The organism is Dyadobacter sp. HNCC25DJ187 (genome assembly GCF_056895255.1).
Map to the genome: position 1 here is coordinate 1,499,457 of NZ_JBXHAT010000002.1, position 461,373 is coordinate 1,960,829.

Consider the following 461,373-nt stretch of genomic DNA (forward strand, 5'->3'; position numbering starts at 1 on the left):
GGAATGTACAAGCACAACCGGCCTCGAACGATAGTATCCGGAAACCAGAGCTTTGCTCCCTAATACCTTAAACTGCTGAACATCTACACCTGCCAGCAAATTACCTTTATGTACATCGATAGTACCATCCCCGAAATTTAACTGCAAGAACAGAAAGTGATCTGTATCCGGCTCTGCAAAAAGCCAGTAACCAAAATGCTCCGCCTTATAAGCCATTACAGGGATATACCGGAAATCGACCTTGTAGGAGTTGGTCCATACGGCAGTCATGGTGGTATCGTACCGGACAAACTGCCATTGTTCACTGCGATGCGAAAGAGGATCGCCTCGCAGTACTGATAAAAGACCCTCCTCACCCAGACTTATCACTTCAAATTGCTCATTAGAAAAAGATGTGGCAGGAATCTCGAGGCGGTCAGTTTGTTGCAACTGGGCATAAGAACTGTGTGATAACAGTATCCCATGTAGCAAAAGGGCTACAAAAAAAATATGAACCGTAAAATATCTGTTCATTTTATATTAGTCGTTTAACGTACGGTGAACTTATAGCAGTAGAAAAAATGAATCGCTTTGTCAGCTTTGGCCTCTCTTTACCGTTATGTTTCACAACTTATTTAGCAGGGGTGCAAGTGAGTTCAATATTTACCCTAATTTTGCATCAAAAAGGATAAGATACATATCAAACTCAATAATATTTTTATTCAAATAAAAATTTAGAGAAATCTACCCTAAATTTAGAAAGACACTGAATTTCAATTTAAAATATTTTTCATGACGATTGAAGCAATTCTAAAAGAAGACATAAAAAAAGCAATCCTGAAAAACTTCGATGTGGTTGCAGATGATATTATTTTACAACCAACCAAGAAAGAATTTGAGGGATTTTACACATTTGTAACTTTTTCTTTAAGTAAAGCTGCCCGTCGTGCTCCTGCCGAAATCGGACAAATCATTGGTGCCGATTTACAGGAAAACTCTTCTGTGGTCTCACATTTCAATGTTGTACAGGGATTCCTTAATCTGAGCTTGTCTGATGTTACATGGCGCAACCTATTCAGTAACATTGAATCCAATCCGGCCTTTGGCACTTTTCCTTCCAACGGACAATCTGTTATGGTGGAATTTTCTTCACCAAATACCAATAAGCCTTTGCACCTTGGACATCTTCGTAACAATTTCCTCGGTGATTCTTTGTCACGGATATTAAAGGCAAGTGGCTACGATGTAATCAAGACTTGTCTCGTTAACGATCGTGGTATTCATATTTGCAAGTCGATGCTTGCCTACCGCGAATTGGGGAATGGCGAAACACCTGAATCATCAGGGTTGAAGGGGGATCACCTGGCAGGTAAATACTACGTAAAGTTTGATATAGAATATAAATCGCAAATTAAACAGCTCGTTGCGGAAGGCCTGACAGAAGAGGTTGCAGCAAAGAAAGCACCGTGGATGCTGGATGCACAAAAACTGCTTGTTTTATGGGAAAACGGCGATCAGGAAACGGTCGACCTATGGAACAAAATGAATGGTTGGGTATATGATGGTTTCCGTCAGACATACGACAAAATCGGAGTGTCATTCGATAAAACATATTACGAATCCAATACCTATTTGCTTGGTAAAGATATCATCGAGGAAGGTTTGCAAAATGGCGTTTTCTTCAAAAAAGACGATAATTCGGTATGGATTGATCTGAAAGAAGAAGGGCTGGATGAAAAGCTGGTTCTTCGCGGTGACGGCACTTCGGTTTACATCACGCAGGACCTGGGTACAACTGAGCTTAAAAACAGCGATTTTAATAATGACAGATACCTTTGGGTTGTAGGTAATGAGCAGGATTACCACTTCAAGGTACTGTTTGCTATCCTAAAGCGCCTTGGCCGTGCCTATGCGGATGGTTGCTATCATATCAGCTATGGAATGGTAGATTTGCCATCAGGAAAAATGAAATCCCGTGAGGGTACAGTGGTTGACGCAGATGAACTGGTATCTCAAATGATTCAGACTGCTGCTACCAGAACGCAGGAGCTGGGAAAAATTGATGATTTCCAAAGTGAGGAAGCGGTTCGCCTTTATGACCAGCTTGCTTTAGGAGCCTTGAAATACTTCCTGCTCAAGGTAGACCCGAAAAAGCGCATGCTGTTTAATCCTGAGGAATCGATAGACTTTCAGGGACATACCGGACCTTTTATCCAATATACCTATGCCCGCATCCGTTCGATCATCAGAAAGGCAGAGCAGGCAGCACTGACCGGCACTATTCCGTCCGAAGAGTACAAAATGCATCCCGCCGAGCGTGAGCTTATTTTTGCCCTCTCCCAGTATCCGAATCGTGTAGCAAGTGCGGCCAACGAGTTTGCACCGTCTATCATTTCATTGTATGCTTTCGAGCTTGCAAAGACGTACAATCAGTTTTATGCCGAAGTTTCGATCTTCTCTGATCCGAACCCCGAAGCTGTGAAATTCAGAATTTCATTATCAAAAGTAGTTTCTGAAACGATTCACCATGCTTTGGAGTTATTGGGAATAGAAGTTCCGGAAAGAATGTAGTGAATCCTAAAGATGTATTTCACGCTTAAACTTATATCGTAACTATTATGGACTTTTTAAAGACGCTATTTATCATGATTACATCATTGATTACCGGCATTTTTGCAGACAAAAGTGAAGTTGCTCACAGACCTGTAGATGCCATTGCCAAACAAACGCTTTATGATTTCAAAGTTAAATCACTTGTCGGTGACAAAACGGTAGATCTGAGCCAGTACAAAGGGAAAAAAGTAGTGATACTGAATGTTGCCTCGAAATGCGGCTACACAAAGCAGTACGCTGATTGGGAAAAATTCAATAAAGAACATGGAGATAAAGTAGTTGTACTTGGTTTCCCTTCTAATAATTTTGGCGGACAAGAGCCTGGTACGAGTGAAGAAATCGCTACGTTCTGCTCAGCTACCTACGGCGTAACCTTCCCTATGTTCGAAAAAGTGGAAGTAAAAGGTGAGAACAAGGCGCCTATTTACAAATGGCTGAGCTCTAAGGATTTGAATGGATGGAACGATAAGGAGCCAAGCTGGAACTTCTGCAAATATGTAATTAATGAAAAAGGCGAACTCACAGACTTTTTCGCTTCAAAGATACTTCCTACTGACGCTGAATTTTTAAAAGCAGTAGGTATCTAAACAGAGCGCATTGATATATAAAAAACCCACAGCTCAGATATTACTGATATGCTGTGGGTTTTTAGGTAATAAAGTTTTGACAGAATTAAAATGAAATCCTGGATTGAGGCTGCACGCCCCCGCACACTCCCCCTTGCACTTTCCTGTATTTTAATGGGAAGTTTTTTGGCATTCTCTACCGGCATATTTAACTGGACCGTAGCCCTGCTTAGCATACTCACTACCATATTACTGCAGGTTCTTTCCAATTTTGCAAACGACTATGGAGATGCAGTAAACGGCAAAGACACCGAACTGCGGGAAGGGCCCAAACGAGCAGTGCATTCCGGAGAGATTCCTGCTTCCACCATGCTGAAGGCCATCATTATTTTTTCTGTTCTCGCACTGGTTTCAGGTATATTGCTATTGACGATTGCTCTTGAAAATGCGCCTGCAAACACTTTCTGGATATTTCTTGGTATCGGGATTGCGTGTATTATCGCAGCCATTACGTACACAGCCGGCAAGCGTCCCTACGGTTATGTCGGCCTGGGTGATTTGTCCGTGCTGATCTTCTTCGGATGGGTAGGAGTGATAGGCAGCAGTTACCTGCATACACTTGTATGGGACTGGAATTTACTCTTACCTGCAAGCAGCTGCGGGCTTTTTGCCGTAGGGGTACTAAATATCAATAACATCAGAGATATAGAATCGGATAGAGCCACAGGTAAGAATTCTATACCTGTCCGACTGGGCAGATCAAAGGCGGTGGTTTACCATTGGTTGATTCTGATTACCGGCATGTTATGCATTACGATTTATGCGGTTCAGCATTTCTCTGCCTACACGGGATTGCTATTTTTACTTAGTTTTCCTTTGTTTATCAAAAATGGATTAGCTGTTACCAGATTAACAAAAGCCAGCGAACTGGATCCATATTTGAAACAAATGGCTTTATCCACTTTATTCTTTGTTATTCTCTTCGGAATAGGTACTATCCTTTGATACTACCTCACAAAAGGTTTGATCGCATCTCCCAACAACCTGTATCCTTTATCATTCGGATGAAGGCCGTCTGAGAAGAGGCTTTCATCTATTTTGCCGTCTGTCATTAAGAATACTTTGCCAGGGTTCATATAGCGGATATTCTTGTCTCCACACAAGCGTGCGAGCTTCTGATTTAAGCCGGATACGCGTTCCTCCTGATTTCTTCTTGGATATATCCCCAGCATCCAAAGCTCTGCTTCAGGTTGTCGTTGTGTGATAGCTTCTATCAATTGCTGCCAGCCCGCTAGTATCTCATCATCTGTATTATACTGAAGATTGTTGGTACCAATATTAACAAACAGCTGATCAGCCTTAAAACCATCCAGCTCGCCGTGATGCACTCTCCATAGTACATTTTCGATACGATCCCATCCGTAACCTGCATTCGTCACTTTACTCTTGCCAAAAGCACTTGATAATGAAACATCGGATACCGCTCTGGGTCCTTTCGGTAAACCTCCCCAGAAGTGCGTGATCGAGTTACCCATCAGAACTTTCTTTGGTGAGTTGGTTTTATTGAGCAGCAGAATTTCACGGTGTCTCAGCTCCCAATCGTAGTTATTCAACTCGCGGAGCTGCGTTCTGGGAATGGTAGTAACGATGTTTCCCACAGACTCGTTTAATATGGAACGAAGGTGTTTTTCATAGCCTTTAGCATACAACATCATTCCAAGGTCCGTCGGATGCGTACCATCTACCATTGTTTCAATTCCCTGCTCAAAATCGTCGCTGGGTATCATATACAGATCCTGAACCCCCTCTGCTTTCAGCTGTGTGAAGGTTTCAGCCAATACCTTATTTGCTTCCTGACAATATTTAAGTCTGGTTGAATTCATACCTCCATCCGTACAACCAGGATGTCCCGCCAGGGCAATGGGTGTATCTGGATGTTTCTGCTTCAGGAGATAAACCGCATCCCTGATCCGTTTGCTGACTTCTTCTGCTGTCATGGTATATAGCGCATCCGTACGAATCGTCAGGTTAGGTAAACAATCCAGAATATAAACCGCGGCATCCACTTCTGATACAAGATCCAATACTTCCTTCTCCAACTTACCATTTCCGGAAAACCCAAGATTGATCAGTTGCCGATCCATATTTCTACTGAGTATAGACGTCCAGGCCATCCCGGGGCGCGATGCACAGGCTCCCTGCATAATAGATGTACCATAAGCGACGATAGGCTTTTCAGGTCTTACCGGCAATGCCATGAACTCCGCTTTATTCTCCACCCCTATTTCAAGCCACTTCACACCATTATACAAGGGCAGATACAGCCTGTATTCCCGGCCATGCTTATGATACTGGTCATTCGGATTCAGATTCTGAAAATCGTATGAAATAGTATCTTTAAAGACATATTTACCTGCGCACCACAACTTGTCGCCATCGCTGGAAACGGCATACAAGTCCACTCCACTTACGCCGGTTGCCGGCATATGTGGCAAAGCATGACTTCCCGTTACCTGATAACGGACTTTAATACGGGGCGAATTGGAACGAAACCGGATCATCAAACCTGCTGACTGGCGCGACAGATTCCACACTTCCTTCCTAACGTTTTTTTCCGCTCTTGCCGGTAAACGATCATATGGATTCTTTACGTCTTTCGGCCAGGCCTGTCCTTCCAAAACCGTAAAAGTTGCTGACTGTGGATTCCACCATTTGGTGGAGTCAGTTTGAGAAAAAGAGAAGCTGGTTTGTAGCAGCAGCAAAGAACAAATTAACAGAATACGGACAGACATAAAAAAAGGCACAATTGTATTGCTACAAAAGTGCCCTCAGCACTGTTAATACCTATGTTGCTCGTAATATTTATTTTACCAAAACCCCAACTGCAATGAAAGTAAGCTCTTGCTTAGGCTCTGTAATTTTAGCAATTTCTTCCTTGCTTTTGCCCGCATCCTGTGCATAATGCTGCAAATGCTCTACCGGAACCAATTTCTTCTGTGCTTCTCCTTCAAACACAACCGTTTTCCCGGATAAATCCTTCGGTACGAAGAAACCATAATCCTTGAACATCACACGCATGGTTTCGCCATTATCCAATTTCACTTTCATCCAGCAACCTTTTACCTGACAAACCGACTCCACAGTGCCTGTCACCTTTGCATTCATCTTATCTTCATTCCCCATTTTGGCTGGTAGCGAAGTGGCGGAAATGGCTTTTTTATCATCAACTTTCTTACCAAAACTATCTTCATTCTGTGCCTGAGCTGTGGACAAAGCTACTATGAAGTACAAGAGTGTGAATATTTTTTTCATCCTGAGTTTATTTGATTGATTAGCTTATGTAAAATTAATATAAATAAGATGATCAGAACAAATTTACATGGATATCCTGCATTACTCCAGCACCTCAAGCCATCCTTTGCAATGTCTTCCGTTTGGCGTATCCACCACATAAAAATAGGTTCCGTTCGTCATTCCCTTCCCCCAGTCATTTTTGTAATCCCGGTTTGTGAAAATTTTCTTACCCCATCGGTTGTAAATTTCCAGAGCTGAACCGGCAATGGGTACTACGAAGAAATCATTTTTACCATCACCATTCGGTGTAATCACATTTGAAAGGATAAACGGTGGTTCGGCCTGTAACTGCTTGGTCATAGATAAAGCACAACCTGCAGCGTTATAGGCCGTGAGTGTAACTGTATAGGCACCTGGTGTATCATAGACAAAGTTGTCGACATGAAAATCAGATAGTTTATTTCCAACACCCATATTCCATTCGTATTGAAGTGACTCCGCCCCCTGATTACGAAGCGCATAGCTAAATGGCTCATTACACGTTTCCCCGGACCGTACGATTTCGAAATCCGGCTGGAAAGTTCTGTCAACATGTACAGTGATCTGCCGGACAGGGCGGCATCCATCAGCATATAGTCCCTCAATAGTATAGGTGGTGGTCACAGTTGGGCTTACCTGTACAGATTTACCAGTAGTTTCCGGGAGACCCGTTGCAGCCAGCCAGCGATATCGGCCAGCCTCTCCAGTAACTGTAAGCGTTGTCTGTTCACCGGCACAAATCTCCACGTCAGGCATGGCTACAAAATCATCTTTCTTTTCAACGTTCACTTTTACCTCTCTTTCTACTTTACAACCTGCAGCACTGCTAATCTCAACCTTGTATATACTATTCTTTGTAACGGTAATGGTAGGATTAGCAGTTTCCGGATTGACCATGTCAGTTCCCGTCCACTTATACGAGGATCCTCCTGACGCCAAAAGTTGAAGGGTTGAGTTTTCGCATACCGTAGTATCCCGCGACACCGTAGCGTTAATGCTTTCGACAACTATTTTCTTCTGCGCAACATCTATGCGCTTGCAGGAAAGCCGATTGTAGGCCCGGAGCGTAATCGTATATTCACCCGGATTGCTGAACACGAATTCGGCTCCCTCCTCTCTCGAAATGGTATTTCCATTTACATCCCAGATATAATCCACTCCGCCCTCACTCATATTTTCAAATGATAAGGCAAGCGGCGCACATCCTTTCAATACGTCTTTGGTATCGCCCTGGTAAACATCAAAGTCCGCTTTTAAATGATCAATGTCAATCTTGAATGCAGCATTATTACAATTTTCACTTCGGTTTGTTCGGGACCAGGCCTGCGGAGTCACAGGAAAATTACTGCCTCCACATGAACATGTAGCATGATAAATCACACCATTTTTATCAAACCGGCTTGTACCACCATCCACATGATCGCCCTGCGCGTTCGTATTCAAGCTCCCAAAAAAAGTAGCATACAGCAACGATTTGGCCCCTTCTTCCAAAATGGCAATGTAAAAGTTATTACCACTCGTTTGTCGCTGTATTGCATCCATGGTAACAGGAAGTCCTCTGGTACTGCTTTCCGGATTATGCGACGACACGACGTTGACGTCCCCACCCCAGCCGGCTATATAAATATTCCCACATTCATTGACTAAAAATGCAGTTGGCGAAATATCCGGCACGCCCCTTCCCGATCCGATTACTGTAGAAAGCAGGGTCTTGGATAAGCTTGCGTCCAACGCATGGATAAACTGACCACTACCCGCATTGCTGTATACTCCTGAACTGACAGGATATGTTCCGTACGTTGTACCGTAAACATATACATTTCCGGTTTGATCCAGATCGAGCAAATAGGCGCTATCTTCTTTATCCGTTCCCAGATAACTCAGGTTTGCTAACCTCTGCCCCAAATATCTGGCAATGAAGCCATCTTCCACACCTTTGAGAGTGTTTTGATATGCAGAGGTATGCGCTTTAAGGTCCTTGCTTTGCGTCAGACCAGTCACATACACATCGCCGGAAGTTGTCACTTTAAGGGAAAAAGCGGCGTCGTGCCCGTCTCCTCCTACATAAGTACTCCACAAAAGAGACTCCAGATTCGATGAGAGCTTAAACAGTACCCCATCCTGTCTGCCTGTAAGTGATGTCTTATCAGCATTCCGAAGGGGGAAATTTCCGGAATTGGTAGAAGTAACGGCATAAATCTGATCGTCTTGATCAACCACAATTTCCCCTCGGAAACTATCACCATAATTTTTCACAGTGATACCTGCCTCTGAACTCAAACCATCATTTCCACTACCACCCAGATAAGTAGAGGCAAGCAACTGCTTACCGTCTGCCGAAAGTTTTGCAACAAAAATATCACTACCATTCGGCAGGTTCAGCCCTGAAATAGGCACTGTTGCAGCACCTCCGCCAAAATCCCTCTGAAATGCAGAACCTGTTACAGGAAAATTACGGGATGAGGTTGTCCCCAAGATCAGCAATTCCTTTTTACTATTAACGATCAGACTATTCGGAATATCGGTACTGCTTCCTCCGATGTAGGTTGCATATAACAGTTCACTGCCATCGGGATTAAATTTCATCACAGCAACATCCACCAGTCCCTGAAAACGTACCTGAAATGCACCTGTGGTAGCGGGAAAATTAGTTCCGAAAACAGTTCCTGCTGAATACAAATTGCCTTCATTATCGTAGGTAGCTGTATGTCCCCAGTTATCGGCGGTAGAACCGGAATAGGTCGAAAAAATAAGTTCGGGATCTATGATCAAGCTTTGTGATTTGTCGTAACCTTCAGGCAGCAGAAAAGAGATCGTATTATCTTTCACTGAAAACCTGGATTTGATTTCTATCGTTTTCTCCTTTTGTTTCTGAAACGAATAAGGAACGTTCTCTTTAAATGTTGATAAAGGTGTTTTTACTACGACCTGTCCGTCATTATTGAGCGTTAAATCTGAAGCACCCTCATACTTCATTGCTATATCCGCTACTCTTGCACCAGGTCCGACGATAAATTCATATTTGAGAACAGCGTTATGCATATATATCCTCAGGTTAATACCATGATATATATTTTCATATACTACTTCTTCAAACCCCTGTACATCTCCGGCAGAAGTTCCCTCTCCCAAAAAATAGCTAAATCTGGTTTGAATAGGTTTACTCGATCTGAGCGTGGTAGAGGCAGAAGAACCTATCATTTTCACTTCCACACCATGTGCAGCAATTGTATTTAGATCAGGTGCTTTTAAAGACGCGCCGTTCGCAGCAGCCTGACGCTTCCCATGCCCTGATGCTATTTTCGAAGCATCGTAAAATGTGTATACAAAGGACTGTTGTTTCAAAAACAAAAAGCCACCGGGTACATCCGTACGAAATAGTACATCAGCGTCCCACTGGCCTTTATTCTGGATAAAGTACATACCTCCTGCCTGAACCGCGGTGGAGAAAAAAATTAAAATTAGGAGAAACAGTATATTTTTATTCATGCTTTCCCACTTTTTGAAATCTATTTGAAGGCAGTAACCGATATAATGTTGTTACAGAACTCATACTCTTGCTTCACATTAGATCCAAGCAACAAGGTCTGATTTTGTGTGTGTTTTATAACGTTATCAATATACCACTGAAAGCCAGTCGTATCCAAATTGGTAGTTGGCTCATCCAAAAATATAATCGGTACATCCGACATAAATGCCAGTCCCAATTTTAACCTCTGTTTCATACCCGATGAAAAATGTCGGATCAGCTTTCCGCTGGCATGAGATAGCTGTATAAAATCCTCGAACTCTTCGAGAGATATACCATTTTTCAAGGGTTTGAAATTGGAATGAAACTGAACCAATTCACGGAGCGTAAATTCCTCGATCAATTCAAGATAAGGAGCAGCGATAACAATATGCTTGTACCATTGATCTTCATCAACATTTTTGCCGCTACCATCTGTGTAACGGACAGCGCCTTCTGAGACAGGAAACATTCCAGTGAGCATCTGCAAAAGCGTCGATTTACCACTCCCGTTTGGCCCTACGAATGTGTATTTCTGTCCTGCATGGATTTCAAAACTTGCGTTTCTGAATATCCATTCTCTAACAAACTTTTTACCAATATTTTCAGCTGTGATTTGCAACAGATAAGAACTTTTTTAATATAAATAAGACTGAAATCATTTGGCAGAATAATAATCCCACGCTGCCTTCGTAATCTTTGCAATTACAAAATCACTTGTTTTATCATCAACCGGAGTTTCAGATACATAAACAACCACCGCAATTTGTTTCCCATTGGGCAGTGTCATCACTCCAACATCATTCGTTGCTGCCAAGATGCCCTTATCATTACGGGAAGACATTCCCGTCTTATGAGCTACAACTGCGTCCTTAGGCAAAAGTCCTTTCATTTTATTGGGGCCTGTGGAAGTTTCTGTCAGGGTTGTCAAAAGGAAATCGGTACTGGTTTTGGAAAGTTTCCCGGAACTGTGAAATACGTCCAGCAGCTTTAGCATACCCGACGGCCGGCTCCAGTTGGTATACTGCACGTTCCAATCCTTGGACATTTCCTCTTCGGTGGCAACAATGCTGATTTCTTTAATGTCCAGACCTTTTACGTAGTCGTCGACCTTCGCCGGTCCGCCAACAAGCCTGAAAAGAATGTCACATGCATTATTATCACTTTGGGAAACTGTATAACGAAGTAATTCTTCTATTGTCATATCCATATTCCCCTCAGGATATTTCTTTTGTAAAGGACTCCATGTCTTTGGATTAAGATCTTCTTTGCTGACATGCACCTTTTGTTGTAAAGTCAGTTGTCCTTTATCTACCTGGCTCATCACTGCCATTCCAAGAGGAAATTTGTAAATGCTTTGCATAGGAAACTGATGATCATCGTGCAACAAAATCACCTCTTTACTTTGCAAATCCATGATCCCTACGCCTACTATCCCCTTCGCTTCCTCGGAAATCGTCATGATTTCCCGCTTCAGATGATCTATTTGACCTGATGCGGCATTTACAAAAAGTGCTGAAAATACGATTGATGTGGCTATTATTCTTTTAAAAAAGTGCTTTTGCATTTTATCTTTAAGCAATCTATGGTATCCCTAATGCCTCAATTCTAATTTTTAACTCCTTTTTCCTTCTCTTCTATCTTCAATCTCACCAACTCGATCCTGGTATCCTGCATGGAAACAACCTGGAAAGAATAAGGAGGCAATTCAAGCGTGTCATTTACATCCGGCAAATCACCATGATGATGAATAATCATTCCGGCCAACGTATCATAGTCTCCTTCGGGCAGTTCCCAACCATACTTTTCGTTCAAATAATCAATTTCGTGGCGGGCACTCAGAATATACGTATCCGGATCAATTTCCCGTTCCGTCCAGTCTTCTGTTGAATCATATTCATCCTGAATTTCTCCGAAAATCTGCTCTACTACATCTTCAACGCTCACGAGTCCCGATGTACCTCCGAACTCGTCCACCACCAATGCTATACTACGTCTTTCCTCCAGAAAACGTAACATCAGATCCCGTGCAGGCATGGCTTCCGGCACTATCAGAATCGGCGTAATAATACTACTGATATCTTTCGGTTTTTTGAACAGCGACAACGCATGACAATAACCCAATACATCATCCACGGAGTCGCGGTGCACAATGATTTTTGAATGACCGCTTGACAAAAACGATCTGCGCAGATCTTCAATACTGGCAGTGACATTTACTGCTGATATCTCTGTCCGTGGAATCATACAATCGCGAATGCGCAAATCCTTAAAATCCAAAGCATTGATAAACATGCGTTCTTCCAGACTGTGATCGTCGAAGTCGGGATCGTCAGCTGATATAGCGTCATCGCGTAAAGACGGAGATAAGATATTTTCTTTGACAAAAGGCTCTATCATCCAGTAAAGGGGAGTCATCAACCATTCACCAAACCGCACGACAATGGAGCCGAGACCAAGAAGATCAGGAAAACGTCGGCCTACTTTCACCCAGCCTGTGTAGGAAAGCATCCAGCATGCAGCCAGAATAAAAAGGAGTACAAAAAGGACAAGATCTTCACCAAAACCATCTTCAGTAATAAACGCTGAATATACGAAGCCTGCTGCTGAAAAGCAGCCAAATGCAATCACGAGCAGGCGTAGCATTCGCAGTATACGGCGCCAATAAAGCGTTTGAGACATTTCTTCCGATTTTTCATGCCTCATCGAGTAACGATCGATAGAAATATCGAGCAGCACAGACCTCACCGCCCCGTAATAACCTGCCAGCACGAAAAATAAAATAGAAGCGACAAAGAGCATTATCATTTTTTCGCTGATTTAGACAAGGAAGGTTTTTGATTTTCTAACTCTTCATTCTGCTTTTTTTTCATTTCCATAGATGCCTTTAGGCGGCGAAACTGAAAAACAAGAAGGCACATAATGCTCAAAAGAAGCAGCCAGTAACTTTCAAACATTCCGGCCCGACGGAATTCAAGTACCCAAACTACGAAAAAGCCAAGAGAAAGAGCTAGTAATATTGTTTTAACAAGCTTAAAATTCATATGCTGACAAGATCTGTGCAATCACTAAAAGGCAATCACCTTTTACATTTTCAATGATTCAAAGATACGCAGATTGGTTTAAAATGCCGGAAAGCAAACCAATCTTCTGCTCTTACCAGAATAACGTCTATATATTCACATCAATTTCTGTAAAATACCTAACTTGCAGGGTTTCCCTGACGATTCAGCCCGAATATCTGAATCGTGAAATTATTTCTTGAAAAAATATCCTATTTTACTATGAGCGAAACCACAAAACGCTTTGCACCAGGTGTTGTTACCGGTGACGGAGTGAGCGAAATCTTCCGCCACGCTAACGAAAATAACTATGCCCTTCCGGCAGTTAACGTTGTAGGTACAAATTCCGTAAATGCAGTTCTGGAGACTGCTAAGGCAGTAAACAGCCCTGTCATCGTACAGTTTTCTAACGGTGGTGCAAGTTTCTTTGCAGGAAAAAGCCTTTCAAACGCAAACCAGCAATCAGCCATTGCTGGTGGTATCTCTGGTGCTCAGCACGTTCATCAGATGGCTGCTTTGTATGGCGTTCCTGTTATTTTGCACACAGATCACTGCGCAAAAAAACTTCTTCCCTGGATAGATGGATTGCTTGATGCTGGTGAAAAACATTTTGATCAATACGGTGTTCCTCTTTACAGCTCTCACATGCTGGATCTTTCAGAAGAGCCATTGGAAGAAAATATTGAAATTTCAGCTAAGTATTTTGAGCGCATGGCCAAAATGGGCATGACAATCGAAATCGAGTTGGGCGTAACGGGTGGAGAAGAAGACGGTGTGGATAACACAGACGTTGATAGTTCAAAACTTTATACACAGCCGGAAGAAGTAGCTTATGCCTATGAAGAGCTTCTTAAAATATCTCCAAACTTTACGATTGCTGCGGCATTCGGTAATGTACATGGTGTATACAAGCCAGGTAATGTGAAACTGGAGCCGAAAATTCTTCGCAATTCTCAGGATTTCATCAAACAGAAATTCGGAACGGGTGATCTTCCTGTAAACTTCGTATTCCACGGTGGATCAGGATCATCTCGTGAAGAAATTCGTGAGGCTATCGAGTATGGTGCGATCAAAATGAACATTGATACCGATATGCAGTGGTCTACCTGGGAAGGTATTCTGGCTTATTACAAAGACAAAGAAGGTTACCTGCAAACTCAGCTTGGAAACCCGGACGGAGCAGATTCTCCAAACAAAAAATATTACGATCCACGCGTTTGGTTGCGTAAAGGAGAAGAGAGTATGATTGCCCGTTTGAAACTTGCATTCGAAGATTTGAACTGCATCAATCAGTTGGGATAATCTCCTGATTAATACAATAAATGGCCTGCAAGTTCCAACTGAACTTGCAGGCCATTTGTATTTTCATGATTTCAAAACAGACTTAAAAATCAGATGCATTCAAGATGGGGATGTTTCTGAAAGGATTGAGTATGAGAAGATCTTTATCTCCGGTTATTATACATGTGGCGTTTGCAAAAACAGCCAGGGAGAGATAAATATCATCTTTTGGATCACGACAAACAGAGACTAATTCATCAGCCTCTATAAAAGCTACAGAATCCCTGAAATCTTCCAGAAGTGAAATTCTTCTGGAAGTGCTGAGATACTTATCAAATTTTGGCGCATTAAGACACTGGATATTTCGTTGTATATCTCTTTGCACACAATTACCAGTCCATCTTTTCTTGCTTTATCAAAGGCAGAAGCAGGTACAGAACCCCCTACTAGAAATGCACTTATACTAGTATTCGTATCAAGAATAAACAGATAATCACTCTTCATTTAACAATTTTTGAAGAATCTCTTCTGTAAGACCATTTGAAGCCGCTTCCTGTCTTGCCAGTTTTAGATTCAAATCTAGATCGCTCTCTCTGTTACTACCCAAAATTTCATCCAGCTTTTTCCCAAGATCTTTACCGAACTGATCTTTCACTTCAGGGGCAGTATCACGCCACTTTCGTGCTATGCGATCCATATTTTAGTAAATTTAAAAGCTATGCTTACCAGATATACAAAAACAGACTTCAATATAATCAATCCTGAACTGCTAATTCTACTCTACCCATAATTCTCTCACGATGTGTTGTGCCCCAGACTCTTAACACCTCAATAACCGGCTTTAATGTATGCCCATAATCGGTAAGGGAATATTCTACGACTACCGGAATAGCATCATATACTGATCTCTTCACCAGGCAATTTGCTTCCAGATCTCTTAATTCCTTCGATAGCATCTTATCCGTAATCCCGGGAATCTCTTTTGCTATCTGTGAAAAGCGCTTATTTCCAAACATAAGTGAAATAATGATCGGTAACTTCCATTTTCCACTCAGTACCTCAAGTGCATCCTTCACAGGTAAAATACTTTTAATGCAATCACCCTGTGTATGATTCTTGTGCGAGCAATTTGTTTCCGCTATCTCCATTTTTCAATAATTCAACTATCCTTTGGTATAGTACTTACAAATGTATAGTATATTTATCTAAGTTTGCATATCAATTTAAAAAAAGAAAAAATGAGTGATCTGATCGAAAAACTAAACTGGAGATACGCTGCTAAAAGAATGAATGGTGAGTTAATTCCGGAGGATAAACTGAATAATATTCTTGAAGCTATTAAGCTCTCTCCATCTTCAGTAGGCTTGCAACCCTATAAGGTACTTGTCATCAGCGACAAAGCATTGAAAGAGAGAATTTTTAACGAGGCTGCACCGCAACCGCAAATTAAAGAATCTTCTCACCTGCTAGTATTTGCAGTTTGGGAGAAAATTACCGCTGATGACATCACTGCCTATATGAATCTGATTGCTAGTACGCGTGGTCTCGATGTGACTTCCCTTGAGCAGTTTCAGCAGAAAATATCAGATAGTATACTAAGCAGAACTGAGCAAGTAAATTTTGATTGGGCTGCCCGACAGGCGTATATCGCTTTGGGCCATGCATCTGTTGCTGCGGCCACTGAGCATGTGGATTCTACGCCAATGGAAGGGTTCAATAATGCGAGGCTGGATGAAGTACTAGGGTTGAATGAAAAAGGTTTGAAAAGTGTTGTAATGATGACACTAGGCTACCGCGACAGTACAAATGACCATCTTGCTTCTGCGAAAAAAGTAAGAAGACCTAATGAAGAGTTTTTTGTAACAATTTGAGGGCTATCGGCTATCGGCTATCGGCTATCGGCTATCGGCTATCGGCAAGAAGTGTGTTGAATAAAAATTGGTTCAAAACGATACTATTATGAAAGTTGAAATATGGAGTGACGTAATGTGTCCTTTTTGTTACATAGGCAAGAGGAAATTTGAAGCCGCTCTCGAACAGTTTCCTCAGAAGGAAAAAATTGAGATCGAATGGAAAAGTTTTCAGCTTAACCCGGCTATGAAAACGGAACCAGATAAAACGATCAACGAATATCTGGCTGAAGCAAAAGGCTGGTCGCTGGATTATGCTGCTCAGATGAATGACCACGTTACCTCTATCGCTGCAGAGGTTGGTTTGGAATACAACATGGACAAGGCGGTGGTTGCCAATTCTTTTGATGCACATCGTTTTGTTCAGTTTGCAAAAACTAAAGGTCAGGGCGATCAGGCTGAGGAACAACTTTTCAAAGCATACTTTACTGATGGTAAGAACACAGCTAATATCAATACGTTGCTAGACCTGGGCGTACAAATCGGACTGGACCGTGCAGAATTGAAAACGATTTTGGAAGGAACAGCATTCAGTGAACAGGTTCGTCAAGATGTTTATGAAGCGCAGCAGGTGGGTGCAAGAGGGGTACCCTTCTTCGTTCTGGACCGGAAATATGCAGTTTCCGGTGCGCAGCAACCTGAGACTTTTTTAGGGGCACTGGAAAAATCTTTTTCAGAATGGGAAAATGCGAATCAGGCATCCCTTGTTAACCTTGCTGAGGGAGCGGCCTGCGACATAGACGGAAATTGCGATTAGACATTACGCGTGCGTCCGGCATTGAGGGTATTTTACCACCGATGCCGGATTTTGCCGTTTTGCGCAATTAACGCGCTTTTACTACATTGCCAGCTTATAGCAAAAATAAGCCATGGCAATTGATCGTAAGTCTTTACGAGGTAAGCTCTTCATCACGATTTTTGGGGCTCATACCCGTCCCGGCCGTCAGTTTGACCTCATTCTTCTCTGGCTTATCCTCCTCAGCGTACTTACGGTATGCCTCGAAAGTGTCCCTTCCATACGCTCCGAGTCTCACGGAATTTTGCATGGCCTCGAGATTTTCTTTACCGCTGTGTTTACAATTGAATATTTGCTGAGAATTTACAGCCATCCCAAACCTCTCAAATACCTTTTCAGTTTTTTTGGAATCATCGATTTTCTATCCATTATTCCGTTTTACCTCACTTTCATCTTACCGGCAGGCCATTTCCTTGTTACGATACGCATTCTCAGATTGCTGCGTGTATTCCGTATACTCAAACTGACCAGTTTCGTTCATCACGCACACGTGCTCAAAACTGCAATTATTGCCAGTTTGCAGAAAATTACCGTCTTCATGCTTACCATCATCACACTTGTTCTGATCATTGGTACGATTATGTATGTAGTAGAAGGTGAGCAGCATGGCTTTACAAGTATTCCACAGAGTATTTATTGGGCAATTGTGACGATCACAACAGTGGGCTATGGCGACCTTACGCCAAAAACACCTGTAGGTCAGGTAATTTCATCTATAGTAATGATTATGGGCTATGCAATTATCGCCGTTCCTACTGGTATTGTAACAGTAGAAATGTCGCGCACGCAGCCTGTAAGTAAAAAAACTGAAAACATCGAATGCCTTTCCTGCGGTAAGGCAATGCCAGTAAGTGCCAATTATTGCAGCAACTGCGGGCATCAGTTGCACGAGTAAATCCTGAGTAGCTCATTATCAGTCTGTAAATTCATAACATGCGTATTGCCTTCATTTTTCTACTATTACTCCAGTTAATTCAGTTTGCTAATGGCAAAGGAATTCGAGGACAAATAACCACCACCAATGGTGATATCCTGCCCTATGCAGGATTATCGGTTAAAGGAACCAACCTTGGAACGATGGCTAACGCTGACGGACTTTATGAGCTCTCACTCGATCCCGGATCCTATGAAATCAGCTTTCAATATCTGGGTTTCAAGACCGTGACCAAATCCGTGGTTATTTCTAATTCATTTGTAGAACTGAATGTGCAAATGGAAGAACAGGCACTTACGCTTAAAGAAGCCAGCGTTGGCGCAGCTACTGAGGATGCGGCCTATACGATTATGCGAAAGGCTATCGCGAAGGCCCGCTTCCACCAGCTACAAGTGAGAGGATATACCGCACGCGTATATTCGCGCAGTACCGGGCTACCTACCAAAATTCCCTCACTCATAGCCAGAAGACTAAAAAAAGAAGGTATTCAGGAAGGTAAAGCTATTCTGAATGAAAGTGTGGCGGAAATCAAATACAGCAGACCGAACAATTATAGACAACGGATCATATCAACCCGCAATAGTTTCGACAACAGCATACCTTCGCCCAACGAATATATTTTAGCCAGTTTGTATAGTCCGGAAATAGCTGGTACCATTTCGCCGCTTTCACCAAAAGCATTTGGCTATTACCGTTACGAGTACCAGGGCTATTTTGAAGACCGCGGGGTTGTAGTTAATAAAATCAAGGTTATTCCAAAAGCCTATGGCGAGGGCGTTTTCAAGGGCAGCCTTTTTATTATTGAAGATCGCTGGGCAATCCATAGCTACGATTTACAAACTACGACAAGAGGTTTAAATATCTCAGCCAAACAAGTCTTCTCACCGATCAGCAATGTATGGCTACCCGTAAATCAGCAATTTCAATTGGATGGCGGTTATCTCGGATTTGCAGGAGAATTCCGCTATCTGGTATCTGTGACTTACAGCAAGCTGGATGTAGATCCGGGCTTGCGTGAAGATATTGTTATTGCAGATCATAAAAAGGAAACTCCGGCGAAAACGAGCGGTAAACTGGACAAACTGATTGAACAACAGAAAGAGTTTTCTACAAAAAATTTCAGAAAGCTGACAAAGCAGTATGAAAAAGAGCAGAGAAAGGAACAAAAAATAGCTGGCGACAAGCGTTTGGTCAGACAAGATTCCATTGTTATAGATACGCTGGCTAATCGAAGAGATACGACTTACTGGGAAAGCCTACGCCCTATACCACTAACCCCTTCGGAAGTGAGCAGTTATTCACTGCAAGACAGTATCAAGGTTGTCAAAGATGCAGAAAATACTAAACCGGACTCCACTCATTTTAAATTGATGCATCTGGCCACAGGTAACACCTATTCACTAGGGAACGGCCATTCCTTTTATTTTAAAAGTCCGCTGTGGTCAATCAGTTATAATGCTGTAGAAGGTAATGCGCTCAATATTATTACAGAATGGAAAAAGACCTGGGATAAAACCAGGCATTTTGGCATACGCCCTTTGGCAAGGTACTCTTTTGGTCGCAAGCGATTATATGGCAACATTGAAGCAAATATTGGTGATACTAACTGGGACTTTACACTTTCAGGTGGCGAAATGGCTTCTCAGTTTAATCGAAATAACCCGATCCTGCCCTTCCCTAATAGTATAGCTGGCCGGTTCTTTTCCAGAAGCCTGATGAAACTTTACCAGCAGCGCTACATCAGAACGGAGTATTCGGTCAGAAACATTGCGGATATTTTTGGTTTCGATGTAAGTCTTGAATACGAGAAGAGAAAAGAGCTGTTTAATATACCAGGTCTGCGGCCTATTTTCTTATGGGAAAAATATCATTATACGCCCAACAGGCCGGTTAACAATGAATTGGCTGATACTGGCTTCCCCGAAAACAACGCCTTCATTTTTGATGTCACCGCACACATACGCCCCTGGCGCAGATACCTGATCCGGAACGGAGAGAAGAGGTATCTCAGAAGTAACGGCCCCTCTTTTTCTGTTAATTACAAATCCGGTTTACCTTTTGTGGGCGATATAGATTATTCATTATTACAGGGTACCATCCGGCAAAACCTCAATATCGGTCCCAGAAGTAGTCTGGATTACAGCGTCAACGGCGGGGGTTTTCTAACCAAGAAAAAAATGTATTTTCATGACTACCGACATTTCATGGGTAATGAGTTTTTCTTTCTTTGGGGCGATACGCCGTACCAGTTCAAAATGCTTCCCTATTACGAACATAGCACAGCTCAATGGTTCTTTCAGGCGCATGCAGTGTGGTCGTTACAGCACTTTCTACTCACACGTATAGAGCCGCTGCGGGTAACGGGTCTGTCCGAAAATCTACAGGTTCATTATTTGAAAGTACCAACCATGCGTAATTACACCGAACTGGTTTATGGTATAGCTAATATTTACCAGGTAGTGAAGGTGGAAGTTGTAGGACAGTTTCACGGAGCTGAATTTCAGCGAATGGGGCTCAGAATAGGAACCATACTTAAAATCGGCAGATAGTTTCGGATATTCGTAACTATATAAATAAAGAAGGAGCAATTTATGCACGATCCGAATTACTTATTCTTCCCATGCACAAATTGCTCCTTGAAGTCTATATCGACTTACCCTACTGCACTTTTTCTCCTTTAAAGCGCGGAAGCTCTTTGGATAATGACGGGTACACATTATTATCCGGATTGATATCAGCCATTCGCTGACTCGGATCTATCACGATGCGTTCAATATCATTCAGGTTCTTATCAATAGTGAATGTATATTCAGGATAAGTCCAGCCCCAGTCGGAAAGCAATGTAGTTTTGCTATACAGATTCTCCTTCTTCTCTCCTCTCATGATCTCCATCGGAATATAAAAATTCTCAATAGAGCCGTCCTTATAGCTTACAACCACATCAAGAGGCATAGGCATTTGCCCGATTCTTTCGAGCACTACTTCCGTTTTCGCAGATGCAGATACAACTTCTTTGATACCATAATCGATTGTTTTGGTAGTCCCAACAAAGTTTTCCCAATACCAATCTAGTTCCAATCCTGATTCCTTTTCTGCAATACGTTTTAGATCTGTCGGATTGGGGTGTTTGAATTTCCATTCGTTGAAATAGCGTCTCATCACTGTTTCAAGCTTATCCTTTCCGATGATATAGCCTAGTTGATTAAGAAACACTCCTCCCTTCGAGTAACTGGCAACGCTGTATGCCCTATTGGTGTTGAAATGATCTGCGTGGGTTGTTAGCGGTTCTTCAATGCCGGATTTGGCCAAAGCAATATAGCTTGCAGTGGTGGCTCGTTGCGGATCTCCTTTCGACGGAAACAATTCTGCCATCACCAGGTTCTGTGCATAAGTCGTAAAACCTTCATCCATCCAGCCGTACTTCGACTCGTTGCTTCCCAAAATCATTTGAAACCAGCTGTGAATTGACTCGTGAACGGTTACGCTCACCAATGATCTCAGATTCAGTCTACCGGTGATTAGCGTGGCCATTGGATATTCCATTCCGCCATCCCCACCCTGTATAACAGAATATTGCTTGTAGGGGTACCGGCCAAACTTCTCATTCATAAACTTGAAAGTATTCACAGCCATTGGTTCCATTTGCTTCCACACGTTCAAAGAGTCGGCCTGATAAAAGAAATGCAGATCCAGTTTATCATCCACCTTCACAATGTCATGCTTGTAATCCGGATCAGCTGCCCACACAAAATCATGCACCTCGGGAGCAACAAAATGCCATGTAAGCTTCGTACCGGATTTGTGCTTCACTTCTTTCTTGCTGTAACCGTGTCCGATCTTATCAGGATTTTGAAGATAACCGGTCGCTGCCACTACATACGAAGCATCAATGGTAATTTTCACATCAAAATCTCCCCATATTCCATAAAACTCTCTGGCTATATATGGGTTGGCGTGCCAGCCCTCATAATCATATTCACACATTTTAGGATACCACTGTGCCATTGAATAGTCAATCCCCTCGTTATTGTCTCTACCAGTACGACGAATCTGAAGTGGTACCTGAGCCTCAAACTGCATATCAAATGTATGCTGCGTTTTAGGGAGAATTTTTTCCGCCAGTGTCACTTCCAGAATGGTACCTACCACTTTATATTGAAGTGGCTTGCCATTCTGTTTGAGAGAAAGAATTTTTTCATAACCGATTTCAGTCGGTGATAACTTGGCAATACGATCTTTAACGCGCGCATCGGGATCACTAATCGTACGGGAGCGTACATCCATCTGGCTGCCTGGCTGAAATGCGTTCAGATATAAGTGATAGAAAACTTTGGATAATGTATCCGGAGAATTATTGGTATATACCAGCTTCTGCGTTCCATTGTACTGATGTTTGTTTACATCAAACTGAATATCCATTTCATATTTTGCACGCTGCTGCCATCTGTCCGACTGGGCAGACACCGGTACACTGATTACAGCTACAAAGAAAACGGCAAGTAACTTTTTCATTATCATTTTATTAGTTTCATTCTTAAATCTATGTAAATACATCTAAATCGATGATTACTTATTCTCCTATTCACAGTTGTGAGATACCTTATCAGTATGCTATACCTATCAAACACTTGATTTATAGCGTATATGTGCATCATTCTCCACAAACTATACTAAGTAAAACCCATCAGCGCCTGATCTGCAGGTCTATTAAGTCTTTTCAACGCCTGGCATACAATTGGTAATTATTCAGTCATATCACATTTAACAAACTTAACCTTTTGTCAATTATGCTTAGATGGACAGTAATATTTCTTGTAGTAGCCATTATTGCGGGAGTGCTTGGATTTGGCGGAATAGCTGCAGGAGCAGCCGGTATAGCTAAAATATTGTTCTTTGTATTTCTGGTACTTTTTGTACTAAGTCTGATCAGCCGCGGAGTCGGACGATCCTGACATAAAAACACAACTACATACACTAATAATCAAAGAAAGCGGACGATCGTCCGCTTTCTTTGATTATAAAGCTACCAACGATTAAAATGATTATTCCCATTCAATCGTTGCAGGCGGTTTTGAGGATATATCATAAACCACTCTGTTAACTCCTTTTACCTTATTGATAATATCATTGGAAACTTCTGCAAGAAAATCGTAGGGTAAATGTGCCCAGTCGGCTGTCATACCATCTACAGACGTAACAGCTCTCAAAGCAACTACACTTTCGTAAGTACGCTCATCGCCCATCACACCTACACTTTTCACAGGAAGAAGCATTACTCCTGCCTGCCATACATCTTGATAAAGATCCCATTTACGAAGTCCACCGATGAAAATTGCATCAACTTCCTGTAATATTGCGACTTTTTCAGGAGTAATTTCCCCAAGAATACGAATTGCAAGACCAGGTCCCGGGAATGGATGACGACCAAGAATTTTAGGATCTATACCCAACGTTTTTCCTACAGCTCTTACCTCATCTTTAAACAATGTGTTCAAAGGCTCCACCACTTTCAATTTCATAAAATCCGGTAAACCACCCACATTATGATGTGATTTGATAGTAGCGGAAGGTCCTTTCACTGAAACAGACTCAATGACGTCAGGATAGATTGTACCTTGTCCAAGCCATTTCACATCCTCGATCAAATGTGCTTCCTGATCGAAAATATCAATAAATGCTTTTCCTATTGCTTTTCTCTTTGCTTCAGGCTCCGACAAGTCTGCCAGCAGACCATAGAAATGATCTTTGGCATCTACACCCTTGATATTCAAACCCATATCCTGGTAGGAATGTAAAACTTGCTCGAACTCATCTTTACGAAGAAGCCCGTTATCAACGAATATGCAATATAAGTTTTTGCCAATCGCCTGATGAACAAGAATTGCTGCTACGGTGGAATCCACACCACCAGACAGTGCCATAACCACCTTGTCGTTACCAAGACGCTGGCGTAATGACTTGACAGACTGATCTACGAATGAGTCTGAAGTCCAATCCTGCTTACATCCGCAGATATTAACCACGAAGTTCTCCATCAGCTTTTTACCTTCTGTGGAGTGCGTCACTTCCGGATGGAACTGAATTCCATATGTAAGTTCATCTTCTACTTTATAGGCAGCAACATGAACGGATTCGGTTGAAGCAATCACTCTGAAATTGTCAGGCGCTTTTACGATCGTATCACCGTGTGACATCCATACCTGAGAAGATGCAGACAAACCTGCCAATAGAGATGAATCCACATCATCTATTTTCAAATGAGCGCGGCCATACTCTCTGTGCTGCGAAGGCTTTACATCCCCGCCAAGCACCTGAGCCATTAGCTGAGCACCATAGCAAACACCCAAAACAGGTACTATCCTGCGAAATTTATCAAGATCTATCTTTGGTGCATTTTCATCACGTACCGAGCATGGACTGCCTGACAGGATGACGCCTTTGATATTTGGGGTAAGTTCGGGGAAATTATTGTAAGGATGGATTTCACAATAAACATTAAGCTCGCGAATCCGACGCGCGATCAATTGCGTGTACTGGGAGCCAAAATCTAAAATCAGAATCTGTTCTGTCATGTATATGCTATCTAAAACGCAAAGGTAGACAGATTGAACCAAATGAAAAAGTGAAGTTTTGATAAAACATGCAGTATAATTGGGTTACTTCCGGTTTAGCTTTAAATATTTTAAGCATATATCGATTTACAATCCGTACCTTTGTAACAATTATATAATACAATAAATAAATATGAATCAAGGAACAGTAAAATTCTTCAATGACTCTAAAGGATACGGGTTCATTAAAGACACACAATCAGGAGTAGACTATTTCGTACATATCTCAGGTCTGGTTGACGATATTCGTGAAAATGACGATGTAACTTTTGACCTTAAAGAAGGAAATAAAGGACTAAATGCAGTAAATGTTAAGCTTGCTTAAGGGGCAGCTTACTATTTTCTACAATAAAAGCCTGAGCATTACGCTCAGGCTTTTATTTTGTATCGGCTAATTTCAAATCGCTTCAAGAATACGCTCTACAGCAACCTGATAACCGATTTTTTCTTTTAGCTCACTAATAGCAACCCGCTCCTGCTCCATTGTATCGCGGTGGCGAATTGTTACGGTATCATCTTCCATAGTCTGGTAATCTATCACAATGCAGAAAGGCGTTCCGATCAGATCCTGGCGTGTGTAACGCTTACCAATCGCCGCACCATCATCGTAAGTAGTACGGAATGATGATTTCAGAGAATTAGCAATAGCTTGTGCTTTTTCTGCCAAACCATCCTTTTTCACTAGTGGAAGCACAGCCGCCTTGAAAGGAGCCAAAGCAGGATGCAACTTCAGGAATGTTCTTTGTTTTTCGTTTTCACCCTCTCCTACTGTTTCTACAGTATAAGCATTGCAGAAAGTAGCCAGAAACAAACGATCTGCTCCTACGGACGTCTCCACCACATAAGGAATGTAATTTCCATATGGCTTACCATTTTCGTCCAGCTCAGAATCAAAGTACTGCTGCTTCTTTTTAGAAAGTTCCTGGTGATTTTTCAAGTCAAAATCAGTTCTTGAATGGATTCCTTCCATTTCTCTGAAACCAAAAGGGAATTCATATTCAATATCCACGGCCGCATTGGCATAATGTGCCAGCTTTTCGTGATCATGGAATTTCAATTTCTCTGCTGGTAAACCAATCGCTTTATGGAACTTTAAACGGGTTTCTTTCCATGTTTCATACCAAGCCATTTCAGTACCAGGACGAATGAAAAATTGCATTTCCATTTGTTCAAATTCACGCATACGGAAGATAAACTGGCGCGCTACAATTTCGTTACGGAAGGCCTTTCCAATTTGTGCAATACCAAAAGGCACTTTCATACGGCCACTTTTCTGCACATTCAGGAAGTTCACAAAAATCCCCTGAGCAGTTTCAGGACGCAGATAAATCAAACTTGAATCCTCTGCAACCGAACCCACCTGCGTACTGAACATGAGGTTAAATTGGCGAACCTCCGTCCAGTTCGTAGTACCGGATACTGCACATTTTATATTTTCAGCAATAATCAGTTCTCTCACACCATTCAGATCCTCAGCGCTAAGCAAACGGCCCATTTCGGCTAAAAGTGCTTTTGCTTTTTCTGCCTGCCCTTCTGCTTCATATTGCTCAGCTTTTCCTTCCAGCAACTGATCTGCACGGTAACGTTTTTTTGAGTCCTTGTTGTCGATCATCGGATCGTTAAAGCCATCTACGTGCCCGGAAGCCTTCCAGGTAAGCGGGTGCATAAATATGGCAGCATCAATACCTACTATATTATCGTTCAGTTGCGTCATCGCTTTCCACCATGCCGCTTTCAGATTATTTTTCAGTTCAACACCATTCTGACCGTAGTCATAAACAGCCTGGAGGCCATCATATATTTCAGAAGAAGGGAATACAAATCCGTATTCTTTTGCGTGCCCGATTATGTCTTGCAAGGAAGTTGCTGGTAGCTGACTCATTATAATACGTTACTTAAATTTTATTATCGGTAGAACAACAGTTGTGTCCGCTCTCAAATTTGAGCGTTGGCAAAATTAGACAATTTGATGGCAATGAATATGCATGTGTATAAAATTTGTATATTAGTGTGTATAAAAATATAAGACATGAGAACCAATATCGAAATTGATGAAAGTAAAATCAATAAAATAAGAGATCTCGACAAAAGTCTTCACACAAAAAAAGAGATCATCGATTTTGCGTTGACCGAACTGATCAATGCAAAACGTCGTCAACGTCTTCGGGAAATGAATGGCAAAGGTGGATGGGAAGGTGATTTAGATCAAATGAGAAGTTATGACGTACCGTCTGTTTGATACCTCAGTGTGGATCAATTTCAGGAATGGGGTACAATCCGCTGAAACTAGTTTGCTGGATCAATCTCTGCTTCTTGACGAAGTTTGTTATTGCCCAACTATCTTACAGGAGCTTTTACAAGGAATTAAACAAGACCATGACTTCACTAATACAGTAGATGCCTTCAAAGGATTGACTCCTTTGGTTTTGGATCCTTACCTTGTATCTCTGGAAGCAGCAAGTTTATACCGTTCCTTACGCAAGAAAGGACTAACAATCCGCAAACCCAATGATTGTCTGATAGCTTATTATGCTATTCATTTTGATTTGGAACTATGTCATAACGACAGCGACTTTAATATCATAGCCTCTGGTTCCCAATTAAAAATCTGGAAACCATTCTGACCTTATACCGTCTAAGTGTTTGCACACTAAACCTCAGACGGTATGATCCGGAAAATAATTAGTCAGCTACAGGATTTCTTTGGTATATCCCGTAAAGAAGCGCGGGGAGCGCTTGTACTGATGATTCTGATGTGTTTTCTGATATGGACACCGTTTGTTTTTCGCAGGTTGATTCTCCCCCATTTCCCCGCCCCCATAACAGAAAAAAAGCTCGACACACAAAAACTAGACAGCATCGTCGCAGAACTCAATAAGGAAACTCCGGAGAAGCCTGGCTTCAACAATTACGAAAAGAAGGAATTTTCTAAAAAAGCAGAAAAGCCTGTCCGGTTATTTCCATTCGATCCCAATACGGCATCTGTTGAAGATTTGACAACGCTTGGAATACCGGAATTTCTTGCCAAAAGAATTGAAAAATATCGAAGTAAAGGAGGCAAATTCAGAAAGAAGGAGGATTTACTGCACATCTACGATTTTCCTGCAGCCACCTATAAAAGTCTGGAACCTTACATCACCCTTTCCGTTAGCAAGATTCCTGTCAATTCAGAAAAGCCGTCTTTAAATCCTGATAGAAACCTAGCTGATGTTCAGACAAAAGGTAATAAATATACCAAACCTTCACTAGCGCCTTTCGATATCAATACCGCAGATACAACACAGCTCATCAAGTTAAAAGGAATTGGTAGTAAGTTATCTTTAAGGATTCTTAAATTCCGCGATGGAATTGGTGGTTTTCATTCCACAAGCCAGTTTTCAGAGATTTATGGACTGGATTCTATCGCTGTAGCTGAATTGAACAAATATGCAAAAATCAGTACGGCAGTCAGGAAAATCAACATCAATACGGCAACTGCTGAAGAGCTGAGTGCACACTCTTATCTGCGTAACAAAAAGCTGGCAAATGTGATTGTTAATTATAGAAATCAGCACGGTGCCTATTCGTCGCCTGAGGATTTAAGGAAAGTGAAGGTCCTTGATGAAGTGACAATGCAGAAAATGGCACCATACCTCACTTACTAATTTACCATGTGCTTAGTACTTCCGACACCAACGCTTTCACTTGCTCCTCTTTGCTGGTTGAAAATGACAATATATATTCCTTCGATGCAGTTATTTTCAGTTTTCCCAACGCCTCAATGTATACCATTGAATTCAGATCAGATTTTTTTCTTTCTTCTTCACTTACCTCTATAATACTCTCAACTGATGATACATCTTTGAGCCGCGAAAGTCCTTGGGCTGCTATTCTGTTTAGTGTGCGAAACTCTCCTTCTCTATCCTTGATTACTTCCCTGAAAAGATTTAAATGCTTCGTCTCAGGGAAACAAGAAAGGTAATTAAGAGCACCGGTTGTTATAAAACTATCCTCACTTGTTCGAAAGATGTGTTCCGCAGTATCCTGCAATGAGTCATTTTTGCAAGTGATCAACAAATCAAACAAGGCCGCGGTACATAATGTGGTATCCCTCACTAATTCAGGCAAAACGCGCTTCAGATCCTTTGAACATGTACCTAGCAACGCTCTACCGGCGGTTTCTCTAACCCAGCTGTCTTGATTCCGTAACAAGTCCAATAAAATTTCCTGAGATTTTGGATCTTCCCTACCTGCAAGAACTGGCAAAAGATTACTGACGAGCTTCGTTTTCCTTATATTCCTCAAACTCATTTGAACATCAGGTAACAATGCATCGCTTTTCAAAAGCGTATCACTAAATACTGAGAAGTAATAGTCTGACGGCAACTTTTCTGACTGCAAACTCAGAAGCCATTGCCTCCGCATATCGGTATATCCGGAACTTTGTAACGAAGCCATCACATATCTATCCAACGAATCCTTTTGTGCCAATTCCTTTACATATTGCCTGTCCGACGGAGTGGGACTGTTTGCGAGAGCATTTAGAGCAGATCGTTTAGTTACTGAGCTATCAAGAAGCGGCCTGAGCGATGGCAGCAGCTTACCGATCTGTAAAGACTGGGCAGGAACAATGGCATACCCTTTTAAATGGAAAGGCCATGTGACAATCGCATGCCTCAATAAGGTTTCTGTTCGGACAGTTTTTTTTGTATAGCTGAATAACTGAACAGCACCGATACGCTCATTCCAATCTTCACTTTCTATAAACTGATATGCCGTTTGTTGAAGCGAATCAGGAGACAGACTTACAAACATCGGAAATAAGAATCCACCGGCTTCTACATTTCTCTTCACCACCCAAGGAAAGAGCGTAGAGGTTTCAGCGTATCCCAATGACATCAGACTCATACCCAGCCATAAAGAACAGCTTTCATTTAATTCCGTTTTAAGTTTGTCCGCCAATACTCCTACCCTTTTCTTATCGCCACCTGAAGCGATCATTAAATACCCCAGTAGTCTTACCTGAGGTAAAGCGGATTCAAGCATACCTTCAATCTGTTTCCTGTAAACGGGTTGTTCTATAATTTCAGCAAGAGGAAATTGAACCAGCTTTTGGCCTTTTATCGACTTAGCCAATTGATTGACCTGATTGAACGGAGTCAGCAGTGTAAAGTAGGTTTCCAGTAAATGATTCGCTTTAACAGAATCAAATCGGGCTTTGGACAATGCTTCAAAATCTTGTAGAAATTCCTTCGTACTTTGAGCCGTGGATTGCTGAGCTAACAGCAGAAAAAATAAAATATTAATGAATAGCAGTTCTACCTTACTCATTGTGTTGTGCGTTGCATAGTGTTTCACAAAAGTCAGAATAGTTGCAGCTAATTCCTTTGATAATTATCAAAATAGTGCATGCAAGATTTACAGTAACCCAAATAAGCTACCATAAACCTGCTGCTCATACACTCAAAATCAGAAGTTAGGTTTCAGTAAATATTTGGAATAAAAGGAATCTATAACCTTCACAGCTTCATCAGGCGTATCAACGATGCTGATCAGTTTCATATCCTCGGGACTAATGTTTTGCTCAGTCAGCATAGTTCCCTTTATCCAGTCGATCAATCCCTGCCAATACGAAGTACCAACAAGTACAATCGGGAAACGCCCTATTTTTTTTGTTTGAATCAATGTCATTGCCTCGAACAATTCATCCAGCGTACCAAAGCCACCCGGCATCACAATAAATCCCTGGGAATACTTTACAAACATCACTTTCCGAACAAAGAAAAAGTCGAAATTAATGTTTTTATCAGGATCGATATAAATGTTGCTATGCTGTTCAAAAGGTAGTTTGATATTTAATCCCACCGATTTTCCACCCTGTTCAAAGGCACCTTTGTTACCAGCCTCCATGATACCGGGTCCACCACCGGTAATAACTCCGTAGCCATGACGCACTAGCTTTGCAGCAATATCTTCTGCTATTTTATAATAAGGATTATCAGGTAAAGTGCGGGCGGATCCGAAGATGGATACACATGGACCTATTTTAGCCATTTTGTCAAATCCTTCCACAAATTCGGCCATTACTTTAAATATAACCCAGGAGTCAGCGCTTTTTATCTCACTCCAGTTTCTATCTTCAAACGCTTCTTTTATTCGTTTTTCATCTTCCGGAACTGCCGGATTTAAGAGGGATACGTCTATCAGTTCACCTTCAGTTGGTTTTATTTCTTCACTCATATTGATAAAGTCAATTTAGTTATAAAACAGATAATACTACCTTTATAGCACAATTCGCTTATAAAGTAAAATTCACCAATTCACCGCCTTTTTCACACAGAGGGGTTACAATTAACAAAAAAGTAATGAGAAAAATTGCTATTGGTTCAGATCATGCCGGATTTCCTTACAAAGAGCCCGTGATCAACTGGCTTACCACCAACGGTTTTGAGGTAAAAGATTTCGGAACGTACAGCGAAGAATCTGCTGACTACGCCGATTTTGCACATCCGGTCGCCAGTGGTGTGGAGAATGGAGAATTTGAAAAGGGCGTTTTATTATGTGGAAGCGGACAAGGCGTTTGCATCACTGCCAACAAGCATCAGGGCATACGTGCAGCACTTGTTTGGGATTTACCTTTGGCACCATTAGCCAGACAGCACAATGATGCAAATGTAATTTGTCTTCCGGTAAGATTCATCGAACTGGAAACTGCATTAGCCAGTATCCAGGCATTCCTAAATACTGAATTTGAAGGTGGCAGACATCAGACGCGCGTCGATAAAATTGCGTGCTGATCTAAATTTTACGTTGATAAATACCTTTCCAGGGACTGGGTACATATTGCCTTTTGAGGGCAGGTACCCGGTTCAATAATTTGGGCATGATATTCGATTTATCAATCACATAATCAGGCGGATCTTTCCGAAAGTTATCATAGATGTGGATTACGCTGTCGAAGTTATCCAGATTCATTAAATCGTAACTGGCCAGATCCCAGTTGAGATAGGGCGTTGCCGTATGATTGTTTACATATTCTCCCGAATGCTGACCCAGCACCAATATTCTTTTATTCCGAATTTCTGATGGCAGTGCGGCCTCCTTTACACGCAGGTTTTCCAGTTTTCCCATCGCAACACCAGGCAAGATTCCGCGTAACCCCTGGTATTGGATCAGCACAATCATGGCGCCCATGAATATGAACTGAACCTCATCCAGTATGCTCTTCTTTTTAAAACTCTGGAAGTAATGTGTTGCAAAAAACGCCGCCGGCGGAATGAAGACGAGAAATTGCATGGGTGCCAGGTATTGCATCAATGGAATGCTGAAAACAGCTATGATGAACCATAAAGCCATTACCTGCTGAATTCTGGTCTGATAATTCACAAACCTTTGTGTTGTAAAAATCCGTGTAAAACCCATAATACCAAACCCCAGAGGCAGGAGTAGCGATGCAAGAAGCGATGCAAAATCGTTGAAGTTATATTGCTTTACCTGAAAAACAGAGGTTAACAGATTTCGGTTTAAGCTTTCTACACTATCATTCATATAGAAGAACAAAACGACCATTAGCAAAGGAAAAACCGATCCGAATAGCCCCAACAGATGATGACGGATGGTTGAACCGGTATAGAACAGTAAAGCAAGAAAAGCCCAAACCATAAAAAGTGAAGCGGGCAGATAGAACAATGTAGCTATGCCTATATACATGCCCATTTCAAAAACCTGATTGGTTACTTCACGACGAACCAGAATTTTCACTATAGAGCCAAAAGCAAACAGTAAAAAGGTATTCGCCAGCAACATGGGTGAAAGTGTACCCAGGTCAAATGATACATTCAGAAACAGGGCATAGATAGCTCCCGGAACAAACGTCCTTTCAGGGAACGCATCACGGGAATTAATCACATAGTTGAAATAAATGATCTGGATCAGAGATACGATCACCGCTGTGAGCTGATATACCCATTGCTGCCTTCCGAAAAGTGTATCGAGCAACCAGTAGACCATACCAGAGAAAGGACTCACATTATCCCATATATCCCTATATAGCATAAAACCATGATGCATCTGTTCACCTACCAGCATCCAGCTATGCTCAGGAATCAGCAAAGGAGCTCCACCCAGAAAAAAAGGTAACCTCAGTAGCAGGAAAAATATAACCAGACTGACGATCTGGTACTTCGCATTAACTCTGAAAAAACTTAGCAAGAAATGTGTCGGTTATGAATCCCGTGAGAATAACTTTCACGAAATTACAACGCCGGGTTCTACAAAAACAAAATAAGTATAGATATTTGTGGTTATTTAAATACAAAACAGCCGATATCGACCTGTTTTAAAATGACACTATTGTGCACAAAAAGCACAAAATCTATATAACAACAAATGGAATCAAAAAGACAGCAAAAGGTAGGGAGACAGATTCAGAAAGATCTGGGTGAGATTTTTCAGAAAGATGCGCAGCATCTTACAAGTGGATCATTCGTAACCATCACTGCCGTACGCGTTACGCCGGATCTAGGTATAGCAAGAGCCTACCTGAGCTTCCTGCCAGATAAAAATAAAAGTTTCCTGCTGGAAACGATTCGGGAGAATACTAAATTTTTCCGTCAAAAGCTTGGTGATCGTGTACGCCATCAACTACGTATTGTACCACATCTGCAATTTTACATCGATGATACTGCAGAATATGCAGACAAAATGAATCAGCTTTTTTCAGGCATAGTGATCCCGCCTGCTCCGGAAGAAAATGAGGAAGAATCTAACTGAGTCGACATACCGCTGAAATGGATCTTTCTTACCGGATAGCCAAAAGATATTTCTTTTCCCGCAACAAGCGTAGTTTCATCAGTGTTATTGCCCGCATCGCCATGGCAGGTGTGGGGGTAGGAACTATGGCTATGGTGGTAGTGCTTTCGGTATTTAATGGCATGGAAGATCTGAACAGGAAAATTTTCCGAACATTCGATGCTGATGTAAAGATTCTTCCTAGGGAAGGTAAAAGATTCGCCGTTTCAGACTCATTGATACATATCATTCAATCATTAGACGGTGTGAAGTCGGTTACGCAGGTCATTGAAGATAATGCGCTTGCACGATATGGCAATTCACAAACCATTGTCAGGATTAAAGGAGTGGACAGCAATTTTGTTTCTACCGGTCAGCTTGATTCTGCTTTGATAGAAGGATCTCTTAAATTGTACGGTCCTAACGGCACCCCTTATGCCATAGTCGCCGAAGGTATACGAAATGCGCTGTCTATTTCTCTGGCTGAAATACTCGTCCCTATTGAGCTTTTATACCCCAATACGGGAAAAAAAACACTAAATCTCAACTCTCCTGATGCATTCAGTCAGACACTGATACGACCTGGGGGTATATTTTTTATTGAGACAAGATATGACGATTACATTATAGCTCCGTTGGCAATAGTAGAATCACTGATGCAATACGACGGAGAGCGATCAGCCCTGGAAATACAAACAGCTCCGGGGTATTCAGAAGTAAAGGTAAGTGATGCCATTTCTAAAAGACTTAGCAAGGATTTTGTAGTAAAAGACAGGGATTCCCTCAACGCGGATTTATTAAGAGCAATTCGTGTCGAAAAACTTTTTGTTTCCATCACATTGTCACTGATCATTCTTGTTGCTGCTATTAATATATTCTTTTCACTGAGTATGCTTGCCATCGAGAAAAAGAAGGATGTGGCTATGCTTTATGCACTCGGAGCAACGCCAGTTCTGGTTAGGAACATATTTTTATTTGAAGGCGGTATCGTAGCATTTAGCGGAGCACTGGCAGGCCTTGCTTCCGGAATAGGCATATGCTGGGCACAAATGGAGTATGGGTTTGTATCTATGGGTATGGCTAGTTCGCTTGTAGATGCCTATCCTGTGAAATTAATATGGGGAGATATATTCTTTACCGGAGCCATTATCGTTATCATTACCATGGCTGTTTCCTATATCCCAGCACGAAGAGCTGCAGAAACCAGCGTGACATTTAAGGTTTAGGGACCAAAATCAGATAAATAATTGAATCACTTCACCCTTACGTCCAAACCAGAAACGGTTATGACCACAAATATGAATTATAGTTTTATTAAAAAGAGCATACACACGCTTTCTTTCTTACTCATTTTATTAATTGCCGCCAGTTCGCACGCTGCGTCGGTACTGCCGGACACACTATACCGTAGAGTGCCGGGAATGATAACACCAAAAGGACCTTACAGACCGGAAAAAACAGTAAAAAGTGATATTTTATATACACGACTTGATGTAAGTTTCGACTGGCAACGCCAACAAATGCCAGCCACCGCCATTATCAAATTCAAGCCGCACTTTTATCCCTCCAGTACACTTGAACTGGATGCGAAAGGCTTTGACATTAAAGAAGTTGTATTACTCGACAGCCTTTCTGAATATGGAGATGCATCCGCAGCTGACATCAACAAGCGTATTCTTCAAAAACTCGAGTATACCTATGATAAGCGTAAACTGAATATCAAACTCGGTAAAACTTACACCAGAAAAGACACACTGGATATACGCATCACTTACACAGCCAAACCGAATGACCTTCCTCGCGATCAGCCAGGTGATCATCCATCGGACAAAGGGTTGTATTTCATCAATGCGGATGGCATGGAAGAGGGGAAGCCAAAACAAATCTGGACGCAGGGTGAAACAGAAGGTAGCTCATGCTGGTTTCCCACCATCGACGCTCCTAATCAGAAAATGACCCAGGACATTTACATTACAGTTGACAGTACATATAAGACGCTTTCTAACGGCTTACTGGTAGGCCAGGAAACAAAAAAAGGCCTTCGTACCGACCATTGGAAACAATCCTTACCTCACGCTCCCTATTTGGCTATGATGGCGATCGGTGACTTTGCGGTAGCAAAGGATATGATGCCAAGTGGTATAGAACTAAGCTATTATGTAGAACCTAAATACGGTGGTGATGCACATGCCATATTCGGTAGAACACCGGAGATGATCGGCTTCTTTTCAAACATTTTTGGTGTAGATTTCCCTTGGGAAAAGTATGCACAAGTAGCGGTTAGAGATTTCGTGGCCGGCGCTATGGAAAATACGTCTGCTACTACGCACGAAGAATCGGTACAAAATGACACACGTTCACTCATCGACGGTAATTCCGATGCAGTGATCGCACATGAGCTTGCCCATCAGTGGTTTGGAAATTACGTAACCTGCGAAGAATGGGGACAATTACCATTGAACGAATCTTTCGCCAACTACTCTGAATACCTGTGGAGCGAATACAATGATGGTAAAAATGAGGCAGACTGGCAGAACCTGCAGGAAATGAAGCAATACTTCGGTGAAGCTGAAACGAAGCAGGAACCGATGATCCGGTATTTTTATAAAGATGCCGAAAATATGTTTGATAGTCACTCCTATGCCAAAGGAGGCAGAATCCTGCATATGTTAAGAAAATATACAGGTGACGAGGCATTTTTCGCATCACTTAAACATTACCTGCTATCACATGCATTTGGAACTGCAGAAATTGATGACCTCAGAGTTTCTTTTGAAAAAGTGACGGGTGAAGACCTCAACTGGTTTTTTGATCAATGGTTCCACACACCGGGACACCCTCAACTTAAAGTAGAACAGCAGTACGCTTCAAATAAGGTTGTGCTGAAAATCAGACAAACGCAAGATACCCTGGCCACTACTGTGTACCGCCTACCCATGAAAGTAGATGTGTGGGTAGCAGGCAAAAAAAGCCGACACGAAATTATAATTGACAAAGTAAATCAGAGCTTTGAGTTTCCCGCCGCAAAAAAACCAGATCTGGTATTGATTGATGCGGAATCGCAGCTTCTGGGCACAATCGAGCACGAAAAGATACGTCCGGAAATGGCTTTCCAATATTCCCATTCTTCTGACTTCTTACCTAAGTATGAAGCGTTATCAAGTCTTGAAGGAAAACTGGCAGACACCACCGCCCGTGGCATTCTGATCAGAGCGATGAATGATCCGTTCTGGAAACTTCGTCAGATGGCTATTTCCAACTTTTCTGAATATGAAGGTGAGGGTTTTGTAAACATTGAAAAAATCATTCAGGACAGAGCCAGGCTGGACCCTCATCCACAGGTACGGTCAGAAGCAATCATCACATTGGCTTCTTACGGTGACAATAACAGCGACAGTATTTATCGTCAGGCCCTGGAAGACAGTTCTTACCAGGTTGTATCGGTAGCTTTGGAAAAGTATCTGATGGGACAACCTTCCGATGCGGGTGAAATTGCGGCACGTTTCGAAGATTCACCAAACGATGCCATTGTAACATCAGTAGGTAATTATTATGCAGGATTAGCCGAACCTGGTCGTTACAGTTGGTTTCTGGATAAGATGAAGAGAATGAAACCGTCAGACAAATACAATTTCCTGCAGGTTTTCGGAAAATATCTGATTAAATCGAAGCAGGATATCCAACGGCAGAGCATTCCGATTCTGGAAAGCCTGGCACGCAACAATCCGGCCTATTTCGTACGATTCGGAGCGTTTCAGGTACTGGGCCTGTTAACTGACATACAGGGCGTAAATTCGATCAGAAAAGACATCAGAGCCAAAGAAACAGAACCAAAACTGAAGGAAATGTACAGTCAGTTCGGAGAATTCTGATCGATATCTCATTAAGCAAAATGCCCTGATTTCACTTGTGATCTCAGGCATTTTGCTTTTTACCGATAGCATGTAATCAGGTGGGATCAAGATAATAATCCAGATTCTCTTTTGTAATGATATCCAGAGGAAGAAACTTAATGGGGGGAATATCCTGATTGAACACCAGATAATTAGCCAATTGGTGAATCCCCCAATACCCTTGCCCCAGCGGATTTTGATTGATCAGGAACTGGATTCTACCATTTTCAAGATATTCAAGATTGGGTTGTAGCAAATCATAACCGACGAGCTTTATACCTTCTATTCCCTGCTTCTCCAGATAGGCGGCTACTTCAAATGCCTTGGAGTTTGTAACATATATACCCTTTACACGAGGATCCGTTGTGAGAATGTCTTCCAGATGCGCGTCTATATTAACATCAAAAGCGTCAATATCTCTACTGATTATCTGGTATTGACTCACTTCCTTATTTTGTAAAAAATAATCCCGGAAGCCTTGTTCTTTGGTAATAAGGTGAGCTGAATTGGGAATATCTTCATTGATATGCAACACCAATAGAGCGCACGGATCAGGCAATCCATAACTCAGAATTTTAGCAGCCAGCGAGCCACTTCTATACGAATCCTGACCTATATAGCAGAGCGGATCAACACTTTCAATCTGCGTATTAAAAAGTACGTAAGGGATACCCTGAGATTTCCAGTTTTCAAAAAATGGCATTACTTCTTTATAAAAAACGGGAGCTATAAGCACACCATCCGGATTCTCCTTAGTAGCCTCGTTCGCTTTTGTCAAAAAAGATTGTACAACATGAGGAGTAAAAACATGACGGCTAATCCGTATACCATATTGCCGCAGCTCCTTTTCTGCACGCTCAATACCAGCAAGCGGAGCTTCCCAGTACGAATCAACTGCCGCATCGGGAATCAGTACAGCAATATGATAAGTCCGTTGGGACTTCAGAGACTGTGCAATGCGGTTTGGCTCATAATTCAGCTCCTTTATAATGGCAAGTATCCGTTCCCGGACGTCTTCTGCTACCCGCCCTCTGTTATGTAGCACACGGTCAACCGTCCCTTTCGACGTCCCTGCGCGTTCTGCTATATCCTTGATCCGGATGATCTTATTTTTCACCTACCACTGCTTATGGTTTACAAAAAAGCCCTCTAATCTGTAAAAATAGTATTATTTGTCACGATTGAAAGGTATAAAAATGCAGTCTTTCCTTAGAGACTGCAATTTGGATCAAAAACATACTGGTTCGAACCTGTCAATTCCGTTCATTTTACGTGCTCTAACGCACTTCTACTCTCACATCATCGCCATCTACATAAGATGAACAGGTCAGTATCCAGCCTTCGGCCACGTCACGGTCAGTGAGTACTTCGTTAAAGCTCATATGCACCTCTCCGTGTGTGCGTAGCGCAGCACAAGTCGCACACCTTCCCCCCTTGCAACTATAAGGAATGTTAATCCCGGATTGAAGTGCTGCATCCAGTATCGTCGTATGAGCTGGCACAAGCAATTTGTGAACTTTCTCACGAACTGTTAGATGGATTGTACGGGGATACGATACTGGTGGTGGAGGAGGAAGCTTTTCAATCACAAAGTTTTCTTTACGAATCTGGTCCTTCCCGAAACCCATATAATGAAGGGTGATTTCTATGGATCGCATAAGCTCATAAGGCCCACAAATAAAAAATCTGGCGAGGCCCTTCGAAAAATACAGATTTTTACTGACTAACTGTTCAAGTCTGGTATTATTGATTCTTCCCCGTATTCCATTCCAATCCTCTGCAGGCTGACTGTGAATATGAATAACTTTAAATCTTGATGGATAGTGTCTTTCCAGTTCAGCGATCTGATCCAGGAACAATGCATGTTTATCGTGTCTGTTGGCATATATCAAAGTTACAAATCCTTCATCTCCTTCAATTAATACATGCTTGAGAATTGAAAATAGCGGAGTGATTCCGCTTCCTCCGGCCAGTAAAATGATATCCCGGGCTCCGTAATCGTCTTTATCCAGCACGAACCGGCCAGCTGGATGTAAACATTTGAAAGTAGCCCCTACCCGGGCATGATCCAGCCAATACCTTGAAACCTCACCATTAGAAACTCTTTTGACCGTAATAGCAGGGTACTTATCCACATCAGGTGCCGAGCTCATGGAATACGATCGGCGTATTTCACGACCGTGCAGAGAAATTAGAAAAGTGAGAAACTGACCAGCCTGATAAACTAATTCCTGTCCATCGACTCTCTCGAACACAAATGTTTTTACATCGTGCTTTTCAACAATGATTTCTCTGATACGTAATAAGATAGTTTCGTCGTCCATATTATAAATAGCCTTGGAATCATGCTGTCTGTTGCTGATTCCAGAGTGTTTCATATTCAAATAGTAAAACCCAACAATGTGCTTCGCAGACCCAATGCATATGAAATAGAGGACTCACCGAAAGCCGGTACAATAAAGGATTTTCGTATGCTGTCAACAAGCCTGCGATAAAGAAGTAAAATCCTTCAAAATCAGCCGCATTGTAATTCTCAACAGGAACGCGTGGCGTTTTTATCCCTAGTCTCAGCAACGCAGTAGAAAGAATCACGGTGTCCATCTTACTTTCCGGTTTACTGAGCAAACTTAATGTGTCATCAATCAACTTCTGTCTGATTCCTGTGAGAGCGGGTGGATTGAATGCACCGATCAGCCTTGCAACGTGGTAAATAATGAGGGCGGTACGCGGATACTGGTGTGCACACCTAAACGGAACGGACATATATCTGCCCGATTCAATCACAGACCTTATATATTCCAAACTGGCCTCATCATGTCGGTTTATGGGAAGACTGTATTTAAAAATACAGTACATCAGATTGCACAACACGCTCACATCGAATTCAATATACATGTTTTTGCCAAACCAGGTAGAATAAGCAGGCAACATACGGTACTCAGGATAGGTATTTCGTATCCACTGCTTATATCCATTGGCATGAATGGTCAGTTTTTCTTTCAGCCAGTTCAGTTCTTCGTCAGAAGGATTGGTGGTCAGATAGACAAAGGCAGTATCATCCACGTCATCCGGAATCCGGAAATGTTCATATCTGCGAAAAATATACCCATTAGGAAAATGACGGGAAGGTTTTGTCTTCCAGAAATTATAAGTCTTGAGTCCATCTTTGTTTCTGAAATCGGGATAATGGGCTGTTATATTTTTACAAATCTGATCGATACTTTTCTGCAAATCAGGTTCCTGTTGTGCTTTTAGTGACTGTAAGGTGAAAGCACTGATGGCTGAAAAGAAGATGGTGGTGTCCGGGCGTTTGTACCTGATCAATGGATTGACTCTATAGGCAGGAAAAATGCCAGAGGGAAAATAGGGTTCACTACCTGATTGTAATTTTTCAATCTGGTCAATAAATCTGGTCAGCGTATTTTTCATCTTTTGGAAATTTACAACAAAACTTATTGCCTGACCAGAAATCAGACAGATTTTCAGTCCTTGTATGTTACCGCTTAATAACTTCTTAAATGTAATTGTGCTACTATTCCTAATTCCTACGAATTTTGCAGTGCATTTTTTTGATTTTGCACGCTCACGTTATAACTGCATCACACCTTTTGAACAATGCCGAAGATTGAAAGTACTAGTCAAAGTAAAAATCTTTTGTCCCTGGGATGGACTCTGACCGTTTGCTTTATAGGAATGACGTTCATACCCAGATCGTTCGATCACGTGCAATTTGTTGATGGATTGGCCTACGCTTCCATTTCCAGAAACATGGCAAACGGATTAGGCTCATTTTGGCAACCCTATTTTGCTGATTCATTCTGGTTGCCATATAATAAGTGCAGCTTTTTTTGCGAACATCCGCCACTCATGTTCTTTCTGCAGTCACTTCTTTTCAGAATTTTTGGCAACGGGATGTTCGTAGAAAACATTTACAATACTATCGTTCTTGCAGCAAGTATATATCTGATAGCCCGGATCTGGAACATCACATTCCTCAACCACGTATACATAAAACAGCAAGCCTGGCTTCCTGTATTAATGTGGTACGGTATCAGAACGGTCTGGTGGAGCATGCCTAATAATCTTCTTGACTCGACCATCACGGTTTTTTGTCTTTGTTCCTGTCTGTTTCAGTTACAGGCCATTTATTTCAAGGGGCAGCTAGCGTTTGCTTACTGGATGTTGGCTGGAATTTCGATATTTCTCGCTTGCCTTACAAAAGGGCCAACAGGTCTGTTTCCGCTTTCTTTCTCTTTAATTTATGGCATTTCTTATAGGAATACGCCCTATATCCGAGTCATATCTGGCACAGCTCTGATCTGCTGCACCTTATTGTTTTCCTTTATTATTCTTCTGCAATACCCTCCAGCAAGATTCTTTCTGACGGAATATTTGGATGGACAAGTTATCTCAGCCCTGACAAAAAAAAGAGAAAAAATTAATGATAGCTGGACTGCACATTTTTACATTTTAAATGTATTGCTTAAAGCAATAGTTCCACATATCGTTCTGCTGTTCTCTCTATATGGTGTGGAGTACTTTAGAAGAAAAAAAATCAGAATCGAAAGTGAAATAGAGAAGCCGGCCACGTTGATGTTTCTGACTTCTCTATCCGTTATACTTCCAATGATGATAAGTGTAAAACAGAGTGATTATTACTTGATGCCTGCTCTGCCCTTTGTTGCTAGCTGCTTTGCTATGCTGGCGGTAAGGCCAATAACTGCACTGTACATCAATTATACTACGTTAATAAAGTGGACATTCACACTAATATCAATATTTTTTACCTCGATCTGTGCTTATCTGACTATCAATCAGGAAGACGACTATATGTATAAAGTATCGAACGAAATCACTGAATACGTTCCTGGGCGATCAGCCATTTATTTACCTGAAAAAATAGCCTTATACTCTGAGATTCACACACCACTTCAAAGATATGCGCATCTTTCCGTCGCCTTCAATCACCACGAAACCAATTATCTGTACTTTGATAATCCTGCTTATCCCCTACTAGACTCGATCAGGCACTGTGATCAATGGAAAATAATCAATTTACAAAGTGGACCTATTTTGGCAATAAAGTCTATCGTAAAGTAAGAGCCAGTTTTTACCAAGCGTTCATATTTCAGACTAAACCCCTTCCGCTACCACTTCCTTCACGTCAGGAACCATGCGTGTCAGCAAATTTTCTATCCCCGCTTTCAAGGTTAGTGTAGATGATGGACAACCACTGCATGAACCTTGCAACAATACCTTCACTACTCCTGATTCTTCATTGAATGAGTGAAAGTTAATCGCTCCACCATCTGATTCAACTGCCGGACGAACATAAGTATCCAGCGCTGCTTTAATTTTTTGGATTGTATCCGAATCTCTGGAATCAACGATTACTGTGTTTTTCTCAATCGTTTTTTCAGCAAAAACAGGATGATTTTCTTCAAAGTATATTTTGATAAATTGCTTTGTATCACGAAGAACTTCTTCCCAGGCAATATCATCACTCTTTGTAATTGTAATAAAATTACTGGCGATAAAAACCCGCTGTACATGTGGAAACTGAAAAAGATCCGAAGCTAGCGGAGAAGCACTTCCTTCAAGCAATGCCGACTCTACAGATGGATAGTCAAAGGAGAGCCCATCCGGTACCAGTTCAAAATTCAATACGAATTTCATTGAATTAGGATTCGGACTAAGCTCTGTATATACAAAAATGGGGCGTGATAACATGGTGTTGTATTGTTACTTAAAATCTGTTTCTACTTAATTCAATAACAACACGAAGATGTTTTTTTTGGTTTAACAAAGCTTCATTGTTGTTCAAATTTTACCAATCGGATACTTAATAAGTATAATTTATTTCATAGCTCACCCAACCTCCGGTAGCATCATAGTGGTTTATAAAGACGAAACCATAGAACTAATGTTATAAACCAAATGATAAAGTTTTTATCCCTTGGGAATTAAAATAGAAGACTACAAAAACAGACAAAGACCTGCAGTATTCCTGCAGGTCTTTGTCGTAAATTTATTGTAGTACCGGAAAACTAAGCTTCTGCTACTTCAGCGATAGGCTCGATGTGAACGTAAGACTTATCTTCACGCGTCTTACGGAAAACTACATGACCTTCAACCAAGGCAAATAAAGTATGGTCACGACCGATACCTACATTTTTACCAGGATTGTGTTTTGTTCCACGCTGGCGTACCAGGATGTTTCCAGCTTTAGCATGCTGTCCACCGAATAATTTTACTCCAAGACGCTTACTTTCTGAGTCACGTCCGTTTTTCGAGCTACCTACACCTTTCTTATGTGCCATGATATCTTTACTTTAATATGTTTTCTGAATAATTTTAAAATAACTGACAGTAATTGCTGGCAGCTGAGATGATCTGCAAATTAAGCTACGATCTCGTCAATGCTGATCTTAGTCAGATACTGACGGTGACCGTTTTTCACTTTGTAACCTTTACGTCTCTTCTTTTTGAAGACGATTACTTTTTCACCTTTAAGGTGCTCAAGTACAGTTACTTTTACAGAAGCTCCTGCTACTGTAGGAAGACCTACCTGTACTGTGCCTCCGTTATCAACGAGAAGGACTTTGTCAAATACAAGTGCAGCGTTCACGTCACCTTCAAGCCTATGCGTGAAGATTTCGCGACCCTTTTCAACTTTAAATTGCTGACCTGCGATTTCTACGATTGCGTACATGTTAATTTGTTATTGGTATACTATTCGAAATTTGAGGTGCAAAGATAGACAAGTCCCCTAAGATTCACAATAGTTTACGCTGAATTATTTGCGCATACAAAAGGTTTCAAATGTGGTTATATCTGATTGGCCATCCGATCATTTAAATAACTGATAACTTGGCAATTAATTCGTGGCACTTCCCGCATAAATAGTGACCGTTCAATAAATTTTCAAATACCTCTTTTTTAAGTTAAGTAACCTGTTACCTTTATAAAATACAGGCTCTGTGAGCCATCTTTCAGGTATAAAAAGCATTAACAAACCTTAACAAGAGAAATGGTTACCTTTGGCTATGACACCGTCTTGATACCCAATGAACAAGATCAATAAACAAATGAAAATTTACGTTTGGCTCTCGTTGGTGCTTCTGTCAGGAGTAGCTGCGGCACCTGCTACAAACAGCGTGAAGAATGATGTAAATACTGAATCCTTCATACAGACCTCAGGCTACCGCATCGGGGATGCTGTAAACAGTTTCTCACTGAAAAGTACAGGCGGCGGCACAGTTTCGCTGAATGATTATACGAATACCAAAGGTATCATCGTCATATTCACTAGTAATCATTGCCCTTTTGCCAAAGCATATGAAGACCGCATTATAGCACTTCATAATAAATTTGCGTCTCAAAACTTTCCGGTGATTGCCATTAATCCCAGCGATCCTGCCACTCAACAGGATGATACGCTGGACAAAATGAAAGAAAGAGCTACCTCAAAAAATTACCCGCATCCTTACCTGGCTGATGACTTTCAGCAAACTGCGAAAGCGTTTGGGGTAGCGCGTACTCCTCAAGCATATGTACTTCAGAAAACAGGAAGTAAATTCATAGTGAAATATATTGGTATGATCGACGATAATCCTCAGGATCCTTCGGGCGCCAATAAGTTTTATGTTGAAGATGCTGTAAATAATTTACTGAATGAAAAACCAGTAGTAACCACCACTACCAAGCCAATCGGCTGTGCTATTAAGTGGAGAAATCCTTAATTCAGATCTTCTTTGATTCAGGCTCATGAAAAAGAATATTTTACAAGCCATCCTATTACTAAGCATCTCTTTTCCGACGATTGCTCAAACTGTGAGTAAAAATTTTTCGGCGCAGGGAGAGTTCACTAACAACTGTGAGGGACCGGCTGTCGACTCAGAAGGAAATGTGTACGCAGTCAATTTTGCCCGGGATGGAACAATTGCTGTGATTAACAAAAGAGGAAAAACCAGCTTCTTTACCACTTTACCCAAGGGCAGTACAGGAAATGGAATCCGTTTTGGAGATCAGAACACATTTTACGTAGCGGATTTTACAGGACACAACATATTAAAGGTGGATTTGATTACCAGAAATCTGACTGTGTTCGTGAATGAGCCCAAAATGAACCAGCCTAATGATTTGGCCATCACAGCAAAAGGCCACATTTTTTGTTCCGATCCCAACTGGAAAAATGGTACAGGACAGGTATGGCACGTGTCTCCGGATGGCAAAGCTACATTAGCAGCCGAAAACATGGGTACTACCAATGGTATCGATGTAAGTCCTGATGAGAAGACTCTTTATGTGAATGAGAGTGTGCAAAGAAATGTGTGGGCATTTGACATTGCAGCTGATGGGAAACTTAGCAATAAAAGATTGGTTCATCAATTCAGTGAGGGCGGGCTCGACGGGATGCGTTGTGATGTGCTTGGTAACCTCTATATAGCGCGTCATGGGAACGGAGAAGTGGCAGTCTTATCACCTGATGGAAAGATTATCCAAACAATAAAAACACTTGGCCAAAAGGTATCCAATATCTGCTTTGGAGGCAAAAACGGTAAAACCTGCTACATCACAATGCAGGATACCGGATGCCTGGAAACATTCAAAGCAAAAAATGCAGGTCGTGAATGGGCTATGATGAAAGCATATACTGCGTCAAAATAATCGATTTATTTTCGGGATTTACCCGGCACGACACTTCCAATATCATATCAAAAGCCACAGCATATTTCTGATCGCTGTGGCTTTCCCATTTTCAGATCATCACGCTAATCAATTTATTTCTGCGCTTCTGATAATTTAAAAAATTCAATCCGTTAACTTTGCAAAACAAAGTACTTTAAAAAAAATAAATGATGTTATTCACACTGCTCCGGTATTTAAAAAACAACCAGAAAATTGCTCTCGTAGCATTTGTCTCACTTGCGTCAGTAGCGCTACTCACTGTCAGAATACTCGCAACCCAGCATCTGGGGTTTATATTTCTGACATGGAACTTGTTCTTAGCATGGATACCGCTTCTGTTTATGAAATGGGTTTGGGAAAAAGAGGTTGCTGCTCCTTCCCCACTTTGGATACTTATGCTGTATTTTATCGTGTGGTTGTTATTCTTTCCGAATGCACCGTACATCATCACCGACCTCAAACATCTTCGTGGGGTGCCCGAAGAAATGCTTTGGTTCGATTCCCTCATGATCTTCATGTTTGCAGTTTCGGGTTTTCTGGCTGGACTTTATTCTGTTCGAATTGTGCATAGAATTGCGGTAAAGACATGGAATGTACCGGTAGCCTGGATGCTCATCACTATTTCCATGATACTGAGTGGTTTCGGAGTATTTTTGGGACGATTTGGAAGATGGAACAGCTGGGACGTATTGACACAGCCAGGCGCCTTAGTACGAGGAATCGTGACAAGTTTGCAGGACCCGCTAGCCATAAAACATACATTCGCATTTTCGTTCGTGCTCATGTTGTTGTACTTTGCGTTTCATTTTTTCGCTGAACTCAAAAATTATGAATCAACCGGTAGATATTCGTAAGGCCATTCGCAGTTTTCGATATGCCGGTATGGGGATTTACAGTTTGTTCCGTTATGAGAATAATGCCCGCATACATCTGCTTGCGTTTATACTAGTCCTTATTGCAGGAGTTTTCTTTGAAATATCTGCAATTGAATGGTGCATCGTTTCAATATTAATCGGATTGGTCTGGTCTGCTGAAGCTATCAATACCTCCATAGAAAAACTGGCTGATGTGGTCTCTCCGGATTACCACCCTGCTATAAAGGATGTAAAAGACCTGGCTGCAGCCGGAGTTTTGATACTTGCTCTTGTAGCGGTAGTGGTCGGATGTATCATTTTCATTCCCAAACTTTTAGCATTTTTCAATAACGGACTATAGTCAAATATCAGACATACATTCTGTTAACTCTCAATATGTCAACTCACTTACGATTAGCTTCATCAGAAAAAATCAACCTAATTCCGGAAGCTACAGCCATCAGCGTTTATTTCTGTAAGCATAGACGCTGGCCTTCAACCCTTGCTTTATTTTTTTTCCTGACCTCATTTTCAGGTAATACACAGGCACAAACTGTATCGGACACGCTGGGAACACCTCTGAAAAAATGGTATGATAAAGAGACTATTTATCTCCAGGGAAGCAATCGATTTGTTAAAAACAACATGCTTTACTCGGGTCATAAATCACTTTTAAGAGAGTTTTCTATATCCCAGGGCGGGTTACAACTATATCTCAAATCCAGAAGAACACGCAATATCGGATTGGCCATATCTATTGCCGGATCAGCTGGAACCATTGTATCTCTTATTTCCGGGAACCGTGATCACCTTCGAAAATTTTTCTGGGTTTCACTTGGAACAGGCGTAATTTCGTCAGCGGTCACGATGCATGCCAATAATCAGCGGGATCAGGCGGTATGGCTGCGAAACCGCGATGCTATGTTTTTAATAGATGCAAACAATTAACTGCGGGCGGCAGTGTGTGAATGGATTGGTTACAGAAGTTCAATAAAATATTTGAGAGTAAAATCAGGCTGGGACTTATGTCGGTGTTGGTTGCGAATGAATCTATGAGTTTTAATGAACTGAAGGATTTACTGGAGCTCACCGATGGCAATCTTGCATCACACCTCAGAGCACTGGAAGATGCACAATATCTGCAGGTTCAAAAACAGTTCGCAGGACGAAAACCACTTACTACGTACCGGTCCACAGAGATTGGCCAGAGAGCATTTGCGGTGCATTTGTCGGTGCTGGAAAATATGATCAGACAAAGTATGCCCGATTAGTGTGTGCTACTTAATAGACTTTTTATCCTGTTACACAGCACCTTACGTATTTGATCAATAAACCAACCTATACAAATACCGCTACGCCCTGTACCTTCAAGCTGAGGGCACTGGGCGTAGCGATCATATGTTGTTTCAAGACAGTTTATCAAATCAGAATTTTACAGGAACTGAAAACCCTTCTTTATCCCACTGAAAATCAACCGACTTATCTGTAACTGTAAAAGTAAGTTTCTCCTGAACGGTTGAATACTTTTTAGCAGGAACCGTAACTTTCAGTACATCATTGTCTTTATTTTTATCATATTCGAATGCACCTGATTGTCCCAAAACACTATTTAATATAACAGTCCACTGTTTTTCACCAGGAATGGTAAACAGGCTGTAAGTACCCGCCTTCACTGCTTTCCCTCCAAACATACCGTCCTTTTTGAAAGTAATTTCTGTTGATTTATTGGCACCGGTTCTCCAGATCGCATCATACTTTTCAAGACTTTGGCTATCCTGCTTACCAAAGATTAGTCTATCTTTCTTTGAAGGCTGTCCGTAAGCAACACTTACATTCTTACCTTCGGCCGTAACCCTTGGGCTACCTTGTGCTAACACAGTTGCAAAAGCAGCAAATACAAATAACAATGACAAGAATGATGTCTTCATAAAATTTAGAATTAAAATTTTGGTGGTAAAAAACAGTTAACGATGGAGATTGGTAAAAGTTGTGAAATGGGAGGGCTTAAAATAAGCATTTGGTAAAAACCATGTATTTTTGAAAAATGAGCCAGTCCACTCCACCCGTACGCAGCAACTTTTTTGATACACCCATTGAATTTCTCAAAGGGGTGGGATCTCAAAAAGCTGCCCTGTTGAATCAGGAATTAAGTATCTTCAATTTCGGAGATCTGATCCAATACTATCCGTATCGCCATGAAGACCGTACCATTTTTCATAAAATCACTGAGGTAAACGAGCAGATGCCGGCAGCTCAGATTAAAGGGCGCCTACGCGAATGGAGCATCACCGGGGAAGGAAGCAAAAAGCGTTTGGTTGCAACATTTTCCGATGGGACGGGTATCATGGAGCTGGTGTGGTTTCAGAGTATTAATTGGTTTGAAAAAAATCTAAGACCTAACACCGAATACATTGTATACGGTAAACCCATTGCTTTCGGAAACAAATGGAGCATTACACACCCCGAGATTGACCTGCTGACCTCCGAAAATGCGCATGGAGGCTATTGGCAGCCCATATATTCACTCACTGAAAAACTCAAACGTAAATTCATTGACAGCAAAGCCATCAGTAAAATGATGAGAACTTTGCTGGAAGTATCTCGTCCGCATCTTGCAGAGACCTTACCGGCAGAACTCATTCAAAAGTACAGGATGGTTTCCAAAGCTGATGCTGTCTGGAATTTTCACTTACCTCAAAGTCACGCCTGGCTGCATCAGGCGCAACGGCGGTTGAAATTCGAAGAACTGTTTTACAACCAGTTTCGCTTACTAAAAAATAAACTCCTGCATAAAACGGAATTCCCCGGACTCGTTTTTGACAAAGTGAACCTGGTGAAGGAATTTTATGCACATCATCTCCCTTTCACGCTCACCGGTTCGCAGGTAAAGGTATTACACGAAATACATGAAGACCTGAAAAAAGGGAAACAGATGAACCGCTTGTTGCATGGAGATGTAGGTTCCGGAAAAACTATTGTTGCTTTCATTACTATGCTATTTGCACTGGATAATGATGCACAGGCATGCCTGATGGCCCCAACGGAAATCTTAGCCGATCAGCATTATCAGGGGCTGAAGAAATTCGCAGATTCATTGGGCATCAACATTGGTAAACTAACCGGTTCTACCCGAAAAAAAGAACGGGAAGTAATCCATAGGGAGTTGCTGGACGGTTCTATGCAAATTATTGTAGGTACCCATGCACTGATCGAAGATATAGTGCAGTTTCGGAATTTGGGATTGTGTATTATTGATGAACAGCACCGATTTGGTGTCGCCCAACGCTCCAAACTCTGGGCAAAAAATAAGAGAATCAATCCTCATATTCTGGTTATGACAGCAACCCCCATTCCCCGCACACTGGCTATGACTTTGTACGGCGATCTGGACATTTCCGCCATAACGGAGCTACCCGCGGGAAGAAAACCCATCAGAACCGTGCACAAGTATGATGCACACCGACTGTCTGTATTCGGATTTTTGAAAGAGGAAATCAATAAGGGCAGACAGGTTTACATGGTATATCCTCTGATCGAGGAATCTGAGAAACTGGATTTGAAAGATTTAATGGATGGCTATGAAAGTGTGGCCCGTGCATTTCCGGATACTCCGCTCAGCATCCTGCATGGAAAAATGAAGTCCAAAGACAAGGATTTTGAAATGCAGCGATTTGTGCGGGGTGAAACAAAGATAATGGTTGCGACAACAGTGATAGAAGTTGGAGTAAACGTACCCAACGCTTCAGTAATGGTCATTGAAAATGCAGAGCGCTTCGGACTTTCTCAACTACATCAGCTACGAGGAAGAGTTGGCCGGGGTGCAGAGCAATCTTATTGTATACTGATGACCGATTACAAAATCAGTAAAGATACCCGTCTGCGCATAGAAACCATGTGCAGAACGAACGATGGATTTGAAATTGCAGAAGTAGATCTCCAGCTTCGTGGGCCGGGTGATATCACAGGTACACAACAAAGTGGTCTGATGGATTTACTCATATCCAATCTTGCTCAGGACGGAGAAATACTCAAGGTTGCAAGGCTTTGTGTGGAGGCAATACTCGCAGCCGATCCGGATCTCCAGCAGCCCGAAAATGCGCCTATACAATTGCATTTAAGTAAGATCAAAAAAGAACAGACAAACTGGAGCAGAATCAGCTGATTTGGCTGGTACATATTAAAGAAAGAAATCCTGAGGGTACATGACCGACAGGATTTCTTTCTTTATTATTAACCAAAAAAACCTATTCCGCGCTTATCTCATGAATTTCTCCGGAGAATTCGAATGTTTGAGGACGCGTTACATGTAACGCTGCCCCAAGCGAAGTGGCATATGGAAGATTGGTAGCATATACGGCATGATTAGGAAAATTCTTCGCTACCAGTTTGGTAAAGATGTTATTCTTCGCAAAACCTCCGTCTACATAAATAGACTGGACATCATTGATACCCACCAACTGAAGTGAAACAGTCAACATGTCTGTCAGTCCCTTTAACAAATGGTGATAGGCAGCCTCAGCCGAAGCAAATGCACTCACCTGCCATTCCTTCGTGTTAGCTTCAGGGAATGGACCGTTACCAGTCATACAAGCAGAATAAAATGGAGGAGCATCCACTTTGAGAACATCCGCATTGTAATCAACGGTTTTATAAAAGTCGGGTTCTACCCTGAAGTATTCTGCTATACGTGCAGTTTGGTAATCGTGCTCGCGGCCCAGGAATAAACGCGACGCCGTCACCCCACTACCTTCCGGCGTAAGGTAATTCATACAGTCACGTTCCAGCTGATAATAAGTAAGCGGCTTGGCTGAAAATGAATTAAAATTGATACACCATGTACCTGTTGAGAGCAAAACGAATGGTTTCTTCACTGCCATTCGGTAAGGCACCAATGCCGATGAGCTGTCGTGTAGCCCGAATCCTGATTGAATTCCCTTTTCTCCGTGGCGGTAAATAAATGACGATGAAGCCAATACAGGTGCGAACTTTTTATGAATCCCCTCTGCTTTTACCCATTCGTGGTAATCCCACATTTCAAAGCTCCACAATGCTGTGTGGCATCCCAATGAGGTGTAGTCACTTACCTTTCTGTTCGTCAGTAGGTATAAAATATACTGCGGCAAATGTAAGGTCGTAACAATCTGCTTGTAAATCTCCGGTCTGGTATATTTCAGCCAGTACATCTGCATCCCGGAATTGAGCATACCCATTGCCGGAGAACCAGTTTGTAAAGAGAGCCTGGTTGGTTCCCCGTATGTACTATAAAACTGTTTTAAAAGTGCTTCAGGAAAAGGCTTCAGATAAGAGTAAAGTGGAGTAAGCGGCTTATTCTGACCATCAAGATGGACCAGACTTGCGCCGTAGGCGGCCACGTTCACTGCCTTGATATCATACTTAGGATTATTAAGCAATGCCGCCCAATGATCCTGCACCCATTTGGTTAATAACGTTATATCCTCCGTCGGGAACCCGTCTTCATCCGTTGTTTCCGGGAGTGACTCAGAGAATTCTTCTACTATCTGATAGTTCTCATCAAAAAGTACATATTTCTTATTGGTCCTGCCAATGTCAAAAACCGCCGTTACTTTCATTATTTGAATGCTAGATCACTTATTAAATCCTAAATGTATTTTTTGGTCAATATACTGACTTTACTTTGAAACCTATACCCTTAATCCTACTTTTTCAATTCTAAACAGTCTTTTCAAGTATAGGCTTTAAAACCTTAGTCCAGCGGCGATAACCTTCTTCGTTCATGTGAAGACTATCTTTTAAAAATATACCCGCATCAGGACGTCCATTTTTTAGCATGACAGGCCAAACATCAATATAGTCGTGCTTTTTGTCTGTTTTAATAAAATCCTGAATCAGCTTATTAGCCTTGATCACATCTTCACGCTGTGCCCATCGTGAAGGTGATGGTTTCAGAGAAACACCATAAAGCCTTACTCCGGGAAGCTGCTCTCTGAGTAATTTGGTGAGTGCCACATAGGCATCACGTACCTGCTCGGGAGATTTCTTCTTCTGTCCGAACATATCATTTTCACAATAAATGACAACAGTTTTAGGTTTGTATTTGATGACCGACCTTTCAGCATAATATATGACCTCCGGGAAAGTGGAACCACCAAAGCCTCTATTGATCACGGGCAACGGAGCAAGGTCGCTTGCAGCCTGCTTCCAGTTGGTGAAAGATGAACTACCAGTCAAAACAATGCCACCGTCGGCTGGCATGTTCTCTGCGTCTGCTTTTTCAAAAGCTACGATAGAATTTTCGGATCTGTCCAGTTTATAGTCTGGTTTCCAAGGCGCTTCGATTGATACATAGTTGGATCTTTGGCAAGCTGCCAGCATTGCAAAAGCCAATAAGAAAAAATACTTCTTCATAAAAAAGACTGTAAATACGCTAATAAGGCGTACCTACAGTCTTTATAACTGAATAATTTGATTTATTTATTCAGTCCATCATCTTATCTGCCATAAAAGTAACGAACACCAAGGCCTACACTTGGGAATGTAAATGTAGGCGTGAGTTGGTAGTTAATCTGATTGATTTTTATATCTTCAAAAGCAAGATCAGGATAAACATGTTTGTTTCTTTGATAACTCACAGAAACCGGGTTGGCAAATGCCAGACTTGCTGTTACCCACCATTTTTCTGATAAATTATAGTAGACTCCGGCACTTAAATTCAATCCCAAAGTAACCTTATTTCCTATTGTCTCTTGTAAAGACCCGTTATCAGGTGTATAAGTTTTGGAATTATCAAAGCCCAAGTTTACCGATGGGCCTCCAAAAATACCTATGTGTTCATTGAAATGCTTGTAAAATTGCCAGAAGCGTCCTACACCAAAACCAACAGAACTAATACCAGACCTTTCAATATTCACATTTGTATTGTTGTTATTTACCGAATACAATTTTTTTCCTCCCGCCAATGAATTACTAATTGTCCATCCCGTTGCTCGCGTTTCAGTTTTGAACTTACCAAGAGAAATATTGAAGTTGTAGCCATATTCATTTCTTGAAATATCGGGCTCATCATTATTTTGTTGAAAGTTGATTAATGCATCTCCTGAAAGAAATTTTTTACCTGTAAACTGGGCCTGCAATGAGCCTATTGTACCGAAACCGATAAGCAATGCTAGTAATAATATCTTTTTCATATAATTAGTGCTTTTGAATGTACCATGCAGCCCGAACCGAGAAATAGCCATTCAGGCTACTTGTTGCAGCGGATCTGAAATAGAATGAGTTTGATTCTTCAAAAGAGGAGTAACCTGCTTCTAACGATAGCAGATTAATGTCGGATTCCAGAGAAAAGCGTGGACTGACCCAATAAGCAATGCCTGGTTTCACACTCAATCCAGTTGAAAATCCGTTTGTTTTAGTAGTGTTATTGGCAGACTCATTCTTATACCTATACAGACCAATGTCAGCCGATGATGTCAAAAACACAGCCCATTTGGATTGACTACCAATCGTTTTGTAATTTCTTATAAAAGGACTTACATAGTAGGACATGTTACTAATTTTATTTTTCTGGTCTCCCTGTTTGATTGTCAGTAGATCAATTCCAGTACCTATAGTCAATCCTAAAAGAAAATTATCCTTGACAAATTTCCCTGCAGACAATGATGGAGTTAAACCTATGCGTCCTTGTTTATATTTGCTAGTTGATTCGTTGGTGACAGAAGTATTCGCTCCGGAGATTCCAATTGTTGTCCCTATGTACCCTGTCCCCTTCTCCAACTGAGCTTGAACAGGATTATAAATAGATAAATAGCCAAGTATGGCTAAAAGCAAATATTTTTTCATACGTCAAAATAGTTTGATAGATACAGCAATATAGCATCAATTTTGTAACCGTTTTAACAATTAACTTTTTTTATCAAGTATAACAAAAGAGGCGACCGTTGGTCACCTCTAAAAATTACCTATACCAAAATTTAACCTAACTATTTTTAGCGATTAGCCTCACATTTGCTTGTTTCGCTGATTTCTTCAAGCTCATTGCCTTTGCCAAAAAGCGATTAAAATACCCCATCCCAGTTCCCCTGCTGATAATATTGCAGTAGTCGCTGCTGCATTAAATATTCATATCTCGACTGAATCGCATTTGCCTCTGCTTTCGCAAGATTTGCCTTGGCGAGTGAATATTCAAAAATGTTGGCAGTTCCGGCATTCAGCTTACTTTCTACCACTGTGAAACTTGCTGATAGTGATTCGGCCTGGCCTTGTGCAGCAGAAAATTTATCCGTGGCAGCATTCATATCCAATACTGCTTTCTCAATGGCCTGTCTCAATATTTGTTTTGTCGTTTCCTGCTGATTTTGTGCAAGCCGCTCCTGTACTTTGGCAAACTCTACCCGTGGCCTTGTCACCCATCTTCCCATAATAGGGATATTCAGTCGGAGGTTCATAGACCCATTCCGGGTTGCATTCAACTGATTGAAGTAATCAAGTTTCTTATTGGTGGAAGCGTAAAATGCTCCAAAGTCCGCACCGAGCGATAGCGAAGGAAAGTTGTCTGCACGTATCGATTTTACCTGATACCCGAAACTTTTGCGATACAACTCAGCACTTTTCGCTTCGGGAAAATTGATCTGAGCAAATTCATACAACCCGCTTGCCGTCAGAGCAGCCTGTTCTGTCCTTAACGGTGTAAGTGGTTCAAGCACCAGGCTATCGTCGGCAGGAATATTGATACGTTGAAACAGCGCCAATCGGGCAGTCCTGTAATTATTGAGTGCGGTCACTTCAGCAAACTTATCGTTTGATAATTGCGCTTTAATCTCAAACAACGTATTGTTTCCGAGCACCCCGGCATCCACCTGTTTTTCAACACGATCTACCTGAATCTGAGATGATGCCACCTGCTGGCCTGCTGCTTCATAAAGTGCTTTCGTCGCGAGTACATTCACATAACCCTGCATCAGTAGCGCTACCTGTTGGTTGAATACAGCAGTTTGGTTTTCATTGGCAGACTCTTTCAGTAACACATTCTGCCGGATCTGGTTCTGCAACTTTCCTCCCTGAAAAACAGGCATTTGAAAGCCTCCTCCTATGGAACTGTAGTTATACACCTGATCAATATATTCATTGGTATACTGATCAATACTCCGTCCCAGATTGACACTGTTATTGGAACCGATTGAAATCTGAGGAAGAATCTGAGATCTTGCCTGCCTCAACTGGGCTTCTGCCGACTCTGCCTGCAGACTTCCCTGTTTATACACCAGGTTATTTTTGGTCAGAAGTGCTACACATTCGTGCATACTGAGCCTGGCCTGCGCCTGCAAAATGCCTGGCAACAAGCTCAAAATGAGCAATACATATTTCATGGCTAATAGATTATATAATTCTGAGTCGGGGAAGTATCCGCGATACACTCCGTGCCCTCTGCCGCATAACCTTTGGTTCTACGCTAACCATCCGTCTTTCAACCGCACGATCCTATTCCCGTACGTTGCATTCGACTCGGAATGCGTTACCTGCACAATGGTTACTTTATCTTCTTTATTTAACTTTTGAAACAGCTCCATAATTTCCACTGCCTGTTCAGAATGCAGGTTGCCTGTAGGCTCATCTGCAAAAATCACTTTGGGATTGTGAACAATGGCACGCGCAACGCCAACCAACTGCTGCTGTCCGCCTGACAACTGATGCGGAAACAAATCCTTTTTCGCAACCATATTAAAGCGATCCAGTAACTCTGCCACTCTGCTTTTTCGTTCAGAAGAAGGCGTACCCTTGTAAAGCAGCGGCGTTTCAATGTTTTCGTAGACCGTCAGCTCGTCAATGAGGTGATAAGCCTGAAATACAAATCCGATCTGATGTCGGTGCAACTCGGTTCTTTTCTTTTCAGATAATTTCTGAACAGGCTCATCCAGAAACAGATATTCACCTTCTGACGGCTCTTCGAGCAAGCCTAAAATATGTAACAATGTCGATTTTCCTGAACCAGAAGGCCCCATAATCGATACGAATTCCCCTTCTTTAATATTGAGATCAATGTGACGTAACACATAGGTTTTGCCAAAGCCAGCGGGATAATATTTAGAAATCTTTTCGAGCTTGATCATAAAATTTTGGTATAAATGAATTCAGGAGCACTACCTTGTAGTCGATAACCAAATATAAAAAGTTGTGCTTTACTAATCCTTGTACATATACTTTAAAAACGCTTGCCAGACAACTAACCCATTAACTAACAAAACTTTACAAAATACATCATATAAAACTATCGTTCGAAATCGTACAAACGTGTACGCTACCGAACGATAGAAACTGATCACAGACGTCAAATTTTCAGAAATAATCAGAGAGAAATCTCCATGCGATAACCTATACCATGCACTGCGTTAATTCTCACAGAAGTATCTTCTGAGAGTAACTTCCGCAGGCGTGATACGAACACATCCACACTTCGTCCTACTGTAACTCCTTCATCTTCCCAAACAGATTTGAGAATAAAATCTCTTTCCATAATATGGTTTTTATGGCTTACAAACAGATGTAAAAGCTTTGCTTCCCGATAGGTGAGGTTATGCTTTTTATCACCGCTATACAGCATAAGATTAGACATATCCAGCTGAGATACCCCGAAACTGATCCGTGGATCACTAATAACTTCTTCTGCTTTTGAAGCAATTTGCTCCGGCTTTCCTGACTTTCGCCATACCACGAACCCAAGGCCTGAAAGCAAAACTCCTGCGGGTATCAGCCACCAGGTCCCGGATGAGCCTGCAGTTTTTTCTTCGGGAAGAAAACTGATTTTCAATATATAACAGCCAGGCTCCTTCGTTCTGCCTGCACAGGGAACGCCTTCTTTGGTTGTCAAGTCGAGATAACTGTAACCGAGTAGGATTTCATCGCTTCCACAGTTCAGTATAGATACGTTGTAGGATTTTTCTATTTTGTGCAAATCGAAAGACTTCTGCAGTAATTGCGGTAGCTCTGCATAATCAAAAACCTGATCCAATTCTATTGAAAAAGATGTGTCATCGGTTTGCTTTACAGCTTTGACAATGGAAAGAGAATCTCCGTTTTGTAATTTTAACTGATGAACAGCCCGCCGCATGGCCAGATTGACACTTTCAGCAAATCGTATTCCCTCGTTATTCGCAATACTGTCGGCTGTATACGCACACAAAATGATCAAAACCAAAACGATTGTCCTCATAGCCATTTTTAGAAACATCACAATTTTGAACATACTCTAATACCGACACAACAATTCAATCAACGAATTTAATGATTTAGCATCCATCATTTTTATTCTTGCGCAATCCCAGCCACTGGTACAGATCAGGAATAAACCTTTTTTGCTTTACGACAATAACTTTTCTAGCCGAATTGTGTAGCTGACCAGCCGGATCGACAATAATCTGATCTCCGTCTTTCGCCAGTTTTAATATCTCAGCCATTTCGTATTCCCGAACAGCATGATTATGCACGTAAGATTCGGAATTAATGATCTTACCTTCTCTCATCAGATAAATATAGAAAGGAACTGCATTTCTGGCACCTCCACCCATGCTCAGCTTTCCTTTTGTAATCCAGGAAAACATATCAGCGGAAGTTTCCTTCCCATTCAGTAATAAAGAATCATGCTTTACTTCATTTTTAGGTAAACCATTTGAAACTGAAAAAGAGAGCAGAACAACAAAAAGGAATGTGACTTTGACCAACAGATTTTTCATGAGCTGTAGTTTTTTGAATGAGTTATGAACTGAATCAAATGTAAATCACCCACCTTCAAATCTGGTGAATCACCTGTAAAACAATGTAAACAAATTGTAAAAGCTTGAATTCATCCTTGAAACTGAACAAAAGCAACAACTCATATTAATTTTCAACCATCACCGAACGTAATTACATCAGGTATTTGTTCTCCTGAAAAACACTGCATAATATCAACTTGAAGAAAGTTAATTCACAAGATCCTTACGCTGCCCTTCGTTTTTCCGATTTCCGGTTTTACATCTCCAATACTTTCCTGTTCGCAGCCACCATTCTTATACAAGAAGTAATCGTTGGATATGAGCTTTATAAAATGACACATGATCCGCTGGCATTGGGATTGATCGGATTAGCTGAAGCAATACCATTTATTGTTACGTCGCTGCTTGGTGGGTACATTGCAGATCAGAAAAATAAGATCAGTGTGATGCACATCAGTATCGTTGTGATTATTTTGGGGTCAGTTATGCTGTATACTCTTTTTCAACCCGGCATTTATAATTCTCTTACTGAATTTCAGCATCTGGCATCTATTTACGGCGTTTTTGGATTAATAGGTTTTGCCAAAGGATTTTATTCACCGGCCTCAAGTTCTCTTAAACCCTACCTGGTACCTCGTGCGTTTTATGCAAACTCGTCTACATGGAGTGGCTCATTCAGGCAGGCCGGAGCGATTATGGGTCCGGCTATTGCGGGATTTCTTTATGCTATTGTAGGTTTCAGAAATACGCTGCTCGTAGTGATCATTAACTTCGTAGTATGTTGGTTCTTACTGGGACTGATTAAAACCAGACCCGAAATTGTCAAAATTACCACACCTATACTTGAAAGTCTGAAAGAAGGTTTCCGGTTTGTCTTCAGAACCAGAATCGTCTTATATGCCATCTCACTGGACTTATTTTCCGTATTGTTTGGCGGCGTAGTTGCACTGTTGCCGGCATTTGCCGAAGACATTCTGAAGGTGGGTCCGGAAGGACTGGGATTACTCAGGGCAGCTCCAGCTATTGGTTCTTTGCTTACCATGCTTGCAATGGCCTACTTTCCTGCCACGCATAATGCCTGGCGCAACATGCTGGTATCCGTAGCCGGATTTGGACTGTTCACCATATTGTTTGCAATTTCAACCAATTTCATGTTGTCTTGTGCTGCTTTGTTTTTTACAGGTGTTTGTGACAGTGTGAGCGTGATCATCAGACAAACAATCCTGCAAATATATCCGCCGGAAGAAATGCGCGGACGTGTGGCAGCTGTAAATGGTATGTTCGTAAGTTCGTCCAATGAGCTCGGAGCATTTGAATCCGGAGTACTTGCGAAAGTATTTGGGACAGTCCCTTCTGTGATGATGGGTGGAGTAATGACGTTAGCTGTAGTTACATGGATCTATGTAAAATCGAAAGATTTGTTCTCGGTGAGGCTAAGCTAAGTGGTGCTAAGCGCATAGTAAAAGCTATCTAAATGCAGAGGTATAGGAATAATACGTTGGTATTTCGATGAGTTATATATTTAAACGCTGTACAACTCAATTTTAACTCTGCGTCGGAAATCTGATAATCTACTCCACCCTCAAACTTTTCACCGGATCCATCATAGCGGCTCTTAACACCCTATATCCAACCGTAGCCAGGGTAATAAGCAAAATCAAAATTCCACCTGAGCCTAAAATCCACCATTCAAGTGCTATTCGATAAGCAAAATCATTAAGCCAGCCATTCATCAGATACCAGGCAAGAGGTGCAGCTACAACGAACGCAAACGCTACAAGTGTAATGAATTCTTTTCCAAACAGCATCGAAATACTGTTAACACTTGCTCCTAATACCTTACGAACGCCGATTTCTTTGGTTCTCTGCCCCACCATAAAATTGGTCATCCCGTAAAGTCCCAGGCAACAGATTGCGATTGCCACCATTGCAAATGCACGGATCAGAGAGGTAAGTTGTTGCTCTTTTTCATAAAATTTCGCGACTTGTTCATCTACAAATTGGTAACTAAATACTTCTTCCGGAAAATTCTTTTGCCAGATTGCCGCCAGAGTAGCCATACTGGCAGACACATTTTTGGTATCCAGTCTGACCGCCACTTGCTTGTACAATTGGGGATGTGCAAAAATAACACAAGGCTCTTTTGCCTCCTGAAGTGATTTTAAGTGGAAGCTTTTCACTACACCCACAATCTCTCCTTTCATTCCACTATTTCCATCTTCCAGCAAGCGACCGAGTAAATTCTGAGGATTTTTGATCCCTAGTTTGTGCATTAGTTCTTCATTTACTACAAACTCTACTACAGAATCTTTTTCCGCAATATTTCTGCCTGCAATAAGCTTCATTTTATAAGTGGGAATGTATCCGCTGTCCCCGAAACGATCCCGGATCACGAACTTTTCCCATGATGTCCTACTTCCAAATCTGACTGAACCACCATAGCCCATTTCAGAAGAGGGTGCTTCGTATTGATAAGCTACTGAACTAATACCCGGATATTGGAGCAGATCGTTTTTCAATGATTCCCTGATATTCTGTTCCGGATTGATCTTTGGAAGTGTGATAGTAACAACCGCATTTTTATCAAATCCCAGATCCGCATTCTGAAAATAGTCTAGCTGCATTACCAGCACGATGCTACCCATGACGAGCATCTGTGCTACAACAAGTTGAAAGACCACCAGAGACCTTCGCAAACCAACTCCTCTAAACTGAGCGATGCTCAATTTATTTTTCAGCGCAACGACAGGATTAAAACCGGAGATGATGATGGCAGGATAAAAGCCAGCCAAAAGAATCATTAACAGTATAGTGAAAGTACCGAACAGTAAAAACCGAACCTGGAATAACATTGTAAACGCAAAAACGTCCTGATGTACCCAGTTGTTAAGCACAGGCAAAATCAAGGCTACCAATAGCGAAGCCACAAAGGCAGATGCCAAAGTCACCAGCGTAGTTTCACTCATAAACTGAAAAAAAAGCTGGTGTTGCATGCCTCCCAGTACCTTCCTGACACCAATTTCCTTTGAGCGTTTCAGTGCCTGAGCAGTAGACATATTGATAAAATTAATACAGGCAATCAACAGCAAAAATACACCTACACCTGCCAGGATCCAGATGATAGACATTCGGATTTGACCGTCATATCTCTCGTCAAAATGCATATCCGCCAATGGTTGCAGCCTATGGGAATAATATTTGGCTGTCTCCCCATAGTATTTGCTGCCATTCTTTTTAATCTGGTTTTCAACGTCGTTTGGCTGAGTATCTCTGCCAAGCCGCACAAAGGAAACGTTCCTGGAACTGAGCCAACCGAAATTGTCCATTTCGTAATCAGTTTCCAATAATTTGAGAGTGGGCAAAGAAATAAAAATACTGAAATTGATATCAGTGGGTAATTCATGATCTTTCACAATGCCTGTAATCTGCAAATTAATCGTATTGGCAAGTTTGAGCGTTTTTCCGACTGCATCAACTGTTCCAAAGTACTTTTCGGCAATGCTTTCGGTAATTATGACAGTACCCGGGTCAGTCATCGAGGCCGCTGCGTGTTTACCTATCCAATCGAAATAGAACATTTCCATAAAATCCCGATTAGCAAACACTACGTTGTCTTTTTCTATGAATCGCCTGACCCCGTTTGTCTCGGTGGCTGAAATAGTCGAGTTAGGATTTTTTCTGATAAAACCCACCTTTTCGATCTGAGCGTAATCACGCGCCAAGGATGCCGCCAGCGGTACCGATGAATCCACCCCATATTCAGCTCCTTCATCCAGCAACAGGTCCAAAACCACGCGGTAGGTTCTTTTAAAATCGGGTTGATGCGTATCAGTAAGTAAATGGTACTGCAAAAAAACAAATATCAACGTCGCACCGGCGATCCCTATTCCGAGTCCCAGAATATTCAATGTGGTATAGGTGGGGTTCAAACGGAGATTCCGGAATGCGATTTTGATGTAGTTTTTGAACATATGTATTCCAGAATATTCAACCTTTTCAGGGTTGGTGGATGTATGGAGATCATTTTACACCCCGGGTATTACCCGAGGCTATTCATATTGAAGCCCTACAGGCTTCTTCATTGACAAGTTTTCCTTTAAGATTTAAATATCCATTCTTACAACCCGGATTTCATAACTCAGGTTATTGGTATCGACGCCCTACTGGCTTATTCATCATCGGAAACCCGGAGGGTTTCAACATAAGTAACGCCGGGTGAAATCCGGTGTAAATCCGAGCCTGACAACTTACCAACCCCAAAGGGGTTGACTAATCACGATAAGCGAAACTATTTATTAAAATTAGCTTTTTACAATCTCCAATTTCAACCCAACCTACTGATTTAACTATTTTTAACTGGTGCTACAAACAAAAACCTCCCGCTCTTCCGTAGAAAAGCAGGAGGTTTGTCGGGCGTCTTTCAATCAGTTTTGCTTATACGATCGGTTTATATCCAACTCTCGTTGCGGAATTAAATACAGCGACCGAATCGTTTTACCCTGTGCCTGCAAAATATCCTTGGCTACCCCAAAACGCAGTAAATCAGCCCAGCGATGGTTCTCAAAAGCCAGTTCTACGCGTCTTTCATGCAAAAGTTTCTGAGCAAAAGTTCCGGAGCTCGCGGCACTCAGCGGAGCCAGTTTAGCTCTTGCTCTTACCTGATTGATATATCCATAAGCTTCGGCCCCTTCTCCCAATGCTTCAGCCAGCATCAGCAACACATCGGCATAACGGAATACCACAAAGTTATACGACGCATCTGCTTCGTCAAATGCATTCTCACGACCAAATTTCGTAATATAACGTGCATCATTTTTACTATTGGTTTGTAAAACGCCCTGAGCATTCACATAGCTGGTGTCCATAGATTTCAGAAAACGATCGTCCCCGGGTTCGTATGCCTGTAACACGTCCTTCGTCGGACGGTTTCTGTAAGACCCGGTAGTATGTTTCAATGTAGGAGAAAAAGCATTGGTAAAAGCATTACCGGTTCCGGTTCCTCCCCCTTTAAATTGCACTTCGAAAATAGACTCTGCATTGTTTTTATTGGTAAGTCCCCACAAATTCGCATAATTCGGCAATAGTGAATAGCCGTAGTTAGCTATAATTCTGCGCAATACTGTCTCAGCAGATTTCTTATCCCCTGCTATCAGATATACCTTTGCCAGAAGCGTAGCAGCTGCACCCTTCGTGGCACGTCCTACATTGGCTGCATCATACTTTATGGGTAAGCCTGCTTCTGCTTTGATCAGATCCGGAATAAGCTGTTTATATACTTCTGAAGCAGATACCTGAGGCAAAGCTTTTCCTTCTTCAGCAGATTTTGCTTCTGTAAGCGGCAAAGGAATATTACCAAATGACACTGCCAGATTATAGAAAAAAAGTGAACGTAGAAACAACGCTTCTCCTCTGATTCTCTCCCGATCTGTCTCTGCTATGGACACACCATCTATGCGACTCAGTACAATATTGCTTCGCGCAATTCCCAGGAAAGAATCTGTATAGGCAGCTGTGATAAACTCGCTTGTTGCATTCTCCGTAAAATTATCAATCACCGTAAGTTCAGCACCCAAGCCCGTTCCATCACTTCCCTGATCGGTATTATCGGATCTCATTTCCTGGGTAATCCAATAGCTCTGGTTGTAGGTTCCATTGGTCTGCAAAACCTTATATGCCGCATTAATTGCGGTATTAAGGTCACTTGCCGTGCTATAGAACTGATTTACATTTCGCTGAGAAATCGGGCTCAAGTCTGTAAAACCTTCTCCACAAGAGAGCAGCGCCGTCGCTCCTACAAGTGACAAAGACAGTTGTATAAATGTTTTATTAAATCTCATAATCTGTATGGTTAAGTCTGAAAGACAGACAGAATTGATTTAGAATGTCACGTTCAAACCGAAAGTAAAAGTTTTGGCTAGTGGATACGCTCCGTAATCCTCACCCTGCACACCTGACAATCCGGTCTGATTGTTCACTTCCGGGTTATAACCTACATATTTAGTGCTGGTAAAAAGGTTGGTTGCTGTCGCGTAAGCTCTCAATGTCTGAATTCGGGATCCCAACAATCTCTTAGGAAAGTTGTAGCCCAGGGCAACATTCCGTAGCCTGATATAAGATCCATCCTCCACCTGATACGAAGATGGCCTATTGTTATTTCCATGTGTATCAGTCAGGCGGTCTGCTCTTGGGACTTTTCCATTTCCGGGCTGTTCGGCGGAAATCCAGCGATCCAACGTAACTGTGTATGAGTTCGTCCCTGCTTCTCCGTTAGCGAGGTGACGACGGGTCAGGTTCAATATCTCAGAACCCTGCACTCCCTGTATCAGAAAACTAAAATCAATTCCTTTGTAAGAAAACCGGTTCGTGATCCCGTAGATAAAATCGGGTTGGTAGTTACCCGTTACAGTGCGGTCATCTGCATTGATTTTTCCATCTCCATTTACGTCTTTGAAACGGAAGTCTCCAGGGCGTGGCTTAGGCGCGACTTGATCCTTCGGCGCATTGTCAATATCACTCTGCGTCTGATAAATACCTTCTACCACATATCCATAATAGCTACCAATGGCATCTCCGATCCGTGTAATATGTCGAATACCCGCACCGCCTGAGCTCAGAATGGGGTCACCTGTAGGACCAAGTTTCAATACAGTATTTTGATTGGCAGAAAAATTAAAATCCGTAGACCATGAAAATGCGCCTGTTACATTGCGACTATTGATCGTCAGCTCTATTCCTTTATTTTCAACCTCACCAATATTCTGGAGTGCATTCAGGAAACCGACGGCAGCCGGTACCTGCACATTGAGTAGCAGGTCAGAAGTTACCTTTCTATACCAATCGAAAGAGAAATACACTCTGTCTTTGATGATGCCCAAATCGATACCAAGATCCAGTTGCGTAGTCTTTTCCCAGGTGAGTCTGTTGTTGCTGATCGTCTGCGGAGCGATACCATTCACGACGTTGCCGCCAATTACATAGTTATAAGGATTCAACAGCCCGATTGACGCATAGTTTGGTATTAAAAAATTACCCGTTTTACCCCAGCTTCCTCTGACTTTCAAATCGCTCACAAAAGTGACGGGTTTCAGAAAAGCCTCTTCCGATATACGCCATCCTGCAGAAAGTGAAGGAAATACACCCGTTTTATTGCCATCTCCAAAGCGTGAGGATTTATCAGCCCGAATAGTCGCAGTAAGCAGATACTTGTTCTGGAAAGCATAGTTAGCCCGGGCCAGATACGACACCAGCGACCACTCTTCACGGGTAGAAGTACCTGCAGTCACCTGCCCGCCGCTTACCGTTTCTACCAGGTCGTCTGGAAACTTTTGCGCAAATACCTGATTATTATCAATTCTATCCTTTTGAGCACTGTATCCGGCAACTGCAGAAATAACGTGATTTGCACCTATTGTCTTATCGTAGGATAATGTATTTTCAAGCAACCAGTTGTAGTTCAAAGAAAAATTGGACTGCCCATATGGATCTCCCACCGTTGCCTGACGGAAAAGCAATGAATTTCCTCTGTAAAAATTACGATTGTAATTGTTGACGTCGATACCTGTGTACAGTTTGTATTTCAGTCCGGGAAGCAGCTCATACTCTCCGAAAACATTACCCAGTGTACGGAATTGAGTCAGTTTATCAGTAACTCCTTCAACAATGGCCAATGGGTTGCTAGCCTCAGTCATACTGGCAGCTCTGCCATCCTCTGTATATAAATGTGATTGATTGTCTCTTTGGTTGATGGTTCCATCGGCATTGTACGGCCTGACTGTCGGAGAAGTTACCAACGCAGAATAAACAATACCGGGAGGATCCGCAAAATAAGGTGCTCCCGCAGGTGAACGATCCAAATTACTGAATGAAGGGCTCAGTCCCAAACCAAACTTTAGCTTTTTGGTAGCATTGGCCTCCAGATTAACCCGGAAAGTATATCTTTCAATACCACTTTTGGCTACAATACCACGCTGGTTGTAATATCCTCCTGAGACATAATAGCTCACATTTTCTCCGCCACCAGCAAGTGACGCATTGTAGCTTTGCACAGGCGCGGAGTGAAAAATAAGATCTTGCCAGTCGATATCCGTTCCATCCGGATTAGCGAAGTCATCCGGAATGTAATAAGCTGTATTGGTGGTTTTGGTATACCGTGTTGCATTGTTATCGCTGGCATTTGCACCCGCAATATCCTGCATGTAAGCATTATTTTTGGCGTCTTTCACATACGCTCCAAGCTGGGCAGCATTCATCAGATCCACCTTACGAGCTATCTTTTGCACACCAAAATAAGCGTCAAAACCAATCACTGGCTTTTTATCTCTTTTGCCTTTTTTAGTTGTGATCAACACTACACCATTTGACCCGCGTGATCCGTAAATAGCTGCTGCAGAAGCATCTTTTAAAACTTCGATTGATTCAATGTCATTGGGATTGATATTACCTAAAGGATTCGAAGGTGGTAAAGCAAAAGCAACTGTTCGTCGTGATATATCTCCCTGGACACCGGCATCCACATTCTTGGAAACAGGAAAACCGTCAATGACATATAGCGGCTCTGTTCCTCCTGAGATCGATCCCAGACCGCGCACACGAATCGTTGTTCCTGCACCGGGTTCCCCGCTTGGCTCCTGTACCTGCACACCGGCGATCTGGCCCTGAATCGCATTCTCAAAATTGGTAACCGGAATGTCTTTGATATTTTTAGCTGAAAGTGAACCCACTGAGCCGGTAATATCACGCTTGTTCTGGGTTCCGTAACCTACAACTACGATCTCGTTAAGGCTGCTTACATCCGGTTCCAATTGTATCTGCAGAGAACCATTTGCGGCTACCTCCTGACTTTCATAACCGATAAAAGAAAACACAAGCGTGGCCCTTTCGGAGGGAACAGATAGTCTGAAATTACCATCCACATCGGTGATGGTTCCTGTATTCGAGCCTTTGATGAGGACGTTTACACCGGGCAATCCCTGACCGGTAGTTTTATCAGTTACCTTCCCTACAACTTCTTCGAAAGCCTTTCCGGTTCGTATGTAAGGTACACGCTCAACGGACCAATTATCCGGAACAGCATAAGATGCCTGGCTGGTAAATCCCAGAAATACAGCCAGTATCATTTTTGGAGTAAAGTTTGGATGCATTAAAAAGTGTTAGAGAATGGTTGAAATAAGCTGCCCTTAACTCTACTTATTTTGTAGACTTAATATACAAATGTATTCATTTTTTGTTATCAATGGTTACAGAAATAAAAAAAGGCATTCCCGTTTGGAAACGCCTTTCATGAGTTATTCGAAATAGTCAGGATTATGATACTACTGATTTACATATACGCTACCAGAGCTTGCCGACAAAGTAACCGGAATACCACCACCGTTCATCTTTCCATTCACTTTGTCCTTTTCTACATGACCATCGAAATTTTTCAATGGAATCAAAACCTTATTTCCTTTTAGATTCAGATCAAGACCAGATTCCAATGGCATTGTTACACGAATACTCCCTGCGGAGCTTGATAAATCCAGGTATTCTCCCAACTTGGCCAGAGACACTTCAACACTTCCTGCACTGGTTTTTGCTTTCAGACTTCCCGAAACATTTGCAAGTCTCACCGAGCCACCAGATGTCCCTGTATTTAAAGTTCCTTTGATATCATCCCCTTTTACACTTCCTCCACTGGTATGAGCAGCTATTTCACCCTCCAGTTTCAGTAAAGATATACTACCGCCAGAAGTCTTCAGATTTACCTTTCCATTCAGATCATTCGCACGAATGCTACCGCCGCTGGTTGTCAGCTCCATCACTTTACGACAATTGCTTACTTCAATACTACCACCCGAAGTTTTTCCGATAATGTTTCCTTCCAGATCATCCACTTTCAAACTTCCCCCACTGGTTGTGAAATTTTGCTCGCCTGACAGAGATGCGATACGGATACTTCCACCGCTGGTTCTCAAATTGGTAGAAGTACTGCGTGGAGCTGATACTTTAAAGCTTATAGAAATACTTTTCTGGTTATCCCATTTGGTGCCGTTTCTTCTTTTGGCAGTTGCCACAACCTTGTTCCCTTCTGTACCGATCAGGATGTCGTAATCTTCCAAACGATCCTCTATTTCCTGCTTGCTTAACTGACTTTTACCATTCCAATTATTAGGGCGGACAAACATATCCACTACGAATCCTTCCTTTTGTGCTCCCTGCACGGTGATAGAACCTCCCGAAGTTTCTACCGTCAGTGAGTTCAGCGACTTATTACTAAAGGATTTGCTCACATAGGGCTGATCTTCGGACGATTGGGAAAAGCTTACGGACGCTGTCAGCATCAGCATTGCAGAAAGTAGTAATGATTTCATTTTCATGGCCTATATAGATTGGTTTTCCCAATGATGAAAAAATCGCAAAGAAAGTTGCATGAAGTCCACAAATATCTGAAACAATCTGTCTGTAAACTGATAAGTACAGTTCGGAATGATTTTTGATAATAATGCTCCATCAACAATATGCACGCAAAATGAAAACTATTCAGGTCAAAATTCTAAACGATGAAACTGAAGGGCACGTCAGACAGCTACTTTCAGAACTTGAAGCTAATGGTTCGATAAAATTATCCGAAGCTAATTGGGAACCCACACCAGACCGCCGTAAAGAGGTCACTGAAAATCAGGCTCAGGAAATGATTGAAGAGGCGGAACTCGGACCTTATTACTCTGACGAAGAGGCAAAGGATATTCTGAAAATATAAAACGTGGCCGGAAGCAAATAACCGGCCACGTTCATCAATGTCTGGAGGGACAATAATTGGAAAAAACTGATCAACTCTTCAGGAATTGGGCAAACCATTGTCCCGACTGTTTCATGGTGCGCAGCTGTGTAGCAAAATCAACGTAAACCAGACCAAAACGCGCTCTGTAACCTTCTGCCCATTCGAAATTGTCCATCAATGACCACACCATATAACCCTTAATATTAATTCCCTCTCTTTTCGCTTGAAGGATCTGATTCAGGTAAAGCTGAAAATAAGCAATCCTTTCAGGATCATCCACCTTGTCATCAACCAGTGTATCCTCAAAAGCCGCGCCACTTTCTGATACAATAATATCGCGGATACCTTTGTACGATGAGAACTGTTTAAGAATTTTGTACGCGCCAACGGGATCTATTTCCCACCCCATTGTCGTAACGGGAACATTGCGCAAAACAGCAGGCACTTCTTTCAACCAAAGAACCGGCACGAGATAACTATGTTTTACCGTAACACTGAAATAATTTTGAATGCCGGTGAAATTAAAGTCAAACTGTATTGCTTTATCATCTCCTTGTAACATATACTTTTTAATCCCGTTTAAAAAAGGAAAGGCATCCGAGGGATATCCAAGTCCTAATGCTGGCTCAACAAACATTCTGTTCATGACGGCATTGGCACGTTCGGCAGCGCGTAAATCTCTCAATGATTTGGAGTTAGGAACTATATATGAACAGGAAATAGCCATTCCGATGTATGCGGCAGGCACCAGGCTCCTGAGAATCCTGCCACCTTCGGCCTGGCACATCGCAAGGTGGTGTGTCACCTGCAGGAAATTCCATAATCCTTTTCTTCCCGGAGCATGAAGTCCCGTTGTATATCCCAAAGCAGCAACGGCCATGGGTTCGTTAATTACAATCCAATTTTTCACCCTGTCGCCAAAAGCCTCAGCACAGATCGTGACATAATCCGAAAACCATTTAATGATTTCGCGATTTTTCCAACCTCCTGCACGTTCCAATGCCTGGGGTAAATCCCAGTGATACAATGTAACCCATGGATTTATTCCCAATGCTATGCATTGATCAATCAAACGATTATAGTATGTAATACCAGCCTTATTGATCTCACCTTTTCCTTCAGGCAAGATTCGAGACCATGAAATGGAAAACCTGAATTCGGTGAATCCCATTTCTACAACCAGTGCCAGATCTGCTTCGTATCGATTGTAAAAATCACATGCAACATCGGCATGATCACCATTTTTGATCTTTCCTTTCTGATGTGTGAAAACATCCCAAATCGAAGCTCCCCTCCCATCTTCTTGCACTGCACCCTCGACCTGAAAAGCAGCCGTTACAGTACCCCAAAGGAAATCCTCCCCAAAATCAGCCCTACTTAAATGATTCGCTTTTTGTTGTGTTAAATGCATCACGTTGCTCTCGGCCATAAGATTAGGGGCAAGTTTTCAAATTCAACGTTAAAAATAAAGCCCTTCATCCGCCAAAACAGATGAAGGGCTAAAATTTAACAAAAGCTTCTCTTTCGAGTTGAGTAATAATGCCTGGTTATTTCGACACTAAAATGTGCTTGGTTGTAACAGATCCACTCTTATGCGTAACTTTTACTATGTAGCGTCCTAGCCCTAATCCGCTCAGATCGATCTTTTCTGTATCTGCTTGCCTTACAAGTTGTCCGTTTGCATTAAAGATTGTCACGTATGAAAGTGCGTCACCTGATGTACGGATTGTGATGTATTCGGTAGCCGGGTTTGGATAGACAGATACTTGTGTACCTTCCTCTATTTTGATACTGACAATATTACTGTATGCAAAGGTATCATCCAGATCAATCATTTTCAGACGGTACAGATTATTACCAAAAGCTGGCTTGTTGTCTGAAAATGTGTACGGAATTACGGCATTGCTTTCGCCCTTGGCAGCCACTTGTCCGATCACTGTCCAGTTTTTACCAGTTGTGCTTTGCTGTATCTCAAATAGTCCTGAATTGCTTTCTGAAGTCGTATTCCAGTTAAGCCTTACGACTCCTTCTACATTTGAAGCTTTGAATTCAGCCAACTTTACAGGAAGTGCTCCTGCAATCACCGTTAGACATGCATTGTCGAAATGAAAATCATTTCCTTCAGAATATACCTGAACCCTTACAAACTTAGTATCAGCGGGTGCCTTTTTCTTCACAATATACTGTTGCAAACCTGGTGTGTTTCCTTCCGTCACACTATTATCCACGGCGGCGCTTTCAGAACCTACCTGAACATTTTGAGAGTTGAAGAAAATCAGTTTGAAACTTTGAGCACTCTTGCCATTGTAAGCTCCCCATATCGCCAGCGTTACATCACTACCCGGCGATACCTGAACATCCTGTGAAGCAGTAGCAAAACCTGATATAAGTCCTGCCTTTGTACCACAAACTACATACTTTTCAGGAGTTACAAACGTGCCGCTTCCATTTTTAGTCCATCCTGCGGCACCCTGCTCAAAGCTTGGGTTAACCAATTTATTGTCATTACAAGCCACACATTGCGGCGACTCTTCTATTGTAAGACAGGCAGCATCTACCTTGAAATAATCTCCGGTAGATGAACCCTTTACACGAACGTAGGCAGTTCCTGATGGTGCAGTAGCTTGCAATTGATATAACTTAAGCTTATTCTTTAGATCTTCAACAGACTTATCGAGATTAACGGACACTCTTGAGATTGGGCTGGTACCGGTTTCTGAGAAAAACTGAAGCTCAAATACATGGTTGCGGAAATTATGATATCCGCCCCATATTTTCAATTTTACATTACTTCCCTGAGTCGTTTTCACATCTTGGTAAAAACTTCCTGCACCTCCGTTCACTAACCCATTTTTACTACCACATATCACAAAACCTGCATCCTTTACGAAATTGGAACCAACCCATTCTGTCGGGACCTCTTTACCAGATACATTTTTATATTCTTCAAAAGATGGATTTTTGAGTTTGTTATTGTTACAGTCGTTACAGGAAACAGATGGCTTCTGGATATTAAGACAAGCCACATCAACTTTGAAATAGTCGCCCTTGGCACTACCCTTCACGCGGACTTTAAGAGTCCCTTCCGGTGCAAAATCCGAGAGTGTATACCTTGTGAGCTTATTGTTATTCTGAGATACAGGTACAGTGAGTTGCTTGGTTACCTCCAGGAGGACCTCGTCATTTTTACCTAAAAACATCAGATGAAAAAAATGTGTTTTATAATGGTGATATCCGCCGTAGGCAGTAAAGGTCACTTTACTACCCGGAACTACATTCACAACATCCTGCCAGAAGGAACCTGCACCGTCTAAACGACCATTGTCTTCACCACATACATCGTAATTTTTGTCAGTAATGAATTTCCCGTCGTATTGCCAGTTTACCGGGATACCGTTTTGGGCAGTTTCAAAGCTACCATTTGAAAGCTCCTGATTTGAGCATCCGCAATCATTTGTTGTCAGCCCCTCAACGCCATTCTTATTCGAAAGACCGAATGAAGAACTGGATATAAAAAGCAGTAGATAAAATAGTGTAGTAGATAAATTTCTCATAGAAAAATGTTTGGATTAGCAAGGTTGCTATGTAGGATTTCTTGCACAAATATAAATCAACAAACATCGGATCTACAAGATAAAAATATGATTTTTTTTATATTACATGTTAATTAAATGTAATTCTAGGAACTGACTAAAACTACATTCTAATGACTAAACACAACTAGTTATACAGTATAAATATACCTATTTCATGAAAAAAGGCAATTTTAAACACATCAGGAATAAATCGACAGAAATCAACGGAAATTCAAGGGGATTTTGACTATTGTATTATTCGTATAATTCACGAATACCCTACGTTAGTGAATATGCGGATTCTGCACAACTGAACACACCTCGTCAGCATTTTCATATTAAATGAAAACGAGTTGAATTGCTTATTGAATGGAGATAAAGAAATTGGATATAAATAGAAAAAGTACGCCTCAGCCGGCCATACTTATCATTGAGGAAGCTCCGAATACGTGACGTAATTCCTGAAGGGATTTGCGGATGCGCGACTTAACAGTACCTAGTGGAACCTGAAGGGTTTCGGATACCTCCTCATGTGTGTAACCTTCAAAGTATACCATTTCGATCAAAACCCTACGCTCGGGGAGCAGGCGTGAAACAATAGCGCGAAGGTCTATGAGATTAATGGGTGGGATGTAGGTCGTTTCAGATGTAACTTCAGTTTCGTTGACAGAAGACAAACTTACTACTTTCTCTGTTTTTACATCCATTCTCAATTTGTCGATGGCGGTGTTTCTGGCCACGTTCAGAATCCATGTAAACAGAGTACCTTTTTCCGGATCATATCGACTTATATTTTTCCAGATTTTAAGGAACGCATCCTGCATGGAATCAGCAGCTTTATCTTCGTCCTTTACCACTTTCAAAATAATGCCGTACAAGGCAGGAGAATAGCGCTCATACAAATATTCAAATGCATCCTTATTGTTGGATTTGAGTTGCGAGATAAGCTCTGATTCGGTAAAAGTTACTTTCCTCATTATTGGTTGAGCGGTAAGGGGTTAAGTTGGCACGGCATACAGATAGCAAACCGCGAAGATCTAATTATCAATTCTATTCCAGCACAATACCAGCATGCAGTGTGTAAGCATATCACCAAAATGGGGAATGTAACTTACTATACACATATCAACCTCAGTGGAATAGCAGGTGCGCCCTACACAATCCTTGAATACAAAAAAGGCAGGGCTTCAACCTGCCCTGCCTAAACCCGTTGAGTTTTGCTATTTAATGACTTTCATCTGACTCTATACCAAGAATTGCCAAACGATAAGGTGCTGATGAAACTTTGATTTTATTTACCTTACCAAAATCTTCCGTACTCACCTGCCAAAGTTCTCCCGTAGCGGGTTGAGTAATGTATAAAAATTTAGATGTTGCTTCAATCTGAGGCTTCAGTGTAGCGTCTTTTGCAACCACTCCCACTACTGAACCACCCTTTTTCAGCGTATTTGTTGCCAGATCATATATTCTCACCTCACCGTTATGGAACAAAGCGATCAGATTATTTCCTGCGTAATCTATTTTCACCTGAATCAGGTCTGTACTTTCTACAATTGGCGTTACCGCTTTACTTGTAACGTCGATGAGATAAGCCCCCATAGCAGCAGTATATCCTACAAATTTACCTGCACCTTTCGCCTCATAAATAGATCCAAACCAAGCTGTACCAAAATTTGCAGGATGCGGAATTAAAGATTGTGCTCCTGTAGGCTGCACAACCAAAATCCCACTGGAAGAACCAAACAGAGATACTTTACCGTCACTGGCATTTCCATGTATTCCTTTAGTTTGAATGGTTGAAGCAAAAAGCGTTTTCCCTGTTGCATCAATCACTTTAACCCTCTCAGGCAGTGTCCCGGCTACTGATCCGTCTTTCTCCGTGATCGCATACGTTCCATTATCGAACTTGGTCATGGCGCCGTGATGCGCTACATTACCTGCATTGATGGCCTTCATTTTAGCTCCGGCTACATGAAAATCAGCCTCTTTAGCTGTGCTTAAAGTACCATCCCCATCATTAAACGCCAGTATTTCATCACCTTTACTTTTGAAGTGTGTAGGGCGATTTCCATTACCTGTAAGTGCCGCAAATTTGGGAGTTCCTTTCACATCAACATGGTCTCCATGTCCCTCAAATCCACTGTCAAAAATCTGGACACTATTGTTTGCCCCATTTACCAGTGCTCCGAAACGTCCGGCCTGCGTGCCATACAATGCGGATTTAGGAAAAAGGGCCTGAAAAGATTCTGATGCTAATGTCACCGGATTAACCAGCGAAAGTTGTGACGTACTTTCATCATTCACGAGAATCCGAATGAATTTATACTCATTGTCCACAACCGGACTCACATTTTCTTCTTTGTCTTTATCACAGGATGCCAACCCCGAAATAACCGACAGCCCAACCAACATTCTCAGTAAACTCCTTTTCATGATCATAATATTTAATGCAACAATGATGCAAATATATGTGGCAAACATTTACTTACGCAACACTGTTGCAAAAAAAATATTAAAATAAAAAAGGGAAGCACTCAGCTTCCCGGGGAATTTATATTCAGAAATTTGCTATTGAAAACCTTGAAATGCACAGATGTGAAATTCAAACCATCCCGTGGCGTAACAAAGAACGAGTTTCATTCTTTACAAAGGTGATCGGGACAAATTCCTCCGTTGGCGCTCCAATATAATAAACCGTCCATTCCGGATCATGATGAGCCAGCATTTCGCTGATGCAATCGGCACGATGAGCCTTGGGATTTACACAGTTGTCCCAATAAAACAATTCTACCTTATAATGGAGCTGCTGTTTGAGACCGTTAATTTTCACGTGTACCTCTATCTCCTGCTGTCCGTACATGTTGGGTATGGGTATAGCTATATGGCTCATAGTATTGGTATATTAAAGTGGTCAGACTAATATTAATCCGCGCGCAGAGATTTTACGGGATTTGTAAGAGCCGCCTTTATACTTTGAAAACTAACAGTTAGCTGGGCAATGAGAATGGCTATAATACCAGCCCCTGCAAAAACTCCCCACTGTATTTCCACCCGATATGCAAAATCCTGAAGCCACCAGCGCACCACCATCCATGCTACAGGTATTGCAATAACGATGGATATAAGAACAAGTTTCATAAAGTCTTTGGAGAGCAAAGCTACAATTCCTGCCACCGAGGCGCCCATTACTTTCCTTACTCCTATTTCCTTTACACGGCGTTCTGCTGAGAAGGAAGCGAGTCCAAACAAACCAAGACAAGAAATCAGAATGGCTAAACCAGCAAGGATACCGACTATATTACTCACCTGACCGTCGGCTCTGTATAGTTCCGCAAAATGTTCGTCAAGAAAAGAATAGGTAAAATCCTTATCGGGAACCTGATTTTTCCATACCGACTCGATCGCAGCCACTGCAGACTTTGCATCCTTCCCTTTAATTTTGACTGACATCTCATTATACCCCCAATTACTTTGGTTAAAAAGGCAAAGGGTTTCAATCTTGTGGTGCATTGAATTAAAATTAAAATCCTTAGCGATTCCTACAATTTTACCCAGCGAATCCATGCCGCTAAACCCAAATTGCTTACCCACCAAAGATTCAATTTTTTCCTTGGGTTGATCTTTAAGTAGTTCTTTGGCAAGTGATTCATTGATAATGTAAGTACTCCCGTTTTCAGACTCCTCCCGGGTAAAGTTTTTACCCGCCAGGAGTTTAATCTTGTATAACGAAAGATAATCGGGGTCCACGATAACCTGTGAAGAGGCAATTTCTTTGACCGGACCGCTTCCTCGGAAAGTGATGCCTGTCTGATGCATGTTATTCCCCAAACGCTGTCCCGACCCTGTTACACCATCAACAAATGAACTGTTGAGCAGTTCCTGCTTCAATGACTGGTATTTAGGACTCGACTTCGAATCCAATGGAATGATCATTACCTGATCCTTCACAAAGCCCGGATCTCTATGCTGCATGAAATCGAGCTGTTTCACAGCAAATCCTGTCGCGATGATCAGGAAAATGGCACTGGTGAATTGCGCAATGACAAGTGTATTTCTGAAAGTACTTTTTCCTACACCGATCTTTCCTTTCAAAACCTTTATCGGCTCAAAGGATGACAGATATAGTGCCGGGTACAATCCTGAAAAAATACCTATGCCTACCGCACCCGACAACGCTGTCAAAAGTAACAACGGATTGGTTAGAATTGAAAACTCCAGATCCCTCTGGCTAAACTGCGAAACGGATGGTAAAAATAACTTCACCAAAACTACTGCCAGAACAAAAGCGATCAGAGCCAGCAGTATCGACTCACCTATAAACTGATACGCCAGCTGCATGCGATAAGCGCCGATGGATTTCCTTACCCCCACTTCCCGGGCACGACTGGCGGATCGGGCTGTAGACAAATTCATAAAATTAACACATGCGATAACAAGAACAATCACTGCAATAAGTGAAAAAGTGTAGGTATATGTTTTGTTGAATTTGTGAAAATTCTGATAGTCATGCGTGATGTCCGTCGAACTGGAATGTATCTGAGATAAAGGTTGTAAAAACAATTCGTAATATTTCCAGTTGTCGTTTTTCAGATACTTTTTAAGGTAATCAGGAAATTTCTTTTCCAAAGCAGCTACGTCTGCATCCGGAGCTATACTAAGATAGGTTACAAGCCAGTTTCGTCCCCAACCATCCATGAAATCCGGTTTGATAACAGTATTGAAAGAAAACAAGCCGTTGAACTGAAGGTGTGAATTTCCAGGTACATTTTCCATCACTCCTGTCACTTTAAACGTCAGCGTATCACCGGCATATTTGGTTATTGACTTGCCTATAGGATTTGTGTCGCCAAAAATCCGCTTTGCACCATCTTGAGTCAGTACGACACTATTAGGGTTTTTCAGAACTTCGCCTGCTTTTCCCTCAATGAGTTTAAAGTCAAACATTTCAAAGAAATTGGCATCTGTATAATACCCTTTCTCTAACTCGATCCGCTTATAGCCTGACCCTACAACTGCCTTTGACATTTCCACTATACGCACGAAACTACGTACTTCAGGATAATCACTTTCTAACGTAGGCCCCATCGGAAACATTGAGAGTGCCACCTTTTGAGGAGCCACCATACCTTCGTAATTCTGTACTTCATTGAGGCGGTAGATATTGCTGGTATGCATACTATCAAAACTTCGCTCATAGAAAACAAAAAGCATGATAACCATACAAGCAGCCATACCGATGGCCAGTCCCGCTACGTTGATCGCCGAAAAAACCTTATTTTTTAAGATATTACGGAAGGCTATTTTGAAGTAGTTTTTTAACATGGCTAAGCTTTAGAAATCCTTGTTAGTGAATAGGCAGACATACCTTTTCACAAAGCATTTCCAAAAAACATACCAATAAAATAATGAATTGATTTACAGAATATTATACTATAATTTACCACTTTAACTGTCCGAAATCGAACAATTTTGTTCAGAGGTGAACATAGGAGATTACCAGCTTTTTTTAATTCCAAGATAGCCACCATACGAATTCCTGAAAAGTTGTCCCTGGTCAGCGGCAAGTTGAGCGGTTAGCGTTGTATTCTGCAAGCTTCTTAATTTCATTTGTGCCGATAGCAGCGCGGAAAACTGATTGCGGGGAGGTGAAAAATCGGCACCCGGAGTTCCATAGTTCCGACTTACAGAAGTTCGTAAAGTAAGCAACAGCGACTCTTTATACGTTCCCTGAGCTCCGAGATAGAACATACTGACCCGGTTGTTAGGAAAATACCTCGGTGAAGAAAATTTGGATTGATCAATATCAGCACGTGGAGCAATAAAGGGTGTACCAATCACGGCATCTTTATATGACCATCCCTGATAGTACTGACTATGATTAAAATAATTATCAGCTCCCTGGTATATACTACCTGTAATATAGAATTCCGATCCGGATTGATCCTTGGTCAAGAGCATTTCAGCTGTAAGCCGTGTCAATCTGAAACCATCTGAGGGATGCCCATAATTGAACACCATATTTGCGCCATACAATCCGTCCGGAAAATTCTGAAAAGCCAGACTGGATACATCTTCATAGATATGCTGATGATAGAATAATAGCCTGTTCCCGTCGATTTTCGTTTCGAGAGCAATGTCATAGGTCCCAAGGTGATTACCGATACGATAACTATCAAATGACGTAAATCCCTGTTTTGTATACCATTTTTCCGGAGTGAAGCCAAGGACAACATATTTATAAAGACTCCAGGAATCGGGCAACCGGCCATTTTCTGCCATATCCGGCTGAGACTTCAGATAATCTGAGTGTCCCGCCCACATAACCTGATGGTTGATGCCAAAATAGAATTTTGTCTTTGACCGAGGCTTTCCGAGTCTGAAATAGACATGTTTTTGATGAAGCCTGGCGGCGTATATATAGGGTGGGTTATTAATCCAACCATGCGAAAAAGCCGCATTGACTGAAAGGAACTTGTGAAAGGCAAATGGTACATAACCAATTGTTCCAAGCTGAATTTTCGGAATAGGTATTGCATTGCCGGACCCTGTATAAAATCCGGAGGTAAGCGTGGAATCGCCTAGCCCGATGACTTCTCTGCGACGGCCTGCATACAATTCCAGAAACCGGAAACGGACCTTTGCGTGTGCTTCAGGAAGAACAAAATTTAATTTATTGACTTTATTATAAGTGGCAACAGGATTTATCACAAAACCCCAATCAAAATTTTTCTTTCTATTTGCAGAATCCAAAGCATAATCACGCCAAGCACGCGCCTGAATGAGTGTTGCCGGAGCATCTCGTGGAATGACGCCATACTGATTACTTCTGATCCAAAATGGCGCAAGGTTATCGGTAGCATATATTCCTGCCGCTTCTATCTCAGCACCGATCCTGAGTGGTGTCAGGGTTTGACCAAACACAGCGATACAGGCAAGACTTAGCAAAAAAACAGACGAAAATACTACTCTAAAAAACTGCATACAGCAAATGAGAGAAAAGGGTACCTATTGGGGCAGACCATTGTAAAACATAAATGTAGCCGTTTAAGTTAAAATGTGAATTCATTCGCCAATTAACGTTTTATTATCAGGTTGGCGGATGCCCGGTAGTATGTACGCAAGAAAACCGCTCTCCGATTAAAATTTCCGAAAAAAATGAAAACTATTCGTTCTTAGAACCAACCAAAGAACAAAGTGGACAACCCTGAGAAGGAAAGTATTTACTAACTTGCTGTATCTATTAAATACAAACAGCAATGCCATTTATAAATTACAATACCCGCACACAACTTAAAATATGGGATGGAATATATGGTTCTGTAGCGCATTCCGAAAAAGCTACCTATTGTCAGTTTACTATTGAAGACGGAACCATACTACCTGAGCATAGCCACGTACATGAGCAATGGTGCCATATAATTGAAGGAGAGTTGGAATTTGATATTGCCGGAGAAAAATCTGTTTTACGATCTGGCATGTCCGCATTTATTCCGTCTTGGGCTCCTCATTCGGCCAAAGCGCTGACGGCCTGCAAAGTGATAGATTGCTTTACACCGGCAAGGGAGGATTTTGTCGAACTGGAACGAAAAACAATAGAGCAGGTATAAGATTCAACACAACGATTTAGCGAAGGCCAGATTTACCAAACAGAGATATTCATTATCAGGAATAGCCTTTCAACGTTAAACAATTTTTATACAGCTACATCAAAAATATCCCCGCCACAAATCAATACGACTTACCAGCGGGGATTATTTTTCATGGCTTATTCAGATGGCACTGCTATTAACCTCTGCGTCTCCAATTGTCATGAACATTCCCTTTTTGGGTTCTTTCATAAACCGACAGACGCTGCTGCTGCTTAGGAGTGAGTACAGCTATAATTTCGTGTTGCTTTTGTATCTCCCAGGCTCTTCTTTGCTGCAGGTTTACCGGACGTCTATTACCGACGACTAACCTATCATAGCGATTTTCAATTTTTTTGATTTTGTTCTGCTGTTTGCGCGTCAGATTTACGATACGATCAAGTTTGCCAATCTCATATTCTTCCCTGGCATTGTCTACACGCTGCTGGTTATAACCGCGTCCATTGGGGAAAGATTGTTTTTGTGCAAAGCCATTTCCAATGGTAAGAAATGCTATTGCTGCGATGGCTATGATGGTCTTTTTCATGGTTTCTGATAATTTAAATTGATAAATTGATGATCTCATGGCTTATTAAACTATTTCAATATCAACCTCTGCTGTTCGGACGGATACGATTATTTACTCTGTTTTTATTGTTGTCTTTCACCGCATACTGATAACTGTTCAACTTTTTTAACTGTGATGAAGTCAATACATCAAGAATATCATGTCGCTCCTGTTCAGCCAGCCTGTTCATGCTCGCCCAGGTTTGGGATCTTTTGGAGTTTTTAAGCACTCGTGCATAATAATCCTTGATTTTAGTAATTTCCTTTTGCTGACCGTTACTTAAAGAAACGATTCGATCAAGTTCTCTTAGTTCCATGTCTGCAACACTAGTATTTGTTCTGCTACTTGTTACATAAATGGGACCGTCGTGTCCGTTTGATTTATACACCTGTGAAAAGCTGTTTGTTATTGTGAAAACGGCTAAGGATACAATGGCTATGATGGTCTTTTTCATGGTTTCTAAATGTTTAAATTTGTTCGTTAATGGTGGTTAGAGGGGCTTTTTTGAATGCAGTTTAATCGCCGGATTGTGCAATCTACAGCTCAGCCATATGAATAGATGAATGGCCGATATTTGACGACCAATAGAGTGATATTTTGAAACGGCGGCTATATAATTTCGATCCGGCCGTAAAAAGAGAAAGAGCTATTCTGAGCAGAAAAGCTTCTGGTTTAGAAGTCGTTTCTTTAAATTTGCAGAAGTATACCAGATTAAACGTAAACCACGTTTTTAAATAAGAAATTAACAAACTCGCCTGTGAAAGTTACATATACCAGAAAAATCGCTCGTATTTCCATTGCACTTTCAGGATTAGCACTTGGTGCTATGCTTATGCTCCAAAGCTGCAATAAAGATTCGGTGGCAGACCCCTTCACGCCTTATAACTATTATCCACTGGAAATCGGGCAATTTCAAATCTATCAGGTAAATGAAGAGGTATATTCATCCGGAAATGCGAATCCTGTACTTCGCGCATGGCAGGAGAAAGATGAAGTCACAAGCGTAAATCGGGACTCATCAGGCACGAAGGTTTATATCGTATCCAGATATACAAGAAACGCTTCTGCGCAAGGCTGGCAAAAAACAAAAGAATACAGCGTGCGTCATGATCCGGATAAGGTAATAGTCAACCTGGACAACGAAGTGCTGATGCCACTGGTTTTCCCGTATAGTCCGCAGGTAACCTGGGACGGATACAAATACTTTAAGGTAGAAGATACAGATCCACGTTACAATACGACTCATAAATATGAAAATATTAACCAGCCATTAACGGTCGATAATCTCCGTTTTGACAAAACGATTAAGGTTTCTGAAAGAACGGATACATCTGGAGTCGCACAATTCAGATTAGGATATAAGGAATACGCTCACGGGGTTGGTTTGATTGTTGACGAACAGACTAATTTTGATTATCTCCAGGAAGGTGGCGAGTTTATCGGTGACCGTGTGATCGGATCCGGAACACGGCGAATCCGAAAGATTATTGAATTTGGTATTAGTCAATAAAAACTGCCGGCCGATCATTTGATGCGCCGGCAATTTTTTTTATTCGCTTCTCAGACTTTTCACGGGATCGAGCAAGGCTGCCCGCAGAGATTTGTAAGCTACGGTTATTGCAGCAATAAAGAATGTGATAAAAATTGCAGATGCAAATGTCCAGAAACCCATTTGGATACGAAACTTGAAGTCCTGCAACCAGCTATTCATGACCCACCAGCCAACCGGAGCCGCAATAACAAAGGCAGCTAAAATAAGCATCGAAAATTCTTTACCGAAAATCCACAGGATTTGTGTCACACCGCTTCCTAACACTTTACGAATGCCAATCTCTTTGGTTTTTTGTGCGGCCATAAATGATACCAATCCATACAATCCAAGTGAACCGATAAAAATAGCAATGAAGGAGAACATCTGGATTAACTTCAACATGCGATCTTCCGTTTCGTAAAACCTTGCAATGTTTTCATCCAGGAACTGAGATTCAAAGATCTGATCAGGGTATTTTGCCGTCCATGCCTGTTCAATAGCTGCGAGTGTATTCTTCACATTCGACATATTCACCTTTACCGCCAGGTCGGAATAATTATCATCATAAGTTGTGATGGCAACCGGAGTTATATCCTCATGAAGAGAGCGATCATGAAAATCTTTTACAATGCCCACAATCGGTCCTTCCATGGTGTCCCCATTAGCTCCAATAACTTTACCAATTGCGTCCTGCGGAGTTTTGAAATTTAATTTTCTGGTAAATGCCTCATTCACAATAAACTCTCTTACCGAATCTGCAGGAAAAACATTCCTCCCTGCAACCATTTGCAGCCCAAAAGTTGATACATAATCCGCATCTGCTGCTTTAATGCTGGTCTGGAAACTTACATCTTCCAACTGATTATCAAACCTAATGCCGGTGTTCCAGGCTTGTTGTGACGACGGTGCCGCAAAACATAAAGTCGCTTTCTCTACTCCCGTAATATCCTCAATTTGACTTTTCAGCGTTTTCATTTTCACACCTGTTGTATCAATCCCAAGCGGAATCATCATAATAGCGTCCTTATTAAATCCCAGATCAGCCTGTCGGGTATATTGCATCTGGCTCACAATGACCACCATGCCAATGATCAGCATTTGAGAAATGGCAAACTGCACTACGATCAACATACGTCGGGTATTGAAACCACCCATGTTGGCTTGGGATAATTTCCCTTTTAAGGCAATGATAGGCTGAAAACGAGCAAGAACGAGCCCGGGGTAAGATCCGGCGAAAAAAGTAACGATAATGCCAAGTCCGAGAATAAACAGTATCAACTGCACATCTGCGAAAATATTGAGGCTCATTTGCGTATTAAAAAATGAATTCACTACTGGTAAAACCAAGTGGGAAAGCACAACAGAAACAACAATCGCCACCGCAGATATAAGGAACGTCTCTGAAATAAATTGCCAGAATAGCTGAGCCTGCAATCCACCCAATACCTTGCGAACACCCACTTCTTTTGAACGTTTGAATGCCTGCGCCGTGGCCAGGTTTACGAAATTCACACAAGCCGTAGCAATGAGAAAAAGTCCGATGACCGACAAAATCCATAAATTCCGTTTTTCCATCGGTCCGTCATAACGTGCATCGAAATGCATTTCCGACAATGGCTGTAACTTATAGTGATGGACGTTTTTGCTGTTAGGACGATATTTTTTAGGATATGCAGGAAACACATTTTCCACCTGGGCAACCGAGACACCCGGTCTCAGGCGAACAAAGCACTGTACCGAACTGTTAATTCCACCCCACGAGTCATCACTCCCAAGCCAGCTATCGTAAGTTTTCAATGTGATATAGGACGCATAAATTCCTGTTTTTCGATCTGTATTTTCGGGAAAATCTTTCAGAATTCCGGTTACGGTAAAAGCGATTTTGTTATCAAACCAGAACACTTTACCAATCGGATTTTCGTCTCCGAAATACTTCTTCGCTGTCTTTTGGGTCATAACGGCCGTATTCGGCTCGGTTAGTGCAGTCTGTTTATTTCCTTCCAGTAAGGGGTAATTGAAGATTTCGAAAAAGTCGGTCTCAGTAAAGGCAACGCCTTCTTCTTCTTTAAATTTTTTGAATTCACTGCCTTTCTTCAGGGTGATCAGTGCTTGTTCATAAGTAGTAATTCGGGCTACATGTTCAGCAAAAGTATATTCGTTTCTGAACACCATCCCAAGTGGAGCAGGTACACTCCTTTGGTAACTGACATTGTCGCGATGCTGCTCGGTCACTATACGATAGACACGGTCGGCATGATTGTGAAAATTATCAAAGCTCAGATGATATTTCACCAACATAAAAATGATCAGTCCGCATGTCATTCCAAGCGTTAAACCCGACACATTGATGAGCGTGTAAGCTTTATTATTCTTAAGGTTTCTGAAAGCGATTTTAAAATAGTTCCGAATCATGATATGGCTAATTATTGAGGACGATGAATACAAATTCTGCTTTCTTTTTATAAATTCTGGTTTGATATAGCCAGGGATTTCTGACCAATAAATCCAGTGGGCTTTTCTTTTACCAAATCGTTTGGTATTAAACTCAAATGCTTCCTGCATATCACCCAGGATGGATTCCAGCAAGTGCGGTGCAATCAACCACACCAACAAACGAGTTGCCAGATTGGGCGGTTGTAAATCTTGCTTTTTCATACTGTTCTGAATTTTATCATTATGCTCCTGCATCACTACCCAACCTGAACAGCCAGCTTAAAAGGATTTACAAACCTGCTCCAAAAATTATTTCTTACCTCTTGAATTTCCTCCAGTGTACGATGTCCGTAAGCTGTGACCGTAAACAGCCGCTTCCTTCTTCCTCCACGCTCCGCAGTGGGTTCGCCCATTGTAGATTTCACCATTCCTTTTTCCTCCAATCGCTGTAAAGCAGAATGTACCTGATTCAAACGTACATCTCGACCCGTTTGCTCCATAATTTCATTCATCAGCACTACACCGTAGGCCTGACCTTCCATCACTGCCACAGTGAGCAGAACGATTTCTTCAAACTCTCCCAGATACATTCGTTTCATAAGTTGTAATATTTTCCATTTTTGCTGATCAAATAGCACGCCACAAAACCTTTATATTATAATCAGCTTATAATTAAATGATTAAGTAAAATTAATCTTAAAATAACTGTTCAGAAATGAACACAAATGTTCGCTTTGGAACGGAGATTTTTGACCTTTCCATCCTAAGAATAGATCAAAGGAAGTGTAGTCTAAATCTTGAAGTTGTTGGTCCAAAAAAAATCACGGCCGATGAAATACCTATATTTGTCAATCACTCATCTATCTGTTTAAAAAATAATATATGAAAAGTATCATTTCCATTTTCTTCATTTTACTAACCTTTACGGCCTATGCTCAGGAAAAAAGTGAAGCATCCAAATTCTGGGATAAATTAAAAACACATTGCGGTAAGTCATTTGAAGGAAGTCTTTCGAGCACCCCTGCCAATGACGATTTTTCAGGAAAGAAGTTGGTTATGCACATACGTGCGTGCGAAGACAATACCATTCGCATTCCGTTTTTTGTGGGCGACGACAAGTCGAGAACATGGGTATTAACCTTTGAAAACGACCGGATTCAGCTCAAACACGATCATAGGCATGAAGATGGCAGCGAAGACAAAGTGACGCAGTATGGCGGGAAGGCTACAAATTCGGGGTCAGCGGGTATCCAGGTTTTCCCTGCCGATCAGCAAACCACTGAGCTACTTCCACAGGCAGCCACAAACGTGTGGTGGATTACTTTGGATGAAAAATCATTTTCTTATAACCTGCGCAGAATGGGCTCCGACCGCCTTTTTACAGTCACTTTTGATTTGACCCAAACCGTAGAAAACCCTGCTGCTCCCTGGGGCTGGAAATAGCGCATCAAAAGCACAAAGCAGAGACCCTTTACCCCCTGCTTTGTACCCTGCACGCTTTATCTCTATTCACTCCTGAGCGATTTTACCGGATTCATCAAAGCAGCCCTTATACTCTGAAAACTTACAGTAGCAAAAGCAATTAACGTCGAAAGTACTGCAGCAGCGGCAAAAATCCACCAGTGAATATCGGTACGATAGGCAAAGCCCTGGAGCCATTTGTACATACCGTAATACGCGATTGGAGATGCAATAAGAAAAGCAAGCAGTACAAGTTTCAGAAAATCTACAGAAAGCAATTCTACAATACTGGCAATTGAAGCTCCCATTACCTTTCTTACACCTATTTCCTTGGTACGCTGAGCAGTGCTATACGAAGCAAGGCCCAATAACCCCAGACAGGAAATAAATATAGCGAGGATCGCGAAATTGAAAAAAAGCTTTTCGAAACGCTCTTCACTTCTGTACTGCCGATCGAAAAACTCATCCATGAAATAATAACTAAATGGCCTGTCCGGCATAATTGATTTCCATTTTTTCTCGACCGCAGCAACGGTTGCTTTGGTATCACCACCTTCGATTTTCACAGACACCAGTTCGCTGCCCCCCGGCTCAATTCTCATAGTTAGCGGCTTAATAGCTTCCTGCAAAGAACGAAAATGAAAATCTTTGATAACTCCGATGATTTTTCCTTCGCGTCCCCACTGTTTGAATCGACGTCCGATAGCCTGCTCAGGAGAACTGTATCCGAAGAGCTTCGCCGCAGCTTCGTTAATAACAATTGCCTGAGTGGTATCTGTTCCAAATTCTCTTGAAAACGACCTTCCAGCCGCCATTTTAAGATTGAACTGAGACATGTAATCAAAGTCGACAAAATATAAATCCAGGTTAGCAATTTGTAAATCGCCGCTTTTGTTCTCTATTTCTGAGTAAGCGCCTGGATTACCACCTCCCGGAACACTGGATGATGCCGCTGTCCCTTTCACCCCCGCAAGTCCTTTTAATGACTCCTTAAAAGCTTCCCGTTTGGGATCACCCTGAGAATTAACGATCAGCATCTGATCTTTCGTGAAACCAAGGTCCCGGTCACGCATATAGTTCATTTGAGTAAAAACAATGATCGTTGCAATAATGAGTGCAATTGATATTCCAAACTGAAAAGTTACCAATCCTTTGCGGAGTAAAATTCCTTTCACACTTGTAGTGAAACGACCTTTCAAAACTACGACAGGCTCAAACGATGAAAGAACCATGGCCGGGTACGAGCCAGCCAGAACACCAATAATAAGCGTTGCCAGAAACAAGCCTCCCACAAAAGGAAGATTGCTTGAAATACCTGTACTGATAATTTTACCGGACAGATCATTAAATAATGGAATAATAGCAGCCGAAAGGACTACGGCAAATACAAAAGCGATTAAACACAGCAGAACCGATTCACTGATGAACTGCCTTGCCAAAAGACCACGTGCCGCTCCTACCACCTTCCGGATTCCAACTTCTTTTGCTCGTTCAACCGAACGTGCCGTAGTCAGATTCACAAAGTTAATGCAGGCAATAATCAGAATAAAAATGGCTACTGCTGAGAATATATATACGTTGTTCATACTTCCAGCATCGTCGGAGCGCCGGGTCGATAGTAAATGAACATCAGCAAGGGGTTCCAGAAACAAGGTATAATGCATTTTCATTTCATCCATCAATTTTCCTGCACGGTTTTCCAAGAATGCAGGAAATTTCTTTTCCAATGCTTCACCTGTGGTTCCCGGTTTCAAAAGCAGGTAAGTAGTAACCCCAAAATTGCCCCACTGATCGTCAAGTCCTTTATTTAACCTCTCTGTCATGGTGGTCATGGACACAAACATATCGCCTTTGATCTGCGAATTCTCCGGAATATTTTTCATTACACCCGTCACAGTGGCAGGCAAACCATCGTCAGACAACAGCACAGTTTGTCCTATGGGATCAGTGTCTCCGAAATACTTTTTGGCAGCTTTTTCCGTAAAAACCAGACTCAGCTGATCCTTCAACGCAGTGGCCGGGTTTCCTTTAACCAATTCAAAATCAAAAACTGTAAAAAAAGTAGAATCGGCAAACACGGTGTTTTCTTCCTGAAATTTGACATCCCCTTTCCTTACCAGAAAACTTCCACTTCTGATTCTTGTAAAAGCCTCAACCTCGGGAAAGTCATTTTTAATATTGAGTGCAAATGCCCAGGAAGTCGAACTGATATTGACTGTTTCAGAAGGAGTTTTTATATCTGTGACAAGCCGATAGATCCTGTCTACTTTGGAATGAAAGCGATCATATGTCAGCTCAAAATTGATATAAAGGAATATCAGAAATCCGGCAGCCATCCCAACGGAAAGGCCAAGAATATTAATCAATGAGAAAACCTTATGTTTCCAGAGATTACGTATCGCAATTTTAAGATAGTTTTTTAGCATCGACTTAGAGTTATGGTCATGGAGGAAAGGACATGGGGCAGGGGGCATTGGGCATTGGGTATTGGGTATAGGGCTCGGGGTTACGCGCACCCCATGCCCTTTGCCCCATGACCTCTATTCACTACGCAGAGATTTTACAGGATTTACCATTGCGGCTTTGATACTTTGGAAACTGACTGTGACAATTGCAATGATGATAGCTACGGCTCCGACAGCTACAAAAATGAGCGGACTAATTTCTATGCGGTAGGAGTAGTTGTCCAGCCATTGCTGCATGAAATACCACGCAGCAGGTGAAGCAATCAAAATGGCTACAACAACCAGTTTTACAAAGTCTTTTGATAGCGTATATACCAATTCAGGAATGCTTGCACCAAGTACTTTTCTTACCCCAATTTCTTTCGTTCGTTGTTCCATCACAATAAGTGCTATTGCGAACAAACCCAGGCAAGAAAGAAATACCGCAACTCCGGCAGCCAGACTAAATACGCTGGACATGTGCTGCTCCTCTTTGTACCAGTTGTTGGTATTTTCATCCATAAACGATCCCTGAAAGTCCGACTCGGGTGTAATTTCCTTCCAGACTTTCTTAAGCTTATCCATTGCAGCCGCCAATGAGCCGGGAGCTACACGTACGAAAATATACGACGGCGTTTTCTCCAGATGGATCGTAATAGGTTTTTTATCACTTTTGGATGAATAAAGATAAAAGTCAGGCACAAGCCCGATAATCTGGATGTGGGCACCTGCACTGTCTGTCTGGAAAAACTTACCAACAGGATCAGCCTCTCCTATCATTTTAGCCATACTCTCGGTTATGACAACCCGGTCTGTAGAATCTGCCGGATAAGACGGATCGAATTCACGACCTGCCAGCAATTTGATATTCAACGTTTTGAAATAATCATAATCTACTCCAAGCCAGTCGGTAGAAACTTCTTTCTCTTTGTAAGTAAAACCCGACACACTTCTTGATGAACTTCTGTCTTTGCCAATACCGAGATTGACACCCGACCCTGTTAAAGAAATAATTCCCGGATCGTTGGCCAGACTATTACGCATACGTTGTATAGCTATCTGTCCGTTCACCTTATTTCCTACCGGAATACTGATCACCTGATCCTTTTCAAAACCCAGCGGCTGAGTCCGAAGATGATCGACCTGGCGGATGGCGATAATTGAACAGCATATCAGCAAACAGGATAATGAAAACTGTGTGATAATAAGCGAGTTTCGCAGTATACCAGGTTTCTTCATAGAAACCTTCCCTTTCAGCACTTCCACCACATTCATACGGGACATCTGCCAGGCGGGATAACCTCCTGCGATCACCGTTACAACGATAAACAACACGAAAATAAGCGCCAGCTTGTCTGGCTGCAGCATGTAGTCCAATTTCAGTTTAGTCTGAAAGGTGGCATTAAAAGTATTTAAAAACAGAACGATCAGTAATAACCCCACAACAAAACCAGCCAGACAAATAAGCGCTGCCTCTCCCCACACCTGAACAAAGAGCTGCTTTTTCAGTGCTCCCAGCGACTTTCTTACGCCTACCTCTCTGGAACGGATAAAAGCTCTGGCTACATTGAGATTGATAAAGTTGATACACGCGATCAGTAAGATAAAAAATGCAATTCCAATCAATGCATATACCAGTGCGGCATTGGAACCACCAGACAAATCGACGTTGAAATGAACATTAGCAAGTTTCTGAAGTCGAATGGTGTAAATATCGCCCCGCTCGTCTGGCTGAGCTCCCTGTTTTTTCAATGCTTTAATATTCCCGGGAAAATACTTCTCCATAAATGGCGCCATCTTTTTTTCAACTGACTCTGCACTTGCGCCGGGAATCAGCTTCACGAATATATTATGCGAATGGGAATCCCATTTGTCATAATCTCCTGCATAATTCGGGGCATTCTCAACCCTTAAAAACGCGTCAAACTGGATGGAGGAATTATCCGGAAAATCACCCGCCACACCACTAACTATATATTGTTTCTTATGCTGATCAAGGCCAATCAACAATGCTTTCCCGATTGGTTCTTCCGTACCGAATACAGCCTTAGCCATGTCCTCCGAAATCACAATATTGCTACGATTATCGAGCGCGGAAGCAGCATTTCCCTTCATCAAAGGGAACGAGAATATGTTGAAAAACTCCGGATCGACATATTTGAACATTTTGTCAAAATATTTACCGTTGTACTCCACTACGTCACCGCCGTTTACAACCCTGGTAACAGCTTCAATCTCCGAAAATTCCGTTTTCAATGCCGGTGTCAAAGGATAAGGCATGGAAGTCGAACGCTCTGGTTTTTCAGGTATATTTTCGAAAAAGTAGGTTTCAAAAATCCGGTCGCCATCCGCATGAAAAGAGTCGAACGTCAGCTGAAAGTACGCAACCAAAAGCAGGAATACGCTGATACAAAATGCCAGCGACAGACCGGCGACATTGATAAAGGCATACCCTTTGTTTTTCCAGATGTTACGGAATGCAATTTTCAGATAGTTTTTGAACATGGCTGTTAGCTCTAAACGTTCAGCTTTCAGCTTACAGCTAGCGGCTAAACAATGATAAATATCTTAATTCTTTTATTTCTAAAGCGGTCTGCGGCCGATAACAGCTTTTCTATTCACTTCGCAACGACTTCACGGGGTTCATGATTGCGGCCCGAATGGCTTGCGAGCTCACAGTAACCAAGGCAATAATCACCGACAGAATACCTGCTATCAGGAACATCCACCATTCAATGGTGATTTTATAAGCAAAACCCTGCAACCATTTATTCATTGCATACCAGGTAAGCGGTGTGGCAATGACAATAGCGATGATCACCAATTTCAAAAAGTCACCGGAAAGTAATCCTACGATATTACCAACAGAAGCACCCAGTACTTTTCTCACGCCTATTTCCTTCACTCTCTGCTGGGCGGCAAATGTCGCAAGGCCAAACAATCCGAGACAAGAGATCAGTATAGAAATAACAGTGAATGCATTTACAATGCGGGAAGTGCGCGCATCAGCAGCATAGTTTTTTTGGAAATCCTCGTTTAAAAAGCTGTACGAAAATGGTTCGTCGGGCACCAGAGACTTCCATTTGGTTTCTAAGAATGGAAGTACTTTTCCAACATCCGATGTGTTCACGTGTACAACGATATAATTCAGATCGTTACCAAAATGAGGGAATAGTGCATAAGGCTCAATAGTTTGATGAAGATCAGCAAAATGAAAATCTTTAACCACACCAACAATTTCTATCTCCTGAAATACCCCTCCTCCTCTGTCAAAACTAATTTTTGAGCCAACAGCCTTCTTTAGAGGAATGTTAAGCTTTTTAATAGTTGCTTCGTTCACAACCATTCTGAAATTTGTATCGCCCGGAAATTCAGCTGAAAGCATCCTTCCGGCCACCATTTCAAATTCCATTGTTTTCATAAAATCCGGCGCAACCCAGTTCGTTTTAATGATCGAACCTTCGTTCATGCTCTGACCGGAACGGTAGCCAGTCATATCGCTGGGATTTAATATTCCTGGATAATAAGACGTTCCTGATGCAGAAGCAATCTGATTATTTTGCAAGATTTCACTTCGGAGCGAGGAATAGGCTTTTTTCGCCTGTTCACTTCTTAATGGAATTACAATCTGCTGGTCCTTGGTGAAACCCAATGGCTGGTCGCGCATGAAACTGATCTGTCCCTGAATAACCATCGTTGCGACAACGAGCCCGATAGAAATCACAAATTGAAATACAACAAGTCCGCGCCTTAAAGCAGTTGCAGAAACCGAATTCATAAACCTGCCTTTAATGACATCAAGCGGATTGAAAACTGACAAATAAAATGCAGGATAGCTCCCCGACAATAAACCTGTCAAGACAGCTAACAAAATAAACGCAACAATTATTTCCGGTTTAAAAAGATCAGAAACCAGTAAAGTTTTATCAGATAACTGATTAAACAACGGCAAAAACAAAACCACAGAAACCAACGCTAAAATGAGTGCAAGTAACGTCAGCACCATTGATTCACCCAAAAACTGACCTATTAATCCTCCCTTACCTGCTCCCATTACTTTTCTCATCCCAACTTCTGCGGCTCGCTTCGCCGATCGTGCAGTCGACAGATTCATGAAGTTAATGCAAGCTATTAACAGCGTAAAAATGGCAATAGAAGCCAGCACATACAAATAGGTAGCACTTGTAGTCGGCGTGATAATGTCCGTTACTTTATTAAACAAGTGAATATCCGTTACCGGAAGTAAACTCATGTGTTTGGCGTAACCGGCAGCTTTGATGTCCTTGCCTGCATACTTAGCCACAAACGCGGGCAGTTTTTCGTTAAATTTTCTGAAATCCGTCCCGGGTTTTACACGTATGTAGGTGTAAAACATGTTGTTATTCGTAAAATCCAGGTTACCCTGTTTCAGATAATCCCCCACCCAGCCAGACATCATTGGCACAAAGTACCTGGCATCAAAATGGGAACGGGCGCTTTCATCTTTGTATACACCTGTAACAATAAAATTCTCTCCATTCCCATCGGTACCGCCTATATTGATCGTTTTGTTTATGGCAGAAGTATTTCCGAAAAGCTTTTTTGCCACATCTTCAGAAAGCACGACGGACCGGGGATCTTTCAAAGCAGAATTATGGTCTCCTTCAATAAACTGGTAAGAAAACATATCAAAAAAAGTGGAATCCACATGGCAGCCTTTTGTTTCAAAGACTGACTTCACAGTTTTGCCGGAATCCACCACTTTAAGCAGCGTTTTGTTTTCTAGAAAATTAACCCATGCCCGGGTCACCTGAACAACTTCGGGAAACTCCTGCTTCAAAGCTCCCGCATAGGGAGCCGGAGCACGCGGATTATCCATTTTCTCGCCATTAAACCTTACATTTTCACTACGTACAAGGTACAGTTCGTTGGCATGTTCCTGATGTTTATCAAAAGAAACCTCGCTCAAAATGTAAAGTAACAGCAACATACAACAGGTCATCCCGACGGACAGCCCGAATATATTTATAAAGGAAAACAACTTACTTTTCAGCAAATTTCTCCAGGCAATTTTAAGATAGTTTTTGATCATGGCTTTGAAGGATGCGCTCAGGCGTGGAGCTCTTATCTGGCAGAGAGTGAAAGATAATCATACCAAATTACCCTCAAAACAACAACAATCTGAAATACAAATACTTAAATACCAAATATCAAAGAGAAAGTGTTCGATTACGGACACTTTCGTTCACAATTGGACTGATGGCAATTATCAACCCTAAACGCTAATCCTCATGGTCCTACTCATTTTTCAAACTCTTCACGGGATTCATCAATGCCGCTCTGATACTTTGGTAGCTAATCGTAAAAAGTGCCACGAGAACGGCACAAAAACCAGCAACTGCAAAAATGATCCAGTTTAATTCGATTTTATATTCAAAGCCTTTGAGCCAGGAAGACATAAAATAGAAGCCAATAGGAGATGCGATAACGATGGCTATCAATACCAGAATTAGAAAATCTGTAGAAAGTAGCGTTACGATAGCGGCAACAGATGCTCCCAGCACTTTCCGGATTCCTACTTCTTTAAGGCGTCTTTCGGCGGTGAAAGTGGCCAGCCCAAACAGACCAAGACAGGAAATGAGTACAGCTATCGCTGCAAACGCGTTAAAAAGAACCGCTGTACGCTGCTCACTTTTATAGAGCCTGTCGTAGGTATCATCAAGAAATGAATAGTCCAAGGCATAATCTGGAATCATTTCATTCCAAACTCTTTCTACCGTGCGTATCGCTTCTGACTCCTTACCCGGAAGCGCTTTTACATACAATCCCAGGCTCCATTCTGTATTGTTGAAAAGCACCAGAGGTTCAATTTTCTCACGAAGGCTTTTAAAATGAAAGTCCCTTACAATACCGATCACTACACCTTTTTTACCCTGGAAATCAAATCTCTGACCAATCACAGGCTTGGGCAAATTCAGTTTCCGAACAGCAGTTTCATTCAGGACTACATTACTTTGATCTGTGATGCTATTGGGTTCAAACCACCTTCCTTCTTTTATTTTCACATCGAACAGCTTATGAAAGTTATCTTCGACCGCAATTTGGGAAACAGTAGGATTGAAATCTTTTGGACGACCATTCCAGTCGTAACTGCCCGTGGTGCTGCTACCGATTTGTACGATGCTCTGGCTCGCCACAGTAACATCCGCAATACTGGATTCAGTCAGTAACCTGCTTTTCATGGTCACTGGTGCAACTTTTGCTTTCAGCGACCAAGGAATCCGAAATGTAAATGTGTGAGCACGGTCATATCCCAGTTCTTTTTCACGTACAAATTTCATCTGCTGAAATACGACCAAAGTAGAGATAAGAAAAACTACCGCTACGGTGAACTGAACAACCACAAGCGCTTTTCTGAAACCACCGTTTGTAGAGCCGAGCACATTGTTCCCTCTTAATATATCAAAAGGCTTGAACGACGACAATAGCAAGGAAGGATAAACACCTGTAAGAAGTATGGCTGTGAATGTAGTTCCGACGAGAACGTACCAGAGTGAAGCATTGCCAAGAAAAAACTCAAAAGTTCTACCTGTCAGGGAATTGAAGACAGGAATTAAGAAATAAACAGACAAAAATGCCAATAGAAAAGCGGCAAAGCATGTCAGTACAGACTCGGTCATAAATTGCCCGAAAAGATGCGAGCTACCTGCCCCCAAAAGCTTTTTAACACCTATCTCTTTAGATCTTACGCTGGCTCTTGCAGTAGTTAGATTCACGTAATTGATACAGGCTACAAGCAAAATAACCAAAGCCAAGCCAAAGAAAATATAAATTGTGCGCTTGTCGCCCACGTGCTGGCTGGCTCCCTGAATCTGATTGTTAAAGTGCATCTGGGTTAACGGCTCCACTTCCAGAGTAATGTTTGTCGACGGTTTTCCATTGTCATCCAACTTTGCGCCAGAGATCACCTTAGTTAACTTTTTCCCAAACTCCTTCCGATTCGTGTTTTTCTTTAATACAATATAAGTTTCGTAGTTGAACTGATTCCAGTTATTGTCATTTTCAAATATCTTAGGGTTAGCCCAATAAGCTGCTATTGGAATAATGAAATCATATTGAAAACTAGAATTGGCCGGATTGGCTTTATAGATAGCCGAAACAGTATAATCCAGCGAATCTATTCTGACAATTTCACCTAGCGCATGGGGTGTGTTGAAGAGCTGCAATGCTTTTGCTTCCGTCATTGCGATGTTGCGTACCGTAGCTGAAAAATCCGAAGCAGAGCCTTCCACAAACTGATAATCGAAAACACGAAACCAGTTGGAATCTGCATAAATCACATTTTCGGCATTCACTTTTCGATCACCCACCCGCAGTGATAAGCTCCCGATACTATTTTTCCGCGTGACCATTTCAACTTCTGGTAGTTTACTCAGCTCATTTGTCAAAGGTAATGGCGTATTGGACCAATGCCAGGTCTCTTCCTTACTTACCTGGAGATGCGTAATGATTCTGGAAATCTTGTCAGATTTTTGATGATATGCATCAAAACTGAGCTCATTCTGAACCCATAGCAAAATGAAGACAGCTGCAACCATTCCTCCGGTAAGACCGATGATGTTGAGGCCGGTAAACAATTTCGAAGCCATCAGATTCCGAAACGCAATTTTCAGGTGGTTTTTTAGCATAGGGGTTGGGGGTTAAGGGATTAGGGCAGAGTCGTAAGGGTTTGGGGCAGGGGGACTTGGAGAGGGGGTAAATAGGCTGGGACATTACTTATCTGTACCAATATCCTGTGCCCCATGCCCCTTACTCACTCCTCAAACTCTTCACGGGATTCATCAACGCAGTCCGGATACTCTGAATGCTTACGGTCAATATTGTAAGTATAAGCGCAGCCAATGCTACAATTACAAAAATAGACCAGTCTACCTGAACATGGTATTGGAAACCTGCCAGATAATTGATCATAAAACTATAACCTACAGGAATACCGATCACAATGGAAATCAAAACCAATAGCACAAAATCACGGGACAGTAGAATTGCTATTCCTGTTACACTTGCTCCAAGTGTTTTTCTGATACCAACTTCTTTTGTGCGTTGATTTCCTGCCAATGTAATGAGCCCGAAAATGCCGGCCATTGCAATGATTACGGCTAATGTAGTCACGAAATTCAGCATCTTCCAGATCCCGTCCAGATGATTGTATTGACGGTTCACCTCATCACTCATATAGAAAAATCTGAATGGTTTCCTGGCAGGAATCTTCTTCATTTTAGCTTCGAGATCTGCCAAAACTACCTTAGCCTTGCTGATATCATTAAATCTGATCGTGAGATAACGGTTCAAACCCGACTCTCCTTCATACCAGTGTAGCAAAGGCTCTATTTTCTCTTTCAAATCTTGATAATGGAAATCTTTCATCACTCCCACCACGGTATAGGTCTCCGAATTACTTTTCTGGCGAATACGCTTTCCCACGGCCGTTTTCCAGCCCAGTGCTTTCATCGCAGACTCGTTAATAACCACACGTTTAAACGCTTGCCCTTTATCCAGTTCATCAGAAAAATCTCTGCCTTCCAGCATCGGTATAGCAAAAGCCTCCGCATATCCTGCACCAGTATTGACCTGTTTGAAACGAACTTCCTTTTCACTCTCCTCCGGCAAATATGAATTATAATTGTTCCAGTACTTAGTAGGCACCACACCGGAAGTGCTTACACTTTTTACACGTGAATCCCGGTTGAGCTCATCCAGGATTGGCTTAAACTGGCTTCTCGCTGCTTCCTGATTTTTAAATTGCATATCAGTCTGCACCACTACAACATCCGTTTTATCATACCCAATATCAGCTTCCCGCATAAAACTGATCTGCTTACTCACCGTTACAGCCCCAATTACCAATCCGAAAGAAATCACAAACTGAACTACGATCAGGGCTCCTCTTTTCCAGTTCCCCGACTGAGGTTTATTCGTCAGTTTTCCTTTAATTGTGTCCCGAATATCCAGTTTGTTAAGATACGCCGCGGGATAAGTTCCTGCTACAATTGCGATGAGCGTAATAACTCCGGCAAGTGTTAAAAGTGAAACATAATCCTGCTCCCAGCTCACAACAAGCTGCATCCTCTCCTTTCGAAATTCATTGAACCTAGGTACCAGATATAATACGCCAAACAATACAGCAATAACCAACGAGCACAACAGTACCATTCCTGACTCCACCCAGAACTGTATCAGAATTTGCCTCAGCGTAGAACCAGTTACCTTGCGCACTGCTACTTCTTTCGCTCTGGTATATGATATGGCCGTGTTCAGATTAATAAGGTTAATACTGATAATCAAAATGATAAACACCGCAATGGTAACAGCGCCGGTAATCAGCCACTTGAAGCCCGGATTTTCGTAGTGAATAAATTCAGTAAAAGGGGCAATCCTGATCTTCCTGTCACGCTGTACGTCTTCACTAAAATGTGTTTTTGCAAAACCGGGAAATTTAGTTTCCAGCGCCTGCACGTCGGTTCCCTTTTTCAATTTGAGATACACCGTTGCAATGGTATTATACCAGTCCGCACCTTTTGCAAAACCTGGGTCGGCCTCCAGATTAGCGATCGGTACCAGCACCTCGAACTGTATAGAAGAATTGGCAGGTACGGGTTCCAGTACACCAGTTACTGTAAAATTAATCGTATCATTGACCGTTACCGTTTCTCCTACCGGGTTTTTATCACCGAAAAGAGAAGCAGCCACTTCCTCATTGAGCAGAATAGATTGTCTTTTCTGCAATGCTTTATCCGGATTCCCATATTTCAGTTTAAATGAAAAAACATCAAAAAACGTGGTATCCACATACTTTGTATCGCCCTGAAAATCTTTACCCTTGTAATTAATCCATACATTATTCCATGCCTGTACATGCGTACCGGTCTCTATTTCAGGAAAGGTTTGCACAAGCTGCTCCAGAATAGGATAAACAGTTTGATTGTAGCGTTCCCCTTGAAATTCAGTCTGGACAAAATGGAGCTGGTCATTGTCTTTATGGAACCCATCGAATGTAATTCCCCTCTGAGTGAAAAGGATGAGTACACCCGCGCTGGCCAGGCCAAGAGACAAACCAAGCACATTAATAGCAGTAAACATCCGGTTTTTCCAGAGATTACGAAACGCGATTTTCAGGTAGTTTTTAAGCATAGCATCCTTAACAATTCAAACTAAAAAGTATATAATTATACCAGCTATAAATTTAATTTTAATACATTAATATACAGATACTTACACATATTATATAAAACCATATTGTCCGATTCCGAACACATTTGTACGAAATTGAAGTTGACATTTTTAACCGGATCGTGTTGCGAAAAAATCCAGACATAAATCCAACCAAATCAACCGATATGCTGTCGTTACTTCATACCTCTAACCCAAACCTATTATGAAAAAGCTGTACAGCCTTATCTTGCTTGCAACTGGTTGCATCATTGTTTCCTGTAAAAAGGAAAATATAAATAGCCGTGCAGATGGAGGAATCGTAGGTAAATGGAAATTAACAGAAATATTTACGACTGATCAAAATGGTGTTACCAACTGGCAAAAAGTAGGTGAACACGCATCTTCACTTCTTGAATTCAAACCAAATGGAGATTTCTCAGAGATAAAAGGGCTGATTTATTCCTCTATTAATGTGAATAATACCTACAAACTACTGAAAGACAGCACAATCATTTTGAGTGTGAAAGATTCTGTTTCTTTTCCTTACAAAACCAAATGGTCGTATTCTGAACTCACTCCCGAAACACTTGTCATTAACCCGGGCTGTATTGCACCCTGCGGCGCTAAATATATCCCGGTAAAATAGCTGGAAGCTCCGTGGCAAACAGCATGTAGCACGCTAGTCTCTTCCCAACCACCTTATAGGGTTGGTCATGGCCATTCTGAACACATGTATTCATGTAACCTATCTACCAAGCTAAAAGCTCAGCACCATCAGCTATCCGCTTTTAAAGACTTTACTGGGTTAGTCAGAGCGGCTTTCCAACTTTGCAAGCCTACGGTAGCAAGCGCTATTACTGATGCTATGACACCTGATAAGACAAACACCCACCATTGAATTTCAATATGATAAGCAAAACCTGTGAGCCACTGATGCATAACATACCAGCCTACCGGTGATGCCAGGACGATAGCTATCAACACAGGTTTTATAAAATCTCCTGAAAGCATAGACACCACTGAAATAATGGAAGCTCCAAGAACCTTCCGAACACCGATTTCTTTTGTTCTTCTCTCAGCCGTGAATGCGGTAAGACCGTACAAACCCAGACAGGCAATAAAAATGGCCGTTGCTGCGAAAATTGTAAATAACTTCTCTACACGCTGCTCTGACTGATACATGGATTCAAAATCAGCATCCAGAAACGAGTATTCAAAACTTTTACCCGAAAACAACCGCTTCCAGTTGGCTTCGATGGATTTCAGAGTTGTTCCAAAGTCAGTCGTATGAAGTTTGAATGATACAGCTTGTGAAAAAGCCTTTTCCACACTCGGACTCAGCAGCCCGCCGTTTTTTACTAAAATGAGGGGTTGTATTCTGTCTCGCAGAGATTCGAAGTGAAAATCATTGACAACTCCGATAATCGTCAGTTTCTCACCTCCTGGCTTGTGTATCGTTTTCCCTAAGGCATTTTGATAACCAAGTTGTCTGGCTGCGCTTTGATTGATAATAGCTGCTTCCTGGTCAGTGGCGTCTCCATACCGAAAATTCCTCCCTGCCGTTAACTGCAAACTGAAAGTGGATATATAATCTGCATCCACCATCCATTCCTGAATATTTACGGCATTGCGCTGGTCTTTTTCATGTTCTGCATACCACATATCGTTCCAGCGATTGGAAGTAACCGGCAAAAATCCGCTGACCGCTCCGTCGGCAATCCCCGGATTATTTCTCATTTCATTTTTAAACAATACTGCATCTTTCCTGGTCAGCTGACCAGTCTTCACAATAACAACCTGCTCTTTTTCAAAACCTACCTGCCTTCCCTGCATATATCTCAGCTGCTGATGCACCAGTAAACTACAGACGATGAGCAGCACCGAAACGGAAAACTGAAGTACCACCAGTGAAGTACGGAACCCTCCGCCATTTGCACCAGACGTAATGCCCCTCAAAGCCACTACAGGCCTGAAGGAGGACATGAAAAATGCAGGATACAAACCGGCGAGCACACCCACAATTAACACTCCGGGAAGAATATACCAACCGAGACTTACTACATTCTGAATATGTAGCTGCTTACCGGCCAGCTGATTAAAAACAGGGAGAACACACCATAGTAAAACTGCTCCGGCCAGAAGAGCAAAGAAGGTCGTCAGCAAAGACTCTGACAGAAACTGGAACATCAGTGCTCTTTTATCGGAGCCCATTACTTTACGGACTCCAATTTCCCGTATCCTTAGAGCAGATCTTGCAGTAGTCAGATTGATAAAATTGAAGACCGCAATCAGCAGAATAATCAAACCGATTACCGCAAACATCCACAGCGTGGAAATGCTGTTATTCGGCCTTAGTTCACCTTCTCTGTCGGAGTAAAGATGGATTTTAGTGAGCGGCATTAATGAATAGCTGAAGTTATTTCCTGCCTGTCTTGCCTTGGCCAATGTAGTCTGGAAATACCGTTGCAGGGCGGGATCCAGATACACCTGCAGTATTTGCTCAAATTTAGTTTCCAGCTTTGCAGGCTCAGTACCAGGTTTGAGCAGTACGTAAGTATTAAAAATATGGTTGCCCCATTTAGCAGCTTTTGCGTCTCTGGTTTCATGTAAGGGCAATAAGAAATCAGCTTCAAAATGAGATTGTGCCGGAATATCCGCCATCACACCGGTGATTCGTTTTACCTCATTATCGAAAGTCAGTGTTTTGTTCAGGACATTTTCATGGCCAAAGTACTTCCTCGCCATACTTTCGGTAATTACCACAGACTGCGGTTCTGCCAATGCTTTCTTTGGGTTCCCTGCGAGAAAAGAAAGTGTAAAAACATCAAAAGCTGTCGAGTCTGCATACAGGATCCGTTGTTCCCGGATCTCTACATCTCCGTTTTTCACTAATTGACTACCATATTTTCCCAGCCTGGTTGCCTCTTCCACCTCGGAAAACTCCTGCTTCAAGGTTTGGCCCATGGGCGTTGGAGCCACTGCTACATCTGTTGCTTTGCCGGCAGAAGTAAGTGTTCCATTGATACGATATATATGGTCCGATTTCAGATTAAACTGATCATACCCAAGCTCGTCATGGATATACAGAGCAGTGAGCATACAAGCCGCTAACCCAATGGCCATTCCCACGACGGTGATCGCAGCATAAATCTTATGCCGTAACAAATTCCGGAAGGCGATTTTGAAATAGTTTTTTAGCATAGCTATTCGTTCTTAGCCGTTAGCTTTAAGCTATTGGCGGAGTTTATTTAACATTTCACTTAGCTATCAGCATTAAGCATTCAATATTAAGACGCTCCCAATCAGAAAGTTATTAATTCATCGGGCTAAATGCTAATCGCTATATCACTCACTCTTCAACGACTTCACAGGATTCATCAATGCTGCTTTGATACTTTGAAAACTTACAGTAAACAGAGCTATGAGTACGGCCAATATACCTGCAGCGGCAAACATCCACCACGACAACTCCACATGGTAAGCGAAGTCGCTGAGCCATCTGTTCATCGCAAACCAGGCAATAGGACTTCCAATGGCAATTGCGATAACAATCAGTCTGAGAAATTCTTTGGAAAGCAATGTTACGATACTTGCTACACTTGCTCCTAACACTTTTCTTACCCCAATTTCTTTCATTCTACGCTCAGCAGTATAGGCAGAAAGCCCAAAAAGTCCGAGACAACCGATAATGATGGAAATGGCAGCAAATGTGATAAATATCTGTCCTACACGCTGTTCGCTGCGATACACATTATCAAAGTCCTGATCCATAAAACGATAGTTGAAAGGCTGCCCCGGAGCCATTGTTTTCCACAATGCTTCTACTTTGCTCACGGTTTCAGGCACGGCTCCGCCATTCATTTTCAGCACAATTGTACCATTGCTTTTATACAGTATAAGACTCAAAGCACCAATGTTCTTCCTAAGTGATTCAAAATGAAAGTTTTTGACTACACCGATAATCGTATACGTTACTTTTTTTGTCAGTTCAGCATCTTCATAGCCGAAAATCTTCTTTCCGACAGGGTCTGTGTAGCCCATCACTTTGGCAGCAGCTTCATTGATTATAATACCCGTTGAATCAGATGGAAAATCCTGATGGAAGCTCCGCCCTGTTTTCACTTCCAGACCCAGTGTTTTCACAAAGTCCATATCGACAGCCCATTTCTGCATATTAATTCCCTTATCCTGCTGGATTTGTCCTTCGGGAAAAAAAGTATGGTCGGTACGTGAAGAAGGTGTTGGTAAAAAACTGCTGATGGTTCCTGACTCAATGTTGTTAATCCCCAATACTTGTTGTTTGAAAGCTTCTGCCTGATCGCCCAAAGCATAGGCGTCGTTAACAATCAGCATTTGCTCTTTGTTAAAACCTAATTTCTTACTTTGAATATAATTCAGCTGGCGATGTATTACGCCTGTTCCTACAATCAGCATAACAGAAATAACAAATTGAAATACAACCAGAATATTGCGCATAACTCCATTGCCTTTGCCATCCGGTTCGATATTCTTTTTGAGCACACGCAGCGGTTCGAATGCAGACAGGAAAAATGCGGGATAACTTCCAGCTAGGATGCCTACAAGGGTACAGGTAACAATCAGGATGAGCCAGAAAAAGGCATTGGTAATCGGAAAAAGAATTTGTTTACCGGCAAGATGATTAAAAAAAGGAAGTGTCAAACAGGCTATTAACAGTGCAATACCGAGAGATAAAAAACTTAGCATCACGGATTCGGTCAGGAATTGCTGTACCAGTGCAGACCGACCCGATCCCAACGATTTGCGGACACCCACTTCTTTCGCTCTATTGGTAGAACGTGCAGTAGCCAGGTTCATAAAATTGACACAGGCTATAGCCAACAAAAACACAGCGACTACAGCAAATATGTATACGTACTGAATATTGCCATTTACATTTACTTCGGCTCCGCGATCCGAATACAGATGAATATCAGTAATTGGCATAAGTGCGTAATGAATATAATTGCCGGATTTCTTTACTTCCGCCAAAGATGTTCCCAAAAATGATTGCACCCATTGAGCAGTATATTTTTCAAGAACAATATCAAATTGCTTTTCAAACTGAGCCGGATCAACCCCGTTTTTCAATAACAAGTAAGTATTGTAATTGTGACTTCCCCAATTATTTCTACGGCTTTCCTCACTGGAACTCATGGAGAACAGCATATGCACATTTCTGAGGTGCGACTTCGCGGGAATATCCTGCATAATTCCCGACACCGTATAAGTAGTGCTGTTATCTACAATCAGAGACTGACCGATAGGATCTGTATCACCAAAATATTTATGTGCATCTGATTCCGACAAAACGACTGTATTCGGCCTGCTCAGCACTTTGTCCTTCTGACCTGCTATCAATGGAACAGAAAAAACCTGAAAGAAAGTGGAATCTGCAAAAAAAACATGGTTTTCCCTCTGATTTTCCCTGGCCCCAACCAGCTTTACAAGCTGATTCCCATTTTCACGCAACCGTGTGACCTGTTCTATCTGCGGATAATCCTTCTTCAATGTAAATGCGAGCGGATCCGGAGCTACAGCAAGTATCATATCCGCTCCACCAAATCTGATATCGGAGTTGACACGAAAGATACGGTCTGCATTTTCAAACGATCGGTCAAAGCTCAGTTCGTCGATGATATACAACGTGATAAGCATACAACTAGCCAACCCCAGCGACAAACCGAACATGTTCAGAAAGGTGTAGAACTGGTTTTTGCGAAGATTCCGCCAGGCGATTTTTAGATAGTTTTGTAGCATAGCTTTTAGCTCTGAGCTGTTTCTAATTAATATGTTGTTAGCGCTGAGCTATCTGTTGTAAATTATATTAATCACTTCTCAACGATTTCACCGGATTCATTAGTGCTGCTTTGATACTCTGAAAACTGATGGTAACAAGCGAAATACCAATTGCCAGCGCGCCAGCCAAAACAAATGTCCACCACCGAATTTCAGTATGATAGGCAAAATCCTGTAACCAGTTGTGCATTCCATACCATGCTATCGGAGAAGCAATGCAAATAGCGATCAGCACGAGTTTGAGAAAATCCTGAGAGAGTAAAGCCACCAGACTACCAACCGAAGCACCCAGCACTTTTCTCACGCCAATTTCTTTGGTCCGCAACTCCGCCATGAACATAGAAAGCCCCAGTAAACCCAGACATGAAATAAAAATGGCAATACCTGCAAATAGCCCGAATAGTAATTGCTGCGTTTGCTCTGTAGCATACAGCTTACCAAACCGCTGATCCAGGAATTCATATGTGAAAGGTACACTCGGGTATTTGCTCTGCCAAAAGTTCTCTATATGCCGAATAGCTTCCTTAGAATTGTTTCCAGCTATCTGTATAGATACACGCCCCAGCCGTCCTGACTGATGGAGCATGACCACCGGTACCACCTTCTGATGAAGAGATTCGAAATGGTAATCTTTCGTGACGCCGATGATCTGCCCTCTGATCTGTCCATATCCGAACCCTGCTCCAATGGCGTCGGATGGATTCTTCCAGCCCAACTGTTTTACTGCGGTTTCGTTCAGTACGAACGCGTTTGTTTTGTCAGTTCCATATTCGCGTGAGAAATTTCGTCCGGCCAGCATTTCGATATGGTATGCAGGAATAAAATCCTCATCTACTGATAAAGATTTGATAATGATATTTGACTCGGTAAAAGTATCTCCCTTCATCACATACGCTTCCCAGGAGTCGAGCAAACGCATAGACGGTATACGTGAGGAACGACCCACTTCTTTAATGCTGTTACTTTCTTTCAGTCGTTGGCGTATAGATTCGAAATCGGTATCTGTGTCATCAGGTACATTCAGCACCACTACCTGATCTTTGGACAGACCTAAACTATAGTCTCGAATGTATCTCATCTGGCTATATACCACGACTGTACTGATCATGAGTATCACTGCAATGGAAAATTGAACCACCACCAGTGACTGCCGAAGTTTTCCGTTTTTAAGAGCAGAAGCAATTTTGCCTTTCAGCACACTTATAGGCTGAAACGACGTCATAAAAAACGCCGGATAGCTTCCTGCTATAAAGCCTGTAAAAAGGGTAATGAATGCCATAATCCCCAGAAATGCAGGATCCAGTAAAGCTTCGAATGAAAGCTCCTTATGCGTAAATGTGTTCAGCGATGGCAGACAGAGCAGGACGATCAGCACTGCCAGAACTACTGAAATAAAAACCAGCATAACAGACTCACTTAAGAACTGACCAATCAGCTGAGAACGTACAGCACCAATCACTTTCCTCATGCCGACTTCTTTTGCTCTTGTGGCCGACTTGGCCGTAGCCAGATTCATATAATTGATGCAGGCAATCAGCAGAATAAAAATGGCAATTGCAGAAAACAGGTATACATACTGAACATCTCCGTTGGCTTCAATTTCTGAATCCAGATGAGAGTAAAGATGTATATCTGTCAATTTCATCAGATCAAGGACTGAGTATTCCGGCGCATTAGCTCCAATATGTCTGCTTTGAAAGGCAGGAAAAGCTTTGACTAATTTTGCCGGGTCCTGGTTTTCATGTAAGAGTAAAAAAGTGGAAAATGAGTTGTTATCCCAGTTACTCTTTAAACCTTCGGCTCCATAAATACGAGGATCATTCAGTGTAGAAAACGAAATCAGAAACGAAGGGTGAAAGTGAGATTGTGTAGGCAAGGGCTCGAAAACACCTGTGACAGTGTAATCCATTTGATTGTCCAAACGTACCGTTTTACCAACCGGATTATCTTTTCCAAAGTATTTTTCGGCCATAGGCCTCGAAAACATGATTGAAAAAGGATTTTCAAGCGCCTTATCCGGATTGCCATTTGAGACTTTGAAACTGAAGACTTTAAAGATATTTTGCTCAGCAGCAAACATGTTATCTTCATTAAATACATGCTCTCCGTATTTGACGAGTGATCCTGTTTCCAGCAATCTTACTACCTGCTCCACTTCCGGAAAGTCTTCCTTCATAAGGGGACCAAATGGAGGAGCTACATGCCCAAGCTTGAGTGAAGTCGTTCCGTCTTTAGATAGAAAAGTTCTGGACAAACGGTAGATACGCTCTGCATGGGCATGATGGCGGTCATAGCTCAGTTCATCCTTTACATACAAGGCCAAAAGCAAAAAGCAGGCAAGTCCGACAGACACGCCGGCAATGTTGATTGCACTGAAAATCTTATGTTTAAGAAGATTCCGGAGCGCAATTTTCAGATAGTTCTTGTACATGGCTATGTTGATTCAGGAACGTGGAATAATAACAAGTATGAATCCGGAACAATGTCAGAACCAGAAACATACCTCTTACTGGTAGCTTATCATTTTCACTTTCCGGATGGAAGAACAATTTCTGCTTCGAAATTGCTGATGATCTGCTCTCTCTGCCTTGTAGATTTCGAAGTCGCATCTACCGTTTTTTCATAGACAAACTCTTCACCATCACGTGTAAATTCATACCTGAGGTGCATTTCTCCTGTTTGAGAATCAAACTTAATTTCCTTCGTATAAGGTTTGCCGGTTGCCGTTTCTGTCGATTGGGTCTCACCGCGCATTGTGACATATCCTTCAGATAATGAGACAGGACGTGGAGTTGATCTGATGTGTACTGCAGGCTCGGGTGTTGCAGGAGGCTCAGGTGATGTAATACTTCCTAATCCTAAAGAATCAAAAACCTCCTCAGTAATATCTTTACGCTCTTCCCTAGTTAATCCGGCTACAAGGAAAGTGCGGTCGTAATGAATGCTCTTACCATCTACGGTACCATTTATACTGATCGACAACTTGTTTCCATCATCATCAATACTCCTGCTAATGTGGCTTTGCTTTTGTGCGAACGCCAACGTAGACAAAGCCGCAATCATTAGTGTTAAAGATGTCCTTTTCATGGCTGGTTAAATTTTGGTAGTTAATTGTATTCAGTCTGTGACTGACTCGTTGTCTTTAAACATGTACTTTCTCCGTCACTATTTTCCCGTCAAACAGGTTCACAATTCGGTGTGCGAAACCAGCATCATAAGGCGAGTGCGTTACCATCAGAATCGTCGTTCCGGCATTGTTTAACTGGCTTAGCAAATTCATTACTTCCTCTCCGTTTTTAGAATCAAGGTTACCTGTAGGCTCATCGGCAAGGATGGTTTTGGGATTTGCAACTACCGCTCTGGCAATGGCAGTACGCTGCTGTTGCCCACCTGAAAGTTGCTGTGGAAAGTGGTTACGACGGTGCATCATATTCATGCGCGTCAAGGCTGCTTCCACCTTTTCCTTCCGTTCTGCAGGTGGCGTTTTCAGGTACAGCAATGGCAGCTCCACGTTTTCATATACCGTAAGTTCGTCGATCAGGTTAAAGCTCTGGAAAACGAAACCAATATTTCCCTTTCTGATCTGTGCACGTTGCCGCTCGGACATTTTCGCCACTTCCGTTCCGTAAAATTCATATGACCCTTCACTCGGATTATCAAGTAGTCCGAGGATATTCAGCAAAGTGGACTTTCCGCAACCGGAAGGGCCCATGATAGCTACAAATTCGCCATCCTTTACTTCCATATCAATGCCGTTAAGAGCAGTAGTTTCGACTTCCTCCGTGGAGAAAACCTTATGCATGTTGGTAATTTTGATCATTTGTGTAGTATGTTATTACTTTATCTTTTTACTGCAATTGGCGCTCTGAGTTACGCAAAGTACGCAAGACAAAAATTGAACTTAAAAAGTCGTTGTAACCATTGCGATTGATGTTGGCTAAACGCTTTATCAAAACTCTAAAACCTCATTATCTCCGAAATTCTCATACGAGCTGGTAATCACTTTCTCACCTGGTTTCAATCCATCCAGCACTTCGAAATATTCTGGATTTTTACGTCCGAGGGTGATTTTACGTTTTGCTGCACGTTTTCCATCAGCATTTACCACATAAACCCAGTTTCCACCAGTTTCTGAGAAGAAGCCGCCAACTGGCAATAGTGTGGCCTGTGATGGCTGACCCAGCTGTAGACGTATCGGTGCCGATTGACCTCTTTTGATCAGTTCAGGTGCTTTATCGAATTCCATATCTACTTCGAATCGGCCACTTTTTACTTCAGGATATATCTTAATGATCTTCAATCCGTATGACTTACCATTAAAATCCATGGTTCCCGTCAACCCTGCAAAGATTCTGGAAATATAGTGTTCATCGACGCCCACACGCATTTTAAAGCCATTTAAGTCGTCAATCTGCCCTATATTTTGTCCTTGATTGATATTCGATCCTACTTCTACATTCATCGAAGATAACAATCCTGAAACCGGTGCTTTTACTGAAAGATTTTCCAATGTCTGCTTCCATAAGTTCACATTTTTCTGAGTGCTTGCAAGCGTTCCTTCCAATTGCGCGATCTGCATTTTAGCATTTTCTTCCTGGTATTTCTGAGATTCGATTTCGATTTCCCTCTGTTTTACCAATCTTTCGTAATCACGTTTAGTTTTTAGATAATCCGCATCAGGAATCACTTTATCCTTATACAGCTTCGTATTACGATCGTGCGCATCTTTTGCCTGATCAATTTGGAAGTCGAGTTCACTCAAAGATTTTTGCAGATTGAATCGTGCAATTTTCAAACTCTGACGCGTGTTCTGAAGATCATTTACTAGTCTGCTCGCCTCTGTTTCTGATTGCAAAAAGCTGAGTTTAAGATTTTGATTTTCAAGTCTCAGCAAAACTTCGCCTTGCTTCACCATATTACCTCCCTCGATCAACTTTTCAGTTACATAACCCCCAACAATCGCATCCAGCTGAATGGTTTTAAGCGGCTGAACTACCCCCGTAACCACAATAAATTCATCAAACTTACCTTGAGAAACAGATGAAATGGTGAGTTTATCCTGCTCCACATTCAGTTTGCTTCTTTTATCAGAAAAGAAAAACTGGTAAGCCAAAAAGCTCACAAGCAAAACTCCACCTGCAATAAGAGTGATACGCTTTGTGGTCCAGAATTTCTTCGGTTTAATCTTATCCATTGTTGATGATCCGCCTGTAAATCCATTTTCGGGGCTTGGCGCGTTAGGTGTCTTTACTTCCATTATTTCGATGTAATATAAGTCGTATCTGAACCAGAATTCTGATAATGGTTTTCAATCACTATGCCACCAAATTAAATAAGAAATAAAAACTTGTCATTCAACACCTTACCATATTTATCAATTTAGAAATTTGTTCATTATCGGACATATCTGTGCATGTACGGACATTGATATTATTCGCTCAAATAACGTTCAACCCCGCCGGGGTTGGAGGTATTCATCGCCAAACCATTCCCCGGGTTTTCACCCAGGGCTATTCATATTTGATCCCTCTGGGATCATACATGGACAGATAGTTCTGGAAAAGAAGTCCGGAAAACAATTAGATTAAACAACGTTCAACCCCGCCGGGGTTGCGGGTATTCGTCGCCAAACCATTCCCTGGGTTTTCACACAGGGCTATTCATATTTGATCCCTCTGGGATCATACATAAGCAGACGTTCAGAGAAATAAACCCGCGGGACTTCAATCGAATAACGCCGGGTAAACCCAGGGCAGCAAGCATCAACTCCACATCTCTAGGCAACTCTTATGGGTTGAAGATCCTCCTATTACGAAGATTTAATCCATACAATGTATTTTTATATAATGTTCAACCATCGGAGGTTACCTGAATTATTTGTTAATACCTTATCATACCGGATTGTATTGGGCGACATTCATATTTGATCCCGATGAGATCAGGCATGGCCGGATAGTTCTGGAAAAGAAGTCCGGAGGACTTCAATACGAATAACGCCGGGTGAAACCCGGTGCCCGGACAAATGCGCACAGCGCTGCACATCCCCGGAAGGGGTTGAACATCACATATAGAACGTTACATTTTACTGAGACTCAGTCAAACTTCGAAATCGGAAAGTAATTTTCATCTCTAACATACACCATGAACACCTACACACAAATTCTTTATCAAATCGTTTTCAGCACCAAAAACCGGGAACCTGTCCTGACAGAAGACAACCGCCCCCTACTCTTCAAATATATTTACGGATTGCTAAAAAATAAAAATTGCCATCTTTATCGTTTAAATGGCGTGGAGAATCACATTCATATCCTGACGGATCTTCATCCTTCCGTTTCTTTGTCTTCTCTTGTGAAGGATATCAAGATCGGAACTTTATTATACATCAAAGGAAATAACCTCTTTCCGGAATTTACCCACTGGCAGGAAGGATATGGTGCCTTTACTTATTCAGTAAAGGAAAAAGATGTACTAATAGAATATATTAAAAATCAGGTAGAACACCACAAAAAGCTTACTTTTAGGGACGAATTTATAGCCATGTTAAATGAACACCGTATAGTGTTCGACGAAAAATATCTAATTTAAAAACCATGCAATTATCAGAAGCCAAAATCCTCATCATAGACGACGATGTAGACGTATTGAGCGCTGCCAAACTTTTACTGAAACGCCATGCGAAATCAGTAGATATTGAAAAGAACCCGCAAAAGTTGCCTTTTTTGGTTACAAACGGAGACTACAACCTCATTTTGCTGGATATGAATTTCACGCGCGATGTCAACAGCGGAAGGGAAGGATTTCATTGGCTCGACCGCATTCTGGATATTAATCCGAAGATGAAGGTAATTATGATTACTGCTTACGGAGATATCGAAATGGCAATCAGAGCAATCAAATCAGGAGCAACGGATTTTGTACTGAAACCATGGGAAAATGAAAAATTATTGGCTACCATTTCAGCGGCACTATTAGTCAACAATGCTGCGGGTGCAGGAATTTTATCAGAGGAAAAACCCAAAGAAGAAACTAAAAAAGCAAAGACAGCTAATGACACCATCATCGCCACCAGCGATGCCATGAAACAAGTACTTTTTACAGCTGAGCGTGTGGCAGGAACAGATGCCAACGTTATCATTCTTGGAGAAAACGGAACAGGGAAAACGCAGTTAGCCCGACACGTTCATCAGCATTCTCAACGAGCAGATAAACCTTTTGTTACTGTAGATTTGGGAGCATTGAGCGAAAGTCTTTTTGAAAGCGAACTGTTCGGGCATGTCAAGGGAGCATTCACAGACGCTAAAGAAGACCGCGCAGGCAGGTTCGAAGAAGCAAAAGGAGGAACCATTTTTCTCGATGAAATAGGAAATCTGAGCTTACCATTGCAAGCGAAGTTACTCACGGTAATTCAGGAAAGAAAAGTGACACGTGTGGGTTCGAATAAAACGATAGCACTGGATGTCCGACTCATTTGCGCAACCAACATGAATATTGAAAAAATGGTACAGGAGAAGTCTTTTCGACAGGATTTACTATACCGAATCAATACTATTGAACTGGATTTACCGCCACTTCGGGAAAGACACGAAGACATTTCGGTACTTGCAGATTTCTATCTGAAGCAGTTCAGCAAGAAATATAACAGGCCCGTGAATGACATCAGCAACGCACTGATCAAAAAAATGCAACAATATAACTGGCCTGGTAACATTCGTGAACTACAGCATGCGATAGAAAGAGCTGTAATTTTATCCCAGGAAAAAACACTACAACCGGATGATCTTTTCCTGAAAAGCGCCGCCGGCCCGGCTGCCACAGCTACCGGATTTGATCTCGAAAACATGGAGAAAACCTTGATTATAAAGGCTATGAAACGATTTAATGGTAATATTACTGATGCAGCAAGGGAATTGGGACTAAGCCGTGCAGCACTGTACAGACGTATGGAAAAATACGGATTATAACTCCTACAATCATGAAATACATTATCTTGATTTTACTGTTTGCTTCAATAACAAGTATCACATTTGCACAGACTCAGTCTCAAATGAATCTCGAAGCCGATGTGAATTATAAAAAGGCTGATCAAGCACTTAACTCCACTTACCAAAAGGTGTTGAAGGAGCATGCCGCAAATAAACTTTTTATCAAAAATCTGAAACAGTCTCAACGTATATGGATTCAATTCAGGGATGCAGAAATGCTTACCAAATATCCCCTTAGCAAAACAGACCCTTCTGCTTACGGCAGTGCTCATCCAATGTGCCGGGCATTATATCTTACAGAACTTACAAAAGAACGTACGGAAAAGCTGCAGGTATGGCTTACTAAGTTTGAAGAAGGAGATGTTTGTAGCGGTTCATTCGGGCTGAGCCGCTAACAATTATTCACAAAGGCATAATTTTTTCATTTTGGAATTGTTTTCAAGTCTGTATTCACTGCAAACCATTCCAAGATGAATAAATATTTCATTGTAATAATTCTTTTTTTTAATGCTCAACTCCTTTCAGCACAAGACAATAAACCCTCTCCCGTTGCTTTAAAAAATGTCAAAACAAAGCAGGGATTCTGGCATCAGCGTATTGAAAGTGCACGGACTACCACCATACCTCACGTACTGCATGAGATCGAAACATCCGGCAGGATAAACAATTTTGCTGTAGCAGGAGGACTAAAAAAAGGGGTTTTCGAAGGAGCACGTTTCAATGACTCTGATGTATTCAAAACCGTGGAAGGAGCTGCTTATGTTCTCCAGAATCAATATGACCCTAAGCTAGATAAGTATCTGGACAGCCTAATAGTACTCTTTGCTGCCGCGCAGGAACCAGACGGATATCTCTACACCATACGTACCATCAACAAAGACACGACAGGCTCATACGACTGGATCGCCGGCCCAACCCGGTACTCGTTTGAAAACGGAAGCCACGAACTCTACAATGTGGGGCATCTTTATGAAGCAGCCGTTGCACACTACGAAGCAACCGGCAAAAAATCACTATTGGATATCGCAACCAAAAATGCAGATCACCTTGTCAGAACATTTGGAACAAAGGCTGGTCAATTAATTGTAGTTCCGGGTCACGAAGAAACGGAAACTGCGCTGATACGCTTGTACCGGACTACAGGTAAAAAAGAGTATTACGACCTGGCAAAGTTTTTCATAGACATGCGTGGCCGCTCTGATAAACGTCCTTTATTCCTGGATGAACATAAATTAGGACCAAGCTATTTTCAGGATCAAATACCTGTTGTAAGACAAAAAGAAGCGGTCGGTCATGCTGTACGTGCGCAATATTTATATGCTGCGATCACAGATATGTTGATTGAAAAGGAAGATCCGGCTTACCAGGAAGCAATTCATCATATTTGGGAAGATGCCACTTATAAAAAGCAATACATCACTGGTGGCGTGGGGGCGCGTGAAGATGGAGAAGCATTCGATAAGCCGTATCTGCTTCCTAATGATAACGCTTATGCTGAAACATGTTCGGCCATAGCCAACATGCTTTGGAATCACAAAATGTATCTGTATACGGGTGAAGCCAAATATATGGATGTATTTGAACGCGTTTTATATAACGGTTTTCTTGGCGGGATGTCGGTAAAAGGCGATCAGTTCTTTTATGTAAATCCCATGGCTTCAGATGGCAAAAATGATTTCGGGAAAGGCGCTGGTGCACAGCGACAGCCCTTCTTTGGAACTGCCTGCTGTCCTACCAATGTAGCCCGGTTTTTACCACAGGTGCCTGCCTTTATATATGCTAAAAGAGGAAATGAGCTCATTGTTAATTTGTTCGCAGACAGCGAGACTGAATTTAACCTGGAAAACAACAAGGTGAAACTTTCTCAGCAAACCAATTACCCTTGGGAAGGCAATATTCAACTAACCGTATCACCGGAAAAGCAACAAGAATTTCCTGTAGCTATCCGTATTCCCGGTTGGGCAACAGGGCAAGCTATCCCCGGAGATTTATATACTTATAGATCTGCAAAAATGAAACCGGTTAGCATTACAATAAATGGTAAGATGGTACAAGTAAGCACCGAAAATGGCTATGCGACTATTACGCGTAAGTGGAAAAAAGGAGATGCTGTGAAAGTGGTGTTAGATATGCCCGTCCGCCAGGTAGTTTCTAACGAAAACATAAAAGACAATAATGGCAAAGTTGCTATCGAAAGGGGGCCCGTTTTATATTGTGCAGAGGGGCACGACAATCAGGGAAAAGCAAATTCAATAATTGTCAAAGCTGAACAACAATTTACTCCTCAACTTGAAACTAACCTGTTAGGAGGTGTCACCACATTAAGCTCAGAACAAATCAAGCTGATTCCATTCTATGCCTGGGCAAACCGTGGAGCGAATGAAATGACGGTTTGGTTTAACACGAAATAAATAGCTGTTACTCGCCACGGATCGCACACCTGTTACAAATTGCATTAGTCAATACAGGAAAGGCAGCGATCCGTGGCAGAAACATCAATTACCAAGATTTTTCTTTACTGTCTGCATATCCTTCAGCTCTCCGTTCACGACCACATTCACGTCGCTGTCTTTAAATATATCATTCTCAGACGCCAATACACTTTTGAAATATAATGTAAATGGAAGATCGGTACCATTGACGAGGATCTGACCAGCTGCCTTCAAAACCTTACCCATATCTATTGTAAGCGGTATTTCATAGATCTCGCTGCTTTTCGCTTTAACCTTGGTAAAGCCCTTTACACTTCCTTCTGCGAGCCGTTTTTGTTTCCCAAGATCCACTACATAGGATGGATTTTTAAACTCAATAGGAAAACTATTTCTGTTGCTGAATTTCAACTGCAATACCAGTTCCGACTTTGTTAATCTAAATTTCTCTATGTCATAACCCGCCACTTCCACTTTTGGCAATTGCCACAATGGAAGTCGTTTATTCACTGATAATGCAATACTATCCTTTCCCAGAATCGGCTTTTTCAGATGAAATACAGTTTCGAAATGATAATTGGCACTATCTTCACCTTTGACAGTCGCAGCATCGCCGATCTCAGATATGTTTTTGATTTTGAGCTGGGCAGGAAGTTCTATGGCGCTGCTGTCCTGAGCTTTTAGAGCCAAAGGCTTTTCATAATTATTCTCGACAATTTTCTTGTCGTTCATGGTAACGAAATAATCAAATCCATCTAAATCAAATCCTACAGGCAGCGGATTGTGGATAAGCAAGTTCAGTTTTACATCTACAGTACTATCAGTAATGTTACTAACCTGGCCAATACCTAATTCAACTTTGGGCTTCAAACCTGAAACAGGATTTTCATTTTCACCTGTATACTTCATGAAAAGAAACCAACCACCGGCTGTTACAGCTATTATTAAAAGGATGATCAGCGAGATTTTGACCGGTCTTGATGCGCCCATGTAGATTCAGGTTTGTAATGTATGTTAGCTTACAGTCATTTCAAAAACCATTCCCACAAGGAATATTTATCCACTATAGTACTCGTAAATCCATAAAAAAAACAGCCAGACTGAATTTAATTTCAAACTGGCTGCTGGTAAATCAGAAAATAACCTACGATAAATTTAATTTGCCATGATCGCCGCCGTCCGGTGTAGTGCCTGTCACGGCTGCCTTAAGCATGGAGAAAAATACAACCATACGCGACGAATTGCTATCCCAGTAAGCCGCTTCATCTGTCGTAACTTTTAGAAGTACTAAATTAGGATCATCCTTACCACCAGGAAACCAGGCTTTTGTCATAGGATTCCATAGTTCCTCTTTCTTTTTCTCATCATGCACTAACGACGCCTGTCCTGCTACACTCAGGTAACTATTGTTTTTGGGATCGGCATAAATCAACGTTACGCTTTCTCCCCAGTTTGTCTCCTTCCCTATATCCGTGTTTCTACTCGTGAAAAACCATACATTTCCGGCATCATCTATGTCGAGCGTAGTCATTGGTCTGGAATCTATCCTTCCGTTTCCGAAGGTAGTATACATACAAAATCTTATATCTTCACCCAGTGATTTTAGTTTCTTGATAGCATCTGTATCCCTCAGGTCCTTTTCCATAATGATTTGTTTTTGTTTGTGATTCGGATATGTATGCTAAAACAACTGTTCCAAAACCTGAATGACGGGTCAAAAAACAGGCAGATAGCGAGCTGCTGTCTGCCTGCTAAGATCGGTTTAAAATATCTATTGCTGCTCTCTCAACAGCTTTTCATATTCCTTTTTCGCCATATCTACTTCATTGGTATGACCATAAGCTGATAAGTAATGGGAAACCAAACCAATTCCCCAACCAAACATCGGCCATATAGGCCAGGGGTAAGCCCGATGCGTCCAATTATCCCAGTTTGTCAGGAGACTGTTACCGCTCGTAAGAAAATAAATCAACCACAAACCGCCGATCACTAGTGAATAGGTACGGAGGTGCACTTTAAAAGCAGCACGGTGTTTGGCTTTTTTCCAAAGGAATTCATTACGGGGAGTTTCCATTTTTTCTGCTATTTTGAATGAGTCGATTGCTATTGATGTCGTCTTTTTAACAACAATTCAAAAGTAAAATACACGTGAAAAAGAAACCAATCAATATGGACAGACTCACAATTTAATCGGATGAAATTTCAGATTAGATAGATGAACTGTTCCTAAACCGGCCATTGTTCAAGCCTGTAAGCGCTATCCCAGAATACGTACTCTAAGCGCGATGCAGTTATATAAGCATTTTGCATCTTTTTTCTCACCTCGTGTGAAGCATTTTCAGCTATTCGATCACAAATTGTTATCGCCTTTTCAACGGATATAGCAAACTCCTCTCCTGCATAGGCATCAATCCAGTTTTGGTAAACATTAGGCTTCGACTGATTCAGGTAGATATAATCTCCAACCTTTTTATAAATCCAGAAGCAAGGCAAAAGTGCTGCTACCGCAACCTCATAGCTTTCAAATGCACTGGCAGACAAAAGGTAATTGGTATAGGCAAAGCAACCCGGCATTTTTACGTTATCGTGACTGATTTCGTATTCCTTAAAATAACTGATATGCAAAGCCCGCTCGACCAGAATGGCATTCTGTGCAAATTCCAGAAAATCCAGCAATTCCTGGCTATTGCCTGCTTTCGTACCGGCAGTGGCCAAAGCACGAGCAAATTCAGCGAGATAAAGTGAATCCTGGAAAATGTAGTATTTAAATTTCTCTACCGGTAGCGTACCTGCTTTCAATTCCTGATTAAAAGGATGATCTTCTATTTCCTGGTAAATTGGCAAAGCTGCTTCCCACATCTCATCTGTGAATTTCATGACCTTACTTGCATTTTAGTGGGTGAATAAGTATGATTTAATGGCCCTGCCCCACTTCCGGTTGTTATGTTTTTACCAGCTTCAATTGCTCCTGCAACATATATCCTGGCATGTTCGACTGCATTTTTAAGCTCCAATCCTAAAGCCATAAAGGATGCGATCGCAGCCGACAAAGTGCAGCCTGTTCCATGCACATTTTTACTTTCAATATAATTGCTTTGCAAGGTTAGCGTTTCCTGCTGATCTAGCGCCAGTACATCATATAGCACCGGACCAACCAGATGCCCTCCTTTCAAAAGAACTGATTTACAACCTTTTGCAATCATTTGAGCAGAAGCCTCGATCATTTCCTCTACAGATTTGATTTGATGACCGGTTAAAATCTCAGCCTCATCCAGATTGGGTGTGATCAGATCTACAATGGGGAATAATTCTGTCCAGAGAATCTCTATAGTTTGCTCCTGAATTAACCTGGCACCACTCGTCGACACCATCACCGGATCAAAAACTACAAAAGCAGGCTTATACCGTTGCAGTATCCTCGCAACGACCCGAGCCACTTCCACAGTGTTGATCATTCCGATTTTGACGGCATCTATGGTAATGTCTTCAAAAATTGCATCCAGCTGCTGCTCGAGAAATTCCGGGGGAACCGGATGAATCCCTCTGACCCCCAAAGTGTTTTGCGCCGTAAGAGCGGTTATGGCAGAGGTACCATAAGCCCCCAGAGCAGCAATGGTTTTGAGATCGGCTTGTATTCCGGCTCCTCCACCACTATCTGAACCAGCTATGGTCAATACAGTAGGATATCTAGTTATTTCTGTGGTCATTTTGGGAAAATATTAAGATTGTGTACTTGCGATGACAAGCTTCCTTAAGGTTTGTGCTGCCTCAAAAGGTGATGCAGCACTGCATATAGCCGAAATAACTGCAATGCCTTTTGCTCCCTCTGTAATAGCTTGTTTGGCATTTATTTTATTCAGTCCGCCTATCACTACAATCGGATGATTGGTATTGTCATGGATCCATCTGAGCCCATCCATTCCCCACGGCGCTTCGGTATCTGTTTTGGATGGTGTTGAGAAAAGCGGACTTGCAGCGATATATGACGGCTTCCACTCCTCAGCCTGAACAACCTGCTCTTTAATCTCCACAGACAGCCCTGTAATTGCATCTGATGGAAGCAAATCCTTCAGTATCGTAAACGGCATATCGCTTTGCCCGACATGTACGCCGTCGGCATGAATGGCAAGTGCCACATCTACGCTGTCGTTGATGATCAGCGGAACGCCGTAAGGGTCCAGAATATCTTTCAATTTTTTACCTTTCTCAATAAAGGCGCGTGTACCAAGTGCCTTTTCTCTAAGCTGTACCATCGTGACACCACCTTTCACAGCTTGCTCTACGACCCAAAAGAAATCCCTCCCAAGACAAGCCCTCTCATCTGTGACAAGATAGAGCTGCAGTTGTTTTTCGAGCTCTGTCATTGTCTGATCTTTGCCATTTGATCCAGCTGTTCACTGCTGATGTCGGCCAATGCATCCAGAAATGCTATCTGAAAAGACCCTGGCAATTTCGCTTTCTTAAAGGCAATTTCTCCGCATGTACCCATGGTAGACGCCGCAGCTACAGCTGCAAAAAAACTATCTTTATGCACTGCAGCAAATGCTCCGGCAATAGCTGACGCTGAACAACCCATTCCGGTAATACGGGTCATCAGGGGTACTCCATTATCCACAAAAGCCACCTCAGAACCACGCACGATCACATCTGTAGCGCCGCTTACGCTCACTACGGATCCGTATTGCTTGCTTAATGCCGTAGCCGCTTGGATACTATCTGTCGAATTCGCTGTACTATCTACGCCTTTTGTTTTCAGGTTAGATCCTGCAAGTGCCAATATTTCAGAAGCATTACCACGGATAATAGTCGGACTTGCCGTTTCAAGTAATTGTGATAAAACCCTATTGCGATATGATGTTGCTCCCGCGCCAACAGGGTCAAGAATAATCGGTTTGCCGAGCTCTGCAGCTTTTCTCATAGCCAGCTTCATTCCTTCCACCCATTGCGGTGACAGTGTCCCGATGTTAACAACCAATGCCCCGGCGATTGAAACCATTTCCTCGACTTCCTCTACAGCATGTGCCATCACCGGTGACGCTCCCACAGCAAGTAAAGCGTTAGCGGTAAAATTCATAACAACGAAATTCGTTATATTGTGTACAAGCGGAACCTGAGTCTGTACGGCGGACAAGCCTTTGCCTGGTTTTTCCATGATCATGTCGTTATAAGTTTAAAAAACGAATGGAGCAATACAGTAAGGAGCCGAAAACGGATAGGAAAGATCATTAAGGGATCTTCATGCGCTTTTTCCTACGACAGCCTCAACTGTATCAGGTTCGAAGGGTATAAATCTCAGTCCATAAATAGGACACCCCTAAAGCCATTCTTAACTGCGAAAGTAGTAGTTTTGATTATAATAGCCGATTAAAATTCATGAGATAGATCTTTTTGACTATTTTTTGGCTGCAATCGCGTAAAATTTCTAATCTTAAACCCATATTAATGCAAAACATTAAAGCTGCAATTTTTGACATGGACGGTCTGCTGATTGACTCCGAGCCTATATGGGCGGATGCGGCACGTGAAGTAATGGAAAAGGTTAACTTTAAACTTACACACGAACTAAAACTCCAGACGACCGGTCTGTCTATCAAACTTTTCCTGGAATTTTGCTATAAAATTCAGCCGTGGCATACACCTTCATTTGAAGAACTTGAACAAGAAATTCTGGAGCATGCACATAAAAACATCCTTGCAAATGCTGTAGCTATGCCGGGCGCAATTGAACTCATAAAAAAACTGAAAGCATTGAATTTACGCCTTGCTGTGGCGTCAGCTTCGCATATGGAACTGATCGAAGGCGTATTAAAAAGACTCAAAATCATTGATTATTTTGAATTATGGCATTCTGGTGAATTGGAAGAATTTACCAAACCTCACCCTGCCGTATATCTCACTACTGCAGCAAAACTTGGATTGAAGCCAGAAGAATGTATTGCCTTTGAAGATTCACACGCAGGCCTGCGATCGGCACATGCAGCAGGCATGACCACTATATCGGTACCTGCGATGGAAGTATACGAACATCCGAAGTTTGATCTGGCTCATTATAAAATACCATCGCTGAACGATTATATTTTTGAAGAAATGTGTGGTCAGCCAGTAAGCATCATTAACGATTAACGTGCTTGAAATCAATGATCGGACTTCGACACTTTAGTTTTGTGATAGGGATACGTATCATCCTGATCATTTTAAGTGTATTGGTGGTTATATGGCTTGGTTCATTACAGACCAACGTAGTCCTGATCTATATTTTGGGTGGCGTATTCATCGCAGCTCAGGGGTCTTTGCTATACCGCTACGTCACGAACGTCAACAGAAAGCTCACCTACTTTCTGGAATCCGTCCGGTACTCTGACTTCACGATTAACTTCCGCCATGACAACAAAATGGGCAGAACGTTTCAGGAGCTCAATCAGCAATTCAATGAGGTACTTGATGCGTTCCGGCAGGCAAGAGCGGAAAAGGAGGCAAACCTGCAATATCTGAATACCATTGTGCAGCATATCGGAACTGGACTTATCACATTTGACAGTTCCGGGCAGGTAAGTTTAATAAATAATGCAGCATTACGCATGCTGAATATTTACCGTTTACACCAGTTAAGTGAATTAAAAGATAAACATCCGCGACTATATGAATTGCTGTCTAACCTGACTTCAGGCGTGAGAGAGCTTTATCGCACTCCTTCCGACCAACCGCTGGCTCTTCAGGGTGCTTCAATTCAACTGCGCGGCAAATGGGTTCGCATTGTCGTTCTTCAAAATATCCAAACAGAACTACAACAACAGGAAGTGGAATCCTGGCAAAATCTTACGCGGGTTCTCCGACATGAAATCATGAATTCCATGACTCCGATTGTGTCACTTGTAGGAACCATGAGGCTAATCGTGAACGAGGATATAGAACGATCTACAACTGACCAGGAAGCTGTCAATGATTTAAAAGAAGCGCTGCAAACCCTTGAAAAACGGAGCAAGGGAATGATGCAGTTCGTAAATGCATACCGCGACTTTACCACACTCCCCAAACCCGTATTTGCCATAATCAGCGTAACTGAACTGTTGCAGGAAGTTGTTCAGCTCTTACAAACAGATCTTACCGCAAATGGTGTGCTATGGCAACTCACTGTGAAGCCGGAAAACCTGAATTTCAAAGTTGATACCGGACAAATACAGCAAGTACTGATTAATCTTATCAAAAACGCTTCTGAATCCTTTTCGTCCCAGACGGACAGACTCATTACCCTCAACGCTTATCAGTCCGACAACTTGACATTTATTGAAGTCAGAGACAATGGCGATGGCATTGAACCGGAAGCAATTGAAAACATATTTATCCCTTTTTATACGACAAAAAAAACGGGGTCAGGTATCGGTCTCAGCCTGTCGAGACAAATATTGCAACAACATAATGGACAGTTGAATGTGACATCCGAAGTGGGTAAAGGAACTGTTTTCACGTTGATGATTTAAAATGTTACTATTCAGATCATTTTATTGCAACCATTTGACCAGCTTTCCTGTCTTCCAAAAAACGACAAAGATGAAGACACTGATATTGAGTTCTCTGGTGGCCTTTATGGCATGCCAAAGCGCAGGAATCGATAAGAAATCGTCAGAGATACATTTGAAGGAAACAGTATCTTTAAACAATGTACCAAAGGCATCTCTTACTTTTTTCGATGTGCATGACAGCCGTTGCCCGGAAGGGGTGAATTGTATATGGGCAGGAAATGCAAGCGTAGACCTACTTCTGGAGGGTGTCAATACGGAAGGTAAATTGACGGAGCATGTAAATATGTGTATAGGCGACTGCCGTTCACAATCCGGAACAGGATCTTTCAGGCAAGCTGATACGCTGGATCATGAATTCGCCGGACAACGGTACAGGTTCATTCTCGAGAGTGTGAATCCACATAAAAAAGTGGATAGTACTTTCACCAAGGATAAATATTCTATTTCTCTCAAAATCGAGAAGCGATAAACAAAAAAAGGGCAAATCCGGTTGACCCGGAACTTTGCCCTTTTCGTAATCACAGTATATCATCAATTTCCCGCCAGCTTACTTCTTTTATATCCGTAGCTGAAGTAGATTACCAGACCAATCGCCAGCCAGATTACGAATATAAACCAGTTGGATGCTCCCAGTTCCGTCATTAAATACAGATTTGTGAGAATACCCATAACGGGTAAAACTGAGAAATTGAATTTAAAACTCATCACAGATAATACCGCCCAGGTAATCCAGAAAATGATTGTCAGCAGCTTATGCTCAAGAATTTCCGCCACCGAAAGCGCCTGCCATTCTGCTATCACTTCCTGACCATAAAATGCCAATCCCAGTATAGCGGCAACAAAGCCAATACCTACAATGAACTTTCCATTGATGTAGGGCACCCGGAATTTGGAACGTGCAGAAATGCCGGTATGATCCAGGTAGAGAACACCGCCGCAAACAAGAATGAATGCAAAGAATGTCCCTACACTTGTCAGATCCACAAAGAAATCCATTTTGAAAAACAGCGCAGGCACCCCTACTACAAATCCGGTAACAATTGTGGCAAATGAAGGAGTCTGATACTTAGGGTGAATGGTTGCAAATTTCTTCCAAAGCAATCCATCACGGCTCATTGTCATCCATATACGTGGCTGACCTAGCTGATATACAAGCAATGCACTGGTAATGGCGATCACAGAGCTCACCGATATAATTCCTGCCATAAAGTCCAGATCATTCTTTTGAAAAACAAAAGATAAAGGATCGCTGACTTTCAGTTCCTTATAATTGACCATTCCAGTCAGTACAAGTGTAATCAATACATACAATACTGTACAGATAATAAGACAGTAAATCATTGCCTTAGGCATATCCTGCTGTGGATTTTTACACTCTTCGGCGGTCGTAGATATCGAGTCAAAACCAATAAAAGCAAAGAAGACAGCAGCAACACCACTGAGTACACCTTTCACGCCATTGGGTGCAAAAGGTGTCCAGTTATCAGGCTTTACGTAAAACGCACCTGCACAAATTACCAAGAGGACTACACCGATTTTCAGGATTACCATAATATTACTGGCTGTACGCGATTCTCTGATACCTACATACACCAATGCTGTTACCAAAAGAGTAACTAATCCGGCTGGTAAATTCATCAAAATAGCGATATCCCCGATTTTAGGGGCAGTGGCATAGGCATTGGCAGCCATTTGTTCGTAAGTACTCAAAGAAGCCATTCCAGAAATCTGCATTTTTTCAAAAGCTTCACCTGCCGCAGATGGATTGACTGTAAGCCAACCTGGAAGTGTGATCCCAAATCCTTTGAGCATACTTACAAAGTACTCAGACCAGGAAATGGCCACTACCATATTCGACACGGCATATTCGAGAATCAAAGCCCATCCGATGATCCAGGCAAACAATTCTCCGAATGCCACATATGCATATGTGTAAGCACTCCCTGAAACAGGGACCGTGCTCGCAAACTGCGCGTAGGAAAGTGCCGTAAATACACAGGCAATGGCTGTGAAGATAAACAAAAGCGAGACCGCCGGACCACCGTTGTAGCTTGCAAGTCCGATAGTACTGAAAATACCTGCTCCAACAATCGCAGCTATACCCAATGAAACCAGATCTCTCACACCGAGAATACGTGCCAAGCCGCCATTCTCTCCATCATGCGCATCCTTTAATATCTGATCAACTGTTTTTTTACGAAATAGAGAAGTGTTTTTTTCCATTCAGGATTAAAAGTTAGGTAAGCACCGCTATTGAATGCGGCTGCGAAAATAAGCATATTCTTCAATGATAAAGGCATGGGGTACCAATATGTTTGAATATCAACATATTGTCAATATAAAATTTTAATTTAAACAATCCATTCAATATTTTATTCCGATGTTTTACATTTTAATATACTTGTCACTTTTAGAACACTCATACTTCCTTAATCTGTCGTAAAGGTTTATATTTACGCAGTCCTTATCCCCAAACATTAACAGCCATTCATGAAAAGTATCCTCTCTTCTATTTTCCTGATTTGCTCGGGTTTCAGCTTTGGCCAGACCATAACTCAATACACCACCGCTCAAGCACATTCCCATAACGATTACGAACAACTCACACCATTTAAAGCAGCATACAAGCAGCAATTTGGTTCAGTTGAAGCTGATCTTTTCCTTGTTAATGATTCATTGTACGCGGCACACAACCGTGAAGATATCAAACCTGAAAGAACTTTTTCCAAACTATACCTCAATCCCATACTCCAGGAAATCAAGAATAACAACGGACAAATTTATTCTCAGAAAGATCTTACTCTTCAGTTACTGATTGATCTGAAAACGTCGGCAGACGAAACACTCACTGCTCTCGTAAAAATCCTTAAACCTCACGAAGCTATCCTGGCACCCAAGGGGCCGGTAAAAATTGTGGTAAGCGGCAATACACCACCACCGGAAGCATTCATCAAACATCCAAGCTTCATTTTTTTTGACGGGCGTCCCGAAGTCCAGTATACCTCCCATCAGCTGTCACGCATAGGACTGGTCAGTCAGGCTTTTCAAAAGTATTCCAAATGGAACGGTGAAGGAGAGTTGCCTGAAAAAGACAAAAAGGCACTTATGAAAGTGATTGACCAGGTTCATAATCAAGGCAAAAAAATCAGGTTTTGGGCTACTCCTGACAACATTCATACCTGGAAGACCATGATGAATCTCAAAGTAGACTATCTCAATACAGATAAAGTAGTACAGATGGGAGACTACCTGCGTACCGCTCCCAGGTAGGACTTTCAATCCTTTTTCGCGTATTAGACTAGTATCGTAAATCCACTCTATTCCAGCTGATATGTCATCACCGTCCAATACTTCGCTTAAAAAAGTGCTAAAACCAATTCATGTTTGGGCTATAGCAGTGGGGTTGGTGATATCTGGTGAATATTTTGGCTGGAACTATGGTTGGGGCGTGTCTGGTACCATTGGTTTCCTGATCGCGACGCTGCTGGTCACTGTCATGTATATTACTTTCATTTTTAGCTTTACTGAACTCACCACATCCATTCCACAGGCGGGAGGTCCTTTTGCATATTCTTTCCGTGCTTTTGGCTGGTGGGGTGGATTTATTGCAGGTTACGCTACGCTGGTAGAGTTTTTAATCACTCCTCCGGCTATTGCTTTTGCACTGGGAAGTTATACCAATTTCCTCTATCCTTCCTTGTCCGTATTGCAGGTTGCATTCTCATGTTACGTGATATTCATAGGTATCAATCTTCTCGGTATTAAAGAATCTGCCACATTTTCATTATTTGTAACCATCCTCGCTGTAGCTGAACTGCTCGTATATATCGGGATCATTGCTCCACATTTTTCAATGCAAACCTATATAACCGATCCCATGCCTTTCGGTTGGCAGGGCATATTTGCAGCATTGCCTTTCGCTATATGGTTTTATCTTGCAATAGAAGGAGTCGCTATGGTAGCGGAGGAAGTCGAAGACCCTAAAAAAACAATTTCTAAGGGATACATTTATGGTATTCTCACACTCGTGCTGTTGGCACTAGCCGTAATGATCTTCACCGGAGGAGTAGTACATTGGTCAAAGCTCAGTAATATTGACTATCCTTTACCCGCCGTCCTTGGACACATACTCGGAAGAGATTCCGGACTCACTCATATCTTCGCTAGCCTGGGACTCTTCGGACTTATCGCATCATTTCACGGAACTATCATTGGTTATTCAAGGCAAATTTTTGCTTTGGCCCGAAGTGGTTATTTGCCTCCATTTCTCGGAACTGTGAACTCTCGTTATCAAACGCCACACTGGGCATTAATTGTGGGTGGAATAATCGGCTGTATTGCTTTAAGCATTGGAAATACTAATCAGGTTATTATACTGGCAGCACTGGGCGCTGTGGTTATGTATATGATAAGTATGGTAGCCCTGCTCGTTCTAAGAAAAAAAGAGCCTGACTTGGAACGTCCTTTCGAAGTTCCCTTCTATCCTGTTTTCCCAATATTAGCACTGATATTATCCTCCGTCTGCCTCGTGGCGATTATTTACTACCACTTCGACCTCAGCTTATGGTTTTTTGCCGGTTTTGCTGTACTTGCTATAGGCTTCATGACTTTGGGTAAACATAAATCTGAACCCGGTAAAGCTATTGATAAGCACCCCTGATTCCTGGAAGGTCTATTTGGATTTTCGATCATTATAGTAGAAATATCTTCTGTAGCATACCGGAATATTTTCAACCTTATGGCCAGACGTTTTCAAAAAATATTAATAATATTCGAATATTTTACTAAACAATAAATAGTTAATCCAGCTTTCAGATCAGATTCTTTCGTGGTAACAAAAAAATTAGGACAAAAAAATCTTACTTTGTAAATCCTTCGTATGTCTCTTTGATAGAAACTGATCTACTTAGTTTTACAGAAGAATAAGAATTATTTTAGTCTTCAATATTTGAAGACTAATCTTCACTAGTAAGTATTGAAATGAACATATTGATTGTTGAAGACGAGCACATCATTGCGAAGCATTTACAATTTACCCTCAGCAGTTTTGGATATGAGGCAAAAGATGTAGCTACCAATTACCATAATGCAATTGAACTGCTGCAAAAAAATGTATATCACCTCGCTTTACTCGACATCAACCTGAATGGCTATCAAACTGGAATTGATGTAGGAGAGTACATTAAAGATCATCTTGATATTCCATTTTTGTATCTGACCAGTCATGATGACATGGCTATCGTGAATGCTGCACTCAATACATCACCATACGCATTTCTCAACAAACCATTTCAAAAAATTGCAGTTTACACAGCTGTGAATCTAGCATTGAAAGGGTTTAGAAAAAGGGAGTCGCAAGACGACGGAGAAGATGAAGACAGCACTGTGATCAAAGACGCACTCTTTATCAAAGAAAAGCACATGTTCACCAAAATTCTTCTTGCAGACCTTCTTTATATACGAAGCGACGATAACTATCTGGAACTTCACACTAAAAAGAAAAAATATACTATCCGTGAAACCATGAAGAATATGATTGGACAGTTACCCGCAAACCTGTTTCTTCGTGTTCACAAGTCGTACATTATCAACCTTAATGCAATTACAGGTATCAACTATGTCAACGTAATCATTGAGGATCTGGAAATACCTATTACAACAGATAGCCGTAATGAATTGATGAGCAGAATTAAAACCTTCTCCTGATCACGGATACAGAAGATATTTTTTTCGCATTGATTTAAAATCCGATAATCCAGGTTCCCAGCTCTTCCGGATTTCATCTTCCGAGGTACCTGCTATAATCTGCTTTCTGAGATTCTCTGTACCAACAAGCTTATCAAAGTCGCCCATTTGTTTGCTCTGGCTTCTGTCAAAGAATTTTTCCTTATCCGGGTAGGCATTATAAAGTTCGATAATCCAGGCCAAATTTAATTGTTGGCTTTTTCTCAACAACCCAATATCGTACTTCCGCAAATCCAGGCCATAGCATTCCTGATTCTGATGCAATGGTGTCTCAGCCATACCTTTGATACTCTTTGGAGTAAAACTGAACTTATACTTCTGTTTCAGCAACGGAGAACCTAAAACAGTAAATGGCATATACGTCCCTCTACCCTGACTCAGAACTGTACCTTCAAAAAAACAGATATGCGGATAAAGCATCACAGACTGCTGCGTATTGAGATTTGGGGAAGGCATCACAGGTAATACATATGACATATCATGAGCATAATCAGCAACCTTAATAATCCTCAGTTGACACTTCATCTTGTTGGTCAGCCACCCTTCTCCGTTAATCATCTGGGCGAATTCTGCTATGGTCAGACCGTGACTGATTGGTATTCGGTACATTCCAATACCTGAACGAAGGTGATCCTCCAATATAGGCCCGTCGATCAGATACCCATTAGGATTAGGTCTATCCAAAATCACCATTTCCTTCCCGGTTTCAGCACAGGATTCCATTACATGTCCCAGGGTATTGATATACGTATAAAATCGCGCACCTACATCCTGCATATCAAAGACGATCAAATCCAACTTTTCCATTTGCTCCCTGGTTGGCCGCTTCAATTTCCCATACAATGAAATAGCGGGAATACCAGTTTTCGGATCCTTACTATCACTCACCTTGTCGCCTGCGCTCGCAGTTCCACGAAAACCATGCTCTGGACCAAAAATAGTAACTACATTTATACCCAGCGAAACCAGACTGTCAACCAAAGGAACTTTACCAATAATGGAAGTTTGGTTCACAACTACTCCCACACGTTTCCCATTAAGATAATTGATGTACTCGGAGGTACGATCGGCACCCGTCATAATGGCTCGTACATTTGCGTCATTTGTACGCTGCTCCATACCGACAGAGTCTGTTTGTATGATTGCTGCATTTTTGTTCGATGACGAACTGCTCACACAATTCAAATGTAACACACTGCAAATTGCTGCGAATCCCAGCGTAAAGATATATCTGTTCATATTCGGCGAATCAATGTTGTTTTCGACGGGATCATTGTAACGATATTACAAACAGCAATCTACCAATTGCCGCAATCTGATCCAAATGGTCAGAATCATAACCATCAGAACAACTTCATTTGCCCGCCTTTTATAAATTGGGATGTATCCAGATCAGGCAGATCTTTATCTCCGAAATATTTACGACAGGCAAAATTATGCAACTGCCTGATGTGCTCAGCATAATGCCCTTCCCCACTCATTCTTAATCCGAAGCGAGAGTCGTTCAACTTGCCGCCGTGACATGCAGCAATCTGATTCAGCACTTTTTCTGCACGGTCAGGAAAATGATGATGAACCCATTCTTTGAACAAAGTGGCGATGGCGCCGTTAAGCCTGACAACCGTATAGCCTGCCCAAACCGCTCCGTTTTCAGCCGCAGACTGAATAATGGCTGGAATTTCATGATCATTTAATCCGGGAATAATGGGCGCACTCATGATGCCCATCGGCACTCCCGCTTCATGTAATGTACGTACAACCTGCAATCTACGTTTTGCAGTGACCGTGCGCGGTTCGAGTTTATGCCTTAAATCCTCATTCAGAGAAGTAATAGAAACAGCGGCATGTACCAGATTCAGCCTGGCCATTTTTTCAAGGATATCGATATCCCGTAGAATGAGCGAGTTCTTAGTAAGAATGGTAACCGGATTTCTATATTTCAGACAAATCTCTAAAAGCTTCCGTGTAAGTTGAAATTTCTTTTCTGCAGGCTGATAACAATCCGTGTTGCCAGAGAACATAATGCTGGTCGGCTTCCAATTCCTGGAATGAAATAATTTCTCCAAAAGCTCAGGAGCATTCCTTTTCACAACAATTTTAGTCTCAAAATCAAGACCGGCTGAGAACCCCCAGTATTCGTGTGAGTTTCTTGCGTAACAATAAATGCAGCCATGTTCACACCCCCTGTAAGGATTGATGGAGTTATAATTTCTCAGATCAGGGCTATCAGAAACACTTAACAGTTTTTTAGAATCTTCCATGATAAACTGTGTCTTCGGATTCACTTCCTGCTCTTCCCACTGCTGCCAATCTTCTGAAGTATACTCAGTTTCCAGTTTTTGAAACCTATTGTGCGAATTGATTCCTGCACCTCTCCCTCTTGGTCTGTCCATATTTCCGTGCGCTGAAGTTCCCCATCCATTATGATACCAAAAATAACAATTTTAAATTTATTTTAGATATCTAAAATAACAATTGGTGAAAATAATAAGTTAATAAACTGACTTACAGAATATTTAACCCATTATAAAAAAAAAGCCTGACCAAGCGTAGTGCTTAACCAGGTTTTTCATTTATTAACTTCAAAAACAACTATTTGATGTATCTGAAATCTTCGTTCCCTTTTAAAGAAAGCAATGTATCGTATATGAGTTGAATAACATTTTGTACGTCATCCTTGTGTACCATTTCAACAGTTGTATGCATATATTTCAAAGGAAGTGAAATAAGAGCTGAAGCTATTCCTTCTGTTGAATAAGCAAAAGAATCGGTATCAGTTCCTGTTGAGCGGCTCACCGCCTGGCGCTGGAAGGAAATTTTCTTTTCTTCAGCGATTTGCTCCAGCATGGCACGTACATTATTCTGAACAGCCGGACCATAACAGATGACAGGTCCACCACCACTTTTCAGATCTCCCTGCTCCTTTTTGTTATACATGGGCGACTGCGTATCGTGAGTTACATCCGTCACAATAGCAAGATCCGGTTTAAGTCTGCGGGCAATCATTTCCGCTCCTCTCAATCCGATTTCCTCCTGCACTGCATTGACTACATAAAGTGTAAACGGAAGTTTTACATTATTTTCGTGCAGTTTTCTTGCCACCTCTGCAATCATAAAACCACCCATGCGATTATCCAATGCGCGTCCCACATAGTATTTTCCATTCAACTCATCCAGTCCGTCTGCAAAAGTAGCCACAGTTCCTACATGAATACCCATTTCCAGTACTTCGTCCTTTTTAGAAGCACCGACATCAATAAACAATTCGTGTACCTTGGGAACCTGGTCTTTTGCTACCTCACGGACGTGAATTGCAGGCCATCCAAATACGCCTTTTACTACGCCTTTTGCCGTATGCAGATTCACCCGCATGGAAGGAGCAATCGCGGCATCAGATCCTCCGTTACGACGAACATGGATATATCCATCCTCAGAAATGTAATTGACAAACCACGAAATCTCATCAGAATGTGCTTCAATCACTACTTTGTAATCCTGGCCCGGACCGATAACACCCACCGCGGTTCCATAAACATCCACGATATGCTCTTCAATATATGGCCTGATGTAATCCAGCCAAATCTGCTGCCCTGTAGACTCGAAACCAGTCGGGGAAGCATTATTCAAATACTTATAAAGGAATTCTGTGCTTTGATCTGACATGCTATTATAAATTGATCTTAAAATTCTTGATTGTAATATATCTCTTCTAACTACTTTAACTTCTTAACTACTTTTCTTTTCAAACATACTTCAAAAAGGCCCATATACCTCGCTTCGAAAGGTAAGTAAGATCTTTTTCGTGACGGTAAGCCTCCTGTTCAAATGAGATATGCATATAGGCCAAGTAATGAACCCGGTGTTGTAACAGTCTCACAAGATATTCAGCAAAATACCATATATAAAAGAGAAGAAGCCCCATTTCCAGCTGCTGCCTCAGATGAATATATTCATGATTAAGCAATGTAATACCAGGACGCTCTCTTTTCAACAAAATGAAAGGAAAAATCGCCATGGCCTCCACCCAAAGAAATGAAGTATGCAACAGAAAACCTTTGAATCTCATGTAATCTTCAAATGATCGGCTTTAGTATTTTTTATTCAGCAATACTAAAAAGAAAAATGTTGGAATCAGGTATGATATCTACACCTGATTCCAACATCCATATACTTTGGCAATCTGTAATTAGCTAAAGCGGCTAATATCCAGTACTTCAAATTCCATAAGGCCTGCAGGGACCTTGATCTCAGCAGTTTCACCTACTTTCTTCCCAAGAAGGCCTTTTCCAATAGGAGAGCCAATCGAAATTTTGCCTGATTTCAGATCTGCCTCTTCTTCTGACACCAGCGTATAAGCCACTTCAGTGCCATTTTTCTTATTTTTTATCTTTACTACAGACAGAATCGCCACCTGAGAGTTATCAAATGCAGATTCATCAATCACTCTTGCGGTAGAAAGTATTTCTTCCAGTTTCGCAATTTTCATCTCATGCATTCCTTGCGCATCTTTCGCTGCATCATATTCGGCATTTTCGCTCAAATCTCCTTTATCACGAGCCTCTGCAATTTGCGCAGCTATAGCTGTGCGGCCTTTGGTCTTCATATCATTCAGCTCATTCCTCAGCTTGTTTAAACCATCTTCAGTATAGTATGAAATCTTAGCCATGACCTTAAATCAGTTAATTATTCTTGTTTGAAATTTTAAAATTTGGGTAAAAAAAAAGAACGGTTCTAAAACCGCTCTACGTGAGTATCCATAACTCGTAGTAGAAGGCTAAAAGACGTTGTCTTTTCGGTTCATATGTTTTTGAATCTTCACCATATTTTTCTGTAAGAACGGCAAAAATAACAATATTTGTAAATGGTAACAACCATTTTTATTAAAAGAGACCACAATATATGTCAAAAGGACTGAGAATAATATTCATGGGAACTCCTGAGTTTGCAGTACCAAGCTTAAGAAGTCTGGTTGAAAATAAATCTAACGTTGTAGCGGTGATAACTGTTCCCGACAAGCCGGCTGGAAGAGGACAAAAGCAGACATCATCACCCGTAAAAATCTATGCTGAACAGCAGGGAATCCCTGTTCTTCAGCCTGAAAAACTAAAAGATCCAGGCTTCCTTGAAGAGCTAAAATCCTTCGAAGCAGATCTGCAGGTGGTGGTTGCATTTCGCATGCTCCCAGAGGTTGTATGGGCTATGCCCAGATACGGCACTTTTAATCTGCATGGTTCACTATTACCTCAATACCGTGGCGCAGCGCCCATCAACTGGGCAGTGATGAACGGAGAAAAAGAAACGGGTGTTACCACGTTTTTTATTGAAAAGGAAATTGATACCGGTAAGATCATCTATCGTGAAACCGAGCCCATACATCCGGACGACGATGCAGGCAGCGTGTACGAACGACTGATGATCAAAGGTGCAGATCTTGTCGTTAAAACGGTAGATGCGATTCAGAATGGCAATTACCCGCAACAGGACCAGGATGAAAGTAAACCACTAATGGCAGCACCTAAGATTTTCCGGGAAACCTGCGAAATTAACTGGGAAAAATCAGCAACTGAAATTCATAACTTCGTAAGGGGTCTATCCCCCTATCCTGCTGCCTGGACTACTCTGAATGGCTTGTCGTGTAAAATCTTCAGGACGAAAGTGGTCGAAGGCGACGCTTCGGCAACCCCCGGCTCATACCAGACAGACAACAAACACTTTCTTCATTTCCAGACAGGTGAAGGTGCCTTGTCTATCGAAATTTTACAGCTTGAAGGAAAAAAGAAAATGAATATCGGAGATTTATTAAGGGGCACGAAGTTAGCGTGAACTTGTTACATGCCTGACGGCATTCTGGATCTGGTTTGTAAAAAAATTGTTCTACCCATATAGCATGCCTGACGGCATTCTAGATCTGGTTTGCAAAAAATTGTTCTACCCATATAGCATGCCTGACGGCATTGACCCGGAAATGTTCAACTAATACAACGTGCTAGGCCGCATTGACCTGTCAGAAGCTGTTCTATAAAATCGCGTAGTGATACAATGAAGGTAGAACTATTCCAGGTAAAAAAAGGACAAAATCCCGTTAGGGATGTAATATCTCTGTGACATTTGCGGATAAATGCTGTACTACATAGAACCTTATGTTTATGGCAAACACTTATTCTCAAATCCATCTTCACTTCATCTTCTCACCACGATTTAGGCTGGCCATGATTGATTCCGGTTGGGAGAACGAACTTTTCAAGTACATCTCAGGAATCACTAAGAAGAACAACCATAAAATGCTTTGCATAAACGGAATGCCTGATCATCTGCATATGCTTGTAGGATTCAGGACAAATCAATCCACAGCCGACTTCATGCAGGATGTCAAGGCCGACTCCTCTCAATGGATTAATAAAAACAGATTCAGTAAATCAAGATTTGAATGGCAATCGGGTTATGGTGTTTTCTCCTATTCAAAATCACAGATTCCCGATGTAATAAGATATATTGTGAACCAGAAGGAGCACCATAAAAAAACTTGCTTCTTAGATGAATACAGACTATTTCTTTAAAAGTTTGAGGTGGACTTCCAGGAACAGTATATTTTCAAAGAACCAGAATAGACTACCTGCCTAATGCTATAACAAAATCCGACAACTTCTTCCTCGTCCTGTTTTATTGGGTAAATTTGCAAAAAAAATAAAATGCTTATTTCAATCATCGTAGCCGTTTCTGAAAACGGAGTAATAGGAAAAGACAATCAACTCATCTGGCAGCTTCCCGACGACTTGAAACGTTTTAAAGCTCTGACACTAGGTCATCCGATCATCATGGGCCGCAAAACTTTTGAATCTATCGGTAAGCCACTACCTGGCCGGACTTCCATTGTCATTACGCGTAATACAGATTTTAAAGTAGATGGAGCTCTGGTCGTGCACTCATTGGATGAGGCCCTAAAAGAAGCAAAGAAAATAGAGGAGCAGGAATTGTTTGTCATTGGCGGAGGGGAACTCTATAAACAAGCTCTTCCGATAGCTGATAAATTATACATCACGGAAGTAAACACAATTACTGACGGTGATACTTTTTTTAACATTTCATCTCCTGAGCAGTGGGAAGAAACTGAACGCACTGCTCATCAGGCAGATGACCGGCACAAATTTTCGTTTAACTTCGTCAATTATAACAAAAGACCTGATTAAGTCGTAAATTCGCCCCCCGAATTATAAAGCAAGTAAAATTGAGCGAATGGAAGTAGCAGTAGATACACTTAGAATAGAATTAAAGACCCCACCTTCAGATGAACGCCCGATTTTTATTACGGGAGAATTCTGTAAGTGGCTTCCTGACCTGGAGGAATATAGGATGAAAGAAGTTGAGCCTGGGTATTATACATTTCAATTTCCAAAAGAATCCGAGCTGAATGATCCAATAGAATACAAATATACGCGCGGTGGTTGGGATCAGGTGGAACTTGATGCCTACGGTCATCCGCAAGGCAACAGGATAGCAGACCCTGCAGATGGGCCAGTACTGGATTATATCACCAGATGGCAGAAAAAAGGTGACGAGAAGCAAAGCTTTACACCTATTATTGAGGTATTATCTGATACTTTTGAAATACCACAGCTGAATAAGCACAGACGCATCCACGTTCTCTTACCGCATAACTACTACGAAAATCCGGAACGTCATTATCCTGTTCTATACATGACGGATGCACAGAACCTTTTCGGTGATGGTTCTCCATATGGCAATTGGGAAATAGACAAAGGACTGGCAAGATTGGCCCGGGAAGGAAAAGCAGATGTGATTATTGTGGCTATTGATCATGCCGGTGAAGATCGTGTGCAAGAATTTTCTCCATATGATAATCCACGCCTTGGGAAAGGTATGGGGTTAAAATTTCTCCGGTTCGTGATTGATACATTAAAACCGCAGGTAGACAAGCAATACCGTACAAAACCAGATCGGCTCAATACAGGTATGGGTGGTAGTTCGGTAGGTGGTCTTCTGTCTATTTATGCCGCATTGATGTTTCCTGATATTTTTGGCAGAATAATGATTTTCTCACCGTCATTGTGGATATCAAAACGTATCTATTTTGATGCTATTCATTTTTTCGAGCCTTTTGAAACGCGTATATATCTGTACGCAGGTGGCAAGGAAAGTGAAAATATGATACCTAATGTTACTCAGTTACAGGAAACGCTGAAGAGCCAGGGATTTGGATACAACCGCGTTAAAATCCATACATCAATTGATCCGACGGGTCAACATACAGAAAAGCGCTGGAGCGAAGAGTTCCCCGAAGCGATGAAATGGCTTTATTTTGAAAAAGACTGATCATTAACTTTTCATATCTATGAATAACCACAGTGGCCTGCTCCCTGTGGTTATTTTTTGTATTTCAGTATACATAACAAACAGATCTCAAACCATGACTCTCTTCCCGACGCAATACTCCATGCTCTCAACAGACGCACTGAGGTCCTACATAGAAAAGGAGTACGGTTTACCAGGTTTGAGATGCAGTCTGCTGGTGCACAATGTCAGTGACTCCTACCTGCTGGAAAATGAGAGTGGGAAATACATCTTTAAAATATACCGTAAAGCACATAGGAAGTACGAAGAAATTCTGGCAGAACTGGAGCTGCTGAATGTATTGAAAGAGCATGAAGCCAGAATTTCCTATCCGATTTCAGATCTTTCCGGCCAACAAATACAAACATTCGCAGTAGCAGAAGGCTTCAGTAACGGGGTATTATTCAGCTTTGCAGCCGGTAAACCGACGCATGATTTTTATGATATGCGGCTTCAGACTATAGGAAGGGAAATGGCGGTCATACATCAGATAACTGCCAATATCGAACTCAAAAATCCACGAAGGGAATATAATGTAAATACAACCTTGTCCGGCCCTATCGCATACATCGCACCTGAGTTCGCTGAACTACCGGAAGACTATGAATGGCTTAAAACTATTACAGAAAAAACAGCAGGCAAAATCCAGGAATTTGATCTTACCAAATTCAGTTACGGATATTGTCACTACGACTTTCTTCCGCATAATTTCCATTTTGACGAACAGGATCAAATCACTTTTTTCGATTTTGACTTCATGGGTAAGGGATTGCTTGCCAATGACCTGATGACATTTTTCATCCATTTTTTCTTTGATGTGCAATTCAAAAAAATGACACAGGAAGAAGCGAACCGTAAATTTGATATTTTCCTACAGGCGTACAGGGAGATTCGTCCTGTATCAGAAGAAGAAATAGCAGCCATACCTTATCTTGGATTCGCATTCTGGATATTTTTCCTTGAATTCTATCAGCTGCATTTCGAAGACTGGTCAAATACGTTTTACACACTGCGCTTCAAAAGGGAACGTATCGGATGGATTCGCAACTGGGTGGAATGGTATTGTAAATTCTAATCCGTAATTATCAGCTCAGCAGAACAAGAAAAAGGTGAGCGCAATCTGCACCCACCTTTCTGTTTAAACCCTCCTCTATTAGTTGTCTAATGCTTGTAATGTATTAGACGCTGATGGCTTACACGGTCACATCAGTATAGAAAAGAGATCAAAAAATTTGTTCTGCCGATCTTAGTTGACTAAATCGTATTCATCAATCAGCTTAAAGTATATACTGACTCAAATCTCTGTTTTTGATCAAATGAGCCAGCTTTTCCTTCACAAGGTCAGCTGTAACCACAATTGTAGAATCAGGGCCGATCTCATCAGGAATATCAAACATAAAGTCATTCAGCAATAAGCTCATTACCGTTTGCAATCTTCTGGCGCCAATATTTTCTACTTCGCTATTTACTTCAAATGCAATGCGTGCCATCTCCTGCAAAGCTCCGTCTTCGAACTGAAGTTCCACACCTTCTGCTTCCATCATGGCAACGTATTGCTTGGTAAGTGCATTTTTAGGTGTTTTTAGAATCTGATAAAAATCTGCTTCTGTCAGGCTGCTCAGCTCAACACGGATGGGAAAACGCCCTTGTAGCTCAGGTATAAGATCCGATGGTTTGGAAACATGAAATGCTCCGGCAGCTACAAATAGAATATGGTCCGTATTGATCACACCGTGTTTCGTATTAACTGCGCTACCTTCCACGATCGGAAGCAGATCACGCTGTACCCCTTCGCGGCTCACGTCAGGTCCACCGCTTCCACCGGAACGACTAGAAGCCACCTTGTCTATTTCGTCAATGAATATAATTCCCAGATTTTCCGCCTTTTTAATAGCCTCAATCTTTACTTCATCCATATCAATCAGTTTTGCAGCTTCCTCATCAAGCAGGAGTTTTTTGGCTTCTCCAACCGATACTTTACGCTTTTTACCACGGCGCGGCATCATGTTCCCGATCATTTCCTGAATATTCATCATAGAAACATCATCCATGGCACCACCAATCATTCCTACATTCGGTGATTGATTCTGCTGTACTTCTATTTCGATCTTGCGATCATCCAATTCACCGTTCCTGATCTTCTCACGGAAACGCTCGCGCGTACGCTGATTTAATTCTCCGTCGTCTTCTGGTACAGCGTCCCCATCAGAACTTCCATAATCAACTTTTGGCTTAGAAGCAGAAGATCCGTGCACAGGAGGAATCAGTACATCAAGAATAATATCTTCAACAGCCTGCTCAGCTTTGATCTTCACATCCTCCTTTTTTTGCGTGCGTACCATGTTCACGGCCTGTTCTACCAGATCCCGCACCATGCTTTCCACATCCCGGCCCACATAACCTACTTCTGTAAATTTCGAAGCTTCGACCTTTACAAAAGGTGCATCGGCTATTTTGGCAAGTCTTCGGGCAATTTCTGTTTTACCAACACCCGTAGCACCAATCATTAATATATTATTGGGGATGATTTCCCTCTGAATATCTTCAGGGCTATTCATCCGCCTCCATCTGTTTCTTAAAGCAATGGCAACATTTCGTTTTGCGTCATTTTGTCCGATAATGTATTGATCAAGCTCAAACACAATCTGACGTGGCGTTAACCGGTTTAAGTGTTCAGTCATTGTAAGTTATAAAAAATGCTTTACTGATTATTTGATTTGCAAAGGTAAAGTTTGCCAAAAGAGTTCATCATCAATTAAGACAAATCTGCTATCTAGGTTCACCAATTCTGTATCCTGAATTGCCTCGTTGTACAAGTTAAAGAACTATGCCCGTACAAATTGTCAGGTTCCATTTACCACAATAAATCTTTTGCTAACTTGCGCGCCTTATGGAATTCGTATTATCGTTTCCATACTATTCCTAACCGTTTATACTAGTCTACTTCAATGAAAAAATTTCTCTTCAGCATTTTCTGTCTGATTAGTAGCTCACCTATTTTCGCTCAGACCCAGTCTGATCTCGTCGATTTCGTGAATCCTCTGATGGGTACACAATCAAAATTCTCTTTGTCATCAGGAAATACATATCCTGCAATAGCAATGCCTTGGGGAATGAATTTCTGGATGCCTCAGACTGGAAAAATGGGTGACGGATGGAGCTATATGTATGATGCTGAAAAGATTCGTGGCTTCAAACAGACCCATCAGCCAAGTCCCTGGATCAATGATTACGGTCAGTTCTCCATTCTACCCATCACAGGAAAACTGAAAGTAGACGAAGAAAGCCGTGCCAGCTGGTTTTCACATAAGGCAGAAGTCGCCAAACCCAATTACTACAAGGTATACCTTGCCGACTATGATGTAACAACTGAAATTGCCCCAACTGAACGGGCTGCACAGTTTCGTTTCACGTTCCCCGAATCAGAAAATTCATATGTCCTTGTTGATGCGTTTGACAAAGGGTCTTATGTTAAAATAATTCCTTCAGAACGAAAAATCATTGGCTACACCACCAAAAATAGTGGAGGTGTCCCTGCTAATTTCAAAAACTACTTTGTACTGGTATTCGATAAAGCTTTCACTTTCTCACAAACATTCAGCGGTAAGCAGCTTACAAAGGATACCCTGGAATTAAAGACTAATCATGCGGGTGCTGTCATTGGTTTTAAGACCAAGCGCGGAGAGCAGGTTGGTGTAAAAGTTGCTTCGTCCTTCATCAGCCCAGAACAGGCAGAGCTGAATTTGAAAAGGGAAATCGGTAGTGACAATTTTGAAACCACCAAACAGAAAGGACACAAGGCATGGAATGATGAATTAGCAAAGATCAAGGTAGAAGGCGACAACATTGACCAGATACGTACATTTTATTCCTGCTTGTACCGCGTGTTACTGTTCCCCCGCAAGTTTTACGAATATGATGCCAAAAATCAGATTGTTCATTACAGTCCATATAATGGTGAGGTCCGGCCAGGATATATGTTTACCGACAACGGATTCTGGGATACATTCCGGGCGGTTTTCCCATTCTTCACCTTGATGTACCCCACATTGAATTCGCAGATTATGCAGGGACTTGCCAATGCTTATGACGAAAGTGGTTACCTGCCCGAATGGGCTAGTCCCGGCCATCGCGACTGCATGATCGGATCCAACTCGGCATCGCTCATTGCTGATTCATATGTGAAAGGTATTCGCGGATATGATATCAACAAGCTGTATGAAGCCGTCATTAAAAATACTGAAAATGCAGGTCCTGTAAGCTCCGTAGGACGTTTTGGACACGAATACTATAATGAACTGGGATATGTTCCGTACGATGTGAAAGTAAATGAAAATGCGGCCAGAACATTGGAGTACGCCTATGCCGACTTCTGTATAGCTCAATTGGGAAAAGAGCTAAAAAAACCTAAATCAGAGGTAGATTTATATCTGAAGCGTAGTCAGAATTATCGTAATCTATTCGATCCGGAAACAAAATGGATGCGTGGAAAAAACAAAGACGGCAAGTTTCAGGCACCATTCAATCCTTTCAAATGGGGCGATGCTTTCACCGAAGGAAACAGCATTCACTATACCTGGTCTGTATTTCAGGATGTTAAAGGTCTGGTCGGCCTGATGGGTGGACGTGAAGCATTCGTTCAGAAACTGGATACTGTATTTACCTTACCTCCTATTTTTGATGACAGCTACTACGGATTCCCCATTCACGAAATACGGGAAATGCAAATCATGAATATGGGTAATTATGCGCATGGCAATCAGCCTATTCAGCATATGATCTATCTGTACAATTATGCAGGTGCTCCCTCCAAGGCACAGTACTGGCTCAGGGAAGTGATGCGAAAACTATATCAGGCTGCACCCGACGGCTACTGTGGAGACGAAGATAATGGGCAGACTTCGGCTTGGTACGTATTCTCAGCGTTAGGATTTTATCCTGTTACACCCGGTACTACTCAGTACGTAATCGGTTCCCCACTTTTCAAGAAAGCCACAATTACACTTGAAAACGGGAAAAAGTTCGAAATTAATGCTCCGGCGACAAGCGATAAAAACATGTATATACAAGGTGCAACCTTAAATGGCAAACCTTACGCGAATACATTTCTGGAGCACGCGGATATTCTGAAAGGTGGTAATATGCAATTTAATCTGACCAGCCAACCGTCTAAGACGTGGGGCGTAAAACCAGAGAATGCACCTTTTTCACTGACTAAATAACCCTCTGCTGGTTATTGCGCAGCCAATTCCGGTATTGCCATCTGTTGTGAGTTATTGATTCATCACAGATGGCACAATTATTGATCCATCTTCACAAACAACCATGCTAAAAGCCAATCGCTGTTAGCTAATACCTATATACATATGCTTTACAGAAAAGTTGCGAATTCGGAAGACTCCCAACATAAAGATTTGAAATTGTCTGTTATCACTTTTGGAGCCTGGGCTACAGGTGGCTGGATGTGGGGCGGAACAGAAAGGAGTGATTCAATAAAAGCCATACAAGCCTCCTATGATGCAGGAGTGACTTCAATCGATACAGCTCCGGTTTATGGTATGGGACTGAGTGAGGAAATCGTTGGGGAAGCAATCAGAGACATCCCCAGGGACAAGATTCAAATACTCACCAAGTATGGAATGCGGTGGGATATCGCGAGCGGAGATCTTGCGATGCACAGCAAAGACAACGATGGGAAAGACATTGACATCTATAAATTTGCATCCAAAGAGAGCATTGTGAAAGAATGCGAAGATAGCCTGAGGCGCCTGGGAACAGATTATATCGATCTATATCAGATACACTGGCCGGACAAAACGACTTCTATTGAAGAGACTATGGAAGCTGTTTCTCAGTTGATCAAACAAGGTAAAGTTCGATTTGCCGGGGTATGTAATTACGATGCCGACCTGATGAGAGAAGCTTCCAAACATATCAATCTCGTTTCTGATCAGGTGCCCTACAGCATGGTACGCAGGGATATTGAAAAAGAACTGGTACCCTATTGCCTGGAACATGAAAAGGCGATTTTGGCATATAGCCCGTTACAAAGGGGATTACTTACCGGAAAGATGAATCCGGGACATCAATTTAGTCAGGATGATAATCGCAGCTCTCTTCATTATTTTTCAGATGAAAATCTGACAAGAGTCAACGCATTCCTGAATAAAATCAAACCTCTTGCTGATGAGAAGAATGCTTCTCTTTCACAATTGGTACTTCGCTGGACCGTTGAGCAACCTGGAATTACCATTGCACTGGTAGGTGCGCGGGATGCAAAACAGGCACTTCAGAATGCCGCATCTATGGATTTTGATCTGAATCCTGACGAAATTAATTTTATCAACGGGCATTTAAATGAGCTCGAACTGGTTAACTGACATAAGGGGGTAGCTACTGCTACCTTTCTTTTTTTAATTTTGAAGCCCCATTCACCTTAAACCATTTTTTCTTCCTCAATCCATGAATAAAACAATTACCTTATTCAGAAAAAGTCTTCCTGCTCTTCTTGGTGGCGTAATGCTCACTTCTTCTCTGGCACTCATGAGCAATAGCGGCATCATCGACAACGGTAGCTCCCCCAAGCAATTAACAGAAGCCAACCTTAAACTTGACACAGTAGTAACCGGACTTAAAATGCCGTGGGCAACCGCATTTCTTCCAAACGGCAATATGTTGGTAACAGAACGCGGTGGAAAACTACGCCTCGTAAAAAATGGGAAGCTGGATCCTCAGGAAATAAGCGGAGTTCCGGAGGTATGGTCCAAAGGCCAGGGTGGTTTGCTGGATGTGGTTCTTCATCCTGATTATGCAAAAAATGGCTGGATTTATATCAGCTATTCATCTCCGAAAGCTGAAGGTGAGGAAGGAGACGACGGAGGTGCTAATACTGCGCTGATTCGTGCCAAACTGAAAGACCACGCACTGGTAGATATTCAAAAGATATTTAAAGCTATTCCTAATGTAAAAGGAAATGTACACTTCGGTGGAAGAATTATATTTGACAAGAAAGGCTACGTATTCCTTTCACTGGGCGAACGAGGACAAAAAGAAAATGCACAGAACCTGAGTAAGGACCAGGGAAAGGTTGTACGTCTGCATGAGGATGGAAAGATTCCGACAGATAATCCTTTTGTAAAAACCGCTGGAGCCAGACCTGAAATCTGGTCGTATGGCCACCGCAATCCACAGGGGTTAGTGATTCATCCTACAACAGGTACAATCTGGGAACATGAGCATGGTCCCCAGGGTGGCGATGAACTTAATATTGTAGAGAAAGGGAAAAACTACGGCTGGCCGCTGATTACTTTCGGAATCGATTACGATAACAGCATCATTTCTAAAGACACTGCAAAGGTGGGTCTGGAGCAACCTGTCACCTACTGGAAGCCTTCTATTGCCCCATGCGGAATGACATTTGTAAACAGCCCGAAATTCAAAGAATGGAACGGTGATCTGATCGTCGGTTCTCTGAAATTTATGCAACTGCAACACCTTGTTGTAAAAGGAAATAAAGTAGCCAAACGTGAAGTCCTGTTCCAGGGAATAGGCCGTGTTAGAGACGTTCGCCAGGGACCAGACGGGAATTTGTATGTGGTACTGGAAAGCTCCGGACAGATTGTGAGAATAAGTAGAAAAGGATAAGAAGGAAAAAGTTAGAGGAGTTAGGGTAGTTATGGTATACTGAAACAACGAAGATTAACTCCTCTGACTTCTTAACTCCTATTTGAACTCATGAAGCAAAAAGTTACAGTAGTGAAGAAGTTAAGACTTCACTACCCATGTCAGCTAACTACCTTAAATCCTATAACTTCTTAGCTCCTATTTGAACTCATGAAGCAAGGAGTTACAGTAGTGAAGAAGTAAGACTTCATTACTCATGTTAGCTAACTACTTTAAATCCTATAACTTCTTAACTACTAACCCTACTTAACCACCTTAACTTAAAAAATGAAATTCCTCCTCCTCCTTTCTCTCACTATCTTCAGCTTCACAGTCTTTTCCGGTCCGGAAGAGGAGTTGGCGGAGAGTATTGGCCGGGGAAAAGTTATCTATGTTGAAAACTGTATAACCTGCCATATGGGTAATGGAGAAGGTGCTCCTGGCACCTTTCCTCCGCTTGCAAAATCCGACTATTTGACTAAAACTCCTGAAAAGGCGATCTATGCCGTGAAGTTCGGTCTTACAGGCAAAATTCAGGTTAATGGTACCGAATACAACAGCATGATGCCCCCTCCGGGTTTAGACAACAACGAAATAGCCGATGTCATGAATTACATTCGAAATTCATGGGGCAATTCATCTGATAAAAAAATAGTGACCGAAAAGATGGTTGAAGAAATAGAAGAATAACCTAAAGGTACACCTTAAATCAGGCAGAGCTTTACAAAAGGCTCTGCTTTTTTAGTATTATCTTTTATGCAAATATTAAATAAATTCTATTTACAAATAAAACTCAGAACACAACCTATTAAAAGTCATCCATTTAAAAATTATTCTCAACAGTAATAATCCAACTTACTTATTATTTAAAATAAATCCAAATAAACTTGTTTGATCCGAAACAGTGTATGATATTTGCAGCCAATTTTTACTCTATTTAGACCAGTTGCAATTTAACATGCAAAGATTATACGCTATTATAGCCTTGTTTCTTGCCGCAACTTCTGTTGCATTAGCGCAAACAGGCAACTTAAAAGGTATTGTGAATACTGCCGACGGACATCCTGCTGTACATGTATCGGTATCCGTAAAAGGCACTCGCCACGGTGCAGTGAGTAACACAGAAGGAAGCTATCAGATTGACAAAATAACTCCCGGTGCCTACACCATCAGAGTTACGCTTGTTGGGTTACAGCCAGTTGAAAAGGAAGTTGTAATTACTGACGGACAAACAACCAACTCCGATTTCATCCTTGATGAATCTTCTCAACAACTACAGGAAGTAGTCGTTACAGGCGGAAACAGCTTCAAAACAGACCGGACATCTCCCAGTTTAAGACTTGCTACTCCAATTCTTGAAGCGCCGCAGAATATTCAGGTTATTGGAAGACGTGTAATCGCAGATCAGCAAATTTTCGACATGCTGGAAGGGGTTACCCGTAATGTGAGTGGTGCCACAAAAGTTGAGCACTGGGACAATTACGCACGTATCAATATGCGTGGAAGCCAGGTAGGTGCATTCCGTAATGGTATGAATGTGCAGATGCCATGGGGGCCACTTGCTGAAGACATGAGTATGGTTGACCGGATAGAATTCGTGAAAGGTCCGGCCGGATTTATGCTTGCAAACGGCAATCCAAGCGGATTTTACAACGTTGTAACCAAGAAACCTACAGGACAAACAAGAGGGGAAGTAGGCTTCACGCTGGGAAGCTTCGATACGTACCGTACAACGCTTGATCTGGATGGTAAACTTTCCAAAGACGGTAAATTATTGTACCGCCTTAATCTGATGGGTCAGCTGAAAGGCTCCCACAGAGACTTTGACTATAACAACAGGTATTCCATCGTACCTGTCCTGAAATATCTGATTGATGATAAGAGTTCTATAACCCTTGAATACACGCATCAGTTTTCTCAGATGAATGCAATCGGATCGAATTATGTATATTCCAAAACGGGCGGATACGGAGTATTGCCTCGTAGCTTCTCGACATCCGAAGCCAACCTTGCCCCTACCAATAACCACGACCAGAGCATACTGGCCATTTTCGAACATCAGTTAAACAACAACTGGCGCTTGACCGCTCAGGCTTCCTATTTCAACTATACGCAGGAAGGTTCATCCCTTTGGCCATCGGGATTTGTTACAGGAAGAACTGACTCTCTGCAACGTGCTATTAACAACTGGGATATTCTGGGACTAAGTAAAACAGGACAAATTTTCCTGAACGGACAAGTACAAACAGGAGCTGTAAATCACAGAATCCTTGGTGGATTGGATATGAGCAGCAAAGAATACTACCACGACTGGAGCCAGTGGAAGCTATATGGAGCTCCGATCGATATTTACAATCCTGTTCATGGCGTTACACCTGCACCGGTATTTGACAGAAGTAAAGATATCAGAGAAAGAGCTGTACAATATAAAAACGGATACAGTGCGCTGTATGTACAGGATGAACTTGGATTCTGGGAAAACCGACTGAGATTGACGCTTGCTGCACGTTACACTGAGCTGAAAGTATCCAACCCATATGACGGCAGTTATTCGAAAGGTAAGTTTACTCCACGCGCTGGTTTGAGTGTAACTATTGATCCAAGCACCACGGCGTACGCACTGTATGACCAATCCTTCAATGAAAATTTCGGTACCGACTGGCAGGGAAAAAGCTTTGATCCTCAAACCGGTAACAACATGGAAGTTGGTTTGAAAAGGGGCTGGCTAAACGATAGCTGGAGCTCAACACTGACTTTCTACAAGATCACGAAGGACAATATCCTTGTCACTGACCTGGAACACCCTTCTTCGGGTGGAAACTTCTTCAGCAAGCAGGGAGGCCAGCATAAAATTCAGGGTATCGAATGGGATATACGCGGGCAGATTGTGAAGAACCTTGATGTGATGATCAACTATGCCTATACCGATGCGAAAATCTCAAAACATTCCGATGAAGCTGCAATAGGTAAACAAGTGGAAGGATCAAGCAAACACGTGCAAAATACGTGGTTGAGCTATACAATCGGTAGCGGCGCAGCACAAGGATTCGGACTTTCGGTAGGTTATCAATACCAGGTAGGACGTTCCCCATGGTTTGTATCTGAAAGTGCTCAGGATAACCTTCCTGACTATTTCAGACTGGATGGTGGCGTAACTTACAAAAAAGATAAATTTGCTGTGAATCTGTTAGTTAATAACATTTTAAACAAATACCTGTATTCAGGTGGTATTTACACTTATAGCGGTTTCACGTACTGGCAGACAGAGCCTGGCACCAATTTCCGCTTATCTGTTGGATATAAGTTTTAATTACATTCAACAATAATAACAAAGAGGCCATTTCAGTTCTAAAAACGGAATGGCCTTTTTCTATAAACTATGGCTCAACGCTTCATGTACTCCTTCGTTCGCGCCCTGTCTATAACGCTCTTCATCACATGTTTGTCTGTAGGCTATACCCCTTCAGCCATTGCTCAAAACATCATTACGAAAAAGATATATCTGAAAAAAAGCAAGGACGCTGAACGTAAAATACCTTTCGGTCAATCCATCAAACAAACAATCCCTGTGCTTGGAAAGCCAGACAAGATTGAAGACTATTATTTTGAAGCCGATGAAAAAACGGGAAAACTTTATCATTACGGCAAAAGTCGTGTGTTTTTCATGGACGATAAACTCAGTGGCTTCACAATTGTGGATTCTTCTTTGGTTGTTGGCTTGGATAACAGATTGGAAGTTCGGGTTGGAGATGGTTTAAAATCTGATAACTTCAAAAATTACAAGGCCAGATACAGCCCGGGTACATCATTCAACATATATGCCACATGGTCTATTGAATTGAATATAGGAACATCTGATGATTCCATTTTCCTGTTGTTCGACAAAAGGGATAGGCTAAATGGCATAGTATATTGGTCTCCTATCTAAATGTTAGCGGATATAATGTGCCCAAAAGCTACATAAAGATCACCATCAGGCACAGGCAACGGATTGCTCTGTAAATCAGCACCAATCAAAATAATCCAAAATACTTTACAGTATAATGATCATACTCAGTACTCCAACTCTCTCAAAGTCAGCAATAATATATTATTTAAAAAAAGTCTAAATAAAATTTGACAAATAAAATCCTGTTTCTACATTTGCGAAACCATAATGAATTGCAAACAATGCAGTTACATCCATTTTTCTTCCGACCGTTTTTTATTTTTAAGCATGACAGTTTTAAATAAGCTTACCCGTACCAGCTACAACACGTTTTCTGTAGATTTTTCGATGCTCATTCTTCGCCTTACTTTCGGTATTCTGATGGTACCTCATGGTTATGCCAAGTTCCAGGGCTTTGAAGAACGTCAGCATAAATTCATGGAGTTCATGGGACTGAGTGGTCCTGTTTCTCTGGCTCTGACAATTTTTGCTGAACTGGTATGTGCGGCACTTTTGGCTGCGGGCTTATTCACCCGACTGGTTTGCATTCCGCTTATTATAACAGCACTGGTCATCGTTTTCGCTGCACACGATGGCGATATTTTTGGTGATGCTTCATCTGGTTTTTTCTACCTGATAGGCTATCTGGTTATTTTCCTGATAGGCCCGGGCAGATATAGCCTGGATGCTGTTCTTTCCCGCAAATTCAATTAGTTTACTTTTACTTCAATCCAATTTCAATGAAAAAATCTCTGTTAGCAATTGCCTTCGTTCTGGTTTCAATCGGAAACCTTTTCGCGCACGCACTTTGGATCCAGACCGGTACTACCGGTAAGATCGGGCAAAAGCAATCTGTAAAAATCGTATACTCAGAACCTGACGATAAGCCTGAAAAACTGGCAGACTGGTACTCCGACGTGAAGGATTTTGAACTTTGGTTGATCACTCCTGATAAACAAAAAGTAAAGCTGGCTACTGTAGCCGGCGAGGATCATTTCATTTCTGAGTTCACTCCTGAAAAAGATGGCGTATATACATTATCCGTTAGCAAGGCCGCTAAAGACCTGGGTGGTACTACCATTTACGAGTTCAATGCCAGCGCCATTGTGAAAGTAGGTAAAGCATTAACCGGCAACGACGCATCGTTTAATTCCAATGCCATCAGCGTTTTCACTGATGCTTCAAAGAACTTCAAGGTAAATCAGCCATTTACCCTTACCACCCTGCTAAAAGGGAAACCAACTGAAAATCTGCACGTTGGTGTAGCGTCACCAAGCGGATGGAACAAAAATATTTCCTCAGAAGCGAATGGTGTAGCTACTTTCACGCCTGTATGGCCAGGTACTTACAAGCTGGAAGTTTCTACGAGCGAAGAAACGAGCGGCGATCATTTTGGGAAACCGTATAAAGCAATCTGGAGATGTGCGACTTTACTTGTTGATGTAGCCAAATAAGCCATCGAAATTATCAAAAGCTGACAACACTACTGACTGCCAGGAATTAAAACCAGTATTCATCCCCTTCTCTGTTGATAAACCAACATACCACTTTTACTTCAACCAGACATGAAATACATTTTTACAGTGCTATGCATGATAGTCACACTGCTGGCTCATGCCCAACAGACCGGAAAATCCCACGTGAAAGGACATATCCAAACCAGTGACGGAAAACCAGGTTCTTTTGTTACCGTTCAAATTAAAAACGGAAAGTCAGCCACCGTAACTGACGAAAACGGCAATTACCAGTTACGCAATGTTCCGGCGGGCAGGCATACATTGGTGATCAGCATAGTAGGTTTCGAATCTACTGAATATGACATTGAAACAACAGAGGAAAGCACTCTGAACGTGGCGGATATCAGTCTGCGTGAAGATGCCAAAACATTACAGGAGGTTACCGTTAAAGGTAATGTCAACAAATTCTCTCAAAAAGAGACTCCATACGTTTCACGCCTGCCACTGAAAAACCTTGAAAATTCACAGGTATACAATGTCATTTCCAAAGACCTGATGGAAGAACAGTTGATCACAGATTACAAACAATCACTTCGTAATGTACCTGGAGCTGCTGTGGCCCACGGCGGTTACAGCAACGGTTTCACCTATTCGATCATCCGGGGATTCTGGACAGGCGCACGTATGCGAAACGGACTTGCTACCCAGCAATTCAATGGTATTGACCCTGTCACCGTAGAACGTACAGAAGCGATTAAAGGTCCATCGGGAACACTATTCGGATCAAGCCTGATCTCATTCGGTGGACTTACGAACCTCGTTACCAAAAAACCATTGGAGACTTTTCAGGGAAATGTGACATTCACCACGGGTAGCTATAATCTGGTTCGCCTTGCGGCCGATGTAAATACACCTCTGAACGCAGATAAAACACTTTTATTGAGAGTAAACACGGCACTTCATTCTGAGGGAAGCTTTATGGATTGGGGTTTTCAAAAACGTTTTGTGCTGGCTCCTTCCCTTTCTTACAAGGTCGACGACAGACTTACCCTGAACTTCGAAGCCGAGATTCTGAGGTCGAAAATGACACTTTTACCCATACAGGATTTCTCGGGTGTATCGGTCAAAAATATCTCTAAACTTCCGATTCGCTACAACCAATCTATCAACTCCGACGATCCGGTTAATGCTGGCGGAAGTGATTTATTTTATGCGCAGGCAACTTACAAGCTTCCCGGAAACTGGACTTCCAATACCCTGTTTTCCTATGCAGCCGGGCATGACGATGAATTTGTTGCACTGTGGGCAAGCTGGAAAAACGACTCAACAATTAACCGCAGCGTAGAAACATCAGCCGGAGGAACCACCGATCTGCAATTCCAGCAGAACTTTAACGGCGATTTCAAAATTGCCGGAATGCGTAACCGTCTCGTGGCAGGGCTTGATTATTACTACAGCAAAAACCTAAGTACGGGTTATGTAAATGCCGCATTTGCGACACAGGCGCCCTACGACGTAATCAATATCAACCGCCTTTACAGCCCAGTTTCGCTTGATAAGATCCGTGCTATACGCTCTAATCTGATTCATGCCCGTCAATCTTCAAAGACAGAAACTTATAGCGCCTACGCATCCAATGTATTGAATATCACCGACCGGCTGTTGGCTATGCTCAGTTTGCGTGTAGACCGCTACGAATATAAAGGAGCGGCAGTTATGTTCTCGGATTACACAGGAGGTTACGGACAAACAGCCCTGTCCCCCAAATTTGGACTTGTATATCAGCCGGTCAAAGATCAGGTAAGCATTTTTGCAAACTATATGAATGGTTTTCAGAACAATGGCTCAGCCCGCCAGCCGGACGGAAGCATTACCGTACTGAAACCTGCTAATGGCTACCAGTGGGAAACGGGTATAAAACTGGATGTTTTAAATCATAAACTGAGCGCAACAGTGAGCTATTACAACATTGATCTGACCAATGCGATCAGGCAAGATGCGGGTGGTTTTTCACGACAAGATGGTAAACAACGCAGTAAGGGAATCGAGGCCGACATCATCGCCAATCCTTTGCCGGGCTTATCCATCATTGCAGGCTTTGGGATGAACGACTACAAATACCTGATCGCCGATGAAGGCCAGGTGGGTACTACTACAGGTTTGCCTAACGACTTTGTCAATTTCTGGATGAGCTATAAAGCGCCATCCGGAACGTTACGCGGCGTGGGTGTAGGTTTCGGCGGAAACTATGTGAGCGAAGCTTATTCCGATAATCAATATGGCTCACTAACGATACCAGCCTATACACTACTGGATGCGACAGTATTTTATGACAAACCTAAATGGAGACTGGCACTGAAAGTTAATAACCTTTCGAATGCTAAAATGTGGGGACTCAACAACAACCCGATGAATCCAAGAAATTTCGCTACTTCTCTGTCATTCAAGTTTTAAAGATGTAAAAAATGAAATCGGATTGCAGGAGTAAAGTTCCCGCATGATAAAACTCCTGCGTCCGGATTTCGACCGCTGGCGGAGGCCGACCCGCCTAATTGACAAACATCAACAAAATATGTACTTCATTTTTCATACACAAACTTCAACTGATGTTGTAAAGCATCACAGTCTACTGACCAAAAGGATTTCATCAATCAACTAAGCCATACACACACACTAAGTCTGTAACTGTGCAATACGTTTGACGCATTAGTTTTCACAATTTCAACGCAAACACTCCTCCACTTTTAGAAAACTTTAAACAAATCAATCCTGTACCTATGCCAAAAATATCACTCACCCTATTACTATTACTTTCTTTAACGCTCAACGTGTTTGCCCAAAACACAGGGATTAAGGGACAAATACTGACCTCCGACGGACAGCCTGCAGAATTCGTTACTGTAGGTATTAAGGAACTTCAGCTAGGTACGGTTACGGACAGCAAAGGTCATTTTCGCCTCAAAAAGGTACCAAACGGCACGCATAAGTTGTATGTGCAACTGCTTGGATATGGAGCTATCGAAAAAACGATAGACGTACAGGGAGAAACAACTGTTCCCTCTATATCACTTAATGAAGATGCTCAGGCTTTACAGGAAGTTTTAATTAAAGGTAATATCAACCGTTTTGCACAAAAAGAATCAGAACACATTGCCCGTCTTCCTTTGAAAAACATCGAAAATCCTCAGGTGTACAATGTTGTATCCAAAGAAATTATGCAGGAGCAAATTGTCACTGATTATAAAAGTGCTTTCAAAAATATTCCGGGAGCCAACGCCGGTGTGGCACATTCTAGCAATGGACGTTATATGAATGTCACGCGGGGTTTTAACCTGGGAAATGCAGCGCGCAACGGTTTGGGTACATCCTCCGTTTCAGAAATTGACCCTGCCAATCTTGAACGTATTGAGGCAATTAAAGGTCCTTCAGGGACGCTGTACGGAGCAAGCTTGTCCACTTTCGGAGGGTTGTATAACCGCGTAACCAAGAAGCCATTTGAAACTTTCGGGGGTAACGTTTCTTTCACTACCGGACAATGGGACCTGAATCGATTTACAGCCGATATCAATACACCTCTGAATGAAGACAAAACAGTTCTGCTTCGCGTGAACACGGCCTTACATGGAGAAAAAAGTTTTCAGGATGCAGGTTTTTCAAAAACGTATCTGGTCGCTCCTTCTCTGCTACTTAAACTTTCTGATAAGCTGACAGTTCTTGTTGACGCAGAACTCTACGGACGCAAAGGTACCAACATATACGGAAACACGATCTCTTCTACACGTGTTACTGCCAACAGTATAGACCAGCTTGGAATTGAGTACAAACAATCTTTTACCAATAATTCGATCATCGCTTCTACCCGTACCCAAAACCTGTATTCTCAGATCAACTACAGAATCAACAGCGAGTGGACGTCACAGACCAACATCGGTACCAGCCTTGTAGAGTTCGAATTCCCTGCCCTGACTTTGAATACCATTACTGATTCGACTGTAACACGAAACATCTGGGATCAGTATACACGCCAGGTAGCAACTCAGATCCAGCAGAATTTTATCGGAGATTTTAAAATTGCCGGTAAGCGCAACAGAGTCGTTGCAGGACTGGATTACAGTTCCATGAATTTCGATTTCCCTAATACACGTGGTGCCCTTTATGACACGGTCAATTTCCTGAATCCCGGCAAAAGATATGCAGCCATCAGTATCAATGACATCAAAAACAAAGTAGCCGGTGTAACCGTCAACAGCGGAAGTACAGGAAAGTACAACTACATGGGTGCCTATGTTTCGGATGTATTCAACCTGGCTGAAAACCTGATGGTGATGCTCAGCTTACGTGTAGACCGTTTTGACAACCGTGGTTCTTACAACTACAATTCTAATGCTACTATGAGAGTTTACAAGCAAACTGCATTATCTCCGAAATTCGGGGTGGTGTATCAGCCAATTAAAGACAAAGTCTCTGTGTTTGCCAACTACATGAACGGATATCAATTTGTGGCTCCTGTTAATCAGCCTGATGCAACGGTTTCCAATTTCAAACCCCAGTTTGCCAATCAAACCGAAGGTGGTATCAAATTCGACATTCTTGAAAACAAGATCAACGCTACAATCAGCTATTACAGCATCAATGTGATCAATCTCGTTCGTACCGATATGGAACGCGACCCGGTGAATGGAACCAGATTCCAGATTCAGGACGGTAACCAAACCAGTAAAGGGCTGGATTTTGAGCTGATTATGAATCCTGTAAACGGACTGAATATACTGTCAGGCTATGCCTATAACGCAAGCAAGCTGGAAAAAGCAAACGAGAATGTGAATGGGCGCAGACCCACCAACTCAGGAGCCAAAAACACTGCCAACCTTTGGATCAGCTACCGTGCCACTGCAGGAACATTTAAAGGATTAGGAGCGGGAACAGGAATCAACTACAGCGGTGAACAATTCGTGATCAACAACACAACCCGTGAGTTTACAATTCCGGCTTATACCGTTTGGGACGCGACGGTATTCTACGATCAGCCTAAATATCGACTTGGACTGAAACTGGACAATATCAAAAATGAGAGATACTGGAATACTTCGCTGCAACCTCAGACACCACGCCGCTTCTCAGCAAGTATCACCTACAAGTTTTAATATATGAAATTCAAAAAGCTTATCGGCCTTTTGCACCTCTGGCTCGGACTTGCTTCCGGGCTTGTCGTGTTTATACTCGGTATCACCGGATGTATTTACGCTTTCGAGGAAGAGATAAGAGATGTTGTATATCAAAATCACCTTTATGTACAACCTCTTGGGCAACCCAAACTTCCTGTGAGCAAGCTGTTCAACATTGCACAAAAAACGCTGGGAAAGTCATTTGATTTTACCAATTTCGAAATCAGCAATACACCCGATGGCTCCAGTCGTTTCTTTGCCTATAGGTTTAACGAGGATGCACTCACCTACTTTGGTTCACGGGAATATGCCTACAATGTTTATTTAAATCCTTACTCTGGTGCTGTTCTGAAGGTAGAAAATAACAAGTACGAGTTCTTCACACTGGTACTTTACTTGCATTACGATCTGTTCCTTGGTAAAATTGGCAAACAGATAGTCGGATGGAGTACAGTGATTTTCATCGTTCTGCTTATATCGGGGCTGATATTGTGGTGGCCCAAAAACCAAGCAGCAGCCAAACAGCGCGTTTGGTTTCAATGGAAAGCCGGCACAAAATGGAAAAGGAAAAACTATGATCTACACAATGTAGTCGGATTCTATTTCCTTGGAGTTTGTCTTATCATTGCCCTTACAGGCCTCGTCTGGACATTTTCCTGGTTCAACGAATCAGTTCAATATCTGGCGAACGGAGGAAAACCATTACAGTCCCCTACGATTTTGTACTCTGACACAACGCTTACCGCAACACAACTATCCCTCGACAGGATTGATCAGGATATTACCAAAAGAATTCCTGACGCAACATCTTATTCCTATATCGTACCAAAGCAAAAGAAAGACGCTCTCACTGTCAACGCATTGTTCACCGGAACAAAAAGATTTAAATTCGTTGCTCATCAGTATGATCAGCATTCGGGAGAGTTCTTACAAAACCGTCGGTACGAATCAAAACCAGCAGCCGAAAAACTCAGGAACATGAATTACGATATTCATGTAGGAAGCATACTCGGGCTGCCGGGAAAAATTCTGGCATTTTTAGCAAGCTTTGTCGCAGCAAGTTTGCCTGTCACTGGCTTTGCTATATGGTGGGGCCGCAAGAAAAAATCAAAAAGAGACTCCGGATCTAAAGCAAATTCTACTCATCCGGCAAAACCATTTAATCCAAAACGAAAACCTGTTACTTCTTCGTAATTATGCTCGCCTTTTGTTTAATTCTATGGGGGTCATTTCTGTTTTACACTGAATCGAAATACTTTCCCCATTTCCTGAAAAACATTTCCTATCCTGTTCCAAAATGGGTAGGAACGCTAGTACTGATTGCCGGTACGAGTTTGTACATCAATCACGATGGCTGGGCTTCCGGCCTCTTGCTCTCCGTAGTAGCCTATTCACTCGCATTCGGACTAATACAGCTTTTTGCGGTTTCAGGGCGCGTTTATTTTTACAGTTTACTGGCTGTAATTCACCTTCTTTTACTACTTGATCTTTTTTCCTATGCCAGCTAAAAAGGAATATTTATCGACCAAAGGGCAACGGGCTCTGAAAATCACAGCAGGGCTCATAGGTGGGTATTTGCTTGCCATCACTTTTCAAATGATGATCGCGACCATGCTACCTTACCAGACAGCGGTGATCCTGACCGGAGCATTTTCTGTCTTTATTATATGGGTAGCACTGATGATACTGGCCTTTCTGGCCAGAAATGGCTGGGTAGTATGGGGAATATACCTGGTTGGCATCGCTGTTTGCGGATTTGTCATTTATTTACTCAAATAGCCTATGAAATTAAAAGGATTATCCAACCGCCTGTACAATATCACCTTTCACACGCACACCGTGTCGGGTATTGTAATCAGCTTTGCCCTGTACGTTATTTTCTTTGCAGGAGCTATTACACTTTTCAAGGATGAATTCTATCAATGGGAAAATCCGAAGGCGAGACAGCCGCTGGCTCACTCTGTTGACTACGACCAAATGCTGGCCGATTTGAAAAAAGCAGTACCGCAGTTTGACTTCTCAGAGGATATCACCATCAGGACTGAAACTGCGGAAAGACCGCTCGTTAACATTTACGGCCACGTGATCGTACCAAAAGGAAAGCCTGAGGAGCATTACAATACAACCTATTTCCCTGCAACGGGCGAATTTGATAAAGAAGAGCGAACAACCATTGGAGAGACATTGTACCGCCTTCATTTTTTTGACCAGATTCCACTTATCGGCAAGTACATTTCGGGCTTTGTTGCTTTGTTTTTTGCATTCGCCGTTGTTACAGGTGTGATGATACACTGGCAAAATATCCTGACCAAGTACAACGGATTTTCCCTGAAAGGCTCACTCAAAAATATCTGGACCAACTCGCATACAGTCTTCGGGCTGCTGGGTTTACCATTCCAGTTTATGTATGCCATCACAGGAGCTTATTACATGCTTTCGTTGCTTATACTGGCACCGGTCGTGATGGTCTTTTTCGGTGGGGATCAAAACAAGGCGTTTGAAGTTTTGTTGCCGGAAAGATTTATGGTTACGAGCGAAGACTCTCCGGTATCTGCACAAAATCAGAAAATTACATCTATACTGCAACATGTCCGTAAACAGCATCCTGAGCTGGAAACTAACTATATGCAAATCAAAAACTATCCACGCGAAGATGGAGTGATTGCCATTTCTATGGACAATCCCAAAACTTTTGCAGGAGATGGAAGTATTTCTCTAGCATTAAAAAACGGAAAGGTGATCTCTGATGACCTGCCCGGTAACAGAAGCTATGCTCAGTCCATTCTGCCAGGCATTGCGCGACTCCACTTTGCTACATTCGGTGGATTGGTACTCAAAACGATTTACTTTTTCATGGCACTTTTCACCTGCTTTGTTATTATCAGTGGCGTGTTGCTATGGAAAGAAGCAAGAAACAAAAAGAGCTACACCAGAGAGCAGAAACGCTTTCATCACAGAGTAACGATGTCTTATCTGGCTATCTGTTTTGCGTTATTTCCGGCAGTTGCTGTTCTATTCTGTGCAGAACTATCCATATCAGATGTCAAAGATCACGTTTTCTATACCAGAACGGTATTTTTCGTTTCCTGGCTTTTGTTTACAATTTTTGGTTTGTTTGCGAAAACGGAAATCAGGATTACACAGCTATATCTGTTTCTGGGGGGAATATTTTCTCTGCTCGTTCCACTCGTAAATGGTACCGTTACAGGCCACTGGATATGGATTGCCTTCCATAATGGGAATCAGTTTGTTGCAGTCACGGATGTGTGCTGGTTCGTTACAGGCGCTGCATCATTTTTGTTTGGAAGTTTAAGCTTGAAACGTAGCCGGCAACTCGGAGCAAAGCCAGTCATTCTATCTAAAAGTGAAACTTACCAATCCCACTAACTCCAAAACCGATGACTTTTGAAATGTTCGGAGTCATCGGTTTTAATTGATTACTAATACTTTCAACGGTCAAAAAACAAGTTACACCGTATGCGTCAGCATTTGTTTTGATCCTTTGATAAACTTCTCTGTAAGGTCCCGGTACACTTTATTGTTTTGAATATTTGGTTCAAACTTCTGTCCCACCAATGTGAAGGCTTCCATATCAGCATAATTTTGATAAATTCCCAAAGCTTTCAGCCCCATCATAGCGGCACCCGCTGCACCAGTTTCCACCGTTTCATTCAAAACCACTTTCTTACCGAAAATATCAGATAATATCTGCACCCATATCGGACTTCTTGCAAAACCACCATTTGCATAAATGGTATCAATGCTCTGCATTTCGAGTAATACCTTACCAATTGTGTTCAGATTAAGCAAAATTCCTTCCATTACAGCCCTGGCAAAATGAGGTTTGGTGTGCTGTATATCCAATCCCGAAAAGCCGCCTCTTACTTCCGAGTTCCATAACGGTGCACGTTCGCCCAACAGATAAGGATAAAATAACAGGCCATCAGAACCAGCAGCTACTCCCTCAGCCTGTTTAAAAACTGCATCATACTCTTCGTTTACAAAAAAGGTATTCATCAGCCATTCAAAAATGACAGCTCCATTGTTGGACGGACCACCAAGAATATATGTTTTTTCATCCAGAACATAACAAAAAGTTTGCATCATCGGGTCAGTATAAGCCTTTTCAGAACAGATACGAACCGCAGCACTTGTACCAATTGTCACAGCCATGGATCCGGTTCTGATAGCTCCGCTTCCAAGATTCGCCAGGCAGCCATCGCTGGCGCCCATCACAATTGAGGTACCAGCGGGCAATCCGGTGGGATTACCTTCAACCAACTTTTCGGTATGATATGGAGAAACAGCTTCGGATAATTTCGAAGTTTTAAGACCCAACTTTTTCAGTGTGTATTCATCCCACTTCATTTCCCGGATGTTAAACATACCAGTGGCCGAAGCAATTGAATAATCGACGAGGAATTTCCCTGTAAGACGGTATACGATATATTCCTTGACACCTATGAACTTGTCCGTCTTTTTGAAAGTATCAGGATCATTCTTTTTAATCCACAACAACTTACAAACCGGAGCCATCGCGTGAATAGGCGTACCGTTGTGCTGGTATATTTTTTTACCCACGGGTGACGACCGTAACTTCAGGGCAATTTCGGAACTGCGGTTATCCGCCCAGATAATCAGGTTGCTCAGCTTTTTCCCATTTCTATCCATAGCCATCACACCATGCATGGCAGCACTAAAGCTGACTCCCAATACTTCTCCATGCTGACTGCAAGTGTCGAAAACGGTTTTGATTGTTTTACAGGCCGCACTAAAAATCGGCTCAGGATCCTGTTCACTCCAATCAGGTTTTGGATGATTCATACCATAGGTTTCACTATGCATCGTCAGGATTTCACCAGATTCGGCGTCGAACGCGACAGACTTTACATTTGTAGTACCAATATCACAACCAATAATGTAGGGCATTGCAACTGCTTTTTTAAGATAAACCGGAGAACTTACCGGAAGATTTTGTCAAAAACAAATGTAAGGATTGATCGGCTTCTACACACCGAAAAAGTAAATTCCATACATTCGGAACGACAAATTATTAAACTCTCTACTGAAAAATGGCCTTTATTTATTATTTTCGCAGCAGTATCATTTTAAGATTCAAATTTTACAAAGAACCATGTCTGACTTAACTCATACAGTACAAAGCCAACCGGAAGAAGCACCTAAAAGGCTTTCAGCTGCATCATATGTAATTGCATTTGTAGTACTTTTCCTTATACTTGCTGTTTTTGCAGATTTGTTTGTTTTCATCCTGGGAACTTTGGGTCTGATCGTAACATTCGCTGCACTGTATACTGAAACGGTTTCACACGACGCCCATCATTAATATCCGCGTTTACCGGAGCATATAAATCAAACGGTCAATTTATCTGAGATTATCCAGTTTACTGGTTATATTCCAGTCGAGTTGACCGTTTGTCATATCTACCTGCCAGTGTTCTTCGATCATGCAGGAATCTTCCAGGTCACGGTATTCGACTGTCAATTTTGCATCCTCCAGATTTAGTTTGACGAAGCCATTATAACCTAATTGGTGTCTTCGGATGGATTTACGAATGCGCCTGTCATATAGCATAATCTTTTGAACGTCTTCTTCTTTACGAGGCATTGCTATTTCAACCGGCAAACCCCCGTGGCCGATACATCTGCCATACGCAACCGGACCTTTTCCATATTGCGCCTTATTATAAACTACCAGTCGGTGATCGTGGCCCCAAAACCAGATAATTTCACGGGCAGCGGTGCCTAATAATTCCTGAATTTGTTCTGCAGGTTTGTGATACTGTTCCCGAAATGCAGAGATATAAGGATGATGGCTGAGTATCACTAATCCTCGCTTATCGTGAGGATCTCCGATTTTTACTACGTCACGCAGCCAATCAATCTGTTCTTTGCGAAGATGACAATCGGGTGGTGAAAGTACTTCCAAAAATGGCCGCCCTACTGATGTATATCCGGTGTCTATACCGATAATGCGCCAATGATCATTTTCCAGACAAAAGAAACCCGCCTGCTGTGTTTTACGTACCTTTCCCTGCTTTACATACATAGCAGGCAGCAAATGTTGAAAGAATGCATCACCATTGGAGTACATTTCATGGTTACCTGACAAGGCCAGACTTCCCGAGGCACCATAATACCACGATGCGTGAGGAGCTGTAAAGTTTACTTCAATTTCCTTCGGTGTGCCTACAAAATAGATATCTCCGAGATGTATTGTATAATCAGGCGCATAGCGGGCAACCAGATGGGCTACTGCATCAGATTCTGCCGTATCGCTTGCCCAATCCGAAAGTAATGCAATAGAAATCCCCTCCCTTGTCGGAATCGAAGACTGAAGGCGATATACACCATCATCTCCGTTGTTCGGATAGGCCTGATAAGCATGTCTTGGTCCAAAACGACTTTTGATATAATGCCATGCAAATCCAAAGAGATTGGCTTTAAAGAAGCCGGAAATTTTATTTGTGACCTCTGAAGTATTTTTAACATGCTCTTCATAAAGTTCCTGCTGTGTTTTGGCGTGGTTTTCCGCTTCGCTATGTCCCAGATCAAGATACTTCTCACTCCTTTTGTCAGGAGACTCGTTACTACTCATAAATGGCTTTTTTCAATAACTAAAAATGACATCACACTGTGTTTCAAAAGATTTAAAAATCGCGCCAAATCGAAAACGAATGGATTTGAGCAGACTCGTAAAATCAATAAACGTTTTCAATATTGGTAATAAAACAAGATCAGACTACCTTTCACCCTATTTTTATTCAAAACCATCAAACAATTATCAATATGAAAAAGATAATTCTAAGTTGTATGCTGGGGCTTGTGGCTTCAACCTTATTTGCTCAGACGCCAAAGGAAAAGCAAATTGCTGAATGGGAACGTGCAAAAGTTTATACACTCGAATATCTGGATACGATGCCGGAAGACGGCTACGCTTTTAAACCTGTAGCAGACATCCGTTCTTTTGCGGAACAAATGGATCACCTCGCTGACGCCAACTTCGCATTTGCTGCGGCTGCCTCGGGAAAGAAAAGTCCTATGGAAGAACCTGCCGAGAAGATGGCGGATCAATCGAAAAGTGCCGTTACCCGAGTAGTAATGAATAGCTATGACTTTACAATCGATGCTATCAAATCTATGAGTGATGAAGATTTTAATAAGAATGTCATGCTTTTTGGAATGAATGTAAAAGCAGGGGATGCACTTGAAAAATCATTTGAGCATCAAACGCATCACCGTGGACAAACTACGGTATATATCCGTCTGAAAGGTGTAACGCCACCAAAAGAAAGACTTTTTTGACAAAAAAAAATGCCCTTTCCGGAGGGCATTTTAAATTTCACTTCAGGATTTTGCTTTCAGGTTGTATACTGAAATTGCCAGAAAACTATAAGCCTTTAATGCAAATGGAGGCAGAACAAAATCTCTGATAATTTCCTTTTTCTTTTGCGGCGAAGGTTGCGCGAGCGAAATATACTTCAAAGCATATTTTGCGCGTGGCCAGTAACTGTTACCATAATCCTTGGAGAAGAGCAGCTTATAATAATATGTGGCAATATTCTTCTTCAAAACAGCATCATATTTATAATTGAATTCTTTGTTGATGTTGGAATACATCTGAATCCTGTTAAATAAAAAATCGGCACCATAATGATTGTCTGCAAAACTGGCCCCTCCCCTGTTTTTCCGATATACTGACATCACCTCATCAATATAACCGATCGGGCCACGACTGGCCAGCATAATATTGCGTGGAATATCTCCGCTCGTAGATAAATTGGTCCATTCAGGATCCGGATTTTTAGCGAAATCCTCTCTACGGAACATCAGGCTGGATGTAGCAATGAAACATAGTTCGTCTTCACCGATCAGATCATCTACTGTAATTTCAGGCTTGGTTAATGTATTAACAAGATGCGATGGCGCTGAATTATCGTCATAAATCGCCATGGCGTTGTGATAGCTTGCTGAATAATGAGGATTAGCGTCCAGCATTTCTACTTGCTTTTGTAGTTTGTGCGGAGAAGTAAGGTAATCGTCGCCATCAAACTGAGCAATATATTCTCCTTTTGCATTTGCAAAGGTATTGAGTGCATTATACTTCCCATTCAATCCGAGATTTTTAGACTGTAGCAGCAACCTTATTTTATCAGGGTATCGGCTTTGATAGTCCTTTAATATGGCAACGGTATTATCTTTTGAGCAGTCATCTCCCACCACAATTTCATAATCAAAAGTTGTTTCCTGCATGAGCAGTGAATCCAGCATTTTGGCTACGAACTTTTCATGGTTATAGGTTACAACACAAACACTAACTTTTATCATAAATCTGGTTTTTAGACGGTCAGATGTGGCGTAACACATTTTTACGAAATACAATGCATCCATGTTTTCATTGCTCTGACGGCACAAAGTTACTTTAATTGTTAGCAATAAAACCAGCAGGCTGCAGAATAGTAAGTACAAATCAGCCGTTTAAAACCTTAACTTTGACACCGGATCAAAACTGAATCATTTTGATAGACTCGAATAAAACTCTTTTCAGAAAGCCTGCTATTTTTAGAGATTATAAAAATGTAATAGCAGCAGAAAGTACCCGTCACGGTGGGGTGAGCAAGGCTCCTTTCAACTCACTCAATCTGGGAGGTTCCACTTCTGACAACCCGGAAAATGTAATTAAGAATAATCATCTGTTCTTTAATGCATTAGGAATAGATTTTAAACAGGTTGCCAAATCACATCAGGTACATGAAGCAGAGAGTTTACTTGTAGAACAAGCCGGTCGTTACGAAGGCTACGACGCGTTGATCACCCGCGTTGCCGGCTTACAACTCGCGGTTACTGTTGCAGACTGTACACCCATACTCATATTGGACCCTGTTCACCATGCAGTTGCTGCCATTCATGCTGGCTGGAGGGGGACTGTGAAACAAATTGTAGCGAAAACAATAGTTAAAATGCAGGAGAGCTTCGGAACCCTGGCAGAACATTGTGTCGCTTATGTCGGGACCTGTATTGACGAATGTTCATTTGAAGTAGGCGAAGAAGTAGCCGAACATTTTGAATCTCAACACAAGCGATGGGATAACGACCGAAAGAAATTTTTTATAGATCTCAAAAAGGCGAATGCAGATCAGTTGCGTTCAGTAGGGTTAAAGAGCGAAAATATAGAGATTTCTTCGTTCTCTACCGTTCTTCATAACGACGATTATTTTTCTTACAGAGCCGAAAATGGCACCACAGGAAGGATGTTGGCTACGATAGGGATATTACCCTGATTGCTTAAAACTATCTTTTGGCTACTACCACTTTACATCGGAAGTGTTGTTTACTACCATCAGTACTGAACATTTCGGCAACAATAAAGTAATAGCCAGTTTCCAGCACCAGACCTCTGTCATCTGTTCCGTCCCATTCCAAATACCCGTTCGTACCCATTAGCAGGTTATTGACAAGTAACCTCACCACCTTGCCATTGGTATTGAAAATGCGTAGAGTGGCCAATCTGCCTGCTACATTTTGCAGATAGGTAAGTTGTGTAACGTCATCAAATCCATCACCATCCGGCGTAAATATTTCCGGAATAGCTACAAAAGTATCCCCTGAATCTGCTCTTTTTAATTGAGAATTGGCATAACCCGGCGTAGCATAACCAACAGTTGAAGCAGCCGAATGCCAGTTCGATAAATCTCCCGAAGGTTTACGGGAGTCGAGTTTTTCCAACGAAACTCCCTTATAGTCTGCAAGTAATGCATGATGCATTTTTTCAGTATAGACCAATCGGTCAAATACAGTTTGATTTTGATTCTGCAAGAGTACTTCGCCTGATACATTGGCATACGCAGGAAAGGAAGGCATCTCTAACATATAGCGCGATTTTTCAGACGGGTACTGTTCCTTTACAATCGCTACGGCAGAAGTAAGCACGACATATCCCTGAGCAGGCAGGATTACATTCTGGTCGGTTATAGTGGCATATGAAATAGACCCGTTTGATCTTTTCGTACCTAATGACCAGTTTTTCAAGCTAATATGCCGGAATGAGGTATTGTACAATTCTACAAAATCTACTCCACCTTCAAATGGATTAAAGAGAATTTCGTTGATCACGATATCAGCAGAGTCTGCTTCTACCGGTAATGCAACCGTTCGCTGTTCTTCCCTTAATATATTTCCTGAGCAGTCTGCAATATTTCTAATTACGAGTCTGTATGTGTGGTCAGCTAAAACGGGCTCATCCAGGGTCAATGCCAATACTCGAAAATCCGGTAGCCGGACCTCTTTTCGCACTACTCTCCTACCAGAGAGTTCCGTAATGGCACCCGCAACGGCATTCAGACTATCCAATTTTTCATCAAAAATTAATAGTAATTCCTTGTTTCCGGAAACGTCAATCCTTTCCAATACAGGAGGCCGGGTGTCTGTTACCTGCTTTTGTATACTGTTTGCCTTACCAGGCGTACCTCCTGTTTCACTCACAGATGTTTGCCAGATATCACGCTCCCCACAGGGCGAACCAATATCAACCATTTCCAGCGCATATCCTCCATCTCCTTTAACCGCCTCCCACCACTTTGCCTGATAGGTCAGAGAATAAACCAGTTGGTTATGGGTATTAAATAACGACAATAACATGCCACTATTGGTCAGAGAAAATGTATTGAGTCCAATCACATCACCATACGGCTGGATGGCGTCCATATTATTTCTATGACAGACAATAGTGTAAGAATGCGGAAGAAGCGTTGAATCCGGAAGCTTTACAGATCTAGATCCCATTTGCAGTTTCCAGTTTTTGACGGATATTTCTTTATCTGAGTTGTTATAAATTTCAATATACTCCACAGCAGGAAGCTTTACAGTGGGTGTAGGATCTGCCATGATTTCAGTAATAAGCACCGTTTGATACGCCTGTCCTGAACTAAAAATGGGATATGAAAGAAAGATGGCTATGATGTGTACGATTATTCTTGCCATACCGAACTGATTTTACGTAGATACGCAGATTATCATGTCGGGTAACGATATGAGGCTATACAAAAAGGGCAATCTACCGTAGCAGATTGCCCTTCATATCTTCAAAATGTCTTTATTTCGTATCTTCTGAATTCTCTGATGTAACCTCAGGAGCTTTAACAGCAGGTTTAGCAGCGGCTTTTGCTACAGCAGGCTTAGCGGTTGCTTTTGGAGCTGCTTTGGATGTTGTTACAGGTTTTGCCGGAGCAGCAACCGGCACTTTGGTGGTCGCAGCAGCTACAAGCGCAGCTAATTTCTCAGATTTAACCGACTTCTTACCTTTCTTAGATTCGTTTTTATCTTTTGCTTTTTTCTCTACCTTTTTCGCAGCTTTTGATTTTGCCTTCAGCGTCTCCTTCTCAAACTTTGCTACTTTCTTTGCCAGCTTGGCAGCAGCTTTTTCAATTGATTTTTTTATCTTTTTTGAGCCAGATGATACTGAGTCGATTTTTACAGATAATGTTTCAGCAAGTTCAGAAGTTAACTTTTTTGTTGCGGATTTCATGATTTCAAATTTAAATTCCAGTAAATGAATAAAATGGCTGGCGAAAAACTGCTGATACAAAGACGATTAGCATTCCGTTCGAAACCGTTCAATACAACATGCAATTACACCTTAATCTAATATAAATTCCAAATTTTATGTATTATATTTATGTTATATTTTTTTTCACAAACTCCCACAATACGATACCTGCAGACACAGACACGTTGAAAGAATGTTTGGTACCAAATTGAGGTATTTCGATACAACCATCTGCAATTTCCATTACCCGATCAGAAACTCCTTCCACTTCATTCCCAAAAACGAAAGCATAAGGTTTCCCTGCAATGAAGTTATACTTTTCTAATAAGGTACTCCCTTCCGCCTGCTCTACCGCCAACACAGTGTAGCCACTTCTTTGCAAGTCGATTATGGTTACCACAACATCCTCTGCCTTTTCCCAGGCTACAGACAGCTCTGCTCCCAGTGCACTTCTGGTGATTTCTCTGTGCGGAGGCTGTTGAGTATATCCACCGAGAACAATCTTCTCAGCTTTAAGCGCATCGGCTGTCCGGAAAAACGACCCTATATTATTGAGGCTGCGTATATTATCAAGTATTATTACATAAGGAAACTTATCTGCTTCCCTGAACTCTTCTACCGACAAGCGGTCCATTTCATCAACCTCTAATTTTCTCATGCCAACTCATTTCAAATTATACGGCTATAAAAAAATAACCCTATACAAAGACAGGGTTATCAATATTGATTGCAGTATATATTGTTTTACTTTATTTTGGTGATCAGTTCAACAATGTTTTTCACACCCAATTTTTCAAAAATACGGGCTTTATAAGTACTAACGGTTGACAACTGCAGGTTCAGCTTTTCAGCAATTTTAGCAGTACCTAATCCTTCTTTAAGTAAATTCATTACATCCGTTTCCCTTGGAGATAAACTTACGATAGGATCCGGCAGGAATTCTTTGGGATTGATAAGCCGGTTGATATTCATTTGCTGCATTTCTTCACTCATGTACTTTTTATTATTCAGTACGCTCAATACAGCAGATTTAAACTCCTCTTCCGGAGCATCTTTGGATAAATAACCATCTGCACCAGCTTGTAGATACAGCAACCCATAGAGTTGTTCATCATAGCCTGAAAACATCAGAATCCTGGTTGAAGGCGACTTCGAACGGATTGCTTCTACCATCTTGGTGTTGTTACCACCGGGGATGTTGATGTCAAGTATGAGCAGATCGTATTGTTTTACACTAAGTTCGTTGATCAGAGCATCAAAATCTTCAACATCCGCAATTTCAGAATCTTCTATAAGAGACTGTAACAAATGTTTAGTACCAATTCTTACAACAGCATGATCTTCGGCAATAAGTATGTGTTTCATGTAATGGGTTAGATGCAAATAAATAAAGGGACTTCTTTCTATTTTATAAATTCAGCATAAGCTGTTCATCTGATAGAGTTTAAAAAAAGGGAAATTACCGAGGCTTCAAAAGTTTGCTCCAACGCCTATTTCGCTCTCATTTTACACAAAAATAACAATAGACACCATAATTAACATAATTATTTTGAATTTAGTATCTGTGCTATTGCGGTGACGAACAAATTCAACATCTGAAAATTTATTTTTGAAAACCGGCCGAAACCATTCATCGCTTCCTACGTCACATCTGATTTATTATCAACAATAAGATCACAAAGTAGAAAAACACACGCAAATGAATGATTACAAGCGATTTAAAAATAACTACTATAAAATTATTTCCCCTGAGGCCATAGAAAAAAATAAAATAAACTTCGACATTTTTCTCTATTTAACTACGGCCCATCTTGCGACCCAAACTAGAAGGCCCATTATTTATTTTCATTTTTATCGAAATACTTGCTCATCCCCGGCAGCTATTTTCCAATGTACAACTCCTTCAGACGGGGTCTGCCAGTCGCCTGCGTCGGCTCCGTTTGGCAGCATCCAGTGTCTGGACGATTGTTCGATAGAGGAAATTGACACTTTTGTTAAAATGATCATTAGACACTTGGAAGATAAGGATGCTAAAGAATTACAAATCAGACACTACGCCAACTGTTATGCTGAGATACATGCAAAACACCTGTCTGACATTTTCCTGGCTAACGGTTTTCAGTGTATTCAGAATAATGTCAATCATCACATTCCTGTATCCGCAAAAGAATTCCGTAGCATAATAAGTCCTGCTGAACGGCGAAGATTGAAAAAGTGCGAACGGGCAGCATTCACAACTCAGATAGCTACGGAGATAGCCCCGGAAAAGATTTACCATTTTTTGATTTATTGCCGTAGTATAAAGAACTATCAACTATCTCTCAGCCAGTCACAGTTAAAAATATTAATGACTACTTTCCCAACGCAGGTAAGGGCATTCACTGTAAGATCAGCAGAGAGCGTCATTGCACTGGCGGTCACTATACGTGTCAATACCCAAATCCTTTACAATTTCCTGGCTGATAGTCTTCCTGAATATGGCGGGTATAGTCCTATCGTTATGCTTACAGAGTGTATTTATAACTATTGTCGGCAGGAGGAAATAAGGATACTGGACCTTGGTACGTCCATGGATAAATGGGGACGGGAAAAGCAAAGTTTAATTCGTTTCAAAGAGCATATGGGAGGAATTCGAAGCGATAAAATGCAATTTGTGAGAAGGTTTTGAATTCAACTATTTTAATAGTAGATGAACTCCTCAATTGCTAGGGCCCAATTCCGATCAAATAAATGACACCTGGGAAATTTTCAATTTAGACGAATATACCGATGTTGAAGTATGGGTATACAATCGTTGGGGTGAAGTCATCTATTTTCCAAAAGGCTACTCAAATCCCTGGAGTTGCATGTATAAAGGCAAATTAGTTCAACCAGGTTTATATCATTACAGAATACTATCTGCACAAAAAACCGTAAAAACCGGTAAACTTTCCATTTTATCTTAAGCCATAAGAATACTTGTTATTTGATGAAGAAATAAAACCGGTGATGATACGCCAGGTGCACACACAACTATGATGTTAGGATTTTCAGTAACTTTGCCAGCCCGAAACAGGGGTAAAACCTGGCAGATACAATTGCCCTATCATAGTAAAAATGAAGATTAAGACCATAAAAACTGTACTTGACCATCCTTTGAATAAAAACAGAAAAGCACAGGCAATGCTTAGATTGTTAAAAAGAGGACTGATGATCAGGCTTCATACCCATCCTATGGTGTACCCTTTCGTATCAGGAACATCGCTTGTTGTAGAAAAAGGGATGTCAAGTGCCGAGCTACAGATATACACTGGTTTATATGATCATGTAGAAATGCTCTTTTTAATGCATTACCTACGCCCAGAAGATACTTTCGTTGATATTGGTGCTAATATCGGGGTATATTCTGTCCTGGCTTCAGGAGTTAGTGGAGCACAATCATTGGCATTTGAGCCTATACCATCTACATTTGATCGTCTGCGTAGAAACATTGTTTACAATAACCTGACAGAGAAAGCAAAGCTTTATAATATGGGTTTGGGAGATAAGGAGGAAATCTTGACTTTCTCCAATTCTCTTGATGCTATCAATCATGTTATTACCGATAGTAAGAATTTCTCCGGCTCTGTGATGAACGTACCTGTTAACTCCCTTGACAATCTTATGAAGGGATTGAGGCCTAATTTTCTTAAAATAGATGTAGAAGGTTTTGAGGCCAATGTTATCAATGGTGCAACGGAAACATTACAAAACCAAGCCTTGAATGTAATTGTGATGGAAACGAATGGCTTATCAGATCACTACCAGTTCGGGCAGGATTATATTCATAATAAGCTACTTTCGGCCAATTTTATCCCGTACGATTACGATCCTTATCAGAGAACACTTACTGCAATTTCAAAACCCAACACGGATAATACGATTTACATCAGAAATGTGGAGTTTGTTAGTCAGAGATTGAAAAATGGAATGAAAATCAAGATAGGCGACTTAACGATATAATTTCCACACTATTATTTAAAAAAACGTTGTTGCAACCCACGTACTAAACCATTAATTTCTTCCGAAACCTGGAGCTGAATGATGGCAAGTGCAAAAAGTATAGCTATACAACCAGAACGCAGCACTAATGCTATCATAGCCGAAAGAATAGTCTTATCGTAATGTGGAATGAGAAGGGTTAGTCCATACAAAATTGCCAGAATCACCGCAACTTTCAGACTTCCCATCGTGAATGGCATCACATCAAACTTCATCCATACAAAAGTCATACGGGTAACGGAATAGACCAGCGTAGTAAAAACTGTAGCCAGAGCCGCACCGATAAATCCGTATAGCGGAATGAGCCAGAGATTGAATGTTACGCCAAGTATAGCCGTTGTAATGATGAACAAAGTTGACCATCTGAAATATTTGGAATACATAATGATCTCAGAATTCAACCCTGTAGCAATATCGAAAACCTTCACGATGGCTAAAAACAACACTACATATTTCCCCTGGCTGTACGTATCTCCTTTCGGAATGAGATAAAAAATATCATCAATACTGGCCCAGATCAGAAGAAAGAAGAAACCACCGGCAATGAGCTGATTCAATGCTGATTTCTGGTTCATGACGCGGACATGACTATAATCTTCGCGGACCAATGCACCTGCCAAAAGCGGAATGGAAATCTGAGCAATAGCCTTTCTTGGGATTTCAATAATAGAGGCGATACTGGCCGCAATGATAAAAATACCTGTACTGACTAACCCTTCCTCTCCTGCGAGCATTGACTTGTCAATAAACAAAACAAGGTTAACTCCGATACCTCCCAGAATTGTAAAACTGCCGTAGCCCACCATTTGCTTCAGAAGCGCACCATTAAGAAAGTTCCGATCAGGCCACCGGAGATAGAGCTTTCCAAGTTTTTTGATGTAAACCAATAATAATACGACGGCGAACGCGTATGTTGCGATCATCAATCCCCACATGATATCGAAACTGATCCATCCCAGCCCATAGATCAGAACAAGCAACATATTCGCAATCCTCAGGTATACTTCCCGTATGAAATTTGGAATGGCAATGCGGGCATTATTTCTGCAGTAAGACTCCAGAACAGTAATATAAATCCAAAAGCCTGTGAGTGGTACCACCAGGAAATGGTACTTCAGGATCATGGGTGACTGCTCAGCGAAATAAGCTTTGATTTCAGGAGTGAAAAAAAGATAAGCCGCTGTAAATAACAATACACCAATAAAAGGCATAACGAGCAGAAAAGCAAGAATTCCTCTGTGTTGTTCATCGTCACTCCTGAAAAGAGAGAAAAATTTATCAACAATAAACGGAGTTCCAAGATGGGCAAAGGCGGCGAAAAGTAAACTGTTTTCAAACAAAAGTCTGGAAAGTGCCAGCTCTTCCACAGTAAGAAATTTGGTAGATACAAACATCTGATTGATGACGCCTATTCCTACCCCTATATATGAACCCAGCCCTGCCTTTAGACTCTGACGAACTACTATTCCCACCTCCGGCTGTTATTTAGCATATTTTTCTAACAATATTGCTGCAATACGTTCAGCAGCATGCCCGTCCCATAAGGGAGGCGTCTCCCCTTTTTTGGAACTACCATCCAAGACAGCACCAACCAGTTCTTTCACCGATACCGGATTCAGATCACTCTGCAGATAATTCGTTCCCATTTCCACAGTAACAGGCCGCTCTGTAGTCGCGCGGAAGGTGATACATGGCACTTTCAAAAACGTGGTTTCTTCCTGAATACCGCCTGAATCTGTCACGATAAGCTTTGCATTGGCCATCAGATGCAGAAATTCAAGATAGCCCTGCGGTTCCATCAATGTCACATTTTCAATGGATTCCAGCTCTTCCAGCAAACCATATGTTTCTATATTTTTTAGTGTACGCGGATGAACCGGGAAAAGCACCTTAGTTCTCGCAGCTGTATCTTTCAGAATAGCAAGGATATTTTTCAACCCAGCTGCATCATCCACATTACTGGGTCGGTGCATGGTTACCAGTACGTACTCGCCAAACTGCAATCCAAGTTCCTTAAGCAAGTTGAGTTGCGATGCTTTTTCACGGTAATGAACCAGTGAATCGATCATCACATTGCCTACAAAATGTACCTTTTCATCCGGAATGCTTTCCTTTTTGAGATTTACAAGACCTGCATTCTCTGTTACAAAAAGATCGTCAGAAATAGCGTCTGTCATAATCCTGTTGATTTCCTCAGGCATACGACGATCACCACTTCTCAGCCCCGCCTCCACATGCACCACCGGAACATGTTCCTTTACAGCTACCATGGCGCAGGCGATGGTGGAATTCACATCACCTACAACAAGTACCAGATCCGGCTTTTCTGCAAGCATTACCTGCTCGAATTCTACCATTATTTTGGCCGTCTGCTGAGTATGAGAACCTCCTCCTACCCCCAAAAAATAGTCTGGACGGGGTAATTCAAGCTGATTGAAGAACACGTCGGACATTTTTGAGTCATAGTGCTGGCCTGTATGGACGATTTTTGATTCGATCTGAGGATGTTTCAGGAACGCTCTGTGGAGCGGAGCCACTTTCATAAAATTAGGACGTGCACCGACAATGCTTAGAATTTTCATTTTTTGATATCAAATTGCTTTGGAAATTTACTGTTGCAGCACATACTGAAATGCAACAGTATATTCTCTCAATACGCTGTGAATATTTACTTCTTTTCTGATAATTTCCAGTGATCGCTCACCGAACAGTTTTACCCTTTCACCATCCTTCAAAAGCTTCTTAATGGAATCATCCAGACTCACCTGATCACCATTCTTAAAGTAATAACCATTATAATCCTCTCTGACAAGACGTTTCTCAGTTCCGTCCGCGACCGAACATACGACAGGCTTCGCAAAACACATCGCATCGTTGATAGACAGTCCGCCCATACCGCCCAATACATACACCGCCGAAGCATGAAGATAGCGACCCAGATTCAGAGATTCATAAACGCCACCAATAAACAAGACGCGGTCAGCAACGCCGAGTTCTATTGCAAGTTGTTTCAATGTCTCTTCTTCTGGTCCAAATCCGATCACCACCAGCTCTATATCAGGAAGATCGGCAGATAAATTTACAATGCTCTGTATCAACATATCAACCCGTTTCCATTTCACCAAACGACCCACGTGGATGATGCGATGCGGATTATGTGGTAGAATTGCCGGCTGCGTCAATACCTCATCATAAGTAGCGAGCAGCTCATCCGTATCAGGTGAATTCGCTGCTATAAATATTTTTTCGGCGGGCACACCATAACTTCCGGTGATGTTCCTGGCTTCATCAAAATAATTGATATGCGCATCGGCCATCGGCAAGTAGATTTTCCGCAGACAAGTGATCATGAAAAAGGAAAGATAGCCCTTCCAGTTTTTTCTGCCGCTTCCGAGATCCTCGGTGATATTTTGCCCTGAGTAGTAATATTCTTTACTCTTTCCCCAATAGGAAATATTGAAAGGTATGTCACGGCATATCAGCTTCGCGCCAAGTCCTTTCAGTTTTGAATAAAAGAATGGGTTGAGTACAAGCTGTAGAAAATAGGGCCAGGCAGACATCACAATGATGTCCGGCTTTATTTCTTCCAATGTAGGAATAAGATCTTTAAAAAACGGTTTCCCATACCAGGTGTTATATTCAGGAAGTTCGATGAGCCTGAATTTCGTTGCCGAATCAGCCTCCTTTACTCCTGATCCTACTGCTTTGCTTTTCTGACTGGGCTTGATCAGAATCAAATCAGTTCCGTATTCGGAGACCATTTTATTCAGGATCAAGGTAAAATAATGCGGAAGCCCCGCCATAACAAAACAAACACGCATGTGCCAGATCGAAATTGGATAATAGCTGCAAAAGTACACAAACGAAAGTAATTTTAAGGACAGCTTCAATCTTTGCCCTATCTTCGCTTTGAAATTTACTGCCTAATCCAATTTCATGTACTGGCTGCGCTATTTACTTAAGGAACCTTTCCAGGCATTACGAACTGCCCGGGACAGAGAATTCATCAAACTTCTTCTAAAATATGGCAATGCCAAACGACACACCCGTACGCACGTCAGTTTTGGAAAATACCAACTGGAAGTACCGGACGTGATGTCATTTTTATGGCAATACAAAGAAATTTATGCGGATGAATTCTACCTTTTCAATTCCGATAATCCGGCTCCCGTTATACTCGACTGTGGTGCTAATATTGGCATGAGTGTATTGTATTTCAAGGAATTATATCCAGACGCAAAGATAAGCGCATTTGAAGCTGAGCCGGAAATCATACAGTTGCTTCGCTCCAATCTGATTCGTAATCAAATTGACGACGTAGAAATTATCCCAAAAGCAGTATGGAAGGATACAGAAGGGATCTGGTTTGGAAGTGAATCTGCAGATTCTTCATCCATTTACTCCAAAGCAAAAAAAAAGCTGATTCCTTCGATCAGACTAAAGGATTGCCTGGAAAAAGAAAGTTCGGTTGACTTCCTGAAAATAGATATTGAAGGTGCGGAAATTGAGGTGCTGGAAGACTGTAAAAATGCAATGAGCCATGTCAAAAACCTCTTTGTTGAATTCCATTCTTATATAGGGAATCCACAGGGACTTGCGGATGTGATTCGTGTGTTCGAAGAAAACGGTTTCCGGTATTTTATCGATACCAATCAGCATCGTAACCGCCCATTTGTAAACCACCGCTACAGGGGTAATGATGTGATGGACCTTCAGCTGAACATATTCGGTTGGCGTGAATAGGAAACTCCTACACATGATCCAAAATTCGAATAATCATTATATCTGTTTAATTTTGTTCTATCCGGGCAGCAAGTCACCCGGTTGCTATTCCTACGGCTTATGATTTTGCATTTGAGTACTTTTCATCTTGAAGGAGGAGCCGGAGTGGCTGCTACCCGTTTACATCGGGCCTTGCTTCGTAACGGCGAAGATTCTCACATGCTTATTTCCGGCGTAAAAGATAGTGAACCCGGCGTCACCGATCTGATCACTTCCAAATGGGAATCGCATAAATCATTTTTCAGATTTGTTGAGGAACGTATCTATTTCTATCCTCAGGAAAAAGATAGTAGCGTCCGTTTCGCTTTTTCACCATCTGTTGCAGGTACCGACATCAGTAAGCATCCACTCGTACAGCAAGCCGATATCATCCATTTGCACTGGATTAATTTTGGATTTCTGTCGATGGATTCACTGGATCGCTTGTTCGCTCTGGACAAACCAGTTGTTTGGACGCTCCATGACATGTGGGCGTTCACTGGCGGGTGCCACTACAGCCGAGGATGTGACAATTATCTGACGCACTGCGAGTACTGTCCGTATCTGGCCAAACCGGATTTATACGACATCTCTTTTTCTCAGTTTGAAAAAAAAGCGGAAATTTATACGAATACAAATCTGACACTCGTATCACCAAGCGAATGGCTCTCCAACCTGACCAAACAAGCTGCACTGACCCAAAACCTAACTTCAGCATGTATTCCGAATTGCATCGATACCGACTTTTTTACTCCCGGAGATCAGTATAACATCAAGGCTGAACTGGGACTACCTACCGACAAAAAACTGCTTCTCTTCGCTGGTGCCAATACGCAGGATCCAAGAAAAGGATTTGTATACTTTAAAGAGGCCATGAAGCAATATAGCGCCGAAAAACAAGATGTTGAGGTACTTATTTTCGGAAAATCGGGTAACAATAGTTTCGATGCTTTTCCGGTACCTGTGCATTACCTTGGTAAGATCACTGAGCCGAAGCAAATGGTTCAGATATACAATGCTGCCGACATGATCATCGTGCCATCTCTGGAAGATAACCTCCCTAATACCATTATGGAAGCAATGGCTTGTGGCACACCTGCGGTCGGATTTGTAACAGGCGGTATCCCTGAAATGATCGATCATCTGAGCAATGGATATGTAGCCGACCTGAAATCAGCGAATTCCCTGACGGATGGAATAAACTGGGTATTGGAACACAATTCAGATCAATCAGTATCATTTGCGGCGCGGCAAAAAGTAATCAGTACTTACAGTGAGCAAATTGTAACAAGCCAGTACAGCAGGTTGTACACGGATATGTTACATCACCAAACAACTGCAAAATGCCGCTGATCACAATTGTTACCATTACTTACAACGCAGAAAAATATCTCGGGCGGACTCTGAAAAGCGTTCAAGATGCGTTGAAGCATATTGATCCTGCATCCCTGGAATATCTGATTATAGATGGCAAATCAAAGGACAATACCCTTACCATAGCGCAAAACTATAGCTTTATCAGTAAAGTTATCTCCGAGCCGGACAAAGGCTTATATGACGCCATGAACAAAGGCCTCCTCCTGGCAACCGGTAAATACATCTGGTTTCTGAATGCAGGGGACGAAATATATGATTCGGCAGTGTTACACAAACTCGGTTCACAACTGAGTCAAGATCCAGATATTTGTTACAGCGACGCCATGTTTGTCAGAGAAGACGGCACCGAAGTGGGACTTCGCAGTAAATTCACGCCTCACGATTTACCAGATCATCTGCAATGGCGGGATTTCAAATACGGTATGAAAGTGTGTCATCAGGCGTTCATTGTCAAAAAATCGCTCGCTCCCGAATATGACATTAATAACCTCAGCGCCGATATCGACTGGGAAATTACTTGTCTGAAAAAGGCGGACACCATTGTTTCGCTCCACTTTGTACTCTGCAAGTACCTTCTGGGCGGCACATCTGTACAAAACCACAAACGTTCCCTCACCGATCGCTTCAAAGTACTCCGTAAACACTTCGGTCTTTTCCCTACCCTATTTAATCATTTTTTTATTTTCTGGCGGGGTTATCGCTTTGTACAGAAAAATGGGAAGTACTGGTAAAATACTATCCCTAAACATCATCCTGATAACGATTAGCTACCTTTCATATCCCCCGATTCGGGCAGGTGTATATACGCTTTCATGGGTCAGTATTGTACTAATACAAGAATATTCCCTGAAAAGCTTGCACAAATATTATTTAACTGACAATTTTTATTCTTGACAATCTAAATAATAAAAGACAAATATTTCGCGAGTCTAACATTAACACTACATTTGTTCCGTAAAAAATCCTAATTACCAAATTTAACAATTATGAGGAAAACCTTTATTATAACAGTTTTCTGTCTCCTGATCACATGCCTCTATGGGTATGGACAATCATTTTCGGTGAGTGGAAAAATCGTCACATCGGAGGATGAAACTTCGCTGGCGGGTGTAACAATTCAGGAAAAAGGAACTACAAATGGTAGTCAGAGTGATGCTGAAGGACGTTATTCTCTTCAGGTAAGCTCGCCCAATGCAACGCTGATATTCAGCTTTGTAGGTATGGTTTCAAAAGAAGAGCTGGTAGGTAACCGCAGTGTAATCGATGTAAAACTAACCTCAGATTCCAGAAGTTTAGGCGAGGTTGTGGTTACCGGATTTGGTTCGCAAATCAAAAGAGATTTGACCGGGAATATCGCCAGTATTAAAGGTGCGGATATCCAGAATACTCCTGTTCCTAACTTCAATCAGGCACTGCAAGGCCGTGCAGCAGGTGTATTTGTAGAGTCCAATAGCGGCAAGGTGGGTGAAGGTATCAAAGTACGTATCCGCGGTACGGGTTCGATCAGCGCATCTAATGATCCATTGTACGTAATTGACGGTATACCTGTAAACTCTTCCGCACTTGCAGGATCAGCCACATCAGGTAATTCTCCGGCACCTTCGGGAAACCCTCTGGCAGATATCAATTTCAACGATATTGAATCATTTGAAATACTAAAAGATGCATCAGCATCAGCTATTTACGGATCAAGAGCTGCGAATGGTGTAGTTTTGATTACTACGAAAAAAGGTAAATCAGGTAAAACAAGCCTTACTGCCAATGTTCAGTATGGTTTCAACAAACCAACGCATTTACGCGGATTCCTGAATGCGAAGCAATATGTGGAATTGCTTCGTGAAGCAGCCATTAACTCTGATGCACTGGAGGGTATTAACTCCACAGATCCTGCTCAATATGAAGACTCATGGCTTGAATCAGCTGAAGGACGTTTGGACAGATATTCAGGAGGAACGGACTGGAGAACGCAGCAAACAAATACCAACTGGGAGAAACTGGCATTTAACGACGCGTCCAGAACCAAGATATTTGACATCAACGCATCCGGCGGAAATGAAAAAACCAGATTTTACATCAGCGCGGGTTACAATGACCAGGACGGTATTCTGATCGGTAACGACTTCAAAAGACTTTCAGGACGTATCAATCTTGATCACGATATCAATTCACGTCTGAAAATCGGATTCAACATGGGTCTGTCGAGAACCATCGCGAACCGTTTGGCGCAAGACAACCAATTTTCATCCCCCATGCAGATCATCGCATTGGCACCGATTACACCTGTACGTAATGCTGCCGGTGAGATCAACGACCGCCCGGTAACAACCTATTACAACCCTTTGATGGAGTTGGGCAACAAGAAATTCCAGACAACCGGTTACAGAAATATCGGGAGCACTTATCTTGCCTACAACATTGTCAAAGGACTTACGTTCAGAACTGAATTTGGTTTTGATATACTAAATCAGGATGAAGATATTTTTTCAGGTGTAAAAACCGAGGTAGGACAATCTGTAAACGGACAAGGTTCAAGCTATTTTTACCGTACAGTTAACTACAACACGAACAACTATTTCAACTATAATATCCTGAAAGACAAGCACAGCATCGACCTGACAGCTGGTATGTCTTTCCAGAACTATAAGGATGACCGTAACTCAGTAACAGGACAGGATTTCCCTGTTGATGACCTGAAGAAAATTGAAAGTGCCGGAAAAATTACAGCGGGGTATTCTACCTCAACAGAATCTTCCTTCCTTTCTTACTTCGGTAGAGCCAATTACAAATTCAACGATCGTTACCTGCTATCTGTCAGCGGGCGTGTTGATGGTTCATCCAAATTCGGAAAAGACAGCCAATACGGTTTCTTCCCTGCCGTATCGGGAGGCTGGGTAATTTCAGAAGAATCCTTCCTGGCTACAAACAATACAATCAGTTTCCTTAAACTGAGAGGTAGCTGGGGTATAACCGGTAATGCTGATGGTTTTGGTGATTTCAAACAACTGGCACTTTGGGGTGGCTCTAAGTATGGCGGATCATCAGGACTTATTCCTACACAGCTGGCCAACCCTGACCTGAAATGGGAAAAATCAAATCAGATTGATTTTGGTCTTGACTTCGGTCTTTTCAAAAACCGTCTTTCAGGGGAAATCGATTATTACGTAAAAGATACAAAAGACCTGATCTACAATGTACCCGTTGCGGGAACTTCCGGATTTGCCACGCAGACAGCCAATATCGGTTCTATGCAAAACAAAGGAGTTGAGTTCGTGTTGAACTCTACCAACCTTTCAGGAGGACCGGTAACCTGGACAACCAGTCTGAACCTTTCCAGAAACATCAACAAGCTTACCAAGCTGGATGGAGAAACTCAGCTTCTGCCTGGTAACGACGGACGATTCCTGAACTCACTTATTGTCGGAGAATCAATAGGTGTTTTCTACGGACCTAAATATGCTGGTGTTGATCCTGCAAACGGAGATGCTTTGTATTACACTGAGAATAATGAAACAACCAACGACTACAATGCTGCAGGCAATTTCGTTGTTGGAAATCCTAATCCGGACTGGATTGGCGGATTAACCAATACGGTAGGATACAAAGGTGTAGAGCTGAGCTTCTTGTTTCAGGGAGTATTCGGAAACCAGGTTACCAACGGTGCCGGCGGATTTATGACTTCCAGCTTTGACTGGTACGACAACCAGACTCTTGAAACGCTGGACAGATGGCAGAAACCAGGTGATATCACCAATGAACCACAACTTCGTCTTGCCGGAGGAAATGGTACATCTGCTTCCAGCAGATACGTGTACGACGCTTCGTATGTTCGCCTTAAAAACATTACCCTGAGCTACAAATTACCTCAGGCCGTATTACAAAAAATGAAACTTAGTTCACTGCGCCTGTATGTTACGGGTGTAAACCTGCTCACTTTCACCAAATATCCGGGATGGGATCCTGAGGTAAACACCGACTATCGTGCAGGTAACCGTAACCAGGGTAGTGATTTTTACGCTGCTCCGCAAATCAAATCCCTGACATTTGGATTAAGCCTCGGACTTTAATCCTGAACAAAGTTAACAACCGAAAATATCAGACTATGAAAAGATATAATGCAATCATACTAGGTACCATGCTCCTTCTTTCATCCTGCGCCGGAAAGCTTGATCTGTTGCCGCAACAGGAGGTAGATAGTGAAACTGTACTTAATTCCGACACCAACATTAAAAGAGCCCTGGCCGGAGCTTACGACGCAATCAGCGACGCCTTTGTACTCGGAGGCGACATGGCGTTATTTTCTGAACTTCTTGCTTCTAACAGCGAGATAGCCTGGGAAGGTACCTACAACCAGCCACGGGATGTGTACCGGAAATCAATTTTGGTAAATAATAGCTTTGTTCGTGATATTTGGCTGGAATCCTACAAAACCATCAATATTGCAAACAATGTTCTGAGCGCTGTAGACAGAGTAAACGAAGCAGATCAGGACCGCGTAAAGGGAGAAGCTTTGCTGTTGCGTGCTATTACCTTTTTCGAGCTTGTTCAACTATACGCTTTACCTTACAGTGCAGGCAACACAGGTTCCAATCCCGGACTCCCACTCGTGCTGGAACCAACTATAGCAGCAGAACCGGGAAAAATTGTAACAAGAGCTTCTGTAGAAGCAACTTATGCCCAAATTATCCAGGATGCTGTAGAAGCTGAAAGCTTGCTGCCTGAAACCAATGGAATTTATCTGAACCAGATTGCCGCCAATGCCTATTTGTCAAGAATTTACCTTCAAAAGGCGGACTATGCGAAGGCACTGGCTGCTGCTAACAAAGGGATTTCACTCGCTACTTCGAATGGAATGGCATTAACTACAACTTATGCAGCTGCTTTCAATAACGCTGCCAACTCTGTAGAAGACATTTTTGCGATTCAAGTGAGTGATCAGGACGGAGACAATGACATGCAGCTTTTCTGGTCAATTCCTCAGTATGGAGGACGCGACGGGGATGTGTCCGTGCAGACCAAACACCTTAATCTTTACGAAGCAGCAGATGCACGTCTGAAGTTGTTTTATGAGGGGTCAGGAGCTGTAAGAAGTGGTAAATGGATGTTACAATTCAAGAATATTCCAGCTTTCCGCTTAGCCGAGCTTTATCTCACCCGCGCTGAGTCCAATCAAAGACTTTCATCACAGCTTGGTGCAACGCCTGCTGCAGATCTTAATCTGATTCGCAGACGTGTTGGTCTCACTGCCATTACTGCTCCTACATTAGACATTATCCTGAAAGAACGTAAGCTTGAACTAGCCCACGAAGGACAAGGTATTCATGACCTGAAACGTTTGAAACAGAACTCTGACAACCTTGCTTATGACGCCAATTCTCTGGTGTTGCCGATACCTCAGCGCGAGGTAGATGCATCAGGAATCGTGCAGAATAAAGGATATTAAAAATTACTCTGAATGCAAAAAACACGCCTCATCACGAAGCGTGTTTTTTTGTGCCCTATATATTTCAAATCTATATCCTGAACCAGTTAATCCAAACTGTAGCATCCTTGGCATTCACCATGTCATAGGTTTTTTCGGATGTCTGGATAAGGTAGTAGCCGGTGGATTCATAAAGTTGCGCTGACATTTGAGCCACCGGACCGGTCGTCGGCACATCACCCAGGGTGCCAGCATTAGAGAAAATAACCCTACCATCACTGGTAAAATTAGGTGTACGGATTGCAGTACCATAATGCAAAGACAAACTCCCGTTTTCAAAAAACGCAGGTGCAAACAAATCGTAGTTTGAGCCGTAGGCAGGTATATACAAGTACACTACATAAGGAAAAGAATCGGACGTAAGGTCTTTCAAACCAAATGCGTCATCCACACCATTTACATAAAATCCTGAAACCGAACGCCACTCACCGCCAGTTGCAACTGGTGCATTATACCATCTTCGTGCCGCAGCTATATCCACAGCCAAAGGTTTAGACGCGCCACTCACTGATAATGCAGAATTCCCTACAGATAGGGTTAACTGTTTTTTAACATCATCCCAAAGAATATTATTGAACCCGCTTAACGTATTTGATCCGTTTACAAGTGGATTGGAAAAGGCAATTCCTGTTGAAGTATAGTAGAAGGATGTGGTGAAACTTTTGGTTGCAGTTCCTTCCACCCAAGTCATAGTAATCATTCTAAGCGATGTATTTACATTCATTTCATAGGTTACACCACCTATCGTAATTCTCTTAAAATATACCGGATAAAGATCTATCTTATTAAACAATAAACTTTTCCCCAGTCCACCAGTTCCGTAGGCAACAGCTTCAGCCTGGCTCGCCTTAGTCAGCACCAACCTCGTTCTGTTTTTGGTACCTATCAGTGTAATGGTTCCATTGTCAAGTGTATCTGGACTAAATGAAAACTCAAAGTCAGATTGTAGACCTGATCCATAATCTCCCCCGTTCACACCTCCGTCGGGATCTGCCAAAACATGCAGATAGGAATAGGTATCAAATACGAGGGACGGAACTTGTAAGGCCTTTACCTGGTAACTGCTCTCCTTGGAAGTCACAGCCGATTCCGGATCAAAATCAGAGTACATAACGACTCTGTTCTGATCATTAAACTTGAAATAAAAACTGTAAACACCGCCAGCTCCCGGATAAATAGCTCCCTTCCAGCCGTATTCCGAACCCACCAATTGTTTTTGATAAGTATCCAGTGCTGCATTCACCCGCTCATTCGATGTTTGTTCAAACACAGGATCTTCTGTTTTACATGACAGTAAGACCACAAAAAAAAGCAGCGGCAGTATGGTTGATAAATTCTTTTTCATATCATCGATAATTGAGCATCAATATCCTAAATCAGCTTTACAAATTCGGCCCGGCATTTGGTTTGTAACTTGTAAAAATCAATTCCCCACGCGGTTTTAAAGTAGTTAACCACCAGTGCCTCTTTACGCCGGAGTTTTGCCTGTGCATCGGCTACGCTAGTACCATTGACGCTATCTCCTTCTCTGATAGAATTAACCATTCTGGTATATCCGTCTTTCCCTTCGGTCAATAGAATTGCAATGGTATCGACGAAATCATCGTCATATTTTGAAGAGGCATACGGAGTTACGAAACCATCTGCCAAAGCTGCCCGGTCGCTCACGTTAATCCAGTTCTCTCCTTGAAACAGCCCTTCGCTCACTCTTTTAAATTCAACAGGATACATGATATTTTGATGTAAAATGTGCCCGAACTCGTGCTGAAGGGTTCTCACAGTTTCTTTTACGACGTTTGAATCTCTACCTGCCACGTACCCGGGCATACCTTTTACTTTAAAATTATTCACATCAAAAATAACGATCTTCCTCCCTCCTTCTGCCTGCCCCAGTACTACTCCGCCATTCGATAAATACTGAACGCTTCCCGACAGCACAAAAAGTTTGGGAGAATATTTGTTAAAAAATACAAGGCCTGCCTGTTCTATATAGGGATTTATCCAAGCCTGACGCACAAACCTTGCAAACGGAATAACAAGTTCTTCTTTGGGCGGAACGAGCGTCTTGGATATATCGCTGAACTCAAACTGATCCCATTTGTAGTTCACTCCTATATTATACGGTGTGGTCAGGCTATCAAGAATCCATTTATCTATGGGCCCCTGAGCCGGAAGTGGTCGGTTCAATCCCGATATACTCTCCACATCGCCCAGATCGTCCTCTTTACAAGACATCATCAGGGATGAAAAAGCGATGACGAAAAAAAGTTTTACTAAAATGTATTTGCTATTCATATGTAAGGCTGTTTCCTGTGTATCAAAGTTCAAGTAATGTCCTGAAAACTATCTCTTGTTAAGTTCCAACCCCGACAAGGTCACCGATTGCGGCAATTGCAACTGCCGGCGAGGGTCGTCATAAGGAACGCTGATTGTTCGTCCTTCAGCCGTAGTATGTGTCACATCGATTCCGTATCTGAGCATGTCAAACCATCGCATACCTTCCTGGGTAAACTCTAATCTTCGTAAGTCCATGATGCTGTAAAGTACGCCCAGATTGTTATTTCCAGTCGTGTTGCTCAGCCTGTAGTAAGTGCGAATCTTTGGAAGTGTAATCGTATGATTAGCCGATGAGTAATTTCTGATACGCGTGCTGGTAAACAAATTTATATCAGCAAGCGCAGCCGCCTGATTCCCCAAAAATAAATTTGCTTCTGCACGGTTAAACAATACTTCCTCAGCTGTAAACAGTGGGACCATCACATAGACAGTTCCTATTTCCGCATTTACTGATTCTTTTACAAAATATTCATCCAGCTTGGGAATCAATAAATTACCTTCACCTACAGTGAAAATAGGATAAGCCCACGCAGCGCCTGAACCTGCGAGATTACTACAAGCAGATATCTCATCCCAGATAGGATTCGTAAGTCCATACCTGTAAGTAGGTGTAAAGCGCCCAACCAAGGAGTTGGTCTCTACCAGTAAGAGGTTAGCGTTTTCTGTTGCCCTGGAATACCGCTTATACAATTGCTGGTAAGAAAGCGGCAGGTACTCTGTATTCCATGGACGCAGATTAGATCTAATATCTCCACTCGGAAAAACATTATTGGCATACTGAACCACCTTTGCATAATCTCTTTTAACCAGATAAAACCGGCTGGCAAAAGCATTGGCTGCTGCGGTGTTAAAATGGTATTTCGGTACTGTATAACTCACATCCTTTATCAAAGGCAACCCGGCCAGTAAATCCTTTTCAATCATATCATACACATACGCAACCGTTTTACGCTCATATTGTTTGATAACAACGCTTTCGGGCTCGGTGACATATGGAATTCCGGGATCACTGGCTGCGGTAGCCGGATCATAAAACTTGCTGTAAAAACTTACCAGCATAAAATGCGCGTAAGCTCTTGCTACCAATGCTTCTCCCTTCTGGGCCTGAAAAGCAGCAGGGTTTGCATCCGCAGCAATAACTGCCAGTGCCTGGTTGGCCACTGCAATAGCGTGATACGCCTGAGCCCAATACATATCCGGAGAGTCCTCCTTATCCACCGGTGCATCAACAACCTCAAACAGGTATGAGCCTCTGTTTACGCGATCATCTGTACCCACTCCCTTATCCCCTGCGTTATCACTCATTGCCTCACTGAACACCACATAACTTCCCTGAGGATAAGCGGTAACCAGCAACTGAGAGACTTGTTCTGGTGTTCTCAGTGTTGCTCTGGTACTATCCGGCTCCGTGGCAAGGAATTGCTCACAGCCAGCCAATGCGAGCAATGGCAATACCAGTGAAAAGTGCTTTAAATATTTTTTAAAATGTTCCATTGTGATCCTATTTCACGAAATTATTTTAAGTCTTTATCTTTGATTTGCTACAATGAAAATTTCAGAGAAGCTGTAAACTGCTTTTGAATCGGCTGAGCTACACCGCCTGTATTGAAAAACTCAGGATCCTGCCCTTTCAGTTTTTTATCGGCATAAATTAACCAAAGATTAATGGCTGATACCTGTATAGAAGCATTGGTCATACCTAATCTTTTAGCCACAATCCCAGGAATGTTATACGCCAGAGAAACCGATTTTAACCGTACAAAATCTCCTTTTGCCACACGTTCAGATGAATAATTGTAAGCAGTGTAAGGGTAGATACCCGCCAGTTCAAGTGTATTGGTAGTTAAGTTGGGTATGGATGGAATGGTTGTCACTTTCTCATCCCCGATCAGCTCCCAGCGATCATTGAATTCCATTGGATATGCATCAAGATCGCTGAATGCAAACCTTCCGTTGGAATTTCCGTTGTACAATGGTCTGAGTCTTATCTTATTTCCTGCTTGTCCGGTGAGCAGTACATTCAGACTGAAATTCTTATAACTCACAGCATTATTGATCCCACCTGTAAGTGGCGGATCTACCGGCCCTTCATATTTCAAGTATTGGATGTTCTGGTCCTGCAAATAAATATCAGATGTAAGTTCACCATTTTCGTTGATGAACATGGGTACACCATTACGGGCATTCAAACCCTGGAAATCAACTGAGAATAAGCTTCTCACCGGACGCCCTTGAACATTAGCGCCTTCTGATTTCACCATGTCAAATATATTCGGCAAATTATCGACATGTGTAATATTGGTATGTGAATACCCGGCAGTTAGCCTTGTTCGCCAGGTTATGTTTTTGGACTTGTGAAAAACCGCATCTACTGAGAGGTCTATTCCTTTTGACTGCATATCAGCATAATTGGCAATTTTGAAGGTTTGGCCACCAATACCTGAAGTTCTGAAACGATCAATCAGATCGAAACTATTGCGCAGATACACATCTGCTGTAAGCGATAACCTATTCTCCATAAAGCCAAGATCCAAACCTAAATTACCGCTATACAGCTTTTCCCAGGTCAATTCCATATTTGCCAAAGAAGCCAGGTCAATGGCTGATTCCTTTTCATCCGAAAAAGGACGATTTGTAATGATGCTCTGCAGCAAAACTGCTGAATTGGAAGCAGGCCCGGTGCTCGCCGTTAACCCATAACTTCCCCGGATTTTTGCATAGCTGATCCAGGTCAGATCTTTGACAAACTCCTCCCGGTCAAGGTTCCAGGATCCGGCTACGGTCCAGGTTGGTAACCAGCGTCCGATATTAGATTTCCCAAAACGGTTGGAGCCGTCGTAACGAGCATAGGCAGTAAAGTTATATTTGTCATTCAATGTATATCCTAAACTTCCGTAAAATGCTGCGAAACGATCAAACGTTCTACCCATCTCAAAATACGGAAAATTACTTTCAATGGTCTGTTTCAGTATCCTGTAGTCAACAAAAGGAACACCTCCCTGGTCATACTGATATCCATATCCCGTATTACTGAAGTTCTGACGATTTGTAAATTTAATTTCCTGGCCTACAAGCGCATTAAATGCGTGTTTATCCTGAATAACCTTATTGTACCTCAGATTATTTCTGACATTATAAAAGACCATTTCATCTTCTGCACGATTATAAAAACCTCCTCTTGGCAAAACAATTACAGGCTGAGCGTCAGGATTATCGGGATCGGTATATAGGAATTTGTTCAGTCTGGCTATTTCCGAAGTCCCGGCCGCTCTGTAAGCATTAGCCATGTTGGCATTCTCGTTAATTGTATGTTCTCTGCCAGTCTTTATGTAGCGCAAAGCACCCATAAAATCATACTGAATTTCTGGTGTAATCTTATAGGTTAAATCTCCCTGTAATCTGATATCTGCCAGATTGAGCTGAATTTTATTGTTTTCAAGCTCTGTAAGAATATTGAAAGGAGCAAAATTTCTCCTGAAATACTCGCGGTCTCCATTTTCATCAAAGGCCGTCAGAGCGCGACTTGTATTGAGGGCATAGCTGAAAGGATTGATATCAAAATCACGACCATATGTACCATCGACCGGATTGCTCTGTCTGGATAGGGAACCGGGCGCATTCTGGCGCCTTAGAGATGACAAAGTTGAGAAGCCTACCTGCACCTTTTCAGAAAACTTGTAATTGTTTCTAAAGTTAAGTGTATACCGATTTACCTTGTCCGCGACAGTCCAGCCATTGTCATTCAGAAAACTGGTTGAAAAATAAGACTGACTCTTTTCCGTACCGAATGATACACTCAAAGAATGCTCCTGTAAAAAGTTATTGTTGAAAAGAATATCAAACCAGTCGGTATTTGCTCTGGCATATCGCATTAGGAAGCTTCTTCTTGCTTCCTCGGTATTTGGCGCTCCGAATGTCCCCTCATCATTGCCCGGCCATAGACTGTAATACTTCCCGAAAACTCCATAATCCGGCCTGTCCAATATACTGGACCTTAGGTAACCTTTGTCCTGCAATTCAACATAAGCACCCATTTGCTCTGCAGAATTCATGATATTGAAGTTCCTGTATGATGGCTTGAGTTGCGTACTGAAATTACCTGAATAGGACACCGACAGGCTTCCGCTTTTACCTTTTTTGGTCGTAATAACAATTACTCCGTTCATAGCCCTGGCACCATACAAGGCGGCTGCCGCAGCATCTTTCAGAATGTCAAATGTTTCGATATCATTGGGATTAAGACCTGCAACAGCAGATCCCAGAAGTGTCGTGGGGTCACCACTGGAAAGCTGATCATTCGAAATATTCACAATATCTTCCAGCACCACCCCATCAACGACCCAAAGCGGTTTATTATCTCCGTTTAGTGAAGTAGCGCCACGAATACGGATCTTAGGTGCAGCCCCGAACGTACCGGAAACATTTTGAATCGAAACTCCGGCAGCTCGCCCTTCCAGCATGCGGCTTACATCCGGCAAGCCATCAATTTTTACATCATCCGCCTTCAGCGTGACCGCCGAACCAGTAAATTTACCTTTATCAATTTGCTGAAAACCTGTCACAACCACATCCTGCAAACCTACAGCGTCTTCGGCCAATACAATATTAACTACCCTTGCTGCAGGAATTTCTTTCGTTACATATCCGATCATGGTCACCACCAGCGTGGCACCTGAACCTACATTGTCCAGAACGAACTCCCCTTCGGAATTGGATACAGTGCCATCCTGGGTACCCTTAACTCTAACCGTAGACCCGATTAATAATTCGCCGGTAGCACTCTTGACAGTTCCTCTGACCGGAATGACCTGAGCTGTAGAAACAGAAAAACCCCAGAGAATAAAAAGTGTGATGAGAAGCGCATGCAGCATGACAAAACGGAACAAACCCTGTCCGCAAATCCGGTAAAAAATTTTCATACGTAAGGTAATGTGTAAGCTTAATAATGAGATGCCACAGCAACGGCGCAACTTTCGTTTCTTCAACCAATTGTATACATTCAGCGACAAATAAGGAAAAGGATAAACTTACCTGTCCTACTTAAAAATCGTGATATACAAAAGTCAACCTATTAAATAGGTTGACTTTAAGCTAAATATCCTAAAAAAGTTCTTTGAATTTATCCGAAACCCAAATTATTATTTTATACTTTCTAATTCAGGAAGATCTGGGCACAGTGCGAAGCGCCAGACTGATGAGTTCTGCTGTATTTTTGACATTAGCCTTTTTCATAATACTCGCACGCTGGTTGGCCACTGTATTGGCGCTGATATCGAAACGTTCGCCAATTTCCTTGCTGCTCAGGCCTTCTGTCAAACATGTCAGAATTTGCTGTTCGCGGGGAGTGATCAGTTTCCAGACAGAAATTTCTTTTTGCTCATCTACGACAGATCCTTTCACCGATGTGAATGCACTGTGTTGCATCAGACTCTTGATAATGATCGACGAGGCATGTGGTGGATAGTAGAATTCTCCACGGGCCACGCTTCTCACCGCCTTGAGGATCTCCTCCTGACTGGTGTCTTTTTCAAGATAGCCATAAGCTCCATGATGCATCGCCGAAAGAATATAATCCGGATTGTTGTGCATACTGAATACCAAAATCCGAGCTTGCGGATGCAGCGGAACAATGTCCCTGATGGTTTCAATACCGGATTTACGAGGCATGGTGAGATCAAGCAGAACAACATCAGGATGCACTTTTTCGATCATTTCGGCCACTTCGTCTCCATCAGAAGCTTCACCGGCAATGATAATATCATCCTCATCTTCGAGCAGAGTAATAATTCCCTGCCTGACAACGGAGTGGTCATCAACAACTAAAATTCGAATGGGCATGGGTTTAGTTTTTTCAATCTTTACTCAGGGCAAACTGTGATTTTGAGCAATGTTCCGGTAAGAGGATCAGAAGTGATTTCAAGATCGCCCGCCATTAGTTTCGCTCTTGTCCTCATATTTTCAATTCCATTCTGAGAAAGAACTGAACCCTGTTTGCTTTTCAAATTACAAATTAAAAACCCTTTACCATCATCTTTAATCTGCAAGATGGCGCAATTCTGCTTTTCTTCCAATTTAATTACGATATTGTCCGCCACGGCATGTTTCACTGCGTTATGCAAAGCTTCCTGTGCAATGCGGTACAATCCGATTTCTACCTGGGAATTAAGGTGCAAACTACCAAAGTCAGATTCGTAGTAAATACGGAGACCTGTTGAGTCGGCAGTTTGCTCGCACAAAAGCTTTAACGCAGCATTCAGACCAAAATCCGCTAAAACCGACGGCATCAGATTATAGGAAATTTGTCGTGTGGTTTGGATTGTATCCTGAATAAGTCGTACGAGCCGGTCAAAACGCTCCCGTTGCTTTTCATCCTGGAACTGTATCTGCCTCAATTTTTCAGCATGTAATTTTAATCCTGTCAGCATTTGTCCGATCCCATCATGCAGCTCACGGGCAAACCGCTTTCTTTCCTCTTCCTGGCCTTCAATGATGGCAGCGGTTCTGATCCGGTCCTCGCGGAGACTAAGCTGATAGCGTTCTTCTTTGACTTTTAGCATGGCATGCTGCGCCTCAACCAATTGCGTATTCTTTTCTTCCAGACTATCATTGGCTCTGATCAATGCCTCTTGAGATTCATACAGCATTTTGACAGCGCGTCGTGTTTCATTCACCACCGGCCTGAATATCAGCAAACCCTCAGCCAGAAGCACCAGAATGGTCATAATATCCATGATCCACTCTATTCTCTCTAGGTTTTTTAATCGCTCGAAACTTTCTTTATCATACTGAAATACAATCTCGTTCATTTTGGAAAGAAATACGGGTTCCATCCTCAGAATCAGCTCCAGTTGTTTCTTCTTTTCATCGGCGGCAACATTCCGGTCTTCAATTTGCTGAAAAGCCTGATACATGCTGTCGAAAACAGGATTAAGACTTTCGAACATGGCGTCCAGGGGAGCACTTTTCCATACGACTATCTCCTCGCCCACCGTCAGTCTTCTCTCTGCAAGCTGAGTATGGCTTGTTTTCCATACCTGTAAAAGCGAATCAAAGCGGACCGGGTCGCTATACGGTATCTCCTGGATTTTTACCAGTGAGAGCTTGGTGAGTCTTTGACTGATCATTCGTTGCCTGCCAGCCACATTCACAACCCGACCGTCATAGTTCAGACTACTGATTGTTTTTCGGATCAAAAACAAGCTACCTAAGGTCAGAAATGCTACGACGATAAGAGCTACAACGTAAAAACGCGTGAGACTTCCGGCCACGCGTTTATCAACTTTCTCCATGTAAAAATGTTACAGTCCTATATATACCTGATTCTCTTTAACCATGACTGGAAAGGTATGGATACTGTATGCTTCATCGTTCAGGCACTGGCCGCTTCGCAGTGAGAATGTCTTTTTGTGGAAAGGACAAGCCACCTTGGGCTCACCTTCCTGACTTCCGATCATTCCCCGGGCAACGGCCATTTGCTGTCTGTGCGGGCACATATTGTCAGTCGCATACCACTCTCCACGTCTGGAAAAGTTAAATATAGCAATTTGTTTTCCTTCTATCAGTGCGCAACCACCACCGTCAGCAGGAATGTCTTCCACATGGCAGGCTTTGTGCCAGGTAATTCTGTCTTTTGTGTTTTTTACAGGTTCCATGATTTTTGTTGGTAATCCCTCGGCCATGCCTCGGGTTATAGATGTATCTAATCCTCAAACACAGAGTGGTGCCCCACTCCAATTATACAGGTATTTAAAATGCTATTCATTCTTCATATTTAACGCCAAGTCCTTAGCCCCATGCTCATGGACCTAAACCCATTCCTTTACACGCTTCTGATCACGCATGCTTTCAAACTGAACCGTAGGATCTTTTACCGGGGCGTTGACAAAGTGTGAGAATCGTTTTCTGAGCTCAGGATTTTCCACTACCTCTTTCCATTCACATTTGTAAACATCAATTAACGCCTGCATTTCAACTTCAAGCTGGCCGGCAATGCCTAAGACATCGTCCACCACTACTGCTTTCAGATAATTTATTCCACCTTCCATTTTATTGAGCCAGGTAGCAGTCCGGGTAAGCGGATCGGCTGTTTTGATATAAAACATCAGGAAACGATCAATCAACTTAAGACAAGTTTCACTGTCCACATCCGTAGCAATCAATTGTGCATGCTGCGGTTTGGATCCGCCATTACCGCACACATACAAGTTCCAGCCTTTTTCAGTTGCGATGATGCCGAAGTCTTTACTCTGTGCCTCTGCACATTCACGGACACAGCCGGAAACGGCAGATTTCAATTTGTGTGGAGACCGAAGACCCTTGTACCGATCCTCCACCTTGATAGCGAAAGACACAGAATCCTGAACTCCAAAGCGGCACCATGTAGAGCCCACGCAACTTTTAACAGTTCGCAACGATTTGCCATACGCATGACCACTTTCAAATCCGGCATTAATCAGTTCCTCCCAGATATCCGGCAAATCGTTCAGGTGTGCACCGAACAGATCGATCCGCTGCCCTCCTGTTATTTTAGTATACATGCCATATTTCTGCGCAACCTGACCAATTACGATCAGCTTTTCCGGTGTAATTTCGCCGCCTGGAATACGTGGTACGACAGAATATGTTCCCCCTTTCTGGATATTAGCCAGATAACGGTCATTGGAATCCTGAATCGTTGCGCGGTCTTTTTCCAGAATATTCTCATTCCATAAACTGGCAAGAATAGAACCTACCAAAGGTTTGCAGGTTTCGCAACCGTCTCCATATCCAAAATGATCAAGTACTCCGTTATAGGTACGGATCCCGTTCATCTTCACCAGATCAAGTAACTCCTGGCGGGAATGATCAAAGTGTTCACAGATGACATTCCGAACATAAACCCCTTTTTCTTTTAGTACTCCCTGGATAATGTCCTTTACCATAGGCAAGCAACCGCCACAACCCGTTCCTGCCTTGCAACACTTTTTAATTGCATCAATCGTCGTGTGCCCATTTTCACCTACCTCATGACACAACATTCCTTTCGTCACGGCCTCACATGAGCAGATCAGTGCATCATCCGGAAAGCCCATCACTCCGGCACCTGCTTCCTCACCTCCCCGCGAACCCAGGATCAGATCTTCGGAATCGGGAGGAAGAATTGTTTTGCTTTTACAGGTTTGCAAAAGCATGTTATATTGTTCCGCGTCTCCCACAAGAATTCCACCTAAAAGCTGCTTTCCATCTTCAGAAACATTGATGCGCTTATATACACCTTTGGCTTTATTTTCGTAACGGATTGTTCTGCAGGCTGGCTCCTCTATAAAGGGATCTCCAAAACTGGCCACATCTGTTCCGATCAGTTTTAGTTTGGTTGACATATCGAATGGCGAAAAAGATTTTTCACCCCCCATCAGATTGTTGACCACCACATCCGCCATTTCATAACCGGGCGCAATAAGACCATATATCATATGATGTGCGAGAGCACATTCACCGATCGCAAAAATATGAGGATCAGAAGTACGCAACTGATCGTTCACGATGATACCACCTCTTGGATGTGTTTCCAGAGAGGCAATTTTCGCCAGTTCGTCCCGCGGGCGAATACCGGCTGAAATTACAAGCATATCTACATCCAGAAATGAGTTGTCGGCAAACTGCATTCCTTCAATACAATCATTCCCTTTTATTTCCTGAGTACTTTTCCCAAGATGAATATTTAATCCAAGTGATTCTAACTGACTTTGCAACATCCTCGAGCCGGCATCATCAATCTGCCGCGGCATCAGTCTTGGTGCAAACTCCACTACATGCGCTTCTTCCAGCCCCAGATCCAGCAATGCTTTGGCAGCTTCCAACCCTAATAAACCACCACCTAAAACAGCGCCTTTCTTTGCCTTTTTGGCATAGGACTGAATCAATTCCAGATCTTCTATAGTACGATATACAAAAACGCCGTCTTTCTCTACTCCGGGAATCGATGGCACAAATGCACCAGAACCGGTCGCCATCACCAAATAGTCGTAATGCACTACATGCCCATGATGGGATCTTATCAGTTTTTCTTCTCTATCGATATCTACCACAGGATCAGATAAAAACAATCTGATTCCATTTTCTGTATACCACTCAGCAGGAGCTAATGTCAGATCATCAGCCGTTTTTCCTGCAAAAAATGCGCTTAGATGAACACGATCATAGGCTACACGTGGCTCTTCCCCAAAGACCGTCAATGCAAAATCCTGATCATTTTTACGCTTCGACAGCAATTTCTCACAGAACTTGTAGCCCACCATTCCATTGCCTATAACTACAATCTGGATAGTTTTTTGTGCTTCCATAGTGAATAATAACTATAATTTTAGAATAACACTATTATTTTATTGCAATATTCCAATAATACTATAAATACCACATCAAATATTACTGAGCAAAACTAAATCGCATTTTTAGAATTTCCTAACTTTTTATTCGCTAAATGGTTAATTTTTAAACATAATTTTTGGCAAAACTATTGTTTTTAAAAATAATGACCTTAATTTTGAACCAACAAATACAAATAGTTATGTTTTACTATTCGTAGTACATTTCCAATATTCACCATATATAATAGATAAAGCGATGGAGTCTAGACTAACACTGGTTGGAGCAGGACCCGGAAACGGAGAGCTGATCACGCTTAAAGGAGTAAAAGCATTGCAAACGGCAGATGTTGTCCTATATGATGAACTGGCAAATGCTGCGTTACTGGAACATGCTCCCGAGCACGCCTTAAAAATGTATGTAGGCAAAAAAGCGGGTGATGCTTCATTTTCACAGGACGAGATCAACGGACTTATCGTACGACTTGCCAGAAAAAGAGGCCATGTAGTGAGACTGAAGGGTGGTGATTCATTTGTATTCGGACGAGGACATGAAGAAATGGAGTATGCACGTAACCATGGCATTGCTGTAGAAAATATACCTGGTGTATCCAGCTGTATAGCTGTACCTGCATCTTTGGAAATTCCGGTAACCCGAAGAGGTGTCAGCGAAAGTTTCTGGGTGATTACTGCCACTACCCGCTCCGGAGAATTATCAGAAGACATTCGACTGGCTGTACAATCCAAGGCAACAGTCGTCATTTTGATGGGAGTGAACAAACTCAAAGAAATCTGCGATCTGTACAAGCACTTTGGAAGGGGATACCTACCCATGGCTGTTATTCAGAATGGTACCCGCCCTGACGAAAAAAGTGTAATAGGACAGGTATGGGAAATGCCGCATCTGGTGAAGGAGAATAATATCGGCGCTCCTGCAATTATGATTCTTGGAGAAGTAGTTGCTCTGCACCCTTCCTATGCAATCGAATATTTACGAAATACGTATCAGGAACAATAGCCAGCATCAGTAAGAAATTATACAATAGTCTAAGTACAATCAGCCGCGCTCATTCAATATTCATTTTATAAATCCATTTAAATGAGAACAGTTATTTACTCTTTTGCACTATGCCTTTTACTTGCGGGTATGCTGCTACCGGCTGAGGGAATTGCGCAATTGACCGTATCAGGACAATTGAGAACGCGTACCGAATTACTGCACGGACAAGGAACACCACTAAAAAAAGGTGAAGACCCTGCCTTCTTTACATCCCAGCGAACACGCCTCAACGTTGGCTATAAGGCATACAGGATGAATTTCTTTGTAGCCGTACAGGATGTACGCGTGTGGGGACAGGATGCTTCTACCAATAACAGGCTTGTCAACAATACTCAAAATGGACTGATGCTGCACGAGGCCTGGGGAGAAATTAGTTTGCTCGATACCAACATCACCAAAACAGGTAAAGAATTCGGACTGAAGATCGGACGGCAGGAACTGATATACGATGACGCCCGACTACTTGGAAACCTGGACTGGCTACAACAGGGACGACGCCACGATGCCGTGATACTGAAATTTGCGCAAAATGGCATTACTGCACATGCAGGCGCTGCGTATAACCAGAACCGTGAACTAAAAACAGGTGGCTTGTACGATGGTGTACCAGTGGGCTACGCCGCGGGAACCAACGGAATCGGAACCATGTATAAATCGATGCAATTTGCTTACATCGGAAAGAAATTAAGATCAGGAAATGTGTCTTTGTTGATTTTCAAAGACGATTTTCAGAAATATACAATGAGTGAGAGCAATGCAAAAGTATACCAAAAGGGCACCTGGAATCGCGTAACTGCCGGTCCATATCTAAGTACCAAAATAGGGAAGAGCTGGAATGTAAATGCAAGTGCGTATTTGCAAACAGGTCGGGATAAAGATGGTGCCAAACTAAATGCACACATGCTTTCAGTGAAAGGACTTTACAATGCAGGCAAACGCTTCTCAGCGGGCCCAGGGTTTGACTATTTGTCCGGCTCGCAATCTACATCGAGAAACAACCATACATTTGATCCGTTATATGGAACGCCGCACAAATTTTGGGGACAAATGGATTACTTCTATGTAGCTAATGGCTTCGGAAGAGGTGGTCTGTCAGACCTTTACTTACACACCACATTTACAGCAACTCAGAAGCTTTCTATCCAAACCGATCTGCATCATTTTTCCAGCGCCGCAGAAGTCAGAAATGCTGAATTACAACCTATGTCATCCAACTTTGGCAATGAGCTTGATATTATTGCAACCTATAACATGACCAAGTCGATCAGCTTTCAGGGTGGCTATTGTTCCTTTCTTACCACCAATAGTCTGGCCTATGTCAAAGGCGTGAAAGATCCGCAGAAAATGGCGAACTGGGCCTATGTCATGATTAATATTAAACCTGAATTCCTGAAATAGTTATCAACTGATACAAAGCTTTCATCCTGAGCGGAGTCGAAGGAAGACAAGCAAGTTAAAATACCTCGACTCCGCTCAGTGTGACATAATCCTTACAAACACTTACACGAATTTTTAATTATCAAACGCATGGAAACTACCAATAAACCACTTGAAAAATTAAACATTTTTAGTTTCAAGGGCGTGCAAATGCGCACCTTCCATCTCACCTGGATGGCTTTTTTCCTCTGCTTTTTTGGATGGTTCGGACTTGCACCACTCATGACGGTAATCAAAACCGATCTTGGGCTAAGCAAAGAGCAGATCGGAAACATCATTATTGCTTCAGTGGCAGCTACGGTTGTAGCCCGTATCGCGATTGGTAAACTATGCGATTCATGGGGTCCGCGTAAAACCTATTCAGCCCTGATGGGAATTTGTGCTATTCCTGTCATGTGCGTCGGGCTGGTGCATACTTATGAAGGATTCCTTTTATTTCGTCTTGCGATCGGGGTTATTGGAGCATCATTTGTGATCACCCAATATCATACCTCAGTCATGTTTGATAAAAAAATCGTCGGTACAGCCAACGCGGTGGCTGGCGGATGGGGAAACCTTGGCGGCGGCGTCACCAACATGGTAATGCCTATGATTTTTGCCGGATTTATAGGTGCAGGTTATTTGCCTGAGTCGGCATGGCGTATGGCGATGGTGATCCCAGGGGTAATGCTGCTGGTTTTTGCTGTACTTTATTATCGCTACACAAAAGACACACCTGCCGGAAATTTCGAAGAACTGACATTCATCAATCCGAAAGCTACCAAGACCAAAGGCTCACTTGCTATCGCAGCAAAAGATCCGCGCACCTGGGCATTGTTCCTTGCTTACGGAGCATGTTTCGGAATAGAAATAACTTTTGACAATATAGCGGCACTCTACTTTTATGAGAATTTTAACGCCAGCCTCGCAGTAGCAGGTATACTTGCAGGAACATTCGGATTCATGAACTTATTTGCCAGAGCGGTAGGTGGAATTGTTGCAGACAAAGTAGGACGCAGATTCGGAATGGTGGGTAAAGGACGCTTACTCGCAGCATTGCTTGCCCTGGAAGGAATAGGCATTGCACTTTTCGCTCAAAGCGGAAGTATTACTGTAGCGGTCATAACTATGCTGATTTTCGCCATGTTCCTCAAAATGGCGAATGGAGCTACTTACGCCATTGTACCGTTTATCAACCAAAAAGCCATTGGCTCTGTAAGTGGGATTGTAGGTGCTGGCGGGAATGTGGGCGCAGTATTGGCAGGTTTCCTATTCAAATCAAGCTCTATTACTTATTCTCAGGCATTCGTATACATTGGCGTCGCCATTGCATGTGTAGCGGCTATTGTGGCACTCATCAATTTCGACAAAAGTACCGATCCTGTGACCGAAGTAGGCGCGCTGGAGACGGCAGAGGCCTGATTAACCAAGTAAGCTGTCAGACTAAGCAGAGTCTTGTCAATAGCTGACTAAAAACATACAGTACATCCAAAATTCATCATCATGAAACCAACCGCCAATTCGTTTAAATCAACCTGCTGCTATTGTGGCGTAGGTTGCGGTGTTGTGGTTCATCAGGAAACAAACGGACAACTACGCCTGGAAGGAGATCAGGATCACCCGTCGAACCAGGGCAAGCTTTGCTCTAAAGGCATGAACCTGCATTATACCGTAATGGATCAGTCGGACAGACTTTTATACCCACAAATGCGCATGAACCGGTCGATGCCCATGCAAAGGGTAAACTGGGACGATGCATTGGAGAGAACAGCAGCCGTTTTTAAAACATTTATTAAGAAATTCGGACCGGATTCTGTTGCTTTTTATGTATCTGGTCAGTGCCTTACGGAAGAATATTACCTGGTTAATAAGTTGATTAAAGGATTTATCGGGTCCAATAATATTGACACCAATTCCCGGCTATGTATGAGTTCGGCGGTAGTGGGATACAAACTTGCACTGGGTGAAGACAGCGTGCCGGTATGCTACGATGATATTGAAGAGGCCGATGTATTCTTTATCACGGGTGCCAATCCGGCGTGGTGCCATCCTATCCTATGGAGACGAATAGAAGCGCATAAAGCAAAAAATCCCAATGTTAAACTGATTTGTGTTGATCCACGTCGCACCGACTCGGCACGTTCATCTGATCTGCATCTGGCGATCAATCCTGGGACAGACATTGTCCTGAACAATGCAATCGGAAGACTTCTGATCGAAGAGGGCATGATCAATGATGACTTTATTATCGATCATACAGATGGTTTCACCGCATTCAGAGAAAAGGCTTTTGAAAGATCCATTCAGGAAGCGGCTGAAATCTGTGGTGTTAGTGCAGCTGACATCATAACAGCGGCAACCTGGATCGGGAAAGCAAAAGGTTTTCTCTCCCTTTGGACAATGGGACTCAACCAGTCGGTAATTGGCGTAAATAAAAATTTATCGCTGATCAATCTACACCTCATTACCGGAAAAATTGGCAAACCCGGTAATGGCCCATTCTCGCTCACAGGCCAGCCTAATGCTATGGGAGGACGGGAAACGGGGGGATTGGCAAATATTTTACCCGCACATCGTGAGGTGGTAAACCCTGAACACAGACGGGAAATGGAGGAATTCTGGAACAGTCCGGTAAAAATTGCAGACAAACCAGGACTTACTGCTACCGAAATGTTCGACGCGCTGGCCAATGGGAAACTGAAGGCAATCTGGATTATCAATACCAATCCATTGGTAAGTATGCCGGATGTAAATATGGCTGAAAAAGCGCTTCAGAATGCAAAATTTGTAGTTGTTCAGGATATTTCCAACCGTGCAGATACCGTCGCGTTCGCTGATGTCGTATTGCCGGCTGCTGCATGGCTGGAAAAGGAAGGAACAATGACCAACGCGGAAAGGAGAATCACCCATTTACCCAAAGCTCTGGACGCGCCGGGAGAAGCTTTGCCGGATGCGGAAATCATCTGGCGATTTGCTGAAAAAATGGGCTTTGGTGATTCTTTTAAATATGAAAATGCTTCGCAGGTATATGATGAATATGCAAAAATAACGGCCGGAACTACTATTGATGTAACAGGTGTCAACTATGATTTACTGAAAGCAACACGGAGCATACAATGGCCGTTCAGCGCAAAGGGTCTGGAGCTTGGGGCACCGGGCCATCGGAACGTAGAACATACAGAGGATCACAGCGAGATAAACTTCCATTCCTCAGCCCCAGGCAAAGCTTCGGAGGACAGACAACGCGCGCTATCTGAAACCGTAGGTACAAAAAGACTGTTCACGGATCATCAGTTTTACACGCCTAATAAAAAAGCACAGATTTTCGCTGTAAACGACGAAAATACTTCTGAAGCTACAGATCAGGATTTCCCGCTCGTACTCACAACGGGACGCATCCGGGATCAGTGGCATACCATGACGAAAACCGGACGTGTCGCAAAGCTCAATCAACACACGCCTCAGCCATTTTTACATATACATCCACAGGATGCCTCAGCCAGAAACATTCAGGAAGGACAACTGGTAGTAATAACCAGCCGACGTGGTGAAGTTCGCGTAAAAGCACAGATCACAGAAGATGTAAAAGCCGGACTATGTTTTTTGCCGATGCATTGGGGAAAGATACTGGGCAGTAACCTCGGACGAGCGAATAATCTTACCAATACCCTTGTCGATCCCAAATCAAAAGAACCTGATTTCAAGTTTTCGGCTGTAGAAGTGAGTCTGTATCACAAACCAGTTGAAAAAATTATCATTATAGGGGCAGGATCGGCAGGTTTAGGCTTTATCAATGCTTACAGAAACCTTAATCAGGAAGACGAGATTCATGTATTTTCAAAAGAGATATATCCATTTTACAACCGGGTACTGCTTCCGGACTACATCAGCGGAGCGCAGTCATGGGAACAGCTTGTCAAACTAAGAGAAGATCAATTTGCTGCCAATAACATCCACGTTCATAAAGGAACTGGTATTGTACGCGTCGACCGTCAGAATAAACTGGTTATTGACGATCATGGTAATGAGCATACATACGACAGACTGATATTGGGAATGGGAAGCCGTGCATTTATGCCAAAAGGAGTCCCCAAACTTCCTGGTATATTCAACATGCGATCACGCCTGGATGCCGATTCACTGCTTCCGTTTCTGAAACAGCCCTCTCCTCATGCAGTGATCGTAGGTGGAGGTATCCTGGGACTGGAACTGGCTGCCTCTTTCCGCGAAATGGATGTGCGTGTAACTGTAATTCAAAGAAGTGGAAGATTGATGGAGCGTCAGCTGGATCCGCTGGCCTCTGAACTTCTATATCAGGATCTGAAAGAACGTGGTGTGGAAATCTATTTCAACGATGAAGTGTCTATTTTCTCAGGATCTGATAAAGTAGACGGCATCAGGTTAAAATCAGGTAGAAAAATAGACTGTCAGGTAGTTGTAATGGCTATTGGTACAGTCCCTACTATTGAACTCGCGACAGCTGCAGGCATTAGCTCTAAACGCGGAATAGTAGTTAATGATTATATGCAAACATCGGATCCGGACATCTTTGCAGCAGGTGAAATTGCTGAATGGCGCGGACAAATGTGGGGAATTACACTCGGAGCTGAGCAGCAGGCCGAAGTCGCCGCACAATTTATCGCGGGTGATATTTCCCAACCTTACAGAGGGAGCACATCCATGAATATCCTCAAAATGGAAGGATTGCACCTTTGCAGTGTAGGACTTACTGAAGTTCCTGCAAATGACAGCAGTTATGAAGAAATTACGTTTATAGATAAGTCTAAGCGGTATTACAAAAAATGTATTGTGCACCGTGATCGCCTGGTCGGCTGTATATTGATTGGAGATAAAAATGAATTCCTGGAATTCAGAGACCTCATTGCAAATGGCATCGAGCTTTCGGAGAAGCGCCTGCAACTACTCCGTGCAAGTCAGAAAGCGGATCCGTTAGAAGGGAAACTTGTTTGCTCGTGCAACAACGTCGGCAAGGGAAACCTGGAAAATGCAATTAAAGAAGGATGTACCGATTTTCAGCAGCTATGTCAAAAAACAGGTGCCGGAACAGGTTGTGGGTCATGCAGACCGGAAGTGAGGTCTATTTTAGAAAAAATGAACGAAGGCGTTCTTGTTTAGACAGTAGCTATGAGAGACTATTATAATGTAAAGATCAACTTACCTGGAGGAATCGCTTCACCCGGAGTACTGAAAGAAATTCTTTCAGCAGCCTGGAAAGCGGATGTTCGTGATGTGCGATTCGGATCGCGTCAGCAATTACTGATGACTGTCCATTACGAGCAAATGAAATTCCTGGAACGGGATCTCAAAGCACTGGATATCTTACATAACATCAATCCTGACAAACACCCCAATATCATCAGCTCTTATTGCGGAGAGGGTGTTTTCAGAACCGGACAATGGCTGGATGCCAATGAATATCATACAGCCTTTGATAGCTTTGAGCATACGCCTGCACTTAAAGTGAATATATCGGACTCTAATCAGAGCTTTACTCCCTTTTTTACAGGGAATCTGAATTTTATTTCCTCACCCGAACCTCACTTTTGGTATCTGTATGTTAGACCAAAACAAAGCAATGTATTATATAAATGGGATGAACTCATTTATACCAACGAGATTGGAAAGGTTGCAAAACAAATCGAAGATCAACTCCTGGACGAGCATGTGACAGATTTACCGGAGCTATTCAATCGCATCAAAGAGCAATTGAATTATATCGCTTTGCCTGTTACCCAGGAACTTGAACTGCCTGCCTTTTCACTACCTTATTACGAAGGCTTCAACCGTTATGAATCGCGTACGTGGCTTGGCCTTTACCGCCGGGATGAACAATTTTCTGTTGCCTTTCTGCTGGACGTATGCAGCCTTTGCATGAAAACCAGAATTGGCGAGATCTGCACTACACCTTGGAAATCGCTTGTCATAAAAGGTATTGAAGATCAGTATAGAGGCGAATGGAGCAATATTCTGGGGAAGCACAATATCAATGTTCGCCATGCAGCGAACGAGCTTGCCTGGCAGACTGAGGACAACACGATAGAAGGCACACAGCTTAAAAAAGACCTGATCCGTTACATTGAAAAGAATGACACCCGCACATTTGGCCTCTGTTTCGGTATACAGACACGTCCCAAATCCGAAGTGTTCGGATCTGTACTGATCAGAAAAAGGCCGCTTTTGCAAATTGGGCAACTTTCTTTATGGAGTGTCTACGATCTTTACTACACCGAGAATTTCAATCCCAACAGCCGCCATCATATACTTTTTGAGAAGGGATTGTATAAAATCCATCTGGCAGGACAGGTAGAGCGCCTATGTCGAAAGTTTAGCAATAAGCGATTCCGCGACAGTGCCGAAAACATCAGAAATGAAACCGAAGAAATTGCAAAACCGCCGGTTATGGCTCAAACTGCACATCAGTGTCCACATTGCTTCACTATATATGATGATTCATTCGGTGATCTGTTGCAAAATGTGCCTGCAGGTGTTTTGTTTTCGGATCTGCCCGACACCTATATCTGCCCGACGTGCGAAGCCCCAAAAGTTGAATTTGAAGAAATCATTTTATCCGAAACCATCAACGCATGACGATTCATCCGGTTACTACATTTTTTTTCAGGTTTGAGAGCGACTTTGTAAGTACACTTAAATGTGTGCCGATGATCGTCCGCTACAAACTGGATAGCTGCGGTATAAAGCTCAAATTGCATGAATGGGCGAAATTCAGCCTGTCTGATAAAGAAATGCTAGCCAATATGCCCTGCTTTTATATGCAAGAAATACAGGCATATCGTGATTCCGTGAAAAAACTGGTAAAGATCTATTTCGGTTATGAAGCCAGCACACTGGCATCTGTAGACGACAACTGGAATAACATCAGCGAAGTGCCCCAAGAGATTCAGCAAAAAGCAAAAGAATGGGAATGTCAGCCTATTTCCTTAAAAGACTGGATTAATATGAATACGTTGCAGCGTTTCGCGCTTATAAAACTAAGTCGATCAGGACACGAAGGGAGAAATTTCCCGCTGGCTTTGCGGGAATTCGGAGTGATTTGAGTTCTTGCTAAACCTAGACGAAGGAGTTTTATCTGAGGTTCTGCTAGTTCTTTGGGCCGCAACTAGAAGTCAAATAAATACGTCATTTGCATTTATTCCAGTTTAGCTTTTCTTATCAACCAGCACAGAGGTGATCCTATTAAGCTCATCCACTTTGTAGGCAAAATCTCCCTTCAACATATCACGAACTGCTTTAAGCTGCTCCATGGCTACTTCCAGATTTTCTGGTAACGCTTCATTCAGCACTTCTTTTAACCGCTTAGCCATAGTCGGGGACATTCCGTTTGTTGATATAGCCACTTTCAGATTTCCCTTTTGCACAACAGAAGAAAGATAAAAGTCACAAAGCGGAGGCGTATCTGCGACGTTACAAAGCAGATGCCGGGTTGACGCAAGTGTTTTGATTCTTTCGTTTTCGGCCTTATCATTGGTAGCGACAATCGTCAGATCCTTTTCTTCCAGATCCGTCTCTTCAAATTTTCTTTCAATCAAGACTATTCGGGAATTTGTTCTGGCTACATCTCTGATCTCCGCCCGGATTTCAGGAGCAACCAGGGTAACCTTCGCCTCAGGAGAATTGTTTAAAACGGCTGTAATTTTCTCCAGCCCGACATAACCGCCACCCACAATAAGGGTATGTAAGTTTTCGAGTTTTAGGAATATGGGAAATAGATTGTTCAATAGAAAGGAATATTAGTTGTTCTCTACAAGGTTAATTATTTCCTTATAAGCTTTAAATTTTTCATCTGCAGAAATAAGTGCCATTCGTTCATGGAAAGCCGTTGCGATAATGAGTCTGTCAAACGGATCTCTGTGGTGAGGAAGTAATGGTACCTCGTCATACTTTGCGATATGTACATCTTTAAGTAACAGGATACTAAAATTATCATCTTTCATTCTCCGTATAATATCTGCTACAGGAATGTTTAACTCAGGAATCTTATTGATCTTTTGCTTTATAGCTATCTCAAACAGTGAAATCTGGCTAACATAAATTTCATTTTTCTCTAAAAATCAATAAGGCATTTAAAGCTAATCTACGAGGATCTGCAATAGCCCAAATTAAGATCTGCGTATCGATTAAATACTTCATGAGATTGACAGTTACATATAATCTCTAAGATCATTCAACGGTTCGTTAAAATCATCAGGAATACTATATCCCTTGTTAGCAAGACTACCTATCCTAACACCCACTTTCGGCTTATCAACGTCATCATCTGATAAAAACATAACCACTACTTTGGCTTTTCCTGTTGTAGGGGCTGGCTCTTCCAACTAACCTCTCCATTCTCGAATATCCCTTTTATGGCTGTATACATATCACACAAGTATTTATTTTTAACAGATAAATATTACATTATTATCCAGATCTACAGGCAGTATATATCAGATAAATCTACCACTTGTAGACGCAAACAAATTTACAATAATAATATTGCAATTCCGGCTCGCACTTTCATTTTATAACTATTCCAACAACTACCTTTTTTCTATCTCCTTCTTTCCCCGTACCTTTGCGGCATGATCGCGATTACTAACCTCAGTTATTTTTTGGGCGACCGTGCTTTGTACGACGGTGCGTCTCTTCATATTAAGCCAAAACAAAAGATCGGACTCATTGGTCTGAATGGAACCGGAAAGTCTACCCTACTCAGGATGATCAACGGGGAGTTTCAGCCGGATGGCGGCCATATATCAAAGTCTGGGGATTGTACCATCGGATTTCTTAACCAGGATCTGCTCTCATACCAAAGTGACGAATCTATCCTTTCCGTGGCTATGCAGGCCTTCGAACGGCAAAACGAGCTACAGGTTCAGATCGACAAGATCCTGCATGAAATGGAGCATAATTACAAAGATGAGCTTATAGACAAACTGGCACGGGTTCAGGACGAGTTCGAAGCTTTGGATGGCTATACAGTTCAGTCAAAGGCAGAAGCCATTCTGGAAGGTCTTGGCTTCGTGACGGGCGATCTCCAAAGACCGCTGAGATTATTTTCCGGGGGATGGAGAATGCGTGTAATGCTGGCCAAATTGCTTTTGCAAAAGCCGTCGTTACTGATGCTCGATGAGCCCACCAACCACTTGGACTTACCGTCTATTCAGTGGGTGGAGAAATATGTGCAAAGCTATGAAGGTGCTGTGATCGTGGTAAGTCACGACAGGCAATTTCTTGATAATACAATTGATACAACTGTTGAAGTTTCAGGTGGAAAACTCAATTACTATGCCGGAAACTATTCTTTTTATCTGGAAGAAAAAGACGAGCGTAATGAGATTCAGAGAGGTGCTTATGAAAACCAGCAGGCTAAGATACGCCAGACGGAACGCTTCATTGAGCGCTTTAAGGCAAAAGCAACTAAATCCCGCCAGGTACAAAGTCGTGTAAAAGCACTTGACAGAATGGATGTTGTGGATGCCGTCGTTGACGAAAATGCCAAAGTACATTTCCGCTTCCAGTTTACGACCCAACCCGGGCGCCATGTATTTCAATTGGAAGAAGCCTCCAAGGCTTATGGTGAAAAAGTGATTTTGGACGCGACCAATATCAGCATGGAACGCGGCGATAAAATTGCCTTGATCGGAGCTAACGGACGCGGAAAATCAACAGTGCTGCGTGTCGTAGCCGGAGACGAACCTATTGAAGGAAAAAGAAGATTGGGCCACAACGTCATGTTCACCTTCTACGCACAGCACCAGCTGGAATCCTTGAACATCAATCACAACCTGATTGAAGAGCTCAAGTACGCCAATCCGAATAAGACTGAAACTGAGCTAAGAACAGTGCTGGGGTGTTTCCTGTTTACAGGTGATGACGTATTCAAAAAGATCAAGGTGCTTTCCGGAGGTGAAAAATCCCGTGTAGCCCTTGCCAAGGTATTGCTTTCACAGGCTAATTTCCTGCTGCTCGATGAGCCTACCAACCACTTGGACATGCAATCTGTTAATATTCTGATACAGGCGTTGCAGCAGTATGAAGGAAGCTATATTGTTGTATCCCACGACAGGTATTTCGTTGAAAACATAGCAAACAAAATCTGGTATATCGAAGATCACCAGATTAAGGAATATCCTGGCACTTACCAGGAATATGAGGTATGGGTTGAAGAGCGCGGATTGCAATCTGCTGTAAGTGACAAAGCTGTTGTAAGCAGTGCGCCGCCGCAGAAAGCAAAGAATCAGCCTGCACCGGCTCCAGCTAAAACTGCTAATAAATCATTCTCAAACGAGGATACTCAAAAGTTAAAAAAGGCAAAGAAATTGGTGGAGGAAATGGAAGAGGCGATCAGTAAGCTGGAAGTAGCGAAATCAGAAACCGAAGTAAAACTTGCAGAGCCGGCAATCTATAATGATGCCAAAGCACTGGCTGATCTCAACCGTTCCTATGCTGAAATCAAACAAAAGCTTGATAAAGCCAATGATGACTGGGAAACTGCAATGCTACAAATTGAAGAACTGGCAGGATAGCTAACTATAATTATTTTGATCAGAAAAGGAGGTAGCAATGCTTCCTTTTTCTGTATCGCTCGAATTACTAAATCAAATCCTCCGTCCCGGCATAGATATCAGTCAGCTTTAAAGAAACATCCACGCTGAAAATTTCGATAGATCTCTCAATATTATAAGCCTCCGAAGATAAAAACCAGATACCCTCCTGATTTTTCCTCCAAACCTCCGCTCCTATTGATAAAGAATCCACAATGGCATATTCCTGCAAAGAAGGTATACTGCGATAGAGATGAAACTTCTCACCCCGATCATATCCGGACGTGCTTGGTGACAACACTTCAATAATGACTGACGGATTTAACAAGGTATCCTTTCTTTCATCCCGAAATTCATTTTTACCGCAGATAATCAGGAAATCAGGATACGTGTAAAGGCCATTCTCCGGTATATAAATACGTAGATCACTGGAATAACCTCTGCAGGGTTTCCCTTTTAAAAAAATTCCCACTTCTACAGATAAATTCTCCGTAATCCTGTTGTGGTTGAAGCCTGCACCCGCCATAGCAAATATTTCTCCCCGGTAATATTCACTTTTATAATCGGCTTCACGCTCCATTTCAAGGTATTCTTCCTCTGAATATATTTTCTGTGGTTGCGCTGTCATCATTACAATGTTTTAAACAAAAATAGTTATTTCTCTCAAAAAGCCATTAATTCGTTTCTTACACGATTATCATTCAAGATAACGTTATTTTATAAAATCTATTTATGCGATACATCTTATCCCTTATACTGATAATATGCTGTTTATCAGCTCAAAGTCAGACTTCCGATATCAAGCTGGAAGACTATATCTATAACGATAACATAGCCACAGTCTTACTTTATCCCGGCATTAACGATCAGGAAAATCCACGTCGGCTAATCAGCCCACCCGTATTGCCTCTTCAAAGTGCTATGCCACTTGTTCTAGAGTTTGATGATCTGACGGCTTCTTTTGCAGGATACAGGGTTAAGATTTTCCATTGCAATGCAGACTGGAGCAAATCTGTACTGAATGAAATCGAATATACTTATGAGTACAATGAGTATCCTATCATCAAATATGAGCAATCATTCAGTACAAAAGTCCCCTATTTCCATTATCGGTTCGATGTACCAAGATTGAAACTGTCTGGGAACTACGTATTGGTAGTCTATAGCGACAATGACCGCAAGCCAGTTCTTTCTCGACGATTTATGATCTATGAGCCAAAAGTTAGCATCGGCGCCGAAGCCCGGTTTTCCCAGGGAATTAGTCAGCAGTTCTCAGATCAGCAAATTGATTTCAAAATTGACTACAAAGGTTATCCACTCAATGCGCCCCAAACGGATCTCAAAGTAGTGATCAGAAAGAATTTCAGATGGGATCAGATACGCACCGGATTCAAACCTACCAATGTCAGACCGTTTGACCATCTACTTGAATATACCTTTTTTGACTTGGAGAATACATTCCCGGGCGGCAACGAATTTCGTTATTTCGATAGCCGTACCTTGTCTGCCCGTGGCTTTGGAATCGAAGAACTGGATAGATCCGGAGAATATACCCGACTAACCCTATTCCCCGACAAGTCCCGCTCCGACAATGGTTACCTGCAACTCGAAGATCTGAACGGACAATACATCGTGGACCAGCGTGAATCGGGAAGAGGAAGCGTGGAAGCTGATTACTCACCGGTCATCTTTACTTTAAGAACTCAGGAAGATCCATCTGCTTCGTATTATGTCAATGGAGCATTCAATTTATGGCAACTCAATGATCGCAACAAAATGACTTATAACCCGGTTCTAAATGCTTATGAAGCCGAAATATTTTTAAAACAAGGTGTGATCAACTATGATTATACAAGGGTGATAGGGAAAGAAAAACCGGACGAAGCATATATAGAAGGGAACTACGGAGTAACAGAAAATGATTATGATATCCTTGTGTATTACCGTCCGCAAGCAGGCAGATCTGATCTTTTAATTGGGTACAGGACTGTGGAATGGAATCGGAGGAGGTAGCGTCTCTGATTGTAAAATGCATTTTATCCTTCGTTAGTAAATTCCTCTCAATAAAAAACAGAATGCAAATAATTAAAAACTCAACCTGTGGATGAAGATTTACATAAAGTACATGGTCAGCTTGCGGTGCAAAATGGTGGTCAAAGAAGAATTGCGTAAGCTGGGAATTGCCTATAGCACCCTCGATCTGGGAATCGTAGAAGTACATAAAGCTATCGCAGCTGAGCAGCTGGAAAAACTGAGGGTCAATCTGGCAAAATCAGGGCTGGAACTCTTGGATAACAAAAAGAGCATTCTGATTGAAAGAATAAAGAATGTGATCATAGAAATGATCCATTATTCGGATGAGTTACCAAAAACCAACCCTTCCGATTATATCAGTGAAAAATTAGGATATGATTATACTTACTTAGCTAATATTTTTTCCGAAGTAAAAGGTATAACGATACAGCAATTCATAATTATCCACAAAATTGAGCGCGTTAAGGAATTAATACTATACGACGAACTAAATCTCACCGAAATCGCTCACAAACTTCACTACAGCAGTGTAGCCTATTTGTCCAATCAATTTAAAAGGGTTACCGGCCTTACTCCGTCTTTTTACAAACAGCTTAAGGGCAAAAGGATTAACAATCTTGAAAATATTTGATTGTGAGCTAAAATAATATAGTCGTAAAATGTGTGAACATTACAACTATTTCTATATAATACGTAATATTAACAGTAGTAAAAATTCCATCTTTGTGCTATTGCAATTACTTCACATTTTACAAACAGCAGGCACATGAAAACCATTATACTCACAGCAATAGCACTAGTTTGCGGCTATTTTTATTCACAAGAAGCGCTTTCTCAAACAGCTCCAACATTAAACAGAGCGTCTCAATATGCCATTTTCACATCGGTTGGTGAGTTTTCAAATATAGGCACCACAAATATCACAGGCAATGTCGGTAATGGAGCAGGCGCTGTGACAGGGAATGCCGTAACGGTCACAGGTACCACACACTTTGGGGATGATGAGGGTATTCTTACAGCACTTGATGTAGCTGCAGCATATAATGAGCTTATAAGTGCCAATACATGTGCAACTACCATAACCTCTCCCGTGAGCGTAACCAATACTTTTCTACCAGGCGTTTATTGCAGTACCACAGCAACAGCTTTAAGTGGAAATATAATTTTTGATGGTAATGATGATCCTAATTCCGTATTTATTATAAAAGTGGATGGAGCGCTATCAGTAAACAGCCCCACCAACATAACATTTACAGGAGGCGCATCTCTCAAAAATGTTTATTGGCAGGTAAACGGGGCATTTAATCTGGCGGCTGGAGTAGAATTCAAGGGAACACTAATTAATGCCGGTGCAATATCTCTCGCATCTGGAGCTTCTGTGTCGGGCAGAGCACTTTCTACCGGAGGAAAGATTTCGTTGAATAATAACAACATTTCGAATGTGGAGACAGCTCTTCCAGTAACCCTTGTCCGATTTAATGTTAAAAACCAGGAGAATAAATCCGTCCTGCTGAGCTGGAGTACAACATCCGAAACAAACAGTGAGCTTTTTGAAATTGAGCGCAGAACAAGTAAAAAGAACTGGGCTAAAGTAGCTACGCTTGCTGCAAACGGAGAAAGCACTCAAGTCATAACTTACTCTTATTCAGATAACACACCTGAGAATGGTACTAATTTATATAGACTTAAAATGATAGACCGTGATAATACCTTCGCCTACAGCAGTATACGCAGCATTCATATGGAGTCATTAGAGCGTATAACATTATTCCCTAATCCAGCTTATACAGAGGTTTCTATAGCGACGAAGGATATAGCCAAAATGGAACGGGTGGAATTTAACGATTTATCAGGGAAATCAGTATTAACTTATAAGAACAGTAATTTGTTGAGTTTACCTACTGAGCTAAATGTAAAGAATCTTCCTGCAGGATTATATATTGTAAGAATGACCGATTTTGATGGAAATACTACCGTCAGAAGAATGATTAAAAACTAATTGATATGGTAAGCATCTCTGTACATTAATGCTACTACAATAATTATGTAATAAAAAACGAGGTCCAGGAGGCCTCGTTTTTTATTACATAAGGAATTGATCGTTTCTAAACATTAAATCTAAAGTGCATGATGTCGCCATCCTGCACAACGTATTCTTTTCCTTCCACAGCCATTTTACCTACTTCTTTTACAGCTGCTTCCGTTTTATACTTTTCGTAATCCGCTACTTTGATCACCTCAGCACGAATGAATCCTTTTTCAAAATCACTGTGAATCACACCAGCTGCCTGTGGTGCTTTCCAGCCTTTCACGATCGTCCATGCTCTTACCTCTTTAACTCCGGCAGTGAAATAAGTTATCAGATTTAAGAGCTTATAAGATTCTTTGATCAGTTTACTCAAACCTGACTCCTTTAAGCCATACTCTCCCAGGAACATTTCATGTTCTTCGGGATCTTCGATCTCAGAAATCTGAGATTCGATTGCGGCGCAAAGTACAATTACTTCAGCCCCTTCTTCTTTTACAGCTTCTCTCAGCTTCTCCGAATACTCATTACCGGTAAGCATCGACTCTTCATCCACATTGGCAACGTATAATACAGGCTTAACTGTAAGCAATTGCAGATCTCCGATCACAGATTCCTTTAACTCAGGATCAATTTCCAGGCTTCTTGCATTCTTGCCGGACTCCAGCACTTCCTTGTATTTTTTAAGCCATTCCAATTCCACTTTTGCTTTCGCATCTCCGGCTCTGGCTCCCTTTTCCGTTTTCTGTATTTTTTTCTCAACCGATTCCAGGTCCTTCAACTGAAGTTCGATATCGATGATTTCCTTATCAAAAACAGGATCAACACGCCCTTCTACATGTACTACGTTTTCGTCCTGAAAGCAACGAACAACGTGTACGATCGCATCCACTTCACGGATATTGGCTAGAAATTTATTACCAAGCCCTGCTCCCTGACTGGCACCTTTTACCAGACCGGCAATATCAACGAATTCCATAATGGTTGGAATCGTTTTTTGCGGATTTACCAAACCGATCAGAATATCAATCCGCTCATCTGGAACAGTTACTACGCCGACATTAGGCTCGATTGTACAAAAAGGATAATTGGCTGCTTCGGCTTTACCGGTAGAAATAGCATTAAATAATGTGGATTTACCTACGTTAGGCAATCCAACAATCCCACATTGAAGACTCATTTTATAAAAGATATGCAGTTAAAGCGGACAGGAATTTGCACTATTTTATAGATGCACTGCCCGACAGCCAAATAATAATTTGTACAAAATTACTATTTAGTGAAGAGAAAAACCAAAAGCCTTCGCAATAGATTCCGAAGGCTTCTTTCAAGAAAAGTAAATTTTTAATCCCACTTGAGATCTGATTCTCCGATTACGTCAACTTCTTCAGCTTTGGCTTCGAATTGAGAAAAGTCAACTTCGGGCATCAACTCCGTTTTTACGTGGTCAACTGCCTCTTTCAACGCTTCTGCAAACTTATCGAAGTCCTCTTTGTACAAGAACATCTTGTGTTTCTCGTAAGTGAAGCCTTCACCCTGAGGATGACGACGACTCTCAGTGATCGTTAGATAATAATCATTGGATCGCGTAGAGCGAACATCAAAAAAATAAGTCCGTTTTCCCGCTCTGACCCTTTTGGAGTAGATTTGCTCTCTGTCTTCCACTATTTTTAGTTTTAAATAGGTTTTCAAACGCTAAAATAGAAAGTTTATTGCTGCGAACAAAACAACCGAAATATATTAGTACCGTTATCGCTTTTTGACACTGCGAATTCCGACTATCTTCAACACTCGTATATGCTAAAATTGTGATATTCTCCGTTTTATCTATTACTTTTGAAAAATCTGTGATATTATTTCGATTTTTTAAGAGGAAATCAAAATAGAAAGTAAGGCCGCAAAACCTTATTGATGTTTCATCTAAACCCTCAAATATGAGTTATCATCGGATCCTGATTATCATACTTTTAGCATTTGCCTGGCAGCCTGACGCATTTTCACAGGTTTCTCTGGGTAAGACTGAAAAAGGCAGAGCTTCCTACTACTCCACCCGTTTTCATGGCAAAAAAACTTCCTTTGGAGAGGTTCATAAAAGCACTGAATTGTCTGCTGCACACAGGACCTACCCTTTCAACACAATGCTTGAAGTAACGAATCTTGACAATGATAAGAAAGTCATAGTACGCGTTAACGACCGGGGACCTTACTCAAAACATCGGCTCGTAGATATCAGCAAAGAAGCTGCAAAACAGCTCGAAATTGTCAGCCAGGGAATTGCGAATGTTTCTGTCAGGGTGGTAGGCATGGAGGGAATGGTTTTATTGGATCAAAATGAAGAAATTGATCCGAAGTCAGGAAAGATCATTTCAATGAATAAGAAAGACTAGAACTCTTTTACCTTTATATATGATAAATCCCCGCGAACTTGACATCTCCAAAGTCAGGGAATTCGGAAACATTGAGTTTCTGGCCAAACAGCTTGTTGAAGGATTTATCACCGGACTTCATAAGTCTCCTTTCCATGGATTTTCCGTTGAATTTGCAGAGCATCAGCTTTACAATACAGGAGAATCGACCCGCCATATCGATTGGAAAGTTTTTGCCAAATCGGATCGCCTGTATACCAAGCGTTATGAAGAAGAAACCAATCTTCGCTGTCATATCCTGATTGATACTTCATCATCGATGTACTACCCGCAGCCGGATTTTGGCAAGATAACGTTTAGCGCAATGGCGGCAGCAAGTATTACTTATCTGCTACAAAGACAAAAGGATGCTGTGAGCCTTTGTACATTCTCTGATCAGATAGAAGTTCAGACACAGGTTAAATCAACACCGTCGCATGTACACAAAATCATGCTCGAACTAAACAATCTGCTTCAGACAACCAAACCCTTGCAAAAAACTTCGGTAGCGGAGGTGTTACATCAGATCGCAGAAAAGATTCATAAACGCTCATTAGTCGTGATATTTAGCGACATGTTTGATAATCCTGAGGAATCGGAGCACATCTTCTCAGCACTTCAGCACTTACGGCACAATCTTCACGAAGTATTGTTATTTCATGTAACGGATAAAAAGACGGAGGAAACCTTCGATTTTGAAAACCGCCCGTATGAGTTTATTGATCTGGAATCAGGAGAAAAAGTCAAGGTACAACCTGACCAGGTACGTGACAGTTATCGCCAATATGTGAGCGAGTTTTATCGAAAACTGAAGCTGAAATGCGGACAATATAAGATTGATTTTATCGATGCCGATATTGCTCAGGGATTTGATCCTATCCTGACGGCATATTTGGTTAAGCATTCTAAAATGAGGTGATTTTTTCTGAAATTTGGTATTCGATTTTACCAAGAATAATGAAATACCTCCTGACCCTATCCATCCTCCTTTCAGCTACAGTATTTCTTACCAGCTGTGGCTCTGCCAAGAAATCACTAAAAAAAGACAACTACGACGATTCAGTATTTAGAAGTACTGAAAAACTAAGCAGTAATCCCGGCCATACTTCCTCAGCAGAAATCCTAAAAGTTGCCTATCCGGCCGCAATCGAACAGCACCTCAAACAAATCAATCTTGCGCAATCATCCGCTAATCCTTTCAGGTATGAAGATGAGCTTAGGTCTTACGAAAGTCTTAATGCGCTGTACCGTGTTATAAGTAGCTGCTCCGGTTGCATCATGTTAGTAACGCCGCGCAACTTTCAAAAAGAGGAAGATAGAGTAAGAAAAACCGCAGCAGCAACCAGATATGAAGAAGCAGAACTGTTGTTGGCAGAAGGTGACAGAATGAAAGCCAGAACTGCCTATCAGTATTTCGAAAAAGTAGATTTGCTCATCCCGGGATTCCGTGAGGTAGAGGAAAGACTGAAACAGGCCTACCACGTCGCTTCATTCAAAGTGGTAGTAGAGCAGGTGCTGGTTACATCCAGAACGTATAAACTTAGTAACGAGTATTTTCAGAATGCAATTGACAAATTTCTACAGACAGGCCCTCAATTGAACAAATTTGTACGTTTCTACACACCGGAGGACGCCACGCACATTCGCCTGCAGCCGGACCACGTCATTACATTGCAATTCGACGACTTTGTTGTGGGACAGACTATAATTGAAAAAAATACAGAGACATTTAAAGGAGAAGACAGTATCAAAATCGGTGAAAAAACGGTAGGTAGAATCAAAATCCCGATATATGAAAAAGTCACTGCCAAGTTTACACATAAAAAGAAAGTCGTACATTCATCAGGCTTATTAGATATGCAGATTCGTGAGTTTAAATCACATCGTATGGTGACTCAAGATAAGTTTGACGGTGAATACAACTGGATGTGCGAATGGGCAAGTTTTAGCGGAGACGAGCGCGCACTTACTTCCGGGCAGCTACGCATGACCAAAAGCAAAGAACTCGCTCCACCTCCGCCACAAGAACTTTTCATTGAATTTAGTAAGCCGATTTACGACAGGGTAACTTCCAAGTTAAGAAGCTTTTATGCGAAATATTGAAGAAGCTGTCTTCTATCAGCTTTAGCCCTCGCTTTCGGTAAGATTAAAAAAACAGCATTATTGACCCAGAAACAAATCCATAAACAGCTGATCAAGATGTGCAACGGGCACCACTTTCATCTGAGGTCGGTTAAGCTCCAGACCTTTGCTATTGTATTTGGAAATGTACATTTTTTTAAAACCTAGTTTTTCTGCTTCTGATATTCTACTTTCTATCCGGTTCACAGCCCTTACTTCTCCACCAAGCCCAACTTCTGCTGCGAAACAGACCGAGGCAGGAATAAATTTATCTTCATAGGATGATACCAGAGAAGCAATAACCGCAAGATCAATGGCTGGATCTTCTACTCTCAATCCGCCTGCCACATTCAGGAAAACGTCCTGAACGCCCAATCTGAATCCGCCACGCTTTTCTAATACTGCCAGCAACATCTGTAAACGCTTCGCATCAAATCCGGTACTGCTTCTTTGGGGCGTCCCATAAGTAGCCACACTCACCAGAGATTGAATTTCAATCATCAACGGTCTGTTTCCTTCCATCATGGAACCTATGGCTATACCACTTACAGGTTCATCACGTTGTGAAATCAGAATTTCAGAAGGGTTACTTACCTCTCTCAATCCGGCACCGTGCATTTCATATATTCCAAGCTCGGATGTACTACCAAAACGGTTCTTGATGGTACGCAGAATCCGGTAAGTGGTATGCCGGTCACCTTCGAACTGAAGCACCGTATCTACCATATGCTCCAACACTTTTGGCCCGGCAAGTGATCCATCTTTTGTGATATGCCCGATAAGAAACACAGGAACGCCTGTGTCTTTGGCATACTTCATATACTCCGCCGTACATTCCCTCACCTGTGAAACACTACCAGCTCCGGATTCAATATAGGCTGACTGCATGGTCTGGATGGAATCGATAACCAGTACATCAGGCTTAAATTCCTCTATTTGCCTGAAAATATTCTCTGTATGCGTTTCCGTCAGAATATAACATTTATCACTCTGAGATAACATACGCTCGGCTCTCATTTTGATCTGTTGCTCGGATTCTTCCCCGGAAACGTACAAAACACGCCGATCCGACAAGGTAAGAGCAATTTGCAGCATCAGAGTGGACTTCCCAATCCCTGGTTCGCCGCCTATTAACACCAATGAACCTTGTACGATACCACCTCCAAGAACCCTGTTCAGCTCACCATCCTTGGTAACGATGCGTGGTTCATTTTCATATACGATCTCAGTGATGGCCTTTGGACGGCTCGCCAGATTCACTGATTTCCAACTAACTGCCGTCTTCTTATCTTCCTTTTCAATTACTTCCTGAACAAGCGTATTCCATTCTCCGCAGGAGGGACATCTTCCCACCCATTTGGGTGAATTATACCCACATTCCTGACAGAAATATGCAGTTTTGGCTTTGGCCATAGGGGTTAGTTCTAATTTGTTTGTCTTTACTGAACAACAAAATAGTGCAAAAAATCTCCTAAAACAGTCTTTCGAAATCCGTTTAGTCAAAAAATAAAAGTGACGGGTATAATTTTTTGCATTCTGACGTTATTATCCGATTTTAAATTAATTACTGATCCATGAAGATCCTGACAAAATTAGTCTGTTCATGCTTTTTACTAACCTTCATTAGTATGACTGCAGCCCAGGCACAAACAAAAGGTTTTGCATTTGGCATAAAGGGAGGGGTAAATCTTTCCAGGCTCACGATGGGAGATGTTTTTACCACACGTTATGACGATACCGGAAACCCCTATCTGGGATACGACGGAAAAGAAGTGAGGGATAATCTTAAACAGAGTTTCAGTACCCGTACCGGTGCTGTGGGAGGTATATATGCACGTTTCGGACGAACCTTGTTCATTCAGCCGGAGGTATTAGTTTCCACGAAAGGAGGAACATTCGATATTATCCGGACCGACCAGCCAACACCCATAACTACATCGGTAAATGTAAAGTACAGCAATATAGATGTTCCTTTATTGATAGGTTTAAAGGGCGGACCTTTCCGGCTTCTGGCTGGCCCGGTTACTTCATTCCGCATTGGAGACAACCAGCGCCTTCGTGATGCTTTCAGACAATATACATCAAACTTAGGGGATGCCATGTCTGAGGCAGCATTCGGATATCAATTGGGAGCGGGTCTTGACCTGGGTAACTTCAGCCTGGATGTAAGAAAGGAAGGATCTTTTACCAATCTTGCAAGTTTTGAGCTGGAAGGGCAACCTGCAGATGGCAAGGGGACTGTAAAACAAAAGATTACTTCATGGCAGGTAACGTTAGGTATTAAAATTTTCTGATGCTGTCAATTACAATTCAACAACATATCTAAAAAACAAGTAGCCTTCGATCTAAGCGAAGGCTACTGTACTTTTAAATAACCCACTAATTTCATTCAACGATTATGCTGTTGCACTGATATTGGTATGATTCAGAATATCAGTAATTTCCTTCATTTTCCTGCGGGATATAGATACTTCCTTGCCACAGGACATCTTCAGTACTCTTTCCTCCTCAATACGTTCGATCACGTAATTGGTATTGACAAGGTACGATTTGTGTACTCTCACAAAGTCTGAATTCAAATTCATGGCTAACGATTTCAATGTTTTTGAAACCAAATACTTTTTTCCTGACGTGGTATATATATAGGTATAGTTACCTTCTCCTTCCATGAAAGTGATCATATCCGGAGACAGAAATATGGTCCTTCCCATAGACTGTACGGAAACATAAGAGGCTGCCGTGCTACCTGCTGTCATGCCGGGAAGTGGAACCGATGTAAAAGTTTTCATAGCGTTGGACAATTATATTGTTCTGTATTGATAATTCAAATTTACACCAATACATGCCCTCAGGTAAATACGTAATAATACGCACGTACTCACAAGTATCTGTATATCAAATTTTTAATATAATTTACTAAGCAAAAATGCGTAGAGTGCCGTATATAAACACGTAATTTTACGTATATACGAAAATGGGCTAAATCGACATTTTTTTTGCAAATATGAAGTCTATAAGAAGTATCTATCGTTTTAAGCCGTGTAACATTATTTATATTTGCACCACTTTACTGACGCCGTACTTTGAAAGTGCAGGTATTCATTCAAAGCAATAAAAGCAAATACAACATTGAAATGAGCATTAAAGAATTCTCTCATTTCGCTCATAAAAATTACGAATATGATTACCGATAAGGTTAAGCAGCTCATTTCAGAGATAGATCAGACAACCGTTGCAAACAAGGAACAGCTGGAAGCATTTCGTATGCGTTTCATCAGTAAGAAAGGCGCAGTTACTGAATTGTTTGATGAGCTTAAACATGTAGCACCGGAAAATCGCCGTGCTATGGGACAGGAATTAAATACCCTGAAGAATCGTGCACAGGAGCGTTTTCAGGAGTTTAATGAGCAATTGGAAAACAGCGCAGATGAAAAGCCGGAAATGCTGATCGATCTCACATTACCGGTTGTGCCTAATATTCAGGGAAGTTTACATCCGCTTACAATTGTTCGAAGAAGAATCATTGAGATTTTTGAACGTATGGGTTTCAATGTTTCATATGGGCCCGAAATCGAAACCGACTGGTACAATTTCAGCGCACTTAACTTTGCAGATAATCATCCTGCCCGCGAAATGCAGGATACTTTCTTTGTTTCAAAAAGTAAAGGCGAAGTAAAAGACGATGTACTTTTAAGAACACATACATCAAATGTACAAGTTAGACTGATGGAGCGTCAAAAGCCTCCAATCCGCTCTATCATGCCAGGCCGCGTTTTCCGTAACGAAGCTATATCAGCACGCGCGCATTGTGTATTTCACCAGGTTGAGGGGCTATATATTGATAAAAACGTAAGTTTCAAAGATCTGAAAGATACGCTGTATCACTTTGCAAAGGAGATGTTTGGCAAGGATTCTAAAATCAGACTTCGCCCCTCCTATTTCCCATTTACCGAACCCAGTGCAGAAATAGATGTGACTTGTTTTATATGTAAAGGAAAAGGTTGTAACGTATGTAAACATTCAGGCTGGGTAGAAATAGCAGGATCAGGAATGGTGGATCCGAATGTTTTAGAAAACTGTGGTATCGACAGCCAGGAATACACAGGCTTTGCTTTCGGAATGGGTATAGAACGTATTACTATGCTCCGCTATGGAATCAACGATTTACGTCTGTTCACAGAAAACGACGTAAGATTCCTGCGACAGTTTGAAGGAGCGTAAAATAAGATGTGATTGATACTGAAACGCACAAACGAACTCACTACAGCCCGTTTGTGCGTTTTATTTTAAAACCTTGTTTCAATATAATAGGGAAGCATTTTCTGCCAGGCCCACCATTCGTGAGGGATATCACTTCCCCATATATCTAATTCATGGTGGACATTTTTAGAAGACAGTATATAAGAAATTTGTTGAGAATAATCCGGACGTTCATAAGCACCGGATCCCGTGACAAAATGTATATGCCGGCTTTCTCTATACAGTGACAAATGCCATTCTGCTCTCAGCTGTGCCAAGTAATGTACAGGAGAATTAAAATAAACATTATCATCATAATAGCCATCCGAATAAGCACTGAGGTCGTAACATCCGCTCATAGCTATGATACCGTGTATTAGATCAGGATGTTTGAAAAACAGGTTAGCAGCATGAAAGGCACCATAAGAAGCACCTGCCGCAATAATCATATTAGTAGTGCTACTGGTATCTTTAATATATGGAATCACCTCTTTGATGACATAATCGTTATACTGCTGATGACGTATCGCCTTGTCATATCCATGCATGTAAGGATTTAACCAGCTTTCTCCGTTGATGCTGTTTATACAATAAACCTTGATCTTACCGGAGTCAATATAAGGCTTGATACTCTCAATAATTCCATTGCGTTCGTACTCCAAAAAGTCAGATGCGGCAGTAGGAATCAGCAATAGAGCAAATCCGTAATGACCATAGACAGCGACCTCCATCTCCTTGTTTAATGAGGGGCTATACCACTGCGTAATTTCACGATGCATTTCAGGTTTTAATTTAGATGTTGATAACAAAAACAGTCCCGACAATGTTAATTCGGTGAAGATGCCACAAAATGTAGCAATCACCTATGACAATTAACAGCTTGTCAGTAACTGTTAATTATTATTTAATACAACACCCACGTATCCTTTCCTCCACCTCCTTGTGACGAATTTACAACCAGAGAACCCTTCCTCAATGCTACACGCGTTAACCCCCCTGGTATCACATTAATATCATCTCCATATAAAATATATGGCCTTAGATCAACATGTCGCCCTTCCGAATGCCCCTCCACCATACAAGGTACTCTTGATAAGGAAATGGTTGGTTGAGCTATATAATTCCTAGGGTTATTCCTGATCTTTTCTCTGAACAACTCATGCTCTTCACTGGTTGCCTTTGGTCCAATCAGCATGCCATATCCTCCTGCTTCGTTGGCTTCTTTCACTACTAGCTGATCAATATGTTCCATCACATAGTCGAAATCCTCCTTCTCACCACATATGTATGTGCGAACATTAGGTATGATAGCTTCCTCTCCCAAATAATATTCTATGATACGAGGAACGTAGGCATACACGACTTTATCATCTGCAACACCCGTGCCAGGCGCGTTGGCAAGAGCTACACGCCCTTTTTTATACACTTCAAAAATACCCGGAATCCCGAGTAAAGAATCAGGATTGAATGCTTCCGGATCCAAAAATACGTCATCCATTCTACGGTAAATGACATCTACAATTTGCAGTCCGCTTGTGGTTCTCATTTTCACATAACCGTCAGAAACAACCAGATCACGTGTATCTACAAGCTCCACACCCATCTGTTGGGCCAGATAAGAGTGCTCAAAATAGGCCGAGTTGTAGATTCCCGGAGTTAATACTGCAATTGTTGGATTGGGCCTGTCTGCCAGATTCTGCAGCATTTGCAACAACCTGGTCGGATAATCAGAGACCGGCCTTACTCCCGTACGAGCCAGCACATCGGGAAATATTTGTTTCGACAGCTCCCGGTTTTCCAGCATATAAGACACACCTGAAGGGCAACGAAGGTTATCTTCGAGTACCATAAACGTACCGTCATCTCCTTTAATAAGATCCGTACCGGTAATATGGCACCAGATACCTTTTGGAGGCTTTAATCCGATACAAGGTTTCAGAAAACACTTACTTGACTCGATCAGGTCGCGTGGAACAACTCCATCATTCAGAATATTCTGATCATTGTAAACATCGTCGATAAACATATTCAACGCCTTGATACGCTGCTTCAGTCCTTTTTCCAGCCATTCCCATTCAGCATTGGGCAACACCCTGGGAATGATATCGATCGGCATAATACGCTCAGTACCCTCTCCTTCTGAATATACATTAAAAGTAATTCCCATTGAAAGCAATGCTCGCTCAGTAGCTAACTGGCGGTTGGTAAGATCTTCGTGTGTGAGATTTTCAAATTTAGCTTTCAAATGCTCATAGCCTGGCCGGATTCCTCCGTCCGGGGTAAACATCTCGTCAAAGAAATTTTCCGTTTGATAGTCGGAGAATGAGAAATTCATACAATACAAAATTTGAATAAGTATATATTAATATATTACAGAACAATATATGGCCTAAGTTTTTATTTACAAAATATATATCAATTATATACCAAACCCACTACTTATAAATTGACAGCAGTTTTCTTACAAGTTCACCAATTCTCCATTCCAAACCAACTCTCAATGCTTGTCTTGAAATAATCATACAACACAAAGAATCATGGTTAATAATATCATACCAAATCAGGATAGTTAGAATTATATTCCTTTAACCATTCTGGTACCGTTGGAAGTCATGTGTCCAGACCTTTTCTTTGCATCCGGAATACAGTAAATAAGGTATTCTCCGTTTTACTTCCACTATGCAAAAAAATCTGCTGCTGACTTTCGTTTTACTGACAGTTATTTCTTTCGGAAGTAAAGCGCAGCACCTTCCGGGCGTGTCAATGGGTAATTACTCCGGAACTAATGCACTCTACCATAATCCTGCTTTCGTTACCGATAACCGTTACAGTTTATATGTAAATCTGGTAGGAGCTCAGTTTTATATGGGAAACAATGCCGTTAAATACGACGCTCCTTATTCTTTTATGGGGCTTATTACCAACAGTGTGCCCGACAAATACAGGAATGAGCGTGGTGTTACACAATTTCCGAGAACATATCTGCAGGAAAAACTGAACGGTAAAGATAAATTCATGAATGTAGGTGGAGACATTCGTTTACCATCAATCATGTTTCCGCTTATGAAAGGAAGAGCGGGTATTGCTTTGGCAACCCGTACCCGCTTTATGCTCAATATGGATGATATGACACAGCCGCTTGCCCGTCTGATCAGTAAAACCACACGTCTGGAAGGGCTGCAAGGACCACGCTTCGACAATCAGTCTGGCAGACTCCATTTTAATGCTATGGCTGAACTGGCTATGACATTAGGAGGTACAGTTGTAGACAACGAAACTGACTTTTTGAAAGCAGGAATTACTGTAAAGCGATTGATCGGACTTTACAATGCGTACGCAACTATCGAAAACTCCTCTTTTAGCCTTTCGCCTGATCCGGCCTGGGATAATAAGAGACAAATTATTGAGGTGAATCAGATTGATGCGAAATATGGAATGACCAGAGATGAAGCTTTTCAAAACATTCGCCCAACTCCGGCCTGGCTTCTGGGCAATGCTGCTCCGGGTAGCGGATGGGGATTTGATATCGGTGCTGTATATGAATACCGTCCGGACATCAACAAATATACTTACACCGAAAGGGGTATTCGCAAACGTGATGCTTCTAAAAATAAATACCTGTACCGTATCGCCGTTTCGGTTACGGATATAGGCCGGGTACGTTTCAACAACCCTAATTACCTGTTGCAACAGGAAATACAAACGGCAAACAGGCAATTTACATTCGACAACTTCCAAAAGTTGCAAGGCTCAGAAGGCGTATTTAATGCGATTAATTCTTCTTTAGGCGTGAGCGGATCGATTGCACCAAATGTTACTTCTGTTTTACCAACCGCATTTCAGGCAAGTGTCGACTACAACATCAAACCTAATGTGTATGTCAATGCGCTTTGGGTACATAACCTGATTCCGCGCTCTGCATTCGGAATGAAAGCTGAGTCTGTTGTTGGCGTTACGCCACGCTATGAACACAAATGGTATGAGATTTCTGTCCCGCTTGTATTGATGAACCGTTATCGGACTCCATCTATCGGTCTGGCTGGAAGAATAGGACCTTTATGGATCGGAACCGACCATCTTCCGGGATTAATTAATATAGGAAAGCCAAAAGCATTTAATTTATATTTCGGGCTTTCTGCCGGCCTTTTCCGGAAACCGCCAGAATCTCAGAACAAATGCTGGCCCGCAGAGGATTCATGGCTGAGAAGAATATTCAGTAAACGATAAGCTCTGTTTTGGTGTTATTTTTTTAGAGATAATTTAAAATGCAACTGATATGAGAGAGATACAAAAGACCAAGGAAGAATGGCAGCAGGAGCTGACCGGGCAACAGTGTTTCGTTTTATTTGAAAAAGGAACTGAAAGACCCTTCTCGCATCCATTCAACGACAATAAGGAGGAAGGAATTTATGCCTGTGCCGCATGTGGAACACCCTTATTCAGCTCAGTGACTAAATATGATTCCGGTTCGGGCTGGCCAAGTTTTTTCCAACCCATTGCCAGTGAAAATGTTGAAGAAATCACAGATAACGGTCACGGAATGATCCGTACCGAAGTTGTTTGCAAAAAATGTGGTGGGCACCTGGGTCACGTTTTCAACGACGGTCCACGTCCGACAGGACTTCGCTATTGTATGAATGGTGTTGCGCTCAAATTTGAAAAAGCATAATAGAAAGCAGATAAGAAAAGCCGGACATCGTCAGATTTGTCCGGCTTTTCTTATCTTTGAAACCTTACGAACCTTTAACGTTTGATGGAAGTAATCAGATCGTTCTTTTACAAAATAAAAAACATGTTCCAGTTTGTTGGAACACAGATCTCAACGTTTTTCAGCTTTATTTTCTACAAATTATTATCTCTCATAGCAGGCAAATCCAGAGCTGACGCTTTTATTGCTTCATACAGAAATAAAAGAAAGTCTTTGTCTGATTGGTGGGACAGTAAAATTGATAAACAATCCACCTATTACCGCTCGATCAGTGTTATTTGGAAGACCTTCGTTTATGGCTTTATGGGCGCTTGTTTTTACATTTTTTGTGTAGAAACCAATTTTCTGTGGCTCATGGGGAGTATGCCCAGCGTAGAAGATCTGCAAAACCCGAAAGTCAATCAATCCTCAGAAATATATACCGCAGATGGCGTTTTGATCGGTAAATTCTATACAGAAAACCGTACTCCGGTGACTGCAGAAATGATATCCCCTAACCTTGTCAAAGCACTTATTGCAACAGAGGATATCCGTTTTTACAAACACTCCGGTATTGACTACAAAGCCATGGCCAGTGTGGCCATCGGGATTGTTTCAGGTGCAACCGATCGTGGAGGTGGCAGTACCATTACGCAGCAGCTCGCCAAAAAGCTTTTCAAGACACGCCGAAGTGGGGCTAGAGGACTTTTGGGATCTGTTCCCGTGCTGAGTACGGTGATTTATAAAACCAAGGAATGGCTGACGGCCATCAAACTTGAAAGAAACTTTACAAAGCAGGAAATCCTGACCATGTATTTCAATACAGTGGATTACGGCAGCAATACTTACGGGATTAATACAGCTGCTAAGTCCTATTTCAGCAAGTCGCCGGATAGTCTTAATGTCCAGGAAGCCGCTGTTTTGGTGGGACTTCAAAAAGCCACTACTACCTACAACCCGATCCGTAACCCGAAGCGCTCACTGGAACGCAGGAATGTGGTGATCGGCCAGATGCAGAAATACGGATATATCTCTGCGAAAGAAGCGGATTCAATCAGTGCATTACCTATCGAGCTTAAAACCAAATTTGAAACACCATACGATGGAAATGCCAATTATTTCAAAAATGCAGTAGTTGATTTTGTTAAAAAATGGGGTGATGAAAACGGCTATGATCTCTATACAGATGGCCTGAAGATATATACCACGATTGACTCCCACATGCAGGAACATGCGGAGGAGGCAATGACGGAAAAAATGAAGCAGCTCCAGCGGGTATTTGAAGACCATTGGGGAAAGCAAAATCCATGGGTGGACGAAAATGGTAAAGAAATCCCTGACTTCCTGACCAACGTCATCAAACGTACCAATGCTTACCGCAGGCTCGCAGCTAAATTTCCATCCAGTCCCGACAGTGTTGCTCATTATCTGAATAAGAAGGATACTATGACGGTATATGACTGGAAAAACAGCAGTGAAATGAAGAAATACTGGAGCTCCATGGATTCGCTAGATTACTATAAGCGGATTTTGAGAGCAGGTATGATGGCGATGGATCCGCACACGGGTCAGATCAGAGCCTGGGTAGGTGGCCTTGATTATAATTTTTTCAAATATGATGCTGTAAAACAAGGCAAACGCCAACCAGGATCTACATTCAAGCCATTTGTATATACTACTGCCATTGATGATTCCAGTTTCAACATGAGTCCTTGCGACCAGATTGTTGATAAGCCATTTATGAAAAAATACATGGAAGATGGTGAAGAGAAGGAGTGGAAACCGCGAAACGCAACAGGTACTTTCAGCTATTCCAGCATGACCTTAAGACGAGCACTTGCTCAGTCGATCAACTCTGTAACAGCCGAACTTACCGACCAGGTGGGGCCTGCAAATGTCGCTCGTTATGCAAAAAAAATGGGGATAAACACGCCTTTAAAAGGACTCCCGTCTATTGGACTTGGTCCATTTGATGTGTCGCTTTATGACATGGTAGCCGCCTATAGTGTGTTTGTCAACAATGGTACTTACACAGAACCTATATTGGTGAATAAGATTGAGGACAGCAATGGAAAGGTTATTGAAGAATTCCTACCTGAACATCGTCAGGCGATTAGCCCGGAGTCAGCATTCATGATGGTACAGATGCTGAAGGGCGGCGTAGAAGAGCCTGGTGGTACATCGGGCAGTATCAGATGGCGCTATGATGTGACTAAGAACGGCAATGAAATAGGTGGGAAAACCGGGACTACATCCAACAACTCCGACGGCTGGTTCATGTGTGTAACTCGCGATTTGGTTGTAGGTGCATGGGTAGGTGGCGACGACCGGAGTATTCACTTCCGTACGACCAATCTCGGGGAAGGTGCCAAAACCGCCTTGCCTATTGTTGGTCGGTTCCTTGAAAAAATATACAGAGATAAGGCAGTAGGCATAGAACCGGGCCCATTTCCGAAACCGACTTTCAAGATTACAAAAGAATACAACTGTCCAACCCAATGGGCACCTGCGGAGAGCGATTCGCTGGATGTGGATAGTGACAGTACCGGTGTTAAAATTGATGAGGACGATCTGATCGGCCCACCGCCTATACCGTTGGATACGGCGAGAAGGAGATAATAAAAATGGCAGCTTTTCAAACCGAAAGCTGCCATTTTTATTATCTCAATATTTTCGGGAGTAATTTTTTGCTCATTTCACCACCCTGCCTCTCTCACCAACTCCCTGACTATCTCCGCAGAAGTTTTCAACTTAGCCAAATGAGCAGACTGACCCGCCCATAATGTGGTGAATTCTCTGTTATTTAACTTTTGTGAAGCCGTTCGGATTGGTACGGTAAGATCATTTAATAGTGGATAAGCAGGAAAATCAAGATTGAGTTTCTCCACTTCATTATGAAAAGTATTACGTATCCCCCTGGCCCAACGACCAGAGAATGCTCGCGTCAGGACGGTGTCCGTGTCCACACTCTCATGCACCGCTTGTTTGTAACTATCAATACTCAAACTTTCATTACTTCTTAAAAATGCAGAACCTACCTGTACTCCGGCAGCTCCAAGTATCATCGCAGCTTTAATCGTTCTGCCATCCATGATTCCACCGGCTGCCAACACAGGTACAGATACTTCATCCACCACTTGCGGAATGAGTGACATAGCTCCTATTTGTGGCAAAGGTTAATCAGAGAAAAACGTACCTCTATGTCCTCCTGCCTCAATTCCCTGTGCCGTGATTAAGTCAATACCAATACTTTCCAGATACTTTGCTTCACGTACTGATGTAGCAGTACCGATCAGAACGATTCCCGCACCGTGCAGACGCTGAATGCTTTCAGCATCAATCACTCCAAAGGTGAAACTAACCACCGGCACATGTTCGCTGATCAGTATTTCAACTTGTTCACGGTATGAGTAATGCTGAAGTTTTTCAATATCCACCAAGGGATGTTCCAAACCGTATCGATTCGTTATAACAACCAGTTTATCCTGAATAGCGCTGATTGCCTCAACATCAACAGCCGGCATATCATGTGCAAACAGATTAACTGCAAACGGTTTGTCAGTAAGTGCTTTTGTTTTACGGATCAGGTCAAGCGTTTTTTCAGGAGACTGCAAACCAACAGGAAGCGAACCTAATCCTCCCTCATTAGACACCGCCGCCACCATTTCAGGAGTCGTAACACCAAGCATAGGTGCCTGAACAAGAGGGTATCTGACTTCAAGAAGGTTCATTAGCTGATTGGTCCGGTTCATAAGGTCTTTATTTTATGTCCTTTTGTATTTCAACGCTACTCTTGCCGCAATCCATATCTGCGCAGCCAGCAAAGCTACAATATCCATCTTTTCTAAATCCTGATCCAGATACAACATCTTGTATAAAAGATAGCGGCAAATAGCAAACATGATCGCGGATACTCCGGTGATGAGCAGATTCATAGGGTGGGTTGATTGAGAGAAGATATTAGTCAAGGCTCATTCTTAGATTTCACATACCCTGGATTACCTTTTATAATCCCTTACTCTTCAACTCTTTAATTTCATTCCTGAGTTTATAAACTTCCTTTTTTATATGTAAAAATGCATCAATCAGCCAAACAGTTGTCAAATACAACCCGACGTTCATAATGGACATACCATCTTCCACTTTGCCATACATTCTAAAAAAGCAGCCGACGAAAAAAATCAACAATCCGATAATAAGGAGTATAGTTTGACGATTCATAATATAAATTTTTAGATATCCTGAATTAAAAATAAGCAACTCACGTATTGAAAATAGCTCTATTATCAACCACATACTTATACAAGGCACCATAGCCCTGCACCCCAAGCTTCCTACCAATACGATTTTTATAATTATCAACAGACTTTGGCATCACGTTCATAATGATCGCGATGTCTTTGGAGTTTAAACCCTCCGTGAGGTACATGAGGACTGCCCATTCTGTTTGAGATAACAGATGAACCCCAGGATGGGGAGGCATGAAATCCGAGTTCGTATGATGCATATTGCTCCATGTTAAGATCAATTAAAACTGACTTAATCATTTCACAACGTTGAATGGTTGACAATAATAACCAACCAAAGTAAAACATCAAACTATTTCTAAGGAAATTATTTAGTAGAATAGTATCTTGCAGCGAAGCACTGTGAATGCCTGTTTATCACCCAATCTTCAACACCTCCTTGTACTGCATCCTATACAAATTGGCATAAAAACCTTCCTTTGCCAGAAGTTGTTCGTGGTTTCCTTCTTCCATGATTTCACCTTTATCTACCACGATGATTTTATCAGCTTCCTGAATGGTAGATAGCCTGTGAGCAATGACGATGGCGGTTCTTCCCTTCATCAATTTCTCAATCGCCTTTTGAATCAGTTCCTCTGTTTCTGTATCTACAGAAGAAGTAGCCTCATCCAGGACGATGATTTTCGGCTCATGCACCATGGCCCGTACAAATGAAATCAGCTGTCGTTGACCTACAGATAAAGTGGCGCCGCGTTCCATGACATTGTATTGATAGCCGCCAGGCAGCCTTTCGATGAAATCATGAACGCCTACTAACTTGGCTGCTTCGATGATCTTTTCATCTGTGATAGTAAAATCGCCCAGGCGAATGTTATTTTCAATCGTGTCAGAGAAAAGGAATACATCCTGCAATACAATCCCAACGTGTTTCCTCAGTGCATTGAGTTCGTATTTTTCCACTTCAACATCATCGACCAGAATACTCCCTTTGTTAATGTCATAAAACCTTGTCAGCAGATTGATAATGGACGATTTCCCGGCTCCTGTAGCACCGACCAAAGCAACCGTCTTACCTTCATCCACTTTGAAGCTGATGTTTTTCAATACATATTCTTCTTCATTATAGGCAAACCAAACGTTTCGAAACTCCACTTTTCCTCTGATAATTTCCGGATCAAGGGTACCATTGTTAGCCGTATACTCTTCACTGTCAAGCAATTTCAGAATCCTGTCGGTACTTACAATACCCATTTGCAAAGTATTAAACCGGTCGGCCAACTGACGTATCGGTCTGAAGAAAAGGTTGATGAACATCACAAATGCCGTGACTGTCCCGAACGTAACTTCCTCATTTAGTATCTGCTTTGAACCATACCATACCACCAGACCTGTTCCTGCAGCAGCAATCACATCAGCTACAGGAAAATAAATAGAGTAATACAGAATGGACCGGATGTTGGCGTCACGGTGCGTTTTGTTGATCTCCTTAAATTTTTGGTATTCAATATCTTCACTGCTGAAAATCTGCACGATACTCATGCCTGTAATATGCTCTTGTACAAATGAGTTCAGGTTTGAAACAGCCGCCCGTACTTCATTAAAGGAATCTTTGATTTTTTCTTTAAAAACATACGTACAAAAAAGCATCAGCGGAATCATGGATAAACTGATGATGGAGAGTTTCCAGTCAGTATAAAACATCACGGCAATGATCAGCGTCAGTTGCAGAATATCCCCGGCTATGGCGGCCATACCATCGCTGAACACGTTGGACAGCGTTTCCACATCTGAAATGGTACGTGTTACAAGCCTTCCGATGGGAGTCTGGTCGAAAAATTTAAGTCTGAGACCAATGATTTTTTCATAAAGTTGAACCCGTATATCACGAATGATGTATTGCCCCAGCCAGCCCGACATATACGTATTCCAGAACTGTGCAACACCCTGTATTGCCGTCACCACCACCATTACTACAAGCATGAGTGTGAGCTGAGAATAGTTGCCGTTGGCGATGGGTTTATCAATGGTATATTTAATCAGAAGCGGAGTAAGCGGCGCCAGCACAGCGTTCAGCATGATAATGCCTATAAGAAGATAAAACTGCTTTTGGTAGGGCTTTACAAATACATACAAACGCCTCAGCGTAGGAAGGTCGAATATCTGGCCGCTTTTGGTTTCCTGATTCACTTATTGTTCTTGCTATGTTTATTTGACATTGAAGTCAACAACGAAAAGGCAAAATTAGTCACAGCCCATTAAAAAAATGTATTTTAATATACCTTTCAGCCCATCCCTCACTCACAATCGGTTTGAAATGTTTTATTTAAACCTGCTGGTAGTTTTATTGACACCACGACTTTTAAAAAGGTTGTTCAGTATGAGGAGTCGTAAACTATAGATTACATGTCGGATGCCATACCTATTCATTCTCTTCCCAAATCTCCTGGTAAAATTCCCGCTTTAAAGATTTATCGCTTCAAAAACAGTACTGTTCTAAATCAGGAAACACCGGTTTCCCTGCCTATCACGCCGCTCCCGACGGATGCCCCGCACAGGCATACCTATTACGAACTGTTATTTATTGAGAAGGGACAAGGATTTCATGAAATTGACTTCTACACGCACCCCGTGCAAGGCGCAGGATTACATTTTCTTACACCCGGACAAGTACATCTGCTTCATTTCTCAACGCCTTGTCAGGGCTTTATCGTCGCCTTTTCTGAAGATTTTTATTCTTTCTATAATCCGACTGCCGCCTCGCTGGCACAATTCCCATTTTTTCAACCAGGACGACGCCAACCTATTCTGACATTGTCGGATACAGACTGTCACTATTTTCATAACCTGTTGGAGAATATGGTAGCTGATCACCTGCATGACGAAACCGATCAGGCGATCACTGGAAAGTATCTGGGACTTTTACTGCAAAAATGCGGTGTAATGGCTAAAAAAGAATCCCGTCTGCTCGATGCGTCCTCCCGTTCTGTACCAGAGCTAGTTGGCAGGTTTCAGGAATTGGTTGAAAAAAACTTCCTGGAAAAACACGAAGTACAGCAGTACGCCACCACACTCTCTGTATCGCCGGATTACCTGAGCAAAATCGTCAAAAAGTGCCTTGGTACGTCCTCTCAGGAATATATTCTGGATAAACTTCTGCTCGAAGCAAAACGGTTACTCGTCTTCACCAATCTGAGCAGCAAAGAAATTGCCTATCATATCCATATTGAAGACCCTTCCTATTTTGGTAGAATATTCAAAAGAAAGACCGGACTTACTCCGAATGAGTATCGAGAAAGAGTTCGGAAAAGTGCCATTTAATATCAAAAATGTACCTTGATGTCCTGAGTTAAGAAAAATATCTTTGTATTATCCTAAAATAAAAAGGCTAAATAATACTACTGATTTCAACTCATGCAGATTCGTAACGACCTTACAGCCGCATCACTTCAATCCAAGATTGACAAGTTGTGGGAGCTTTCAGCCGAAAAAATACGGTTGATCACCAAAGAATACGATAATTCCAAAGGAACGCCTGTCTTTACTGTCAATGGTAAATATACACTCCGCGGCTGGACAGAATGGACCCAGGGATTTCAGTATGGAGCAGAAGTGTTACAGTATGATGCTACCGGTGAAGAAGACTTCCTGAAAAGTGCCAGAGCCAATACGGTAAAATACATGGCATCACATGTGAGCCATTTTGGTGTACACGACCATGGATTTAATAATGTAAGTACCTATGGCAACCTGATTCGCCTGATGAACGAAGGCCGTATTCCGGAAAACGAATGGGAAAGGAATTTTTATGAAGTAGCACTGAAAGTTTCAGGGTCGGTACAAGCTCATCGCTGGACCAATACCAAAGACGGACAAGGATTTATACATTCTTTCAACGGTCCCCATTCACTTTTTGTAGATACGATCCGATCGGTAAGAGCGTTGATCGTGTCTCATAAATTGGGACATAGCCTGATGGGTGAGAATGACGTCAAAACGAGTTTGTTGCAGCGAGGTACTTACCACTCTCTGGCTACTGCCAAGTATTCAGTTTTCTACGGAGAAGGACGCGACAGTTATGATATATGGGGCCGGACTGCACACGAAAGTGTGTTTAACACCAATGATGGAAATTTCCGATGCCCTAACTCTCAGCAGGGTTTTTCAGGATTTACCACCTGGACACGTGGCCTCGCCTGGGCAATGCTCGGATTCGCTGAACAACTGGAATCGCTGTCAGGTTTTTCAGACGAGGAACTTGCTCTGTTAGGCGGCCGTGCAGAGCTTGAAAAAACATATCTCAAAGCAGCAAAAGCAACCTGCGATTTCTTTATCGACAACACGGCTGCCGACGGCATTCCTTACTGGGACACAGGCGCTCCGCAAATCCATCAACTGGGCGATTACAAATCCCGTCCATCGGATCCTTATAATGATTTTGAGCCGGTTGACAGTTCAGCAGCGGCCATCGGCGCGCAGGGATTGCTTCGCCTGGGGAAATATCTGAACGACCATAACGAAGACGGATCGCGCTACTGGCAGGCTGGGCTTACCTCTCTCGACAGCCTTTTTACTGAGCCGTATCTTTCAACAGATCCGACGCATCAGGGACTGATCCTGCATTCTATTTACCACGAGCCTAACGGTTGGGATAACGTACCCGCCGGACAAAAAATAGCGAGTGGGGAGTCAAGCATGTGGGGTGACTATCACGCCCGCGAACTCGCGCTTTACCTGCACAGAATCAATAAGGACTTGCCTTACTATACGTATTTAGGGGCAGTTAAGTAGCAGAGGATTTAGGGGCAAGGGCACAGAATGGAACCTCATTAATAGCTAATCATCAGTTATCTTACTATACGTAAGATCGGTTGGGCTTAGGACATGGGAGAGTAACCTCATTAACAATTAATCATTAATAACTAACCATTAAAATGTCTCTTTCTCTCGATCGCTGCTGTATTCATACCATTACAACAAAGCCATGGGCGCTGCCGGAAGCGGTGGAGCATTATGCAGCTGCGGGTGTGAAGGGGATCAGCGTATGGCAAAATGCAACTGAAGGTATTGGCCCGCTCCGCTCGGGAGAGATTATCCGCCAGGCAGGCCTTGAAATTGTTTCCTACGTACGTGGCGGATTTTTCCCTCATACCTCCAGTGCCGGGCGCGCACAGGCTATCGACAATAATAAGAAGTTGCTGGAAGAAGCAGCTGCATTGGGTGCTCCCATGATCGTATTGGTTTGCGGCGCCTCACCTGACCAGTCGATGCAAAAGTCGCGCGAACAGATCAGAGAAGGTATAGAAGCGATATTACCACTTGCAGAAAAACTGAATGTTAAACTGGCTATTGAACCACTTCACCCGATGTACGCTGCGGATCGCTCGGCCATCAATACGCTGGCTCAGGCCAACGACATGGCGGAGTCTTTCAGCTCTTCCTTTGTAGGTGTGGCCGTAGATGTATATCATTTGTGGTGGGATGGCGATCTGGAGAAAGAGATAGCAAGATGCGGCGCACACGGCAATCTGTTTGCATACCACGTGTGCGACTGGAAAGTCAACACCATAGATCTGCTCAACGACCGTGGTTTGATGGGCGAAGGCTGTATTGATCTTAAAAAAATTCGTGGATGGGTGGAAGCAACCGGTTTCAATGGTTTTTGTGAAGTAGAGATATTCTCAAATATCCATTGGGCCAAAGACCAGCATCTTTTCCTTAATGAGATTACCACAGCATTTAAGGAGAAAGTGTAGTCAGCTGACAGCCACGAGCTATTCTCCATGTGATTTAAAATAAAATCTTTTCTAACCGGCGATTAATCCCTAAAACTAGTCGCCAATAGCTAAACAAAATGACAACACATACCATTGGCATTATCATGAACGGCGTAACCGGCCGTATGGGTACCAACCAACACTTATTACGTTCAATCAAAGCAATCATTGAACAGGGGGGTGTAAAAATCTCCGAGGATGAAGTGATCATGCCGGATCCTATTCTGGTAGGCCGGAATGAAAGCAAACTGCAATCCCTCTGTAAACAGTCTGGTGTGCAGAAATATACAACTGACCTGGACTCGGTGTTAAACGATCCTCAATATCAGGTTTATTTTGATGCACAGGTAACAGGCAGGCGGGCTCCGGCGATCAAAAAAGCGATTCTGGCAGGTAAACATATTTATTGTGAAAAACCAACCGGAACTACCACTGAAGAAGCACTCGAATTATACGACCTGGCTACAAAGGCTGGCCTGAAGAACGGTGTAGTTCAGGATAAACTTTGGTTACCGGGCATGCTGAAACTGAAGAGACTGATGGAAAATGGTTTCTTTGGAAAAATCCTTTCTGTACGTGGCGAGTTCGGATATTGGGTATTTGAAGGCCACAGCATTCCTGCCCAACGTCCATCCTGGAATTACCGCAAGGAAGACGATGGCGGTATCATTGTTGACATGCTTTGTCACTGGCGCTACGTTCTTGACAATCTTTTCGGAAATGTAAAAGCAGTATCCTGCCTGGGAGCAACGCATATACCTGAACGTATCGATGAAAACGGTAAGCCATACAACTGTACTGCTGACGATGCCTGCTATGCCACTTTCGAACTGGAAGGAGATGTGATCGCACAATTCAACTCTTCCTGGACCGTGCGTGTGCGCCGCGATGACCTGCTGACACTACAGGTTGACGGAACACACGGCTCTGCTGTAGCTGGTCTGCGTGACTGCTATATCCAACATTATGGAAATACGCCTAAACCGGTTTGGAATCCTGATATTCCACAACCGATTCCATTCTTCGAAGGCTGGTCGAAGGTACCGGAGCAGGAGAATTTCGATAATGCCTTCAAAACACAATGGGAGCTGTACCTGAAACATATCGTCAAAGACACGCCATTTCCATGGGATTTGAAAGCGGGTGCAAGAGGTGTTCAACTGGCTGAAAAAGGAATCGAAAGCTGGGAAAAACGCCAGTGGGTACCAATAGAGGATCTATAGTTTAAAAAAGTTTGAAAGTTTCAGCAGTCCACCAAACTGTCAAATGCATCTGCTCTTAATAGAGTTAAAGCCAAAAATGGTTTAAAAAAAGTTTGAATATCTGACTTACACTTTTAGACAAATCAAACCTTTAAACTAAAAATCTTCAATCATGGAAGTAAAAAAAACAGCGCTAATCACCGGCGGAAGTCGTGGTATCGGTTTTGGCATTGCCAAAGCACTTGCGAAAGAAGGATATAATCTGGCCATTAACGGAGTACGCGATGAAGCAGGATGTGCTGACGCGCTCAACGAACTACGTGAACTGGGTGCAGAGGTTTTGTATTGCCAGGGAAGCATTGCAGATATGGCAGATCGTGAAGCAATTCTTGAAAAAGCATACGCTGGCTTTGGGAACATTAATATACTCGTCAATAATGCAGGAATAGCTCCGCGTGAACGGCTCGATATATTAGAAACTACGGCAGAGAATTACAACGAAGTAATGACGACAAACCTGGAAGGACCTTTCTTTCTTACACAGGCCGTGGCGAAAAAAATGGCGCACACCAAACAGAATAACCATGCTTTCGACGCTTCCATCGTATTCGTGACTTCCATTTCGGCCACGGTGGCATCTGTCAATCGTGGAGAATACTGTATATCGAAGGCTGGTCTTGCGATGACCAACCTGCTATTTGCAGTAAGATTGGCTGAATTCAATATCCCTGTTTACGAAGTGCGCCCGGGTATTATATCTACGGATATGACTTCCAAAGTGCAGGAAAAGTACGACAACCTGTTTCAGGGCGGCATTGCACTGCAACCTCGCTGGGGAACACCGGAAGACGTAGGAAAAGCTGTAGCGGCACTTACCAGGGGCGACTTCCCTTACTCCACCGGACAGGTAATTGGTATAGACGGAGGAATGTTGATAGACAGATTGTAAAATGGTTATAAGCATTTGGCTTTCGGCAGTCGAACTTCGGCTGCCAACTATCAGCTTTTTGCTTATCACTGACAGCCATGATGATTTGGAGGAAAGTCTTACGCATGATTAAGGCTTTGGAATTTGCTTAAAAATGTAATTCACAGATAAACGAGCCGAATCTGGTTTGCCATCCCGCTAAACCCTGAAAGCTCTCAGCTAAACCCCATGTCCATAAATTCAGAATCACGTCCGTCGTTGCTATCGCAACTTTTACAGGTGCCGGTTATTGTAGCAGCACTTGGTTACCTGGTCGACATGTATGACCTGTTTCTGTTCAGCGTCGTGCGTGTTCCCAGTCTCAAAGCTTTGAACGTCCCCGACGATCAGCTGCTTACGGAAGGCATTGCGCTCCTCAACTACCAAATGGCCGGCATGCTGATAGGCGGCGTACTATGGGGTGTTATTGCTGACAAAAAGGGCCGGCTTTCCGTACTCTTCGGTTCAATCATCATGTATTCGCTGGCCAATATCGGAAATGGCTTTGTGACTTCACTGGATCAGTATGCGATCCTGCGTTTTATTGCAGGTGTCGGACTTGCAGGTGAGCTGGGCGCTGGAATCACGCTTGTAACAGAAGTTCTTCCAAAGGAAATAAGAGGTTATGGAACTACATTGGTAGCTACACTCGGTGTACTTGGTGCCATATTGGCCTATTTCGTGGCCGATCTTTTTGCATGGCGTATATCCTACTTTGTAGGTGGTGGTATGGGCCTGTTACTTCTCGTACTTCGCTTTAACGTATTTGAGTCGGGCATTTTTGACAAAGTGAAAGAAAAGTCTGTGGACAGAGGAAACGTTTTCATGATTCTGACCAACTGGTCGCGTCTTTCAAAATACCTGATGGCTATTCTGATCGGTTTGCCGATCTGGTTTGTAGTTGGTATTCTGATCACTTTTTCTCCGGAATTCGGTATTGCGAAAGGAATTGATGGCATCAATGCAGGTAAAGCAGTGATGCTCGCATTCTCCGGACAGGTATTTGGTGATATTGTCAGCGGGTTACTTAGCCAGTATATGAAGAGCCGGAAAAAGGTGATCGGCATTTTCATACTGCTCTCCCTTGCCATGATGGTGGGTTATCTGCTGATTCCGATCAAAGATTTGTTCTCATTCTATACGTTATGTGCATTGCTGGGCTTTTGCAACGGTTACTGGACACTCTTTATCACCATTGCTGCAGAACTTTTCGGCACCAACCTGCGTGCGACTGTAGCCACCACCGTGCCGAACTTTGTGCGTGGCGCAACCATACCGCTGGCGGCACTATTCGTTCAGTTCAAACCAGATATTGGTGTGATCCAAAGTGGATTGATGATTGGCGTCGCAACAAGTGCTGTGGCCCTACTGGCTCTCTACTTCATTGAAGAGACATTCACCAAAGACATGGATTACGTGGAAAAACAGTAATTATTAATCCAATTTGTCATTTTTATTTGAGGCTGCTGGTTCGAACCGGCAGCCTCATTTTTTTTATCCCAGGCGCTTTCCACTTGTCATACTGTTTTACCATTCATGTACTTTGTTATACATAGTACCTTTCATAACACATACATTTGTTATGTCATTAAGACGAACAAGAGCAGTAATTAAAAATTGCTTTCAAACAAAAAACAGCCATAGCCATGAAAAATTCAATCAAAACCTTCGTAAGCGCAATTGCACTCGTTTCAGTTCTTGCTTTCTCTGCGCATGCAGAAGATAAGGAAACTAAAAAAGCATCCGGATTCGGTACCGGTATGTTCATCAATAAAAGCGGTAAAGTAAATGTAATGGTAGACAAAGCAAATACGGATGCATACACAACATTGCTGGTTACCAATGAAAAAGGAGATGTAGTTTATCAGGAAACGGTTGGTAAAAAAATTCAAAAATTCGGTCGTGTACTGAATGTGGACCAACTTAACTCCGGAACTTATCAGGTAGAAGTGGTGAGCAAAGGTGAAAAACAAAGCCGCAAGTTTGAGATATCTGAAAAGACTTCAACAAAAACCATCGCGATTAACTAAAGACCAAAATATATGCAGTAAATGGCTCCTGGCAATGGGAGCCATTTTTTGTTTTAAGTGGTTTTATTAAAACAACCTTCTCAATCCCTTCCAAATAAGGTGACCAAAAAAAGTGACTTTTTAAGCAATAAATTTGTTAACTTGTTTGATAGATAAAAGTAGAAGGTAAGTCTAAAATCTGTCTGAATCTTCACACAGTAAATTCAGAAACAATGAACACTAAGGATCAAATTCATGAATTGGTAGATACCATTGAAGATGAAGAAATTCTCAATGCCTATCTTCAATTGATAAGAACTATATCAGATCGTAAAACAGGATCTTTGTGGGACAGTCTGTCAACTAATGAAAGACAGGATGTTTTGCGATAATATGATGAAAGCTTCGACAATAAAAATCTGATTAGTAATGACGAAGTAAAAATCTAACATAGAAAAGGGCTCGAAGAGTAATCTGGACTAAAAGAGCAACTACCAATTTCAAGCGGATCATTGTTTATCTGGAAGATAATTGGGGCCTAAATGTGACCAGAGCATTTGTGAAGAAATCATTCAAAGTAATCGAACTGCTTCGGAACCACCCACAACTTAAAAGGTGCTTTCTCCTATATGCAGCATACGCATAAATTCGAACCTATGCTTAACGGAACGCAGATGATGGATGTATTCGAATACCAATCCCCTCTTTCCATTTTGGGTCGGCTAGCTGATTATCTCTTTCTGGAAAACTATATGAGAAGGTTTCTGATTACCAGAAATACCATACTTAAGCAAACCGCAGAAGTTACCGAGCCCAACCAATAAAGCTTATACACTCTCCTTTTTAACCTGCTAATACCCTTTCATGTTTCGCTTAAACAGCGTCTTCACCATCCATCCCAGTAACCCAACCATTCATGTACTTTGTATTACATAGTACCTTATATAACCCTTATATTTGTATTGTTCAATTAGCACAAACAATCAGAAAATATTAAATATAAAAAGCCATGAAAACTACAATCAAAACCTTCGCTGTTGCCCTTGCCTTTATAGCTACTGCCTTCACTGCCAATGCAGAAGACAAAGAAACCAAAAAATCTGCCGGATTTGAAACTGGTATCTATGCCACCAAAGGAGGAAAGATCAATGTACTTGTAGAGAAAGCCAGCGACGACTCGCACACTACAGTTTTACTCAAAAACGAGAAAGGTGATGTGGTGTACCAGGAAACCATCAGTAAAAAAACACAGAGATTCGGACGTACGCTTAATGTAGACGAACTGCAATCAGGTACATACCAGATCGAAGTAACCAGTCAGGGTGAAACAAAAACCAAATCTTTCGAAGTATCATCTCAGGAGGCTGAAAGAACGCTTTCTGTGAAATAAGCAGTCTCAGCATATTTAGTACCAAGGCTCCTGCAAAGTGGGAGCCTTTTTTACGTCTTCACTGGTATGTTATTTTAGCATGTTATCTTGTACACTTATAGGAGATTTTCAAACAATCATACTTTATGGTGTAATTCACTCACGAATCAGATCATCTAACAATCCCATACTCACTATGAATTCTCGTCGCGACTTTATCCAAAAAGTTTCCTTAGGTTTAGGCGTAGCCGCTCTTTCGCCGTTTCCTGCCATAGCCAATGAGCTGACCCAAAACAGAGAGGATAAACAGCTGCGCGTGGCCATTATGGGATTAGGCGGATATGCCAATATTGTAGCCAAGGGAATGCAGGAGTGTAAAATGGCGAAAATTGTTGGTGTGATTTCAGGTACTCCATCCAAAATCGAGACCTGGAAAAAGCAATATGACATTCCCGATAAGAACACCTACAATTATGAAACGGTCTCTCAGCTCAAAAACAATCCGGATATTGATCTGGTATATGTAATCACCCCCAACTCACTTCATCACAAACACGTACTGCAAATCGCGGATGCAGGCAAACATGTGCTATGTGAAAAGCCCGTTGCCGACAATGCCAAACAAGCCCGGGAGATGATCGCTGCCTGTGAAAAAGCGGGTGTGAAATTTTATATCGGATACCGGTTGCATTTCGAACCTCATACCAAAGAACTGATCCGTATGCGGGAAGCAGGTGAGTTCGGAAAAATCATGCATGTAAACAATTATGCAGGTTTCAAGATCGGAGATCCTACCCAATGGCGACTCAAAAAATCGCTGGCTGGTGGCGGTGCTATGATGGACGTGGGCGTATATTCCCTGAATGGTGCCCGTTATTGCACGGGTGAAGAACCAGTTTGGGTTACTGCTCAGGAGAGTAAAACCGATCCGGTGAAATTCAAAGAAGTAGATGAAACAATTACTTTTCAGCTGGGCTTTCCAAGTGGCATTATCGCCAACTGTGGTTGTACTTATAATTTCAATCATGTTGAAGGCCTGAAGGTAATGGGAGAAAAAGGCTGGGCAGAACTGAATCCTGCTTTTGGGTACGGACCCATTCGTGGTACGACACACAAAGGAAAACTGGAGGCACCGGATGTCAATCATCAGGCTTACCAGATGGACGGAATTGCAGACTGCATCCTCAATAACAAACCCGATCCTAACGTTACAGGACACGAAGGGCTGAAAGACATGGTCGTGATCGATGCCGTATACGAATCGCTCCGGAAAAACGGAGCTAAAGTTCTTATCAATAAATAACCCCTTCGCCTGCTTATGAAATTTGCGGTATTGCTATGTATCGGACTGCTGATCCATTTTTGTTCTGCCGGACAAAATACCAACGTGTCTTTGAAAAAAGAGCTTGATAGCATGTATGTACTTGATCAGAAGTTTCGGGAACTGATGCATATTGCCCAAAAACCTCAAAAAGCAGATTCACTGGCCCGATATTACAAGGTCGACCGCAACGACCTGACCAGTCACCTTTGGGATTTACAGACTGAAGTAGACGAATCCAATCTGAAACGTGTGGAGGAGATCATCAAACAATATGGCTATCCGGGCACAGCCATGGTAGGTTCACCTACGGATGAAGCAGTGTTTTATGTCATACAGCATTCTGACAAAATTGACCAATACATTCCGCTTGTAGAGAAAGCGGCCAGAGAAAAACAGCTCCCGTTCCGCCAATACGCCATGATGCTTGACCGCTGGCTGGTTCAGGATGACAAAGAACAGGTGTATGGGACTCAGGCAAGTGGATTCAGCACCATCAATAAAGAGACAGGAAAAGCGGAACAGGTATTTGTCATCTGGCCTATTTCAGACCCAGCCAATGTGAACCAACGCAGAAAAGAAGCAGGTTTTGAGCTCACCGTAGAAGAAAATGCCAGGCGACTCGGAGTTGAATATAAGGTACTGACATTGGAAGAAGTAATGAAAATGAAGTCCAGGTAATATGCAAAGCAATTGGTTAGGAAAGGTACTTCTGTATATGTTGGTTTTCTTGGTATCCGTTCCTGCTATTGCTCAGACAGTCAGTATACACATCACCGGACCCGCTTCACTCAGAGGTCGTAAAGCCATATTGCTGACCAGAGAAAAAGGATTTGCCGCGACCGTTCATTCTGTAAAACTCACCAATGGCGACGTGAACCTGCAAATGGCAGGAGACCTCGTACCTGATCTGTACCAGCTGAATGTTTCACAAATGAAAGGGGCCCTATTCTTCTTTCTGGAACCAGGTACCCACATTTACCTGGACACGCTCGACGTTTCCAGATCGATCGTCACACAATCCAATAGCAACCCCGACTGGCAACTATTCCAGGAAACCGTACAGAAACCCTATGACCAGCTTTTCAAAACCTACACCTTAGCCGAAAGTAATGCCCGAAAAAAAGGCGCTGCTGACAGTCTGAACTACTGGATAGCGCAGAAAACAGTAGAATATAACGTGCTCCTGCAAAAAACAAAAACCTTTATACTAACCCATCCGGCATCGTACGTAAGTCTGTATTTGCTCAAAAACAACTGGTACGCTTTTAAAAATGATGGTCTGCTCGAAAAACTGGATGTTGCGTTGGCAGGGCACCGGTCTTATCGTTTTTTGAAGGGGAAACGGTGAGGTGAAGTTTGTGTAAAAAGATAATTCAATACTGAAGTAATGCGAAATCGTTAACAGTTATAAACAATCACAATTGAAGCAGAACCAAAATACCCTAATTCTGACCGCCACTGCATTTATTCTCTTAGGGCTGTTGCTAATATATCGTGCTAAGCGAACCAACAAGGATTTTTTCAAACTTCAAGGTACAGTTACTAGCGTACAAACTACTCAATTAAAGACTTCCAAAACAGGTGATCGGTATTCACTTGATTTTTCGTTCATCGAGACGGACAAAGTGTATGGCATATATCTGGGCACTAAGGAGCAAGCAGAAAATAATAATCTGAAGAGAAATATCGTAATTGGGAAAACATATACCTTTTACATCGATGAAACAATACTACCAGGTATAGAAGGGCATTATCTAGGAATTATGGAAATTTGGAATCACGGAAAATTAATTTATAGAGATAGCTCGAAAGCAAATTATTTTGGTGGTTCTATATTGATATCAATTGGTGTATTATCCCTTGCACTGTTGTTCTATGTGAATAGACAAAATAATACCAACTTATCAATTAGATCAAAGAGAAAGAGTTAGAGTTAGTTATTTTTCTCGATTCAAAATAATTACAAAAATACATCTCCATTTTGGAATGTATAACGAAGATTCAATAATGCCACTGAGTATCCGAACAGATTTCCAATGCGCTATTCTTGGTTCCAAAGCATGAAAATCAACAAAATATTAACCATCATAATTTACCTATGCATGCTATGTACATACACCAGGTGTAGGAGTACACTGAGAACAAGATCTTTGAAAGAAGATTACGAATCATCATACATTGCCCAATTTAAACTGACTTACCTCCGGGAGCTACTAAAAAAAGGTTATAATAACTCTCCGGCAATCCAGGAAATTCTTGGGTCTGATCACAGTGGATTTACAGAACCAATCCTGAATGAGAGTGACTACTTACTGATTGACAGTCTGACTACTACGGATAATCATGCAATGAAACTTGACTCTGCACAGGGAAAACGAAGAGCAGAAGGTGCACAGGGGAAAAGACCGTTGGCCTATATTTTGGAGATATTTAATAGTAAGCAGCTAGACAATATTGCCCGTCAAAGGTTAAAATTATCGGGGAATTAATAGCTGGACTGATTAAGACCATATACTCAAATCACACTTATCAGCATTTTACACAACAATCAGTATTCTATCTCATTTTCAGCTACTAACATCTCTTGGCACAACTATTTCTCTCCTAAATCAACCAACAACAACACACATGAAACCAAAAATTTCAGTATTAACATTGGGAGTAACAGATCTGGAAAAGTCGGTTGCATTTTACAGGGATGGATTGGGTTTTTCCACGGAAGGCATCATTGGAACAGAATTCGAATATGGTGCGGTTGCATTTTTTGATCTTCACAATGGTCTGAAATTAGCGCTTTGGCCCAAGGATAGTATCGCACACGATACCGGTATTGCTCCTCAAAATATTTCCGCTTTGGAATTCACTTTGGGACATAATGTGGATAGTAAAGAAGAAGTGGATGAGGTGATGACATTGGCACAAAACGCAGGCGCGAAGATTATCAAGCCCGCAGCAGATACTTTCTATGGTGGATATGCGGGTTATTTTCAGGATCCTGACGGACACATATGGGAAGCTGTCTACAATCCGGCGTTTTTGAGTGAAGGCGAATAAGAATGGAATTATTGAAAAGCCGGACTTACGATAAGAATTTGAATGCTAAAATCTTATTGTGACACCCGAACCTTACCGAAACCTATTTTCAACATCATCCAGCCCATATCCCTATGCCCTAAGCCCATACCCCTATGCCCTACAACCACGAACTCGCCGACCGCGTACGCGACTATCTGAGCCAAAGAGAGGAATATCTGATAGAAGAAAAGAAAATGTTTGGCGGATTGGCGTTTATAGTCAATGGCAAAATGTGTATCAACGTGGGCGACGACCAGTTGATGTGCCGTTTCGATCCTGAACTAACCGAACAGCTTGCTGAAAAGCCCGGATATGTACCGATCACCATGAAGGGGAAAGAACTACCGGGCTATTGTTATGTCGAGCCGATTGGTTACCGCACCCATACTGATTTTGCATTCTGGTTGAATCTTTCTCTGGATTACAATGCTACGGCAGTAGTAGCGAAGAAGAAAGTGAAGAAATGAAATTGGATATAATCTTTCAGTTACAAGAAAACATTCATTTCTGATTATCAGTTTGAATCTTTCTCAAAAAACAGTAGATTGTAGAGTGATCACTGGATATCAGCGTCTCTGAAATTACTAACTGCTCGCTTTTCAAATTTCTGTTTAATTGCCGGGGCAGGCCACTTAGATACCAATCAAATCTAATGAAAATGAAAAAATATAAGTCTGCCAGAAGAGGATCTATCAACTACTTATTATTGGTGGCGATCGCCCTTCCCATTATTATTTTCTTACTAGATCCGCAAACATTCTTTGAACGTCCGGCCATTTTACTACCTCTTTTGGGTATTTTAATTCAAATTTTATGGATCTATTTTGATACCTCTTATAAAATCACCGGGGACGAATTATACTATTACTCAGGATTTGTAAGAGGAAAGATTAAAATATCGAATATCAGGGAAATCACAAAAGGGAAAACCATGTGGAGCGGATTGAAACCGGCACTTTCACCAAATGGACTAACAATCAGATGTAACCGGTTCGACAAAATTTACATCTCACCGGAAAATAATGATGAGGTCATCACAAACTTGTTGAGAATTAATCCTGAAATACAAATTGTGAAGCCCTGCTGATTTTTTCTACCATCTGACACTAGCCTTACTACTACAAGACTCATTTACCACACATGACAAGAAGCCAGAAAAACACAGCTATTTTCTTCGGTGTATTTATGGGCGTGTTCTCATTTATCGAGAGTATGATCCAAGCAGGTATTATAGATGAAGATTCGCTCTTATCAGCTTTGAGGCGTATGCTAATCTCAGGAATTATTTCCTGGCTCTTCTATTATCTGACTGCTCGTTTTATCAAAACCAAAAGCCCGCAGGAGCAGGGTCCAAAAATTGAATTGGACAATGATGAGTTAATGGTATTACAATCATTTGGCACCCATCTGAAAGGTATTGAAGTTGTTGGTGGCAAATTGGTACTCACCGATAAAAGGCTTGTCTTCAAATCTCACAGACTCAACATTCAGCCTCATGAACTGTCCATCCACCTGACAGATATCGTGAGTGTGTTCAGGTATAAGAAAAGGGGTCTACTAAACAACGGCCTGGCGGTTACGACTTCTAATGGACTGGTTGAGAAATTTACTGTAGACGAACCTTTGGCCTGGACTGAGAAATTGGCATACGTAATTGCATTACGGGCTTGACGCATCGAATACGTCATCTATTCACCGCAAATTTGCGGCGAATAATGCATATATTTGCAGCATTATGAAAGAAAGCGATGGCAAAGTATATCTACGAGCATACAGACTGGAGCGAATTCACCTGGCAAGACAAAACAATCAACGCAGTATTTGGTGGAGTTCGGCAGATGCAAGGTAAAATCATTGGACAGATGAATATCCTTGGCTTTTCTGCGAAAGAAGAGGCTACACTTACTGCACTAACCCTTGATGTAGTAAAATCATCCGAAATAGAGGGTGAAGTGCTCAATTACGATCAGGTTCGTTCATCCATAGCCCGACGTTTGGGCATCCATACCGCAGGTCTCATTCCGAGCAGTCGCCATATCGAAGGTGTAGTTGAAATGATGCTTGACGCCACACAACGTCATCACCTGCCTCTGACAGAAGATCGTCTATTCGGATGGCACGCGGCACTTTTCCCCACAAGTTATAGCGGACCCTATAAGATAGAAGTAGCCCAATACCGAACCGGCGAGATGCAGATCGTTTCAGGCGCAATGGGAAAAGAAAAAATTCACTACGAAGCCATCAAGCCCGGATTGGTTAAACCAGAGATGGATAAATTTCTGGATTGGTTCAACAATGACAATATGCTTGACCCTGTCTTAAAAGCAGCTATTGCTCATTTTTGGTTTATCATCATACACCCTTTTGACGATGGTAATGGCAGAATCGGCAGAGCTATAACAGACATGTTGCTTGCCCGGGCAGAAGGAAGCGGAGAACGTTTTTATAGTATGTCTGCACAAATCCTTACGGAACGCAAGCAATATTATCAAGTATTACAAAAAGTCCAGCATAGTTCAGGGGACATTACCGAATGGCTCGACTGGTTTTTGCATTGCTTGAAAAATGCAATGCTTACCTCAGAAAACATTACGCAACGTGTCATACGGAAATCAGCATTTTGGAAACTGCATGAACAAACGGGTATCAATGAGCGTCAGCGTATGATGTTAAACAAGCTGTTTGACGGATTCGATGGAAAATTACAAACGTCTAAGTGGGCAAAAATTACCAAAACCAGTAAAGACACTGCACTGCGGGACATTAAATCTTTGTTGGAAATGGGCATCCTGAAACAAACAGATGAAGGAGGGAGAAGTGCAAACTATGAATTGGCAGATTTTATTCAGTGACAAATCCAGATCATGCGTTCGTCATCTGTCCTTCTTTCGATTTAAGGAATTTCCCTACATTTCCCAAAAAGCACGCATTGATCAAATGATAAACCTGTCCAAAGTGAAAGATTAGTATCACATTTTGTACATTCAGGGTTTAAAGCGATGAATATGAATATCAAACACCTGATCGACCAAGCCGACCTGGCAGTCATTGAAGCGGCACTCAAAGCAAATCCCGGCCTGGCAAATGAAGGTCTTCCTTTCGACAACCAAAATACCACTAAAGCACATCCGCTGCACCGCATTTGTGACGGTGTCTTTTCCGGAACCTATACCGATGAAGAAGCTGTTCAAATTGCTCAATTGTTTCTTTCTCATGGTGCCGACATAAATGGCTTTGGTGTACCCCTAGGACAAGACTCGCCGCTTGTTGCAGCATCCAGTCTCCATGCTGATGAGGTTGCGATGCTGTATATCCGAAACGGAGCAGTGATTCACCATCAGGGTACGCATGGTGGCACCGCTTTGCATTGGGCTTCCTGGTGCGGTCGTCCTGTTGTTGTAAAAGCTTTACTTTCAGCCGGTTCGGAAGTCAATCAATTATGTATCGATTTCAAAGCCACTCCTCTGTTCTGGGCTGTACGCGGCTCGAAATTCGGCGATCCGGCTCGACTACCCGACTATGGAGCATGCATCAGACTTCTGCTCGCCCATCGTGCTGATAAAACGATACCGAACAAAGACGGAGAAACAGTTTCAGACATGCTTACGGAACATGATACCCTGGTGCGCGAACTTTTGCAATGATGGGTTGTTTGTAATTTAACTAAACCACAAACACATGCAAATTCAATCACACACAGCCAACGGAACGCAGATCGCTGAGATACTAGCAGATGAAATTGTTATATCTGATGCCGAAACCGGTCTGGACTTAATGGGAAACCTCTACTATCAGAACTTCGACGCAATCATTCTGCATGAGAAGAATATCACCCCCATCTTCTTTGATCTGAAAACAGGTATTGCCGGAGAAATTCTCCAGAAATTTTCCAACTATCGGATGCGCCTGGCGATTGTTGGGGATTTCACGCCCTACCAGAGTAAAAGCATCCGCGACTTTATTTTTGAAAGCAATAAACAGGGACACATCAATTTTGTTAACTCTGTTCCAAATGCTTTGCACAAACTAACTACCTGATTTACCGGGTAAACATCATACAATAGAGTTGTATCGTCTTCAAATAAAAACATCAACCTCTTTCATCATATAGAATACAATCAATATGATGAACGTTCACATTGAACACCCATTATTTGACCAAGACAGACAAATGAGCTCTATACCTGACTAAATGGTTGAAGGCATGGCTCTTACATTTTATAAAAGAATAGCAACACACCAATGATCATTAAACTTGCAGAAGGATCCCTGAAAACGCTGTATGGCGAATACAAAGAAATCATGTACTATGACGGACAGACAGAAAGTTTCGCGCTCGTGATGGGCGACGTGCGCGGAGAAGAAGACGTCCTTTGCAGAGTGCATTCATCCTGCATTTTCGGACATCATTTTAATAGTACGGAATGCGATTGCCGCGAACAAATGGCTATTTCTCAACAACTTATTCAGGAGCAGGGGAAAGGTATTGTGATCTGGCTGGATCAGGAGGGGAAAGCCAACGGACACTTCGCATTGCTTAAAAGTAAGGAGTTTAAAAAGGCCGGCATGACACAGGACGATGCCTATGAAGCCGCTGGTTTTGTAAAAGATGCACGTGATTATACCAAGGCAGCAGAAATCCTGAATGACCTCGGCGTTGCTTCCATTCGTATGCTCACCAATAATATTAAAAAAACTGCCACATTAACCCAGTATGGAATTAAAGTAACTGGGGTAAAGGCCATCATTATCGATGCGGGAGATAATGAAGAGTTGCGAAAATCATTAGAGGAAAAGAGAGGAGACGGATACGGAATTTCTTAAATGATAAGTCACAGGTCCAGGGCGGCAGACAAGTAAATGTAAATACGTGGCAAGCTTTTTACCCGAAACAATAACTTAGTTAATCAAATGAAAAAAATCGGAAGAACTTTTTCAACTCTTACAGCAACACTGCTTTTACCTGTATTACTGTCTGCACAAATTATGGATTCAAAATCAATTGTAGCACCGGGAGCCGAGGTGGAAAAACTAGGCGAAGGATACAAATTCACAGAAGGACCGGTGGCCGACAAAGATGGCAACGTATTCTTTTCTGACCAACCCAATAACAAAATCATTCGCTGGGATGCCGAAACTGGCGAGTTCAGCACCTTTTCCGATCAGGCCGGAAGATCGAACGGTATGTATTTCGACAACAAGGGAAACCTTGTGACCTGCGCCGATGAGGAAAATCAGGTGTGGTCATTTGACAAAAAAGGAAAGCCTACGGTATTGGTCACCAAATTCGGCAACAAACTTCTGAACGGACCCAATGACCTTTGGATTGATCCGAAAGGAGGTATTTATCTTACTGATCCATTATACAAACGGGATTACTGGAAACGTGACCCTGCTATGCAACAGGATGGTGAACACGTATATTACCTGCAACCTGACGGCAAAACACTCATCCGGGTAGATGAAACCTTTAAAAAACCGAATGGGATTATCGGTACCAAAGATGGCAAAAAGCTTTTCGTAGCTGATATCGGAGGCGACAAGACTTATGTTTTTGATATTGAAAATGACGGCACCTTAAAAAATAAGAAACTGTTCGTAAATAAAGGATCGGATGGAATGATCCTTGACCAGGAGGGCAATCTTTACATTACCGGTGATGGCGTAACCGTTTTTGATAAAAACGGCGAAAAAATTGCGCATTTCCCAATACATAAAGGCTGGACAGCCAACCTTTGTTTCGGAGGTAAAAACAATGATCTGCTTTTTATTACTGCGGAAACAGCTGTATACGGTTTAAAAATGAAGGTGAAGGGTGTGAAATAATTTTCAACCCAATAGCTTACGATTGCAACACCTATTTATACCAGGTTCAACTCCTCCGGAGTTGAAAAATCTTCGCTGACAATGGCCCCGGATTGTATCCGGGGCTATTCATGTTTGATCCCTCCGGGATCACGTTTCAGAAATCTCAGCACATCTGCAAAATTAAATTACTCCGATAACTTGTCATACGGATCAAATGCCATCTATTGATTTTAATTCATTGGTTAACTACAGAATCCCGGCGGGATTCAACTTGCATAACGCCGGGTGAAACCCGGGGAGTCAAAACCGCATAGTGCAACTGCAACCCTGTAAGGGTTGAACAATACTTCGTCTGCAAACTTTCGGATTGCAACTGACCTTTCAATCATTAAATTGCATTCCTGAAATCCTCATCCGTTTTGATGAGCAACAAAGAATCAATTACATAAAATCGTCATGACATTATCCGATAGCAATACCGAAAACCCGCTTTTTAAACCATTTAACGAAACACCTTTTCAGGTTCCTCCTTTCGACAAAATCCGGACAGAACACTTTATGCCAGCTTTTGAGAAAGGTATGAAAGACCAGAGCGAGCGTGTTGCTGCGATTCATCTCCAGCGATCCGCTCCTGTTTTTGAAAATACCATTGTACCTCTGGAAAACAGCGGAGCTTGGTTGAACAGAATATGCAGTGTTTTCTTCAATCTCAATTCAGCAAATACCTCTCCGGAATTAGAGCAGATTGCTCAGGAAATCGCGCCACGTCTCTCTCAACACGGCGATGATATTTACCTGAATCAGAACTTATTCCAGCGTATAAAAACCGTATTTGAAGAACAGGATCAGCACTCTCTAACCAACGAACAAAAGCGGCTGCTGGATGATACGTATAAGTCTTTTATCAGAAGTGGCGCCAATCTGGATGAACAACAGCAGCTGCGGATGCGGGAAATCAATCAGCAACTTTCTGTGGCTACCGTAAAATTCGGGCAAAATCTGCTGGCTGAAACAAACCATTACGAATTGACGATTGATAATGAAGCTGATCTTGCCGGACTTCCCGCTTCACTGATTTCCTCCGCGAGCCAGTCGGCAAAAGACAACGGGCAAGAAGGAAAATGGCGATTTACATTACATAATCCAAGTGTAATGCCATTTCTCGAATTTGCTGAAAACCGTGCACTGCGTGAACAGATTTACAAGGCATACATTAACCGCGCCAATCACGGTAACGAAGCTGACAACAAAAGTATCGTAAAGGAAATTGTAACATTGCGCGCGGAACGAGCAGAACTTCTGGGATATAAATCTCATGCACATTATGTTTTGGAAAACAGCATGGCCCAAAATCCGCAACATGTATTTGATCTGCTGAACAAATTGTGGGAAGCAGCCATGCCTATTGCCAAACGTGAGCATTCTGAAATGCAGACATTGATGAATAGTCAGGCAGAAAACGCCACGCTGGAAGCCTGGGATTGGTTTTTCTATGCCAACAAAGTGCGTAAGGCTAAATACAACTATGATTCAGAGTTACTCAAGCCCTACTTTAAACTGGAGAACGTTCGGGATGGTATTTTTGCCGTAGCTCAGAAGCTCTATGGGATTACATTCTCTGCAATCGCCCATCTTCCTGTATACCACGAAGATGCGGTCGGCTATGAAGTTAAGGAGGCGGACGGGTCACATATAGGGGTTTTATATCTTGATTACTATACCCGGAAATCAAAACGCGGAGGTGCGTGGATGACATCATACCGCCGGCAATCGAATCAAAAAGGACAAAAGATAGCTCCGGTAATTTCTATTGTATGCAATTTTCCTAAACCAGTAGATAAGCAGCCCGTGTTGCTGACCCCAGATGAAGTAGAAACCTTCTTCCATGAGTTTGGGCATGCATTGCACGGACTTCTTTCCAATGTAACTTATGAATCTCAGGCTGGCACATCAGTACCGCGGGATTTTGTAGAGCTCCCATCTCAGATCATGGAGCACTGGGCTTTTGAACCGGAAGCATTACAACTTTATGCAAAACATATTCAAACAGGAGAAATCATCCCTGATGATCTTGTGAAGAAAATGAAAGAAGCTTCGAAGTTCAACCAGGGATTTGGGACAGTGGAATACCTGGCAGCTTCTTTGCTGGATATGAGTTATCATACACTGCCCGCAAGAGAAAGCGTGGAGCCGGAAGCATTTGAAAAAAATGAAATGCAAAAAATCGGACTGATCGGCCAGATTGCACCACGCTACAGAAGTACTTATTTCCAGCATATATTTTCAGGAGGCTATTCAGCAGGATACTATAGTTACATCTGGTCGGAGGTACTGGATAGTGATGGATTTGCCGCTTTCAAGGAAAAAGGGAATATATTCGATCCGGAAATTGCCGCTTCGTTCCGGAAAAACATACTGGAAAAAGGTGACACAGACGAGCCAATGACTTTGTATAAAGCGTTCAGGGGACGAGAACCAGATGTGCAGTATCTGCTTAAAAACAGAGGTCTTGACCAATGAACATCATCATCTGAGCGGCACCTCATTTGCCGCTCAGATTGTTTTTGCCAAAAAGAATCATTTTCCCATCCTGACTCGTATATTTAGTCCATACTTACCCTACCTTCTATCGTTAGTGATCTTTTAGTAACAGGCTTGCTATGCATGTGGTTTTAACCTTGTTTCTTCTGATATTGCCACTTTGCGTATCCGGGCAGGATCGTGTCACCATCAGTGGATATGTGAAAGAGGCTGGCAGCGAGGAACAACTTCCGGGCGTCAATGTTTTCATTCCTGACACACCCTATGGAGCGGTTACCAATACATACGGATTTTACTCACTTACATTACCCAGAGCAGATTCTGCCACTGTAGCCTACTCCTTTGTAGGATATGACAGAACCGAAAAAAGAGTTTCTCTCCATAAAAATTTACAGATTAATATTTTTCTGGCTGTTGCGAACCAGCTTGATGAAATCACAGTATCTGCACGCCGGGAAGAAAACAATGTGAGCCGCAGTGCACAAATGAGTCAGATTGAAATACCCATTTCTCAAATTAAAAAAGTACCAGCTTTTTTTGGTGAAAAGGATGTGTTGAAAGTATTGCAGCTCATGCCTGGTGTACAGAAAGGAACAGAAGGTCAGACTGGTCTTTATGTGCGTGGTGGAGGACCGGACCAGAACCTGATTATCCTGGATGACGCCGTCGTGTACAATGCCAATCATCTTTTCGGCTTTTTCTCCATTTTCAATAGTGATGCACTCAAAAGTGTGGAATTGACAAAAGGGGGCTTTCCAGCACGGTTTGGAGGAAGGTTATCATCCGTGCTCGAAATGAATATGAAAGAGGGTGCGAAAGATAAACTTCATGGTGAAGGAGGTATCGGACTTATCTCTTCACGACTGACTTTGGAAGGACCTATTTCAAAAAAATCCTCATTTTTGATTTCAGGAAGACGTACTTATATAGACCTGCTTGCCAAACCGCTTATTGCCCGGCAGCAACGTGGAGACGATAGTCAGGTACGGCCAGGTTATTACTTTTATGATTTGAATGCCAAAATGAACTATGACTTCAGTGATAAAGATAAATTATATGTCAGCGGCTATTTCGGGCGTGATAAATTTTATGCTGATGAAACAAGTTCCACATCTGAAACAAAGGCCGGTCTCGACTGGGGAAATGCTACTGCAACATTGAGATGGAACCATCTTTTGGACCAAAAACTGTTTGTAAACACTTCATTGATATTCAGCAATTTCAATTTCGGGGTAAACAGCTATTCTAATGAAGATGGTGGAAGTGACGAATTCAGTCTCCGATACAACTCCCGTATACGCGACCTGGGCCTTAAAACAGATTTTGATTATTTTCCGTCACCAAAGCACGCCATCAAATTCGGGGCACAGGCAATGTTTCACAAATTTGTACCGTCTGCTCTCGCTGTTGAAGGATCATTTATAAGCAGCCCTATAGAAACTTCGGTTGAGGCAGTTAATACTGTTGAAAGTGGAGTTTATGTGGAAGATACCTGGCAGGCTTTGGATGCGTTAAAAATGAACGCTGGTTTCCGGCTCAGTTCATTTCAAACTAAAACAAAAAACTATGTGCTGCCCGAACCACGCTTTTCAGCTGCTTTACGTCTGGCCAGAGATTTTTCTTTTAAGGCATCCTATGCACAAATGAATCAGTATGTGCATCTTCTCTCGAATACAGGGCTTGGTTTACCCACAGATCTTTGGGTACCTACTACAGATAAAGTAAAACCGCAACATTCCCGGCAAATAGCTGCTGGTTTTGCAAAGGACCTGACAAAACCGGCTCTTACCATCACCCTAGAGGGGTATTACAAGGTGATGAACAATATCATCAATTATAAAGAAGGATCCTCATTTTTAAGTATCACAGGTGAAAATGCTAACGAGCTCAGCTGGGAGGATAATATTACTGCGGGCAGAGGGTGGTCGTATGGAACGGAATTGCTACTGCAAAAAAAGGCTGGTAAACTTTCAGGATGGATTGGCTACACATTATCCTGGACCAGATGGCAATTTCCTGAACTGAACTTTGGAAAGACATTTTACCCCCGATACGATCGCCGCCACGACCTCTCCGTTGTTGGAATCTACGAGTTGACCAAACGTATTACAATTTCTGCAACCTGGGTATACGGAACCGGCAATGCACTTACATTGCCGGTATCCAGGTTTACCGGTGTGAGTGACAACTTCTATACGGTTGCCAACAATGGGAAGGTATATACATCCTGGTATGGCGCAAGAGTGAGCGAATATGGCGAAAAGAACAGTTTCCGGGCAGAACCATTTCATAGAATGGATTTAGCCGTACAACTCCGTAAGAAGAAAAAAAGACATGAACGCACCTGGGAATTTGGCATTTATAATGTGTATAACAGGCGTAATCCTTTTTTCTATGACATTTCGGAAGAGACAAAAACAGATAGTCATAACGTTACTACGGTAAATAACACACTTAAGAGATATTCGCTGTTTCCCTTACTCCCATCTTTCAGCTATAATTTCAAATTTTGAGACTCCGGCTTATGAAAAATTTGTTTCTATTGCTTTTGGGATTTCTGCTTTCTGCCTGCGACTCGCTGGTTATTGACGTAGGTCCGAAAAACCTGCCTGCTATGGAGTCTAAGTTGGTTGTGCAGTCATTTATATCACCACAAAACAACAGACTTACCGTTGTTGTAACGGAGTCCGTTCCTTTGTTCGGAGAGTCTGGCGTTAATCTTAACATCATTAAAAATGCAGAGGTAAAAATTTCTGACGGGACAAAAGAAGTTTCTATGACATACGATTCTACCGGATCTTCTTATAGTATTGACCGCTCAAGAATGAATATTTCTGCTGGTAAAACCTACCACCTTTCAGTGCGTGACGGAACCCGAAGTGTAAAATCCACATGCATTGTGCCCGTTGGGAATGCTGTAATCAAAACACACGATATTGACACAGTATTTTCATCCAATGCCTATCATCCGGACACGACCATAATAATAAAAATGACTTGGGAAGACATCAAGGGCATTCCCAATTTTTACCGGGCCAGAGCATTTCTTGAATTGGAATATACAATACTGGAAGGCACAAATCCGGAAAATTTTAAGGAACGCCGGGTTAGAAACCGTTTCAACGTAGATTGGGACGGAGATGCCATACGTAACGATTTTCAAAATGATGTAAACCGTGATGGCGAAATTTTCTCTTCGCCTGTAGGCCGTTTCAGCCTGCCTGCTCCTATGGTGTACTCACTTCCCGACGGAGAATTATATACTTTATACCCAAGAAGCAGAATCATTTCATTGACTTTTCAGGTCGACCATACAGACGAAGATTATTTCAAATATCATCGCTCCCTGCAGCTGCGCAACACTGACAATCCATTTTCAGAACCGGCACTGATATATAATAACATTTCAGGCGGGCTGGGTTGCTTTGCTGCTTACAACTCTTCCTTCGTGGTATATAGGCCCGGAAGATAAAATTATTTCGACACTATTATTGCTCCTCATTTTATGACATTTTGAGGCCAAATCACCTCATGTCTGTATCATTACGAAGGCTGATCGCCAGTACCTATTTTTAAATAACCGCATCTGTTTACAAATCCGCCGGCTCTTATTTTTAGCTACTTATATCTTTAAAATAATGCTAATAGGCAGCTTTCAATATCATAAAGGCTTATATACACTTCCACATGTCTTTATCGATTCACACATATCAGTGCGACTTTAGGCAAAGGCACAGTTTTTTAAAACCTTGCTTACATAAGGCAATGTAAATGATCATTGTCGCGACCCGGAACCTTTAAACTATACAGCTATGGACTTACATGAAAATGATATGTCGCAGGAGAAGAATAATAATCCGGAGCATCAGGATACCAACGAACCTGATACGATGATTGAAAAGTTAGAGGAGTTGAAAGAAAAGGGATATACTTATGACTTCAACCTGACAGCTCATTCACTGGAATTACATAAAGATGATGGAATTAGACTGACGCTATCTCCGGAAGACTTTAACATTGTAGAGTTTTTTAGATTTGAAGGTATGTCTAATCCTTCGGACACATCCATTCTATATGCCATCGAATCATCCGACGGACTCAAAGGTACATTGGTGAGTAGCTATGGTGTATACGCGGATGCAATGTCTAACGACATGATTAAGAAACTTGATACCCGAAGCTCACTCATTGTGCAGCATTCCGAAGATGAAAATAAAACAAACTAGATATATATATAACAAGCTAAAAACCAAACACTTCACAGAAACTAAATATCAAAATGTTACCTCACTTTCCGAAGCTGGGTAACATTTTTTTTTAAGAATTGAGCGCTTTAATATAGCTGAGCCATGTACGAGATTTTCGAATGGGAACGACTTCTTTTCAACGAGCTCCCGACTGTTTTTTTATTCGAAGTTGCATTCCGTTCGGCTGTGATGTTTACCATTGTGCTGGTAGCCCTCAGAGCTACAGGCAAAAGAGGTGTAAAGCAGCTGTCGATTTTCGAAACGGTAATTATTATTGCTTTGGGATCCGCTGCCGGAGACCCTATGTTTTATGAAGACGTGGGTATTATTCCGGCGCTGGTGGTCTTTACGACAGTCATCCTGCTGTATAGACTTGTAACATGGCTGACCGGGAAAAGTAAATGGTTCGAAAAGCTTATTGAAGGAGATACAGTATGTCTGATCAAGGATGGTAAATTTTCTCTTTCTGAATTTAAAAAAGAGAGTCTGGCCCAGGACGAGTTTTTTTCTGAGCTAAGGCTTAAAAGCATTGAACACCTGGGACAAATTAAGAACGCATACCTGGAACCCAGTGGTGAGCTTTCAGTCTTTTTTTGTGAAGATCAGGAAGTTATTCCCGGCTTGCCGATCCTGCCTGATTTATATAGTAAAAAGAGTAAGCTTATCACTAAAAAAGGTATTTATGCATGTACATTTTGCGGTCATATCGAAGAGCTGGATAAAGGATCAACGCATTGCACCGATTGTGGAAAGGATACGTGGGTGCTTGCAGTCAAAACATTACGAAAGGCGTAATCGGTATTCAGCATGATTTTCATCTTTTCAATTCACATATTCTCAGCGATTATTATATTTGGTTAATTACCAGACACCCAATTTGGTTAATTACCAGACACCCAACACGATAAACTTACATGAGCATGGAAAATATCACTTTGTCAGAAGAAATAATTGAAACGGCGAAAAAGAGAGCAGCAGGGCAGTCCTATGCATATCTTTTTAAAACCTTTAAGGCCATTGGTGTCGACAACTATTTTGTAAAAGTAAGTAACCATAAGCGTACTTACACATCCGTAAACGGAGAAAAGCTGATTTTGCCTCCGGATATGCCGGAGTTTGAACCTGCAGAAACTTTTGAACTTGAGTCTGTAAAGGCGGCAATTAAGAAGCATCAAGAAGGCACTATTGACTATCACGATTTCCTGAGGGAAATAGGTGATGCCGGTATCCATACTTACGTGGCCGATATTACGGGCATGAAGGTAATTTATCAGGGGCCTAACTCAGAGTATGAATACGAAGAAATAATTCCTGAGGTATAGAGATTGGCTAAACCTACCCTGCCATACCCACGGGTAGGTTTAGTTTAATATCCTTTGCATTTCAGAAAGGTGGTCATCTGTAAAATCGAGGTGTGTAACGAAACGTACCAGCCCCTTTCCAAAAGGAACTGCTAATATTCCTTTCTCAAACAGATGCTTTACATATTCTTTTTCAGATAAATTTTCGTGGAGTCGAATGATTACGATGTTGGTGTCGACCTGAAATATCTCTTCTACCTCCGGGCGACTACGAAATATGCCTGCGATGGCCCTCGCACGCAAATGATCTTCTTCCAGACGCACTACATGATGATCTAGTGCATAAATACCAGCAGCGGCCAATAGCCCTGCCTGGCGCCATCCACCACCCATTGCTTTGCGAAAACGTTTTGCTCTGCTCATATTTTGTTCAGAGCCCAGTAACAGTGAACCAACCGGGCATCCCAAACCCTTGGACAGACAAATGCTGATCGTATCGAATAACTGACCATACTGTTCAGGACTCTCCCCCGTTTCAGCCAAGGCATTAAATAACCGGGCTCCATCCAGGTGAAGCGGAATTTTCCGATCCCAGCAAACTTGTCTGATATTTTTTATTTCGTTGATATCATAATAGGCACCACCACCTTTATTCATCGTATTTTCCAAGGCTACCAGTCCGGTACAGGTCGTGTGAATATCATCTTCCGGACTTATAGCTTCCTCTACCTGTGCTGCGGTAATTCTTCCACGATCTCCATCCAGCAGCTTTACCGATGCAAAAGAATTTAGCATAATGCCTCCTCCTTCGTATAGATAAATATGCGAATTCTTATCACAAATCACATCATTACCTGGTTTTGTATGCACTCTGATCGCCAATTGATTAGTCATAGTACCAGATGGACAAAATAAGGCAGCCTCCATACCAAACATTCTGGCAGCCTTTTCCTGCAATGCATTTACCGTCGGATCGTCTCCAAATACATCATCCCCCACTTCAGCCTCAAACATGGTTTCTTTCATTGCTTTGGTAGGTTTAGTAACTGTATCGCTGCGTAAGTCAATAATCATTTAAACGTAAGTTATCAATGTGTATGAAGTTATGATTAGCCATCCTCACATATTGGTGAATGTGTGAAGATATACAGGAATGTCGGAAACGTCGTATGATTGAGGAGTACTTTTCTCTAAAACTGATATATTGCAAAAAAAAGCATTTATGGAGTTTGCGGAATATCTGAAACAGAAAAAAATAGACGGAGGCATTTTCAGGAAAAACGATCCGGAACGCTTTGAAGAATGGCAGGAGCTGTTCCAGACCATGCATCCGGACAGCTTTACTGCTCAAAAGAAATTTCTGATTAATGATATAAGGAGGAGGTATCTGCTGAAGGACTGACCCGGTCTGCACAAGCTAATGCTGGGCTGAACGGATTTAAGATCACTTATCCAAATCCGTTCAGACTGACTGCGTCATGCAGACCAATGATTGACCCGGTCTACACACCTAACGGTGGGTTGAACGGATTTAGAACAACCCACCCTATACCGTTCTGACTGACTGCGCCATTCAGACCGGATGGCTTAATTCATGCCTTCCCAGGCTGGTGGCTCAACGCCAAGCAGATGTTTCACAAAGAAATCACGGCGCTTATGCTCACCATAATCGCCACCCATCGAGTGACCCATTCCGGGAACCATCAGAAAATCAAATGGCTTGTTTGCTTTGATCAGCGCATCCATAAACTGCATGGTAGACGCCGGATCCACATTGTCATCCATCTCACCCAGAATCAACAGCAATTTACCTTTCAGTTTAGCTGCGTGCGTTGAATTGGAAGATTCTGCATAATGCTGACCGATCGGATATCCCATCCATTGTTCATTCCACCAGATTTTATCCATGCGGTTATCGTGGCATCCCGACGAAGACACTGCTACCTTATAGAAGTCGGGATGTAACAATAACGCTGCTGCTGAGTTTTGACCTCCGGCAGAATTACCGAATATACCAACCTTATTGGCATCGATATAAGGATATTTGGATGCCGCCGCTTTGATCCACTTAATCCGGTCGGGGAAGCCTGCATCTTTGATATTTTGCCAGCATACATTATGGAAAGCTTTTGAACGGTTGGAAGTTCCCATTCCATCCAGTTGCACTACTATAAAACCAAGTTCAGCCAGCTCATGCAGGAACCTGTAACGGAAATCTGAATTAAATACCTTCGGGGCATGTGAGCTGTGCGGACCAGCATATATGAGCTCAATAACAGGATATTTCTTTTTGGGGTTGTAATTGATGGGCCGCACGATGATACCATAAATATCCGTTACGTTATCCCGCCCTTTGGCTACAAATACCTCAGGTGCTTTCCATCCTATTTTTTGCAGTTCACTGATATCAGCCTTCTCTATTTCCTGTATAATTTTCCCGTCTGCAACGCTTTTCAAATTGGTTACCGGAGGAAGGTCAACGCGTGAATAAGTATCAACAAAATACTTATAATCAGACGAGAAAGATGCATTATGTGTTCCATTCTCTGTTGTTAGAGCAATGAGTCCGTCTCCATCAAATCCAACTCTGTAATACTGGATCAGGTAAGGATCCTGCCCCTTCTCTCTTCCGCTACCTTCAAATATAATGGTACGTGCCTTGTCATCTACCTTCACTACTTTTCTCACTACCCATTCTCCCTTTGTGATCTGGTTTTTCACTTTTCCAGTGAATCCGTCGTACAGATACAGATGGTTCCATCCATCCCGCTCCGATGTCCAGATGATTTCCTTTCCGTCATTGGCATCATAACGGTATTTTTTACCACTGTAATCAATGAAAGTTTTGCTCGTTTCCGCGATCAGATCACGTGCTTCACCGCTTTCACCGTTCACTTCAATGACCTTGTAAGCCTGATGCCCTCTTTCATTGTATTCAAATGAAAAAGCTCTGCTATCATCCCACCATTTGGGATTGGTGGTAGCATACTGATGCCCCATTGAAGTTTTCACAGGAATATGCTTACGTGACTCTACCAAAAACAGATGCGCTTCTTTTTGTGGTAATGCATCACCCGGCTTAAGATAATTGCGCGAGTGTAGTTTAGGCTGAAACTGGTCGGCAGGCGTGGATTCTATAAAATAAATCAGGTGCGGCTTGTTCGGACGAACTTTGAATGTCGCAATTTTCTTTGAATCGGGCGACCATACCAGAGCAGATGAGTAGTTATCTCCTTCTGAGCCATCGAAACTCAATGCCAATTCCTTATCTGACTTATCAGCCCGCTGCACATATACGTTATAACTCTTCACAAACGCAATCCACTTTCCATCCGGAGATGTTACCGGCGGACGATTTTCCTCTCCACCGCCATCTCCCCAGTAGCGACCTCTTCTGACATCCGGTCGTTTCGCTACTTTTTGAATCTTATAGGAACTGAGATTACATTTCCAGTTTTCATCTTTGTATTCAAATTCTACCGCATTCCCTTTATCTGAGAAATGGAGCGCTGTAATCGGCAAACTGTCCGGTCTCACTTTACTCTTACTTACGTCAGCCAATGCTTTGGCCAGTTTTTCATGATCAAAAGCAGGAGACTTACTCTTACTGACAGCGTCAACCAGAATGAATTTCTTTCCTTCAGAAGTAGAATTTGAATACCAGAATTTGTGCCCGCCTTCTATCCATTGAATAGTTGAAGGTGTATTGTATACTTTGTTGTCCATCGCCTGCTTCACTACCTCGGCACGCAGATAATCTTCCTTTTTACCCTGTGCCATCAGCATAGTACTAATGCCTACAAGACAGACTGAAAGTATGGATAAAAAGGGTGCATGCACTTTCATGGGAAAGACACGTCTAATGAATAAAAATAGCATAAGGATTTTAAGGTTTAGAACAGGTAATTACAGACATTGTGAATGCTTTGGGTATATACGATATACGTATGTAAACGGCAATCATTCTTAACACAATGATAATGAAACAAGCGTGGGCTTAATCGATTAAAATTAACGTTTAATCATACAATATTAACCCTGAAACTATCTACAAAAATTACTCATTCTCAAATCCCGGAAATCACATGAAAAAAGCTGCTACTATCCTATTCTTATTGATAAGCATTGCATCCTTTGGCCAGGGAACGATTAAGGAAAGCTTGCTTGTAAAGAGTAAGGCCATGGGGAAAGAAATCAAATACAATATATACCTTCCGGCCGACTACGAAAAAACAAACCGAAGCTATCCGGTGCTCTATCTGCTGCACGGCTACACGGATGACGAAACCGGCTGGACACAGTTTGGTGAAGCGGGCCGTATCGCCGATGAAACCATTAAAAGCGGAATTGCTCCTGCCATGATTATCGTCATGCCAGATGCGGGTGTGACCTTTTATATCAATAATGCGGATGGAAAACAGAAGTATGAAGATTTTTTCATATCCGAATTAATCCCGCATATTGAAGCCACCTACCGAGCCCGTCCGAAGAAAGAGTTCAGAGGCGTTGCCGGCTTGTCGATGGGAGGCTATGGAACAATGATTATGGCACTCAAGCACACGGATATGTTTGCAGCTGCAGCTCCCCTGAGCGGGGCATTCTGGACCGACGATGACATATCTGCCATGCCCGCCGAACGCTGGGACGGACTATTTGCCGGACTCTTCGGAAAAGCGGCTCCAGGTAAAGACCGCCTTACAGAAAACTGGTATCGTAATTCCATTTTTAAAATTGTTGAAACTACACCTGTGGATAAACTAAAATCAGTGAAGTACTATATAGACTGCGGTGACGACGATTTCCTGATCAAAGGCAACATGGCACTTCACTCCGCACTGATCGACAAAGCCGTTCCTCACGAATTTCGTGTACGAGACGGTGGGCATACCTGGACTTACTGGCGTACGGCTTTGCCAGAAGTCATGAAGTTTGTCGGGCAAAGTTTTATTAGATAGCGTTGCATGAAGTTTTCAATCCATTACCTAATCCGAAAAAGCTGCTATTGCTTATTTATTTCAGCATTGGTGGGGCTCACCTCCTGCAGCACGACTATCAAAGTATCCGGCTCAAAGCTGGTGGGGCTTAAAAATAGTTATTGCACTCCTAATGTAGCGTATCAATCTTCTGCAGATTTGTGGAACGATCCTCGTTTTGTTGATCTGTCGAAAACGAAACTCAACGCACATGATCAACTCATGTGCAAGATATTGGGGATTAGCGGACAAGTAGACAAATTAATAAACCGATCAAATAAAAGAGCAGATTCGCTCACACTCGAAAGACTCGCCTTGTTACAGAGTATAAACGGAAGGATACGTATAGCACAAACAGAATTACAGGCAATAGCAGCTGAGCTGGACTGCGAAGGCGAACGGGCAGATATGGCTGGAGCCTATCTGGAGAATCTGGATGATAAAAGAGATCGTAATTACACAGTTGCTTCGGTGATTGTGGCTGCATTAACTACTGTGGCTACCGTGGTTGTTTCCGGTGATGGCGCGCAGACGGCAATTGGTGTTGGTGGTGGTTTAATCAGTGCCGGATTGGGAGCAGTTACCATAAACCCAAGGGCACACCAGTTCGAATTCCTTCACGAACGAAATCTCTTGCGGTCAATATGGGCAGAAACAGATGAAAATGCGGATTACCCAGGTTTTGTCTGGAGAATGCTGAACGAAAAACAGTTTAGTAACAAAGGTGATAAAACACTGGCGCAAAGCATTAAAAACAGATGGATTGAGTTCGAGTTTGAAGGAGAAACGAATGGCAGTAAACAAAATCTTATTTTCGGTAGTGGAGGTATTTATCGTGCTGATGATTTTCAAACACGCTCGTCCATGATCAACCAGATGCAATCCACGATCCGCTCTATCAATCAGGACCTTACCAGTCTTGTGGTTTATATTGAGAGCTTATAAGTTAACATCGAAGCTTGCTTAGAGTTAACATCATAAAAATGACCTGTGTTGTACCGACACAGGTCATTTTCTATTAATTTAAATACTGAATTTGTCGCAGCGGCAACTTATAATGTTTCCTTCAACCAGCTGAAAAATTCCCGTTGCCAGACAATGGCATTCTGGGCATTGAGTACCCAATGGTTTTCTTCAGGAAGATATAACAACTTACTTTTGATTCCTTTCAACTGAGCCGCCTGGAATGCCTGTAGCCCCTGCTCAATGGGAACGCGATAGTCTTTTCCACCCTGAATAATAAAAATAGGGGTGTTCCATTTATCCACAAAATTACTGGGCGACTGGCTGAAAGAGCGTTGTGCAACCGCATTCGATTTATCCCAGTAATTGCCTCCCTTTTCCCAATTCTCGAAGAACATTTCATCTGTAGTGCCGTACATACTTCTGAAATCGAAAACGCCATCGTGTGATATAAAAGTTTTGAAACGGCCATTGTGCTGCGCTTCCAATGCAAATACAGAAAAGCCACCAAAACTTGCACCTACGCAACCAAGTCTTGACTTATCTACATAAGGCTGTTTTGCTTCTGCATCGATTGCACTGAGGTAGTCTTTAATCACTTGTCCGCCCCAATCCTTACTCACCTGCTCATTCCATTTGGTTCCATGCCCGGGCATACCACGGCGGTTTGGCGCTACTACGATGTAACCCTGTGAGGCCATGAGCTGAAAATTCCAACGATAAGAATAGAATTGAGTCAATGCAGACTGAGGTCCACCCTGGCAGTACAACAGTGTCGGATATTTTTTTGACGGGTCAAAGCCCGGAGGATAAATTACCCAAACCAACATTTTTTTACCATCCGTAGTAGTTACCCATTTCCTTTCTGTTTTACACAAACCCAGATTGGCGTATACATCGTCGTTCACATGTGTCAGCTGCTTCATGGCACCGCTTTCAATATCAACGGTGTATAATTCAGCAGCATGGTTCATGTCGGTACGGGAAACGATCAGGGTATTACCTATCTGACCGTGGACTCCGCCAATATCGAAATCACCTTTTGTAATTTGTGTGATCACGGAAGCCATTCTTGTAAGTCCCGGATAATTCACTTTAAACAACTGAACTGTTCCATCCGTAGCAGCCCAGAAAAATAATGTACGGCCATCTTCTGCCCATTTGAATCCATCTACATGGATGTCGTCTCGCTGCTGTGTCAGATTTTGTTTCACTTTGCCATCACTCACCACCAGATCCTGCTTATCGGCTTCGTAGCCGTCTCTTTTCATTTGCAGCCAGGCTAGCTGGCCTTTTTCATTGTAAGCCGGTGCTACATCATAGCCTTTATTCTCTTCTGTCAGATTTCTGGTAGTTCCCTTTTCAACGTCGTATTCGAACAGATCTGTATTGGTACTCACGGCGTAATCCGTCCCGAATTTCTTTTTGGTAACATACAATACCTTCTTACTATCAGGACTCCAGATAAAATCTTCATCTCCCCCGAATGGCTTCTGCGGACAGTCAAATTTTTCACCTTTCATGATATCTTTCGCCTCTCCCGCCTTTCCATTCGTATAAGGAGCTACAAATACATGGTCAAATTTACCGTCTTCCCAGGTATCCCAGTGCCTGTAATTCAGTGAAGTGAATACATATGCGTCAGATTTGGGAAGATCTTTGTATTTATCCGCTCCGGTGATGTCAATTTCCTGTACCGGAGCGCTGCTGATGATGTGCTTTCCATCGGGTGATATACGATCATTGACCAATATTTCATCTGCATTTTCGATCGCCTCTGCCGTACCACCAGTTACGGGTATACGATACGTTTTCCGGTTGGTTTTATTGGTTTCCAGGTCCGGCGTCCCCACAGAATAGATCACATATTTCTTATCCTTTGAAATACCTGATGCCGATACTCTTCCCAATTTCCACAGCTGTTCTGCAGAAAGGTTTGTTTGTGCATTTGCTACGAGTGACATCACTGCCAGCCCGGCGCAAAACCATAATTTTTTCATACAATGTTTGATGATAGTTAATCCCGGCAAACCGGAAGCAATACAATCTGTGAAATTATGGCATCGGGGGGAAGAATCAAAAAATTAGATTATCCGCGAAATTTAAACGCGGAGTTTTTTCGTTACACAGAGGTGCACAAAGATGAGGAGAGAGCCACAGAGATGATTTATAATATTGAGGTATGGAGAGCTTACGCCCCGTCGCGATGAAAAAACAAGAGGTTCACAGAGCATAATAAATTCTCTGTGAACCTCTTATTAACTCTATGGTTCTCTGTGTAACCTTAAATCATTTAGACAGCGAAGCAGGAGCGTCTTTCGGATCGGCTCCCCATTTCTTATTTGGCTCTGAGCCCATTTCCAATATCAGTTTCCCGCCTTTTGTCAGCTCCTGATGAGAGAGGTACGTTCTGCTGAAAGGTTTCCCGTTCAGTGTCGCGGATTGTATATAGGGAGCTTTGTCTGAAACATTTTTCGCTTCAATCACAAACTGTTTCCCTTTTCCGGTTTGCAGTTTTACCTCTTTAAATACCGGACTTCCCAATACATAGTCAGGCGTTCCGGGTGCAACCGGGTACATACCGATCATGCTGAAAGCAAGCCATGCTGACATCTGTCCGCCATCCTCATTTCCACTCAAACCACCCATTCCTGTATCGTATTCTTCATAAATAATCTTTCTCACCCATTTCTGCGTTTTCCATGGCTCACCGGCATACGCATACAAATAAGCAATCTGATGATTAGGCTCATTACCATGCCAGTAATGTCCTTGTTCAAAAAGGGTATCCAGTTTATTGGTGAATGCCTTATTTCCACCCATGATCTTTGCAAGTCCGGCCACATCCTGGGGAACAAACCAGGTATACTGAGCCGGTGAACCTTCAGTAATAAACGGAGAACGCTTCGCAAACGGATCGAAGGATTTGATCCAGCTGCCATCAGCATATCTTCCTCTTGCATATCCGGTTGAAGGATCAATCACATTTCTATAATTCAATGCATGTTGCTGTAAAACGTCTTCGTCCTTTGCATGCCCCAGACCTTTGGCCAGGACCGACAAGGCGAAATCGTCATAAGCGTATTCCAAGGTACGGCTTACCTGTTCACGCTTGTGAAAAGCCTGCCACACACTGTCTTCCAGCGGGACATAACCGTATTTGAGATAGGATTCCATACCACGCCTGCCCTTACCTTCCTCATAACTTTTACGATCAGAATTGGCTTCGAAGGCATTTTTGCGTAAATAGGTATAAGCTGAATTGAGGTCGAAGTTACGAATACCCTTGGCGTATGCATCTGCAATGACCGATGCAGAATGATCACCAATCATGGCTGCGGTGTATTGATTCCAGCATGGAAAAATGGGCATCCATCCCCCCTGTTCCGCTTTTTTCACCAGTGACTGCATCATATCTCCCGACTGCTTCGGTTCCAGTAAATGATGCAAAGGCATGGCAGCCCGGAAAGTATCCCACATGCTGTAATCGCAGTAATAGTCAAACCCATCTGCTTGCTGAACCGGAGTACCTCCTGCGAAAGAAGGATATTTCCCATCTATATCCGAAAAAAGACGTGGCGACAATTTCGTCCGGTACAGGGCACTGTAAAACAAAGTCTTATCCTTCTCTGCTCCGCTTACCTGTACCACACCCAAGGCAGCATTCCAACGCTTTTTTGTATCATTCTGAACCGCTTCGAAGGACTTTCCAGCCAATTCCTTTTCCAGATTCAGCCTCGCCCCCTCAATACTGGTGAAGGATGTTCCGATGCGAACCTGCACAACCTGCCCGGCTACGCCAAACCCGATATAGGCTCCCAACTTTTCACGATTACCCTTGCCCGTGATCTCTCTGGCTCCCGGCACGATCGTATCACCGTTCCATACACCGAACTGGGTAATTTTTTTATCGAACTTAAGTACAAAATAGCCACTGAACCCGGCAGGCTGGCCGGATCCCTGATAAATCCTATGCACAGGATTATAACCTATTACTTCACCCTTCTCAGGAAACACTTCGACGTAACCCTCGCCTTCATCACTATTAGGCTCTATGATAATAAAATTATCCTCACCTCCTTCATACCGAAAGCGCATCATAGCTGTGCGTGACAGAGCAGTCACTTCCGCGTTAATTTTATAATCTTCCAGGTACACCCCATAGTAATCGGGTGCTGTTTTCTCCTTTTCATGCAAGAACGAGGATGCTCTCAATTCCGGATTTATTTTGAGCTCGCCAGATAAAGGCATTACCGTCAATGTACCGTAGTCCTGTACACAAGAGCCATTCAGCCAGTGCGTTCCTCTGAAGCCCTGGAACGTAGTGTCGTTGAAATAATAGGGAGCAATGCATTTTGTTTCTGTTGACCGGGTTTGCGGAGTCCATTGCGTCATAGCATGTGGCATGCCGACTGCGGGAATGGTCTGGCCTTTCAACTCACTACCGGCTTCGCTGTGATGTGTTGCACTTTCGGTGGTCGACGGTGCCGTACCAATTCGGGTTTCGACATACTCAACAGGTGTTTTCTGGCCGGTTGCCACACCAGACAGCAACATCAATCCAACAATTATAACGCCGAAATCCGATCTTTTTATAGTAGAAATACGCATAGAAATAGGACAATAAATGCCCGAAAAAGAGTCGTTAATTGGGAAAATTATGATATGTTAGCGTATGTTGGTTTGCAAACCTATGAAAGAAGGACGATTTAATTTAATTATAACCCTATGAAAATTCATATCATCGACACCGGCTTCTTCAAATTGGATGGCGGAGCCATGTTTGGCGTGGTTCCCAAGACATTATGGAGCAAACACAATCCTGCCGACGAGAAGAATCTGTGTAGCTGGGCAATGCGCTGTCTGCTCATTGAAGATGGGCAAAAATTGATATTGGTTGATACAGGATTAGGAGATAAACAAGATCAAAAATTCTTCGGCTTTTATGACTCGCATGGGGATGCCACTTTACTTGGTTCTATTCGTGAGAAAGGATTTAGTCCTGAACAAATTACGGATGTAATCCTGACGCATCTGCATTTTGATCATGTGGGAGGTGCTGTCAAATACAATCGGGATAGAACCCAATTACAAACTGTTTTCCCGAACGCAAAATACTGGTCAACCGAAAAACACTGGGACTGGGCTACCCATCCCAATCCGAGGGAAAAGGCATCATTCCTGACAGAAAATATTCTACCTATTAAAGAATCAGGTCAGCTGAATTACATCAAAGAAGAAACATCTCCTTTTGACGACATCAGTTTTATTCATGTAGACGGACATACGGAGCAAATGATATTACCTGTAATCCAATACCGTGATCAGAAAATCATATATGCTGCGGACTTGTTTCCATCCTCATTCCACATTCCCCTCCCCTGGGTGATGAGTTATGATGTACGCCCCTTGCTCACGATGGAGGAAAAAGAACGCGTGCTTCACTCTGCTGCAAATGAAAACCATATACTGATTTTCGAGCACGATCCGTTATACGAAGCGGCGGTTGTGGAGCACACGGAAAAAGGAATCCGGATAAGAGAAAGAGGAAAGCTGAGTGATTTTGTGTGAGGGGTAAATGTGGTTACACGGAGAACCACAGAGAAAACAAGAGAACCACGGAGGATTTAAAGGGGTTAAGAAAGATTAGTATCAAAAACTCAGCGAAACGCTGCGTTAAACTCAATTAACTCTGCGTTCAAATATCAATTAAACTCAAATGACAAAAACAGGACTTGTTCTATCCGGTGGAGGTGCCAGAGGAATTTCCCATATCGGTGCAATCAAAGCACTCATGGAAAAGGGAATACAATTTGACAAAATCAGTGGAACAAGTGCGGGCGCGTTTATAGGTGCATTGCTTGCTTATGGATATTCGCCAGATGATATCCTTGATATTTTTATCCAAACCAAATTTCTCAGGTTCCTGCGTTTTGGATTTAGCACAGGTGGCATGCTGAACATTGAGCATGCTGAAAAGATACTTTTTAAGCATATTCCCGAAAACACTTTCGAATCGCTTAAAATACCACTAGCCGTGACCACAACAGACATACAGATAGGAGAAGAAGTATGTTTTAAAACCGGTGAGTTGGCTAAACCGGTACTGGCATCCTGTTGTTTACCGGGCTTATTCAAGCCAATCAAATTTCAGGGAAGAGAACTGGTTGACGGCGCCATTTTCAACAACCTTCCCGTAAATGCAATTCAAAATGAAGTGGATTATCTGATCGGCATCCATTGTAATCCGATCGCGTTTGGTAAAACATCTTCCCACATTCATCAGATCACCTACAGAAGTTTCAGGCTGGCCATGAGAGGAAAGGCAAAAGCAAGTCTGGATCGCTGCGACATGCTGATCGAAGCACCTGAGTTATACAATTACAACACCTTTGATTTCAGAAAAACGAAAGTGCTTTTTGATATTGGTTACAATTACACCAAAGAATTTCTGGAGCTACATCAAGTGGGGTGTACCAATCCAAATGATTAGCACACCCCATTCTTAATTCTTAATTTATCATTTTAATTCGATATCAATACCCCGGATTTTGAATAAGCTTGTTGTTCTTATTCATCTCATCCAGCTTGATAGGAAGGAAATAGTTCCTGTCCACCCATTTACGTTCCTGCACTTCAATGATCTTGTAAGTAGCCTTTGCCGAGGTTGTACGATCGGCGTTTAGCTTGTAAGTTGGTTCTACACCACGTGCATTTGAGTAAACTGTTGGAGCTATCATCCAGCGGCGTACATCGAAAAAGCGTTGTTCCTCATAAGCCATTTCAATACGACGCTCATTCTGATAACGCTTCACAAGTGCTGCACCGGTTTCAGTGATATCCGGCATGGCAGCACGCTTGCGGATCATATTCAGATATTTCTTAGCTTCCGCTTCTTCTCCCAGGTTGATGCACGCTTCTGCGTAATTCATCAAAATTTCGGTATATCTGATAAACCTCCATGGCACCTCAGATCTGAAGAATTGTGCATCCACAGCAGGATCCATAAACTTTTTCAGATAATAACCTGAATACGTACCGTTCCAGTCTTCAATGGGTCCTTTTCTGGTATCAAGTCCGGCCACCACTTCAACTTTTGAGGTTGTTGCGTTCCATTTTTCCCAATAACCCGTTTGAATGATACCCTTAGGATCCTTGTCAATTACGTCAGCCGGACGTTGTCTCCAAGATGCACCTTCAAACAGAATATCAGCATACAAACGTGAATCACGACCTACATACGGATCAGCTGCGTGCGCCGGATTCGACCAGGAAAACTTAGTACCGTCCTTCATTTCGTAATCATCAACCAGCTGACCAAGCGGTGTGTTACCACCCCAGTTATGGTAACCATTGGGGCCATTGGAACGCCCCGGCCATGCTCCGTCATTATCCAGTTTGGCTAGGAAATAACGTACATGTATATCTTCAGGTGATGCCTTCGAGACAAACATATCGGCTCTGTTTTTAGAGGCTTCAGCCAATGTAGCAGGATTCGGTGCATTCAGACTATAGATACCCATATCGATTACCGCCTTTGCAGCAGCTTTGGCAGCTCTCCATCTTGCAGTGCGATCGCCACCTTTGTAACCGATTAACTCTGTATTGGCGTAGCCTGCTGCCCAGGTTGGATTGGCATACAGATCACTAGCTGCATACAAAAGCGTACGTGATTTTAGTGCGAGAGCCGCGCCCTTGGTAGCACGTCCCGCATTGGCAGCCGACTGTGTTTCGGGTAGCAAAGCAGCCGCTTTATCGCATTCATCAGCAATAAACTTGATGCACTCTTCATATGTATTACGAGGCATGGAATATTCTTCGCCCAGGCCATACGCTTTTGTAACCAGAGGTACACCTCCATACACTGATACCAGATTGTGGTAGAGATACGCACGGATAAAATGTTCTTCACCCATATACATGTTCTTGGTAGCAGCGTCCAGTGTAGTAGCGCTTTCAATTTTACTAAAGAACAGGTTTGTTGCACGTATATTCTTATAAACATTGTCCCACACGTAATAGGCAGCACGGTCATAAGCCCAGTCATTGATATCGCTGGCATTGATAAGACCTTTGGTTACGTTCACAACCGGTCCCCATACAGCCATAGACTCATCACTGTAAGTAGAGAACATCACGTTGTTAAAACCATGGCCTAGTCCACGATAAGTATTGTTAATAAATGTTTGGATCAGTGCTGCATCATTCCATACTGCATCTTCAGAAAACTGATCCTGCGGCTGCTTGTCAAGGAAATCCTGATTACAGGAAGTCAAATTGCCAAGGCTCAGCGCTACTGTTAAAATAGCTATTATCTTTTTCATGTATAATCAATTAAAAAGTCAATGATAAACCGCCATTTACAACCCTGGCAAGCGGATAGTTGATACCACCTGTATTGTTATCTTCAGGATCAAATCCTTTCAGACCAGGGCAATAGGTAGCCAGGTTATTTCCATTCACATAGAAACGAACGTTCTGCAAACCAAGACGGGTGGTAAGTCCCATCGGTATGGTGTAACCAAATTCAAGGTTTTTCAACCTCACATAGTTGGTGTTATAAAGCAGATGTGTATTCCGCTGCGATCTCCAGTACTCATCGCTTCTGTTACTTGCACGTGGCTTGGTGGCATTGATGTTGTCAGGAGTCCAGCGACCGTCGAAATCTTCTTTCCAATAGTTTCCGAAATCACCACTTTCAAGAGACAGATAACGAAGTGCACCGGTAGCCGCCTGGAATAGAATGGAAAGATCGAAACCTTTGAAAATCAGGTTAGCACCGATACCACCCTGGAAGCGGGGTACATCTGTTTTGTAGTTACGAACGCGGTCGTTCGCATCTATTTTACCATCATTATTCACATCTTTGAAGATTACGTCACCAGGACGGGCTCCTCCCCAGTGTGGGTATGCATCAACAGCAGCCTGATCTTTGAAGATACCAATTGACTGGTAGTACAAGTCGCGGTCCGGATCGAAAGGCGCGTTTGGATCACTTGGCTTGGTAGGCAAAGGATGTCCTGTCACTTGCTGGTATTCAGGACGGCCTGGTGTTTCATCAATGAAGTTCACCTTATTGATTGCATAACCTCCGTTGACAAAGAACGTGTATTTCAAATCTTTCACGTCACCACGGTACGAAACATTGAAGTCAAAACCTCTGTTCGAAGTCTTACCGATATTTTCACTTGGCAGCGTTAGTCCTGTAGTGGTAGGAACAGATGCATTTCTTCTCCATAGCAACCCGGAGCGGCGATAGTCGAATACATCAAAAGTGACGTTGATACGATCATTCATCAGACTCGCATCAAAACCGATATCTCCCTGGCTGGCCACTTCCCATGTTACGTTAGGATTTGGTATACGGGTTTCGCCCAATGTCTTGGCTTCCGTATTGGTGCCGAATACCATGTTTTGAGTTTGGAATCCGTATGTACCCAGATACTGCCATTCTTCTATACGGTCGTTACCGGTTTGTCCCCAAGAAGCACGAAGTTTGAATTGGTTAACAAATCTGATGTTGTTTTTCCAGAAGCTTTCTTCCGAAACGCGCCATCCGGCGGAAACACCAGGGAAAAATCCGAAACGTTTTGCTTCCGGAAAGATATAAGATCCATCCACGCGCCACACAAATTCCATCAGGTATTTTTCTTTGAAACTGTAGTTAACCCGCCCGAAGTAATTAAGCCTTGCGCTTTGGTAAGCAGTTCCTGTATTGTCTTTTTCCGCATCGCCACCAGCGTTCAGCTGATCCAGCGCATTAGATACAAAATAGCGGCGGAATGCATTGAACTTGTCACCATTACCAGTTCTTCTTTCACTACCTACCAGGAACTTCACGATGTGGTTGGTTCCGATTGTTCTGTCGTAATTCAGATACCCATTCAGCAAAATGTCCTGCTTATCTTCCATGTATTGCGTAAGGTTAGGATCCCCTACCCCTTTTTTACCGCGAACCAATATTGGTTGTCCGTTCGCATCACGGCTGGTTCCGTCCCAGGAGTTCAGATACCATGGCGTCTGAAAACGTTTTCTGAAATTAAAACCTTTATCTATCCCTGCATTACCTGTAAATGAAAGTCCTTCAACCCAGGGAATTTTGACATTCAACTGCAATGTACTGTTCAAGACATACCACTTATCACGGTCATAACCAGTCTGGTTGGTACTTACCACTACCGGGTTATTTCCGTACTCGATATCTGGACCGGTGGCACCGTTTGGCCAATACGCCGGCATATTGGGCTTACCTCTCATCACCATCCACAAGATATCTCCGGCTGTACGCGTAGGATAGTTTTTGTCTTCCATACGACCCGATACATCGAAACGAAGACTTACATTCTTGGTAATAGTTGCATCAAGGTTTGTTCTGAAATCATGCTGCGTGTACTTAGTCGCGCTATTCTTGTAGTATCCATCCTGTGTTTTTGTACCAAGAGATACGAAATAGCGTACAGCCTCACCGCCACCGGATACAGTTGCATTATAGAAATGCTGACCAGACCAGTCTTTGTATATTTCCTTGAACCAATCCGTATTCGGATACTTCCACAGATCTGAACCATCTGCAAATTTGGAAATGTCTTCAGAAGAATAACGTGGCGGACGATTTCTGTATAGATCCACTTCATTCAACGCCTGCGCATACTCCGACGAGTTCGTCATTTTAGGCAGAATCGTGGGTTGACTGAATCCCTGATTGGCATTGAATGTAATGGTCGGCTTACCGGTTTTACCTCTTTTCGTAGTGATCAGAATAACTCCGTTAGCAGCCTGAGCTCCGTAAATCGCAGCAGATGCATCTTTCAAAACAGAAATGGTTTCGATACTGTTGGGGTCTATACGATCAAGAGAACGACCCGGAATACCATCCACTACCACAAGGGCGTCGTTGTTACCCAATGTATTCATCCCGCGTATACGAATTGTAGATCCGTCCTGACCTGGCTCACCACTTCGGGCCACAAGGGTTACCCCAGGCAAGCGCCCGGCTAGACTGTTACTTACGTTAACAGCAGGTGATTTTACAATATCAGAACCTTTCACTGTTGTTACAGCTCCTGTTAAAGTTTCCTTTTTCTGTTCACCGTAGCCTACCACGATCACTTCACTCAGTGCCTGTGAATCTCCGGCGAGTGTTATATTGATCGAATTTCTGTTACCCACTGTCGCTTCCTGTTTCAAAAAACCAACGTAGCTATATACGAGAATAGCCTCAGCGTTCGGAACTGTGATGCTATATTCGCCAGCGGCATCCGTAGTGGTACCAGTGTTGGTACCTTTCATCAGTATACTCACACCTGGCAATGGTGTTCCGTTTTCTTCGGTCACCTTCCCTTTTACTACGATCTCAGCGTATGAATGAGTTGCCAACACTTTTGTTATGCCGGCCGCCCCAACCGTAAATGGCTGTGCTACAGCTATTGACATCATAGCCAGGCACACGCTGGCTGGAGGACATAGCCTTTTCAAGTAAATAATTTTCTTCATAAATGATAGTTTAAAATAGTTTAGATTAACCGTTAAGTCAGTCAAATGGGCACAACAAAACACACCCACCAAAAAATATCGGTCGTTGCCTCACAAGGAGTTCAGAGGTAATGGAAATTGTTTTTATATTATCATAGGCAAAGGTTAAGTATACGGCAATAGCGTTAATACACAGGAATGCAAGTCAGGCGACAGTTCTCGTGAATTTTTCTGATAAAAAGGAATGTGAATAGGTAAGCCCGAAACTCTTAATAAGGAATAAAAAGAAGGCTTTTAGTTAGATGTAATGTAGGGTGCAATACGACAATCATACCGTCGATTCCATGCCCTTAAAACTTAGGTGAAGGTGATGAAGAATGTACAATGTGTGATGTTGGATAATCTTGTCAGAAGTAAAAGTTTTGTTCATAATTTGTTAGGAGTAAGTTAGAATTGATGTTGTCTACAGCTAATTCTTATGCAGAGTTAATCAGAAATTTTAAAATTACAAACAGACATTAGTACAAATTTTTATTAAAATTTAACAAAAGTGTCTTTATGACATAACAAGGCACTTTGTGCCCTTAATGTATACATTTAGTTACATATTATTTTTTCAGTTATGATCGGAATCTTAAGCCCTTTGGGCAGATTCACTTTTAAAAATGCAAGTCAAAAAAATCTCCATGCATCCGGTGGTTACTCACTAAAACTTTAGTAAGAGGAGGAAAAACTCCTGATTAAATAGACTATTTTTTGTGCCTCATAAAAAAAGAAGCTATGCTCAGAATGTCAGGCATAGCTTCAAAAAATTCAATAAATATAAGACCTAGATACCGTAGTCAGGGTTTTGAATGAGCTTGTTGTTTCTATTCATTTCATCACGATGAATGGGACGGAAATACATTTTGTCAAGCCAAGTACGGTTTTCATGTGCTGTTTCCTCTACCGGCGTATAAGTGTAAGTATACACAGCAGGGTTGTACCGATACGGCTCTTTCATAGTTTGTCCGGGTTTGAACTTTCCAACAACGCTGATGTATGTCATCGTTTCGCCCAAAGTGGTTGGTGCGATCATCCAACGGCGGGCATCGTGATAACGTTGCTCCTCATACACCATTTCAATCCTTCTTTCCTGGCGATACGCTTCTTTTAAAGCAGCGCCTGTAGCTCTTAATGCAGGCATACCTGCACGGAAACGTATTCTGTTCAGCCAGAGAAGTGCATCCGCTTCATTGCCGGTTTCAATGCTCGCTTCTATATAATTGAAAACTACTTCCGTTACACGAAGAATTGGCCATGGAATATCCTGGCGGTCCGTATTGTCATACAAAGCCGGATTCGGATCAATAAACTTACGCATATAATAGCCTGAACGGCTACCATTCCAATCTTCAACCGTACTGTTACGGGTATCCAATCCATGACGTGTAACCAAGGCATTCGCGTCGTTCAATAGATCATAAGCACCTGTCTGAATCTGATTGGCAGGGTCACGTACATCGGATGGACGTGGTTTCCAATCTGCACCATCGTACAAAACGGTTGCATAAAAGCGAGGGTCACGGTTGGTATATGGAGCCGCTTTATGAGCAGGATTATCCCACGAAAACTTAGTTCCATCTCTCATTTCATAATCATCTACCAGGTTACCGATAGGTGTATTACCTGCCCAGTTATGGTAACCGTTTGGACCATTATGAAGCCCGGTCTGGCGTGCAGGCTCATTGAATGCCGGTGTAAAGTAGCGGGCAAAAATAAGTTCTGTTGCGGCGGTTGCATCTATATTTTGATCCGCACTACCTCCACCCATGGATATAGCCACGTAATTGGCCTTACCTTGTTCAGCCGTTACAGGAGCCGTAAGATTTAATTTATAACCACCAGTACTCGCATCCAATGCTGCTTTTGCTGCATTCAAAGCTGCTGTCCAGCGTGTAGCACGACTCCCCGAAAGGTATCCGAAAAATTCAGGATTATCATAATCGGCAAGCACAGTCGACTTTGATTTTGCAGTTGGAACATCATGCAGATCGCTGGCTGCATAAAGCAATACACGCGATTTCAAAGCAAGTGCTGCTGTTCTATTTGCGCGGCCGGTAACCGGCGCTTTTCCTTCCAGAAAGATTGCTGCGCTATCCAAGTCATTCACGATTGAATTGACACATTCCTCATACGTGTTTCGGGGCGCTGTATAGTCCTCGTTCAACTCGTAAACCTTCTTAATGAGTGGTACTGCACCGTAATAGCGGAGCAATTGCTGATAATAATAAGCCCTCAAAAAGTAAGCTTCTCCACGCAGACGATCCTTAAGTGTTGCATTGTTAAACGTAGCTGTCGCCAGATTCTGGATGGCAATATTGGTGGCACGAATACGGGTGTACATGGGTCCCCAGCCATACGTATCGTCTACCCAACCCGTAACCGAAGGACTCAAACTCCCCTCATTAATCGTGTTGATGTTACGACCAGTATGCGTAAAAACAGCTTCATCAGATAAAGAAGCCAGCATTTGCTCTCCCAGGCCCCCCTGCTGAAGTCCGGCATAGATTCCCGTAACAAAACCTTCAGATAATCCTCCGTCCTTCCATACTTCATCAGCAGGAATTTCTGACGGCGGCGTAACGTCAAGAAAATCAGTATCACACGCTGTAAGTCCGGCAGAAGCCAACAATGCGATAAGAACTATATTTTTATATTTCAATTTCATAATCATCAATTATTAAAATGCTACACGTAAACCGGCGCTGACAATGCGTGACTGCGGATAATACTGGCCGCTCGTGTTGGTGGATTCCGGATCCCAAACCTTAATTTTATCAATAGTAAACAGGTTCAGTGCATTGGCATACAAGCGGAATTTGCTAAGTCCTAGTTTAGCACCAAATTCAGAAGGCAGATTATACCCTATCTCAATGTTTTTCAAACGCAGATAATTAGTACTTCTCAGGAAGTAACTGTTGATACCCGCCTGATCCACATTGGTATAGTAACGATTGTTACGGTTTGTTAGCCTTGGATATTGATCGGTAGGATTATCAATCGTCCAGCGGTGATCATAATCGTATTTCAGGTAGTTACCAATATCACCAGACTCGGTTAAACCTACAACCTGAAGCCCACCTGTTGCTCCCTGAAACAAAATAGAAAGATCGAATGACTTATATCCCAGGTTAATTGTTGCACCACCTGTAAACCATGGACGTTGTACTTTTTCAGTACGAACACGGTCGTCAGCGTTGATAACCCCATCACCGTTCACGTCTTTAAACCGCATGTCACCAGGTCTCAGATTGGTCGCAATGGCGCTGTAATCCAGCGGATCCGAGTCGATTGCAGCCTGGTCTTTGTATACTCCGTCAAATTGATACACCAGGAATGATTGATACGGCATTCCGGTGGTTCTTTGGTAGGACGGCACGTTTGGCACTTCATCCCAGTATTTAATTCTATTTTTAGCGTAACCCCCATTGATTCCTATCGAATACGTGAAATCACCTGCATTTCCATCGTAGCTCACTTTAAATTCCCATCCTTTGTTCTGCAGACGGCCCAGGTTCTGGGGTGGAAGGCGGCCATCGATTCCGACAGATGAAGGAGTAGATCCTGCCTTAGGAATTAGCATTTTGGAGCGGTTATTGATAAAATAATCAAATTCAAAAGCTATTTTATCATTCAGTAATGTTCCTTCAATACCAATATTCATATTGTTAGCAACCTCCCACGTAAAAGCATTATTTGCAATCCGGGTTTCTAACAAAGTTTTGGCAACCTGATCACCCAGTACGAAATTCCCAAAACCCATCGTAGACAAATATTGATATTCAGCCAATGTCTCCGTTCCAAGGAAATAAGGCTCTGCTCCCATCTGTCCCCATGAACCGCGTAATTTAACATTGTTCACAGCACGGATGTTGTTTTTCCAGAAGCCTTCCTCGGACATACGCCATCCTGCCGAAACACCCGGGAAAAATCCCCAGCGACCTGTCTTTGGGAAAATGTATGAGGCATCTGCACGCCATAGGAATTCAGCTATATATTTCTCTTTGAAATTATACCCTGCACGACCGAAATAACTCAAACGTGCTCTCTTATATAAATCCGGAGCATTATTTCCAATATTCTGTTCAGCAGCAGCACCAGCGAGTAACTCGGCTACAGCCGGAGATATAAAATAACGGCGATACGCAAAGAATCCATCCGCCTCTACTGTTTCTCTCTGAATACCAGCCATTACATTGAAGTTATGGGAACCAAAAGACTTATCATACGACATCTGCCCAGTCAACTGGATTGATAGCTCCTGAGAGGACGTCTCAGTCAAACGGGGATCTGCGAAGGTAGAACGAACCGAACCGTTAAGTACAGGAGTTACACCGTCAGCCTCATAGGATTGCTTATCCCAGAAATACAAAGACCATGGCGTTTCCCAGTTTTTAATTCTACGGTGTTGCTTATCCAATGCCGCCATCACGTTGGCCTTCAAACCTGTTACACCGGGAATCTGAATTTCCAGACCTCCATTGGTTTGTATGTAGTCCCTTTTATCATTATTAAAACCAGTAGTATTGGTTGTAATAACTGCCGGGTTCTGACCATTTTCGATATCCGGCCCCGGTCTTCCATCCGGCCAGATTGCAATTTCGGTTGGTTTTCCACGCATCAGCATGCGGAAAATAGCGCCAGCTCCATTTCCACCACTTGGGAAATGACGGAATTCTTCTCTTAATGTTACGCCCAGGTTAGCCTTTACGTACTTATTGATTTTGGCATCAAGATTGATACGTAAATCATATTGCTTGTAACCTGTCGCAGAATTGATGTAATAACCAGCCTGATTGATGTGTCCCAACGAAGCAAGATACTGCACGTTCTCGCTACCACCTGTGAGCTGTACGCTATGGCGCTGCTGAGGAGCCCAATTACGCAGTACCGAGCCATACCAATCTGTATTAGGATGCAGTAAAGGATCACTTCCATCACGGAACTTCTGCATATCTTCCGGCTTAAAAACGGCACTCACAACACTACCATTGTCCGTTCTTGTATATTGACCGGTAGAGTTAAACCCTTGAAGTGCACCACTCCATTGCCCTACAGGCAGGTTGTCATAAATCTGCAATTCGTTTCTGATCGTAGCATACTCTGCGGCATCAGACATCTGAGGCGTACGGGTGGGTTGACTTACACCAAAATTCATATCGTATGACAACTGAGGCTTACCCGACTTACCACGTTTGGTTGTAATCAAAATTACCCCATTACCTGCACGCGATCCGTAAATAGCCGCCGCTGCATCTTTCAGAACGGAGATACTCTCTATATCTGCAGGATTGATACGATCCAAACCTCCACTTCGATTAGGAACACCATCCACTACAATCAGCGCATTGCTGTTTCCCAAAGAGTTAGTTCCACGAATACGGATAGCGGAACCATCGTAACCCGGTTCTCCACTCGATTGCACCGCAGAAATCCCCGGCAAACGACCGCCTAAGGTATTAGAAAGGTTAGCTGCAGGTGCTTTTTCAAGTTCAGTTCCTTTTACCGCTGTAACAGAACCTGTTAATGTCGCTTTTTTGGCAGTACCATACCCTACCACAACAACCTCACTGAGTGACTTCACATCTGATGCTAACACAACATCAATCGTCGACTTGCTTGCAACAGCAATTTCCTGCGTCAGATAGCCGATGTAGGAAAAAATCAAAATACTGTTGTCATTAGGTGCATTCACAGAGTAGTTACCATCAATATCAGTAACTGTTCCTGCTGTGGTTCCTTTCACAACAACACTCACGCCAGGCAGCCCTTGCCCCTGGTCATCTTTCACAACACCCTTGACCGCATTTTGAGCATAAGCCCCTACAACTGTCATCAGGATGAGCAAAAGAGAAAAGACATACCGCGCTGAATCACGACACGTCCATCTGGTAGACATTCTCATAGATTAATTAGTGATTTGTTAGAAAAAAATAGAGTCATTGTGTCCTGAGCCGCTCACTGACTCAGGGAAAAAGTGGAACAAATAGAAAACTAAAACAGTAGATAGAGTTGGAGAGACGAGGAAAGATTGGAGGCGTTGAGTTCAAATCGGACATTTTCAAATCGTGACAAGACGTGTGTTTCATCTCCGTAAGAACAATTAGTAAAGCTGCCCGCATATAAGCAGAACCCGATCTAACTACTTGATACTTACAGTTACATATCGTATAAGTGCAAAATTTGCAATTTTACTCACCTTAGGATACAAAAATTTGTAATTTTTGTAATAATAAGTCACATTGTTAGCAAATTTCAATTATTTATTAAAATAAAACAATAAGTAACTATAGATATATTAAATCCATGTAACTATTAAATACATCCTATTAGAATAAGGGCCGTAAATCCGAAGAGCTCATAAAAGAAAAAGGCTCTTATTTAGTGAATCGGAGATCCTACTAAACAAAAGCCCTTTACATTCTTTAAACCCAGCGAGTCTTTTATGCCTTCACATGATCCGCATTATAATGCAAACCGATGTTTTCGCGACGTGCCATGGCCATTTTGATGATGAGATAAGAAACAGAAATCATGTTGCGGAGCTCACAGATAGCCACTGAAACCTTTGATTCCCGATACAATTCTTCATGTTCCTGATGCAGCAGTTCAAGACGATCGTAGGCGCGTTTCATCCTGCGATCTGTCCTGACAATACCCACATAGTTAGACATAATACTATTTAACTCACGGGTCATTTCCGTAACAAGCACATTTTCTTCAGGATGGGTAGTACCGGAATCATCCCATTCAGGAATATCATCCGGAACAACAGCTTCATCCATACTGGAAATCGTGCTGACAAAAGCACGATGCCCAAATACAACCGCCTCCAACAGCGAATTAGATGCCAGCCGATTAGATCCATGCAGTCCGGTACAAGCACACTCACCTACCGCATACAAAAAGTTAATATTCGTTTTGCCCCATTCATTCACACGTACACCGCCACACATATAGTGCTGAGCAGGTACAACAGGTATCATATCTGTTCTTATGTCAATCCCCGCATCAAGGCAATATTGTGTGATATTCGGGAAATGCTCTACAAATTTTTCATAGTCACAGTGGCGTACATCCAGATAGACATGATCCACCCCATTCCTTTTCATTTCCGAGTCTATTGCTCTGGCTACGATATCACGTGGCGCTAACGAAAGCCTGCTGTCATATAATTCCATGAAGGTACTGCCATCCGCCCTTTTAAGAATACCACCAAATCCACGCACCGCCTCCGAAATCAGGAACGACGGCTTTTTGCCGGGTTGGTAAAAGCTGGTAGGGTGAAATTGGATAAACTCCATATTATCGCATATCCCTTTGGCCCGATAAGCCATGGCTATACCGTCGCCGGTAGCAATAGTAGGATTTGTTGTGCTTTGATATACATTACCTATTCCGCCTGTAGCCAGCAACGTAGTTTTTGAAAGAAACTTTTCAACCTCTCCTGTTTGGCGGTTCAGGACGTACGCGCCGAAGCATTTGATATCTTCCTGATACCGGTAAACTGTTTCACCCAAGTGATGCTGAGTAATGAGTTCTACCGCATAGTAATGTGTAAAAATCTGAATGCTTTTATGACGGGTCACTTCTTCGAGCAGTGCTCTTTCGATCTCCGCTCCGGTAATGTCTTTAAAATGCAAAATCCGGTTATCAGAATGACCACCTTCCTTAGCAAGATCGTATTCTCCACCTGTTTCCCTATCGAACCGGGTTCCGTAGTCAATTAATTCCTGAATACGTTCAGGCGCCTCGGTTACCACTATTTCAACTATATTTCTCTTATTCACCTCATCGCCTGCATCCATCGTATCCTGGATGTGCTTTTCAAACGAATCCGATTCAGCCCAAACTACCGCAATTCCCCCCTGAGCATACTTTGTATTGGTTTCATCCGCCTGAACCTTCGTAATGACAGCAATTGAAATATCCTGTTTCGCCGCTTCAAAATGTCGTGCAAGTTTGGCTGCGTAGCTGAGTCCGGCTATACCGGAACCAATAATCAGAAAGTCGAACTGAGGCATTTTTTACAATTGGTGGTTTTACTTGTTTATTTTATTCCTTCAAAACACAGAGCGCTGCTCTGCGCAAAAAAATTAACGCCTATCCGGCTTTGCTACACTAATTTCTCATCCTCGGGACGATGACCGGACTGTTGAATCAGACCCTTCCGGACTCAGACACACTTCGTACTATAACTCGTATTAAATTCTTAACTATTTCTTCTAAATTCCCTTACTCAATTCAAGCATTCGTGCTACAGACGCATACGCTTTTACCCTGATATCTTCCGGCACGAAAATTTCAGGCTGTTCGTAAAGCAAGGCATTATATACTTTTTCCAGCGTATTCATTTTCATGTACGGACATTCCGAACATGCGCAGGTATTGTTATCTGAACCAGGCGCAGGAATTAATTTTTTATCCGGCACCGACTGTTTCATCTTATGCAAAATACCCGCTTCGGTTGCCACGATAAATTTATTATGATCCGATTCCTTCACAAATTTGAGAAGTCCGGTTGTGGAACTAACGAAATCTGCCTGTAAAAGGATATCCTGCTTACATTCCGGATGGGCAATTAATAATGCATCAGGATGCTCTTGTCTGAGGTGTGCAAGTTTCTCCTTTGAAATATCAATATGAACAATACACGCTCCGTCCCAAAGCACCATATCGCGTCCAGTCTTATGAGCAACATAACGCCCAAGGTTTGCATCGGGAGCGAAGATAATCTTTTGATCTTTCGGCAGACTTTCTACAATCTGTAATGCATTTGAAGACGTGCATACAATATCTGTCAGTGCTTTAATTTCAGCTGAACAGTTGATATAGCTGATCACAATATGATCAGGATATTGTGCTTTGAAAGCTGCAAACTTATCTGCAGGAGCAGAATCCGCCAGTGAGCATCCGGCATTCAAATCAGGAATAACCACCTTTTTATGCGGACTGAGTACTTTTGCCGTCTCACCCATGAAATGCACGCCGCAAAAAACGATCATATCTGCCTCTGTGGCCGCAGCCTGTTGAGACAAACCCAGACTATCACCTATATAGTCAGCCAAATCCTGTATTTCTTCGTTCACGTAATAATGAGCGAGAATTACCGCATTCTTTTCCTTTTTCAGCCGGTTAATTTCTGCAATCAGGTCAATATCTTCTGCAATGGCCTCCGTTACATAACCGTAACGATTTACCTGCTCTTCAATTTTTGTCATTATGGTGAATAATTGGCTTTTCCTATGATTAAAAATCCACGTCTAAGTACGATAATAACTGTTGTAAAAGCAAAAGAAGTGAGAGAAGGTAAGAAGTTATAGTAGTTAAGAAGTGAGAAAAAGTTAAAGTAACACGCAATCTCATCAATTAATTATGAGGCTATAAAATATTTAATATTACTATGTATAACGGACAGGCCTTAACGAGAAAAAGGAATTAAGGCGGCGCAGCTTATGCGACTTATCCTTAACTCCTCTGAGTTCTTAATTACTTAACTTTTATCCTAAAATATCCAACGGAAGAAAGCATATAATGTACCTGACAACAACATTGTTACAGGAAGTGTTAGTATCCATGCAATTACAATATTACGAATTGTACCAGCCTGAAGGTTTTTAACGCCTTTACTGGCTACCATCGAACCAGCAATACCAGATGACAGAACGTGCGTGGTACTTACCGGCAGACCCAGATAAGACGAAACACCGATTGTACTTGCGGCAACCAACTCTGCAGATGCTCCCTGCGCGTAAGTAAGGTGCTGCTTACCGATCTTTTCTCCGATTGTAACTACGATACGTTTCCAACCCACCATTGTTCCCAAACCAAGTGACAGCGAGATCATCAGAATCACCCAGTCAGGAGCATAGTCCGTATATCGTCTGATCCCTTTTTCGCTTCCTGATTGCATTTTCAAATATGCTTTATCTTCAGTATTCAGTGTTGCATCTCCATTATCAAGGATTGTCTTGGTATTACGACTGATCAACAACAATGAACGACGGGCGTTCATACGTGTTTCTAACGGCAATTTCTTATCTACAAGCGGTTTGCTGATTTCTGCATTCAGAGCTGCTATCTCCTGATGAATGGAACGCAGCTTCGTACGGTCTGTTGCCGACAATTTAGAAGAGTCAATACGACTCACTGTTTGTTCGATTCTGACAAGATCACCTCTCATTTCTGCCGGATTAACGCTGTTATCCAGTGCAAAGTGAGCAGGAACAATACCAATTAAGATCAACATCACAAGTCCTACACCTTTTTGTCCATCATTGGATCCGTGGAAAAAACTTACGAGCGTACAAGTCGTAATCAGTATAGCACGAATCCACATCGGCGGAGGCTGGTTTTTCTTAGGTTCGCTGAAAACAATATCACGAAGCGGCTTGGATAATAGTCTGCGCAACATGAACATGATGATGATTGCAAGCGCAAAACCAAAAATCGGAGAGGTTAAAAGAGACATGAAAAGCTCTTCGGCCTTTGTCCAGTTCACACCTGCTCCCATTGTGTTCTCAGGCATAAACGTAAATGCCAAACCTACACCCAAAATAGAACCTATTAATGTATGAGAGCTTGAACTCGGCAATCCGAAGTACCAGGTTCCAAGGTTCCAGATGATCGCACTGAACAGAAGTGCAAACACCATGGCTATACTATGGTATACATCCTGGTCAATCAGCATTTCCACAGGAAGCAGATTGACAATACCCATGGCCACTGCAATACCGCCGAAAAATACACCGAGGAAGTTACAGAACCCAGACCACATTACTGCAATATTAGGCTTCAGGGAATTGGTATAAATCACGGTAGCCACAGCATTGGCTGTATCGTGAAAACCATTAACAAATTCGAAAGCACAAGCCGCTAAGATACTGAAAGCGAGGAGAATAAAAATGTCGGTTTCCAGACCAAACATAAAGAAAGTATAGTTATATGAAGTAAATAGCAGGTTTTGAAAGTGCTCGGCTCAATAGCTGCCTGTTTAAGTTCAATTTTCCTCGCCACCAATTTTAAGGCAAAACTACTGATTGTTTACCGATGCAATGTTACCAAATTGTTAATTAAAACACACGGCATTTGAGAATAGATTCATCAAAAATGGAACTACCGCTTGATACTTTTTATGTGCATTAAGCTACTTTTTCTTTATTTGCCAGCTGTCCGCACGCTGCATCGATATCCTTCCCACGACTGCGGCGTACATGTACAGAAACACCCCTATCTTCAAGGAACGCTGCAAATTTATCCAGTTTATCAGCACCGGTGTTTGTAAAATCAGCTTCCGCTATTGGATTGTATTCAATGATATTGACCCTGGCAGGTACGCGTTTCGTAAACTCCCACAACTCTTTTGCATCTTGCAATGTATCATTGAAGTTATTAAAAACGATATATTCGAAAGTTATGCGGTTGCCCGTCTTATCGTAGAAGTAATTAAGTGCCTCGGCAAGGTTGTCCAGGGAATTGGATTCATTGATCGGCATGATCTGATTCCTTTTCTCATCATTGGCCGCATGCAGCGAAAGTGCAAGTCTGAAACGCACCTCATCATCCCCCAATTTTTTGATCATCTTGGCAATACCGGCAGTAGAAACGGTAATACGTCTCGGAGACATATTCAGCCCTTCCGGAGAAGTAATATGTTCAATCGATTTAAGCACATTCACATAATTGAGCAATGGTTCACCCATACCCATATATACAATATTCGTTAAAGGCGCCTTGAAGCTATGTTCTGCCTGGCGCGCTATAGCAACTACCTGATCATAAATTTCCCCTGCTTCCAGGTTACGCTTTCTGTCCATATAACCGGTTGCACAGAACTTGCAGGTAAGCGAACACCCCACCTGACTGCTTACACAGGCAGTCATCCGGTCTGCTGCAGGAATTAAAACACCCTCAACCAGATTCCCGTCAAACAGACGGAATGCTGATTTGATCGTCCCATCATTACTTTGCTGCTGCTTGGCCACATCCATTGCATGGATTACAAAGTGCTCATCAATAAGCTGACGGGTTGCCAAAGAAAGGTTGGTCATTTCAGCAAAGGAATTCGCTGATTTTTTCCAAATCCATTCATAAATCTGTTTGGCACGAAATGCTTTTTCACCATGTTCAGTCATCCAGCCTTTCAGCTGATCTACCGACATCTTTCTTATATCCTGTTTTTCCTGTAATCCGGTCATTATTTTTTTACTTATACCTGCAAAGGTACTGAAAATCAACTATTGATCTTTAACTCACTCCGAATATTGAAAGTTCATTTTCGGTTTAAAGGCTGATTTAAAATGAGTTCAGCAATGAGTCATCCCCTATCAAGTCCTTTAACAATCTCAAAAACTACCCGTCAACAAATCCGGAGTGTCAATCCAAAACTTCTTCTGCATCTGGCTTTTCAGAATCATCCAGGTACTCCGTTTTCCATTCGCGAATCAGTTCTGTTCCTTTGGGCATCCATTGTAATGCTTTCGTGATAACCGTGGGCGCCACAGGAACCACAAGTGGATATAAGAAGGTTTCATCAGTCCGGTGTGAAGGAATAGTAATGCCGATAAGGTTTATCAGCCAGAAGAAAACACTGATGCCGAATACCCAGGTAAATACACCCACGATTGCGCCTGCGAACCTATCAAAGGTGCCTAAAATCGAATAACGCAGCGACCGACGGATGGTGTAACCAAACTGGTTCAGCAAGAATATAGTTGGAAAAAATACTGCGGAAAATCCTATATATGGAAGGATCTTCTTAGCCATACTATCACTAAAATAAGGGGTCAGGATTTCCATCCCTAACCCCAAAAATTTAAAACCCAGAATCATGGCTACCACCATTCCTGCTATGCCGATAAACTCTATCAGCAAACCCTTCCGGTAACCATGTAACGCTCCCCAAAGCAATGGCAAAAGGATGAGAACATCCAGTAACTTCATGCCAGCAAACTCTTAACCAATGTTGATACCACACGACCATCTGCCTGACCGGCCAATTCTTTTGTAGCTACGCCCATCACTTTCCCCATATCTGAAGGAGCAGATGCACCGACGCGAGCGATAATTTCCTGCAGCTTGGCTTTGATTTCGTCTTCGGTAAGTTGTTTTGGTAAAAATGCTTCTATGTAACTTAGTTCAGCTTCTTCTACAGCCAGCAGATCTTCCCGGCCCTGTGCACGGTAGATATCTGCAGATTCACGACGTTGCTTTGCAGCCTTGGTTAACAATTTAAGTTCATCATCAGCTGAAAGTTCTCCACCTGTTCCGCCTGCTTTGGTTTCTTCAAGAAGAATCAGCGCTTTGATGGCACGAAGTGTACGTAATTTATCAGATTCCTTGGCTCTCATGGCATCTTTGATACCTGATTCAACCTGACTTTTAAGTGACATATATTTTAACAATTAAGTGGTACAATGAGTAATTTTCTTTATGGTAATGCTAAATTTGCCCATAAGACCGCAAAGTTACATGAATCACAGAAATTGTCATTCTCTCATTAATTAATCACATAAAACTTCATGACTCGTCTCAGCGTCAACATCAACAAAATAGCTACACTCAGAAATTCACGGGGTGGTGATAATCCTAACGTTCTGAAAGTAGCGCTCGATTGTGAGCGATTTGGAGCTCAGGGCATTACTGTGCATCCCCGCCCCGACGAACGCCACATTCGTTACCAGGACGTGTATGATCTCCGTGAACTTGTTACTACTGAATTTAATATTGAAGGCAATCCTTCTGAAAGAAAATTTATTGATCTCGTACTTGCCACACAGCCGGATCAGGTAACGCTTGTTCCTGATTCCCTTAATGCCATCACTTCCAATGCAGGATGGAATACAGTAGCACATCGCAGTGAACTTACGGACCTCATTCAGGAATTTAAGAAGGCAGCTATTCGGGTATCCGTATTCGTAGACGCAGATGAAAGAATGGTCGAAGGTGCCGCCCTATGTGGTGCCGATCGTGTGGAACTCTACACCGAACCTTATGCTGAATATTATTTTGAAAACAGGCAAAAAGCTGTCCTGCCCTTTGTGAAGGCGGCAGAGAAAGCGCGGGAAGTGGGCTTGGGATTGAATGCCGGCCATGATCTGAGTCTTGATAATTTGCGTTTTCTTAAACAAAGCATCCCGTGGATGGATGAAGTTTCTATAGGGCATGCACTTATTGCTGATGCACTTTACCTCGGACTTGAAAACACGATACAGATGTATCTGAGAGAGCTCGCATTATAATTATGTATCACGGATACGAGTTAAATTCACAACCGTATCCGTGATATGATTGGTTACTTACCCCCGAATGTTTGAGCGATGTTCATGGCTACACCCATGTCTCCTTCTATTTTTAATTTACCTGTCATTAAAGCCATCATCGCGTTCAGCTCACCATCAATCAGCTTCAATGCATTTTTTGTTGAAACTTCCAGCACACAATCAGCCTCCTTGTCATCATTGGAAACAACATTAGGTACTACAGTACTATCAATATAAATACTTCCTTCTTCAGTTTTAAATTTCACGGTTGCATCCAAACCACTGTCGGTTCCGAGAATACCGGTAATGCGTTCGGTAAGAATCTGCAGGCTCATAATGTCTGACTTTTATCGTTTTATATATTGTTACGTATAAACACCGTTGTATATAAATATATTCTCTTTACCGAAGAAAATACAAATGCCCTTGGTGTTTCGGTGTAAAACTACAACTTTTGCGCCCGATTTCTAAAAACTCATATTTGCCATTATGCAACCAACTAGTGAACCGGTCATCCGCCCTTTATTTCTGACAGTGTTATGCTTTATTACCTTCATGAACTCAGTTTCCGGTTTGTGGAGCCAGTCAGAGAGGTTCTGGAATCCCGGAGTGATGGCAGATAAAACACGCGAAACATTCGAAACCGTGCGGGAAAATGTGCTGGAGCAAGCCAAAGGAGCAGACATTCAAACAATGGAAACCATGTTTTCCGCTGTGATAGACAATACTACGCCACAAACAATTATGACCGGCGCTGTATTTATGCTCATTTTTGAGGCATTGACCCTGTACGGAGCATATCTGATGTGGAATTTACAGAAAAAAGGATATTATTTTTATATCGGTGGTATGGGCATCGCCTTTCTCGGGCCAGTATTTTTCATAGGTGGATGGCTAGGCTTTATTACCGCGTTTGCCAGTATTTTTGCAAGTATTTTTATGGCGATATTTTATGCCCTCAATCTCAAATACATGCGTTAAAACAAACCCATTAACGATCTTCTGCTGAAAATATTTTTTTCATCGGGTTACATGCTTATCTAAATTTCCTGATTAGGTTTGTAAGCCCTTGCATTCCACGCGGAAAAGATTTTATTTTGCGCACAAATTTGAAAAGAGAAAATGGCTTTAATTAACAAAATCAGAGAAAAGTCCGGTATCGCGGTTACGGTAATTGCTATCAGCTTAATCCTCTTCATGGTAGGAGGAGACCTTTTAGGACCTAATTCCATGCTCGGTGGAAGCAACAATCAGGTTGTAGGAGAAATAGCTGGTAAAGAAATCAACATCAAGGACTTTCAAAGCCGGGTTGATGGTTTTCGTCAGAATTACGAAGCTCAATCGGGCCGTAGTCTAAGCGAAAATGAGTTAGTTGCCTTGCGCGATCAGGCATGGAATCAGTTTATTGTTGATATCGCCTACAAAGATCAGTTCGATGAACTTGGACTTACTGTTACAGATGAGGAATTGGTAGACATGGTTCAGGGAAATCATATCAGCCCATCTATTCTTCAGGCATTTTCAGATCCTACTACGGGTCGTTTTGATAAAAACGCGGTAGTTAATTACCTGAAAAACCTCAAAACACTTCCTGTTGAACAGCAAAGATCATGGGAAAACTTCGAGAAAAGCCTTCGGGAAGAACGTATGCGCAGTAAATATGAAAATCTGCTGAAACTATCGGCTTACACGCCGAAAGCACAAGCTGAAAAAGAATATCTTGCTCAGAATACAAAGGCAACACTTCGTTACCTGTACGTTCCTTACTTCTCCATCGTAGATACTACTATTAAAGTAACAGATTCTGAACTGGAGCAATATCTGGGCGCACACCGCTCGGAGTACAAAGGAACGGATACACGTTCAATTGAATACGTAACTTTCCCGGTACAGCCTGCAAAAGACGACAGTGCTGCACTATATTCAGAAATTAAGGAGCTGGCACGCGGACTTGCTACCGCTTCCAATGATTCAGCTTTTGCAAGCATGAACTCTGACATCTCACTTCCGGTGAACATGTCTTTGGCAAACATGTCTGACCAGTTGAAAGAGGCTATCAAAACTTTCGTTCCTGGTGGTGTATACGGACCATACCGTGAAGGAAATAATTATTTCATTTACAAATATGGCGGCACTAAGATTGATACAGTTTCTTCTGCCAAAGCAAGCCATATTCTGATTCGTGCAGAAAACCAGTCAGACTCCGCAAAAGCTGCAGCCCGCGTAAAAGCTGAAGGATTGCTTGCTCAGATTCGGTCAGGTGCCAACTTTGAAGCATTGGCAGCTACTTCAAGTGCTGATCCGGGATCTGCTCAACGTGGTGGAGATTTGGGTTACTTCCAGAATAACGGTGCGATGGTGAAACCATTTGAAGAAGCTGTTTTCTCTGCTTCAGCGCCTGGATTGATCGGTAAAGTAGTGGAAAGCCAGTTTGGCTTCCATATTATTAAAGTAACTGCACCGAAATCTAACGTGCTGTACCGCGTTGCGGCCATCGGTAAAACGATTGCACCAAGCCAGTCAACTCGTGACGAAGCTTACCGCAAAGCTGATGAGTTTGCTAACTCTGTGAAAACAAAAGAGCAGTTCAACGAGGCTGTGAAAAAAGACAAAGGACTTGTAGTAGCGACTGCGAACCGTATTCCTGAAACTGCAACCAACGTAAATGCAATCCAGAATGGCCGTGAAATCGTACGCTGGGCATTTAAAGATGATTCTAAAATCAACTCTGTATCTCAGGTATTCGAAACAGAAGAGCAATATATCGTAGCTGTTCTTACCGGCAAATCGGATCAGGATAATGTGAAGGTAGACGACTTCCGTGACGAACTTACTACCAAAGTGCGTAACCAAAAGAAATCAGAGCAGATTACTGCCAAGCTAAAAGGTGCAACGGGTGATCTTGAAACAATCGCTAAAAAATATGGCGCCGGAGCACTTGTTGAGTCAGCCACTGACATTACCCTTGCAACAGGCTTCCTGAGCAGTGCAGGCTTCGATCCTATCGCTCTTGGAAAAGCATTTGGATTGAAAGCAGGACAGAAATCAGATGTATTTACCGGTGAAAACGGTGTGTTCATCATGGAGCAAATCAGCAAAATCGATGCTCCGAAAGTGGCCGATTTCACTCAATATAAAACACAGCTTACTCAGTCACTGGAAAGCCGTATGTCGTATCTTGTGAACGAAGCAATTCGTGAGAATGCTAAAATCGAAGACAGAAGAGCGAAATTCTTCTGATTATTGATCAAATAAAATTTAAAGTAAAAAGAGGAGCAGAAATTATATCTGTTCCTCTTTTTACTTTTACTACAAAAATTCAAAAAAAAGTGATAGTATTGCAGTATGAAATGTCAATAGTACACTTATTAAACAATTGGTACTATAACATTTTAAAGGATGATATTTGCCAGAATAAAATTGTCGGCAGATTTATAGTTTGTCCAATCGTATTCAGAGTTCGAATCTCTTCCTCTCTGCGTACCATTTCATGATCAGAATTTTTCGGAACGATAAACAATAAATAAGAACAATGAGCATAGTACTTGGAGATCAGGAGTATTTCAAAGGAATAGGCAAAATCGCCTACGAAGGACCAGAATCAGACAACCCGCTTGCATACCGCTGGTATGATGAAAACCGTGTGGTTGGGGGAAAAACAATGAAGGAGCATTTGCGTTTTGCTATTGCTTACTGGCACACATTCTGTGGCAACGGCGGCGATCCTTTCGGAGGTCAGACCCTATTTTTCCCATGGGATAAAAAGGCAGACGCTGTTGAGCGTGCAAAAGATAAAGCAGATGCTGCTTTCGAATTGTTTACCAAATTGGGAACCCCGTATTACTGCTTCCATGATGTGGACGTAGTTGATTACGCTGACGATGTACGTACTAACGAAAAGCGTTTGGTTACATTGACAGAATATCTTGCCGCTAAGCAAAAGGAATCGGGTGTAAAATTGCTATGGGGAACAGCAAACTTGTTCAGCCACCACCGTTATATGAATGGTGCTTCTACCAATCCTGACTTCGACGTTGTTTCTCATGCAGGTGCTCAGATCAAAATGGCACTGGATGCAACTATCGCACTAGGTGGTGAGAACTACGTATTCTGGGGTGGTCGTGAAGGATATATGACCCTGTTAAATACAGACATGAAACGCGAGCAGGAGCATTTCGCACAGATCCTTAAAATGTCTGTTGCATATGCACGTGCAAATGGTTTCAAAGGTAAATTCTTTATTGAGCCAAAACCATGTGAGCCAACAAAGCACCAGTATGACTACGATTCAGCTACTGTAATTGGTTTCCTTCGTCAGCATGACCTGTTGGGCGACTTCGCTCTAAACCTTGAAGTGAACCACGCAACACTTGCAGGCCATACATTCGAACACGAGCTACAGGTTGCTGCAGATGCAGGTATTCTTGGATCTATCGATGCCAATCGTGGTGACTATCAAAACGGATGGGATACGGATCAGTTCCCTAACGATATCGCAGAATGGACCAAAGCATTGCTTGTTATCCTTAAAGCTGATGGTTTGCAGGGTGGCGGTATCAACTTTGATGCTAAACGTCGCAGAAACTCAACAGATGATGCAGATATATTCCATGCGCATATCGGAGGTATCGATGTGGTTGCACGTGCACTTATCGTTGCTGATAAAATCATCCAGAATGGTGAGTATGACAAAATCCGTACGGATCGTTATGCTAGCTTCGATGCAGGCAAAGGTTCTGAATTCGAAAAAGGTGGCTTGAAACTGGAAGATCTGTTTGATCTTGCTGCAACAAAAGGTGAGCCTGCAACAATTTCAGGAAGACAAGAATATCTTGAAAATCTGATCAACAGATTTATCTAATAAACTGTTATTAATAAAAAAGGCAGGATTTCAGAACAATCTGAATCCTGCCTTTTTTATTACAAATCCGTATCTACTTCCCTAACTTCTTAATTATCGAGCTCGTTGTCTATTACGGCAATCAGCACATTTATTTCCTTTTGAACTGTTTCCAGCTGCTGATCCGTCATCGGGCTTTGCATTTCAAGTATATTAGCCTGTAGCTGATCTCTTTCCTTAATTAGTTTATCCTGTTTTTCAGTAAGTTTTCTTTTTGAATTACCATCGGCACTACTAAGTTTCTCTGTGATATTCTTCAATCTGGCATCAATTTTACTTTCCCGCTGCTGTAGTGAAGCCAGGTACTTTTCCTGCTTTTCAGAGAGTTTTTCACTCGCCTTTTCCAAGTCTTTCTTCACCCCTTCTATTTCTTCCTGATCAGCTTCCTGCGGTACCAGCTGGTTCGCCTCTGCAGCTTTATCCAAAGCTTCCTCTTCGGCTTTAGCCAGCTCTTTTCTATCTTTTTCTGTGGAGTTACAACTTATCAAAAATACACCGCCAGCTATTACGGTGTTAGCCAAAATTAGTTTAAGAATCTTTTTCATAATGTGGTTTCAAGTTGATTTCTGCCACATCAGCGAAAATATAGTACCATACTGATCATCAGTGCATTTGAGGTAAATCCTGTAGAAAAGCCTGCACTACATGTAGACGATCCTGAGCATAAAAAACAAGTCGCGGGATAAATCACCGCGACTTGTTAAAATGGCATTAGACAATCTATTTTCTAATAACCCGGTGTAGGTACCAGATTGGTATTGTTACGTAGCTCAGCAGTTGGAATAGGGAATAGCAACTCCCTCTCTCCTACTACAGGACCATAAGAGAATTTATGACCCACATAGTTTTCAAACTTCTTGGTAGTTACATTGAATGCCTTACGCAAGCGAACCATATCGAACCAGGTAATATTTTCAAAACACAGTTCGTGCCAACGTTCTTTCCATATAGCCTCGCGTAATTGGTCTTTGGACATACCTGAAAGTGCAGTTAGCTGTGCCCGCGTTCTGATCGCATTAACAGATTCGTAAGCTTTAGACGTAGGGCCACTCACTTCATTGGAAGCTTCTGCGTACATCAGCAAGACATCGGCATAGCGAATAACCGGCCAATTCAGGTCACTGTTTGCAGAGGTGGTCTGAGCCACGTTATCAAAATGTTTATAGATAAAATAACCTCCGAGAGCCACTTCCTGATTACGGTTGCTTTCATTGGTAAACTTGGTGAAGAAGAACTGTTTCTCCTTTGCACGCAAATCATTCGCATCATACGACTTTACAAATTCATCCGTAGAATAGAGCCCGCCTGTCTCATCCGCATAAGCCGAAATATTTTTATTGTACGGGATAATTGATACCTGCCATGGCGACGGAAGTATTCCGGTTCTGAATTGAACCATAAAAATGTTTTCCTCCACATTTTTCTTTGCAGGATTGTGCAGATCATCGTAAGTTGTGAACAGCTTGAATTGCTTCGAGTCAATCACTTCCTCAGCCTTTTTAGCAGCCAGGTCGTAGTATTCATTTCCTTTTTGTAAAGGATAACCCGCCATCGTCAGGTAAACCTTAGCCAATAGCGATTTCACCGCTCCCTGACTTACCCTTCCGGTTGCATCTGTCCAGCCCAATCCAGCCTGCTCGGCCGTTTTCAAATCTGCTACAATCTGCGTGTATATATCTGCAGGAGCAACTTGCTTCGGACGAAGTTGTTCAGATTCCAGATTCACCGGCTCAGTAATCAGCGGAATGTTTCCAAACATCTGCACCAGATTGAAATAGTAAAATGCACGCAAAAAATGAGCTTCTCCCAACAGCTTTTTCTTTGCTGTTTCATCCATGGTAATTGCGGGAATTCTCGCAATAGACAGGTTGGCGTTACCTATACCTTTGTAATAAAATTCCCAGTAAGTCTGGCCATAACCATTATCAGAAGTATTTCTCAAATCTTTGATAAAATAGCTGTTTACCGCCTGTCCTAAATCTGTTTTTGCCAAACCTGTTGCAAACTCAGTCATCATCCACGCTCCGCCATTGAACCCGCTTCCAAGAGGTACACGCATATTGGCATAAATGGCGTTCACCGAACTCGTCGCATGTTCAGGCTTGGTAAAGTAGTTGTCTTCGGTGAAGTTACTTGGATCAGACTCAACCAGAAAGTCGGAGCAGCCGGGCAGCCACAATGCACAGATGACTAATGCGAGCAGCTTATATTTTTTCGATATGATATTCATGTGTTCCTCTTTAAAAAGGTCTTCAGTTAAGATTACAAACCAATGTTAAGTCCGACCATAAAAACACGCGGACGCGGATAGTCATACAGACCTAAGCCCTGATCGAAAGGAGAACCAGAGTTAGACACTTCAGGATCAAACCCTTGATACTTGGTCAATACGAAGAAGTTCTGAACGGAGCCATACACACGCAGACGGTCCAGTTTTAGCTTTGAAACTGTAGTGGCCGGGAAATTATAAGCCAGCAAGAGGTTACGTCCACGAATAAAAGATGCGTCCGTTACTTTGTGTGAGTCATTGTTGGTCGTGTAGTAGGCGTTAATCGGTCTGATCTGTGCAATTGGAGTATTCTGATTGGTTTCAGTCCATGCATTCAGCACCGTCTTGTAACTGTTTGCAATACCTTGCCTGTCCTCTGCAGAGTGGATACTTCTGTCGAGTACGTCATTGCCGTACATATATTGAAGATCGACTGTCAAAGAGAAGGCTTTGTATTGGAATGTGTTCAGGAAAGTACCAAATCCATCAGGTATACCACGACCAATGATCGTTCTGTCATTATCGTTGATTGTACCGTCATTGTTCAAATCCAGGTATTTTACGTCACCAGGAAGCATGTTGTATCTCTTCGCCTCTTCTGCTTCGTTGGTTCCCCAGGTTCCTAAATGTTTTCTTCCAAAGAATGAACCGACTGGCTCCCCTACTCTGATCACCCCGTTTCCGGACAGAATATCACTTCCCCCTGAAAGAGCCAATACTTTATTTTTATTGACAGAAATATTGAAAGTGGTACTCCATGTAAAATTTTCAGTTCTGATGTTGGTAGAATTGATGGCAAACTCAACTCCTTTGTTTTCCATGCTACCAATGTTCGTAAAGATGCTTCTGTATCCGCTGGTGAATGGAAGCGGCGCATCCAGTAGCATATCATTCACCCTTCTGTGATACAGATCCAATTCAAAGTTTAATCTGTTGCTAAACAAACCTACCTCTAAACCCAAGTCTACTTGCTGTGTTTTTTCCCATTGCAAGTCTGCGTTCGACATTCTCGCAATCCCCGTTCCGATCTGGCGGCTGCCGTTGAAAATCACGCTATAGTCCACCTGATTTGCGATGTTGTTTGACATCCCCGCCAATGCTCGGTAAGCTGGAATTTCCGAGTTACCGGTTGCTCCGTAGCTTGCACGAATTTTAAGATTGGATATAGCCGGAACACTCTTCATGAATTCCTCTTCGTTCACGCGCCATGCTACAGCTGCAGAGGGGAAGAATGCATATCTGTTAGACTCCCCGAATTTGGAAGAACCATCCATACGACCTGTGAAAGTGACAAGATATTTGCTCAGCAAACTGTAGTTCACACGAGCGAAATAGGAGTTCAGACCGTAAGCCGTTGCAAAAGAAGAAGATGCTTGTGGAGTTGCCCCTGCACCCAGGTTATTGAACTGAAAATAGGTATCGTCAAAACCTTCAGCATTTGCAATATTTTCAAACTGATCTACATGCTGCCACGACAACCCTGCCATTGCGTTGATGGAGTGAATATGACCAAATTCCTTGAAATACGTCAGGTAATTTTCAAATTGCCAGGAGTTATAACGGTTATTACGCACCGAAGCATTACCGTTGGTAGAAATGTATTGCATCCCTTTTGCGGCGAAATAATCATTTCTCTGGTTGATGACGTTCGTTCCCAGCGTCGATCTAAGCTCTAATCCTTTGGCAAGATTAATCGTCGCGTACATACTTCCCAACATCGTTTGCGTACGCAGGAAATAAAGTCTGTCTTTGGCTACACGCAGAGGACTGTCCCCGCCTTCCATCCCAGGATAGTCGCGGTTACTTGCCCAGGTTCCGTCAGGATATTTCACAGGAATTATCGGCAGCGCCTCTATTACCTGCCGCATTGCAGTAATACCACCGCCGCCCAACTGGTCAATCTGTTTTTCATTTTGGTCGGTATAACCAAGTGTTCCACCTACTTTTAGCCATCTTTTGATCTGCGTGTCAAACACAAAACGACCTGCGTATCGTTTTTGCCACGATTCCCTCATGACCCCGTTTTCATTACGGTAATTCAGGAAAGCTCCGTAGGTACCCTTTTCATTTCCACCTGTAAATCCAAGCTGATGGTTCTGTGTTAACGCTTTTTGAAAAGATTCCTTTTGCCAATCTGTATCATACAAAGGGTTTCCCTGTGCGTCAAAAAGTTTGGGATTTGTTCTTTTGGTTCTTGGATCGACATACTTGGTACTTACACCAGCTGCGTTAAAGGCATTTGGATCATATTTTCTTGCATTGGCATAAGCTAACTCTTCAACAGCTAAAAATTCTCTTGCATTAAGGACTTCCAACTTTTTGGGAGCCACACCTATACTGAAATCTGTATCGTAGGTAACCCGGCCTTCACCGGATGTCCCCCGCTTAGTCGTAACCAGAATAACTCCGTTCGCACCACGGGCACCATAAATAGCTGTGGAAGAAGCGTCTTTCAGCACTTCAATAGAGGCGATATCATTCGGATTCAGGTAATCAATAGGTGTACTACCATTTTGCAAATCCACAGCATTCAAAATTACTCCGTCAATCACATACAACGGATTATTTGATACACTAATGGAGCTCGCTCCACGAATCCGGATATTAGCTCTCCCACCCGGACGACCCGAGTTGGATGATACGTTCACCCCGGTAATACGGCCTGAAAGTCCCTGATTCAGAGATGATGCCGGTCTTTCCTGTAATGCCTCCGCTTTTACGGTTCCTACAGCTCCGGTAAGATCTGATTTTTTAACAGTTCCGTAACCTACCACCACAACCTCTGCCAGCGCGTTATCGTCGGGGGCTAGACTGATGGTCAGATTGGTCTGATTACCCACCACCACCTCTTTAGATTCGTATCCTACAAAACTAAAAACCAGCGTTGCCTGGCTTGCCTGATCCTCGGGAACATCAAGTTTGAAATCGCCCTCCACACCCGTGGCTGTACCTCTTTGCGTTCCTTTCAACAGCACACTTACACCTGGTAAGGCGGCACCTGTTTCATCCGACACTTTGCCACTGATCACTCTGTCTGCAACTACCTGTGATAGTGTGGCCTCTATATCAGAAGCAATATTACCGGTCATAACAGCATCCTTTGCCTTTTCAGCATCAGATCTTTTCGTCTCGGTAATCACATATGTATTTTTTCTGGTTTTACGATATTTCAATCCCTTCTGACCTAAAATAACATCCAGATTTTTCTCAATCGGATCAGATAAATTGAGTGCACCGGCGGCTACATTCACAGAATGTACCAAACGATCTTCAAACACAATTTCTACATCATAGTGTTTCTGAAGATCCAGCAGAACATTTTTTAGCTTCATTTCCTGCCTGTCGGCCATGGGCTGTCTGTTGCGGATAGCAGCAAATGCGATAGGCTGGGCCTGGATAGCTGGTGTGACTTGTGTCATTACCACCAGCCCCATCGACAGCCACTGTTTTGCGGATAAATTTAGTCGCATCGTATAAAGGTTAAGAATAATTAATAGGTGTTCAAAAGAATGGAATCTCCCGAAGACTGGACCTTCAGATCCAGCACTTCAGATATTGTTCGCAAAAGCTCATCAGCATTTTTGGTCTGGAAATTTCCGGTGATCGTACGCATCCCTGTTTCAGAGCTACCGGCGGTCACTTTTATTCCATAGTTTTCCTCAATCATCGAAGCGATTTCGTTCACCGATGTTCCATCAAATACGTAACGCTGTTCTTTCCAGGATACAAGCGCTTTGGTATCACGGTTCTTTTCAATTTGTATCTTACCTTTCTGATCCAGCACGGCCAGGTCTCCCGGCACCATCATTACCTCAGACCTGTGCTGATCTCTGTCATAATCAATTCTTACACTGCCACTTGTGAGCGCAACCTTAGTTCCTCTGGGACGGGCAAAAACAGAGAACTGCGTTCCCAACACTTCTACCTGAAATTTGTCAGAAGTCTTAACTACAAACCGTTTATGATCCACTGTATGACTTACTGTAAATTCTCCCTCTCCTTTCAGGTATACCTCACGCACATCATTACTAAAACCGAAGCGGGGCACTTTCAGGCGGGAATTCGCATTCAAAGCAACCTTACTTCCGTCTTCCAGATAAATATCCGTTGTCTGACCGTAAGCAGTCTGATAAGTCCTGTACATGATAGGGTCACGAAACCACCAGCCTGTACTCACAATAAAAAGAAGAGAAGCAGCGGCAAAAAGTATTCGTCGTAACAATGGTGTACGCTTAGAGACATAGTAGACCCCGGCAGATTCCACATAACTTTCCTCCGGATTGTCCGACCCGGCACCAGTTTCTTCTACCCGATTCAGAAGTCGTTGCATTGCACCATCCTGATCGACGATAAGCTGGGCATTCTGCGTTTCGTACTCCAAAAGCCATTCATAGAACACATCTGTATTTTCTGCATTGGATAGCCATTCCATAACCAATTGTTTTTCCAACGGGTTAGATCTGCCGGATAAGTACTCAAAAAGGGTATATTTTGAAATAGACGTTTTCATAGTCTGGATGGTGGAGTGTCCTATGGATAAAGATCCATAGTTCAGGATGTGATATGAAGTGAGCTTAAAACAAGAAGACAGGAGGTCATCCATTCCCCGTGCAATGCAGCTCTGAGTAGTTTCAATGCTTTAGAAATGTGCACCTCGACTGTCTTGGGCGATATCTGCAATTCCTGAGCAATCTCGTTGTATTTTTTATTCTCAAATCTGCTCATTAAAAACACCCGCTGACACTGAGATGGCAGTTTTCCGATAACATCATTGATTTTGAGATACAGGTTGTTATAGTGAATCTCTGCGTCAGGTTGCGGCTGGTTTGCAGAAAGCGTTGTTTCGATAGATGTTTCCAGGGAATCTGTACGACCAAATTCTCTGCGAACGTATGTGTAGCATTCATTACGTACTGCCCGGAACAGATAGCTTGTGTAGGAAGATGTAATATTCTCGTAAGCCTTGGTTCGATAGAATTGAAAAAAGACCTCACTTACCAGATCTTCTGCAATTTGCTTCGAGTATACGAACCGTACTGCATGGCTGCATAATGGTTTATAAAATCTACGGAAGAGTAGTTCGAGTCCTTTGGAAGGACTTTCTTCAAAAGCTGCTTTGATGAATAAAGCTACGTCCACCTCACGAGTGGAGGATAATTGCTGACCGGTATGGATCTGGAATGGACTTACCGGATTACGTTCTTCATTTGACAAAGTATCCTGCATTGAGTCTCTTTTTTATGTAACAATCAAAAGACTTTTTTGCACTAAAACACCCTTAGTATAAGTAAGAAAAAATAAAAACTATTTTAAGTACAAAAAAAAGAACCATGGAGGTTTATCCATGGTTCGCACTCAAATCGTGATGAATATATTGCTACAGATTCTTAGCTTTCATTTCCTTCACCGCATGATCCACTGCCCTTGCCGACAGCGCCATATACGTCAGTGATGGGTTTTGTGTGGCCGTTGAAGTCATACACGCTCCGTCCGTAACAAAAACATTTTTAGCAGCATGAAGCTGATTCCATTTGTTCAGCATGGATGTCTTCGGATCCTTACCCATACGTACGCCACCCATTTCATGTATGTCGTTGCCTGGATTCCGACCATTATCATTCGTACGAATGTTTTTAAAGCCTGCTTTTTCAAACATCTCACTTACCTCCGTCATATAATCCTTGATCATTTTCTCGTCATTGTCGTCGTAGGCTACCGAAATTTTCAGTTGAGGTATACCAAACGGATCTTTCAGGCTTTTATCCAGAGCAACATAGTTACTTTCTTTCGGAATCGTTTCTCCCATCATATGTGAGCCTACACTCCAGTTGCCATATTTTGTCTGAGCCAGATTCTCTTTCAGCGATTCACCCAAACCACTTCTGTCCGAGTAGGTCTGACGATTAGCTCCAAATCCTGCTGCATAACCTCTCAGGAAGTCAGTTTCCTGCTGGTATACATTCCTGAATCTCGGAATGTAGCCGCCATTCGGTCTTTTTCCATCCGTGGTAGAATCCAGAAAGCCTTCGTATTCACCCGAAACAGTAGCACGGTAGTTATGAAAAGCAATATATTTCCCAAGCAGATCATTGTCGTTCCCGAGGCCATTCGGAAAGCGGGACGACGTTGAATTGAGTAAGATCAGGTTGGTATTGAGCGCAGCGGCATTCACAAAAATGATATTGGCATAAAATTCCATCATCTCTTTCGTATTTGCATCTACAACGCGTACGCCTGTAACCTTTTGCTTTTTATCATCGTATATAACCGAATGCACGACTGAATGTGGCCGGAGTGTCATATTACCAGTCTTCATAGCCCATGGCATCGTGGAAGCATTACTGCTGAAATATCCTCCAAACGGACAACCTCTTTCGCACATAATCCGATGCTGGCACTTGGCCCGCCCCTGATTGAGGTGGATTTGTTTAGGCTCGGTAATGTGAGCAGCCCTTCCGATGATAATATGCCTGTCTTTATATTGCTTTGAAACCTGTTCTTTGAAATACTTCTCTACACAATTGAGATCATGCGGCGGAAGAAACTCTCCATCGGGCAATGCATCTATGCCATCTTTGTTACCAGTAATTCCGGCAAACTTTTCCACGTAGCTATACCAGGGGTCAATATCATCATAACCGATTGGCCATTCCACTGCAAATTGATCACGGGCAGGTCCTTCAAAGTCATACTCGCTCCAGCGTTGCGTTTGCCTTGCCCATAAAAGCGATTTTCCACCTACCTGATAACCACGAATCCAGTCAAACGGACGACCATCATCCTGGACATAAGGATGCTCATTATCCTTCACAAAAAAGTGCTGGGAGGATTCTTTAAAATTATAGCAACGGCTTACAATCGGATTGGCATCCGTTACAGCTTTCGGCAAACGTTCCCTGTGTTCAAATTCCCAAGGCATCATGTTGGTAGTAGGATAATCGGTAATGTGTTGCACATCACGTCCCCTTTCCAGTACAAGTGTTTTCAAACCTTTCTCAGTCAACTCTTTAGCCGACCATCCACCGCTGATACCTGAGCCAATCACAATGGCATCATAAGTACGCGCTTTTTTACTGTCTATATTAAAATTCGCCATTTTTTAAGGGGAAGGGGTTCGGAGCATAGGGCATGGGGTTGTATTTCGTATACCCTCTGCCCTTTACCCCAAACCCTATGTATTATTGTTTCACAGGTACACAACCATGATACCGTGCAGGAATCATCTCATAGTGTGTAATGTTGGTCATCACATACTCGGAAGACATATAGCCTTGTATTGTAAGATTCTTGACAAGTCCCAAAAATCCTTTCATATCAGTATCGTTACCTTTTTCGATACCTTCCAGGACACTCAGCTGCTGTGGTTTGGTAAGATCTGCATAACTTTTGTTAAAGCTTTTCTGACTTATAGCCTCAATCGCTTCGATACCAGCGGAAAGACCTGACTGCGTTTTTGTATCGTAGCAATCCTTTACCATTTTTTCTACAAAGCCTGCCACACCCAATTCGCCAGCACCTGGCGTATCCGTTTTAGGTATAATTGCCTCTACAATCAAAGCCAATGTTTCGGCTTTACCGGCACTCAGCAAGCCCACGGCAGACACAGCATTTTTACTCCAGCCGGATGCCCAAGCCGGAATTGTAACCATTGCGCCCATGGCTGCTGCCATATTTTTAAGCGCCACACGTCTTTCCATTTCCAGTTCTGATTATGACTCTGAGGTACAAATCCCAGATATTATAGTAAATAATTTTCAATACTAAAAGTTCCGTCCTTTTCTGTCTGGCCCTGTTATTCTTCCAAAAAGTCAAGATCCCGTCCGTGCGTTTCTGGTATGGTTTGAATACAATATAATCCGATAATAAAACAGATTACACCAACCATCGCGCCGGAATTGATTACCGAAAACGAATCTTTAAACAAAGCAAACAAAGTGGTCATTCCTACTACGGTTCCTCTTACCATGTTAGGTATCGTGGTTGCTGCAGTTGCACGTAAGTTGGTTCCGAACTGCTCTGCTCCGATCGTTACAAACATAGCCCAATATCCTATACCAAAACCCAGCAACACAATGACCGCATACATCGTTGAGGATTTACTGATACCGGCGTAAAAATAAACAATGCTGAATATTAATGTAAAAAGCATGAGATAAAATACAGCGCGTTTTCTGGATTCGAGCCAATGACTTAAGAAACCACTGCAAAAGTCGCCGGCCGACAAACCTATATAACACCACATAATAGCCAAGCCCGGTTTTATCGGTTCATCTGTTCCCAAAGCTTGTCCAAACTCGTTACTAAAAGTAGCAAGGATTCCTATTACAAACCAGGTAGGCAAACCTATTCCGATACATTTGAGATAACGAATAAAACGCTCCCGATTTGTGAAAAGTGAAAAGAAATTCCCTTTTTGAATATGTTTCTGATCTTTCAGATCTTTAAAAATACCAGACTCAAATACACCGATGCGTAGCAACAACAGTGAAATACCAAGTCCACCTCCGATAAAATAAGCATAGCGCCAATCGAAAAACTCAACCGTAAAATACGCAACGACAGCTCCCAACAATCCGATACCTGCAACAAGTGAAGTACCTATGGCGCGCAGATGTTTAGGTAAAATTTCGGATACGAGCGTTATCCCGGCACCCAATTCTCCGGCCAGCCCAATACCAGCAATAAAACGAAGTAATTTATATGTCGTAGGATCCTGAACAAAACCACAGGCAATATTGGCCAGAGAGTAGGTAATAATAGAACCGAACAGCACCGAAAGGCGGCCCTTCTTATCACCTAAGACTCCCCACAGAATACCTCCGAGAAGCAGCCCGGTCATTTGCCAGTTGAGGATACTGGCCCCTGTCAAAGAAATTTCAGAATCAGAAAGGCCCAGGGAAGCAAGGCTGGGTAAACGGACTATACCAAATAAGAGTAAATCATAAATATCCACGAAATAACCCAGGGCGGCAACAATAACCGGAGCACTGAAAAGATGTGAAAAATTGGAACGAGGTTCAGGAGTAATGGTCATGTTTACTAATATAGCTATGATCAGGTAGTAATTGGAACCAGCAGGGACAGCCGTGCGATCTTACTGGTTCTATAAATTAAAAAATGGCAAGAATCCTTATTTATTCTTTCATAAACACAGACAACAAAAAGCACCACGACCCCTCATTTGTGACATATATTTTATTATCAATAGTAGAAATAACATAATTTTTAAAAGGTAAAAATAAAGAATAGCACGCTATTCATGATCGAAAATTAAAAATAAGCGAATTTTAATTCTGCAGTGAGCTGATATAGAAATTGGATAGTCCTGCCAACAGGAGCTATCCAATTTCCATTTATGCTGAATTGCTGATGGCATCCATCAGATATGTCTTTTCGCTACCGCAAAAGCATTAAAACACCAGTTTTTGTTTGTCTTTCAAAAGCTGCGTTTCCAATGCTTTATAATCTACATCCTGAACGGCGATCTTGTTATCTATAGCCAAAATGGCAGCAGAAGCAGCACTCTGTCCAAGGATCATAAATACAGGTTCCATACGAATAGATCCAAAAGCGATATGCGAACTCGATACGCATACGGGTACCAGCAGGTTCTCACAATCCTCTTTTTTCGGGATGATGGATCCGTATGATATACTGTACGGGTTTTTAGGATGAACCCCTATGTCACCTTCATTCTGTACAAACCCATCCTCTTTTACGTAGCGCTGCGCATTATGTGAGTCCAGCGAATAAGAACCCATTCCAATAGATTGCTTTACAGCCTTTTTCCCCATTGTCTCATTTTCCGTCATTACCTCCTGGCCGATCATACGACGTGCTTCCCGGATGTAAAGCTGATGCGGCCAGCCACCGTTTTCCTTAAATTCGTCTTTGGGTAATCCCCATTTCTTCATTTCAGCACGTACATCAGCAGGTACAGCTTCATCATTGCTCAGGTAGTACATCAGCCCTTTCTGATATACCTCATGCTCTTTGATGATCTCTTTTCTTCGTTCATAGTTTGCTTCCGGATAATCATAGTTCTGCCCTATGAAATCCGTACTGAAAGGGCCGTGGTTATTGGTATCTGTCTTTCTGTTAGGAATAGGATCAAATTTCTGGAATGTCTCTGTCCAGCCAGCTTTGTAGACCCGGGCCAGCAATTCATAATTGGAACGGTCATATCCTTCCGGCTTGGGAAAAGGAATGCGGTTATCAGGGTTGGATGACAAGCACATGCGGAAGCAATAAGCCTGTATCTTATCATCACCCTCACCATTTTTTCCTATCTTCTCATCCGTCACATATGGCAATAAGCCACTTTTTGGATCACCTTCGACCTTATACGGACTTACGTTTTTCTGAAAGTAATGATTGTGTTGAAATACACCTGCCTGTATACCATTCCACTGCTCATCGTACACACTATTCGCCTCGCGTCCTACATGGTATTTCACACCGGCAGAGGCCATCAAATCTCCCTCGTAAGTAGCATCAATGAACATTTTCCCTTTGAAAGTCTTACCACTTAGCGTTTTGATTGAGACAATCCGGCCATCTTTTTTCTCAACTCCTTTTTCGCGATCCAGCCACTCGTCACGGTAAATTTTCAGGTTATTCTCCTTCGCAAAATCTTCAAATACCTTCTCTGCTACCTTCGGCTCGAATATCCACATGGTGCGCTCAGCGCCATCCATGGCAGGAGTTCCCTGGCCCTTATTGCCATATTCTTCTTTCTTTTGCCACTCCCAGGCTTCCGGCTTGTCGTATTGCATGTAAACGCGGTGGTAAAACTCACGCGCTAATCCGCCGATCACTGATTTATTTCCGGTGTCGGTAAAACCGAGTCCACCGGAAGAAAGGCCCCCAAGGTGCTTGTCCGGAGAAACCACCAATACTGTTTTGCCCTGCTTCACCACCTGCACGGCAGCAGTAATAGCACCGGAAGTTCCTCCATAGATGATCACATCGGCTTCGTAGGCGTCTTCTTTCTGTCCGCTACTATTGCAGGAGACCAGACATAAACAAAATAAGGAAATGAATAGTGAAAGCGTTTGTTTCATAATCGGTTAGAAGTTTAGTAAAACTATTTTGAGCTGGGTACCAGCATGACAGCATCCGCAAAAACGAGCCCATCGGTATTTTTGTTAGATATTTCAACAGACACCTTCTGTCCTTTCAGGAGATCATAGTCTCCCAGGGGAAGCCACTCGCCCGACGTCTGACCTACAATCTCTACATCTGCAGTTTTGATCTGTATATCATTCGTCTTGTTACCATATGTAACACGAATAGGAATGATAGAAGACAGCCCTGGTAATTTCGGAAAATACATATAGGCAATATACTTTCCACTTTTTGGAATCACCGGTGCAAAACGTACTTCTTTAAGCTCCTTATCTGTTGTATCTGATGCAAGTAATGATGGACCATAACTTCCGCGTTTCGACGGATTCCATTTACCTAATACTGTTACACTGCCTTTATCTTCGTTATCTACTATAATATGCTGTATTGAGCCATTCAAAAGCGGGTTTCCAGAAAGGGCCGCCTGCAATTTAGTTGCATTCACCTGCTGCACGGGTAGCTTTGCGTCAATAGCCATGGATGCAGCGACAGCAGCAGATTGCGCAAGCACCATGAATACGGGCTCCATCCGGATAGAACCATAAGCAATATGTGTGGCAGAGAGACACACGGGGACAAAAAGGTTGGTGCACTCCTCCTGTTTAGGAATGATAGAACGATAAGAAACCGGATATGGCCCGAATCCACCTACTTCGACATTACCTTCATTTTTTACCATACCATTCACTACAAGACGCTGTACGTTATGGGAATCCATTGTATAGGCAGCCATACCGACCCCGTCTCTGATCACTTCCTTTCCTTCGCAGTTAGCCTGTGTCATTACATAGCTACCCACCATACGTCTGGCTTCGCGGATATATAATTGAGGCGACCAGTTGCCATTATCTGTATATTCATCCTTCGGATAGCCCCATTTCAGCATTTCAGCTCTGAGCGCTTCCGGTACTCTCGGATCGTGGCCTACGAAATACAAAAGTCCTTTTGTATACACTTCATGATTTTTTATAATCTCAGCTCTTTTTACGTAATCCCCATCCGGATAATCATAATTCATTCCTATCATATCCGTCGAAAAACCGTTTCGATTGTTGATATCTGTCTTTTGATTCGGCATTCCACTCCAAATGAAATAGTCATTCAACGTTTTGCGCTCAGGATGTTTATTCATCAACCTCACCAAAAGCTCATAACGAGTGGAATCATACCCATCCGGACGTGTTATCGGCACCAGATTTGAGGGATTCGATGTGAGGCAGATACGGTAGTTATAAGCCTGAGCTTTTCTATCACCTGTACCGTTGGCAACCAGTTTTGCATCCGAAATACCCCACACCAAACCACTTTCTGGTTTACCCGGAATTTTATAGGGGTCAATTCCATTAGGAAGCTGGTGTCCACCCATCAATTGTACTCCATTTATAGTTTCGTTGTATTCCGAGTTAGCCTCTCTTCCGACAGCATAAGATACATCTGCACGTGCCATCAAGTCGCCTTCGTATGTACAGTCAATAAACATACTGGCTTCGATAGCTGTATTGCTTGCAGCAGAAGGCGAGCTGCTGTTTTCGAGCATTATACCTGTGATTTTTCCGCCGCTTTTTTGTGCCGTGGTAATTCGTCTGTTATATACTACCACAATACCGGCTTCGTCCAAATATTGCTGTAGGTACTTTTTGGCAACATGCGGTTCAAAAATCCATTGTTCGAATTTTCCATAATGCTTCCCGATGCGCCGGTAAAAGTCAAGTGATAAACCGGAAATGGCATATTTGTTGCCAATATCAGTCTGTCCCAATCCTCCGGAGGTCATTCCTCCAAGATGGGTACCCGGTTCGATAAGTACCACAGATTTTCCCATTTTTTTTGCTGTATAGGCGGCTATCACCCCGGCAGCAGTACCTCCATATACACAGATATCCACTTTCTGGAGGCTGGGCTGAATAATAGCAGATCTGTGGGCGGGCAGTCCGGCCAGAATGAGTAATGCAAATGCAGAACACACAATCTTATTCCTGATATTTTGTCGCATTTTTTCAAAGTTAATAGCAGATACGGCAAGAAGTGCACGGCTCATTGCAATGCAGCGCTTTTCTCACCAGCTTACCTCCGCCTATTGTTAATAATAGATTTCAAAGTGGTTAGAAATAGTCATTCTTACACATCAGACAGCGCAGGCGGTATATCTTGTACCACCTGCGCTGTCCAATATATTAGTAATTAGGATTTTGTGTCAGCTGCGGATTTACCTCTCTTTCCAATCTTGGAATCGGCCAGTAATTATCGCGGTCATTCCTAAACTCACGAATCTCAATCACCCTCATCTGTGACTGATTTGTGACATTTTCATAATGTGGCGTTCCGTTTTCATCAATACTGGGAGCATTAGTAAGAAATGCATTTCTGATTCTTCCTCTTAAAGGTCCGTTCATGGTCTGCGCACCTATATTCCAACGGTGAATATCAAAGAATCTTAACCCTTCTCCGGCAAACTCATACTTTCGCTCTTTTCTGATGATAGACCGGAGCTCAACCTGTGTCTTCCCCGTAGTTATCGGAGGCATCTTTACAGTAGCTCTCGTCCTTACGGCATTGATCGCCTCGTATACCGAAGCATCCAATTGATTCAATTCAATCTTAGCTTCAGCGTAGTTGAGTAACACTTCTGCATATCGGAACATAATGATGTTCAGCTCACTATTATCAATATCAGGAAAGTCAGCTACGTCAGTATACTTTCTCCACAGGTAACCTGAGAAAGTCGCATAAGCATGTGTCGCTTCTACATTCTGCACTCTGCGCGCTGGAGTAGTGCGGTAATCCCAGGTTATCAGACTATCCGGGTGAGTCTCAAACAGGTAATTAATAAAACGAGTCTGGGGAAGCACCACTGTGTGCGTCAAACGCGGATCTCTGTTATCAAACGGTTTCTTAGGATCGAAGAGTGGGGATTTATCGATCGAAAGTCCATCTGTACACTCGTAAGAATCCACCAATGCCTGTACCGGAATTTTGTTAGAATGCCCCAGGGCAATTCTTGAAAAGAAATAACGGGGCAAGGAATGAGCCTTGGTTCCTTTCAAATATTGTACGGAAAAGATAATCTCTTTTGAATTCTGACCTGCATATTGAAATAGTTCAGGAAAACTTGGATGTAATCCGTAGTTTCCGAGTTTAATCAGATCATCAGAAGCTTTCACAGCTGCCTCATATTTTTTATTAAAAAGAGCAGTTCTGGATTTGAGCGCCAGGGCAGCCCCTTTACTGGCCCGCCCTCTGTTTGTACTATTGGTTTCAGCCAACAAATCAGGAACAATAGCATCTATTTCAGACACAATAAAATTAGCAACCTCCTCTTTTGTATTTCTTGGAATTTGGGCCTCAGCCAATGTGATCGGTCTGGTGAGTAATGGTACACCTCCAAATATTTCATTCAGAAAGAAATAATAATTGGCACGCAGAAACCGCACTTCTGCCATCAGTCTCTTATATTTAGCTTCCGGGACTTTTGCAGCCAAAGGCTCAGATTTTGATAAAATGTAATTACATCTTCCCACGCCGCGATACAGCACCGACCAAAAGTTAGAAACCTGACCATTGTCGGCATTTGCAATTCCGAGTCCCAGATTTTGCAAAGAACTGGTGTTTCTGTCCCAACCTATATCAGTAGCAGCATCCAGCATCGGAAAAAACGGCTGGACATCAGCTGTACCTACATTCCATAGTGTATTATAAGCTCCGGTAACAGCCAAATCCAACTCAGCTTCGGTTCTTAAAAATGTTTCATCCGAAGGATTGTCGAGCGGGAATCTCTCCAGGTATTCCTCACATGACAGATTCGCTATGCAGAGAACTGAGAAAAGTATATATTTAAAATATTTCATCTTGCTATTAGTTAAAAGTCAGGTTAAAATCTAACGTCTAGGCCAATGGTATACACTTTCATCTGCGGATACCAGCCAGCATTCCCAACCGGAGCTTCGACATCAAATCCGGGATAAAACTTATCGAATGTGAACATGTTCTGTCCGCTGGCATAAACTCTGAGGCGTTGTATCTTATTTTTAAGTAGGCTTTGTGAAAAATTATAGCTCAATTGTACATTTTTCACCCGCAAGTAAGACGCATTCCTCAACCAGAAAGAGGAATTTTGAATGTTGTTGCTTTCGTTAAAGGCCAGACGTGGGAATTCGGCATCAGTATTATCGGGTCTCCAGCTATCACGCTGGTTTTCCTGAATAGTGCTACCTTCGAAAAATGGCATGATCCCATGACCAGACAAATATCCGTCGACTTTCCCTACACCCTGGAGAAAAATTGACAGATCGAAGCCTTTGTAACCCAGATCAATGTTGGAACTATAGGTATAGCGTGGAATGGATGTTCCGATTACTTGCTGATCAAAGTTATTGATGATTCCATCACCATTAAGATCCTTGTACCTGATATCGCCGGGAGCTACATTTCCAAACTGTTTTGCATGATTGTTCACTTCTTCCTGATTCTGGAAAAAGCCATCTGCCACATATCCGTAAAATGAACTGATCGGGTAGCCTTCATTGCTTACCTGCGTACCAGTACGCTGAATACCACGCATATCTACGACTTTGTTTTTCACATCCGATAAGTTCACATTAACACTATAATTGAATTCCCCAATTCTATCCTTATAACCCATGTTAAGATCCCATCCTTTGTTTTCTACAATACCGGCATTCTGGTAAGGAGCAGTCAGTCCAATCATGCTGGGTATATCTAATCGCAGTAATATGTCATTGGTACGCCGCTGATAGTATTCAGCTGTAAGGTTGAACTTGGACCATAATGTAAGATCCAAACCAATATTCGAAACTGTCGTAGACTCCCACCTGATATTGGAATTTGCCATTTCATTGAGAGATGCTCCTGTAGTGTTAAGGTTATCAAAAATATAATTACTGTTACCTATACCAACAAATGCGGCAAAGGGATATAAACCTATATTCTGGTTCCCCAATTTACCCCACGACGCACGTAATTTCAGGTCCGTAATTTTATCACTTATACCACTCATGAATGGCTCCTGAACAATACGCCATCCTGCAGAAAATGATGGAAATATGGCATATTTATTTCCTTTAGCAAATCTGGAAGAACCATCGTAACGTGCATTAGCTTCGAGTAGATACTTCTCTTTATAGTTGTAATTTACCCTTCCGAAGAACGATTGCAATGCCCAATGTTCCGCCGACCCACCGGTTCTTTCATTCAGCCTGTTACCGGAATTAATCTCTTGATAATCAGGCAATATAAACACCTCACGATATGCACTGATCCAATTATTGCGCTGATCTTCACGCTGAAAACCTCCCAGAATGGTGAGCTGATGTGCAGCATTGAACGTTTTATCAAATGTGACGAGGGCCCTCAGGTTGTTATACCACTCTTTACTGAATTGTTGTTCCAAAGAATTTCTTGCTGGAATCGCATAACTTGGAGAACCGTCCCAACGATAAGTCTGAACGGTATTATTAAATTTCTTGGTTTCTGGCAAATTAAACTTTGGTGCGTAGATCAGATTAGCCGTCAGCCAGGATGTTGGCTTGTAGGTCAGGTTAAGATTTATGATAGAACTTAATGCTGATTCACGATTCAGTCCACCATCTTTCGCACGAGCAAGAGGATGATCCCCATTCCATCCTTCTCCATATTGCCCTGTTGATAAAATGCCAGCCTGATTAGCCGGAATACGTCTCATCCAGTGAAAAATATAGCCGGTTCCCGATGAGGGTTCGGTCAGGTCTGTCCTGCGCAGAAATATATCCATGGATGTGCTGACCTTACTGCTCAGTTTTGCATCCGTATTTATACGCAGGTTGTATCTTTTGAAACCTGTATTGGGTATGATACCATCCTGATTGAGGTAACCAAATGAACCCAGCACTTTTACTTTGTCAGATCCTCCACTCATTCCTATGTAATGGCTCTGCATGAAGCCACTCTTTTTAAGAGTCAACTTCTGCCAGTCTGTATCTGGAAACTGATCACGGTCAGTGGGTCCTTTTGTAATGTAATCCTGAATTTGCTGGTTAGTGTAAAGTGGACTACGCCCGGTATTCGTATACGCTTCGTTAATCAGCGTCATGTGATCCAGTCCATTTACAACATCAGGCATATCTGTTGGCGTCTGCCAGCCAGCATACATATTGTAATTAACGCTTAAGCCTTTTTCGCTACCCCGCTTTGTGGTGATCAGAATTACCCCATTTGCAGCACGTGATCCGTATATGGCGGAGGACGATGCATCCTTTAATACAGATATACTTTCTATTTCATTAGGATCAATATTATTTATATTAGATTCGACGCCATCCACGATCACAAGTGGATCCGAATTGCCTGTAGTTCCTATACCGCGGATACGCATATTACCGCCATCTCTGCCTGGTTGACCGGAACGCTGTGTCACAGTTAGTCCAGGAACCATGCCCTGTAAAGCAGAAGAAGTTTGTCCTGTTGGCCTTTTGACAAGCTCATCTGCCGTTACAACAGATACCGATCCTGTGAGATTCACCTTTTTCTGCGTTCCATAACCCACTACAACCACTTCACTCAGCAGTTTATCTTCTGGCACCAGATTTACACTGAATGCTATTTCACTACCTAAAGCCAGCTCCTGAGTTTGGAACCCTACAAAGCTGAATACTAGTACTGCATCTGAGCTGGTACCCGAGGGGATTTCAAGTTGAAAGAAACCTTCTGCATCAGTCGTGCTTCCTATTTGTGTCCCTTTAAGTACCACACTTACACCTGGTAAGCTGACGCCTTTTTCGTCGAGCACCTTCCCGGAAATATTTTTCTTGGGACTAATCCCTTCACTTGCAGGAGGAGTATCCGGCATTGCACCAGACCTCCTCAAAATAATAATCTTCCCTGAAACTTCGTACTGCAGGTCAAGCGGCGTAAGTATCTGATCCAGTACTTCGTACAGAGGTTTATCCTGAGCCGATACATTTACTTTTCTTGCCGATTTAATCAATTTTGAACTGAACACGAATCTTATATCAACCTGTTTTTCCAGCTGATGTAAAACTTTTTTCACTTCGCTTCCATTGGCAGAAATGGATATCTTTTGGCTAAGTAAAGACTGCGCATGGCCCTCCCGTGCATAACCTGTTCCCAGAAACAGAAAGGCCAACATAAGTTGTGTAGCTGTTATTCGCATCGTCCAGAGTAGCACCTGTCGGTACTTTAAAGGTTTTTTCATAGATTTGAATGTTTTGTGATTATCGAAAAATTGGCAAAACAATCCCCGCCTCCCTTTTGGGGAGTATATGATAGCAGTCATGTAGGGATTTTCTTTGGAGTCGGTAATGCGGGAACATTGCCGACTCTCTTTTTTTGGGATTAGTTAAGGTTTTTGTTTCATATAATTTTTAAGGGTTTAGGATTAATTATTAAGGGTTAATTATTAGTTTTTAATGGTCAACTTTAACTCTTCCATTGAGCCAATCTAATTTTTAATTCTTCATTCATAACTCATCATTTCTAATTCTCCATTCAATTCCTGCATCCCCGGCTATGAATAATGATCTGTCCATCAAGGATTTCATATTCAGCCTCTACTGCTTTACAGATAATTGTTAGTTTTTCGTGTAAAGTCTGGTTGTCCAAAGCAGCGGTGAGAGGGCAGCCACTCAGCAATTCCTCATCATACAGAATATCAATGCCGTAAGCTTTACCAATGGATGCAAAAGCCTCGCTGGCTGGCGTATCTTCAAACTCAAAATGAGGTGTTTGTGATTTTGGCAATACAATTTCAGGTTTCTCGACAAGCGTCTTCACCATTCGGACAGCTAGTCTCTCGAAAATAATTTTCTGGTTAGGGTTCAGTATTACGCCTTCCAGTTCACGGTGCGCCATTTTCCTTTTCATCTCCGGATCAGACTTGGCGAATACGGATACACGTCCGGTTTTCACTTCTACTGTTACCTGTTTGGCAGATGGATACGCGCTGATCCGGAAACTTGTACCTAGCACTTTGGTTACCAGTTCATTCGCGTATACGATGAATGGGCGGTCGGGATTTTTGGATATATCAAAAAATGCCTCTCCTTCCAAAAAAACTTCCCTCTTATCTCCATTGAATACTTCCGAATACCGGATTGTACTTGCTTTCATTAAGGTAATCCGGCTGTTATCGGCAAGGGTTATCTCCATCGGTTTGTCCGACTGATTTCTCTTTTCAATCATCCGGGATTTTTCAACAGGAATATTGATTTCCTGAGCAGGTTTCTGAGCTAAATCACGGAATGGCGTTCTATACAGTTTCAGAGCGAAACCGAATCCAAATAAAAACACAGCAGCAGCGGCTGCCTGAAACCACCATTTTTGATAAAAATGCTTTTCATCATCCCATTCCACAAACTCTTCCATCGGTTCACTAACCCTTGAAACCGTTTTATCTACAATGGCTCTTATTTCGTCATCAGAAATTGCCTCTTCTTTCACAGCCAATCCTTTTACAATCTGGGTTGCTGTTGCAACAACAGACGCTTTATCAGGATTTTCGGAAATCCACTTTTTCCATTGACTGTCATTCTCTCGGTTTGGTGCATGTATCCATTGCCTGAAATAGTCATCCCAGACCAAATCTTCTACTCCGTAATTTTTGTATCGTTCCATACCTGATTATGCGTCTATAATACGATAGACCAAAACCAGATCGGGATACCAATAAATTTTAAACTATTTCTAAAAAAATTATAAAAAGGAAGCTATCCTATTGAAATATAGGACTCTTTTATAGGAAGAAATGAATAAGAAAAAAGGTAAGAAACTCTGATCTCCAGTGTTTTTGAAGATGCTTGATTGCGATTTGCAACAGGTTTGAAACCGTCTGAGGGGAGACTTCCATGATTTCTGAAATCTGGTTTCTTTCCAGTTCCTGATAAAATTTAAGATACACTACCTCCTTTTGCCGCCGGGGAAGTTCGTCGATTACTTTCTTCAGTTTTTGGGTAAGTTCCAGCGTAGATTCCTGCTCTATATAATCGTGTTCAACAGAGAACTCAATATCGAATATACCCTCCTGCATATCGAACTCATCCGTAGCCAAACGCGATCTTGTCTGCTGGCTGCGATGCATCAGTCTTCTGAGGGAGGCCATCATATATGGCTTTACCGCAATATCGATACTCAGATTTCCCCTTTTTTCCCATAATGCGAGAAAAAGATCCTGAATGCAATCCTTGACAAATTCTTTGTCTTTTGAAAATTTACTGCCGTAATGGAAAAGTGAACGAAAATGAGAAGACATCAGATAGTCGAATGCCTCAACTTCACCAGACAGGAAACGTTGCCACATTACTTTATCATCAGGAGCATTGGAGCGATGTACAGATAAATTCATGAAGCGGTCAATTGAGATGTCCAAAATAAATATAATGAACCTGCAAATCACAATACTTTTTATAGAATTATTTCAAATTGAGTAAAATTATAAGTGATCTTATGGGATAGAGCAGCCATTTTGTCATTTTAATTTATTATTGAACCATTTTCCCGACAAATTTTCCGGTTTTTAGATGTGGTACGTAGTTTTTGATAATTGAAGGAAAGATCATAAAACAATAAACCGCCATGAACTTTAACCAATATACTATTAAAGCGCAGGAGATAATCCAGCACGCGGCGCAGATGGCTCAGGGCAATCAGCAACAGGCTATCGAAACGGGTCATGTTCTCAAATCCATTTTAGAAGAAGATCCAAACACATCGCTATTTTTACTCAATCAGCTCAATATCAGTGCTGATATATTGAACTCCCGTTTATCTAAAATCGTAGACGGATACCCGCGCGTCAGCGGTGGGCAACCCTATCTTGGAAATGATATGGCCGCAGCAAGCACCAAAGCGCAGAATTATTTGAAAGAATTCGGAGATGAGTTTGTAAGTATTGAACTGCTTTTGTTAGGTATACTCGCTGGGAAAGATACAACTGCTTCCATGCTCAAAGAGCTTGGAATGAAAGAAAAAGATTTAATCAACGCTATTAAAGAATTAAGAGGAAAAAATAATCCCGTGAAAGATCAAAATGCTGAAGCTAAGTACCGTTCTCTGGAACGGTACAGCAAAAATTTAAACGAACTGGCTAAAGCCGGAAAAATAGATCCGGTAATCGGTCGAGATGAAGAAATACGGAGAGTGCTTCAGATACTAAGCAGGAGAACCAAAAACAATCCTATCCTACTTGGAGAACCGGGTGTTGGTAAAACAGCGATTGTGGAAGGACTGGCACAACGTATTGTACAAGGTGACGTGCCTGAAAACCTGAAGTCAAAAACCATTGTATCTCTGGACATGGGCTTACTGATTGCCGGGGCCAAATACAAAGGTGAGTTTGAAGAAAGACTTAAAGCTGTGATCAAAGAGGTGACAGATTCGGAAGGAGAAATTGTCCTTTTCATTGACGAGATCCATACGCTGATTGGTGCCGGTGGTGGTGGCGAGAGTGCAATGGATGCCGCCAATCTGCTCAAGCCTGCTTTAGCCCGCGGAGAACTCCATGCTATTGGCGCAACCACGCTGAAAGAATATCAGAAATACATGGAGAAGGACAAGGCGTTGGAACGACGTTTCCAGGCTGTGATGGTGGACGAACCAAATATTCCGGATGCTATTAGTATTCTTCGTGGTATTAAAGAAAAGTACGAACTACACCATGGTGTAAGAATTCAGGATGATGCCGTAATCGCGGCTGTAGAACTTTCGAACCGATATATCAGCGATCGTTTTTTACCGGATAAGGCTATTGACCTGATGGACGAAGCGGCATCAAAACTGCGTCTTGAAATGGACAGTGTGCCTGAAGAGCTTGATGAGCTTAACCGCAGGATCATGCAACTTGAGATCGAAAGAGAAGCAATTCGTCGTGAAAATAATAAAGACAAAGAGACGGTCCTGAACAAAGAAATTGCTGACCTGAGCGAAAGTCGTAATACCCTGAAAGCACAGTGGGAAAACGAAAAAGGCAAAGTGAATGAGGTACGTTCATTGAAAGAGCAATTAGAACAACTACGTCTTGAAGCTGAGCAAGCCGAGCGTTCAGGAGACTTTGGAAAAGTAGCTGAGATCAGATACGGTCGTATACCGGAAGTAAATACAAAGCTGAGCGAACTTCAGAATGCAGAAAATGCCGAAAGCCTGATGCAGGAAGAGATTACGCCGGAAGACATTGCCGAAGTAGTAGCGAAGTGGACAGGCATACCAGTGAGTAAGATGCTGCAAAGTGACAGAGAGAAACTTCTTCAGCTGGAAGAGCACCTGCATCAGCGTGTAGCGGGCCAAAATGAAGCTATCGAAGTTGTTTCGGATGCAGTCAGAAGAAGCCGCGCTGGTTTGCAGGACGCCAAACGGCCGATCGGAAGTTTCCTGTTTCTGGGACCAACGGGTGTAGGTAAAACCGAGCTCGCCAAAACACTGGCTGAGTATCTGTTCAATGACGAGAACGCCATGGTCAGAATTGATATGAGTGAATACCAGGAGCGCCATGCTGTAAGCCGTTTGGTGGGAGCACCTCCGGGATATGTGGGTTATGACGAAGGCGGGCAACTTACCGAAGCTGTACGTAGAAAACCATATAGTGTGATTCTATTGGATGAGATCGAAAAAGCGCATCCTGACGTTTGGAACATTCTCCTGCAAGTATTGGATGAGGGTCGCCTGACTGACAACAAGGGTAGGGTGGCAAACTTCAAGAACACGATTATCATCATGACTTCTAACATTGGTAGCCATATTATTCAGGAAAAATTTGCTGAAGATGAAGGCTGGAACCGTAGTCTGATCGTGGAAGAAGCAAAGCAAGCCGTGCTAGACCTCTTGAAAGCATCAGTACGACCAGAGTTTTTAAATCGTATTGACGAAATCGTATTGTTCGAGCCGCTTTCTATGAAAAACATCCGCAAGATCGTGGATATCCAATTTAAAGGAATTCAGAAAATGCTGACTGAACAAGGTATCACTCTGGATGCTACTGACGAGGCATTAACAAAACTGGGAGAGGATGGTTTTGATCCTGCCTTCGGTGCCAGGCCGCTGAAAAGAGTTTTGCAAAGACGCATTCTGAATGAGCTTTCAAAAGGAATCCTAAGCGGGCAGGTTGCGAAAGATGCTGTAATTATGATGGAATTGAATTCACAAGGGGATCTGATTTTTGAAAATGTCGGCAGTGTAGAAATATAATAAGTAATACATTTCGATCTATCAAACGGAGCAGCTTGGCGGTTGCTCCGTTTTTGTTAACTGTAAGGTACGTGATTAATTATTATAGCCGTACTCATCCACCCACCCGCTAATAAACATAATGCCACTACCCACTTTCCAACTCACACATATTGGAATAATTATATAAAGAAAATTTTGTTGAAATTTATAAATCAACATGGCGTATATCCCCCAGGTTGTTAATAAATGAAAGAGAGTGTATAAACTGTAGAAAGGTCATCATGACGCTTTTAATGCGAGTGGGGCACACAGTCAACAAAGGTTACAAAAATAGTATGTATATGATATTATATTCAACTGGCATGATTTTATATAATTATTCTTATAAATAATCTTCTCCATTGTTTTCATCCCAATTATTTATGGAACATACATCGCATTCTTTTAAAGTTGCCATACTGGTTGCAGATGGGTTTGAACAAGTTGAGTTGACTTGCCCCAGAAAAGTACTAAAACAGAATGGCGCTTGTGTTCATGTAATCTCTCCAAACAAAGATTCGGTGAGAGGCTGGAACCAGGTGGATTGGGGAAGCTACTACCGTGTAGATGTCCCACTCAATATGGCCCGGGCAGAATATTATGATGCTCTTTTACTCCCTGGAGGAATCATGAGTGTTGATGCTTTAAGAAAGGAACGGCTTGCCGTCAATTTTGTAAAAGCATTTTTTAACGCCGGTAAACAGGTGGCTGCTATGTGCCATGGACCTCAGATATTGATCGACGCAAATGTAATTATCGGTCGGAAGGTTACGTCTTATTCAACTATTCGAACTGACCTTGAGAACGCAGGGGCGATATGGCAGGATAAACCTGTTGTAGTACATCACGGATTGATTACAACCAGACAGGCAGACGATATACCTCTGTTTACCAGTCAGTTGTTAAAAGAATTCAACCTACTTCAGGTTCAACGGGAAGCGAGTTAATTTCATTGAAACAAATATATCTTATGCAAATCGGCATCTATAAACAAGTTATGTAAGGATCGTTTAGGAATAAATACTGACCCGATGATCAGACCGGCTTTTGAAGGGCATCTCAGAAATGAGGTGCTTTTTCTTTTGTCAACCAACCAAACTTCCAATCTTTGCATTTACAAATCAGGCACGGGTCCTGACATGATCGCTTTTAAAATTGCTGCATGAATCACGCCATTTCTCTTCAACAAGTTGCCGTTCGCAAATATGATACCGTTGTATTATCCGATGTTACCTGGAATATTAAATCAGGACAAAATTGGGCAATAATAGGGCCTAATGGATCCGGAAAGACAATTTTACTGGATATAATTGCCGGAAAATGGCCACTTTGGAAAGGAAAAATTCACTACGGATGGGATGAACCTCTGCGGGAGACAGTAGAATTGGTATCCAATGATTATTCATTTAACCGAATAGTAAATGCTGGAGCTGAGTATTATCAGCAGCGTTTTCACGCTTATGAAGCGGAACGTGCTCCGACGTTACGAGCGGTGCTTACGAACCAGCTCAAACCTGTTGGAACAGTAGATGATAAGTCGGTCACCCTTGCTCCTTCCAAAGTCACTGATGAAGAGTTGAATCGGATTACCGGACTTCTTTCTTTAACTCACCTGTTGGATCATCCGTTTGTGACTTTGTCGAATGGTGAAACCAGACGCATGCTACTGGCTAAGTCTCTGCTCAAAAATCCAAAGGTATTGTTGCTTGACAATGCATTCAGCGGTCTGGATGTGCATTCCAGAGATGTATTGCGCAATGCCTTAACCGAACTTTCGGAATCAGGTGTTATCATTATCATTGCTACCACAGCTACTGAAATTCCACCATGCGTAACACATGTTCTGAAATTAAAAGAAGGAACAATAGATAACATATTGGCAATAGACCAATTCAGCGATCAGTCAGAAAATAAAAAGTCTAAGAATCAACCGGATCCTGTTAAACTTAAAAACCTGGGTCGACCTTCATTTACAAATTTCGAGTATGCATTGGATATGCGTAATATTCGTGTCAAATATGGGGCAGAGGTTATTCTAAATCGAGTAAACTGGAAAATTGAAAAAGGTGAAAAGTGGGCATTATCAGGACCCAATGGCTCCGGAAAATCTACTTTGCTGAGTATCCTTACTGCCGATAACCCACAACGATTTGCCAATGATTATGATCTATTTGATCAAAAAAGAGGCGGGATTGGTGCATCTATATGGGACATCAAGCAAAAGATCGGGCATGTATCTCCGGAACTACATTTATACTTCCCGAGAAATACCAGCGTTTTTAAGACAATTGCTTCCGGCTTTTTTGACGCAACAGGTGTATTTTTCAAAAAGCTAACCGATAATCAGGTAGAGAGGACTAATGAAGTAGCTGAATTACTCCATGTTCATGATCTTCTGGAAAAAGACTTTTCTCAGCTATCCAAAGGACAACAACGCATGGTGCTGCTGGCTAGAGCATTGGTCAAAAATCCGCCTCTGCTCATTCTGGATGAACCTTGCCAGGGACTTGATACCGAGGCGATAGAATATTTCAAATCGGTTGTCAATGCAATTTGTGATACCGATCAGCGAACGCTTATCTATGTATCACATTATCCGAACGAAATACCTTCATGTGTAACAAAATATCTGAAGTTGGAACAGGGAAATGTAGTTGCTGATTAATTCTGTCCGAAGATAACAAGTCTAATCTCAGAGTAGGAAATTCCGGTATAAAAATACACGATCCAAAAGCGCCGTGGCACTTGTTGTTGCGTACCTACGGCAATTGAATAAACATAGACATTTCGAATGTTCTACCGAAATTGCATTCTTAACAGGATTCTATCGATAAATTTGATTTAAAAAGTACCCGTTCCGCGATCCCGTAGGGATGAAATATGGGTAGCTCAATAAGGATAAACAATACAGGTAGTACCGTAAGTACGTAACGTTAATGAAATTTGTCAATCCGCGCTTCAGCATTTCTATCGAATTATATTTATGACGGGATCGTATCCATAAACCAGATTAAAAAATACAGATTCCGTAATCACATAGGGATGAAATGTTGGTAGATAACTAAAACGCCATCCTGGCCTCCGGGCTCACCGTCTGGTCGCAAAAATCACCTTCCAGATATTTATAATGAGCTGCCATGGCAATCATCGCCGCATTGTCTGTGCAATATTCAAACTTAGGAACATATACATTCCATCTCAAACTTTCACCCAATTCTGCCAGAGAAGCACGCAGCCCCGAATTGGCTGAAACCCCACCAGCAATCGCGATCTCTTTAATACCAGTTTCTCTCGCAGCTCTTTTCAGCTTTTTCAAAAGAATATTAATCAGAGTAAATTGAATACTGGCGCAGATGTCATTCAGATTTTCAGAAACAAAGTTCGCATTCTCACGTACCTGTTTTTGCAGAAAATACATGAATGATGTTTTAATACCACTGAATGAAAAATCCAGTCCGGGCATTTCGGGAAGCGGAAATGCATAAGCCAAAGGATTTCCCTCTTTGGCATATCTATCAATCAGAGGACCTCCCGGATAAGGAAGATTCATCAATTTTGCCGTTTTATCAAATGCCTCCCCTACTGCGTCATCTTTCGTTTCTCCGATGATTTCCATTTCAAGTGGCCCGGAAACCCTTACGATCTGAGTATGCCCACCACTTACAGTCAAACATAAAAAAGGAAACGACGGTTTGGGGTCCTCTATAAAATGTGCCAGCACGTGTGCCTGCATATGATTTATCTCAATCAAAGGTATGTCAAGCCCCATAGCCATAGATTTGGCAAATGAAGTCCCTACCAATAATGCACCTAACAAGCCCGGCCCTTTGGTAAAAGCAATGGCATCAAGGTCTTTTTTTGTTACTTTTGCATCGTTCAAAGCCTTATCAACCACCGGCAATATGTGTTGCTGATGAGCACGGGAAGCGAGTTCCGGAACCACACCACCATATTGGGTATGGATAAGCTGGGTTGCAACAACATTGGAAAGAATTTTTCCGTTACTAATTACGGCTGATGAAGTCTCGTCACATGACGATTCGATTGCAAGAATATTCATAATGTTTTCAAAATATTTTGCAAAAATAGTCAATTACAGCCGATTAATTCCATAAATGCAGTGGTAGGGATGGTAACCCGGCTATGTGTGGTTGCGTTTTGAACATCAATTAACCTGAGAATTCAGACCGGCAATGTCCGGTAGCGATATATGTTAAAATTCCTGAGAGTAGTTATCAATGTATTTGTCGTAATCCTGATCTTCGCGTTTCTGGCGCTTGGGATTGCTACGATTGCTTTGCAGCTACCTTCGGTTCAAACATTTGCTGTAAAAAGAGTTACGGATAGAATTTCAGGTGCTTTGGGTTACCCAATTTCTATTGAGCGTGTCAATATCAAATGGTTTGATGTGGTCTCTCTTGAAGGTATTTCGGTAAAAGATACCAGTCAGCAGAATATGATTGACGTGGGTCGGATTGACGTCAATCTGAATGTGGGTAACATCATTGAAAATGCATCACGGGAAATTCATCTCGACGAAGTAAATGTATACCAACCCGATGTGCACCTACGTGTTCTTCCGGAATCAGGTTATCTGAATATTGACGGATTTATAGAACGCATCAATGAGCTAACTGCTCCTAAAGTGCGTAGGCCCCCCGACGCTCCCGAGGACAACATTCCTTTTACCATTGGCAAATCCCGTATTACAGACGGAACTTTTCGGTACGATGACCCTAGACAGGCCGCAAGAAAAGGTGCACGTATTTTTGATTACTCCCATTTCGAACTAAACCATCTGCATGGTGATTTGAAAGACTTCCTTGTACAGGGGGATACCATATCTTTTTCAGGTAAAAATCTGAAGATGTTAGACAAACAGACGGGCCTTCATGTCAAAGATCTGGATACACGTTTCTTGTTTTGCCAGAAGAAAATGGAGTTGAATGAGCTGGATGCACACATCGGCGATTCCCATCTGAAAGATCAGATTTCATTTCATTATAACCGTTCCGGCGAGCTTGGAGATTTTAATCATAAGGTATATCTGAAAGGGCATTTGGTCGGTAGCACGATCAGTTCAAAGGACCTGGGGTTATTCTCTGAGTATGTAGATGCATTGAATGAAACATGGCGTATCTCCGGAAACTTCAATGGGAAAGTCGACGATTTCATGCTTTCCGATACCGATCTTCATTTCGGCAAAAGCAGCCGGTTACTTGGTGATATAGGTTTCAAAGGACTACCTACAATCGAGGGCTGCATCATGGATATCCGTCTTTCACTGTCCAAAGTAATGCCTGAAGATATTGTGCAGTACTATCCGGAATGGGATAAGCATGAAGATCTGGAGAAATTTGGACTGACTTTGCTGGACGGAACTTTCAAAGGCACACTGGAAGACTTTGCCATAAACGCGGACGTCTCTTCGGCATTGGGTAAGCTTTCTGGTGATCTTGTTTTTCATATTGCAGATTCTAAAACCACAACTTATTCAGGTGATGTAACTGCCGATAATTTTGAACTGGGCATGCTGCTCAATGACGAAGATAACTGGCAGAAGCTGGACTTCGAGGGTAAGATTTTTGGAAAGGGTCTTGAGCTCCAATTTGCATCTGGTAATATGGATGCGGTGGTAAGCCGCGTGGGTTTTAGAAATTACGATTATCGCAATATTAAGCTTAAAGGGAATATTCAAAATCAGTATTTCAACGGACATGTCAGCACACGGGATTCCAATTTGGTCGTGAATCTCGATGGTGAATTCGATTTATCCAGACCCAAAAACTTCTTTGATGTTCAGGGGGTAATAGAGAAAGCTGATTTACAGGCACTAGGATTTATACGTGACTCAATCACTGTGCGTACCGAACTGGATGTAAAGCTGGCGGGAAATACGATTGATGAATTATTAGGCGATGCCAAACTGCTTAATTCCTATCTCGTCACAACTAAGAATGAACGAAATCTGGTCATTGATACGCTCGTTCTGTCTTCCTCACAACAAGGCGACGAACGCACCCTACTCTTGGAGAGTGAATTTTTGACGGCACGCTTGCAAGGAGATTTCATACCCACCGTAGCTTGGAAGGATCTGAGCAAAGTACTGGAAGAATACAAACTGTATTTCCTTGACAATGAAGCAAACAGGCGCCTTTACTATGCGCAAAAGCCCGTTCAGCAAATAAGAAACAAGTACCAGATCGACTATGATGTTGAAACCAGAAATCTTTCGCGTTTCCTTGCTTTCCTTAATCCTGATATTTATGTATCGAGGGGTGCTAAAGCGGAAGGTTTCTTCAAAATGGACAATACTTCGTTTTTGACCCTAACTGCTTCAGCAGATACACTCAAATATGGAAGTAACCAATTCGTCACATCTGTCGTAGATGTTACCACTTCCAAATTTGTGAACAGCCCCGAGGTACTTGCATCGGCACTTGTTACATCAGCTAATCAGAAAATGAGTGCTCTGGTACCCACTGAAAAACTGGAAATAGAAGGAACCTGGGATGAAGACCACATCGACTTCAACGGTGATATCAGACAAATCACCAGTACCAACAGAGCAAGTTTGGGAGGAGAAATCCGGTTTGTACCTGCCGGTCTGGATATTAGTTTTAAGAAATCACGGCTCACCTTACTGGATGAAGAATGGAAAGTCCCCTCCGAAAGCCTTATTTCGATTGTAGGATCTGACATACAATTCTCTAATGTTGGGCTGGTAAGTGGAAAACAGCGGCTTTCCGCCAACGGAACCGTATCTTCAGATGCATCAAAAAGTTTGACGTTAGATATCAAAAATTTCAGGCTGGGAACACTCAATACCGTACTTAACACCAAAATAGCAGGTATTATGGATGGATCTGCCCGTATCAAGGATGCATATAACAATATCGCTCTTGATGCCAGTTTTAATATTGAAAGTCTTGGTTATGCACAGTACGAATTCGGAAATTTTTCCGGAGTTGGAGATTGGGATACGGAAAGAAGTCAACTGGAGGTCGATGCGGAATTAACCAAGAATGCCAGAAAAGTATTTTCATTGATCGGCTCTTACCGGCCAAAACGTGCTGTTAATACACTTGACTTAAAGGCCGTTTGTAACAATGTGGATTTCAAGGCCATTGAGCCGTTTGCTGAAGGACTTATTTCTGATGTAAGTGGAAAGGCCCAGGGCACACTGAATATACGAGGTACTGTAGCAGCCCCAATACTGGAAGGCTCTCTTGCCGTGGAAAAAGGAAAGATGAAATTCGATTACTTGCAGTCGGTATTTACTTTTAACGATAAAATCAATTTTAGTGAGAATGAAATCAGTGGCAACAACATTGTCCTGACTGACCAGGATGGAAATACAGCTACCTTACGCGGAGGTGTATTCCATGAGGGCTTTAAATATTTCACCTTGGGTTTCAATGCTGATTTACGCAATTTTAAAATCCTGAATACTGCGGCAAAGGATAACGATATTGTTTATGGAACAGCCTATGTGACCGGCCCGGTGGCGGTATACGGTCGCATTGATAACATGAGTATTGAAGCCAATGTAACCAGCAATAAAGGGACCAAAATTTTCATCCCATTAGATGGCGCTACAGAGGTAGCAACACAGGATTATATTCAGTTTGTAAGTCAGCAACTGAAAAAGGACAGCACTTCTGAGTCTGTAGAATTGGCTCGAAAAGAAGTATCCGGGGGTATCAAAATGGACTTTAACTTTAATCTTACACCGGACGCATCTTGCGAAATTATCTTCGACAGGCAGACAGGAGATATCATCAGGGCAAACGGAAATGGCAGGCTTAACCTGAATATCGATACCCAGGGAGATTTCACCATGACAGGTACTTATGAAATTGATAAAGGGGATTATAATTTCACCTTACAAAATGTCATCAACAAGAAATTCAACATTAAACCTGGCAGTCGTATCGTTTGGTCGGGAGATCCTTATGGGGCGATGCTTGATGTAAAAGCCGGTTATACGCAGTTGGTTTCATTGTTGGGCGTATTACCCAACACAACAGGCGACAGCAAACAGTTTGAGAATCTGAACCGAAGATATCCTGTAGAAGTTACGATCGGGTTGTCTGACCGGCTTATGTCTCCTCAGATCCGTTATGACTTGAAAGTCCTTGAAAACCCTTCCCTGAATAACGTGAGAGGGCAACTTGAGGCGTTTGAAAATAAACTTCGTTCCGACGAACAAGAGTTAAGCAGGCAGGTAAGTAGTTTACTGGTGATCAACCAATTGCAACCTGAAAGCAGTGCTGCTGCTGCAAATACCAGTATTATCGGAAACAGTATCAGCGAATTGGTTTCTAATCAAATCAGCCGATGGGCTTCCGGAATCAATGAAAACCTGGAAGTAGGTGTATCCGGACTTTCACTTGATCAGAACGCACTTAACAACCTGCAATTACGCTTTTCATATCGTTTTCTTAATGACCGTTTTCGTGTAACACGCGACGGACGCATCAGCTCTGGCACTAATGGTACCGCGGTACAATACGATGCTGCGAGCCTTTTGGGAGAATGGACGCTTGAATACTGGCTGAATCCAAAAGGTTCCGTACGTGTGAAGGCATATAACCGCAATATTCAAAATCCATTTTCGCTCAACAACGTCGTAACCACAGGTGGTTTCAGTATGCAGTTCACGCACAGCTTCAACCGGTTTGTTCCTATGGCAAAACCGGAACTAAAAATACCTTACACGCCGATGGACTCCATAGTAAGAGATTCTCTGGACAAGAAATTTTTATCAAAAAAAGAGGCTCATTAATCCTTGGCAACCGCCGCCAACTCCTCCTTCACAGCATGGATTCGTGCGTTAAATTCGAGGTTTGCGAAATCGATATCCGGCACACACGTTGCCTTCAGATAGTCCATGACTTCCTGCGGATGCGGAGTTCTTTTTCCGTTCACAATACTGACATGTTTGGAAGTTGTCCACAGCATCGTTTTCAGTTCCGTCCTATGATCGTTGGTCATGAAGTATTCTGTCACCATTGTGTCTTCATTATAGTGAATCACACGTGATGTAATCCGTACCCACTCACTGATCAGGGCCGGACGCACGTAAGCGATTTGATGCTGATACACAACCCAGCTCGTACGCAACTCACGGAACATCGCTTCAAAACTGAAACCATACAGTTTTGAAACCTGATCTTCACGCGCATTAAAGAAGTATTCAAAATATTTGGAGTTGTTCAGATGCATCAGCGGATCACAGTCCTGAAACCTGACAATCACCCTTGATTCTGCCTCAACAGGCATATCATTTAAATCTGCAGTAAACAGCATTTGATAAAATATTAAAGTAATCTTAAAAGGCGTATCAGAAAACTTATTCCCCTCTATACCTGACAGCCAATCCGTTCAGTATATAACCTTCTTTTTTAGCAGAAGTATAATATTTGTATTTAACATTAATAATCGCATCTGCGCCGATTTTCTGAGCTTTCAGCACCAGTTTTGCTTTGAGCAACTCCTTCGTTTTCGCATCATTTCCTCTGTGCATCATTCGATTGTCTCGTGTTTGCCGAGCAGTAAGCGTGTCCTCGTCTGTAATTTCTATAAATCCTATCTCAGAATAAGGTCTTTCTAACATTTCACCTTCATACAGGACTTCAATAGGGTACTTTTGAGAACTTGAAATTGGTATGGCACATCCTGCCAGAATGCCTATTAATAACACAAGAATAGCACTGGTCGTTTTTGTATTTCTAATCATGATCAATTTAAATATACTCACAGAGTATCGCATCCCTGTCCGTTTTTACAACAAAGATAATACCGTTCTGATCCACAATACCATGAAATTAACTGCTACTGTTGCATGCTTCCTTAAATAACCATAAACCGCTGGCTATTTTCTGTTTAAATAACTTTCTTTACCGTTTATCATGAACTGATTGCTTTGTGGTCAGGCCTGCTTTATTTTCATACCCTGTTTCCAATAATCTAAACAAAACCTCTTTGGAATGACGATCATCTCTAAAAGTGTAAAATCCAGCTCCGTCAAAGCGGTGGCAGGTTTCTTCATCACAGCGATTCTGGCGGGCTCTCTTTCTGCTCAGGATTTACCGAAAGGTGTAAAAAAAATAACTTCTGTTGAGGGAATCACAGAATACAATTTCGAAAACGGGCTCAAAGTATTAATGTTCCCGGATCCCTCCAAGCCTACTATTACTGTAAATATCACCTATCTGGTAGGTTCACGTCACGAAGGTTATGGTGAGACCGGCATGGCTCACTTGCTGGAGCATATGGTGTTTAAGGGTACACCGAAGCATCCGAACATTCCACAGGAGCTTACTGCTCACGGCGCAAGACCTAACGGAACGACCTGGTATGACCGTACTAACTATTACGAAACATTTGCAGCAAACGATGAAAACCTGAAATGGGCGCTTGATCTGGAATCAGACAGGATGATCAATTCTTTTATTGCGAAGAAAGATCTCGAGAGTGAGTTCAGCGTTGTTCGCAATGAATTTGAATCAGGTGAAAATAATCCATTCAGAGTACTGATGGAACGTGTACTTTCAGGAGCTTTCCTGTGGCACAACTATGGAAAATCAACAATTGGAAACAGATCTGATATTGAAAAAGTACCGATCGAAAACCTGCAGGCATTTTATAAAAAGTACTACCAGCCAGACAACGCCGTACTGACCGTTGCCGGTAAAATAGACGAAGCGAAAACGATTGCGCTTGTCAATGAGTATTTTGGTAAAATTGCCAAGCCAGAGCGTGTACTTCCTAAATCCTATACCATAGAGCCAACTCAGGATGGAGAACGGTTTGTTGATCTGAAAAGAACAGGCGATACGCAGATGCTCATGGCAGCTTACCACATCATGCCTGGCTCACATGCCGATTACCCGGCAATGGAAGTGCTGACCGAAGTACTGACTTCTGAACCTAACGGAAAGCTATACAAGAACTTGGTTGATACAAAAAAAGCTTCTTCCCAATTTGGTTTTAGCTTCCAGTTATTTGATCCCGGAGTGGTACTATTCGGTGCTGAGGTATTGAAGGAAAAATCACTTGATGAAGCCCGACAAGCATTCGTTGCTACACTGGATTCGGCTGCAATTAAAAAACCTTCTGCTGAAGATGTGGAACGTGCAAAAACTACAATCCTGAAAAATTGGGATGTAGAGTTCCGTAACTCGGAAAGTGTAGGGTTAAGTATCAGTGAATCCATCGCAACTGGCGACTGGAGACTGGCTTTCCTTTTTAGGGATAATATCCGCAAAGTAACAACGGAAGATGTATTCCGGGTAGGACATCATTATTTTAAACCTTCCAACAGAACGCTGGGTACATTCGTGCCGGAAGCTAACCCGGTAAGAGCTGAAATTCCGGAAGCTCCAAAAGTGGAAGATCTGGTCAAAAATTACAAGGGAGAGGCTGTGATAGCAGAAGGAGAAGCTTTCGATGCATCACCAGCCAATATTGAAAAAAGGACAGTTCGTACAGAAAAACCTAATACCATTGAAACTGCACTTCTTACGAAGAAAACACGCGGCAATGTAGTTTCAGCGAAGATCACACTTCGTTATGGTGATGAAAAAAGTCTTTCTAACAAAGCTACTATTTCTGACCTGACAGGCTCCATGCTGGACAAAGGAACAAAGACAAAAACCCGTCAGCAGTTGAAAGATGAATTTGACAGACTCAAAGCAAAAGTGACTTTCTTTGGTGCAGGAAATCAGGCAGGAGCGAATATTGAAACCATCAGGGAAAATATGCCGGCGGTTCTTAAACTCGTTGCCGAAGTATTAAAAACTCCTGCTTTCGATGAAAACGAATTTGACAAACTGAAGCAGGAAGAACTCGCTGGTATAGAGTCACAGCGCAGCGAACCTCAGGCCATTGCCTTCAATCAGTATCGCCGTATTGTATCGCCCTATCCTAAGAGCGATGTGCGCTATGTGGGAACATTTGATGAGGACATTGCCAGCATCAAAGCCACGACGATTGATCAGCTTAAGCAATTTCATAAAGATTTCTACGGAGCGAATAATGCATCCGCAACAGTAGTTGGCGATTTCGATCAGGCTGAAGTACAAAAAGTGCTGACATCTGAGTTTGCTAACTGGAAGAGTGCAAAAGCATTTACACGTATTGCTTCGCCATATCAGACTGTGAAGGCTGAGAACAAAGCCATTGAAACTCCGGACAAAGCCAATGCAATGTTCGTAGCTGGTATGGGTATGCCGCTACAAGATAGCGATCCTGATTATCCTGCACTTGTTCTTGGCAACTATATGCTTGGGGGAGGATTTCTGAATTCCCGCCTAGCTACGCGTATCCGTCAAAAAGAAGGCTTAAGCTACGGAGTAGGTTCTCAGTTCTCTGCCAGCTCACTGGATAAGAACGGAACCTTTATGTCGTATGCGATTTATGCGCCTCAGAATGCAGAAAAACTGGAAGCAGCTTTCAAAGATGAAATTGAAAAGGTGATGAAAGATGGCTTTACTGCTGAGGAAATTGCTTCTGCGAAATCAGGTTATCTGCAATCCAGAGAGGTAGGACGTGCTCAGGATGCCGCGTTGACCAATACACTGACCAACAACTTATACCTGAACAGGACCATGCAGTGGGATGCTGATTTCGAGAAAAATCTTCAAGCACTGACACCTGAGAAAATCAAGGCTGCAATGCAAAAGCATATCGATTATTCGAAGCTTGTAATCATTAAAGCCGGAGATTTTGCCAAAGGAAAAACCGGAGCACCAGCCGAGAAAGCACCTGCTGCCGTAGGAGGATCGGAGAAAAAATAAACGATTTGTTACATACCAGCAAACCGGGTTGCTATTCAGCAATCCGGTTTGTCGTGTTTATGGGTAGTATGAATTGTTCTTATGGGCGTAATAGTATGAGACGTTCATTAAATTAAAATTAAATAAAATATTGATAGGCATTCAAAGAGGGTCGTGCCTTATATTTATCTTTTTATTTTTCTTTGAAATATGAAACAGATATTACGCTTACTACTACAAATTAACTTCATCTGGACATTCATTACAGTAGCTGCATATAGCCAAACGCCGGACAAAAAACAAACAGGAAAACTAGCCCGCCCAAAGCTGGTTGTAGGTATTGTGGTAGATCAGATGCGTTACGATTATTTGTATCGCTATTATGATAAATACAAAGAAGGAGGCCTGAAAAGACTAATGAATGAAGGCTTCAACTGCCGTAATAACCATTACCATTATGCACTTACGGTAACCGCCGCCGGGCACTCAGCAGTTTATACCGGCGCACTACCGGCGGTAAATGGTATTGTTGGAAACGATTGGTACGACAAAAGTACAGCTGCCAATGTTTATTGCACAGAAGATAAGACGGTTGCAACAGTTGGCAGCAATAATGTGTCTGTCGGAAAAATGTCCCCACGCAATCTGCTGACCTCTACCGTTACTGACCAACTCAGAATCGCTACCAATTTCAGAGCTAAGACAATAGGTGTTGCCATCAAAGACCGTGCTTCCATATTGCCCGCGGGGCACGCTGCCAATGGCGCATACTGGTTTGATTCCAAAACCGGAAATTTTGTAACAAGTACCTATTACACGCAGGATCTGCCACAGTGGGTGAAAGATTACAATGCCAAAAAAATGCCTGCAGAATACCTCCGACGTGGTTGGCAGGCTTTACTACCTATCGATCAGTATACACAGAGCGCCCCGGACGATTCACCTTGGGAAGGTATTTTGTCAGGTGAAACCAAACCTGTATTCCCACATGAACTCATCGGCACTGCAGGAGATGCATTTGGTATAGTTACGACCTCTCCATGGGGAAATACAATAACCAAAGACATGGCCATCGCTGCGATCAAAGGTGAAAATCTTGGAAAAGGAAAGGATACTGACTTCCTTGCTGTGAGCTTCTCTACTCCCGATCGCATAGGGCATGCCTTTGGTCCAAACTCTGTAGAGCAGGAAGACAACTATCTGAAGCTGGATATGGAGTTTGCAGACCTCTTTAATTTTCTGGACTCCTGGACAGGCAAAGGCAACTATACCGTATTCCTGACGGCAGATCATGGCGCAATGGATGTGCCTGCATTCTGGCAGGATCATAAATTACCAGCCGGACTAATGAACCCGACTACGCTGACACGCACCATTGTGAAGTCGCTCAATGAAGCTTTTGGTGAGGGTGAGTATATTCAGGGATTTGAAAACTATCAGCTCTACCTGAACAATGCCTTATTAAAAGAAAAGAAATTGTCAGTCAATGATATTTATACTGTAATACGCCAAGCCTTGGTACCTGTACAGGGTATTGCAGATGTGCTCAATCTTACTGAGATCGGCAGTGCTCCGCTAAATAGCTATCAGCGTGAACTTTATAAAAATAATATTAATGCCAAACGTAGCGGTGATATACAGATCATTGTTCAACCCGGATGGTTTGCGTCCTCTTACGGAACAGGTACCGACCATGGTACTCCATACAACTACGATACCCATGTGCCATTTTTGCTATATGGATGGGGAGTAAACAAGGGTGAGACGCTGAAAAGAACTACCATTGCTGATATCGCTCCAACCATTTCTGCCTTGTTACACATTTTACCTCCAAGTGGTAATGTGGGAAATCCGGTTGAAGAGGCATTAAAAAAGTAATGTATTAAACTGAATATATTTTAAACCTAAAACCTGAATAGTGAAAAAACTATCCCTTTTTGTTGCATGCGCATTTCTGATGTGTAATGTACATGCGCAAACGGCAAAAAAACCAGTGTCTAAGACTTCTACCCTGGCCCGCCCTAAACTAGTAGTCGGAATTGTTGTGGATCAGATGCGCTACGATTATCTCTACCGTTATTACGATCAGTATGTAGAAGGCGGTTTCAAACGGATGATGAATGAAGGTTTCAATTGCAGAAATAATCATTACAGTTATGCGATCACGGTTACCGCAGCGGGCCATGCTTCTGTATATACAGGTTCTATTCCAGCCATCAACGGCATAGTTGGTAATGAGTGGCACGACAAGGTATCAGATAAAGGTGTTTATTGCGTGGAGGACAGCACAGTATCAACAGTAGGGAGCAATAACAGCAGTGTGGGCAAAATGTCACCGCGCAATCTTTTGGTAAGTACCGTTTCGGATCAGTTGCGTATTGCTACCAACTTCCGTAACAAAACCGTCAGTATTTCGATCAAGGACCGTGGAGCGATTCTTCCTGGTGGCCACACCGCTAATGCAGCATACTGGTTTGACTCAAAAACAGGAAACTGGGTAACCAGCACTTATTACATGAATGATCTTCCGCAGTGGACCAAAGATTATAATGCGCTAAAAAAGCCATCAGAATACTTGACAAAAGGCTGGCAACTTTTACTTCCTGTAGACCAGTATACACAAAGTTCTCCTGATGATGTGCCTTGGGAAGGCAAATTGCCCGGAGCAGCCAAACCCGTATTTCCATATGAACTTGCCGGACTGGCAGGAGATGCATTCGGTATAGTTACGAACACTCCCTGGGGAAATACTATTACAAAGGAAATGGCTATAGCAGCAGTAAAAGGCGAGAATCTTGGAAAAGGAAAAGATACCGATTTTCTTGCGATCAGCTTTTCTACTCCTGATAAAATCGGGCATAGCGTAGGGCCGAACGCGGTGGAGCAGCAGGATGACTTCCTTCGTCTGGATCGTGAATTTGCGGATCTTTTCAATTTCCTTGACGGACATGTAGGCAAAGGTGAATACACTGTTTTTCTGACTGCAGATCATGGCGTTGTGGATGTGCCTGGCTTCGCCATAGAACATAAACTTCCAGCCGGGCTTGTTGAACGTAAGGCTGTAACCTTGGCGGTAAAAAATACGCTGAATGAAGCTTTCGGGGAAGAAAACTACATTTTGGCTACGGACAACAATCAGCTTTATCTGGATCACAATGTGCTTAGAAAGAAAAAGCTCAAAGTTGCAGACCTGGCCACGGTATTGAAAGATGCTTTACTTAAGGTGCCGGGCATAGCTGATGTATTGGACCTGACAGATATGGGCAAAGCATCCATGAACAGTTATCAGCTGGAACTTTTCAAAAATAATGTACATGCCAAGCGTAGTGGTGACATCCAGATCATTTCGCAACCGGGATGGTTTTACGGAAATACAACAGGAACTTCTCACGGGACACCGTATAATTATGATACACAAGTCCCTTTCATAATTTTCGGTTGGGGAATTAACAAAGGTGAGACACTGAAAAGAACGTCAGTTTCTGACATTGCTCCTACAGTAGCATCCTTACTTCATATATTGCCAGCCAGTGGTAACATTGGAACTCCGGTGGAGGAAGCACTTAAGAAGTAATTACAATGATAAAGTAGAAGGAGCCGGAGCAATGTAAAACTGCCCGGCTCCTTTTTATTGCTGATGAAAAATAATTTATACCGACTCCTCTACAATCAGAACAATACCATCTGTTTGCAGGATGACGACTTTACTACCTGCGATAATAATCTTGTTATCCGAAGACGTAGCTTTCCATTCCGCTCCACGATAGTATATCTTTCCTAGTCCACTCGTGGGAATATCCCTGATCACCAAGGCAGTTTCTCCCACAAACTCATTGTATTCATGATGCTTGCCCCGGTTATCAAGCAATTTTTTGGCTTGCTTACGAAGTACTAAAAGCGACAGCATGGAGATAGCTGAAAACGCAATGATCTGTGTTTCGATATCAGGCAGAATTCCCACACTAGCCAGCAAGGCTGTAAAAAGTGCTCCAATTGCAAAAAATATAAAAACAAGCAATACGCTGACAAGCTCTGCTAAAAGCATCACCAAACCTATAATCAGCCATATCTGGGCAAGCGACAAATCCATATCTATTTCTTTACTTCTGTAGACTTAACAACCGTGAGCGCAGATGCAACCAGAGAACCCATATCAGCCAGATTCGCAGGCAGGATAAGCGTATTTCCAGCCTTAGCAAGTTTCCCGAACTGCTCGATATAATTCTCTGCAACTTTAAGCTGAACCGCCTCAGCTCCACCCTCTCTTTGTATAGCTTCTGCTACGAGTTTGATACTCTCCGCTGTAGCTTCCGCTACAGACTTCAGTGCTGATGCTTCACCTTCAGCTTCGTTGATCTGCCTGAGTCGCAAGCCTTCCGATTCAAGAACCGCCTTCTGCTTTTGCCCCTCAGCTACATTGATGGCTGCCTGTTTCTCTCCGTCTGACTGAAGAATCACTGCACGTCGTTCACGTTCAGCTTGCATCTGCTTTTCCATCGCAATCAGTACACTTTGTGGTGGAGTGATGTTTTTGATTTCATAACGAAGCACTTTCACTCCCCAACCTATCGCAGCTTCATCAATGCTTTCAACGACAGCGCGGTTAATGGTCATACGCTCCTCAAAGGTTTTATCCAAATCTAGCTTTCCGATTTCACTCCTCATTGTAGTCTGAGCTAGCTGTGTTACGGCGAAAGTATAGTCCGCAATACCATAGGCAGCCTTTTTAGGATCGATAACCTGAATAAAAATGACACCATCCATGCGTACCTGCACGTTGTCCCGGGTAATACAAATCTGCTCCGGAATATCTACCGCAGTTTCTTTGAGTGTGTATTTATAGGCGATCCTGTCAAAGAAAGGGATGATGAAGTTGATACCGGGTTGCAACACAGCATAGAACTTACCTAATCTTTCAAGAATGTAGGCAGTTTGCTGCGGAACAACTTTGACAGTCATCAGCACAGTGATGACGACAAGAACCAGTAGTACAATTAAAGGAGTCATAGTTAGCCAGGTTATGGTTTATTGCGAAAATAACCACGCCAGCCGTCCGTTCCTAGATTTGTTGTACCAACGAGCCGCTTATGCCGCTCGTCGGTACATTACGGTGATGAATGGCTTTCCCAACTATTCTTTTAAAATTTCTTTTGAAATAACCATCTTCTGAATTTCGCTCGTTCCTTCCCCTATGGTACAAAGTTTACTATCCCTGTAAAACTTTTCAACAGGATAGTCTTTCGTAAAACCATATCCTCCGAAAATCTGTACTGCCTCATTCGCCACTCTCACGGCAGTTTCCGAGGAATGATACTTTGCTACTGCGCTTGGCAACGTCACTTTCTCGCCTCTATCTTTCAGTGCAGCTGCATGGTAAGTCAGTAGTGAAGAGGCTTGAATGTCTGTGTACATATCAGCCAATTTGAATTGTATTCCCTGAAATGCTGATATTGCTTTCCCGAACTGTTCTCTTTGTTTTGAATAGGCTAATGCTGCTTCGTAAGCTCCCTGTGCGGTACCCACGCCCAAAGCTGCAATGGATATACGACCCCCATCCAATATTTTCAGCGACTGTATGAAACCATCTCCGATTTCTCCTATTCGCTGACTATCCGATACCCGGCAATCCTGAAATATCAGCTCAACTGTCTCCGAAGCCCGCATTCCCAGTTTGTCCTCTTTTCTTCCGGATGAAAAGCCTGGTGTACCATGCTCCACAATAAAGGCAGTAGCTCCGTGTTTATCTCCGGGTTCACCTGTTCTTGTAATGACAACGGCCACATCTCCGCTCTTTCCGTTTGTGATGAAGTTTTTAGAGCCATTAATGATCCAGTCATCTCCGTCTTTCACTGCTACGGTTCTCATGTTACCTGCATCCGAACCCGTATTAGGCTCTGTAAGTCCCCAAGCTCCTATCCATGTACCTGTTGCAAGTTGTGGAAGATATTTTTCCTTTTGGGTGTCGGATCCGAACATCAATATATGATTGGTACATAGCGAATTGTGGGCTGCCACAGACAGTCCGATCGAAGGATCCACTTTGGACAGAGCCACAATCGCAGCAACATATTCCCGGTAGCCTAACCCCGCACCCCCATAATTTTCAGGAACAAGCATTCCCATCAGTCCTAATTCCCCAAGCTGATTGAAAACCTGCTTTGGAAAAAATTGAGACTCATCCCATTCACGTACAAACGGGGTTATGTATCTTTCAGCAAAGTCATGTATTGTATCTTCGATTAATTTACACGCTTCCTGTTTCTGATCTTCAGTATCTATGTGTGCCTGATCTAACATGTTGATGATTTCAATTTGATTTATTCAATAATAAGAAGAAATAAACACATTTCATGGAACTATCAAAACAAATCGGGAAATGTCAGGTACTGATTCGCCTAAAAAAATTACTTTTGCTCGATACTTGAAGGGTCAGACTTGATTAAGTACAATTCATTTATCTTTCAGTGTCATCACAACTATATACTTAAAACATTTATGAAAATTGCTGTTGTTGGAACAGGCTACGTGGGATTAGTTACCGGAACCTGCTTTGCAGAGACGGGGAATCAGGTTACATGCGTAGATATTGATGTAAGAAAAGTTGAAAGGTTGCAAAATGGCGACATTCCCATCTATGAACCGGGATTAGATGTTCTTTTTGACCGTAATGTAGCTGAAGGACGTCTTCAGTTCACGACTAATTTGTCGGAAGGTATTAAGGACGCCGAAGTTATCTTCCTTGCATTGCCTACGCCTCCGGGAGAAGACGGGTCTGCAGATTTGAAATACATTCTCAAAGTTGCTGACGATCTGGGCCATATACTGGACCACTACGCTGTCATCATTGATAAAAGTACAGTACCTGTAGGGACGGCGGAAAAGGTACACGCTGCCATTGCAAAAAATATCACTGTCGACTTCGATGTGGTTTCTAACCCGGAATTCCTGCGTGAAGGGGTAGCTGTGGAAGATTTCATGAAACCTGATCGTGTTGTAGTAGGAACCACCTCCGAGAAGGCAAAAAAAGTGATGGAGAAGCTTTATGCTCCATTGGTACGTCAGGGGAACCCGGTTATCTTTATGGATGAGCGTTCAGCTGAAATGACCAAATATGCCGCTAATTCATTCCTTGCCATGAAGATCACCTTCATGAATGAAATCGCCAATCTTTGTGAAAAAGTAGGTGCAAATGTAGATGATATCCGTCGCGGGATTGGTACAGACAGCCGTATCGGAAAACGATTCCTGTTTGCTGGTATCGGTTACGGAGGAAGTTGTTTTCCTAAAGATGTACAGGCATTAGCCAAGACGTCTCAGGATTATGACTATGATTTCCGGATATTGAAATCTGTCATGGACGTTAACTACGACCAGAAGAAGAAGCTGCTTCCTATGGTTGAAAATTACTTTAACGGAGATTTGAAAGGGAAAACCATTGCCGTTTGGGGACTTGCCTTCAAACCCTATACTGATGATATACGGGAAGCGCCAGCGTTGGAAAATATAGAAGCACTCCTTGAAGCAGGCGCAACTGTTACGGCCTATGATCCTGAAGCGATGAATAACGTGAAAGAAATATTAGGTGATAAAATTACATTCTGCCATACGCCGTATGCTGCGCTGGACGATGCTGATGCATTGATGATTTTTACCGAATGGCCTCAATTCCGTACACCGGAATTTGAAAAAATGGCTAAACTTCTTAAAAATAAAGTAGTTTTCGACGGTAGAAACTTATATGAACTGGGACAAATGCGCGAGATGGGCTATACCTATTACAGCATCGGACGCGAAAAGGTTGTTCCAGCCTGAACATTCTAAAATAATTTTCATTTAATCATCTCACTATTAATGAAGCGTGTATTAATAACAGGAGCTGCGGGCTTTTTAGGTTCTCACCTCTGTGAACGATTCTTAAAGGAGGGTATGTATGTAATCGGGATGGACAATCTGATTACCGGTGACATGCGTAATATTGAGCACTTAATGCCCAATCCTAACTTTGAATTCAACCACCATGATGTGACCAAATTTGTGCATGTTCCGGGAGAACTGGATTACATCATGCACTTTGCATCACCAGCCAGCCCGATAGACTACCTCAAAATTCCTATTCAGACATTGAAAGTAGGCGCAATGGGTACGCATAACCTTCTTGGTTTGGCAAGGGTTAAAAATGCACGTTTTATCATCGCGTCTACATCTGAGGTATACGGTGATCCATTGGTTCACCCACAAACTGAAGATTACTGGGGACATGTAAATCCGATCGGTCCACGCGGATGCTATGACGAAGCAAAACGTTACCAGGAGGCGATCACGATGGCATACCACCGTTACCATAATCTGGAAACACGTATCGTTCGTATTTTCAATACGTATGGCCCAAGAATGCGACTCAATGACGGACGTGTACTTCCTGCATTCATCGGCCAGGCACTACGCGGAGAAGATATTACCGTTTTCGGTGATGGCTCTCAGACACGGGCTTTTTGCTACGTGGATGATTTGGTAGAAGGAATTTACCGACTTTTAATGAGTGATTACTCTTTGCCTGTCAATATCGGAAATCCCGGTGAAATCACAATTAAAGAATTCGCGGAAGAGATCATTGCTCTGACAGGAACAGATCAGAAAGTGGTTTACAAAGATCTTCCTCAGGATGATCCGAAACAACGTCAGCCGGATATTACAAAAGCAAAGGAAATACTTGGCTGGGAACCAAAAGTTTCCCGCGAACAAGGACTTCGTATCACATACGATTACTTCCGTAGCCTACCAAACGACAGACTTTACGAGGAAGCAAATCACCGCGGATTTGAAGGGTTTTCCGGAGGAAAATAAAAACAAGAGCACATAAAAAATCCCGCTTTCGGCGGGATTTTTTATGTGCTCTTGTTTTTATGAAATTTCTTTCAAAAGCTTCTTTTACTCCTCGCTGGAAATATTTTCTCTTTCCGATTTGTCATATATCGATAGCAAAACAACTTCGTTCCTGAAGGCGACAACTAGTGTAATAACTCTGGCTCCACCACTTTTACCTTTCCCTTTGCTCCTAATTGGTAATCTTATTTTATAGCAATCTTTACCTATTGGAGTTCCTAAAGCAGGACTTAAAGAAAGATTATGACCAAGTGACGCAATCTCTTCTTTTAAGGAAGAATATTTCTTTGCCAAACGCTTTAACTCCTTTACAAAATTCTCAGAAGCGACTACATCATAACTCATTAAGCACATCCTTTAACGATCTGGTCTTCAGAGTACCCTCCTGATGAGCTATATAATCGTCTTTTAACTGACTGATAATGTGTTCTTTGGAAGAAACCTCATTGTCTTCCTTTAGCATTTCAACCAGAATCTGACGATCCTTTGCAGGCAATTGCTCTCTGAGAATTTGCGCCAATTCACTTAAGCTCAATGTTGTATCAAAATGCAAAGTCGTTTCCATGATTGTCGAATAGTTAATCAGAAAAAATCATTTTTAATTGTAACACAACGATCAAATTATATAAGTGGATCTATACTTCCAGTATTTCTTTTTCTTTCGCAACATAGATCTGCTCCACTTTGGTAACATATCCATCTGTTAGCTTCTGCACACGCTCCTCACTTTGCTTTACAAGATCTTCGGATACACCTTCCTTTGTAAGTTTACGGAGAGAGTTGTTAGCATCCTGACGTATATTTCTAATATTGATTTTTGCGGTTTCAATTTCTCCTTTTGCTCTTTTAGCAAGTTCACGACGGCGCTCTTCGTTTAGAGGCGGAACTGAAATACGGATCATCTCTCCATCATTAGAAGGAGCAAAACCCAAATTACCGTTGCGGATTGCTTTCTCTATATCATTGATGATCTTTTTCTCAAATGGCCTGATCGCTATCGTTCTTGCATCCGGCGTATTGATCGTAGCCACGTTCTGAATAGGCGTCATCGAGCCGTAATACTCGATCTGAAGGCCCTCCAGCATTTGAGGAGAAGCTTTTCCGGCACGTATCTTGCCTAGTTCGATAATAAGGTGCTTGATAGCCCCCTCCATAGTATCACGAGCGTCTTCGAGATATAATTCTATTTCTTCCATAAATTTTAAACAGGATATTTTCTACTAATTCGATATCAAGGTACCAACCTCTTCTCCCATGACGAGATCATAAAGGTTACCCGGCTTGTTCATATCAAAAACGATAATCGGCACATTATTTTCTTTGCAGAGTGTAAATGCTGTCAAATCCATAATTTTAAGATTTTTAGACAACGCCTCATCAAAACTCAGTTGGTTATATTTTACTGCGGTAGGATCTTTCTCAGGATCTGCGGTGTAAACACCATCTACTCTGGTTCCTTTTAACACCACTTCTGCTTCAGATTCGATAGCTCGTAGCCCTGCGGTTGTGTCAGTGGTAAAATAGGGATTTCCAGTTCCTGCACCGAAAATAACAACGCGGCCTTTTTCAAGGTGACGTACTGCTCTGCGGCGAATCAATGGCTCACATACCTGCTCCATTTTGATGGCCGACATCAGACGGGTTGTCATGTTGTGTTTTTCAAGTGAACTCTGAATTGCCATTCCGTTGATTACCGTAGCCAGCATACCCATGTGATCACCTTGCACACGGTCAATACCCGACTTTTCAACAGATGCACCACGGAAAATATTTCCACCTCCGATTACAATGGCAATCTGTACACCTACTTCTGCAATTTTTTTGATTTCCTGTGCATACATTTCCAGAATGTTGAAATCAATTACCTGGGCTTTATCGCCACCATTAAGAGCTTCTCCGCTGAGTTTGAGAAGTATACGTTTATATTTTGGTTCCGGCATGGTTTGTTATGTAGGTGATTTGTGCGCAAAAATACATGCTGAGATATTAGATAAACAAGTTATTTATTCAAACTCTAACATTACCTGATTTTTTTCAACAGTTTGACCTGCAATTATCTTCATCGATTTCACCCTTCCATCTCCTGCCGCTCTGATTACATTTTCCATTTTCATCGCGACCAACACCAGCAATATGTCACCTTTAACCACTTTATCCCCTTCTTTCACAGCCACCGATTGAATCAATCCTGGCATAGGTGCTTTCAGATGATTGATTTTATTCGGCATCTTAGCCTGCAACCCCATCCCTTCCAGCAAGAGATCAATCCGATCTTTTGCTATAGTAAAATAATTTTGGCCGTTAATGGTCAGAGATAAAGCTTTTCCTGATGTATTGTGATCTGTAATTTCAATAAGGTAAGATTTATGATTCCAGATAACATGATACTTACTTTCTGACAGTTTCGCGATGTCTCCGTCAAAGGTTCTGCCATTAAACAGCCATTGACCGGCCTGACTTTCAATTTCAAAAGACGGGCTATCCTCGGGAGTTTTCCCATCGCTCTGCACAGAAACTTTCAGCATACCTGTTCGCTATATTCGTGGATTACTTCGTTCAATATACCATCCAACTCTTCAAACGACATACCTTCCACAAGCCTCATACGGAATGGTTTGAAATTTTCCAGCCCTCGGAAATAATTGGTGTAGTGACGACGCATTTCAAAAACACCGGCAATAGGCCCTTTCCATCGGATCGAAAACTCAAGATGGCGTCGACAAACAGCAACCCGTTCTGCCAAACTCGGAGGCGACATACGCATTCCCGTTTTCATATAATGTTTGATATCGTTAAATATCCACGGATTACCTATTGTAGCTCGACCGATCATGATGCCGTCAACACCATATAGATTTTTATACTCCAGTGCCTTTTCAGGTGAGTCAACATCGCCATTTCCAAAAATCGGAATGGTGATACGTGAATTTTCTTTAATCCTGGCGATCAAAGTCCAGTCGGCCTCTCCTTTGTACATCTGCACGCGGGTTCTGCCATGAACAGATAGTGCCTGGATACCAATATCTTGTAATCTTTCCGCAACTTCCTGCACATTTTTGGTATTCTCATCCCACCCCAACCGGGTTTTCACAGTTACCGGCAAATGTGTTGACTTCACCACCGCCTCCGTCATTTTTACCATTTTAGGAATATCCTGTAATAAAGCTGCGCCAGCTCCACGGCAAGCAACATTCTTAACCGGACATCCATAATTAATGTCGATGAGGTCAGGATTTACTTTTGATGCAATTTCTGAACAGGAGCCCATCGTCTCTATATCACTTCCAAAGAGTTGAATTCCTACCGGACGTTCATACTCAAATATGTCGAGCTTCTGAACGCTCTTTGCAGCATCCCGGATCAAACCTTCTGATGATATAAACTCTGTGTACATCAGATCTGCACCATTTTCCTTACAAACCGCACGGAACGGCGGATCACTTACATCCTCCATGGGTGCAAGCAGCAAGGGAAACTCTCCCAATTCTATATTTCCGATCTTTACCATTTATGACATCGACGCCTCGCGATACATCACCTCATAAATCTGGTTGAGGCACTTATACAAGGTCATCATTACTTTAAATTGACAATAAACTGTAAATTTACACCAATTATGCAAAAAAATCATTCTGATTTGGTGGAATCACGTGTACCGGGTACCTGGGGAAGTTTATTGGTTTTAGTTGGTTTTATGCTGATAGGCATGGCATTAGGTAACGTGATCGCATTGGGAATACTAGCTATTTTCTATTCTGCTGATGCCAGTACTGTTGCAGTATTGCTCAATCAATTGATTACCGATCCTACCCTTGTACCAGATGGATGGAGTGCCATGATGATCCTTCAGGGAACAGTTCACTTTTGTTCCTATCTGCTACCCGCCCTTCTGTATTGGACATATATTGAAAGAAAATCCTTCTCAGATTTCGAAATCAGACATATCAAGACCCCGAAACTGCTGATTATGGCTTTATTGCTGGTTATGGTTTTTATGCCTCTTAACAGCAAATTCATCGAGTGGAATGCATCCATGACTTTTCCTGAATCCCTATCCGGAATAGAAACATGGATGAAGCAAAAAGAAGAACAGCTGGCCATGCTTACAGCATTTTTGACAAGTTACAACCAACCAGGACAGTTAGTAGTTGCACTTTTTGTGGTTGCATTTTTACCTGCCTGGGGAGAAGAGACTTTGTTCCGGGGTATTATTCAGCGAAAACTTTTAAAAGAAACTGGTAATGCACATGCGGCCATATGGGTCTCAGCAGCCATTTTTAGTGCCATTCATTTCCAGTTTTACGGATTCATTCCACGAATGCTGCTTGGTGCAGTGTTCGGATATTTGTATTATTGGACAGGAAGCCTTCGCCTGGCAATATTTGCACATTTTGTAAACAACGGATTTGTACTTGTGATGATGTACTTGTATAATGTCAAATTGTTGTCAATAAATATAGAAGAAATGAAAAGTATGCCCTGGCCTCTTGTAGTTGCATCTGTTGCCGGAACTTCTCTCCTTCTGTTTTTCTTGCGGAAGCAGGTATCCGGAGAAAGAGCAAACAGTTAAAAAAAGTTAAAATTGAAAATATAATCCTTACGCAGACATGGACGAGAGTTGGTCAAAAGCTTTCCAAAGCGAACAAATGATAAAAGCCGAACTGGCACGCGAATTTCTGGATCAAAACGGAATAGCCGCAGTAATTGTAAATAGAAAAGACAGCAGCTATCCTATTTTCGGCACGTGCGAAGTGCACGTCCCGACTCACGATCTGGAACAGGCACTAACAGTATTAGCGAATGCGGAACAGATTAAATAGCCTTAATAACCTTCAACAAAGAACCATTACTGCACTTGCAGGCGTGTTTGTAATTATTGGCTGCATTGTATACAGTGACTGGACCTGTCTGCTGTTGCTTTGCATGATCAGTTCGCTTACTCAACTCGAATTTTATAAGTTGCTTGGACTTGATGGTAACCAACCACTCACTTATTATGGCACCTTTTGTGGCACAGTCATGATGCTTCTTGCGTACCTGATAGAAAAGGAAATAGTTCCCTTTGAAAACTATTTCATCATTACGCCATTGTTGTCCATGATTTTCTTTATCAAATTATATAAAAAAAATGATCTGAAACCATTTACCAATATCGGTTTTACTTTTCTTGGAATTATATATGTCGCGTTACCCTTTGCACTTATCATAGCAACAGCCATGCGCGGCGGAACCTATAATTATGAGATTGTATTGGGTAGCTTACTTTTACTGTGGGCTTCGGACATAGGTGGCTATTTTGCAGGAACAAAGTTTGGAAAACGTAAATTGTTTGAGCGTATTTCTCCAAAAAAATCCTGGGAAGGAGCAATGGGAAGTGCCGCCTTTGCTGCACTGATCGCCTTTGTTTTGGGGCAATATTTCCTTACATTCGAACCTTGGAAATGGTATTGCATAGGTGCAATTATTGTTGTCGTTGGTACATATGGCGACCTCGTCGAATCACTTTTCAAGAGAAGTATTGCCATCAAGGATTCAGGAAGTAGTATTCCGGGGCATGGAGGGTTTTTAGATCGTTTTGATGGTTTGTTGCTCTCGGCACCTTTCATCATCACTTTTTTAAAACTGTTTTCCTGAAAACCGTATCGCCATGTTGTTTTCAGGAACGTTCTGAGACAGGAACGATTTTTGACCGTTTATAATAGCAGTTCACTTTTAGTAATTAAATACAATGCTAAGCTCCGCTGAGCTATGAGCAAAACCCTGAACGAATGAAAAGGAGCCTTTTAATCATCATATTAATATTTGTAGCAGTTTTCTCCGGCCATGAAAGTTCAGCTCAAGGAGAAAAGAAAGCGATTATCTTCAGTGGTATTGTTGTAGCAGGCAAATCCAGTGAACGTCTACCTGGTGCTTCCATTTATATACCAAAAGCTGGGAGAGCAACTTTGGCAGGTCGTGATGGTGAATTTAATATTGCCGTTTTTCCCGGGGACAGTATAGTTTACAGTTATCTGGGTTATAAAAAGCAGTACCACATTATTCCGCGTAACTACAACTCTGAAACTTACTCGGCTATTATTGCCATGCAGGAGAATGCAACACTTCTTACTGAGGTGAAAATTTATCCGTATTCAACTGAGGAAGAATTCAAAAAAGCATTCCTGGCCCTGAGATTGCCAGACCAGGCTGACCGGGACGCATTGGCAAAAAGCACTGATCCGGATTACATTAACCGGATGGCCGCGTCCATGCCTAACAACGGACAAACCAACTACCGGTATACGATGGATCAGCAAATATTCGGTAGAGAATCTGCTGGTGCAAAAAACTTCGCTACTACTTTTCCCTTCCTGAATCCCTTTGCATGGAACCGCTTTATCAAATCGGTCAAAAACGGAGATCTTAAACAAAAAGAATATCGCAAGGATCTGGGAAATACACCTCAAGAAAACATTACGCAGCGTGACTTTGCGCCACCTGTAGAGACTGACAAGACAAAAAAATAAGTGATATTCTATTCAAATCTGGAAAGCAACATTTGACGACCGTCATAGGTGGCGAAGGTTTGCAATGTTACCCACTCTCCAAGATTGATATAGCGGCTTCGGTCATTTACAGCCAGATCGAGCCGCAGATGCCTGTGTCCGAAGATATAAAAATCAAAATGTTGCTGTGCCTCAATTTCTCTGCAATAGTGTAGCAACCATTCCTGATCTTCACCCATAAAACGCTCTTCCCCCTTTTTGATATTGGCGGCACGACTTCTTCTTGACCAGGTTTTGGCAATCCATATACCAACATCCGGATGCACCAGACCGAAAAGCAATTGAAAAAATGAGTTCTCAAAAACGCGTTTGAGTATTTTATAAGTTTGATCGCCAGGTCCCAGGCCATCGCCATGACCGACCAATAGCTGAGATATGATACCGCTGCTATCTTCAACTTCAAAATGAACCGGATTCCGGTATACGGAAGCTCCCAGTTCATCGGTCAAATATCCAAACATCCACATGTCGTGGTTACCAGTGAACACGATTAACTCCACTCCTCTATCCGATAACTGAGCCAACTTACCTAATACACGCACAAATCCTTTTGGAACCGCATGGTTATATTCAAACCAAAAGTCAAAAATATCCCCAACCAGAAAAAGCACCTGTGCATCATGTTCCACCGATTCAAGCCAGCGTACAATCAATCTTTCACGTTCCTGACTTTCTTTGATTCCGGGAACTCCCAAATGATAATCTGAAGAAAAATAGGCTTTCCGTCCTTCCTGTAAAACAATCTTTTTCTTTTGAAAACTAAAACTCATATACCGGATTCTAATGCGCTGCAATTTACTACCTTCCTGTTAAATGTCATTCATCGCCAAAGTACCAACTCTCACAATCGATTCGTAATTTTGCAGCATCATCAATAAAAGCATCAACGCTAACTTGTTTTAACCATGTTAAAAAAATTCGCAGGAGTTCTGTTCTTCATACTACTTTCCTGTACTCTTCTCTCTCAGGCTCAGGGAGTAAAAAAAATAGCCCAGGACAAACAACGTGCACAGCAATGGAAACCGGAAAAGGGACAGTATTATTTCAGTCATGCACTGGTTATGTCTTATGAAAATGCTGCTGAGAAAACAAAAGGAGAGATTAAGGTTCATCTGGATCCTGTAACCGGCGCTATGTGTTTCAAGAGAGAAAGCAGTTTCCAGGAAAAAGGTTTTGATTTTATCATAGCCTTTCCGGACGGCCGTTATCTTCACTATGGAACTGACGAAGACGGAAAGAAGATCAAAATTGCAGAGAAAGTAGATGACGTAAAGCCGGATGCTGAAACGCAGTCGCAACAGAAGGAAAATTTTGCTACCTACTGTACACCAACCGGAAACAAAAGAGTTGATTTTGGTTTTGAGAGTCTGGAATATGATCTCTCTTACGCTACATCGGAAAACAAAGATAAAATCTGGATTACGACTTTACCTTTCAATACCTATCCGATTTATGGCTTTGAGCTCATTGAAATACCTGCAAGCCTTCCGGTATCTATTGACTACCTGTATCTATTGAACCCGAATCAATTAATTTCAGAGATCAGTTCCGGAGGTATCAAACTCAAGTTGACAGGTATCAATCCTGATCCTTTCCTGGCTATAACAAAACCCTACCAGACGATAAAAATGGATTAATCATGTATTTGTAAGTGCCCGGATGATGAATAGCCCGGGCACTTATGCTATTAAATATCTTCTGCAGCAGCGCGCTCCGCCATCACCTCGGACAGAGGCCTCATATTGGCAGGGATTTCTACTTCTTCCTCCTCGGCGGTATATGGGAATACGTCCATAATGGGCGTCAGATTAATATCTGTTACCTCATAGGGAATCAGGAAGTTACGCATACTCTCCTTGATGCGCTCAAGAGCCTGATCAATTCCTTCGGCATTTAGCAGCATATAGTTTACTATTTTTTTCTCTTTCCCACTCTTCTCATCCACAGAGAAATAAATCACTTTAATTTTGAACCATTGCTCTCCATCTTCATAAGCAAAAAGATCAGCCAGGCGCATACGTGAGATACTCGACACACTGAAATCAGTAGCTCCTGTAACAATCTGTTTATACAATCTGGCTTCCGATTCCGTGTACGAGATAGCGTCAACAAGATAGACTTCGCTGATCGTCTTCAGGCTTCCGGCCTCATCTTCTTTTTGATATTTTATTTTCCCCAGATACCAGCTTGCCATGATTGATGTGTTTTAAAATCCTAAAAAATTACGGCTGCAAAGGTATGTTTCCGGCAGAATGCATGCAAGAATTCTAATTTCAAAAAATTATCCCGATCGTAGGTTCATCAATCTGTAATCTATCCTGAATTTGTGACCGATAGCCTGCCGTACGTCCAACCACGGGTCTGTGAAACAATAATCCGCAGAAGCATGCACAAAATTATCGGACTGTAAATAATGAAGACCTTCAGGTTGCGTTGTGTTACCATCTGCTTAACTTTGAAAAAAATACTTGATAATGAAAAAACAATTTCTTCTTACCTCTGTTGCGATTCTGCTGGCTATGGCCGCTTCCGCCGTTTTTATTAGTTGTGGTGTAGGAAAACAGGTTTCCGAGGTAAAAACTTTTGGGGAATGCAAGTATGACCTGGCTTCCGTAGACAGTGTTTATGTAGCAGGAATAGATATACGTGAATTCAGAAATATAAAAGGATTCAATGATCTCGATCTTGCCAGATATCCGGGACTCGCTATTGCTTTGCTCCGTAAAAATGTACCACTTGATCTGCGCGTGAATATGGACATTACAAATCCAACCAAAAACCGTGCAGCTATCAACCAGCTGGAATACAAAGTGTTGCTTACAAAAAGTGAACTTTTCAGCGGATTCCTTAACCAGAGAATTGAAGTGATGCCAGGAACCGCCAGCACCCGTGTTCCTATCAAACTCAACGCCAATGTGTACCAGTTACTGAATAACAATGAGACAAGAGATGAGTTTGTGAATATGATAATGGCACTTACAGGAAAATCGGGTGCAGCCCCTTCTAAGTTTACAATAAAAGTGAAACCCACCCTTGACCTGGCAGGTAAATCTTTGAATTACCCCGGATACATCACTTTTGAAAAAGAAATCACCAGTAATATGCTGACTGGTTCTCTCAAGTAAATAATCATTTTTGCTAAGTCTGGGAAATCGATACTTTCCGGACTTGGCTTTTCTACATTGGGAGTCGGACACCCTGTTTATACTTGTATCAACATAAACGCATTGATTTGGATAACTATCTGCTTCACAATCCTTTCCTTTTTGAATACTTAGGATTAATTCTTGTCTTACTGATCATGTTTGGGGCAACTTACGTTGCTGAAAAAATACAACCACTTCGCCCCTGGCCGGCAGGTGGGCTGATTATCGCTCCTATAATCTATTTTTATCTGATTCTGAGTGCCCACCTGGTTAATATCCCTTTTACAGACGATTATAATTTGCTTGAAACGATTTACAAATTCCGTCAGGAAACAAATTTCGTTGAGTCAATGAAAATCCTTTTTGAACAGATCAATCAGCATCGGTTTCCATTTGAACGGACTATCATGTTGATCATGGTCTTTTTTACAGGAACCGTCAACCTGAAAGTTCAGATCCTGTTGGGAAATATGTTCATGCTTGCAATTTCTTTTTTGTTTTTCAGATCATTTAAAAAGGAGGAAATTTCCTGGTATTATTTTATACCAGTTCCTTTTATACTTTTCAATCTGATTTATTTTGAAAATGCATATTGGGGTATAGCTGCGATACAAAATACTCCTCTGCTGTTTTTTGCGTTTTTATCCGCTTATGGCCTGGGTAGAAATGATCAGAAAGGCCTCATCATTGGTATACTTGCTGCCATCATAACCACCTATATTAGTGGTAGCGGCATGCTCACCTGGATTTCCGGTGCACTGATATTGGTTTTACAAAGAAGATTTTCGCTGCTTATTCAATGGGGAATCGCTGCTGCAGTAGTCATTGCATTCTATTTCCTTTTCGATTATCATTTTATTACTTCCGGCTCGGAAAAGCCCTGGAGACATCCTATATATAATCTGGTTTTTGTTCTGGGTTTTTGGGGAAATGCATTTTATCTGGATATACCTCATCCTTCAATTCCGGGTTTTTATACAGACATGATTGCCTGTGTGTTGGCCGGAGTGCTGATTGGTTTGGTTGTGCTTGCGTGGTTGCTTCGTTCCCTTAGTAATGCAAGATTGCATTGGACGCATTGGCTGATATTGGGGGCATTTTTGTTCGTGGTCGGAACCGGATGCATGTTTGTACTAAGCAGGCCATTAACAACCTGGTTGATGCATGGAGGCAACTTCTTTTCACGCCGTTATATGATTTTTGGCGTGGCAGGACTTGCCGTCACGTATATCGCGCTGCTGATTTTAACAAAAAGCATGAAGCAGTTACAAGCAGGAATTGGCATATTTACTATGCTTGTATTTCTGGGATTACATGTAACCAGTTATTTTAAGTCAATACCACAATTAAGGAAGCATTATGAAGAACTTTCTCTGGATGGCTATTTCTTTCAAAACTTTTCTACTTTCTTAACTACAGGTAATAATTTTGGAGATATTCCTTTCTGGAATCATCCTACAAGAATGAAAGAGCTGGTCAGTTCTATCGAAAAAGGGGGACTCAGTAAATTATACGAATCCAACCATTTTCCAGCGCACCAGCTTTTAATCGAAAAGACAGGGAACAGGGAACAGGCCTATCAGGCCAAAACAGAAGTAAGTGTATTCATAAGGCCAAATGAAGAGTCGTTGCCACCCAAATCCATTCGCCTCACTGCTGAAAGTGAAAATGGACAGCATCCTTCTTATTTCGTACTGAGCTCAGACAAACACACCATTGTCCTGCCAGCGTTGCCTACTCCTCATACATTTAAGGACTTCCTGGCTACCTGTACTTACTATCAACCAGTTTACGAATACACCTTATTCCGCAATAAACTACCTGCAGGTAATTTTTCATTGTGGGTAATGGTTAAGCAAGGGGAACAATTAATTTCAAAGCCTACGGGAAAAACGCTTTTATTGTATTAATAGCCAGTTATGGAAATACTTACCTACAATTTGAATGGAATTCGGGCAGCGATAAAAAATGGCCTGATAGAGTGGTTAAGCGATAAAAATTTTGACATCCTCTGCTTCCAGGAAGTAAAAGCCACACCCGATGTGGTAGACCTGACTGGTTTCGAAAAATTAGGTTACGAATTGATCGGATGGCACGCCGCAGAGAAGAAGGGCTATAGCGGAGTAGCCATTTTTTCAAAGATCAAGCCCGACTTCGTTTCAATCGGAGCCAATCTACCGGTTTATGATATTGAAGGCCGTATTCTCCGTGCAGACTTTGGTGACATCACCCTCTTAAATTGCTATTTTCCTTCCGGTACCAGCGGAGAAATTCGCCAAGGCGTCAAAATGAGTTTCCTGGATGATTTCTATCTATGGGTGGACGAGCTCCGGAAGGAACGCCCGAACCTGATCATTTGCGGCGATTATAATATTGCTCATACTGAAAATGATATTCACGATCCTGTACGGAACAAGAAATCGTCCGGTTTTCTTCCGGAAGAAAGAGCCTGGATGACCAAATGGTTTGAAAATGGATATACCGATGCCTTCCGACACATGAATCCGGATCTCAGGGAATATTCCTGGTGGACGTACCGCGCAGGTGCAAGAGCCAATAACAAAGGGTGGCGTATTGACTATATATCCGTTGCCAATACGATCAAAGACCGTATCGTAGCAAGTCGGCAATACAACGATGCAGTACATTCCGACCACTGTCCGGTTTGGCTGGAAATCAGGTAGAAACAGCTGGGTTATCTTTTCTATATCCTGTTTTTATTTCGTATTTTTGATCAGGTCTGTATATAAAACCTTGGAGTTATGAATATTGAAATGCCGGTAACATTGAGAATGGGTGAGCTGATGAGTGGCGATGAGTTTTTTCAGTTTTGCCAGATGAATGACACACTAGAGTTCGAAAGAGACTCAAACGGTAATATCATAGTTATGTCTCCAACAGGATCATTTACAGGGAATTTTAATTCCCGTATTTCAGGTCATTTGTTTATCTGGAATGAAAGTACAGGTTTAGGTGAAGTATTTGATTCTTCAGCGGGCTTCACTTTGCCAAATGGCGCTGTTCGTTCTCCCGATGTTTCATGGATTAAAGAAGAAAAATGGGCAGCACTCAGTCAGGCGGAAAAAGAAAAATTTGCTCCGGTATGTCCAGACTTCGTAGTTGAAATCCGTTCCAAATCAGATGATATCAAATATCTTCAGAATAAAATGGGCGAATATATCGACAACGGCACTCAACTGGGCTGGCTGATCGATCGCTTCGATAACAAGGTTTATATTTACAGTTCCCGAAAAACCATGTTCGTTCACGATACACTTGACCTCCAATTGTCCGGCGAAGAAGTACTTCCCGGATTTGAGCTTGATCTGGGCGCTTTAATAAAATAATAATCAGGGCAAGTAAGTCCCTATTTCAATTTAACATTGTTTCAGTACTTTCTTATTTATAAGCCTTTTGGAATGCTTTCACAATTTACCCGTGAAGGCGACCACACCACACTGGCTGATCTCGCCTTTGACTTTCCCAAGAATGTTTATCCTGTAGGCCGACTGGATGCCGACAGTGAAGGCCTTTTGTTGCTTACGAACGATAATACGCTTAAAACCAAACTGCTTGAGCCTCGATTCAAACATAAGAGAACTTATTACGTGCAGGTAGAAGGAGAAATCACTCAACCGGCCTGTAATGAGATGAGCGCAGGAGTATTCATTTCTATTAATGGTAAAAAATACCAGACATTACCTGCCAAAGTGATGCTGATTGAAACACCCGCATTGCCCGAACGCAATCCGCCCATCCGATTCAGAAAGAACATTCCTACTTCATGGATTTCAGTAATTCTCCATGAAGGTAAAAACAGGCAGGTTCGTAAAATGACGGCTGCGGTCAATTTCCCTACACTACGATTGGCACGATGGGCGATTGGAGACATATCCCTGGCTGATTGTCCTGCGGCTGTTACACCGGGCATTGTTTGGGAACTAACTGCAACCGACATTACACGCCTTCTCCGATAACTTGCGAAGCAGATTTAAATGACTCCCCTGATTATTGACAAACCAGGCAGAAGCGTTATTTTTGCAGATATCCGTTATTCATTCTCAGAAATAGATACACCACAAAATCCTGTCAGGATGTAATGATTGTGGTGAATATATACTCTTTTAACTTACAATTACTTGGCAAAGGAACGCAAGGAAACTCCGCTTAACAAACAATACAATCAGATAAAGGCAAAATATCCCGGTGCATTATTACTGTTCAGAGTAGGAGATTTTTATGAGACTTTCGGTGAAGATGCTATACGCGCTTCCAAAATTCTGGGCATTGTACTTACTCGCAGGAATAATGGGGGCTCACACGAAGAACTTGCCGGTTTTCCCCATCATTCTCTTGACAATTATTTACCGAAACTGGTACGAGCCGGAGAGCGTGTAGCCATTTGTGATCAGCTGGAAAATCCGGCAGAAGCTAAAGGAATAGTAAAACGAGGTGTTACAGAACTTGTTACGCCGGGCGTATCGCTGAACGATAACGTACTGGATGTCAGAAGGAACAACTATCTGGCGGCAGTGCATGTCGGAGATGACGATCAGTATGGGGTTGCCTTCCTGGATATATCTACCGGTGAGTTCATGACTTCACAGGGCAATGCTGCTTATGTAGATAAGATGCTCCAGGGATTTAGTCCTGCTGAAGTACTTTTTTGTAAAAAACACAAGCAGGTGTTCAATCAGCTGTTTGGTGGTAAATACCATACATTTCAGCTCGAAGATTGGTGCTTTGGTTATGAATACGGTTATGATCAGTTAATTTCACACTTTCAGACCACAACACTGAAAGGATTCGGTATTGAAAGCCTATCATTAGGTATTGTGGCGGCTGGTGTAATTCTTCATTATCTCCGTGAAACGGAACATAAAGAAGTAAGCCATATTAGTCGTGTAACCAGGCTCGAAGAAGAAAAGTATGTGTGGCTGGATCGGTTCACAGTCCGCAACTTGGAACTGGTATATCCACAACAGGAAGGAGGAGTTCCACTTATTCAGATCCTGGATCAGACCGTAACGCCCATGGGAGCACGTATGCTTCGCAAATGGGTGGTACTCCCGCTGAAAGACAGGCATCCGATTGAGGAACGCTTAAACACGGTTGAGCAATTTCTGAAGAATGAAGATTTTCATGAAACAATTACTCAGCATCTAAAACATATTGGGGATCTTGAACGACTTATTTCCAAAGTTGCAGTAAGACGTATCAATCCCAGAGAGCTGGTTCAGTTAAAAAAATCGCTTAATCAGATCGCTCCGATCAAAGATTTGATTTCTTTTCTTTCAAAAGAAAAAGGAGCTAAAAAAGATCTTTTCGGTGAAAGCGCCATTCTGCATAAATATGCTGATCAGTTGAATCCATGTAGTTTTTTAGTTGATGAGATTGAAAACAAACTTCGCGACGACGCACCTGTGCTATCCAATCAGGGACGTATGATCAAAACCGGTGTAGATACGGAACTCGACGAACTGCATGCCATATCATACGAAGGGAAAGATTTTCTATTAAAGCTTCAAAACCGGGAAATAGAAAGAACGGGCATTGGATCATTGAAAATTGCTTACAACAAAGTTTTCGGCTATTATCTGGAAGTGACGCATGCACATCAGAACAAAGTGCCGGCAGACTGGATCAGAAAACAAACATTGGTGAATGCAGAACGGTATATCACACCTGAACTCAAAGAATACGAGGAAAAAATCCTGACCGCGGAAGATAAAATTTCCTCTATTGAATTCAGGATTTTCAGTGATTTAGTCCAGACAGCTGCTGAATATGTAGCCACCATACAGCAAAATGCAGTTATTATATCTACACTCGATGCATTGGGTTCGTTTGCAACCATCGCCAAAAAAAATAAATATGTAAAACCAGTTATCACAGATGGGAAAGAACTGGATATCAAAGACGGACGGCATGCGGTAATCGAACAGCAGCTTCCTCTTGGAGAAACTTACGTACCTAACGATGTATACCTAGACAACTCCCGACAACAAATTATTATCATTACAGGCCCTAACATGGCCGGTAAGTCTGCCTTGTTGCGACAAACCGCTCTAATTGTCCTGATGGCTCAGATGGGTTCATACGTACCCGCAAAGTCCGCACACATGGGTTTGGTGGATAAAATTTTTACCCGTGTGGGAGCAAGTGACAATTTAAGTCGTGGTGAAAGTACGTTCATGGTGGAGATGACTGAAACAGCCAGTATTTTGAATAATCTCAGCGACCGAAGTTTGGTATTAATGGACGAAATTGGACGTGGAACAAGTACTTATGACGGTGTTTCAATTGCATGGGCCATCACGGAGTATTTACACAGTCAACCGGACGTAAGGCCAAAAACACTTTTTGCTACACATTATCATGAACTGAATCAGCTCGCCGATGACTTTCCCCGTATCAAAAACTTCAATGTGGCCGTAAAGGAAGTTGACGATAAGATTATTTTTCTGAGAAAACTTAAACCAGGCGGAAGTGCACACAGTTTTGGTATTCATGTAGCTCAGATAGCCGGCATGCCCCAACCTATCGTGTTACGGGCTAGCGAGATTATGCAGCATCTGGAGAAAGATCATGTAACTACCACGCATAAGAAAAGAGTAAAAGAGATACCTAAAAATAATTTCCAGCTAAGCATCTTCGAGCCGGCTGATCAAAGTTTGGAAGAGCTGAAAGAGAAAATGAGTCAGGTAGATGTCAACACCTTATCACCTATCGAGGCTTTGCTCAAATTGAATGAATTACAGAAAATCATTAAGAAATAAAGGAATAGTTTCTGATATGAACAGAAGGATTTTATTCATTAGTAAACTAGAGTAAATTTAGAATTTAATTAACCTATATCCCGATAATGAAAAATACTACGCGTTTTCAATTGATGGGCATGATGTTCCTGCTGTACTTTGTATGGGGGGCATGGTATGGCCAAATGAGTAAGTACATGTTTACAAGTCTCGGCGCCACCGGGACACAGGTTGGAAATGCGTATGCCGCCTTTTCTATTGCGATGATCATCGCCCCTTTCTTCGTAGGAATGATCGCCGACCGTTATTTCGCAGCGCAAAAAGTATTGGGTGTATTCAGCCTGGTAGGAGCAGCCCTGCTTTATGTAATTACCGGCGTAACCGATCCCGATACCTTTTTTTGGGTAATCCTGGCCTATTGTATCACTTTCGCCCCGACAATGGCACTTACAACTTCCATCGCGATGCAGCATGTCAGAGATTCAGAAAAAGACTTTCCGCCTATTCGTGTGATGGGAACTGTAGCGTGGATCGTCGTTTCCAATATTATTGGCTACTATGGCTTTGGAGATAGTGTAACCATTTTCCGGTTATCCATGGTTGCAGCTGCACTTCTGGGTGTATATTCTTTTTTCTTGCCAAATACGCCACCGAAACCCAGTACAAGTACCTCGTTTTCTGACATTCTTGGTCTTGATGCATTCAAGTTGTTTAAAGACAGATCTTTTGCTGTTTTCTTCTTTTCATCTTTATTAATTTGTATTCCTTTGTCATTTTATTACGCCATGGCGAACCCATCTCTAACAGATGCCGGCATGACAAACGTAGAAAATAAGATGTCACTGGGGCAGGCTTCGGAATTTGTCTTTATGTTGCTGATTCCTTTTGCATTCCGCAAATACGGAGTAAAATGGATACTGATTGTAGGATTGATTGCCTGGATCGTACGTTTTATGGCTTTCGGTTATGGAGATTTGCAAAGCGAATGGCTGCTTTATATCGCTATTATATTACACGGTGTTTGCTACGATTTCTTCTTTGTAACGGGTCAGATTTATACTGATAGCAAGGCAGGGGAAAAATACCGGTCATCTGCGCAAGGATTGATAACGTTGGCCACGCATGGAATAGGTATGGGAATTGGTTCCTGGATCGCAGGCGTTGTAGCAGACATGTATACGGTCAATGGTGTTAAAGACTGGACATCTATCTGGATGGTTCCTGCTGGTATTGCGGCTGTTGTGCTTGTTCTTTTTATATTCCTTTTCAAAGACAACAAAGTAAAAGCAAACGCTTAATTTCGATGATATCCAATAACTAAAAATGGTCAGAGAGCTATTAGCTTCCTGACCATTTTTAGTTTATTCAAGTAGATATCCTACCATTCGTCTCTGTCTTCACCTCTTCTGGACGATCCTCCACCACCTCTTTTGTATTCTCCACCCCTTCCCTGATCTCTTCCTCCGAAACGATCTCCTTTACTTTGCTCAGATTTACCTCTTCCTCCATAGCCACTATTGCCACCTCCGTAGCCCCCACTATTGCCACCGCCACTATATCCGCTACCACCGGATGGGCGGTCTCTGTTAAAGCTGCGCGGAGCATCATCACGCGATCTTCCTGTATCTGCAGATTTCCCGCCTGTTTCTTTTCCTTTTGATTCATTGACTACCAAAGGACGGCCATACATCTCTGTTCCGTTCAATTCACTGATTGCAGTACGTGCTTGCGTTTCATCAGGCATTTCTACAAACCCAAAGCCCTTACTCTGACGAGTAATCTTGTCAATAATAATTTTTGCGGAGCTTACTTCGCCGAATTTTTCGAAAGCCTCACGCAACTCGCTTTCTTTTAACTTAAAAGAAAGGCTCCCAACAAAAATGTCCATAGAAATGCCTGTTTTTTTAGATGATTTGAAGTTATAAATTTATTTATTTTAACTGATATGCTACAACACTGTTCTTCATGAATGTGGGAACATACACAATTTTCTTTACAGAGTCATATCCTATATCAGCAGCATTGATTTTATCAGCACTGGTATCCAGCATTTTCTCAGCTCCTTTGTCTGTCACGTAGTACACTATACCTGCCCAGCAAGATACAATATACTCTCCTGGTTTTACCTGTTCAATACCATCTGTGCTTTTATCCATTCCCTCAGCAATGACAGTAATTTTCTTGTCTGCACTAAGCCTTTTCAATGCACCACTGTCTGCAATAAGCAAATCAGAACCCACAGCGAGTAGTCCGTTCGGCCTTGTAAGATCCTCAAAATAAGTGGATATTTTACCATCTTTTATCAGGTGAACTTTCTTTGTATCTGAATCAGAAACATAAATATTTCCTTTTGTATCAATAGTAAGATCATTCAAAAATTTAGCACCGTCTACCTCGTGTTTTTTAATGATCTTTCCACTCCGGGCATCAATTTCTACCACCGCTGTAACATCAGCCACATATAGCTTATCCCCCATTTTACCCATTCCCTTCGGCGCATCCAAACCTGTTACCCAATCCTGAGCGATGATTTTTCCATCAGTTCCTACTTTAGCAATCCCTCCCTTTCCATCCTTTTCTCCAGGTTTGCCATCAATCTGAGCCACATACAGAAGCTTATCTTTTGCACTGCAGAGAACAGATTCCGGAATTGGAAGCTTTGCTTCTGTTTCCCAAAGTTTGTGCAGAGAATGTTGCGCTTGTGCATACACTACTGAAAATGTAGCCAATGCGGCTGTCAAGATTAATTGCTTGTTTTTCATATTATCTCTTTGTGTAATTAAATCAATGAAAGCCCTTGAAACAGGAATTTATACTATACTTATTATATAAAAAATATGCCTGTTAAGAGTTAAAATCAAACATGCTCATATAAAAAATCAGCCCGGTCAAAAATTCTGACCGGGCTGATGAACTATTCTTTATTTTCTCCTATTCTTTTTTTTATTCTTCGCTTCAGGCTCAGGTGTGGAAACCACCGTAAGATCTTTAATACGAATATTTCTGAATCTTAACGGAGAACCATGTCCCAGGAAGCCCAGATGCCCTTTACTACGCGTTAATCCAGGATGTTCCCTCTTATCGGCAGTACCATTTTTACTTGCTTCTGCCAAATCACCATCCAGAATAACTGTACCATTCAGCGTAACACGAATTCTGGACCCTTCTACACGCACTTCCTGATAATTCCACTCACCCATCGGCTTCAAAAAGCCGCGTTTGGCAGGAATAATCCCATACGCTGAACCATGGTACTGATACTCTTTCAGATTCTTATAAATAGGCGCATCATTATCCAGAATCTGGATTTCTGTTCCTACATAAGCGGCATCACCTTCCAGTGGCGTACGAATTCCCAGGCCATTGTTAGCACCTGGTGTCAGTTGGAATTCAAAACGAAAATCGAAGTCAGCATATTCATCTTTTGAATAAAGATTACCATTTCCACCACGTTTCGGATCCACCATCATTTCGCCATTTTCGATGAAATAAGCTTTGGTATTCCCAATCCACTCGTGCATATTGGTCCCGTCAAATAAGACTCCAAAACCATCTTTCTTCTCCTGATCCGACAAAATAAAAGGTTGTGCCTGAGGAATTTCCCTCACATATACATCCCTGTAATTGATCTGGTTTCCATGCGCCTGCAGTTCAATCTGTTCTTTCAGGAAAATGGGTAGCTTACGATCCCAGTAATTTTCAAGAATTACATTATCCACCACATTCTCGCCATTGAGATCCACAGAAACCCGATCACCGATCATTGTAATATGAAATGTGTTCCAGTCTCCGATCGCGTTATCCGCCAGTTTGGATGGCTTACTCGGGTTTTTAACGTTATTATACAATCCGCCGGAACCTACCTGCGCACCCACATCCACACGCGAAGTATCCCAGATCTGCACCTGCGGCGTACCTCTCAGGTAAATACCGGCATCACCGTCTTTCTGTATTTTCCAATCCACATACATTTCAAAATCGCCATACTGCTTCACAGTACAAAGGTTGTCGCCATGGCCTGAAAAAACCAATTCACCATCCTTTACATACCAGCCTGTACGAGCAAGTTCGTCCGCCTTTTTCTGCTTATATGCCAATGAATCTGCGCTCATTTTAGCGCGTGCGATGGGATTCTCCACCAAGCCTTTCCAACCTGAAAGATCCTTACCGTTAAACAAGGCGACAAACCCTTCGCCGGAAGGTAATTCAGACAAATGTTTACGTAAAGATTCTTTCTGATAATCACTATCCTGTCCTTTCAATACTGCGATTGTTTTGTTGATCAGCGCTTTGATTTCTTCACTGTAGAAACCCTTATTCGAAAGAGCAATGCTCATAACCGCTTGCGCGGCTGCCTGTTGCACGCCCGCTTCATCCAGATATTTACCTGCAAAAAGCAATGCATTGAATGTTTTGTTTCTCGCCAGTTCTTTCAGAATCAATTCTTTTTGCACATCTGTTTTGGCAAGCGCCATGATATCACGAAGCATGATTACTTTGTTCACCGGCGTCTTTGCAGATTTTGATACAGCAGCCACATAGCCTGTAAGAGCAGAATTCAACTCAGCAGCGTCAGCAGTTTTACCGGCAATGGAAAGCAATTCAGAAGCAGCACTTGCATCTGACCAGTTGGAAAGTGCATAAATAGCAGCTGTTTTAGTCGTAGCGTCACCAGAATTATAAGCTTTTACCACCGAAGCGAGAGCAGATTTCCCTCCGATACTTGCCAAAACTGACAGGTAATGTGGTTGCGCTTCCGACCGAGCCGAGCTCATTTGTTTGAGAATTAAATCACTTTGTGCCGCTTGTGTACCCACTCCTTTCACACCATCACTAATCGCCTCCTGAATTGCAGAGATATTTTGTCCTTCCGGTGCAGTATCAATCAATGTAAACAACTGAGACAAATCATTTGCAGTTGCTGTTGATTTTAAAGCTGTATAAGCCGCTTTTTTCACACCGGCATCACTACTTTTCAGCATTGATGCTACCAACCCGAACTGATCGCTTGCAGCTCTCGCAGCCAATACGTCTATTACAGCAGCTTGGGCAGCAGGAGGAAAGGTCATGATAGGAGCAGCAATTTTGTTCACAACACCGTTGCCTTTCATGGTCAGCAAAGCACCTTTCACCGCCTCTACCTCCTCAGCATTTCCTTTTTTAAGTACAGGAATCAGACTTTTAATCGCACCTTCCTGCCCGATTTTCCCGGCAGCCCATATTGCCGCCAGACGTACTGACTTATCTTTCGCATTGAGAGATTTCAGTACAGCCGGCAAGGCGTCTGTCGACTCAGCTCGTCCCAGCATCGTAATAATTTCCGCCTGCACTTCAGGTTTTGATTTTGGCAAAGCTGTTAACCAGGCTGCCGTACCATTGGCCATTGTATATTTTTGACCTAGTTTCAGTGCTGCCGCCCGATACTCCGGATCAGTACTTTCCATCGCCTTCACCAATACAGGCACACTTTCTCTTTTCTTACCATCCGCATAAATTTTGAGCGCTGCAGAACGGGTTGCAGTTTGTTCGGGAGCAGGTGTACTTTTAATCAATTCCAAAGCCGCTTTCTCACCCAGTGCTTTATCTCCGCGGTGTACCAAATTGGACAGGTATTTCACATACACACCTGTTGCATCAGTTACGTCATATCTGAAAAGCGCCTTTTTAGCCGCGGCCTCCAATACAGGCGCCGATGAAGGCGAAGCAATTTCAGAAAGTGCAAACAAACTTACTTTACGTAATTTGACATTATCACTCGTTGCAGACTTTTCTATCGCGGGTACCGCCTCCTTATAACGCGCAGTTCCCAATGCTTCGGTAAGCCCGACGAGAACGTGTCCTTCAGCCCCGGTTAAAGCTTGCAGCAAAGCAGCCCCGGCGGCAGGTGTGCCAATACGTGCCAATGCTCTGGAAGCAGGACCCGAAAGCCCTTCATGTGCCAAAAAGCCTTTCAGCACATCTACGGATTCATCCTTACCTACCGTCTGTAGCTGATAAATCAGAAACGCTTTACTATCAGGATCACTCACTTTTGACAAAGCCTCGCCATAAGCTTCTGCAGCCAGTTTCCGCCAGGCTTCTTTTCCCGACTGAGTAGCTGCGTAGGTAAATCCGCCGAGTGCGTACTGGATTTTAGAGTTATCCCCTTTTCCCGGGGCTGTAAGCATGGAGGCAATCTGCACAATGCCAGGTTTTCCCAGCTCAGCGATTTCTTCCATATTTTTGTTCAATGCCGAAGCATTCTCAGCAGGAACCTGAGCCAGCAAATCTGCAATGCGTGTGGCGGTTGTCCTGTTTTTATCAAGTTGCGCCATGCTCTTATTGAGCATCAGGCAAAGTATCAGTATTGAATAAAAGTATTTTTTCATATCGAAAGACCTGGCATACAGGTCTGAAAGAGATTATTTACAATTGATCGGAAACAGTGTTATATGGTCCACGGACCTCTCATGGGCTGATCGATGAGTCGGTTAGCTCCTTCATCATCTATGAACTCCTGCTTATCCGGATCAAATTTCAGAGATCTTCCCAAACGTAACGCGATCAGTCCCATATTCACAATCGTACATGAACGGTGACCATTTTCTTCATTGAGGGCAAACTTCTTTCTCTTTTTTACGGCATCCACAAAGTCCGTTACCTGTGGTTCGGGATCAGGGAATGCTGCCAGTTTCTTTTGCAGATCAGGAATATCAGATTGAAAATTCGGATACAGCTTTCCTTTCGGTCCTTCTATATAGGCCACTTTATCATCTTTCGCTTCTCCATCAAGCACAATCTGGCACCCATCCGCATAAGTATAAGTAATACGTCTCCACGTCCCCACCGCTTCCGTATGTTGCTGAGGAGCATCTATTTCTACACTCACCGGGCTGGTATCGTCTTTCCCAAGGAAATATTGAATAGGATCAATGTAATGCTGGCCCATGTCTCCCAGTCCGCCTCCATCGTAATCCCAGTAACCACGGAAAGTCTGATGCACACGATGAGCGCTGTAAGGCTTATACGGAGCAGGCCCAAGCCACATGTCGTAGTCGAGCTCGGCCGGTACTTCCTGAGGTTCATTATTGGTTTTGCCTACCCAGTAAAATTTCCAGTCGAAACCAGTATGACGACTCACTGTAACTTTCAACGGCCAGCCCAGCAATCCGCTCTGAACAAGCTTTTTGATAGGTTTCACCGTCGTTTTCATTCCGTAGAAATTATCTTCAAACCTGAACCACGTATTCAGCCTGAAAACTCTTCCGTGCTGCTGCACAGCCTCTACCAACCGCTTTCCTTCCCCGATTGTACGTGTCATCGGTTTCTCACACCATACGTCCTTACCAGCTCTTGCAGCATCAGCAGCAATGATTCCGTGCCAATGCGGCGGCGTTGCTACGTGTACAATATCTACCTCCGGTAGCTGAATCAATTCTCTATAATCGGAAAAAGTTTTAACTCCTTTTTCTACCATGCCTACAGCCGTCTGCAAATGTTTTTTGTCAACGTCACAAAGTGCAACGACCCTAGTTCCGGCATAAGGGATATGGCCGCGCCCCATGGATCCAACACCCACAATTGCTTTTGTAAGTGTATCACTGGGAGCTAGAAATCCCTTTCCCAGAACATGTCGGGGTACAATGGAAACTGTGGCAATCGTAGCAAGAGAACCCTTTATGAAGTTCCTCCTTGACGAAGAAGTACTTTCCTTTTCTTTCATCGGTTAACGGGTATAACAGGAATTTAAAAAAATTTAAAAAGTGCCCTGAAATTAGGACAATATTAGAATGTTACAAAGCTGAAATCAGAAAACATTACCACGAATTTAACTTGAGAAAACATATATAAACCGGCACGGCAATATCCTGAATATGAAGTAACAATATCCACACGAAGATGCACGGCATCTTCGCAGCCACACCTTTTTTTGTAAGTTGCTCTATTATTTAAATTTTTCAATACAGAATAATGGTTCCGTCTATAACGGGATATTTCCGTGCTTTTTCCTGGGGAGTGTAGCTACTTTGTTTTCCAGCATTTCAAAAGCCCGGATGAGTTTCATTCTGGTTTGTTCAGGATAAATTACTTCGTCGATATACCCCCGGTGTGCTGCACGGAAGGGATTAGCGAATTTGTTAGTATACTCATCTACCTTTTCACGAAGCTTTTCTGCAGGATTATCCGCTTCCGCAATTTCTTTTTTGAAAATGATTTCAGCTGCCCCGCTGGCTCCCATTACAGCGATTTCGGCGGTAGGCCAGGCAAAGTTCATATCCGCACCAATGTGCTTGGAATTCATAACATCATACGCACCGCCGTACGCCTTACGTGTAATGACTGTAATTCTGGGAACAGTCGCTTCACAGAAGGCATACAATAGTTTGGCTCCGTTACTAATGATGCCATTCCATTCCTGATCGGTTCCCGGCAAAAAACCCGGAACATCTTCCAGAACCAGTAACGGTATATTGAAACAATCACAAAACCTGACGAAACGTGCCGCTTTCTGGCTGGCATTAATATCTAACACCCCTGCAAGTACGGCAGGTTGATTCGCGACTACGCCAATACTTCTGCCAGCAATACGTGCAAAGCCAACTACAATATTTTCGGCAAAGTTGGTGTGGACCTCAAAAAAGCTCTCAACATCCGTTACTTCCGAAATCACCTGTCTGACATCATAAGGCTGGTTCGGATTTTCAGGAATAAGATCTATCAGGGAAGGTCGATTTTCATCTGCTGATTGATATGCAATACGCGGAGGCTCTTCTTCACAGTTTTGCGGTATATAGCTCAGCAACTTCTTAATAGACAGGATACACTCCACTTCATTAGGAGATACAAAATGAGTAACGCCTGACTTGACGGCATGCGTCATAGCTCCACCAAGCTCCTCAGATGTGACATCCTCATGCGTTACCGTTTTTACCACATGAGGACCTGTTACAAACATATAGCTGGTATTTTCAACCATCAGGATAAAGTCAGTAATAGCTGGAGAATACACCGCTCCGCCTGCACAAGGACCCATGATGGCTGAAATCTGAGGAATTACACCCGAAGCGAGCGTGTTTTTATAAAATATATCAGCATAACCTGCCAGGGAAAGTACTCCTTCCTGTATCCGTGCCCCACCAGAATCGTTTAAGCCAATTACTGGTACACCGTTTTTCATAGCCAAATCCATAATTTTGATGATTTTCTCAGCATGTGTTTCTGAAAGAGAACCACCAAAAACAGTGAAATCCTGAGCAAAAACGTAGGTCAATCTTCCATTCACTTTACCGTATCCTGTGACCACACCATCTCCCAGATAATGTTCTTTATCCAGACCAAAATCCTTGCTCCGGTGCATTACGAATTTCCCGATTTCTTCAAAAGAACCTTTGTCGAGCAGAATTTCTAAGCGCTCACGAGCCGTTAGTTTTCCCTTCGCATGCTGTGCACGGATCCTCTTCTCACCTCCACCTAATGCAGCTTCTGCATTTTTTTTATCTAATATTTCCTTTTTTGAAAATGCAGCTGATCCGGGTTCCATGTATTACGTGCGATATGGTTACTTTTGCTTTTGAACTGATTATAAATATAAGGTCATTTTTACTGAATCAGGAAATAATTGTATTCTAATGAGCCGACTCCATCTGCGCTTTTTCATTCTGCTTTTGATCCTGACCGGATTCAATCACCTGATGATAGCACAACCCGCAGGCGGCAGAACACAAATGGATTTCCTGCAGTTACCTGCTCAGGCAAAAAATGCAGCGTTGGGTACGCATCATTTCACATTTTCGGGCCATGATCCGGCATTGGTTTTTCAAAGCCCGATACAAGCCGACTCCAATATATCCGACAATGTATCAGTAAATCTAATGCCTTATTTTGCTGATACCCGCTTCGTGAATCTGGCATATGGAAAGACAATTAAGACAAATGGAACCTGGGCTACAGGAATTCAGTATCTGAATTATGGCACGATGCAGGAAACGGATGACGCTGGTAATGTAACAGGGGAATTCAGAGCAGCAGATTATAGCATTGCAGCAGGTTATCATCATCATATAGGCGCGTTTTCAGTAGGAGCTACAGCCAAGTTGGTTGCTACATCGATCGAATCCTATACCACCTGGGGACTGGCTATGGATTGGGGAGCAGCTTTCAGGCATCCCGAAAAAGATATTGTTATTGGTATCGTTGCCAAAAATCTGGGTTTTCTCAAACAAAATTACTACTCCGGAACTGCACCAGCTCTTCCACTTGACCTGCGGATTGGTATAAGCTTTAAACCCTTGTATATGCCCATACGATTTTCGGCAACCGTTCACCATCTGAATCAATTTGACATGGTATACAATGATCCTCGTCTCTTTTATTCGTATGACCAGAGCGGCACAAAAGTTGCGCGTAAAATAGGACTGGCAGAAAAAATGGCTCGGCATCTTTCGCTGGGTTCAGAGATATTGCTGCATCGACGTATCCGTATTTTGGTTGGATATGATCATCTTCGCAGACAGGAGCTAAGGCTCTCTGATCGGGGAGCACTGGCAGGTTTTTCTTATGGTGCCTGGCTTGGACTGGGCAAATTTGAAATCAGTTATGGACGGGCTCAGTTTGTCCCAGGCTTCGGGAGCAATTCTTTATCCATTGTGATGAATATTAAAAATGGTTTTAAATACGAAAAGGTTTACAACACATCTTCAAACAATCAAACGAAATGATTACGTTATCGGAAATATGGATCTACCCTGTCAAATCGCTGGGAGGAATCAGGCTGAAGGAAGCAGAAGTACAAGCCAAAGGTTTGCAGTATGACAGAAGGTGGATGATCGTTGATGAAGACGGAGTGTTTCTCACACAACGGGCATTTACACAAATGGCTCTGATTGATGTGAGTCTGGAAACCACCGGACTTAAATTACATTCCAGATTAGACGGTAGCATCATTGATATTCCCTTTCAGCCTGAAGATGCCATAGAAATTACAGTTAAAGTTTGGGATGATACAGTGCCTGCACTTACTGTAAGTAAAAAAGCAGATGAATGGCTTAGCAAACAGTTGGGCAAAGCGCTTACATTGGTGGTCATGCCTGACACAACGGAGCGAAAGGCTGATCCAAACTATGCTAAGAATAATGAAAATGTGAGTTTTGCTGATGGTTTTCCATATATGATGATATCTCAGACAGCCTTGGACAACCTGAATAGCAAAATAGACAGTGATCTTGAAATGAGGCGTTTCAGACCTAATTTTGTAGTGAGCGGTACCGAGCCACATGCAGAAGACAACTGGGTTGAGATTCGTATAGGAGATATAGAATTTGAGATTGTCAAACCATGTGCACGTTGCGTGCTTACCACCATAGACCCCGATACCGGGCATAAGGGACCTGAGCCTCTAAAAACATTAGCTACTTACCGGCGTGTGAATAACAAGATTATGTTTGGGCAAAATGCTGTTGCAAAGCAGGATGGCGTGATTAAAGAAAATGCAGTGGTATCTATTTTAAAAACTGCTCTATAATAAAATAACCCGTTTTTCAGACGGGTTATAATAGCTTCATATTAAGAGGTTACATTTCTGCTTCCCCTCCTCCGCTTGACTGAAAGGGACTTTTCATAATACCCCTCTCCGAGTTACGGATAAAATTCACGATTTCATCACGTTCATTTGACGGTGGTGATTCGAGTTCTACCTTCTCCAAAGCAATAGCATTGTTAAATCCACGCATATATATCTGGCGATATATATTCTGTATTTCGACAATCTTTTCATTGCTATAACCTCTTCTCCTCAATCCAACACTATTGATACCTGCATAAGATATTGGTTCTCTGGCCGCTTTCGTGAAAGGAGGTACATCTTTTCTGACCAGGGAAGCACCGGAAATAAATGCATGTGATCCAATTTTCACAAACTGATGCACAGCACTCATTGCACTTATAATAGCCCAATCGCCCACATGCACGTGGCCGGCCATTTGTACATTGTTTCCAATGATACAGCTGTTTCCTACCCGACAGTCATGTGCGACGTGCGCATAAGCCATAATGAGGCAATCAGAGCCTATAACTGTTTTCCAGTGTTCTTCTGTACCTCTGCTTATTGTTGCATATTCTCTGATCGTGGTATTGTCTCCAACTACAGTGAGTGTATATTCATTATTGTATTTTAAATCCTGAGGTGTAGCAGATACCACAGCACCAGGGTAAATACGGCAATTTTTCCCGATACGGGCACCAGCGTTAATTACTGCATGCGACCCTATCCAGGTACCTTCACCAATCTCCACATCATGGTGAATCATTGCAAAAGGTTCTACTTCTACACCCTGCGCTAACTTGGCATCAGGATGAATATATGCTAATGATTGTGTCATTTTTTCTTTACGAGGCTTGCGATCATATCGGCTTCACATACAAGTTGTCCGGCAACATATCCCCGGCCACTCATTTTTACAATACCTCTCTTCATTGGTGAGGTGAATTCGCATTTAAATATTACAGTGTCTCCAGGAAATACATTCCGACGGAAACGACATGCATCAATCCCAATCAGATAAGGCCAGTAATTGTCAGGATCCGGTACACTTGTTAAAACCAGAATACCTCCCGTCTGAGCCATTGCTTCCAATTGCAATACACCCGGCATCACCGGATTTCCAGGGAAGTGGCCAACAAAGTATTCCTCATTGATCGTCACATTTTTCACACCGACAACACTGTTCTCATCCAATGCGATAATCTTATCGATCATCTGGAACGGATACCTGTGCGCCAGAAGTTCTCCGATCTGATTGATATCAAAAACGGGAGCTTTGGTCGGATCGTATTGAGGTATGTTACCTTTTCCTGATTTTATTAGTTTTTTAATCTTTTTGGCAAGCGCAACGTTCGCTGCATGTCCCGGGCGTGCTGCAAGTATCTGTGCCTTAATCGGCCGGCCGATCAGTGCGAGATCTCCTATAAGATCCAGCAATTTATGCCGAGCCATTTCATTGGGATAATGTAGCTCTACGTTATTCAGAATGCCATTAGACTTATCAACACTCACTTTTGGCTTATTGAGTAATTGAGACAAATGGTCCAACTCACCATCTTTCACTTCCCGGTCCACAATGACAATGGCATTGGTAACATCTCCTCCTTTAATCAGGTTTTGCTTATACAGGGCTTCAAGCTCATGTAAGAAAACAAACGTTCGGCACGAAGCGATATCATCTTTAAATAAAGTAATATCATTCAGAGATGCATGCTGGCTACTGATTACAGTCGAGTTATAATCGACCATGACGGTGAGCCTGTAATCCGAAAGGGGTAAAGCAACCATTTCAGTGCTTGTTTCCGGATTTTTATAATGCACATATTCCGGAACTTCGAAATAGTTACGGTAAGCATTTTGTTCTTCAGTACCCGCATCGATAAGTGCATCTACAAATTTTATAGAGCTTCCGTCCATAATAGGAGGCTCAGGGCCATCCAACTGGATCAATACATTATCAATTTGAAGACCTACAAGTGCAGCCAATGTATGCTCTACGGTGTGAATACGTGCGCCGTTCTGTTCTATGGTAGTACCACGCGACAAATCTACAACGTTGTCCACGTCAGCATCCACAATGGGTTGACCCGGCAAGTCAACGCGCTGAAACTTGTAGCCATGATTTGCGGGTGCAGGTACAAAAGTCATCGTAGCTACGACACCGGTATGTAAACCTACTCCTGTAACGGAAACTGATTTAGCTATGGTTTGTTGTTTTTCGTTCATTATATATGCTCCTTATCTGCTTAAAGGCGACGGGGACTGCGCTTATAAAAGTAATGTCAGTTATCTGTGACTTTATGATAAATCGTATTAATTTCTCTGTTGCATCATTGCTGATTCCTGACGTTGCTCCAGGTCGCTTAGACGTTGATCTATTTCAGGAAGTTTTTTAACCAAAGCCATTGATCGCAAATGATCATTCAGTTCTCTGGCTGGTGATCCTGAAAATGAAAGTCCTTCTTTTTTAATCGTTTTGGAAAGACCTGACTGAGCTCCTACTTTCGTTTTATTAGCAATCGAAATGTGGCCTACAATACCGACCTGACCAGCAATCACACAATTATCTCCGATATGTGTTGATCCGGACACTCCGGCTTGTGCCGCAATGACCGTGTTTTTACCGACCTCAACATTATGTGCGATCTGAACCAGATTATCTACTTTCGCCCCACTCCTGATGATCGTAGATCCCATCGTAGCACAATCGATAGACGTATTTGCACCTATACTTACGTTATCCTCAAGTATAACATTGCCCAGCTGTGGAATTGTCTTATATGTACCATCACTTTGTGGTGCAAAACCGAACCCATCACTACCAATAACCGTATTTGCAAAAACGGTACAGTTTTTACCGATGACCGTATTATCGTAAATCCTTACGCCAGGATGAATTGTGCTATCATCCCCAACAATGACATTATCGCCAAGATAGGTATTCGGGTAAATTTTCACACGGTTACCTACAACACATTTCTTTCCAATATATGAGAAGGCGCCCAAATAGACATGATCCCCCAAAGTGCTTCCTTCACCCTGAAAACTGGGTTGCTCCACACCTTTCTTAATACTTGCCAGACGTTTGTGATATTCCTCCAGAAGGATTGTAAATGCCGTATAGGCATTCTCAACATAGATCAGAGTTGCAGAAAGTTCCTTTTTAGGAACAAAATTCTTATTAACAATTACTGCAGACGACTGTGTGGTATAGATATAAGGTTCATATTTATCATTGGCAAGAAACGATATACAACCTGGCTGCCCTTCTTCAATTTTCGCAGCAGAACTAATTGTAACTTTTTCATCTCCAACAATAATTCCATCAAGCATTTGTGCAATCTCGCTGACAGTAAATTTCATATTTCTCGGCTAATTTCTGGTATTGTAGTTGGACGCATTAAAGCAACTTTGTGAAATTGAGTCATTTTACATCAGAAAAGAATTCACATCCTGACTAACCACGCAAAGATACATTTTTACCCCAACATACATAATACTTACGTACAATCTTGGTCAACGCGTCTATAGTAGGTATATCTGATGCAGCAGCAATATCCAGCAACTTGCCATTCTTCATTTTCACCTGTATAGGATCCTGATCCTTCTCATAGGCATAATTGGTAGTTTCTCCGATTATAAGAAAATACGGTAGCTGATCTTCAGATATCCCCATTTCTCTCAGCTGTTCGCGCAACGGATTCATAATTGAGTCGTCAGGTGGGGTATCCAGAAAGAAAATTTTAAACAACTTTCGCTCCAAAAGCATACTACTCAATGTTGAAAGAATAGGATCAGCGTGTATTGTCCAGCCCTTTACAGATGCCCAGATGTCGTTATCATCCAGCCCGTTGAATGCCATGAGTAAATTCGGCTCCGTCTCAAAGTCACGTAGTGAAAACCGATTTTGCAAAAATCTTTGAAAATCAGGTGTTGCAAAAAGTGTCTCTCCCTGCGCAGAAAGCTCGCGTGCGCGGTTCAAAACCTGTGTGAGCATCGCCTGTGCGCTTAACAGCGTCTTGTGAAGATAAACCTGCCAATACATCAGTCTACGTGCATGGAGGAAGTTTTCAATACTCAAAAGTCCTTTCTCTTCCACGACTAACTGATCCCCGCTCAGATCCAGCATTTTGATAAGCCTGTCAGCTCCGATGGAACCCTCAACTACACCCGTGTAAAAACTATCTCTTTTGAGATAATCCATGCGATCCATATCGAGCTGACTGGATATCATCTGGTGAAAAAATTTGCGATGATACGTACCCTCGAACATTTGAATAGCGATGTCTAATCTGCCCTGCATCTGATGATTTAATTCCTTCATCATCACAAGTGTGATCGACTCATGTGCGACGTCCGGCATAAGCACACTTTCCAAAACATGCGAAAACGGCCCATGACCCAGATCATGCAACAAAATTGCCGCCTGCACAGCCTCTACTTCCTGCTCCTCTATAAAATGCCCCTTATCCTGTAAAACTTTTAAAGCCTGACTCATCAGGTGCATAGATCCCAGTGCATGATGGAATCTTGTATGCAAAGCACCGGGATATACCACATCCGCAAGTCCAAGCTGCTTGATACGCCTTAGTCTTTGAAAAAAGGGATGTTCAACCAGATCAAAGAGCAGATCCGAAGATATGTTAATGAATCCGTAAACGGGATCGTTGATGATTTTACGTTTATTCAAAGCTCTTTTTTTGACAAAAATAGTAAACTTGCGACAGAGAAGTAAGTTATTCTTTTCATATGATTTGGAGATTCAATCAGTTTTATTAATTTTGCACTCCAAACTAGCGGCTATTTGATAGCTGATAGCGGGCCTATAGCTCATTCGGTTAGAGCAACTGACTCATAATCAGTAGGTGCCTGGTTCGATTCCAGGTGGGCCCACTTGAAAACCAAGGACTTAGCGAAATTCGCTAAGTCCTTTTCATTTATGTGCAATACAATGTGCAATACAAATTTGTTTATTAGCGCAATTCCGGTTGAGTATAATGATGAATTTTTATTCCACGAACAGTTTTTTTGATTCGGTAATAACTTCACTTTGATGATTTGTAGGTAGGCTTATCTAGGCTATACCCTGCCAATATCTATTAATTACCCATTGATATTTTGTCTTCGGCAATACGTAGAGCCTGCCATTTGATCGATGCTGAGATTTTTGCAAACACTATCAGCACATAAATTTTTAAATTATTTATTTGTTCATTTTTTTTAGTGTTCGCTGAACGCGAACAAGCAAATAAAACGAACAAATGATTATTGCAGAAAATGATTTTCAGAAGGGCACTGAGAAACATATCCGAGGTTTCCTATAACAGCAACCACGACCGCTCGGATTGGGTAGCAGGTGTGAATCTGTACACTGACCAGTTCCGTGAATATCCTTCCAATAATTTTGTCAAGAGGGATTACACACAAAATACCCTCGGTGCCTTTGTACAAATACCTGGGAAACTACTCCCTGGCTGAAGATAGAAACAGGCCTGCGTGGAGATTATGGATTTGTATTTCTTCCACGAGTTTCGGGCCTATTCAAAATAACGCCTGAGTTGAGCTCACGGCTTGGCGGTGGCCTGGGTTATATAACACCTACGATTTTCACGAAAGAAACCGAACGGAGGCAGTTTCGCGCTGTGTTGCCCATTGGAGCTGACAATAATAAGCTGGAAAATCTTACGGTGCCATTTGATATCAACTATGCCACGCATTTCCGTGAGGTGAGTTTCAGTCTGAATCATTTGTTTTTCTACAGACGGATCAACAACCCGCTGCTATTGCAAACTTCCAGGGTTTTAGACATCTTCAGATTGATCAATTCTGATGGTTTTGCAGATACAAAAGGGACCGAAGCATACCTGAAACTTGGCTATGGCGACTTCAAGCTTTTTGTCGGATATACATTTACCGACGCCCAGCTCGATGAAGGCGGCTCCAAACGTGTAAATCCATTGACAGCCAAACACCGGCTCAACAATGTGCTGATGTACGAAGTAGAAGATAAATGGAAAATCGGACTGGAAGCTTACTACTACAGCAAGCAGACACTCAGTGACGGCACCCTAGGAAAATCCTATTGGATCACCGGTTTTATGGCCGAGCGGCTTTGGGAGAAGTTTTTGTTATTCATCAATTGTGAAAACTTTACCGCCACCCGTCATACACGTTTTGGCTCGATTTACAACGGCACGGTTACCAACCCGGTATTCAAGGACATATTATGCGCCGCTCGATGGTTTTGTAATCAATGGCGGTATAAAGTTAAATTTGTAAATGTGAAAAATTAGCATCTCATTTCGTCATTTTGCAAATGACGAAATGAGATTTGTCCAAAATCACCAATTTTGCACAGATAAACGTTGATTAAAATGTATTAAGTTAGGAGTGAATAAAATTGCAACTGATTTGAAAATTTCAAAAAATGACGCTTTGTAAATATTTCCGCCATAGAGGTATTAAAATAAATGGAAACTAAGCCATTATTTGTCTGAATGAACTGGATCACCCGCGAACGTCCCAAAATTGACCGGATTGCTTGCCCCTGGCTTATCAAAAGGTTTATTGATCCGGATGCGCAAATATATTACGTCCCATTTGACCAGATCAGGGTAAAAGCCCGTGAGTTGGATGCTACACCTTTTGATATTCCGGATACGGAATTTACGCATTACGAAGACCGATGCACTTTTGATTTCTTCCTTGAAAGGTATGAACTGGAAGATCCTGTATTAAAAGATATGGCAGTAATTATCAGAGGTGCGGACACTGATGATCATTCGTTGGCAAGCCAGTCATCAGGCCTTTGGGCAATTTCGGCCGGACTTGCTTTCAATATCACCGATGACCAGGAACTGCTTGAAAAAGGCATGCTGATTTATGATTCCCTTTACAGCTGGGCCAAACATCTTCAAAAACAAAAGCATACCCAAAGCCCAACTGAAAAACTGCTGCTGACTGTCTTCAATACCTATCTGGACAAACAAAAATCAGAAAAGCTTAAAACGCCGAAATGGGCTAATGAGCTCAAAGAGATTATCCAGGACCAAATTGATACAAATCTCAGTTTAAGCCTGAAAGAAATTGCAGAAGGTTTGCAGATCCATCCTTCCTATGTATCCCGGGAATTTTCCAAATATTTTAGCAACCTATCATTTGGTGAATACATCCGTAAGCTTAGGATCGAAAAAGCAATTGACTTGCTGGCAAACCCGGATCATACATTATCAGAGGTCGCTTATCTTACAGGATTTTCCGACCAGAGTCATTTCAACCGGATTTTTAAAGCACATACCGGACAAAATCCTTCTGTTTACAGAAAAAATTTGCTCAAAAAGTAATCCCTGTACAAATCGTCATTTTCATTCTATCAATTGGCTATTGTCTATGCTAGTATTGCAATCTAATCCGCAAACAGTATGGACAGTAAAAATATTGACATTCAGGATCAACAGATTTCTTATAGCTTAGTCGCTTTGACTAAGTACTTTTTAAAACTAGGCACTTTTGGCTTTGGTGGACCAGTGGCGCTGATCGGCTATATGCACCGCGATTTGGTAGAAGACAAAAAGTGGATTTCCGAAGATGAGTACCGCGAAGGTCTCGCTTTGGCGCAGCTTGCTCCTGGCCCTCTGGCTGCTCAGCTGGGGATTTATCTTGGTTATGTGCATTATGGAATCTGGGGGGCTACGTTTACCGGGCTGGCTTTTGTACTTCCCTCTTTTGTCATGGTCGTTCTGCTCGGGATGGCTTATAAACTGTATGGCGGTCTGGCGTGGATGCAATCGGTTTTTTATGGGGTCGGTTCTGCGGTAATCGGTATTATTTCATTGAGCTGTTATAAGCTGACTATCAAATCAGTCAGTAAGCTTGAAATAGAAGCAGTCAAAAGCAGATGGATCCTGTGGCTCTTCTTTTTAATCATGGCCGTAGTTACTGCTGTCACCCAGAAGGAAGAAGTATTGCTGTTTATGATCCTGGGCTTTATATATATGGTTGTGAAAGCGCCTCCCATATGGCTACAACGGAGAGACACATCACTGTCTGTTGTTCTTTTAGCAAGTACTGGTTTCTGGCAACATGAACCGGGTGAGCTTGCCAAACTTGGTTTGTTTTTTACTGAGGCAGGAGCATTCGTATTCGGAAGCGGGCTGGCAATTATCCCCTTTTTGCAGGCCGGAGTTGTTGGTGAAATGGGATGGCTTAACGAGCAGCAGTTTCTGGATTCGGTTGCCGTGGCTATGATCACACCAGGTCCGGTAGTTATTACTGTTGGATTTATTGGTTTTCTGGTTTCAGGATTTGCCGGGGCAGTGATTGCGGCACTGGGTGTTTTCCTTCCATGCTTTGTTTTTACCGTTCTACCTGCTCCTTACTTTAAGAAAATATCAAAAAACACCAGTATCAAGGCGTTTGTGGACGGTATTACAGCTGCTGTTGTCGGGGCACTTGTCGGATCGGTGATGGTGATTGCAACCCGCTCAATCGTTGATATAACATCGGCTATCATAGCAATTCTCACTGTATGCGTGTTGATCTACATTAAAAAATTACAGGAACCATACGTTATACTGATCGCGGCAATCCTTGGCTTTTGTATCAAAACATATCTATAAACTGCATTTCAAAGCTCCATGAAAAAACTATTTATACTGCTGTTCACATTCTTTTCATTACCATCATTTGGCCAGAAACAGATCAATAAACAAAGCAGCGTATGGCTGGGTTATTTTAATCAAGCCAGGCTTACCGATAAATGGGGAATCTGGCTGGATCTGCACGCCAGAAGGACTGATTTTCTCGACCGTTGGTCAACCCAGATCTTCCGGCCCGGGATAACCTATTATTTCAACAACCATGTAAGATTGACGGCCGGTTACGCGTATGCGCGTAGTTTTCCTGCTGCGGGACTTCATATCGTCCGGCCAGAAAACCGGTTGTGGCAACAAGTACTATGGACAAGCCGTCAAAAGCGGCTGCAAACCCAGCAATGGATCCGCATGGAGGAACGTTTCAACCATAAAATTGCCAATGACGCTTTGCAAGATGGTTATAATTTCAATTTCCGGTTTCGATATTTGTTAAACCTGATGGTGCCGCTGAACCGTGATTTTATTGAGCCGAATACCTTGTTCTTTGCATTCAATGACGAGATCCATATCAATGCAGGCAAGCAGATCACTTACAATCTCTTTGACCAGAACCGATTCTTTGTAGGCTTAGGTTACCAATTTACAAAAGGCCTGAATATGCAGGTCGGCTATATGAACCAGTTTCAGCAACTACCTTCAGGAGACCATTTCAACAGCAATAATGTGTTAAGGATATTTGTGTTCCACAATCTGGATCTGCGCGCTAACAAGTAAGATGACTTCGTTTACCGATAGCAACGTAGCGGTGCTATATCAAAAATTATTAATGTCCCAATTCCAAAGTGATTTCAACTATCTGGTTCTTGCCATCAGTTCAATGAGCGGGAACAAGGGCACAGACCGGTAGTTATGCCCTAAGCCGGAAGATTTACGGTTCGCATATTGGAAAGTTGCATGTAAACATTTTGTCACAAATCTTGTCAATATTTGTGACGAAATATAAATCACTGTGGCTACCTTAGGAACTGAGAAACAGATAGAAAGAATAGTTAAATCTAAACATCGTGGCATGGTTATATTCCCCGAAGATTTCTGCTCGTATGGTTCATCTGATGGAAAATTCGGATGACTTGACCAATAGATTCCGTGGCAGATTGACCACCAACCCATTCTTTTATTTAATGAGTTACAAAACGATCAGTCAGCCATTTATACTGGTCAATTTAATCCGAAATGACATGACCTTACTTCCCGAATCAAGGTGGTCAACGGCTCGGTATTCTTCACAATATGACTTTTCTGTGTTGCGAAAGGTTGTATCAGGCATTCAGTTAATTGCCGTCCCCCGAAGCAGCAACGGAGCTCTGCATAAATTTTACCTCAATTATTGCGATAGGTTCCTTAACGTATCACCTCCAAAATTCATAGCCTGCCGTTCTTAATTAAAACTCGCCCTGAATTCCAGGGGTGAAAGGTTTGTCTTTGATTTAAATAACTTACTAAAAGACTGCGGATGCTCAAAACCGAGCTGGTAAGCGATTTCCCCTATTGTCAGATCACTGAATGTCAACACTTCCTTTGCTTTTTCGATGAGCTTATTGTGAATGTGCTGCTGCGTATTCTGGCCGGTCAGTGCGCGGAGCATGTCGCCCAGGTAGCGGGGCGAAACATGTAGTTCTTCCGAAAGGTACTGGACACTCGGCAGTCCTTTCAGCAAGGCGGTTTCGTCGTTGAAATAATTGTTCAGCAACTGGTCCAGCTTTTCCAGCAATGCATTATTGATCGACTTGCGGGTGATAAACTGGCGTTTGTAAAAGCGCTGGCTGTAATTCAGCAGCAACTCCAGCTGTGAAATCAGCACATCCTGGCTCAACTCGTCAATCGCTGTTTCGAGCTCGTCGCCGATGTTCCCCGCAATGCCCTCAATGACTGACTTTTCTTTTTCGGACAAATGCAGCGATTCGGTCACCGAGTAAGAAAAAAAGCCATATTGCTTTATTTTGGTATCCAGGGGATAGTTTCTCAGAAAATCAGGATGAATAAGCAATGTAAATCCAAGCGTCGTTTCAGACACCTGAATGCCCGTCAACGGCTGGCCCGGTGCAGAGAAAAACAGCCCACCTACCTGAAAATCGTAGGTTGTTTGCCCATACCGCATCCGGCAGCCCGCCGATTCATTGTAGGTGATGTTGTAAAAATCCATAGCAAACGTGTCGGCCAGCATTTCGGCCGTGATCCGCACCTTATTAAAATCGAGCAGGCTGATCAGCGGATGTAAAGGTTGCGGCAGGCCGAATGCGCGCTGCATTTCTGCAATGGAGCGGTACACGTGCGGTTTGAGATGTTCCCTTTTCATAATCATATAATTATCTGCCGGCCCAAATCGTTCCCGCCTGCGCCAGCAGACTGTTTGATTTTAAACAGCGGCTAACAATTGTTTGATCGTTTGACGAAAAGCCTCGTCGCCCTTGGCCAGGCGCAGCGCATACCATTCTTTGGCATCCTCGCCGCAGACGTATCTTAACGTGTCGGTACCATCGGTAGCCGCGCCGTACACCACTTCGGCAATTTGCTGAGAAGTCGTCGCGGCTTTGTCAGGTGCCAGCATAGCCGTGAATTTGTTTATCAATGCTTCATAAGCCGGGTGCGAGGCAAACACCGACTTCGCACCGATTTCCGTGGCCACCAATCCGGGCTCAATGGTTTTAATGCCAATTCCAAACTCATTCAGCTCATAGGACAAGCTTTCCGCCCAGCCTTCCAGCGCAAATTTACTGGCATCGTACATCGAGCTAACCGGGAAAGCCATCAGCCCTGCCGAGGAGCCGGTGGTGATAAAAAGCCCTGCTTTTCGCTCGCGGAAATAGGGAATGAAAGCCTGCGTCACCCGCACGACACCGAAAAAATTGGTTTCCATTTGCTGTACCGTTTGCTCGTCGGTCATCGCTTCCAATGCGCCGAACAATCCATATCCCGCATTGTTAAATACCACATCAATATCACCCAAAGCCAGCGCCTGCTGTGTGGTGTCGCGGATCTGCGAAAGGTTGGTCACGTCCAGGGGCAGCACGGTTACATTATCCAGCGCATTAAGTTCTGTTTCATTTTCAGGCTTGCGCATGGTCGCGATCACCTTCCAGCCTTTGGCCGCAAACAATTTGGCCGTAGCCCTTCCGATACCTGTTGAAGCACCGGTAATAAAAATCGTCTTTGTCATTTGTCTTACTTATTATTTTCTGGAGACAAATTTATGCTGCGCGCGGCCGGCTCTTGTAGCGAATATGGAGATTGTTGTAGCCAAAATGGCCTGGCTATCCAGGGAGAGTGATAAAGTTACGCAGGTCGATATAGCTAATCAGGGCAATGCGGACAGGATGATGGTGTCAAAGGTCTTACGGACACTCGAAGAAAAAGAATTCATCACCCGCCATGATCACCCGACAGACACCAGGGCAAAGCTGATTAAGCTGACTACGAAAGGAGAAGTAGTACTTCAAAAAGCCATTATCTGTGTCGAAAACGCCGACCTGGAATTTTTCAACGAATTAGGAGCAGATTTGACTTCTTTTAATTCCACTATGCTGGCACTCATCAAACAAAATACAAAAGACGTCTAATCGGTCACTATCGGGACAAGCGAAGTACATATCAAGTTATCGATCCAATGGCAATGAAGCATAAATCCGTCAAATTTTTAATGCTATTAGGGTTATCAACCTACATTCCTAAGACTGTTCTTTCGCAACTGCCGCTTGTTCCAGGAATGGACCAGCATGCTCATAATGAAAAAAGGCTTTTTACAGCCTTTTTTCATTTGTTTTTTGTCCTAAATAATTTTCATCCGAAAAATGCCTTATCCAAGTCTTGATGAAATGCTTCTGCACCCAATTCTAAACGCTTGTTGTAATCACCATTTGCAACAGTGCCAACCAAGTAACGCAGTTGGTTTTTCCCGTCTGTGGCAGCTTCATATATCACTTCTGAAACAGTTTCCGCAGGAGCAAGACTATTGATGACCTCGTCGCTGAAAAATACTTTTTTGAAGCCGTCGAAGAAATCGTCATACGCCGGGTGCTCAGGAATAACCAATGAACGTCCTACGAAATCGGTTTTCGTGGGTCCAGGCTGAACTGTTTTAATTTGAATACCCAAACGGTTTAATTCAAACGCCATACTTTCTGTCCAACCTTCAATAGCCCATTTTGTAGCATGATATAACGAAAAGAAAGGATAAGCGACTAATCCACCAATCGATGAAATTGTAATAAACACACCCCCTTTGTTTTCTCTGAAATGCGGAATAAACTCCTTTGTCACTCGGATAATGCCCAAAAGATTGGTATTTACAACCTGTTCAATTTCTTTGTCTGTCGTCCCTTCCAGCGCGCCAACAGTTCCGTAACCTGCATTATTCAACACAACGTCAATATTTCCCAGTGAAACAGCCTTTTCATATGTTGATTTTATTTGTTCAACATTAGTAACGTCTAACGGAAGCAACGTAATCTTTTCGTATTCCTCTAAATCTGTTACTGTTTGTGGGTTTCGCATTGTTGCAATTACTTTCCAACCTTTGTTTGCAAAATAAATTGCTGTTGATTTTCCTATACCCGATGAAGCACCTGTAATAAAAATTGTTTTTGCCATTGTACTATATATTTTGTTGTTGCAAACTTAGGATGAGAACAACCTTATGTTTTAACAAAAAACAATCACATTATTACAAAAATCAATCAATACGAAACTGCCTTGGTGTTATACCGGTATATTTTTTAAAGAAATTATTGAAATGTGTATTTTCTTTAAATCCTAATGCAAACGCAATTTCAGAAACGTCTTTTTTCGTATGTTTCAAAAGGATTTTTGCTTCAACTAAAATTCGTTCCTGGATAATGACAGACGTTGGTTTATGCAAAACTTCCTGTAATGCTTTGTTTAAATGATTGACGTGAATGGATAATTTTTCTGCAAAATCTGATGCGGAACGTAAAGGAAACGCACCAATATCTTCAACAGGAAACTGACGCTCTAATAATTCTAAAAATTGTGTGGTAATTTTTTGAGAAGCGTTATTATAAAATTGAGAAATAGGTTTAATAGGTTGCAGTTTTTCTGCATTATACAGAAGCTCAAAAACCATAATTCGCATTTTGTCGTATTTGTGCGGGTGCTCAGATGTCCACTCCGTTAACATTTCGGCAAATAATTCCTTTACCCACCTGGCCTGAGTGTCTGTCAATTCAATTATTGGTAAACTCTCGGGTTGAAAAACAGAATAGTCTTTCGGATTGCCGAAATGATGAAAAAAACGCTCTGTAAACACACACGAAACTCCATTTTGCTCATTTCCGATTTGCTCCCAATTATAGGGCACTTGGGGATTTGCAAAAAGCAATGCCTGTTTTTTGATTTCAATAGTTTTATCCGAAAAATGCACTTTATTTACCCCCTGTATCAAGCTTATTTTAAAATAACCTCTGCGACTGTAAGGAATAGGTTTTATACTGCACCCTAACAAATCATTAAAACCAAACACATTAAAATGCCCGATTTCATTTTGCAAAATTTTTGGAATAGCCTTGAAACGTTCTGTATAAAAATCTTCTAATGTTTCTATATTATTCATTTTTCAAAGATACAAAATTCAAATAATTGAATCATGGAAAGGATAAATAAAAAAGGAAGGAACAATCTACACTTGCACCTTCCTTTTTTTCCTATTAGAAATCACTACTGTCAGATTGTGAGGTTGTTTAAAACAGTTGGTAGCGGTTCACGGCTTAACGTTCGGACAGGATTTTACCACTAAACCCAAATTCGAACCACTTCGCCCTCCCTAAATCCAATATCTTGTTACCAGTGGGGCTTTTGTCTGCCGATTGAATGGATGTAAAAGTTTCATAGATACATTTTGTAATAGTGATCAAGGAGATAGCTTGCAAGGCACCTTGGGAAAATTGGCACCTCCCTTAGCTAAGAGCTAAATTACTGCAAAGACAATCTGGCATGCAGTATTTACGATAACCAAATCACATTTAATTTTGATACTTAAGGGAACGATAAAAGTGAACAACCAGTTGTAGATACATTAATGAATGCGCATGTATTCAAATGATGTAGATTATGGATACGAAATCACTTACTAGGATGGCAAAGTCGCTCAGCGACCCACATCGTCTGCTGCTGCTGAAAGAAATTGCAAAGGGAACAAACAGAGGTTGCGCAGATCTGTATGAATTTGTTCCGATAAGCCAACCATCGATGTCGCAGCACCTGAAATCTCTTACGGAATCCGGCTTGATCGAATCCTATAAAGAAGGACGTAATATGCGCCTGGCCATTAACGACGAAAAGTTGCAGGAGTTGACAAGCTTTCTACAATCCTTGAAATCAAATTAACAGACTCCCGCCCCGCTGATATTAACGGACAGCGGGATTTATTTTGACCATATGCATAATCATTTGCTTATATATTTATATGGTTATATACGATCAGGACCTCTAGGCATGAAAGAAGGAATGTAGGCATACATAAAATTTTCAAACATTAATAAAGTAGCAATCAACTCGTCACAGTGAGAAGCGGAAGTAAATGTGGCATTCTTTCCAATCATTGCAAACAAATTGATTGTCACATGACAAACCGTATCGAAAAGCTACAAACAAACATACATGACAGGTAAGTGACACAGATTATGGATAAAAATAACATAGCGTATTCTATTTTAGAACTTGCCATTGTCTCGCAAGGGGATACGATAAAACAGACCTTGAATAATTCTTTGGCTCTAGCCAAACAGGCAGAAGCAACCGGCTACAAACGCATCTGGTTTGCCGAGCATCATAACTCTGATAGTGTAGCCAGCAGCGCTACATCCGTATTAATAGGTTACGTGGCAGAAAACACGGATACTATCCGGGTAGGTTCGGGTGGCATCATGCTTCCCAATCACTCGCCTCTTCTTATAGCGGAACAGTTTGGAACCCTTGCTCATTTATATCCAGGCCGCATTGATTTAGGTCTGGGAAGAGCGCCAGGTACGGACCAGGCAACTGCTCAGGCCATCCGGTCGGACTTTATGAAAGCCGCCCATTCGTTTTCCGGAGAAGTGACCAAAATTCAGAATTACTTTTTGCCGGAAAATAAGAATGCCAGTGTAAGGGCAACCATTGCAGAAGGCACGGGTGTACCGCTGTATATCCTGGGATCGAGTACAGACAGTGCATATCTTGCAGCAGAAAAAGGTCTCCCCTATGCTTTTGCCAGCCATTTTGCATCAACCCATTTACTAAACGCGCTAAGGATCTACAAGCAGGAATTTAAATCCTCTGAGTTTTTGTATGAGCCCTATACTATTGCCGGAATAAATGTCTTTGTTGCAGATACGGACCAAGAGGCCCAGGCACTATTTACGTCGTTAATCAGAATGTTCTGGGGCGTATTGACCGGAGCCAAAGACTTACTGCACCCACCGACAGCAATGAGCGGGGAGTTAATGGAAATGTTCCACCATCCTACACTGAATCAAATGCTTAAGTATTCCTTCGTGGGAAGCAAACAAACCGTAAAGAACAAGATAAGGGCATTTCTAGAAGAAACTGGTGTGGATGAGTTAATAACAGTATCAACCATGTATGAGATAAACGACCGGATAAAATCTGCCCGGTTATTTGCCGAAATCATGAAGGAAATAAATACAGAAAGTAAGTAATGAAAATCAAAAAACAGTTAAAGCTTGCGGCGAATATTGATGGTCCCGGTTGGAATTTTGTGGGTTGGCAACATCCCGATATACCGGCCGATGCCAGCGAAAATATTGATTTTTATATCCAGCAGGCTAAGCTCGCAGAGTCAGCAAAATTTGATACACTATTTCTGGTAGACGTAAGCCATGTAGGCCCCGGAAATATTCCGCATTACCTGAGTATGTTCGAAGGTGTTTCTGTTATGTCTGCCCTTGCTATGCATACCAAAAATATAGGGCTTTCGGCTACCGTTTCCACTTCCTATGCAGATCCCTATAATGTTGCCCGGCAAATCCTTTCGCTGGATAAAATCAGCAAAGGCCGTGCATCCTTGAATGCAATTACTTCAAACCCGGGCGGCATGGTCAATTTCAGCCGCGGGCATCTGGGTAAGGCAGACCAATATCCCATGAATAAAGAATTCATGGAAATCGTACTCGGACTTTGGGACACCTATGAAGATGATGCTTTTATCCGCGATAAAGAAAGCGGCGTTTTTTTAAATCCCCGCAAAATGCATAAGGTGAATTACCGGGGGAAATATTTTTCGGTGGAAGGACCACTAAACCTGAGCCGTTCTGTTCAGGGGCGGCCGGTGCTCTACACAGCCGGGATGTCGCAAAAGTTCATTGATCACGCCACAAGCTACACGGACGGTGTGTTTACCCATGGCAATACTGTTGAAGAAGCAGCGGCAATTGCCAGTGAACTAAGGCGTCAATTAGTCCAGAAAGGAAGAAGACCGCAGGATTTTATTGTAGCGATCTCGCAAAACCCAATCGTTGGCAGTACCGAACAGGAAGCCCGGGAAAAGTATAGGGAACTCTTACAATTCATTCCCTACAACAGCCTGCCCCGCCCATTATTTTTCGGTTCAGCCGACAAAGTTGCCGACCAGGTGCAGGAGTGGTATGAAACAGGGGCTATGGATATGCTGATCCTGCGTCAGGACCATCCCCATGGATTGCAGGATTTTATTGAACTGGTTGTACCTATTCTGCAGCAGCGCGGAATATTTCGCACGGAGTACGAGTCTGACACACTTAGGGGCAATTTGGAATTACCCAGGCCGGCATTCAGAAAAATCTAGGGTCCCCATGCAGAATCAGCAGGTAAGTAGAACCAAAAGGCTGACTGCAAAGACTAAACTATTCACTTTACACCAACCAGGTAGCGTGCAAACTGCTAAAAAGATAAGAGCCGAAGAGATGCCGACAATCAGTGAGCTGCTACATTACTTATAATTTTATGGAAAAACCAGCATTTGACATCCCGAATCTTGAAAATAGTACCCACCTTACTTTTTCGCAGGTACTTCGTTTCAGAAAATCCTGTCGTGGTTTCTTGGAAACACCAGTGCCTGATCAGATGATTACTTCCGTATTGGAAGATGCAAAATTGGCACCATCCAACTGCAATACCCAGCCCTGGGAAACGCATATCATTTCGGGAAACAAACTCAAAGAACTGTCAGAAGCGCTCCTAAGAGAGAACAATGCAGAAAGGTTTTCGCCCGATTTCAGCTTTGATCTGGGTGATTATCATGGCCGTTATCAGCAGCGTCACTTCAACCTGGGTAAGGCCATGTATGAAGGATTTGGCGTTGAACGGGATGACAAAGAAGGCCGCAGAGAAGTTTCAGATCTGAATTACAAGTTCTTCAATGCCCCACATCTTGCTATTCCCTTTATGCCCTCATTTGGCGACAATGTGCGGGTGGGCGGCGATATAGGCATGTATGGTCAGACATTTCTTTTATCTCTTACAGCGCACGGACTTGCCGGTATCCCGCAGACATCGCTGGGCTTTTTCGCAGGAGTCATCAGGGAAATACTGAATGTGCCAGGCGAGCTTAAAATGCTATTTGGAATATCCTTCGGTTATGCCGACCCGGATGCGCCAGGTAACTCGTTCAAATTAGGACGGGATCCCATTACCAGCAGTGTCACTTATCATCAATAATATATAGTATAAAGTCAAAGAGGGCAGCAATAGAAAAATGCTCATCGATTTAGATTCGGGCACCGCAGCAATATGGAATTGACCCAGGGGTTTGAAATAAAAATTATCAGAAACAAAAATAAGAAAACATGAAAATAGGAATCGTAGGAACAGGTGCCATAGGCAGTCTTTTAGCAGAGAAGTTTTCTCAGACAGGCCACCAGGTAAAAGTAACCAACACCAGGGCAATGCCTGAACTGGAAAAAATAGCTGCCGGTCTGGGAGTGGCAGCAGCCACTATACAGGATGTGGTCAAAGACGTGGATGCCATCATTTTCTCAATGCCCTTCAATGCTTACAAAGACCTGCCAAAGGACTTATTGCAAGAGGTTCCTGATGATGTGGTAGTAATGGATACTTCAAACTACTACCCGTTCAGGGATGGCGAGATTGCCGAATTAGAACAAATATCTGAAAGCGAATATATTTCCAAAATCCTAAACCGCCCGCTTGTTAAGGTGTTCAATAATATGCTGGAAGGCACCTTAAAATACAAAGGCAAACCGGCAGGCGCGGAAGGAAGGGTGGCAATTTCAATAGCGGGTGATAACCAGAAACATAAAAAGATAGTTACTCAACTGGTTGATATTACAGGTTTTGATACCGTTGATGGCGGAAGTCTGGCCGAATCATGGAGACAGCAGCCCGGCACGCCCGCGTATTGTACTGAATTAGGTGAAGCCGAATTAAAACAGGCACTTGCTGACGCTGAAAAAGGAAAAGCCCCTGCTATCCGCGACTTCATCATGGACAACCTGAGGAAAATGGATTCCTGGCCTTCATACGAAGAAATTCTAGCTGGTAACCGTTTACATGAGATGGGAAAAAAGTAGCCAATTCACCAAACTAGATGACATTAGTGCTCACAGGCAGCAATGGCTGTCCTGTGAGCAAAAGTATATTTACGCTTTTTGACTAGCCGAGCTTATTAGCACATCTTTGTGCTCCATTAAATACTCCCGGACTGTTTTTGCGGGTCTACCGAGGATATAGGGAATATCATTTTGAACCATCGAGATGTAAGACATTCTTCCATCCAGCATTTGGCTGACAAATTCGATGTTTGCACTTGCATACCAACTGTCCGCACCATTAGCTATCCATGCTCCAATCAGTTGCTTAAATTCTTCAAGGCCTTTTTCTTCGCATTTGATTTCAAGTCCGGTTACCTCACTGATAAGCTGGGCAATTTCCTTTCCGTTATGGCTCTCTACACTCAACCAATAATCTTTACCGGCGTGCCGCTGGGGGCCGTCCATAAGAACCTTTGCGGCAACCGCAGCTATATCACTTGAAGCAATATAACCTACCCTTCGATCTTCCCAGTAAGTAGTGTAGGTGAAGTTTTTTGGCAGGTAAGCACCTGTAATGGCCTCCATAAACATATTCGGATGAAGGTGTGTCCAGGCAATACCGCTGGCTTCAATATACTTTTCGATCATCTGGTGCCAGGCAAAATGCGCATCGGTGGTGTCCCACTCAGCAAAAACACCCACATGCACGATATGGCTAACGCCTGCCTTCTTTGCAGCATCCACCAATGTTTTACTCTGTGTGAGCATGGCAACCGTGTATCCGGTTAGCAGAAAGACCCGGTCAACACCGGCAAGGGCAAGCGCGAATGTCTTCGGGTCATCAAGATCCAGGTATTTGCAGTTTTTTCCTTCACGGGTAAGCTGCTCTACTTCCTGCTGTTTGCGTGAGGTGATCCGCAGGTTAACAGCTTTGCCTTCAAGATCTTTTACAACCTGACTACCGATCGTTCCGCTAGCGCCCAAAACAAGGACCGTCGGATATTGATTATTTTCCATTTGAATTTGAATTAAAAGTAGTATAAATTTAATTTCGGCTTGTAGTGCCATGAGTGTATTTTAAGGCATCCCGTCTGTAAAGCGGATAGCAATGCCAAGAAGCAGGCAAAAGCTTAAAAGGATCCTATCTTTAATAGTATATGGCCAGCAGGTAGCTTTTAAGGCCAAGGCAATGGCGACGCCAGAGGAAATGTATAGACATAGGAGAAAAATAAAAAATTAATAGATAATTATAAGTTGATGTATTAGGACAAAAAAATTTGTGATGATTGCAGGCTGTTAGTGATACTTATTGATCACTGGTGTGAACCTAAAACAAACAGTTAAACACATAAGCAATAATTGATACAAATAGGCAAAAAAAAGCCACTCTGGTGGCTTTTGGAAAAACACGGTTTGAGCTAACGTAAAGAGCGCAAAAAGTCTTCCAGTTCTTGCACTTTCTCTTCAACAATAGCAACTTTCATGTAACGTCCTTCCTTGCGGGATTCTACCAGACCGGCTTCTGATAATGCCTTCAAATGCTGGGACATAGAAGGTTGACTAATCGGTACAAATTCAAATAAATCAGCACACCCCTTATTGGTACCCTTTGCTATTTCCTGTAATAATGCTAGCCTGGTAGGGTCACTGAGCGATTTGGCCAGTTTAACAAGTGATTTACTATCCATGCTATTCTATTAAATTTTTATTGAATACATGCGCATTCATTGATGTCTTAACCAATCTGGTTATCGGATGGTTCAGATTACATGTTATTTTTTTACCAATTGGGGGGGATGACACCACTTGAACCAGGTGCAAGTGAAGTCTGATAAGTCATCTTCTGTGAAAGCAGCGGCTGGCACGTACTAAATAAAGACCGCATATGATAAGCAGTAATGCTGGCTGCAACAATTCCTACCCAAACCCCATAGAAAACCACTTTAACGTAATATTTACCTTGCATCTATCTAAATAGTAGTTAGTTAAAGCACAACAATGACAACATGAAGGAGTACAGAAAAAACACCGTTTTGGGGTATACATAACCGATGTTTAGTGAGACTGACTTAAGCCGTTTACCAGCAAATCTTAATCGAAAGGCTTCCAAGTCGGATCTTTCAGTTCATCTTTTAACGGCGATCTGGTTTGCTTGATCTTCTTTTTATCGCAAGCACCGAACACCAAAAACTTGCGCTGACCTGCTTTCAAAGAAACTGAGTTTGCGCCACCTTCATATTCCGTATTATCGTTTTGAACAGGATCAGTCTCCCAAAAACAAACCTGGCAAATTTCATAACTACTTTCACTGGCCTTTTCTGCCAGGCTTTTGTAGCCGCAGCACGGACATGTATACATACTCTGGGAAGTTTTGCAAATTTCTTGTTGATCTTCAACCTGCTGGATTTTGTCCATGCTAATATTATGTAGATGATCTCAGAAAATGCTCTTTCGTGAGACTGACGTGGACTATCCTCCTTCCACCGGGATTTATTATCAGCAGCCACATTGCGCGAAACCTGGCCATCCGTGTGAATATAACTCATGTTGAAATTGTTAATAGTGATGCTTTCAGACAGAAGCACCTATCCAATCAGCGGAAGAGGTAATCCTTAATCTTTTAATGGCGTTTTCTCGTTAAAATGACTAGCTAGATATTTTCCCGTTTGACTTGCTGGTTCCCCGGCAACAGTTGCTGGCAGACCGCTTACAACGATTTGCCCGCCTTCATCTCCTGCACCTGGGCCAACGTCAATCACCCAGTCGCTGTTTGCAACAACGTGCATATCATGTTCGATTACAATGACCGTGTTTCCCTGATCAACCAACTTATTGAGCTGGACTAGTAAATTGTCCACATCGGAAGGATGCAGTCCTGTTGTGGGCTCGTCAAGAATATATAACGTATTCCCATGCTGAGCCCGTTGCAATTCGGTGGCCAGCTTTATTCGCTGTGCCTCACCACCCGAAAGCTCGGTAGCCGGTTGCCCAAGACGCAGGTATCCCAGGCCAACCTGACGAACGACATCCAGCGCGCGGTTGATCTGAGGTTCGGACATAAAAAAGTCAAATGCCTCATCCACAGTCAGGGAAAGTACCTGGGCAATATTTTTGCCATTATATGTAACTTCCAGCGTCTTTTCATTATAACGACTTCCATGACAGGTTGGACATGGCGTATATACGCTGGGAAGAAACAAAAGCTCAACCATGACAAAGCCCTCTCCTTCGCAGTTCGGACAACGACCTTTTGCGACATTGAAAGAAAAACGACCTGCGTCGTATTTTCGACTCTTTGCCATTTTGGTATTGGCAAACAATTTACGGACATGATCAAACAAGCCTGTGTAGGTGGCCAGATTTGACCGGGGTGTACGTCCGATGGGTTTTTGATCTACCGGTATTAACCGGCGGACATGATTCATCCCTTCTGAGATATAACCGGCAGTCGTTTTCGGGCTTTCTGTTTGAAGAAGATTATCTTCCTGATCTTCTGTGGTTGTTATTTGCTGTCCCAATTTCTCCAAGACAAGCTCTACCAGCGCCTGGCTGATCAGACTACTTTTCCCAGAACCCGATATGCCGGTGACACTGGTCAATACGCCTAATGGAAAGTCGGCATCCACATGCTTTAAATTATTCCGGCTTATGTCTCTTAGTCGCAGCCACCCTTTTGCCAGTCTTTCAGACTTTTGGCTCTGATCCATATTAAACAGATATCGTCTTGTAACGGATCGGTCGATCTTTTCCAATCCCTGCAATGGACCACTGTAAAGTATTTCACCTCCCCTCTCACCCGCGCCCGGTCCGACATCGACTATCCAGTCGGCATGGCGTATGATTTCGATCTCGTGCTCGACAACAAAAAGTGAATTTCCAGCTGCTTTTAAGCGGTCTAGTGCCCGGAGCAATGATTGTGTGTCGGCAGGATGAAGGCCTGCCGATGGCTCGTCGAGTACATATACCACGCCAAAAAGATTGGAATGTATCTGAGTCCCCAGCCGCAGGCGCTGTAATTCTCCCGGCGAAAGCGTTGGGGTGCTTCTTTCAAGGGTCAGATACCCAAGTCCCAGATCAATCAGTACATCCAGGCGGGATAATAGATCTTGACCTATACGTTCAAGGACTAATGCCTTTTCGGGATGTTTCTGATTTAAGCCATCACTTTTGGTTTTTAGGCAAGCAGATATGATATCATGTAAACTCTTGATATTGAGCCGATAAAACTCCGCAATATCCATTCCGGCAAATTTCACAGATAGAGGCTCAGGACGCAGGCGCTTTCCATGGCAGACGGGACACTGCGCGCTGAGCATAAATTTCGACACGCGCTTTTTCATCGCCTGGCTTTGTGAATTGGCAAATGTTTGCATCACATACCGTTTAACTCCGGTAAAAGTACCCATGTAGCTAGGTTCCATTTTTCGCACCAGGGCTTGTTGAACCTGTGCCGCAGTAAGTCCGGAATAAACCGGGACAACCGGCTGCTCCTCCGTAAACAATATCCAATCCTTATCTTTCTGTGGCAGATCACGCCAGGGTATGTCTACATTGTAACCAAGCGTCATCAATATTTCCCGCAGGTTCTGCCCCTGCCAGGCAGTGGGCCACGCTGCGATGGCTTTTTCCCTGATCGAGAGTGAGTCATCGGGCACCATCGAATGCTCTGTCACTTCATAGACGACTCCCAGGCCGTGGCATTCCGGACAGGCGCCTTCCGGGGTGTTGGGTGAAAACGATTCTGCATAAACGATCGACTGGCCGGCAGGATAATCTCCCGCCCTCGAATACAGCATCCTGATCAGATTTGAAGTCGTTGTGACGCTGCCCACAGAGGAACGTGTGCTTGTCGCTCCCCGCTGCTGCTGCAAAGCAATAGCCGGAGGAAGACCATCAATGCTGTCGACCTGAGGAATGGACATTTGATTGAAAAGCCGTCTTGCGTACGGAGAAACTGACTCCAGGTAACGGCGCTGCGCTTCGGCATACAAGGTTCCGAAAGCAAGCGATGATTTACCAGAACCCGAGACACCGGTAAATACGACCAGTGAACCTCTTGGAACGTCGAGATCCACATTTTTAAGATTATTCTCTTTAGCCCCTCGTACTTTAACAAAGTCCGATGCAGGTAGCGATGGTGATTCTTTTGACATTGGATCCGGGATAAAATGCACTTGAAAAAAAATAATCCCAGAGCTTTGGGCAACGTTTTTCTGGAGTTCGTGTTAAGTAAATCTCGCTAATTTATTTGATGCCAGTGCTATCGGATCTCAAAGTAATTAAGGTTGGCGATTCACTGAATAATACGAAAGGTCCTAAAAGCAAGGATGGGACATCGGAAATACAATCCTGCAAAGGACTATGTCGATATCTTAGTCAGAAACTCTTGTGAAATTAAATTCAGTATCCACCTGATTCACGTTTCAGATTGGGTGATTTTGGACTACGCCATCAAAACCGATCCATCTCACCGGAAGGTTTGTCCGCCGGTATATACCTTATCGAGTTAGGCTTTGAAAATAAAACATAGCCAGGCAGTTCCAAAATTAATAAATGCACAATCCTGTTGATAGCCGGCCAGGCATCTATTGAGATGGGAGTTTCAAGATGATATAAAACCAGATCACACAAACTCCCCCTTCTGAAACAAAGGCAGACTTACCGCACCGGATATTTTTACTTCTGAACCGATACCAGGAGTATAATCCCAAAGATTAACGCTTAAACTGAATACCATCCCATCACAAGGATGTATTAATTTCATTTAAATTAATCAAACAGTTATGGTAAAATTGGCAATTCTGGCAAGGCTCGAAGCTAAGCCAGGTAAAGAACAAGACGTCGCGGACTTTCTCAAAGGTGCCTTGCCTTTGGCGATGGAGGAAGCAGGTACCATCAACTGGTTTGCCCTGCAAATAGGTCCTTCCACATTCGGAATTTTCGACACATTCGAAACTCAGGAAGGCAGGGCGGCACATTTAGGAGGCGAGATCGCCAAAGCATTGATGGCAAATGCGCCGGACCTGCTTGCAGTTGATCCGGTCCTTGAAATGGTCGACTTACTGGCAGTCAAGTAAAACATTGAGTATTACCCTTCATAATAATTAAGCTTAGGCTCTTCATAGAAAATATAGATGCTCGTCACGGGCATTTTCCAGGATGAGCTTAATATATCTTTTTTGAGTAAATCGATAAAAATATTTCTGCTTCATTTAAATACCTGAATACAGCGGCAATAATCCTATTTTTAAAATAAATAATTTGATAAGCATGTCTACTTTCAAGAATCTGTTAATCCTTACTACGCTCCTTTTTGGCGGTCTCGTTCAAGCACAATCCAATTTTACAAGTAAATCCATCGGAGTCGGCGTGGTGGTAGCAGACATGCAACGCTCGCTGGATTTCTATATAAAAGGGATCGGCATGGTCAAAACCGGTAATTTCACAATCAATGCAGAATTCGGTAAACGAGGCGGTTTAACAGGTGGTGAAGCGGTCGACGTAAACATTCTTAAACTCGAAAACAGCCCCGAAAGCACCGATTGGAAACTGATGAGTTTTGGCAAAAAGGTAGGTCACCCAAAGCCAAAATTCATTCAGGACGATACTGGTCCGCAATATATCACCATTCAGGTCAAATCCTTACAGCCCATCATTGACAGGCTAAAGGAGCAAAACGTGACTTTCCTGGGCAACACACCTACGCCTCTGACAAAATATTCACACTTCGTACTGGTCCAGGATCCGGACGGAACATTTGTGGAGCTGATCGGGCCGATGTAATTGTGAAGTTTTTTTCGCTCCGAAATTGTGCATTGATTAGGCAGAGACCGTCATGTTAAAGTATGAATAGCATGGCGAAAAACAGTTTAAATATGGAAAAAATCAAACCCGACTTCAATAATGTATTTTCCCAACAGGCTTCAAGACTAGCCAAAATTGGAAGTTGGAAAATTGATTTGGTAAATGACAAACTTTACTGGTCAACGATGGTTCACGAACTGCACGGAACGAACCCTAAAACTTTCATCCCTGATTTAGAAACAGCCCTTGGTTTTTACCGGAATGATTATCAATCAATGGTAAATGAGGTTATAGTGAAAAGTATTGAGACGGATGCTAAATTTGACTTTGAAGCTGTAATAATCACTAAAAAAAAAGAAAGAACGATGGATTCGGGCCACTGGAAATGTTGAAATGGTTCAAGGGGAATGCAGGCGAATATATGGCAGTTTTCAGGATATTCACAGTTCCAAGTTGCTGGAACTGCAGATGCGTGAGATATTGGAAAGTATATCTGACGCTTTTTATGCAGTGGATAAAAACTGGAAATTTACCTATTTTAATAAAGAAGCTGAGAACCTCCTCTTAAAGAAGGCTGAAGATGTTTTGGCAAAAGCATTTGGGAACTATTCCCGGCAAATGCATTTACCGTCATTCGGAAAATTTATAAAAGAGTTGCCCGTTCAAAAAAGAAAGAATTTTTTGATTACTATTATCCGGGAAATGGGAAATGGTATGAAATAAATGCATATCCATCACATGGTGGCATATCAGCATACTTTAAGAATATAGATTAACGTAAGCAGGCCGCAGAAAAACTCGATAAAGCCTATCAGGAAAAAATTAATATACTGCAAAGTATCGGAGACGCTTTCTTCACCGTAGACAAAGAACCTTGTCAGTGATATATCCTTAGAGAATAGTTCAATGGCAAAAATTTGCAAAGGTGTTTTTGTCACAGTTCCCGTTGCCAACACACCAAAAACTATTAGACATGAAATATACCGGCGCTACTTTGGTTATGGCTCATCCGTTGCAAAAGCAAATGGAATAACGGATTTGGAAGTAAGAGTCAAGTACGCAGATTCATTTTGCCCATTGGTTATACTTGATGAATCAGACAGGCTTAGTTTCAATAGTCTGGAAGAAGTTAGGAATATGTATGATCATTTACATTTCGGTTAAGTACTGATCGGTATGCCTGGCTTTGAGAAAAGACTTTCAAGATATCCCCAGTTATTTTCCCGGATCGGATTTGCACATCAGTATAAATCCTCGGGAGAGCATGAAATGAGGTTTGTGTTTCCTAAAATCTGGGGCAAAAGGGGTAAAGAATATGATCCTGAATATTTTGCCGACTACGAAGCACTGAATACTATGATACGAATCACTAGTGGCAATTTTAGATTGATTGACCGGATATTCAGTCAGATATGCCGGATTATGAGAATAAATAAGCTCCAAACAGTAAACAAAAAGGTCGTTGAAGCTGCTCGAAAATGTCTGCTTATTGGGTAAAGTAACCTTCAAATTTGATCCGAATAATATGGCAATTTAATGTTGAAACAAATATGCAATTTATCGTTAAAGTTCACACTATAAATAAATTAGGTTTTTCATTTACGATAATATTCGTAGTTAAATAGCAATTTTGATGAAGTTAACCCGAATTCACGCTAAATAGCAATACATACTGAGTAACCTAAACCGCTTATTTAAAAGTCTTTATTAAAAAATTACTAACAGAAGTTAATGTTGGTGTAAACCATGGATCGAAAAACATGAATGTATGAGGAGCATCACTGAAAGATATGATTTCAGAATAGATGCCAAATTCATTAAGTTTGGCAATAAAATCACTTCGTCCGGCATGCATTCTTTCAACAGAACTATTGATAAATAGAAAAGGAGGGGTCTGTTTACCAACGTGCGTTAGAGGTGCGGCTTCAATCCACAAATCCGGTTTTTGAGATTTCGAGTAGCCAAACCAATATGTGGCCGCCGAGATAGATTTCGAATCATCTCCCTCTCCCGATTCTGCATGAATAAATGCGAGAGTGCCATCAATATCAATAACGGCCTGAACTTTGCTTGAAAAATTTTTATAAGCTCCCGTACCTTCGTATTTTACATTAGAATTTGTTGTTCCAACGAATGCCGCAAGTTCACCTCCCGCAGAAAATCCCAAAATTGCTATTTGAGATGTATCTACTCCATAATTGCTCCCATTTGCTCGGATCCACCTAATTGCTTCTTTAAGATCAAATACTGCTGCTGGAAATAGTGCTTCTGTCGAAAGTCTGTAATCCACAGTAATGGCCACAAAGCCAGCTTGTGCCAATTTACGGGCAAGTGTACTGTTATGAGATCGATCCCCTGTTCGCCATCCACCTCCATGTACCATTAAAATGGCAGGCTGGTTTTCATTTTTTTTCTTTTCGTTCTTGAAAACATCAAGTTTCCGAGCTCTGCCCGCTTCAAGTTTATTATATTGAATATTTCTGTGAACAACGACGGAAGCAGGCATGGTCGAGTCTGCTATCTGAATTTTCGGATAACGTCTAATCTCATGTTGATAAGCACCTTTTATACTAAAAGTTGTGTCCCTTATACCAGAAGGCATAATCTGAGCAAAGCAAGAGCTGGTGATCGTAAATGCAAGAAATTGTAATATCAATCGTGTTCGCATAATTGTATTATGAATAATTGATCATCTAAAACAAGTTATTAATTCAATTCAGAGCTTATACGGAACCAATCGTAATCCGCGTAACCGAAATCGTTGGTTTGCGTTTCTCTTGTGCAGAAAATACCAAATTTGGCACCTATCCAGCGTTCAACCTCAGCATGGAAAACGTCGCCTACACTGTCAAACTTAGCACCATCACGACTGTAACTGAATTGCGATTTACCTCCCTTGTTTACCTTTACACGCAGATAAATTGCTTCACCAGATTTGAGTCTGCCAATCACGTTTTCCTTTTCCGGCTTGTCTTCGTGCGCATTCTTGCACGTTACCTGCACGATGGAAATGCCATCCTTATCACTTTTCAGGAATATTCCGGCATAACTCTGCCCCATCACCACCAGTCCGGTACGTTCATTTTCCAGTTTGGTGTTCTGGGTAAATGACAATTTTGTAGTTACCATAAATTCCTCCGCAGGAAACTTCTGCATCAAATATTAGGCACCGTCCAGAGATTTTTCGTAGCCTCGGGAGCTTTGTAAGAATACAATCTCAAAAACCCCTTCGCCGTTGTGAACGACCAGATTCTATACCCGATTTCCCTTCATCCATAACCAGCTTACGCTCGTAGGGACCATATACATTTTTGGATCGCAATACGATTTGCCAGCCCGTTGACACACCCCCTGCCGGAGCAAAAATGTAATAGTAGCCATTCCGTTTGTGAAACTTCGGCCCTTCACCATAGGGTCAATGACGTGGCCGTCATAAACCAACACGCCCTCATCCGTAACCTTGTCACCGGCTGCGTTCATCTTTTTGACAGTAAGCACACTTTTGATCCCGGCCCTGCTTCCAGCCCAGCCATGCACCAGATACACTTTGCCATCATCATCCCAAAGCGGACATGGGTCGATCAGTCCCTTGCCTCCTTCCACCAGTACCGGCTCGCTCCATGGTCCTGCGGGATTTTTGGCCTTTGTTAGATATATACCAAAATCAGGATCGGGATAATAGATGTAAAACTCACCATGGTGAAAACGGATTGCAGGCGCCCAAACACCGTTTCCATGCTGCGTTTTCTCAAAATGTTCAATAGGCGCTTGACGGTGTAAAGCATGCCCGATGAGCGTCCAGTTCACCAGATCTTTGGAATGCAAAATCGGCAAACCAGGTACGGCATCAAAACTGGAAGAAATGAGGTAAAAATCATCGTCAACCCTGCAAACGTCAGGATCAGAATAGTCTGCATTGAGAACCGGATTTTTATACAGCCCGTTTCCCAGATCGGACACCCAAACCTTGGAAACGGCATTCGGCGAGTTGGTCTGGCTCTTTGTAACAACCTGTCCAAAAGCACCAGCTCCCAACAAAGTCAGCGTTCCCGTTAAAAGGTAATATTTCATAAAAAATCTATAAACTGACTAACAAAAGGCCTTTCTACTTCTCACTAAACCTATTTCCCGGTCTGCACCAACAAACTTTTATCCGATGCGCCCTTCGTAAATTCAGTCACCTTTTGTGCAGAAGAAACATCCGTTTTTTCCATTTTGAGATCCTTGCTACGTTCTCCGTTCACGGAAATAAGCACATCACTATTCTTGTTGTATTTAATTCCGCTGAAACTAATGTTAGTAGCATTCGCAGTGAAAATGACCGGTTTGGTTGTCTTGGTAATGAGTTGCACGTTATCAAACTTAATCTGATCAGCATCAGTCAGTTCCATACCAATATCGGAAGTGAGCACCAAATTTTTCATAACAATATTCCTAACCGGCATTTCAGGAAGTCCTCTTACAAACACGCCCTTTTTTGCTCCGCTGCATACGATGTCTTCAAACTTCATATCTCTGAATACCTGCGTACCTTCATTCACAGCCGGAATCATATTACGCTCACCATCGGTAGAGAATTTTACAAAATAATACATATCAAAAAAGATAGCTTCCTGTGATATGTCTTTCATAAAAATATTCCTGGCAAAAATACGTTCGACCAAGCCTCCGCGGCCACGTACCGACTTTAATCGCAAACCTTTATCTGTGCCCATAAATGTGCAGTTCTCAATAAAAATATTACGAGCCCCACCGCTCATTTCGCTACCAACTACAAAACCGCCATGTCCATTGTACACGGTGTTGTTTCTTACAACACCATTTTTCTGTAGGAATTCCTCGTTTCCTACCTTCTTCATCCTTGCCCGATTTAATACAAATGGCATCGTCTCCAACATCCAGAATACAACCCTCTACAAGAAAATTTTTGCAGGATTCAATATCAATTCCATCTCCATTGTGAGCATATTCTGGATTTTTAACTCTCAAATTTCTTAGTGTAAGATCCTGACACATTAATGGATGGATACACCAGGCAGCAGAATTTTGGAAGGTCACGCCCTCCAATAGCACTTTTTTACAATTGTTTAAAACAATCAGGTTAGGCCTCAGATAATCTTTCATATTTTCGAAATCCCGGGGCATTTTTCCCGGTGTTAATAACATGCTCATCTCCTTCAAGCTGGCATTTTTGAATTGCTCACTTGGATACCATGTCAAACCGTCTTCTTTTAATACCCCTCCAGAAGCGAGCTTTTCTTTCCAATGACCGTCTGTGAACTGGTTCTTGTGAACAGCACGCCAAGCATCGCCGTTTCCATCCAAAATCCCCTTACCTGTGATTGCAATATTTTCAAGATTACCACCCGATATTGATGACTCGTTTCGTGCAACTCTTTTACCTTCATAAAAACCCTCGGTTATTGCGTACTTAGATTTATCGGTGGTAAATAGTAAGATTGCAGACTCCTGAAGATGCAGATTAACATTGCTTTTCATTTTCACCGGCCCTGTGATCCACAAGCCTTTGGGAACTACCACTACGCCGCCTCCTCTTTTACTACTTTCTTGGATCGCTTCGTTAATCGCGATTGTGTTCAATTTGTTACCATCCCCTACTGCACCAAACTCGGTAATATGAATAGTGTCATTTGAGAAGACCGGCTGTTGTATAACTGGAAGATTTCTCCAGCTAAACGCGGGAACTGTCTGTCCAGCAACTTCAACTGAAAAAAGCATTGTTGTGGCAACGCCTAAAATTATGTTTCTATATTTTATGTTGTTTTTAAAATGTCAAATAGCTGATAAATTGCTGAATCCCACCGCTAACACCCGGTCAATCCGGGTGCCTGGGAGGTCAATTTCTCTCAATGCAATTCTACCGTTTCCCTTTTGCCACAAACCGATAAGTTTGGCCAGCCTGGGTAGCAAAGTCCTTCACATTTGTTTTTGGCAGTGTTATCCCAGCTAACTTAGCCTTGTCGGAAACCAATGGTTTTTTAATCTGATTGACCAAATAGTATTCGTTAGAATTATTACCAGTTGCATTGATTAACTTGGCATTGCCATCAAGTTCAAGATCCTGCGCAAACCGCAGCCGGCAATTTCCTCCGAGATTAGAGGTTACCACAAGCGTGTCAAGTTTGCCGTCTTTCCAACTGATGTCAATTTCAAATCCGCCAATAGCACGCAACCCCTTTACACTACCACTTTTCCATTGTTCTGGCAGTGCAGGTAACACAAAAAGCTCTCCATCGTACGACTGTAAAAGCATTTCTGCAATTCCTGCGGTGCAGCCAAAATTTCCATCAATCTGAAATGGAGGATGCGCATCGAGCAAATTGGGATAGGTCCCTCCCGATTCCCCTTTATTATCCGTAGGAGCCGGGCTTAGTTGATCAGAAATTAGTTTGTATGCTTTTTCTGAATCCAGCAACCTCGCCCACCAGTTCACTTTCCAACCCATCGACCAACCTGTCGATTTATCCCCTCTGTAAACCAGCGAGTTTTTAGCCGCTTCGAATAACTCAGGATTTCGAAACGGTGATATCTGCCCTGATGGATAAAGACCATATAAATGAGAAATATGACGGTGTTTGTCATTAACTCTATCCATGTCTTTAAGCCATTCCTGTAACTGATTATGCTGTCCTACCTGCATTGGAGCAAGTCTGCTCAACGCTGTTCTTATACTGTCTGCGAATGGCTGATCCTTTTTCAAAATTACTGCCGAATTAATCAGATTATTGAAAACATCAAATACAAGCTGATTATCCATAGTTGCACCAGCAGTAACTCCTACACCACTTTCATAGGTATTTTCCGGCGACATGGAGGGAGATACCACAAGCCATTTTTTATCTGAATCCTCTTGCAACGCATCCAGATAAAACATGGCAATTCCCTTTAATACAGGATAATACTCGGCAAGAAATTTCTTGTCGCCCGTGTATTGGTAATGCTTCCACAAATGCTGAGTCAGCCATGCTCCGCCCATCGGCCACATGCCGTAAAACCCACCGTCCACTACTCCGGTAATTCTCCATAAGTCAGTATTATGATGCACATTCCAGCCTCGTGCGTGGTACATTTCCGAAGCACTTTGTTGACCAGTTACCGACAGCTCTTTTATCATTGCGAATAATGGCTGGTGCATTTCCGAAAGATTCGTTACCTCTGCCGGCCAGTAATTCATTTCAGTATTAATGTTGATCGTGTACTTACTGTCCCATGGTGGCGCCATCTTATCATTCCAAATCCCCTGCAAATTAGCTGGTTGATTGCCAGGCTGAGAACTTGAAATAAGCAGATATCGTCCGAACTGAAAATAAAGCGAAATCAATGCCGGATCTTTACTGGTAGCAAATTCTTTAATTCTCAGATCAGTCGTTTTCAGCGCCTGCGAAGTAGTGCCAAGATCAAGCTGAACGCGTTTAAAAAACGATTGATATTTGGACACGTGCGATGCAAGAGCCGCCTTATATGGTTTTGCTACTGCTTTTTTTAGAATAGTTGCTGCTTTCTCTGACGCATTTCCGGATAGGTCTTTGTAGGTTTTAAAATTCGTAGCTGTTGAAATGTAAAGGAGTACTTCATCCGCTGCACTAATTATTAATGCGGAATCTCTCACAGTCAGTTTTCCTCCACGGATTACAGGCTGAAGCTGAGTCTCAAATTTAAGCTTTCCAATTTTGTTATCTACACTACCACTTGTACCGGATAGCAATAAACGTTTATCTTTTGCAACGATTTGCTGGTTCTTATGAGGGCTAACAATATTTACATGAATTGTAATACTCTCCTTCTTGTCTGCAGTGATACGCATGATGATTACATCATCTGCAAAAGAGGAGATTATTTCTCGCTTGTAGGTTACTCCATCTACCATATAGGTAGAAGTATAGACGGCATTTGAGATATCCAGCTCACGTTGGTACTGGGTAAATTTGTCGTGCCCCGGAAACTTTATCTGGATATCACCAACCGGTTGATAAGGCATCCCATAATTATTATTCACTGGAGCCTGTCTTGGAAAAGTACTGTTTGACAAATCCTGTGCTTCTTTGTTTCGTCCTTCTGACAAAAGCTTCCTGATTTTCTGAATATTATCGAATACATTGGGTGGAATATTATTTCCAGGCTCACCTGCCCAAACCGTTTCTTCATTCAATTGTAACTGTTCTTGTCCTGGGTTGCCAAAAACCATGGCCCCCAAGCGGCCATTACCTAACGGTAAAGCTTCATTCCAGTTATTGGCAGGTTTGTCATAAAATAATTTTAAATCCTGCTGCGCTTTTAAGCCAAAGGGCAGAATAAATATAAATGCGAAAAGCAGGAATGATTTGCAAATCCAGGAAAATTTCATGCAATATTGGTTTTGAGTGATATCAATTTATATTTCAGAAGGCTGCCAGTTCCTTAATATATTTTTCAAGGTATATTTTTCAACATCCTCTTTCTTTAACTGCTTTGACCAGCTTACCCTAGTCTTTGGACTGGCTCCCTCTCCCATGCTGTTGAATTCAGCATAAAATGCCGTTTTATCCTTGTCAGGAAACATAGGATCACCAGGCCATGGATGCCAACCTTCTTTTACGATATGGCTACCCATATCTGTATCAATAAAAACGGTTTTGGCAAACGGCCTCCAAGGTCTTCCTAAAAATACCTTCGTGGCCTTTTCCGCTCCAATTAGTTTACAGTTGAGAAAGACATAACCAAACTCTTGTTCTTTAGTTGTAGAAGCGGCCGTAATAAAAGAATCAGACAGACTCTCTATTGTACAATTTTGAAAAACAACCGTTGCTTCGCCAAATATAAAGTCCGTGGTACCAGCGATGTAGCAATCTTTAAAATAATTACGTCCGTCCTTGGATGTGTAGAGCGTGTCCTGATTACCCAGAATTTTGCAATTAATTACTGCGATCCGGTCTGCTTCCGTTGCTAATGCGACTGCCTGCCCTACTCTTCCTGCTGTGTTCTCGATAGTCAGGTTTTGAAGTAAGCAATCGCTGCCCTGCACCAGTACTGTATAAGATGTATACGTACTATATTTTGAGTTATTGGTAAAATCGCCTCCGGGAAACACCTGCCCCGAGTAATTGGCATGTGTTATAATCGTTTTATCCTTATCCTCCCCTCTAAGGGCTATATTCTTTTTCCAGGCCGGTATTACCAGCTTTTCATTATAAACACCATTTTTGACCAGTATTTCTACCCGAACTTGCGAATGGTCTCTTACGTTGTTAACCGCTTCCTGAATTGTTTTAAAATCACCACTACCATCCTGCGCCACAGTAAACTTCGGATTCTGAGCATAACCAGATATGCTCAACAAAACGACTCCGACAATATAACTCAATATTTTAAGCATGATTTAGAATTTCTCTCATTGTTGGATAGAAACATGGTTTCCAGGTCGGTGACTGTAAAACACCAATTAGCCTGGAAACCATGAAGATGATATTTAATTAGAGCCTAGTTCCAGAGTGGGCTTTGTTCGAGTCCGGCACCTTTGTTAATTTCAGTTCGCGGAATTGGTATCCAGTAAAATTTATCCTCCCACACCGGACGTTCAATTAAAGTCTTACCTTTAAACCTGAGCGTTCCGTCGGGCAATTTGAAGATGTCTACTCCACGGATATTTTTAGATTCAACTACTGGTGCAATTTTCCATCGGCGAACATCGAAGAATCTATGTCCTTCACCCACTAACTCGATTTGGCGTTCGTGCCTGATACGATCACGCAACACCTGACCCGATATTGTTGCAGCCAGATCCGGAAGCCCAGCCCTTTTACGGATCAGGTTCACGTACGTGCGGGCTTCTGTCTCATTACCCAGTTCAAAGGATGCCTCTGCATAATTCAGATATATTTCTCCCAAGCGGAAGAATATCCAGGGCTGCGGATATCCGCCATTAGAACGGCTGATTGGCAAGGTACGGTCAATAAATTTTTTCCAGTTATATGAAGTCAAAGAATTATCACCACTCACTTTGACATTATCAATTCCAAATACATTGGTTAGAACGGGATTCCCGGCGCCATCGAAACCAGATACATTTTGGGTTACATCATACTTGACTGACGCTGATCCCCTTACCTCCGGACGAAATGTGTCGCCGTTGTAAATAATTGTTTGATAAAATCGCGGATCACGGTTTAAATACGGGTTCTGCGGATCATAACCTGAGGCGGTATTCACCGTACCATCTGAATTGAACGGCAACATTCCATTGGACATCTCATATTGTTCCACAAAATTTTCAGATGGAGCATTGCGACCTCCAAAACCACCCCAGCCACCATACGTACCATTTACGTTTGTAAATGTGTACAAATGTCCGTTGATACTGTTGAATGTTCTGGCGAAAATGATCTCTTCGTTGACCGAGAGAAACGTATTTTCATATCGTTCTACAAGTTTGTAAACGGCTCCCAGATCGATCACCGCTTTTGCGGCATCCGCAGCTAGCTGCCACTTTGCTTTCTCGTTGGCAGTGTTATTCAGTGCACTTGCAGCATAAAGATACAGCCTTGATTTTAGCGCAAGAGCGGCGTGCTTCGTAGCCCTGCCAAAGTTCGTATTCGAAGGAGCATAACGATCCGGAAGAGCAGGCAAGGCTTCGTTCAGATCCTTTACAATATAGTCCAAAACCTCTTGATAGGTGTTACGGCTGACTTTGTCACGATCTGACAAATCATAAATTTCCTCAACAATAGGCATACCACCATAGCGCCATAATAAATTGGAATAGACAAAGGCCCTTATAAACTTGACCTGTGCAGTTAATGCCGCCTGATTAGCAGCCGGAACAGCCGAGCCGCTAATCTCTGACAAAAAGATATTACAACGGCGAATAAACTGATATCCTCGTTTATAATAATCTATGTAGTTGGCATCTGCTCCAAAAGTATTAATATTATCCGGATTCCACGCACCCATTAACCAGGTGTTTTCTCCATAAGCTTCATCCGTATATTTCGACCAGGAATGTGTGTTGAATCCATGCGGGACACCATCGTAAAGTCCATTAACATAGAGCCCAACCAGGTTTTCATCTTGCCACACTTGTTCGTCTACAATTCTGTCTAATGGAGTAATTTCAAGGTACTTGTCATTACAGCTTCCCAAGCTGATGATCATAGATATCAGAAATAGAATTCTTTTCTTCATGATGTATTTTAGAATGATATGTTAACACCAAAATTGAAAACCTTTAACTGCGGATAGTAGTTTGCATCGGTACGTGTTGAGTTAGGATCGCTTCCATCACCCCTGCCTTCGGGGTCCATAAAACTTACCTTACTCAATGTGAGCAAGTTAAACGCATTAGTATAAATGCGTACATTGGTCAGTCCAATTTTGGATAGTAAATTTTTTGGTAAGTGGTATCCCAGTTCCAGGTTTTTCAGCCTAACAAAGGTTGCACTGTACATGTTAAACTCACTAATCTGTGGAAAATCTGCTCCGGACCGTGGCATGCTTCCGTCTGGGTTTTCAGGTGTCCAGCGATCCTCCGCCCTTACCTGGGCGCTATTGCTCGCTCCACCTAATCCTGTGATTCCCGGAAAATAAACAGCATTCCCCTGGCCCTGGAAGAAGAGCGTCAGATCAAAATTCTTATAACTTGCATTCATGTCCAGACCGAATACGATCTCAGGTGTTTCTGACTTGTTGAGTCGATATTGATCGTTGGCATTAATTACTCCATCACCATTATAATCGATATATTTCACGTCACCAACACGTGCAGTTGGCAAATGAACTGAACTATTGATTTCTTCTTGTGTACGGTAAATACCGTCAGTTGCCCATACAAGTGGTGCTCCAATTGGTCGTCCAGTTTGATTTTGATATTCAGCTGCTCGAGGCACTTCGTCGAAGTACACATATTTGTTTCTTGCAAATGAGATATTTCCTTTTGCCGAAAAATTAATATCCCTGAAACTGTTGTTATGAGAAAGAACCAATTCAAATCCATGGTTAGAAACCTTTCCAATATTCTCTGGAGGGAGAGAAGGAAAACCGTAAGAGTCAGTTATACTCAACTGCCTGGTAGCAAGAATACTGGAACGTTTCTGAGTAAATACATCAAATTCTACTCCAAGCTTGGACTGCCATAGAGATGCATCAAGACCAACATTAAAGGTTCTCAGCACTTCCCATGTGTAATTCTGATTAGGTAAAACCCCAGGATTTAAACCGAGTACATCAGCACCACCAAAATTATAAGTCCTTCCAATTGAATAAGTTCTCAAATAGGAATAGGCATCGCTTACATTGTCATTACCCAGTTCCCCATAAGATGCCCGAAGCTTTAATCGGTCTATTGATTTGAAGTCACTCATAAAACCCTCGCGCGAAATCAGCCAACCCACAGAAGCGCCAGGGAAAAACCCGTACCGTTTATTCTCTGGGAAAATTGGAGAGCCATCATAGCGAAACAGGAATTCAGCAAGGTATTTTTCTTTGAAATTATAACCCACTCTCCCAAAATAATTGTCACGACGCGTCAAAAATGATGATCCCGAATTACCCATATCACCGGTACCAGAACCTCCAAAGTTTAAATCGGTCAAGGCGGTAGTTGGAAAATTCCGTCTGAATGCACTAAAATTGTTGCCCTTGTTTTGCGCCCTTTCTGCACCAACCATTGCGTCTATGTTATGGCTTCCAAAATTTTGGGAGTAACCCAATCGCATGTTATAAGTTTGCACAAACAATCTGCTTGCATAATCCTGAACATAAGGATTTGCATAAAAAGTGGACTTTACGTTAATGTATTCCTTTGTAACCGGAACATACTGCCAGTAACTGTAGGGCTTTTGGAAGGTTTTATTAAAGTCATTAGTAAAATCAAAGCTATATGAAGCGTCTACTGTCATACCTTTTACAAAAGGTACTTTATACCGGGCAGACAGCGTGCTCTGTATTGGAAGACTTTCTTGTTGAAGAAATCCCACCTGGTCACGAAGCAATGGATTTTCTCCTAGTCTTCCAGCTGTAATCAGCCCATTGGGATACCGCGCGGGAATTGTGGGCAGAGCTGAAAGTATATTGACGAAATTAACCCAGGTTCCTGTCGATGGGTAAGTTCTCTTTTCAAGTCTACCTGCGATATTTAATGAAATCCGAAGATTATCACTGACATTGGCGTCAATGTTGGATCTAACCTCAAATTGTTTGTATTTGGTAGGATTGTTTTTAAAATGTCCATCCTGATTAACCATCCCGAAATTAAAGAAATACAATACTCTCTGGCTTCCTCCGTTGACAGTCATGTTCATTTTATTCTGAGGTGTCCATGTTTTGACAGTTTCTTTCACCCAGTTGGTATTGGGATATAAAACCGGATCCGACCCATTTCTGAAAAGTTCAATTTCTGCGTCAGTAAATGGCATAGTTGTCACACCATTACGAACAGCAGCCTCATTTCTGGCCAAAGCATGTGTTACTGCATCAGTTACTTTTAGCATTCTAGTTGGCTGACTAAATCCCTGGTTATAGGAGAAATCAAACCGAGGTTTACCTTCTACGCCCCGTTTTGTTTCTACTAAAATAACGCCATTTGCAGCTCTGGCTCCATAGATTGCTGCTGAACCATCCTTTAACACGGTAATACTTTCAATGGATTGTGGATCGATCCGGCCTAAACCTTCTGTTGGACGTGGCACTCCATCAATGACCAATAGTGGCTGATTGTTTCCAAATGTACTACGGCCTCGAATGAGTATCTGAGAGTCGTCCCTTCCTGGCTCACCCGTCCTGTTGGTAGCAATTACCCCAGGAAGTCTTCCCTGAAGAGAATTTGTAACATTAACTGCCGGACTTTTAACTATGTCCTCGCCAGACACACTGACCACAGATCCAGTAACGGTACTTTTTTTCTTGGTTCCATATCCAACTACAACAACCTCTTCAAGCGATTTCTGATCAACCAATAGTCCTATATTCAGACTTGTTTGATCTGCCGCCAGTGAGACTTCTTTCGACAGGTAACCCACAAAAGAAAAAGTAAGTATGTGTACTCCATCCGGTACAACCAGGTTATATGACCCATCTCCATCTGATATGGTGCCCAGTTGACTTCCTTTTACGATTATACTGACTCCAGGTAGTCCTTCCCCTTTTTCATCAGTTACTTTACCTGCGACCGACCGATCCACAGGTTTCACTTCAAAGCCGACGTTTCCCGAAGTTATTCCCTTCCTCTCCACATCCAAATTTGCCGTTGGCTCGTATCTCAAAACAATCTGATTGCTTACCTGGCGGAATGTAATGTGCAACGGTGACAGTAACTCCTCTAAAACAGATGACATCTGCTTGTTTCTAGCATTAATTGTTACCAAAGCCTTTAATGGTAACGACCGGGAATTGTATGAAAATTTAATCTTAGCTGATCGCTCTAGTGATTGTAAGGCATCATCCAGAGAAATATGATCAGCCGCAATACTAACCGGACGCTCTAATAAGCTTTGACCTGTTGTGGGAGAAGCAGTCACTAAATTGGCAAATAGCACAACCAGCAGGATTTGTTGTAATGATTTCATCACGATTTGATATAATAATCGCTTGGTGGTCAAAGTTTTTTTCATAGATTTGACTGTTTATTGTTTAAAATAATTGCAAAAAATTGGGCAATAAGCTTCTCCTCCTAGTTCGTGCATTCGAAATAGGTGGCGTATTAAAAATCCGGGCATGTTGGCGCATGGCCGGTTTTCTTTTAAAGGGGGGGCATAGTTATCTTACATAGCGTTACATCCGTTTGAGTGAATAATAATTTTGTCATCAGTAATGTCAAACGATGTGCTGGATCCCAGGCTTTCGCAAATGATTTTCAGTTTTTCCAAAAGCGGCTGGTCAGATAAGGAAGTAGATAAATAGCAGTTTTTCAGATCACTTATTGGATAATCTACCTTCAATCCATATCCCAATTCTATTGCAGAAAAAATATCCTGAACAGGTCTATCTACAAAATCAAAAGAAAGGGATTCTATTGAACGTGGTGGAGTTATTGCAGTACGTTTCTTTTCGAAAGAGTTTACCTTTTTTACAAAGCTTACAGCCTCATTAGGTAACACCGAGATTTCGTTTCCTCCAATGTTACTAGCTTCAAGGCGACTGATATTTACCTTTCCTGTCCTTACTTGAACCTCAATATCGGGTTGCCCAACAAGTGCTTTAACCCGGAAGCTCGTTCCAACAACACGAGTTACTATGTCACTCGTATACACAAGGAAAGGTCTTTGCGGATTTTTACTTATCTCAAAAAATGCTTCCCCGGATAAGTGTACTTTTCTATCGTTCGCTCCAAAATGGCTCGGATAGGTTAGCTTTGCACCGGGCTGCAAAATTACCGTACTACCATCTTCTAAATTTATTACCTGAACCTTTTCTGTTAGATTTTGTTCAATTCGTTCTCTTTTCAACAAATGATCAACAAAGCTCAGGGGACCATTCGAATTAAATGTGGAAAAACTGACAGCGCCCAGTCCTATTCCGATTAGTAAAATCGCGGCTGCCGCAGCGCGCCACCAAGGAAATATCTGCTTTTTTTGTTGTGGATTCTGAAGTGTGTGAATCTTTTCTAGGCTTCGGGCTAGCGCCATCTCTGTTTCCTGAGAGCCGGGAGCATCTATATTTCCCAACGCCAGAACGACATTTCGTGCTTCTTTATATAGATGAATTTGGTCTGGATTATTCTCCATCCAGTCCCTCCATTCAGTTGTTTGCTGACCAGTCCTAACACCTTCGACAAAGGCGTCACTGTTCAGAAAATCTTCGATTTTAGTGAATCGTTTGTTTTGCATATCTATCGGTTCTCAGACGGGAGAGGACAGAAATTTCAACCGATACTCACTTAATTTAACTTTTCTTTCAAAAAAAATTAATATATCAAGCTAATCAGAAAAATGAGGGATGATAAATCGGTTGCACAAGCCGTTCTTAAGAGTTTAATTCCTCTGTGTAACAAGTTGGATGCAGATTGTAAATTAATATCCATAAGACCAGCAATTTGGTCAATGTCCAAACCTTGGTGATATCGAAGATATAAGGCTTCCTTCTGTCTCTTGGGAAGATTATTTAGATGTTTATTAATACTCGCTACTTGATTTTTAGATTCCTCGTCTGCAATCATTTCCTCTAAGATGGTAAAGCTGATTTCGCTCAGGTCTTCATTCAGCTCGCCTACATTTCGGAAAATACGATCTCGCTCTAAGCGACGGGCAATCCTTTTACGAACTGATGCCAATAGATATGCTTTCGCTGAAAGCGGAACCAATATTTTTTCCCTATATATCCATACCTCAATAAAAACCTCCTGAACACAATCCTTAACCAGACTTTCGTTTCTAATCAGGGTCTTGCCATAACTAACTAGAGATGGATAATGTCTTCTAAACAACTGCGAATACGCCTCTTCATCGCCTTCCTTAAGAAGGCTCCACAACTCAGAATCGTTTATAAAAATATGCTCCATCTGAAAAATTTGTACAATAAGAAAAAAAATCAGAATTATACCTATAAAATTATCGAATTTTAATCTGCTTGCCCTTACAGCTATCAAAAGATGATGCCGGATCAATTTATCAAGGTTTCTAAATCTTAGAATTTCCAAATCTCGTAAAAGTCTGCTCCTTCAAGGGAGCAGACTTTTCAGTTCAGTATTCACCTGGCAATAAAATCACATTATTGACCACATATATTTTAATCTCTTCTAATGGAAAATCAGTAAACCTGATTGGCTTCGTGAAGAGTATGCGTTCATTTCCGTTAGCACAAGTAAGAACAGCTAAAGAACTTTCAAGATCAACCATAAGAGTCCAAACCTGAAATTCCTCATTTTTGATCCGGGGATGATACTGCTGAAATGTAATTTCAGCAATGAGCCAGTAGGCACCAGCTTTTTGAGCAACATATTTAATTCCATCAGTGTACAACGTGTTTTTTACGACGGGGTGCCGGTACCATTGCTCAGTTCCTGTAAACCCAGCAAGATCCTCTTTGGTTAATTGTTCAGTGCTCATATTTTTTCCCTTTAATTACCCTTCCACCGTTGAAGAACGATGCGAATAGGCATTAAGCGGAAGATTGATTAGGCAACACCAACACGGGAGCGAAGCGAATGGAGCGGGCAGTGTGATTGCCGTTCAGACCGCTTAGTACAACTTGTGTCGTTTCTCTCAGGCGGAAGGGTATATTAGAAGGCGTTTAAAATACTACTTAAATTATCTCCAGTCATCTTTTCCAGCAGTAAATTACCGAACAGAAGGGTTGAAACTGTACCGATTTAAAGTATAGATTTTAAAAAAGCGCTCTTCCCAGTTTCCTCCATGATTTATAAATCTTAATTCTGTACCGATTTAAACATTAGCTTATTTCGGTACACCTTTTTATCTTCAGACAGTATTTTTTCTGCTTTGGTTTCTTACAGGATGAACTGTAAAGAATAGCCAATCAGATCGAAGATAAACAATTGTAACGTCTATAACCTGAATGCGATTAACCTACCGATTCCACATTATAGTATGTGGTTTCCAGCTACTCCTACAATTCGATAGTAATAAAAATACTTCTACTATAACACTAATACTACTTACCGGATTACCGATGAACCGTACCCCTCATTTTCCACTATACACCCATCCAAATTTCCAATTGACCACAAAAATATGTCCGCGCAAAAAGTTGTAAGTAGAATTGCATCATAATTCTGTGGGATACAACTTGATAAAGAGCCTGCAGATCTTCCTCAAACTAAAAATCGTAGTAATTGGAATGAAAACAGAGAGTATTTATTTAGATGAGATCAACCGTTTACTAGCTGATTATCTGAAGGAAATTGAAAATTCAAATCTCAAACCACTGTCAGCGCAAGTATATCAGGTACAATCCAAAAACTTTGTAAGATGGATTAATGATGAATTTGTACCGGGAGAAGTAAAAAAGAAAACACTTAAAGACCGTGCTGAAAAGAAAAAAAAATAAGCAAGTACAATGCCGCTTGAAGCGGCATTGTACTTGCTTATAAAAACTGTTTTTATTAATCCTGTGTAATTACATGCCCCACAAACTGAGCTGTGTTATCCAGAATTCTGCCTCCTCTGCGAAAACCTAGTGCACAAGGTTCTCCTGCATAAAATACACCGGCCTGATAGGATCTGCCGGCTGCATCAACTGGAAACTCCACATATTCCTGATAGATTTTTGACTGATCAGCATATTCTCCGTCCACCTGTTCTGCTACTTCTCCACCTTTTTCCAAAATAGATACATTAGCTCCTTCACGCCCAAACAGCACCTTGCTCACAGATTTTTTATGGGGTAGCACGTAACGTTCTGTTTGCAACAGCAACGGGTGATACGGATATAGATCCCATAAAACCTTTAAAATATATTTTGACTGAAACAATAGTGTATAGGCAGGATTTAAAATTACTGCTTTTCTGTTTTTTACCATGGAAGTAAGTAATGAGGCAAGCTCCGGCTCATCGTATCCGATATACTCCCACGGAACCAGTTTAAACCAGAAATCAAAGCGGATAAAAGTCCCATCTTCAGCACTTTGCTTAAATACCCCCTCTCCATTGGAAAACTCTACTTCATCAACATATGCAAAATCAACATCGAAACCTGCTTCTTTCGCTGCTTCAGACAATATCGAAACATTGGTATCATCCTCAGGATATCCACGCATTGTTGAGAATAAAATGGAAGGAGTAAGGTCAGTATTACCTCTTTTGATATACAGGAACTGAGCCACTAACGACTCATATAATGTATTGAACTGGCTTGACTCATCCAGTCCGTTGTTTCTCAGATGCGCCCATTGCACCACGGCACTTTCAGGAATACAAGTAGCTGTATCGGCATTAAACTCAATAAACTTTATCGGCTCTCCATTCATGCCACCTGCTAGGTCGAACCGTCCGTAAAGATGTGTGTGTCTTTCGTCTTCCCAGGTGAATTTGATTACGTCAATCAGATTCTCCGGAATACCCAATTCCTTAAATAAATTGTGATCAATAGCATACTGCCCCGCCTCTATCAGCATGTCATATAAGTCAGCAGCAGCCTGGTAATATTGATTTGCATCACCTTCCTTTACAACAACAAGATCACTTGTTACGTAGGAGGCGGTATCTGTACCTAACATCCAGTTCCATCCTACTTTCTGCAAGGCTTTTTCAGGTGTTTCGGCTAAAGATTGAAGATTTATCATGATATATTATTGATCCATAGCGAACTACAGAGCTATTAAGTTTTCTTGCTTAAAAAAATTAATTAGCCTCCGCTTCTTCCGGAAGACCGACCGAAAAACCCACTTCTACCACCCGAAGGACGTGTATTGACAACTCTGGTGGAGCGGGATCCATCAACCGCCCTCACCGCATTTTGAGATTTATCATAAGCTCCCGGGTTGGCATAAAACCCGCGTGAATCTCCGCCACGATAGTTATTCATATAGCCATTATTCATGCTACGGCCGAGCATATATCCCATTCCTCCATACAACAACATGCTAGACAAGCCACTATGATGACCAACACGCGATTCGTTGGTGCGTATCTCCTCATCAATCAAAGCCTTAGCAGCAGTTGTACTCAGAGAATCCGTATGTCCATCTAGATAGGTAACAATTGCCAGTGACTTTTCGGGATCCACGGCTTCCTCATCTGTGATTTTGAACTCGCCTGGTTTCACTTCTTTAATATGTGAACGTATTCCCTTGGAATAGGTAGTTTCCTCATAGCTGTAATCCGCCTCATCTTCCTGACTACCAGAACAACCCGGCATCATAAATCCCGATGATAATAATGCCAAAGCAAGTGCTCCATTAATGCTGATATCTTTTGCCTTCTTAATAAAGGCTCCCCTCCTTAAATTTGTCATAGTATTGGGTTTTTAAGCGATCCGAATTCCAAATTTAATACTGTGCTGATAAACACCAGATCAGAATATTTCAGATGGTGGAATAACCGGATCAAAAATCTTTAATGCAGATAAATGGTGACAACAATATATAAAAAACAGGCCATATTACCAATTGCAAAAGGATACTATCCATGTTGCATTCTTTCAGATACAGCAAATATCAGACCCTATCTTCAATCTTTTCAAGCGCTTCAGCAAATCTGAACGGATCGCTGAGTTTCGTGTACACATGGGGCATCAAACATACAGCATGGATATTTTGATCAAGAATTTATGCTTTTAATTTGAAGTTATAATTGGACAGGTAGCAGGCTTCTATAATCGCTATATCAGCATCATCTACTGTGAACATAATTCACGCATAACTTTATTCAGTTACCCTTGAGTTTAGCAGCCATTGGTAAGTATTGTCAGGCTCAGGGTTACCATTCTCGTCCAGACTCAGATACATCAAGTGCAGGTGCGTTGGAGATCGCTTCTGGTAAGCATTGTAACCTGATCGTCCCATTTCAGCAATTTTATCTCCTGCATGTACCCATTGTCCTGTAGTTACACTAACAATGTTATTGTGCGCATAGAAAAACAATCCATCAAGACAGGGGTCATAGATCCAAATCCAGTTTCCACCTCGTAATTCACTATCATATTTCCAGCTGTGTTCTGTAGCTACCACCAACCCCGACGTGAACGCAAGTACATCTACAGGTTGCCAGGTTCGATCATCCAGATTGTCCTGGTTTTTATCACGCACGAAAATATCGTGTGCCGGATGACTGCCTTTCACATTCATGTCGAACAGATCAAAACCGTTTGGTCTGTATCCTCTGCCTTTACCTCCGATCGATTCTCTGGGCGTGTAGCTTCTGACCGGAAAAACAAAATAAGAGGAATCGATTGCAACGCAGGAATCACGGTTATATAAAGTCCTCAACTTTTTCATTACCGTCCGAAATGCATAACTGGCAGAATCCGGCGTAATCACCCCATCGCGTATGTCAATCTGAATCTGACGAAAAGCATTACAATATTCCGCTGCCTTCTCTCCATTGCTGCTGCTGGATACCATGCCGGAAACACATAAAATCAACAATATCCCTGCCACCCCTTTCACAGTCATTTGTACTATCCTTTTCGTCACCAATCCTGATTTAATCACTTTAAACTTAAATTTTAAACGAACTGCTGACCGCCTCTTTAAAAATAATAAATTGCAACAAAAGTAGTCTTATTACATTAAAAACGTGCCCGAAACTTCTTTGGTCACCATCACTAAAACATTAGTAAAATGCAATATCGTCGTTTTGGACGCACTGACTGGCAGGTAAGCGAAATCGGATACGGAATGTGGGGTTTGGCCGGCTGGACCGGATCAGACCGAAAAGAAACGGATGACTCTCTTGATCTGGCTGTAGAATCGGGTGTAAACTTCTTTGATACCGCATGGGGTTATGCTGAAGGGCTGAGCGAAAAGATTCTTGGAGAACTTATTAAAAGAAATCCCGATAAAAAGCTTTACGCCGCCACCAAGATTCCACCTAAGAACAGAGCATGGCCTTCCCGTCCGGAATTTAAGCTGAACGAAGTATTTCCAGCTGATTATATTATTGAATACGCTGAAAAAAGCTTGCAGAATCTCGGAACAGAAAAGATAGACTTGCTTCAATTCCACGTGTGGGAAGATAGCTGGGCGCAGCAGGATGAATGGAAAGAAGCTGTACAAAGGCTAACCAAAGAAGGCAAGGTTGAGCGCTGGGGAATCAGTGTGAACAGATGGGAACCTGATAATGCGCTGGAAACCATTAAAACGGGTTTGATTGACAGTGTGCAGGTCATTTATAACATCTTTGATCAGGCACCAGAGGATAATCTCTTTCCATTATGTAGAGAAATGGATATCGCTGTTATTGCACGCGTACCTTTTGATGAAGGAACTCTGACCGGTTTGCTTACCAAAGAAACGACTTTTCCCGAAGGCGACTGGAGGAAAACCTATTTCGTACCTGAAAATCTGAATTCCAGTGTTGACCATGCAGAAGCACTGCGCAAAGATATTCCGGAAGGAATGAATATGCCGGAGTTGGCATTACGCTTTATTCTCAATAATCCCGATGTTCATACCACCATTCCGGGGATGCGCAAGTTGCCACACGTAAGATCCAATGTGGCTGCAAGTGACGGCGTAAGACTGACTAACGAAGTGGCGGAAAACATGAAGAACCACCGATGGGATCGCAAACCAACGGAATGGTCACAATAGTCAAAAGCTTTAAATGCTAAAGGCCTTCGACAAGCTCATCGTAACTGTTATCAGTCTGAGCATGTCGAAAGCCTTTTACTTGTTAAAAGCAACTAAATAAATTGATATTCCTAAAACAGCTTCTTGTCCAGTGAGATCCTTCCCGGCCCTGTCAGAAACAAGGTAATATACGGCACAAGAAACAGCAAAGCGTGTTCTTTTACGTCGTAAGGATCATTGGCATGAATAACGAACAATGCCATAAACATTGTAAATATCAATGGAATAAGTACCACCCGGGAAGCAAGACCTAAAATCAGTAATAAAGAACAGATTACTTCTGCTCCTACAGCCAGGATCAATGATGGTAGCTCACCTATCCCGATAGGATCTGCAAAGCCATGTTCTCCATTCATCAGTTTGTTGAGTTTTGGCATGCCATGTGTAAGCATCATCGCAGATATACCTACCCTCAATATTAAAACTCCCCAATCCGCACCTGCGGGCAGATGGGTGGGCTTCAAAAATCTTTTAAACATAGTAAGTCCAATTAATTACTTTAAAACCGGTCATTTCCCGAACCGTAAATAAAACGAAAAATTCTTTTAATAATCTATCGATGCAACAGTGTTGCACATTTTTATTTATCAAGTTTTATTTTTAGGTTTACCTAAATTTATATCTAGACCTAGTTAAATAAATAATTTGAATTCTATATGAAGTTGCTTATACTTTTGCTAAACTTCCTTTCTATTGCCAGCTTTGCCCAGCACACGCTATCAGGAAAGATTACGCTGGACGGGCAAGATCCTGCATTTGGTGCATCCATTTTCATACAGGAACTTGGCTCGGGGGCTACGGCCGACACAACAGGAAACTTTGCCATCTCTCACATTCCTTCAGGTACATACACACTCAAAATAAGCTACATTGCATATCCTTCTGTGACGGAAAAGAACTTTCGTATCAATAAAGACACGAGGAAAGATTTTACGCTGAAGCAAGGAGCCAATGCGCTAAATGAGGTTGTGGTAACAGGAACAATGAAAGAAGTTTCCAAACTCGATAGCCCTGTTCCCGTAGATATTATTACTGCGAAATTTTTATATAAAAATCCGGTTTCCAGCATTTTCGAAGGACTCAGTTATGTGAATGGTGTTCGTCCTCAACTGAATTGCAATGTGTGCAATACGGGCGACATCCACATGAATGGCTTGGAAGGGCCCTATACCATGGTACTGATAGATGGCATGCCGATGGTGAGCGGTTTATCGACTGTTTATGGGCTTTCGGGAATTCCAAACAGTTTGATCGATCGTGTGGAAATTGTAAAAGGTCCTGCTTCTACGCTCTATGGCTCAGAAGCTGTAGGAGGATTAATCAACATCATTACAAAAAATCCATCCAAAGCTCCTCTTTTCTCTGCAGATGTATTTAGTACGTCCTGGCTTGATTACAATGTGGATCTCGGTGTAAAATTAACACCGGGCCCAAAAGTAAGTTCGCTGGTTGGGGTCAACTACTTCAACTATCAACGCCCGATAGACAATAATAACGACGGATTTACAGACCTCACTCTGCAGAACCGGATCTCGGTATTCAATAAATGGTCGTTTTCTCTTCCCGATAACAAAACAGCCAGTATTGCTGCCCGCTATTATTACGAAGACCGATGGGGAGGACAAATGAACTGGAACAAATCTTACCGTGGAGGTGACGAAGTGTATGGCGAAAGCATCTATACAAAAAGGTACGAAATAATGGGAAGCTACGAGCTACCCATACATGAGAAGGTTACATTACAGTATTCTTTTAGTTCTCATAACCAAAATTCAGTTTACGGAGATGTGCCGTATCTGGCTGACCAAAAAATTGCATTTGCCCAGTTACTGTGGGATAAAGAGTTAGGTAAGCACAATCTTCTTTTCGGAACGCCGTTCCGTTACACTTACTATAATGATAATACACCGGCTACACGACGTGCTGAGGGACAAGACCATGCCGACCAGATATATCTTCCGGGAGCGTTTGTCCAGGATGAGATGAACTTCGGCAAGCATACCTTGCTGCTTGGTGCCCGATACGATTACAATAGCAGGCATGGCAGCATATTTACACCACGTATGGCGTACAAATACAAATTTAACCAGACGGACGTGGTCAGGTTGAATATCGGCCGTGGATTCCGAATCGTGAATCTGTTTACAGAGGACCACGCTGCCCTGACCGGGTCCCGGGATGTAATTATCAAAGAAGCACTCAATCCCGAACAAAGCTGGAATGCCAATCTTAATTTTGTCAAAAAAATTGTGACCGGCAATTCTTTCGTAGGCCTTGATGCTTCTCTTTTTTACACACATTTCACCAATCGTATCTTACCTGACTATGATACCAATCCCAATCAGATCATTTACGACAACCTTGACGGTTACGCGGTATCAAAAGGCATCAGTCTGAATCTGGATTTCAACTTTCCTTTTCCGCTCAAAATCATTGCCGGAGGTACTTATATGGAAAACTTCCAAAAAGAAAATGGAGTGAAGTTTCGCCCTGTACTGACTGAAAGATTTACAGGCATCTGGTCCTTATCCTACGAAATGGCGAAATCAGGGTTATCATTCGACTACACCGGGAATATCTACAGTCCCATGCGCCTGCCTTTGCTAAGCGATGAAGATCCCAGAGCAGCCAATTCTCCTTTCTGGTCGCTACAAAACCTGCAGATCACAAAAAAATTTAACAATGGTTTAGAGCTATATGGAGGTGTAAAAAACCTGCTGAACTTTACTCCGCCATCCAACTCCATCGCCCGCTCATTCGACCCATTTGATAAAGATGTTAGCTTTGACCAGCAGGGACAGGTAATTGCTACACCGGAAAATCCTTACAGGCTTACTTTTGACCCCTCCTACGTTTTCGCTCCTAATCAGGGACGAAGGACATTTCTGGGAATGCGCTATACATTTCGCTGAAATTGTATAAAAAATTGTACAAGAAATAGCTTGACACCCAAAATGATATAATTTTTCAAAGAATGAAAACGTATATTATACTGATATTCATTGCATTGAATAATCTATGATTGTATATTTGTGCCATCACTAAAAAAACACTACGAAAACATGGCATTAACAAAGACGTTCGTAAAGAGCAAATCCCTCTATAAAGTAACCTTTACGGTACCTGCTGAGGCAGTTGCTGAGACTAAAAAAGTAGCGCTTGTGGGTGAATTCAATGGCTGGAATCCTGAAGAAGCTATCGCATTAAAAAAGCAGAAAGATGGTTCTTTCAAAACAAGTCTTGAACTAGCAGCAGGAGAATATCAGTTCCGCTACATCCTTGACGATGATAAGTGGGAGAACGACTGGGAAGCAGACAAATATGTACCCGCAGGAGTAGATGCTACTGAAAATTCAGTAGTTGTACTTTAATTGAAACATCACAAAAAAGCTGAAACTGACATATGCCGTTTCAGCTTTTTTATGCTCATTTGAAATAGCTTAAAGTCTTATATTTTGAAAGCATCGCTTTCCTGATATGCTTTAATCAAAGCTTCTTCTCCTTCTTTTCCTGATTGAGAATTTCCGTGTTCCATTCCCATAATGAACGACTTGTTTTCCTTCTTGCTTCGGTCGTAAATATATTTGAACACATTCTTAAAATTGATCTCACCCGTTGTAGGTTCTTTTCTTCCTGGTTCGTCACCAATCTGGAAGTAATCAATCTCACTCCAGGTTTTATCAATATTATAGATCAAACGACCTTCATTTTTCTGCATGTGATAAATGTCATACAGGATCTTACAAGATTTACTGTTCACACCACGACAAATCTCATAGGTTTGCTCAGAAGTACGTAAAAACAAATTGGGTGTATCGCTCAGTGGTTCAAGTACCATTACAAGCCCGTGCGGCTCCAGGATCTCCGCACCACGTCGAAGGGCGTCAATTACATGACCTGTTTGCACACCTATTGGTAGATTGCGCTCGAAGTCACCCGGTACAACGGTCATCCATTTTGCATTAACACGCTTAGCAACTTCAACCGCTTTTTTACAGCCGTTTAAAAAAATATCAACATACTCTTTTTTACCTGCCGCCAGGGTATTCGCTCCGTTGCCCCCTTTATCTACGACAAAAACCCCCATCTCCATTTTGAGGCGAGCCATTTCTTTTGCAATCTTCTCCTGCTCTTCCACAGGTCTGCCCATCATACCATTGTCCTCCAAAGCCATAAAGCCATTGTCAGCCATGAACTTCAGCTGGTCAATCACGTCTTTTCCGGCTGAGTTCTGGAACATCCCAAAATGAGATGCATATTTGAGTTTAAACTGATTTTTTGCAGCGGGGCCTGATGGTCGGGCGAAAGTTTCACCGGCAGCTACCGCACCGGCTATACCTAGTGTAGATTTCACAAAATTTCTGCGAAGCATATTCTTCCTGATGTTATGTTTAAAACGTAAAGGGAATTGGAACCCTAATATACCCCAAAAGCCGTTTCAATCTATATTTCAATTTTCAAAACAGACATCTTTCCAGTTGAAAAGTTTACCTGCGTTTACGACGTTTGCGCTTTGATTTAATGTCAGTAGGTTCATCCGGTGTTGAAACGACCTCGACTGGCTTTGGAAGAAATGGCATCAATTCTGTTCTGATCTCTTCCCGGAAAGCATTCTTTAATCCGTCAACCGCGGCGTCTTTTATGTCTCCATTCAACTGATTTGATTTCAACAATTTTATCGCTACATCTTCGCCCGGCCAGCTGCCGCCTAAAAAACGTGCGGCACTTGCCTGAACGTCTCTTGATTCACCTTGATTCAAAGCTGCTTTTTGCAGCAGATAGATTGCCTCAGTACTACCGGATGTTCTGATAGATGCGAGCAGCGCTATTTTTTTATCTTCAGGCAATCGAGACAATTTCTCCGATATTGAAGTAACACCAGCTTGCTCCAGCAACAGTTTTCCGGCATCTCTACCTATTACTTCATTGTGTTTTTCCAACGCCAGCCTGAACAGTCTGTCATTTTCAGTTGTAGGCTCATAGCGCTCCACCAGTTCGATGTAATCTTCTGTACCATAGGTTTCGTCCAGAAGTTTATTTAAAGCCGTAAGTCCTTGCTGAGAATTACTGACAAACGATTTATCCAAATGTAATAATGCCAGCTTGCTTACCTGAATACGATCAGAAGCAGGAACTTCCAGCACATGAAGCAACGCTTGTGTTTTTTCATAACCCGCATGAAAAAAATCGAAAGCTCTGAAATAGCGAAGTCTTTCTTTAAAGCTGACAGCCGTATCAGAAGCAAGCGTTGTCAGATATGGGATTGCTTTTCGGGTACGGGCCAGCCATATGATGTCCTTTCCTGCAGGCGTAAGTTCAGGTTTAGGTCCGGCGCGTTCCAGCCAGGCAGGAAATATGCGCTCCCATTGATCGAATGCACCAATACTTAATGCCTCCACCGACCAACGATCATGACCTTTATACTGTTTTGCCAGCTGCAGCCAAACATCCAATGCCTCGTAAGTGTGGTTGTGATTAATTGCCAGAGCACATTCCCTGCGTACCTGTGGATGCGGATCAGAAGTAAGTCTTTTGATATATTCCGTAGGATCACTATTTCGCTGACGTACCGCACGTAAGGCCACGATTCTTAGGTTGTGGTTCAATTCTCTGAATGCAATGTCAAGATTGCGGTAATTAAAACCTTCAATATTATTCAGCACCCAAAGCGCACGTGCACGCAAGCGTGGATTTACAGCAGGATCCCGAAATAGATTTTCAAGCTCATCTTCCGCCTGCCAGCCTAGTTTAACACATGCGTTCCAGGCCATATATCGCATAGATAAATTAGGGCTCTGCAATGCTTTTACTGCCTCAGCAGGAGATGTAAGATCATAATTGGGAATGGTGTAAGGTGTGCCCGGAGGTGCGATCCGATACAAACGCCCCCGACTTTTATCTTTCATCTTATGATTACCTATGACAGAATCGTACCAGTCAGAAACAATCAGCGAACCATCAGGAGCTACACAAACATCTGAAGGCCTGAACCATTTATCGCGCTTTCCTTCCACCAAAGGGAGAATACCGGTTGACTTAAAGCCTGCTCCTTCATCTTTTACAGGAAAAGCATTAACCGAATTTAATCCTGCATCTGCCAGGATAATCTGATCCCAGAAACGTCGTGGTAATAAATCGCCTTCATAAATCGTCATCCCCATAGGAAATCCTGATCCTGTTTCTACCAGATTGGGTACTACGCCGGGATCATTCTGGTGCCAGTGCCTGCGTGGTATTTCATCCTCCAGATTGGTTCTGTTAATGCGCCAACTATTGTTGTTCATTTCATCGACGTAACCAAAATTACCGTTTTCCATGACATAGGATACACGGTCTCCGGCATTTCCAGGTTCCTCCTGGTCCGACTGCCAGACAGTACCATAACTATCAACAGCCAATTCAAAGCCATTTCGGAAATTTTCTGCAAGAATTTCGACTTTTCTGAAATCCTGCGTGCAACGGAATACTACGCCCTGCTTATATTGCCTGAAATCAATGGGTCTTTCATACTTGTCAAGTAAGGGCCGATCCTGGCCATCCACCAGTTGCCGCCCTGCGTTGCCATAGTTGAAATAAAACTTACCATCCGGACCAAAAACGAAAGAGTGAATCCCGGCATCATTCTGAGCACCTCCTATACCTTTAAAAAGTATCTCTTTTTTGTCAGCTTTATCGTCGCCATCCGTATCTGTAAAAAGCCAGACATACGGACTTTGAGAAACAATCGCTTTGTTGCCCATCACCCATATACCCATTGGCGCATTAATCTCAGGTCCCTGATAAAATACTTTTGTTACATCCGCTTTGCCATCACCATCTTTATCTTCAAGGATCAGAATTCGATCACCCATGCCCAGCTCCGACTTCCCATTTACTGCAGGCCGGTAATTATATCCTTCCAAAACCCATACACGCCCACGGTGATCGACATCAATACTGGTGGGGTTGACAAGATTGGGTTCAGAAGCGAAAAGTGTTGCCTCGATTCCATCTGCTGGCTCAATACCCATTGCTGCATTGATCGAAAAGCGTTTTTCAGCCTCCGAGAATCGTGCATAAATAGAATCAGGATGTGTTACTACAAGAGAATCGGAAATTTGGGAAAATCCGGAAGTATGGAGAAGAAAAAAGCTTGTAGCAAAAAACCAGCTAATTCCCTTTAAATTAAGTCGTTTCAAAATGTACTATAATATCGCGGCCACTAATCAAAAAACAATCAAAATTACCTGTTGTTTCTGGGATTAAGAAATCAAAGTTGACAACAGGACCTGTAAATTATTGATCTGGCACAAAAAAGCGAGAGCTGACTCACCTGAACCAGCTCTCACTTCTTAAACTTTAACTAATCCTATTTCTTTTTCAAACTAGTCATATATTCCGTCAGGTTTACCAGCTCCTCAGTACTCATCGCATCCTGAAGTCCTGCTGGCATCATCGAATCCTTCATTTGTTTGATCGACTTCACCTGCGACATTTTATATTCCTGCGTGGCGCCTCCCGGAAATTTAACCAAAAGATCAGTTTCTGTTTTGCTTGATATAATTCCTGATACAGTAGAACCATCTTTAAAGGCAATTTCAAAACCTTCATAACCAAAACCGATACCTGCACTCGGATCAAATATGGCTGCATACAGCGCTTCCTTAGGCAGCTTGTCTCCGATTTCAGAAAGTTTCGGCCCGAAATCCATTCCATCACCATTTACCTGATGGCAAACTGAGCAGTACATGGCAAAAACATCTTTTCCTTTAGCAACATTACCTTTCATGGTAATCAGTTCTTTTATAGCAGGGTGTTTCTTTACGACAGTGCCCTCTTCCTGCAGATATTTGGCAGCTTCTACCTTCACTGCTTTCCTCCATGCTCCACTCACCCCTTGCACTGCAGCCGCTTTCAGCTCACCAGCTATTTTACCTTCTTTCAACAAAATCAAAACCTGATCTTCTCCATTCATCGTCCCACCCATTGCCTTTACGGCGGCTGTTCTTAAAGGCAAACCATATTTCGCATCAGTAGTCACACTTTCCAGAATACCCAAAGATTCTTTGTTACCTACTCCTTTGATAGAAGCAAGTATATTTTCTCCCTTTGTTTGATCTTTGCCTTTGATTGTGCTCCATATCAGTGCACTCCCCCCCTGTTTGAGCAGTTGCTGTCCTGCTTGCCTGCCCAGGTTTTCATTGGATTTAGACAATGCCAGATCAAGCAATCTTTTGTTTTCCGAAGCCAGGTCATACCGGGAAACAAGCTCCATATAAACTCCATTGCCATAATTCGCATCCAATACTTTTTTCAAAGCAGCCTGCGCATCGGCAGATTGTTTCACAAAAGCAGGATCCAGGTGGCGTAATGCCAGATTGCTGATTTCAACCTGGTTGGTGGCTTTTCCTTTCATGATTTTCAGCAAGGCAGCAGATTTTTCTTTGCCACCAGAATTGAAATCAAAAGCGCGGAAGTATCTCAGACGACTTTTCAGATCCACTGATTCGTCGCTCGCCAGAGAAGCCAATAAACCGACAGACTCTTTACTTCTTGACCTCCAAACGATATCTTTGCCCGCCTCTGTTGAAGTTGGATTAGCGCCAACGGCAGTAATCCATGCTTTAAAGAAACTATCCCATTGCCCTTCTGCACCTATTCCCAATGCTTCAAGATACCATCTGTCTTTTCCGTCATATTGCTGTGCAAGCTTTACCCAGTATGCTGCCATTTCAGGTGTATTGTCTCCATAAATAGCCAATGCACACTCACGTCTTACTTGTGGTTCAGCGTCATTTACCAACATGGCAAGGAACTTACCCAGTTGCTGTGTTCTGCTTTGTTTCACAATTCTCAACGCGGTAATTCTTAAATCAGGATTGGTACTTTTGACAGCGGTTTCCAGGTATGTAGTATTCGACTTATCGATATGACTTAAAGCCCAAAGTGCACGTGCCTGCATTCTTGGGTTTTCTTTATTATCATATACCTTTTCTAACTCAGAAACAGCACCTTTGCCCAATTTTGTCAAGGCGTCCCATGCCAGATATCTCACTGAAAGGTTGGGACTTTGCAAAGCTGCGACAGCGCCGGCTGGAGTTGAAAAATCACTTTTTGGAATGCGATAGGGTATATTGACAGGTGCGATTCGGTACAAACGCCCTTTGCTCTGATCACCAGCCTGATGCCCCCCTACTCCCGGATCATACCAGTCAGACACAATCAATGAGCCATCTGGTGCCACGCAGACATCCGAAGGACGGAACCACTGATCTCTTTTCCCATCTACAATATTCACAATTTTAGCACTATATCCGGCACCTTGTTTTTGAACTGGATAGGAACGAACCACGTTATGTCCCGGTTCACAGTGAATCATCTGCCCCTGGAAGGCCTTCGGCAACAAATTTCCTTCGTACACAACCATACCTGTAGGAGAGCCAGATCCCGTCTGGAGGAGGTTGGGAACCACTCCCGGATCATTCAAATGCCAGTGACGATATGGAATGGAATCTTCCATATTTGTACGATTTGCTCTCCAGCCAGCGCCGGTCATTTCATCAGTATATCCGTAATTACCGTGTTGCATCACATAATTGATACGTACACCTTTATTACCGTCATCATCGTTGTCCGACTGCCACATCGTGCCGTAGCTATCTACAGCGACCTCATAATTATTTCTAAAATTATGACCCAGCACTTCAACGTTCTTAAAATCAGGATCGCAACGAAAAACAATTCCCTGCTTTATTTTTTTGAAATCAATTGCTTTACCATCTTTTCCTACGACAGGTTTACCGTCCCTACCCAGCAACTGACCACCTTCGTTTCCAAAATTGAAATATAATTTTCCATCCGGCCCCAGAGTGAATGCATGCATACCATGGTCATGCTGTTCGCCGCCAACGCCTTCGAAAATAACCTCTTTTTTATCTGCCTTACCATCTCCGTCACTATCCGTAAACAGCCACACATATGGACTTTGCGAAACCACAACCTGATTCCCCATTACCCAAATCCCTAATGGAGAATTGATTTCTTTTCCCTGATAAAACACCGTTGTTTTATCCGACTTTCCATCTCCGTTTGTATCTTCAAGGATTACAATACGGTCACCCTCATCTTTGGTCGGATTGCCATTAATAGCAGGGCGGTAATTATATGCTTCGCAAACCCAGACTCTCCCCAGATGATCCACATCTATATTAGTTGGATTGGTAATAGTGGGTTCGGAAGCGAAAAGTGATGCTTCCAGACCCTCAGTCAAAGTCAAACCTGCAACGGCATACTTTGGAGACCTTTTTTGTGCATCTGTCAGATCCTTATACAAACTATCCAAAGTCAGTTTGTCCGCTGTACTTGGATTGGAACGCTGAAAAGATGCTATAGAAAGACTTAGTAAAGCACCACCGGCAACTGCCAGTCCCAAAGATTTTTTGAAGTTCATGTAGTAATTATAATTTTAAGTATCAGACGCTTTCGGATACAAATTAATCTCAGCGATAGCTTTACCTAATGGAATAAACTGAGTAAAAGTATTATTATTATTCGAATAAATATTGGTAAATTTAAGCAACTACAGATTATTAATTGTCATAATTACACATGAACTCTATTTTTTTTACGATCCCTGCATTTTTAGCACCTTTTATACTGAATGCTCAAACATTGCCAGATGTTATACAGATCAAGACAGCTGTTCTTGCAGCACCGCTCGACAAACGTGACGGAGCAAAAGTTTACGGGTATGCATCTGACGGCACATTTAAGGTATTACGGGAGGGGACAAATGATTTTGTATGTCTGGCAGATGATCCTAAAAAAGAAGACATTGGCGTATCATGCTATCACAAAGATCTCGACAGCTTTATGGAGCGGGGAAGAAAGCTTACCAAAGAAGGCAAAAGTCAGAAAGACATTTTTGATATCAGAGAAAAAGAGGTGAAAGACGGTACACTGAAAATGCCAAAACAGCCCTCTACGTTATATGTATTGTCTGGCAAAAAAGACCAATATGAGACAGCAACCGGTGATCTTAAAAACAGCTATTTGCGGTACGTCATTTATATACCTTTTGCCACATCAGAAAGCACTGGACTACCGCTTAAACCAGATGCAGAAGGAATGCCCTGGATTATGGACCCTGGAACACATCGTGCGCACATTATGATCAATCCGGCACGGCAATAGCCATCAAATAACCTGTTTCATGGAGAAGGCGACAGCCTCTTCTATGAACAGTGCTTTGGTTTTTGTCCACACAACAGTGAAAAAGTCAGTCTGGCGGTAGGCGTCCAGATCCTGTACAGATTCCCAATGACTATATGTGATAAGCACATCCGGATCGTCAACATCCTGCAAGAGTTCAAGATGGCTACAACCTTTCATAGCCAGAATGGCTTCATAATGTGTTTCAAAAATAGTACGGAAAGTATCTGCGTTTCCTGTTGCGAAAGTCATTCGCACAATTCTCACAATCATAGATCAGGTATGTATTAAAACAACAGGGTATATAGCCGGCAACTGCGTCTTTTCAAAAAAACTTAAATGATGAAACTTAAATTACCTCTTGTATTAAGCCTGATGGCTTTTGCTTTTCAATCTATGGCTCAAACCGAAGTTATCAATCTTTGGCCTGACGGCAAAATACCCAATTTTAAAAACAGTGATATACAAGAAAAATCTGTAACGGATGACAAAGGTATATTGCGGATCAGTGGTGTTACTGTACCCACAATCACAGCCTATATTGTTCCGAAAGAGAAGGCTACAGGCGCAGCAGTGATGATCTGTCCGGGCGGAGGATATGGAATATTGGCCGCTTCTCACGAAGGCAGCGATTTTGCAAAGTGGTTTAACGACCGTGGTATATCTGCTTTTGTGCTCAAATATCGTCTGCCCAACGAAAAAGCAATGACCAAACAACATGAAGTTCCTCTCATGGATGCGATGCAGGGAATAGAGCTTATTCGAAAAAACGCTGACAAATGGAATATTGATCCTAATAAAATCGGAGTAATGGGATTTTCTGCGGGAGGGCACTTAGCAGCAACTCTTTCAACTCATTATAATATGGGAGCAAAAGCATCGGAACAGGCTAAACCTGACTTCTCCCTCCTGATCTACCCGGTGATTTCTTTGTCTCAAAAAATATCCCACGGCGGATCGCGTGACAACTTATTAGGGCCTGACAAATCAGAGGAATTGATCAAATATTATTCGAATGAATTACAGGTATCTGAAAAAACACCACCTGCATTTCTTGTACATACTATGGATGATGGAGCTGTGCCGGTAGAAAATAGCATAGAATATTACCTGGCACTGAAAAAATTTAAAACTCCGGCTGAAATGCACCTGTATCCTACTGGTGGACATGGATATGGCTTCCGTACAGAAGGAAAAGGATCTTTACAAAACTGGCCTGATGCTCTGGAAGGATGGTTGAAAGCAATGGGTTACAGCAAATAAAAAATTGATAAAAACTAAAGAGTTTACAGGATGAAATTCAGCTCATTCTGTAAACTCTTTAATTGATCAGTTCATGGCAATTAGTGTTCGGGTAGACGATTCGGTCACTTCATTGGTAGAAAGGTTGATCTTCTTTACAATCATTTCTTTTTCATCTGAAATTTCAAGCGTATATCTACCGTCGGTTACTTCTGAGAAGTTCAGTTTCCTGCCAAACTTTTCCAGCGATTTAGAAAATTTCTCTTCATGAACAACTTTTCCTTTGCTATCGAGTAAACGTAATTTTACACTTTCTCCTTTCTGCTTTTCCATCAATACATTCATTGTGAGCGTATTTTTAACACGATATATACCTACTTTAAAATTCTCGCAGCTGTTGTTTTTACATTCTTTTTTAACATCGAATGGAGCGGCAAAAGAAGAGGCATTGATTAGAATGACACCGCAAGCGGCAAGGACGAAGTTTTTTAATAATTTTCTCATGGCTATGAAGGTTACTCAGGTGTATATTTTATTAATATTTCACCAAAGAGGTTTTCATACACGACTGTGTTGCATGGTTTGTATAAAAGGCAAAAAACAAGGACGAACGGTTACTTAACCACCAATGGCAATCATGGTACGATTTTGCTCATAATCCGACTTCGCCGTTTTTTCGCCAAAGCCTACATGCCCCCCGTGAGCGAAGTGTTTTTTACTAAAGTGATCTAATATAATCGGACGGACATCGTCTCCTTTTCTAAGAGGCGTTAGCAAATCTATCTCCGAGGTATCAAAAAGGCAATTTTTTAATTTGCCATCAGCAGTAAGCCTGATACGGTTGCACCCTGAACAAAACGGATGGGTTACAGTTCCTATAATTCCGAAAGTACCCGCTGCTCCTTCCACCTGATACCTGCGCGCAGTATCATTGGGTTCTGCCATCAACTGACGAAAGTCGAAGACATTACTAATGCCGGATAGAAGCTCATGATGCGATACAATTTTGGACATATCCCACTGATTGCCACTAAAAGGCATAAACTCTATAAACCTGATATGAAGCAATGGATTATCTCGTGTAAGGCTCACGAAGTCATTGATCTCCTGATCATTGAGTCCGCGCATGACAACTGTATTGAGCTTTACAGTAAATCCTTCTGAAAGCAACAATGTGATATTGTCCCTCGTCTTTTGATAATGATCCCGTTTGGTTATGGCCTTAAACTGATTTTCATTCAATGTATCCAGACTCACATTCAGCGACTTTACCCCGGCATCTTTAAGCTGTGGTATATATTCGTCGATCAAGACCGCATTTGTTGTCAGCGTCAGAGATGTGTCAAGCTTTCCTAATCTCTCAATGATGTTTCCCACATCCTTTCGCACCAAAGGTTCTCCACCTGTAAGTCGGATCTTATCCACACCCATCTCAACAAAAATACGGGCAAGCTCCTCTACTTCATCTGCCTGCATGAGCCATTTGGACGGCATAAACTGCATGTCTTCCTGCGGCATACAGTACGTACAACGCAGATTACACTTATCTGTCAGTGATATACGCAGATAAGTGTGTTTACGCCCGAATGTATCCTGAATTGACATCATTGCTATAAAGTAGATACCCGAATTTGTACGTTATGAATGACGGGTTCCCTGCATAACGCTAAAAACGTGTAATACGTGCGGAAACAGTGCATCCATATATTCTGTGACCGCTCCCGTACTTCCCGGCATAGCGATCACCATTGTATCTTTTATTAATCCGGCAACAGACCTTGAAAGCATAGAAGTAGGAACACGTTGCTGACCATATTGCCTTGCAGCTTCTGCAATTCCGGGGATTTCTCTATCAAGAAGTTCAGTCACGGCTTCAGGCGTCACATCTCTTTCTGACAGACCCGTACCTCCGGTGATCAATATAAGATCATATTTATTGGATACCAACCCTTTCAACTTTTCCTGAATCAACTCCTTATCATCTCTGATCACACCATAATCCTGAACTTCCAGAGACAAAGCTTTTAACTTTTCGATAATTTTCCTGCCAGAGCGGTCCTCTCCGGTTCCAGCCGAGATAGTGTCAGAACATACCAGTACGGCGGTTTTAAGATCGTGTCCGAGTGCTTTCCGGTCACTTTTCCCACCCTTCTTTTCCAGCAATCTGATATTCCTGATTTCAACACCTTTATCAATCGGTTTGAGCATATCATACATTGTCAGCGCCACTACAGATGCGCCATGCATTGCTTCTACCTCTACACCGGTTTTATAAATTGTCTTGACTGTAAGCTCTATAACAACAGATAATTCTTCAATCCGGTAATTGACTCCTGTGTATTCAACAGGAATCGGGTGACAATCAGGTAACAGATCCGGCGTTTTTTTAACTGCAAGAAACCCTGCTGCTTTGGCCATCTCAAAAACATCACCTTTCGGAACTGTTCTGTTCTGTATAGCCAGTATGGTTTCAGGCTTACTCACTACCACTGTTGCTTCTGCAGTTGCAATCCGTAACGTATTTATTTTATGGGTTATATCAACCATTCAGTCATTCAATTTTGATAAAAATATAGATCAGGCACCTCAGGAATTTTCCTTCCACAGATACCCACCTTCAGATACAAGCTCTTTCCCAAATATCGGCACGTTAGCCTTAATTTGCTCAACAATGTATTCAGACGCTTCAAAAGCAACTTTCCGATGCTTGGAGGATACAAATACGAACAAACTTATTTCACCGGTTGGAACCAGCCCAAGGCTATGATAAATATGCATACAAACCAGATCGAAACGTTCAAATGCTGATACTCTTATTTGATGAAAACTTTCTTCCGCCATCTCCTCATAAGCCGAGTAATCAATGCCTGTCACCATACCACCCTCTTTCTGGTCTGCACGTATTTGCCCCAAAAATATAGCGTGCGCTCCGATACCTGTCTTTGACTGGTGGCTGGCAATTGACTTCGCTACAAAATCCGGACTGATCGGCCCTTGCAGAAATACCTTCCTGGGTTTCTTTGTCTTATCCATTTTTTAATATTTGATTGTTCCTAACCGCCAGCAAATGGAGGTAGTAAGGCAATTTCCGACTGATGTATGATGGATGTTGAATCTACCGCAATTTGCTTATTCACCGCCACCTTAAACTTTTTATCTTTCAATAAAGGATATTTTTCTTCAATCTGCTGCCTGAAACCAGCAACCGTAATTTCTTCTTTCAACAACCAGCTTTCACTACTCTGCCCGGTTATTTCCGACAACATTCCGAAATACATTACCTGAACCTCCATACAATCTTTTTTAACGTGGTATTAAATGTACTTCTACCAGATCTCCTGATTTTACTTCCCGCTGCTCCGATGGCAGATAAATAATCGCGTCAGCAAGCGCAAAAGACCGTAATGCAAAAGACTCCTGACCATCCAATGGCAAAACGCCGGAGTCGGTTAATAGGGCCTTCAGAAATTCATCACGCTCTCCTGTAAATGAATAATCTCTTATTACAGGCATTTGAACCGACTTAAGAAAGCAATCTTTCCAGCCTGATAAGCATCTTATCGCAGGAAGTACATATTCATAGTAACAAACCAAAGAGGACGCAGGATTCCCCGGTAAGGCAAAAAAAAGTTTTTGTTCCTTTTTTCCAAACAGCAAAGGTTTACCTGGTTTTTGTCTCACTTTATAAAATATCGTTTCTGTGCCCAGCTCCGCCAAGGCAGTTCCTACAAAATCATAATCCCCAACAGAAATTCCTCCGCTTGCAAGAACAACATCGTTGTTTCTGTATAAAAAATCTAAAGCTTCTTTCGTTGCTTCCAGATTATCCTTACTATGTAAAATATACACATCCGTAATTCCTTCCTTTTCCAAAGCAGCACGCAACATCACAGAATTCGATTCGTAAATTTGCCCGTGCCCGATATTACCACCCGCTTCTACCAGCTCATCTCCGGTAAGAAGCAAGCCTACTTTAGGCTTACGGTACACCAACACCTCACCTATATTAAGCCCCGCCAGAAACCCTACAGCCCCGGGAGAAAGTAATGTTCCTTTTTGTAAGGCAACATCTCCACGTCTGATCTGCTGACCTACATTACGGATGTTCTTTCCTGCAGTGACGGGAAATTCATTAATCACAACCCAATCCCCGTCTCTTGAAGTATGCTCCTGCATGATAACCGCGGACGCTCCTTCAGGCACAGGCGCTCCCGTAAATATCCGGACCGCGTTACCTCTTTCAACAAACTGTACCTTACTTTCCCCAGCTTTCGATTCCGACGACACACGCAATCTTGTACCTGTTTCATTAATATCGTCAAAATGTACGGCATAACCATCCATTGAAGATTGACGAAAAGATGGCAACGATATGGAGGCTGTCAAATCTTCAGCGAGGATGTAGTTGACTGATGCTGAAAGCAGCCTTCTCTCTGTGGAGAGCAATGCCGATTGGTTGATTATTCTTCTTTTAGCCTCGTTTACGGAGATCATTTCATAAAAGTTTAGCTATGCAAGATACAATATGTGAGTCATGAAAAGGAATTATATCCTACTCAAAACAAAGTCGAAATGAGTCAGAATATTAAAATTATACTACATGATTCAGAACCTGAATATGTAACCTACTGTGTATCAAACGTTGATTTAATATCACATATCTACATTCACAGTATAATGATATTCTGATTATAAGGTGAGGTTCGGCAGATATTATAAAAAACGAACTATTATTCATGTTCACGATATCTAAACGGCATTATTATTGCGTATACTCCAAAATTCGCAAAATTTAGTAATATTGAATTAGTACTATTAATATAATACTAATATGGCTGAAAATCAGTTTTTTACGTATAAATGAAATTTTATTAATTCAATACCGTTACCTTTGTACCCCTGGCAAAGATTTTGATGTGCACTCTGCATTGCTATTGTCTTTCCCAATTAATATATGTTTCACGAAATAAAAAGTGCATGATTCGACTAATCTTTGTTGCCTTCTCAATCGCAGTAATGGGCAAAATATCCATGAGCGAGGTGGAGGTAGAAAAGAAAGAACTGAAAGAACTAACAGAACTGAAAGACACTACAGACACTATTAATTCAGATCTTCTTGCTATTGACTTCTGTGGCGAAGCTATCCCATTATCAGAACTTCGCATCGCTCAGCGATATCAAACAATGATCAGAAATTACGATACCCCGGAATTTCGTAAGCTGATGACAAACACTGAAAAAAGGATGAAAACCGTTGAAAACATCCTTAAGAAGTACGGGGTACCAGCCGATTTTAAATACATACCTATCATAGAAAGCGCTATGAACAATGAAGTAAAATCTCATAGGGGCGCTGGAGGCTATTGGCAATTTATGCCATCTACTGCCAAATCTCTCGGACTGGTAGTCGACTCGCAAAGAGACGACAGGAAGCATCTGGTGAAATCCACCCATGCCGCAGCCAAATATCTGATAAGCTTGCACAAACAGCTAGGGTCATGGACGCTGGTGGCAGCAGCATTCAATGCAGGTCCGCAACACATTCAGGATCGCATGCAACGCCAGAACAAGGATGATTACTTCAAGTTGAAACTCAACGCAGAAACTACCAAATACATGTACAAACTTGTTGCCGTAAAGGAATGGTTCTCCAATCCTGAACGAAGCCGTGAGTGGGGAAGTGGTGAAGTGGTAGAACGTATCGCAGAAATTAAGCTGGATGCGAAAGATGACCTGGTAAAATCCGACTCTAAAACAGTTGCCCGACTGATAACAGGTTCTTAAATCAGAAGTTTAATTAACTTTATGTAGTAATGAAAAGCTGCGATATGCTTTTCTTTGCATCGGATATCCATATAATCATATGGATATCTTTTTTATAATTTATCTCAAATCTCGTTTTTACAGACATGACAAAAGCAGAAATGATCACAGATAAAGGAACTATGCTGATCGAACTATACGATGAGCACACTCCTATCGCCGTGAAAAACTTCGTTGATCTTTCAAAAAAGGGCTTTTACGACGGCTTAACTTTTCACCGTGTTATACCTGACTTTATGGTACAAGGTGGTGACCCTACCGGAACTGGTCGTGGAGGTCCTGGTTATACTATCAAATGCGAGGTAAAGAATGGCAACCAATACCATGACCGCGGCGTGCTATCTATGGCGCATGCAGGTCGTGATACGGGCGGATCACAGTTTTTTATCTGCCACAGCAGAAATAACACGGCCCATCTGGACGGAAATCATACTTGCTTTGGTAAAGTAGTAGAAGGTATTGATACAGTGGACCTGATACGTCAGGGTGATAAAATTCAGAAAATTACCATCATTGAAGAAGAGGTAGCTTAACCAAATCCGATCAATAAAAAATGCCTGCTTTCGAATCGAAAGCAGGCATTTTTTATTGATCCTTATGAATGAATTCTACCAGAAAGTAGCATAAAGAATCACCACGATCGCTAATACGGCTCCTGCTCCCACAGCAAACACGGTATCTACTTTGAACATCTTGGCGTCAATTTCAAGTCCTTTCTTCTCGTCAGGCATCACCAGACCTAATACAAACATCACAGCGACACATATCAGGAATACCCAACCCATCCTGTCAAGAAAAGGTATGGCAGTCCAATCAGTTATCAGAGAAAGTGGTGCCCAGTTATTATGCATGGCTAATGCGATTAAAAACCCACCAACGATTGCAAAAAGAGCGCCGGCTGAATTGGTTCTTTTCCAGAAGAATCCCATACTGAATGCTGCAAATACCCCCGGAGAAACCAGACCCGTCATTTCCTGAATAAATTGGAAACCACCTTTTTTATCAATACCCATATATGGAGAAATAAGTATTGCCAATAACATAGAAATGACAATTACAATTCTTCCCGTTTTAACAAGCTGCTCTTCCGATTTGTTTTTACCAAAGTATTCTTTGAAAATATCCAGTGTAAAAATGGTTGATATAGAATTGGCTTTTCCTGCAAGTGAAGCCACAACAGCTGCTGTCAAGGCAGCAAATGACAATCCTTTAAGTCCTACAGGAAGAAGTCCTAACAAAACAGGATAAGCCTTATCCGCAACGATTTCTCCATTTTCTGTCAACTCGTTCACGAATAAACCTTTGCTGTAAAGCGCGTATGCAGCAATACCAGGAATTACAACCAACGCTGGCATCAATAATTTAAGTGCGGCAGCGAATAGCAATCCCTTTCTTGCGGTTGGCAAGTCGGCTCCAAGTGCCCGCTGTGTGATATACTGATTACATCCCCAATAGTTCAGGTTCACAATCCACATCCCTCCGAATAACACCGTAAGGCCTGGCAGCTGAGAATAGAAAGGACTCGACTCTTTGAAGATCATATGAAAGTGATCGTCATGGTTACTTTTCATTTGCTGAAAACCATCCAACATACCTCCTACTGTTATAAGACCATCTCCCGAAACCAGGTTAAGCGCCAGATAAGAAGTAGCCAATCCACCAACAATCAGGAAAAATACCTGAATAACATCAGTATAACCGATCACCTTCATCCCACCGATTGTGATAATGATTGCAAAAATGGCAAGGCTCCACATACAAAACCAAAAATCAAGTCCGGATATTCCGGAAACTGCCAAAGCTCCTAAATACAGAATGGAGGTAAGATTTACCATAATGTACAAACCAAGCCAAAAAACCGCCATAATTAAACTTACCTGTTTGTTGTAGCGCTGAGTAAGAAATTGGGGCATGGTCCATATCTTATTCTTCAGATAGATAGGCATAAAGAAAACCGCAACTACAATCAGTGTAACAGCGGCCATCCATTCATAGGTAGAAATAGCAAGACCCATTGAAAAGCCATTTCCAGACATACCGATAAACTGTTCGGCAGAGATATTTGATGCGATCAAAGAAGCTCCGATTGCCCACCAGGTAAGCGACCCTTCTGCAAGAAAAAAGTCTTTTGTAGATTCTATTCCGGTTTTCTTTTTATTGTAGATATAGTAACCATAGGCAGCAACTATAATGAAATAAACAAAGAAGATGATGTAATCGGGTAATTGTAATTGTTGCATTTCAATCTTGGAAAATGAGATGGTGGAATGAGCATGTTGGTTCAACACGAAAGGTACACTATTTTCAGAAAATAGTACAAGCTGCATTGACCCAAATCAATGAAATGTGTCTGTAGAGGGGCCAAAATATGCTTAAAGTACAATAAAATTTTATTCAGAGGTTGGCATGCGATAGCGTACCTGACGTCGAAGAGGATTTCGGGGTAAATTTTGAAGATGATGTACCCCGGTTTTCTGTTGTTCAGTAAGACGGTAAACATCATGAAAACTCTCCCCCGCCCTCAAGCCATGTATCAGTGTGTCTACGCCTGTCTGCCCAGAATGGTAGAGCCAATATGAAACTTCCAATCCTGAAGTCATATATGCCAGCATGACATGACGCTGGTCTCCCGCAAAAAAATCCTTTACTGTTGTGATATTTTCGAGCTCCAGAATCTCCTGCCCACCTCCGGTATAAAAGGACCATTCATCCAGGTAGTCCAGATACCGACCAATACTATCCTGATTACTGACAAAACGCTGATCCAGCATTAAGGCTAATCCTTCATTGTACCACTGCGGCACATCCACGGTAGTTCTCCACCAACCCAACCGCGACAAAAGCTCTATGTGGCTCATTTCGTGACTAATTACATCCACATTCATCTCCTGTAGGCTCAACACAATGAAAGAGTTGCCCCATGGCGTGCCTAAGCTGCATCCGGCTCCCTCAGTGCTACTACAATATTTTTTGTACTGGTCCGGGTTGGTACAGATGATAATAGCAGGTTTGGACACTTTTCCTTTGTAAAACGAGTCAATGCGCGCCTCTGCTTTACGAACATCTCTGAGTACATTTTTAAAACTGGAGGTTGACAGTTCCGGGCTTACAAATACATCAGACCTGAGTTGATAAAAACCGGAAAGGCTGACGATTTCGCAATTGAATATTTGTGGATACAGAAATACCACACTTATTAAAATCATCAATATCCCGCCCATTGCGAACTTACAAACCTTAGCTAAATGCTTCAAAAATGGATTGTTAGTTCTCAAATCGGGATAGAAATTTAAATCGCAAACAGTAAAACCAGAAACAAAAATAACCGCAAATGCGCATTCAGGCATCTGCGGTTACAATATATAAAATATGTGGCACTCACCTCAGATGGCTCCTGCCTGTAATTTAGTGCTTAAAGTGGCGCACACCTGTAGTTACCATTGCCAAACCATTCGCATTGCAATAATCTACAGAATCTTTATCACGAATTGAGCCTCCCGGTTGTACCACCGCTGTAACACCTGCCAGATGAGCGATCTCAACACAGTCAGCAAATGGGAAGAAAGCATCAGATGCCATTACTGCTCCTGTAAGATCGAAATTGAACGCTTTTGCTTTTTCGATCGCCTGGCGCAACGCATCCACACGTGACGTTTGCCCGGTACCGCTTGCCAGCAATTGATTTTCATTAGCCAACACAATCGTGTTAGATTTGGTATGCTTACAAACTTTCAAAGCAAATTCCAGCGCTTTCAACTCAGAATCAGTAGGCGCCTTTTCTGTAACAGTTGTAAACTGTGAAGCCACCTCCGTTGAATTATCTTTATCCTGCACCAAAACACCGTTGAGGATAGTTTTGAACATTACCTCAGGCAACTTAACTGCATTACGCTTAAGCAAAATTCTGTTTTTCTTAGACTTTAAAAGAGCCAATGCATCCTCCTCATAAGCCGGAGCAATCAGAATCTCCATAAACAACTTATTCAGTTCTTCAGCCGTTGCAAGATCTACAGTTGTGTTCGTGATCACCACTCCACCAAAGGCAGATACGGGATCACATGCAAGTGCATTGTCATACGCTCCTTTTGAGGTTGCAGCCGTAGCTATACCACAAGCATTAGTATGCTTGATGATCGCAAATGTCGGCGCACCACCTTCGAATTCGTCAATCAGGTTCACACAAGCATCTACATCAACCAGATTATTATAGGACAATTCTTTTCCGTGAAGTTTATCAAATATACCTTCCAGGTCACCAAAATAGCTGGCACTTTGGTGCGGGTTCTCTCCGTAACGTAACGTTTGAGAAGGTAACTTTTGGAAATCATAAAGTGCAGCATCAGCCGGATCTTTACCCAGAAAATAACTGTTGATAGCCCCATCATACTGAGACGAAACTCCAAAAGCAGCTCCTGCATATGCACGACGGTCTTCCAGGTCTGTAGCACCTGCTTTCGCAATTAAAAGGTCAACAACAGCTGCATATTGACTTCTGTTCGATACTATAAGTGTATCTTTAAAATTCTTGGCAGTTGCTCTGATCAGAGAAATACCTCCGATATCTATTTTTTCAATAATGTCTTCCTCACCTGCACCTGATGCAACAGTTTCTTCAAACGGATAAAGATCCACTACAACCAGATCAATCGCCGGAATATTGTACTGTGCTGCCTGAGCTACATCCCCCGCATCGTCGCGACGATACAGGATACCGCCCATGATAGCCGGGTGTAATGTTTTAACACGACCTCCGAAAATCGACGGATAGCCAGTCAGTTCTTCCGCCGCCGTAACCGGGATTTGAAGATTCTCAATGAATGTTTGGGTTCCTCCGGTTGAGTAAAGTTTTACACCCTGCTCATGCAAAAGACGAACCAAAGGTTCAAGTCCATCCTTATAATATACTGAAATAAGTGCGGATTGGATTTTTTTAGACATTGTACGATTATTGATTATAGATTTGGGAGGCCGGTGGTTATGAAGATCAAATACAACAAAATTACATTCGGTCTTAAAACCGGTCCATCGTCCTTCTTAAAATAAGCCACAAAGATAAATCAAAAAAACACGCAGTGGTTTATTTTAATAAAAGATATCACCGAAGAAAACACCAGTAACGCAACGGAGCATAAACCGCTAACATCAAGTAACAAAGACTATGAATTTAAATCTAACAGGAAAAACATCATTGGTGTGCGGTAGTACGCAAGGAATAGGAAAAGCAACGGCATTAGAACTTGCACAGTTAGGCGCGAATGTGACACTGATAGCTAGAAATGAAACATCGCTTCGGGAGGTAGTAGAGTTGCTGGACACTTCTGGCGGACAGCTTCACCGGTACATCGTTGCCGATTTTTCAGATAATAAAAACGTCACGGATGCGATCAACAATTACCTTAGACTATGTCCCGATGTACATATTCTGATCAACAATACAGGCGGCCCTGCCGGCGGACAAGCTATTGACGCAACATCTGAACAGTTTGTCAAAGCTTTTCAAATGCATTTGGTCAATTACCAAAATATTACCCGAGCGGTGGTCCCGTCTATGAAGCGTGCAGGATTTGGAAGGATTGTCAATATCATCAGTACTTCTGTGAAGCAACCTATCGCTGGTCTTGGTGTTTCCAATACGATCAGAGCTGCTGTTGCCAGTTGGTCTAAAACACTCTCGGCAGAGCTTGGCCCCTTCGGTATTACTTGCAATAATGTACTGCCCGGCTACACCAAAACAGCCCGACTGAATGCCGTATTGCAAATGCGTAGCGAAGCTAGTGGTAAACCCCTTGAAGAAGTATCTGAAACTTTACAGAATGCCATACCCATAAGACGCTTCAGCGAAGCAGAAGAAGTGGCGGCGGCAGTGGCATTTCTATGCAGCCCGGCAGCAGCAAGTATCAATGGTATTAATCTGCCGGTAGATGGCGGTAGAACGGAGAGTTTGTAGTATCAGCAGACCATACATCAAAAAGGAACAAGTCTATAATGACCTGTTCCTTTTTGATGTTTGTCAAACCTAAAAATTAATATCCAGGGTTTTGATCAAGATTCCCATTAACTGCTATCTGCTGACTTGGAATAGCATAAATCAGTCTTATTGGATCGCTTTCTGCCGTCCTGATCTGCCCTGGTTTCAAGAATTTACCAAAACGAATCAGATCCTGACGTCTCCATCCTTCCCAATACAGCTCGCGAGAACGTTCGTCAAGTAATGTATCCAAGTTAAGTGCAGTTAACGCAGCAACACCACGGTTAGTCCTTATGGAATTAACCAGCGTTAATGCATCTGCGGCAGCTCCTGGAGTGCCTCCACGAAGAATTGCTTCCGCTTTCATCAGCAAGACGTCAGAATAACGGTAGACCACCCAGTCATTGTTTTTTTGTCCTCTTGATGCAAAGTCAAAAGGATATTTAATAACCCTGATTCCTGCAGTTTCCAACGTGTTACCGCTCGTACGAATTCCCACCTCTTTTGTAAATACCAGCGGTTGCGTAGAAGGCGTTCTTGCCATCAAGGGTTTGTTGGTTACCCAACTGGTTTGCTGCCCTTCCAAAAGACCTACATTCTGAATTTTGTAGCTTTTGGTACGGTTGGAAGTTGTATCAGCTGCATAGTTATAGTAAATACCTCTCCTTTCATCACCTGCACCAAATTTGTCATACAAGCCAGACAAAGCAGCCCATCCGTTCCATCCACCCGGAGTCATATTGTAATGGGAGACAGTCCAGTAAGCTCTGTCTACTCCACCGCCTCTTACACCTTCTTCATTATAAAGTGTAAAGATATTCTCAGTTGATAACAAATGGTTATCAGGTGCAAAGTTGTCAAAATACTTACCTTTAGCAGATATCGTATAGCCCGTAATCTCATTAGCCAAAGCAACCACCCTACTCATATCAGCTGGATCGAATGTAGGGTTTTGTCTGTTCAGGAAAGTACCTTTATTCAGATACACTTTCATCAGCAATGTTCTCGCTGCATTTTTATTAGCAACAAATGCAGCGCCGGAAGCCGGAAGGTTAGGTAGAATCGCGTTTACTTCCGAAATGATAAAATCAATGGCTTCCTGTGTACTCAATGTCTTGGGATCTTCACGAAAATCGTCCAAATTTTCTCTGTAAGGTACCACGCCCCATAAATCCAATACATCGAACATGGCTAATGCTCTGACAAAACGTGCTTCTGCAGCTTGTTGCGCGGAAGGACTATATCGCAATACATTAGAAGCCTGAAAAACTGTTGTTAACAACTGCACAAATGTGTCATTCATGTAGCCATTGTCAGCGTTCCAGGTATGGAGATGAATTGCACGGTGCTTGCCGTTATCATCCCAGTCACCTCCGCGCGTGGGAGCCACAGACTCGTCAGTTGAAAGCTGCTGTAGGCACCAGCGGTTTTCTTGCTGGTAAGGTCCGTTTAATGAAGCATATGCACTGATTAATAAGCCTCCCGGAGTAATATTTCCTGATGTGGATTCTTCCAGCTCACTCCTCAGTTGTTCGTCAAGATCCGAGCATGAGAACACGGAAAGCCCTAACAGAATAGTTGCACAATATGTTTTAAATCGCATAAAATCTTTGTTTTAAATTACAATGAAAAGTTCACTCCTAACAGATACGTTCGTGCAGACGGATACGGTACATACTCAATACCCAATGATGGAATATCATTGTTGGAGCCATCCGTATTAACTTCCGGATCAAACCCTCTGTACTTAGTCAAGACAAACAAATTCTGCCCTGTCAGGGAAATATTCAGATTTTTGAACGCTTTGCCAATGTTTCCTACTCTGTAACTCAATGTCATGTTAGACAACTTCATGAAGTCTCCCTTCTCCAGGTAACGAGTTGAAGGAGCTGCTGAATTGGAAGTAGACTCTTTCACATTGGTATCGTAAAAATCTTTAGCCATGTTCCTATTTGGCATATTATTGATTCCCAATACAGTAGCAAATGTATTATTGAACAGGGTGTGTCCAAAAGCACCATTCATATTTACTACAGCTGAAAACTTTTTGTAGGTTACATCTGTAGATATTCCAAGAAGTGTCCTTGGATTCGGACTTCCTACATAGTACTTGTTCTGTGCTGGGTCTACAGAAGTACTTGCGTTCCCATCCGCCCCTACATACATACTTGTTCCTGTAGCAGGATCCAGACCTGCATACTGAGCAAGATACCAAACGTTAAGTGGCTGCCCACTTATCATACGTTGGCCCAATACACCTGAGAATCCTTGACCCCTTAGTTGAGCCGTTTCATAAAATCCTGGTAAACCGGAAACACTGTTTTTCAGGAAAGTAGCGTTGGCAGAAAGATTCCAGGTAAAGTCTTTTGTTTCCAGTACAGTACCTGTAAGTGCTAATTCTACCCCCCTATTCACTACTTCTCCTTCAAGATTAACCCAAACTCTACCGTTTGGTGCTGGTTGTGCTATGGTTCTTTCGAACAAAGCATCGGTTGTTTTCTTATTGAAAAAGTCGACAGACCCAACGATTCTTGATTGGAACAGTCCAAAGTCAATACCTGCATTGATGGTCTCCGAGCTTTCCCACTTCAGATCCGGGTTACCGTAATTAACTTGTCGCACACTCTGGGTTTCAAATATGTAGCGGTCTCTTGATGCACCGGACGGGAACTCCCTGTTTCCGGTTTTACCCCATCCTACACGTACTTTCAGGTTATTCAGAGTAGTGTTTCCTTTCAAGAATTCCTCATTTGAAACATTCCAGGCAAATGCTAACGCAGGGAAATTTGCATATTTGTTGTTCTCTCCGAATTTCGTAGACCCATCTCTTCTGATCGTTCCTGTGAACAGGTATTTATCGAGTAGGTTCACACCGGCTCTAACAAAGAATGATTGCAGCTCATTGGTCGGACTTCTGTACGAATCTGCGCCTCTATTGTTGATAATTGAATAATCCAGATAATCATAGAAATCCAACCCAACATTAGGGAATCCGCTTGCATTCACCGTGTTCCAGCTGTTGGCGTAAGAAAGGAATTCATAACCTGCGACAGCATTAACACTTAATGATGGGGTAATTTGCTTGTTGTAAGAAAGTGTATGTGTTAACTGCTGGTTTGTTTCCTGGTTATTACCTACGAAAGCAAAACCGTTATTAGTGGTATTTTGATTGACAATACCATCAATCAACCTACCCTTCCTAATACCCATCTGACGCGTTACACTGTATATAAACTTATACTCCAGATCATTCGTAATCTTGAAAGAGGGTGCAATGTTGGCAACAATGGTATTTACCGTAGCATTATCCTTATATGCGAACAGGTTAGCAAGTGGGTTACCTGTAATCTGGTTAATATAGGTAAAGCTACCATCCGGATTTTTCAATGGACGGGTCGGATTCCAGGCAAGCGCCATAGAAATCAGGTTACCATCTGCTCCCCTGCCCACGTCTATCGGTACAATGTTCTCGTCAGTCTGAGTGAAAAGCACACCAAAGTCAAGGCCTAGTTTTTTACTCTCCAAAAATTTAAAGTTGGTATTCAAGCTAGCTGTGTACTTCTTCAAATCAGAATTCTGAATAATCCCTTTTTGATCCATGTAACCAGCAGAAACACGGTATTTACCATTATCAGTACCACCTGTTACTGCCACAGAATAGTTCTGCACCGGAGCTACTCTTGTTATTTCGTCAAAAGCATTTACATTATCCTTAAAGTCATATGAATTTGGATCAACATCAGGTGAATAATATTTTGCAGCCGCCCTGAATTCGTCGGCGGATAAAACTTCCGGTCTTCTAAGTAATGATGATACACCAGCCGACGCGTTGAAATTCACTGTCGGAGCACCTGAAGCACCACGTTTAGTGGTAATAATTACTACACCATTCGCTCCGCGCGAACCATAAATAGCTGTTGCAGACGCATCTTTAAGAATGTCCATACTGGCAATATCGCTTGGGTTCAAGTAAGCAAGCGGGTTACCCCCATCTGACCCAAAACCTCCGCTACCACCAGGACGTGCTGAGCTACCTGAAAGTGGAATACCATCTAATACAAAAAGAGGGTTGTTACCGGCGCGGATAGATGAATTACCACGGATCCTTACTGTAGCTGCTCCACCAGGCTGCCCCGTATTGTTGATCACCATTACGCCAGGTGTTCTTCCCTGGATAAGCTGATCCGGAGAAGTAATAACGCCCTTATTGAAATCTTTAGACTGTAAAGATGAGACAGAGCCGGTAAGGTCTTTTTTCTGTACCGTTCCGTAACCAATTACGACTACTTCTTCCAATGCTTTGGCGTCGTCAGTCATTGCTACATCGATCTTAGTCTCACTCCCCACAGTAACTTCCTTGCTCGTAAAACCGATAAAACTAAACTGAAGTACCGAAGCAGGTGCTACAGCAATGGAGTACTTCCCATCCATGTCGGTAGTAGTGCCGCGTGTGGTACCTTTCACTGTAATGGAAACACCGGGTAGACTTCCCCCCTTTCCATCATTTACCTGACCGGTAATTGTAATGTCCTGCGCATGCAGTTGGCCGCAAATCAGAAGACATGAGAACATGAGCAAATAGCTCAATCTCTTTACTAAGTCGTCTCTTCTCGGCTTAGATTTTTCAGTACTATCACCACGATGATGATAAGGACTTAAGGATAAATTCACCATAGGTTAAAAAACGGTTGATAAAACTGATGTTAGGTTAAAAATTTACAAACTATAAGTATTATAATCCTGTATACGTACTCTCAATATCAAATACTTATCGATGTAGATATTTGTATTTTACTAATACTAAACAAGAATATTATATCTTATAGGTGACAAATTAATATAATTACTTCCGATAATCCTATACAAAAAACAGCAAAACAATCCTTCTTTTTAACATTTTTTAACTGCCCGTATTTTATCTGATTATTATACAATATTGACCTTAGCGAAATACAATTAACATGCAAAATGGGTGATATCTTAAACTTTACCGTCGGACTTTCAGACTTCATCATTATATTCTATTCATAATTCTAAAAATCCTTGTGTGTTGTTCGTAACTTTGGCGCCGTTTCAAATCCCGATTTCTTGCTATTTATGGATGCTCAATCCTCTGTTACCGATACGGAATTAAAGTCTCTTGCCGCCCTGCTTGATGGTGATCTGTTCTATGACAATACAATACGTACGCTATATGCTACCGATGCTTCTGCTTACCGTGAAATGCCACTTGCAGTAGCTATACCCAAGTCTGAGTCAGATATTAAAAAACTGATCGCATTTGCGCGCGAAAACAGGGTTTCTCTCATTCCGCGAACGGCTGGGACATCGCTGGCCGGACAGGTTGTAGGTAGTGGCATCGTAGTGGATGTTTCAAAGAATTTCACCGAAATACTCGAAATCAATGCCGCTGAAAAGTGGGCGAGAGTCCAACCTGGTGTAGTGCGTGATGAGCTGAATATGGCTCTGAAACCATACGGATTATATTACGGCCCTGAAACCTCAACCGCCAACCGGGCCATGATTGGCGGTATGGTGGGAAACAATTCCTGTGGCTCCAACTCCATTGTATATGGTAGCGCACGGGAACATACATTAGAAGTAAAAGCAATCCTGGCCGATGGTACCAATGCAGAATTCAAAAACTTATCACCCTCACAGTATCAGGAACTACTGGTTTCGTCTGCGCAGAAAAATGGCAGCGCTGGATTGCTGGATAAAATATATTTAAAAACCGATGAGATCCTGTCATCAGGTGAAAATCAGGCCGAGATCAGAAAGAATTTCCCAAAGCCTACGGTTGAAAGAAGAAATACCGGCTATGCATTGGATATGTTGCTGAATACGCAGCCTTATCTGTCACAACAACAGGATGCAAAGCCTTTCAATATGTGCAGCCTCATCGCGGGCTCAGAAGGGACGTTGTGTTTCCTGACCGAGATTAAAGTAAATCTGGTTCCGACGCCTCCCAAAACGCAAGGGCTGGTGTGCATTCATTGCAATTCTATTGACGAGGCACTTCGGGCAACAGTACTCACATTGAAATACGGACCGCAGGCTGTAGAACTGATCGACAATTATGTATTGGAATGCGCCATGCTCAATGTCGAGCAGAAAAAGAATGCATTTTTTGTAAAGAACAAGCCAGACGGAACGATCCCCGCTATTCTGGTTGTAGATTTATCAAGAGAAACAACAGCCGAAGTAGAAGAATTAGCCTCTCAGATGACAGCTGAACTGATGGAAGCCGGCATGGGTTTTCACTACCCATTGCTGTTTGGTGATGACACAAAAAAAATATGGACTCTCCGCAAAGCCGGACTTGGTCTTTTATCCAACATACCCGGAGATGAAAAAGCCGTAGCCGTTATCGAAGATACAGCAGTGGACGTGTATGACCAACCGGAGTATATACGTGACTTTAATGAGATATTGAAGAAAAATGGCATGTCGGCTGTTCATTATGCTCATGCCGGTACGGGTGAGCTACATTTAAGACCTATTATTAATCTCAAAACCAGTGAAGGGCATCGCCAATTCAGGATGATTGCCGAAGAGATTGCTGATCTGGTTAAGAAATATGACGGCTCACTTTCGGGTGAGCATGGCGATGGACGTCTACGAGGTGAGTTCATCCCAAAAATGGTAGGAGAACATAACTATCAATTGTTCAGAGAGATCAAAAGTACATGGGATCCTGACAATATCTTTAATCCAGGTAAGATTGTAGATACGGCTCCGATGGACACTTTTCTTCGTTATGAGGCCGACCATAAAACTCCGGAATTTAAAACCTATTTCCGTTTCCACGATCAGGATATCTTGCAACATGCTGAGCAATGCAACGGATCTGGCGACTGCCGTAAAACGCAACTCAGTGGTGGCACGATGTGTCCCAGCTTCATGGCTACCAGGAATGAGAAGGATACCACCCGTGCCAGGGCAAATATTCTGCGTGAAATGCTTACGCATTCTCCAAAGGAAAACCGTTTCAACAATAAGGAAATTAAAGAGGTATATGATCTTTGCCTGGCCTGCAAAGGTTGTAAGGGCGAGTGCCCGTCAAATGTGGACGTGGCCAAACTCAAAATGGAATTTTTGCAACAATACCATGATGAGAATGGCATACCGCTCCGTTCCTGGTTGGTGGGTAACTTCTCAAAAATGACTGGACTTGCCAGCTATGTACCCTGGGCATATAATGCTGTTTACAAAAATGCTCCATTACGCAAAATTGCAAATCAGATCGTAGGGTTCCATCCCGAACGTACGATGCCCCTGTTACACAGCACAACTTTACTGAGCTGGTGGAAGAATCATTATAAAAAGAAAGATGAATTAAGAATTAAGAATACGGCAGAAAGTTCCCATGCCCCTAGCCCCGCCTCCTCTGCCAAAAGAGTTTATCTCTTCTGCGATGAATTCACCAACTTTAACGATGTTGAAATTGGCAAGAAAGCGATTCTTACACTTGAGAAACTAGGATACGAGGTAGTCATACCGAAACATGGCCCTTCGGGACGGCCACAGCTTTCAAAGGGGTTATTAAAGGACGCAAAAAAAATCGCCGAAGACAATATCAGACTGCTGAAGGATGTAATTTCTTATGATATGCCGCTGGTTGGAATTGAGCCTTCTGCTATTCTGACATTCCGTGATGAATACCCTGATCTTGTAAGCGATGAATGGGTAGAAGATGCCAAAAAACTCGCGCAAAATGCATTACAATTTGATGAATTTGTAGCTCGTGAAATTGAACTTAAGCATATTTCAAAAGACCTTTTCACGAAGGAGAAAAAGTTGATCAAGCTACACGGACACTGTCAGCAAAAAGCGATATCAAGTATGGTTCCGACTAAAAAGATGTTGTCCCTTCCGGAAAATTATACTGTTCAGCTGATACCATCGGGCTGCTGCGGTATGGCAGGATCTTTCGGATATGAGAAAGAGCATTATGATATCTCCATGCAGATCGGTGAACTGGTCCTTTTCCCCGCTGTGAGACAACAACCTGAGGAAGTAATTATCGCTGCACCGGGAACAAGCTGTCGCCATCAGATCCATGATGGTACAGGTAGAAAGGCGATGCACCCTGCAGAAATTCTTTGGGAAGCAATGGTCTAGTCCTATTTTTGTTACATCCCTACGGGACTTAAAATGGACTGTGCATATTTACATTCTACCGATATTATATCCCTCCGGGATCTGAATTCAGAGAAGATAATTATAATTCCGTAGGCATGTGATATCGGTATAATCATTACAACCTCATTTAAAACGGACTATACCATTTGCATTCTGGCGACATTGTATCGCCCCGCGATCTGAATTTAAGGAAAATAACTACAATGCCGTATGCATGTTATATCGGTAGAAACATATAAGGTTAATCGTCAGACGGCTTTCTGCGTAAAGATTTGGTCAGCGCGTTTCGTTGTTTGCTTTGCAACCGTTCCATTTTTGAAGCCAGTGTCGGGCGGGTAGCTTTCCTTCTTCTTATTGGCTTAAATGCATCTGTTATGAGTGCATCAAATTTACGAATCACTTTTTCCTTATTAGCCAGCTGCGACCGTTCAGTCTGATGGTACAGCACTAATACCTTGTCATTTGTGAGCCGATTACTTATCTTCTGATAGATTACATCTTTCTGTTCCGAAGTCAGTATTTGTGAATTTTCAACATCAAACCTCAACTCCACTTTCGTTTCAACTTTGTTCACATTTTGCCCTCCGCGACCTCCACTTCTGGCGGTTTGAAAAAGCAACTCTGAATGCAAGATCTCGGGATCTATCATTTTACAACTACTCTATTTGTTAAGGTTTGTTAATATATATACGCCTTGATGAGGGAATTACGCTTATCAAATGTCCTATCACGGAACAAAACTACTTAAAAAGCAAAATACACAACCACTAATTAATTGATATACAGATCATTCAAACAAAAATATTATTACTTGCAACCAATGTCCCTAAAAAGACATCCTTCCACAGAATAAACCATACCATAGGGTTTGCATGCAAAGGTCGTTAAACCCAAAACAAAAAAGAATGTCCAACCGTCGATTTTAATTTTAGAAAAACAATTAATTCAAATAGCTATGAACACCATTCAAAAACTTCGGACTCTCGGCCTGGCTATCATGCTACTTACCGGAGCATCCGTTCAGGAAAAAGTGAATGCTCAACCTGGTGTTTCTATATCTTTCCAAACGTTTTATAACGAGCTTTCACCGTATGGTCGCTGGATCAACTCTCCCCAGTATGGCTCTGTATGGAGCCCGTATGTAGAAAGAGGATTTCAACCGTATTCAACAAACGGATATTGGGAAGTTACAGAGTATGGAAATACATGGGTTTCAGACTACGAATGGGGATGGGCACCTTTTCACTATGGTCGCTGGTCTCATGATGATTACAATGGATGGTTTTGGGTACCGGGTTATGAGTGGGGACCAGCATGGGTTAACTGGCGCTCGGGTGGCGATTATTACGGATGGGCTCCGCTGGGTCCTGGTATGAATGTGAATATATCTGTGAGCCTTCCCTCCTTCTGGTGGGTATTCGTACCACAGCGGTACATCACAACTCGTAACTGGTACAATTACTGCCCTCCGCGCAGCCGCGTGACACGTATCTACAACCAAACCACGATCATCAATAATTACTACCGCCAGGACAATCGTACTTATGCATATGGCCCAAGAAGGGAAGATATGGAAAGGGTAACGAGAAGAAATATTCCTGTCAGAGAAATAGATCATGGCAGAAGAGGACGTGTGATTACTGAACGTTCTCCTTATGACCGTTACGATGCACCAGACAGAAATGCACCGATCTATCGCCAGAATGGAAGAAGGTCTGCGGATAATGGACGCTATGAGAGTCCCTCACGCAGCAATGCTGAACGAAATGATGCAGGTAGCCGCTCATCGGGTAATGATAGCAGGGTTTACGAAAGACCGTCCCGAAGCGGGAACTCAGAGCGTGAAGTGTATTCCAATGAAAACAACCGCAGAAATTCTGATACTTACCGTTCTGCCCCAAGTTCGCCACAGCCTAGCAGAGAATATCGTTCTCCGTCGCCCAATACAGAGCGTAGCAGCAGATCGTCACAGGCTGAGATTGGAGGAGCGCGTAATTCGGGAAGATCTTCGGGCGGTGATGCTCCGGCAGTTCGACAGGCTCCCACTGAGAGAAATTCCGCCCCGCGGGAATCCAGAAGCACGGGTTCAGAAAATTCCTCAGGCGGCAGCCGCTCCGAACGCAGCAGCAGATCTCCAAGATAATATTTCCTAGATCCTTCGTGTACCCCATCGGTGATTCCGATGGGGTTTTTGTTTGAAAAAGAGCTATAGAAAAGGGTATTTTCCGATTTTATTTGACTCTTTACATCAATATTTTAGCCAGACTTTAAAGCGCAGCATTTGCAATGGAAACACAGTTTGATATCGAATTCAAGGAGAGCGCTCCCAAGTACATGCAGATTATCAAATCCTTATTACTGGCTATCAGTAAGGGAAAATTAAAGCGGGGAGATAAAATACCGTCAATCAACCAATTAAGTGAGGAATATCTTTTATCCAGAGATACGGTGGAAAAAGCATACAAACATTTAATTAAAGATGGTGTACTTGTTTCTGCAAGAGGAAAAGGTTATTTTATCAATCGTGTGGATATAGAAAATACGACGCGGATCCTTCTTGTATTCAACAAAATCAGCAATTATAAAAAGCAGATTTACAACGCATTTGTTGACAGTATGGGCCCGAATGTGAATGTAGACTTACACATTCATCATTCCAATGTAAACATATTCAGGAATCTGATTCAAAACAGTCTTGGAGAATATGATAACTATGTGATCATGCCTCATTTTTATGAAAATGCAGACGAGGCTCTGGAAGTATTAAAACTGATCCCTGGAGAAAAGCTGATTTTACTTGACAAAGACATAGACTTACTGAACAAGAAGCACTCAGCTGTATTTCAAAACTATGAAAAAGATATTGTGTATGCGCTCAATCAGGCTGTAGATCTTTTGATGGGTTATCATAAAATCATACTCATATTTCCTTCCATGATTCCTTATCCTAAAGACATCATCAAGGGATTTCGCATTTTTTGTATTCAGCATCATTTCGAACATGAAATCATTTATGACTTTCACGGAGACAGCCAGGCTATTAAAAATGCAGCATATGTCAGTATAGAAGAAAACGACCTGGTAAACCTGATCAAGAAATGCCGGGAGCAAAAGTTGCTCATTGGCAAAGACATTGGCATTATTTCCTACAATGAGACACCATTGAAAGAAATATTGCTGGATGGTATCACTACTATATCTACCGATCACGAATTAATGGGTAGAACAGCCGCCGAACTAATCAAAACCAACCGCCAGGAACTTGTCAAAAACCCCTTTACTCTGATCAGGAGAAAGTCTTTGTGAGATTGGTGACTTACATGAAATAGATCAACTGGTAAAATCTAAAGTAATCAGAACAACAAAATGCATTCCCGTTTACACAGAAATGCATTTTCATCTGCTTATACAAATAGCAGATTAGAGGCTTACAATCCTGTAGCTACAGTAACTTTACCTCTTTCATTCATCAGTTCTGATCTAACTTTCAGGTTTCTGAACAAACCCACAGGATCTAAAGAACCTCCGCTCAAACGCATTGCTTCGCGTACCAGAGGACGAACGTCTGTTCTGAATGCGTTTTGCAGAATTTGCTGCGCAAGCACCACATCATTTTGCTGACGGGCTTGTTCCAGTTTCGTACGATCGACAAGTAATGCCTGTGCGTAAGAAAGCAAGATAGCCTCCACCGACTGCAGTAAATCTTCCAGAGGATCTTTTACGTTATGGCTTGCGTCGATCATCCATGCATAACCGTCACTTCCTTTGCCGGCACGTTTCATCCCTTCTACAAGCTCAACGAAGATCAGAAACAACATATACGGACGTATGCTTCCAACTGTCAGGTCATCGTCGCCATATTTGGAATCATTGAAGTGGAAACCAGCCAAACGGCCTTCCATCATCAGTGTAGCCACAATTTGCTCAATATTGGCATTTGGTAAGTGATGACCAAGGTCTACCAGTACATCCGCTTTTGCACCCAGTTTCTGACAGAAAAGCAGTGAGCTTCCCCAATCCTGAATGACTGTAGAATAGAAATTAGGCTCGTAAGCTTTATACTCTACAAACACTTTCCAATCGTCCGGCAGGGCGGCATATATTTCCTGAAGAGACTCCAGCGTGTTCTGGAATGATCTTACAAAGTTTGACTGTCCCGGAAAGCACGACCCATCTGAAAGCCAGATTGACAATGCTTTCGAACCTAAATCTTTACCATACTTGATCACTTCTATATTGTGTTCAACCGCCTGTTTCCTAACCGCCTTATCCACATGAGACAATGATCCGAACTTATAAGAATGTTCCTGATCCTTCTGATCCTGGAAGGTGTTGGAATTAACCGCATCAAAAGTAAGATTCAGAGAAGAGGCCAGACTGATCACCGACTGCGCCTGACTAGGTATATCCCAGGGAATATGAAGTGATATAGATCCGCTTGAACGGTTTAAGGCATGTAGCAAACCCACATCTTCAATTTTTTCTTCCAATGAACGTGGCTCACCTCCACCGGAAAAACGTCCGAAACGTGTACCACCTGTTCCCAATGCCCAGCTTGGAATTGCCACCTGAAATGCTTCAAGTTGCTTCACAATATCGTTGGCATTAATTCCCTGCTCACCAAGTTGTTCTTTTAAGAAAACAAACTGATTGTTGTGCCTTGAAAACAAGCTGTCGTTATGCTGGTCAATATGATATTTTTCGATTTTCATAATTTTAGCTTTAAGCTGATGGTCTCTGATCAAAAGCCATCGTAAACTTGATTATTATCTGCTTTAAAAATGAAAAGTTCGAAGGCCGCTGACCTTCAAACTTTCCAAACTAACAAACTCTTATTATTATCTTACAAATGCAGCCGGTACACCACCATCTACATTGATTACATTACCAGTACTTTTGCTCAGCAGTCCACCCACAAGAACGAAAACGCCATTTGCAATGTCTTCTGTATGGATTTCAGCTCCCAAAACAGTACGTTTTGCATAATAAGCAGGCAATTCTTCAATTTTGATTCCGTAAGCTTTTGCACGCCCTGCAGCCCAGCCACTCTCCCAGATTTTACTTCCGGAAATAACAGCATCAGGATTCACTACGTTGACACGGATTTTGTCCGGTCCAAGTTCTGCCGCCAAAAGACGCGTCATATGTTGCTGAGCAGCTTTCGCTGTTCCATATGCTACATTATTTGGCCCTGATACCAACCCATTTTTACTTGCGATGTTTACAATATCACCACCTAAGCCCTGCTGACGCATGATCGCTACCGATTCCTGCGAAACAAGAAACTGGCCTTTTACCAATACGTCCTGCAAAATATCCCAGTCCTTAATCGTTGTTTCTGCCAATGGCTTAGAAATAGAAAGACCAGCACAGTTCACTACGATATCTATACCACCAAATTTCAGCTTTGTGATATCAAGCGCAGCTTTAATCTGATCTGCTTCCAATACGTTGGCATTAGCAGTCGCTGAGAAATCCTTACCAAACTTGGCATCGAACTCAGCTTTCGTTTCTGCAAGCGCATTGGCATCTATATCAGAAATTACTACACATGCACCTTCCTGAAGGAACTTCTGAGCAATGGCTTTACCAATACCTCCCGATCCGCCAGTAACGATAGCCACCTTACGGGAAAGCGCTTTTTCTTTTGGCATACGTTGCAATTTTGCTTCTTCCAAAAGCCAGTATTCAATATCAAATGCTTCCTGCTCAGGCAGAGATACATAAGAAGAAATCGCCTCAGCGCCCTTCATTACATTGATAGCATTGGTATAGAATTCTGCCGCTACGCGTGCAGTTTGTTTGTCTTTTGCAAAAGAGAACATACCCACACCAGGAAGTAAAATAATTACCGGATTCGGGTCACGTACTGCCGGGCTGTTATCATGCTTGCAACGGTCATAATAAGCCTGATAATCCACTCGATATGCTTCAAACTGCGGACGTACTTTATCGAGAATTTCCTGGTCGTTGCCACCAAGCAGCTCAAAAGGAAGATCTAAAACCAACGGACGGATTTTTGTGCGCAGGAAGTGATCCGGGCAGCTGGTTCCAAGCGGAGCCAATTTATCCAGATCATGGCTGCCGATGAATTCAAGCACGCGTTCATCATCCGTAAAGTGGCCAACCATTGCCTGCTTGTCAGATGCCAGACCACGCAAATAAGGAGCCAGCTTTGCAGCAATTTCCTGACGTTTTTCTACAGCTTCGTTCTCCACACGCTGTCCGCCAAACACCGGACGGCTTTTTCCATAGTTTGCAGCAAGATACTCCGATGCTTTTTCGATGGTATCAAGCGTATTAATATATGACTCATATGCAGTGTCACCCCAGGTAAACAAACCGTGACCACCCAATACGATACCGCGGATTCCAGGATTTTCGGCAAGTGCCTGCTCCAGTTTCAACCCAAGGTCGAAACCAGGACGCTGCCAGGGTACCCACGCCAGTTCACCACCAAATAATTCTTTTGTTATAGCTTCGCCCTCTTTAGATGCCGCTATCGCGATCAGGGCATCAGGATGCAGGTGATCAATATGTTTGAATGGCAATAAACCATGTAATGGCGTATCAATAGACGGAGCTTTCGATTTAAGATCATAGATACAGTGATTAAACAGCTCCACCATTTCATCCTCAAATTCCAGACCACGGTAAATATTTTTGAGGTTATGCAGTCTGTCCTGATACAAACCTGCAAGCCCGCTTCTTGTAAGCGTACCAATATCACCTCCTGAACCTTTGATCCACATCACTTCAACAGGATTTCCTGTAAGAGGATCTTTCTCGATTGTTTTACAACTTGTATTACCACCAGCATAGTTAGTAAGACGGAGATCCGCACCTAACAAATTGGAACGATAAAGGAGAAGTGCTACCTGGTCATCACCTAAAGAAGCTGCCTTTTCATCGTCCCATAAATAACTCACATACTTGTACTGGTCTGCTTTTGAACTGCTCATATTTTGTGTTTTTAAATTATCAGGTTTAAAGTAACTGGTCTGTTCAGGATTGAACTGGCACTGGCCGTTCACTATTTTTCTAAACTGATACAAGATTAGGCAACTTCACTTTAGACACCGTCCTGTGGTATCCTGCATGTATCAATAAATTAAGATTTTATGTGATATTAAAAAGTATACGGACATAGACATCATACTCTTATTCGCTGGTATTTTAATGTATCCACGGTGATAACGACTACGCTATAACAAAAAATGAGCTGAACCAACAGGCACAGCTCATCCTTAAATTTAACACATTGATTACTTCCAGGTAATACCCATGTTTGCAAACATGAAGGCATAAATATCCGCCTGTGTTTCCAATGCTTTTTTAGTATTACTGGCTCCATGCCCTGAATTGGTATCAATTCTGATCAGCAAAGGATTTTTGCCGGACGGCCCTGCTTTGGTCTGAAGTTCGGCAGCATACTTGAATGAATGCGCAGGTACTACCCGGTCGTCATGGTCAGCAGTGGTGATCAGGGTCGCCGGGTAATTTACACCGGATTTAATATTATGAAGTGGAGAATAGCCGTACAGCATTTTAAATTCCTCCTCATTATCGCTGCTTCCATAGTCGGCAATCCAATTCCATCCGATGGTAAACTTATGAAAACGCAACATATCCATGACACCAACTGCCGGAAATGCAACTTTGAAAAGTTCAGGACGCTGATTCATTACAGCTCCCACCAATAACCCACCATTAGATCCACCCTGTATAGCCAACCGCGCCGATGAGGTGTATTTTTCTTTGATCAAGAATTCGGCAGCAGCAATAAAATCATCAAATACATTCTGCTTCTTCAGCTTCATACCTTGTTCGTGCCATTTCTCTCCATATTCACTTCCTCCTCTCAGATTAGCCTGTACATATACACCTCCCTGATCCAGGAACGGGATACGCGTCGGACTGAAAGAGGGTGTCAGACTTATATTGAAACCTCCATAACCATACAAAATAGTTGGATTTTCACCATTAAGTTGCAATCCCTTTTTATAGGTGATGAAAGCCGGAACCTTTGTACCATCCTTACTTGTATAAAACACCTGTTTGGTTTCATAGTCGTCAGGTTTAAACGATACTTCCGGCTGCCGGAAAACAGTGCTTTTACCAGATGCTATATCATATCTGAATATTGTTGGCGGATAGTTGAAGGATGTATAAGTGTAGAAAACAAAACTATCATTACGCTCCCCACCGAAGCCTGAGGCTGAACCTAAACCAGGAAGCTCCACTTCATGCTGCAACTTTCCGGTCAGGTCATATACATATACCCTGGTAGTAACATCTTTGGAATAAGAAGCAAAAAGCTTACCTCCAGCAGTGCCCGCTCCCTGAAGAGGCTCCTCCTTCTCCGGCAACACGGCTATCCAGCTTTTATCTGCAAATGCGTACTTCATTACTTTACCATTCGGCGCATTTTCGTTGGTTTCAATTAAGAAGCCATCTTTCAGATTTTCGATCAAACTGTAGCTAAAATCGGTAATTTCTTCTTTCACCGAAGTGAACTTCGATTCTCCCTTTTTAAGAAACCAAAGACCATTTCCATCTTTCCCTTTTCCACGGTCACTCACATACAGTACCGCATATTGTTCGTCTTCGGTTGTACTGACAGTATGAAAGCGCTGTGGGTTTTTGGGATCTTCGTAAACCAATTTGTCATCTTTTTGGCTAGTTCCGATCTTGTGGAAGTATACCTGATGGTTTTCGTTTTTTGCGGCAAGCTCGCTACCTTCCGGCTTGGGATAACTGCTGTAGTAAAATCCGTCCCCTTGCCACGCGGCACCCGAAACCTTTACCCACTCCACCTTATCAGAAAGCATTTTAAGTGTTTTCATATCCATTACCTGATACTCCTGCCAATCGGAACCTCCTTTTGAGAATCCGCATACTGCATGAGATCCGGTTTTGGATAATTTAAAAACAGTTAATCTGGTCGTTCCGTCTGTCGATAACTTATTGGGATCCAGTACCACTTCCGGTGTACCGTTTAAGCCTTTCTGGCGGTAAAGCACAGACTGATTTTGCAGCCCGTCATTTTTATAAAAATAGAAGTAGTCTCCTTTTTTCCCTGGAGCCGAATATTTGGGATAGTTATATGCCTTTTCCAGGTCCTGAAAAATTTTACCTTTAAATGGAATTGCATTCAGATAGCCAAAGGTCACTTCATTCTGCTGTTTCACCCAGGCCTCAGTTTCTTTGGAGCGGTCATCCTCAAGCCAGTGGTATGGATCATTTACCTGCGTACCATGATACTGATCTGTGTGTTCGATTTTGTTAGTGACGGGGTATTTAACACTTTGACCGAAGGCTTCCACATTCGCCGCCGTTGCAATCACTGCTGCCATTCCTATAAGTTTAAAATTCATAAAGTAAACGCTATTATTTTTGACTCTGAATAAAGAAACACATTTACGGCAATAATATTCCGACTCCTTTAAATAAAAATAAATTCCTGTGACGGGATTTTAGAAAAACTTTGAGTTATTTTATTTATTCCCGCTACTT

The 461,373-nt window shown here is 42.3% G+C and carries 379 protein-coding genes, 1 tRNA gene, 2 pseudogenes and 1 riboswitch (1 of these 383 cut by a window edge); of the genes and pseudogenes, 181 read left to right on the plus strand and 201 right to left on the minus strand.

Annotated elements, in window-relative coordinates; all coding sequences use genetic code 11:
- Positions 1 to 513 carry the 5' end (the start) of a hypothetical protein gene (locus AC1XUE_RS17135; protein ID WP_483357208.1) on the minus strand. 1,041 nt of this gene lie to the left of the window's left edge, so the window shows 513 of its 1,554 coding nt (coding positions 1–513); its start codon is at positions 511 to 513; its stop codon lies off the left edge, out of view.
- A gap of 258 nt (positions 514 to 771) precedes the next feature.
- Here AC1XUE_RS17135 and argS point away from each other — a divergent pair, with 258 nt between their 5' ends.
- The 3 genes from argS (at position 772) to AC1XUE_RS17150 (ending at position 4,163) form a co-directional block, all read left to right on the plus strand.
- Positions 772 to 2,550 (plus strand): arginine--tRNA ligase, encoded by a 1,779-nt coding sequence (gene argS, locus AC1XUE_RS17140; RefSeq protein WP_483357209.1) that lies wholly within the window; start codon positions 772 to 774, stop codon positions 2,548 to 2,550.
- Between the two features lie 74 nt (positions 2,551 to 2,624).
- Entirely contained in the window at positions 2,625 to 3,179 is a 555-nt protein-coding gene (locus tag AC1XUE_RS17145; protein ID WP_483357210.1) for a glutathione peroxidase, read from the plus strand.
- A 90-nt stretch (positions 3,180 to 3,269) separates the two neighbouring features.
- Entirely contained in the window at positions 3,270 to 4,163 is an 894-nt protein-coding gene (locus AC1XUE_RS17150; RefSeq protein WP_483357211.1) for a 1,4-dihydroxy-2-naphthoate polyprenyltransferase, read from the plus strand.
- Positions 4,164 to 4,165: 2 nt separating this feature from the next.
- Here AC1XUE_RS17150 and AC1XUE_RS17155 read toward each other — a convergent pair whose 3' ends face one another.
- The 7 genes from AC1XUE_RS17155 to AC1XUE_RS17185 form a co-directional block, all read right to left on the minus strand.
- Positions 4,166 to 5,950, minus strand: a complete 1,785-nt coding sequence (locus AC1XUE_RS17155) for an SGNH/GDSL hydrolase family protein (protein ID WP_483357212.1) — start codon at positions 5,948 to 5,950, stop codon at positions 4,166 to 4,168.
- Positions 5,951 to 6,020: 70 nt separating this feature from the next.
- Positions 6,021 to 6,470, minus strand: coding sequence for a DUF4920 domain-containing protein (locus AC1XUE_RS17160; RefSeq protein WP_483357213.1), 450 nt, complete (start codon positions 6,468 to 6,470; stop codon positions 6,021 to 6,023).
- Positions 6,471 to 6,551: 81 nt separating this feature from the next.
- The gene (locus AC1XUE_RS17165) at positions 6,552 to 9,980 is read right to left on the minus strand and encodes a T9SS type B sorting domain-containing protein (protein ID WP_483357214.1); all 3,429 of its coding nucleotides are present in this window, start codon (positions 9,978 to 9,980) and stop codon (positions 6,552 to 6,554) included.
- A gap of 20 nt (positions 9,981 to 10,000) precedes the next feature.
- Positions 10,001 to 10,621, minus strand: coding sequence for an ABC transporter ATP-binding protein (locus AC1XUE_RS17170; protein WP_483357215.1), 621 nt, complete (start codon positions 10,619 to 10,621; stop codon positions 10,001 to 10,003).
- 36 nt (positions 10,622 to 10,657) lie between these two features.
- The gene (gene bla, locus AC1XUE_RS17175) at positions 10,658 to 11,566 is read right to left on the minus strand and encodes a class A beta-lactamase, subclass A2 (protein WP_483357216.1); all 909 of its coding nucleotides are present in this window, start codon (positions 11,564 to 11,566) and stop codon (positions 10,658 to 10,660) included.
- A 41-nt stretch (positions 11,567 to 11,607) separates the two neighbouring features.
- A complete protein-coding gene (locus AC1XUE_RS17180; protein ID WP_483357217.1) occupies positions 11,608 to 12,807 on the minus strand; it encodes a hemolysin family protein in 1,200 nt (399 codons plus the stop codon).
- On the minus strand, positions 12,804 to 13,043 hold the full coding sequence (locus AC1XUE_RS17185; protein ID WP_483357218.1) for a hypothetical protein: 240 nt from the start codon (positions 13,041 to 13,043) through the stop codon (positions 12,804 to 12,806). Before AC1XUE_RS17185 ends, AC1XUE_RS17180 begins: the two co-directional genes overlap by 4 nt.
- A gap of 240 nt (positions 13,044 to 13,283) precedes the next feature.
- On the opposite strand from AC1XUE_RS17185, the gene fbaA reads away from it, so the two are divergent.
- Positions 13,284 to 14,363 (plus strand): class II fructose-bisphosphate aldolase, encoded by a 1,080-nt coding sequence (gene fbaA / locus AC1XUE_RS17190; RefSeq protein WP_483357219.1) that lies wholly within the window; start codon positions 13,284 to 13,286, stop codon positions 14,361 to 14,363.
- An 82-nt stretch (positions 14,364 to 14,445) separates the two neighbouring features.
- Here fbaA and AC1XUE_RS17195 read toward each other — a convergent pair whose 3' ends face one another.
- From AC1XUE_RS17195 to AC1XUE_RS17205, 3 genes are all read right to left on the minus strand, one after another.
- A complete protein-coding gene (locus tag AC1XUE_RS17195) occupies positions 14,446 to 14,727 on the minus strand; it encodes a putative toxin-antitoxin system toxin component, PIN family (protein ID WP_483357220.1) in 282 nt (93 codons plus the stop codon).
- Positions 14,728 to 14,835: 108 nt separating this feature from the next.
- Positions 14,836 to 15,039 carry a hypothetical protein gene (locus tag AC1XUE_RS17200; protein ID WP_483357221.1) on the minus strand — a complete coding sequence of 68 codons (204 nt, stop codon included), beginning with the start codon at positions 15,037 to 15,039 and terminating at the stop codon, positions 14,836 to 14,838.
- 58 nt (positions 15,040 to 15,097) lie between these two features.
- The gene (locus tag AC1XUE_RS17205; RefSeq protein WP_115834235.1) at positions 15,098 to 15,490 is read right to left on the minus strand and encodes a winged helix-turn-helix transcriptional regulator; all 393 of its coding nucleotides are present in this window, start codon (positions 15,488 to 15,490) and stop codon (positions 15,098 to 15,100) included.
- Between the two features lie 90 nt (positions 15,491 to 15,580).
- On the opposite strand from AC1XUE_RS17205, the gene AC1XUE_RS17210 reads away from it, so the two are divergent.
- From AC1XUE_RS17210 to AC1XUE_RS17225, 4 genes are all read left to right on the plus strand, one after another.
- On the plus strand, positions 15,581 to 16,213 hold the full coding sequence (locus AC1XUE_RS17210) for an NAD(P)H-dependent oxidoreductase (protein WP_483357222.1): 633 nt from the start codon (positions 15,581 to 15,583) through the stop codon (positions 16,211 to 16,213).
- Positions 16,214 to 16,301: 88 nt separating this feature from the next.
- Positions 16,302 to 17,009, plus strand: a complete 708-nt coding sequence (locus AC1XUE_RS17215; protein WP_483357223.1) for a DsbA family oxidoreductase — start codon at positions 16,302 to 16,304, stop codon at positions 17,007 to 17,009.
- Positions 17,010 to 17,121: 112 nt separating this feature from the next.
- Entirely contained in the window at positions 17,122 to 17,943 is an 822-nt protein-coding gene (locus AC1XUE_RS17220; protein ID WP_483357224.1) for an ion transporter, read from the plus strand.
- Positions 17,944 to 17,981: 38 nt separating this feature from the next.
- Entirely contained in the window at positions 17,982 to 20,531 is a 2,550-nt protein-coding gene (locus AC1XUE_RS17225) for a DUF5686 and carboxypeptidase regulatory-like domain-containing protein (protein ID WP_483357225.1), read from the plus strand.
- Between the two features lie 109 nt (positions 20,532 to 20,640).
- On the opposite strand, the gene AC1XUE_RS17230 is transcribed toward AC1XUE_RS17225, so the two are convergent.
- Positions 20,641 to 22,500, minus strand: a complete 1,860-nt coding sequence (locus AC1XUE_RS17230; RefSeq protein WP_483357226.1) for a M1 family metallopeptidase — start codon at positions 22,498 to 22,500, stop codon at positions 20,641 to 20,643.
- A gap of 269 nt (positions 22,501 to 22,769) precedes the next feature.
- On the opposite strand from AC1XUE_RS17230, the gene AC1XUE_RS17235 reads away from it, so the two are divergent.
- On the plus strand, positions 22,770 to 22,934 hold the full coding sequence (locus AC1XUE_RS17235) for a DUF1328 family protein (RefSeq protein WP_115834242.1): 165 nt from the start codon (positions 22,770 to 22,772) through the stop codon (positions 22,932 to 22,934).
- Between the two features lie 90 nt (positions 22,935 to 23,024).
- On the opposite strand, the gene guaA is transcribed toward AC1XUE_RS17235, so the two are convergent.
- A complete protein-coding gene (gene guaA, locus AC1XUE_RS17240; RefSeq protein ID WP_483357227.1) occupies positions 23,025 to 24,554 on the minus strand; it encodes a glutamine-hydrolyzing GMP synthase in 1,530 nt (509 codons plus the stop codon).
- A 172-nt stretch (positions 24,555 to 24,726) separates the two neighbouring features.
- Here guaA and AC1XUE_RS17245 point away from each other — a divergent pair, with 172 nt between their 5' ends.
- On the plus strand, positions 24,727 to 24,918 hold the full coding sequence (locus tag AC1XUE_RS17245) for a cold-shock protein (RefSeq protein ID WP_483357228.1): 192 nt from the start codon (positions 24,727 to 24,729) through the stop codon (positions 24,916 to 24,918).
- A gap of 72 nt (positions 24,919 to 24,990) precedes the next feature.
- On the opposite strand, the gene AC1XUE_RS17250 is transcribed toward AC1XUE_RS17245, so the two are convergent.
- The gene (locus AC1XUE_RS17250; protein WP_483357229.1) at positions 24,991 to 26,475 is read right to left on the minus strand and encodes a glycine--tRNA ligase; all 1,485 of its coding nucleotides are present in this window, start codon (positions 26,473 to 26,475) and stop codon (positions 24,991 to 24,993) included.
- Positions 26,476 to 26,622: 147 nt separating this feature from the next.
- On the opposite strand from AC1XUE_RS17250, the gene AC1XUE_RS17255 reads away from it, so the two are divergent.
- Genes AC1XUE_RS17255 through AC1XUE_RS17265 form a run of 3 tightly spaced genes read left to right on the plus strand, consistent with a single transcriptional unit; the run spans position 26,623 to position 28,237 of the window.
- The gene (locus AC1XUE_RS17255; RefSeq protein ID WP_483357230.1) at positions 26,623 to 26,832 is read left to right on the plus strand and encodes a type II toxin-antitoxin system VapB family antitoxin; all 210 of its coding nucleotides are present in this window, start codon (positions 26,623 to 26,625) and stop codon (positions 26,830 to 26,832) included.
- Positions 26,813 to 27,217 carry a type II toxin-antitoxin system VapC family toxin gene (vapC, locus tag AC1XUE_RS17260; RefSeq protein WP_483357231.1) on the plus strand — a complete coding sequence of 135 codons (405 nt, stop codon included), beginning with the start codon at positions 26,813 to 26,815 and terminating at the stop codon, positions 27,215 to 27,217. The genes AC1XUE_RS17255 and vapC overlap by 20 nt, the downstream gene beginning before the upstream one ends.
- Before the next feature lie 42 nt (positions 27,218 to 27,259).
- Positions 27,260 to 28,237, plus strand: coding sequence for a ComEA family DNA-binding protein (locus AC1XUE_RS17265; RefSeq protein ID WP_483357232.1), 978 nt, complete (start codon positions 27,260 to 27,262; stop codon positions 28,235 to 28,237).
- 1 nt (position 28,238) lies between these two features.
- Here the strand turns inward: AC1XUE_RS17265 and AC1XUE_RS17270 are convergent, their stop codons facing one another.
- The gene (locus AC1XUE_RS17270; protein ID WP_483357233.1) at positions 28,239 to 29,903 is read right to left on the minus strand and encodes a hypothetical protein; all 1,665 of its coding nucleotides are present in this window, start codon (positions 29,901 to 29,903) and stop codon (positions 28,239 to 28,241) included.
- Positions 29,904 to 30,041: 138 nt separating this feature from the next.
- Complete coding sequence (locus AC1XUE_RS17275; protein WP_483357234.1) at positions 30,042 to 30,812, minus strand: LOG family protein; 771 nt, start codon at positions 30,810 to 30,812, stop codon at positions 30,042 to 30,044.
- A 125-nt stretch (positions 30,813 to 30,937) separates the two neighbouring features.
- Here AC1XUE_RS17275 and rpiB point away from each other — a divergent pair, with 125 nt between their 5' ends.
- A complete protein-coding gene (rpiB, locus tag AC1XUE_RS17280; protein WP_483357235.1) occupies positions 30,938 to 31,369 on the plus strand; it encodes a ribose 5-phosphate isomerase B in 432 nt (143 codons plus the stop codon).
- A 1-nt stretch (position 31,370) separates the two neighbouring features.
- Here rpiB and AC1XUE_RS17285 read toward each other — a convergent pair whose 3' ends face one another.
- Positions 31,371 to 32,783, minus strand: a complete 1,413-nt coding sequence (locus AC1XUE_RS17285; protein WP_483357236.1) for a hypothetical protein — start codon at positions 32,781 to 32,783, stop codon at positions 31,371 to 31,373.
- Positions 32,784 to 32,960: 177 nt separating this feature from the next.
- On the opposite strand from AC1XUE_RS17285, the gene rbfA reads away from it, so the two are divergent.
- The 3 genes from rbfA to AC1XUE_RS17300 are packed head-to-tail and all read left to right on the plus strand — an operon-like array spanning position 32,961 to position 37,234.
- Complete coding sequence (gene rbfA / locus AC1XUE_RS17290; protein WP_483357237.1) at positions 32,961 to 33,344, plus strand: 30S ribosome-binding factor RbfA; 384 nt, start codon at positions 32,961 to 32,963, stop codon at positions 33,342 to 33,344.
- 17 nt (positions 33,345 to 33,361) lie between these two features.
- Complete coding sequence (locus AC1XUE_RS17295) at positions 33,362 to 34,588, plus strand: FtsX-like permease family protein (protein WP_483357238.1); 1,227 nt, start codon at positions 33,362 to 33,364, stop codon at positions 34,586 to 34,588.
- Positions 34,589 to 34,648: 60 nt separating this feature from the next.
- The gene (locus tag AC1XUE_RS17300; protein ID WP_483357239.1) at positions 34,649 to 37,234 is read left to right on the plus strand and encodes a M1 family aminopeptidase; all 2,586 of its coding nucleotides are present in this window, start codon (positions 34,649 to 34,651) and stop codon (positions 37,232 to 37,234) included.
- 76 nt (positions 37,235 to 37,310) lie between these two features.
- On the opposite strand, the gene AC1XUE_RS17305 is transcribed toward AC1XUE_RS17300, so the two are convergent.
- From AC1XUE_RS17305 to AC1XUE_RS17315, 3 genes are all read right to left on the minus strand, one after another.
- Positions 37,311 to 38,372, minus strand: a complete 1,062-nt coding sequence (locus AC1XUE_RS17305) for a substrate-binding domain-containing protein (RefSeq protein WP_483357240.1) — start codon at positions 38,370 to 38,372, stop codon at positions 37,311 to 37,313.
- 160 nt (positions 38,373 to 38,532) lie between these two features.
- The gene (locus AC1XUE_RS17310) at positions 38,533 to 39,633 is read right to left on the minus strand and encodes a 2Fe-2S iron-sulfur cluster-binding protein (RefSeq protein WP_483357241.1); all 1,101 of its coding nucleotides are present in this window, start codon (positions 39,631 to 39,633) and stop codon (positions 38,533 to 38,535) included.
- Entirely contained in the window at positions 39,599 to 40,684 is a 1,086-nt protein-coding gene (locus tag AC1XUE_RS17315; protein WP_483357242.1) for a hypothetical protein, read from the minus strand. Before AC1XUE_RS17315 ends, AC1XUE_RS17310 begins: the two co-directional genes overlap by 35 nt.
- 186 nt (positions 40,685 to 40,870) lie before the next feature.
- Here AC1XUE_RS17315 and AC1XUE_RS17320 point away from each other — a divergent pair, with 186 nt between their 5' ends.
- Positions 40,871 to 42,355: an ArnT family glycosyltransferase gene (locus AC1XUE_RS17320; protein WP_483357243.1), complete on the plus strand. Its 1,485-nt coding sequence runs from the start codon at positions 40,871 to 40,873 to the stop codon at positions 42,353 to 42,355.
- A gap of 33 nt (positions 42,356 to 42,388) precedes the next feature.
- Here the strand turns inward: AC1XUE_RS17320 and AC1XUE_RS17325 are convergent, their stop codons facing one another.
- The 3 genes from AC1XUE_RS17325 to rplU form a co-directional block, all read right to left on the minus strand.
- Complete coding sequence (locus tag AC1XUE_RS17325) at positions 42,389 to 42,985, minus strand: NifU family protein (RefSeq protein WP_483357244.1); 597 nt, start codon at positions 42,983 to 42,985, stop codon at positions 42,389 to 42,391.
- 317 nt (positions 42,986 to 43,302) lie between these two features.
- Entirely contained in the window at positions 43,303 to 43,575 is a 273-nt protein-coding gene (gene rpmA / locus AC1XUE_RS17330) for a 50S ribosomal protein L27 (RefSeq protein ID WP_483357245.1), read from the minus strand.
- An 80-nt stretch (positions 43,576 to 43,655) separates the two neighbouring features.
- Positions 43,656 to 43,967, minus strand: a complete 312-nt coding sequence (rplU, locus tag AC1XUE_RS17335; protein ID WP_115834265.1) for a 50S ribosomal protein L21 — start codon at positions 43,965 to 43,967, stop codon at positions 43,656 to 43,658.
- Positions 43,968 to 44,343: 376 nt separating this feature from the next.
- Here rplU and AC1XUE_RS17340 point away from each other — a divergent pair, with 376 nt between their 5' ends.
- From AC1XUE_RS17340 to AC1XUE_RS17365, 6 genes are all read left to right on the plus strand, one after another.
- A complete protein-coding gene (locus AC1XUE_RS17340) occupies positions 44,344 to 44,997 on the plus strand; it encodes a thioredoxin family protein (protein ID WP_483357246.1) in 654 nt (217 codons plus the stop codon).
- Between the two features lie 25 nt (positions 44,998 to 45,022).
- Positions 45,023 to 45,925: an SMP-30/gluconolactonase/LRE family protein gene (locus AC1XUE_RS17345; RefSeq protein WP_483357247.1), complete on the plus strand. Its 903-nt coding sequence runs from the start codon at positions 45,023 to 45,025 to the stop codon at positions 45,923 to 45,925.
- A 188-nt stretch (positions 45,926 to 46,113) separates the two neighbouring features.
- Positions 46,114 to 46,800: a DUF1361 domain-containing protein gene (locus AC1XUE_RS17350; protein WP_483357248.1), complete on the plus strand. Its 687-nt coding sequence runs from the start codon at positions 46,114 to 46,116 to the stop codon at positions 46,798 to 46,800.
- Entirely contained in the window at positions 46,775 to 47,161 is a 387-nt protein-coding gene (locus AC1XUE_RS17355; protein WP_483357249.1) for a diacylglycerol kinase family protein, read from the plus strand. Before AC1XUE_RS17350 ends, AC1XUE_RS17355 begins: the two co-directional genes overlap by 26 nt.
- Positions 47,162 to 47,196: 35 nt before the next feature.
- Positions 47,197 to 47,748 carry a hypothetical protein gene (locus AC1XUE_RS17360; protein ID WP_483357250.1) on the plus strand — a complete coding sequence of 184 codons (552 nt, stop codon included), beginning with the start codon at positions 47,197 to 47,199 and terminating at the stop codon, positions 47,746 to 47,748.
- Positions 47,749 to 47,768: 20 nt separating this feature from the next.
- Positions 47,769 to 48,071: a winged helix-turn-helix domain-containing protein gene (locus tag AC1XUE_RS17365; RefSeq protein ID WP_483357251.1), complete on the plus strand. Its 303-nt coding sequence runs from the start codon at positions 47,769 to 47,771 to the stop codon at positions 48,069 to 48,071.
- 153 nt (positions 48,072 to 48,224) lie between these two features.
- Here AC1XUE_RS17365 and AC1XUE_RS17370 read toward each other — a convergent pair whose 3' ends face one another.
- The gene (locus AC1XUE_RS17370; RefSeq protein WP_483357252.1) at positions 48,225 to 48,728 is read right to left on the minus strand and encodes a DUF2911 domain-containing protein; all 504 of its coding nucleotides are present in this window, start codon (positions 48,726 to 48,728) and stop codon (positions 48,225 to 48,227) included.
- Positions 48,729 to 48,844: 116 nt separating this feature from the next.
- Between AC1XUE_RS17370 and recG the strand changes: the two genes are divergently transcribed.
- Complete coding sequence (recG, locus tag AC1XUE_RS17375; protein ID WP_483357253.1) at positions 48,845 to 50,962, plus strand: ATP-dependent DNA helicase RecG; 2,118 nt, start codon at positions 48,845 to 48,847, stop codon at positions 50,960 to 50,962.
- An 82-nt stretch (positions 50,963 to 51,044) separates the two neighbouring features.
- Here recG and AC1XUE_RS17380 read toward each other — a convergent pair whose 3' ends face one another.
- The 8 genes from AC1XUE_RS17380 to AC1XUE_RS17415 form a co-directional block, all read right to left on the minus strand.
- A complete protein-coding gene (locus AC1XUE_RS17380) occupies positions 51,045 to 52,391 on the minus strand; it encodes an FGGY-family carbohydrate kinase (protein ID WP_483357254.1) in 1,347 nt (448 codons plus the stop codon).
- Between the two features lie 100 nt (positions 52,392 to 52,491).
- Positions 52,492 to 53,187: a GDSL-type esterase/lipase family protein gene (locus AC1XUE_RS17385; RefSeq protein ID WP_483357255.1), complete on the minus strand. Its 696-nt coding sequence runs from the start codon at positions 53,185 to 53,187 to the stop codon at positions 52,492 to 52,494.
- A gap of 83 nt (positions 53,188 to 53,270) precedes the next feature.
- Entirely contained in the window at positions 53,271 to 53,966 is a 696-nt protein-coding gene (locus AC1XUE_RS17390) for a hypothetical protein (protein WP_483357256.1), read from the minus strand.
- A gap of 4 nt (positions 53,967 to 53,970) precedes the next feature.
- Entirely contained in the window at positions 53,971 to 54,618 is a 648-nt protein-coding gene (locus tag AC1XUE_RS17395) for a hypothetical protein (RefSeq protein WP_483357257.1), read from the minus strand.
- 215 nt (positions 54,619 to 54,833) lie between these two features.
- Positions 54,834 to 56,144 (minus strand): TolC family protein, encoded by a 1,311-nt coding sequence (locus AC1XUE_RS17400; protein ID WP_483357258.1) that lies wholly within the window; start codon positions 56,142 to 56,144, stop codon positions 54,834 to 54,836.
- Between the two features lie 78 nt (positions 56,145 to 56,222).
- Positions 56,223 to 56,885 (minus strand): ABC transporter ATP-binding protein, encoded by a 663-nt coding sequence (locus AC1XUE_RS17405; protein WP_483357259.1) that lies wholly within the window; start codon positions 56,883 to 56,885, stop codon positions 56,223 to 56,225.
- Positions 56,886 to 57,121: 236 nt separating this feature from the next.
- A complete protein-coding gene (locus tag AC1XUE_RS17410; RefSeq protein ID WP_483357260.1) occupies positions 57,122 to 57,985 on the minus strand; it encodes a winged helix-turn-helix domain-containing protein in 864 nt (287 codons plus the stop codon).
- Between the two features lie 76 nt (positions 57,986 to 58,061).
- Positions 58,062 to 58,505, minus strand: coding sequence for a hypothetical protein (locus tag AC1XUE_RS17415; protein ID WP_483357261.1), 444 nt, complete (start codon positions 58,503 to 58,505; stop codon positions 58,062 to 58,064).
- A gap of 218 nt (positions 58,506 to 58,723) precedes the next feature.
- Between AC1XUE_RS17415 and AC1XUE_RS17420 the strand changes: the two genes are divergently transcribed.
- Positions 58,724 to 59,968: an MFS transporter gene (locus AC1XUE_RS17420; RefSeq protein ID WP_483357262.1), complete on the plus strand. Its 1,245-nt coding sequence runs from the start codon at positions 58,724 to 58,726 to the stop codon at positions 59,966 to 59,968.
- Between the two features lie 129 nt (positions 59,969 to 60,097).
- On the opposite strand, the gene AC1XUE_RS17425 is transcribed toward AC1XUE_RS17420, so the two are convergent.
- From AC1XUE_RS17425 to AC1XUE_RS17440, 4 genes are all read right to left on the minus strand, one after another.
- Positions 60,098 to 62,497, minus strand: a complete 2,400-nt coding sequence (locus AC1XUE_RS17425; RefSeq protein WP_483357263.1) for an ABC transporter permease — start codon at positions 62,495 to 62,497, stop codon at positions 60,098 to 60,100.
- A 453-nt stretch (positions 62,498 to 62,950) separates the two neighbouring features.
- Complete coding sequence (locus AC1XUE_RS17430) at positions 62,951 to 64,363, minus strand: RagB/SusD family nutrient uptake outer membrane protein (RefSeq protein WP_483357264.1); 1,413 nt, start codon at positions 64,361 to 64,363, stop codon at positions 62,951 to 62,953.
- A gap of 39 nt (positions 64,364 to 64,402) precedes the next feature.
- Positions 64,403 to 67,666 carry a SusC/RagA family TonB-linked outer membrane protein gene (locus AC1XUE_RS17435; protein WP_483357265.1) on the minus strand — a complete coding sequence of 1,088 codons (3,264 nt, stop codon included), beginning with the start codon at positions 67,664 to 67,666 and terminating at the stop codon, positions 64,403 to 64,405.
- Between the two features lie 171 nt (positions 67,667 to 67,837).
- Complete coding sequence (locus tag AC1XUE_RS17440) at positions 67,838 to 68,875, minus strand: DUF4097 family beta strand repeat-containing protein (protein WP_483357266.1); 1,038 nt, start codon at positions 68,873 to 68,875, stop codon at positions 67,838 to 67,840.
- 158 nt (positions 68,876 to 69,033) lie between these two features.
- On the opposite strand from AC1XUE_RS17440, the gene AC1XUE_RS17445 reads away from it, so the two are divergent.
- Entirely contained in the window at positions 69,034 to 69,264 is a 231-nt protein-coding gene (locus AC1XUE_RS17445) for a hypothetical protein (RefSeq protein WP_483357267.1), read from the plus strand.
- 70 nt (positions 69,265 to 69,334) lie between these two features.
- On the opposite strand, the gene AC1XUE_RS17450 is transcribed toward AC1XUE_RS17445, so the two are convergent.
- From AC1XUE_RS17450 to AC1XUE_RS17480, 7 genes are all read right to left on the minus strand, one after another.
- A complete protein-coding gene (locus tag AC1XUE_RS17450; protein ID WP_483357268.1) occupies positions 69,335 to 70,714 on the minus strand; it encodes a GH1 family beta-glucosidase in 1,380 nt (459 codons plus the stop codon).
- A 118-nt stretch (positions 70,715 to 70,832) separates the two neighbouring features.
- The gene (locus AC1XUE_RS17455) at positions 70,833 to 72,839 is read right to left on the minus strand and encodes a T9SS type A sorting domain-containing protein (protein WP_483357269.1); all 2,007 of its coding nucleotides are present in this window, start codon (positions 72,837 to 72,839) and stop codon (positions 70,833 to 70,835) included.
- Between the two features lie 431 nt (positions 72,840 to 73,270).
- Positions 73,271 to 73,837, minus strand: coding sequence for an RNA polymerase sigma factor (locus tag AC1XUE_RS17460; RefSeq protein ID WP_483357270.1), 567 nt, complete (start codon positions 73,835 to 73,837; stop codon positions 73,271 to 73,273).
- Between the two features lie 247 nt (positions 73,838 to 74,084).
- Positions 74,085 to 75,293, minus strand: coding sequence for a hypothetical protein (locus AC1XUE_RS17465; protein WP_483357271.1), 1,209 nt, complete (start codon positions 75,291 to 75,293; stop codon positions 74,085 to 74,087).
- Positions 75,294 to 75,462: 169 nt separating this feature from the next.
- Positions 75,463 to 75,750, minus strand: coding sequence for a hypothetical protein (locus tag AC1XUE_RS17470; protein WP_483357272.1), 288 nt, complete (start codon positions 75,748 to 75,750; stop codon positions 75,463 to 75,465).
- A gap of 32 nt (positions 75,751 to 75,782) precedes the next feature.
- Positions 75,783 to 78,182 (minus strand): ABC transporter permease, encoded by a 2,400-nt coding sequence (locus AC1XUE_RS17475; protein ID WP_483357273.1) that lies wholly within the window; start codon positions 78,180 to 78,182, stop codon positions 75,783 to 75,785.
- Positions 78,183 to 78,353: 171 nt separating this feature from the next.
- Positions 78,354 to 79,841, minus strand: a complete 1,488-nt coding sequence (locus AC1XUE_RS17480) for a capsule assembly Wzi family protein (protein ID WP_483357274.1) — start codon at positions 79,839 to 79,841, stop codon at positions 78,354 to 78,356.
- Positions 79,842 to 80,116: 275 nt separating this feature from the next.
- Between AC1XUE_RS17480 and AC1XUE_RS17485 the strand changes: the two genes are divergently transcribed.
- Positions 80,117 to 80,467 (plus strand): cupin domain-containing protein, encoded by a 351-nt coding sequence (locus AC1XUE_RS17485; protein WP_483357275.1) that lies wholly within the window; start codon positions 80,117 to 80,119, stop codon positions 80,465 to 80,467.
- 178 nt (positions 80,468 to 80,645) lie between these two features.
- Here AC1XUE_RS17485 and AC1XUE_RS17490 read toward each other — a convergent pair whose 3' ends face one another.
- Together AC1XUE_RS17490 and AC1XUE_RS17495 are read right to left on the minus strand one after the other, a co-directional pair.
- Positions 80,646 to 81,032 (minus strand): hypothetical protein, encoded by a 387-nt coding sequence (locus tag AC1XUE_RS17490; protein ID WP_483357276.1) that lies wholly within the window; start codon positions 81,030 to 81,032, stop codon positions 80,646 to 80,648.
- A gap of 61 nt (positions 81,033 to 81,093) precedes the next feature.
- Complete coding sequence (locus tag AC1XUE_RS17495; protein ID WP_483357277.1) at positions 81,094 to 81,507, minus strand: hypothetical protein; 414 nt, start codon at positions 81,505 to 81,507, stop codon at positions 81,094 to 81,096.
- A gap of 303 nt (positions 81,508 to 81,810) precedes the next feature.
- Between AC1XUE_RS17495 and AC1XUE_RS17500 the strand changes: the two genes are divergently transcribed.
- Entirely contained in the window at positions 81,811 to 82,563 is a 753-nt protein-coding gene (locus AC1XUE_RS17500; protein WP_483357278.1) for a hypothetical protein, read from the plus strand.
- A gap of 39 nt (positions 82,564 to 82,602) precedes the next feature.
- Here the strand turns inward: AC1XUE_RS17500 and AC1XUE_RS17505 are convergent, their stop codons facing one another.
- Both AC1XUE_RS17505 and AC1XUE_RS17510 read right to left on the minus strand, forming a co-directional pair.
- Positions 82,603 to 85,239 (minus strand): ABC transporter permease, encoded by a 2,637-nt coding sequence (locus tag AC1XUE_RS17505; protein WP_483357279.1) that lies wholly within the window; start codon positions 85,237 to 85,239, stop codon positions 82,603 to 82,605.
- 35 nt (positions 85,240 to 85,274) lie between these two features.
- On the minus strand, positions 85,275 to 85,616 hold the full coding sequence (locus AC1XUE_RS17510) for a PadR family transcriptional regulator (protein ID WP_483357280.1): 342 nt from the start codon (positions 85,614 to 85,616) through the stop codon (positions 85,275 to 85,277).
- A gap of 283 nt (positions 85,617 to 85,899) precedes the next feature.
- Here AC1XUE_RS17510 and AC1XUE_RS17515 point away from each other — a divergent pair, with 283 nt between their 5' ends.
- The gene (locus tag AC1XUE_RS17515) at positions 85,900 to 86,460 is read left to right on the plus strand and encodes a hypothetical protein (protein WP_483357281.1); all 561 of its coding nucleotides are present in this window, start codon (positions 85,900 to 85,902) and stop codon (positions 86,458 to 86,460) included.
- Positions 86,461 to 86,522: 62 nt separating this feature from the next.
- Here AC1XUE_RS17515 and AC1XUE_RS17520 read toward each other — a convergent pair whose 3' ends face one another.
- The 5 genes from AC1XUE_RS17520 to AC1XUE_RS17540 all read right to left on the minus strand — a co-directional run bounded on the left by AC1XUE_RS17520 (position 86,523) and on the right by AC1XUE_RS17540 (position 99,092).
- Positions 86,523 to 88,904 (minus strand): ABC transporter permease, encoded by a 2,382-nt coding sequence (locus AC1XUE_RS17520; protein WP_483357282.1) that lies wholly within the window; start codon positions 88,902 to 88,904, stop codon positions 86,523 to 86,525.
- Positions 88,905 to 89,018: 114 nt separating this feature from the next.
- The gene (locus AC1XUE_RS17525) at positions 89,019 to 91,427 is read right to left on the minus strand and encodes an ABC transporter permease (protein ID WP_483357283.1); all 2,409 of its coding nucleotides are present in this window, start codon (positions 91,425 to 91,427) and stop codon (positions 89,019 to 89,021) included.
- Positions 91,428 to 91,536: 109 nt separating this feature from the next.
- A complete protein-coding gene (locus tag AC1XUE_RS17530) occupies positions 91,537 to 93,993 on the minus strand; it encodes an ABC transporter permease (protein ID WP_483357284.1) in 2,457 nt (818 codons plus the stop codon).
- A 205-nt stretch (positions 93,994 to 94,198) separates the two neighbouring features.
- Positions 94,199 to 96,589 (minus strand): ABC transporter permease, encoded by a 2,391-nt coding sequence (locus AC1XUE_RS17535; protein WP_483357285.1) that lies wholly within the window; start codon positions 96,587 to 96,589, stop codon positions 94,199 to 94,201.
- A gap of 121 nt (positions 96,590 to 96,710) precedes the next feature.
- Positions 96,711 to 99,092 (minus strand): ABC transporter permease, encoded by a 2,382-nt coding sequence (locus tag AC1XUE_RS17540; protein ID WP_483357286.1) that lies wholly within the window; start codon positions 99,090 to 99,092, stop codon positions 96,711 to 96,713.
- A 244-nt stretch (positions 99,093 to 99,336) separates the two neighbouring features.
- On the opposite strand from AC1XUE_RS17540, the gene AC1XUE_RS17545 reads away from it, so the two are divergent.
- A complete protein-coding gene (locus AC1XUE_RS17545; protein WP_483357287.1) occupies positions 99,337 to 99,759 on the plus strand; it encodes a hypothetical protein in 423 nt (140 codons plus the stop codon).
- Positions 99,760 to 99,887: 128 nt separating this feature from the next.
- Here AC1XUE_RS17545 and AC1XUE_RS17550 read toward each other — a convergent pair whose 3' ends face one another.
- The 6 genes from AC1XUE_RS17550 to AC1XUE_RS17575 all read right to left on the minus strand — a co-directional run bounded on the left by AC1XUE_RS17550 (position 99,888) and on the right by AC1XUE_RS17575 (position 110,124).
- Positions 99,888 to 102,314 (minus strand): ABC transporter permease, encoded by a 2,427-nt coding sequence (locus tag AC1XUE_RS17550; RefSeq protein ID WP_483357288.1) that lies wholly within the window; start codon positions 102,312 to 102,314, stop codon positions 99,888 to 99,890.
- A gap of 144 nt (positions 102,315 to 102,458) precedes the next feature.
- Entirely contained in the window at positions 102,459 to 104,891 is a 2,433-nt protein-coding gene (locus AC1XUE_RS17555; protein WP_483357289.1) for an ABC transporter permease, read from the minus strand.
- 67 nt (positions 104,892 to 104,958) lie between these two features.
- Entirely contained in the window at positions 104,959 to 107,361 is a 2,403-nt protein-coding gene (locus AC1XUE_RS17560) for an ABC transporter permease (RefSeq protein ID WP_483357290.1), read from the minus strand.
- Between the two features lie 95 nt (positions 107,362 to 107,456).
- Entirely contained in the window at positions 107,457 to 108,017 is a 561-nt protein-coding gene (locus AC1XUE_RS17565) for a hypothetical protein (RefSeq protein ID WP_483357291.1), read from the minus strand.
- Between the two features lie 55 nt (positions 108,018 to 108,072).
- Positions 108,073 to 108,750: an ABC transporter ATP-binding protein gene (locus tag AC1XUE_RS17570; RefSeq protein ID WP_483357292.1), complete on the minus strand. Its 678-nt coding sequence runs from the start codon at positions 108,748 to 108,750 to the stop codon at positions 108,073 to 108,075.
- Between the two features lie 129 nt (positions 108,751 to 108,879).
- Positions 108,880 to 110,124 (minus strand): efflux RND transporter periplasmic adaptor subunit, encoded by a 1,245-nt coding sequence (locus tag AC1XUE_RS17575; protein ID WP_483358006.1) that lies wholly within the window; start codon positions 110,122 to 110,124, stop codon positions 108,880 to 108,882.
- 947 nt (positions 110,125 to 111,071) lie between these two features.
- Between AC1XUE_RS17575 and tnpA (AC1XUE_RS17580) the strand changes: the two genes are divergently transcribed.
- The 4 genes from tnpA (AC1XUE_RS17580) (at position 111,072) to AC1XUE_RS17595 (ending at position 115,326) form a co-directional block, all read left to right on the plus strand.
- On the plus strand, positions 111,072 to 111,518 hold the full coding sequence (tnpA, locus tag AC1XUE_RS17580) for an IS200/IS605 family transposase (RefSeq protein WP_483357293.1): 447 nt from the start codon (positions 111,072 to 111,074) through the stop codon (positions 111,516 to 111,518).
- Between the two features lie 5 nt (positions 111,519 to 111,523).
- The gene (locus AC1XUE_RS17585) at positions 111,524 to 112,894 is read left to right on the plus strand and encodes a sigma-54-dependent transcriptional regulator (RefSeq protein WP_483357294.1); all 1,371 of its coding nucleotides are present in this window, start codon (positions 111,524 to 111,526) and stop codon (positions 112,892 to 112,894) included.
- Positions 112,895 to 112,905: 11 nt separating this feature from the next.
- Complete coding sequence (locus AC1XUE_RS17590) at positions 112,906 to 113,310, plus strand: lysozyme inhibitor LprI family protein (RefSeq protein WP_483357295.1); 405 nt, start codon at positions 112,906 to 112,908, stop codon at positions 113,308 to 113,310.
- Between the two features lie 75 nt (positions 113,311 to 113,385).
- On the plus strand, positions 113,386 to 115,326 hold the full coding sequence (locus AC1XUE_RS17595; protein ID WP_483357296.1) for a glycoside hydrolase family 127 protein: 1,941 nt from the start codon (positions 113,386 to 113,388) through the stop codon (positions 115,324 to 115,326).
- A gap of 84 nt (positions 115,327 to 115,410) precedes the next feature.
- Here AC1XUE_RS17595 and AC1XUE_RS17600 read toward each other — a convergent pair whose 3' ends face one another.
- The 7 genes from AC1XUE_RS17600 to thiM all read right to left on the minus strand — a co-directional run bounded on the left by AC1XUE_RS17600 (position 115,411) and on the right by thiM (position 120,502).
- Positions 115,411 to 116,334: an LEA type 2 family protein gene (locus tag AC1XUE_RS17600; RefSeq protein WP_483357297.1), complete on the minus strand. Its 924-nt coding sequence runs from the start codon at positions 116,332 to 116,334 to the stop codon at positions 115,411 to 115,413.
- Between the two features lie 154 nt (positions 116,335 to 116,488).
- Positions 116,489 to 116,989, minus strand: a complete 501-nt coding sequence (locus tag AC1XUE_RS17605) for a pyridoxamine 5'-phosphate oxidase family protein (RefSeq protein ID WP_483357298.1) — start codon at positions 116,987 to 116,989, stop codon at positions 116,489 to 116,491.
- Positions 116,990 to 117,115: 126 nt separating this feature from the next.
- Positions 117,116 to 117,418: a 2TM domain-containing protein gene (locus AC1XUE_RS17610; RefSeq protein WP_483357299.1), complete on the minus strand. Its 303-nt coding sequence runs from the start codon at positions 117,416 to 117,418 to the stop codon at positions 117,116 to 117,118.
- A gap of 152 nt (positions 117,419 to 117,570) precedes the next feature.
- On the minus strand, positions 117,571 to 118,221 hold the full coding sequence (tenA, locus tag AC1XUE_RS17615) for a thiaminase II (RefSeq protein WP_483357300.1): 651 nt from the start codon (positions 118,219 to 118,221) through the stop codon (positions 117,571 to 117,573).
- Positions 118,218 to 119,051 (minus strand): bifunctional hydroxymethylpyrimidine kinase/phosphomethylpyrimidine kinase, encoded by an 834-nt coding sequence (gene thiD / locus AC1XUE_RS17620; RefSeq protein WP_483357301.1) that lies wholly within the window; start codon positions 119,049 to 119,051, stop codon positions 118,218 to 118,220. The genes tenA and thiD overlap by 4 nt, the downstream gene beginning before the upstream one ends.
- Positions 119,052 to 119,063: 12 nt before the next feature.
- Positions 119,064 to 119,708, minus strand: a complete 645-nt coding sequence (gene thiE / locus AC1XUE_RS17625; RefSeq protein WP_483357302.1) for a thiamine phosphate synthase — start codon at positions 119,706 to 119,708, stop codon at positions 119,064 to 119,066.
- Positions 119,705 to 120,502 (minus strand): hydroxyethylthiazole kinase, encoded by a 798-nt coding sequence (thiM, locus tag AC1XUE_RS17630; protein WP_483357303.1) that lies wholly within the window; start codon positions 120,500 to 120,502, stop codon positions 119,705 to 119,707. Before thiM ends, thiE begins: the two co-directional genes overlap by 4 nt.
- Before the next feature lie 72 nt (positions 120,503 to 120,574).
- Positions 120,575 to 120,670: riboswitch (TPP riboswitch) on the minus strand.
- 116 nt (positions 120,671 to 120,786) lie between these two features.
- Here thiM and hxpB point away from each other — a divergent pair.
- From hxpB to AC1XUE_RS17645, 3 genes are all read left to right on the plus strand, one after another.
- On the plus strand, positions 120,787 to 121,467 hold the full coding sequence (gene hxpB, locus AC1XUE_RS17635; RefSeq protein ID WP_483357304.1) for a hexitol phosphatase HxpB: 681 nt from the start codon (positions 120,787 to 120,789) through the stop codon (positions 121,465 to 121,467).
- A gap of 14 nt (positions 121,468 to 121,481) precedes the next feature.
- Complete coding sequence (locus tag AC1XUE_RS17640; protein ID WP_483357305.1) at positions 121,482 to 122,822, plus strand: sensor histidine kinase; 1,341 nt, start codon at positions 121,482 to 121,484, stop codon at positions 122,820 to 122,822.
- A gap of 70 nt (positions 122,823 to 122,892) precedes the next feature.
- Positions 122,893 to 123,333, plus strand: coding sequence for a hypothetical protein (locus AC1XUE_RS17645; RefSeq protein ID WP_483357306.1), 441 nt, complete (start codon positions 122,893 to 122,895; stop codon positions 123,331 to 123,333).
- Positions 123,334 to 123,395: 62 nt separating this feature from the next.
- Here AC1XUE_RS17645 and AC1XUE_RS17650 read toward each other — a convergent pair whose 3' ends face one another.
- Complete coding sequence (locus tag AC1XUE_RS17650; RefSeq protein WP_483357307.1) at positions 123,396 to 125,087, minus strand: amino acid permease; 1,692 nt, start codon at positions 125,085 to 125,087, stop codon at positions 123,396 to 123,398.
- Positions 125,088 to 125,354: 267 nt separating this feature from the next.
- Between AC1XUE_RS17650 and AC1XUE_RS17655 the strand changes: the two genes are divergently transcribed.
- The 3 genes from AC1XUE_RS17655 (at position 125,355) to AC1XUE_RS17665 (ending at position 128,570) form a co-directional block, all read left to right on the plus strand.
- Positions 125,355 to 126,134, plus strand: coding sequence for a phosphatidylinositol-specific phospholipase C/glycerophosphodiester phosphodiesterase family protein (locus AC1XUE_RS17655; RefSeq protein ID WP_483357308.1), 780 nt, complete (start codon positions 125,355 to 125,357; stop codon positions 126,132 to 126,134).
- A 61-nt stretch (positions 126,135 to 126,195) separates the two neighbouring features.
- Positions 126,196 to 127,524: an ethanolamine permease gene (gene eat / locus AC1XUE_RS17660; RefSeq protein ID WP_483357309.1), complete on the plus strand. Its 1,329-nt coding sequence runs from the start codon at positions 126,196 to 126,198 to the stop codon at positions 127,522 to 127,524.
- A gap of 320 nt (positions 127,525 to 127,844) precedes the next feature.
- Entirely contained in the window at positions 127,845 to 128,570 is a 726-nt protein-coding gene (locus AC1XUE_RS17665) for a LytR/AlgR family response regulator transcription factor (protein ID WP_483357310.1), read from the plus strand.
- On the opposite strand, the gene AC1XUE_RS17670 is transcribed toward AC1XUE_RS17665, so the two are convergent.
- The 5 genes from AC1XUE_RS17670 to greA all read right to left on the minus strand — a co-directional run bounded on the left by AC1XUE_RS17670 (position 128,571) and on the right by greA (position 133,275).
- Positions 128,571 to 129,848, minus strand: a complete 1,278-nt coding sequence (locus AC1XUE_RS17670; protein WP_483357311.1) for an exo-beta-N-acetylmuramidase NamZ family protein — start codon at positions 129,846 to 129,848, stop codon at positions 128,571 to 128,573.
- Positions 129,849 to 129,952: 104 nt separating this feature from the next.
- The gene (locus AC1XUE_RS17675; protein WP_483357312.1) at positions 129,953 to 131,002 is read right to left on the minus strand and encodes a PA0069 family radical SAM protein; all 1,050 of its coding nucleotides are present in this window, start codon (positions 131,000 to 131,002) and stop codon (positions 129,953 to 129,955) included.
- A 199-nt stretch (positions 131,003 to 131,201) separates the two neighbouring features.
- A complete protein-coding gene (locus AC1XUE_RS17680; RefSeq protein WP_483357313.1) occupies positions 131,202 to 132,272 on the minus strand; it encodes a M42 family metallopeptidase in 1,071 nt (356 codons plus the stop codon).
- 79 nt (positions 132,273 to 132,351) lie between these two features.
- Complete coding sequence (locus tag AC1XUE_RS17685; protein ID WP_483357314.1) at positions 132,352 to 132,675, minus strand: hypothetical protein; 324 nt, start codon at positions 132,673 to 132,675, stop codon at positions 132,352 to 132,354.
- Between the two features lie 120 nt (positions 132,676 to 132,795).
- Positions 132,796 to 133,275, minus strand: a complete 480-nt coding sequence (gene greA / locus AC1XUE_RS17690; RefSeq protein WP_483357315.1) for a transcription elongation factor GreA — start codon at positions 133,273 to 133,275, stop codon at positions 132,796 to 132,798.
- 233 nt (positions 133,276 to 133,508) lie between these two features.
- Between greA and fmt the strand changes: the two genes are divergently transcribed.
- The 5 genes from fmt to AC1XUE_RS17715 all read left to right on the plus strand — a co-directional run bounded on the left by fmt (position 133,509) and on the right by AC1XUE_RS17715 (position 138,033).
- Positions 133,509 to 134,432 carry a methionyl-tRNA formyltransferase gene (gene fmt, locus AC1XUE_RS17695; protein WP_483357316.1) on the plus strand — a complete coding sequence of 308 codons (924 nt, stop codon included), beginning with the start codon at positions 133,509 to 133,511 and terminating at the stop codon, positions 134,430 to 134,432.
- Positions 134,433 to 134,755: 323 nt separating this feature from the next.
- Positions 134,756 to 135,166 carry an IS200/IS605 family transposase gene (gene tnpA, locus AC1XUE_RS17700; protein ID WP_483357317.1) on the plus strand — a complete coding sequence of 137 codons (411 nt, stop codon included), beginning with the start codon at positions 134,756 to 134,758 and terminating at the stop codon, positions 135,164 to 135,166.
- 132 nt (positions 135,167 to 135,298) lie between these two features.
- Positions 135,299 to 135,796, plus strand: a complete 498-nt coding sequence (locus AC1XUE_RS17705) for a dihydrofolate reductase (protein ID WP_483357318.1) — start codon at positions 135,299 to 135,301, stop codon at positions 135,794 to 135,796.
- 46 nt (positions 135,797 to 135,842) lie between these two features.
- On the plus strand, positions 135,843 to 136,940 hold the full coding sequence (locus AC1XUE_RS17710) for an alpha/beta hydrolase (RefSeq protein WP_483357319.1): 1,098 nt from the start codon (positions 135,843 to 135,845) through the stop codon (positions 136,938 to 136,940).
- Between the two features lie 94 nt (positions 136,941 to 137,034).
- Positions 137,035 to 138,033: a phosphotransferase enzyme family protein gene (locus AC1XUE_RS17715; RefSeq protein WP_483357320.1), complete on the plus strand. Its 999-nt coding sequence runs from the start codon at positions 137,035 to 137,037 to the stop codon at positions 138,031 to 138,033.
- Positions 138,034 to 138,235: 202 nt separating this feature from the next.
- Here the strand turns inward: AC1XUE_RS17715 and hslU are convergent, their stop codons facing one another.
- Positions 138,236 to 139,639, minus strand: coding sequence for an ATP-dependent protease ATPase subunit HslU (gene hslU / locus AC1XUE_RS17720; RefSeq protein WP_483357321.1), 1,404 nt, complete (start codon positions 139,637 to 139,639; stop codon positions 138,236 to 138,238).
- Positions 139,640 to 139,906: 267 nt separating this feature from the next.
- Between hslU and AC1XUE_RS17725 the strand changes: the two genes are divergently transcribed.
- The 14 genes from AC1XUE_RS17725 (at position 139,907) to AC1XUE_RS17790 (ending at position 158,557) form a co-directional block, all read left to right on the plus strand.
- A complete protein-coding gene (locus AC1XUE_RS17725; protein ID WP_483357322.1) occupies positions 139,907 to 142,180 on the plus strand; it encodes a GH92 family glycosyl hydrolase in 2,274 nt (757 codons plus the stop codon).
- Between the two features lie 144 nt (positions 142,181 to 142,324).
- Entirely contained in the window at positions 142,325 to 143,338 is a 1,014-nt protein-coding gene (locus tag AC1XUE_RS17730; protein ID WP_483357323.1) for an aldo/keto reductase, read from the plus strand.
- Between the two features lie 82 nt (positions 143,339 to 143,420).
- Positions 143,421 to 144,602: a PQQ-dependent sugar dehydrogenase gene (locus AC1XUE_RS17735; RefSeq protein ID WP_483357324.1), complete on the plus strand. Its 1,182-nt coding sequence runs from the start codon at positions 143,421 to 143,423 to the stop codon at positions 144,600 to 144,602.
- A gap of 306 nt (positions 144,603 to 144,908) precedes the next feature.
- A complete protein-coding gene (locus tag AC1XUE_RS17740) occupies positions 144,909 to 145,310 on the plus strand; it encodes a c-type cytochrome (protein ID WP_483357325.1) in 402 nt (133 codons plus the stop codon).
- Positions 145,311 to 145,578: 268 nt separating this feature from the next.
- A complete protein-coding gene (locus tag AC1XUE_RS17745; RefSeq protein WP_483357326.1) occupies positions 145,579 to 147,930 on the plus strand; it encodes a TonB-dependent siderophore receptor in 2,352 nt (783 codons plus the stop codon).
- 69 nt (positions 147,931 to 147,999) lie between these two features.
- Positions 148,000 to 148,548, plus strand: a complete 549-nt coding sequence (locus tag AC1XUE_RS17750; RefSeq protein ID WP_483357327.1) for a hypothetical protein — start codon at positions 148,000 to 148,002, stop codon at positions 148,546 to 148,548.
- A 288-nt stretch (positions 148,549 to 148,836) separates the two neighbouring features.
- On the plus strand, positions 148,837 to 149,262 hold the full coding sequence (locus AC1XUE_RS17755; RefSeq protein ID WP_483357328.1) for a DoxX family protein: 426 nt from the start codon (positions 148,837 to 148,839) through the stop codon (positions 149,260 to 149,262).
- Between the two features lie 26 nt (positions 149,263 to 149,288).
- Positions 149,289 to 150,002: a DUF4198 domain-containing protein gene (locus tag AC1XUE_RS17760; RefSeq protein ID WP_483357329.1), complete on the plus strand. Its 714-nt coding sequence runs from the start codon at positions 149,289 to 149,291 to the stop codon at positions 150,000 to 150,002.
- Positions 150,003 to 150,140: 138 nt separating this feature from the next.
- Complete coding sequence (locus AC1XUE_RS17765) at positions 150,141 to 152,459, plus strand: TonB-dependent siderophore receptor (RefSeq protein ID WP_483357330.1); 2,319 nt, start codon at positions 150,141 to 150,143, stop codon at positions 152,457 to 152,459.
- Between the two features lie 323 nt (positions 152,460 to 152,782).
- Entirely contained in the window at positions 152,783 to 155,149 is a 2,367-nt protein-coding gene (locus AC1XUE_RS17770) for a TonB-dependent siderophore receptor (protein WP_483357331.1), read from the plus strand.
- Between the two features lie 3 nt (positions 155,150 to 155,152).
- Positions 155,153 to 156,364, plus strand: coding sequence for a PepSY-associated TM helix domain-containing protein (locus tag AC1XUE_RS17775; RefSeq protein ID WP_483357332.1), 1,212 nt, complete (start codon positions 155,153 to 155,155; stop codon positions 156,362 to 156,364).
- Between the two features lie 2 nt (positions 156,365 to 156,366).
- Positions 156,367 to 156,678 (plus strand): hypothetical protein, encoded by a 312-nt coding sequence (locus tag AC1XUE_RS17780; protein WP_483357333.1) that lies wholly within the window; start codon positions 156,367 to 156,369, stop codon positions 156,676 to 156,678.
- Entirely contained in the window at positions 156,668 to 156,949 is a 282-nt protein-coding gene (locus AC1XUE_RS17785) for a hypothetical protein (RefSeq protein ID WP_483357334.1), read from the plus strand. Before AC1XUE_RS17780 ends, AC1XUE_RS17785 begins: the two co-directional genes overlap by 11 nt.
- A gap of 3 nt (positions 156,950 to 156,952) precedes the next feature.
- A complete protein-coding gene (locus tag AC1XUE_RS17790; RefSeq protein ID WP_483357335.1) occupies positions 156,953 to 158,557 on the plus strand; it encodes a PepSY-associated TM helix domain-containing protein in 1,605 nt (534 codons plus the stop codon).
- 81 nt (positions 158,558 to 158,638) lie between these two features.
- Here AC1XUE_RS17790 and AC1XUE_RS17795 read toward each other — a convergent pair whose 3' ends face one another.
- Complete coding sequence (locus AC1XUE_RS17795; RefSeq protein ID WP_483357336.1) at positions 158,639 to 160,099, minus strand: gluconokinase; 1,461 nt, start codon at positions 160,097 to 160,099, stop codon at positions 158,639 to 158,641.
- Between the two features lie 205 nt (positions 160,100 to 160,304).
- On the opposite strand from AC1XUE_RS17795, the gene AC1XUE_RS17800 reads away from it, so the two are divergent.
- Positions 160,305 to 160,514, plus strand: coding sequence for a hypothetical protein (locus AC1XUE_RS17800; protein ID WP_483357337.1), 210 nt, complete (start codon positions 160,305 to 160,307; stop codon positions 160,512 to 160,514).
- Positions 160,515 to 160,553: 39 nt separating this feature from the next.
- Here the strand turns inward: AC1XUE_RS17800 and AC1XUE_RS17805 are convergent, their stop codons facing one another.
- Positions 160,554 to 161,786, minus strand: coding sequence for a metallophosphoesterase family protein (locus AC1XUE_RS17805; protein ID WP_483357338.1), 1,233 nt, complete (start codon positions 161,784 to 161,786; stop codon positions 160,554 to 160,556).
- A 191-nt stretch (positions 161,787 to 161,977) separates the two neighbouring features.
- Here AC1XUE_RS17805 and AC1XUE_RS17810 point away from each other — a divergent pair, with 191 nt between their 5' ends.
- On the plus strand, positions 161,978 to 162,493 hold the full coding sequence (locus tag AC1XUE_RS17810) for a DinB family protein (protein ID WP_483357339.1): 516 nt from the start codon (positions 161,978 to 161,980) through the stop codon (positions 162,491 to 162,493).
- Between the two features lie 42 nt (positions 162,494 to 162,535).
- On the opposite strand, the gene AC1XUE_RS17815 is transcribed toward AC1XUE_RS17810, so the two are convergent.
- A complete protein-coding gene (locus AC1XUE_RS17815; protein WP_483357340.1) occupies positions 162,536 to 163,516 on the minus strand; it encodes a glycosyltransferase family 2 protein in 981 nt (326 codons plus the stop codon).
- A 191-nt stretch (positions 163,517 to 163,707) separates the two neighbouring features.
- Here AC1XUE_RS17815 and pgeF point away from each other — a divergent pair, with 191 nt between their 5' ends.
- Positions 163,708 to 164,469: a peptidoglycan editing factor PgeF gene (gene pgeF / locus AC1XUE_RS17820; protein WP_483357341.1), complete on the plus strand. Its 762-nt coding sequence runs from the start codon at positions 163,708 to 163,710 to the stop codon at positions 164,467 to 164,469.
- Positions 164,470 to 164,479: 10 nt separating this feature from the next.
- Here pgeF and AC1XUE_RS17825 read toward each other — a convergent pair whose 3' ends face one another.
- The 5 genes from AC1XUE_RS17825 to AC1XUE_RS17845 form a co-directional block, all read right to left on the minus strand.
- Positions 164,480 to 166,168 carry a lamin tail domain-containing protein gene (locus tag AC1XUE_RS17825; RefSeq protein WP_483357342.1) on the minus strand — a complete coding sequence of 563 codons (1,689 nt, stop codon included), beginning with the start codon at positions 166,166 to 166,168 and terminating at the stop codon, positions 164,480 to 164,482.
- Positions 166,169 to 166,280: 112 nt separating this feature from the next.
- Positions 166,281 to 166,772, minus strand: a complete 492-nt coding sequence (locus AC1XUE_RS17830; protein WP_483357343.1) for a histone H1/H5 family protein, HCT subfamily — start codon at positions 166,770 to 166,772, stop codon at positions 166,281 to 166,283.
- An 88-nt stretch (positions 166,773 to 166,860) separates the two neighbouring features.
- Positions 166,861 to 167,391 carry a TrmH family RNA methyltransferase gene (locus AC1XUE_RS17835; protein WP_483357344.1) on the minus strand — a complete coding sequence of 177 codons (531 nt, stop codon included), beginning with the start codon at positions 167,389 to 167,391 and terminating at the stop codon, positions 166,861 to 166,863.
- 86 nt (positions 167,392 to 167,477) lie between these two features.
- Positions 167,478 to 168,098, minus strand: a complete 621-nt coding sequence (locus AC1XUE_RS17840) for a response regulator transcription factor (protein WP_483357345.1) — start codon at positions 168,096 to 168,098, stop codon at positions 167,478 to 167,480.
- 486 nt (positions 168,099 to 168,584) lie between these two features.
- On the minus strand, positions 168,585 to 168,740 hold the full coding sequence (locus AC1XUE_RS17845) for a hypothetical protein (protein WP_483357346.1): 156 nt from the start codon (positions 168,738 to 168,740) through the stop codon (positions 168,585 to 168,587).
- On the opposite strand from AC1XUE_RS17845, the gene AC1XUE_RS17850 reads away from it, so the two are divergent.
- From AC1XUE_RS17850 to AC1XUE_RS17860, 3 genes are all read left to right on the plus strand, one after another.
- Positions 168,733 to 169,401, plus strand: a complete 669-nt coding sequence (locus AC1XUE_RS17850; RefSeq protein WP_483357347.1) for a GNAT family N-acetyltransferase — start codon at positions 168,733 to 168,735, stop codon at positions 169,399 to 169,401. The two genes, AC1XUE_RS17845 and AC1XUE_RS17850, sit on opposite strands and share 8 nt — an antisense overlap.
- Before the next feature lie 34 nt (positions 169,402 to 169,435).
- Positions 169,436 to 169,678 (plus strand): T9SS type B sorting domain-containing protein, encoded by a 243-nt coding sequence (locus AC1XUE_RS17855; RefSeq protein ID WP_483357348.1) that lies wholly within the window; start codon positions 169,436 to 169,438, stop codon positions 169,676 to 169,678.
- 151 nt (positions 169,679 to 169,829) lie between these two features.
- Entirely contained in the window at positions 169,830 to 170,714 is an 885-nt protein-coding gene (locus AC1XUE_RS17860; protein WP_483357349.1) for an FkbM family methyltransferase, read from the plus strand.
- Between the two features lie 11 nt (positions 170,715 to 170,725).
- Here AC1XUE_RS17860 and AC1XUE_RS17865 read toward each other — a convergent pair whose 3' ends face one another.
- Genes AC1XUE_RS17865 through AC1XUE_RS17875 form a run of 3 tightly spaced genes read right to left on the minus strand, consistent with a single transcriptional unit; the run spans position 170,726 to position 174,514 of the window.
- Positions 170,726 to 172,225, minus strand: a complete 1,500-nt coding sequence (locus AC1XUE_RS17865) for a lipopolysaccharide biosynthesis protein (RefSeq protein WP_483357350.1) — start codon at positions 172,223 to 172,225, stop codon at positions 170,726 to 170,728.
- Between the two features lie 9 nt (positions 172,226 to 172,234).
- Positions 172,235 to 173,335 (minus strand): non-hydrolyzing UDP-N-acetylglucosamine 2-epimerase, encoded by a 1,101-nt coding sequence (gene wecB, locus AC1XUE_RS17870; protein ID WP_483357351.1) that lies wholly within the window; start codon positions 173,333 to 173,335, stop codon positions 172,235 to 172,237.
- A gap of 27 nt (positions 173,336 to 173,362) precedes the next feature.
- On the minus strand, positions 173,363 to 174,514 hold the full coding sequence (locus AC1XUE_RS17875; RefSeq protein WP_483357352.1) for a glycosyltransferase: 1,152 nt from the start codon (positions 174,512 to 174,514) through the stop codon (positions 173,363 to 173,365).
- A 175-nt stretch (positions 174,515 to 174,689) separates the two neighbouring features.
- Here AC1XUE_RS17875 and AC1XUE_RS17880 point away from each other — a divergent pair, with 175 nt between their 5' ends.
- The 5 genes from AC1XUE_RS17880 to AC1XUE_RS17900 all read left to right on the plus strand — a co-directional run bounded on the left by AC1XUE_RS17880 (position 174,690) and on the right by AC1XUE_RS17900 (position 182,331).
- A complete protein-coding gene (locus tag AC1XUE_RS17880; protein ID WP_483357353.1) occupies positions 174,690 to 175,496 on the plus strand; it encodes an FkbM family methyltransferase in 807 nt (268 codons plus the stop codon).
- Between the two features lie 99 nt (positions 175,497 to 175,595).
- Positions 175,596 to 176,867, plus strand: a complete 1,272-nt coding sequence (locus tag AC1XUE_RS17885; RefSeq protein WP_483357354.1) for a glycosyltransferase family 4 protein — start codon at positions 175,596 to 175,598, stop codon at positions 176,865 to 176,867.
- Positions 176,858 to 177,622 carry a glycosyltransferase family 2 protein gene (locus AC1XUE_RS17890; RefSeq protein WP_483357355.1) on the plus strand — a complete coding sequence of 255 codons (765 nt, stop codon included), beginning with the start codon at positions 176,858 to 176,860 and terminating at the stop codon, positions 177,620 to 177,622. The genes AC1XUE_RS17885 and AC1XUE_RS17890 overlap by 10 nt, the downstream gene beginning before the upstream one ends.
- Positions 177,623 to 177,877: 255 nt before the next feature.
- Entirely contained in the window at positions 177,878 to 180,955 is a 3,078-nt protein-coding gene (locus tag AC1XUE_RS17895; RefSeq protein ID WP_483357356.1) for a SusC/RagA family TonB-linked outer membrane protein, read from the plus strand.
- 35 nt (positions 180,956 to 180,990) lie between these two features.
- Positions 180,991 to 182,331 carry a RagB/SusD family nutrient uptake outer membrane protein gene (locus tag AC1XUE_RS17900; protein ID WP_483357357.1) on the plus strand — a complete coding sequence of 447 codons (1,341 nt, stop codon included), beginning with the start codon at positions 180,991 to 180,993 and terminating at the stop codon, positions 182,329 to 182,331.
- Between the two features lie 70 nt (positions 182,332 to 182,401).
- On the opposite strand, the gene AC1XUE_RS17905 is transcribed toward AC1XUE_RS17900, so the two are convergent.
- The 8 genes from AC1XUE_RS17905 to nirB form a co-directional block, all read right to left on the minus strand.
- Positions 182,402 to 183,715, minus strand: coding sequence for a DUF4302 domain-containing protein (locus tag AC1XUE_RS17905; RefSeq protein ID WP_483357358.1), 1,314 nt, complete (start codon positions 183,713 to 183,715; stop codon positions 182,402 to 182,404).
- A 26-nt stretch (positions 183,716 to 183,741) separates the two neighbouring features.
- Positions 183,742 to 184,665, minus strand: coding sequence for a zinc-binding metallopeptidase (locus AC1XUE_RS17910; protein WP_483357359.1), 924 nt, complete (start codon positions 184,663 to 184,665; stop codon positions 183,742 to 183,744).
- A gap of 48 nt (positions 184,666 to 184,713) precedes the next feature.
- Positions 184,714 to 186,201 (minus strand): RagB/SusD family nutrient uptake outer membrane protein, encoded by a 1,488-nt coding sequence (locus AC1XUE_RS17915; protein ID WP_483357360.1) that lies wholly within the window; start codon positions 186,199 to 186,201, stop codon positions 184,714 to 184,716.
- 47 nt (positions 186,202 to 186,248) lie between these two features.
- Positions 186,249 to 189,626, minus strand: coding sequence for a SusC/RagA family TonB-linked outer membrane protein (locus AC1XUE_RS17920; protein WP_483357361.1), 3,378 nt, complete (start codon positions 189,624 to 189,626; stop codon positions 186,249 to 186,251).
- Between the two features lie 238 nt (positions 189,627 to 189,864).
- A complete protein-coding gene (locus tag AC1XUE_RS17925; protein WP_483357362.1) occupies positions 189,865 to 190,545 on the minus strand; it encodes a response regulator in 681 nt (226 codons plus the stop codon).
- Positions 190,546 to 190,565: 20 nt separating this feature from the next.
- Positions 190,566 to 191,996 (minus strand): ATP-binding protein, encoded by a 1,431-nt coding sequence (locus AC1XUE_RS17930; RefSeq protein ID WP_483357363.1) that lies wholly within the window; start codon positions 191,994 to 191,996, stop codon positions 190,566 to 190,568.
- A 9-nt stretch (positions 191,997 to 192,005) separates the two neighbouring features.
- Positions 192,006 to 192,359 (minus strand): nitrite reductase small subunit NirD, encoded by a 354-nt coding sequence (gene nirD, locus AC1XUE_RS17935; RefSeq protein WP_483357364.1) that lies wholly within the window; start codon positions 192,357 to 192,359, stop codon positions 192,006 to 192,008.
- Positions 192,360 to 192,512: 153 nt separating this feature from the next.
- Positions 192,513 to 195,029 carry a nitrite reductase large subunit NirB gene (gene nirB / locus AC1XUE_RS17940; RefSeq protein ID WP_483357365.1) on the minus strand — a complete coding sequence of 839 codons (2,517 nt, stop codon included), beginning with the start codon at positions 195,027 to 195,029 and terminating at the stop codon, positions 192,513 to 192,515.
- A gap of 280 nt (positions 195,030 to 195,309) precedes the next feature.
- Between nirB and cobA the strand changes: the two genes are divergently transcribed.
- The 6 genes from cobA (at position 195,310) to AC1XUE_RS17970 (ending at position 204,602) form a co-directional block, all read left to right on the plus strand.
- The gene (gene cobA / locus AC1XUE_RS17945) at positions 195,310 to 196,068 is read left to right on the plus strand and encodes a uroporphyrinogen-III C-methyltransferase (RefSeq protein WP_483357366.1); all 759 of its coding nucleotides are present in this window, start codon (positions 195,310 to 195,312) and stop codon (positions 196,066 to 196,068) included.
- A gap of 81 nt (positions 196,069 to 196,149) precedes the next feature.
- Positions 196,150 to 197,508 carry an alginate export family protein gene (locus tag AC1XUE_RS17950; RefSeq protein WP_483357367.1) on the plus strand — a complete coding sequence of 453 codons (1,359 nt, stop codon included), beginning with the start codon at positions 196,150 to 196,152 and terminating at the stop codon, positions 197,506 to 197,508.
- A 129-nt stretch (positions 197,509 to 197,637) separates the two neighbouring features.
- The gene (locus AC1XUE_RS17955) at positions 197,638 to 198,948 is read left to right on the plus strand and encodes a NarK family nitrate/nitrite MFS transporter (protein ID WP_483357368.1); all 1,311 of its coding nucleotides are present in this window, start codon (positions 197,638 to 197,640) and stop codon (positions 198,946 to 198,948) included.
- Positions 198,949 to 199,029: 81 nt separating this feature from the next.
- Positions 199,030 to 202,662, plus strand: a complete 3,633-nt coding sequence (locus tag AC1XUE_RS17960) for a molybdopterin-dependent oxidoreductase (RefSeq protein WP_483357369.1) — start codon at positions 199,030 to 199,032, stop codon at positions 202,660 to 202,662.
- A 9-nt stretch (positions 202,663 to 202,671) separates the two neighbouring features.
- Entirely contained in the window at positions 202,672 to 204,135 is a 1,464-nt protein-coding gene (locus AC1XUE_RS17965; protein ID WP_483357370.1) for a rubredoxin, read from the plus strand.
- Positions 204,132 to 204,602, plus strand: a complete 471-nt coding sequence (locus AC1XUE_RS17970) for a nitrate reductase associated protein (protein WP_483357371.1) — start codon at positions 204,132 to 204,134, stop codon at positions 204,600 to 204,602. Before AC1XUE_RS17965 ends, AC1XUE_RS17970 begins: the two co-directional genes overlap by 4 nt.
- A 102-nt stretch (positions 204,603 to 204,704) precedes the next feature.
- On the opposite strand, the gene AC1XUE_RS17975 is transcribed toward AC1XUE_RS17970, so the two are convergent.
- The 3 genes from AC1XUE_RS17975 to AC1XUE_RS17985 all read right to left on the minus strand — a co-directional run bounded on the left by AC1XUE_RS17975 (position 204,705) and on the right by AC1XUE_RS17985 (position 205,880).
- Positions 204,705 to 205,283 carry a precorrin-2 dehydrogenase/sirohydrochlorin ferrochelatase family protein gene (locus AC1XUE_RS17975; RefSeq protein WP_483357372.1) on the minus strand — a complete coding sequence of 193 codons (579 nt, stop codon included), beginning with the start codon at positions 205,281 to 205,283 and terminating at the stop codon, positions 204,705 to 204,707.
- A gap of 12 nt (positions 205,284 to 205,295) precedes the next feature.
- Positions 205,296 to 205,598 carry a type II toxin-antitoxin system VapC family toxin gene (locus AC1XUE_RS17980; protein WP_483358007.1) on the minus strand — a complete coding sequence of 101 codons (303 nt, stop codon included), beginning with the start codon at positions 205,596 to 205,598 and terminating at the stop codon, positions 205,296 to 205,298.
- 108 nt (positions 205,599 to 205,706) lie between these two features.
- Positions 205,707 to 205,880 (minus strand): hypothetical protein, encoded by a 174-nt coding sequence (locus AC1XUE_RS17985; RefSeq protein WP_483357373.1) that lies wholly within the window; start codon positions 205,878 to 205,880, stop codon positions 205,707 to 205,709.
- Between the two features lie 246 nt (positions 205,881 to 206,126).
- On the opposite strand from AC1XUE_RS17985, the gene AC1XUE_RS17990 reads away from it, so the two are divergent.
- Positions 206,127 to 208,073 (plus strand): ABC-F family ATP-binding cassette domain-containing protein, encoded by a 1,947-nt coding sequence (locus tag AC1XUE_RS17990; protein WP_483357374.1) that lies wholly within the window; start codon positions 206,127 to 206,129, stop codon positions 208,071 to 208,073.
- A gap of 67 nt (positions 208,074 to 208,140) precedes the next feature.
- Here AC1XUE_RS17990 and AC1XUE_RS17995 read toward each other — a convergent pair whose 3' ends face one another.
- Positions 208,141 to 208,722 carry a Uma2 family endonuclease gene (locus AC1XUE_RS17995; RefSeq protein WP_483357375.1) on the minus strand — a complete coding sequence of 194 codons (582 nt, stop codon included), beginning with the start codon at positions 208,720 to 208,722 and terminating at the stop codon, positions 208,141 to 208,143.
- A 101-nt stretch (positions 208,723 to 208,823) separates the two neighbouring features.
- Here AC1XUE_RS17995 and AC1XUE_RS18000 point away from each other — a divergent pair, with 101 nt between their 5' ends.
- The 3 genes from AC1XUE_RS18000 (at position 208,824) to AC1XUE_RS18010 (ending at position 212,124) form a co-directional block, all read left to right on the plus strand.
- Positions 208,824 to 210,104, plus strand: coding sequence for a type IX secretion system plug protein (locus AC1XUE_RS18000; protein WP_483357376.1), 1,281 nt, complete (start codon positions 208,824 to 208,826; stop codon positions 210,102 to 210,104).
- Positions 210,105 to 210,195: 91 nt separating this feature from the next.
- Positions 210,196 to 210,756: a helix-turn-helix domain-containing protein gene (locus tag AC1XUE_RS18005; RefSeq protein WP_483357377.1), complete on the plus strand. Its 561-nt coding sequence runs from the start codon at positions 210,196 to 210,198 to the stop codon at positions 210,754 to 210,756.
- Positions 210,757 to 210,891: 135 nt separating this feature from the next.
- A complete protein-coding gene (locus AC1XUE_RS18010) occupies positions 210,892 to 212,124 on the plus strand; it encodes an ice-binding family protein (RefSeq protein WP_483357378.1) in 1,233 nt (410 codons plus the stop codon).
- Between the two features lie 106 nt (positions 212,125 to 212,230).
- Here the strand turns inward: AC1XUE_RS18010 and ychF are convergent, their stop codons facing one another.
- Positions 212,231 to 213,331 (minus strand): redox-regulated ATPase YchF, encoded by a 1,101-nt coding sequence (gene ychF / locus AC1XUE_RS18015; protein ID WP_483357379.1) that lies wholly within the window; start codon positions 213,329 to 213,331, stop codon positions 212,231 to 212,233.
- Positions 213,332 to 213,495: 164 nt separating this feature from the next.
- Entirely contained in the window at positions 213,496 to 213,843 is a 348-nt protein-coding gene (locus tag AC1XUE_RS18020) for a DUF3276 family protein (protein ID WP_483357380.1), read from the minus strand.
- A gap of 242 nt (positions 213,844 to 214,085) precedes the next feature.
- On the opposite strand from AC1XUE_RS18020, the gene AC1XUE_RS18025 reads away from it, so the two are divergent.
- Genes AC1XUE_RS18025 through AC1XUE_RS18035 form a run of 3 tightly spaced genes read left to right on the plus strand, consistent with a single transcriptional unit; the run spans position 214,086 to position 216,659 of the window.
- Positions 214,086 to 214,538 (plus strand): septal ring lytic transglycosylase RlpA family protein, encoded by a 453-nt coding sequence (locus AC1XUE_RS18025; RefSeq protein ID WP_483357381.1) that lies wholly within the window; start codon positions 214,086 to 214,088, stop codon positions 214,536 to 214,538.
- 19 nt (positions 214,539 to 214,557) lie between these two features.
- Positions 214,558 to 215,475: a DUF58 domain-containing protein gene (locus tag AC1XUE_RS18030; RefSeq protein ID WP_483357382.1), complete on the plus strand. Its 918-nt coding sequence runs from the start codon at positions 214,558 to 214,560 to the stop codon at positions 215,473 to 215,475.
- A gap of 38 nt (positions 215,476 to 215,513) precedes the next feature.
- Complete coding sequence (locus tag AC1XUE_RS18035) at positions 215,514 to 216,659, plus strand: hypothetical protein (protein ID WP_483357383.1); 1,146 nt, start codon at positions 215,514 to 215,516, stop codon at positions 216,657 to 216,659.
- A 57-nt stretch (positions 216,660 to 216,716) separates the two neighbouring features.
- Here AC1XUE_RS18035 and radA read toward each other — a convergent pair whose 3' ends face one another.
- Positions 216,717 to 218,090, minus strand: coding sequence for a DNA repair protein RadA (radA, locus tag AC1XUE_RS18040; RefSeq protein ID WP_483357384.1), 1,374 nt, complete (start codon positions 218,088 to 218,090; stop codon positions 216,717 to 216,719).
- 161 nt (positions 218,091 to 218,251) lie between these two features.
- Here radA and AC1XUE_RS18045 point away from each other — a divergent pair, with 161 nt between their 5' ends.
- Positions 218,252 to 218,971, plus strand: a complete 720-nt coding sequence (locus AC1XUE_RS18045; RefSeq protein WP_483357385.1) for a porin family protein — start codon at positions 218,252 to 218,254, stop codon at positions 218,969 to 218,971.
- Between the two features lie 102 nt (positions 218,972 to 219,073).
- Here the strand turns inward: AC1XUE_RS18045 and AC1XUE_RS18050 are convergent, their stop codons facing one another.
- Complete coding sequence (locus AC1XUE_RS18050; RefSeq protein WP_483357386.1) at positions 219,074 to 219,466, minus strand: LytR/AlgR family response regulator transcription factor; 393 nt, start codon at positions 219,464 to 219,466, stop codon at positions 219,074 to 219,076.
- A 391-nt stretch (positions 219,467 to 219,857) separates the two neighbouring features.
- Between AC1XUE_RS18050 and pheS the strand changes: the two genes are divergently transcribed.
- Positions 219,858 to 220,898, plus strand: coding sequence for a phenylalanine--tRNA ligase subunit alpha (gene pheS, locus AC1XUE_RS18055; protein WP_483357387.1), 1,041 nt, complete (start codon positions 219,858 to 219,860; stop codon positions 220,896 to 220,898).
- 65 nt (positions 220,899 to 220,963) lie between these two features.
- Here pheS and AC1XUE_RS18060 read toward each other — a convergent pair whose 3' ends face one another.
- A complete protein-coding gene (locus tag AC1XUE_RS18060) occupies positions 220,964 to 221,695 on the minus strand; it encodes an esterase family protein (RefSeq protein ID WP_483357388.1) in 732 nt (243 codons plus the stop codon).
- Between the two features lie 125 nt (positions 221,696 to 221,820).
- A complete protein-coding gene (locus AC1XUE_RS18065) occupies positions 221,821 to 223,251 on the minus strand; it encodes a circularly permuted type 2 ATP-grasp protein (protein ID WP_483357389.1) in 1,431 nt (476 codons plus the stop codon).
- A gap of 344 nt (positions 223,252 to 223,595) precedes the next feature.
- Here AC1XUE_RS18065 and AC1XUE_RS18070 point away from each other — a divergent pair, with 344 nt between their 5' ends.
- The 3 genes from AC1XUE_RS18070 to AC1XUE_RS18080 all read left to right on the plus strand — a co-directional run bounded on the left by AC1XUE_RS18070 (position 223,596) and on the right by AC1XUE_RS18080 (position 228,222).
- On the plus strand, positions 223,596 to 225,143 hold the full coding sequence (locus AC1XUE_RS18070) for a DUF5723 family protein (protein WP_483357390.1): 1,548 nt from the start codon (positions 223,596 to 223,598) through the stop codon (positions 225,141 to 225,143).
- 49 nt (positions 225,144 to 225,192) lie between these two features.
- Entirely contained in the window at positions 225,193 to 225,585 is a 393-nt protein-coding gene (gene msrB, locus AC1XUE_RS18075) for a peptide-methionine (R)-S-oxide reductase MsrB (protein WP_483357391.1), read from the plus strand.
- Between the two features lie 123 nt (positions 225,586 to 225,708).
- Positions 225,709 to 228,222 (plus strand): penicillin-binding protein 1A, encoded by a 2,514-nt coding sequence (locus tag AC1XUE_RS18080; protein WP_483357392.1) that lies wholly within the window; start codon positions 225,709 to 225,711, stop codon positions 228,220 to 228,222.
- Between the two features lie 77 nt (positions 228,223 to 228,299).
- Here the strand turns inward: AC1XUE_RS18080 and AC1XUE_RS18085 are convergent.
- The 5 genes and pseudogenes from AC1XUE_RS18085 to AC1XUE_RS18105 form a co-directional block, all read right to left on the minus strand.
- Positions 228,300 to 229,355: pseudogene (locus AC1XUE_RS18085) on the minus strand (NAD(P)H-dependent flavin oxidoreductase).
- 12 nt (positions 229,356 to 229,367) lie between these two features.
- Positions 229,368 to 229,538 carry a hypothetical protein gene (locus AC1XUE_RS18090; protein ID WP_483357393.1) on the minus strand — a complete coding sequence of 57 codons (171 nt, stop codon included), beginning with the start codon at positions 229,536 to 229,538 and terminating at the stop codon, positions 229,368 to 229,370.
- A 70-nt stretch (positions 229,539 to 229,608) separates the two neighbouring features.
- Complete coding sequence (locus tag AC1XUE_RS18095) at positions 229,609 to 229,824, minus strand: hypothetical protein (RefSeq protein ID WP_483357394.1); 216 nt, start codon at positions 229,822 to 229,824, stop codon at positions 229,609 to 229,611.
- A gap of 40 nt (positions 229,825 to 229,864) precedes the next feature.
- Positions 229,865 to 230,110: a helix-turn-helix transcriptional regulator gene (locus AC1XUE_RS18100; RefSeq protein ID WP_483357395.1), complete on the minus strand. Its 246-nt coding sequence runs from the start codon at positions 230,108 to 230,110 to the stop codon at positions 229,865 to 229,867.
- Positions 230,111 to 230,267: 157 nt separating this feature from the next.
- Positions 230,268 to 232,037, minus strand: coding sequence for an ABC transporter ATP-binding protein (locus AC1XUE_RS18105; RefSeq protein WP_483357396.1), 1,770 nt, complete (start codon positions 232,035 to 232,037; stop codon positions 230,268 to 230,270).
- A gap of 216 nt (positions 232,038 to 232,253) precedes the next feature.
- Here AC1XUE_RS18105 and AC1XUE_RS18110 point away from each other — a divergent pair, with 216 nt between their 5' ends.
- The 31 genes from AC1XUE_RS18110 (at position 232,254) to AC1XUE_RS18260 (ending at position 259,488) form a co-directional block, all read left to right on the plus strand.
- On the plus strand, positions 232,254 to 233,168 hold the full coding sequence (locus AC1XUE_RS18110) for a helix-turn-helix domain-containing protein (protein ID WP_483357397.1): 915 nt from the start codon (positions 232,254 to 232,256) through the stop codon (positions 233,166 to 233,168).
- Between the two features lie 93 nt (positions 233,169 to 233,261).
- Positions 233,262 to 234,638 (plus strand): glycosyl hydrolase, encoded by a 1,377-nt coding sequence (locus tag AC1XUE_RS18115; protein ID WP_483357398.1) that lies wholly within the window; start codon positions 233,262 to 233,264, stop codon positions 234,636 to 234,638.
- Positions 234,639 to 234,781: 143 nt separating this feature from the next.
- The gene (locus AC1XUE_RS18120; RefSeq protein ID WP_483357399.1) at positions 234,782 to 235,603 is read left to right on the plus strand and encodes a sugar phosphate isomerase/epimerase family protein; all 822 of its coding nucleotides are present in this window, start codon (positions 234,782 to 234,784) and stop codon (positions 235,601 to 235,603) included.
- A 98-nt stretch (positions 235,604 to 235,701) separates the two neighbouring features.
- Positions 235,702 to 236,847 carry a Gfo/Idh/MocA family protein gene (locus AC1XUE_RS18125; RefSeq protein ID WP_483357400.1) on the plus strand — a complete coding sequence of 382 codons (1,146 nt, stop codon included), beginning with the start codon at positions 235,702 to 235,704 and terminating at the stop codon, positions 236,845 to 236,847.
- 151 nt (positions 236,848 to 236,998) lie between these two features.
- The gene (locus tag AC1XUE_RS18130) at positions 236,999 to 237,775 is read left to right on the plus strand and encodes a 3-ketoacyl-ACP reductase (protein ID WP_483357401.1); all 777 of its coding nucleotides are present in this window, start codon (positions 236,999 to 237,001) and stop codon (positions 237,773 to 237,775) included.
- Positions 237,776 to 237,982: 207 nt separating this feature from the next.
- Positions 237,983 to 239,224 (plus strand): MFS transporter, encoded by a 1,242-nt coding sequence (locus AC1XUE_RS18135; protein ID WP_483357402.1) that lies wholly within the window; start codon positions 237,983 to 237,985, stop codon positions 239,222 to 239,224.
- 215 nt (positions 239,225 to 239,439) lie between these two features.
- Positions 239,440 to 239,823 carry a DUF3244 domain-containing protein gene (locus AC1XUE_RS18140; RefSeq protein WP_483357403.1) on the plus strand — a complete coding sequence of 128 codons (384 nt, stop codon included), beginning with the start codon at positions 239,440 to 239,442 and terminating at the stop codon, positions 239,821 to 239,823.
- Positions 239,824 to 240,035: 212 nt separating this feature from the next.
- Positions 240,036 to 240,194, plus strand: coding sequence for a hypothetical protein (locus tag AC1XUE_RS18145; protein WP_483357404.1), 159 nt, complete (start codon positions 240,036 to 240,038; stop codon positions 240,192 to 240,194).
- 80 nt (positions 240,195 to 240,274) lie between these two features.
- The gene (locus AC1XUE_RS18150; RefSeq protein WP_483358008.1) at positions 240,275 to 240,448 is read left to right on the plus strand and encodes a type II toxin-antitoxin system RelE/ParE family toxin; all 174 of its coding nucleotides are present in this window, start codon (positions 240,275 to 240,277) and stop codon (positions 240,446 to 240,448) included.
- Positions 240,449 to 240,458: 10 nt separating this feature from the next.
- Positions 240,459 to 240,626, plus strand: a complete 168-nt coding sequence (locus tag AC1XUE_RS18155) for a hypothetical protein (RefSeq protein ID WP_483357405.1) — start codon at positions 240,459 to 240,461, stop codon at positions 240,624 to 240,626.
- A gap of 185 nt (positions 240,627 to 240,811) precedes the next feature.
- The gene (locus AC1XUE_RS18160; RefSeq protein ID WP_483357406.1) at positions 240,812 to 241,192 is read left to right on the plus strand and encodes a DUF3244 domain-containing protein; all 381 of its coding nucleotides are present in this window, start codon (positions 240,812 to 240,814) and stop codon (positions 241,190 to 241,192) included.
- Between the two features lie 175 nt (positions 241,193 to 241,367).
- Positions 241,368 to 242,474: a Gfo/Idh/MocA family protein gene (locus tag AC1XUE_RS18165; protein WP_483357407.1), complete on the plus strand. Its 1,107-nt coding sequence runs from the start codon at positions 241,368 to 241,370 to the stop codon at positions 242,472 to 242,474.
- Between the two features lie 15 nt (positions 242,475 to 242,489).
- A complete protein-coding gene (locus AC1XUE_RS18170) occupies positions 242,490 to 243,173 on the plus strand; it encodes a DUF6624 domain-containing protein (protein ID WP_483357408.1) in 684 nt (227 codons plus the stop codon).
- 1 nt (position 243,174) lies between these two features.
- Positions 243,175 to 243,843, plus strand: coding sequence for a hypothetical protein (locus AC1XUE_RS18175; protein WP_483357409.1), 669 nt, complete (start codon positions 243,175 to 243,177; stop codon positions 243,841 to 243,843).
- Positions 243,844 to 243,916: 73 nt separating this feature from the next.
- On the plus strand, positions 243,917 to 244,426 hold the full coding sequence (locus AC1XUE_RS18180) for a hypothetical protein (RefSeq protein WP_483357410.1): 510 nt from the start codon (positions 243,917 to 243,919) through the stop codon (positions 244,424 to 244,426).
- 219 nt (positions 244,427 to 244,645) lie between these two features.
- Positions 244,646 to 244,984 (plus strand): hypothetical protein, encoded by a 339-nt coding sequence (locus AC1XUE_RS18185; RefSeq protein WP_483357411.1) that lies wholly within the window; start codon positions 244,646 to 244,648, stop codon positions 244,982 to 244,984.
- Positions 244,985 to 245,123: 139 nt separating this feature from the next.
- Positions 245,124 to 245,549, plus strand: a complete 426-nt coding sequence (locus AC1XUE_RS18190) for a VOC family protein (RefSeq protein ID WP_483357412.1) — start codon at positions 245,124 to 245,126, stop codon at positions 245,547 to 245,549.
- Positions 245,550 to 245,683: 134 nt separating this feature from the next.
- Positions 245,684 to 246,037, plus strand: a complete 354-nt coding sequence (locus tag AC1XUE_RS18195) for a TfoX/Sxy family protein (RefSeq protein ID WP_483357413.1) — start codon at positions 245,684 to 245,686, stop codon at positions 246,035 to 246,037.
- A 191-nt stretch (positions 246,038 to 246,228) separates the two neighbouring features.
- Complete coding sequence (locus AC1XUE_RS18200) at positions 246,229 to 246,657, plus strand: PH domain-containing protein (RefSeq protein WP_483357414.1); 429 nt, start codon at positions 246,229 to 246,231, stop codon at positions 246,655 to 246,657.
- A 53-nt stretch (positions 246,658 to 246,710) separates the two neighbouring features.
- Entirely contained in the window at positions 246,711 to 247,241 is a 531-nt protein-coding gene (locus tag AC1XUE_RS18205) for a hypothetical protein (protein WP_483357415.1), read from the plus strand.
- A gap of 77 nt (positions 247,242 to 247,318) precedes the next feature.
- Entirely contained in the window at positions 247,319 to 248,422 is a 1,104-nt protein-coding gene (locus tag AC1XUE_RS18210; protein ID WP_483357416.1) for a Fic family protein, read from the plus strand.
- A gap of 153 nt (positions 248,423 to 248,575) precedes the next feature.
- Positions 248,576 to 249,214, plus strand: a complete 639-nt coding sequence (locus tag AC1XUE_RS18215; RefSeq protein WP_483357417.1) for an ankyrin repeat domain-containing protein — start codon at positions 248,576 to 248,578, stop codon at positions 249,212 to 249,214.
- Positions 249,215 to 249,248: 34 nt separating this feature from the next.
- A complete protein-coding gene (locus AC1XUE_RS18220) occupies positions 249,249 to 249,608 on the plus strand; it encodes a DUF4180 domain-containing protein (protein ID WP_483357418.1) in 360 nt (119 codons plus the stop codon).
- Positions 249,609 to 249,812: 204 nt separating this feature from the next.
- Positions 249,813 to 250,394: a GTP cyclohydrolase II gene (locus AC1XUE_RS18225; protein WP_483357419.1), complete on the plus strand. Its 582-nt coding sequence runs from the start codon at positions 249,813 to 249,815 to the stop codon at positions 250,392 to 250,394.
- A gap of 162 nt (positions 250,395 to 250,556) precedes the next feature.
- A complete protein-coding gene (locus tag AC1XUE_RS18230; protein ID WP_483358009.1) occupies positions 250,557 to 251,396 on the plus strand; it encodes an SMP-30/gluconolactonase/LRE family protein in 840 nt (279 codons plus the stop codon).
- Between the two features lie 438 nt (positions 251,397 to 251,834).
- Positions 251,835 to 253,898: a M3 family metallopeptidase gene (locus AC1XUE_RS18235; RefSeq protein WP_483357420.1), complete on the plus strand. Its 2,064-nt coding sequence runs from the start codon at positions 251,835 to 251,837 to the stop codon at positions 253,896 to 253,898.
- Between the two features lie 140 nt (positions 253,899 to 254,038).
- A complete protein-coding gene (locus tag AC1XUE_RS18240) occupies positions 254,039 to 256,432 on the plus strand; it encodes a TonB-dependent receptor (RefSeq protein WP_483357421.1) in 2,394 nt (797 codons plus the stop codon).
- A gap of 11 nt (positions 256,433 to 256,443) precedes the next feature.
- The gene (locus AC1XUE_RS18245; RefSeq protein WP_483357422.1) at positions 256,444 to 257,391 is read left to right on the plus strand and encodes a DUF4249 domain-containing protein; all 948 of its coding nucleotides are present in this window, start codon (positions 256,444 to 256,446) and stop codon (positions 257,389 to 257,391) included.
- Between the two features lie 340 nt (positions 257,392 to 257,731).
- Positions 257,732 to 258,145 (plus strand): hypothetical protein, encoded by a 414-nt coding sequence (locus AC1XUE_RS18250; protein ID WP_483357423.1) that lies wholly within the window; start codon positions 257,732 to 257,734, stop codon positions 258,143 to 258,145.
- Between the two features lie 123 nt (positions 258,146 to 258,268).
- Entirely contained in the window at positions 258,269 to 258,961 is a 693-nt protein-coding gene (locus AC1XUE_RS18255) for a DUF421 domain-containing protein (RefSeq protein ID WP_483357424.1), read from the plus strand.
- A gap of 125 nt (positions 258,962 to 259,086) precedes the next feature.
- Entirely contained in the window at positions 259,087 to 259,488 is a 402-nt protein-coding gene (locus AC1XUE_RS18260; protein ID WP_483357425.1) for a DUF1398 family protein, read from the plus strand.
- Between the two features lie 39 nt (positions 259,489 to 259,527).
- On the opposite strand, the gene AC1XUE_RS18265 is transcribed toward AC1XUE_RS18260, so the two are convergent.
- Complete coding sequence (locus AC1XUE_RS18265; protein WP_483357426.1) at positions 259,528 to 260,541, minus strand: threonine aldolase family protein; 1,014 nt, start codon at positions 260,539 to 260,541, stop codon at positions 259,528 to 259,530.
- A gap of 148 nt (positions 260,542 to 260,689) precedes the next feature.
- Here AC1XUE_RS18265 and AC1XUE_RS18270 point away from each other — a divergent pair, with 148 nt between their 5' ends.
- Positions 260,690 to 260,869 carry a hypothetical protein gene (locus tag AC1XUE_RS18270; protein WP_483357427.1) on the plus strand — a complete coding sequence of 60 codons (180 nt, stop codon included), beginning with the start codon at positions 260,690 to 260,692 and terminating at the stop codon, positions 260,867 to 260,869.
- Positions 260,870 to 261,054: 185 nt separating this feature from the next.
- On the opposite strand, the gene AC1XUE_RS18275 is transcribed toward AC1XUE_RS18270, so the two are convergent.
- Positions 261,055 to 263,313: a S9 family peptidase gene (locus AC1XUE_RS18275; protein WP_483357428.1), complete on the minus strand. Its 2,259-nt coding sequence runs from the start codon at positions 263,311 to 263,313 to the stop codon at positions 261,055 to 261,057.
- A 239-nt stretch (positions 263,314 to 263,552) separates the two neighbouring features.
- Here AC1XUE_RS18275 and AC1XUE_RS18280 point away from each other — a divergent pair, with 239 nt between their 5' ends.
- Complete coding sequence (locus AC1XUE_RS18280; protein WP_483357429.1) at positions 263,553 to 264,422, plus strand: alpha/beta hydrolase; 870 nt, start codon at positions 263,553 to 263,555, stop codon at positions 264,420 to 264,422.
- 6 nt (positions 264,423 to 264,428) lie between these two features.
- On the plus strand, positions 264,429 to 265,385 hold the full coding sequence (locus AC1XUE_RS18285; protein WP_483357430.1) for a hypothetical protein: 957 nt from the start codon (positions 264,429 to 264,431) through the stop codon (positions 265,383 to 265,385).
- Positions 265,386 to 265,492: 107 nt separating this feature from the next.
- Here AC1XUE_RS18285 and AC1XUE_RS18290 read toward each other — a convergent pair whose 3' ends face one another.
- The gene (locus tag AC1XUE_RS18290; RefSeq protein ID WP_483357431.1) at positions 265,493 to 267,403 is read right to left on the minus strand and encodes a S9 family peptidase; all 1,911 of its coding nucleotides are present in this window, start codon (positions 267,401 to 267,403) and stop codon (positions 265,493 to 265,495) included.
- A 289-nt stretch (positions 267,404 to 267,692) separates the two neighbouring features.
- Positions 267,693 to 270,014, minus strand: coding sequence for a GH92 family glycosyl hydrolase (locus AC1XUE_RS18295; protein ID WP_483357432.1), 2,322 nt, complete (start codon positions 270,012 to 270,014; stop codon positions 267,693 to 267,695).
- A 117-nt stretch (positions 270,015 to 270,131) separates the two neighbouring features.
- On the opposite strand from AC1XUE_RS18295, the gene AC1XUE_RS18300 reads away from it, so the two are divergent.
- Both AC1XUE_RS18300 and AC1XUE_RS18305 read left to right on the plus strand, forming a co-directional pair.
- On the plus strand, positions 270,132 to 270,974 hold the full coding sequence (locus AC1XUE_RS18300; protein WP_483357433.1) for an MBL fold metallo-hydrolase: 843 nt from the start codon (positions 270,132 to 270,134) through the stop codon (positions 270,972 to 270,974).
- A gap of 148 nt (positions 270,975 to 271,122) precedes the next feature.
- Positions 271,123 to 271,896 carry a patatin-like phospholipase family protein gene (locus tag AC1XUE_RS18305; protein ID WP_483357434.1) on the plus strand — a complete coding sequence of 258 codons (774 nt, stop codon included), beginning with the start codon at positions 271,123 to 271,125 and terminating at the stop codon, positions 271,894 to 271,896.
- 43 nt (positions 271,897 to 271,939) lie between these two features.
- On the opposite strand, the gene AC1XUE_RS18310 is transcribed toward AC1XUE_RS18305, so the two are convergent.
- The 10 genes from AC1XUE_RS18310 to AC1XUE_RS18355 all read right to left on the minus strand — a co-directional run bounded on the left by AC1XUE_RS18310 (position 271,940) and on the right by AC1XUE_RS18355 (position 290,308).
- Positions 271,940 to 273,727, minus strand: coding sequence for a RagB/SusD family nutrient uptake outer membrane protein (locus AC1XUE_RS18310; RefSeq protein WP_483357435.1), 1,788 nt, complete (start codon positions 273,725 to 273,727; stop codon positions 271,940 to 271,942).
- Between the two features lie 10 nt (positions 273,728 to 273,737).
- Positions 273,738 to 276,896, minus strand: a complete 3,159-nt coding sequence (locus AC1XUE_RS18315; RefSeq protein WP_483357436.1) for a SusC/RagA family TonB-linked outer membrane protein — start codon at positions 276,894 to 276,896, stop codon at positions 273,738 to 273,740.
- 808 nt (positions 276,897 to 277,704) lie between these two features.
- Positions 277,705 to 279,585, minus strand: coding sequence for a RagB/SusD family nutrient uptake outer membrane protein (locus AC1XUE_RS18320; RefSeq protein ID WP_483357437.1), 1,881 nt, complete (start codon positions 279,583 to 279,585; stop codon positions 277,705 to 277,707).
- 12 nt (positions 279,586 to 279,597) lie between these two features.
- Positions 279,598 to 282,753 (minus strand): SusC/RagA family TonB-linked outer membrane protein, encoded by a 3,156-nt coding sequence (locus AC1XUE_RS18325; protein ID WP_483358010.1) that lies wholly within the window; start codon positions 282,751 to 282,753, stop codon positions 279,598 to 279,600.
- 607 nt (positions 282,754 to 283,360) lie between these two features.
- Positions 283,361 to 284,941 carry an L-aspartate oxidase gene (gene nadB / locus AC1XUE_RS18330; RefSeq protein ID WP_483357438.1) on the minus strand — a complete coding sequence of 527 codons (1,581 nt, stop codon included), beginning with the start codon at positions 284,939 to 284,941 and terminating at the stop codon, positions 283,361 to 283,363.
- Positions 284,942 to 285,142: 201 nt separating this feature from the next.
- Positions 285,143 to 286,138 carry a quinolinate synthase NadA gene (nadA, locus tag AC1XUE_RS18335; RefSeq protein WP_483357439.1) on the minus strand — a complete coding sequence of 332 codons (996 nt, stop codon included), beginning with the start codon at positions 286,136 to 286,138 and terminating at the stop codon, positions 285,143 to 285,145.
- A gap of 284 nt (positions 286,139 to 286,422) precedes the next feature.
- Positions 286,423 to 287,844 carry an inorganic phosphate transporter gene (locus AC1XUE_RS18340; RefSeq protein WP_483357440.1) on the minus strand — a complete coding sequence of 474 codons (1,422 nt, stop codon included), beginning with the start codon at positions 287,842 to 287,844 and terminating at the stop codon, positions 286,423 to 286,425.
- 214 nt (positions 287,845 to 288,058) lie between these two features.
- On the minus strand, positions 288,059 to 289,114 hold the full coding sequence (gene rlmN / locus AC1XUE_RS18345) for a dual-specificity RNA methyltransferase RlmN (RefSeq protein WP_483357441.1): 1,056 nt from the start codon (positions 289,112 to 289,114) through the stop codon (positions 288,059 to 288,061).
- Positions 289,115 to 289,292: 178 nt separating this feature from the next.
- Positions 289,293 to 289,859, minus strand: a complete 567-nt coding sequence (locus AC1XUE_RS18350) for a CvpA family protein (RefSeq protein ID WP_483357442.1) — start codon at positions 289,857 to 289,859, stop codon at positions 289,293 to 289,295.
- Positions 289,856 to 290,308 carry a GatB/YqeY domain-containing protein gene (locus AC1XUE_RS18355; protein WP_115832954.1) on the minus strand — a complete coding sequence of 151 codons (453 nt, stop codon included), beginning with the start codon at positions 290,306 to 290,308 and terminating at the stop codon, positions 289,856 to 289,858. The genes AC1XUE_RS18350 and AC1XUE_RS18355 overlap by 4 nt, the downstream gene beginning before the upstream one ends.
- Before the next feature lie 129 nt (positions 290,309 to 290,437).
- Here AC1XUE_RS18355 and AC1XUE_RS18360 point away from each other — a divergent pair, with 129 nt between their 5' ends.
- Positions 290,438 to 291,157, plus strand: coding sequence for a pyridoxine 5'-phosphate synthase (locus AC1XUE_RS18360; RefSeq protein ID WP_483357443.1), 720 nt, complete (start codon positions 290,438 to 290,440; stop codon positions 291,155 to 291,157).
- A gap of 53 nt (positions 291,158 to 291,210) precedes the next feature.
- Here the strand turns inward: AC1XUE_RS18360 and AC1XUE_RS18365 are convergent, their stop codons facing one another.
- Positions 291,211 to 291,513 (minus strand): SCP2 sterol-binding domain-containing protein, encoded by a 303-nt coding sequence (locus AC1XUE_RS18365; protein WP_483357444.1) that lies wholly within the window; start codon positions 291,511 to 291,513, stop codon positions 291,211 to 291,213.
- 220 nt (positions 291,514 to 291,733) lie between these two features.
- Here AC1XUE_RS18365 and AC1XUE_RS18370 point away from each other — a divergent pair, with 220 nt between their 5' ends.
- From AC1XUE_RS18370 to xylA, 3 genes are all read left to right on the plus strand, one after another.
- Complete coding sequence (locus AC1XUE_RS18370) at positions 291,734 to 292,159, plus strand: hypothetical protein (RefSeq protein ID WP_483357445.1); 426 nt, start codon at positions 291,734 to 291,736, stop codon at positions 292,157 to 292,159.
- Positions 292,160 to 292,300: 141 nt separating this feature from the next.
- The gene (locus tag AC1XUE_RS18375; protein WP_483357446.1) at positions 292,301 to 294,418 is read left to right on the plus strand and encodes a peptidylprolyl isomerase; all 2,118 of its coding nucleotides are present in this window, start codon (positions 292,301 to 292,303) and stop codon (positions 294,416 to 294,418) included.
- A gap of 292 nt (positions 294,419 to 294,710) precedes the next feature.
- Positions 294,711 to 296,039 carry a xylose isomerase gene (xylA, locus tag AC1XUE_RS18380; RefSeq protein ID WP_483357447.1) on the plus strand — a complete coding sequence of 443 codons (1,329 nt, stop codon included), beginning with the start codon at positions 294,711 to 294,713 and terminating at the stop codon, positions 296,037 to 296,039.
- Between the two features lie 89 nt (positions 296,040 to 296,128).
- Here the strand turns inward: xylA and AC1XUE_RS18385 are convergent, their stop codons facing one another.
- The 14 genes from AC1XUE_RS18385 to AC1XUE_RS18450 form a co-directional block, all read right to left on the minus strand.
- The gene (locus tag AC1XUE_RS18385; RefSeq protein ID WP_483357448.1) at positions 296,129 to 296,623 is read right to left on the minus strand and encodes a hypothetical protein; all 495 of its coding nucleotides are present in this window, start codon (positions 296,621 to 296,623) and stop codon (positions 296,129 to 296,131) included.
- 182 nt (positions 296,624 to 296,805) lie between these two features.
- On the minus strand, positions 296,806 to 298,308 hold the full coding sequence (locus AC1XUE_RS18390; RefSeq protein ID WP_483357449.1) for a RagB/SusD family nutrient uptake outer membrane protein: 1,503 nt from the start codon (positions 298,306 to 298,308) through the stop codon (positions 296,806 to 296,808).
- 32 nt (positions 298,309 to 298,340) lie between these two features.
- Positions 298,341 to 301,817 carry a SusC/RagA family TonB-linked outer membrane protein gene (locus AC1XUE_RS18395; RefSeq protein ID WP_483357450.1) on the minus strand — a complete coding sequence of 1,159 codons (3,477 nt, stop codon included), beginning with the start codon at positions 301,815 to 301,817 and terminating at the stop codon, positions 298,341 to 298,343.
- A 20-nt stretch (positions 301,818 to 301,837) separates the two neighbouring features.
- Positions 301,838 to 302,857, minus strand: coding sequence for a FecR family protein (locus tag AC1XUE_RS18400; protein WP_483357451.1), 1,020 nt, complete (start codon positions 302,855 to 302,857; stop codon positions 301,838 to 301,840).
- 41 nt (positions 302,858 to 302,898) lie between these two features.
- A complete protein-coding gene (locus AC1XUE_RS18405) occupies positions 302,899 to 303,573 on the minus strand; it encodes an RNA polymerase sigma-70 factor (RefSeq protein WP_483357452.1) in 675 nt (224 codons plus the stop codon).
- 151 nt (positions 303,574 to 303,724) lie between these two features.
- Positions 303,725 to 305,443, minus strand: a complete 1,719-nt coding sequence (locus AC1XUE_RS18410) for a GMC oxidoreductase (RefSeq protein WP_483357453.1) — start codon at positions 305,441 to 305,443, stop codon at positions 303,725 to 303,727.
- Between the two features lie 82 nt (positions 305,444 to 305,525).
- Positions 305,526 to 306,044, minus strand: coding sequence for a gluconate 2-dehydrogenase subunit 3 family protein (locus AC1XUE_RS18415; RefSeq protein ID WP_483357454.1), 519 nt, complete (start codon positions 306,042 to 306,044; stop codon positions 305,526 to 305,528).
- A 95-nt stretch (positions 306,045 to 306,139) separates the two neighbouring features.
- Positions 306,140 to 307,381, minus strand: a complete 1,242-nt coding sequence (locus tag AC1XUE_RS18420; protein WP_483357455.1) for an MFS transporter — start codon at positions 307,379 to 307,381, stop codon at positions 306,140 to 306,142.
- 376 nt (positions 307,382 to 307,757) lie between these two features.
- Positions 307,758 to 309,410: an FAD-dependent oxidoreductase gene (locus tag AC1XUE_RS18425; protein ID WP_483357456.1), complete on the minus strand. Its 1,653-nt coding sequence runs from the start codon at positions 309,408 to 309,410 to the stop codon at positions 307,758 to 307,760.
- Positions 309,411 to 309,433: 23 nt separating this feature from the next.
- Positions 309,434 to 311,467, minus strand: coding sequence for an FAD-dependent oxidoreductase (locus AC1XUE_RS18430; protein ID WP_483358011.1), 2,034 nt, complete (start codon positions 311,465 to 311,467; stop codon positions 309,434 to 309,436).
- Between the two features lie 181 nt (positions 311,468 to 311,648).
- Positions 311,649 to 313,319, minus strand: a complete 1,671-nt coding sequence (locus AC1XUE_RS18435) for a RagB/SusD family nutrient uptake outer membrane protein (RefSeq protein WP_483357457.1) — start codon at positions 313,317 to 313,319, stop codon at positions 311,649 to 311,651.
- A 23-nt stretch (positions 313,320 to 313,342) separates the two neighbouring features.
- Positions 313,343 to 316,681: a TonB-dependent receptor gene (locus tag AC1XUE_RS18440; RefSeq protein WP_483357458.1), complete on the minus strand. Its 3,339-nt coding sequence runs from the start codon at positions 316,679 to 316,681 to the stop codon at positions 313,343 to 313,345.
- Positions 316,682 to 316,974: 293 nt separating this feature from the next.
- On the minus strand, positions 316,975 to 318,099 hold the full coding sequence (locus AC1XUE_RS18445; RefSeq protein WP_483357459.1) for a FecR family protein: 1,125 nt from the start codon (positions 318,097 to 318,099) through the stop codon (positions 316,975 to 316,977).
- A 118-nt stretch (positions 318,100 to 318,217) separates the two neighbouring features.
- Positions 318,218 to 318,826, minus strand: coding sequence for an RNA polymerase sigma factor (locus AC1XUE_RS18450; RefSeq protein WP_483357460.1), 609 nt, complete (start codon positions 318,824 to 318,826; stop codon positions 318,218 to 318,220).
- 230 nt (positions 318,827 to 319,056) lie between these two features.
- On the opposite strand from AC1XUE_RS18450, the gene clpB reads away from it, so the two are divergent.
- The 3 genes from clpB (at position 319,057) to AC1XUE_RS18465 (ending at position 324,346) form a co-directional block, all read left to right on the plus strand.
- The gene (clpB, locus tag AC1XUE_RS18455; RefSeq protein WP_483357461.1) at positions 319,057 to 321,660 is read left to right on the plus strand and encodes an ATP-dependent chaperone ClpB; all 2,604 of its coding nucleotides are present in this window, start codon (positions 319,057 to 319,059) and stop codon (positions 321,658 to 321,660) included.
- A gap of 404 nt (positions 321,661 to 322,064) precedes the next feature.
- A complete protein-coding gene (locus AC1XUE_RS18460; RefSeq protein WP_483357462.1) occupies positions 322,065 to 322,628 on the plus strand; it encodes a type 1 glutamine amidotransferase domain-containing protein in 564 nt (187 codons plus the stop codon).
- Positions 322,629 to 322,843: 215 nt separating this feature from the next.
- On the plus strand, positions 322,844 to 324,346 hold the full coding sequence (locus tag AC1XUE_RS18465) for an ATP-binding cassette domain-containing protein (RefSeq protein ID WP_483357463.1): 1,503 nt from the start codon (positions 322,844 to 322,846) through the stop codon (positions 324,344 to 324,346).
- A 396-nt stretch (positions 324,347 to 324,742) separates the two neighbouring features.
- Here AC1XUE_RS18465 and tsaD read toward each other — a convergent pair whose 3' ends face one another.
- The gene (gene tsaD / locus AC1XUE_RS18470; RefSeq protein WP_483357464.1) at positions 324,743 to 325,741 is read right to left on the minus strand and encodes a tRNA (adenosine(37)-N6)-threonylcarbamoyltransferase complex transferase subunit TsaD; all 999 of its coding nucleotides are present in this window, start codon (positions 325,739 to 325,741) and stop codon (positions 324,743 to 324,745) included.
- A gap of 150 nt (positions 325,742 to 325,891) precedes the next feature.
- Between tsaD and AC1XUE_RS18475 the strand changes: the two genes are divergently transcribed.
- Positions 325,892 to 330,469 (plus strand): translocation/assembly module TamB domain-containing protein, encoded by a 4,578-nt coding sequence (locus AC1XUE_RS18475; RefSeq protein ID WP_483357465.1) that lies wholly within the window; start codon positions 325,892 to 325,894, stop codon positions 330,467 to 330,469.
- On the opposite strand, the gene AC1XUE_RS18480 is transcribed toward AC1XUE_RS18475, so the two are convergent.
- Together AC1XUE_RS18480 and AC1XUE_RS18485 are read right to left on the minus strand one after the other, a co-directional pair.
- Positions 330,466 to 330,993, minus strand: coding sequence for an acyl-CoA thioesterase (locus AC1XUE_RS18480; protein WP_483357466.1), 528 nt, complete (start codon positions 330,991 to 330,993; stop codon positions 330,466 to 330,468). The genes AC1XUE_RS18475 and AC1XUE_RS18480 overlap by 4 nt on opposite strands.
- Before the next feature lie 43 nt (positions 330,994 to 331,036).
- Positions 331,037 to 331,423: a hypothetical protein gene (locus AC1XUE_RS18485; RefSeq protein ID WP_483357467.1), complete on the minus strand. Its 387-nt coding sequence runs from the start codon at positions 331,421 to 331,423 to the stop codon at positions 331,037 to 331,039.
- A gap of 250 nt (positions 331,424 to 331,673) precedes the next feature.
- Here AC1XUE_RS18485 and AC1XUE_RS18490 point away from each other — a divergent pair, with 250 nt between their 5' ends.
- From AC1XUE_RS18490 to pafA (AC1XUE_RS18500), 3 genes are all read left to right on the plus strand, one after another.
- Complete coding sequence (locus AC1XUE_RS18490; protein ID WP_483357468.1) at positions 331,674 to 334,484, plus strand: M16 family metallopeptidase; 2,811 nt, start codon at positions 331,674 to 331,676, stop codon at positions 334,482 to 334,484.
- Between the two features lie 189 nt (positions 334,485 to 334,673).
- Positions 334,674 to 336,341, plus strand: a complete 1,668-nt coding sequence (gene pafA, locus AC1XUE_RS18495) for an alkaline phosphatase PafA (RefSeq protein WP_483357469.1) — start codon at positions 334,674 to 334,676, stop codon at positions 336,339 to 336,341.
- A gap of 40 nt (positions 336,342 to 336,381) precedes the next feature.
- Complete coding sequence (pafA, locus tag AC1XUE_RS18500; protein ID WP_483357470.1) at positions 336,382 to 338,037, plus strand: alkaline phosphatase PafA; 1,656 nt, start codon at positions 336,382 to 336,384, stop codon at positions 338,035 to 338,037.
- 75 nt (positions 338,038 to 338,112) lie between these two features.
- On the opposite strand, the gene AC1XUE_RS18505 is transcribed toward pafA (AC1XUE_RS18500), so the two are convergent.
- From AC1XUE_RS18505 to AC1XUE_RS18515, 3 genes are all read right to left on the minus strand, one after another.
- Complete coding sequence (locus AC1XUE_RS18505; RefSeq protein ID WP_483357471.1) at positions 338,113 to 338,553, minus strand: NfeD family protein; 441 nt, start codon at positions 338,551 to 338,553, stop codon at positions 338,113 to 338,115.
- A 2-nt stretch (positions 338,554 to 338,555) separates the two neighbouring features.
- Positions 338,556 to 339,470, minus strand: a complete 915-nt coding sequence (locus AC1XUE_RS18510; protein WP_483357472.1) for an SPFH domain-containing protein — start codon at positions 339,468 to 339,470, stop codon at positions 338,556 to 338,558.
- 123 nt (positions 339,471 to 339,593) lie between these two features.
- Positions 339,594 to 340,760 (minus strand): acyl-CoA dehydrogenase family protein, encoded by a 1,167-nt coding sequence (locus AC1XUE_RS18515; RefSeq protein ID WP_483357473.1) that lies wholly within the window; start codon positions 340,758 to 340,760, stop codon positions 339,594 to 339,596.
- Positions 340,761 to 340,958: 198 nt separating this feature from the next.
- Between AC1XUE_RS18515 and AC1XUE_RS18520 the strand changes: the two genes are divergently transcribed.
- On the plus strand, positions 340,959 to 342,275 hold the full coding sequence (locus AC1XUE_RS18520) for a UDP-glucose dehydrogenase family protein (protein ID WP_483357474.1): 1,317 nt from the start codon (positions 340,959 to 340,961) through the stop codon (positions 342,273 to 342,275).
- Positions 342,276 to 342,314: 39 nt separating this feature from the next.
- Complete coding sequence (locus AC1XUE_RS18525; protein ID WP_483357475.1) at positions 342,315 to 343,307, plus strand: UDP-glucuronic acid decarboxylase family protein; 993 nt, start codon at positions 342,315 to 342,317, stop codon at positions 343,305 to 343,307.
- Positions 343,308 to 343,391: 84 nt separating this feature from the next.
- Here AC1XUE_RS18525 and AC1XUE_RS18530 read toward each other — a convergent pair whose 3' ends face one another.
- The 6 genes from AC1XUE_RS18530 to dusB form a co-directional block, all read right to left on the minus strand.
- A complete protein-coding gene (locus AC1XUE_RS18530; protein WP_483357476.1) occupies positions 343,392 to 343,691 on the minus strand; it encodes a hypothetical protein in 300 nt (99 codons plus the stop codon).
- Positions 343,681 to 343,911, minus strand: coding sequence for a hypothetical protein (locus AC1XUE_RS18535; protein WP_483357477.1), 231 nt, complete (start codon positions 343,909 to 343,911; stop codon positions 343,681 to 343,683). Before AC1XUE_RS18535 ends, AC1XUE_RS18530 begins: the two co-directional genes overlap by 11 nt.
- A 70-nt stretch (positions 343,912 to 343,981) precedes the next feature.
- Positions 343,982 to 344,542, minus strand: coding sequence for a ribosome recycling factor (gene frr, locus AC1XUE_RS18540; RefSeq protein ID WP_483357478.1), 561 nt, complete (start codon positions 344,540 to 344,542; stop codon positions 343,982 to 343,984).
- Positions 344,543 to 344,566: 24 nt separating this feature from the next.
- Entirely contained in the window at positions 344,567 to 345,286 is a 720-nt protein-coding gene (gene pyrH, locus AC1XUE_RS18545) for a UMP kinase (protein WP_483357479.1), read from the minus strand.
- Positions 345,287 to 345,349: 63 nt separating this feature from the next.
- On the minus strand, positions 345,350 to 345,871 hold the full coding sequence (locus AC1XUE_RS18550) for an acyl-CoA carboxylase biotin carboxyl carrier protein subunit (RefSeq protein ID WP_483357480.1): 522 nt from the start codon (positions 345,869 to 345,871) through the stop codon (positions 345,350 to 345,352).
- Positions 345,865 to 346,854, minus strand: coding sequence for a tRNA dihydrouridine synthase DusB (gene dusB, locus AC1XUE_RS18555; RefSeq protein ID WP_483357481.1), 990 nt, complete (start codon positions 346,852 to 346,854; stop codon positions 345,865 to 345,867). The genes AC1XUE_RS18550 and dusB overlap by 7 nt, the downstream gene beginning before the upstream one ends.
- Positions 346,855 to 346,962: 108 nt before the next feature.
- On the opposite strand from dusB, the gene AC1XUE_RS18560 reads away from it, so the two are divergent.
- From AC1XUE_RS18560 to AC1XUE_RS18575, 4 genes are all read left to right on the plus strand, one after another.
- Complete coding sequence (locus tag AC1XUE_RS18560) at positions 346,963 to 347,916, plus strand: CPBP family intramembrane glutamic endopeptidase (protein ID WP_483357482.1); 954 nt, start codon at positions 346,963 to 346,965, stop codon at positions 347,914 to 347,916.
- 37 nt (positions 347,917 to 347,953) lie between these two features.
- Positions 347,954 to 348,166, plus strand: coding sequence for a putative signal transducing protein (locus AC1XUE_RS18565; protein WP_483357483.1), 213 nt, complete (start codon positions 347,954 to 347,956; stop codon positions 348,164 to 348,166).
- Positions 348,147 to 348,980 (plus strand): phosphatidate cytidylyltransferase, encoded by an 834-nt coding sequence (locus AC1XUE_RS18570; protein WP_483357484.1) that lies wholly within the window; start codon positions 348,147 to 348,149, stop codon positions 348,978 to 348,980. Before AC1XUE_RS18565 ends, AC1XUE_RS18570 begins: the two co-directional genes overlap by 20 nt.
- A gap of 134 nt (positions 348,981 to 349,114) precedes the next feature.
- Positions 349,115 to 349,852, plus strand: a complete 738-nt coding sequence (locus tag AC1XUE_RS18575; RefSeq protein WP_483357485.1) for a carboxypeptidase-like regulatory domain-containing protein — start codon at positions 349,115 to 349,117, stop codon at positions 349,850 to 349,852.
- An 8-nt stretch (positions 349,853 to 349,860) separates the two neighbouring features.
- On the opposite strand, the gene AC1XUE_RS18580 is transcribed toward AC1XUE_RS18575, so the two are convergent.
- Positions 349,861 to 350,661 (minus strand): UDP-2,3-diacylglucosamine diphosphatase, encoded by an 801-nt coding sequence (locus AC1XUE_RS18580; protein WP_483357486.1) that lies wholly within the window; start codon positions 350,659 to 350,661, stop codon positions 349,861 to 349,863.
- A gap of 135 nt (positions 350,662 to 350,796) precedes the next feature.
- Between AC1XUE_RS18580 and AC1XUE_RS18585 the strand changes: the two genes are divergently transcribed.
- Positions 350,797 to 351,528 (plus strand): hypothetical protein, encoded by a 732-nt coding sequence (locus AC1XUE_RS18585; protein ID WP_483357487.1) that lies wholly within the window; start codon positions 350,797 to 350,799, stop codon positions 351,526 to 351,528.
- A 50-nt stretch (positions 351,529 to 351,578) separates the two neighbouring features.
- On the opposite strand, the gene AC1XUE_RS18590 is transcribed toward AC1XUE_RS18585, so the two are convergent.
- The gene (locus AC1XUE_RS18590; protein WP_483357488.1) at positions 351,579 to 352,085 is read right to left on the minus strand and encodes a DUF4494 domain-containing protein; all 507 of its coding nucleotides are present in this window, start codon (positions 352,083 to 352,085) and stop codon (positions 351,579 to 351,581) included.
- A 280-nt stretch (positions 352,086 to 352,365) separates the two neighbouring features.
- Between AC1XUE_RS18590 and AC1XUE_RS18595 the strand changes: the two genes are divergently transcribed.
- From AC1XUE_RS18595 to AC1XUE_RS18625, 7 genes are all read left to right on the plus strand, one after another.
- A complete protein-coding gene (locus AC1XUE_RS18595; RefSeq protein ID WP_483357489.1) occupies positions 352,366 to 353,016 on the plus strand; it encodes a hypothetical protein in 651 nt (216 codons plus the stop codon).
- Between the two features lie 107 nt (positions 353,017 to 353,123).
- Positions 353,124 to 354,947: a hypothetical protein gene (locus AC1XUE_RS18600; RefSeq protein WP_483357490.1), complete on the plus strand. Its 1,824-nt coding sequence runs from the start codon at positions 353,124 to 353,126 to the stop codon at positions 354,945 to 354,947.
- Between the two features lie 9 nt (positions 354,948 to 354,956).
- Complete coding sequence (locus tag AC1XUE_RS18605) at positions 354,957 to 355,721, plus strand: exodeoxyribonuclease III (RefSeq protein ID WP_483357491.1); 765 nt, start codon at positions 354,957 to 354,959, stop codon at positions 355,719 to 355,721.
- A 78-nt stretch (positions 355,722 to 355,799) separates the two neighbouring features.
- The gene (locus AC1XUE_RS18610) at positions 355,800 to 356,384 is read left to right on the plus strand and encodes a Uma2 family endonuclease (protein WP_483357492.1); all 585 of its coding nucleotides are present in this window, start codon (positions 355,800 to 355,802) and stop codon (positions 356,382 to 356,384) included.
- A gap of 36 nt (positions 356,385 to 356,420) precedes the next feature.
- Positions 356,421 to 357,014, plus strand: a complete 594-nt coding sequence (locus tag AC1XUE_RS18615; RefSeq protein WP_483357493.1) for a pseudouridine synthase — start codon at positions 356,421 to 356,423, stop codon at positions 357,012 to 357,014.
- 162 nt (positions 357,015 to 357,176) lie between these two features.
- On the plus strand, positions 357,177 to 359,816 hold the full coding sequence (gene mutS / locus AC1XUE_RS18620; RefSeq protein WP_483357494.1) for a DNA mismatch repair protein MutS: 2,640 nt from the start codon (positions 357,177 to 357,179) through the stop codon (positions 359,814 to 359,816).
- An 86-nt stretch (positions 359,817 to 359,902) separates the two neighbouring features.
- Entirely contained in the window at positions 359,903 to 361,093 is a 1,191-nt protein-coding gene (locus AC1XUE_RS18625; RefSeq protein WP_483357495.1) for a nucleoside permease, read from the plus strand.
- 80 nt (positions 361,094 to 361,173) lie between these two features.
- On the opposite strand, the gene AC1XUE_RS18630 is transcribed toward AC1XUE_RS18625, so the two are convergent.
- From AC1XUE_RS18630 to AC1XUE_RS18650, 5 genes are all read right to left on the minus strand, one after another.
- Positions 361,174 to 361,683: an RNA recognition motif domain-containing protein gene (locus tag AC1XUE_RS18630; RefSeq protein ID WP_483357496.1), complete on the minus strand. Its 510-nt coding sequence runs from the start codon at positions 361,681 to 361,683 to the stop codon at positions 361,174 to 361,176.
- 43 nt (positions 361,684 to 361,726) lie between these two features.
- Positions 361,727 to 362,557: a strictosidine synthase family protein gene (locus AC1XUE_RS18635; protein ID WP_483357497.1), complete on the minus strand. Its 831-nt coding sequence runs from the start codon at positions 362,555 to 362,557 to the stop codon at positions 361,727 to 361,729.
- A 159-nt stretch (positions 362,558 to 362,716) separates the two neighbouring features.
- The gene (locus AC1XUE_RS18640) at positions 362,717 to 366,163 is read right to left on the minus strand and encodes a 3-keto-alpha-glucoside-1,2-lyase-like domain-containing protein (RefSeq protein ID WP_483357498.1); all 3,447 of its coding nucleotides are present in this window, start codon (positions 366,161 to 366,163) and stop codon (positions 362,717 to 362,719) included.
- Between the two features lie 59 nt (positions 366,164 to 366,222).
- Complete coding sequence (locus AC1XUE_RS18645; RefSeq protein WP_483357499.1) at positions 366,223 to 367,497, minus strand: Gfo/Idh/MocA family oxidoreductase; 1,275 nt, start codon at positions 367,495 to 367,497, stop codon at positions 366,223 to 366,225.
- A 258-nt stretch (positions 367,498 to 367,755) separates the two neighbouring features.
- The gene (locus AC1XUE_RS18650; RefSeq protein WP_483357500.1) at positions 367,756 to 369,315 is read right to left on the minus strand and encodes an acyl-CoA carboxylase subunit beta; all 1,560 of its coding nucleotides are present in this window, start codon (positions 369,313 to 369,315) and stop codon (positions 367,756 to 367,758) included.
- 88 nt (positions 369,316 to 369,403) lie between these two features.
- On the opposite strand from AC1XUE_RS18650, the gene porQ reads away from it, so the two are divergent.
- Both porQ and AC1XUE_RS18660 read left to right on the plus strand, forming a co-directional pair.
- Entirely contained in the window at positions 369,404 to 370,492 is a 1,089-nt protein-coding gene (porQ, locus tag AC1XUE_RS18655) for a type IX secretion system protein PorQ (RefSeq protein ID WP_483357501.1), read from the plus strand.
- Positions 370,489 to 371,295: an MOSC domain-containing protein gene (locus tag AC1XUE_RS18660; RefSeq protein ID WP_483357502.1), complete on the plus strand. Its 807-nt coding sequence runs from the start codon at positions 370,489 to 370,491 to the stop codon at positions 371,293 to 371,295. The genes porQ and AC1XUE_RS18660 overlap by 4 nt, the downstream gene beginning before the upstream one ends.
- 49 nt (positions 371,296 to 371,344) lie before the next feature.
- Here the strand turns inward: AC1XUE_RS18660 and lpxA are convergent, their stop codons facing one another.
- From lpxA to AC1XUE_RS18680, 4 genes are all read right to left on the minus strand, one after another.
- A complete protein-coding gene (gene lpxA, locus AC1XUE_RS18665) occupies positions 371,345 to 372,151 on the minus strand; it encodes an acyl-ACP--UDP-N-acetylglucosamine O-acyltransferase (RefSeq protein WP_483357503.1) in 807 nt (268 codons plus the stop codon).
- Positions 372,148 to 373,539, minus strand: coding sequence for a bifunctional UDP-3-O-[3-hydroxymyristoyl] N-acetylglucosamine deacetylase/3-hydroxyacyl-ACP dehydratase (locus tag AC1XUE_RS18670; protein ID WP_483357504.1), 1,392 nt, complete (start codon positions 373,537 to 373,539; stop codon positions 372,148 to 372,150). The genes lpxA and AC1XUE_RS18670 overlap by 4 nt, the downstream gene beginning before the upstream one ends.
- A gap of 87 nt (positions 373,540 to 373,626) precedes the next feature.
- The gene (lpxD, locus tag AC1XUE_RS18675; protein WP_483357505.1) at positions 373,627 to 374,676 is read right to left on the minus strand and encodes a UDP-3-O-(3-hydroxymyristoyl)glucosamine N-acyltransferase; all 1,050 of its coding nucleotides are present in this window, start codon (positions 374,674 to 374,676) and stop codon (positions 373,627 to 373,629) included.
- A gap of 94 nt (positions 374,677 to 374,770) precedes the next feature.
- Positions 374,771 to 376,003 (minus strand): HD domain-containing protein, encoded by a 1,233-nt coding sequence (locus AC1XUE_RS18680; protein ID WP_483357506.1) that lies wholly within the window; start codon positions 376,001 to 376,003, stop codon positions 374,771 to 374,773.
- A gap of 129 nt (positions 376,004 to 376,132) precedes the next feature.
- Between AC1XUE_RS18680 and AC1XUE_RS18685 the strand changes: the two genes are divergently transcribed.
- From AC1XUE_RS18685 to AC1XUE_RS18710, 6 genes are all read left to right on the plus strand, one after another.
- Positions 376,133 to 376,206 (plus strand) — tRNA-Ile (locus AC1XUE_RS18685).
- Positions 376,207 to 376,590: 384 nt separating this feature from the next.
- A complete protein-coding gene (locus AC1XUE_RS18690; RefSeq protein WP_483357507.1) occupies positions 376,591 to 376,791 on the plus strand; it encodes a hypothetical protein in 201 nt (66 codons plus the stop codon).
- A gap of 80 nt (positions 376,792 to 376,871) precedes the next feature.
- Complete coding sequence (locus tag AC1XUE_RS18695; RefSeq protein ID WP_483357508.1) at positions 376,872 to 377,606, plus strand: hypothetical protein; 735 nt, start codon at positions 376,872 to 376,874, stop codon at positions 377,604 to 377,606.
- Positions 377,607 to 377,810: 204 nt separating this feature from the next.
- On the plus strand, positions 377,811 to 378,656 hold the full coding sequence (locus AC1XUE_RS18700) for a chromate resistance protein ChrB domain-containing protein (protein ID WP_483357509.1): 846 nt from the start codon (positions 377,811 to 377,813) through the stop codon (positions 378,654 to 378,656).
- A gap of 78 nt (positions 378,657 to 378,734) precedes the next feature.
- Positions 378,735 to 379,931: a chromate transporter gene (locus AC1XUE_RS18705; RefSeq protein WP_483357510.1), complete on the plus strand. Its 1,197-nt coding sequence runs from the start codon at positions 378,735 to 378,737 to the stop codon at positions 379,929 to 379,931.
- 18 nt (positions 379,932 to 379,949) lie between these two features.
- The gene (locus AC1XUE_RS18710; RefSeq protein WP_483357511.1) at positions 379,950 to 380,681 is read left to right on the plus strand and encodes a DUF2490 domain-containing protein; all 732 of its coding nucleotides are present in this window, start codon (positions 379,950 to 379,952) and stop codon (positions 380,679 to 380,681) included.
- Between the two features lie 664 nt (positions 380,682 to 381,345).
- Here AC1XUE_RS18710 and AC1XUE_RS18715 read toward each other — a convergent pair.
- Together AC1XUE_RS18715 and AC1XUE_RS18720 are read right to left on the minus strand one after the other, a co-directional pair.
- Positions 381,346 to 382,263: a helix-turn-helix domain-containing protein gene (locus AC1XUE_RS18715; protein WP_483357512.1), complete on the minus strand. Its 918-nt coding sequence runs from the start codon at positions 382,261 to 382,263 to the stop codon at positions 381,346 to 381,348.
- A gap of 60 nt (positions 382,264 to 382,323) precedes the next feature.
- Positions 382,324 to 383,124: an SDR family oxidoreductase gene (locus AC1XUE_RS18720; RefSeq protein WP_483357513.1), complete on the minus strand. Its 801-nt coding sequence runs from the start codon at positions 383,122 to 383,124 to the stop codon at positions 382,324 to 382,326.
- A gap of 64 nt (positions 383,125 to 383,188) precedes the next feature.
- On the opposite strand from AC1XUE_RS18720, the gene AC1XUE_RS18725 reads away from it, so the two are divergent.
- Positions 383,189 to 383,524, plus strand: coding sequence for a MarR family winged helix-turn-helix transcriptional regulator (locus AC1XUE_RS18725; RefSeq protein ID WP_483357514.1), 336 nt, complete (start codon positions 383,189 to 383,191; stop codon positions 383,522 to 383,524).
- A 220-nt stretch (positions 383,525 to 383,744) separates the two neighbouring features.
- Here the strand turns inward: AC1XUE_RS18725 and AC1XUE_RS18730 are convergent, their stop codons facing one another.
- Both AC1XUE_RS18730 and AC1XUE_RS18735 read right to left on the minus strand, forming a co-directional pair.
- Entirely contained in the window at positions 383,745 to 384,554 is an 810-nt protein-coding gene (locus AC1XUE_RS18730) for an SDR family oxidoreductase (RefSeq protein ID WP_115828983.1), read from the minus strand.
- Positions 384,555 to 384,636: 82 nt separating this feature from the next.
- Positions 384,637 to 385,533, minus strand: a complete 897-nt coding sequence (locus AC1XUE_RS18735) for a helix-turn-helix domain-containing protein (protein ID WP_483357515.1) — start codon at positions 385,531 to 385,533, stop codon at positions 384,637 to 384,639.
- A gap of 497 nt (positions 385,534 to 386,030) precedes the next feature.
- On the opposite strand from AC1XUE_RS18735, the gene AC1XUE_RS18740 reads away from it, so the two are divergent.
- The 5 genes from AC1XUE_RS18740 (at position 386,031) to AC1XUE_RS18760 (ending at position 390,487) form a co-directional block, all read left to right on the plus strand.
- On the plus strand, positions 386,031 to 386,306 hold the full coding sequence (locus AC1XUE_RS18740; protein WP_483357516.1) for an ArsR/SmtB family transcription factor: 276 nt from the start codon (positions 386,031 to 386,033) through the stop codon (positions 386,304 to 386,306).
- Positions 386,307 to 386,602: 296 nt separating this feature from the next.
- Positions 386,603 to 387,619: an LLM class flavin-dependent oxidoreductase gene (locus AC1XUE_RS18745; RefSeq protein WP_483357517.1), complete on the plus strand. Its 1,017-nt coding sequence runs from the start codon at positions 386,603 to 386,605 to the stop codon at positions 387,617 to 387,619.
- A complete protein-coding gene (locus AC1XUE_RS18750) occupies positions 387,619 to 388,743 on the plus strand; it encodes an NtaA/DmoA family FMN-dependent monooxygenase (protein WP_483357518.1) in 1,125 nt (374 codons plus the stop codon). The genes AC1XUE_RS18745 and AC1XUE_RS18750 overlap by 1 nt, the downstream gene beginning before the upstream one ends.
- Positions 388,744 to 388,901: 158 nt before the next feature.
- Complete coding sequence (locus AC1XUE_RS18755; protein WP_483357519.1) at positions 388,902 to 389,615, plus strand: nitroreductase; 714 nt, start codon at positions 388,902 to 388,904, stop codon at positions 389,613 to 389,615.
- Between the two features lie 128 nt (positions 389,616 to 389,743).
- On the plus strand, positions 389,744 to 390,487 hold the full coding sequence (locus tag AC1XUE_RS18760; RefSeq protein ID WP_483357520.1) for an NADPH-dependent F420 reductase: 744 nt from the start codon (positions 389,744 to 389,746) through the stop codon (positions 390,485 to 390,487).
- A gap of 69 nt (positions 390,488 to 390,556) precedes the next feature.
- Here the strand turns inward: AC1XUE_RS18760 and AC1XUE_RS18765 are convergent, their stop codons facing one another.
- From AC1XUE_RS18765 to AC1XUE_RS18785, 5 genes are all read right to left on the minus strand, one after another.
- A complete protein-coding gene (locus tag AC1XUE_RS18765) occupies positions 390,557 to 391,465 on the minus strand; it encodes an NmrA family NAD(P)-binding protein (RefSeq protein WP_483357521.1) in 909 nt (302 codons plus the stop codon).
- 401 nt (positions 391,466 to 391,866) lie between these two features.
- Positions 391,867 to 392,136 (minus strand): ArsR/SmtB family transcription factor, encoded by a 270-nt coding sequence (locus tag AC1XUE_RS18770; protein WP_115828992.1) that lies wholly within the window; start codon positions 392,134 to 392,136, stop codon positions 391,867 to 391,869.
- Between the two features lie 403 nt (positions 392,137 to 392,539).
- Positions 392,540 to 392,863, minus strand: coding sequence for a CPCC family cysteine-rich protein (locus tag AC1XUE_RS18775; RefSeq protein WP_483357522.1), 324 nt, complete (start codon positions 392,861 to 392,863; stop codon positions 392,540 to 392,542).
- A gap of 197 nt (positions 392,864 to 393,060) precedes the next feature.
- Positions 393,061 to 395,601 (minus strand): excinuclease ABC subunit UvrA, encoded by a 2,541-nt coding sequence (uvrA, locus tag AC1XUE_RS18780; protein ID WP_483357523.1) that lies wholly within the window; start codon positions 395,599 to 395,601, stop codon positions 393,061 to 393,063.
- 470 nt (positions 395,602 to 396,071) lie between these two features.
- Positions 396,072 to 396,212 carry a hypothetical protein gene (locus AC1XUE_RS18785; protein WP_483357524.1) on the minus strand — a complete coding sequence of 47 codons (141 nt, stop codon included), beginning with the start codon at positions 396,210 to 396,212 and terminating at the stop codon, positions 396,072 to 396,074.
- Between the two features lie 19 nt (positions 396,213 to 396,231).
- Here AC1XUE_RS18785 and AC1XUE_RS18790 point away from each other — a divergent pair, with 19 nt between their 5' ends.
- From AC1XUE_RS18790 to AC1XUE_RS18810, 5 genes are all read left to right on the plus strand, one after another.
- Positions 396,232 to 396,525, plus strand: a complete 294-nt coding sequence (locus AC1XUE_RS18790; protein WP_138484097.1) for a putative quinol monooxygenase — start codon at positions 396,232 to 396,234, stop codon at positions 396,523 to 396,525.
- Positions 396,526 to 396,718: 193 nt separating this feature from the next.
- Positions 396,719 to 397,231 carry a VOC family protein gene (locus AC1XUE_RS18795; protein ID WP_483357525.1) on the plus strand — a complete coding sequence of 171 codons (513 nt, stop codon included), beginning with the start codon at positions 396,719 to 396,721 and terminating at the stop codon, positions 397,229 to 397,231.
- A 92-nt stretch (positions 397,232 to 397,323) separates the two neighbouring features.
- Complete coding sequence (locus AC1XUE_RS18800; RefSeq protein WP_483357526.1) at positions 397,324 to 397,644, plus strand: hypothetical protein; 321 nt, start codon at positions 397,324 to 397,326, stop codon at positions 397,642 to 397,644.
- 1 nt (position 397,645) lies between these two features.
- On the plus strand, positions 397,646 to 397,975 hold the full coding sequence (locus AC1XUE_RS18805) for a PAS domain-containing protein (protein WP_483357527.1): 330 nt from the start codon (positions 397,646 to 397,648) through the stop codon (positions 397,973 to 397,975).
- Between the two features lie 183 nt (positions 397,976 to 398,158).
- On the plus strand, positions 398,159 to 398,416 hold the full coding sequence (locus AC1XUE_RS18810; RefSeq protein ID WP_483357528.1) for a hypothetical protein: 258 nt from the start codon (positions 398,159 to 398,161) through the stop codon (positions 398,414 to 398,416).
- Between the two features lie 526 nt (positions 398,417 to 398,942).
- Here AC1XUE_RS18810 and AC1XUE_RS18815 read toward each other — a convergent pair.
- The 11 genes and pseudogenes from AC1XUE_RS18815 to AC1XUE_RS18865 form a co-directional block, all read right to left on the minus strand.
- Positions 398,943 to 399,920, minus strand: coding sequence for an alpha/beta hydrolase fold domain-containing protein (locus AC1XUE_RS18815; protein WP_483357529.1), 978 nt, complete (start codon positions 399,918 to 399,920; stop codon positions 398,943 to 398,945).
- Positions 399,921 to 399,958: 38 nt separating this feature from the next.
- Positions 399,959 to 401,323, minus strand: a pseudogene (locus AC1XUE_RS18820) (glycoside hydrolase family 43 protein).
- Positions 401,324 to 401,373: 50 nt separating this feature from the next.
- The gene (locus AC1XUE_RS18825) at positions 401,374 to 402,111 is read right to left on the minus strand and encodes a glycoside hydrolase family 28 protein (RefSeq protein ID WP_483357530.1); all 738 of its coding nucleotides are present in this window, start codon (positions 402,109 to 402,111) and stop codon (positions 401,374 to 401,376) included.
- Positions 402,017 to 402,991, minus strand: coding sequence for a glycoside hydrolase family 28 protein (locus AC1XUE_RS18830; RefSeq protein ID WP_483357531.1), 975 nt, complete (start codon positions 402,989 to 402,991; stop codon positions 402,017 to 402,019). The genes AC1XUE_RS18825 and AC1XUE_RS18830 overlap by 95 nt, the downstream gene beginning before the upstream one ends.
- Positions 402,992 to 403,130: 139 nt before the next feature.
- Positions 403,131 to 405,617 carry a glycoside hydrolase family 95 protein gene (locus AC1XUE_RS18835; protein ID WP_483357532.1) on the minus strand — a complete coding sequence of 829 codons (2,487 nt, stop codon included), beginning with the start codon at positions 405,615 to 405,617 and terminating at the stop codon, positions 403,131 to 403,133.
- A gap of 27 nt (positions 405,618 to 405,644) precedes the next feature.
- A complete protein-coding gene (locus AC1XUE_RS18840) occupies positions 405,645 to 406,625 on the minus strand; it encodes a pectinesterase family protein (protein ID WP_483357533.1) in 981 nt (326 codons plus the stop codon).
- A 104-nt stretch (positions 406,626 to 406,729) separates the two neighbouring features.
- Positions 406,730 to 408,430, minus strand: coding sequence for a RagB/SusD family nutrient uptake outer membrane protein (locus AC1XUE_RS18845; protein ID WP_483357534.1), 1,701 nt, complete (start codon positions 408,428 to 408,430; stop codon positions 406,730 to 406,732).
- A gap of 8 nt (positions 408,431 to 408,438) precedes the next feature.
- The gene (locus tag AC1XUE_RS18850; protein ID WP_483357535.1) at positions 408,439 to 411,852 is read right to left on the minus strand and encodes a SusC/RagA family TonB-linked outer membrane protein; all 3,414 of its coding nucleotides are present in this window, start codon (positions 411,850 to 411,852) and stop codon (positions 408,439 to 408,441) included.
- A 150-nt stretch (positions 411,853 to 412,002) separates the two neighbouring features.
- A complete protein-coding gene (locus tag AC1XUE_RS18855) occupies positions 412,003 to 413,067 on the minus strand; it encodes a FecR family protein (protein WP_483357536.1) in 1,065 nt (354 codons plus the stop codon).
- A 77-nt stretch (positions 413,068 to 413,144) separates the two neighbouring features.
- Positions 413,145 to 413,738 (minus strand): RNA polymerase sigma factor, encoded by a 594-nt coding sequence (locus tag AC1XUE_RS18860; protein WP_483357537.1) that lies wholly within the window; start codon positions 413,736 to 413,738, stop codon positions 413,145 to 413,147.
- Positions 413,739 to 413,919: 181 nt separating this feature from the next.
- Complete coding sequence (locus AC1XUE_RS18865) at positions 413,920 to 414,285, minus strand: DUF6876 family protein (RefSeq protein WP_483357538.1); 366 nt, start codon at positions 414,283 to 414,285, stop codon at positions 413,920 to 413,922.
- Between the two features lie 751 nt (positions 414,286 to 415,036).
- On the opposite strand from AC1XUE_RS18865, the gene AC1XUE_RS18870 reads away from it, so the two are divergent.
- Positions 415,037 to 415,246 carry a hypothetical protein gene (locus tag AC1XUE_RS18870; RefSeq protein WP_483357539.1) on the plus strand — a complete coding sequence of 70 codons (210 nt, stop codon included), beginning with the start codon at positions 415,037 to 415,039 and terminating at the stop codon, positions 415,244 to 415,246.
- Positions 415,247 to 415,301: 55 nt separating this feature from the next.
- On the opposite strand, the gene AC1XUE_RS18875 is transcribed toward AC1XUE_RS18870, so the two are convergent.
- The 3 genes from AC1XUE_RS18875 to AC1XUE_RS18885 form a co-directional block, all read right to left on the minus strand.
- The gene (locus AC1XUE_RS18875; protein WP_483357540.1) at positions 415,302 to 416,480 is read right to left on the minus strand and encodes a glutathionylspermidine synthase family protein; all 1,179 of its coding nucleotides are present in this window, start codon (positions 416,478 to 416,480) and stop codon (positions 415,302 to 415,304) included.
- Positions 416,481 to 416,542: 62 nt separating this feature from the next.
- Positions 416,543 to 417,151, minus strand: coding sequence for a Cj0371 family chemotaxis-regulating polar lipoprotein (locus AC1XUE_RS18880; protein WP_483357541.1), 609 nt, complete (start codon positions 417,149 to 417,151; stop codon positions 416,543 to 416,545).
- Between the two features lie 409 nt (positions 417,152 to 417,560).
- On the minus strand, positions 417,561 to 418,349 hold the full coding sequence (locus AC1XUE_RS18885) for a M23 family metallopeptidase (RefSeq protein ID WP_483357542.1): 789 nt from the start codon (positions 418,347 to 418,349) through the stop codon (positions 417,561 to 417,563).
- A gap of 129 nt (positions 418,350 to 418,478) precedes the next feature.
- Here AC1XUE_RS18885 and AC1XUE_RS18890 point away from each other — a divergent pair, with 129 nt between their 5' ends.
- Complete coding sequence (locus AC1XUE_RS18890; protein ID WP_483357543.1) at positions 418,479 to 419,450, plus strand: aldo/keto reductase; 972 nt, start codon at positions 418,479 to 418,481, stop codon at positions 419,448 to 419,450.
- Positions 419,451 to 419,560: 110 nt separating this feature from the next.
- Here the strand turns inward: AC1XUE_RS18890 and AC1XUE_RS18895 are convergent, their stop codons facing one another.
- Positions 419,561 to 419,968, minus strand: a complete 408-nt coding sequence (locus AC1XUE_RS18895; RefSeq protein ID WP_483357544.1) for a DoxX family protein — start codon at positions 419,966 to 419,968, stop codon at positions 419,561 to 419,563.
- A gap of 177 nt (positions 419,969 to 420,145) precedes the next feature.
- On the opposite strand from AC1XUE_RS18895, the gene AC1XUE_RS18900 reads away from it, so the two are divergent.
- Both AC1XUE_RS18900 and AC1XUE_RS18905 read left to right on the plus strand, forming a co-directional pair.
- Positions 420,146 to 422,401: a TonB-dependent receptor gene (locus tag AC1XUE_RS18900; RefSeq protein WP_483357545.1), complete on the plus strand. Its 2,256-nt coding sequence runs from the start codon at positions 420,146 to 420,148 to the stop codon at positions 422,399 to 422,401.
- 150 nt (positions 422,402 to 422,551) lie between these two features.
- On the plus strand, positions 422,552 to 422,860 hold the full coding sequence (locus AC1XUE_RS18905; protein ID WP_483357546.1) for an isoamylase early set domain-containing protein: 309 nt from the start codon (positions 422,552 to 422,554) through the stop codon (positions 422,858 to 422,860).
- Positions 422,861 to 422,937: 77 nt separating this feature from the next.
- On the opposite strand, the gene AC1XUE_RS18910 is transcribed toward AC1XUE_RS18905, so the two are convergent.
- The 3 genes from AC1XUE_RS18910 to AC1XUE_RS18920 all read right to left on the minus strand — a co-directional run bounded on the left by AC1XUE_RS18910 (position 422,938) and on the right by AC1XUE_RS18920 (position 429,918).
- Positions 422,938 to 423,861 (minus strand): hydroxypyruvate isomerase family protein, encoded by a 924-nt coding sequence (locus tag AC1XUE_RS18910; RefSeq protein ID WP_483357547.1) that lies wholly within the window; start codon positions 423,859 to 423,861, stop codon positions 422,938 to 422,940.
- Positions 423,862 to 423,976: 115 nt separating this feature from the next.
- Positions 423,977 to 426,667, minus strand: a complete 2,691-nt coding sequence (locus tag AC1XUE_RS18915) for a PVC-type heme-binding CxxCH protein (RefSeq protein ID WP_483357548.1) — start codon at positions 426,665 to 426,667, stop codon at positions 423,977 to 423,979.
- Positions 426,668 to 426,837: 170 nt separating this feature from the next.
- Positions 426,838 to 429,918: a PVC-type heme-binding CxxCH protein gene (locus AC1XUE_RS18920; RefSeq protein WP_483357549.1), complete on the minus strand. Its 3,081-nt coding sequence runs from the start codon at positions 429,916 to 429,918 to the stop codon at positions 426,838 to 426,840.
- A gap of 158 nt (positions 429,919 to 430,076) precedes the next feature.
- Between AC1XUE_RS18920 and AC1XUE_RS18925 the strand changes: the two genes are divergently transcribed.
- On the plus strand, positions 430,077 to 430,661 hold the full coding sequence (locus AC1XUE_RS18925; RefSeq protein WP_483357550.1) for a hypothetical protein: 585 nt from the start codon (positions 430,077 to 430,079) through the stop codon (positions 430,659 to 430,661).
- A gap of 3 nt (positions 430,662 to 430,664) precedes the next feature.
- Here AC1XUE_RS18925 and AC1XUE_RS18930 read toward each other — a convergent pair whose 3' ends face one another.
- Entirely contained in the window at positions 430,665 to 430,952 is a 288-nt protein-coding gene (locus AC1XUE_RS18930) for a putative quinol monooxygenase (protein WP_483357551.1), read from the minus strand.
- A 66-nt stretch (positions 430,953 to 431,018) separates the two neighbouring features.
- Here AC1XUE_RS18930 and AC1XUE_RS18935 point away from each other — a divergent pair, with 66 nt between their 5' ends.
- Complete coding sequence (locus tag AC1XUE_RS18935; RefSeq protein WP_483357552.1) at positions 431,019 to 431,942, plus strand: alpha/beta hydrolase; 924 nt, start codon at positions 431,019 to 431,021, stop codon at positions 431,940 to 431,942.
- A gap of 66 nt (positions 431,943 to 432,008) precedes the next feature.
- Here the strand turns inward: AC1XUE_RS18935 and AC1XUE_RS18940 are convergent, their stop codons facing one another.
- The 6 genes from AC1XUE_RS18940 to AC1XUE_RS18965 form a co-directional block, all read right to left on the minus strand.
- Positions 432,009 to 432,425: a T9SS type A sorting domain-containing protein gene (locus AC1XUE_RS18940; protein WP_483357553.1), complete on the minus strand. Its 417-nt coding sequence runs from the start codon at positions 432,423 to 432,425 to the stop codon at positions 432,009 to 432,011.
- Positions 432,426 to 432,539: 114 nt separating this feature from the next.
- Positions 432,540 to 433,529 carry a GTP 3',8-cyclase MoaA gene (gene moaA, locus AC1XUE_RS18945; protein ID WP_483357554.1) on the minus strand — a complete coding sequence of 330 codons (990 nt, stop codon included), beginning with the start codon at positions 433,527 to 433,529 and terminating at the stop codon, positions 432,540 to 432,542.
- Positions 433,530 to 433,559: 30 nt separating this feature from the next.
- Positions 433,560 to 434,468 (minus strand): bifunctional molybdenum cofactor biosynthesis protein MoaC/MoaB, encoded by a 909-nt coding sequence (gene moaCB / locus AC1XUE_RS18950; protein ID WP_483357555.1) that lies wholly within the window; start codon positions 434,466 to 434,468, stop codon positions 433,560 to 433,562.
- Between the two features lie 39 nt (positions 434,469 to 434,507).
- Entirely contained in the window at positions 434,508 to 434,954 is a 447-nt protein-coding gene (locus AC1XUE_RS18955) for a molybdenum cofactor biosynthesis protein MoaE (RefSeq protein WP_483357556.1), read from the minus strand.
- A 20-nt stretch (positions 434,955 to 434,974) separates the two neighbouring features.
- Positions 434,975 to 435,214 (minus strand): MoaD/ThiS family protein, encoded by a 240-nt coding sequence (locus tag AC1XUE_RS18960; RefSeq protein WP_483357557.1) that lies wholly within the window; start codon positions 435,212 to 435,214, stop codon positions 434,975 to 434,977.
- Positions 435,215 to 435,224: 10 nt separating this feature from the next.
- The gene (locus tag AC1XUE_RS18965; protein WP_483357558.1) at positions 435,225 to 436,415 is read right to left on the minus strand and encodes a molybdopterin molybdotransferase MoeA; all 1,191 of its coding nucleotides are present in this window, start codon (positions 436,413 to 436,415) and stop codon (positions 435,225 to 435,227) included.
- 483 nt (positions 436,416 to 436,898) lie between these two features.
- Between AC1XUE_RS18965 and AC1XUE_RS18970 the strand changes: the two genes are divergently transcribed.
- A complete protein-coding gene (locus tag AC1XUE_RS18970; protein ID WP_483357559.1) occupies positions 436,899 to 437,705 on the plus strand; it encodes a lytic transglycosylase domain-containing protein in 807 nt (268 codons plus the stop codon).
- Positions 437,706 to 437,830: 125 nt separating this feature from the next.
- Positions 437,831 to 438,277: a peptidylprolyl isomerase gene (locus AC1XUE_RS18975; RefSeq protein ID WP_483357560.1), complete on the plus strand. Its 447-nt coding sequence runs from the start codon at positions 437,831 to 437,833 to the stop codon at positions 438,275 to 438,277.
- Positions 438,278 to 438,352: 75 nt separating this feature from the next.
- Here the strand turns inward: AC1XUE_RS18975 and AC1XUE_RS18980 are convergent, their stop codons facing one another.
- From AC1XUE_RS18980 to purH, 3 genes are all read right to left on the minus strand, one after another.
- The gene (locus tag AC1XUE_RS18980) at positions 438,353 to 439,984 is read right to left on the minus strand and encodes a sodium:solute symporter family transporter (RefSeq protein WP_483358012.1); all 1,632 of its coding nucleotides are present in this window, start codon (positions 439,982 to 439,984) and stop codon (positions 438,353 to 438,355) included.
- 150 nt (positions 439,985 to 440,134) lie between these two features.
- A complete protein-coding gene (locus AC1XUE_RS18985; protein WP_483357561.1) occupies positions 440,135 to 440,998 on the minus strand; it encodes a hypothetical protein in 864 nt (287 codons plus the stop codon).
- A 151-nt stretch (positions 440,999 to 441,149) separates the two neighbouring features.
- Positions 441,150 to 442,682, minus strand: a complete 1,533-nt coding sequence (purH, locus tag AC1XUE_RS18990; protein ID WP_483357562.1) for a bifunctional phosphoribosylaminoimidazolecarboxamide formyltransferase/IMP cyclohydrolase — start codon at positions 442,680 to 442,682, stop codon at positions 441,150 to 441,152.
- Positions 442,683 to 442,902: 220 nt separating this feature from the next.
- Between purH and AC1XUE_RS18995 the strand changes: the two genes are divergently transcribed.
- The gene (locus AC1XUE_RS18995; RefSeq protein ID WP_483357563.1) at positions 442,903 to 443,691 is read left to right on the plus strand and encodes an SDR family oxidoreductase; all 789 of its coding nucleotides are present in this window, start codon (positions 442,903 to 442,905) and stop codon (positions 443,689 to 443,691) included.
- A 76-nt stretch (positions 443,692 to 443,767) separates the two neighbouring features.
- Here the strand turns inward: AC1XUE_RS18995 and AC1XUE_RS19000 are convergent, their stop codons facing one another.
- Positions 443,768 to 445,315 carry a RagB/SusD family nutrient uptake outer membrane protein gene (locus AC1XUE_RS19000; protein ID WP_483357564.1) on the minus strand — a complete coding sequence of 516 codons (1,548 nt, stop codon included), beginning with the start codon at positions 445,313 to 445,315 and terminating at the stop codon, positions 443,768 to 443,770.
- A gap of 17 nt (positions 445,316 to 445,332) precedes the next feature.
- Positions 445,333 to 448,386, minus strand: a complete 3,054-nt coding sequence (locus AC1XUE_RS19005; RefSeq protein ID WP_483357565.1) for a SusC/RagA family TonB-linked outer membrane protein — start codon at positions 448,384 to 448,386, stop codon at positions 445,333 to 445,335.
- A 423-nt stretch (positions 448,387 to 448,809) separates the two neighbouring features.
- On the opposite strand from AC1XUE_RS19005, the gene AC1XUE_RS19010 reads away from it, so the two are divergent.
- Positions 448,810 to 451,836 (plus strand): FAD-binding and (Fe-S)-binding domain-containing protein, encoded by a 3,027-nt coding sequence (locus AC1XUE_RS19010; protein ID WP_483357566.1) that lies wholly within the window; start codon positions 448,810 to 448,812, stop codon positions 451,834 to 451,836.
- A 262-nt stretch (positions 451,837 to 452,098) separates the two neighbouring features.
- On the opposite strand, the gene arfB is transcribed toward AC1XUE_RS19010, so the two are convergent.
- The gene (gene arfB, locus AC1XUE_RS19015) at positions 452,099 to 452,506 is read right to left on the minus strand and encodes an alternative ribosome rescue aminoacyl-tRNA hydrolase ArfB (RefSeq protein ID WP_483357567.1); all 408 of its coding nucleotides are present in this window, start codon (positions 452,504 to 452,506) and stop codon (positions 452,099 to 452,101) included.
- A gap of 306 nt (positions 452,507 to 452,812) precedes the next feature.
- On the opposite strand from arfB, the gene AC1XUE_RS19020 reads away from it, so the two are divergent.
- Positions 452,813 to 454,000, plus strand: a complete 1,188-nt coding sequence (locus tag AC1XUE_RS19020; protein WP_483357568.1) for a DUF6600 domain-containing protein — start codon at positions 452,813 to 452,815, stop codon at positions 453,998 to 454,000.
- Between the two features lie 143 nt (positions 454,001 to 454,143).
- On the plus strand, positions 454,144 to 455,163 hold the full coding sequence (locus tag AC1XUE_RS19025; RefSeq protein ID WP_483357569.1) for a GntR family transcriptional regulator: 1,020 nt from the start codon (positions 454,144 to 454,146) through the stop codon (positions 455,161 to 455,163).
- A 122-nt stretch (positions 455,164 to 455,285) separates the two neighbouring features.
- Here AC1XUE_RS19025 and AC1XUE_RS19030 read toward each other — a convergent pair whose 3' ends face one another.
- The 3 genes from AC1XUE_RS19030 to AC1XUE_RS19040 all read right to left on the minus strand — a co-directional run bounded on the left by AC1XUE_RS19030 (position 455,286) and on the right by AC1XUE_RS19040 (position 461,213).
- Positions 455,286 to 456,569, minus strand: a complete 1,284-nt coding sequence (locus AC1XUE_RS19030) for a sugar isomerase (RefSeq protein ID WP_483357570.1) — start codon at positions 456,567 to 456,569, stop codon at positions 455,286 to 455,288.
- Positions 456,570 to 456,695: 126 nt separating this feature from the next.
- The gene (locus tag AC1XUE_RS19035) at positions 456,696 to 458,819 is read right to left on the minus strand and encodes a bifunctional aldolase/short-chain dehydrogenase (protein WP_483357571.1); all 2,124 of its coding nucleotides are present in this window, start codon (positions 458,817 to 458,819) and stop codon (positions 456,696 to 456,698) included.
- Between the two features lie 303 nt (positions 458,820 to 459,122).
- Positions 459,123 to 461,213 (minus strand): prolyl oligopeptidase family serine peptidase, encoded by a 2,091-nt coding sequence (locus tag AC1XUE_RS19040; RefSeq protein WP_483358013.1) that lies wholly within the window; start codon positions 461,211 to 461,213, stop codon positions 459,123 to 459,125.
- Positions 461,214 to 461,373 lie beyond the last annotated feature (160 nt).

What these genes read in the sequence shown, in the direction of transcription:
- AC1XUE_RS18610 (WP_483357492.1), top strand. Translation starts at nt 355,800, where the DNA reads ATGAATATTGAAATGCCGGTAACATTGAGAATGGGTGAGCTGATGAGT.
- AC1XUE_RS18305 (WP_483357434.1), top strand. Translation starts at nt 271,123, where the DNA reads ATGACAAAAACAGGACTTGTTCTATCCGGTGGAGGTGCCAGAGGAATT.
- AC1XUE_RS17795 (WP_483357336.1), bottom strand. Translation starts at nt 160,099, where the DNA reads ATGCCCTACATTATTGGTTGTGATATTGGTACTACAAATGTAAAGTCT.
- AC1XUE_RS18410 (WP_483357453.1), bottom strand. Translation starts at nt 305,443, where the DNA reads ATGGCGAATTTTAATATAGACAGTAAAAAAGCGCGTACTTATGATGCC.
- AC1XUE_RS17365 (WP_483357251.1), top strand. Translation starts at nt 47,769, where the DNA reads ATGGATTGGTTACAGAAGTTCAATAAAATATTTGAGAGTAAAATCAGG.
- AC1XUE_RS18835 (WP_483357532.1), bottom strand. Translation starts at nt 405,617, where the DNA reads ATGAAATTTTCCTGGATTTGCAAATCATTCCTGCTTTTCGCATTTATA.
- AC1XUE_RS18705 (WP_483357510.1), top strand. Translation starts at nt 378,735, where the DNA reads ATGGACAGTAAAAATATTGACATTCAGGATCAACAGATTTCTTATAGC.
- AC1XUE_RS18385 (WP_483357448.1), bottom strand. Translation starts at nt 296,623, where the DNA reads ATGAAAAAGATTCTTAAACTAATTTTGGCTAACACCGTAATAGCTGGC.
- AC1XUE_RS18440 (WP_483357458.1), bottom strand. Translation starts at nt 316,681, where the DNA reads ATGAAAAAACCTTTAAAGTACCGACAGGTGCTACTCTGGACGATGCGA.
- AC1XUE_RS17915 (WP_483357360.1), bottom strand. Translation starts at nt 186,201, where the DNA reads ATGGAACATTTTAAAAAATATTTAAAGCACTTTTCACTGGTATTGCCA.
- AC1XUE_RS18740 (WP_483357516.1), top strand. Translation starts at nt 386,031, where the DNA reads ATGGATACGAAATCACTTACTAGGATGGCAAAGTCGCTCAGCGACCCA.
- AC1XUE_RS18070 (WP_483357390.1), top strand. Translation starts at nt 223,596, where the DNA reads ATGCAAAAAAATCTGCTGCTGACTTTCGTTTTACTGACAGTTATTTCT.
- AC1XUE_RS18805 (WP_483357527.1), top strand. Translation starts at nt 397,646, where the DNA reads ATGGTTCAAGGGGAATGCAGGCGAATATATGGCAGTTTTCAGGATATT.
- AC1XUE_RS18245 (WP_483357422.1), top strand. Translation starts at nt 256,444, where the DNA reads ATGAAAAATTTGTTTCTATTGCTTTTGGGATTTCTGCTTTCTGCCTGC.
- AC1XUE_RS17665 (WP_483357310.1), top strand. Translation starts at nt 127,845, where the DNA reads ATGAACATATTGATTGTTGAAGACGAGCACATCATTGCGAAGCATTTA.
- AC1XUE_RS18280 (WP_483357429.1), top strand. Translation starts at nt 263,553, where the DNA reads ATGAAAAAAGCTGCTACTATCCTATTCTTATTGATAAGCATTGCATCC.
- AC1XUE_RS17680 (WP_483357313.1), bottom strand. Translation starts at nt 132,272, where the DNA reads ATGTCAGATCAAAGCACAGAATTCCTTTATAAGTATTTGAATAATGCT.
- AC1XUE_RS17145 (WP_483357210.1), top strand. Translation starts at nt 2,625, where the DNA reads ATGATTACATCATTGATTACCGGCATTTTTGCAGACAAAAGTGAAGTT.
- tenA (WP_483357300.1), bottom strand. Translation starts at nt 118,221, where the DNA reads ATGAAATTCACAGATGAGATGTGGGAAGCAGCTTTGCCAATTTACCAG.
- AC1XUE_RS18425 (WP_483357456.1), bottom strand. Translation starts at nt 309,410, where the DNA reads ATGAAACAAACGCTTTCACTATTCATTTCCTTATTTTGTTTATGTCTG.
- AC1XUE_RS17425 (WP_483357263.1), bottom strand. Translation starts at nt 62,497, where the DNA reads ATGTTCAAAAACTACATCAAAATCGCATTCCGGAATCTCCGTTTGAAC.
- AC1XUE_RS18065 (WP_483357389.1), bottom strand. Translation starts at nt 223,251, where the DNA reads ATGAATTTCTCATTCTCCGACTATCAAACGGAAAATTTCTTTGACGAG.
- AC1XUE_RS18010 (WP_483357378.1), top strand. Translation starts at nt 210,892, where the DNA reads ATGAAAACCATTATACTCACAGCAATAGCACTAGTTTGCGGCTATTTT.
- AC1XUE_RS18815 (WP_483357529.1), bottom strand. Translation starts at nt 399,920, where the DNA reads ATGCGAACACGATTGATATTACAATTTCTTGCATTTACGATCACCAGC.
- AC1XUE_RS17525 (WP_483357283.1), bottom strand. Translation starts at nt 91,427, where the DNA reads ATGTTCAAAAACTATCTGAAAATTGCATTCCGTAACATCTGGAAAAAC.
- AC1XUE_RS18590 (WP_483357488.1), bottom strand. Translation starts at nt 352,085, where the DNA reads ATGGCAAGCTGGTATCTGGGGAAAATAAAATATCAAAAAGAAGATGAG.
- AC1XUE_RS17200 (WP_483357221.1), bottom strand. Translation starts at nt 15,039, where the DNA reads ATGGATCGCATAGCACGAAAGTGGCGTGATACTGCCCCTGAAGTGAAA.
- AC1XUE_RS18405 (WP_483357452.1), bottom strand. Translation starts at nt 303,573, where the DNA reads ATGCAGGATACTTTGTCAAATGAAGAACGTAATCCGGTAAGTCCATTC.
- AC1XUE_RS17215 (WP_483357223.1), top strand. Translation starts at nt 16,302, where the DNA reads ATGAAAGTTGAAATATGGAGTGACGTAATGTGTCCTTTTTGTTACATA.
- AC1XUE_RS17790 (WP_483357335.1), top strand. Translation starts at nt 156,953, where the DNA reads ATGAAATTAAAAGGATTATCCAACCGCCTGTACAATATCACCTTTCAC.
- AC1XUE_RS18995 (WP_483357563.1), top strand. Translation starts at nt 442,903, where the DNA reads ATGAATTTAAATCTAACAGGAAAAACATCATTGGTGTGCGGTAGTACG.
- AC1XUE_RS18940 (WP_483357553.1), bottom strand. Translation starts at nt 432,425, where the DNA reads ATGAGAAAATTATTAAAAAACTTCGTCCTTGCCGCTTGCGGTGTCATT.
- AC1XUE_RS18760 (WP_483357520.1), top strand. Translation starts at nt 389,744, where the DNA reads ATGAAAATAGGAATCGTAGGAACAGGTGCCATAGGCAGTCTTTTAGCA.
- AC1XUE_RS17995 (WP_483357375.1), bottom strand. Translation starts at nt 208,722, where the DNA reads ATGATGACAGCGCAACCACAGAAAATATATTCAGAGGAAGAATACCTT.
- ychF (WP_483357379.1), bottom strand. Translation starts at nt 213,331, where the DNA reads ATGAGTCTTCAATGTGGGATTGTTGGATTGCCTAACGTAGGTAAATCC.
- AC1XUE_RS18870 (WP_483357539.1), top strand. Translation starts at nt 415,037, where the DNA reads ATGAAAACAGAGAGTATTTATTTAGATGAGATCAACCGTTTACTAGCT.
- AC1XUE_RS18030 (WP_483357382.1), top strand. Translation starts at nt 214,558, where the DNA reads ATGATAAATCCCCGCGAACTTGACATCTCCAAAGTCAGGGAATTCGGA.
- AC1XUE_RS18510 (WP_483357472.1), bottom strand. Translation starts at nt 339,470, where the DNA reads ATGACTCCTTTAATTGTACTACTGGTTCTTGTCGTCATCACTGTGCTG.
- AC1XUE_RS18525 (WP_483357475.1), top strand. Translation starts at nt 342,315, where the DNA reads ATGAAGCGTGTATTAATAACAGGAGCTGCGGGCTTTTTAGGTTCTCAC.
- AC1XUE_RS17740 (WP_483357325.1), top strand. Translation starts at nt 144,909, where the DNA reads ATGAAATTCCTCCTCCTCCTTTCTCTCACTATCTTCAGCTTCACAGTC.
- AC1XUE_RS18975 (WP_483357560.1), top strand. Translation starts at nt 437,831, where the DNA reads ATGACAAAAGCAGAAATGATCACAGATAAAGGAACTATGCTGATCGAA.
- AC1XUE_RS18290 (WP_483357431.1), bottom strand. Translation starts at nt 267,403, where the DNA reads ATGAAAAAATTATGGTTTTGCGCCGGGCTGGCAGTGATGTCACTCGTA.
- AC1XUE_RS18630 (WP_483357496.1), bottom strand. Translation starts at nt 361,683, where the DNA reads ATGGACATTTTTGTTGGGAGCCTTTCTTTTAAGTTAAAAGAAAGCGAG.
- AC1XUE_RS18325 (WP_483358010.1), bottom strand. Translation starts at nt 282,753, where the DNA reads ATGACAGTTGTAGGGGCTTATGCTCAAAATGCGGTCAAGGGTGTTGTG.
- AC1XUE_RS17585 (WP_483357294.1), top strand. Translation starts at nt 111,524, where the DNA reads ATGCAATTATCAGAAGCCAAAATCCTCATCATAGACGACGATGTAGAC.
- AC1XUE_RS18710 (WP_483357511.1), top strand. Translation starts at nt 379,950, where the DNA reads ATGAAAAAACTATTTATACTGCTGTTCACATTCTTTTCATTACCATCA.
- AC1XUE_RS17465 (WP_483357271.1), bottom strand. Translation starts at nt 75,293, where the DNA reads ATGAAAAGGAGTTTACTGAGAATGTTGGTTGGGCTGTCGGTTATTTCG.
- AC1XUE_RS18875 (WP_483357540.1), bottom strand. Translation starts at nt 416,480, where the DNA reads ATGATAAATCTTCAATCTTTAGCCGAAACACCTGAAAAAGCCTTGCAG.
- tnpA (WP_483357293.1), top strand. Translation starts at nt 111,072, where the DNA reads ATGAACACCTACACACAAATTCTTTATCAAATCGTTTTCAGCACCAAA.
- AC1XUE_RS17485 (WP_483357275.1), top strand. Translation starts at nt 80,117, where the DNA reads ATGCCATTTATAAATTACAATACCCGCACACAACTTAAAATATGGGAT.
- AC1XUE_RS17455 (WP_483357269.1), bottom strand. Translation starts at nt 72,839, where the DNA reads ATGAGAAATTTATCTACTACACTATTTTATCTACTGCTTTTTATATCC.
- nirB (WP_483357365.1), bottom strand. Translation starts at nt 195,029, where the DNA reads ATGGAAGCACAAAAAACTATCCAGATTGTAGTTATAGGCAATGGAATG.
- AC1XUE_RS17445 (WP_483357267.1), top strand. Translation starts at nt 69,034, where the DNA reads ATGAAAACTATTCAGGTCAAAATTCTAAACGATGAAACTGAAGGGCAC.
- AC1XUE_RS18130 (WP_483357401.1), top strand. Translation starts at nt 236,999, where the DNA reads ATGGAAGTAAAAAAAACAGCGCTAATCACCGGCGGAAGTCGTGGTATC.
- AC1XUE_RS17505 (WP_483357279.1), bottom strand. Translation starts at nt 85,239, where the DNA reads ATGAAAAAGCAAGATTTACAACCGCCCAATCTGGCAACTCGTTTGTTG.
- thiD (WP_483357301.1), bottom strand. Translation starts at nt 119,051, where the DNA reads ATGACCACAGAAATAACTAGATATCCTACTGTATTGACCATAGCTGGT.
- AC1XUE_RS17255 (WP_483357230.1), top strand. Translation starts at nt 26,623, where the DNA reads ATGAGAACCAATATCGAAATTGATGAAAGTAAAATCAATAAAATAAGA.
- AC1XUE_RS17595 (WP_483357296.1), top strand. Translation starts at nt 113,386, where the DNA reads ATGAATAAATATTTCATTGTAATAATTCTTTTTTTTAATGCTCAACTC.
- AC1XUE_RS18445 (WP_483357459.1), bottom strand. Translation starts at nt 318,099, where the DNA reads ATGGAACGATACAAAAATTACGGAGTAGAAGATTTGGTCTGGGATGAC.
- AC1XUE_RS17780 (WP_483357333.1), top strand. Translation starts at nt 156,367, where the DNA reads ATGCTCGCCTTTTGTTTAATTCTATGGGGGTCATTTCTGTTTTACACT.
- AC1XUE_RS18230 (WP_483358009.1), top strand. Translation starts at nt 250,557, where the DNA reads ATGGATTCAAAATCAATTGTAGCACCGGGAGCCGAGGTGGAAAAACTA.
- AC1XUE_RS18240 (WP_483357421.1), top strand. Translation starts at nt 254,039, where the DNA reads ATGCATGTGGTTTTAACCTTGTTTCTTCTGATATTGCCACTTTGCGTA.
- AC1XUE_RS17675 (WP_483357312.1), bottom strand. Translation starts at nt 131,002, where the DNA reads ATGGACAGACCAAGAGGGAGAGGTGCAGGAATCAATTCGCACAATAGG.
- AC1XUE_RS17180 (WP_483357217.1), bottom strand. Translation starts at nt 12,807, where the DNA reads ATGATAATGCTCTTTGTCGCTTCTATTTTATTTTTCGTGCTGGCAGGT.
- AC1XUE_RS17885 (WP_483357354.1), top strand. Translation starts at nt 175,596, where the DNA reads ATGATTTTGCATTTGAGTACTTTTCATCTTGAAGGAGGAGCCGGAGTG.
- AC1XUE_RS17520 (WP_483357282.1), bottom strand. Translation starts at nt 88,904, where the DNA reads ATGCTAAAAAACTATCTTAAAATTGCGATACGTAATCTCTGGAAACAT.
- AC1XUE_RS18650 (WP_483357500.1), bottom strand. Translation starts at nt 369,315, where the DNA reads ATGGAACCCGGATCAGCTGCATTTTCAAAAAAGGAAATATTAGATAAA.
- AC1XUE_RS18145 (WP_483357404.1), top strand. Translation starts at nt 240,036, where the DNA reads ATGAACACTAAGGATCAAATTCATGAATTGGTAGATACCATTGAAGAT.
- AC1XUE_RS17345 (WP_483357247.1), top strand. Translation starts at nt 45,023, where the DNA reads ATGAAAAAGAATATTTTACAAGCCATCCTATTACTAAGCATCTCTTTT.
- AC1XUE_RS17715 (WP_483357320.1), top strand. Translation starts at nt 137,035, where the DNA reads ATGACTCTCTTCCCGACGCAATACTCCATGCTCTCAACAGACGCACTG.
- AC1XUE_RS17610 (WP_483357299.1), bottom strand. Translation starts at nt 117,418, where the DNA reads ATGGAAACTCCCCGTAATGAATTCCTTTGGAAAAAAGCCAAACACCGT.
- AC1XUE_RS18795 (WP_483357525.1), top strand. Translation starts at nt 396,719, where the DNA reads ATGTCTACTTTCAAGAATCTGTTAATCCTTACTACGCTCCTTTTTGGC.
- AC1XUE_RS17750 (WP_483357327.1), top strand. Translation starts at nt 148,000, where the DNA reads ATGGCTCAACGCTTCATGTACTCCTTCGTTCGCGCCCTGTCTATAACG.
- AC1XUE_RS19030 (WP_483357570.1), bottom strand. Translation starts at nt 456,569, where the DNA reads ATGAAAATCGAAAAATATCATATTGACCAGCATAACGACAGCTTGTTT.
- AC1XUE_RS17440 (WP_483357266.1), bottom strand. Translation starts at nt 68,875, where the DNA reads ATGAAATCATTACTACTTTCTGCAATGCTGATGCTGACAGCGTCCGTA.
- AC1XUE_RS17875 (WP_483357352.1), bottom strand. Translation starts at nt 174,514, where the DNA reads ATGGTCTCCGAATACGGAACTGATTTGATTCTGATCAAGCCCAGTCAG.
- AC1XUE_RS18505 (WP_483357471.1), bottom strand. Translation starts at nt 338,553, where the DNA reads ATGGATTTGTCGCTTGCCCAGATATGGCTGATTATAGGTTTGGTGATG.
- AC1XUE_RS17270 (WP_483357233.1), bottom strand. Translation starts at nt 29,903, where the DNA reads ATGAGTAAGGTAGAACTGCTATTCATTAATATTTTATTTTTTCTGCTG.
- AC1XUE_RS17785 (WP_483357334.1), top strand. Translation starts at nt 156,668, where the DNA reads ATGCCAGCTAAAAAGGAATATTTATCGACCAAAGGGCAACGGGCTCTG.
- AC1XUE_RS17315 (WP_483357242.1), bottom strand. Translation starts at nt 40,684, where the DNA reads ATGAAAAATACGCTGACCAGATTTATTGACCAGATTGAAAAATTACAA.
- AC1XUE_RS18520 (WP_483357474.1), top strand. Translation starts at nt 340,959, where the DNA reads ATGAAAATTGCTGTTGTTGGAACAGGCTACGTGGGATTAGTTACCGGA.
- dusB (WP_483357481.1), bottom strand. Translation starts at nt 346,854, where the DNA reads ATGGTAAAGATCGGAAATATAGAATTGGGAGAGTTTCCCTTGCTGCTT.
- AC1XUE_RS17405 (WP_483357259.1), bottom strand. Translation starts at nt 56,885, where the DNA reads ATGATCAAGCTCGAAAAGATTTCTAAATATTATCCCGCTGGCTTTGGC.
- AC1XUE_RS17545 (WP_483357287.1), top strand. Translation starts at nt 99,337, where the DNA reads ATGAAAAAGCTGTACAGCCTTATCTTGCTTGCAACTGGTTGCATCATT.
- AC1XUE_RS17470 (WP_483357272.1), bottom strand. Translation starts at nt 75,750, where the DNA reads ATGAGCCATATAGCTATACCCATACCCAACATGTACGGACAGCAGGAG.
- AC1XUE_RS18155 (WP_483357405.1), top strand. Translation starts at nt 240,459, where the DNA reads ATGCTTAACGGAACGCAGATGATGGATGTATTCGAATACCAATCCCCT.
- AC1XUE_RS17960 (WP_483357369.1), top strand. Translation starts at nt 199,030, where the DNA reads ATGAAACCAACCGCCAATTCGTTTAAATCAACCTGCTGCTATTGTGGC.
- hxpB (WP_483357304.1), top strand. Translation starts at nt 120,787, where the DNA reads ATGCAAAACATTAAAGCTGCAATTTTTGACATGGACGGTCTGCTGATT.
- AC1XUE_RS18535 (WP_483357477.1), bottom strand. Translation starts at nt 343,911, where the DNA reads ATGGAAACGACTTTGCATTTTGATACAACATTGAGCTTAAGTGAATTG.
- AC1XUE_RS18845 (WP_483357534.1), bottom strand. Translation starts at nt 408,430, where the DNA reads ATGAAGAAAAGAATTCTATTTCTGATATCTATGATCATCAGCTTGGGA.
- AC1XUE_RS18000 (WP_483357376.1), top strand. Translation starts at nt 208,824, where the DNA reads ATGCGATACATCTTATCCCTTATACTGATAATATGCTGTTTATCAGCT.
- AC1XUE_RS18735 (WP_483357515.1), bottom strand. Translation starts at nt 385,533, where the DNA reads ATGAATAATATAGAAACATTAGAAGATTTTTATACAGAACGTTTCAAG.
- AC1XUE_RS18825 (WP_483357530.1), bottom strand. Translation starts at nt 402,111, where the DNA reads ATGAAGAAGGTAGGAAACGAGGAATTCCTACAGAAAAATGGTGTTGTA.
- AC1XUE_RS18575 (WP_483357485.1), top strand. Translation starts at nt 349,115, where the DNA reads ATGAAAAGGAGCCTTTTAATCATCATATTAATATTTGTAGCAGTTTTC.
- AC1XUE_RS18165 (WP_483357407.1), top strand. Translation starts at nt 241,368, where the DNA reads ATGAATTCTCGTCGCGACTTTATCCAAAAAGTTTCCTTAGGTTTAGGC.
- AC1XUE_RS18925 (WP_483357550.1), top strand. Translation starts at nt 430,077, where the DNA reads ATGAACTCTATTTTTTTTACGATCCCTGCATTTTTAGCACCTTTTATA.
- AC1XUE_RS18645 (WP_483357499.1), bottom strand. Translation starts at nt 367,497, where the DNA reads ATGAAAGAAAAGGAAAGTACTTCTTCGTCAAGGAGGAACTTCATAAAG.
- AC1XUE_RS17670 (WP_483357311.1), bottom strand. Translation starts at nt 129,848, where the DNA reads ATGAACAGATATATCTTTACGCTGGGATTCGCAGCAATTTGCAGTGTG.
- AC1XUE_RS17535 (WP_483357285.1), bottom strand. Translation starts at nt 96,589, where the DNA reads ATGCTAAAAAACCACCTGAAAATTGCGTTTCGGAATCTGATGGCTTCG.
- AC1XUE_RS18120 (WP_483357399.1), top strand. Translation starts at nt 234,782, where the DNA reads ATGTCTCTTTCTCTCGATCGCTGCTGTATTCATACCATTACAACAAAG.
- AC1XUE_RS17895 (WP_483357356.1), top strand. Translation starts at nt 177,878, where the DNA reads ATGAGGAAAACCTTTATTATAACAGTTTTCTGTCTCCTGATCACATGC.
- AC1XUE_RS18480 (WP_483357466.1), bottom strand. Translation starts at nt 330,993, where the DNA reads ATGCTGTTTACTGCAGATTTAAATGATATGCCTGTTGAGGCAGAATCA.
- AC1XUE_RS18900 (WP_483357545.1), top strand. Translation starts at nt 420,146, where the DNA reads ATGAAGTTGCTTATACTTTTGCTAAACTTCCTTTCTATTGCCAGCTTT.
- uvrA (WP_483357523.1), bottom strand. Translation starts at nt 395,601, where the DNA reads ATGTCAAAAGAATCACCATCGCTACCTGCATCGGACTTTGTTAAAGTA.
- AC1XUE_RS18565 (WP_483357483.1), top strand. Translation starts at nt 347,954, where the DNA reads ATGGACGAGAGTTGGTCAAAAGCTTTCCAAAGCGAACAAATGATAAAA.
- AC1XUE_RS19025 (WP_483357569.1), top strand. Translation starts at nt 454,144, where the DNA reads ATGGAAACACAGTTTGATATCGAATTCAAGGAGAGCGCTCCCAAGTAC.
- AC1XUE_RS17890 (WP_483357355.1), top strand. Translation starts at nt 176,858, where the DNA reads ATGCCGCTGATCACAATTGTTACCATTACTTACAACGCAGAAAAATAT.
- AC1XUE_RS18220 (WP_483357418.1), top strand. Translation starts at nt 249,249, where the DNA reads ATGCAAATTCAATCACACACAGCCAACGGAACGCAGATCGCTGAGATA.
- AC1XUE_RS17540 (WP_483357286.1), bottom strand. Translation starts at nt 99,092, where the DNA reads ATGCTTAAAAACTACCTGAAAATCGCGTTTCGTAATCTCTGGAAAAAC.
- AC1XUE_RS17295 (WP_483357238.1), top strand. Translation starts at nt 33,362, where the DNA reads ATGGATCTTTCTTACCGGATAGCCAAAAGATATTTCTTTTCCCGCAAC.
- AC1XUE_RS17490 (WP_483357276.1), bottom strand. Translation starts at nt 81,032, where the DNA reads ATGAAAAAGACCATCATAGCCATCGCAGCAATAGCATTTCTTACCATT.
- AC1XUE_RS18895 (WP_483357544.1), bottom strand. Translation starts at nt 419,968, where the DNA reads ATGTTTAAAAGATTTTTGAAGCCCACCCATCTGCCCGCAGGTGCGGAT.
- AC1XUE_RS17220 (WP_483357224.1), top strand. Translation starts at nt 17,122, where the DNA reads ATGGCAATTGATCGTAAGTCTTTACGAGGTAAGCTCTTCATCACGATT.
- AC1XUE_RS18310 (WP_483357435.1), bottom strand. Translation starts at nt 273,727, where the DNA reads ATGAAAAAGATAATAGCTATTTTAACAGTAGCGCTGAGCCTTGGCAAT.
- AC1XUE_RS18935 (WP_483357552.1), top strand. Translation starts at nt 431,019, where the DNA reads ATGATGAAACTTAAATTACCTCTTGTATTAAGCCTGATGGCTTTTGCT.
- rlmN (WP_483357441.1), bottom strand. Translation starts at nt 289,114, where the DNA reads ATGACCGGATTACAGGAAAAACAGGATATAAGAAAGATGTCGGTAGAT.
- AC1XUE_RS18865 (WP_483357538.1), bottom strand. Translation starts at nt 414,285, where the DNA reads ATGAGCACTGAACAATTAACCAAAGAGGATCTTGCTGGGTTTACAGGA.
- AC1XUE_RS18250 (WP_483357423.1), top strand. Translation starts at nt 257,732, where the DNA reads ATGGACTTACATGAAAATGATATGTCGCAGGAGAAGAATAATAATCCG.
- AC1XUE_RS18800 (WP_483357526.1), top strand. Translation starts at nt 397,324, where the DNA reads ATGGAAAAAATCAAACCCGACTTCAATAATGTATTTTCCCAACAGGCT.
- thiE (WP_483357302.1), bottom strand. Translation starts at nt 119,708, where the DNA reads ATGACAGAGCTCGAAAAACAACTGCAGCTCTATCTTGTCACAGATGAG.
- AC1XUE_RS17475 (WP_483357273.1), bottom strand. Translation starts at nt 78,182, where the DNA reads ATGTTAAAAAACTACTTCAAAATAGCCTTCCGTAATATCTTAAAAAAT.
- rplU (WP_115834265.1), bottom strand. Translation starts at nt 43,967, where the DNA reads ATGTACGCAATCGTAGAAATCGCAGGTCAGCAATTTAAAGTTGAAAAG.
- lpxA (WP_483357503.1), bottom strand. Translation starts at nt 372,151, where the DNA reads ATGACACAATCATTAGCATATATTCATCCTGATGCCAAGTTAGCGCAG.
- AC1XUE_RS17955 (WP_483357368.1), top strand. Translation starts at nt 197,638, where the DNA reads ATGGAAACTACCAATAAACCACTTGAAAAATTAAACATTTTTAGTTTC.
- AC1XUE_RS17460 (WP_483357270.1), bottom strand. Translation starts at nt 73,837, where the DNA reads ATGAGGAAAGTAACTTTTACCGAATCAGAGCTTATCTCGCAACTCAAA.
- AC1XUE_RS18635 (WP_483357497.1), bottom strand. Translation starts at nt 362,557, where the DNA reads ATGAAAAACAAGCAATTAATCTTGACAGCCGCATTGGCTACATTTTCA.
- AC1XUE_RS18360 (WP_483357443.1), top strand. Translation starts at nt 290,438, where the DNA reads ATGACTCGTCTCAGCGTCAACATCAACAAAATAGCTACACTCAGAAAT.
- lpxD (WP_483357505.1), bottom strand. Translation starts at nt 374,676, where the DNA reads ATGAAATTTACTGTCAGCGAGATTGCACAAATGCTTGATGGAATTATT.
- AC1XUE_RS18160 (WP_483357406.1), top strand. Translation starts at nt 240,812, where the DNA reads ATGAAAACTACAATCAAAACCTTCGCTGTTGCCCTTGCCTTTATAGCT.
- AC1XUE_RS18745 (WP_483357517.1), top strand. Translation starts at nt 386,603, where the DNA reads ATGGATAAAAATAACATAGCGTATTCTATTTTAGAACTTGCCATTGTC.
- AC1XUE_RS17160 (WP_483357213.1), bottom strand. Translation starts at nt 6,470, where the DNA reads ATGAAAAAAATATTCACACTCTTGTACTTCATAGTAGCTTTGTCCACA.
- AC1XUE_RS18660 (WP_483357502.1), top strand. Translation starts at nt 370,489, where the DNA reads ATGATTACGTTATCGGAAATATGGATCTACCCTGTCAAATCGCTGGGA.
- AC1XUE_RS18285 (WP_483357430.1), top strand. Translation starts at nt 264,429, where the DNA reads ATGAAGTTTTCAATCCATTACCTAATCCGAAAAAGCTGCTATTGCTTA.
- AC1XUE_RS17250 (WP_483357229.1), bottom strand. Translation starts at nt 26,475, where the DNA reads ATGAGTCAGCTACCAGCAACTTCCTTGCAAGACATAATCGGGCACGCA.
- AC1XUE_RS18060 (WP_483357388.1), bottom strand. Translation starts at nt 221,695, where the DNA reads ATGCATCGTGAAATTACGCAGTGGTATAGCCCCTCATTAAACAAGGAG.
- AC1XUE_RS17590 (WP_483357295.1), top strand. Translation starts at nt 112,906, where the DNA reads ATGAAATACATTATCTTGATTTTACTGTTTGCTTCAATAACAAGTATC.
- AC1XUE_RS18910 (WP_483357547.1), bottom strand. Translation starts at nt 423,861, where the DNA reads ATGCTTCGCAGAAATTTTGTGAAATCTACACTAGGTATAGCCGGTGCG.
- AC1XUE_RS17325 (WP_483357244.1), bottom strand. Translation starts at nt 42,985, where the DNA reads ATGTTATCACGCCCCATTTTTGTATATACAGAGCTTAGTCCGAATCCT.
- porQ (WP_483357501.1), top strand. Translation starts at nt 369,404, where the DNA reads ATGAGCCGACTCCATCTGCGCTTTTTCATTCTGCTTTTGATCCTGACC.
- AC1XUE_RS17380 (WP_483357254.1), bottom strand. Translation starts at nt 52,391, where the DNA reads ATGAAAGTAACGGCGGTTTTTGACATTGGCAGGACCAATAAGAAATAT.
- AC1XUE_RS17550 (WP_483357288.1), bottom strand. Translation starts at nt 102,314, where the DNA reads ATGCTAAAAAACTATTTCAAAATCGCCTTCCGGAATTTGTTACGGCAT.
- AC1XUE_RS17360 (WP_483357250.1), top strand. Translation starts at nt 47,197, where the DNA reads ATGTCAACTCACTTACGATTAGCTTCATCAGAAAAAATCAACCTAATT.
- greA (WP_483357315.1), bottom strand. Translation starts at nt 133,275, where the DNA reads ATGGCTAAGATTTCATACTATACTGAAGATGGTTTAAACAAGCTGAGG.
- AC1XUE_RS18530 (WP_483357476.1), bottom strand. Translation starts at nt 343,691, where the DNA reads ATGAGTTATGATGTAGTCGCTTCTGAGAATTTTGTAAAGGAGTTAAAG.
- AC1XUE_RS18435 (WP_483357457.1), bottom strand. Translation starts at nt 313,319, where the DNA reads ATGAAATATTTTAAATATATACTTTTCTCAGTTCTCTGCATAGCGAAT.
- AC1XUE_RS18090 (WP_483357393.1), bottom strand. Translation starts at nt 229,538, where the DNA reads ATGAATCTGCTCATCACCGGAGTATCCGCGATCATGTTTGCTATTTGC.
- AC1XUE_RS17355 (WP_483357249.1), top strand. Translation starts at nt 46,775, where the DNA reads ATGAATCAACCGGTAGATATTCGTAAGGCCATTCGCAGTTTTCGATAT.
- AC1XUE_RS18905 (WP_483357546.1), top strand. Translation starts at nt 422,552, where the DNA reads ATGGCATTAACAAAGACGTTCGTAAAGAGCAAATCCCTCTATAAAGTA.
- AC1XUE_RS18715 (WP_483357512.1), bottom strand. Translation starts at nt 382,263, where the DNA reads ATGAAAAGGGAACATCTCAAACCGCACGTGTACCGCTCCATTGCAGAA.
- AC1XUE_RS18960 (WP_483357557.1), bottom strand. Translation starts at nt 435,214, where the DNA reads ATGGAGGTTCAGGTAATGTATTTCGGAATGTTGTCGGAAATAACCGGG.
- AC1XUE_RS17515 (WP_483357281.1), top strand. Translation starts at nt 85,900, where the DNA reads ATGAAAAGTATCATTTCCATTTTCTTCATTTTACTAACCTTTACGGCC.
- AC1XUE_RS17480 (WP_483357274.1), bottom strand. Translation starts at nt 79,841, where the DNA reads ATGCAGTTTTTTAGAGTAGTATTTTCGTCTGTTTTTTTGCTAAGTCTT.
- AC1XUE_RS18270 (WP_483357427.1), top strand. Translation starts at nt 260,690, where the DNA reads ATGGAGTTTGCGGAATATCTGAAACAGAAAAAAATAGACGGAGGCATT.
- AC1XUE_RS17450 (WP_483357268.1), bottom strand. Translation starts at nt 70,714, where the DNA reads ATGGCCGAGAGCAACGTGATGCATTTAACACAACAAAAAGCGAATCAT.
- AC1XUE_RS17430 (WP_483357264.1), bottom strand. Translation starts at nt 64,363, where the DNA reads ATGAGATTTAATAAAACATTTATACAACTGTCTTTGTCACTTGTAGGA.
- rpiB (WP_483357235.1), top strand. Translation starts at nt 30,938, where the DNA reads ATGAGAAAAATTGCTATTGGTTCAGATCATGCCGGATTTCCTTACAAA.
- AC1XUE_RS18195 (WP_483357413.1), top strand. Translation starts at nt 245,684, where the DNA reads ATGCCCTACAACCACGAACTCGCCGACCGCGTACGCGACTATCTGAGC.
- bla (WP_483357216.1), bottom strand. Translation starts at nt 11,566, where the DNA reads ATGCAAAAGCACTTTTTTAAAAGAATAATAGCCACATCAATCGTATTT.
- AC1XUE_RS17510 (WP_483357280.1), bottom strand. Translation starts at nt 85,616, where the DNA reads ATGAAACGAATGTATCTGGGAGAGTTTGAAGAAATCGTTCTGCTCACT.
- AC1XUE_RS17825 (WP_483357342.1), bottom strand. Translation starts at nt 166,168, where the DNA reads ATGGCAAGAATAATCGTACACATCATAGCCATCTTTCTTTCATATCCC.
- AC1XUE_RS17850 (WP_483357347.1), top strand. Translation starts at nt 168,733, where the DNA reads ATGATCATTAGACACTTGGAAGATAAGGATGCTAAAGAATTACAAATC.
- AC1XUE_RS17530 (WP_483357284.1), bottom strand. Translation starts at nt 93,993, where the DNA reads ATGATCAAAAACTATCTTAAAATTGCCTGGAGAAATTTGCTGAAAAGT.
- AC1XUE_RS18550 (WP_483357480.1), bottom strand. Translation starts at nt 345,871, where the DNA reads ATGCTGAAAGTTTCTGTGCAGAGCGATGGGAAAACTCCCGAGGATAGC.
- AC1XUE_RS17275 (WP_483357234.1), bottom strand. Translation starts at nt 30,812, where the DNA reads ATGAGTGAAGAAATAAAACCAACTGAAGGTGAACTGATAGACGTATCC.
- AC1XUE_RS18725 (WP_483357514.1), top strand. Translation starts at nt 383,189, where the DNA reads ATGGAGATTGTTGTAGCCAAAATGGCCTGGCTATCCAGGGAGAGTGAT.
- AC1XUE_RS18200 (WP_483357414.1), top strand. Translation starts at nt 246,229, where the DNA reads ATGAAAAAATATAAGTCTGCCAGAAGAGGATCTATCAACTACTTATTA.
- AC1XUE_RS17565 (WP_483357291.1), bottom strand. Translation starts at nt 108,017, where the DNA reads ATGAAAAGGACATCTTTAACACTAATGATTGCGGCTTTGTCTACGTTG.
- AC1XUE_RS17920 (WP_483357361.1), bottom strand. Translation starts at nt 189,626, where the DNA reads ATGAAAATTTTTTACCGGATTTGCGGACAGGGTTTGTTCCGTTTTGTC.
- AC1XUE_RS18260 (WP_483357425.1), top strand. Translation starts at nt 259,087, where the DNA reads ATGGAAAATATCACTTTGTCAGAAGAAATAATTGAAACGGCGAAAAAG.
- AC1XUE_RS18420 (WP_483357455.1), bottom strand. Translation starts at nt 307,381, where the DNA reads ATGACCATTACTCCTGAACCTCGTTCCAATTTTTCACATCTTTTCAGT.
- AC1XUE_RS17640 (WP_483357305.1), top strand. Translation starts at nt 121,482, where the DNA reads ATGATCGGACTTCGACACTTTAGTTTTGTGATAGGGATACGTATCATC.
- AC1XUE_RS17210 (WP_483357222.1), top strand. Translation starts at nt 15,581, where the DNA reads ATGAGTGATCTGATCGAAAAACTAAACTGGAGATACGCTGCTAAAAGA.
- AC1XUE_RS19000 (WP_483357564.1), bottom strand. Translation starts at nt 445,315, where the DNA reads ATGCGATTTAAAACATATTGTGCAACTATTCTGTTAGGGCTTTCCGTG.
- AC1XUE_RS18775 (WP_483357522.1), bottom strand. Translation starts at nt 392,863, where the DNA reads ATGGACAAAATCCAGCAGGTTGAAGATCAACAAGAAATTTGCAAAACT.
- AC1XUE_RS17745 (WP_483357326.1), top strand. Translation starts at nt 145,579, where the DNA reads ATGCAAAGATTATACGCTATTATAGCCTTGTTTCTTGCCGCAACTTCT.
- AC1XUE_RS17605 (WP_483357298.1), bottom strand. Translation starts at nt 116,989, where the DNA reads ATGGAAAAGGACCTGAGGGATACAGATGCTATCAAGAAACTAAAATCA.
- AC1XUE_RS18930 (WP_483357551.1), bottom strand. Translation starts at nt 430,952, where the DNA reads ATGATTGTGAGAATTGTGCGAATGACTTTCGCAACAGGAAACGCAGAT.
- hslU (WP_483357321.1), bottom strand. Translation starts at nt 139,639, where the DNA reads ATGACTGAACACTTAAACCGGTTAACGCCACGTCAGATTGTGTTTGAG.
- AC1XUE_RS18585 (WP_483357487.1), top strand. Translation starts at nt 350,797, where the DNA reads ATGTTAAAAAAATTCGCAGGAGTTCTGTTCTTCATACTACTTTCCTGT.
- recG (WP_483357253.1), top strand. Translation starts at nt 48,845, where the DNA reads ATGAGCCAGTCCACTCCACCCGTACGCAGCAACTTTTTTGATACACCC.
- thiM (WP_483357303.1), bottom strand. Translation starts at nt 120,502, where the DNA reads ATGATCATGGAAAAACCAGGCAAAGGCTTGTCCGCCGTACAGACTCAG.
- AC1XUE_RS17320 (WP_483357243.1), top strand. Translation starts at nt 40,871, where the DNA reads ATGCCGAAGATTGAAAGTACTAGTCAAAGTAAAAATCTTTTGTCCCTG.
- AC1XUE_RS18225 (WP_483357419.1), top strand. Translation starts at nt 249,813, where the DNA reads ATGATCATTAAACTTGCAGAAGGATCCCTGAAAACGCTGTATGGCGAA.
- AC1XUE_RS17930 (WP_483357363.1), bottom strand. Translation starts at nt 191,996, where the DNA reads ATGGAGAAAGTTGATAAACGCGTGGCCGGAAGTCTCACGCGTTTTTAC.
- AC1XUE_RS18080 (WP_483357392.1), top strand. Translation starts at nt 225,709, where the DNA reads ATGTTCCAGTTTGTTGGAACACAGATCTCAACGTTTTTCAGCTTTATT.
- rbfA (WP_483357237.1), top strand. Translation starts at nt 32,961, where the DNA reads ATGGAATCAAAAAGACAGCAAAAGGTAGGGAGACAGATTCAGAAAGAT.
- AC1XUE_RS17910 (WP_483357359.1), bottom strand. Translation starts at nt 184,665, where the DNA reads ATGAATAGCAAATACATTTTAGTAAAACTTTTTTTCGTCATCGCTTTT.
- AC1XUE_RS18415 (WP_483357454.1), bottom strand. Translation starts at nt 306,044, where the DNA reads ATGGAAAGACGTGTGGCGCTTAAAAATATGGCAGCAGCCATGGGCGCA.
- AC1XUE_RS18515 (WP_483357473.1), bottom strand. Translation starts at nt 340,760, where the DNA reads ATGTTAGATCAGGCACACATAGATACTGAAGATCAGAAACAGGAAGCG.
- AC1XUE_RS17755 (WP_483357328.1), top strand. Translation starts at nt 148,837, where the DNA reads ATGACAGTTTTAAATAAGCTTACCCGTACCAGCTACAACACGTTTTCT.
- AC1XUE_RS18035 (WP_483357383.1), top strand. Translation starts at nt 215,514, where the DNA reads ATGAAATACCTCCTGACCCTATCCATCCTCCTTTCAGCTACAGTATTT.
- cobA (WP_483357366.1), top strand. Translation starts at nt 195,310, where the DNA reads ATGGAGTCTAGACTAACACTGGTTGGAGCAGGACCCGGAAACGGAGAG.
- AC1XUE_RS18860 (WP_483357537.1), bottom strand. Translation starts at nt 413,738, where the DNA reads ATGGAGCATATTTTTATAAACGATTCTGAGTTGTGGAGCCTTCTTAAG.
- AC1XUE_RS18890 (WP_483357543.1), top strand. Translation starts at nt 418,479, where the DNA reads ATGCAATATCGTCGTTTTGGACGCACTGACTGGCAGGTAAGCGAAATC.
- nirD (WP_483357364.1), bottom strand. Translation starts at nt 192,359, where the DNA reads ATGGAACCTGTAAAAAACACAAAAGACAGAATTACCTGGCACAAAGCC.
- AC1XUE_RS18840 (WP_483357533.1), bottom strand. Translation starts at nt 406,625, where the DNA reads ATGCTTAAAATATTGAGTTATATTGTCGGAGTCGTTTTGTTGAGCATA.
- AC1XUE_RS17165 (WP_483357214.1), bottom strand. Translation starts at nt 9,980, where the DNA reads ATGAATAAAAATATACTGTTTCTCCTAATTTTAATTTTTTTCTCCACC.
- AC1XUE_RS18175 (WP_483357409.1), top strand. Translation starts at nt 243,175, where the DNA reads ATGCAAAGCAATTGGTTAGGAAAGGTACTTCTGTATATGTTGGTTTTC.
- AC1XUE_RS17800 (WP_483357337.1), top strand. Translation starts at nt 160,305, where the DNA reads ATGTCTGACTTAACTCATACAGTACAAAGCCAACCGGAAGAAGCACCT.
- AC1XUE_RS17410 (WP_483357260.1), bottom strand. Translation starts at nt 57,985, where the DNA reads ATGAGGACAATCGTTTTGGTTTTGATCATTTTGTGTGCGTATACAGCC.
- AC1XUE_RS18560 (WP_483357482.1), top strand. Translation starts at nt 346,963, where the DNA reads ATGCAAAAAAATCATTCTGATTTGGTGGAATCACGTGTACCGGGTACC.
- AC1XUE_RS17435 (WP_483357265.1), bottom strand. Translation starts at nt 67,666, where the DNA reads ATGCATCCAAACTTTACTCCAAAAATGATACTGGCTGTATTTCTGGGA.
- AC1XUE_RS18235 (WP_483357420.1), top strand. Translation starts at nt 251,835, where the DNA reads ATGACATTATCCGATAGCAATACCGAAAACCCGCTTTTTAAACCATTT.
- AC1XUE_RS18850 (WP_483357535.1), bottom strand. Translation starts at nt 411,852, where the DNA reads ATGAAAAAAACTTTGACCACCAAGCGATTATTATATCAAATCGTGATG.
- AC1XUE_RS18595 (WP_483357489.1), top strand. Translation starts at nt 352,366, where the DNA reads ATGAAAAAACAATTTCTTCTTACCTCTGTTGCGATTCTGCTGGCTATG.
- AC1XUE_RS18625 (WP_483357495.1), top strand. Translation starts at nt 359,903, where the DNA reads ATGAAAAATACTACGCGTTTTCAATTGATGGGCATGATGTTCCTGCTG.
- AC1XUE_RS18340 (WP_483357440.1), bottom strand. Translation starts at nt 287,844, where the DNA reads ATGTTTGGTCTGGAAACCGACATTTTTATTCTCCTCGCTTTCAGTATC.
- AC1XUE_RS18830 (WP_483357531.1), bottom strand. Translation starts at nt 402,991, where the DNA reads ATGCTTTTTTCAGTTGAAGTTGCTGGACAGACAGTTCCCGCGTTTAGC.
- fmt (WP_483357316.1), top strand. Translation starts at nt 133,509, where the DNA reads ATGTCAAAAGGACTGAGAATAATATTCATGGGAACTCCTGAGTTTGCA.
- AC1XUE_RS17495 (WP_483357277.1), bottom strand. Translation starts at nt 81,507, where the DNA reads ATGAAAAAGACCATCATAGCCATTGTATCCTTAGCCGTTTTCACAATA.
- AC1XUE_RS17265 (WP_483357232.1), top strand. Translation starts at nt 27,260, where the DNA reads ATGATCCGGAAAATAATTAGTCAGCTACAGGATTTCTTTGGTATATCC.
- AC1XUE_RS17765 (WP_483357330.1), top strand. Translation starts at nt 150,141, where the DNA reads ATGATAGTCACACTGCTGGCTCATGCCCAACAGACCGGAAAATCCCAC.
- AC1XUE_RS18295 (WP_483357432.1), bottom strand. Translation starts at nt 270,014, where the DNA reads ATGCGTATTTCTACTATAAAAAGATCGGATTTCGGCGTTATAATTGTT.
- AC1XUE_RS18450 (WP_483357460.1), bottom strand. Translation starts at nt 318,826, where the DNA reads ATGAATTTATCTGTACATCGCTCCAATGCTCCTGATGATAAAGTAATG.
- AC1XUE_RS17415 (WP_483357261.1), bottom strand. Translation starts at nt 58,505, where the DNA reads ATGAAAAATCTGTTGGTCAAAGTCACATTCCTTTTTGTTGTTCTGCTC.
- AC1XUE_RS18375 (WP_483357446.1), top strand. Translation starts at nt 292,301, where the DNA reads ATGGCTTTAATTAACAAAATCAGAGAAAAGTCCGGTATCGCGGTTACG.
- AC1XUE_RS18970 (WP_483357559.1), top strand. Translation starts at nt 436,899, where the DNA reads ATGATTCGACTAATCTTTGTTGCCTTCTCAATCGCAGTAATGGGCAAA.
- AC1XUE_RS17735 (WP_483357324.1), top strand. Translation starts at nt 143,421, where the DNA reads ATGAATAAAACAATTACCTTATTCAGAAAAAGTCTTCCTGCTCTTCTT.
- AC1XUE_RS18110 (WP_483357397.1), top strand. Translation starts at nt 232,254, where the DNA reads ATGTCGGATGCCATACCTATTCATTCTCTTCCCAAATCTCCTGGTAAA.
- AC1XUE_RS18570 (WP_483357484.1), top strand. Translation starts at nt 348,147, where the DNA reads ATGCGGAACAGATTAAATAGCCTTAATAACCTTCAACAAAGAACCATT.
- AC1XUE_RS18880 (WP_483357541.1), bottom strand. Translation starts at nt 417,151, where the DNA reads ATGACAAATTTAAGGAGGGGAGCCTTTATTAAGAAGGCAAAAGATATC.
- AC1XUE_RS17685 (WP_483357314.1), bottom strand. Translation starts at nt 132,675, where the DNA reads ATGAGATTCAAAGGTTTTCTGTTGCATACTTCATTTCTTTGGGTGGAG.
- AC1XUE_RS18720 (WP_483357513.1), bottom strand. Translation starts at nt 383,124, where the DNA reads ATGACAAAGACGATTTTTATTACCGGTGCTTCAACAGGTATCGGAAGG.
- AC1XUE_RS18140 (WP_483357403.1), top strand. Translation starts at nt 239,440, where the DNA reads ATGAAAAATTCAATCAAAACCTTCGTAAGCGCAATTGCACTCGTTTCA.
- AC1XUE_RS18700 (WP_483357509.1), top strand. Translation starts at nt 377,811, where the DNA reads ATGAACTGGATCACCCGCGAACGTCCCAAAATTGACCGGATTGCTTGC.
- AC1XUE_RS18580 (WP_483357486.1), bottom strand. Translation starts at nt 350,661, where the DNA reads ATGAGTTTTAGTTTTCAAAAGAAAAAGATTGTTTTACAGGAAGGACGG.
- AC1XUE_RS17805 (WP_483357338.1), bottom strand. Translation starts at nt 161,786, where the DNA reads ATGAGTAGTAACGAGTCTCCTGACAAAAGGAGTGAGAAGTATCTTGAT.
- AC1XUE_RS18350 (WP_483357442.1), bottom strand. Translation starts at nt 289,859, where the DNA reads ATGAAGTTACTGGATGTTCTCATCCTTTTGCCATTGCTTTGGGGAGCG.
- xylA (WP_483357447.1), top strand. Translation starts at nt 294,711, where the DNA reads ATGAGCATAGTACTTGGAGATCAGGAGTATTTCAAAGGAATAGGCAAA.
- AC1XUE_RS19005 (WP_483357565.1), bottom strand. Translation starts at nt 448,386, where the DNA reads ATGGTGAATTTATCCTTAAGTCCTTATCATCATCGTGGTGATAGTACT.
- AC1XUE_RS17835 (WP_483357344.1), bottom strand. Translation starts at nt 167,391, where the DNA reads ATGAGAAAATTAGAGGTTGATGAAATGGACCGCTTGTCGGTAGAAGAG.
- AC1XUE_RS18320 (WP_483357437.1), bottom strand. Translation starts at nt 279,585, where the DNA reads ATGAAATTGAAATATAAAAATATAGTTCTTATCGCATTGTTGGCTTCT.
- AC1XUE_RS18115 (WP_483357398.1), top strand. Translation starts at nt 233,262, where the DNA reads ATGCAGATTCGTAACGACCTTACAGCCGCATCACTTCAATCCAAGATT.
- AC1XUE_RS17905 (WP_483357358.1), bottom strand. Translation starts at nt 183,715, where the DNA reads ATGAAAAAGAATTTATCAACCATACTGCCGCTGCTTTTTTTTGTGGTC.
- nadA (WP_483357439.1), bottom strand. Translation starts at nt 286,138, where the DNA reads ATGACAAAAATTGAAGAGCAGGTAAATCGTTACGGTTATGTAACGGAG.
- AC1XUE_RS18005 (WP_483357377.1), top strand. Translation starts at nt 210,196, where the DNA reads ATGAAGATTTACATAAAGTACATGGTCAGCTTGCGGTGCAAAATGGTG.
- AC1XUE_RS18355 (WP_115832954.1), bottom strand. Translation starts at nt 290,308, where the DNA reads ATGTCACTTAAAAGTCAGGTTGAATCAGGTATCAAAGATGCCATGAGA.
- AC1XUE_RS18765 (WP_483357521.1), bottom strand. Translation starts at nt 391,465, where the DNA reads ATGGAAAATAATCAATATCCGACGGTCCTTGTTTTGGGCGCTAGCGGA.
- AC1XUE_RS18395 (WP_483357450.1), bottom strand. Translation starts at nt 301,817, where the DNA reads ATGCGACTAAATTTATCCGCAAAACAGTGGCTGTCGATGGGGCTGGTG.
- AC1XUE_RS17310 (WP_483357241.1), bottom strand. Translation starts at nt 39,633, where the DNA reads ATGAAACACTCTGGAATCAGCAACAGACAGCATGATTCCAAGGCTATT.
- AC1XUE_RS18100 (WP_483357395.1), bottom strand. Translation starts at nt 230,110, where the DNA reads ATGCATCATACGAACTCGGATTTCATGCCTCCCCATCCTGGGGTTCAT.
- AC1XUE_RS18690 (WP_483357507.1), top strand. Translation starts at nt 376,591, where the DNA reads ATGATTTTCAGAAGGGCACTGAGAAACATATCCGAGGTTTCCTATAAC.
- pheS (WP_483357387.1), top strand. Translation starts at nt 219,858, where the DNA reads ATGATTACCGATAAGGTTAAGCAGCTCATTTCAGAGATAGATCAGACA.
- AC1XUE_RS18640 (WP_483357498.1), bottom strand. Translation starts at nt 366,163, where the DNA reads ATGAAAAAATACTTTTATTCAATACTGATACTTTGCCTGATGCTCAAT.
- AC1XUE_RS18275 (WP_483357428.1), bottom strand. Translation starts at nt 263,313, where the DNA reads ATGAAAGTGCATGCACCCTTTTTATCCATACTTTCAGTCTGTCTTGTA.
- moaA (WP_483357554.1), bottom strand. Translation starts at nt 433,529, where the DNA reads ATGATGTCAATTCAGGATACATTCGGGCGTAAACACACTTATCTGCGT.
- AC1XUE_RS17725 (WP_483357322.1), top strand. Translation starts at nt 139,907, where the DNA reads ATGAAAAAATTTCTCTTCAGCATTTTCTGTCTGATTAGTAGCTCACCT.
- AC1XUE_RS17650 (WP_483357307.1), bottom strand. Translation starts at nt 125,087, where the DNA reads ATGGAAAAAAACACTTCTCTATTTCGTAAAAAAACAGTTGATCAGATA.
- AC1XUE_RS17230 (WP_483357226.1), bottom strand. Translation starts at nt 22,500, where the DNA reads ATGATAATGAAAAAGTTACTTGCCGTTTTCTTTGTAGCTGTAATCAGT.
- AC1XUE_RS17810 (WP_483357339.1), top strand. Translation starts at nt 161,978, where the DNA reads ATGAAAAAGATAATTCTAAGTTGTATGCTGGGGCTTGTGGCTTCAACC.
- pyrH (WP_483357479.1), bottom strand. Translation starts at nt 345,286, where the DNA reads ATGCCGGAACCAAAATATAAACGTATACTTCTCAAACTCAGCGGAGAA.
- AC1XUE_RS18605 (WP_483357491.1), top strand. Translation starts at nt 354,957, where the DNA reads ATGGAAATACTTACCTACAATTTGAATGGAATTCGGGCAGCGATAAAA.
- AC1XUE_RS18490 (WP_483357468.1), top strand. Translation starts at nt 331,674, where the DNA reads ATGACGATCATCTCTAAAAGTGTAAAATCCAGCTCCGTCAAAGCGGTG.
- arfB (WP_483357567.1), bottom strand. Translation starts at nt 452,506, where the DNA reads ATGATAGATCCCGAGATCTTGCATTCAGAGTTGCTTTTTCAAACCGCC.
- msrB (WP_483357391.1), top strand. Translation starts at nt 225,193, where the DNA reads ATGAGAGAGATACAAAAGACCAAGGAAGAATGGCAGCAGGAGCTGACC.
- AC1XUE_RS18980 (WP_483358012.1), bottom strand. Translation starts at nt 439,984, where the DNA reads ATGCAACAATTACAATTACCCGATTACATCATCTTCTTTGTTTATTTC.
- AC1XUE_RS18790 (WP_138484097.1), top strand. Translation starts at nt 396,232, where the DNA reads ATGGTAAAATTGGCAATTCTGGCAAGGCTCGAAGCTAAGCCAGGTAAA.
- AC1XUE_RS17925 (WP_483357362.1), bottom strand. Translation starts at nt 190,545, where the DNA reads ATGCCCATTCGAATTTTAGTTGTTGATGACCACTCCGTTGTCAGGCAG.
- AC1XUE_RS18170 (WP_483357408.1), top strand. Translation starts at nt 242,490, where the DNA reads ATGAAATTTGCGGTATTGCTATGTATCGGACTGCTGATCCATTTTTGT.
- AC1XUE_RS17350 (WP_483357248.1), top strand. Translation starts at nt 46,114, where the DNA reads ATGATGTTATTCACACTGCTCCGGTATTTAAAAAACAACCAGAAAATT.
- AC1XUE_RS19040 (WP_483358013.1), bottom strand. Translation starts at nt 461,213, where the DNA reads ATGGCAGCAGTGATTGCAACGGCGGCGAATGTGGAAGCCTTCGGTCAA.
- AC1XUE_RS17225 (WP_483357225.1), top strand. Translation starts at nt 17,982, where the DNA reads ATGCGTATTGCCTTCATTTTTCTACTATTACTCCAGTTAATTCAGTTT.
- AC1XUE_RS18855 (WP_483357536.1), bottom strand. Translation starts at nt 413,067, where the DNA reads ATGCAAAACAAACGATTCACTAAAATCGAAGATTTTCTGAACAGTGAC.
- AC1XUE_RS17840 (WP_483357345.1), bottom strand. Translation starts at nt 168,098, where the DNA reads ATGAAACACATACTTATTGCCGAAGATCATGCTGTTGTAAGAATTGGT.
- tsaD (WP_483357464.1), bottom strand. Translation starts at nt 325,741, where the DNA reads ATGAATATTCTTGCAATCGAATCGTCATGTGACGAGACTTCATCAGCC.
- AC1XUE_RS18955 (WP_483357556.1), bottom strand. Translation starts at nt 434,954, where the DNA reads ATGGATAAGACAAAGAAACCCAGGAAGGTATTTCTGCAAGGGCCGATC.
- AC1XUE_RS18300 (WP_483357433.1), top strand. Translation starts at nt 270,132, where the DNA reads ATGAAAATTCATATCATCGACACCGGCTTCTTCAAATTGGATGGCGGA.
- AC1XUE_RS18025 (WP_483357381.1), top strand. Translation starts at nt 214,086, where the DNA reads ATGAGTTATCATCGGATCCTGATTATCATACTTTTAGCATTTGCCTGG.
- AC1XUE_RS18050 (WP_483357386.1), bottom strand. Translation starts at nt 219,466, where the DNA reads ATGAAAACTTTTACATCGGTTCCACTTCCCGGCATGACAGCAGGTAGC.
- AC1XUE_RS17155 (WP_483357212.1), bottom strand. Translation starts at nt 5,950, where the DNA reads ATGTCTGTCCGTATTCTGTTAATTTGTTCTTTGCTGCTGCTACAAACC.
- AC1XUE_RS18400 (WP_483357451.1), bottom strand. Translation starts at nt 302,857, where the DNA reads ATGAAAACGTCTATTTCAAAATATACCCTTTTTGAGTACTTATCCGGC.
- rpmA (WP_483357245.1), bottom strand. Translation starts at nt 43,575, where the DNA reads ATGGCACATAAGAAAGGTGTAGGTAGCTCGAAAAACGGACGTGACTCA.
- AC1XUE_RS17770 (WP_483357331.1), top strand. Translation starts at nt 152,783, where the DNA reads ATGCCAAAAATATCACTCACCCTATTACTATTACTTTCTTTAACGCTC.
- AC1XUE_RS17385 (WP_483357255.1), bottom strand. Translation starts at nt 53,187, where the DNA reads ATGAAGAAGTATTTTTTCTTATTGGCTTTTGCAATGCTGGCAGCTTGC.
- AC1XUE_RS17300 (WP_483357239.1), top strand. Translation starts at nt 34,649, where the DNA reads ATGACCACAAATATGAATTATAGTTTTATTAAAAAGAGCATACACACG.
- AC1XUE_RS18215 (WP_483357417.1), top strand. Translation starts at nt 248,576, where the DNA reads ATGAATATCAAACACCTGATCGACCAAGCCGACCTGGCAGTCATTGAA.
- AC1XUE_RS17900 (WP_483357357.1), top strand. Translation starts at nt 180,991, where the DNA reads ATGAAAAGATATAATGCAATCATACTAGGTACCATGCTCCTTCTTTCA.
- purH (WP_483357562.1), bottom strand. Translation starts at nt 442,682, where the DNA reads ATGTCTAAAAAAATCCAATCCGCACTTATTTCAGTATATTATAAGGAT.
- AC1XUE_RS18045 (WP_483357385.1), top strand. Translation starts at nt 218,252, where the DNA reads ATGAAGATCCTGACAAAATTAGTCTGTTCATGCTTTTTACTAACCTTC.
- AC1XUE_RS18125 (WP_483357400.1), top strand. Translation starts at nt 235,702, where the DNA reads ATGACAACACATACCATTGGCATTATCATGAACGGCGTAACCGGCCGT.
- AC1XUE_RS17570 (WP_483357292.1), bottom strand. Translation starts at nt 108,750, where the DNA reads ATGATCAAAATTACCAACATGCATAAGGTTTTCTCCACGGAGGAAGTC.
- AC1XUE_RS18755 (WP_483357519.1), top strand. Translation starts at nt 388,902, where the DNA reads ATGGAAAAACCAGCATTTGACATCCCGAATCTTGAAAATAGTACCCAC.
- AC1XUE_RS18370 (WP_483357445.1), top strand. Translation starts at nt 291,734, where the DNA reads ATGAACTCAGTTTCCGGTTTGTGGAGCCAGTCAGAGAGGTTCTGGAAT.
- AC1XUE_RS18265 (WP_483357426.1), bottom strand. Translation starts at nt 260,541, where the DNA reads ATGATTATTGACTTACGCAGCGATACAGTTACTAAACCTACCAAAGCA.
- fbaA (WP_483357219.1), top strand. Translation starts at nt 13,284, where the DNA reads ATGAGCGAAACCACAAAACGCTTTGCACCAGGTGTTGTTACCGGTGAC.
- eat (WP_483357309.1), top strand. Translation starts at nt 126,196, where the DNA reads ATGTCATCACCGTCCAATACTTCGCTTAAAAAAGTGCTAAAACCAATT.
- AC1XUE_RS17990 (WP_483357374.1), top strand. Translation starts at nt 206,127, where the DNA reads ATGATCGCGATTACTAACCTCAGTTATTTTTTGGGCGACCGTGCTTTG.
- AC1XUE_RS18670 (WP_483357504.1), bottom strand. Translation starts at nt 373,539, where the DNA reads ATGAACGAAAAACAACAAACCATAGCTAAATCAGTTTCCGTTACAGGA.
- AC1XUE_RS17880 (WP_483357353.1), top strand. Translation starts at nt 174,690, where the DNA reads ATGTACTGGCTGCGCTATTTACTTAAGGAACCTTTCCAGGCATTACGA.
- AC1XUE_RS17775 (WP_483357332.1), top strand. Translation starts at nt 155,153, where the DNA reads ATGAAATTCAAAAAGCTTATCGGCCTTTTGCACCTCTGGCTCGGACTT.
- nadB (WP_483357438.1), bottom strand. Translation starts at nt 284,941, where the DNA reads ATGCCTCAGTTCGACTTTCTGATTATTGGTTCCGGTATAGCCGGACTC.
- frr (WP_483357478.1), bottom strand. Translation starts at nt 344,542, where the DNA reads ATGGAAGAAATAGAATTATATCTCGAAGACGCTCGTGATACTATGGAG.
- AC1XUE_RS17340 (WP_483357246.1), top strand. Translation starts at nt 44,344, where the DNA reads ATGAAAATTTACGTTTGGCTCTCGTTGGTGCTTCTGTCAGGAGTAGCT.
- AC1XUE_RS17245 (WP_483357228.1), top strand. Translation starts at nt 24,727, where the DNA reads ATGAATCAAGGAACAGTAAAATTCTTCAATGACTCTAAAGGATACGGG.
- AC1XUE_RS19020 (WP_483357568.1), top strand. Translation starts at nt 452,813, where the DNA reads ATGAACACCATTCAAAAACTTCGGACTCTCGGCCTGGCTATCATGCTA.
- AC1XUE_RS17395 (WP_483357257.1), bottom strand. Translation starts at nt 54,618, where the DNA reads ATGAAAAAATATTTGCTTTTAGCCATACTTGGCTATTTATCTATTTAT.
- moaCB (WP_483357555.1), bottom strand. Translation starts at nt 434,468, where the DNA reads ATGGTTGATATAACCCATAAAATAAATACGTTACGGATTGCAACTGCA.
- AC1XUE_RS17600 (WP_483357297.1), bottom strand. Translation starts at nt 116,334, where the DNA reads ATGGGCGCATCAAGACCGGTCAAAATCTCGCTGATCATCCTTTTAATA.
- AC1XUE_RS18205 (WP_483357415.1), top strand. Translation starts at nt 246,711, where the DNA reads ATGACAAGAAGCCAGAAAAACACAGCTATTTTCTTCGGTGTATTTATG.
- AC1XUE_RS18365 (WP_483357444.1), bottom strand. Translation starts at nt 291,513, where the DNA reads ATGAGCCTGCAGATTCTTACCGAACGCATTACCGGTATTCTCGGAACC.
- AC1XUE_RS18315 (WP_483357436.1), bottom strand. Translation starts at nt 276,896, where the DNA reads ATGAAGAAAATTATTTACTTGAAAAGGCTATGTCCTCCAGCCAGCGTG.
- AC1XUE_RS17645 (WP_483357306.1), top strand. Translation starts at nt 122,893, where the DNA reads ATGAAGACACTGATATTGAGTTCTCTGGTGGCCTTTATGGCATGCCAA.
- AC1XUE_RS18730 (WP_115828983.1), bottom strand. Translation starts at nt 384,554, where the DNA reads ATGGCAAAAACAATTTTTATTACAGGTGCTTCATCGGGTATAGGAAAA.
- AC1XUE_RS18785 (WP_483357524.1), bottom strand. Translation starts at nt 396,212, where the DNA reads ATGAAATTAATACATCCTTGTGATGGGATGGTATTCAGTTTAAGCGTT.
- AC1XUE_RS17185 (WP_483357218.1), bottom strand. Translation starts at nt 13,043, where the DNA reads ATGAATTTTAAGCTTGTTAAAACAATATTACTAGCTCTTTCTCTTGGC.
- AC1XUE_RS17560 (WP_483357290.1), bottom strand. Translation starts at nt 107,361, where the DNA reads ATGTACAAGAACTATCTGAAAATTGCGCTCCGGAATCTTCTTAAACAT.
- AC1XUE_RS17710 (WP_483357319.1), top strand. Translation starts at nt 135,843, where the DNA reads ATGGAAGTAGCAGTAGATACACTTAGAATAGAATTAAAGACCCCACCT.
- argS (WP_483357209.1), top strand. Translation starts at nt 772, where the DNA reads ATGACGATTGAAGCAATTCTAAAAGAAGACATAAAAAAAGCAATCCTG.
- AC1XUE_RS18770 (WP_115828992.1), bottom strand. Translation starts at nt 392,136, where the DNA reads ATGGATAGTAAATCACTTGTTAAACTGGCCAAATCGCTCAGTGACCCT.
- AC1XUE_RS18965 (WP_483357558.1), bottom strand. Translation starts at nt 436,415, where the DNA reads ATGATCTCCGTAAACGAGGCTAAAAGAAGAATAATCAACCAATCGGCA.
- AC1XUE_RS18255 (WP_483357424.1), top strand. Translation starts at nt 258,269, where the DNA reads ATGTACGAGATTTTCGAATGGGAACGACTTCTTTTCAACGAGCTCCCG.
- AC1XUE_RS18095 (WP_483357394.1), bottom strand. Translation starts at nt 229,824, where the DNA reads ATGAATCGTCAAACTATACTCCTTATTATCGGATTGTTGATTTTTTTC.
- AC1XUE_RS17815 (WP_483357340.1), bottom strand. Translation starts at nt 163,516, where the DNA reads ATGATAAAAGTTAGTGTTTGTGTTGTAACCTATAACCATGAAAAGTTC.
- AC1XUE_RS18465 (WP_483357463.1), top strand. Translation starts at nt 322,844, where the DNA reads ATGAATCACGCCATTTCTCTTCAACAAGTTGCCGTTCGCAAATATGAT.
- wecB (WP_483357351.1), bottom strand. Translation starts at nt 173,335, where the DNA reads ATGAAAATTCTAAGCATTGTCGGTGCACGTCCTAATTTTATGAAAGTG.
- AC1XUE_RS18210 (WP_483357416.1), top strand. Translation starts at nt 247,319, where the DNA reads ATGGCAAAGTATATCTACGAGCATACAGACTGGAGCGAATTCACCTGG.
- AC1XUE_RS17370 (WP_483357252.1), bottom strand. Translation starts at nt 48,728, where the DNA reads ATGAAGACATCATTCTTGTCATTGTTATTTGTATTTGCTGCTTTTGCA.
- AC1XUE_RS17390 (WP_483357256.1), bottom strand. Translation starts at nt 53,966, where the DNA reads ATGAAAAAGATATTATTACTAGCATTGCTTATCGGTTTCGGTACAATA.
- AC1XUE_RS18190 (WP_483357412.1), top strand. Translation starts at nt 245,124, where the DNA reads ATGAAACCAAAAATTTCAGTATTAACATTGGGAGTAACAGATCTGGAA.
- AC1XUE_RS17705 (WP_483357318.1), top strand. Translation starts at nt 135,299, where the DNA reads ATGCTTATTTCAATCATCGTAGCCGTTTCTGAAAACGGAGTAATAGGA.
- AC1XUE_RS18135 (WP_483357402.1), top strand. Translation starts at nt 237,983, where the DNA reads ATGTCCATAAATTCAGAATCACGTCCGTCGTTGCTATCGCAACTTTTA.
- AC1XUE_RS18475 (WP_483357465.1), top strand. Translation starts at nt 325,892, where the DNA reads ATGTTAAAATTCCTGAGAGTAGTTATCAATGTATTTGTCGTAATCCTG.
- AC1XUE_RS18750 (WP_483357518.1), top strand. Translation starts at nt 387,619, where the DNA reads ATGAAAATCAAAAAACAGTTAAAGCTTGCGGCGAATATTGATGGTCCC.
- AC1XUE_RS17555 (WP_483357289.1), bottom strand. Translation starts at nt 104,891, where the DNA reads ATGCTACAAAACTATCTAAAAATCGCCTGGCGGAATCTTCGCAAAAAC.
- AC1XUE_RS19010 (WP_483357566.1), top strand. Translation starts at nt 448,810, where the DNA reads ATGGATGCTCAATCCTCTGTTACCGATACGGAATTAAAGTCTCTTGCC.
- AC1XUE_RS18810 (WP_483357528.1), top strand. Translation starts at nt 398,159, where the DNA reads ATGGCAAAAATTTGCAAAGGTGTTTTTGTCACAGTTCCCGTTGCCAAC.
- vapC (WP_483357231.1), top strand. Translation starts at nt 26,813, where the DNA reads ATGACGTACCGTCTGTTTGATACCTCAGTGTGGATCAATTTCAGGAAT.
- AC1XUE_RS18485 (WP_483357467.1), bottom strand. Translation starts at nt 331,423, where the DNA reads ATGATTAGAAATACAAAAACGACCAGTGCTATTCTTGTGTTATTAATA.
- pafA (WP_483357469.1), top strand. Translation starts at nt 334,674, where the DNA reads ATGAAACAGATATTACGCTTACTACTACAAATTAACTTCATCTGGACA.
- AC1XUE_RS17235 (WP_115834242.1), top strand. Translation starts at nt 22,770, where the DNA reads ATGCTTAGATGGACAGTAATATTTCTTGTAGTAGCCATTATTGCGGGA.
- AC1XUE_RS17860 (WP_483357349.1), top strand. Translation starts at nt 169,830, where the DNA reads ATGAAGATTAAGACCATAAAAACTGTACTTGACCATCCTTTGAATAAA.
- AC1XUE_RS18460 (WP_483357462.1), top strand. Translation starts at nt 322,065, where the DNA reads ATGGAACATACATCGCATTCTTTTAAAGTTGCCATACTGGTTGCAGAT.
- AC1XUE_RS17970 (WP_483357371.1), top strand. Translation starts at nt 204,132, where the DNA reads ATGACGATTCATCCGGTTACTACATTTTTTTTCAGGTTTGAGAGCGAC.
- AC1XUE_RS17730 (WP_483357323.1), top strand. Translation starts at nt 142,325, where the DNA reads ATGCTTTACAGAAAAGTTGCGAATTCGGAAGACTCCCAACATAAAGAT.
- AC1XUE_RS17845 (WP_483357346.1), bottom strand. Translation starts at nt 168,740, where the DNA reads ATGATCATTTTAACAAAAGTGTCAATTTCCTCTATCGAACAATCGTCC.
- tnpA (WP_483357317.1), top strand. Translation starts at nt 134,756, where the DNA reads ATGGCAAACACTTATTCTCAAATCCATCTTCACTTCATCTTCTCACCA.
- AC1XUE_RS17655 (WP_483357308.1), top strand. Translation starts at nt 125,355, where the DNA reads ATGAAAAGTATCCTCTCTTCTATTTTCCTGATTTGCTCGGGTTTCAGC.
- AC1XUE_RS18390 (WP_483357449.1), bottom strand. Translation starts at nt 298,308, where the DNA reads ATGAATATCATATCGAAAAAATATAAGCTGCTCGCATTAGTCATCTGT.
- guaA (WP_483357227.1), bottom strand. Translation starts at nt 24,554, where the DNA reads ATGACAGAACAGATTCTGATTTTAGATTTTGGCTCCCAGTACACGCAA.
- clpB (WP_483357461.1), top strand. Translation starts at nt 319,057, where the DNA reads ATGAACTTTAACCAATATACTATTAAAGCGCAGGAGATAATCCAGCAC.
- AC1XUE_RS17950 (WP_483357367.1), top strand. Translation starts at nt 196,150, where the DNA reads ATGAGAACAGTTATTTACTCTTTTGCACTATGCCTTTTACTTGCGGGT.
- AC1XUE_RS19035 (WP_483357571.1), bottom strand. Translation starts at nt 458,819, where the DNA reads ATGAGCAGTTCAAAAGCAGACCAGTACAAGTATGTGAGTTATTTATGG.
- AC1XUE_RS17965 (WP_483357370.1), top strand. Translation starts at nt 202,672, where the DNA reads ATGAGAGACTATTATAATGTAAAGATCAACTTACCTGGAGGAATCGCT.
- AC1XUE_RS17760 (WP_483357329.1), top strand. Translation starts at nt 149,289, where the DNA reads ATGAAAAAATCTCTGTTAGCAATTGCCTTCGTTCTGGTTTCAATCGGA.
- AC1XUE_RS17150 (WP_483357211.1), top strand. Translation starts at nt 3,270, where the DNA reads ATGAAATCCTGGATTGAGGCTGCACGCCCCCGCACACTCCCCCTTGCA.
- AC1XUE_RS18430 (WP_483358011.1), bottom strand. Translation starts at nt 311,467, where the DNA reads ATGCGACAAAATATCAGGAATAAGATTGTGTGTTCTGCATTTGCATTA.
- radA (WP_483357384.1), bottom strand. Translation starts at nt 218,090, where the DNA reads ATGGCCAAAGCCAAAACTGCATATTTCTGTCAGGAATGTGGGTATAAT.
- AC1XUE_RS17205 (WP_115834235.1), bottom strand. Translation starts at nt 15,490, where the DNA reads ATGGAGATAGCGGAAACAAATTGCTCGCACAAGAATCATACACAGGGT.
- AC1XUE_RS17400 (WP_483357258.1), bottom strand. Translation starts at nt 56,144, where the DNA reads ATGAAATATGTATTGCTCATTTTGAGCTTGTTGCCAGGCATTTTGCAG.
- AC1XUE_RS17575 (WP_483358006.1), bottom strand. Translation starts at nt 110,124, where the DNA reads ATGGATAAGATTAAACCGAAGAAATTCTGGACCACAAAGCGTATCACT.
- AC1XUE_RS18920 (WP_483357549.1), bottom strand. Translation starts at nt 429,918, where the DNA reads ATGAACTTCAAAAAATCTTTGGGACTGGCAGTTGCCGGTGGTGCTTTA.